Annotated in this window: 371 protein-coding genes, 1 rRNA gene, 4 pseudogenes and 2 riboswitches (1 of these 378 cut by a window edge); of the genes and pseudogenes, 95 read left to right on the top strand and 281 right to left on the bottom strand. The window is 51.6% G+C overall.

Features of this window, described 5'->3' with window-relative positions; genetic code table 11:
* Nucleotides 1-8 precede the first annotated feature (8 nt).
* Nucleotides 9-1,561, bottom strand: a 16S ribosomal RNA gene (locus V4U84_RS11895).
* 514 nt (nt 1,562-2,075) lie between these two features.
* Here V4U84_RS11895 and V4U84_RS11890 point away from each other — a divergent pair.
* Nucleotides 2,076-2,594 (top strand): DUF3231 family protein, encoded by a 519-nt coding sequence (locus V4U84_RS11890; protein ID WP_334071163.1) that lies wholly within the window; start codon nt 2,076-2,078, stop codon nt 2,592-2,594.
* A gap of 44 nt (nt 2,595-2,638) precedes the next feature.
* Here V4U84_RS11890 and V4U84_RS11885 read toward each other — a convergent pair whose 3' ends face one another.
* The 8 genes from V4U84_RS11885 to V4U84_RS11850 all read right to left on the bottom strand — a co-directional run bounded on the left by V4U84_RS11885 (nt 2,639) and on the right by V4U84_RS11850 (nt 8,001).
* Nucleotides 2,639-2,785, bottom strand: coding sequence for a hypothetical protein (locus V4U84_RS11885; protein ID WP_334071164.1), 147 nt, complete (start codon nt 2,783-2,785; stop codon nt 2,639-2,641).
* Nucleotides 2,786-2,959: 174 nt separating this feature from the next.
* Nucleotides 2,960-3,514, bottom strand: coding sequence for a hypothetical protein (locus V4U84_RS11880; RefSeq protein WP_334077252.1), 555 nt, complete (start codon nt 3,512-3,514; stop codon nt 2,960-2,962).
* Between the two features lie 165 nt (nt 3,515-3,679).
* Nucleotides 3,680-4,318, bottom strand: a complete 639-nt coding sequence (locus tag V4U84_RS11875; protein ID WP_334077251.1) for a hypothetical protein — start codon at nt 4,316-4,318, stop codon at nt 3,680-3,682.
* 136 nt (nt 4,319-4,454) lie between these two features.
* Complete coding sequence (locus V4U84_RS11870; RefSeq protein ID WP_334071167.1) at nt 4,455-5,009, bottom strand: GNAT family N-acetyltransferase; 555 nt, start codon at nt 5,007-5,009, stop codon at nt 4,455-4,457.
* 89 nt (nt 5,010-5,098) lie between these two features.
* Complete coding sequence (locus V4U84_RS11865; RefSeq protein ID WP_334071168.1) at nt 5,099-5,971, bottom strand: VOC family protein; 873 nt, start codon at nt 5,969-5,971, stop codon at nt 5,099-5,101.
* Between the two features lie 170 nt (nt 5,972-6,141).
* Nucleotides 6,142-6,921 carry a TIGR00266 family protein gene (locus V4U84_RS11860; protein WP_334071169.1) on the bottom strand — a complete coding sequence of 260 codons (780 nt, stop codon included), beginning with the start codon at nt 6,919-6,921 and terminating at the stop codon, nt 6,142-6,144.
* A 56-nt stretch (nt 6,922-6,977) separates the two neighbouring features.
* Nucleotides 6,978-7,481 (bottom strand): hypothetical protein, encoded by a 504-nt coding sequence (locus V4U84_RS11855; protein ID WP_334077250.1) that lies wholly within the window; start codon nt 7,479-7,481, stop codon nt 6,978-6,980.
* On the bottom strand, nt 7,474-8,001 hold the full coding sequence (locus tag V4U84_RS11850) for a GNAT family N-acetyltransferase (RefSeq protein WP_334077249.1): 528 nt from the start codon (nt 7,999-8,001) through the stop codon (nt 7,474-7,476). The genes V4U84_RS11855 and V4U84_RS11850 overlap by 8 nt, the downstream gene beginning before the upstream one ends.
* Before the next feature lie 179 nt (nt 8,002-8,180).
* On the opposite strand from V4U84_RS11850, the gene V4U84_RS11845 reads away from it, so the two are divergent.
* Together V4U84_RS11845 and trxA are read left to right on the top strand one after the other, a co-directional pair.
* Nucleotides 8,181-8,558 (top strand): MerR family transcriptional regulator, encoded by a 378-nt coding sequence (locus tag V4U84_RS11845; RefSeq protein WP_334071172.1) that lies wholly within the window; start codon nt 8,181-8,183, stop codon nt 8,556-8,558.
* Entirely contained in the window at nt 8,555-8,875 is a 321-nt protein-coding gene (trxA, locus tag V4U84_RS11840; RefSeq protein WP_334071173.1) for a thioredoxin, read from the top strand. Before V4U84_RS11845 ends, trxA begins: the two co-directional genes overlap by 4 nt.
* 176 nt (nt 8,876-9,051) lie before the next feature.
* Here the strand turns inward: trxA and V4U84_RS11835 are convergent, their stop codons facing one another.
* The 3 genes from V4U84_RS11835 to V4U84_RS11825 all read right to left on the bottom strand — a co-directional run bounded on the left by V4U84_RS11835 (nt 9,052) and on the right by V4U84_RS11825 (nt 11,041).
* Entirely contained in the window at nt 9,052-9,519 is a 468-nt protein-coding gene (locus V4U84_RS11835) for a hypothetical protein (RefSeq protein ID WP_334071174.1), read from the bottom strand.
* A gap of 118 nt (nt 9,520-9,637) precedes the next feature.
* The gene (locus tag V4U84_RS11830) at nt 9,638-10,717 is read right to left on the bottom strand and encodes an AI-2E family transporter (RefSeq protein WP_334071175.1); all 1,080 of its coding nucleotides are present in this window, start codon (nt 10,715-10,717) and stop codon (nt 9,638-9,640) included.
* 57 nt (nt 10,718-10,774) lie between these two features.
* Nucleotides 10,775-11,041: a hypothetical protein gene (locus tag V4U84_RS11825; RefSeq protein WP_334071176.1), complete on the bottom strand. Its 267-nt coding sequence runs from the start codon at nt 11,039-11,041 to the stop codon at nt 10,775-10,777.
* 159 nt (nt 11,042-11,200) lie between these two features.
* Here V4U84_RS11825 and V4U84_RS11820 point away from each other — a divergent pair, with 159 nt between their 5' ends.
* Both V4U84_RS11820 and V4U84_RS11815 read left to right on the top strand, forming a co-directional pair.
* Entirely contained in the window at nt 11,201-12,556 is a 1,356-nt protein-coding gene (locus V4U84_RS11820) for a TrkH family potassium uptake protein (protein ID WP_334077248.1), read from the top strand.
* A 68-nt stretch (nt 12,557-12,624) separates the two neighbouring features.
* Entirely contained in the window at nt 12,625-13,857 is a 1,233-nt protein-coding gene (locus V4U84_RS11815; RefSeq protein ID WP_334077247.1) for an aminopeptidase, read from the top strand.
* Nucleotides 13,858-13,919: 62 nt separating this feature from the next.
* On the opposite strand, the gene V4U84_RS11810 is transcribed toward V4U84_RS11815, so the two are convergent.
* Entirely contained in the window at nt 13,920-14,120 is a 201-nt protein-coding gene (locus V4U84_RS11810; RefSeq protein WP_334071179.1) for a hypothetical protein, read from the bottom strand.
* Nucleotides 14,121-14,163: 43 nt separating this feature from the next.
* Nucleotides 14,164-14,964, bottom strand: a complete 801-nt coding sequence (locus tag V4U84_RS11805) for an MFS transporter (protein WP_334077246.1) — start codon at nt 14,962-14,964, stop codon at nt 14,164-14,166.
* Between the two features lie 122 nt (nt 14,965-15,086).
* On the opposite strand from V4U84_RS11805, the gene V4U84_RS11800 reads away from it, so the two are divergent.
* The 3 genes from V4U84_RS11800 to V4U84_RS11790 all read left to right on the top strand — a co-directional run bounded on the left by V4U84_RS11800 (nt 15,087) and on the right by V4U84_RS11790 (nt 17,270).
* Complete coding sequence (locus tag V4U84_RS11800) at nt 15,087-15,665, top strand: TraR/DksA C4-type zinc finger protein (RefSeq protein ID WP_334077245.1); 579 nt, start codon at nt 15,087-15,089, stop codon at nt 15,663-15,665.
* Between the two features lie 182 nt (nt 15,666-15,847).
* Complete coding sequence (locus tag V4U84_RS11795) at nt 15,848-16,456, top strand: RNA polymerase sigma factor (RefSeq protein WP_334071182.1); 609 nt, start codon at nt 15,848-15,850, stop codon at nt 16,454-16,456.
* Nucleotides 16,425-17,270 carry a hypothetical protein gene (locus V4U84_RS11790; RefSeq protein ID WP_334077244.1) on the top strand — a complete coding sequence of 282 codons (846 nt, stop codon included), beginning with the start codon at nt 16,425-16,427 and terminating at the stop codon, nt 17,268-17,270. The genes V4U84_RS11795 and V4U84_RS11790 overlap by 32 nt, the downstream gene beginning before the upstream one ends.
* A gap of 74 nt (nt 17,271-17,344) precedes the next feature.
* On the opposite strand, the gene V4U84_RS11785 is transcribed toward V4U84_RS11790, so the two are convergent.
* From V4U84_RS11785 to V4U84_RS11775, 3 genes are all read right to left on the bottom strand, one after another.
* Nucleotides 17,345-18,664: a hemolysin family protein gene (locus V4U84_RS11785; protein WP_334077243.1), complete on the bottom strand. Its 1,320-nt coding sequence runs from the start codon at nt 18,662-18,664 to the stop codon at nt 17,345-17,347.
* Between the two features lie 296 nt (nt 18,665-18,960).
* A complete protein-coding gene (gene gerQ / locus V4U84_RS11780) occupies nt 18,961-19,365 on the bottom strand; it encodes a spore coat protein GerQ (protein WP_416367238.1) in 405 nt (134 codons plus the stop codon).
* Between the two features lie 197 nt (nt 19,366-19,562).
* A complete protein-coding gene (locus tag V4U84_RS11775) occupies nt 19,563-19,985 on the bottom strand; it encodes a cell wall hydrolase (RefSeq protein ID WP_334071186.1) in 423 nt (140 codons plus the stop codon).
* A gap of 238 nt (nt 19,986-20,223) precedes the next feature.
* Between V4U84_RS11775 and V4U84_RS11770 the strand changes: the two genes are divergently transcribed.
* On the top strand, nt 20,224-21,549 hold the full coding sequence (locus V4U84_RS11770; RefSeq protein ID WP_334071187.1) for an FAD-dependent oxidoreductase: 1,326 nt from the start codon (nt 20,224-20,226) through the stop codon (nt 21,547-21,549).
* A gap of 50 nt (nt 21,550-21,599) precedes the next feature.
* Here V4U84_RS11770 and V4U84_RS11765 read toward each other — a convergent pair whose 3' ends face one another.
* The 3 genes from V4U84_RS11765 to ilvB all read right to left on the bottom strand — a co-directional run bounded on the left by V4U84_RS11765 (nt 21,600) and on the right by ilvB (nt 24,312).
* The gene (locus tag V4U84_RS11765) at nt 21,600-22,004 is read right to left on the bottom strand and encodes a DUF2500 domain-containing protein (protein WP_334071188.1); all 405 of its coding nucleotides are present in this window, start codon (nt 22,002-22,004) and stop codon (nt 21,600-21,602) included.
* Nucleotides 22,005-22,222: 218 nt separating this feature from the next.
* Nucleotides 22,223-22,408: a hypothetical protein gene (locus V4U84_RS11760; protein WP_334071189.1), complete on the bottom strand. Its 186-nt coding sequence runs from the start codon at nt 22,406-22,408 to the stop codon at nt 22,223-22,225.
* 206 nt (nt 22,409-22,614) lie between these two features.
* A complete protein-coding gene (ilvB, locus tag V4U84_RS11755) occupies nt 22,615-24,312 on the bottom strand; it encodes a biosynthetic-type acetolactate synthase large subunit (RefSeq protein WP_334077242.1) in 1,698 nt (565 codons plus the stop codon).
* A 129-nt stretch (nt 24,313-24,441) separates the two neighbouring features.
* On the opposite strand from ilvB, the gene V4U84_RS11750 reads away from it, so the two are divergent.
* Complete coding sequence (locus V4U84_RS11750) at nt 24,442-26,439, top strand: LuxR C-terminal-related transcriptional regulator (RefSeq protein WP_334077241.1); 1,998 nt, start codon at nt 24,442-24,444, stop codon at nt 26,437-26,439.
* Nucleotides 26,440-26,459: 20 nt separating this feature from the next.
* Here the strand turns inward: V4U84_RS11750 and V4U84_RS11745 are convergent, their stop codons facing one another.
* Together V4U84_RS11745 and V4U84_RS11740 are read right to left on the bottom strand one after the other, a co-directional pair.
* Complete coding sequence (locus V4U84_RS11745) at nt 26,460-27,764, bottom strand: WD40/YVTN/BNR-like repeat-containing protein (RefSeq protein WP_334077240.1); 1,305 nt, start codon at nt 27,762-27,764, stop codon at nt 26,460-26,462.
* A gap of 53 nt (nt 27,765-27,817) precedes the next feature.
* Nucleotides 27,818-28,834, bottom strand: a complete 1,017-nt coding sequence (locus tag V4U84_RS11740) for a polysaccharide deacetylase family protein (RefSeq protein WP_334077239.1) — start codon at nt 28,832-28,834, stop codon at nt 27,818-27,820.
* Between the two features lie 312 nt (nt 28,835-29,146).
* Between V4U84_RS11740 and V4U84_RS11735 the strand changes: the two genes are divergently transcribed.
* The gene (locus V4U84_RS11735; protein ID WP_334071195.1) at nt 29,147-30,073 is read left to right on the top strand and encodes an L-lactate dehydrogenase; all 927 of its coding nucleotides are present in this window, start codon (nt 29,147-29,149) and stop codon (nt 30,071-30,073) included.
* A 94-nt stretch (nt 30,074-30,167) separates the two neighbouring features.
* On the opposite strand, the gene V4U84_RS11730 is transcribed toward V4U84_RS11735, so the two are convergent.
* Together V4U84_RS11730 and V4U84_RS11725 are read right to left on the bottom strand one after the other, a co-directional pair.
* Nucleotides 30,168-31,727 carry a 2-isopropylmalate synthase gene (locus V4U84_RS11730; RefSeq protein ID WP_334077238.1) on the bottom strand — a complete coding sequence of 520 codons (1,560 nt, stop codon included), beginning with the start codon at nt 31,725-31,727 and terminating at the stop codon, nt 30,168-30,170.
* 781 nt (nt 31,728-32,508) lie between these two features.
* A complete protein-coding gene (locus V4U84_RS11725) occupies nt 32,509-33,744 on the bottom strand; it encodes an MFS transporter (protein WP_334077237.1) in 1,236 nt (411 codons plus the stop codon).
* 150 nt (nt 33,745-33,894) lie between these two features.
* Between V4U84_RS11725 and V4U84_RS11720 the strand changes: the two genes are divergently transcribed.
* From V4U84_RS11720 to xerS, 3 genes are all read left to right on the top strand, one after another.
* On the top strand, nt 33,895-34,305 hold the full coding sequence (locus V4U84_RS11720; protein ID WP_334077236.1) for a MarR family winged helix-turn-helix transcriptional regulator: 411 nt from the start codon (nt 33,895-33,897) through the stop codon (nt 34,303-34,305).
* Between the two features lie 211 nt (nt 34,306-34,516).
* Nucleotides 34,517-35,176, top strand: coding sequence for a spermine/spermidine synthase domain-containing protein (locus V4U84_RS11715; RefSeq protein WP_334077235.1), 660 nt, complete (start codon nt 34,517-34,519; stop codon nt 35,174-35,176).
* A gap of 42 nt (nt 35,177-35,218) precedes the next feature.
* A complete protein-coding gene (gene xerS / locus V4U84_RS11710; RefSeq protein ID WP_334077234.1) occupies nt 35,219-36,319 on the top strand; it encodes a tyrosine recombinase XerS in 1,101 nt (366 codons plus the stop codon).
* 60 nt (nt 36,320-36,379) lie between these two features.
* Here the strand turns inward: xerS and mobB are convergent, their stop codons facing one another.
* Genes mobB through V4U84_RS11685 form a run of 5 tightly spaced genes read right to left on the bottom strand, consistent with a single transcriptional unit; the run spans nt 36,380 to nt 40,213 of the window.
* Nucleotides 36,380-36,931, bottom strand: coding sequence for a molybdopterin-guanine dinucleotide biosynthesis protein B (gene mobB, locus V4U84_RS11705; RefSeq protein WP_334077233.1), 552 nt, complete (start codon nt 36,929-36,931; stop codon nt 36,380-36,382).
* A complete protein-coding gene (locus V4U84_RS11700; protein WP_334077261.1) occupies nt 36,928-38,199 on the bottom strand; it encodes a molybdopterin molybdotransferase MoeA in 1,272 nt (423 codons plus the stop codon). The genes mobB and V4U84_RS11700 overlap by 4 nt, the downstream gene beginning before the upstream one ends.
* Nucleotides 38,199-38,549, bottom strand: a complete 351-nt coding sequence (gene lpdD / locus V4U84_RS11695) for a prenylated flavin chaperone LpdD (RefSeq protein WP_334077232.1) — start codon at nt 38,547-38,549, stop codon at nt 38,199-38,201. The genes V4U84_RS11700 and lpdD overlap by 1 nt, the downstream gene beginning before the upstream one ends.
* A 39-nt stretch (nt 38,550-38,588) precedes the next feature.
* Entirely contained in the window at nt 38,589-39,521 is a 933-nt protein-coding gene (locus V4U84_RS11690) for a dihydroorotate dehydrogenase (RefSeq protein WP_334077231.1), read from the bottom strand.
* A complete protein-coding gene (locus V4U84_RS11685; protein ID WP_334077230.1) occupies nt 39,518-40,213 on the bottom strand; it encodes a dihydroorotate dehydrogenase electron transfer subunit in 696 nt (231 codons plus the stop codon). The genes V4U84_RS11690 and V4U84_RS11685 overlap by 4 nt, the downstream gene beginning before the upstream one ends.
* 163 nt (nt 40,214-40,376) lie before the next feature.
* Here V4U84_RS11685 and V4U84_RS11680 point away from each other — a divergent pair, with 163 nt between their 5' ends.
* Nucleotides 40,377-41,231 carry a polysaccharide deacetylase family protein gene (locus tag V4U84_RS11680; protein ID WP_334071205.1) on the top strand — a complete coding sequence of 285 codons (855 nt, stop codon included), beginning with the start codon at nt 40,377-40,379 and terminating at the stop codon, nt 41,229-41,231.
* Nucleotides 41,232-41,284: 53 nt separating this feature from the next.
* Here the strand turns inward: V4U84_RS11680 and V4U84_RS11675 are convergent, their stop codons facing one another.
* From V4U84_RS11675 to V4U84_RS11660, 4 genes are all read right to left on the bottom strand, one after another.
* A complete protein-coding gene (locus V4U84_RS11675; protein WP_334071206.1) occupies nt 41,285-41,986 on the bottom strand; it encodes a 3D domain-containing protein in 702 nt (233 codons plus the stop codon).
* Nucleotides 41,987-42,226: 240 nt separating this feature from the next.
* On the bottom strand, nt 42,227-42,949 hold the full coding sequence (locus V4U84_RS11670; RefSeq protein ID WP_334071207.1) for an amino acid ABC transporter ATP-binding protein: 723 nt from the start codon (nt 42,947-42,949) through the stop codon (nt 42,227-42,229).
* The gene (locus V4U84_RS11665; RefSeq protein WP_334071208.1) at nt 42,936-43,598 is read right to left on the bottom strand and encodes an amino acid ABC transporter permease; all 663 of its coding nucleotides are present in this window, start codon (nt 43,596-43,598) and stop codon (nt 42,936-42,938) included. The genes V4U84_RS11670 and V4U84_RS11665 overlap by 14 nt, the downstream gene beginning before the upstream one ends.
* 94 nt (nt 43,599-43,692) lie before the next feature.
* Nucleotides 43,693-44,538: a transporter substrate-binding domain-containing protein gene (locus V4U84_RS11660; protein ID WP_334071209.1), complete on the bottom strand. Its 846-nt coding sequence runs from the start codon at nt 44,536-44,538 to the stop codon at nt 43,693-43,695.
* 345 nt (nt 44,539-44,883) lie between these two features.
* On the opposite strand from V4U84_RS11660, the gene V4U84_RS11655 reads away from it, so the two are divergent.
* Complete coding sequence (locus tag V4U84_RS11655) at nt 44,884-46,629, top strand: alpha-glycosidase (RefSeq protein ID WP_334071210.1); 1,746 nt, start codon at nt 44,884-44,886, stop codon at nt 46,627-46,629.
* Between the two features lie 99 nt (nt 46,630-46,728).
* Here the strand turns inward: V4U84_RS11655 and glgA are convergent, their stop codons facing one another.
* Both glgA and glgB read right to left on the bottom strand, forming a co-directional pair.
* On the bottom strand, nt 46,729-48,168 hold the full coding sequence (gene glgA, locus V4U84_RS11650) for a glycogen synthase GlgA (protein WP_334071211.1): 1,440 nt from the start codon (nt 48,166-48,168) through the stop codon (nt 46,729-46,731).
* Nucleotides 48,165-50,102 carry a 1,4-alpha-glucan branching protein GlgB gene (gene glgB / locus V4U84_RS11645; protein WP_334077229.1) on the bottom strand — a complete coding sequence of 646 codons (1,938 nt, stop codon included), beginning with the start codon at nt 50,100-50,102 and terminating at the stop codon, nt 48,165-48,167. Before glgB ends, glgA begins: the two co-directional genes overlap by 4 nt.
* Before the next feature lie 189 nt (nt 50,103-50,291).
* Between glgB and V4U84_RS11640 the strand changes: the two genes are divergently transcribed.
* Nucleotides 50,292-51,515 (top strand): glucose-1-phosphate adenylyltransferase, encoded by a 1,224-nt coding sequence (locus tag V4U84_RS11640; protein WP_334071213.1) that lies wholly within the window; start codon nt 50,292-50,294, stop codon nt 51,513-51,515.
* A gap of 64 nt (nt 51,516-51,579) precedes the next feature.
* Here the strand turns inward: V4U84_RS11640 and V4U84_RS11635 are convergent, their stop codons facing one another.
* The 5 genes from V4U84_RS11635 to V4U84_RS11615 are packed head-to-tail and all read right to left on the bottom strand — an operon-like array spanning nt 51,580 to nt 56,339.
* Nucleotides 51,580-52,122 (bottom strand): GNAT family N-acetyltransferase, encoded by a 543-nt coding sequence (locus tag V4U84_RS11635; RefSeq protein ID WP_334071214.1) that lies wholly within the window; start codon nt 52,120-52,122, stop codon nt 51,580-51,582.
* Nucleotides 52,103-53,611: a sensor histidine kinase gene (locus tag V4U84_RS11630; RefSeq protein WP_334071215.1), complete on the bottom strand. Its 1,509-nt coding sequence runs from the start codon at nt 53,609-53,611 to the stop codon at nt 52,103-52,105. The genes V4U84_RS11635 and V4U84_RS11630 overlap by 20 nt, the downstream gene beginning before the upstream one ends.
* Nucleotides 53,608-54,306, bottom strand: a complete 699-nt coding sequence (locus V4U84_RS11625) for a response regulator transcription factor (RefSeq protein ID WP_334071216.1) — start codon at nt 54,304-54,306, stop codon at nt 53,608-53,610. Before V4U84_RS11625 ends, V4U84_RS11630 begins: the two co-directional genes overlap by 4 nt.
* A 30-nt stretch (nt 54,307-54,336) precedes the next feature.
* Nucleotides 54,337-55,596, bottom strand: a complete 1,260-nt coding sequence (locus V4U84_RS11620; RefSeq protein WP_334077228.1) for a hypothetical protein — start codon at nt 55,594-55,596, stop codon at nt 54,337-54,339.
* A gap of 8 nt (nt 55,597-55,604) precedes the next feature.
* Nucleotides 55,605-56,339 (bottom strand): phosphonate ABC transporter ATP-binding protein, encoded by a 735-nt coding sequence (locus tag V4U84_RS11615; protein ID WP_334077227.1) that lies wholly within the window; start codon nt 56,337-56,339, stop codon nt 55,605-55,607.
* Nucleotides 56,340-56,608: 269 nt separating this feature from the next.
* On the opposite strand from V4U84_RS11615, the gene V4U84_RS11610 reads away from it, so the two are divergent.
* Entirely contained in the window at nt 56,609-57,523 is a 915-nt protein-coding gene (locus V4U84_RS11610) for a helix-turn-helix domain-containing protein (RefSeq protein WP_334077226.1), read from the top strand.
* A 40-nt stretch (nt 57,524-57,563) separates the two neighbouring features.
* On the top strand, nt 57,564-58,343 hold the full coding sequence (locus tag V4U84_RS11605) for an HAD family hydrolase (protein ID WP_334077225.1): 780 nt from the start codon (nt 57,564-57,566) through the stop codon (nt 58,341-58,343).
* A gap of 51 nt (nt 58,344-58,394) precedes the next feature.
* On the opposite strand, the gene V4U84_RS11600 is transcribed toward V4U84_RS11605, so the two are convergent.
* The 8 genes from V4U84_RS11600 to V4U84_RS11565 form a co-directional block, all read right to left on the bottom strand.
* Nucleotides 58,395-60,656 (bottom strand): type IA DNA topoisomerase, encoded by a 2,262-nt coding sequence (locus V4U84_RS11600; RefSeq protein ID WP_334077224.1) that lies wholly within the window; start codon nt 60,654-60,656, stop codon nt 58,395-58,397.
* A 163-nt stretch (nt 60,657-60,819) separates the two neighbouring features.
* Nucleotides 60,820-62,307: a glutamate synthase subunit beta gene (locus tag V4U84_RS11595; RefSeq protein WP_334071223.1), complete on the bottom strand. Its 1,488-nt coding sequence runs from the start codon at nt 62,305-62,307 to the stop codon at nt 60,820-60,822.
* A gap of 126 nt (nt 62,308-62,433) precedes the next feature.
* Complete coding sequence (locus V4U84_RS11590) at nt 62,434-62,934, bottom strand: dihydrofolate reductase (protein ID WP_334077223.1); 501 nt, start codon at nt 62,932-62,934, stop codon at nt 62,434-62,436.
* Nucleotides 62,935-62,964: 30 nt separating this feature from the next.
* Nucleotides 62,965-63,759: a thymidylate synthase gene (gene thyA, locus V4U84_RS11585; protein WP_334071225.1), complete on the bottom strand. Its 795-nt coding sequence runs from the start codon at nt 63,757-63,759 to the stop codon at nt 62,965-62,967.
* Nucleotides 63,760-63,813: 54 nt separating this feature from the next.
* Nucleotides 63,814-64,410 carry a P-loop nucleotide/nucleoside kinase family protein gene (locus V4U84_RS11580; protein WP_334077222.1) on the bottom strand — a complete coding sequence of 199 codons (597 nt, stop codon included), beginning with the start codon at nt 64,408-64,410 and terminating at the stop codon, nt 63,814-63,816.
* Between the two features lie 15 nt (nt 64,411-64,425).
* Nucleotides 64,426-64,863, bottom strand: a complete 438-nt coding sequence (locus tag V4U84_RS11575; RefSeq protein ID WP_334077221.1) for an NUDIX hydrolase — start codon at nt 64,861-64,863, stop codon at nt 64,426-64,428.
* Between the two features lie 53 nt (nt 64,864-64,916).
* Nucleotides 64,917-65,375 carry a GNAT family N-acetyltransferase gene (locus V4U84_RS11570; RefSeq protein WP_334071227.1) on the bottom strand — a complete coding sequence of 153 codons (459 nt, stop codon included), beginning with the start codon at nt 65,373-65,375 and terminating at the stop codon, nt 64,917-64,919.
* A gap of 516 nt (nt 65,376-65,891) precedes the next feature.
* The gene (locus V4U84_RS11565) at nt 65,892-66,746 is read right to left on the bottom strand and encodes an undecaprenyl-diphosphate phosphatase (RefSeq protein ID WP_334071228.1); all 855 of its coding nucleotides are present in this window, start codon (nt 66,744-66,746) and stop codon (nt 65,892-65,894) included.
* 362 nt (nt 66,747-67,108) lie between these two features.
* On the opposite strand from V4U84_RS11565, the gene V4U84_RS11560 reads away from it, so the two are divergent.
* Both V4U84_RS11560 and V4U84_RS11555 read left to right on the top strand, forming a co-directional pair.
* On the top strand, nt 67,109-67,399 hold the full coding sequence (locus V4U84_RS11560; protein WP_334071229.1) for an ArsR/SmtB family transcription factor: 291 nt from the start codon (nt 67,109-67,111) through the stop codon (nt 67,397-67,399).
* The gene (locus tag V4U84_RS11555; protein WP_334077220.1) at nt 67,396-69,915 is read left to right on the top strand and encodes a DsrE/DsrF/DrsH-like family protein; all 2,520 of its coding nucleotides are present in this window, start codon (nt 67,396-67,398) and stop codon (nt 69,913-69,915) included. Before V4U84_RS11560 ends, V4U84_RS11555 begins: the two co-directional genes overlap by 4 nt.
* 78 nt (nt 69,916-69,993) lie before the next feature.
* Here the strand turns inward: V4U84_RS11555 and V4U84_RS11550 are convergent, their stop codons facing one another.
* The 8 genes and pseudogenes from V4U84_RS11550 to pdhA all read right to left on the bottom strand — a co-directional run bounded on the left by V4U84_RS11550 (nt 69,994) and on the right by pdhA (nt 77,933).
* Nucleotides 69,994-70,365, bottom strand: coding sequence for a cupin domain-containing protein (locus V4U84_RS11550; RefSeq protein ID WP_334071231.1), 372 nt, complete (start codon nt 70,363-70,365; stop codon nt 69,994-69,996).
* Nucleotides 70,366-70,379: 14 nt separating this feature from the next.
* Nucleotides 70,380-71,087: a hypothetical protein gene (locus V4U84_RS11545; RefSeq protein WP_334071232.1), complete on the bottom strand. Its 708-nt coding sequence runs from the start codon at nt 71,085-71,087 to the stop codon at nt 70,380-70,382.
* A gap of 153 nt (nt 71,088-71,240) precedes the next feature.
* The gene (tnpB, locus tag V4U84_RS11540) at nt 71,241-72,344 is read right to left on the bottom strand and encodes an IS200/IS605 family element RNA-guided endonuclease TnpB (RefSeq protein WP_334077219.1); all 1,104 of its coding nucleotides are present in this window, start codon (nt 72,342-72,344) and stop codon (nt 71,241-71,243) included.
* A 4-nt stretch (nt 72,345-72,348) separates the two neighbouring features.
* Nucleotides 72,349-72,749: pseudogene (gene tnpA, locus V4U84_RS11535) on the bottom strand (IS200/IS605 family transposase).
* A 318-nt stretch (nt 72,750-73,067) separates the two neighbouring features.
* Nucleotides 73,068-74,483 carry a dihydrolipoyl dehydrogenase gene (gene lpdA / locus V4U84_RS11530; protein ID WP_334071233.1) on the bottom strand — a complete coding sequence of 472 codons (1,416 nt, stop codon included), beginning with the start codon at nt 74,481-74,483 and terminating at the stop codon, nt 73,068-73,070.
* A gap of 6 nt (nt 74,484-74,489) precedes the next feature.
* Complete coding sequence (locus V4U84_RS11525; RefSeq protein ID WP_334071234.1) at nt 74,490-75,806, bottom strand: dihydrolipoamide acetyltransferase family protein; 1,317 nt, start codon at nt 75,804-75,806, stop codon at nt 74,490-74,492.
* A 42-nt stretch (nt 75,807-75,848) separates the two neighbouring features.
* Nucleotides 75,849-76,829: an alpha-ketoacid dehydrogenase subunit beta gene (locus tag V4U84_RS11520; RefSeq protein ID WP_334071235.1), complete on the bottom strand. Its 981-nt coding sequence runs from the start codon at nt 76,827-76,829 to the stop codon at nt 75,849-75,851.
* 36 nt (nt 76,830-76,865) lie between these two features.
* A complete protein-coding gene (gene pdhA, locus V4U84_RS11515) occupies nt 76,866-77,933 on the bottom strand; it encodes a pyruvate dehydrogenase (acetyl-transferring) E1 component subunit alpha (protein ID WP_334072032.1) in 1,068 nt (355 codons plus the stop codon).
* A gap of 255 nt (nt 77,934-78,188) precedes the next feature.
* Between pdhA and V4U84_RS11510 the strand changes: the two genes are divergently transcribed.
* Complete coding sequence (locus V4U84_RS11510; protein ID WP_334077218.1) at nt 78,189-78,917, top strand: alpha/beta hydrolase; 729 nt, start codon at nt 78,189-78,191, stop codon at nt 78,915-78,917.
* Nucleotides 78,918-79,007: 90 nt separating this feature from the next.
* Here V4U84_RS11510 and V4U84_RS11505 read toward each other — a convergent pair whose 3' ends face one another.
* A complete protein-coding gene (locus V4U84_RS11505; RefSeq protein ID WP_334071237.1) occupies nt 79,008-79,643 on the bottom strand; it encodes a trimeric intracellular cation channel family protein in 636 nt (211 codons plus the stop codon).
* 140 nt (nt 79,644-79,783) lie between these two features.
* Here V4U84_RS11505 and V4U84_RS11500 point away from each other — a divergent pair, with 140 nt between their 5' ends.
* Both V4U84_RS11500 and V4U84_RS11495 read left to right on the top strand, forming a co-directional pair.
* The gene (locus tag V4U84_RS11500) at nt 79,784-80,425 is read left to right on the top strand and encodes a thiamine diphosphokinase (RefSeq protein WP_334071238.1); all 642 of its coding nucleotides are present in this window, start codon (nt 79,784-79,786) and stop codon (nt 80,423-80,425) included.
* 287 nt (nt 80,426-80,712) lie between these two features.
* Nucleotides 80,713-81,222 (top strand): C40 family peptidase, encoded by a 510-nt coding sequence (locus V4U84_RS11495; protein ID WP_334071239.1) that lies wholly within the window; start codon nt 80,713-80,715, stop codon nt 81,220-81,222.
* Between the two features lie 112 nt (nt 81,223-81,334).
* Here V4U84_RS11495 and V4U84_RS11490 read toward each other — a convergent pair whose 3' ends face one another.
* The 20 genes from V4U84_RS11490 to metH form a co-directional block, all read right to left on the bottom strand.
* Nucleotides 81,335-82,012: a response regulator transcription factor gene (locus V4U84_RS11490; protein ID WP_334077217.1), complete on the bottom strand. Its 678-nt coding sequence runs from the start codon at nt 82,010-82,012 to the stop codon at nt 81,335-81,337.
* Between the two features lie 125 nt (nt 82,013-82,137).
* Nucleotides 82,138-83,172: a MoeB/ThiF family adenylyltransferase gene (locus V4U84_RS11485; protein ID WP_334077216.1), complete on the bottom strand. Its 1,035-nt coding sequence runs from the start codon at nt 83,170-83,172 to the stop codon at nt 82,138-82,140.
* A gap of 72 nt (nt 83,173-83,244) precedes the next feature.
* On the bottom strand, nt 83,245-84,795 hold the full coding sequence (locus tag V4U84_RS11480; RefSeq protein ID WP_334071242.1) for an ABC-F family ATP-binding cassette domain-containing protein: 1,551 nt from the start codon (nt 84,793-84,795) through the stop codon (nt 83,245-83,247).
* A 141-nt stretch (nt 84,796-84,936) separates the two neighbouring features.
* Nucleotides 84,937-85,932, bottom strand: coding sequence for a hypothetical protein (locus V4U84_RS11475; RefSeq protein WP_334077215.1), 996 nt, complete (start codon nt 85,930-85,932; stop codon nt 84,937-84,939).
* Entirely contained in the window at nt 85,919-86,473 is a 555-nt protein-coding gene (locus V4U84_RS11470; RefSeq protein WP_334077214.1) for a hypothetical protein, read from the bottom strand. The genes V4U84_RS11475 and V4U84_RS11470 overlap by 14 nt, the downstream gene beginning before the upstream one ends.
* 12 nt (nt 86,474-86,485) lie before the next feature.
* Nucleotides 86,486-86,920, bottom strand: a complete 435-nt coding sequence (locus V4U84_RS11465; RefSeq protein WP_334071246.1) for a hypothetical protein — start codon at nt 86,918-86,920, stop codon at nt 86,486-86,488.
* Nucleotides 86,921-86,924: 4 nt separating this feature from the next.
* Nucleotides 86,925-87,416: an ABC transporter permease gene (locus V4U84_RS11460; RefSeq protein ID WP_334071247.1), complete on the bottom strand. Its 492-nt coding sequence runs from the start codon at nt 87,414-87,416 to the stop codon at nt 86,925-86,927.
* 20 nt (nt 87,417-87,436) lie between these two features.
* Nucleotides 87,437-89,230, bottom strand: a complete 1,794-nt coding sequence (locus tag V4U84_RS11455; RefSeq protein ID WP_334077213.1) for a hypothetical protein — start codon at nt 89,228-89,230, stop codon at nt 87,437-87,439.
* Nucleotides 89,231-89,507: 277 nt separating this feature from the next.
* The gene (locus tag V4U84_RS11450; RefSeq protein WP_334077212.1) at nt 89,508-91,379 is read right to left on the bottom strand and encodes an ATPase, T2SS/T4P/T4SS family; all 1,872 of its coding nucleotides are present in this window, start codon (nt 91,377-91,379) and stop codon (nt 89,508-89,510) included.
* 2 nt (nt 91,380-91,381) lie between these two features.
* The gene (locus tag V4U84_RS11445; protein WP_334071250.1) at nt 91,382-92,218 is read right to left on the bottom strand and encodes a hypothetical protein; all 837 of its coding nucleotides are present in this window, start codon (nt 92,216-92,218) and stop codon (nt 91,382-91,384) included.
* Complete coding sequence (locus tag V4U84_RS11440; RefSeq protein WP_334071251.1) at nt 92,215-92,892, bottom strand: hypothetical protein; 678 nt, start codon at nt 92,890-92,892, stop codon at nt 92,215-92,217. The genes V4U84_RS11445 and V4U84_RS11440 overlap by 4 nt, the downstream gene beginning before the upstream one ends.
* Nucleotides 92,893-92,908: 16 nt before the next feature.
* On the bottom strand, nt 92,909-93,817 hold the full coding sequence (locus tag V4U84_RS11435) for an SAF domain-containing protein (protein WP_334071253.1): 909 nt from the start codon (nt 93,815-93,817) through the stop codon (nt 92,909-92,911).
* Nucleotides 93,818-95,320, bottom strand: coding sequence for a serine/threonine protein kinase (locus tag V4U84_RS11430; RefSeq protein ID WP_334077211.1), 1,503 nt, complete (start codon nt 95,318-95,320; stop codon nt 93,818-93,820). It abuts the gene before it with no gap.
* Between the two features lie 173 nt (nt 95,321-95,493).
* Complete coding sequence (locus V4U84_RS11425; protein WP_334077210.1) at nt 95,494-96,579, bottom strand: SAM-dependent methyltransferase; 1,086 nt, start codon at nt 96,577-96,579, stop codon at nt 95,494-95,496.
* Entirely contained in the window at nt 96,576-96,923 is a 348-nt protein-coding gene (locus V4U84_RS11420; RefSeq protein WP_334077260.1) for a cyclic-phosphate processing receiver domain-containing protein, read from the bottom strand. Before V4U84_RS11420 ends, V4U84_RS11425 begins: the two co-directional genes overlap by 4 nt.
* 34 nt (nt 96,924-96,957) lie before the next feature.
* Nucleotides 96,958-97,812 (bottom strand): deoxyribonuclease IV, encoded by an 855-nt coding sequence (locus tag V4U84_RS11415; protein WP_334071256.1) that lies wholly within the window; start codon nt 97,810-97,812, stop codon nt 96,958-96,960.
* Nucleotides 97,802-98,620, bottom strand: coding sequence for an Fpg/Nei family DNA glycosylase (locus tag V4U84_RS11410; RefSeq protein ID WP_334071257.1), 819 nt, complete (start codon nt 98,618-98,620; stop codon nt 97,802-97,804). Before V4U84_RS11410 ends, V4U84_RS11415 begins: the two co-directional genes overlap by 11 nt.
* 35 nt (nt 98,621-98,655) lie before the next feature.
* Entirely contained in the window at nt 98,656-99,462 is an 807-nt protein-coding gene (locus tag V4U84_RS11405; protein ID WP_334071258.1) for a TIGR01457 family HAD-type hydrolase, read from the bottom strand.
* A 218-nt stretch (nt 99,463-99,680) separates the two neighbouring features.
* Nucleotides 99,681-100,613: a ribonuclease Z gene (gene rnz / locus V4U84_RS11400; protein ID WP_334071260.1), complete on the bottom strand. Its 933-nt coding sequence runs from the start codon at nt 100,611-100,613 to the stop codon at nt 99,681-99,683.
* Nucleotides 100,614-100,734: 121 nt separating this feature from the next.
* Nucleotides 100,735-104,172, bottom strand: coding sequence for a methionine synthase (gene metH / locus V4U84_RS11395; RefSeq protein WP_334077209.1), 3,438 nt, complete (start codon nt 104,170-104,172; stop codon nt 100,735-100,737).
* Between the two features lie 191 nt (nt 104,173-104,363).
* Between metH and V4U84_RS11390 the strand changes: the two genes are divergently transcribed.
* Nucleotides 104,364-104,903 (top strand): 1,2-dihydroxy-3-keto-5-methylthiopentene dioxygenase, encoded by a 540-nt coding sequence (locus V4U84_RS11390; protein ID WP_334071262.1) that lies wholly within the window; start codon nt 104,364-104,366, stop codon nt 104,901-104,903.
* Nucleotides 104,904-104,966: 63 nt separating this feature from the next.
* On the opposite strand, the gene V4U84_RS11385 is transcribed toward V4U84_RS11390, so the two are convergent.
* The 5 genes from V4U84_RS11385 to V4U84_RS11365 form a co-directional block, all read right to left on the bottom strand.
* Nucleotides 104,967-105,389 (bottom strand): FixH family protein, encoded by a 423-nt coding sequence (locus tag V4U84_RS11385; RefSeq protein WP_334077208.1) that lies wholly within the window; start codon nt 105,387-105,389, stop codon nt 104,967-104,969.
* Between the two features lie 38 nt (nt 105,390-105,427).
* The gene (locus V4U84_RS11380; RefSeq protein WP_334077207.1) at nt 105,428-106,222 is read right to left on the bottom strand and encodes an HAD family hydrolase; all 795 of its coding nucleotides are present in this window, start codon (nt 106,220-106,222) and stop codon (nt 105,428-105,430) included.
* Nucleotides 106,223-106,277: 55 nt separating this feature from the next.
* A complete protein-coding gene (locus tag V4U84_RS11375; protein WP_334071265.1) occupies nt 106,278-106,811 on the bottom strand; it encodes a hypothetical protein in 534 nt (177 codons plus the stop codon).
* 51 nt (nt 106,812-106,862) lie between these two features.
* Entirely contained in the window at nt 106,863-107,036 is a 174-nt protein-coding gene (locus tag V4U84_RS11370) for a DUF896 domain-containing protein (protein WP_334071266.1), read from the bottom strand.
* A 131-nt stretch (nt 107,037-107,167) separates the two neighbouring features.
* A complete protein-coding gene (locus V4U84_RS11365; protein WP_334077206.1) occupies nt 107,168-107,524 on the bottom strand; it encodes a LysM peptidoglycan-binding domain-containing protein in 357 nt (118 codons plus the stop codon).
* A 187-nt stretch (nt 107,525-107,711) separates the two neighbouring features.
* Here V4U84_RS11365 and lexA point away from each other — a divergent pair, with 187 nt between their 5' ends.
* A complete protein-coding gene (gene lexA, locus V4U84_RS11360) occupies nt 107,712-108,338 on the top strand; it encodes a transcriptional repressor LexA (RefSeq protein ID WP_334072034.1) in 627 nt (208 codons plus the stop codon).
* 334 nt (nt 108,339-108,672) lie between these two features.
* Here the strand turns inward: lexA and glnA are convergent, their stop codons facing one another.
* The 20 genes from glnA to V4U84_RS11260 all read right to left on the bottom strand — a co-directional run bounded on the left by glnA (nt 108,673) and on the right by V4U84_RS11260 (nt 134,948).
* Complete coding sequence (glnA, locus tag V4U84_RS11355) at nt 108,673-110,001, bottom strand: type I glutamate--ammonia ligase (protein ID WP_334077205.1); 1,329 nt, start codon at nt 109,999-110,001, stop codon at nt 108,673-108,675.
* 18 nt (nt 110,002-110,019) lie between these two features.
* Nucleotides 110,020-110,430: a MerR family transcriptional regulator gene (locus tag V4U84_RS11350; RefSeq protein ID WP_148452392.1), complete on the bottom strand. Its 411-nt coding sequence runs from the start codon at nt 110,428-110,430 to the stop codon at nt 110,020-110,022.
* A gap of 110 nt (nt 110,431-110,540) precedes the next feature.
* Nucleotides 110,541-111,794 carry a methionine gamma-lyase family protein gene (locus tag V4U84_RS11345; protein WP_334077204.1) on the bottom strand — a complete coding sequence of 418 codons (1,254 nt, stop codon included), beginning with the start codon at nt 111,792-111,794 and terminating at the stop codon, nt 110,541-110,543.
* A gap of 29 nt (nt 111,795-111,823) precedes the next feature.
* Complete coding sequence (hflX, locus tag V4U84_RS11340) at nt 111,824-113,137, bottom strand: GTPase HflX (protein WP_334077203.1); 1,314 nt, start codon at nt 113,135-113,137, stop codon at nt 111,824-111,826.
* Nucleotides 113,138-113,150: 13 nt separating this feature from the next.
* Nucleotides 113,151-114,128, bottom strand: a complete 978-nt coding sequence (locus V4U84_RS11335) for an AAA family ATPase (protein ID WP_334077202.1) — start codon at nt 114,126-114,128, stop codon at nt 113,151-113,153.
* Between the two features lie 146 nt (nt 114,129-114,274).
* Nucleotides 114,275-114,949: a YdcF family protein gene (locus V4U84_RS11330; RefSeq protein ID WP_334077201.1), complete on the bottom strand. Its 675-nt coding sequence runs from the start codon at nt 114,947-114,949 to the stop codon at nt 114,275-114,277.
* Nucleotides 114,936-115,511, bottom strand: a complete 576-nt coding sequence (locus tag V4U84_RS11325) for a ribonuclease FAU-1 family protein (protein ID WP_334071273.1) — start codon at nt 115,509-115,511, stop codon at nt 114,936-114,938. The genes V4U84_RS11330 and V4U84_RS11325 overlap by 14 nt, the downstream gene beginning before the upstream one ends.
* Nucleotides 115,512-115,649: 138 nt before the next feature.
* Entirely contained in the window at nt 115,650-118,334 is a 2,685-nt protein-coding gene (locus tag V4U84_RS11320) for a transglycosylase domain-containing protein (RefSeq protein WP_334077200.1), read from the bottom strand.
* Nucleotides 118,335-118,491: 157 nt separating this feature from the next.
* Nucleotides 118,492-118,731 (bottom strand): RNA chaperone Hfq, encoded by a 240-nt coding sequence (gene hfq, locus V4U84_RS11315; protein ID WP_334071275.1) that lies wholly within the window; start codon nt 118,729-118,731, stop codon nt 118,492-118,494.
* Between the two features lie 25 nt (nt 118,732-118,756).
* Entirely contained in the window at nt 118,757-119,731 is a 975-nt protein-coding gene (gene miaA, locus V4U84_RS11310; protein WP_334071276.1) for a tRNA (adenosine(37)-N6)-dimethylallyltransferase MiaA, read from the bottom strand.
* Entirely contained in the window at nt 119,724-120,500 is a 777-nt protein-coding gene (locus V4U84_RS11305) for a class I SAM-dependent methyltransferase (protein WP_334071277.1), read from the bottom strand. Before V4U84_RS11305 ends, miaA begins: the two co-directional genes overlap by 8 nt.
* Before the next feature lie 17 nt (nt 120,501-120,517).
* Entirely contained in the window at nt 120,518-122,569 is a 2,052-nt protein-coding gene (gene mutL / locus V4U84_RS11300) for a DNA mismatch repair endonuclease MutL (protein WP_334071278.1), read from the bottom strand.
* A gap of 540 nt (nt 122,570-123,109) precedes the next feature.
* Complete coding sequence (gene mutS, locus V4U84_RS11295; protein ID WP_334077199.1) at nt 123,110-125,911, bottom strand: DNA mismatch repair protein MutS; 2,802 nt, start codon at nt 125,909-125,911, stop codon at nt 123,110-123,112.
* A 57-nt stretch (nt 125,912-125,968) separates the two neighbouring features.
* Nucleotides 125,969-127,471, bottom strand: a complete 1,503-nt coding sequence (locus V4U84_RS11290) for a putative amidoligase domain-containing protein (protein ID WP_334077198.1) — start codon at nt 127,469-127,471, stop codon at nt 125,969-125,971.
* A 241-nt stretch (nt 127,472-127,712) separates the two neighbouring features.
* Nucleotides 127,713-128,258 carry an outer spore coat protein CotE gene (gene cotE / locus V4U84_RS11285; protein WP_334071281.1) on the bottom strand — a complete coding sequence of 182 codons (546 nt, stop codon included), beginning with the start codon at nt 128,256-128,258 and terminating at the stop codon, nt 127,713-127,715.
* 184 nt (nt 128,259-128,442) lie between these two features.
* The gene (locus V4U84_RS11280) at nt 128,443-129,435 is read right to left on the bottom strand and encodes an aromatic acid exporter family protein (protein WP_334077197.1); all 993 of its coding nucleotides are present in this window, start codon (nt 129,433-129,435) and stop codon (nt 128,443-128,445) included.
* Between the two features lie 1,053 nt (nt 129,436-130,488).
* The gene (locus V4U84_RS11275) at nt 130,489-131,328 is read right to left on the bottom strand and encodes an ABC transporter permease (RefSeq protein WP_416367235.1); all 840 of its coding nucleotides are present in this window, start codon (nt 131,326-131,328) and stop codon (nt 130,489-130,491) included.
* Nucleotides 131,329-131,331: 3 nt separating this feature from the next.
* On the bottom strand, nt 131,332-132,117 hold the full coding sequence (locus V4U84_RS11270) for an ABC transporter ATP-binding protein (RefSeq protein ID WP_334071284.1): 786 nt from the start codon (nt 132,115-132,117) through the stop codon (nt 131,332-131,334).
* Nucleotides 132,118-132,156: 39 nt separating this feature from the next.
* Nucleotides 132,157-133,152 (bottom strand): ABC transporter substrate-binding protein, encoded by a 996-nt coding sequence (locus V4U84_RS11265; RefSeq protein ID WP_334071285.1) that lies wholly within the window; start codon nt 133,150-133,152, stop codon nt 132,157-132,159.
* Nucleotides 133,153-133,319: 167 nt separating this feature from the next.
* Entirely contained in the window at nt 133,320-134,948 is a 1,629-nt protein-coding gene (locus V4U84_RS11260) for a sensor domain-containing diguanylate cyclase (RefSeq protein WP_334077196.1), read from the bottom strand.
* Between the two features lie 448 nt (nt 134,949-135,396).
* On the opposite strand from V4U84_RS11260, the gene V4U84_RS11255 reads away from it, so the two are divergent.
* Nucleotides 135,397-135,864 carry a CBO0543 family protein gene (locus V4U84_RS11255; RefSeq protein ID WP_334071287.1) on the top strand — a complete coding sequence of 156 codons (468 nt, stop codon included), beginning with the start codon at nt 135,397-135,399 and terminating at the stop codon, nt 135,862-135,864.
* Nucleotides 135,865-135,882: 18 nt separating this feature from the next.
* Here V4U84_RS11255 and V4U84_RS11250 read toward each other — a convergent pair whose 3' ends face one another.
* From V4U84_RS11250 to V4U84_RS11240, 3 genes are all read right to left on the bottom strand, one after another.
* Nucleotides 135,883-137,082, bottom strand: coding sequence for an Acg family FMN-binding oxidoreductase (locus V4U84_RS11250; RefSeq protein WP_334071288.1), 1,200 nt, complete (start codon nt 137,080-137,082; stop codon nt 135,883-135,885).
* Nucleotides 137,079-137,747 (bottom strand): TetR/AcrR family transcriptional regulator, encoded by a 669-nt coding sequence (locus tag V4U84_RS11245; RefSeq protein ID WP_334071289.1) that lies wholly within the window; start codon nt 137,745-137,747, stop codon nt 137,079-137,081. The genes V4U84_RS11250 and V4U84_RS11245 overlap by 4 nt, the downstream gene beginning before the upstream one ends.
* A 221-nt stretch (nt 137,748-137,968) precedes the next feature.
* Nucleotides 137,969-139,486 carry a carboxypeptidase M32 gene (locus V4U84_RS11240; RefSeq protein WP_334071290.1) on the bottom strand — a complete coding sequence of 506 codons (1,518 nt, stop codon included), beginning with the start codon at nt 139,484-139,486 and terminating at the stop codon, nt 137,969-137,971.
* A gap of 135 nt (nt 139,487-139,621) precedes the next feature.
* Between V4U84_RS11240 and V4U84_RS11235 the strand changes: the two genes are divergently transcribed.
* The 3 genes from V4U84_RS11235 to V4U84_RS11225 are packed head-to-tail and all read left to right on the top strand — an operon-like array spanning nt 139,622 to nt 141,742.
* Nucleotides 139,622-139,951: an iron-sulfur cluster biosynthesis family protein gene (locus V4U84_RS11235; protein WP_334071291.1), complete on the top strand. Its 330-nt coding sequence runs from the start codon at nt 139,622-139,624 to the stop codon at nt 139,949-139,951.
* A gap of 30 nt (nt 139,952-139,981) precedes the next feature.
* The gene (locus V4U84_RS11230) at nt 139,982-140,557 is read left to right on the top strand and encodes a beta-class carbonic anhydrase (protein WP_334071292.1); all 576 of its coding nucleotides are present in this window, start codon (nt 139,982-139,984) and stop codon (nt 140,555-140,557) included.
* A gap of 3 nt (nt 140,558-140,560) precedes the next feature.
* Nucleotides 140,561-141,742 carry a MalY/PatB family protein gene (locus tag V4U84_RS11225; protein WP_334071293.1) on the top strand — a complete coding sequence of 394 codons (1,182 nt, stop codon included), beginning with the start codon at nt 140,561-140,563 and terminating at the stop codon, nt 141,740-141,742.
* Nucleotides 141,743-141,877: 135 nt separating this feature from the next.
* Here the strand turns inward: V4U84_RS11225 and V4U84_RS11220 are convergent, their stop codons facing one another.
* Nucleotides 141,878-142,027: an aspartyl-phosphate phosphatase Spo0E family protein gene (locus V4U84_RS11220; RefSeq protein WP_334071294.1), complete on the bottom strand. Its 150-nt coding sequence runs from the start codon at nt 142,025-142,027 to the stop codon at nt 141,878-141,880.
* A 456-nt stretch (nt 142,028-142,483) separates the two neighbouring features.
* Here V4U84_RS11220 and V4U84_RS11215 point away from each other — a divergent pair, with 456 nt between their 5' ends.
* Both V4U84_RS11215 and V4U84_RS11210 read left to right on the top strand, forming a co-directional pair.
* On the top strand, nt 142,484-142,753 hold the full coding sequence (locus V4U84_RS11215; protein ID WP_334071295.1) for a hypothetical protein: 270 nt from the start codon (nt 142,484-142,486) through the stop codon (nt 142,751-142,753).
* Between the two features lie 21 nt (nt 142,754-142,774).
* Nucleotides 142,775-142,927: pseudogene (locus tag V4U84_RS11210) on the top strand (ATP-binding cassette domain-containing protein); the annotation flags it as partial.
* A 30-nt stretch (nt 142,928-142,957) separates the two neighbouring features.
* Here V4U84_RS11210 and V4U84_RS11205 read toward each other — a convergent pair.
* The gene (locus V4U84_RS11205) at nt 142,958-144,487 is read right to left on the bottom strand and encodes an ABC-F family ATP-binding cassette domain-containing protein (protein WP_334071296.1); all 1,530 of its coding nucleotides are present in this window, start codon (nt 144,485-144,487) and stop codon (nt 142,958-142,960) included.
* A 435-nt stretch (nt 144,488-144,922) separates the two neighbouring features.
* Here V4U84_RS11205 and V4U84_RS11200 point away from each other — a divergent pair, with 435 nt between their 5' ends.
* A complete protein-coding gene (locus tag V4U84_RS11200) occupies nt 144,923-145,513 on the top strand; it encodes a TetR/AcrR family transcriptional regulator (RefSeq protein WP_334077195.1) in 591 nt (196 codons plus the stop codon).
* Between the two features lie 32 nt (nt 145,514-145,545).
* Here V4U84_RS11200 and V4U84_RS11195 read toward each other — a convergent pair whose 3' ends face one another.
* The 15 genes and pseudogenes from V4U84_RS11195 to V4U84_RS11125 form a co-directional block, all read right to left on the bottom strand.
* Complete coding sequence (locus tag V4U84_RS11195; RefSeq protein WP_334071298.1) at nt 145,546-145,926, bottom strand: VOC family protein; 381 nt, start codon at nt 145,924-145,926, stop codon at nt 145,546-145,548.
* 25 nt (nt 145,927-145,951) lie between these two features.
* Nucleotides 145,952-146,557, bottom strand: coding sequence for a TetR/AcrR family transcriptional regulator (locus tag V4U84_RS11190; RefSeq protein WP_334071299.1), 606 nt, complete (start codon nt 146,555-146,557; stop codon nt 145,952-145,954).
* 137 nt (nt 146,558-146,694) lie between these two features.
* Nucleotides 146,695-146,922, bottom strand: coding sequence for a hypothetical protein (locus V4U84_RS11185; protein WP_334071300.1), 228 nt, complete (start codon nt 146,920-146,922; stop codon nt 146,695-146,697).
* A 158-nt stretch (nt 146,923-147,080) separates the two neighbouring features.
* Complete coding sequence (locus V4U84_RS11180; RefSeq protein ID WP_334077194.1) at nt 147,081-148,898, bottom strand: ABC transporter substrate-binding protein; 1,818 nt, start codon at nt 148,896-148,898, stop codon at nt 147,081-147,083.
* Nucleotides 148,899-149,022: 124 nt separating this feature from the next.
* On the bottom strand, nt 149,023-150,444 hold the full coding sequence (locus tag V4U84_RS11175) for a glycoside hydrolase family protein (RefSeq protein WP_334077193.1): 1,422 nt from the start codon (nt 150,442-150,444) through the stop codon (nt 149,023-149,025).
* Between the two features lie 17 nt (nt 150,445-150,461).
* Complete coding sequence (locus tag V4U84_RS11170; RefSeq protein WP_334077192.1) at nt 150,462-152,183, bottom strand: extracellular solute-binding protein; 1,722 nt, start codon at nt 152,181-152,183, stop codon at nt 150,462-150,464.
* Between the two features lie 50 nt (nt 152,184-152,233).
* On the bottom strand, nt 152,234-153,121 hold the full coding sequence (locus V4U84_RS11165; RefSeq protein ID WP_334077191.1) for a carbohydrate ABC transporter permease: 888 nt from the start codon (nt 153,119-153,121) through the stop codon (nt 152,234-152,236).
* A gap of 27 nt (nt 153,122-153,148) precedes the next feature.
* On the bottom strand, nt 153,149-154,114 hold the full coding sequence (locus tag V4U84_RS11160; protein ID WP_148452324.1) for an ABC transporter permease: 966 nt from the start codon (nt 154,112-154,114) through the stop codon (nt 153,149-153,151).
* An 81-nt stretch (nt 154,115-154,195) separates the two neighbouring features.
* Nucleotides 154,196-155,836, bottom strand: a complete 1,641-nt coding sequence (locus V4U84_RS11155; RefSeq protein ID WP_334077190.1) for a response regulator transcription factor — start codon at nt 155,834-155,836, stop codon at nt 154,196-154,198.
* Nucleotides 155,833-157,572, bottom strand: a complete 1,740-nt coding sequence (locus tag V4U84_RS11150; protein WP_334077189.1) for a sensor histidine kinase — start codon at nt 157,570-157,572, stop codon at nt 155,833-155,835. Before V4U84_RS11150 ends, V4U84_RS11155 begins: the two co-directional genes overlap by 4 nt.
* 156 nt (nt 157,573-157,728) lie before the next feature.
* Nucleotides 157,729-158,169: pseudogene (locus V4U84_RS11145) on the bottom strand (LacI family DNA-binding transcriptional regulator); the annotation flags it as partial.
* Between the two features lie 155 nt (nt 158,170-158,324).
* The gene (locus tag V4U84_RS11140) at nt 158,325-158,891 is read right to left on the bottom strand and encodes a delta-aminolevulinic acid dehydratase (RefSeq protein ID WP_334077188.1); all 567 of its coding nucleotides are present in this window, start codon (nt 158,889-158,891) and stop codon (nt 158,325-158,327) included.
* 474 nt (nt 158,892-159,365) lie between these two features.
* Nucleotides 159,366-160,013 carry a FusB/FusC family EF-G-binding protein gene (locus tag V4U84_RS11135; protein ID WP_334071308.1) on the bottom strand — a complete coding sequence of 216 codons (648 nt, stop codon included), beginning with the start codon at nt 160,011-160,013 and terminating at the stop codon, nt 159,366-159,368.
* A gap of 387 nt (nt 160,014-160,400) precedes the next feature.
* Nucleotides 160,401-160,733 carry a DUF4064 domain-containing protein gene (locus V4U84_RS11130; protein WP_334071309.1) on the bottom strand — a complete coding sequence of 111 codons (333 nt, stop codon included), beginning with the start codon at nt 160,731-160,733 and terminating at the stop codon, nt 160,401-160,403.
* A gap of 178 nt (nt 160,734-160,911) precedes the next feature.
* Entirely contained in the window at nt 160,912-164,040 is a 3,129-nt protein-coding gene (locus tag V4U84_RS11125) for a hybrid sensor histidine kinase/response regulator (RefSeq protein WP_334077187.1), read from the bottom strand.
* A 251-nt stretch (nt 164,041-164,291) separates the two neighbouring features.
* Nucleotides 164,292-164,378: riboswitch (cyclic di-GMP riboswitch) on the top strand.
* Between the two features lie 90 nt (nt 164,379-164,468).
* Between V4U84_RS11125 and V4U84_RS11120 the strand changes: the two genes are divergently transcribed.
* Nucleotides 164,469-165,122, top strand: coding sequence for an anthrax toxin lethal factor-related metalloendopeptidase (locus tag V4U84_RS11120; RefSeq protein WP_334077186.1), 654 nt, complete (start codon nt 164,469-164,471; stop codon nt 165,120-165,122).
* 51 nt (nt 165,123-165,173) lie between these two features.
* Here V4U84_RS11120 and V4U84_RS11115 read toward each other — a convergent pair whose 3' ends face one another.
* From V4U84_RS11115 to V4U84_RS11105, 3 genes are all read right to left on the bottom strand, one after another.
* Nucleotides 165,174-168,962 carry an S-layer homology domain-containing protein gene (locus V4U84_RS11115; protein WP_334071312.1) on the bottom strand — a complete coding sequence of 1,263 codons (3,789 nt, stop codon included), beginning with the start codon at nt 168,960-168,962 and terminating at the stop codon, nt 165,174-165,176.
* 157 nt (nt 168,963-169,119) lie between these two features.
* A riboswitch (cyclic di-GMP riboswitch) is annotated at nt 169,120-169,211 on the bottom strand.
* A gap of 1,214 nt (nt 169,212-170,425) precedes the next feature.
* Complete coding sequence (locus V4U84_RS11110) at nt 170,426-171,931, bottom strand: hypothetical protein (RefSeq protein WP_334071314.1); 1,506 nt, start codon at nt 171,929-171,931, stop codon at nt 170,426-170,428.
* Nucleotides 171,912-172,493: an RNA polymerase sigma factor gene (locus V4U84_RS11105; RefSeq protein WP_334071315.1), complete on the bottom strand. Its 582-nt coding sequence runs from the start codon at nt 172,491-172,493 to the stop codon at nt 171,912-171,914. Before V4U84_RS11105 ends, V4U84_RS11110 begins: the two co-directional genes overlap by 20 nt.
* A 127-nt stretch (nt 172,494-172,620) precedes the next feature.
* Between V4U84_RS11105 and V4U84_RS11100 the strand changes: the two genes are divergently transcribed.
* Nucleotides 172,621-173,094, top strand: coding sequence for a MarR family winged helix-turn-helix transcriptional regulator (locus V4U84_RS11100; RefSeq protein ID WP_334071316.1), 474 nt, complete (start codon nt 172,621-172,623; stop codon nt 173,092-173,094).
* Nucleotides 173,095-173,129: 35 nt separating this feature from the next.
* On the top strand, nt 173,130-173,870 hold the full coding sequence (locus tag V4U84_RS11095; protein ID WP_334071317.1) for a bleomycin resistance protein: 741 nt from the start codon (nt 173,130-173,132) through the stop codon (nt 173,868-173,870).
* 78 nt (nt 173,871-173,948) lie between these two features.
* Here the strand turns inward: V4U84_RS11095 and V4U84_RS11090 are convergent, their stop codons facing one another.
* The 10 genes from V4U84_RS11090 to V4U84_RS11045 all read right to left on the bottom strand — a co-directional run bounded on the left by V4U84_RS11090 (nt 173,949) and on the right by V4U84_RS11045 (nt 182,662).
* On the bottom strand, nt 173,949-175,034 hold the full coding sequence (locus tag V4U84_RS11090) for a sensor histidine kinase (RefSeq protein ID WP_334071318.1): 1,086 nt from the start codon (nt 175,032-175,034) through the stop codon (nt 173,949-173,951).
* Nucleotides 175,027-175,707: a response regulator transcription factor gene (locus tag V4U84_RS11085; RefSeq protein ID WP_334071319.1), complete on the bottom strand. Its 681-nt coding sequence runs from the start codon at nt 175,705-175,707 to the stop codon at nt 175,027-175,029. Before V4U84_RS11085 ends, V4U84_RS11090 begins: the two co-directional genes overlap by 8 nt.
* Nucleotides 175,708-175,762: 55 nt before the next feature.
* Entirely contained in the window at nt 175,763-176,344 is a 582-nt protein-coding gene (locus V4U84_RS11080) for a class I SAM-dependent methyltransferase (protein ID WP_334071320.1), read from the bottom strand.
* Between the two features lie 77 nt (nt 176,345-176,421).
* On the bottom strand, nt 176,422-176,901 hold the full coding sequence (locus tag V4U84_RS11075; protein WP_334071321.1) for a DedA family protein: 480 nt from the start codon (nt 176,899-176,901) through the stop codon (nt 176,422-176,424).
* Between the two features lie 189 nt (nt 176,902-177,090).
* Nucleotides 177,091-177,993 (bottom strand): hypothetical protein, encoded by a 903-nt coding sequence (locus V4U84_RS11070; protein WP_334077185.1) that lies wholly within the window; start codon nt 177,991-177,993, stop codon nt 177,091-177,093.
* Between the two features lie 609 nt (nt 177,994-178,602).
* Nucleotides 178,603-179,082: an SRPBCC family protein gene (locus V4U84_RS11065; protein ID WP_334077184.1), complete on the bottom strand. Its 480-nt coding sequence runs from the start codon at nt 179,080-179,082 to the stop codon at nt 178,603-178,605.
* Between the two features lie 422 nt (nt 179,083-179,504).
* Nucleotides 179,505-179,963: a siroheme decarboxylase subunit beta gene (gene ahbB, locus V4U84_RS11060; RefSeq protein WP_334071324.1), complete on the bottom strand. Its 459-nt coding sequence runs from the start codon at nt 179,961-179,963 to the stop codon at nt 179,505-179,507.
* Nucleotides 179,950-180,444, bottom strand: coding sequence for a siroheme decarboxylase subunit alpha (gene ahbA / locus V4U84_RS11055; RefSeq protein ID WP_334071325.1), 495 nt, complete (start codon nt 180,442-180,444; stop codon nt 179,950-179,952). Before ahbA ends, ahbB begins: the two co-directional genes overlap by 14 nt.
* 3 nt (nt 180,445-180,447) lie before the next feature.
* Nucleotides 180,448-181,464 carry a radical SAM/SPASM domain-containing protein gene (locus V4U84_RS11050; RefSeq protein ID WP_334077183.1) on the bottom strand — a complete coding sequence of 339 codons (1,017 nt, stop codon included), beginning with the start codon at nt 181,462-181,464 and terminating at the stop codon, nt 180,448-180,450.
* Nucleotides 181,465-181,486: 22 nt separating this feature from the next.
* Entirely contained in the window at nt 181,487-182,662 is a 1,176-nt protein-coding gene (locus tag V4U84_RS11045) for a radical SAM/SPASM domain-containing protein (protein ID WP_334077182.1), read from the bottom strand.
* 146 nt (nt 182,663-182,808) lie between these two features.
* On the opposite strand from V4U84_RS11045, the gene V4U84_RS11040 reads away from it, so the two are divergent.
* The 5 genes from V4U84_RS11040 to V4U84_RS11020 all read left to right on the top strand — a co-directional run bounded on the left by V4U84_RS11040 (nt 182,809) and on the right by V4U84_RS11020 (nt 187,013).
* Nucleotides 182,809-183,789 (top strand): hypothetical protein, encoded by a 981-nt coding sequence (locus V4U84_RS11040; protein WP_334077181.1) that lies wholly within the window; start codon nt 182,809-182,811, stop codon nt 183,787-183,789.
* A gap of 33 nt (nt 183,790-183,822) precedes the next feature.
* Entirely contained in the window at nt 183,823-184,740 is a 918-nt protein-coding gene (locus tag V4U84_RS11035) for a helix-turn-helix transcriptional regulator (RefSeq protein WP_334077259.1), read from the top strand.
* An 83-nt stretch (nt 184,741-184,823) separates the two neighbouring features.
* Complete coding sequence (locus tag V4U84_RS11030) at nt 184,824-185,342, top strand: DinB family protein (RefSeq protein WP_334071330.1); 519 nt, start codon at nt 184,824-184,826, stop codon at nt 185,340-185,342.
* A gap of 4 nt (nt 185,343-185,346) precedes the next feature.
* On the top strand, nt 185,347-185,916 hold the full coding sequence (locus tag V4U84_RS11025) for a YdeI/OmpD-associated family protein (RefSeq protein WP_334077180.1): 570 nt from the start codon (nt 185,347-185,349) through the stop codon (nt 185,914-185,916).
* Between the two features lie 188 nt (nt 185,917-186,104).
* Nucleotides 186,105-187,013: an EamA family transporter gene (locus V4U84_RS11020; protein WP_334071332.1), complete on the top strand. Its 909-nt coding sequence runs from the start codon at nt 186,105-186,107 to the stop codon at nt 187,011-187,013.
* 692 nt (nt 187,014-187,705) lie between these two features.
* On the opposite strand, the gene V4U84_RS11015 is transcribed toward V4U84_RS11020, so the two are convergent.
* Nucleotides 187,706-188,560 (bottom strand): helix-turn-helix domain-containing protein, encoded by an 855-nt coding sequence (locus V4U84_RS11015; RefSeq protein ID WP_334077179.1) that lies wholly within the window; start codon nt 188,558-188,560, stop codon nt 187,706-187,708.
* A 106-nt stretch (nt 188,561-188,666) separates the two neighbouring features.
* On the opposite strand from V4U84_RS11015, the gene V4U84_RS11010 reads away from it, so the two are divergent.
* The gene (locus tag V4U84_RS11010) at nt 188,667-189,821 is read left to right on the top strand and encodes an epoxide hydrolase family protein (protein ID WP_334077178.1); all 1,155 of its coding nucleotides are present in this window, start codon (nt 188,667-188,669) and stop codon (nt 189,819-189,821) included.
* Between the two features lie 61 nt (nt 189,822-189,882).
* Here the strand turns inward: V4U84_RS11010 and V4U84_RS11005 are convergent, their stop codons facing one another.
* The 16 genes from V4U84_RS11005 to V4U84_RS10930 all read right to left on the bottom strand — a co-directional run bounded on the left by V4U84_RS11005 (nt 189,883) and on the right by V4U84_RS10930 (nt 201,482).
* Entirely contained in the window at nt 189,883-190,269 is a 387-nt protein-coding gene (locus tag V4U84_RS11005; RefSeq protein WP_334071335.1) for a retropepsin-like aspartic protease, read from the bottom strand.
* Complete coding sequence (locus V4U84_RS11000) at nt 190,259-190,516, bottom strand: hypothetical protein (RefSeq protein WP_334071336.1); 258 nt, start codon at nt 190,514-190,516, stop codon at nt 190,259-190,261. Before V4U84_RS11000 ends, V4U84_RS11005 begins: the two co-directional genes overlap by 11 nt.
* A 90-nt stretch (nt 190,517-190,606) precedes the next feature.
* A complete protein-coding gene (locus V4U84_RS10995) occupies nt 190,607-191,287 on the bottom strand; it encodes a protein kinase family protein (RefSeq protein ID WP_334071337.1) in 681 nt (226 codons plus the stop codon).
* Nucleotides 191,288-191,411: 124 nt separating this feature from the next.
* A complete protein-coding gene (locus tag V4U84_RS10990) occupies nt 191,412-191,981 on the bottom strand; it encodes a histidine phosphatase family protein (protein WP_334071338.1) in 570 nt (189 codons plus the stop codon).
* A 64-nt stretch (nt 191,982-192,045) separates the two neighbouring features.
* A complete protein-coding gene (locus V4U84_RS10985) occupies nt 192,046-192,324 on the bottom strand; it encodes a DJ-1/PfpI family protein (RefSeq protein WP_334071339.1) in 279 nt (92 codons plus the stop codon).
* Between the two features lie 653 nt (nt 192,325-192,977).
* Complete coding sequence (locus V4U84_RS10980; protein ID WP_334071340.1) at nt 192,978-193,910, bottom strand: aminoglycoside phosphotransferase family protein; 933 nt, start codon at nt 193,908-193,910, stop codon at nt 192,978-192,980.
* A 185-nt stretch (nt 193,911-194,095) separates the two neighbouring features.
* A complete protein-coding gene (locus tag V4U84_RS10975) occupies nt 194,096-194,878 on the bottom strand; it encodes an SDR family oxidoreductase (RefSeq protein WP_334077177.1) in 783 nt (260 codons plus the stop codon).
* 161 nt (nt 194,879-195,039) lie between these two features.
* Nucleotides 195,040-195,249: a hypothetical protein gene (locus V4U84_RS10970; protein ID WP_334071342.1), complete on the bottom strand. Its 210-nt coding sequence runs from the start codon at nt 195,247-195,249 to the stop codon at nt 195,040-195,042.
* A gap of 127 nt (nt 195,250-195,376) precedes the next feature.
* Complete coding sequence (locus tag V4U84_RS10965) at nt 195,377-195,853, bottom strand: hypothetical protein (RefSeq protein WP_334077176.1); 477 nt, start codon at nt 195,851-195,853, stop codon at nt 195,377-195,379.
* A gap of 26 nt (nt 195,854-195,879) precedes the next feature.
* Nucleotides 195,880-196,272 carry a hypothetical protein gene (locus tag V4U84_RS10960; protein ID WP_334077175.1) on the bottom strand — a complete coding sequence of 131 codons (393 nt, stop codon included), beginning with the start codon at nt 196,270-196,272 and terminating at the stop codon, nt 195,880-195,882.
* A gap of 63 nt (nt 196,273-196,335) precedes the next feature.
* Nucleotides 196,336-196,716, bottom strand: a complete 381-nt coding sequence (locus V4U84_RS10955; RefSeq protein WP_334071345.1) for a VOC family protein — start codon at nt 196,714-196,716, stop codon at nt 196,336-196,338.
* A gap of 126 nt (nt 196,717-196,842) precedes the next feature.
* Nucleotides 196,843-197,685 (bottom strand): nucleotidyltransferase domain-containing protein, encoded by an 843-nt coding sequence (locus V4U84_RS10950; RefSeq protein ID WP_334071346.1) that lies wholly within the window; start codon nt 197,683-197,685, stop codon nt 196,843-196,845.
* 559 nt (nt 197,686-198,244) lie between these two features.
* Nucleotides 198,245-199,036 (bottom strand): CPBP family intramembrane glutamic endopeptidase, encoded by a 792-nt coding sequence (locus V4U84_RS10945; RefSeq protein ID WP_334072039.1) that lies wholly within the window; start codon nt 199,034-199,036, stop codon nt 198,245-198,247.
* Nucleotides 199,037-199,190: 154 nt separating this feature from the next.
* A complete protein-coding gene (locus V4U84_RS10940) occupies nt 199,191-200,159 on the bottom strand; it encodes a helix-turn-helix transcriptional regulator (protein WP_148452267.1) in 969 nt (322 codons plus the stop codon).
* A gap of 195 nt (nt 200,160-200,354) precedes the next feature.
* Entirely contained in the window at nt 200,355-200,834 is a 480-nt protein-coding gene (locus V4U84_RS10935) for a hypothetical protein (RefSeq protein ID WP_334071348.1), read from the bottom strand.
* Nucleotides 200,835-201,014: 180 nt separating this feature from the next.
* A complete protein-coding gene (locus V4U84_RS10930; RefSeq protein ID WP_416367234.1) occupies nt 201,015-201,482 on the bottom strand; it encodes a DJ-1/PfpI family protein in 468 nt (155 codons plus the stop codon).
* A 156-nt stretch (nt 201,483-201,638) separates the two neighbouring features.
* On the opposite strand from V4U84_RS10930, the gene V4U84_RS10925 reads away from it, so the two are divergent.
* Nucleotides 201,639-201,968 (top strand): hypothetical protein, encoded by a 330-nt coding sequence (locus tag V4U84_RS10925; RefSeq protein ID WP_148452263.1) that lies wholly within the window; start codon nt 201,639-201,641, stop codon nt 201,966-201,968.
* 25 nt (nt 201,969-201,993) lie between these two features.
* Nucleotides 201,994-202,716: a hypothetical protein gene (locus V4U84_RS10920; protein WP_148452261.1), complete on the top strand. Its 723-nt coding sequence runs from the start codon at nt 201,994-201,996 to the stop codon at nt 202,714-202,716.
* Nucleotides 202,717-203,061: 345 nt separating this feature from the next.
* On the opposite strand, the gene V4U84_RS10915 is transcribed toward V4U84_RS10920, so the two are convergent.
* The 9 genes from V4U84_RS10915 to V4U84_RS10875 all read right to left on the bottom strand — a co-directional run bounded on the left by V4U84_RS10915 (nt 203,062) and on the right by V4U84_RS10875 (nt 209,529).
* Nucleotides 203,062-203,562, bottom strand: a complete 501-nt coding sequence (locus V4U84_RS10915) for a hypothetical protein (RefSeq protein WP_334071349.1) — start codon at nt 203,560-203,562, stop codon at nt 203,062-203,064.
* A gap of 19 nt (nt 203,563-203,581) precedes the next feature.
* Nucleotides 203,582-203,953 carry a hypothetical protein gene (locus V4U84_RS10910; protein ID WP_334071350.1) on the bottom strand — a complete coding sequence of 124 codons (372 nt, stop codon included), beginning with the start codon at nt 203,951-203,953 and terminating at the stop codon, nt 203,582-203,584.
* Between the two features lie 217 nt (nt 203,954-204,170).
* The gene (locus V4U84_RS10905; protein ID WP_334071352.1) at nt 204,171-204,590 is read right to left on the bottom strand and encodes a hypothetical protein; all 420 of its coding nucleotides are present in this window, start codon (nt 204,588-204,590) and stop codon (nt 204,171-204,173) included.
* Nucleotides 204,591-204,833: 243 nt separating this feature from the next.
* Nucleotides 204,834-205,499, bottom strand: coding sequence for a hypothetical protein (locus V4U84_RS10900; protein WP_334071353.1), 666 nt, complete (start codon nt 205,497-205,499; stop codon nt 204,834-204,836).
* A 58-nt stretch (nt 205,500-205,557) separates the two neighbouring features.
* Entirely contained in the window at nt 205,558-205,950 is a 393-nt protein-coding gene (locus V4U84_RS10895; protein WP_334071354.1) for a hypothetical protein, read from the bottom strand.
* A 52-nt stretch (nt 205,951-206,002) separates the two neighbouring features.
* Nucleotides 206,003-206,641 (bottom strand): hypothetical protein, encoded by a 639-nt coding sequence (locus V4U84_RS10890; protein ID WP_334071355.1) that lies wholly within the window; start codon nt 206,639-206,641, stop codon nt 206,003-206,005.
* Between the two features lie 106 nt (nt 206,642-206,747).
* The gene (locus V4U84_RS10885) at nt 206,748-207,206 is read right to left on the bottom strand and encodes a hypothetical protein (protein WP_334071356.1); all 459 of its coding nucleotides are present in this window, start codon (nt 207,204-207,206) and stop codon (nt 206,748-206,750) included.
* A gap of 259 nt (nt 207,207-207,465) precedes the next feature.
* Complete coding sequence (locus V4U84_RS10880) at nt 207,466-207,780, bottom strand: hypothetical protein (protein ID WP_334071357.1); 315 nt, start codon at nt 207,778-207,780, stop codon at nt 207,466-207,468.
* Nucleotides 207,781-208,080: 300 nt separating this feature from the next.
* Nucleotides 208,081-209,529 (bottom strand): SEFIR domain-containing protein, encoded by a 1,449-nt coding sequence (locus tag V4U84_RS10875; protein ID WP_334071359.1) that lies wholly within the window; start codon nt 209,527-209,529, stop codon nt 208,081-208,083.
* Nucleotides 209,530-209,859: 330 nt separating this feature from the next.
* On the opposite strand from V4U84_RS10875, the gene V4U84_RS10870 reads away from it, so the two are divergent.
* Nucleotides 209,860-211,053, top strand: a complete 1,194-nt coding sequence (locus tag V4U84_RS10870; protein WP_334071360.1) for a hypothetical protein — start codon at nt 209,860-209,862, stop codon at nt 211,051-211,053.
* A gap of 483 nt (nt 211,054-211,536) precedes the next feature.
* Here V4U84_RS10870 and V4U84_RS10865 read toward each other — a convergent pair whose 3' ends face one another.
* The 4 genes from V4U84_RS10865 to V4U84_RS10850 form a co-directional block, all read right to left on the bottom strand.
* Nucleotides 211,537-212,451 carry a hypothetical protein gene (locus tag V4U84_RS10865; RefSeq protein ID WP_334071361.1) on the bottom strand — a complete coding sequence of 305 codons (915 nt, stop codon included), beginning with the start codon at nt 212,449-212,451 and terminating at the stop codon, nt 211,537-211,539.
* Between the two features lie 601 nt (nt 212,452-213,052).
* Nucleotides 213,053-214,030, bottom strand: a complete 978-nt coding sequence (locus tag V4U84_RS10860) for a hypothetical protein (protein ID WP_334071362.1) — start codon at nt 214,028-214,030, stop codon at nt 213,053-213,055.
* A gap of 262 nt (nt 214,031-214,292) precedes the next feature.
* Nucleotides 214,293-216,104, bottom strand: coding sequence for an ATP-dependent nuclease (locus V4U84_RS10855; RefSeq protein ID WP_334071364.1), 1,812 nt, complete (start codon nt 216,102-216,104; stop codon nt 214,293-214,295).
* Nucleotides 216,105-216,529: 425 nt separating this feature from the next.
* Nucleotides 216,530-216,805, bottom strand: a complete 276-nt coding sequence (locus V4U84_RS10850; protein WP_334071366.1) for a DUF6809 family protein — start codon at nt 216,803-216,805, stop codon at nt 216,530-216,532.
* A 150-nt stretch (nt 216,806-216,955) separates the two neighbouring features.
* Here V4U84_RS10850 and V4U84_RS10845 point away from each other — a divergent pair, with 150 nt between their 5' ends.
* Nucleotides 216,956-217,174 carry a helix-turn-helix domain-containing protein gene (locus tag V4U84_RS10845; RefSeq protein WP_334071367.1) on the top strand — a complete coding sequence of 73 codons (219 nt, stop codon included), beginning with the start codon at nt 216,956-216,958 and terminating at the stop codon, nt 217,172-217,174.
* Between the two features lie 95 nt (nt 217,175-217,269).
* On the opposite strand, the gene V4U84_RS10840 is transcribed toward V4U84_RS10845, so the two are convergent.
* The 6 genes from V4U84_RS10840 to V4U84_RS10815 all read right to left on the bottom strand — a co-directional run bounded on the left by V4U84_RS10840 (nt 217,270) and on the right by V4U84_RS10815 (nt 222,407).
* The gene (locus V4U84_RS10840) at nt 217,270-217,404 is read right to left on the bottom strand and encodes a hypothetical protein (protein ID WP_334071368.1); all 135 of its coding nucleotides are present in this window, start codon (nt 217,402-217,404) and stop codon (nt 217,270-217,272) included.
* A 153-nt stretch (nt 217,405-217,557) separates the two neighbouring features.
* Nucleotides 217,558-218,958: an ABC transporter substrate-binding protein gene (locus V4U84_RS10835; protein WP_334071369.1), complete on the bottom strand. Its 1,401-nt coding sequence runs from the start codon at nt 218,956-218,958 to the stop codon at nt 217,558-217,560.
* An 81-nt stretch (nt 218,959-219,039) separates the two neighbouring features.
* Nucleotides 219,040-219,840, bottom strand: coding sequence for an endonuclease/exonuclease/phosphatase family protein (locus V4U84_RS10830; protein WP_334077174.1), 801 nt, complete (start codon nt 219,838-219,840; stop codon nt 219,040-219,042).
* Nucleotides 219,841-219,851: 11 nt separating this feature from the next.
* Nucleotides 219,852-220,574 carry a carbohydrate ABC transporter permease gene (locus tag V4U84_RS10825; RefSeq protein ID WP_334077173.1) on the bottom strand — a complete coding sequence of 241 codons (723 nt, stop codon included), beginning with the start codon at nt 220,572-220,574 and terminating at the stop codon, nt 219,852-219,854.
* Nucleotides 220,575-220,675: 101 nt separating this feature from the next.
* Nucleotides 220,676-221,539 (bottom strand): carbohydrate ABC transporter permease, encoded by an 864-nt coding sequence (locus tag V4U84_RS10820; RefSeq protein ID WP_334077172.1) that lies wholly within the window; start codon nt 221,537-221,539, stop codon nt 220,676-220,678.
* 154 nt (nt 221,540-221,693) lie between these two features.
* Entirely contained in the window at nt 221,694-222,407 is a 714-nt protein-coding gene (locus V4U84_RS10815) for a GntR family transcriptional regulator (RefSeq protein WP_334071373.1), read from the bottom strand.
* A gap of 147 nt (nt 222,408-222,554) precedes the next feature.
* Between V4U84_RS10815 and V4U84_RS10810 the strand changes: the two genes are divergently transcribed.
* The 4 genes from V4U84_RS10810 (at nt 222,555) to V4U84_RS10795 (ending at nt 228,218) form a co-directional block, all read left to right on the top strand.
* Complete coding sequence (locus V4U84_RS10810; protein ID WP_334071374.1) at nt 222,555-223,160, top strand: TetR/AcrR family transcriptional regulator; 606 nt, start codon at nt 222,555-222,557, stop codon at nt 223,158-223,160.
* Nucleotides 223,141-223,647, top strand: a complete 507-nt coding sequence (locus V4U84_RS10805; RefSeq protein WP_334071375.1) for a flavodoxin family protein — start codon at nt 223,141-223,143, stop codon at nt 223,645-223,647. The genes V4U84_RS10810 and V4U84_RS10805 overlap by 20 nt, the downstream gene beginning before the upstream one ends.
* Nucleotides 223,644-224,300 carry a flavodoxin family protein gene (locus V4U84_RS10800; protein ID WP_334071376.1) on the top strand — a complete coding sequence of 219 codons (657 nt, stop codon included), beginning with the start codon at nt 223,644-223,646 and terminating at the stop codon, nt 224,298-224,300. The genes V4U84_RS10805 and V4U84_RS10800 overlap by 4 nt, the downstream gene beginning before the upstream one ends.
* Before the next feature lie 786 nt (nt 224,301-225,086).
* Complete coding sequence (locus V4U84_RS10795) at nt 225,087-228,218, top strand: CBM35 domain-containing protein (RefSeq protein WP_334071377.1); 3,132 nt, start codon at nt 225,087-225,089, stop codon at nt 228,216-228,218.
* Between the two features lie 208 nt (nt 228,219-228,426).
* Here the strand turns inward: V4U84_RS10795 and V4U84_RS10790 are convergent, their stop codons facing one another.
* The 7 genes from V4U84_RS10790 to V4U84_RS10760 all read right to left on the bottom strand — a co-directional run bounded on the left by V4U84_RS10790 (nt 228,427) and on the right by V4U84_RS10760 (nt 235,709).
* Nucleotides 228,427-229,551: a DUF4432 family protein gene (locus V4U84_RS10790; protein ID WP_334071378.1), complete on the bottom strand. Its 1,125-nt coding sequence runs from the start codon at nt 229,549-229,551 to the stop codon at nt 228,427-228,429.
* On the bottom strand, nt 229,541-230,023 hold the full coding sequence (locus V4U84_RS10785) for an HAD-IA family hydrolase (RefSeq protein WP_334071379.1): 483 nt from the start codon (nt 230,021-230,023) through the stop codon (nt 229,541-229,543). The genes V4U84_RS10790 and V4U84_RS10785 overlap by 11 nt, the downstream gene beginning before the upstream one ends.
* Nucleotides 230,004-230,249, bottom strand: a complete 246-nt coding sequence (locus V4U84_RS10780) for an HAD hydrolase-like protein (RefSeq protein WP_334071380.1) — start codon at nt 230,247-230,249, stop codon at nt 230,004-230,006. The genes V4U84_RS10785 and V4U84_RS10780 overlap by 20 nt, the downstream gene beginning before the upstream one ends.
* The gene (locus V4U84_RS10775) at nt 230,230-232,488 is read right to left on the bottom strand and encodes a glycoside hydrolase family 65 protein (RefSeq protein ID WP_334071381.1); all 2,259 of its coding nucleotides are present in this window, start codon (nt 232,486-232,488) and stop codon (nt 230,230-230,232) included. Before V4U84_RS10775 ends, V4U84_RS10780 begins: the two co-directional genes overlap by 20 nt.
* Before the next feature lie 51 nt (nt 232,489-232,539).
* On the bottom strand, nt 232,540-233,364 hold the full coding sequence (locus tag V4U84_RS10770; protein ID WP_334072040.1) for a carbohydrate ABC transporter permease: 825 nt from the start codon (nt 233,362-233,364) through the stop codon (nt 232,540-232,542).
* 20 nt (nt 233,365-233,384) lie between these two features.
* A complete protein-coding gene (locus tag V4U84_RS10765; RefSeq protein WP_334071382.1) occupies nt 233,385-234,260 on the bottom strand; it encodes a carbohydrate ABC transporter permease in 876 nt (291 codons plus the stop codon).
* A gap of 87 nt (nt 234,261-234,347) precedes the next feature.
* Nucleotides 234,348-235,709, bottom strand: coding sequence for an ABC transporter substrate-binding protein (locus V4U84_RS10760; protein ID WP_334071383.1), 1,362 nt, complete (start codon nt 235,707-235,709; stop codon nt 234,348-234,350).
* Nucleotides 235,710-235,996: 287 nt separating this feature from the next.
* Between V4U84_RS10760 and V4U84_RS10755 the strand changes: the two genes are divergently transcribed.
* Both V4U84_RS10755 and V4U84_RS10750 read left to right on the top strand, forming a co-directional pair.
* A complete protein-coding gene (locus V4U84_RS10755; RefSeq protein ID WP_334071384.1) occupies nt 235,997-237,796 on the top strand; it encodes a sensor histidine kinase in 1,800 nt (599 codons plus the stop codon).
* Entirely contained in the window at nt 237,789-239,396 is a 1,608-nt protein-coding gene (locus V4U84_RS10750) for a response regulator (protein ID WP_334071385.1), read from the top strand. Before V4U84_RS10755 ends, V4U84_RS10750 begins: the two co-directional genes overlap by 8 nt.
* Nucleotides 239,397-239,437: 41 nt before the next feature.
* On the opposite strand, the gene V4U84_RS10745 is transcribed toward V4U84_RS10750, so the two are convergent.
* From V4U84_RS10745 to V4U84_RS10720, 6 genes are all read right to left on the bottom strand, one after another.
* Nucleotides 239,438-241,009: a response regulator transcription factor gene (locus V4U84_RS10745; protein ID WP_334071387.1), complete on the bottom strand. Its 1,572-nt coding sequence runs from the start codon at nt 241,007-241,009 to the stop codon at nt 239,438-239,440.
* A gap of 77 nt (nt 241,010-241,086) precedes the next feature.
* On the bottom strand, nt 241,087-242,844 hold the full coding sequence (locus V4U84_RS10740; RefSeq protein WP_334077171.1) for a cache domain-containing sensor histidine kinase: 1,758 nt from the start codon (nt 242,842-242,844) through the stop codon (nt 241,087-241,089).
* 191 nt (nt 242,845-243,035) lie between these two features.
* Nucleotides 243,036-244,673: an extracellular solute-binding protein gene (locus V4U84_RS10735; RefSeq protein WP_334071389.1), complete on the bottom strand. Its 1,638-nt coding sequence runs from the start codon at nt 244,671-244,673 to the stop codon at nt 243,036-243,038.
* A 48-nt stretch (nt 244,674-244,721) separates the two neighbouring features.
* Complete coding sequence (locus V4U84_RS10730; protein ID WP_334077170.1) at nt 244,722-245,594, bottom strand: carbohydrate ABC transporter permease; 873 nt, start codon at nt 245,592-245,594, stop codon at nt 244,722-244,724.
* A gap of 78 nt (nt 245,595-245,672) precedes the next feature.
* A complete protein-coding gene (locus V4U84_RS10725) occupies nt 245,673-246,629 on the bottom strand; it encodes an ABC transporter permease (RefSeq protein ID WP_334077169.1) in 957 nt (318 codons plus the stop codon).
* Nucleotides 246,630-246,853: 224 nt separating this feature from the next.
* Nucleotides 246,854-247,975, bottom strand: a complete 1,122-nt coding sequence (locus tag V4U84_RS10720) for a glycoside hydrolase family 88/105 protein (protein ID WP_416367233.1) — start codon at nt 247,973-247,975, stop codon at nt 246,854-246,856.
* Between the two features lie 112 nt (nt 247,976-248,087).
* Between V4U84_RS10720 and V4U84_RS10715 the strand changes: the two genes are divergently transcribed.
* Complete coding sequence (locus V4U84_RS10715; protein ID WP_334077167.1) at nt 248,088-248,960, top strand: AraC family transcriptional regulator; 873 nt, start codon at nt 248,088-248,090, stop codon at nt 248,958-248,960.
* Here the strand turns inward: V4U84_RS10715 and V4U84_RS10710 are convergent.
* A pseudogene (locus V4U84_RS10710) lies at nt 248,950-249,303 on the bottom strand (glycosyl hydrolase); the annotation flags it as partial. The gene V4U84_RS10715 and the pseudogene V4U84_RS10710 overlap by 11 nt on opposite strands.
* 486 nt (nt 249,304-249,789) lie before the next feature.
* On the opposite strand from V4U84_RS10710, the gene V4U84_RS10705 reads away from it, so the two are divergent.
* Both V4U84_RS10705 and V4U84_RS10700 read left to right on the top strand, forming a co-directional pair.
* On the top strand, nt 249,790-250,683 hold the full coding sequence (locus V4U84_RS10705) for a S8 family serine peptidase (RefSeq protein WP_334071395.1): 894 nt from the start codon (nt 249,790-249,792) through the stop codon (nt 250,681-250,683).
* Nucleotides 250,584-251,675, top strand: a complete 1,092-nt coding sequence (locus V4U84_RS10700; protein WP_334077166.1) for a S8 family serine peptidase — start codon at nt 250,584-250,586, stop codon at nt 251,673-251,675. Before V4U84_RS10705 ends, V4U84_RS10700 begins: the two co-directional genes overlap by 100 nt.
* A gap of 331 nt (nt 251,676-252,006) precedes the next feature.
* Here the strand turns inward: V4U84_RS10700 and V4U84_RS10695 are convergent, their stop codons facing one another.
* The gene (locus V4U84_RS10695) at nt 252,007-253,401 is read right to left on the bottom strand and encodes an ABC transporter substrate-binding protein (protein ID WP_334071397.1); all 1,395 of its coding nucleotides are present in this window, start codon (nt 253,399-253,401) and stop codon (nt 252,007-252,009) included.
* A gap of 391 nt (nt 253,402-253,792) precedes the next feature.
* Here V4U84_RS10695 and V4U84_RS10690 point away from each other — a divergent pair, with 391 nt between their 5' ends.
* The gene (locus V4U84_RS10690; RefSeq protein WP_334071398.1) at nt 253,793-254,221 is read left to right on the top strand and encodes a hypothetical protein; all 429 of its coding nucleotides are present in this window, start codon (nt 253,793-253,795) and stop codon (nt 254,219-254,221) included.
* A 589-nt stretch (nt 254,222-254,810) separates the two neighbouring features.
* Here the strand turns inward: V4U84_RS10690 and V4U84_RS10685 are convergent.
* From V4U84_RS10685 to V4U84_RS10670, 4 genes are read right to left on the bottom strand one after another with little or no spacing between them, the layout of a single operon-like run.
* Complete coding sequence (locus V4U84_RS10685) at nt 254,811-256,436, bottom strand: response regulator transcription factor (RefSeq protein ID WP_334077165.1); 1,626 nt, start codon at nt 256,434-256,436, stop codon at nt 254,811-254,813.
* Entirely contained in the window at nt 256,415-258,184 is a 1,770-nt protein-coding gene (locus V4U84_RS10680; protein ID WP_334077164.1) for a cache domain-containing sensor histidine kinase, read from the bottom strand. The genes V4U84_RS10685 and V4U84_RS10680 overlap by 22 nt, the downstream gene beginning before the upstream one ends.
* A 59-nt stretch (nt 258,185-258,243) precedes the next feature.
* Nucleotides 258,244-259,125 (bottom strand): carbohydrate ABC transporter permease, encoded by an 882-nt coding sequence (locus tag V4U84_RS10675; RefSeq protein WP_334077163.1) that lies wholly within the window; start codon nt 259,123-259,125, stop codon nt 258,244-258,246.
* A gap of 18 nt (nt 259,126-259,143) precedes the next feature.
* A complete protein-coding gene (locus tag V4U84_RS10670; protein WP_334077162.1) occupies nt 259,144-260,040 on the bottom strand; it encodes a carbohydrate ABC transporter permease in 897 nt (298 codons plus the stop codon).
* A 222-nt stretch (nt 260,041-260,262) separates the two neighbouring features.
* On the opposite strand from V4U84_RS10670, the gene V4U84_RS10665 reads away from it, so the two are divergent.
* Both V4U84_RS10665 and V4U84_RS10660 read left to right on the top strand, forming a co-directional pair.
* Complete coding sequence (locus V4U84_RS10665) at nt 260,263-262,836, top strand: heparinase II/III domain-containing protein (protein ID WP_334077161.1); 2,574 nt, start codon at nt 260,263-260,265, stop codon at nt 262,834-262,836.
* A gap of 42 nt (nt 262,837-262,878) precedes the next feature.
* Nucleotides 262,879-263,199: a cupin domain-containing protein gene (locus V4U84_RS10660; RefSeq protein WP_334077160.1), complete on the top strand. Its 321-nt coding sequence runs from the start codon at nt 262,879-262,881 to the stop codon at nt 263,197-263,199.
* Between the two features lie 65 nt (nt 263,200-263,264).
* On the opposite strand, the gene V4U84_RS10655 is transcribed toward V4U84_RS10660, so the two are convergent.
* A complete protein-coding gene (locus tag V4U84_RS10655) occupies nt 263,265-264,353 on the bottom strand; it encodes a right-handed parallel beta-helix repeat-containing protein (protein WP_334077159.1) in 1,089 nt (362 codons plus the stop codon).
* 329 nt (nt 264,354-264,682) lie between these two features.
* Between V4U84_RS10655 and V4U84_RS10650 the strand changes: the two genes are divergently transcribed.
* Nucleotides 264,683-265,762 carry an ankyrin repeat domain-containing protein gene (locus V4U84_RS10650; protein ID WP_334077158.1) on the top strand — a complete coding sequence of 360 codons (1,080 nt, stop codon included), beginning with the start codon at nt 264,683-264,685 and terminating at the stop codon, nt 265,760-265,762.
* Nucleotides 265,763-266,333: 571 nt separating this feature from the next.
* Here V4U84_RS10650 and V4U84_RS10645 read toward each other — a convergent pair.
* The 3 genes from V4U84_RS10645 to V4U84_RS10635 all read right to left on the bottom strand — a co-directional run bounded on the left by V4U84_RS10645 (nt 266,334) and on the right by V4U84_RS10635 (nt 268,610).
* Complete coding sequence (locus tag V4U84_RS10645) at nt 266,334-267,371, bottom strand: FecCD family ABC transporter permease (RefSeq protein ID WP_334077157.1); 1,038 nt, start codon at nt 267,369-267,371, stop codon at nt 266,334-266,336.
* Between the two features lie 220 nt (nt 267,372-267,591).
* Complete coding sequence (locus tag V4U84_RS26920) at nt 267,592-267,813, bottom strand: hypothetical protein (RefSeq protein ID WP_416367239.1); 222 nt, start codon at nt 267,811-267,813, stop codon at nt 267,592-267,594.
* Nucleotides 267,814-268,040: 227 nt separating this feature from the next.
* Nucleotides 268,041-268,610, bottom strand: coding sequence for a TetR/AcrR family transcriptional regulator (locus V4U84_RS10635; RefSeq protein ID WP_334077156.1), 570 nt, complete (start codon nt 268,608-268,610; stop codon nt 268,041-268,043).
* Between the two features lie 170 nt (nt 268,611-268,780).
* On the opposite strand from V4U84_RS10635, the gene V4U84_RS10630 reads away from it, so the two are divergent.
* Entirely contained in the window at nt 268,781-269,710 is a 930-nt protein-coding gene (locus tag V4U84_RS10630; protein ID WP_334077155.1) for a ketopantoate reductase family protein, read from the top strand.
* Nucleotides 269,711-269,803: 93 nt separating this feature from the next.
* Nucleotides 269,804-270,535 carry a type II toxin-antitoxin system prevent-host-death family antitoxin gene (locus tag V4U84_RS10625; protein WP_334077154.1) on the top strand — a complete coding sequence of 244 codons (732 nt, stop codon included), beginning with the start codon at nt 269,804-269,806 and terminating at the stop codon, nt 270,533-270,535.
* A 149-nt stretch (nt 270,536-270,684) separates the two neighbouring features.
* On the opposite strand, the gene V4U84_RS10620 is transcribed toward V4U84_RS10625, so the two are convergent.
* From V4U84_RS10620 to V4U84_RS10595, 6 genes are all read right to left on the bottom strand, one after another.
* A complete protein-coding gene (locus V4U84_RS10620; protein WP_334071414.1) occupies nt 270,685-270,996 on the bottom strand; it encodes a YbjQ family protein in 312 nt (103 codons plus the stop codon).
* A 166-nt stretch (nt 270,997-271,162) separates the two neighbouring features.
* Nucleotides 271,163-271,792, bottom strand: a complete 630-nt coding sequence (locus V4U84_RS10615; RefSeq protein ID WP_334077153.1) for a YfbR-like 5'-deoxynucleotidase — start codon at nt 271,790-271,792, stop codon at nt 271,163-271,165.
* A 149-nt stretch (nt 271,793-271,941) separates the two neighbouring features.
* Nucleotides 271,942-275,466 carry an S-layer homology domain-containing protein gene (locus V4U84_RS10610; protein WP_334077152.1) on the bottom strand — a complete coding sequence of 1,175 codons (3,525 nt, stop codon included), beginning with the start codon at nt 275,464-275,466 and terminating at the stop codon, nt 271,942-271,944.
* Between the two features lie 125 nt (nt 275,467-275,591).
* Nucleotides 275,592-276,083, bottom strand: a complete 492-nt coding sequence (gene ybaK / locus V4U84_RS10605; RefSeq protein ID WP_334077151.1) for a Cys-tRNA(Pro) deacylase — start codon at nt 276,081-276,083, stop codon at nt 275,592-275,594.
* Nucleotides 276,084-276,475: 392 nt separating this feature from the next.
* On the bottom strand, nt 276,476-277,492 hold the full coding sequence (locus V4U84_RS10600) for a serine hydrolase domain-containing protein (RefSeq protein ID WP_334077150.1): 1,017 nt from the start codon (nt 277,490-277,492) through the stop codon (nt 276,476-276,478).
* 25 nt (nt 277,493-277,517) lie between these two features.
* The gene (locus tag V4U84_RS10595) at nt 277,518-278,342 is read right to left on the bottom strand and encodes a MerR family transcriptional regulator (protein ID WP_334077149.1); all 825 of its coding nucleotides are present in this window, start codon (nt 278,340-278,342) and stop codon (nt 277,518-277,520) included.
* A 164-nt stretch (nt 278,343-278,506) separates the two neighbouring features.
* On the opposite strand from V4U84_RS10595, the gene V4U84_RS10590 reads away from it, so the two are divergent.
* The 4 genes from V4U84_RS10590 to V4U84_RS10575 all read left to right on the top strand — a co-directional run bounded on the left by V4U84_RS10590 (nt 278,507) and on the right by V4U84_RS10575 (nt 284,062).
* Nucleotides 278,507-279,490, top strand: coding sequence for a LacI family DNA-binding transcriptional regulator (locus tag V4U84_RS10590; RefSeq protein ID WP_334077148.1), 984 nt, complete (start codon nt 278,507-278,509; stop codon nt 279,488-279,490).
* Nucleotides 279,491-279,645: 155 nt separating this feature from the next.
* Entirely contained in the window at nt 279,646-281,121 is a 1,476-nt protein-coding gene (locus V4U84_RS10585; RefSeq protein ID WP_416367232.1) for a glycoside hydrolase family 32 protein, read from the top strand.
* Nucleotides 281,122-281,148: 27 nt separating this feature from the next.
* On the top strand, nt 281,149-282,135 hold the full coding sequence (locus V4U84_RS10580; protein WP_334077147.1) for a carbohydrate kinase family protein: 987 nt from the start codon (nt 281,149-281,151) through the stop codon (nt 282,133-282,135).
* The gene (locus V4U84_RS10575) at nt 282,128-284,062 is read left to right on the top strand and encodes a sucrose-specific PTS transporter subunit IIBC (protein WP_334077146.1); all 1,935 of its coding nucleotides are present in this window, start codon (nt 282,128-282,130) and stop codon (nt 284,060-284,062) included. Before V4U84_RS10580 ends, V4U84_RS10575 begins: the two co-directional genes overlap by 8 nt.
* Before the next feature lie 441 nt (nt 284,063-284,503).
* Here the strand turns inward: V4U84_RS10575 and V4U84_RS10570 are convergent, their stop codons facing one another.
* Complete coding sequence (locus V4U84_RS10570) at nt 284,504-284,953, bottom strand: DMP19 family protein (protein WP_334077145.1); 450 nt, start codon at nt 284,951-284,953, stop codon at nt 284,504-284,506.
* Nucleotides 284,954-285,063: 110 nt separating this feature from the next.
* On the opposite strand from V4U84_RS10570, the gene V4U84_RS10565 reads away from it, so the two are divergent.
* Nucleotides 285,064-285,564 carry an SMI1/KNR4 family protein gene (locus V4U84_RS10565; RefSeq protein ID WP_334077144.1) on the top strand — a complete coding sequence of 167 codons (501 nt, stop codon included), beginning with the start codon at nt 285,064-285,066 and terminating at the stop codon, nt 285,562-285,564.
* Between the two features lie 109 nt (nt 285,565-285,673).
* On the opposite strand, the gene V4U84_RS10560 is transcribed toward V4U84_RS10565, so the two are convergent.
* Nucleotides 285,674-285,988 carry a thioredoxin family protein gene (locus tag V4U84_RS10560; RefSeq protein ID WP_334077143.1) on the bottom strand — a complete coding sequence of 105 codons (315 nt, stop codon included), beginning with the start codon at nt 285,986-285,988 and terminating at the stop codon, nt 285,674-285,676.
* 109 nt (nt 285,989-286,097) lie between these two features.
* Between V4U84_RS10560 and V4U84_RS10555 the strand changes: the two genes are divergently transcribed.
* Entirely contained in the window at nt 286,098-286,400 is a 303-nt protein-coding gene (locus tag V4U84_RS10555) for a putative quinol monooxygenase (RefSeq protein ID WP_334077142.1), read from the top strand.
* Between the two features lie 86 nt (nt 286,401-286,486).
* Here V4U84_RS10555 and V4U84_RS10550 read toward each other — a convergent pair whose 3' ends face one another.
* The 9 genes from V4U84_RS10550 to V4U84_RS10510 form a co-directional block, all read right to left on the bottom strand.
* Nucleotides 286,487-286,699, bottom strand: a complete 213-nt coding sequence (locus V4U84_RS10550) for a hypothetical protein (protein ID WP_334077141.1) — start codon at nt 286,697-286,699, stop codon at nt 286,487-286,489.
* Complete coding sequence (locus V4U84_RS10545) at nt 286,696-287,928, bottom strand: MFS transporter (protein WP_334077140.1); 1,233 nt, start codon at nt 287,926-287,928, stop codon at nt 286,696-286,698. Before V4U84_RS10545 ends, V4U84_RS10550 begins: the two co-directional genes overlap by 4 nt.
* Nucleotides 287,929-288,045: 117 nt before the next feature.
* On the bottom strand, nt 288,046-288,222 hold the full coding sequence (locus V4U84_RS10540) for a hypothetical protein (RefSeq protein WP_334077139.1): 177 nt from the start codon (nt 288,220-288,222) through the stop codon (nt 288,046-288,048).
* Nucleotides 288,223-288,305: 83 nt separating this feature from the next.
* Nucleotides 288,306-289,334 (bottom strand): spore photoproduct lyase, encoded by a 1,029-nt coding sequence (gene splB / locus V4U84_RS10535; protein WP_334077138.1) that lies wholly within the window; start codon nt 289,332-289,334, stop codon nt 288,306-288,308.
* Nucleotides 289,331-289,600, bottom strand: a complete 270-nt coding sequence (locus V4U84_RS10530; protein ID WP_416367231.1) for a transcriptional regulator SplA domain-containing protein — start codon at nt 289,598-289,600, stop codon at nt 289,331-289,333. The genes splB and V4U84_RS10530 overlap by 4 nt, the downstream gene beginning before the upstream one ends.
* A gap of 159 nt (nt 289,601-289,759) precedes the next feature.
* Nucleotides 289,760-290,317, bottom strand: a complete 558-nt coding sequence (locus V4U84_RS10525; protein ID WP_334071431.1) for a polymer-forming cytoskeletal protein — start codon at nt 290,315-290,317, stop codon at nt 289,760-289,762.
* Nucleotides 290,318-290,448: 131 nt separating this feature from the next.
* Complete coding sequence (locus V4U84_RS10520) at nt 290,449-291,072, bottom strand: response regulator transcription factor (protein ID WP_334077136.1); 624 nt, start codon at nt 291,070-291,072, stop codon at nt 290,449-290,451.
* Nucleotides 291,056-293,374, bottom strand: coding sequence for a sensor histidine kinase (locus tag V4U84_RS10515; RefSeq protein ID WP_334077135.1), 2,319 nt, complete (start codon nt 293,372-293,374; stop codon nt 291,056-291,058). Before V4U84_RS10515 ends, V4U84_RS10520 begins: the two co-directional genes overlap by 17 nt.
* Before the next feature lie 44 nt (nt 293,375-293,418).
* Complete coding sequence (locus V4U84_RS10510; RefSeq protein ID WP_334077134.1) at nt 293,419-294,222, bottom strand: CPBP family intramembrane glutamic endopeptidase; 804 nt, start codon at nt 294,220-294,222, stop codon at nt 293,419-293,421.
* 179 nt (nt 294,223-294,401) lie between these two features.
* On the opposite strand from V4U84_RS10510, the gene V4U84_RS10505 reads away from it, so the two are divergent.
* Nucleotides 294,402-295,331: a serine hydrolase domain-containing protein gene (locus tag V4U84_RS10505; protein WP_334071435.1), complete on the top strand. Its 930-nt coding sequence runs from the start codon at nt 294,402-294,404 to the stop codon at nt 295,329-295,331.
* Nucleotides 295,332-295,398: 67 nt separating this feature from the next.
* Here the strand turns inward: V4U84_RS10505 and V4U84_RS10500 are convergent, their stop codons facing one another.
* The 7 genes from V4U84_RS10500 to V4U84_RS10470 all read right to left on the bottom strand — a co-directional run bounded on the left by V4U84_RS10500 (nt 295,399) and on the right by V4U84_RS10470 (nt 301,405).
* The gene (locus V4U84_RS10500) at nt 295,399-296,079 is read right to left on the bottom strand and encodes an MOSC domain-containing protein (RefSeq protein WP_334071436.1); all 681 of its coding nucleotides are present in this window, start codon (nt 296,077-296,079) and stop codon (nt 295,399-295,401) included.
* 19 nt (nt 296,080-296,098) lie between these two features.
* Entirely contained in the window at nt 296,099-296,593 is a 495-nt protein-coding gene (locus V4U84_RS10495; RefSeq protein WP_334071437.1) for a hypothetical protein, read from the bottom strand.
* On the bottom strand, nt 296,590-297,690 hold the full coding sequence (locus tag V4U84_RS10490) for a GIY-YIG nuclease family protein (RefSeq protein ID WP_334071438.1): 1,101 nt from the start codon (nt 297,688-297,690) through the stop codon (nt 296,590-296,592). Before V4U84_RS10490 ends, V4U84_RS10495 begins: the two co-directional genes overlap by 4 nt.
* A gap of 208 nt (nt 297,691-297,898) precedes the next feature.
* Nucleotides 297,899-298,453, bottom strand: coding sequence for a hypothetical protein (locus V4U84_RS10485; RefSeq protein WP_334071439.1), 555 nt, complete (start codon nt 298,451-298,453; stop codon nt 297,899-297,901).
* Between the two features lie 179 nt (nt 298,454-298,632).
* Nucleotides 298,633-299,655 (bottom strand): DUF5643 domain-containing protein, encoded by a 1,023-nt coding sequence (locus tag V4U84_RS10480; protein WP_334071440.1) that lies wholly within the window; start codon nt 299,653-299,655, stop codon nt 298,633-298,635.
* Nucleotides 299,656-299,676: 21 nt separating this feature from the next.
* Nucleotides 299,677-300,849: a DUF4179 domain-containing protein gene (locus tag V4U84_RS10475; RefSeq protein ID WP_334071442.1), complete on the bottom strand. Its 1,173-nt coding sequence runs from the start codon at nt 300,847-300,849 to the stop codon at nt 299,677-299,679.
* Nucleotides 300,815-301,405: an RNA polymerase sigma factor gene (locus V4U84_RS10470; protein ID WP_334071443.1), complete on the bottom strand. Its 591-nt coding sequence runs from the start codon at nt 301,403-301,405 to the stop codon at nt 300,815-300,817. The genes V4U84_RS10475 and V4U84_RS10470 overlap by 35 nt, the downstream gene beginning before the upstream one ends.
* Nucleotides 301,406-301,547: 142 nt before the next feature.
* Here V4U84_RS10470 and V4U84_RS10465 point away from each other — a divergent pair, with 142 nt between their 5' ends.
* The gene (locus tag V4U84_RS10465) at nt 301,548-302,444 is read left to right on the top strand and encodes a M23 family metallopeptidase (RefSeq protein WP_334077133.1); all 897 of its coding nucleotides are present in this window, start codon (nt 301,548-301,550) and stop codon (nt 302,442-302,444) included.
* 10 nt (nt 302,445-302,454) lie between these two features.
* Here the strand turns inward: V4U84_RS10465 and V4U84_RS10460 are convergent, their stop codons facing one another.
* The 3 genes from V4U84_RS10460 to V4U84_RS10450 all read right to left on the bottom strand — a co-directional run bounded on the left by V4U84_RS10460 (nt 302,455) and on the right by V4U84_RS10450 (nt 305,192).
* Nucleotides 302,455-303,468, bottom strand: coding sequence for a phosphotransferase (locus tag V4U84_RS10460; protein WP_334071445.1), 1,014 nt, complete (start codon nt 303,466-303,468; stop codon nt 302,455-302,457).
* A gap of 161 nt (nt 303,469-303,629) precedes the next feature.
* Nucleotides 303,630-304,487 carry an alpha/beta fold hydrolase gene (locus V4U84_RS10455; RefSeq protein WP_334071446.1) on the bottom strand — a complete coding sequence of 286 codons (858 nt, stop codon included), beginning with the start codon at nt 304,485-304,487 and terminating at the stop codon, nt 303,630-303,632.
* A 15-nt stretch (nt 304,488-304,502) separates the two neighbouring features.
* Nucleotides 304,503-305,192 (bottom strand): FadR/GntR family transcriptional regulator, encoded by a 690-nt coding sequence (locus V4U84_RS10450; RefSeq protein ID WP_334071447.1) that lies wholly within the window; start codon nt 305,190-305,192, stop codon nt 304,503-304,505.
* 150 nt (nt 305,193-305,342) lie between these two features.
* On the opposite strand from V4U84_RS10450, the gene V4U84_RS10445 reads away from it, so the two are divergent.
* The 3 genes from V4U84_RS10445 to V4U84_RS10435 all read left to right on the top strand — a co-directional run bounded on the left by V4U84_RS10445 (nt 305,343) and on the right by V4U84_RS10435 (nt 309,170).
* Nucleotides 305,343-306,755: an FAD-binding oxidoreductase gene (locus V4U84_RS10445; protein WP_334071448.1), complete on the top strand. Its 1,413-nt coding sequence runs from the start codon at nt 305,343-305,345 to the stop codon at nt 306,753-306,755.
* Between the two features lie 89 nt (nt 306,756-306,844).
* On the top strand, nt 306,845-308,098 hold the full coding sequence (locus tag V4U84_RS10440) for a (Fe-S)-binding protein (protein ID WP_334072043.1): 1,254 nt from the start codon (nt 306,845-306,847) through the stop codon (nt 308,096-308,098).
* 346 nt (nt 308,099-308,444) lie between these two features.
* Nucleotides 308,445-309,170 (top strand): DUF6273 domain-containing protein, encoded by a 726-nt coding sequence (locus tag V4U84_RS10435; protein ID WP_334071449.1) that lies wholly within the window; start codon nt 308,445-308,447, stop codon nt 309,168-309,170.
* A 197-nt stretch (nt 309,171-309,367) separates the two neighbouring features.
* Here the strand turns inward: V4U84_RS10435 and V4U84_RS10430 are convergent, their stop codons facing one another.
* The 11 genes from V4U84_RS10430 to V4U84_RS10380 all read right to left on the bottom strand — a co-directional run bounded on the left by V4U84_RS10430 (nt 309,368) and on the right by V4U84_RS10380 (nt 321,687).
* Nucleotides 309,368-310,297: an N-acetylglucosamine kinase gene (locus tag V4U84_RS10430; protein ID WP_334071451.1), complete on the bottom strand. Its 930-nt coding sequence runs from the start codon at nt 310,295-310,297 to the stop codon at nt 309,368-309,370.
* Nucleotides 310,298-310,312: 15 nt separating this feature from the next.
* Nucleotides 310,313-311,881, bottom strand: a complete 1,569-nt coding sequence (locus V4U84_RS10425) for a glycoside hydrolase family 3 protein (RefSeq protein WP_334071452.1) — start codon at nt 311,879-311,881, stop codon at nt 310,313-310,315.
* Nucleotides 311,878-313,035, bottom strand: coding sequence for an exo-beta-N-acetylmuramidase NamZ family protein (locus V4U84_RS10420; protein ID WP_334071453.1), 1,158 nt, complete (start codon nt 313,033-313,035; stop codon nt 311,878-311,880). The genes V4U84_RS10425 and V4U84_RS10420 overlap by 4 nt, the downstream gene beginning before the upstream one ends.
* A gap of 45 nt (nt 313,036-313,080) precedes the next feature.
* Entirely contained in the window at nt 313,081-313,791 is a 711-nt protein-coding gene (locus tag V4U84_RS10415) for a PIG-L deacetylase family protein (RefSeq protein WP_334071454.1), read from the bottom strand.
* Nucleotides 313,792-313,793: 2 nt separating this feature from the next.
* Nucleotides 313,794-314,762 carry a GNAT family N-acetyltransferase gene (locus V4U84_RS10410; protein WP_334071455.1) on the bottom strand — a complete coding sequence of 323 codons (969 nt, stop codon included), beginning with the start codon at nt 314,760-314,762 and terminating at the stop codon, nt 313,794-313,796.
* Nucleotides 314,763-315,149: 387 nt separating this feature from the next.
* Entirely contained in the window at nt 315,150-316,349 is a 1,200-nt protein-coding gene (locus V4U84_RS10405) for an anhydro-N-acetylmuramic acid kinase (protein WP_334071456.1), read from the bottom strand.
* Nucleotides 316,346-317,206, bottom strand: coding sequence for a carbohydrate ABC transporter permease (locus V4U84_RS10400; RefSeq protein ID WP_334071457.1), 861 nt, complete (start codon nt 317,204-317,206; stop codon nt 316,346-316,348). The genes V4U84_RS10405 and V4U84_RS10400 overlap by 4 nt, the downstream gene beginning before the upstream one ends.
* Before the next feature lie 14 nt (nt 317,207-317,220).
* Complete coding sequence (locus tag V4U84_RS10395) at nt 317,221-318,141, bottom strand: carbohydrate ABC transporter permease (RefSeq protein WP_334071458.1); 921 nt, start codon at nt 318,139-318,141, stop codon at nt 317,221-317,223.
* An 85-nt stretch (nt 318,142-318,226) separates the two neighbouring features.
* Nucleotides 318,227-319,660 (bottom strand): ABC transporter substrate-binding protein, encoded by a 1,434-nt coding sequence (locus V4U84_RS10390; protein WP_334071459.1) that lies wholly within the window; start codon nt 319,658-319,660, stop codon nt 318,227-318,229.
* A 30-nt stretch (nt 319,661-319,690) separates the two neighbouring features.
* Complete coding sequence (murQ, locus tag V4U84_RS10385) at nt 319,691-320,605, bottom strand: N-acetylmuramic acid 6-phosphate etherase (protein WP_334071460.1); 915 nt, start codon at nt 320,603-320,605, stop codon at nt 319,691-319,693.
* Between the two features lie 212 nt (nt 320,606-320,817).
* Entirely contained in the window at nt 320,818-321,687 is an 870-nt protein-coding gene (locus V4U84_RS10380; RefSeq protein WP_334072044.1) for a MurR/RpiR family transcriptional regulator, read from the bottom strand.
* 286 nt (nt 321,688-321,973) lie between these two features.
* Between V4U84_RS10380 and V4U84_RS10375 the strand changes: the two genes are divergently transcribed.
* Both V4U84_RS10375 and V4U84_RS10370 read left to right on the top strand, forming a co-directional pair.
* Entirely contained in the window at nt 321,974-323,266 is a 1,293-nt protein-coding gene (locus V4U84_RS10375; RefSeq protein ID WP_334071461.1) for a 6-phospho-beta-glucosidase, read from the top strand.
* A gap of 9 nt (nt 323,267-323,275) precedes the next feature.
* The gene (locus tag V4U84_RS10370) at nt 323,276-324,289 is read left to right on the top strand and encodes an N-acetylglucosamine kinase (RefSeq protein WP_334071462.1); all 1,014 of its coding nucleotides are present in this window, start codon (nt 323,276-323,278) and stop codon (nt 324,287-324,289) included.
* A 90-nt stretch (nt 324,290-324,379) separates the two neighbouring features.
* Here the strand turns inward: V4U84_RS10370 and V4U84_RS10365 are convergent, their stop codons facing one another.
* Nucleotides 324,380-325,423, bottom strand: a complete 1,044-nt coding sequence (locus tag V4U84_RS10365) for an HD-GYP domain-containing protein (protein WP_334071463.1) — start codon at nt 325,421-325,423, stop codon at nt 324,380-324,382.
* A 230-nt stretch (nt 325,424-325,653) separates the two neighbouring features.
* Between V4U84_RS10365 and V4U84_RS10360 the strand changes: the two genes are divergently transcribed.
* The 4 genes from V4U84_RS10360 to V4U84_RS10345 are packed head-to-tail and all read left to right on the top strand — an operon-like array spanning nt 325,654 to nt 329,835.
* A complete protein-coding gene (locus V4U84_RS10360; RefSeq protein WP_334071464.1) occupies nt 325,654-327,270 on the top strand; it encodes a spore germination protein in 1,617 nt (538 codons plus the stop codon).
* Nucleotides 327,267-328,460: a Ger(x)C family spore germination protein gene (locus V4U84_RS10355; protein WP_334071465.1), complete on the top strand. Its 1,194-nt coding sequence runs from the start codon at nt 327,267-327,269 to the stop codon at nt 328,458-328,460. The genes V4U84_RS10360 and V4U84_RS10355 overlap by 4 nt, the downstream gene beginning before the upstream one ends.
* Before the next feature lie 15 nt (nt 328,461-328,475).
* A complete protein-coding gene (locus tag V4U84_RS10350) occupies nt 328,476-328,691 on the top strand; it encodes a hypothetical protein (protein WP_334071466.1) in 216 nt (71 codons plus the stop codon).
* Nucleotides 328,692-328,716: 25 nt separating this feature from the next.
* Complete coding sequence (locus tag V4U84_RS10345; protein WP_334071467.1) at nt 328,717-329,835, top strand: GerAB/ArcD/ProY family transporter; 1,119 nt, start codon at nt 328,717-328,719, stop codon at nt 329,833-329,835.
* A gap of 15 nt (nt 329,836-329,850) precedes the next feature.
* Here V4U84_RS10345 and V4U84_RS10340 read toward each other — a convergent pair whose 3' ends face one another.
* On the bottom strand, nt 329,851-330,699 hold the full coding sequence (locus V4U84_RS10340) for a prohibitin family protein (RefSeq protein ID WP_334071468.1): 849 nt from the start codon (nt 330,697-330,699) through the stop codon (nt 329,851-329,853).
* 131 nt (nt 330,700-330,830) lie between these two features.
* Between V4U84_RS10340 and V4U84_RS10335 the strand changes: the two genes are divergently transcribed.
* From V4U84_RS10335 to V4U84_RS10325, 3 genes are all read left to right on the top strand, one after another.
* Nucleotides 330,831-331,676: a GNAT family N-acetyltransferase gene (locus V4U84_RS10335; RefSeq protein WP_334071469.1), complete on the top strand. Its 846-nt coding sequence runs from the start codon at nt 330,831-330,833 to the stop codon at nt 331,674-331,676.
* A 154-nt stretch (nt 331,677-331,830) separates the two neighbouring features.
* Nucleotides 331,831-332,694, top strand: coding sequence for a class I SAM-dependent methyltransferase (locus tag V4U84_RS10330; protein WP_334071470.1), 864 nt, complete (start codon nt 331,831-331,833; stop codon nt 332,692-332,694).
* Nucleotides 332,695-332,707: 13 nt separating this feature from the next.
* Nucleotides 332,708-333,466: an RluA family pseudouridine synthase gene (locus V4U84_RS10325; protein WP_334071471.1), complete on the top strand. Its 759-nt coding sequence runs from the start codon at nt 332,708-332,710 to the stop codon at nt 333,464-333,466.
* Nucleotides 333,467-333,519: 53 nt separating this feature from the next.
* On the opposite strand, the gene V4U84_RS10320 is transcribed toward V4U84_RS10325, so the two are convergent.
* Both V4U84_RS10320 and V4U84_RS10315 read right to left on the bottom strand, forming a co-directional pair.
* Nucleotides 333,520-333,948, bottom strand: coding sequence for a MarR family winged helix-turn-helix transcriptional regulator (locus tag V4U84_RS10320; protein ID WP_334071472.1), 429 nt, complete (start codon nt 333,946-333,948; stop codon nt 333,520-333,522).
* A 177-nt stretch (nt 333,949-334,125) separates the two neighbouring features.
* On the bottom strand, nt 334,126-335,193 hold the full coding sequence (locus V4U84_RS10315; protein WP_334071473.1) for a branched-chain amino acid aminotransferase: 1,068 nt from the start codon (nt 335,191-335,193) through the stop codon (nt 334,126-334,128).
* A 215-nt stretch (nt 335,194-335,408) separates the two neighbouring features.
* Between V4U84_RS10315 and V4U84_RS10310 the strand changes: the two genes are divergently transcribed.
* Nucleotides 335,409-336,290, top strand: coding sequence for a LysR family transcriptional regulator (locus V4U84_RS10310; RefSeq protein WP_334071474.1), 882 nt, complete (start codon nt 335,409-335,411; stop codon nt 336,288-336,290).
* Between the two features lie 534 nt (nt 336,291-336,824).
* On the opposite strand, the gene gyrA is transcribed toward V4U84_RS10310, so the two are convergent.
* From gyrA to V4U84_RS10265, 9 genes are all read right to left on the bottom strand, one after another.
* Nucleotides 336,825-339,257: a DNA gyrase subunit A gene (gyrA, locus tag V4U84_RS10305; RefSeq protein ID WP_334071475.1), complete on the bottom strand. Its 2,433-nt coding sequence runs from the start codon at nt 339,255-339,257 to the stop codon at nt 336,825-336,827.
* 13 nt (nt 339,258-339,270) lie between these two features.
* Nucleotides 339,271-341,256, bottom strand: coding sequence for a DNA topoisomerase IV subunit B (parE, locus tag V4U84_RS10300; protein ID WP_334071476.1), 1,986 nt, complete (start codon nt 341,254-341,256; stop codon nt 339,271-339,273).
* A gap of 140 nt (nt 341,257-341,396) precedes the next feature.
* Nucleotides 341,397-342,377 (bottom strand): ABC transporter permease, encoded by a 981-nt coding sequence (locus tag V4U84_RS10295; RefSeq protein WP_334071477.1) that lies wholly within the window; start codon nt 342,375-342,377, stop codon nt 341,397-341,399.
* 7 nt (nt 342,378-342,384) lie between these two features.
* Entirely contained in the window at nt 342,385-343,341 is a 957-nt protein-coding gene (locus V4U84_RS10290; protein ID WP_334071478.1) for an ABC transporter ATP-binding protein, read from the bottom strand.
* A gap of 22 nt (nt 343,342-343,363) precedes the next feature.
* Nucleotides 343,364-344,179: a GDSL-type esterase/lipase family protein gene (locus V4U84_RS10285; RefSeq protein WP_334071479.1), complete on the bottom strand. Its 816-nt coding sequence runs from the start codon at nt 344,177-344,179 to the stop codon at nt 343,364-343,366.
* Between the two features lie 162 nt (nt 344,180-344,341).
* Entirely contained in the window at nt 344,342-344,848 is a 507-nt protein-coding gene (locus V4U84_RS10280; RefSeq protein WP_334071480.1) for a DUF4178 domain-containing protein, read from the bottom strand.
* A 38-nt stretch (nt 344,849-344,886) separates the two neighbouring features.
* Nucleotides 344,887-345,558, bottom strand: coding sequence for a PspA/IM30 family protein (locus V4U84_RS10275; protein WP_334071481.1), 672 nt, complete (start codon nt 345,556-345,558; stop codon nt 344,887-344,889).
* Nucleotides 345,559-345,734: 176 nt separating this feature from the next.
* Nucleotides 345,735-347,501: a dihydroxyacetone kinase subunit DhaK gene (gene dhaK, locus V4U84_RS10270; protein WP_334071482.1), complete on the bottom strand. Its 1,767-nt coding sequence runs from the start codon at nt 347,499-347,501 to the stop codon at nt 345,735-345,737.
* Nucleotides 347,498-348,640: a glycerol dehydrogenase gene (locus tag V4U84_RS10265; RefSeq protein ID WP_334071483.1), complete on the bottom strand. Its 1,143-nt coding sequence runs from the start codon at nt 348,638-348,640 to the stop codon at nt 347,498-347,500. The genes dhaK and V4U84_RS10265 overlap by 4 nt, the downstream gene beginning before the upstream one ends.
* Before the next feature lie 176 nt (nt 348,641-348,816).
* Between V4U84_RS10265 and V4U84_RS10260 the strand changes: the two genes are divergently transcribed.
* Nucleotides 348,817-349,854 carry a PocR ligand-binding domain-containing protein gene (locus tag V4U84_RS10260; protein ID WP_334071484.1) on the top strand — a complete coding sequence of 346 codons (1,038 nt, stop codon included), beginning with the start codon at nt 348,817-348,819 and terminating at the stop codon, nt 349,852-349,854.
* Between the two features lies 1 nt (nt 349,855).
* Here V4U84_RS10260 and V4U84_RS10255 read toward each other — a convergent pair whose 3' ends face one another.
* The 8 genes from V4U84_RS10255 to V4U84_RS10220 form a co-directional block, all read right to left on the bottom strand.
* A complete protein-coding gene (locus V4U84_RS10255; RefSeq protein WP_334071485.1) occupies nt 349,856-350,365 on the bottom strand; it encodes a CAP domain-containing protein in 510 nt (169 codons plus the stop codon).
* Nucleotides 350,366-350,554: 189 nt separating this feature from the next.
* Entirely contained in the window at nt 350,555-351,562 is a 1,008-nt protein-coding gene (gene mglC / locus V4U84_RS10250) for a galactose/methyl galactoside ABC transporter permease MglC (protein WP_334071486.1), read from the bottom strand.
* Between the two features lie 24 nt (nt 351,563-351,586).
* A complete protein-coding gene (locus V4U84_RS10245) occupies nt 351,587-353,098 on the bottom strand; it encodes a sugar ABC transporter ATP-binding protein (protein WP_334071487.1) in 1,512 nt (503 codons plus the stop codon).
* Nucleotides 353,099-353,265: 167 nt separating this feature from the next.
* Nucleotides 353,266-354,303, bottom strand: coding sequence for a galactose ABC transporter substrate-binding protein (locus tag V4U84_RS10240; protein WP_334071488.1), 1,038 nt, complete (start codon nt 354,301-354,303; stop codon nt 353,266-353,268).
* Nucleotides 354,304-354,462: 159 nt separating this feature from the next.
* Nucleotides 354,463-355,287, bottom strand: coding sequence for an MBL fold metallo-hydrolase (locus V4U84_RS10235; RefSeq protein WP_334071489.1), 825 nt, complete (start codon nt 355,285-355,287; stop codon nt 354,463-354,465).
* An 81-nt stretch (nt 355,288-355,368) separates the two neighbouring features.
* The gene (locus V4U84_RS10230; RefSeq protein WP_334071490.1) at nt 355,369-356,349 is read right to left on the bottom strand and encodes a substrate-binding domain-containing protein; all 981 of its coding nucleotides are present in this window, start codon (nt 356,347-356,349) and stop codon (nt 355,369-355,371) included.
* Nucleotides 356,346-358,190 carry a sensor histidine kinase gene (locus V4U84_RS10225; protein WP_334071491.1) on the bottom strand — a complete coding sequence of 615 codons (1,845 nt, stop codon included), beginning with the start codon at nt 358,188-358,190 and terminating at the stop codon, nt 356,346-356,348. The genes V4U84_RS10230 and V4U84_RS10225 overlap by 4 nt, the downstream gene beginning before the upstream one ends.
* On the bottom strand, nt 358,187-359,848 hold the full coding sequence (locus V4U84_RS10220; RefSeq protein WP_334071492.1) for a response regulator: 1,662 nt from the start codon (nt 359,846-359,848) through the stop codon (nt 358,187-358,189). Before V4U84_RS10220 ends, V4U84_RS10225 begins: the two co-directional genes overlap by 4 nt.
* Before the next feature lie 257 nt (nt 359,849-360,105).
* On the opposite strand from V4U84_RS10220, the gene V4U84_RS10215 reads away from it, so the two are divergent.
* Nucleotides 360,106-360,696: a hypothetical protein gene (locus V4U84_RS10215; protein WP_334071495.1), complete on the top strand. Its 591-nt coding sequence runs from the start codon at nt 360,106-360,108 to the stop codon at nt 360,694-360,696.
* Between the two features lie 178 nt (nt 360,697-360,874).
* The gene (locus V4U84_RS10210; protein ID WP_334071496.1) at nt 360,875-361,756 is read left to right on the top strand and encodes an AraC family transcriptional regulator; all 882 of its coding nucleotides are present in this window, start codon (nt 360,875-360,877) and stop codon (nt 361,754-361,756) included.
* A gap of 92 nt (nt 361,757-361,848) precedes the next feature.
* Here V4U84_RS10210 and V4U84_RS10205 read toward each other — a convergent pair whose 3' ends face one another.
* The 12 genes from V4U84_RS10205 to leuC form a co-directional block, all read right to left on the bottom strand.
* Complete coding sequence (locus V4U84_RS10205; RefSeq protein ID WP_334071498.1) at nt 361,849-362,238, bottom strand: GNAT family N-acetyltransferase; 390 nt, start codon at nt 362,236-362,238, stop codon at nt 361,849-361,851.
* A 62-nt stretch (nt 362,239-362,300) separates the two neighbouring features.
* Nucleotides 362,301-363,482, bottom strand: a complete 1,182-nt coding sequence (gene purT, locus V4U84_RS10200) for a formate-dependent phosphoribosylglycinamide formyltransferase (protein ID WP_334071499.1) — start codon at nt 363,480-363,482, stop codon at nt 362,301-362,303.
* A 343-nt stretch (nt 363,483-363,825) separates the two neighbouring features.
* On the bottom strand, nt 363,826-367,485 hold the full coding sequence (locus V4U84_RS10195; protein ID WP_334071500.1) for a dynamin family protein: 3,660 nt from the start codon (nt 367,483-367,485) through the stop codon (nt 363,826-363,828).
* A 229-nt stretch (nt 367,486-367,714) separates the two neighbouring features.
* The gene (locus tag V4U84_RS10190) at nt 367,715-368,002 is read right to left on the bottom strand and encodes an NAD/NADP transhydrogenase alpha subunit (RefSeq protein ID WP_334071501.1); all 288 of its coding nucleotides are present in this window, start codon (nt 368,000-368,002) and stop codon (nt 367,715-367,717) included.
* A 35-nt stretch (nt 368,003-368,037) separates the two neighbouring features.
* Entirely contained in the window at nt 368,038-368,706 is a 669-nt protein-coding gene (gene nth / locus V4U84_RS10185; RefSeq protein ID WP_334071502.1) for an endonuclease III, read from the bottom strand.
* 159 nt (nt 368,707-368,865) lie between these two features.
* Nucleotides 368,866-371,595 (bottom strand): S-layer homology domain-containing protein, encoded by a 2,730-nt coding sequence (locus V4U84_RS10180; protein WP_334071503.1) that lies wholly within the window; start codon nt 371,593-371,595, stop codon nt 368,866-368,868.
* Between the two features lie 73 nt (nt 371,596-371,668).
* Nucleotides 371,669-372,280: a GerMN domain-containing protein gene (locus V4U84_RS10175; protein ID WP_334071504.1), complete on the bottom strand. Its 612-nt coding sequence runs from the start codon at nt 372,278-372,280 to the stop codon at nt 371,669-371,671.
* A gap of 30 nt (nt 372,281-372,310) precedes the next feature.
* Nucleotides 372,311-373,747, bottom strand: coding sequence for an N-acetylmuramoyl-L-alanine amidase family protein (locus V4U84_RS10170; RefSeq protein WP_334071505.1), 1,437 nt, complete (start codon nt 373,745-373,747; stop codon nt 372,311-372,313).
* A 184-nt stretch (nt 373,748-373,931) separates the two neighbouring features.
* Entirely contained in the window at nt 373,932-374,528 is a 597-nt protein-coding gene (locus V4U84_RS10165) for a GerMN domain-containing protein (RefSeq protein ID WP_334071506.1), read from the bottom strand.
* 45 nt (nt 374,529-374,573) lie between these two features.
* Nucleotides 374,574-376,076 carry an N-acetylmuramoyl-L-alanine amidase family protein gene (locus tag V4U84_RS10160; protein WP_334071507.1) on the bottom strand — a complete coding sequence of 501 codons (1,503 nt, stop codon included), beginning with the start codon at nt 376,074-376,076 and terminating at the stop codon, nt 374,574-374,576.
* Nucleotides 376,077-376,310: 234 nt separating this feature from the next.
* Nucleotides 376,311-376,901: a 3-isopropylmalate dehydratase small subunit gene (gene leuD, locus V4U84_RS10155; RefSeq protein ID WP_334071508.1), complete on the bottom strand. Its 591-nt coding sequence runs from the start codon at nt 376,899-376,901 to the stop codon at nt 376,311-376,313.
* A gap of 26 nt (nt 376,902-376,927) precedes the next feature.
* The gene (gene leuC / locus V4U84_RS10150; protein WP_334071509.1) at nt 376,928-378,355 is read right to left on the bottom strand and encodes a 3-isopropylmalate dehydratase large subunit; all 1,428 of its coding nucleotides are present in this window, start codon (nt 378,353-378,355) and stop codon (nt 376,928-376,930) included.
* 263 nt (nt 378,356-378,618) lie between these two features.
* Between leuC and V4U84_RS10145 the strand changes: the two genes are divergently transcribed.
* Complete coding sequence (locus V4U84_RS10145) at nt 378,619-378,939, top strand: hypothetical protein (protein ID WP_334071510.1); 321 nt, start codon at nt 378,619-378,621, stop codon at nt 378,937-378,939.
* 33 nt (nt 378,940-378,972) lie between these two features.
* Here the strand turns inward: V4U84_RS10145 and V4U84_RS10140 are convergent, their stop codons facing one another.
* From V4U84_RS10140 to lepB, 3 genes are all read right to left on the bottom strand, one after another.
* Nucleotides 378,973-379,068, bottom strand: a complete 96-nt coding sequence (locus V4U84_RS10140; RefSeq protein ID WP_334071511.1) for a YjcZ family sporulation protein — start codon at nt 379,066-379,068, stop codon at nt 378,973-378,975.
* A gap of 233 nt (nt 379,069-379,301) precedes the next feature.
* Nucleotides 379,302-379,538 carry a hypothetical protein gene (locus tag V4U84_RS10135; RefSeq protein ID WP_334071512.1) on the bottom strand — a complete coding sequence of 79 codons (237 nt, stop codon included), beginning with the start codon at nt 379,536-379,538 and terminating at the stop codon, nt 379,302-379,304.
* Between the two features lie 34 nt (nt 379,539-379,572).
* A complete protein-coding gene (gene lepB, locus V4U84_RS10130; protein ID WP_334071513.1) occupies nt 379,573-380,127 on the bottom strand; it encodes a signal peptidase I in 555 nt (184 codons plus the stop codon).
* Between the two features lie 124 nt (nt 380,128-380,251).
* On the opposite strand from lepB, the gene V4U84_RS10125 reads away from it, so the two are divergent.
* Entirely contained in the window at nt 380,252-381,160 is a 909-nt protein-coding gene (locus tag V4U84_RS10125; protein WP_334071514.1) for a LysR family transcriptional regulator, read from the top strand.
* Here the strand turns inward: V4U84_RS10125 and V4U84_RS10120 are convergent.
* Nucleotides 381,148-381,957, bottom strand: coding sequence for a carbon-nitrogen family hydrolase (locus tag V4U84_RS10120; RefSeq protein ID WP_334071515.1), 810 nt, complete (start codon nt 381,955-381,957; stop codon nt 381,148-381,150). The two genes, V4U84_RS10125 and V4U84_RS10120, sit on opposite strands and share 13 nt — an antisense overlap.
* A 216-nt stretch (nt 381,958-382,173) precedes the next feature.
* Between V4U84_RS10120 and V4U84_RS10115 the strand changes: the two genes are divergently transcribed.
* The 7 genes from V4U84_RS10115 to mtnB all read left to right on the top strand — a co-directional run bounded on the left by V4U84_RS10115 (nt 382,174) and on the right by mtnB (nt 389,550).
* Nucleotides 382,174-383,379, top strand: coding sequence for a pyridoxal phosphate-dependent aminotransferase (locus tag V4U84_RS10115; RefSeq protein WP_334071516.1), 1,206 nt, complete (start codon nt 382,174-382,176; stop codon nt 383,377-383,379).
* A gap of 368 nt (nt 383,380-383,747) precedes the next feature.
* Nucleotides 383,748-384,854: a glutamate 5-kinase gene (gene proB, locus V4U84_RS10110; RefSeq protein WP_334071517.1), complete on the top strand. Its 1,107-nt coding sequence runs from the start codon at nt 383,748-383,750 to the stop codon at nt 384,852-384,854.
* Nucleotides 384,855-384,884: 30 nt separating this feature from the next.
* Nucleotides 384,885-386,132, top strand: a complete 1,248-nt coding sequence (locus V4U84_RS10105; protein ID WP_334071518.1) for a glutamate-5-semialdehyde dehydrogenase — start codon at nt 384,885-384,887, stop codon at nt 386,130-386,132.
* A gap of 20 nt (nt 386,133-386,152) precedes the next feature.
* Nucleotides 386,153-387,013 (top strand): pyrroline-5-carboxylate reductase, encoded by an 861-nt coding sequence (proC, locus tag V4U84_RS10100; protein WP_334071520.1) that lies wholly within the window; start codon nt 386,153-386,155, stop codon nt 387,011-387,013.
* A complete protein-coding gene (locus V4U84_RS10095) occupies nt 387,010-388,230 on the top strand; it encodes a 2,3-diketo-5-methylthiopentyl-1-phosphate enolase (protein WP_334071521.1) in 1,221 nt (406 codons plus the stop codon). The genes proC and V4U84_RS10095 overlap by 4 nt, the downstream gene beginning before the upstream one ends.
* Nucleotides 388,227-388,898: a 2-hydroxy-3-keto-5-methylthiopentenyl-1-phosphate phosphatase gene (locus V4U84_RS10090; protein WP_334071522.1), complete on the top strand. Its 672-nt coding sequence runs from the start codon at nt 388,227-388,229 to the stop codon at nt 388,896-388,898. Before V4U84_RS10095 ends, V4U84_RS10090 begins: the two co-directional genes overlap by 4 nt.
* Nucleotide 388,899: 1 nt before the next feature.
* Complete coding sequence (gene mtnB / locus V4U84_RS10085; RefSeq protein WP_334071523.1) at nt 388,900-389,550, top strand: methylthioribulose 1-phosphate dehydratase; 651 nt, start codon at nt 388,900-388,902, stop codon at nt 389,548-389,550.
* Between the two features lie 85 nt (nt 389,551-389,635).
* Here the strand turns inward: mtnB and V4U84_RS10080 are convergent, their stop codons facing one another.
* The 10 genes from V4U84_RS10080 to V4U84_RS10035 form a co-directional block, all read right to left on the bottom strand.
* On the bottom strand, nt 389,636-390,835 hold the full coding sequence (locus tag V4U84_RS10080) for an MFS transporter (protein ID WP_334072045.1): 1,200 nt from the start codon (nt 390,833-390,835) through the stop codon (nt 389,636-389,638).
* 227 nt (nt 390,836-391,062) lie between these two features.
* Nucleotides 391,063-391,935 (bottom strand): undecaprenyl-diphosphate phosphatase, encoded by an 873-nt coding sequence (locus V4U84_RS10075; RefSeq protein ID WP_334071524.1) that lies wholly within the window; start codon nt 391,933-391,935, stop codon nt 391,063-391,065.
* A gap of 18 nt (nt 391,936-391,953) precedes the next feature.
* Nucleotides 391,954-392,562, bottom strand: coding sequence for a DedA family protein (locus V4U84_RS10070; protein ID WP_334071525.1), 609 nt, complete (start codon nt 392,560-392,562; stop codon nt 391,954-391,956).
* A 27-nt stretch (nt 392,563-392,589) separates the two neighbouring features.
* Nucleotides 392,590-394,467 carry an ABC transporter permease gene (locus V4U84_RS10065; protein WP_334071526.1) on the bottom strand — a complete coding sequence of 626 codons (1,878 nt, stop codon included), beginning with the start codon at nt 394,465-394,467 and terminating at the stop codon, nt 392,590-392,592.
* Between the two features lie 40 nt (nt 394,468-394,507).
* On the bottom strand, nt 394,508-395,278 hold the full coding sequence (locus V4U84_RS10060) for an ABC transporter ATP-binding protein (protein ID WP_334071527.1): 771 nt from the start codon (nt 395,276-395,278) through the stop codon (nt 394,508-394,510).
* A 68-nt stretch (nt 395,279-395,346) separates the two neighbouring features.
* Nucleotides 395,347-396,363 carry a sensor histidine kinase gene (locus V4U84_RS10055; RefSeq protein WP_334071528.1) on the bottom strand — a complete coding sequence of 339 codons (1,017 nt, stop codon included), beginning with the start codon at nt 396,361-396,363 and terminating at the stop codon, nt 395,347-395,349.
* Nucleotides 396,360-397,061, bottom strand: coding sequence for a response regulator transcription factor (locus tag V4U84_RS10050; RefSeq protein WP_334071529.1), 702 nt, complete (start codon nt 397,059-397,061; stop codon nt 396,360-396,362). Before V4U84_RS10050 ends, V4U84_RS10055 begins: the two co-directional genes overlap by 4 nt.
* Nucleotides 397,062-397,177: 116 nt before the next feature.
* Complete coding sequence (locus tag V4U84_RS10045; RefSeq protein ID WP_416367230.1) at nt 397,178-398,281, bottom strand: hypothetical protein; 1,104 nt, start codon at nt 398,279-398,281, stop codon at nt 397,178-397,180.
* A gap of 27 nt (nt 398,282-398,308) precedes the next feature.
* A complete protein-coding gene (locus tag V4U84_RS10040; protein ID WP_334071531.1) occupies nt 398,309-398,773 on the bottom strand; it encodes a hypothetical protein in 465 nt (154 codons plus the stop codon).
* A complete protein-coding gene (locus V4U84_RS10035) occupies nt 398,770-399,291 on the bottom strand; it encodes an RNA polymerase sigma factor (protein ID WP_334071532.1) in 522 nt (173 codons plus the stop codon). The genes V4U84_RS10040 and V4U84_RS10035 overlap by 4 nt, the downstream gene beginning before the upstream one ends.
* Before the next feature lie 351 nt (nt 399,292-399,642).
* Between V4U84_RS10035 and V4U84_RS10030 the strand changes: the two genes are divergently transcribed.
* Entirely contained in the window at nt 399,643-400,803 is a 1,161-nt protein-coding gene (locus V4U84_RS10030; protein WP_334071533.1) for an asparaginase, read from the top strand.
* Between the two features lie 185 nt (nt 400,804-400,988).
* Here V4U84_RS10030 and V4U84_RS10025 read toward each other — a convergent pair whose 3' ends face one another.
* Both V4U84_RS10025 and V4U84_RS10020 read right to left on the bottom strand, forming a co-directional pair.
* Complete coding sequence (locus tag V4U84_RS10025; protein ID WP_334071534.1) at nt 400,989-401,900, bottom strand: ATP-grasp domain-containing protein; 912 nt, start codon at nt 401,898-401,900, stop codon at nt 400,989-400,991.
* 131 nt (nt 401,901-402,031) lie between these two features.
* A protein-coding gene (locus V4U84_RS10020; RefSeq protein WP_334071535.1) for a TolC family protein crosses the window boundary here: on the bottom strand, nt 402,032-402,208 show its 3' end. 1,095 nt of this gene lie beyond the right edge of the window; only the last 177 of its 1,272 coding nucleotides appear in the window; its start codon lies beyond the right edge, outside the window; its stop codon occupies nt 402,032-402,034.

Below are 402,208 nucleotides of genomic sequence, written 5' to 3'. Positions count from 1 at the left end.
CTCCATAGAAAGGAGGTGATCCAGCCGCACCTTCCGATACGGCTACCTTGTTACGACTTCACCCCAATCATCTACCCCACCTTCGGCGGCTGGCTCCTTGCGGTTACCTCACCGACTTCGGGTGTTGTAAACTCTCGTGGTGTGACGGGCGGTGTGTACAAGACCCGGGAACGTATTCACCGCGGCATGCTGATCCGCGATTACTAGCAATTCCGACTTCATGCAGGCGAGTTGCAGCCTGCAATCCGAACTGAGACTGGCTTTTTAGGATTCGCTCCGGATCGCTCCTTCGCTTCCCGTTGTACCAGCCATTGTAGTACGTGTGTAGCCCAGGTCATAAGGGGCATGATGATTTGACGTCATCCCCACCTTCCTCCGGTTTGTCACCGGCAGTCACTCTAGAGTGCCCAGCTTTACCTGCTGGCAACTAAAGTCAAGGGTTGCGCTCGTTGCGGGACTTAACCCAACATCTCACGACACGAGCTGACGACAACCATGCACCACCTGTCTCCCCTGTCCCGAAGGAAAGGTACATCTCTGTACCGGTCAGGGGGATGTCAAGACCTGGTAAGGTTCTTCGCGTTGCTTCGAATTAAACCACATACTCCACTGCTTGTGCGGGTCCCCGTCAATTCCTTTGAGTTTCAGTCTTGCGACCGTACTCCCCAGGCGGAATGCTTAATGTGTTAACTTCGGCACCAAGGGTATCGAAACCCCTAACACCTAGCATTCATCGTTTACGGCGTGGACTACCAGGGTATCTAATCCTGTTTGCTCCCCACGCTTTCGCGCCTCAGCGTCAGTTACAGCCCAGAGAGTCGCCTTCGCCACTGGTGTTCCTCCACATCTCTACGCATTTCACCGCTACACGTGGAATTCCACTCTCCTCTTCTGCACTCAAGCCACCCAGTTTCCAGTGCGACCCGGAGTTGAGCCCCAGGATTATACACCAGACTTAAATAGCCGCCTGCGCGCGCTTTACGCCCAATAATTCCGGACAACGCTTGCCCCCTACGTATTACCGCGGCTGCTGGCACGTAGTTAGCCGGGGCTTTCTTCTCAGGTACCGTCACTCTCCTAGCAGTTACTCTAGAAGACGTTCTTCCCTGGCAACAGAGCTTTACGATCCGAAAACCTTCATCACTCACGCGGCGTTGCTCCGTCAGACTTTCGTCCATTGCGGAAGATTCCCTACTGCTGCCTCCCGTAGGAGTCTGGGCCGTGTCTCAGTCCCAGTGTGGCCGTTCACCCTCTCAGGTCGGCTACGCATCGTCGCCTTGGTGAGCCGTTACCCCACCAACTAGCTAATGCGCCGCAGGCCCATCCGTAAGTGACAGATTGCTCCGCCTTTCATTATCCCACCATGCGGCAAGATAAATTATCCGGTATTAGCTACCGTTTCCGGTAGTTATCCCAGTCTTACGGGCAGGTTGCCTACGTGTTACTCACCCGTCCGCCGCTAACCAATGGACTCCCGAAGGAATCCATTAGTCCGCTCGACTTGCATGTATTAGGCACGCCGCCAGCGTTCGTCCTGAGCCAGGATCAAACTCTCCAATAAAGTTGAAACTTATTGAATAAGCTGATAGCTCATTTTGAATCTGACGAGAAAACTAATTCTCATTTTAATACTCACTCGTTGTTCAGTTTTCAAAGATCAACTTCGTTTCTTTCGTCATCGCCTCATCAGCGGCAACTTTTATATCTTATCATATCAGCAAGCTAGATTGCAAGAACTAATTCTTACCATTTCGCTTGCCACCATGCCGTCGAAGCGGCAGGAATAATAATATAACACGCTCAGGATCAAATAACAAGGTGTAATTTCTTCCATCGCCTTATTCCCCGGTCAATTCCTGACTGGATTTATAATATAACACGTAGGTTGGAGGAAAGCCAAATGTAAATTAATCCACAAGTTTGTTAAATGTATGCTCGATACGGCTGAGCTCTCACTTTACGACATCCGCCCTTACCCGATCCATGGCACGATAAATACTTAAGCATCAAATATGTCCCCTCGGTAAATAATAAACTCGTATGGTAATCCAACAAGAATAAAGGAGACACTTAATATGGGTATTTTGAGCGGGAATCCCAAAGATCAACCGATGCACTACGGCGAGGTTATCGGTATTTGGGAAACCTCTATGATGGCTAAAGGTACGATTTCATGCTACCAGGCGTACTTAAATCATGCCGGAGATAAAGATCTGAAAGAAGTGCTGAAAGATTTGCTGGATCAAGCCAAGCTTGAATCCAAAGAGTGCGACGCTCTGCTGACGGAGCATGGGATTTTACCGGCCCCCGGATTTCCGGAAAGACCGGCGGTCTCCTGGGAAGACATTCCTCCAGGAGCTCGATTCTCCGATCCGGAGATCGGTGCCAAAATCGCGGCCGATTCCGTTCTAGGCCTTGCCGCCTGCAGCAAAATGATGGGGATGTCCTTTCGCGAAGACATCGGCGCATTGTTTGCGAAGTATCACACGACAAAAACGGCGTTCAGCCTTCGCATACTCCGGTTGAACAAAGACAAAGGTTGGCTCGTCCTTCCTCCGCTGCACTTCAAAAGATCCGATGAGGATGTGGAGTAACAAAAAAGATCCCGCCACAGGCGGGATTCTCTCGTTTATTCACTCTAATTTTCATAATCCAGGTTCTCTTTAATTTGGTCGATAAGCGCGGCGGCGTTCGGATCCTTGGAAGCCAGCTTTATAAATTGCTCCATGTTCTTTGGCAGCGTCTTCTCGATCTTCTTCAGTTCCTTCATATCTTCGGTTGACAATTCAAGGGCGTCTGTGCTGCCATCCTCCATCTTCCCATTTTTGCCAGTTCCGTACCGGCATTAATGATTTTCCGAATCATGCCGCCGCCCGTCCCGATATAATAATAGGTGGCAAGATCATTCGTGATCGCTCTGACAAGCTGTTCATACTGCTTCACTTGACTTGCCAACTCTCTACTTGGATGCCAACCCCTGGATGCCAACCCCGAACTTCTCGCCTCTCCCAAACGTTCGGCAATAGCATGAAGCAATGTAACTTTCCGAAAAAGTGTTGCCTTCATTCAGAAAAAGGATCACCGAGTCCGAAGGAGACGCGTAATCCCAGCCCCCGGATTGCTGAAGCTGAGGTGTACATATAATAAGTGGATAATTTGAGGACTGAATCCGTTTGAGAATCTCCGTTCCTTTTTTCTCCAAATTGGCAATCGTCAGGTTCTTGACCGAGTCGCTCAGCACGTCATTATACCAGGGCAGCACAGTGTAGGATTTTTCTTGGGAAAAATAAACGGCCGCTCGAGCCGTAGACTTTGGTCCGCTATTTTTGTTCAATTCTGTGTACTCGTTAATAATCAGAATATCCTTCATGTCATCCCCATTCATGTCTTTGAAGCCGATCGCAAGAATGCCTTGGAACCGCAAATCTTCCGGTGTGGAGTCAGACAGAGTATAAACGATCCGGTCCTGGTCATCGGTAAACAGAAAGACCGGTTTCTTTTCGTCCCCCTTCATATAATAACCGGATGTAAAGTGAACCTTTCCCCAGAAAGCCGTTTCCAGATCGAAGGACTGCTTCGCATCCCGCTGGAACCCGCGCTCCTTTCAGTCACTTGAGCTTGCCAAAATGGGGCGGCTCTTCCGCGCCGGAAGAATCATCCCCGCCCTCATCCTCGGCGGTCATGCTTCATCCGCTGTCACCGCCTCGGAGGCGGCCTTGAGTTCTTTCGTATAAGGCTCCACCTGCACCTTAAAAGTAGTTCCCGTATCTTCGGCAGCACCGGGGATTTCCAATTCTATAAAGCCATCCCCTATAAAGCCTGAGAACACCTCAGCCATTTTCCCTTTATATTCATACCCTTTTTCCTTCAATATGGGAAGGATCATGTTCTCCAAGGTCCGGTTAGCTTCTTCGCCGCTCATGTCCTTCAAATTAGGAATGGAATCCGCATCAAGAAGCAGATTATAAAGCGGCATCCCGCTAACCCCGTCCACTACTGTGCCGGTTTTAACATTGACCTTATAAATGGCCGCTTCCATCCCTTCCGGAGCATCGGCGTAATAGGTCAGCATCTCGGCGGAAAGATATTCGGCCGTATCTTTCCCCCGATATTTCAGCCCCTTGTCAAAATGGCGCTGCATAAGTTCGGTGAACTTCTCTATATCCGCGGTAACCGGTTTTTCTTGAGTCACCGCTTTGGTTTCCGGTGCTCTTTCGCCTTTCGCTCCTTCGGAATTGCCGGAACAGCCTGAAAGCACCAGACCTCCGGCCAGGAGCAAAATCAGGCTCCAACTCCCAATTTTTCGCGATTTCTTCATCCTTTTTCTCCTCTCTGAATCCAACATTCCATATTTAACCACCCCCTGATAAAACGTGTCAATAAGGAAAAAAGTATACAGGCTGCCGACAAATTAAAACGCCCGGTTTCCCGGGCGCATTATCGCTGGACAGACCTCAAGCCCTATTTGCTTCGTATTGCTGCTTAAGAAGTGCAAATATGACAGCGTCGGCGAACTGATTTTTCTCATAAAAGCATTGTTTCAAGTAGCCTTCTTCATGAAAACCCGTCTTTTCCAACAGGTATCTGGAACGGATGTTATCCGGGTCGATAAAGGCCTCGATCCGATTCAGCCAGAGATCCTCGAAGCCGAAACGCAGGGTCTCCTGCAGCACCTCGGTCATCACGCCCTTACCCCAATAGGTGGGGTTCAGCTCATAGCCGATCTCGGCTTTGAAATGCTCTTTGGACCAATTATGAAAGCCGATCGTACCGATGACCTTGTTGTTCGGTTTCTCGGTAATGGCCCAGCGGAATCCTCTCTTCTCAGTGAAACGGCGGTTCCAGGATTGAATCAAATCCTCGGCCTGCCGAAGCTCTACAAAGCTGTCCAAGTCGTAATATTTAGTGACTTCATCATTGGAAAAATAATGGAACAAATCGCGGGCATCCTCGGAAGTCAGCTTGCGCAACACAAACCTTTCCGTCTCCAATTGCGGGAACAGCTGCATGGCATTCGGTCCTTTCCTACGGAATTCGTATTCCTTATTATAGGCGAAAGGACGCGGCGGAGAAAGTGGAAAGCGCATTTTTTTTCGATTTATTCGTGATCGGAAACCTTCAAGCGGATGCCGATCCCGAACGGGTCCTTCATAACCATTTCTCCGGATAGGCGTTCAAGAGAAATCCCCCCGGCGGCCAGACGCCGCTCCACCGCGTCGAGCTCCTGGGTGCTAGGGACCATGATGGTAAAATAACGGATGCCTACGGCGTCTTCCGGCGCGGCAGGAGCCCCCGCCCCGGCCCAAAGGTTCAAGCCGATATGGTGATGATAGCCGCCGGCGGAAACAAACAATGCGGAGCTGCCATAATGCGCCGTAATCTCAAAGCCGAGAATATCGCAGTAAAAATGCTTGGCGGTTGGCAAGTTGCCTACATGAAAATGAACGTGCCCGATTTTTGTTTTGTCCGGCAACCCCTCCCAAATTGCCCCTTCGGAGGCGGATAACAGCCCGTCGACATCCACCGGGTCCGTAGTCATGACATACTCGCCCCGTTCATTTCTTTGCCAGGTCTCGCGCGGGCGATCGGAATAAATTTCAATGCCGTTCCCGTCCGGATCGTTCAAATACAGCGCCTCGCTGACCAGGTGATCGCCTTGGCCGACCGGAACCTGATGGCGCGCCAAGTTTCGCAGAACCGATCCCAGAGATCGGCGATCCGGGACAAGCACCGCAAAATGATACAACCCGGATACCGATCGCTCCGGCAGCCTGCGGAAATTTGGATCGGCCTCCAGAATCAGCAGTGGATTTTTTCCATCCGCCGTCAGGACGGCTGTGGCTGAGGCTTCATCCCGGCTCAAAAGGTGAAAACCTACCGCCTCCCGATAAAATTGCAGCGATTGCTCCAAATTCGTGATTTTGAGGGAAACCGGTCCGAGTCCCGTATCCGGGTGAAGTTGCGCTTCCATAAACATGACCAACCTTTCTTAAAATAAGTTATTGAAATAAAGTAAGTTGCAGTAGATGTAACAATTATAGTTACAATAAGCGTTCCCGTCAACGCTTCTCTTTAAAGCTTTCCGATTATCGATATAAAAAAAATGCCCATTACAGGGCATTTTAATCAGAGTTTTAGATTTTAACGCTCGAACAGGTTACCGAGTCCGCCCAGCAGACCGCCTTCATCCTTGCCGCCGAATCGGGCTGCCGAAAGAACGCGGTCCGCCATCCGGCTGAACGGCAGGGATTGTACCCAGACTCTGCCCGGACCGCGCAGCGTAGCAAAGAACAGGCCTTCGCCTCCGAAAACGGCGGTTTTAACGCCTTTGACGAATTCGATGTCGTATTCCACCGAAGCGGTCATTGCCACCAGGCAGCCGGTATCCAGCCGGAGAATCTCGCCGGGGGCCAGATCGCGCTCAATCACAAGCCCGCCCGAATGCACAAAGGCCAGACCGTCCCCTTCGATCTTCTGCATGATAAACCCTTCTCCGCCAAAAAAGCCCGCACCCAGACGGCGCTGAAACTCGATGCCCACGGAAACCCCTTTTGCCGCACAGAGAAAGGAATCCTTTTGGCAGATAATTTTTCCGCCGAGCACCTGCAAATCCATCGGGATGATCTTGCCGGGATAAGGTGAGGCGAAAGTTACACTTTGTCGATGATGGCCCGCGTTCGAGAAGACGGTCATAAACAGGCCTTCGCCCGTAATCAACCGTTTGCCGGCTCCCATTAACTTGCCCATCAGACCGCCGCCCTGATTGCTCCCGTCCCCGAAAATCGTCTCCATCCGGATATCCTGGTCCATCATCATGAAGCTGCCCGCTTCAGCGACTACACTCTCGCCTTGATCAAGCTGAATCTCCACGCACTGCATTTCCTCGCCCATAATCCGGTAATCGATTTCATGTGCATTCAATTTGAACGCCTCCCCCTAAGAATGAGTAAACCGTATTCATTATGTAAAAAAGCCGCTTACAGCTTCTCCAACATCAATAGCATATGCTCCAGCATTTGCGGCAAGTCCGCCAGGACCTCTTCACCGAACCTGCGGTTGAAATAAATCATAATCTCGTCCAGCGGCATTTTCTCCGCTTCGCCGTAAACCGTAATAATCCGCTGCATTTGATGGATATGAGTTCCCCAGATTTCCGTCGTCAGCGCTTCAATTTGGGGGCATTCCACCTCCGGTTTCTTGAGGCGTTTATAAAAAACGGGCTGCATTTGGCAACCGAGGGTTACGGTGTCAAGCTCCAGGATCTCCCCCGCCAAGTCCTCCGTATCCGCCCATAGCCTTAACTCCGCCCAAACTTCGGGCTTGTCCGGCAGCGAGAACTGAATGGCATAGTAACGGGACATCGCCGTCAACTCAATCCGGTCGTTGCGGCCGATCACTTTCAATTCACCGCGCATATCCAAATCGTAGACCGAACCTTCCAGAACGACCTTTAAATTATCAAAGACGGTTGGATCAAACATCCCTGTACTCCTTTTCCAAGATGGACATCAGATAGAGAGATTCATACCCGCTTTCGCTTTCGTCCCGGAGACATTCGCGAAGCACTCCTTCCTGCACGAAGCCTTCCGACTCGTACAGGGCCTGCGCCCTCAAATTTTTACTCTTCACGTCCAGTTGAAGCCGGTGAGCGCCAGCTTCGTCAAAAGCCCATCTTTTTACCAGCCGAAGCGCTTCCCGTCCATACCCGTTGCCCTTGCTGGCGATCACCAGCCGGGTGATATCCACGCAGCCTTCCGCTAGAATAACGCCCTTTAATAGTAAATAGCCGACGAGTTCGTTCGTCTCCCGCGTCTCAATCACCATATGCAGATGATCCGGATCGCTTCGGAACGTCTCATGCTGCTGTCGTTCCCAGAGACTTATAAAACTGCGGTTCTCCTCGGCATGCTCCAGCGTCATGACAAAATCCAGTTCCGCTTCCGCACGGGTCGGTCTGATCCGTAAACGGGAACCTTCCAGAACCAAAGCCATCGAATCCATTCTGTTCCTCCTCCAAATCGCCGGCAAGTCGCACAACTATAACTACATGTCAGTACTCGCTCATTACATTATACACGGAACCTAAGCCGCTGAAAAATAGATTGACCCTGACACTAATGTCAGGGTTTATAATGTCCTTACGGGCCACTCCGAAACAAAAAGGCAGGTGAGCATACAACGTGAAGATTGGCGAACTATCCAAACTAACCGGAGCTAGCATCCGCTCTCTCCGTTACTACGAACAACAAGGGTTAATCGCCTCCAAACGGCTGGATAACGGATACCGCGATTACTCCGCCATGACTGTGGAGCAGGTCCGGACGATTCAGTTTTATTTACAACTGGGCCTTTCAACGGAACAGATCTCCGGTTTTCTCAATTGCGTTATGACTAGCAAGGAGGCTTTTTGCGAGCAGATCCTGCCGATTTATCGCAGCAAATTGGAGGAGATTGACTCCCAAATCACCTTGCTCCAGTCCATCAAATCCAACCTGCAGGAGCGCATCGCCTTTTTGCTGGAGGAAAACCCGAAACTAAAAGGAGGAATGAATTTATGAGTATACAAAGAGTTGTTACCCCGTCCGAGTTTGAGGAGCAAGTCCGTCCGGAAGGAATTACGCTGGTCGACTTCGATGCCCCTTGGTGCCCGCCCTGCAAAGTATTGGGGCCGATCCTGGAACAGCTCCACGCAGACTATAATGGCAGTCTCAACCTGGTCAAAGTCAACTGCGACGAAGCTATTGAACTTGCCTCCCGGTATGGGATTATGTCGATGCCGACCGTAATCCTGTTCCATAACGGCGAGCCGGTGGAGAAGCTGGTGGGGCTCCGGCCGCGGGAAGCTTATGATCGTCTAATCGAAAAATACAACTAAAGCTAGGGTCAGCTCCGGTATCAAATGAATAACCGGAGCTTTTCTGTTTTGACCGTAAGGTTAACCAGATGACCGATGGCGATAACCCTGCTGATTTCCATTGAACAGTATATAAAAAGGCACCTTCGCAAAATGCGAAAGCGCCAGGTCTTTCTTCAGGCATGTCATTTCCCTGTTCATTCGTAAACGGGCATACCCCGAACCTGCTTGGCCAGTTCGATGTAAGGTCCGTCCGCCAGATTGTTGAACGCCAAGTGCGTAGCTCTTAAACTGAGCAGCTTCTCCCCGGGCGTTACGCCGAATTGGTCCCAGGTTTCAAGCGGCAGCCGGATATATTGATCACGACCCAGATAAGTCCAGCAGAATAACCGTTCTTTGAAGCATATCGTCCGCCCTTCAGGAATGGAAAAATTCCGCAGTTGCGGCAAGCTCGCAAAGATTTTCGCCAGGGGTGAATTGTCGATCAGTTCCTTGCAAACCACGCTGAAACCTTTGGCGGTATTTCGACCCGACATGAGAATGACGTTTGAATCCATGCGAATGTGATATTCCTGCAGGGCTTGATCCGGCAGGTAAAAGGATCCATCCGGGAGTATCTTGCTCCAAGCATAAAAATACTTCCCGTTTTTGGCGGTTACTGCCATGTGTTATCATCCCCCGAGAGTTTATGATCACCCTTTCATTAGGTTAATCATCTCGCATGGGACTGGGCCGTCGATATGATTTTCATCACCATTTATAGGTCTATGGAAAACATTTGAATCAGGTATTCAACTCTTCGACTTTGTCCGACAAAAAGATCTGATATACGCGCACAACGATGATCTTAACCATCATGTAAACCGGTATGGCCAAAATCATCCCCAGGATTCCCCCGAAGTCTCCGGCAATCAAAAGCAGGACAATCGTCGTTAGCGGATGAATATTTATGGTCTTTCCGTAGATGTAAGGCGAGATCAAATTCCCTTCCACTTGCTGGGCAATCACCACGATAACGATCGTCCACAGCACCATGGAGGGCGAAATCGTGAAGGCGACGATTACGCATGGAATGGCTCCCAGAAGCGATCCGAAGTAGGGAATGAAGTTGAACAACGCGCCGACAATGGCCAAGAGCAGCGGATACGGCAGTCCAATCAGCCAGAAGCCGATGAAGCACATAATGGCCAACACGACCGCACTGATCATACGTCCGGCAATAAATCCTTTCAGCATCGTGTCGATATCATGGATGACGGTTTCCCCGTCGTGGCGATAGCGTTTAGGCACCATCCGTACCAGAGAAGGGGTGACCCGGTCATCTTCCTTCAGCATGTAGTACAGCATAATCGGCACCGTGCCGACCACAATAAAGAAGTCGTTAAGGAACGTAAACACATGCGATATGTATCCGGTGGCCTGTTGGATTCCCTTGTTGACATACTCGGTGATTTTGTCCATCAGTTGGGTATCCTGGTTATCGAACATGGAGAAATATCGATTCTTGCGAATTTCGTTCATCTGGCTTTGCAAACCGTCGATGAGTTTCGGCACATTGTTGATAAACTCGGTGATCTGCTTCTCCAATGGCGGCCAGACTACCATAAGAAATATCGTCACAACACCGGCAAATAGCAGATAAATGAACAGAATCGACAGCATCCGGTTCATTTTCCGCGATTCCAGATATTGTACGATCGGTCGAAGCAAATAGTACAGAAATCCGGAGATCGTTAAAGGCACGATCAGAATCTGGACTAAAGTAACCAACGGATTAAATATAAAATGAACCTTGTGAATCAAATAGATGATGGTTAAGAGCATGATCGCTCCCAGGCACCTTCTGTAAAAAGGTTTTTCCATCAAGGGCATTCCCTCCTTGTTAGGGCGAGCGTTAGAGTATCCGGTGCGCTTGAAGGCCTACTCGGCCAGCTTGGATTCGGCGGCCTCCAGAAGCTCGTCAAACCAGTCGTCATCCTCCTCAAGCTTCGCATCGACGCTTAATAGCTGGGCTTCGATCCCCGATTCCTTGGCGTAGTTCAGACTGTAATCCCATTCCTTTCCCTTCTTGCTGTAAAAAGTGATCTCGTAAGCGGCTTTATGCCCTTCGACTTCAAAAACAGTGCTGCCTACAAATGCTCCCTCTTCGTCTTTGTGCATGCCGGCATCCATAATCGTAAACTTCATTGGGAAGTACTCTCCTTTAGTCCGTCATTTCTTTTGTGCTTCCTTCTCATTTGCGTTTTCCCTATAATGGGGATATTGCCCCTGTAATCAAGCTATCCTATTGCAATATCGTATCATTTTTTTGGTCAATAGCAAGAACCAGTCTGAGGTGAACAAGTGTTGTCCAACAAGAAAAACTCGATTCAAGCGCTGACGCCGGCAAAATTCCTCGCATTTGGATTCGGCATCATCATTATTTTGGGAACCTTCCTTTTGTCGCTTGCTCCCGCTTCCGCCGACGGAACGCCTATGCGGGTGATCGACGCGCTGTTTACGGCGACATCGGCCACCTGCGTGACCGGGCTGGCCGTAGTGGATACGGGAACGCATTTCTCCCTGTTCGGAGAAATTGTTATTCTATCCCTTACCCAAATCGGCGGGTTGGGATTCATGGCGATCGGTACCTTGATCGCTCTGGCCTTTAACCGGCGCATCTCTCTGCGGGACCGGCTGGTCCTTCAGGAAGCTATGAATCATAATTCCATGGAGGGACTGCTTACCTTGATCCGCCGGGTCATCGTCTACGCCGCGGTCATCGAGGGGGCGGGCGCCCTGTTGCTCGCTGGGCGCTGGGCGCAGGACATGCCTTGGCATCAGGCGGTTTATTTCGGCATTTTCCATAGTATTTCCATCTTTAACAATGGCGGATTCGACCTGTTCGGATCGATTCACGGCAAATTCAGCGGATTGGCCGAGTATGCCGGCGATCCGTTCGTCAATGTGGTGGTGATGATCCTGATCATTCTGGGCGGGATCGGGTTTATTGTGATTTCAGATCTGCTGCATTATCCCAAAACAAGAAAGTTGTCCCTACATACCAAAGTGGTGCTGACAATGTCGGGAATTCTCATTGTTGTCGGAGCCGTGCTCATACTCGCACTGGAAGCAAGCAACCCGGCAACACTGAAACCGCTGAGCTGGGGGGACAAAATCATAAGTTCCTTCTTCCATTCCATCAGTTCCAGATCGGGGGGCGTCAGCACCTTAAGTATGGCGGATATGCAGAACTCCACGCAGTTCCTGTTCATTCTGCTCATGTTTATCGGCGCCGCCCCGGGCTCCACCGGCGGCGGAATAAAAGTAACGGTGTTCGCCATTCTACTGGGAGCTTTGTATTCCATGATCCGTGGACGGGAGGACATCGTCTTTTTCCGCCGCCGTTTGTCCAAAGTGTCCATTATGCGTGCGATCACGCAGACCTGGCTGGCCTTGTTTCTCGTCATCTTCGTGGCGATGGTGCTGTCGACTCTTGAGGACCGGGAGTTCCTTCCACTACTGTTCGAAACGACCTCGGCGTTCGCTACGGCAGGCCTGAGCCTCGATTTGACGCCACGGCTAACGGACTTAAGCAAAGCCATCCTGTGCGCTGTCATGTTTCTCGGCCGGGTTGGCCCGGTTACACTGGCCTACGCTTTGGCCCCCAATAAAGAGAAAGAGCTGTACAAGCACCCCGAGGGAAAAATAACCATTGGTTAATTGGAACGTCAGCCGTAATCGTAGTATGATGTAGGAACAACCATTTTTTAGAATATGGAGGAGCGAACATGTCTGATTTTCATAATAAGCTGCAAAAATACGCCGAACTCGCCGTTAACATCGGGGCGAACGTTCAGCCGGGCCAAAATTTGATCGTTAACGCCACGGTGGATTCGGCGGAACTGGTCCGCCTCATCGTGAAGCAAGCCTATGAAGCCGGAGCCCGGTTTGTCAAAGTGAACTGGAGCGACGATACCGTCACCCGCTTGCGTTATGAGATGGCCGCGAATGAGTCTTTCCTGGATGAACCGAAGTGGTATGCCGGAGAGATGCTGGAATATGTGGAAAACGGAGCAGCTGTCCTACACGTCATCTCCTCCGATCCCGATTTGCTGAACGGCGTGGATCCGCAGCGGATCACCAACCATCATAAAACCTACGGTAAGGCGATGAGCAAGTATCGCGAATTGCAAATGTCCGACAAATTCAGCTGGTCGATCGTCGCCGTTCCTTCCCAAGCCTGGGCGGCCAAGGTGTTCCCCGAATTGCCGGCGAACGAGCAAATTCCCGCGCTTTGGGAAGCGATCTTCAAGACCGTTCGGTTGGATCAGCCGGACCCGATTGCCGCTTGGCGGGAGCATATCGATGGCCTTACCCAAAAGTCCGATTACCTCAACGCCAAGAGATACAAGAAGCTTCATTATATAGCTCCCGGCACCGATTTGACGATCGAGCTGCCGAAAGGCCATCTCTGGGTCGCCGCAGAAAGCATCAATGCGCAGGGGAATACGTTCCTGGCCAATCTGCCTACTGAAGAAGTATTTACCGCACCGCTCAAAACCGGCGTCAACGGTACCGTCTCAAGCACGAAGCCGCTCAGTTACAACGGAAACATTATCGACCGTTTCAAACTGACGTTCGAGAACGGAAGAATTGTCGACTTCTCGGCGGAAGTCGGCGAAGCAAACCTGAAGCAGTTGATTGAATTGGATGAAGGTTCCCATTATTTAGGGGAAGTGGCGCTCGTGCCCCACGGTTCGCCGATTTCCCAATCCGGCATCCTTTTCTACAATACACTGTTTGACGAGAATGCATCGAATCATTTGGCAATCGGCAACGCTTATGCCTTCAACCTCGATGGCGGAAAATCGATGACGCGCGAAGAACTTGCGCAAAGCGGCCTGAACGCCAGCTTCGCCCATGAGGATTTCATGGTTGGCTCCGCCGAAATGGATATTTACGGCGTTACGGAAGACGGCAAGGAAGAACCGATCTTTGCTAAAGGAAATTGGGCATTTTAATGTCAAGAACCCACCGGAAGGATTCCGGCGGGTTCTTCTTTTTTTCATGTTCTCCTTCAAGACTAGAAGTCCAGTATAACAGCCAGCAGCAACGCAATTACCAAGATGGAGCCGCCATAAATCAAGGTGAGCTTCGCGAGATTCTTCTTGGTCCGTTGATCGTAGTCGGGATTGCCGGTTCGATTTTCTTTGGAATTCCCAATCATTAACGTCCCTGCCGCCGCGGCGGCAACCAGCACAATAATCAACACGTACAGCCACATGGTTGCGTCCTCCCTTTCGCGGGCATAGCCCTTATCCTATCCTTCAATAATGATTCCAAATATGTTTAGCCTTCGCTTCCCGTAACGGCCTCATCCTTTTGACCACCACCGCCGCGATACTGAACAGAACCAGCGCAGCCACAAAAGCGGAAAGCAACCAGGAAGACGCCCCCGCTCCGCCCCAGTCCATGCTTTTCCCCATCCAGAGCGGCAGGAAGGCTCCTCCTACCCCGCCGGAAGCGATCAACAGACTTGGGGTCATTTCTTCCGCACCGGGCAGCAGCTTATTGGCAAACACCAGAGCGATGGAAAAGAGTCCCGACATAAACAGTCCCAAGAGCACAATGAACACCATTAAGACCGTGAGGCCATGAACGAGAGCAAACACGGAGATCATCAGGAAACTGCCGAGGCAGCACATGATGACATATCGGCTATACGATATTTTCTCCGCAATCACCCCGGCGAACAACCGCCCCGCTGTCATCGCGATCCAGAATACCGTGACGCTTAAAGCCGCTGTGGCCTTGTCCGTTCCCGCTTTCTCGATCATCAGGGACGGCAGGAAATTGACAAAACTCATTTCCGTTCCTACATACAAAAAGAAAAACGCAATGAAGATCACCAGGAGCCATCCCCGTTGTTCCGGATACGTGCGAAGCAACGAACCTTTTGGTCTGGTCCCTTCCTCCCTCGCGTCCAGCACCGCATTGAGCTCCTTAAAGTTTCCTTTTCCGCAAACCAGCAGGAGAACCAAAGCCAGAAAGCTGACCAGCAAAAAAGAAAACCTCCAGACCTCCTCATGAATCAACCATCCGGCGATCAACGGCATCAGTAACGCCATGTAATAGCCGAACCTAACCTCTATTGTAAGGTATTGCCGGTCTTGCGTCACCCTCCAATCTAAAAGGGTAAAGCAAGGATAGACGGAAAATCCAGGCGATACTTTAGAAGGAGGGAAACATCATGAACCATCTCACGAAAGAACAACTGCAGACGTTGAAAGATATTCTGGTCCGGGAAAACCGGGACTTGGAGCATCATTTCGATAAAGGAAATGAGGAGTCCGTCTCGGATGAATCGTTGCGCGTTTCGACCGGTGAGCTGTCCTCTTACGATAACCACCCTGCCGATGTAGGGACGGAAACCTTCGAAAGAAGCCGCGACTTGGCGGTCGACGGGAATTTAAGAAACCGCTTGGACGAGATCGACCGCGCTCTGGATAAAATCGAGGATCACACCTACGGATCCTGCGAGGTCTGCCATCGGGAAATTCCGTATGAGCGGCTGGAAATTCTCCCGTACACTTCCTTTTGTGTTGAGCATACGCCGGAGCGGAACATTTCCAATCACAGGCCGGTTGAAGAAGACGTGATGACCACGCCACCGAAAGGCGCGGGCGAACACCGTCAGCGCGATGCCGGGACGTTCGATGACGCAGGCGCGTGGCGCTCCCTTGAAGAATACGGGAATTCCGATTCACCGGCTATGGCGGCCAAGCGGAACGCCACCGACTACAACTCTCTGTCAACGGATGGGGATTGAGTCCAAAGACCTGATAACCATCGGTGAAAATACCTAATAGAAAGGCATTTTTCCTATCCGGAAAGATGCCTTTCGTTGTATTTGCCATGGTAAAACATTCCTTTTCCCTGTGGGTTATAGTAAAATCGAGGTATTGGTTTTTTTTAGATTCAAAGTGCCTAGCGGCTAGAGAGGGGAGTACCATGCCGGATCGGTTGGAATGGCTGCTCGGAGCCGAATTTCAGAATCTGTCGGATACGATTCAAGAAGATGTCTACTACGCTTTTTATGATCTTGTCTATGGAACCATCTACTATCTTGTTAAAGACCACCAGGCTGCCGAGGATATTATTCAGGAAGCTTTTATAAAAGTGGTCACCAAAAAACCGGAGTTCGAAAGTGTCAGCGGCATGAAGGCTTGGCTGAAAACCGTGGCGCGAAACACGACCATTAATTATTTTCGAAAAAACAAAAAATTTCGTAACCATCTGGATGTTGAGAGTGTTTATATGGATATAGAGCCGATTAACCTGCAAGTTCCCTCGGTAGAACAAACCGTGGAGACCAAAATGATGGAAGAAGCGATCCACGCTTATTTAAAGGGGCTTAAACCGGAATACCGTCTGTTGATTGAACTTCGCTGGAAGCAGGGATTGAGTTACCGGGAAATCGGAGAACGCATGAAGCTCTGTGAGAATATTGTCAGGCAAAGGTTGTTTCGAACGCGGGAAGGGATCAAGAAGATGCTTTATAGAGAGTGGGGTGGCGATTATCAAGAAGGTGAGCACCAAAAGTCGGGTATATCCCGCTGATTTTGAAACCCAATTTGATCAAGCCTTCCAACAAGCCGTCGACGCCCTCCCCTCTTATACGGATGCCGACCGCCGCAAGTCTTGGGAAAGAATACACCAAAAGCTCTTGAGGGACAAAATCCGGCGCAAGCAGCTTAAGCAAATGCGGCTCGTCGGCATCGTAGCTGCTTCGATGCTGATCGGCGCTGTATTATTCAGTCCTCCCCTGGCTACCCAAGCGATCTCCCCCATTTATCAGGAGTTAAAAAACTGGGGTAACGGCGTCACGCAACTCGTTTTTGGAAACGGAAGGCAGACCGATGCGACCGGGGTAAAGTCGTCGCTTCCCCCGATGGAACCTAATGCGGAGGGAATTCAGAATGTAGGCAAGTCCGTCCATCTCGCTGCTTCGGATGTAAGCGAAGTCGTTGAAGTAAGCGAGGAACAAGCAAGGAAATCCCTAGGCTTTCCCCTTCCGAATCTGACCTACGTTCCGGAGCGCTTTACGCTTCAAAGTATTGAGATCGTTATTCCGGCCGATATCCGGGAAAATCCTCACCCGTTCGGAACAAGCGCCCACCTCCGTTATAATTCGGCCCAAGGCCACTATTTAAGGATCTCTTTCGATTTGTTGCTGCAAAATGAAATCATGACGATGACAAGTTTCTATACCGAAAAGACGGAAGAGGTTGAGTTGGATGACGGGACTCTTGCTTATTTGGGAACAGGGAACAACAAATCCGAAATTAACCTGATGTTGGGGAATGTTCATTTTATGGCTTATGGCGATGTGAGCCGAGAAGAAATTTTGCGGATTGCAAACGGCATAGAATAAGCTGTTTCAAGCCAAATGGAGATGGAAGAAGGGCAGCTCCGACGGGGAGCTGCCCTTCTTTACTAGTTTATTAGTTAAGCGCCCGCCTCCTCGATCGGAAGAAGCTGTTCTTTGAGCAGCTTGACGCGCGAAATTCTCTTGTTGTCGGTTTCTTCAACCACGAAAGTGTAACCTTCGTGCTCCACGGTCTGTCCCGTCTGTGGAGGAAGAATGTCAATGCGCGAATACAACCAGCCGCCGATCGTATCGTAATCATCGGAATCCAGTTCGAAGCCGAATCGGTCGTTGATCGATTCGATCAGCATCAGCCCGTCGATGGAATACGTCATTTCATCCAACTGTTCAATACCGGGCCGCTCTTCATCGAATTCGTCCTGAATTTCCCCCACGATTTCTTCGACGATGTCTTCCAGCGTCACCATACCGGAGGTTCCCCCGTATTCATCAATCAGGATCGCGATCTGCGTCTTCCCGCGCTGCATCCGCTTCATTAAGTCACTGATCGGTAGAGATTCGGGGACCGCCATGATCGGCCGCAGCAGATCCCGGTAATCCTGCGTATTCGAACGAATCAAATCTTTAATATGAATAAATCCGATAATATGGTCTTTATCGATATTGCATACGGGATAACGGGTTCGAGTGCCCTCGAGGGCGATAGTCAGGTTCTCATCCAATGTGTTCTGCGTATATAAGCAGATCATTTCCGTCCGGGGAATCATGATTTCCCGGGCCGTGGTATCCGCAAATTCAAAAATGTTGTCGACGAGCGACATTTCTGTACTGTCGATCAGCCCGCTTTCCGAACTTTCCTTCATCATCACGCGGATCTCTTCCTCGGTATGCAGAGAATCCTGCTCCGTGACGGGGGCCATCCCAAGCAATCTCAGCAGACCGCTCGAAAGGCGGTTAAGCAGCCAGACGAATGGGAACATCAGCTTGTAAAATACCCGCATCGGCCGTGCCGATAGTAAGGTCACCTGCTCAGCTTTGCGTACGGCGATCGTTTTGGGAGCGAGCTCCCCAAGAACGATATGAAGCACGGCGATCAGCAAAAAGGAAACAAACAGAGAAACGATATGCACCAAACTTTCGCCGAATCCCGCAATCTCAAACAGCGGGCTCATCATACGCGCAACTACCGGTTCTCCCAGCCAACCCAGCCCCAAAGAGCATAAAGTGATTCCGAGCTGACAGGCGGATAAATACCCATCCAGATGATTCAGCAAACCTTTGGCAATTACGGCGCTTTTCCGGCCCTCTTCGACCAGCGCGTCGATCCGTCCGCTTCGGATTTTAACGATGGCAAATTCGGCGGATACGAAAAAGCCGTTCAGCAGGACCAGCAACAGCATGAGTCCCAAAGATAATAGACTCGGTAAAGGGTCTGTCAATACGATTCCTATTCCCGCGCGATCTGCGGTGAATAGGTGCACCTCCTTCGCGGTTTAAAATGATAGTGATGTTGGATACTCGCATATATCGTCAATTTCCCAATGGATTCATCTCCTCTGCTAAGAGCATTTGCATCATGAAACAAAAAGTACATGCTTAATTACTTTTAATTATATAATTATAAACTACACAGTCAAACCCGTGTGTATGACTGTTATACGGGCCGTAAGAATCAGCTTTTTTCGAAACAAAAAACAGAACCTTTTTTTTGAAAGGCCCTGTTTTTGAGGTTCTTTTACACTCTGCGCATTGCCGGCAGCGTGCCGGGTGTTCCCGGATATTGATAGTTAAGCGGTTGGTCGAAGGTTGCGTAATCCAGATTCACCATCAGCAGCAGGGTTCTTTGCCCTGTGCTGGGATTACTGATAATAATGTGGTCCCGGCCCGCGGCTTCCAGAACGCCTTTAAAGATCTTCGCGTTCCATTCGGAGTTGTTCTCATAGGTCATATAGAACGTGCCGATTTTCCCGAGGTTCAGACGTAAAATGTTCTCGATGTAAGATTGCTCGTAAGTAGGGATTTGCACGGGCATCACGGTGCCCGAAGGGGTCATCGGACTGCCGCTGGGAACCTGCGGAGGTTGTTGATAGGTTCCGGTTCCCATTCCCGCTCCGGTTCCTGCCCCGCCTCCCATGCCCATTCCTGTTCCGTTTCCCGTTCCCGTCCCGGTTCCCGCGGGATATTGTCCGGAGCCTCCGACTCCAATCGTGTAAGTAACCGGCCGATATGATGGATTAAACATGCCGTATATTCCTCCTTAATTATGTTCTTGAATCCTTCGTTTATGAAAAGCCCAGTGGGTGGATTCCCTTGCTTGAGTACGCCTTAGCATTAACCTTAATACACGTCAGGACAATCTTCCGCGGATGGAGCAAAGAAGCAGTGCGCTTTAAATCTGCCCGTATTTTGCTGGTTATACCATGTAGCGGGGCAGTCGCCCGCAGGCCGGAAGAACCACAGCGCATTGGTAGCGGGCCTAACCCGCTCGCCATTGATGACCCGCCGGGCCAGACGAATTTCCCGTTCACGGGCACCTTGATAAAAATATCCTTTTTGCGTCGCCTCATACCCGCCAGGTGATTGAAAAACCATATCCCTCATGTTCCGGATATTGCGAAAGTCCAGACATCCCCCCAAAATCCGGTTTACACCGACGTTACCGACCATCATCATCCCTTGCTCGCCTTCTCCCTCGGCTTCTGCCCGCATTAACCTGGCGAGAAGCTTCACATCTTCGGAATTAGCTTTAATGACTGCCAAATACCGTTCCCCCTTTCCTCTCGACTGAACGATACATCATATGTGCGAATGCCCATCCAGGTGCAAACGCCCAGATAAAAAAGTCTGTCAAGCGAATCTTGTCGAAATGGAAGTGTATGCGATTGCAAAATTGAATATTTCGTGTCCATTTCTATGGACGCGCTTACATGAATAGCATATACTGATAAAAGAACAAGAATTTCTTCCTTAACTTAAAACCTTTTAGGAGGTTCTTCTCATGAAAATCGCAATCATCGGCGGCGGCTTGGCCGGTTTGACAGCTGCCGCGTACTTATCTGCTCAACCGGACACGGAAGGTATCGTCTTTGAACGCAGTCCCCAGCTTGGAGGCCGTGCTTTTACTTACGAGAAGTCGGGTTTTACCCTGAACTATGGAGCGCATGCCGTCTATGGAATCGACCGCCATACCCTGCAGCATATGGAGGAAGAGCTGAACCTGAAGTTTCAAAGCAAGCAAGTGGATAAGCGTAAGGTCGTTTATGCCAAACACGGCCGTCTGACCCCCGCTCCGCTGGATTTCGTCAATATTATGAAGACCGGAGTCCTTACCGCAATGGAGAAAGTACGATTCGTTGCCGAAGTCGCCGCCGTGATTAGCCATATTCATCAGTTGAAACATTACGGTACGCTTGGAGAATATCTCGACAAATCCAATTCCGCCCCGGATGTGAAAGAACTTTGGGAGCATCTGGTCAGCTCCAACTTTTTTATTACGCCCGAAGACGCGCGTAAAGTATCGGGCGAGGTCATTGCCGAGTACTACCATAACCTGTTTCTTTCCGGCAAACCGGTTAACTATATCCTCGGCAGCTGGGCGACGATCACGGATCAGCTTGTAAGCAAAATTCGGGAGAACGAGAAGTGGGACATTGCCGTCAAAGAACCGGTAGAAACGATTGTGATGGAGAAGGGGAAATACCTCTTGAATACGAAGAGTCGCGAAGCTCTCGAATTCGATCAGGTCATTTTCGCGATGCCGGTACAGCAAGTATGTAAAATGCTCGAGACCACACCGTGGAAAACTCAGCTCGATCCTTACAAAGACAACACCTGCACCGAAGTCCTGGTCTACGATGTCGGGTTCTCCAAAGTGGTCGCACGTCCATTCCACTATATCAGCGATATGGATAACAAGGTGTTCATCAGCGATGTTTCAGCTACCGATTACACCGTAGTACCTGTGGGCGGCCAACTGCTGCAGGGAATCGCCTACTTGAACGACGATTTTACCGATGAAGAAGAGAAAAAGCAATATCTGGATAATAAAACCCGGCAGATGGAAGCCCTCTTCGATACGTATTATCCGGACTGGCGGGAACACACGGCGGTGAAGCGAGTGTCGAAAAAGGCGATGGTGGCAAGCGTCAAAAATATTTACAGCAACAAGCTTCTGCCCAACAAGCTTCCGGGCGTCCCCTTCCTGTTTTGCGGCGACGGATGCGAGGGCAAAGGCGAGCTGGCGGAACGCGCCTTTTCCAGCGGACGCGCCGCGGCTCAGATGCTGCTTAACCAGAGGCTGGAAACCAAAGCACTCGCGCTGTAGGACTAAAATTGAAAGGAGCCGCCCGCTGGCAGCTCCTTTCAATTTCCGGATTAGTAATGTCTGTACTCCTGCAGCCCCGCCCGGTAGGTTGTTAAGCGTTCGAAGCCAAAGTACCTGCTCCCCTGAAAGGTCAGCTTTCCCTCATCCCCTTCCGAGCATTGACCGTACTCTTTTCCGCTAACGACGAATTCCAGGCGATCTCCGCTTTCCACCTCAAACGTCAAATAGTATGTGCTGTCCGAGCGGTTTACCGAGAGGTCCGTATCATGTCTGTGGGAGACTTCGGTCCGTTTTCCCACGATGACGGAGCGTACGGTAAGCACTGGCTGCCGGTTGTCGGACAGATAACGCGTGAAGCCCCTTGCCCCTGTTAGAATCAGCATTCCGACGGCGATGACCAGAAAGACCGGAATCGCCTGATTCATCACCCCGAACAATTCTACCCCAGACTGCATCCTTCTCCCTCCTTGTCACAAACTACCTGACGGTGGCGAAAGCCTGTATCGTTTCTTACTACCCTATGTATATGCCGCCCGGAGCAAAACTTGTTATTCAGGTGGTGGAGAAAATATGCCTCCTTGTCCTACTTTTTTTGGACAAAATAAAATAACCTCCGATCCCTGGGCCAAGAATCGAAGGTTATTGGAAAGTGGTTATAAATGAAGAGCTGGAATCATGCATAGTAGAGTTGAAGCAATTCTTGAGTTTCATCGGCCGCTTGCGTATCCCGTTCGCACAGTCCTTGCTCCGCCCAGCATGCTTGGCAAGCTTCCTCTGTCGTGCACAGATGAGCGTCTTCGCAGGTGTAGCAGAATTGGAGGAAGTTGCGGGTTACGGTTTCTTGATTTGCTGTTTTCATGAGGATCCACTCCTAATGTTTTATTAAGAACTTGCGTTCCTTTGTGGTGTTTCCTTCTTACAAGTTAAATATATCACAAAGTCGAAATAGTGCACGTGATAATTTTCACAAATTAATGAACATCGTTTTTTTTCTGCTTTTTCTTACAAAACCGGTATTCGCGGTGTTTAATAAAGCGCATACCGGTTTATTTCGGACCACAATCGCTATTCACATAAAATCATATCTCGCAAGGTATCCCCTTGTCGGATCATCGGCAGCACCAATTCGTCTTTATCCACCACGAACTCCAAAAGTACCGGGCCCGGATGCTCCATGGCCGTCGCCCAAATCCTTTCGGCGTCCTTGGGATTGTCCGCCCGTAAACCTTTTACCCCGTACGCCTGCGCCAGGAGCACGAAGTCCGGACTCCCCGACAGGTCGATATGGCTGTAGCGTTTATCGTATATAACCTCCTGCCACTGGCGGATCATCCCCAACGTCCGATTGTTAATGACGACGACCTTGACCGGGATTTGGTGAATCGAGCAGATGGCAAGTTCCTGAGAGCACATCTGAATGCCCCCGTCTCCATTGATCGAAATGACGAGCCGGTCCGGGTTGCCGATTTGAGCGCCGATCGCGGAGGGAAACCCGAAGCCCATCGTTCCCAAACCGCCGGAGCTTAAGAAGCTGCGCGGGTGCTTATAGGTGAAAAACTGAGCAGCCCACATCTGATGCTGTCCGACGTCGGTGGTCACAATGGCCTCGCCCGAAGTTGTTCTGGACAGCATCTCAATTACGAATTGTGGTTTAAGCACTCCCTCCTCTTCCCGATACCGCAGCGGGTACCGCTCTTTCAGGCCAAGGAGATAATCTACCCATTCATCGGTTCGCGGCGCTTCGGAATACCGTTCATTCAGCATCGCCAGGACCTCCCTGGCATCGCCCACCACGGAAATGAACGTTTCCACCAGCTTATCGATCTCGGCGGCATCGATATCGATATGCGCAATCTTCGCTTCCGGTGCGAACGCATCGAGCCGCATCGTTACCCGATCGTCGAACCGTGCTCCGACCGCGAGCAGAAAATCGCACTCCGTCAAGGCTCGATTCGCGCTGACCGTTCCATGCATGCCCGGCATGCCGATCCACAAGGGATGACCGCCTGGAAAACCGCCCAGGCCGAGCATAGTGGTTGTCACCGGGATACGGGCGCGCTCGGCGAAAGTGAGCAGCTCCGCAGAGGCCTCGGCATGGATAACGCCAGCACCGGCGACAATGACCGGCTTGCGGGCAGCGCGGACCGCTTCAAGCAGCCTGCCGATGACAGCGGCTTCCGGCCGGTCAACAAGCCGATAACCCGGCAGTGACACCGTTTCGGGGTACTCAAACGGAGCCAAAGCCGCCGAAACGTCTTTCGGGATATCGATCAGCACCGGTCCTTTTCGCCCGGTGCCTGCGATATAGAACGCCTCCTTGACGGTTTTGGCCAGGTCCTCCACCCTGCGTACAAAGAAACTATGTTTGGTGATCGGCTGGGTAATTCCAACAATATCGGCCTCCTGAAACGCATCCGTGCCGATCAAGTGGCTGGCGACGTTGCCGGTAATCACCACAAGCGGAACGGAGTCCATATACGCTGTCGCGATGCCGGTCACCAAATTGGTCGCCCCCGGGCCGGAAGTCGCCAGGCATACCCCCGTTTTGCCGGTTGCTCTCGCGTAACCGTCAGCCGCATGAATCGCCCCTTGTTCATGGCGCGTCAGCAAATGCCGGAACTCCTCATTTCCGTGCATGGCATCATAGATATATAGCACCGCGCCGCCCGGGTAACCGAATACGCATTCGACCCCTTCCTTCAATAAAGACTTTAGCAGGATCTCCGATCCCGTCACAAGTTCCACTTCTTCGTTTAGATTCATCCGTTCTCGTCCTTTCGCTGACTAATGCACAAAAAATATCACATCACCATCCCCTCCCGTAACTATCCATTCGTGGATTTTGATAGTATACTTCTAGATAAATTATGGAAGGAACCGGAGGTTTGAAGCGTGATAGAGCGAAAAGACGTCAAATCGATCGGCGATATTCTGCATCGGGTTCAGGAACATGGATTCGTTGGAAGAGCCCGCGAGCAGGAGACTTTTCAGCGATATTTAATAAATATGGGGCAACGTAACGAACGGATTCTGAATGTATACGGTCCCCCCGGCATAGGCAAAACCGAGCTGCTGGGCCAATTCAAAAGACAGGCCGAAAGTATGGGATTCCGCCAGGTTCTGCTAGACTTCCGTGAGATCGGTCCAGGTGACGGGGAAACCGGTTTATGGGGTCTGCATGAATCCGCTGCAAGCGGCCCGCTCCTTGTTGTCTTGGACCATTACGAGGAAGCCGGTCCGCTGGACAAATGGGTACGTACGTCACTGATACCCAGGCTCCCTGTCGATACCTTCATTCTCATCGGGAGCCGTTACCCTTTGCTCAGGTCCTGGATTTCGTCACCGGCCTGGATTTCTATGATTGTGTCCATGACGTTAAGCGAGTTAAGCCGCGACGAAGCGGAGGAATATATGAAGCGAAGCGGGATCACCCGTATGACGGATCTGGATCAAGCCTGGTTGCACACCAAAGGCCATCCGCTGATGTTGTCCCTGTGGTCCGGAAAGATGAGCCGAATTCTGGATTCCGCGGAAGAAGCGGGAACCCCCCGGCTGGCCCCCCTGCTTGACTGTTTGCTGGATTACGGCCTGGAGGAAAGCCTTCGCCAGGAGCTAACGGACGTTCTGGAAGTTGCCGCCTTTCTGCGGCATTTTGACCGGGAGCGGTTGGAGGCCTTATTGCGAAGGAGCCTTCCCTCCACCGCCTTCGATCGTTTGATTCAGCTCTCCTTCGTGCGGAAGTATAGCCGTGGCTGGCAGATTAACCGGCTGATTCGGGAGGCGCTGCGAAATCGGATTAAAGCGAGAACCCCTGAACGGTATGAACAGCTCCGAAATGCGACGGTGAATTATTATACCAGCCGCCTGCAGCATAAGCTCGTACAGGCTCACGACGTTACGGAAGAAGTCGAGGAACTGATGCAGTACCTCGGCAATCCCGTCTTGAGAGCCCATTACAGGCATGTCGAGGGAATTCACTATGTTCTGGAACAGGCGGATCCCGGCAACCTGGAGGAAGCCAAAGCCTACATCCGGCAGCGTCAAATAAACGCCCGGCCCTGCCGCATTATCTGTGCGGACCCGGAGACGGGGGAAGAATATCGCTACCGGCTCACCCGGGAGGAGAGCCTGCTCCGATTCAATCCGGCTCAACCGATCTTGCTGGTTGAGAGTTACCCGGACACCGTGAAGCTGTTTAGAAACCACGATGGAGAACTGTTCGGGCTGGCGGCCGTCGTGCCGGTGAACCGGGAGCATATCTCCCTCCTGGCCTCCTCGCCGGTTTCGCGTGCCTATATCGAAAGCTTGGCGCCCGAGGAACTTGCGGAGATCCAGCAATTATCCGGGCCGGGCCGCCATAAGGGCTATTTTCTGCTCGCCATGGATATGGAGAACCTGGAAGACGATCATCAGCGCTCCATCCTGGTGCACTTTACGTTAAAATACTTGTTGTCGGGGGAGCGGCTCTTTGTTTCTCCACCTCCGCATCCTTATTTTCAGGACGCTTACCGAAACCTGGGCTTCGAAGTTATTCCGGGTACCGATCATACCTACTATGACAGCGAAACTAAGGCGTTTACGTTCGTAGCGGACAGTCGAGGTTCGGGCTTGTTTCAACTGTTTGAAAAATGGATGACCTGGCCTCTACCCCGTCCTGACAATTCGGTCCCATCCTCGGACGCGGGCGAGCTCACTCTTTTTACCGCCAGGGAACGGGAGGTAGCCGACAAACTGCTGAGGGGTATGACCAACCAGCAAATTTCCCAAGCTCTTTACATCAGCGAAGCGGCAGTTAAAAAACATCTCACTGCCATGATGCGCAAAGCATGTGTCCAAAATCGAACACAGCTCGTTTCCGCCATGTTGAGGGATCTGCCGGACTCCAAATAAAAAGTCAGTTGGCCATGCTCCTAGAGCACGTGCCAACTGACTCCTCCATCCTGCGTTTGCATAAGCAATGATCTTTTTTTATCATGATTGGCCACCAACAGCCATCCGGTTTTTTGGGAGTGGAATTGCAATTTCACGACCTCCGGATAGTCCGCAAGAACCTCACGCAACTTCCTGCTCTCCGGCAAAGGTGACCATGTTTTCCCTTGATCCACGGTATGCATTATAACCGATTTCTGCAGGGTCCACCCCTCCTGGGAATTTAAAAACGTGGTGGACAACCCCCCGTCCTCTTCTCTCTGCCATGGCAAACCCAGCAGAGCCAGACTCCAGTGCTTTCCGGCATCCTGCGTAAAATATCCGTTAAATTTCAAAGCACCCTCTCCTCCGCAGCCTACGGCTACCCATGCCGCCGTCCCGGACGCGTTCAGTCCTTGGGGCGCGGTTGTCGTAAAGCGGGTACATCCCGTAATTTTACTTTCGTCAAAGAATGAGGCGCTCTTGGTCCAGCGTTGTCCCCCGTCCACAGTGACATAAAGGGTGGGAGTTCCATCTTCGATCAGAGTGGCATACCCGTTTTTCTGATCGGTAAACATCATTCCATCCGGTTTTCCCAGCTTGGGCAGCGTGTGATTCGCCGCGGATGTATCGGTCGGAAGCAACGGAGTGCTCATTATCTTCTCCCATGTCGCCCCGCCGTTCGCTGTGGTATATACCGCCTTGGCTTCGATGCTGTCCGCACCGTCACCGACGGTCAAGATCCAGCCCCGCTGCTCGTTGACGAAATAGATCGAAGAGACGTCATCGGCTTTCGGTAGCGAGGTCATCTTCCAGGTTCCTCCACCGTTTGTCGTCCGAAGCACGATGGCCTCCCCGGAGCCGAGCGAATCTCTTACAACCCAGCCATGGTCCAGGTCCTTGAAAAACAAGTCCTTGCCATACTGCGGGTTGTTCGGGAATTGAATCGAAGAAGAAGGGGAAATATTAGTCCAGGTTTTCCCGTTATCCCGGGTCGTATATAAGCGCAGCTCGCTGCGCGTTGACCCCCAAGCCAATCCGGCCGTGTCACTCATTAATTTAAAATCGGTCAGGCGCGTCTGTATTTGATATTCTCCCGTCTCGGCCTCCGCCGGAGATGTAGTATTGGGGCTTGGCGAAGGTTCAGGGTTGACGATAGTTAGGGTCTGCCCCTCTTCTGCCATTCCCTCATCATGCTGCGTTTGGAGAGAGGAGACCGGATCCGCAGGTTGTTCCGAAGCGCAGGCGGTAAGCAGCAAACCCGCCGTCAAAAGACATCCCGCCAAGTTGCACCACCACTTGAACAAACAATCACCTCACTGTCCTAATTCTAGATGGTGAGACAAGTATAACATATCTTTTATAACCGCTGGTCCTTCGAGAAGTTGACGACGACATGCTGGTCCGGTTTGTAGACCGCAAAAGAATAGCCCTTCTTTTCCAAAACGGAAATAATCTCCGGCAGCGCCTGTACGGTCTGCGCTTTCTCGTGCATCAAAATGACTTCGGTGTCCCGATGAGCCTGCCGTTTGACTTCCTGGATAATTCGATCGGGTTTGCCCGGGTAACTCCAGTCTTTGGAATCCACCGTCCAATCCCACATTTTAAAGCGTTCGGCTGCGATGTCATCGCGGAAGGTCTTCCCTATAAAAGGATGGCTTCCGTATGGAGCGCGAATCAACCAAGGGGTAGCGCCTACGATTTTCTTGATCATAGCTTGCTCCTGCTTATATTCCTTAAGAAATTTAGCGGAGCTTCCGCTCTTGTACAAAGTTTTCTTGTTGTGGGTCATGCTGTGCATGCCGATGTAATTTCCGGCCTGCGCCGCAGTTTTGACGGCCTTTTCGTTCCCCTGCAGTTGATTCCCGATCATAAAAAAAGTGGCATGGATGCCTTTTTGATTTAAAATATTTACAATTTGGTTGGTGTATTTGCTGGGGCCGTCATCAAACGTTAAATAAACTACTTTTTGGGCCGCAGTCTCCTTGGTCTGGACGGCTTGCTTCTGCTGGTTGGGGGCCGGATTGCTGTTTTGGGACGGCGTTCCCGGCTCTGTCGTATTCGCGTCGTCCGCCTTGTCAACTTCCGTTGCGGGAGGCTCAGCGGCCTTCTCCGGAGAATCCATTTCCGTTTGCGTCTTCGCCGCATCCGTTTCATTGGCCTCCAAATACTTGGGAGCCGTCACTGTTACCGATCCGGACGTCTTGGATTTCTGAATGACGGAGCCGGCGGCATAGACGCAGAATGCGAGCGACGTGGACGACAGAATCAACGCTGCTATGATCAATGTTTTCATTTTGCTCTTCGAAGCCTTCCCGTGTTTGGACGATCTGGATTGTCTCGCCGCTTGTTCTTCCATTCTCTCTATGTAGGACATTCTCTCTCACCAAAACCTCTCTTCCGTTGTTATTAATAGAATAATATAAAAAGAGAGGTAGTGTCCTTACAATATGGTTACATCCTGGTTAATCCGTCGTTACAAAGCCACGAAAAAACTTAAATATTTTTAATTCCATGTTTTACTTTAAATTTTCATTGTTTCATGTAAAATGTAGGGAGTAATAAATACATATCCGTATGTTTTGTTACGGATTTCTCAAGTTCCGGCCATCCGGGCGTGCTGATTAAGGTCGTCCTGTTCTGCACAACCTAAGGTATGGAAAATATCACTTATTAGGGAGATGAATCAATGAAAACTCAACTTCGTTCCAGTAGAGTCGTGATTATTGGGACAGGCGCAGTTGGCGCAACTACCGCTTACACCCTTTTGCTTCGCGAAAGAGTTTCGGAACTCGTACTTATTGATGCGAATAAGGATAAGGCGCTTGGTGAAGCCTTGGATATGAATCACGGGCTTCCGTTTACCGGAGGGGTTAAGCTCTGGGCCGGCGATTATAGCGATTGCGCGAATGCCGATGTCATTGTAATTGCCGCGGGCGCTTCCCAGCGTCCGGGGGAAACGCGAATCGATCTCCTGAAAAGGAATGCGGACATTTTTGACACGATCATTCAGAACATCGTCAAATACAACGATCATGGGATCATTTTGGTCGCTACGAACCCGGTCGATATTTTGTCCTATGTGTCCTTAAAAAAGAGCGGATTCCCTTCCAATCGCGTTATCGGCTCCGGCACCCTGCTGGACAGCGCCCGTTTTCGTTACTTGATCGGACAGAATAAAGGAATCAACCCGCGCAGTATTCACGCGCATATCGTAGGCGAGCACGGCGATTCCGAGGTTCCGCTGTGGAGTCTGGCCAATGTGGCCGGCATCGGTCTGGAATTCTCCGAAGAAGATCGGGAAGAGATTTTCAACAGCACCAAAAATGCGGCTTATGAGATCATCAACGCCAAAGGCGCGACTTCTTACGCCATTGCTCTGGCCCTGGATCGGATTATCGTCTCCATTCTGCAAAACGAGGGCTCCGTTCTCAACGTATCTACGCTGCTTAACGATTACAACGGCGTATCCGACGTTTATATCGGTGTACCGAGCATCGTAGATCGCACCGGCGTTCGCCAGGTTCTGGATCTCACGCTGAGCGGCCAAGAGCTCGAAAAATTCCAGGCATCCGCGAACAAATTGAAATCGGAAATCGCCAAGCTGGAACTGTAATACACAAGGCTTGAAAGCAAAATCCCCTGCAAGCAGGAATCAACTGCCCAGGGGATTTTGCTTTACCTCTTCCTGCCAATCCTTATGAAGCCGGTCAATAGATCACGATATTGCCGTCCCGTTCCTGATCCGGCTTCCGCTCCGGATGCTTCCGGCCAGCCACACGATTGATCGCCTCAAGGAAGGCTTTGGCGCTGGCTTCGACGATGTCGGTACTGGTTCCCCGGCCGGAGAAAGTTTCACCTGCCGTCTTGATGACAACATGCACCTCGGCTTGCGCATCCGTCCCCGGCGTCACGGAATGGATACTGTAATCTTCCAGTTCCACCCGCCACCCCGTAGCTTTGGACAGTGCGCGATACACCGCGTCCACCGAACCGTTGCCTACGGCGGCTTCATCGACGATGGTGCCGTCCTGCTTCAAGATACGGACCGACGCGGTAGGCAAAGACCGGTTTCCGTAAATTACCTGGAGGTTATCCAGGGCAAACAGCTTCGTCTCATTCGAAATGTTCTCATCCAGGAGAGCCCGGATATCCTCGGACAGGATATTCTTTTTCCGGTCGGCCAACGCCTTAAACTTGGCAAAAGCGATATTCAGCTGCTCCTCGTTCAGGGAATAGCCGAGATCGACCAATTTTTCCTTAAACGCGTGCCGTCCCGAATGCTTGCCGAGCACCAGCTTGCTGGAACTGGCACCGATGGTTTCGGGAGAGATAATTTCATAAGTGCCGCGGTGTTTGAGCATCCCGTCCTGATGGATCCCCGATTCATGGGCAAAGGCGTTAGCCCCGACGATCGCTTTATTCCCAGGGACGCTCATCCCCGTATATTTGCTGACCAGCCGGCTGGTTTTATAAATCTCGCTCAACACGAGCCCGGTCTTGGCACCGTAGAAATCGCTGCGCGTTTCGAGCGCCAAGGCCACCTCCTCCAGGCAGGTATTTCCGGCCCGTTCCCCGATGCCGTTTATGGTTCCCTCGAATTGATCGACCCCATTGGCTATCGCCGCCAGCGTATTTGCGGTCGCCATTCCCAAATCGTCATGGCAGTGCGTGCTGAGCTGAATTTTCTCGATCCCCGGAACGGAAGATATGATGGTCCGGAACATAGCCCCGAATTGCTCGGGCGTGGCAAATCCGACCGTGTCCGGCAGATTGACCACCGTCGCCCCGGCGGAAATCGCCATCGCCGTCACTTTACACAGAAAGTCGATCTCGGTTCGGCTGGCATCCTCGGCGGAGAATTCAACTTTGCTGAAAAATTTCCGGCCATACCGGATCGCCGCCTCCGCCGTCTCCAATATTTTGTCCTGACTCATCCGGAGTTTGTGCTCACGGTGAATCGGCGAGGTGGCCAAAACAAGATGCAAACAAGGGTCCTCCGCTTCCTTCAGCGCTTCCACGGCCGCATCGATATCCTTCGTGTGGCAGCGGGCGAGACTCAACAGCGTTGCGTGCCTAACCCTTTTCGCGATCTCCCGGATGCTCTGCAGATCGCCGGGAGATGTGGCGGCAAAGCCGGCCTCGATCCGGTCGATGCCGAGCCGTTCCAATTGAAGGGCAATCTCCACCTTCTCTTCCGTCGTCAAGCTGACTCCCGGAGACTGCTCCCCATCCCGCAGGGTTGTGTCGAATACATAAATTTTGCGCATGTTCATTCCCACCTTTTCTAAAGTTATTAAAAAAACCTCTTTCGCTCCCGCCAAGCCAAACAATGGCTTTGGCAGGGGCGAAAGAGGTTGCTTTCACGGTACCACCCTGATTTACCTCCGATGCTCCCATCGTAGGTCTCAACGGAAACCGCGGGAGCCCGGAACTCCGGCGGTTTCCTGTACGATAACGGGTACAATCCGGCGCTTCTTAAACAGCCGGCGGATCCGGACGATATCATCCGATCCCCGGTCTGATTCGGGAACGCGGCTCCAAGGCGAGTCGGTCACGGGATTAAGACGGCGATTTCAGCCTGCTCGCCGCTCTCTGGACATAAGAGCCCGTAGGACCTGCTCCTTTTCATAGCCGATCATTCATTATTTGCAACTAAAACTAAAAAACCCCTCTCATCCCGTACGCATCAAACGTACAATGGGACGAAAGGGGTTGCTCTTCCGTGGTACCACCCAAATTCACTGTGCTTCCGGAATAAACGAAAACACAGCCTCGGCGCCAAGCAATACAAAAATCGCTTAAGCGAGCATGTTAACGGGTGCTTTAAACCCGGTTGTCCTTACAAGATCAAGTTCGGGACAACGGCTCCAAGGCGAGTCGGCACTCGGGATTAAGACGGCGATTTCAGCTGGTTCGCCGCTCTCTGGACATAAGAGCCCGTATGGCCTGCTCCTTTTCTTTGCCTTTCAATTTGAAACTTGGTGCTATTATATGCCATTATCAAAAATTAAGTCAACCTTGATTTTTTGTTGCGTTGGCTGCACTCGTTTAGTGTCCCGCTCCCATCTCATCCACATGGCTTACATGTCGGCGATTGGAAAGAATTATCAGGACGGAGAGCAGTACGAATCCGGCACCGACCACAAAAGGAATGTGCGGGTTATACCATTCCGCCAACTTTCCCGCCAAGAACGGGGCAATCGCGCCGCCAAGAAAGCGCAGGAAGCTGTATGCGGCGGAGGCCGTTGATCTCTCCACCGGCGAAGCATTCATCACCCCCGCGGTGATTAAGGTATTATTGTTCCCCAGCAGTGCACCGGCAAAGATTACACAGGCGATAACGACCCACTGGATCTCGGTCCAAATCCCCATGGCCAGCAGGGTTAGCGCAAACAGAAACAGCATGAATCCCATCGAGCGGACGGTCCCGAACCTGCGCTGCAGGCGTGGGGCCGTAAATACGGAGGTGAAGGCCAGCAGAACGCCCCAGCCGAGAAATACGTAGCCTAACCCGTGTTCGTCCAGGCCCATTACAAAGGGAGCGTACGCCATCAGCGTAAAGAAACCGAAATTATACAGGCAAGCGGTGAGGCCGAATACGACCAGAGGGCGATGCTTTAAGGCCCGAAACGGCTCCAACGGCGAAGTGCTGCTTTGTCCTTGGGAAGCACCCTCGGATTTGGGCATCAGGGTGATGAGACCGATAAACGCAACGACCATCAAAGAAGCTACGCCCAGAAACGGGCCTCTCCAGGTGATGGCCCCCAGCCACCCGCCGAGCAGCGGGCCGACAGAAATGCCCAGACCCACGGCGGCTTCGTATAAAATAACAGCCTGCGTTGTTCCGCTTTGGGATAAGGATACGATCGCCGAAAGCGCCGTAGCTACGAACAAGGCGTTTCCGAGTCCCCATCCCCCCCGCAAACCGATAATGGTCCAAATATTGTCGGACAATCCGCCGAGTGCGGCGAATATAGCGATCACAATAATACCGGCGAGCAGCGTCCGCTTCATACCGAGCCTTGAGGAGAGCGTCCCCGTAATCAGCATGGCAACCGCCATGACAGCGTTATAGCTCGTAAACAACAGCGTGACTTGGCTCTGGGAAGCATGTAGATTCTCCGCAATCGCAGGCAAAATCGGATCCACGAGACCGATTCCCATGAAGGCGATGATTCCCGCAAAAAACACGGCCCAGACGGCACGCGACTGATTCAGAATTCCATGCTTCTCCCCGATCGTAGTCGATCCCGGCTTCGGATCGGAGTATACTTGATTTGACATGCTTTTCTCTCCTTGCCTTACGGAACATAGATGTTTATGAATTTTGTTCCGGATTAATTAGTTGTATTATGAAAGTACATTATTGTATTATACAACTATGTCCAACGGTGTCAACTTATTTTAAATTTAATGTGAATTGAGGTTTTAGTCATGGACGAACAAGCTTTGGAAACGATTGAGGTGGAGCTTGCCATCTTGTATCGGCGAATAACGAACCGGAAACACGGGAATCTGGACAGATCGGCCTATTTGCTTCTGCATCAAATTCACGCTAACGGCGCTGCCGGCGTTAAGGCGCTCGCCGATGAGTTCCGGCTGGACATCTCTACCGTAAGCAGACAAACGGCGGCTTTGGAGAAAAAAGGCTATGTCGTACGGATTCCCGATCCGGCGGACGGACGGGCCTATTCCCTGCAAATCACCGAACTCGGCAAACAGGAGCTCGCGGTCTCCAAAAAATCGCGAACCGACCGCATCGCCCGTTTGATCCGGGATTGGTCCGACGAAGAGAAGGTGATATTCGGCCGGCTTCTGACCAAGCTGAACCGGACTTTTGACTAACCCGCTATTTTTCTTCCGGTTTGCGGATAAGGAGAGAAAAATGGTGAACTTGGGGAACTGTGATAGGGACGAAGAATATAGGGTTTACTATTATGAATTTTTCATATAATGAAATTTTGAAACAAAAGGCACTATTTGACAACCTCGTCGTTGTCCTCTATATTCGAGTTGAATTAGGAACGCGGAAAATAGGTTGACGGAGGTGCTTGAATTGAACGATTATGATAGCCCTGTCGAGATCATTGAGCGAGCCCAGACGCTGCGGGGGGAAATACAGCTTCAGCGCAGGGGCGAGTATTTCGAGGTAATCAGCAATGGAACCTTTCTGATGGCGACGTACAATGGAGAATCGGAACAGCTGCTTGTCCGAAGCGCCCTGAACTCTGCCAAATGCTGCGAGTCGGTATTGATCGGCGGCTTGGGCGTAGGGTTTTCGTTGCAGGAGGCCTTGAAGGATGATCGTGTTCGTACGGTTACCGTTGTGGAAATTGAACAAAAAGTGATCGAATGGAACCGTTCGGTACTGGCCCCGGTGTCCGGCAATGCCCTATCCCACCCGAAAACGAGGCTGATTCATGACGATTTGCTCAAGTGGCTTTTCCAAACGGATGAAATTTTTGACCTGATATGCCTGGATATCGATAACGGACCGGATTGGAAAGTATTTGACGCCAACGGCTCCCTTTATGATGAATCCGGGCTGGCCCGGCTTCGGAGCCGGCTCAAACCCGGGGGATGTGTGACGTTTTGGAGCGCGACGCCCTCTCTGGAGTTTGTTTCCCGGCTGGAGCGCTTTTACGGAAATGTTCAATCTCTTGAGGTCCCCCAGCAAAACGGAGTACCGGACTACATCTTTCTGATTCAAAAATGATTCGTCCGCCCAAGCGGCTTATCGGTTCAAGGAGGTGTAACCATGACGATTCAAAAAGCGATCGACCGCAAAAAACTCGATGAACGGGTCGTGGATATGCCCTGGTTCGTCCAGCAATTTATCGACTATAAGCTGCCGGACCTTTCTCCCTCCACCCTTCTGGAATATGTTCGCGATTATGAGCAGTTCTTCAACTGGCTGCGCGCCGAGGGTCTTTCGGAGGCGGCCGGCAACGCGCAAGTTACGCTGTTGGAATTGGAGCGCCTGCGGATGGAGAGCATTGTAGGCTACCGGATTCATCTGACGACCCGGACCGAGGGTACCAATGCAAGAATCACGGTCTCCCGGAAGATGTCCTCCCTGCGTTCGCTGTTCCATTACCTGAGCCAAATTGCCGAGGATGAGAACTTTTATCCATTGCTGAAACGGAACATCATGGCGAAGGTGGAAATCAAACGGATCCACAAGCCCAAGGATACCGCCGCCAAATTAAAAGGGAAAATTTTGGAGGAAGACGAGCTTCTGGAATTCATCGACTACATCGCGGAGGGGTACGGCGCGGATATTCAAAACAACAAGCAGGCGCTCCATAGCTACGAGCAGAATAAGGAACGCGACGCCTGCATCGCCAGCCTGATCCTGAATTCGGGACTGCGCGTTTCGGAGCTGGTCAACCTGAATGTCGACGATCTCGATCTTGCGAACAAATTGCTGTATGTGTACCGAAAAGGGAACAATGATGAGACTTTCAAAACTCCCGTCTATTTTCGCGAGCAATCCAAGGACGATCTGACCCATTATTTGATGCTTCGGCAGACCCGGTACAAGACGCCAAAACGGGAAAAGGCCCTTTTCGTCACGATTCCGAACGGCCAGAAGGAAGGCAAACGGATGACCAAGCGGGCGATACAGGCGATGATTATCAAGTATGCCAAGCGGTTCGGCAAGCCTTATTTGACGGTGCATAAGCTGCGCCATTCTTTTGCCACGGACTATTATTTGCAAAACGATATTTACAAAACGAAAGAACAGCTCGGTCACGCTTCCACGGAAACGACCGAGGTCTATGCGCATCTGACCGATAAAACGATGTCCGAAGCGATCGAGCGGCGTAACGAGGTCAGGGCGGATACCGGCTCCTGAAAATACGGAACCTTGTCAAAAAAGGTGGCCAAGAGCATCTTCTCTTGGCCACCTTTTCGTTTATTTACCAGGATTAACGAACATTTGCCCGATCCATCGGGCTATCTCTTCCACATTCTCCGCATGGAACACGGGAACACCGTAATCCCGATGAATGTCCTTCATAGCGGAGTCAACCGCTTCCCCAGGATTGCCGCCAGAGCAACTGTGACCCGGACGGTAAATAACCCCGACCACATCACTAAGCGAATCCAGCAGACCAAGGTCCTCCCCTTCATCGCGAGCCAGTACCAGCTTGAGATAAGGCTCGCGCTTAAAGCCTTCGATTATGATCAAATCATACGTCTGAAACCGTTCGATCAAATCGGCCAGCGGGGACTCCCGCTCCTCGACCACGGCGGTCCGCCATGGGGACGTAATCGCGGTTGCCGCGGCACCGGACATACGAAATTTATGGGTGTCGGTCCCCGGCACATCGCCTTCGAATCCGTGCACATCATGTTTGATCACGGCCGCGCGTACGCCCTTCTCCCGCAGCAGCGGCAGCAGACGGCCGATCAACGTGGTCTTCCCGCTATTTTTGTAACCGACGACCTGGATGACGGGGATCATCGGGCCCCCGCCAGGCGCAGCACAGTAACCGTTTCACCGGCCTTAACACCTCTGCTGGACGGCTGAATGACAATCAGACAATCGCTGTCCTTGATCGTAATCATTACGCTGGACTCATCCAGCGAAGCCGGATAAGCGTACAAGCGCCCTTCCCGAACCTCAAGCCGTCCGCGCACAAAACGGGTGAAGTTGTTGACCTTCGTATAATCCCGGCCCAATTCCGCCTCCCATTCAGGGAGAAACGGCTCGTTTATGCCGAGCATCCGGCCGATGACGGGCCTTACGAACAGTTCGAAGCCGACGAAGCAGGCCCCGGGATTCCCCGATAAGGCGAACAAATGCTTGCCGTCCTTGACCGCGGCGGTCGTCACGCTTCCGGGACGCATCATCACTTTGTTGAACAGCATCTCCACGTCACCGCTTTGGACCAAATCCGCCATGATGTCAAAATCGCCGACCGAGACCCCGCCGGTCGTGATCACGAAATCGTACAACGCGAAAGCATCCTGTACTTTCTGCCGGGCCGTGGCCAAATCATCGGCGATCGCTTCAAGGATGACCGGCTCTCCGCCCGCCTCCCGGACCTGGGTCGCCAGCATATACGTATTGCTGTTGCGGATTCGCCCGTCCTGCAGCGGTTCTTCGATACCGAGCAATTCCGAGCCCGTGGAGAAAATCGCGACACTCGGACGCTTTGTCACCGGGACGCGGTGCACCCCGAATGTGGCCAGCACCGAAATCTCCCCGGCCGAGATTCGCCGCCCCCGCTCCAAAACCAGCTCCCCGGCGGCCAGTTCCAGACCCACCGGCGTTACATTGCTGCCCGGCGCGATTTCGCGTTTCAGCATAATCATGTCTTTCCCATGGGATACCCCGGCCTCCGTCATTTCAAACATGACGACGGCATCGGCCTCGTCCGGCACTTTGGCTCCGGTCATAATCCGGGCGGCCGTACCCGGCACGAGCGCGACGGAGGGAAGACTTCCGCAAGGGATCTCATCGATCACTTCCAAGTATACGGGCTTCTCGGTGGTGCAGCCGGCCGTATCCGCACTCCGAACCGCAAAGCCGTCCATCCCCGACCGGCGGAAATGCGGATAGGGATGCGGAGCCAGAATATCTTCGGCGAGAATCCGGTCCTGCGCTTCGTGAAGGGGAATCCATTCCGTTCCCGCGATCCGGGTGTGGGCCAGAACCTTCTCCTGTCCCTCTTGAACCGAAATTGCCCGACGCCGGAACTTATCCTCTTTTTGGCTCTGATCTGTCATCATTCGTCGGCCCCTTCCTGTGTTTGCCCGCTTCTTAAAAACTCATTCATCCGTTCATCCGTTATGCTTGAAATCCGTTGGATTTCTTCCCGGGACAGCCCGTCATAATGAATTCCCATCACGACAGTTACCGTACACGACAACGCCGCCGCCGCCCGTTTGGCCAAGCTTTCCGTCAGGACATGCTCCTTGTGGCCCGGGACGGCCGAGGTCTGAACCTCGGCCCCTCCGGCGACCGGATAAGCGGTGGATGCCGCACCGATATGGGCTTCCCCACCGGTGATCATAATCAGGAGGTCCCGTCCCATCGGCACGCTCTCCAGCCGAATATCCTCAAAACCGTGGTTCATGTGCGAAGCCTCCTTCAATAAACATGCTTGGCTTCTATTTTAAAGGATTCCGCGGATTTCGTCCAAAGAGGAGATCCCTTCCTCGCCCATTAACAACTCCAAATCCTCGATCAGTTGGATACCGGCTCGCGGGTTCACGAAATTGAAGGTCCCCACCTGAACCACCTCCGCCCCGGCCATGATAAACTCCAGAATGTCTTCGGCGCTGCTGATGCCGCCCATCCCCATTACCGGAATACTCACGGCCCGGCTAACCTGATGGACCATGCGGAGTGCGATCGGCTTGATCGCCGGGCCGGACAGTCCGGCATACAAATTGTCAAAGACACTTCGGCGCTTGCGGATATCGATTTTCATCGCCGAGAACGTATTGACGAGGGAAACGCCGTCCGCCCCTTCCTTCTCGCACATTTCCGCCATCTCCACGATATTCTCGGCGTTTGGCGACAGCTTCACCACCAGCGGCAGCGAAGTGGCGGCCCTGATTTCCCTCACCACTGCTCTTGCCGTTTCCGTTTGAATTCCATAGGCCATCCCCCCGGCCTTCACATTCGGACAGGAGATGTTGAGTTCGATCATATCAAATGCCGTACGTTGCTCCTGCGCCCGCTCCCAGGCCGCTTCCTGAAGCAGTCTGGCGCCTTCCACGTAGTCCTGGATCGTGTTTCCGCCCAAATTGACGATGCGCACGAGGTCCAGCGCTTCCCAACGCGGACACTCATCCCTTAAAAAGGCGGGAATGCCCGGGTTTTCCAACCCTACGCTATTCAGCATGCCGGACGGCGTCTCATAGACCCGCAGTCCGTTGTTCCCCTGTTTGGGATGTAGTGTTAACCCTTTCCCCGAAATGCCGCCTAAACGGCTCAAATGATAGAAGGCACCGTATTCGTTGCCGAACCCGAACGTTCCCGAAGCCATGACGATCGGGTTCTTGAACGGGATGCCGGCGATTTGGCAAGTGGTATCCCTCATCCGAAGACCACCTCCTCCGCGCGAAATACAGGACCGTCCGTACACGCCTTCTTGCGTTTGTCCCGGCACTGCACACTGCAGACCAGACATGCGCCGATTCCGCAGGCCATCCGGTTCTCCAGGGAAACGTACACATCGGCTTTGGTTCCCGAAGCCAGCTGCCGCTGTTGAGCGGCTTCCAGCATTTTGTGGGGACCGCAGACGTAAATCGTGTCATAGCTGTTAAAATCAACTTGATCCAATATCAGCCCCCCGACATCCACGACCACATTTCCCGTCGTTCTCGGGCGAAACTCGTCCACAAGATACGCCTCTCTGCTAAAACCCAAATACAAATCCGCATCCGTGATCCGCTCGAGAGCGTAATAAAACGGAGCCGTGCCGATCCCTCCGCCGACCATGGCCGTCTTTCCTGCAGGGGCGGGAAACCCGTTGCCGAGCGGACCTTCGAGTTGCACCGAATCCCCTCTGCGAAGCGAGGAGAGAATCCGCGTTCCTTCTCCAACAACCAGGTATAGAAACTCTATACTGTGCTCCGTAATGTTAAAGATACTAAGTGGCCGGGGAAGCAATGGATATTGCTCCCATGCACGCAGCATGTAAAATTGCCCCATGTTTCCTTCAAACCGGCCCCCTACGGTCAATCGGTATACGCCTGCGGCAACCTGTTCGTTCGCTAAAATTTCCGGCAAGGCCCTCTCCCCTTCCGTTGCATTTATTCCATAAGCGGTATGCTTCATTTAAGATGCATTTTTTGGGGCCTCACAGTCTGTGACATTTGTCACTTTGAATAGGGGTGGGAAATTTAGGGCATACCATTACCTGACCGATGTCCTGATGAAGGAGGGCTTTTTTATGTCCAGAATAATCACACTTTCGCGGATCGCCTGTGGAATTTCGGGCCTGCTCGCCGTTTTGCTGCTGGGGTCACCTGCCGGTGCTGTCGCAGCCATGGAACCCGCCGCATGGAAAGAGACCTCCCAAACAGCAACCGGGGCCGGGGTTTTTAGGTGTGTTCCGGCGGCTCCCGAATCGATAGAAACCACCGCCAAACCGAAAAATCTGAGAGAATTGCGCCGTCAATATTCGGAGACCTTTAAATTTCGCGGGCCTGACGTCAAGAAGATAGCTTTAACTTTTGATGATGTTCCAGATCCCCGCTTTACTCCCCGGATTCTGGATATATTAAGCCAGTACCATGTGAAGTCGACCTTCTTCGCCGTAGGCCACCGGGTCAAGAAAAACCCTGATCTCGTTCGCCGAATCCACCGGGAAGGCCATATCCTCGGCAATCATTCCTTTAGTCACCCGCAGTTTAGGAACCGGTCAGTAAAACAATTCCAGCAAGAAATATTGCGTACCGAAAACATACTGAGCGGAATCATCGGCTACCGCCCCAAGTTTCTTCGTCCGCCATACGGGGAAATCAATGAAGAACAGGTGAAATGGGCCAAGAAAAACGGGTACACGATCGTAAACTGGAACGTCGATTCCTTGGATTGGAAAGGAATTGACAGTTCCAAGGTCAAATCCAATGTGTTAAACGCCGCGGGGCCCGGCTCCATCGTGCTGTTTCACGCCGGCGGGGGGAACGGCTCCGATTTGACCGGTACGATCGAAGCCCTGCCGGAAATCATTAAAACGCTAAGAGCCCGGGGGTATCAATTCGTCACCTTGCCGGAGCTGCTCAACCTGCCAAAATTTAAATGAACCTAAAAAAACAGCAGAACCATACCAGTTCTGCTGCTTCCGTGCAATTAGGCTTATTTTAAAATGTATAAAGTGACATCCTGAAATCCGAAAGTTTTGACATCATTCTGTTTACCCGGAATAAAAATATCGATTCGGCGGCCCTTGATGGCGCCGCCTTGATCCGTGGCGGTCGCGACGAAGGCTTTTTTCGGCAGATTCGCATGGCTATGGCCTGTAACCAGCACTTTGGTTCCCATCGGAATCACCTTCGGATCGACCGCAATCGTCCCGAGCTGCAGCGGGTTGCCGAAATAGTCCACGGCCCCCCATCCCCCGTTCTCCGCGGCCGAGGCGGAGTAGGCGCTCGCCTTCACGTCCACGGTCTTGGAATAATTGAAAGATTTCCCCCATGCCTCCACGACCTTGTCGTTTTCAGCGACCTTGAGCGTGGGAAGCGCTTCCTCCAAATTGCCTTTCACCGTCATGGAACCTGCGGCTTGCGGGGGATCCGTTTCCCGTCCGGGAATGACGATATCCAAACCGTCATAGATGTTCGTGGCCGAGATCGACGGATTCGCAAGCTTCAGTTGGTTCACCTCTACCCCATATTGCTCGGCAAGCAGGTAAAAGGTGTCCCCCTCCTTTGCCTTATGTATAGCGTTCGCTTCCGCAAATACCGGAGCGGCTTGCAGCGTCCCCGCGAGTCCGATCGCGATGGCGGCGGCTCCTATCATTCGCTTCCAATGTATCTTATGTCTATGATGTTGTTTCATGCTGACGTCCTCCTTGAAAATGCCTGCGGCGATAGTCTCCTGTCATACCAGGTTCTGGCCTACTCAATATATCACAATTTTGTAACCATATGACCAAGCAATTGTTTCCAAGGAGCTGAAAACCGCGCTTTAAAGCCATTTTTTTATCTTATGCCAATGACAAAAATGACAAAAAAGCAAGAAAAAGAGGCGGCCTCCCGCTTCTGCGAAAGCCCCGCCTCTTTTTAGGCTGTATAAGATTTACAACACCTTGCTTAGAAAATCCTGAGTACGCTGATGTTTCGGTGCGCCAAACACTTCCTGAGGGCTCCCCTGCTCCACGATCTGCCCCTGATCCATGAATATGATCCGGTCGCCTACCTCGCGGGCGAAGCCCATTTCGTGCGTGACTATAACCATGGTCATGCCCTTATCGGCGAGCTTCTTCATAACGTCAAGCACTTCGCCGACCATCTCCGGATCGAGCGCGGAGGTAGGCTCGTCGAACAGCATGACGTGCGGTTCCATGGCCAAGGCCCGCGCAATGGCAATGCGCTGCTTCTGTCCACCGGACAGTTGGGTAGGGTACGCATTGAGTTTGTCCTCCAGTCCGACCGTTCGCAGCAGCTCCACCGCCAGCGATACCGCGCGCGCTTTGTCCATCTTCTTCACCCGGATGGGAGCCAACGTAATATTGTCGATAACCGATTTGTGCGGGAACAAATTGAATTGTTGAAACACCATGCCCATCTTTTCCCGGGTTTGATTAATGTTATGCCCCCTGGCGGTAATGGATTTGCCTTCGAACGTAATTTCGCCTTCGGTCGGCTCTTCCAGCCGGTTCAGACAGCGAAGAAACGTACTTTTGCCCGAGCCGCTCGGTCCGATGACGACAACAACCTCACCCTTGGAAATTTCAAGATCAATGCCCTTCAAAATATGAAGCTGGCCGAACTTCTTATGCAAATTTTTAACGGTGATCACTGGCTTTCAACTTCCTTTCGAACAACCCCAGAATGCGGGAAAGTGTAAATGTCAAAATAAAGTACATCACCGCAACGATCAGATACGGCGTCATTCCGTCATAGGTAATCCCAACGACAGCTCCGGATTGGAACATAAGCTCCGTGATGCCGATAAACGAAACGATCGAAGACTCTTTGATAATGGTGACGAACTCGTTCCCGATCGCGGGAAGCACCGATTTGATTGCCTGCGGAATGATGATGAAGCGCAGCGACATCCCCCGCGTCATCCCCAAAGAACGCGCCGCTTCGCCCTGCCCCCGGTCCACTCCCTGGATCCCGGCCCGAAAAATTTCGGCCAGATAAGCGGAACTGTTGATGGAGAGCGTAATGGCTCCCGACTGGATCGGAGTGAAATTAAGATCGAACGCGTTGGCAAAACCGTAATGAATAATGAAAAGCTGGACAAGCATCGGTGTGCCCCGCAAAAATTCAACCCAGGCATGCCCGATGAACCGGAGAATCCCCCAAGGGGCCATCCGCAAGAGCGTGATAATAAGACCCAGTACAAATCCGAACAGAACGCCGAGAGCCGCCAGTTGCAAGGTATAAAGCAACCCGATTAAGAAAAAGCTGCGATACTCCCAAAACATTGTAAAAAAATCCATGTTCCCATCATTCCTCCTAGTTTACCTCAGTCCTTCACAAAAAAACAGAAAATAGCGAAAGAGATCCGCTATTTTCTGCAAACTCGATCCGCGCTTATTTCTTCTCGGCAAGCGCGCTTGCTTCCGTTACGAACTTGTCGATCGAACCGTCTTTGAGCAGTCGGTCCAGCGTCGTGTTCACCTGGTCGAGCATTTCCTTGTTGCCTTTTTTGACACCGACTACATACCCTTCATCTTCCGTTACCGGTTTGGCATCCGTAATGCTAAGGCCGTCGACGTTCTTGACAAACGATTCGGCAACCGGGCCTTCCAAAATCGCTATATCCACTCGTCCGGATTTCAACTGCATAATAATATCGGAAATTTTGGCCAGAGAAGTCAGCTTGGCGCCTTTTACCGTCTTGGCCATATCTTCCTGGATCGAACTGGTTTGCACGCCGATTTTCAAGCCTTCCAGTGATTCCATAGTAGCGTATTTATCTTTGTTTTCCGTAAGCGATACAATCGCTTGCTCCGCCTTGTAATAAATCTGGGACATATCGATCTGCTTCGCTCGTTCCGGCTTCGGGCTGAGTCCCGAAATAACGAGATCCACACGTCCGCTTTCCAGTTCGTTCAACAGCGAGTCGAATCTCATATCCTTGATTTCCAGCTCGGCCCCAACGTCCTTGGCGATCTCTTTGGCGATTTCCACGTCGAAACCGACGATTTCGTCCTCACCCTTCTCGTTCTTAAGATGGAATTCGTAAGGAGGGAAATCCGCGCTCATCCCAACGATCAGCTTTTTGGCGTTTCCGCCGCCAGCAGTTCCCTGATTGGCTTCAGCCGCGCTGCCTTGTTTCGCGGGCGCATTTCCCGCGCCGCTGTTCTTATTTTGTCCGCAAGCGGCAAGTACGCTCACCATCATAAGTGCTACAATTAAAATACCCCATTTTCTCATCTGTCTCTCTCCCGTCGGTAAAATAAATGTTTAGCGAATCGTTTTAATGGGCTAATTATAAATCAATATGCATATATATGCAAAGCTAATTTTGTCCTTTTCATGAAGGTTTCAAGAAAACCCGCATGAAATAGGTATTTTTGCTTTCAAAAATATAACGTCGGTCAATTCGACAAGCCGTCCTATAGTATCATGTCTCGCGTTCCGAAATATTATGACCGATGGCCGCTCTCATTCATACAAGGGTAAAGGTTGGGAATAATGGTTCATGTCAGGCCTCATTTGGTTATTAATTAGCGGAAAACCCGATTTGAAAATCCAAGCAATTATTAGGAGGTGGCCCTAATGCTGTTGGAGGCATTATACCATGTGCCGCGTGATAAATGGGCCTATGCCTATGATTCCGCTACGATCCATTTGCGGGTAAGAACCAAGCGCGATGATGTAGAAAATGTATATGCGATGACGGGTGACAAATATGATTGGGACGGAACCTACCTTGAAATCCCTATGGAAAAAGCCGCACACGATCATATGTTCGACTATTGGGAGGTTGCGGTCAAACCGAAATTCAAACGCTTATCCTATGCTTTCAAATTGACGGCCGGAACCGAAACGGTCTACATGATGGACACGGGGATTTCCCATGACGGACCTACCCCGCCGGGCGAATTGTATGAATTCCCGTATATTCATGACATCGATGTGTTCAAGGTTCCCGAATGGGCCAAGAAGGCCGTCTTCTATCAAATCATGCCCGAGCGGTTCGCCAACGGGGATCCGGCCAATGATCCGGAACATACGTTACCGTGGGGCGGACAGCCGACAGGGGAGAGTTTTTTTGGCGGCGATCTGAAGGGCGTTCTCGATCATCTTGACGATTTGACCGATTTGGGCATCAACGCGATTTACTTCACTCCGCTCTTCGTCTCTCCTTCCAACCACAAGTACGATACGGTGGATTACAAGCAAGTGGATCCGCATTTTGGCGATAACGAGTTATTGAAGCAAGTCGTGGAGGCCTGCCACAGCCGCGGTATCCGGGTAGTGCTTGACGCCGTGTTCAATCATTGCGGGGAACAGTTCCCGCCCTTCCAGGACGTACTGAAAAACGGCGCGAACTCCAGATATGCGGACTGGTTTCATATCAACGAGTTTCCCGTCCGGATCAAAAACGGCATCCCAACCTACGATACGTTCGGCTTCTTCGGTAACATGCCCAAATTCAATACCGCGAACCCGGAGGTCAAGGAATACTTGCTTGGCGTGGCGGAGTACTGGATCCGCGAAATCAAGCTGGACGGCTGGCGGCTCGATGTGGCCAACGAAGTCGACCATCACTTTTGGCGCGATTTCCGGCAGGTTGTGAAGAGCGCCAACCCCGAAGCCTATATCATCGGAGAGGTTTGGAGCGACTCCCTGACCTGGCTGTTAGGCGACCAATTCGATTCCGTGATGAACTATCCGTTTGCGGATAAGGTACTGGAGTTTTTTAACGGGGGGATGGACGGCTACAACTTTTCCAATGAGATGGGCGCGCTGATTATGCGCTACCCGCAGCAAACCAACGAAGTCGTGTTCAACATGTTATGCAGCCATGACACGCCGAGACTGCTGACCCGTGTCGGAGGCGATAAGCGCAAGCTGAAGCTTTGCGTCGTATTCCTGTTTACGTATATCGGGACACCTTGCATTTTTTACGGCGATGAGGTCGGAATTACGGGGGGCGGCGACCCCGATTGCCGAAAATGCATGGAGTGGGACCCCGCCAAACAGGATCGGGAGCTGTACGATTTTTATAAGATGATGATCGAGCTTCGCCGTCAGCATGACGCGCTCCGCCAGGGCCGCTTCCGCTTCCTGCAGGCGAACGTCAACGATCCGTGCATCGTTTACGAACGGATGGACGAGCATATGCATTTTACCGTCTGGATGAACAATACCGGGAAGTACCGTACGCTGTCCCACCCGATGGAGACCGACGACTGGCGCGACGCTCTGTCCCAGGAAAGAGTCAAACCGAAGGACGGCGTCATGCACATCGGCCTTGATCCTTACGGGTTTCGCATCTTGTACCGGCAGTTGAAGTAATTGCGGCGAAGCTGATCCTCTTCACTTCCGAATGAGAAAAAAGCGGTAATCAGGGAGGGCCCCCTCCCTTGACTCCCGCTTTTTTTGCATTCGGTCATATCAGCGTTCTGTCCCCGTAATCCGCCGATAGATCTCTTCATACTGGCCTGCGGACCGGCTCCAGCTGTAATCTCCGGCAAACGCGTTCGCGGCTATTTTTTTCCACTCGTCAGGCTGGTGATAAAACGACACTGCTCTGCGAATCGTATAAAGCAGATCATGCGCGTTGAAGTTCGCAAAACTGAACCCGTTCCCTTCGCCCGTAAACTCATTGTATGCCTGAACCGTGTCGTTTAGACCGCCCGTTTCCCGGACCACCGGGATACTGCCGTACCGCAGCGCCAGAAGCTGGCTGATTCCGCACGGCTCGAATCTCGAGGGCATCAGAAACAGATCGCTGCCCGCGTAAATCCGCCGGGACAATCCGTCATTGAACCGGATATTCACGGACAATTTATCCGGATGACGGTAAGCCGCTTCCTTGAACCAGTCTTCATAGGCGCGATCCCCCGTGCCGAGTACCACAAATTGCACCTCGTCAAAATGCAGCCATTCGTCCATGATCCGGGCAATTAGATCCAGACCTTTCGGCTCCACCAAACGCGTGATCATTCCGACCAGCGGTACGCCGGAAGCCACGGGAAGACCCAGCTCCTTTTGCAATGCGACTTTGTTCTCGCGTTTTTTGCTTAGACTCTTGCGGTAACGCACGGCGATTTCCGGGTCGGTCGACGGATTGTACAGCTTGACGTCAATCCCGTTGACGATCCCCGACAGGCGGTTGCCCAAGGAGCGAAGCAGGCCGTCGAGCCCATAACCGTAATGCTCGGTCCGGATTTCCGAGGCATAGGTTGGACTGACGGTTGTGACATGATCGGCAAACACCAGACCGGCTTTCATAAAACTCACATTGCCGTAGTATTCCACCCCGTCCGCCGTAAAATACGAAGAGGGCAAACCCAATAAATCACCAAGCACCTCATACGGAAATATGCCCTGGTACAACAGATTGTGAATCGTGAACACCGTCCGGATGCCTGCATAAATCGAGTTATGTCCAAAGTGTTCCTTCAGCAGCAGCGGGATCATCGCCGTGTGCCAATCATGGCAGTGCAGCACATCGGGGATGAAATCGATAACCGGCAGAATCTCGAGAACGGCCCGGTTCAAAAAGGCGAACCGTTCGCCGTCGTCCCCATACCCGTATACGCCGTCCCGCCGGAAATAGTATTCGTTGTCGATCAAATAAACCGGAATTCCATCCCAGACGAGATATTCGATCCCGCCATATTGCCGGCGCCATCCGACCGGCACCTCGGTCTCTCCCAAATGCTGCAGGGCGTCCGTATAAGCGGCGGGAATATCTTTGTACTTGGGCAGCACAATCCGCACGTCATGACCTGCCAGCTTTAGGGCTTTCGGAAGCGCGCCGATGACGTCGGCCAGGCCGCCCGTTTTGATGAAAGGCGCCGCTTCTGCGGCCGCGAACAAGATCTTCATTTTTTCTTCCTCCTTTGCGGGGCCGCTTGGATAGCGGACTTTTTCCAAATCGATAGGCTTAGCCCAGGCAGCGGTATTTCAATGCTGTCGTTCTGCTGATGCCAGGGGATTTTTTCACTTGGCACCCGTTTGGCTTTGCCGCCCGTACTGTCGATTCCGCGGTAAGCCGGATGCTCCGAGTTGAAGATTTCTTCGTAAACCCCCGCACGCGGTACACCGATGCGGTAATTCTCGCGCGCCACCGGCTGAAAATTGACGATAACCAGCAGCGTATCCTTCATTTTTTTTCCTTTGCGCAGGTAACAGATCACGCTCTGGTTGGCATCATCCGCATTGATCCACCGGTATCCGTCGTAGGTGTGGTCCAGCTCCCATAACGCCGGTTCCTCGAGGTACAGCCGGTTAAGCGCCGCCGTGTAAGCCTGGATGCCGCGATGCGAGTCATAATCCAGAAGGAACCAGTCCAGCTCCCCTTGGTCGCGCCATTCGATAAACTGCCCGAACTCGCCGCCCATGAACAGCAGCTTTTTGCCCGGCGAGGTCATCTGGTAACCCAGCAGCAGCCTTAGTCCGGCAAACTTCTCCTCATAGGTCCCCGGCATTTTATCCAGCAGCGATTTTTTGCCGTGGACCACTTCGTCATGCGACAGAGGAAGAGCAAAATTCTCCGAATAGGCATAACATATGGGGAATGTCAGGAGATGATGCCGGTTGGGCCGTTCGGCGAACGGGGTTTCCATATATTTCAGCGTATCGTTCATCCAGCCCATATTCCATTTGTAATTGAACCCCAGTCCGCCTTCATGAATCGGCGCGGTCACGAGCGGCCAGGCACTGGACTCCTCCGCCATCATCAAAGCATGCGGATAATAGTGGAATACCGTCTCATTCAACTGTCGCAGAAAAGCCACCGCTTCCAGATTCTCAATACCCCCGTGCTCATTTTGTACATATTGTCCCGAAGGCTTCTCAAAATCGAGCCGCAGCATACTCGTCACGGCATCGACCCGCAGACCGTCAAAATGATACACGTCCATCCAGTACAGGGCATTGGAGATCAAGAACGACCGGACTTCGGGCTTTCCGAAATCAAAGCTGAGCGTCCCCCATCCCGGTTTTTCCGCCTTTAACGGATCGGCATATTCAAACAAGGGCGTACCATCAAACCGGCGCAGGCCGTGGGCATCCTTTGTAAAGTGACCCGGAACCCAATCCAGAAGCACGCCGAGATCCGCCTCATGGCACCGGTCGACGAATTCCATTAAATCCTTCGGCTCCCCATAGCGACTGGTCGGAGCGTAGTATCCGGTCGCTTGATATCCCCAGGATAAATCATAAGGATGCTCGGTGAGAGGCATGATCTCAATATGGGTATATCCCATTGTTTTGACGTAAGGAATGAGCAGGTCGGCCATTTCCCGGTAAGTATAGAAGCTGCCGTCCGCCTTTTGCCTCCATGTGCCGAAATGCAGCTCATAAATGTTCAGCGCCTTGTGATACAAGGCCCGTTTCTTTCGGCGCCAAGCCCCGTCTCTCCAAGGGTAGCCGTCCAGCGATTTCACCACCGAGGCGGTCGCCGGCCGGACCTCCGCGCAGAAAGCGTAAGGATCGGCTTTCAGGAATCGGCCCCCGTCCGGTCCCGTAATGTCATATTTGTAAAAAGTTCCTTCCGCAACACCCGGGAAAAAGCGAGTCCAAATTCCTGAATCGGGTATCCTATATAACACATCATTGTCCCCGTTCCAGCCGTTCCAATCGGTGGCGAGGGAAACCCGGCGCGCGCCCGGTGCCCAAACGGTAAAACGGACTCCCCGGCGGCCGTCCTCTTCCGTGACGTGCGCGCCAAACGTACGGTAACTGCGATACAGCGTTCCTTCATGAAACAAGTAAATGTCCGTCTCGGAAATGTCCTGTGTTTTCACGGGTTCCGTCAATTGATCACCTGCTTTATGTAGAATTCCAATTAACTATTTACCCAATTCTCCTTCGAATGGAACAGAAAAAACATGCCTGAAAAAATATATGTAATATTTTCTGTTGTTTTCCATAATTCTAGTTTCAACTACATTATATCTCGTTTATGTATGTACTACACAGACGAAACCTTACGGGAGGGAAACGAAATGAAAAAGAAAGACTGTATTGCAATGCTGTTGGCCGGAGGGGAAGGCAGACGTTTGTCGCCACTTACGTCCAGGCTTGCGAAACCCGCAGTACCCTTTGGCGGACATTATCGGATCATCGATTTTCCTCTCAGCAATTGCGTAAATTCGGGAATCGACACAATCGGTGTACTTACTCAATATGAAGCAGAGTCCCTTCATGAACATATTGGAGAAGGAGAAGCCTGGAAACTGCCGCGATCGGAAAACAACGGAATTTCTTTGCTCCCCTCCTACAGTGCTGGTGTTGAGGAATACGCCGGAACTGCGGATGCCATCTTTAAAAATATCGCCTACGTGGACAGCCACGCGCCGGAAAATGTGCTGATCCTGTCCGGTGACCACATTTATCACATGGATTATCGCGAAATGCTGGAGTTTCATGCGTCATCGGACGCATGCGCCACCATTTCCGTGATGCCGGTGCCATGGGAAGAAGCCCACCGTTTTGGCGTCATGTCCACGGATGAGCAATTCCGGATTACCGAGTTTGCCGAAAAACCGCAAAATCCGCCCAGCAATTTGGCATCCATGGGGATCTACCTCTTCAAATGGGATTATCTGAAGCAACATCTTATTGAGGACGCCATAGACGAGAATTCGAGCCATGACTTCGGTAAAGATGTTATTCCGAAAATGCTGGCCGGAGATCGTCCGCTTCACGCCTACGAGTTTAAAGGCTACTGGCGGGATGTGGGGACCGTGCAAAGCTTGTGGGAAGCGCACATGGATCTGCTGGCCAAGGATTCAGACTGGCAGTTGATCAATGAAGCTTGGCCGATGTACACGCGGGAACAATGGAGATCGAAGCCCCGACCGTTTAAAAACCGCAGCATCCAGGCGAAAAGTTCACTGATCCATGATTGCTGCAGCCTGGATGGCGCATCAGAGCGTTCCGTCATTTTTGGCGGCGTGGAGATTGGCCGTTTTACAAAGATCAAGGACAGCGTCGTCATGCCGAACGCCCAAATCGGACGCAACGCGCATATCGAGCGGGCCATTATCGGTGAAGGCGCGGTGATCCACGATGGTGCCGTCATTAAAGGGACGGCCGAGGAGATTATGGTTGTGGGGCCTTATGAGACGGTGGTGGCGAAACCTGCGCTCCGTCCTCAACCTGCCCGTCTGCTCAAGGAAGTTTACGACAAAACCGCCCGGCTTCGCGCGGAAGGTTTGTCCTCTTAATCGGTTTTGCAGCGAAAAAGGCGTCCGTCAATTTTGATTGACGGGCGCCTTTTTTTGGGGTAAGTCACAAGGTTTGAAACAGTTCCCCGTTCATTTCATACAAAATATACTGTCTTCCGTTGAGGCGGCCGATCCCCTTCTCCTCCATCCCGAGCTCGCGGTAGTAAGGATTCAGTTTGCGGTTTTGGTCCCAGCAATCAAACCTTAAGCCTTTTCGCCCCGTTTCCCGGCTGTGCTTGGCCGCCCAGTAGATCATTTCCTTTCCCAAGGCCCGCCCCCGGAAATACGGACGTACCGTTAAGCGGTGAAGGTAATTGTATGCCTCGTCATTCAGCGCGCCCCAATAATCCGGGTCGCCAGCCTGCAGGGTAAACATGCCGGCCGGTCCGGTCTCGGTAAGTATCATATAAATTTCCCGACCGGCAAAATAAGAGGCGATCACTTCCTCGGTAAATTGTTCGGGCGACCATTGCCCAATCCCGTTGGCCCGCATCCACTCGGCCGCTTCCGTCAGCAGAATCCGAACCGTTTCGGCATCTGCGGGTTCGGCCAGCGCGACTTCAAAAGTGCCCGCGGACGAAGCAAGCTCACCCCGTCGTTTCGCCATTCTTCTCTCCCCCCGTTTCATCCAAGCCCGGCTCTGATGGTTCTTCATCAGCTTCCGAGGCGCCTGGCTCGGTTCCGTTCCCGTTCTCTTCCTCCGAGAGCGGCAATTTCACCGATACCGTCGTACCTACGCCCAGCTCACTATGCAGATCCATCGTTCCGTGATGCAAGTCGACCAGTTGCTGGGTAATCGCCAGGCCAAGCCCGGTCCCGCCCCCTTGATGGTTGACCTGAAAAAACCGGTCCTTTACTCTGTTCAAATGCTCTTCGCTGATGCCGATCCCGGTATCGACAACCTCCACGAGGACATACCCCGGCTCGGTCCGGCTGATGACAAGGTGAATCCAGCTGTTCTCGTCCGAGAACTTAATCGCGTTATCGACCAGATTGAGAAAAACCTGTTTCAGCCGGTTCCCGTCGCCGATGACGGTGACAGGCTGGGTCGTGCGATCCTCCAGTTTGATTTTAATTCCCTTCTGCTCGGCTTTCGCCCAAACGTTCAACATCGTCTCCTGCAGCAGTTCCTTCAAATTAACCTGTCCAACCACCAGCTTCATCTCGTTCCGCTGCAGCTTGGAAAAGTCAAGCATTTCCTCCACCAGGCCGATCAGCCGATCCGTCTCTTTGGCGATGATGCCCATACCGATCTTCGTTTCCTCAGGATCGAAACCGCCGAGCGTCAAGGTCTCACTCCAGCCCTTGATCCCCGTCAGCGGCGTGCGGAGCTCATGGGAGATCGAAGAAATGAAATCGTCCTTGACCTCGTTGCTGCGGACGATTTCCTGCGCCATGTAGTTTAGCGTCGCCGCCAGTTCCCCCAGCTCGTACCTGTAATCCCCTTTGATCCGCGCATCGAATTTGCCCTTGGCCATCTGCGCCGAAACGGCGCGAATGTTGTTAATCGGCCTCACGATCGAGTTGGCCAGACCGATGCTGAACAGGGTGACGAGAGCCAGGACGGCCAGACATACGGCGGCGGAAAACAACGTCAGCTTCATCAGGTTGGCGTTCACGGCTTCCAGGGAGGTAACGAAACGGACGATGTACCGATTCTCGCCCCGCTCCAGCAGCGGGGTCGAGACGGCCATGACCATCTCGCCGGTCGACGTTTGCCGCCCCACCCATTTGCCTACGTTTCCGGCCGCCGCCTGCATCACATCACTCGTCTGGATCGCCTTGTCCGCCTGAAACATATTGCTGCTGGCCTGGACCTCGCCTTTGCGGTTCAGGATCATCAATTCCGTGTTGTCCAGTTCAAACGTGCGCAGCATTTCGGTGAAATAAGCGGGATCCCGTTCCGAGCTGAGCCGGACGAACTTTTGAAAAAAGTCGGAAGCCCACGTGGAATGCGTGGACATATGGTTATAAATCGTGTCGTAATAATAAACCCGAATGGCCAGGGAAAAAATAACCTCCACCATAAACAGGGTCACGAATACGACGATAAAATACTGCATTACAATTTGCCGGCCGATGCCTTTCTTGATCATTGTCCCTCGCCTTTCCACTTATAGCCGTGTCCCCACACGGTCTGCAGGAACGCCGGCTCGGAAGGATTGCTCTCAATTTTTTGCCGGAGTCTGCGGATATTCACGTCCACAATCTTCGGGTCTCCCATATATTCCTTGCCCCAAACATGGTCAAGCAGCAAGTCGCGGCTAAGCGGCGTATTCTCCTGCTCCAGGAAATACTGGATCAGCGAGAATTCCGTAGGCGTAAGCTCGATCAACTGGCCGTTCTTTTTGAACTGCTTGGAGATGAGGTCCAGGGTGAATGGACCCGAGGTGAAAGAAACTTTGGCGCTGCTTTCCCGGTATACGTTGACTCTTCGCAGCAGCGATTGAATCCGGGCGATCAACTCGGTGGGACTAAAAGGCTTGCTCACATGATCGTCCGCTCCGACCGACAGGGCGTATACCTTATCCTGTTCCTGCACCTTGGCAGTTAAAAAGATAATGCCGATCCGCTCGTTCGTTTCACGGACTCTCCGACATACCTCGAACCCGTCGATTCCCGGAACCATGACATCGAGCAGGGCGATGTCGATATCCGGCACGCTTTGCAGTTTGCCCAGCGCCTCGTTGCCGTCGGCCGCCTCCAATACCTCGAAGCCGTTGCGCTTCAAATTAATGACGATAAAACTGCGGATTGACTCCTCATCTTCCAATATCAAAACTTTGCTCAACTTGGTCTCCTCCCTCAACTTCGCAAAACATTAGCGCTTGATTTCTTTCTCGCCTTTATTGAGTTTCACATCGGTGTGGCTCAAAAAGCCGATCACCTTATCATTATCCCTGGCCAGCAGCTCCCAGTCCTCTTTGTGGTTCTCCCATTCGGACAGCGTGAAGAAGGAAATTTCCGCGACGACTTCGCCGGTATCGATCCGGGTGAACCACAGGTGCTCATTCTGGTTCGATTTCGGATCGATCGTCACATTCCCCCACCAGTCCTTCGGAAAATTAAAGTAGAAGCGGCCCGCTAAATCCATATATTGCTGGAGCACAAATTTCAGACCCTTCTCTTCCTCCCATTGATAAAAAGAAAACAAGGGGATATCGTCATAAGGGCGATTCTCCCAGCCCTTCGGCTTTTCGGAGCGGCCGACCTCCAGAATTCCATCCCCGTCCACGTCCCCGCTGAGGACGGGATAATTCTTAAAGGTGGCGTCCTGGGACGGCAGCAAATCGACCAAATTTCCGTCCTTCATGGCGATCATGTGGGAATACGCATAGTGCGTGCCGAAGGCGGCGTCCAGCACGATCCCCTTCAGCTTGGGCGTGATGTTGCCGCTGACCGTGTTGTAATACTCCCGGATCGGATCGTCCAACTGGATATGGCTAAGCTCATTGAAAGAACCGTCGTATTGGTACACGGTGACCATGGCGTTCTGGTCCCGCTTCAAGGTAACGACCGTCAAATCCAGTTGACCGTCCTGATTCAAATCGTCGATGAGAAAATCATTGTAGGGCAGCGTAAGGATGTTCTCCACATCGCTCCCGTTATACGTATATACCGTCAATCCCCGCTGCGGATCCTCTTCCCCGCTGGAAAATCCGGCGATAATCTCCAAATGGCCGTCGCCGGTAATATCCCGCAGTTGAAACGTTTCCAGCACCTGGCCCTCGCCGTCAAATTTGACTCTCGGCTCCCACGTGTCCCCTTGCTGCTCCAGGATCAACCCGTGAATCCGCACCGCTTCGTCCGGCGTTTCATAGAAGACGATCGCTTCCTTCACCCCGTCGTTATCCAAATCGGGCGTACGGACCGAGCTGATGTCGCTGACATCGCGGGGGCGGATTGGCTGGGCGCCTTTGATTTCCTTGTTGATCACGCTCATCAGCGATTCCCGGTCCGAGGTCAACTGCGGCGTCTCCATCAGCGACTTCGGATCTTTAATTATGGTGCAGCCGCTAAGGGCCATCATGATCATACCCCCGGCCAACATCGCAAGCCACCGATTCAAAAGCAAAATCATCACTCTCTTCATACTAGGTCGATGGACCGTTTCTCTTCTCCGGTCAGTCGTCTACCCGAGATATCGAGCTTAAGCTCTCCTTCATAGAGTCCCCAAATTCTCGAACAATAACGTTCCGCGAGCTCCATCGGCAGAGCGGCGACGACGATTTTCCCTTGTTCGGCGCAAAGCGTGCGCAGCGTCGTCAGGACGCGCTCCGCCGATTGCGGGTCCAGGCCGACGACCGGCTCGTCCGCCGCGATAAATCCGGCCCCATGCACCAGCGCGCGGCAGATGGCGACCCGCTGGCGTTCGCCGCCGCTCAATTTGCCGGCCTTCACATGGGCCTTATCCAGCAGGCCGAACTTCTCCAGTTCGTCCATAGCGCCCATGTAATCGTCCGAGCGGACCATGCCCGTAAGCCGTCTGACCAGCGGAGTCTGTCCGGCTTGTCCGATCAGCACGTTTTTGAGCGCCGTCTTCTCGGGGTAGAGCGACGGATTTTGTTCCAGATACGCGCAGCGTGAGCGGTATTTCTGCGAGCCGCTTCCGCCTCCGCGGATCACGGTTTCTCCATCCCAGGTGTATTCGCCGCCGTCCCATTTCTCGCGCAGGGCAAGGCAGCGCAGCAAAGTGCTCTTCCCGCTTCCGCTCGGTCCCACCACGCCGATCATCTCCCCTTGCTCAAACCGGGCGTTTACCTCGCGAAGTACTTGCTTCTTACGGCCATCCACCGATTTATTCAAACGGTTTACATTGATCATAAGTCCGATTCTCCTTTGGATATTCCTGCTTCTATTCTTTAGTGTATTGGAATTGTTCATGAAAATCCATTACAGCCTGTTCATATTTGCCGACAAAAAAGAAGAAAATCGCTGGTATCCCGGCGACCTTCCGCATAATGGCAAGTTTGCTAGTTAATTGAAAGCGATGGACCGCTTTCAATAAATCGTCCATAAACATTATAGTAGACAAGCCCTGCTACAACAAGCCATAATGAAATTGTGTGCATTGATATAGAGGAGGGCTTGTCATGTTTTATGACGTGAAAATCGACGTATCTCCCGTGTACGAGCTTCTGAGCGGCTTTATGATATATACGACGCAAAAATGGGTAAACAATCTCGATATCGGGCCCGAGTGGATTGCCGACATCGAATCCCGGTTGGACGAGACGCAGCGTTCAGCGTTTGAGGCGGCGGCCCGGCGGCCGTTTTCCGATTATGATCTGCTGTATGCCCTGGCTATCGAACATCATCCCGATCAAGGGATCGAGCGTTATCTCGAAACGCTTGCCTCCGCCGATGAAGAGCTTCTGCTGCACAAGCTCAGCGTCTATGTCCCCGCCGTAACCGGCCGGGATATTGCGCGGCTGCGCCAATATGCCGCTCCGATACGGATTTGGCACGAGGTGTATTTTCAGCCGATCGAAGCGCAGTATGTAGACTTGCTGGAGGAAGACGCCGCCGAGAAGCGCGCCCTGGTCCGAAAAATGGATCCCGACGCCTTGGTGGAATACGCTTCCGGCGGTTTGGTTCTCGAACCGGAGCTGCCGATCGACCATGTCGTTTTAATTCCCTCGATTCATTTTCGGCCGATTAATACATACTGTTTCTATGAACGCAGGCTGCTGATTCAATATCCGCTCGATTTGCCCGAGCTTGACGAGGACGAGCCGCCGATCAGCTTACTGCGCTTTACCCGAGCCCTGGCCAAACCGGAGCGCCTCCGTCTTCTTCGATACGTGGCGAACCGGCCGAAATCGCTGCCCGAGATGATGGAGGAATTGCAGGAAACCGAAGAGCACTTGATGCATCATTTGATGAAGCTCCGCGTTGCCGGATTGCTACGGGTGCATCTCGTTGACCGGGACACCGAGAAATTCAGCATTCGCCCGGACGGAACCTCCGAACTCAATATGTTTCTTGAATCTTATATCCGGCTTTAATTGTTTAACTCTTGCCGTTTAGCAAAAGGAGTGACCCGTGATGAAATTGCCGCTGCGGCAGCAACTTATTTTTGACCTGGATGATACACTGGTGCATTGCAACATTTACTTTGAACGCATTCTCGATGAATTTGCCGGGCTGATCGTCTCTTGGTTAAGCGATTCGCGGATTTCGGCCGACGAAGTCCGCGGCAAGCAAATCGAAATCGACGTCGCCGGCGTCCAGAAAATCGGATTCGTCAGCACCCATTTCCCGCAATCCTTGATTGATACGTACCGGTATTTCTGCCGGCTGCTTGGCCGGGAGATTCGGCTGGCCGAAGAAGACAAGCTTCTCAAGCTCGGGATGAGCGTCTATGACCAGGAGGTCGAACCTTATCCCGGGATGGAGCTGACGCTGGAATTACTTGAGCGCCAAGGGCATGAACTTTATCTTTATACGGGCGGCGAAACGGTCATCCAACAACGCAAGATCGAACAGATGAAGCTGGCCAATTACTTTCAGGACCGGATTTACATCCGTCGGCATAAAAATATCGATGCCCTGGAAGAGATTTTGTCGTCCCGGACTTTTGACCGTAAAAACACCTGGATGATCGGCAACAGTTTACGTACTGATATCGCTCCGGCCCTCTCCGCGGGAATTAATTCGATATACATTAAACACCCCACCGAGTGGTCCTACAATTTGATCGATTTGAAAAAGACGACGGACACGCAGATGTACACCATCTCCTCCCTGACGGAAGTGCCGTCGATTATCGCCGAAAGCGTCGCGGTTCGCCAGCGGAAAGTTAACATCGCCTCTTCGAAGAAATAGAAAAGCAGCAACCCGGAATCGTTAAACAATAGTCCCGGGTTGCTGCTTTTGTTATGCGGTTGGCGATGCGGCGCGCTCCACTTCCAGCTTCCCGGTCGAACGATCCGCAAGCCGGATCCGCGCCTTAACCTCCCCGTCCGGTTGCTTGAAGGTCAGCAGTTGGGTCTGGCCCTTTTCCAGCAGAGCGTTTAGCATCGGGAGGGAAATTTGCTTGCCGGCGAATTCCTTCCAGATGACGAAGCCGCAGCCCTGCTTGAAATGCGTACAGCCGTATCCTTTGCGGCCTTCGATCAACTGGCCGTCGCAGCCTTCGCGCGGACAAGGCGCCAGCGGCTGCAGCGCGCCGGAACCCGAAGGCGCCGAACGGCGGGCTGCAGCCGCCGGCTTATCGCCGGTGTCTTTCGCGGCGGTCTTCCTCCCGCCGGCAGCGCGCCCGCGCTTGCCCTTCTCCGCTTCGCCCGGCTCGAACAACGAGGCGTCCGCCTTCGGCTGGGTGCGGACCTTCTCGATGATCGAACTGGTGAATCGCTTCACGTTCTCCATAAAAGCCTCCCGGGCGGCCTCCCCCTTCGAGATCTGATGCAGACGGCGCTCCCAATGCCCGGTCATCTCCGGTGAGGTCAGCAGCTCGACGCCGGCATGGCGGATCAGTTCGATCGCCGTCCGGCCCTTTTGTGTGACCGTGATCCGTTTGCCCTGCATTGTAATGTAGCCGACCTTCTTCAGCCGCTCGATTGTAGCTGCCCGCGTCGCGGGCGTTCCAAGCCCCGCTTCCTTCATCGCTTCGCGAAGCTCCTCATTTTCGAGCTGCTTCCCCGCGCTCTCCATCGCTTTCAGCAGCGTCCCTTCGGTGTAAGCCTTCGGCGGCTGGGTCGCTTTCTCCTTGGCTTCGGCCTCGGCGCACCGGACCGGCGCGTTCCGATCGATCGCAAACGGTTCGCTGACCAGCTCTTCCGCCTCTTCGTCCTCTTCCTGCTTCTTGCCGCGTCCGGTGGATTTCCCGGCATTGTCCTCCCCCGGGAGACAGACTTTCCATCCCAGCGAGCGGAGTTCCTTGACATTCGTTTTGAACGTTTCTCCTTCAACTTCCGTCAAGACCGTATGCTGTTTGTATTCCGCCGGGGGATAGAAATGGGACAGAAAGCGGCGGACTACGAGATCGTAAATGTTCTGCTCCTCTTTCCCCAGCGCCCCCGGACGGCGCAGCGTAGGCAGGATGGCATGGTGATCCTCAACCCGGGACGGATTGCAAACCGCCTTGTTGTTGACGTTCACGATCCCCGGGTTGCCGCCCTCCGCCAGCTCTTTGTAAGGCGTTGATTTCAGCATGTGCAGCGCTTTGTGCATGCCGTCGATATTTTGCTCCGTGACATAGTTGGAGCTCGTCCGGGGATAAGTGATCACCTTATGTTTCTCATAAAGCGCCTGCGCCAAATCGAGCGTTTTTTTGGCCGAATAGCCGTATTTGGCGTTGGCCTCCCGCTGCAGCAGCGTCAAATCGTAAAGCCTGTAAGGATATTCCCGCGTATCCTTCACTTCGTATTCCGCGATCCTGCCTTGCTTTCCGCGAACCTTATCGGCGATGGAGGCGGCGCGATCCTTATCTGTCAGCCGGTCCCCCTGCCAAGTCCCGGTGTACCTGCGATCGCCCTGCTCGAATTTGGCTTTGATTTCGTAGTAAGTCAGCGAATCAAAGTTTTCGATTTCCCTCTGGCGGTCGTAAATCAGCGCCAATACAGGCGTTTGTACGCGTCCGACCGACAGCAGGGTCCGGTGCTTCGTCGTAAACGCCCGCGAGGCGTTCATGCCGACGAGCCAGTCCGCTTCGCTGCGGGCCCGGGCCGCCAGCGTCAGATTCTCGAACTCGGCGCCGTCGCGGAGCTTCTCAAACCCTTGGGCGATGCTCTCCGCCGTCAAATCGGAGATCCAAAGCCGTTGAACCGGCTGCGTCAGCTTCAACTGTTGCTGGATCAAGGCGAAGATATACTGCCCCTCCCGCCCCGCATCGCACGCGTTGACGATTTTGTCGCAGCGTTTGGCCAGCTCGCCGATCGTTTTAAGCTGGTCCTTGGTCCGCGGGTTGGGGACGATCTTAAATTGTTCCGGCAGGATCGGCAAATCGCCGAAATTCCACCGCTTATATTTGTCGTCGTAGGCGTCAGGCTCGGCCAGACCAAGCAAATGACCGATCGCCCAGGTAATGATGCAGCGTTCCCCCTCCAAATAAGTCCGGTTGTTCTTCGCCCGCGGCTCGATGACCGCGGCGATCGTCCGCCCCATGTCCGGTTTTTCGGCGATAACGAGCGTTTTCATTGGTACGGGCCCCACTTTCCTAGCTTCCAAAGCGTTAATGCTTCCAGAATATAATAGAATTCATAAGTCTGCTCAAGAAAAAGGGCCGCGCGCCGCGCAGCCCTGTAGCTGAATCTATTATATCATATTTTTGGAGTCCGCTGAATACCGGAAGCTCGAAAAACTAGGCGAGAACGGTGGCGCCCATCAGGAATTTATCCACTTCGCGCGCCGCTTCGCGGCCTTCATGAATAGCCCATACAACAAGGCTTTGCCCGCGGCGCATATCGCCGGCCGCAAACACCTTATCGACATTGGTGTTGTACTTGCCGTAGCGGGCTTTGACATTGGACCGCCGATCCGTTTCCAACCCCAGTTCGCCAACGATCCCCTGCTCCGGACCGTCAAAACCGATCGCGATCAGCGCGAGCTGAGCCGGAAACACTCGTTCCGTGCCGGGAATCGGCTGGTAAATCTTGCGTCCCGTCTCGTCCACAATACGCTGGATCTGCACCGTGTGCAGCTCCTTCAAATTCCCCTGCTCGTCCCCGACAAACTTCGTCGTCATGATGGAGAACTCGCGCGGGTCGGAACCGAACAGCGCCTTGGCTTCCTCCTGGGCATAGTCCAAGGAATAGACGTTCGGGAACTGCGGCCACGGATTGTTGACAACGTCCCGCTCCAGCGGCGCTTTGGCATGCGTGCCGAATTGAGTGACACTGCGGCAGCCGTGACGCAGCGATGTCGCCACGCAGTCGGAACCGGTGTCCCCGCCGCCGATGACGATGACGTCCTTGCCTGCCGCCGACAAAAACTGGCCGTCCTGAAGCCCGGAGTCGAGATAGCTCTTGATCGATCCGTTCAAGAACGGCATCGCATAGTTCACACCGTTCAGGTTGCTGCCTTCGATATTGAACTCACGCGGTTTGGTCGCTCCTCCGCAGAGCACCACCGCATCGAATTCGTCCACGAGCTGCTTGGCCGGAATATCTTTGCCGATTTCCGTATTCGTGACGAACTTTACGCCTTCCGCCGCAAGCAGGTCCACCCGGCGCTGCACGACGGCCTTGTCGAGCTTCATCGTAGGAATCCCGTACATCAAGAGTCCGCCGATACGGTCGGAGCGTTCAAACACGGTGACTTCATGTCCCGCCTTGTTGAGTTGAGCGGCGCAGGCCAGTCCGGCCGGGCCGGAGCCGACGACGGCGACCCGGCGGCCGGTACGCTGCTTCGGAGGCTCGGGCACGACCCAGCCTTCCTCGAAGCCTTTATCGATGATCGCTTGCTCGATCGTCTTGATCGTCACAGGCTGTCCGATTAAACCTACCGTGCAGGAGCCCTCGCAAGGAGCGGGGCAAATTCTTCCCGTAAATTCGGGGAAATTATTCGTTTTATGCAGCCGGTCCAGCGCTTCCTTCCAAAGGCCGCGATACACCAGATTGTTCCACTCCGGAATCAGGTTGTGCACCGGACAGCCGGAAGTGCCACCCGTCATATCCATTCCCGTGTGGCAATAGGGCGTGCCGCAATCCATGCAGCGGGCGCCTTGCGTCCGGAGTTCCTCTTCCGACATATGCTTATGGAACTCCTGCCAGTCCTGAACCCGTTCGGACGGGCTCCGGTCCGCCGGAAGCTGTCTTTTATATTCCATAAACCCTGTTGGTGTTGACATCTCAAACTTCCCCCATCCGTTTCTGTGAGAGTCCCCAAAAGCGGGGAAACTCTCACATTTCAGTGTATCTTGATGTTAGCATCCGGGGGAAACGTTATTAATGGATTATTGATATGATAATTTGCACTATTGCGCAGCAGGCTTTTGTCGTTCATAAGTCAAAAAGCGGTAATGGTAAGGATTCTTCTCATCACGAATTCCCTCTTTTTCCTGAACTAGCCTAAACTCCGACCCATCGAAATGCGGAAAAAAAACATCCCCTTCCACCTCTTCGTCGATCCGGGTCACAAGCAGCTTGTCGGCATACGGAAGAAAATGCGAGAAGACGCCCGCACCGCCGATCACCATCAACTCTTCCCCTTTGGCGAATTCCAACGCTTCCTCCACGGAATGGACGATTTCCGCCCCTTCCGCCCGGTAAGTATGGTCCGCGGTCAAGACGACGCTGCGCCGGTTCGGCAGCGGCTTGCTCCCCATCGACTCCCAGGTTTTACGGCCCATGACCATCGTCTTCCCGGTGGTCTGCTCTTTAAAAAACTTCAGGTCGGCCGGCAGCCGCCACGGCAGCTGATTATCGCGGCCGATGGCTCCGTTCTTTGACATCGCCCATATCAGTGTAATTCCCATCGGTCTTGGCCCCTTTCTCTCGGATTTCGGCTATACGGCAACGGTTGCCTTAATCGTTGGGTGATGCTGATAGCCTTCAAACTCAAAGTCTTCGTACACATAATCAAAGATCGACTCCGGCTTCCTTTTGATAATGAGGCGCGGCAGCGGATAAGGCTCGCGTGTCAACTGCGTCTTCACCTGCTCCAGATGATTGCTGTAAATATGGACGTCCCCGCCGGACCAGATGAATTCTCCCGGCTCCAGTCCGCACTGCTGGGCCACCATGTGCGTAAGCAGCGAGTAACTGGCGATGTTGAACGGCAGCCCCAGGAACGTATCGACGGAGCGCATCGTCAGCATGCAAGAGAGCTTCCCTCCGGCCACGTAAAACTGAAATACGAAGTGGCAGGGCGGCAGCTTCATGTTGTCGATCTCGGCCACGTTCCAGGCGCTGACCAGGTGACGCCGGGAATCGGGGTTCTTCTTGATCGCTTCGATCACATTGGCAATCTGGTCGATCCGGCGGCCGTCCGGCGCCTCCCAGGCCCGCCATTGCGAGCCGTAAACCGGTCCCAAATCCCCGTTCTCGTCGGCCCATTCATCCCAGATCCGCACGCCGTGCTCCTTAAGGTAGGCAATGTTCGTTTCCCCTTTCAAAAACCATAGGAGCTCATGAACCACCGATTTCAAATGGATCCGCTTGGTCGTCACCAGGGGAAAACCTTGACTGAGATCAAAACGCAGCTGTCTGCCAAAAACAGAAATCGTCCCCGTCCCCGTGCGGTCCTCTTTCGGCGTTCCGTTATCTAAAACGTCCTGCAATAAATCCAAGTAATTTCTCATTTCGACACCCTCTATCGATCAAATGACATCTTGTTTATTATAGCAAAGGCTTTTCTATTTCCCAATCCGGATATGTTTTAAAGTAAGGATGGCCCGGTCCCAAGCCTTCTTGAGTCGGGTTCGCTCGTCGGGCTGGAGCCGGATGCCGCAGTCGGCGGCAATCCGGACGACCACCTCTTCCCGGCTCAGACGATCGGTGTCCAGATGCTGCTCGAACAACGGATTCGCAAGCTCCTCCAGACAGCGTTCCACCTGCCGGGCCGGCCAGGAGTGTTCGCCATCGCCCCGCCTCTTCAACCGGGTCAGCAGCACTTCCCGTGAGGCCCATAATGTAAAATGCCGAACGGGTACGCCCTCGGTCCTTAATCTGCCCACAATTTCGCTAAAGTACGTCGCATTCGTTACGGTCATCGGAACAATCAGAATGCCGTTATATTCGGCGGCGATATTTTTCAGCATCGCATAGTTCATCTCACGCCACATCGGATAATCTTGAAAGTCATCCCTGCTCATCCCGCCCGGAAGGCGCTTCCGGATAAAAAAACCGACCTCCTCGGGATCATAAACAAAAGATCCGGGAATTCTCCGGTGCAGCGCATAAGCGGCCGTAGTTTTGCCGGAGCCGAAAGCCCCGTTAATCCACACGATCATTCGGATCTCCTCCGTCTAGGTCCCCTTTTCTTTGCCTTCATCGCAGTAAGGGACCTCGTCCCCGTTCCGTACCAGCCCGCTGATCCCCGCCTCGTAATACGGCATCAGAGCATCCGCCCGGTCGATATCGATCCACGAGACCGCGGATATTTCCGAAGGGACGTTCGTTTCTTCTTTCCCGCCGAGGTGGTCGGCATGGAAGGTAAGCAGCAGGTAATGTTCCTGTTTCTCCGGAAAAATCACTTCATTCACCGCGGCCACCCCGCGAACGGCAATGTCGACGCCGGCCTCTTCTCTCACTTCGCGGATAAGTGCCGTTTCCAGCGTTTCGCCGGGCTCCACCGTACCTCCGGGCAACGTCCACGTATCGCGATTGTCCAGGTTTTGAACCATTAACACTTTTTGGTTGTCGGGACTTAAGATCAAGGCATACACTATATCGATTCTTTTCATCCTATGCCATCCTTTTTCGGGGGATTCATCAAGCAGCCCTTCCCGGCTACCTCTTACAACGTCAAATAATAATGATAGAACCTCGTATCCCGGACATACCCCATGCTTTCATAGAGTTTCTGCGCAGACAGATTGTCCAAGGCGGTTTCCAGGGCAATGCCTTTCGCTTCGGTTAGCCGCGCCATTTCGGCCGCCGCCTTCAGGAGCTGCCGGGCGACACCTTGATTGCGCCAGTCCTCAAGTACGAACAGATCGTTCAGAATCCACGAGCGCTGCATGGAAATCGACGAGTATGCCGGGTACAGCTGGGCAAAACCGATAGCTTGTCTGTCGGCTTCGGCTCGGGCCAGCAAAATCACGGACTCGCGATGCTCCATCAATGTAAACAGAAACGCCTCGGCCCCCGCCTCATCGGAATCTTTTCCATAGAAAACCCGGTAATGATCAAACAGCCGTGCCACATCGGGCAAGTCACCGAGAGCGGCTTGGCTAATTCCAAATTTTGCGCTCATCAAAGCACCCTTTCTCTCTTCCCGTATTCTTGAATTAACCTCTACTATACCATCAATGTTCACTTCGTATAAACTATATAGGTTGAACTAAAGAATTGGCGTTGGTAAGGATGTGAAATGGTTTCGGAGATAGGTTGCCAACATCCACAATTGTAGATTTAAAGCGCCCCCGTCCGAGTCTACACATTAACGGGAAAAGCTCCCGTTAATGTACCGCTCTTGGTTCCTTAATAGGATTTAGCTGGAAAAGCTCCAGCTATTTCGCAGCCATTTTGCCGATATACACCATTTCAGACGGATTAGCGGGAGGTTTTCCAGCTAATTCGCCTCTGCAGCCGTTACACACCAAATTAACGGGTAGAATTCCCGTTAATTTGAACCAAACCATGAGTTGTAGGCCAAACTTGTGAAAAGAAACCTTTACACCGCTGTCTAATATGCAATTCAATAGTTCAACCTATAAACGAAAAAACCCAGGCCGAATACAATCTTCGGTCTGGGCCCGATCGGATCCTGCTAGTGGAACAAGCCGGCAATCCCGGCGATCAGGACGATAATCGCAAAAATCATCCGATAATAAACAAACACTTTCATCGGTTTCTTTTGCAGGTATGAAATAAACTTGCTGATGACGGCCAGCGCGACGAGAAACGAAACGACAAAGCCGACGCCGAGGGATATCAGTTCGGTCGAGGTCATCGACGAAAACCCGCCGATCTTCATGATTTTCAGGAAGCTCATGCCGACCATGACCGGAATCGCCAGGAAGAAGGAGAACTCCGCGGCAGCCACCGTAGTCAAGCCGGCCACCCAGCCGCCGATGATGGTCGAAGCGGAACGCGACATCCCCGGAATAATCGCGAGACACTGGAAGGCGCCGATGATCAACGCCTGCTTGATCGTGACGTTCAACTCGTCGCCGCCGCCGTTCAATCCGTTGTTGCGGAATTTTTTCTCCGCGTAAAGCATCCACAGCCCGCCAAAAAACAGCGTGAACGCCACGACGACCGGCGTAAACAGATGCTCATCGGACCAATCGTTCAGCAGAACGCCGAACACGCCGCCGGGGATACAGGCGATCGCCAGCATCAGCCAAAAGCGGAACCCCGATCTTTCAAAGCCGACCTTTTGCGGGAAGAAGTTGACCAGCGTATCCTTAATTTTGCCCCAATACAGGACGATGACCGCCAATATAGCCCCCAGTTGGATCACGTACGTATACATCTCCACATAAGACGGGGTCGTCCCTTTAAAGCCCAGCAGGTTTTCAAAGATGACCAGATGGCCTGTGGAAGAGACCGGCAAAAATTCGGTAACCCCCTCCACAATCCCCAAAATAATCGATTTCAGGATTGAAAAAATAGTTTCCATGCTTTAGAACTCTCCTTTTCCAGAACACATTCCGTTATTAAACAGTCTTGCGGTTAAAATAGACTGGCGTTGCCGCCAAGCCGCACATCGAGGCAGTAAAGATGACGACGAAAGACCGGACAGGTCGTACGGGTTGAATCCCACGGTTTTCATGCATCTTTTCAGCAGCCTGCACAGCTCCGCTTCGTCATCGACGATCAAAACAATCCGTCAAAGGTTCCCCCCAATCATGCAAGCTGTCCTCTATTATATACCTATCCAATACCAAGGTTCAAAAAAGAGTTTTTCCCTGGCCGATTGACATCAAAATCAATATATCGTAATATTCGAATATAACGATTTAAATTTTGGAGGTGTCCGGTTTGGACAACAACATAAAAGCTTATCATGACGCGGCCGAGATGCTGAAGGCCTTGGCGCATCCCGTACGACTCTGTATCGTGAAAGGACTGCTGGAAAAAAAGGAATGCAATGTCACATACATGCAGGAATGTTTGGATCTCCCTCAGTCCACGATCTCGCAGCACCTGCAAAAGCTTCGCACTCTCGGCATAGTAGTGGCCGAAAGGCAAGGTTTGGAGGTTAATTATCGGATTAAAAATCCCAAAATTGAGCAATTGATTACTATTTTACTTGAGGAGGAACTCTCTTGAACAACAACAAAGTGATCATCGTCGGAGGGGTCGCCGGCGGCGCCACCGCCGCCGCAAGATTACGGCGTCTGGATGAAGATACGCATATTATCATGTTTGAACGCGATGCCTATATATCCTTCGCCAACTGCGGTCTGCCTTATTACATTGGGGAGGCGATTAAGGACCGCTCCAAATTGCTGGTCCAGACCCCTGAGGCCATGTACAAACGGTTCAACATCGACATTCGAACCGAAAGCGAAGTCATTGGCCTGAACCCTCGCGAAAAAACGGTAACCGTACGCAGCAAATCGCGTGGGGTATACGAGGAATCTTACGACTCGGTTATTTTGTCGCCCGGCGCCAAACCGATCGTGCCTTCCCTGCCCGGGATCGACAGCGAGAAAATTCACACGCTGCGCAATATTCCCGATACGGACCGGATCAAGCGGAAAGTGACGGAGGAAGGCATTTCATCGGCCATCGTGATCGGCGGCGGATTTATCGGCGTGGAAATGGCCGAAAACCTGATAGAGGCCGGGCTGGAGGTGACTTTGATCGAAGGGGGACCGCAAATTCTCGCCCCATTTGATGCGGAAATGGCCTCCTTGTTGGCCAAAGAGCTGGAAGAGAAAGGCATCGGCCTGCTGTTCTCCGAGAAAGTTACGGCTTTTGAGGAACAAGGCTCAAGGATTGTCGTGAAAACTGCCAGCGGACTCGCGCTTTCGGCCAATATGGTCATTCTGGCCATCGGTGTCTCCCCGGACACGGAATTTCTCCGGGAAAGCGGGATTGAATTGGGGCCGAAAGGTCATATTCTCGTGAATCCTTACTTGGAAACGAGCGAGAAGCATATTTTCGCCGCCGGAGATGCCGTTGAAATCGTGGACTATGTCAACGGGACGAAAACGGCTATCCCCTTGGCCGGACCGGCCAATAAGCAAGGACGGATCGCCGCGGACAATGTATGCGGTTTGGGAACCCTCTACAATGGGACCCAGGGGACATCGATTATCAAAGTATTCGGTCTGACCGGGGCCGCGACGGGCAACAATGAGAAAACCCTGCTGCGCCTCGGGATTCCGTACCACGTTACTTATGTACATCCGAATTCCCATGCCGGATATTATCCGGGGGCCAAGCCGCTAACGATCAAACTGCTCTTTAACGGCGAAGGCAAAGTACTCGGCGCCCAAGCGATCGGAGCTGACGGCGTCGACAAGCGAATCGATGCGATCGCCACGGCCATCCGGCTGCGCGGCACGGTTCAGGACCTTACCGAGCTCGAACTCGCTTATGCTCCTCCGTATTCCTCCGCGAAGGACCCGGTGAACATGGCGGGATATACGGCAGAGAATATCCTCTCCGGCCAAACCTCCGTTTTTGTTCCGAAGGATTTGGACTTGCGCGATCCCGAACGGACGCTGCTGCTTGATGTTCGTACGGAAATTGAGCACGGAAACGGGCATATTCCCGGCTCGCTCAACATTCCTGTTGACGATTTAAGGCTCCGTCTTTCCGAACTGGATCCTGACAAGGAGATCTGGGTTTACTGCCAGGTCGGACTACGCGGTTATACGGCTTCCCGGATTTTGCGGCAAAAAGGTTTCCAGGTCCGCAATCTGACCGGCGGATACAAGACCTATCTGATGGCGACCTACCGGCCCAAGCCAGCCGGTGGAGCTGACAATGCCGGAACAGGGAGCGAAAGCTTACGCAGCTTCTCACCGGTCGTGGCTGCCGCCGAAACCGCAGCTACCGCTCAGGAACCGGTCGGCAACGAACCGAAGGCGGACGCCGAGCTGGATGCCTGCGGCCTTTGCTGCCCCGGCCCGCTCATCCGGGTGAAGCAAACTATCGATCAGCTTCAGAGCGGTCAAGTGCTGCAAGTCACCGCCTCGGATCCCGGATTTTACGAAGATATCCGGGCGTGGGCCGGTATGTCCGGCAACCGGATGTTAAACCTCCGCAAGAAGCCGGACGGTATGATCGAGGCGTCTATTCAGAAAGGGATGTCAACAACCTCCAATCTTCGTTCCGATGGTGACACAGTTGTAACTCCGACGCCGGAAGGAACCTCGATGATCGTGTTCAGCGGGGATCTCGACAAAGCGATAGCCTCTTTTATCATTGCGAACGGAGCGGCGGCCAGCGGCAAAAAGGTAACGATGTTCTTTACATTCTGGGGTCTGAATATCATACGCCGGCCGGAAAAGGTTCGCGTTTCGAAATCTCTCATCGGCAAAATGTTCGGTCGAATGATGCCGCGCGGCAGCCGGAAGCTGTCGCTTTCCAGACTGAATATGCTGGGACTTGGATCAAAAATGATTCGCGGTGTGATGAAAAACGGCAATATTTCCTCACTGGAAGAACTCATGGAGACCGCCCTGGCGCAAGGCGTCGAACTCGTGGCCTGTCAAATGTCCATGGACCTCATGGGCATCGACCGGACTGAACTGATCGATGGTGTTAAACTGGGAGGTGTCGGGTATTATTTAGGCAAAGCCGATCAGTCGGGCATTAATCTCTTTATTTAATTTAAGAATTGCGGAGAGGCCGACCCTTAAGCCGTCAAAACGACGCTGGGTCGGCCTCTTTACGTGCAACTATTCTACTTATTGGGCTCCACTTTCAGCTTCATCTGTCCCGCCGGGCGCCGGATACCGGTCATTTGTAGTGGGGGGCTGTGATATCACCAGAAACTCCAGATCTTCGCCGGATTTATTGAACACTTGGTGCGGCAGGTTTGGCGGGACGTTCAATCCCTCATGGGCCTGCAGTACCGTTTCGACTCCCCCGGCCTCGAGGGTCATTGTACCGGACAGCACAAAGAAAAATTGTTTCGCCTGTTTATGAAAATGCCGGGTTTCACACGTTCCCGGGGGCATTTTTTCATGGATGATGCTTCGGTCCTGTTCATGTACCAGCCGCCACCCATCGCAGCGGTCTCCCCAAATATAATGCTCCGCGTTCTTTTTACTAATCAATCACGATAGCTCCTTTATTTCTGCTCTACAAAGCGGGTTCCGTCAAAACGAAAGATCTGGAGTGTCGTTTCGCGCTGGCCCTTCATCGTCTCGTCATCATCTTCAAGCAGGGTCAAGGTATTCCAGCTGTACAGCGTATCGTCAATCACCTGATAACCTCCCGCGACAAGCGAATGTAACCCGGTTATCATCGCATTCCGCTCCTTGAGAACTCCTTTCCACGCTTCAACCCATTTTCCGTTTTCCACATGCCACAGGTGGACGTACTTTATGTCTAATCCCGTTCCGCCCGTACGTTCCACCGTTTCAAACAATTTCTTGGAATTCATTTCGATTGCCGGCCCCGGATGCAGCCGTTCCACTTTCCAATCCTTTTCTGCAATGAGCTTGTAAGTACCTGCTTTACTCCGATCGAAAACGAAAAATTGGCCCAAATGCGAGGCCCCGTCAATCCCCGCGATCACCTCAAGCTCCTCGTCATTATCCAGTTGCATTTCGACAAAAGACAAACCTTCAAAATAATAGTTTACCTTTCTTGCCCCTTGCTTTTTAATCCATTGCGTCACTTGTTTCTTGGACAGTGTCGTTTGCGTCTGCGGCTTACCGCCAGATTTGGCCTTGCTTGTAATTTCAGCCTTCGCCGGTCCCGATAGCGTCGTACCCGCGGCGAACATCATAACACAGAGTGCCAGTTTCCAACCTAACGATTTCCAATTCTTCATCTCTTCCTCCCACAGTACAATTCTATTAATAACTAAACGTTTGAACCTCTCATGGCTAAAGCCACGAGATTCTTGGGTAGTCCGTTCTACTGAACAGAAATTAGCACGTGATATGCAACCAAGCTATCCCCGCAGTTCCTGCGGTTACTGCAATTATGCAGATAGGAGCCTCTTGCCTTCGGCAAGGATGTTTTTACTGGCATTGATATCCCGATCATGGCGGGTTTGGCAGGCCGGACATATCCACTCCCGAATATGAAGGTCTTTAACTTCTTTATTTTGGTAACCACAGCACGAACAAAGTTGAGAAGAAGCAAAGGTTCGGCCTACAGCAACAACGATACGCCCGTACCACTTTGCCTTATACTCAAGCATCGTTCGAAATTGATACCAGGACACTTCACCAATCGCTTTGGCCAGATTATAGTTTTTCATCAGGTTAGACACCTGCAAATCTTCAATCGCAATCATGTCGTGGTTTTTGACAATATGCGTGGATAGCTTTTGCAGGTAGTCTGTTCGGCAGTTGGCAATGCATTCATGGATTTGGGCGACCTTCACTCGTTGCTTATTCCAGTTGGAGGAACCTTTCACACGTCTGGAAAGAATCTGCTGTTCCCGAATGAGCTTTTGTTCCATCTTCCGCAGGAATTTCGGATTCTCAAACACTTCGCCACTGGATAATACCGCGAAATCTTTTAGCCCCATGTCTATACCGACTTCTTGGTTTGTTTTTGGCAGGGGGTGTACATCGGTTTCTACTAACAAGGAAACAAAGTATTTTCCAGAGGAGTTCCTTCTAATCGTTGCATGCAATATACGACCTTCTACTTCTTTTGACTTGGCAAACCTTATTAACCCTAATTTAGGGAGTTTCATCTTGTTGCCTATGATCGAAATATTTCCATTGGTATAGTTGGTTTGATACGACTGTACAGGATTCTTTTTACTTTTAAACCTTGGTGCGTCAGTTTGTTTCTTAAAAAAACGGTTAAACGAATCCGCCAGATTTTTCAGGGCATTTTGCAAAGAAAATTTGTCTGGTTCTTTTAACCATTCGAGTTCTTGCTTCAATTTCGTGAGTTCGGCAGAACATGCAGCATACGCCAATCCTTTTCCTGTGCTGCGATAAGCTTCATTCCATAACCCCAAAAAGTGGTTAAATACAAAACGGGAACAGCCGATCGTCTTGTTGATGAGAACAGCCTGATCTTTGCTCGGATAAATGCGAAATTTATAGGCTTTATGTACAAGCATGCTCTCACTTCACTTTCTGATCTTGAATATACTTTTGGATTTGTTCCTCGGTATGTTCACTTACCGTAGCTACAAAGTAAGATGGATTCCACAAATGGCCTCCCCATAACTTTTTTTGAGCAGCGGAAATTGCTTAAACAGAAGCCTTGCTGAAATCCCTTTTAGCACTTTTACCATATCGGTATGGAATGTTGCGGGGTGCATTCGACAAGTACATGCATATGATCTTGATCGGCTTCCATTTCAGAGATCGTAAAGTTGTAGTCGGACGCGACTTGCAAGAGAATTTCTTTTAGTCTGGACTCCACTTCATCCGAAAGGACTTTGTGTCGATATTTCACGCACCATACGATATGGTACTCGGGGAGCGTAAACATATCCTCGGCCACGTCTTGTTTCTACCATGATTCATCACCAAAACAATCTTAACATATGTAGAAAGAAACACTGTGATATTGTTGATAATACATATGTTTTATTTTATATTGGTCGATACCATGCGTCGGTTCATTGACATGTCCAATGACATGCCTGAACCAAAGTTTTCTTACTCATGACTAAAGTCGCGAGTTTTGCAAAAACTCGTTATCAAATAAAGGAAAAGTTCGACCAGACATAAAAAAGAGGGCAAGACCCAACATGCCGGTCCTGCCCTATCCATATGCTTAGGAGAAATCCGCGTCCGCCGGAGATCAGGAGGACGCAAAAATGAGAGTTCAAAAATTAACGGGAGATTACGTGGATCGGATGACCTTCAACGAGTTCAGCCGTTTCCATGACGATTTCACCCAAGGTCGGGTGAGCGTGAATCGTCAGCGAAATGTCTTCCAGCGTAGCGCCCATTTCGATGGCGAGACCAAGCTCGGCAATCAGGTTGGAGGCTTCGATACCGACGATTTGCGCGCCGAGAACCACGTTGTTCTCCTCGTTAGCCACGATCTTGATGAAGCCGTCGGGCTGGTTCAGCGAAGTCGCACGGCCGTTACCCGCGAACGGGAATTTGCCGGCTTTGACTTTGAAGCCTTTTTCCTTCGCTTCTTTTTCCGTATAGCCTACGCTCGAGCATTCCGGATCCGTGAACACAACCGCAGGGATCGCTTTGTAATCCACAACGGACGGAAGACCGGAAATTACTTCGGCCGCCACTTTACCTTCATAAGAAGCTTTGTGGGCCAGCGCAGGTCCGGCAACGATGTCGCCGATCGCAAAGATGTTCGGGTTGCTAGTACGTCCTTGATGGTCAACTTCCACCAGACCGCGGTCGGTCAGCTTAACGCCGGCCAGTTCCAGACCGAGATCCCCGTCCGTATTTGGGCGACGTCCAACCGTAACAAGCAGGTAATCGGCGGTCACTTCTTTGGTTTCGCCGTTTACGGAGTACTTCACGGTCACGTTCTTGTCCGTTTGCTCGGAACTTTCGGCTTTGGCGTTGGTGATGATTTCGATGCCCGTTTTCTCCATGCTCTTCGTCACGAGACGGGTCATATCCTTGTCAAACCCTGCAAGCACGGAATCCATGCCCTCGATGATCGTTACTTTCGTGCCGAATTTCGAGAACATTTGACCGAGTTCGGCGCCGATATAGCCGCCGCCGATAACAATCAGGCTGCCGGGGATTTCTTGCAGATCCAGAGCTTCCGTGGAGGACAGGATGCGTCCGCCGAACGGGAATGCTTTCAGCTCGATCGGACGGGAGCCGGTAGCCAAGATGCAATGTTTGAAACGGTAGCGCGGCGATTCGTGTTCGTTGAACGCACGGGCTTCGTTTTCATTGATGAACATCACTTCACCGCTGAAAACCTCGATTTTGTTGCCTTTCAGCAAACCGGTAACGCCTTGGGTCATTTTCTTAACGACGCCGTTTTTGAATTCTTGCGTTTTCTTGAAATCAACCTTCACGTTTTCGGCAGTTACGCCGAAAGCGTCGGCATGCTGTGCGTTTTCGTAAGCATGCGCAGCGGAGATCAGAGCCTTTGAAGGAATACAGCCGCGGTTCAAGCACACGCCGCCGAGCTCCGATTTGTCCACGATAACAACTTTTTGACCCAGTTGGGCGGCACGAATGGCCGCCACATATCCGCCGGGACCTGCACCTACAACCAGTGTATCAATATCCAGAGAAGCGTCTCCTACTACCATGTTGTATTACACCTCCATAACAAGCAGCTCAGGGTTCGCGAGCAGTTGTTTAATATAATTCATGAAGTTTTGAGCCGTTGCGCCGTCGATCAGACGGTGGTCGAAGCTGAGCGACAGAGCCATCACCGGAGCGACGACGATTTCACCGTTCTTCACGACCGGTTTCTCGCTGATGCGGCCCGTACCGAGGATCGCCACTTCAGGATAGTTAATGATCGGCGTAAAGAACATACCGCCGGCGGAACCGATATTCGTGATGGAAATCGTGCTGCCCTTCATTTCGTTCGCGGACAGCTTGCCTTCACGGCCGCGGGCCGCCAAATCGCGGATTGCATCGGCGATCATCCAGATGCTCTTACGGTCGGCATCCTTGATCACAGGAACGATCAAGCCGTTATCCGTATCGGTAGCAATCCCGATATCGTAATGTTTCTTGTAGACGATCTCGTTGTTCTCTTCGTCGATCGATGCGTTGAGCGCAGGGAATTGACGGGAAGCGGCCACGAGCGCTTTTACGATAAACGGCAGGTAAGTGACCTTGATGCCTTTCTTCTCGGCCATCGGTTTCATGCGGGTACGGAACGCTACCAGCTCGGTTACGTCCACTTCGTCCATAATCGTAACGTGCGGAGCGGTGTAAGCCGATTTAACCATGGCGTTGGAGATCGCTTTACGGATTCCCTTGAACGGAACGCGTTCTTCTTCCGCGCTCACGCTAACCGGAGCCGCCGCTTGCGCTGCAGGAGCGTCCGCAGTTTTCGCCGCGCCGCTTGCCGCAGGTGCCGCCGCGCCGCCGCCGTTTTTGAACGCGTCGACGTCTTCACGGGAGATTTTACCGGCTTTTCCGGTGCCGCTCACTTGTGTGATGTCGATGCCTTGCTCGCGAGCATATTTGCGCACGCTAGGCGTAGCCAGCACTTCACGGTTAGGAGCAGCCGGTGCTGCTGCGCCAGCGCCGCCTTCTTTGGCGTCAGCCGGGCTTGTTGCAGCCGGGGAATCCTTCGTTTCGGCTCCGCCTTGCGCCGCGTCGGCTTCTTGCGAGCCTGCTTGTTCCGGAGCGGGTTCCTGCTCAGGAATATCGCCTTCCGCGTCGATCACAGCCACAACTTGGCCCACGCGGAAGATCGCGCCGTCCGAACCGAACACTTCAAGTACTGTACCGTTTACCGGGCATGGAACTTCAACGACCGCCTTGTCGTTTTGTACCTCCATGACGATATCTTCATCTGTTACTTTGTCGCCGGCTTTGATGTGCATTTTAATAATTTCGCCTTCATGCAATCCTTCGCCGAGCTCTGGGAAGCGATATTCAAATTTTGCCACCTGGAAGACCTCCTGTTTTTCAATTTTTCGTATGCCGTTTCATTAAAATTCAAGTACTTTGTTGACGCCCTCGATGATCCGGGCCGGAGTCGGAAGCCATTGGTCTTCGATTTGCGCGAACGGATAAACGGTATCCGGAGGCGTAATGCGAAGCACTGGAGCTTCCAAGTGCAGGATCGCTTTTTCATTGATTTGAGCGATAATTTCAGCGGCCATACCGGCGGATTTTTGCGCTTCCTGTACGACGATAGCGCGGTTCGTTTTCTTAATGGACGCAAGAATCGTATCGATGTCCAGCGGCACGAGCGTGCGCAAATCGATCACTTCGGCTTTGATGCCTTTGCTTTTCTCCAGTTCTTCCGCCGCTTTTACCGCGGTATGAACCATCATGCCGTAGGCGATAATCGTTACGTCGGACCCTTCGCGGACCACGTTCGCTTTGCCAAGCTCTACTGTATACTCGCCTTCAGGAACTTCCGCGCGGAAAGCATGGTACAAGTTCAAATGCTCCATGAAGAATACCGGGTCATTGTCGCGGATCGCGGAAATCATCAGACCCTTTGCATCATACGGATTCGAAGGAATTACCAGTTTAATACCCGGAGTTTGCGCAATCAAACCTTCCAGGGCATCGGTATGCAATTCCGCCGCTTTAACCCCCCCGCCGTAAGGCGTACGGAATACAACCGGTGCATGATAGCGTCCGCCGGAACGGTAACGCATGCGGGCAGCCTGAACGAGAATTTGGTCCAACGCTTCAAAAATAAAGCCGACAAACTGGATTTCCGCAACAGGACGGAACCCTTGAATCCCCAAACCGACGGCCAGACCGCCGATGGCGGATTCGGCCAGCGGCGTGTCGAAGACGCGCTCTTCGCCAAATTCCTTTTGCAGTCCTTCCGTTACGCGGAACACCCCGCCGACATTACCAACGTCTTCCCCGAAAAGCACGACGTTCGGATCCCGATTCAACTCCACGCGCATCGCGTCGCGAATAGCTTCTTTCATATTCATTTGTGCCATTGCTTCATATCCTCCTCATTAGAACTTCTTCAAGGCTTATTTAAAATCGGCTTTTTGCTCTTCCAGATGCTTAGGCGTTTGTTCGAACATGCTGTCGATCAAACCAGGAACCGTCATCTTCTCGGTTTGTTCCGCCTTCTTGATTTGCTCGTTCACTTTCGCTTTCGCTTCCTCTTTCACGCGAGCCGTATCTTCTTCGGTCCAGAGGCCTTTCTTCTCCAGATACTTGGCAAGACGGGCGATCGGGTCCTTCTCGCTCCATTGTCCTTCTTCTTCTTTCGTACGATACTTACTCGTATCGTCGGACAAGGAATGCGGACGGAAACGATAAGTGACCGCCTCGATCAAAGTAGCACCTTCGCCGTTACGGGCACGCTCAGCGGCTTCTTGAACCGCGCTGATGACCGCGAACACGTCCATACCGTCGATCTTCACGCCGCGGATACCGGCGGCAACCGCCTTATGAGCAATGGATAATGCGGCGGTTTGTTTCGAGAATGGGGTCGTAATGGCATAGCCGTTATTTTGCACAAAGAAAATAACCGGCAGTTTGTAAACTCCAGCGTAGTTAAGCGCTTCGTAGAAATCGCCTTCGGACGAACCGCCGTCTCCCGTGTAAGTAATGGCAACTTGTTTTTGCTTCTTCAATTTATAGCCCATGGCGATCCCCATGGCATGAAGCACTTGAGCGCCGATAATGATTTGAGGCATAAGTACGTTGACGCCTTCCGGAATTTGTCCGCCATGCTGATGGCCGCGAGAGTACAGGAAAGCTTGATAAAGTGGAAGACCATGCCACACCAGCTGCGGCATATCGCGGTAGCCCGGGCAAACGAAGTCGTTCTTGTCCAAAGCGAACTCACTGCCGACCATCGTGGCTTCTTGACCGGATACCGGCGCATAAAAGCCGAGGCGGCCTTGGCGGCCCAGGTTGATGGCGCGCTCATCCCATGTGCGGGTGAAAACCATACGGTACATTAATTCTTTCAATTGATCATCTGTCAAGTTCGGGGCTTTATCTTTGTTGACAATCTCACCATCCAGTGAGAGGACGGTTAAAGCCTCGACTTCCTCGGTATATACTTCATAAGGAATCTTGCTCATTTTCTTCACCTCGACAAAATATTTGATTATCATGTTCCGCTGTTATAGAATTATTATACAACTGTTTCAGTCGTTAAGTCAAAGGAATTGCGCGTAAATGACTTAATTTTTTATCTTTGTTTATATAACAGCAGTAACACAATTATGTAACACAATCGGGTTCTGGTAGTGAATGCGTTTACCTCTCCCAGGGCTATCTTAACGTAATGAGGGGTCAAAAGCAAAATATCAAGACGATAAGGAGCGAGCCGAATTATGACGGATTCACGCTATTTAAAGCGGACTATTGTCAGAGAGGAAATCGACTGCAACAACTTGGGGGAAAAGCGAAAACTGCGCATTTACCTCCCTCCGGGCTACAATGAAATACTTAGTTACCCTGTCGTCTACTGTCAGGACGGCGAAGAGTTTTTCAACTTCGGGCGGATTGCCACCCATGCGAACAAACTGATTCTGGATGACGGTCTCGAGCCTTTTATTATTGTAGGCATTGAAGTCGACACTGCTGTCCGAACGGAAGAATACGCCCCTTTCGGCCATCGGTTCGAAGCCTATTGCCGCTGTATTACAGAAGAGATTATACCCTTTGTCGAACGCAATTATCCGGTACGGAAAGAGCCGGAGGAACGCGTGCTTGCCGGAGATTCTTTGGGCGGGTCCTTCTCTCTTCATCTGGCTATGAAAAATCCCGAACTGTTTTCCAAAATTATCAGCCTGTCCGGAGCCTACTATGACCGAACGCTCGCCATGATCGAAGCTGAACCGGATTTGTCCCATCTTTCCTTATATATGGTCGTCGGCCTTCAAGAACAGCAATATACCACCGACACGGGGACCTATAATTTTGTAGAGTTGAATCGCCGGGCCAAACAATTACTGGAGGAACGGGGCGCAAAGATAGTTTATTACGAGAGAGACGGCAAGCACCTTTGGGGCTTTTGGCAGCAGGAGTTACCGGGTGCGTTGACGCATTTTTTACTATAAGGTTTCATAGTCTTCTGACGAAAAAAAGGATACCGCCTTATCCGGGCGATATCCTTTTTCTATTAATATGAAGTAACCATAATTTCGGGCTTACCCCTGTTCCGATTTGGTCCCGATGCTTCCCGTGCGAAGAGACCGGCTAGGCAGCTTCCATTTATAATGAACGGAAAGCATCCGGAAGAAGACAACCAAGCCGAACAGCAGCAGCAAACCGACGGTAGACGTAAAAAACTTCAACCCTACGGCGAGCCCGGCCAACATCGCCCACACGGCGTAAATCTCATCCCTCAGTACGAGCGGCTTGCGTCCGGCCAGCAAATCCCGGATAATCCCGCCGCCGATTCCCGTTAGTACCGCAGCCACCAAAATGGCGCTGACCGGATGATTCATGCCGTTGGCATACAGCGCTCCCTGAATGGCAAAAGCGGACAAACCGATAGCATCAAACAGCGCTTCTGTCTTCTTCCAATGATGAATCCATTTCAGAGGCAGAACGAAAGCGACAAGGACCGATAAAACCGCAAGCATGATTAAATCCCCTTGAGCCCATAACGTCGTGACGGGAACTCCGATCAATACATTGCGGACAATTCCTCCGCCAAAGGCCGTTACGAGCCCGAGTACAAGCACGCCCAGAATGTCATACTCCTCTTCCATTGCCACAAACGCACCCGACATCGCAAACGCGATAGTTCCGATAATACTAAAAATGTCAAATAAGTGCATTTCTTACGCTCCGGCTCCTCTCTTCGGCGTTCAGTAACATTTGACCAGTCCATTGTATGCTTGACCCGTTCAATTGTGCAAGAGAAAAAACTGAACTATACTGGTAATAAGCGGGCCTACAACAGAAAGGGAGTTTTCTTATGGTAGCGAAACGAGTGGTTATTTTTGCCGGCGGAACCATCGACCCTGATTTCATTAAGGAAATTCGCAAGGAGGACCTGATTATCGGAGCTGACCGGGGAGCTTTATTCCTCGTCCAACACGGAATCCGCCCCGATATTTCGGTCGGAGACTTCGACTCCGTCATCCCGGAAGAATTGGAGCTAATCAAAGCGAATAGTCGGGAAATGATCGCTTGCGATGCGGTTAACAAAGATCTGACCGATACGGAGCTGGCTTTCGACCTTGCTATTGAAAGGCACGCTTCCGAGATCGTGATGACCGGCGTGATCGGCACGCGAATGGACCATACGTTATCCAACATACAGATGATGCTGCGAGGCATGCAGCACCAGATTACCAGCGTAATTTGGGACGCCAACAATTATATTACCCTCACCGGAACGAGCTGCGTCGTCGAGAATCGCGGTTATAAATATGTTTCCCTGCTTCCTCTGACCACGGAGGTAACAGGAATTCATTTGGAGGGATTTATGTACCCCTTGGACAACGCGACGCTTAAAATGGGGCAGTCGCTGGGAGTCAGCAATCGTTTGAAGGGCGACAAGGGAACGGTCCGAATTGAAAGCGGACTTCTCCTCGTGATTCAAAGCAAGGATTAAGGAACTTCACACGTTTAAATTAATACAAAGTTGTAACCTTTGTGCCGCCTTATTTTTACTAGTCAAGCACAAAAAAAGCCTTGATATATCAAGGCTTTTTTTGTGCTTCTTTACATTTACCCATCATTATTTCTTACTTTTTTGTAAACTTTAATTGTATTTTAATAATCGCCCTGAAACTCGCGCGGGCCCTGCATTTATAGGCGGCTTGCCAAAATTTAGGCAGTTAAAAACCTGTTATACTTCAATTCGAACCGGTCGACAAAAAAATTTGGAGGTACTACAACATGAAATTGCACAAACTATTCCAAAAAGTATTGACGGTAGGGATTGTCTCAACTATCGGATTCAGCACTCTGCTTGCAAGTGGAGCTGGAGCCGCACCGGCCCAAGCTGCGGAAAGCGTAGCGGTATCCAAGGGAACTCAAGTTGTTAACTACGGAAAAACGTTTATGGGCACTCCTTATAAATTTGGCGCATCAACATCGACAACCCGGGTTTTTGATTGCTCTTCCTTTATGAAACGGATTTTCGCCAAATACGGCGTAAATCTGCCCCGGACTTCCGTGGCTCAATCGAAAGTGGGACGTGCCGTCTCCAAATCGAATTTGAAAGCCGGCGATCTGGTCTTCTTCTCCAGCGGCAGCCGCGCTAACGGAAGAAACGTGACCCATGTCGCGGTTTATATGGGGAACGGCAAGATCCTGCACACTTACGGCAAACCGGGTGTTACGATTTCCAATCTGAATTCCGGAACCTGGAAAAGAACTTACTTAAAAGCTCGCCGCGTCCTCTAGTTTAAACAAACTTACCGAATTACGTCCAGAAACATCTTCAACCAAATCAGTAAGTTAACCGATGCCCGATAGCCTCTCTATCGGGTTGTTTGGTTTCTTGGGAGAATTCGTTTTATTGAATCACGTAGCCCGTTCCCCGGACCGTGTGAATCAGTTTACGGGGCCTCCCCTTATCGATTTTTTTGCGAAGGTGACGGATGTACACATCGACTACATTGGTCCCCGTTGCAAAATCGTAGCCCCAAACCTCTTGTAATATCTGATCCCGCTGACAGACATGCTCCGCCCGTTTGACCAAATATTTGAGCAAGTCGAATTCCTTCGGAGTCAGCTTAAGGAGCTCGTCGCCCCGGTAAGTCTTTCTCCCCTTTAGCTCGATCTTAAGGTCCTCGTAGTTCAGTTCCGAGACGTAGTCTTCGGTAAACCGGCCATAAAGCCGAATCAGGCTGCGGATCCGCGCCTTAAGTTCAACAAAGGGAATCGTTGCTTCAACAACTTCGATCATCCCGGCTTCCAAGGCGGTTACCAGTTCTTCGGAGTTCCATTCCTCCAGCATTACCAGGACGGGAAAACTGGAATATCCCCCCAACCGCTCCATCTCCCCATATAATTCACCGCCCTCTTTTTCAACCTGAAGCAGCAAAATACCGGGCATGTCGTTGATCAACTCGGCGGCGGTGTCCTCAAAATTAAAACACAAGCGAACCTTATACCCCGCTTCTTCCAATTTATTTTGTAACTGTATGCCGGCGGCATCGTTTTTGTGCATCAAAAGCACGCTATCCTTCATATCCTCCCGCCTCGCCCTAAACTTGTACAATCTTCGTAGTACTAACATGGTCAAAAAAAAAACAAACCATTCCGTCTGAACCGCGAAATGATTCGTTTTCGATAGAAAGTCAATCAACAGCTTACCTAACCCAAATACCGGTCATAGAGGGCTTTAGCCTCGGAAATATCCTTTGTCCCGTGAACGAGCGCTCTTCCGTCCTCGAACAAGACCATACGGATGTTATCCAGCGAGAAGGAAAGCAGAAAGGGATTGACCTCCACCTTTCCGTCCGACAGCTTCCCAAGCTTACCGGCCATGTCCGGAAGCGAAAGCGTGCGTTTGGAAGCGGGCCGGATTTGTACCGTATCCCTGCCGCACAGAACCTCGGTTTTGCGGGAATGGGCTGCGGATAAATAAGGGAAAGTTTTGTGCTCGCCGCAGGATAAACAATCCGGTCTTCTGGCTGCTCCCACCTTCATTTCCGTCTGCTCATTGCGCCACAGATCGAAGGTAAGCAGCGTCCCGCGCAGAGCTTCCTTATGACCTGTGAGCAATTTCAGCGCTTCCGTTGTCTGATGGGCCACGACCAGTTGAACCGCCGGTGGAATGACTCCAGCCGTATCGCAAGTGTCGCCCCCCAGAGGGACGACGCCAAGCAGACAATTTAAACAAGGGGTTTCCCCCGGCAAAATGGTCAATGTCATGCCATAGCTGCCGACGCATCCGCCATAGATCCAGGGAATTCCCTGTTTCTGCGAAATGTCGTTAATCACCAGACGGGTGTCAAAATTATCCGTAGCGTCCATGATCAGATCTACACCGCGGGAAAGTTCGTCCATGTCCTCATGCGTCACGTCCATGACATGACTTTCTACAATAATCTCGCTGTTAAGCGCCCGCAAGTGTCGCTCGGCTGCGACCGCCTTGGGAAGCCTCTGGGCGGCATCCGCCTCATTATAAAGTTGCTGACGCTGCAGATTGCTCCATTCCACATAATCCCGGTCTGCCACAATCAGGCGTCCGACGCCAGCGCGAGCCAGCGTTTCGGCGATCCCGGTTCCCAGCGCTCCCGCCCCGATAATCAGAACCGAGGATTCCGATAATCGCTGCTGACCCGCAGGGCCAATCGGCGGGAACAGCTTTTGGCGGGAATAGCGATCATGCCGTGTTCCATTCATCTTTACCTCACTATCCTTCCGCTCAGATATCCGGCATTATACACTTGACGTACGGACTACACTTTGTCCAGGTTATGCCCGGGTGGACCAGGCCTCAACGTCCCAAATCTTAGTGACCCAATCCTCATAGAAGTCAGGTTCGTGGGATACGAGCAGAACCGTGCCCTTGAAATCCTTTAAAGCCCGTTTCAATTCCTCTTTAGCGACCACATCCAGGTGGTTGGTCGGTTCGTCGAACAATATCCAGTTCGTCTCCCGCATCATCAGCTTGCATAGACGGACTTTGGCCTGCTCTCCACCGCTCAATGCCCTGAGTTGACGGGTAATGTGCTCGTTCTTTAGTCCGCATCGCGCCAGATGCGCACGGACCTCATGCTGGTTCAGATGAGGGAATTCGTTCCACACATCGTCGATCGGCGTCCCGTTTCCGGGACGGACCTCCTGCTCAAAATAAGACGGAAAAAGGAAATCGCCTTGATAGGTTTTCCCGCTTACCGGCGGGATTTTGCCCAGAATCGTTTTCAGCAGGGTCGATTTGCCCACCCCGTTGCAGCCGACGATAGCGATTTTTTCGCCCCGCTCGATAGTCATGGACATTTTGGGCAGCAAAGCATGCGTATAGCCGATCTCGAAATCGATGCCTTCAAATACGGTTTTGCCGCTGGCTCTCGCTTCCTTAAAACCGAAAATCGGCTTGGCCGCTTCCTCCGGCTTATCGATCCGCTCCAAGCGGTCCAATTGTTTCTCCCGGCTCTTGGCGCGTCCGGACGTCGAATACCGCGCCTTGTTGCGCTGGATGAAGTCCTCCTGCTTTTTGATGTATTCCTGCTGCTTCTCATAAGCATCGATATGCTGGCTTTTATTGATGTCGGCCATTTCCAGAAACTTATCATAGTTCGCAGTATAACGGGTCAACTTGGCGAATTCGAGATGGTAAACGACATTGACGACTTGATTCATAAACTCCGTGTCGTGGGAAATCAAAATAAACGCGTAAGGGTAATTTTGCAAATAATTCGTCAACCATTGGATATGTTCCACGTCCAGATAGTTGGTCGGCTCGTCCAGCAGAAGTACGTTCGGTTTCTCCAGCAAAAGTTTCGCGAGCAGCACCTTGGTCCGCTGTCCCCCGCTTAAAGCGGCAACATCGCGGTCGAGACCAATCGCGGAAAGCCCGAGGCCGTTGGCCATTTCCTCAACCTTGACATCGATGAGATAGAAATCGCCGATCTCCAGCTGCTCCTGGATTTCCCCCATCTGATTCAGAAGTTCCTCCAGCTCTTCCGGCGTAGCGTCCGCCATTTTATCCGTAATTTCCATCATTTCCTTCTCAAGCTCAAGCAGCGGAAGAAACGCGTCCTTCAATACATCCCGAACCGTTTTCCCGGGGGTCAGCTTGGAGTGCTGATCCAGGTATCCGTAACGCACCTTCGGGGTCCATTCCACCTTACCCTCGTCCTTCAGAAGTTGTCCGGTCAAAATATTCATCAGTGTGGATTTGCCCACACCGTTTGCTCCCACTAGTCCAACATGTTCCCCGGCAAGCAGCCGGAAGGACACATTTTTAAACAGCGTTCTTTCACCAAAGTTGTGGGAAAGGTTCTCTACGGTCAATAAACTCATAATTAACGCACAAGCTCCTTCTATATGAAAAATAGGTTTGTTTCTTTCAAAAAGAGACATTCAAGAACCTATTTTAACATACGGAGAAGACGTCCGTAACCTCTCCGGATTAAATGATTGTAAAAGTTCGCACGCCTGGGGTCAAGGTGCCCGCAAAGGACAATGGGCTTCAAAATAACCTTTCCCCGCCGCATCCCTTTGGCTGGCGAATATTTCTAACGGCACAGTTCCGGATCCGTAATAACATGGGCTACCGCCGGCGAACCGGATTCCGGTCTCAGGGTCGCTCCACCCGTAAACCGGCCTTTGTTTTACAACCCTCCCGCCACCTAGCGCGTAATTGTTATAATGCTTGCTTCCGACCGGAATGCCCTGCAGAAAAACAAGGATTCCCACATCATCGATCGTATTGTTCCACGCCTCCCGCGGAATCGTCGGGAGCGTAAATATATAGTTGAAGCCAAGACTCCTCGCAAACACATTGTGATTGTCGATGACGCTGGACAAATCTGCTTCGATGGCGGAAACGATGACCGATCTGCGGACATTCTCAAAGGTTTCCTTTTGCTTAAGAAGCTCTATGGACAAAGCACCCCCGAGTTCTTCCCTTAAACCACGGTGCACTTCCCCCGAAGCTGTGTCGATTACCGTAATCTGCTCATCCAGGGTAAAATATATCGTGTTCCCTTCCGCATCGTGATGGACGTAGGCTTTCTTGGGCCACCAACGATGCCGAGCCAAAAGACTTCCGTCCTCTCCCGCTATCTCTTGTACTGCGTAAACATAGTATCCGTCATAATCGATCACTATGACCGCCGGGATGTAAGTCATCAATTGATCGCGGGATATCGCATCCTCATGCTCGCCCAAATTCAACATCAACGTTTCCAGCAGAGCGGATAGAGCCGCTTCCTTATCAGCCCGCATAAATTTGGAAGAACCGTAGCCCGATTCATAGCGCTGAAGCTCGTTTAGGCTTAGCATGCTTCCCGCGTCTTGAACCGCCGTCCTAAGCGCTGCCGTGTACTTGATCTGCAGCCGATTCGCCTCCCTGAGTTGCTCCGAATCCCAATGCAGCATAAACAGGGCCGGAAAGGCGAGAAGGACAAAAACGACGGCCCAATCAGTAATCTTCATTCAGCACCATCCCCCCGTAGGTGATCCGCTTGCCCGCCTCACTCCAGTTCCCCGGGCCGTAGACGAGATCCGCCAATGCATGAGAAGTGGGCCGGGTTTTGGGCTTCAAGGTGACTTGAACGAAGTCCCCCGCTGCCAGCTTGTATAATCTCTCTTCCGCTTCGGTTCCGCTCGCGTTCGCCGGAAAAAGAACCTCGAAGATCCGGTCAGTATAATAAGAGTCGTAAACCACGGAATACCGCCCTTGAAAGGTTGCAGGATCGGCCGGATCGACGTATTCCGGATGGTATTTTTTTCTCCGGTGCTCGATTTCGATGTCGTACACGTTCCCGCCCATCTCCAGGTCCCGGGAAAAACCACGGTACATCTCCGGTGAAAAATATCCCTTATTCCTTACCGCGTCCGTAAATTGAACCAGCGAGTTGTACGCCGACAACATCTCGAAATCCGCCTCCCGCTGGGCAAATTCCACAGCAGGATATAAAAACAGGAGGATCAGGGCCAGCAGGGCAGCCGCGATTTTGGACAGCGGGTTACTCAATCCGCAGACCCCCTAAATTTTAATAAACGCAAGCTTATATAGTCGCTCCTGATGATCGTAATAACAGCGCGCTCTGTAATCGCCCTGCAGGTCGAGCACGGATAAAGCCAAACGTAAATCCCGATCCCCGTTCCCGCCCGGCTCATACACCGGTTCTCCATAATAAGGGATCTGTTTGGAATCCACGGTGACCTCCACTCCTTCGCCCGCCCACTCTCTTAAACCATACAATATATGCATCCCCTTATACCTCACCGCCTTATGCAGCCCCTCGGCTACCCTGCCGAACGTTGAAACGACGCTCACTCTCTGACCTTGAACAAAAGGGACTAACTTTTGCTGGGCCATGTCGAAATGCCGGCATTGTTCCAGCGTAAGGATGAGCGCGGTAAAACAAACGGATACGGCCGCTCCCAGCCATAGCATTTTTTTCAGGGAATCCAGCATAGGTTTACGACGCTACCGTCGTCTGCGTGAAAATGATCCCTCGCACTACGTTGGAATTGTCCTTAATGACCTTCGCTTTAAATTTCCCGCTGGGATTGACGTATTCGTTGAGTTTTTCATTCCATGTATTTCCGATATCGGCCGGGCTCCGGCCGCTCACCGAACCATACTCTTCGTTGGTAAGGGGTCCGCTGATGCGGAGGATGTCCCCGTACCATTGCCCTCCCGAGTTTTTCCCTGTTTTGATTTGAATTCCGAACTCTCCCCGGTCCTTGAATTTCCGCAATGCGTTGGTCACCTGTGATCCGCTCACCGTCGTGTCGTCATATACCGTAAAGGAAGCTTGCGACAGCTCGGTCTGGATATCCGAAAAATTGTTTTGGGCCGTTTTGGTTGCCTCCTGGGCGGATACGAACAAAATCACCACAATCGTGATGAGTGCGATAGTCAAAAAGATCCCTGCCGCCACCTTCAAGGCGGACGATGCGTTATTCATAAATTACAGCCTCCCGATTTTTAAATGTGCTGAATCTGCTTGAAATAAATGTCCATCTGTTGAAAACTCATCCATATTAGCGGGATAACAAGATAAGCAAAAATCAGGCAGTACATCGGGCAAAAACCGAGCATTCTTCCCCATCCCGCTTTAACATCCAGCGATTTCTCATAATCGAGCCGCCTCCGCTCGAATTGGTAGGACATATCACTTTCCAATTCGTCGAATGCGTCGCGGATCGTGATCTTCTCCGCGGCCAAAAGCAGCTTATCGCAAAGCTGCCTAAATTCGTCCAGCACTGCTTCTTCTTTCATTTCCCGCAACGCGTCTTCTCCTCCGTGGCCGTAATGGAGCAAGCATTTCTGCAGCGGTGCTTTAAAGATAACGGCATAGTTATGCAGCCAATCGAGAATCTCTTCCACCGAGATGCGCTCAAGCTCCCGTAAAATCGAAATCATCGTTTGAAACTGGTATACTTCATGCCGCATATCCATAAGCCTCATCCTGCGCTGAAATTTCAAAACCCAAAGCGGCGTAAAATAACCGGCGCAGCCCGCAAGAACGGATAAAAGCAGCTCCCACCATTTCATATACTCCTGATTCCAGCGATCCATTTTATCTAGAATTCGCTGCGTGATCGCGGCAAGCTGCTTCTCGTCCGGCTTCCCGCCGACAGCGGACCATCCCGTCGCCACGGCCTCCGCGATTTCCTCAGATTCAAGCTCCGCCTTCATGCCAAGCTTCAGCATGATCTGCCTATCCTGTTTGGCCTCCTTTGCGGCCGTTCGGCTGTCCTCTTCGGACATTGTTCCGAAGAAGACAGTATTGGCTGGCGGTTCACGCATAATCCACCCCCGGCTTTGCCCGTGCATATAGAAAAGGGAGCCGGTCGCCAAAAGCGTGCATATTCCGAAAACGGCTATCCTTCTGATTTGAAACTGCCCAACGTTGAGGTGATGATTGTTATCTTTCAATAATTGCTCAAGCCGGGAATAGGCTGCCGTAGACGAGCTTGGCGTGAATATTCCCCCCAGCTTGCGAACAAAGCTCAAACGCTGCAACTGAACTTCCCAAGGCAACCGCCGGCTTTGTCCTGCCCGGTAAGGCGGCATCACCCGGTCGCCCTTCAGCTTTTGCAGCAGAACATAACAAAGCAATATAACCACAAAAATGCCGATCTTGACGACCAATCCCAACTTGCTCAAATAAAACTGGTTCATCAGGGGAAAATTCATTCTCGCCCACCATTCAATCGGCTTGGTGAAGAAAAAAGGCACAAGTGCGATGATATTTAGCCCTTGCAATAAATAGTCCAATTTCTTGCGGCGAATCAGCTCCAGTTGAATTTCCTCGGCGAGTCCGGAAATTCCCCGCAAATATAGCGATCTGCGCTCTGTTTTTCGGTCCCCGAATTCCATGACAAGCCGGGATATTCCGGCAAACACTTTAAGGAAACGATTTGGCGCCGTTTCATAGTACTTATCCAACGCCTCATCCGGCTTGCTGTCGGTCAGAGCCGCATAAAGCATTTCCGCGTGGATGCCGATCTCCGCCGGAACCTGGTCAATCGATTCCTGAATGGAATCTTCCACCATGCCATGCCGATGAAAAGCATGCCTAACCGCCGTAAACCAGTCCAGCATTTGTTCCAGCAATTTTTGCTCCAGCCGATTCACGTATCCGTCGAGGAGATTCCCCTGAATCACGGCGATGGCGAGCAAAAGCGACACCGCAAAGACCAAGCCCGGATTCCAGGCGGTCAGCAACCCGAAGGCAGAGCCAAACAGCAAGGCAAGCAGAATCACGAACTTCATGGTGGCTCTTCTTAAGCTGAACTCATCATATCGATGAAGTAATGAAAGGCGCTGGCGAACTTTCATTACTTCATGGCGAAGGAGCGGGATTTTTACCGCTAACGCATAGGATCTCAGCAATATCGCGGAAAGTGTATTCCGCAGCCTTGACGGTATATTTTGCTCCGGCGTCCATGCAAGTCCCCGTTTTCGCTCCCTAATGCTTAACAGCCGGCCTAATCCATAAAGCAATGCGAACAGACAGAGAGACAGCCCAAAGATGACAACAAGAAAAGATTTAAGCTCCAAGCCGCTCCCCCCAATGCTTGTCCAAAAACTCCCCGAAACGAGCCGCTTCCCTTGGGGGCATCTCCCGAAGCATTTCTTCCTGGCACCTCATGGAAAGAGGTTCGGCCGGGAAATAACCGCCGTTGCGGTATTCCACAATCACTCTTTCCCTATACCCTTTGGAGCCCCCCGAAAGTCCGCCCAGGTTGTGCCGGCCTGCACCTTGTTTACTGCTCCCTCCAAGCTCATCATGCTTGCAGCATTCCGAAATCCGTTCGATATACCTGTTTCCTTGACGATCCTTGCAAAGATGAATATCGAAATCGAGCACCTTGGCCACCTGTGCCTCCGCGATCCGCTCATCCCGGAAAACACCCGTTTTAAGGAGTGAATTCCGTAGCGAATCCACCAGATCACGAAACGTTTTGGCATGGTGAGTAAAAATAGTAAACAGGCTGGCTACCTGTCCCATCTGTATCATCCAGGCCGCAACCTCATCTGTCGCAACTTCTCCCAGAATATTGACGGTCCCATCGGTTTTTTTCTGTACATCGAGCCCTTCCTGACCGGAGACGTACTCCGTTTCTCTAAAGCTCAAAATATTCCTTGCGGTATACATATGGCGGAGATGAAGCTCGAACGACATCTCTTGAACCCGCAGCGTGTAGGAGGGATCGATATGTTTTACAAGCGCCATGAGCAGCGTCGTTTTGCCGGAACCCTGGGAACCGGTAATAGCGGTAATCCGGTTGCCCTTCATCAAGAATTTCAATAGCTCGACGGGCAACTCCGCGTTTTTCCCTTCTACCAGACTTTCCACCGAGGCGCTCTTGACATCGAATTTGCGGACAAAAAACGCCCACGTCTCGGCAAAGGGAGGACGTACGACGACGACTCTCGAACCGTCCTTCATTTCGTTGACTTTAAAGCAGTTCGCCTCGGACAATTGGCCCGGCAAATTGAACTTGTAAATGTTTTGACATACCCGCTTTAGTTCGGCTTCATTTCCGAAGGAAAGGAAGGATAAACGCAGGCTCTTTCCTTTGTAAAAAATCCATACGCTATCCCAGGCGCGCGTCACCTTTCTCCCGTCCTCATCCAGCGGAATTTCCGGCCACTCTCCCGCAAACTCGGATACCGAGTCCCCCCACGCGGCGCTGTTTCCCGGCATCCCGCTGACTCCTCCACTGACCCCGTCGATATGCTGCTCCCGTATGGTATCGATTACGGAAAAGCCTTTATACATTTGATAGATCCGCTGCACGACCAGGTCAAGCTTTTCGGGGAATGAAAGCAGCCGGAACTCCCGGTAAAAAATCCGGTCCACATCGTCGGCCGTAATTTCAAAAACCTCCCCGCCCCCTTCCTGTGGGACCGGTTTCGGCCGATCGAGCCCATACTCTTCGATCATGGTCGATAGCCCGTCCGGACCATGTCTCTTCTCGTATAAGTAAAGTAAGATATCAAATCGGTCCTGAGCAGTCAGTTTTTCGCGCTCATCGAAAGGAATAATCCGTCCGATATTGCTTTCGTTGATACCGTAGCTTCCTTGCAGCAGATCGCGTATAAACATTTTCACATAACGTTTATCCTGCATATCGCCATGCACACATCCCTTAAGCGCCTGACGCAATTCGGCACGGGATTTCACTTTTCGCTTCCATGCCTCTTCGTTCATCCCCCAATCGTTGGCAGGGTTGCGGCTCAGCTCATGAATCTGATGTTTGATACAAGCAATCAGTTCGTCCATTGAATAGCGGTTTCGCGCATTCGTTTCATTCCCGGGCTCATCTTGGGCAATTCTGGCTCTAAACCACACAGCCAACAAGCAAGAAAGGATCAGCGCTAAGCATCCTAAGACGTTCACGGCTGCTCTGTCCACAGTTATGCCCCCTTTTCGCCGGACAATGGAGTTCCGCGTCCAGCCAACGTATATATCGCTTGGCAAAAGGGCATCAGCCCCCGCAGCATTTCATCCCTCACCTTTTTATACTGAGGCGCCGGGCAGTGGAGCCTGAAAAACTTCAGCAATTCCCGGTTATTCCACGCATCCGCGAATTTGGTGCTGTAGGAAATGCCATACACGGGAAGCGTGCATGCAAACCTCCGGCAAATATTGCGCACCGTCCACTGTGACCCGGGATCATAAGGATAAACGACGAGAATTTCCGCGACAGAAGAGCAGCCGGCTTCGCACTCCATTCCCAGAAAAAAAGCCTCGAGCTCCGACCGATCCTGGCGTAAAACCGCTACCCTCAAAGGGGCTGGCCCCCTTCTATACAGTTCCTTGGATTCGGTGCCGAACTTACCGGAGAAGGGGGTACGGGACAAACAAATATCGTAGACTTGTTCCGCGACCGAGTAGATGTTTTCCTTTTCCTCCATGCCTATATACGGATCAGGTCCACCCCGAGAACATCCGGTCAAAAGATCCAGTCTTCCCGTAACGACGGGCAGCGTATAATCCGGGAAGTTGTGCTTTGTCAGCTTTTGATTCGCGGCAAGTCTTCGTATCGCATCCATCCCGTTTTCCGCAAGAGGCGAAAGCGGAGCATAATAGTTTGCTTGAACGGAGAATCCTGCCTCCACCCCTGTCCCGCCGGGCTCTCCATTTAAAAGCAACAAACGCCCCGGATAAGTCAACGCCATGCCTATTGCGCTTGCCGCCGCCAATTGCGATGAACCTCCCCAGCCGGTATCCCCAAACACAATCCGGCTCATGCCCTTCTCCTTTCCGCTTGCCGGAGCGTCTTTCTAGTATCCCTGCCGGTCCATCCGGCCAATTCCTCGAGCATGATTCGCAGCGCCTTTTTATAGGACCTCGATAACCTGCCCATCCGCAAAATGTGGCGATGCTCATTCTCCAGCTGAACCGCCAGATTGCCCTCACACCACGGGATATCAAGCCCCTCCCTGGACCATTGAACCGGCAAACTCTCCATGCAGCTCAAAATATATTCCGGCTTCAAAAAACTGTCGACAGTCCGGATAAAAACCGGCCAAAGTTCGAGCCTCGACAACTCGGGCCAGCGTAAAAACAACTGCTTAAACCACTCCACCGTACGTTCCACTTCAAATCTGTCGAAAGAAGTGACCCATATCGCCTCATCTGCCTTGCTCCAGAGCTCCCTAGTCCCATAATGCATCGTTTCCATATCGTACAAACAGAAGTCGTACTCACCGGCAGGTTCAGCCAAAATCCCGTCACAAATGTCAAAGCCGCAAAACTCGGTGATCGGCATTCCCGTAGCGCCGCCACCCAGGATGTAGCGGTATTTCCCGCCATCGGTCAAATCCACCAGCAAAGCCCGCTTCCCCGCCTCGCTCAACGCTTTGCAAATATAAAGCAATAAATCCCTCTTATCGCTCTTTCCGGTAAAAACTATGCGTTTCAAAGCTACTTTCCCCCCTTTAATCGGATGGCCGCATAACAAACTGCTCTTCCTTCCCGACGGCCGTCGCCCCCGGGGCATTGCCGGACGCCTGGAGACCGGCAAATTCCGCTGCCGTCTGTGCCGACATTCCGGCCAAATCGGCCTCCAGTCCCGCGCGCGCGGATCGATTTAATGCTTGTTCCGCTTGACGTACGATGTTGGGGTCCTTCCGGATTAACCCAAGCACCGCATCGTTTGCCGGATATGTCGGTACCGCTTTGGCCTGCAGTCCCGGTTCCACATACAGTAAGGCGTAGATCGATGCTTTGTGCAGATAGGCATCGACGATGGCGCTCGATAGCGACAAAATCTCGGCTTCATTTAGCGTCATCGTGACCACGCCATTCGAGAGGGAACTCACCCGCTTCTTGGACAATAAAATGTAATCCTGACCCGTTGGAAATTGGATCCTTACATCCACGGTATCCTGTTTGGACAAAGTTCCGGGAAGTTGAATAAACCCCATCTCCCGATAGCGCAAATCGGCGGATGTCGGCTCTTCCTCATATATCAGCGATTCCGTCAGCAACGTATTGGCCTGAAGCGGGAGCTTGACAGCTTTGCCGACAACCATGTCCCTGGAATTTAACAAGTCTGCGGGGACGGCTTGAGCCGGTAGCTCGATCGGGACCACATCCTCGGCCCGGATCATATACCCGGCAGGGAGGGGCCGGGAAGGGGCCCACCCGCGAATCTGCCGTTTCTCCGAAGCAGCTTCCTTCAACCGATTGATTTCGGCTTCCATAGCCTGTCGTATGGCGGCCGTCTGTTTTGCATGCTGATTGGTTTGAATAATCATCCAAGCTGTAAAAATAGCGCCGGTCACCCCCGCACCTATAGCGGCGGCCAGCATCAGTTGCTTCGTCTTTCTTCTCCATGGAAGCAATCAATCACGTCCCTTCCGTAGTTTTCGATTCCAGCGGATTCCATTGATCCTCCCTTTCTTTCCCGGAGGTGGAAACATCCCTTCGCACACCTCCATGAGGGCTTGTTCCATTAATTGACCTGGAGAAAACGGGCAGTTGTCGGCCGGAAGCCCGTACACCCTGACATCCCCCAATTGTTTGCGGAGAAATCGAATGACGTCCGGAGAGGCCATAGGGAGACAGCACGTCCAATTTCCTTTGCCAGCCAAGGGATACTCCATAAAAGCGAGTAAATCATCTTGCCTCCACCCCGCCCCCGGTGTAACCAATATCGACAGATCCGCCCGGGAAAACTCCTCCATCATTTCCTGGCGTCTGCTGGATCCCAGATCGCAAACGACGAACTCGTAGTGATTCGAAAAAATTTCCAGCAGTTCCATTTTGCTAGAAATATGAATGTATTCCACGCCGTGAAGCCTGAAGCCCCGAAAGTTCCCAGGGTGCTTTTGGCTTTCCTCTTCCCCGGCCCATCGGGCAATAGCCCGGAATGCCGTGGATCTCTCATCCGCCTCCACGACCGCTACGCTTCGTACGCTGCGGGATAACACGTGGGCCAGACTGATGGAGAGATGCGTGCCTCCGGAACCCGGAACGGTGCCCATCACGGCGATGATATGCGGGCGGCGGCCCCGCGACAAAGCTCCCGCCACCTCCTGAGGTCCGGGATGGCAAAGCCTCTTTAAAGCTCTCCCGGCTTCCTCGGCAGAAGCGAACCGTTCCTCCGGATTTTGTTGGAGCAGCTTAAAGACCGCCTCTTTCAGCGCCCCATATCCCCTGCCCCGAAACTCCCGGTCCGCGGCTTCCGACCAGGAACTGAAGCGGCAACCTGTCCCCAAATAAAGAAGTACAGCGCCAAGCGAGTACAAATCCGCCCTCCCGTCGCTTTGCCTCCCCCCATACTGTTCGGGAGCCGCAAACCCCGCCGTCCCGAGTTGAATCGTATCCTCAGACCGCTCCGGCTTATACTTGCGAGCGATTCCAAAATCGACGAATCGAATTTGTCCTTTGCCGTCGACCAGCAGATTGGATGGTTTTAAATCCCGGTGCACGATCGGCGGCCGACGGCTATGAAGGTACTGCAATCCTTCGCAAATTTGCGACCCGAACCCGGCCAATTGCTCCACACTAAGCGCTTTTCTCTGATCCAGCACAAACCGGTCCAGATGAACCCCTTCCACTACATCCATGACCAAATACGAATGACCGGATTCTCGGAGTTGAATAAAATCCACAATTTGCGGCAGCCGCGGATGACTCAATCCGATCAAAAGCTTGGCTTCTTCTTCCGGACGGACCCCAATTCCCTCCATGCCGAAGCTTTCCTTCACGGCCCACTGCTTTCCCGGCAGCTTTAAATCGGAGGCAAGATACACCCGGCTCATCCCGCCTTCACCGATCACCCTCTCCAATCGATATCTGCCCGCCAGAACATCGCCAACACCAAAACCCGGAACGGACGGCACTTGTCCCCTCCTTTCCCGACGAAAAAAAAAGCATCCCCTGTCCCGATCCGGTCAAAGACCGGACGGACAAGGGATGCTTTCCCATACGTCAAATTTGTATAATTTTGGAACTATTATAAACCAAAATATCCCAACCTGTAAAGAGGTTTTTTGTCTACTATTAATTTATGACATTAATATTTTATCATATACAATGTAATTTCATCACGGTTGTGAAACAGCTGCTTGGCCCGCTGGATCTGAAGCCGGGAAGCTTCAAAGGTTGCGGTAATCTCTTGGATGAGCGCCATAGGTTTCTTGCTTAGCAGCTTTACCGTCACAATGGCCGTTCCTCCGGGAACAAGAGCATAGAGCAGCTCCGTCACAAGTTTGGCGGTCAGCTTTGGATTCCAGCTCATGTCACAAACGAGGAGATCAAACTGGTGTTCGCGAAACTTAACGCTGTTCGCATTCTTTCGCAGATGGGTGAGCCGCGGATTTCGCAGCACATCTGGATGCAGTTTGGCCGGATCGACGGCAGTCACCTTCATCCCCCGCTCAAGCAGAAAAGAAGTCCAACCTCCCGGCGCCGCTCCGATATCCACAGCTTCCTGAAAAGAACTAAAGTCAATGCCGAAAATCGCCTCGGCCTCAAGCAACTTGAATTGGGCCCGGGAGATTTGCCCTTCCTCCCGCTGAAACCGGATCGCTCCGCCATTCCAATCGGATAAATTGTCCGCGGGTGCGGTTATGCCGGCCAGTATCCGTTCCTTGGCGGCAAACACGGAAACAATCCAATCCGCCTCTCTGACGACGATTTCCGCATCAATACCGTCCAGGCGCGCCTGGAGTGCCTCCTTCAGTTCGGCGGCGCTGCCTTCCCAGACCGCTTGCTCTGATTTACGCGTTTGGATCGCAATCTTGGCTCCATGTAGCCTAGCATCCGCCCGCAAAAAACGGGCAAGTTCCTCTAGCCCGCACTCGCTGTTACCGGATGGCTCTTCCTCCCCGCTAACCCACTCCCATTGCACGGCGAACAGATGGCGCAAAAATATCGGTTCTTTCTGGCGCAATGACGCTGCCACCTGCTGTGGTCCAGCCTTCAGCGACACGAGGAAAACCTCCCCGGGCACCAGCATCGTGCTTTTGACAGCCCCGAATTGTCTGCGAAGCTCTTCCTGCGCGTATGGAGCAAAGCCATGGTTGGCCGAGCATACCCATCTTGTTATAAATTCCGCTCCCGAATCCGTCCCGGTTTCCCGCTCTATCTCGTTGTTCAAAGCTTGCGCCCTCCCGCTTTACGTTCAATTTCCTCCAGCAATTCGAACGGAATAGGCCCGTTATGCAAAATGACATGCTCAGGCTTGTTTTGGTACAAAATTTCGTACATACTCTTCTTTCCGTACATGCTCGAGGTATGGAGGTAAATTTTGCGGGCGTACAGCCCTTCCCGCGCAATGGCGGCAGCCGCATCGGAACCGGTCTTTTCCCCCGGTCCCATATCGTAGTCCAGCGACAAGATGTCCACCTCCGCCACCCTAAGCAGCTCCAGACATTCATCTACGGACCTGACTAAAGTAAAACCTTCGGGACAACGTCGAAAGTCGTCCATATACACATGAATCACAGTCGTTCTTCCTTTCCGCGGTATTTCAGCCCTAGCCTTCCACCCATTGCCTGATCCGGTCCATATCTTCTCTGTAAGTGCCGTCGCTTCCGGCTTCACTCTCCAGAATTAACGGCTTCTCCTTCACCGGGCTGTTTTTTAGCAGTCTGCGAAAGCCGTTTTCTCCGATGTATCCCTGCCCTACTCTTGCATGGCGATCCTTCCGGGACAATGCAGGGTACTTGGAGTCATTTAAATGAACCGCGGCCAACGCGTCCCAAAAACCCAGTTCATTCGCTTTAGCCGCAAACGTGCCGTCCCGTTCTCCGGTCCACATGCCTGCGGCGAACGCATGACAAGTATCGAGGCAAAAGCCGACGAGCCCGGGGAAGTCGCACAACTTACGAATCTGCACAAGTTCCTCCACCGTCATCCCCATGTCTCCATGATCGCCGGCCTGGTTTTCGATCAGCAGTTTGGACTGTCCCTGCCAATCCCGAAGCACCTCATTAATACATTGTATAATATTTTGGTATCCTTGTAAGGGGTTTCTTTCCTTATATATTCCAAAATGTACAACAATTCCCACAGACCCGCAAGCCTCGGCAATTTCCAGATCATTCCTTAACGAATTCACCGTTCTTTCGAACTGTTCCTTCTGGGTCACGGAACTCACGGCCAGATTGCTCGGATAAGGCGTATGCGCAACGGATAAAATGTCATGATCCTGACAAAATTTTCGGCAGCGTGCCGCATCCTTCTCATCAAACCTTTTCACGGTCAAACTTCGCGGATTTTTGGGGAAATACTGAAAAGCTCCCGCTCCCATGCGGTATGCGGCCTCGGCGGCGCCGTAGTAGCCGCCACGGATACTCATATGCCCCCCGATTTTAAGCTTAGCGGTCATACTGACAGCCCGGACTATAGAACACCTTGCGTCCGTTCAACTCGGTTTTTACGATGGCATCGCCGCAGCGAGGGCAGTTTTCCCCTTCCCGATCATAAACCCGGCACAATTCGTTTGCTCCTCCAGTCAGTGTATCGTTCTTCGTCAGAGGAAGCTCCATATATCCTCCGGCTTGCGTCATTTCCGTCAGAACTTCCTGCATGGCTTTGTAAACTGAAGCCACTTCGGCATCGGTCAAATTCTGCACTTTGGCCGAAGGTCTGATCCCCGCGGCAAAAGCGATCTCATCCGCATAACAATTGCCGATGCCCGCAATCACTTCCTGATTGACAAGCACGGTTTTCAGGCTGCCCCGGCGTTTCCGCAAAAGTTCGGCAAATAGCGCTTCATTCATTTTACGGCCAAACGGTTCGGGCCCCAGATGAGACAACGCTTCCTCCGCTTCTTTCGCGCTGAGCAAATGCAAATAGCCGAGCCTTAACCCTATAAAATAGAGGATCAAATCCTCGCCAAACGTGATTTCGATCTGCGTGTTCCGATCCGGGCGATCCGTCCCGGACCCCAGGTAAAGCAGCCCGCCCAACATCAGATGCAGCAGCAAACGGCGTCCGTTGTCCAGGTGAAACAATAAATGTTTGGCTCTCCGCTCGATAAAAATGACCTGTCTGCCTTGGAGTTCTTGAATGAAGTTCTCTTGAGGCAAATTGAGCGATTTCTCCCGGTTCACAACCACTTGAGAAATTTTAAGGTCCAAAATATGCTTGGAAAGCTGAATTCGGTAATTTTCCATTTCCGGCAATTCCGGCACGATACATCTTCCCTTTCATTCACGATGTAAAATATCTATGAAGAGCTGCCGATAAGCTTGCGCACTTCATTCAAATCCCGGCAGATTATATCCGGGCGGACCCCCGAGGCCTCAACATAGCCATCGAGGTTCTCCATGTTCGTTACGCCCGTCAATGTTAATATCGTCCCGCAACCTGCGCGAGCGCCCGCCGAAATATCCGTCAGCATATTGTCTCCGATCACCGCCACCTCTTCATGGCGGAGACCAAGTCTATCGATCGCATGCTTCATCAAGATGCCCGAAGGCTTACCGATCACAACCGGCTCCACACCCGATGCGGCCTGAATTGCTGCGGCTATTGTGCCCGCACCCGGCATAAGACCATCCTGGGAGGGAAGGAGCAGGTCCGGATTCGTCAGGACATATCCGGCTCCCCCCCGAATCCAGCGAGCGGCTTGTGTCAATGTTTCGTATGTAAAGTTCCGGGCGATTCCTTGCACAACATAATCCGGACGCTCCTCCACCAGCTCAAGACCCGCGTCCCGCAATGCCGTCAGCAGGCCGGTCTCCCCGATGGGAGCCACTCTGCAGCCCGGGTGACGATCCGCAATATACTCCGCCGCGGCGACCGCCGAGGTGCAAACTTCCTCACTCCGAGCCGGAATCCCCATGACCTGAAGATGCTCGGCCACCTCGGCGGGGGTTCGGGAGGAATTGTTGGTGACAAATAAATAGGGGATCCCTTGATCCCTTAATTCAGAGATAAGCTGGTCCGCCTGAGGTATCATACGGCTGCCATGATATAAAGTTCCATCCAAGTCAATCAAATAGGCCTTCCAGGCCGGCTTGGTTGTATTCATTTTCTTCACCTACTTGTATCCATTGTACAAATAAACCCGAGCCCCAAGCAAATTTCCCGGGCGCTTCCGCAGGTTTTCCGTCAAATGCCCAGTCACCCTTGCCAACTCCCGTCGAACGGGATCGAAGATGCCCAAATAACAAGGCTTTCACGCTATCAAAGTTTGCAACCGCCTGTCATTTCCTGCGCTTTCCCGGAAAATAAAACAGGCGCAGCTCCTTATTCCCCGCCTCTTTTGACCGGGTACAATTCGTGTTCCCTGGCGAGATGCGCATTCGGAAACACCGCCTGTGCCTCCTGCTGCAGCTCCTGAAGCTGGTTCTCATACTTATAGCGCGAACTGAAATGAGTCAGGTACAGATTTTTCGCCCCGGCTTGTTTGGCGGCCTCCGCGGCTTGTCTGGCCGTACTGTGATGATAGGTGAATGCCGTTTCAGCCAGATCATGCATAAACGTGGCCTCATGCACGAGCGCATCCGCTCCTTCCGCCAGAGGAACTACAGCCGGACAGGGCCGGGTATCGCCCAGAATGGTGACGACTCTCCCCGATTTGGGACGGCCGAGTACCTCCGCAGGTTCTATAATCCTGCCTTCGGGCGTCGTTACGCTCTCGCCCTTTTTCAGCTTGCCGAATAAGGGACCGGGTTGAATGCCGTATTGTCGGAGCAAATCGATATCCAGCTTGCCGGGAAGGTCCTTCTCGATCACCCGGTACCCGTAACTCGGAATCCGGTGATCCAGCTTGGCGGCTTCCACCCGGAACGTTTCGTCCTCAAACAGTCGCCCGCCTTCATGCTCCACAATCTCCAGCTTGTAGTTGATTCGCGATTCGCTAAGGCCGAGCGCCATTTGAACGAATTGCTTCAACCCCGGCGGGCCATACAATATTAAAGGAGTATCGCCGCCCTGATAAGCTCTGCTGGACAGCAATCCCGGCAGGCCAAAGAGATGATCCCCGTGTAAATGAGTGATAAAAATACATTCCAGCTTGCTTAGCTTCAAAGGTGAACGGAGAATTTGATGCTGGGTCCCCTCCCCGCAGTCAAACAGCCAAAAGGAACGCCGTTCATCCAGCAGCCGCAGCGCAAGCGAAGAGACGTTTCTTTCCAGCGAAGGTACTCCGGCATTGGTTCCCATAAAATATAACTCCATCGCATTACCTCCTAACCGGACGCTAATCCGTTGGTCTGCCCCAGCCCTCCATCTATAGGTCTATTCCATCGTCAATCGCCAAAACCCTCCGAAAACTCGGAGGGTTTGCAGACTGGGGTGTTTAAGCTTTATCCACGTTAAAATACTGCGCTTGCGGATGGGCGAATACCATCGCCGACACCGAGGCTTCCGGCTCCATCATAAAGCCTTCCGTCAGCTGAATCCCGATATCTTCAGGCTTCATCAATTCAAACAGCGGCTGCTGGTATTCGAGATCCGGGCAAGCCGGGTATCCATAAGATACACGAATCCCTTGGTATCTGGCGCCATGGCGCTGCTTCATCGTCATTTCCGGCGGATCCGGGAATCCCCATATATCGCGCATAATATGATGAACGCGTTCCGCCAAGGCCTCGGCCGTTTCCAGCGCCACCGACTGAAGGGCATGCGACCGCAGGTAATCCCCCTTGGCTTTCCACTCTTCCGACAGTTCCCGCACTCCCTGGCCTGCGGTGACCACAAGGAACCCGACATAGTCCATCATACCGCTCTCTACGGATTTTAGGAAGTCCGAAAGACAGAGAAACGGTTCTACACGCTGTCTTGGGAATGTGAACGTTTTGAGTACCCGGGTAGAGTCTGCCGGATCGTAAATGATAATATCGTTCCCCGACGATTGGGCCGGGAAGAAACGATACATCGCCTGGGCCCGGATGATCCCTTTCCCGGCGGCATCCCGAAGAATTTCGTCCACCGTCTCCTTAAGCTGGACGGCCTTCTCGTCCCCTTGAGCGAGCAGTTGGTCCACCGAACCGCGCAGGCCCAGATGATGGCCGAGCAGCATCTGCATATTAATATACGGAATAATATGATTGATCGGGTAATCCCGCAACACATGCCTGTCCAGGTCCGGCGGAATAAACACAGGAGCATCGGTCGAGATATTCGAGCGGACCGCCCGGCTTAATTCCGGCATCGGTGCCGCAGGAGCGGCTTGTGCATCGGCTTCCTTTTCCGCCTCGATGTCTTTCCGGATTACTTCACGGTGCGACGGATCCATCAGCTTATTGGCCAGATCCAGCCCGTCCATCGCGTCCTTGGCGTAAACAACCAGACCGTTATACTCCGGGCGTATCCGGGTTCTGGTAAATTTGCGGGTTAAAGCGGCGCCGCCGACGAGGATCGGCACGTCAATTCCCGCATTGCGCAAATCCTGAGCCGTGGTGACCATCTGCTGCGCCGACTTGACCAGCAGCCCCGACAAACCTACCGCGTCCGGAAGCTCTTCCCGACACGCTTCGATAATGCGCTCCGGTGGTACTTTTATACCCAAATTCACAATTTTGTAACCGTTATTGGCCAAGATGATCTCCACCAGATTTTTTCCGATGTCGTGAACATCGCCCTTAACGGTCGCCAGCAATATTTTCCCTTTAACGGAGGATTCGTTCTTTTCCATGAACGGCTCCAGGAAGGCCACCGAAGCTTTCATGACTTCCGCGCTTTGCAGCACCTCGGCCACGATCAGCTCGTTATTGTTGAACAGGCGGCCGACCTCTTCCATCCCCGCCATCAACGGCCCGTTAATAATTTCCAGAGCACTGTATTTTTTTAGGGCTTCTTCCAAGTCCGGGATCAGCCCGTCTTTCGTTCCTTCCACGACGTAGGAAGCGAGCCGTTCTTCCAGGGAGAGATGCACCACTTTTTCCTGCTTCTCCACCTTTTTGTTTCGGAACGCCGCAACGAATGCGGCCAATGTCTCATCATTGGTGTTGTAAATCAGCTCTTCGGCCAGCCGCCGTTCCTCTTCCGGAATGGAGGCATAGCGCTCCACCTTCTCGGTGTTCACGATCGCATAGTCGAGCCCCGCTTTGGTGCACTCATATAGGAAGACGGAGTTAAGGACCTCACGCCCGGCTTCCGGCAGACCGAAGGACACGTTGCTGACGCCGAGCACCGTATGGCAGGAAGGCAGTGCCTCTTTAATCAGGCGAATCCCTTCGATCGTTTCCTTGGCCGAACCGATGTACTGCTCATCGCCGGTGCCGACCGGGAAAACAAGCGGATCGAAGATCAAATCCTCGGAATTCAGCCCGTAATTGTTCACCAGCAGATCATGCGAGCGTTTCGCCACTTCCAGTTTGTCTTCGCGCGTGATCGCCTGCCCCCGCTCATCGATGGTCCCTACGACGACCGCGGCCCCGTATTTGTGAATCAGCGGTGTTACTTTTTCAAACTTCTCTTCACCGTCTTCAAGGTTAATGGAGTTAATAATCGATTTGCCTTGGCAATAGCTGAGCGCCAAATCGAGTACTTGCGGGTCTGTCGTATCGATCATCAGCGGAACCTTGACCTTTTTGACGACCAGCTCCAGGAACAACTTGATATCCTCCGCTTCGTCACGGTCCGGATCCTGCACGCATACGTCGATCACCTGCGCTCCGTTTTTGACTTGGGCACGCGCGATTTCCGATGCTTCCTCGTATTTCCCTTCCACGATTAGCCGCTTAAATTTTCTCGATCCGAGAACATTCGTTCTCTCCCCGACCATATACGGCCGGTTGGCCGACTCGATATAGACCGGCTCAATCCCGGAAATCGCCGGCGGATGGATCCCTTCGATTTCACGGGGACGATATTGCCTCATTTTTTCCGCTAGCGCCGCTATGTGGGCCGGTGTAGTCCCGCAGCAGCCGCCGGCGATATTGAGCCAGCCCTGCTCCGCGAAAGCGGCCATCTTCTGGGCAAGCGAATCGGGCGACTCATGGTAATTCCCGTTTTCGTCCGGGAGACCGGCATTCGGGTGGCAGCTGACGCCCGCCTTCGCCATCTCCGAAAGCGTCCGGATATGGTCCCGCATAAATTCCGGGCCCGTAGCGCAGTTAAGTCCGACGGATATCGGGTTAAGATGCTCCAGAGAAATATAGAAGGATTCGATGTTCTGACCCGCAAGCGTCGTTCCCATCGGCTCGATCGTCCCCGAAATCATCAGCGGGAGTTTTTTGCCGGTGGTCTCGTAGGCCCGGTTGATCCCGATGCTTCCCGCTTTGACGTTCAGCGTGTCCTGCGAGGTTTCCAGCATCAGCGCATCGACTCCCGCATCGATCAAAGCCACGGCTTGTTCCTCATAGCTGGCCGTTAATTCATCAAATGTAACGCCACCGGTCACCGACAGCGTCTTCGTCGTCGGGCCGATAGCGCCTACGACATATCGCGGCTTGTCCGGCGTGCTGTATTTCTCCGCTGCGGAAACTGCCAAGCGCGCGGCCGCCAGGTTGATCTCCCGCGCCCGGTCCTGTAAATCATATTCAGCCAGTACCACGGAAGTCGCGCCGAACGTATTGGTCTCAATCAGATCGGCCCCCGCTTCCAGATACTGCTCATGAATCGTTTGTATAACATCCGGACGGGTAAGCACCAAAATTTCATTACAGCCGTCCAGTTCCTCTCCTCCAAAATCATCAGCCTTGAGGTCCACTTGCTGGATCATGGTTCCCATCGCTCCATCAAGGATCAATATTCGTTCTTTTATTAAAGATTCCAAGCTTGGTTTACTCATGATCTGTTCCCTCCCGTAAAACGTTAAGAATTAGTTTAACAGATTAAAGCGTCCAAGGAAAGGGAGATTACAAAATTGCTAACCCGCGTTCTCCCTGGATCAATCCCTTTTTATAATGAAAAGAAAGGGTCGACAACAGCGCCTCTTTCAGCTATAATTCAATCAAACTATTTAGAAAGCGGGGTAATCCTATGGCCGAAATAAGAATAAGAAAGACGAACGAAATTATTTCAGGAGAAGAAAAAGTTCGTGATTTTCTGGATAAATATGAAGTAATTTATGAGCATTGGGATACGAAAAAACTCCCGCAAGAACTGCGCGAGAACTTTTCGCTGAGCGACGAGCAAAAAGCAGCCGTCCTGGAAGCCTATCAGTCCGAAATTCAGGAACTCGCCGCCCGCCGCGGCTACCGGACCTGGGACGTCATCACCCTGTCGGAAGCTACGCCAAACATCGAAGAATTGTTGGCCAAATTCGAGCAAATCCATACCCATTCGGAAGATGAGATCCGGGCGATCATATCCGGAGCCGGCACTTTCATCATCAAAGGCGACGAACAAACCGGTTACTTTGACGTTAATCTCGTACCGGGCGATTTGATTTCCGTACCGGAAAACACACCGCATTTCTTTACCCTAACCGATGAACGCAAAGTTGTGGCCGTCCGCCTCTTTGTGGAGGAAGACGGTTGGATCGCCCACCCTTATGAGGATCCTTCCTTTCAAAAGTAAATCCATCTGAAAATGCAAACAAGGCTGCTTCCATAACGGGAGCAGCCTTGTTTTTGAGTATCGTTATTTAATCGTAAATTCCTCGGAAGGCATGGAATGCTGATCACGAGCGGTCACATGGGAAATGACATGGTACGTTCCCGGTTCTTCGAACGTCTTCTCCAATACGTAAAGCCCGTCGCCCGAGCCAGCAACTACTTCCTTACTGTGCTCATCTTCCGGTGAACCGTCCTTCCAGTACTCAAACATAACTTCTTTCGCATCATCGACATTCTGACCCTGGTGGGTAACCTTGGCTTCGAACCTTACAGGCTTTCCTGCGGTAACTTCCGCGGGATTCACCCGAAGCTCCACATTTATCGGCTCAAGCATATTGGCATCGGCCGCAATGTGGTGGTCCGTCCCCTTAGGATTGCCGCATCCGCTTAAAAGCACCGCAAACAGCAGGGTCAAACCGATGATCCACAAACCGTTCTTTTTGTTCATGGCGTTTACCTCCCTACTACTTGTTCCGTCTCCAACGCTCAAGCATATTTCGCGATAATGTCATGCAGCTCCGCAAGATGTTTGATTTCAAAATCCGGTACAATTTCATCGGTCCGGCTGCGTCCGTGCCGGTTAACCCATACCGTGATCATTCCCACGCTAAGCCCGCCGCAGATGTCGGTCGTCAACTTGTCGCCGACCATCAAGCTTTCCTCCGGTTCCACCCCCAACCGTTCCAGCGCATGGTGGAAAATGGCCGAATCGGGCTTTCCTTTTCCAAACGATCCGGAAATGATAATTTCATTGAAATAAGGCGACAGTTCCGGAACACCGTCAAGCTTCTCTTGTTGCAGGGCGGGACATCCGTTGGTCAATAAGAGCAGCTTGACCTTGCCCTTCAATTCGCCGAGAATGCGAAAAGTCTCTTCGTAAACATGGGGCCGGGAACGGCGTTCCCGGCCGAACTGCGCTGCCAGCTCCCCGGCGAGCGCCTCGTCCTCCACACCGAGCGACTTTAAACCGCGGAGCCAGGATTCCTTCTGGTAAACGGGGGCTAGTTGTTCCAGTTGGCGGAATTCCGGCTGTTCCCCTGCCGAGAAGGTCGCCCACAATCCCTCAAACGGATTGATCCCGATCATTTTGGTAAACGGATAGGTTTCATAAGACGCGTACAACTCTCTGGCTTCCTTGCGCACCGATTCCTCGAGCTTCTCAGGATCGATCCCCACCGCTTCTCCCGCTTTCAGGCAAGTCGCTTCAAAAGATTCTTTAATACTGCGCTCATCCCACAACAAAGTGTCATCCAGATCAAAACATACGGCCTTGATAGTCATAGTTCACACACTCCCCCAAAATATTGACAACCTCAATTTCAATCTATACTAACCCTTATTCCTTCTCAAAGGAAACATGGTGTACTTTCGCATATTGCTCCAGATGTTCTCCCATCGCCTCCGTGTCAAAACGGTTGCGGACGCGGTGGAACACCCAATTGACGTCTTTACTCTTCGGAGTAATCGTGATTTTGCCGCGGCCTACCTTTATTTTGCTGATGTTGTTTGCTTCCAGAGTGCGGTCGCGGTTAAATTTGGACGTATACAGCCAGCCTTTATGAATTCGCAAATACGGCTTCCTGAGAAAAATCGTCAACGCCAGGATCAGATAAAGTACGATCGTGAGCCAAAACAAAACCGAGTTGACTTCCGAGGCATTACCGATCAACCCGACCACGGCATACAGAAGGGCCAGCAAGACCAGAGCTGCCGGAAGAAGAATGTTTCTTCCTCTAAAAACCTCTCCTTCCCCCTTGGCGCCTAACGAATACCGGGGATCCTGCCCCCCGCCGCCGATCCGGCTCGGCCCCTTTCCTTTCTTGTTCATGCGAACCCGATTGCGTTCCACTTTCCTGTCAAACGAAGCCATGAAATTTCCTCCTACACCTAATGTTATGTAAGCCGAACCTTGCGGCCGGCGTTATTTATCCACGATTTCGATGGATTCAAGCTGTTGACGGAAGTTGTTCCGGATGTTCTGCAAATAAGTTTCCCGGAGCTGTGCCCGTTCCAGCTTCTCATCCTCCGTTAAGCCCACCGTTTTGTTTTTGCGGGCCAATTCATTGATCCGTTTCACCAGTGTATCTATATCCACTACATTTCCTCCTGTCTGATCATCCATATTCTATAAGCAACAATTCTTACTTTGACATGAGAAAAAGAGCTTGTCAAGGCAGCGGCCCCCGAATCCAAGCTCTTTCAGTTTCTTCATATATATAGGCGTGTTCAATCCGGCAAAACCAGTGTGTCCCCAGGATGAATATCGCTTACGGATAAACCGTTCACCCGTTTAATAGCCTCCACATACACACGGGTATCCTTTCCGCGGGGCTTATGATCAACCGCGATTTCCCATAGCGTGTCTCCAGGGGTAACAATGACGGTTTCCTTGACATGGGACCCTCCATCATTTGCTGCGGCAAAAGCGGTAACCACTCCGGTGCCGGTCATCGTCAAAAGAATCAACAGAAACGCAATCTTCATTACGCTTTTGGTCCATTCCGGAGAAAAACCGGGAACATGCCTCCACGAACGGGCAACCGGCTTATTATAAATACTTTGGTATGTAGTGTATCTTGGCATATCGAATCACTCCCCAAACAAATGTTCTTATCTCTTGATCTCAATATAACACGAACACTTGTTTGTTTCAATAGTTTTTCAGAACAATTGTTCGCATATATTAGAAAGCTTTAGAACTTATGTTTGTACGAACGACAGTTCTATGTTATAATTTTTCCAAACGTTACTAATGGGGTTGATGATCGTTATGTCCAAGGTTTCCAGCCGACAACAGGCTATTTTGGAATTTATACGCAATGAAGTTCGGATGAAGGGTTACCCTCCTTCAGTACGTGAGATCGGAGAAGCCGTCGGACTAGCCTCCAGCTCGACCGTGCACGGCCACCTCGACCGTTTGGAGAAGAAGGGCTTTATCCGCCGGGATCCCACCAAGCCTCGGGCCATCGAATTGCTGGGGCAGGAAGAATCGGAATCGCTCGGCATGTTCGCGCACAGCGTGACCCGGGTTCCGGTCGTCGGCAAGGTTACCGCCGGCATGCCGATTACGGCAACGGAGAACATCGAGGACTACTTCCCTCTCCCGCAGCATTATTCTTCAGACGGTGAGATCTTTATGCTTTCCGTTGTCGGGGAAAGTATGATTGAAGCAGGTATTCATAACGGGGATTATGTGATCGTTCGCCAACAGCAGACGGCCAACAACGGCGATATCGTCGTGGCTATGACGGAAGATGATGAGGCTACGGTGAAGACTTTTTACAAAGAAAAGGATCACATCCGCCTTCAACCTGAGAACTCGACAATGGAGCCGATTCGGCTCAAGAATGTCGTTATTCTCGGCAAAGTCGTCGGTTTATTCCGCGACCTGCACTAATCTATTCCCTAATTCGCATGATGAAGAGGCTCCCTTTCCCTGGGCAGCCTCTTTTCATTTTGCAATAAGTTGCCTATACGTTCGTTAGATCGTCCTGCGGTAAATAACGTTTCATTCCGGACCGCTCTTCCCGCCAAATTCGCTTCAACCACAGTCTGCGCCGATGGTATTTTTTCAATGCGAACACCATGTCGTATCAGCTCCTTGGCGTTAGCATGCCCAAAAGCCTGATTTTCATCAGTCGTCCCGTCATGGAATGCACATATTGGCGGAAAACCACAATCCAGTCTCATAAAAAAAGCCCCTGATGCCTAAGCACCAAGGGCTCTTCCTATTAATACAATGTCATGTACTGATCGCGTTCCCATTGATGGACTTGCGTGCGGAACATGTCCCACTCGATTTCTTTCAGTTCATAGAAATGAGTCAACGCATGGTCGCCGAGGGCTTCGGTGATGATCTCGCTGCGGATCAACTCGCCGAGCGCTTCCTTCAAGTCGGATGGCAAGCTTGGAATGCCTTCTTCCACACGCTCTTCTTCGGACATCACATAGATGTTCCGGTCTACCGGATCCACGAGCGGCAGTTCGTTCTTGATGCCGTCCAGGCCGGCTTTGAGCATAACCGCCAGTGCCAGATAAGGGTTAGCGGCCGGGTCCGGGTTGCGCACTTCGACGCGCGTACTGAGGCCGCGGGAGGCAGGAATCCGGATCATTGGGCTGCGGTTGCTGGAAGACCATGCCACATAGCAAGGTGCTTCGTAACCTGGAACCAGACGTTTATACGAGTTCACGGTCGGGTTCGTGACGGCGGCAAAAGCGCGGGCGTGCTTCAAGATCCCGGCCATGTAATGACGGGCTTCCTTGCTCAGGCCGAGCGTGTCGCTCTCGTCATAGAAAGCGTTGACGTCATCCCGGAACAACGACTGGTGACAATGCATCCCGGAACCGTTCACGCCGAACAACGGCTTCGGCATAAATGTCGCATGCAGGCCATGCTGACGCGCAATCGTCTTTACCACGAGCTTAAAGGTTTGAATTTGGTCCGCCGCCTTGATGGCGTCGGCATATTTAAAGTCGATTTCGTGCTGACCCGGCGCCACTTCATGGTGGGAAGCTTCGATTTCAAAGCCCATTTCCTCCAAAGTCAAAACGATTTCGCGGCGGCAGTTCTCCCCGAGATCCGTAGGGGCCAAATCGAAATAACCGCCTTGGTCGTTCAATTCCATCGTCGGGTTGCCCTTTTCGTCGGTTTTGAACAGGAAGAACTCCGGTTCCGGACCGACGTTCATCGATGTATAACCCAACTCTTCGGCTTCCTTCAGCACACGCTTAAGAATGCCGCGAGGATCCCCGGCGAACGGCGTGCCGTCAGGCATATATACGTCACAAATTAAACGGGCTACGCGATCTTCGGCAACCCATGGGAAGATAACCCAAGTATCCAGGTCAGGAAAGAGATACATGTCGGATTCTTCAATCCGCACATAGCCTTCGATGGACGAACCGTCGAACATCATCTTGTTATCAAGCGCCTTCTCCAATTGGCTGACGGGAATTTCCACGTTCTTGATCGTTCCCAGCAGGTCGGTAAATTGCAATCGGATAAAACGAACATTTTCTTCTTTGGCGATACGTAAAATGTCTTCTTTTGAGTAACTCAAGATAACCTCTCCCTACGTTTATATTTTGAAAAAGCGGGACAGCTCGCCTTGGATCAAAGAAACCTGACCCGGTCTTTTCCCCGTGATGAGCTGCTGTTTCAGCATACGATAAAGCTGTGAATCTGTCATTTCTTTTCGTTTCTCTTCCGTATCTTTCGTGATGATCGTAGCTTCTCCGGAATCCTTATTCATCGGATTCATGACCTGCTTGATCCCGGCAATGTTTACGCCTTTGTCGATCAAGCCCTTGATCTCAAGCAACCGCTCGACGTCATTGAAGGAGAATAACCGTTGATTCCCCGAAGTCCGGGCGGGTACGATCAGCTGATGCTGTTCGTAATAACGAATTTGTCTAGCCGTCAAATCCGTTAACTTCATAACGATACCGATCGGAAACAAGGCCATGTTTCTGCGAATTTCGTCACTCATCGCTCTCAACCTTCCAGTAAATTAATCATGGCTCTATTCTATGTCAACTATCCTAACATGTCAATAGATATGTTAGAAATACTTACAGAGATGTTTGGGCTGCATGTCAACTATATGAGATCCCGCTCCAGCATCGTCTGCAGTGCCGTTAGTAGACCGAATTTCACATGAGAGTAGGTTAAGCCGCCCTGCATATACGCTATATAGGGCTCGCGAATCGGAGCATCCGCCGAAAGTTCCAGACTTCCGCCCTGGATGAAGGTCCCAGCCGCCATAATAACGGGGTGTTCATACCCCGGCATGTCCCACGCTTCGGGAACGACGTGTCCGTCCACGGCGGCGGCGCGCTGAATCCCCTGTACAAAGGCGATCAGCTGTTCCGGACCGCTGAAGGCGATAGCCTGAATCAGATCACTCCTTTTGGCGTTCCATCCGGGCCGGCTTTCAAAGCCGGCCTGTTCGAACACGGCCGCCGCAAGGACGCTGCCTTTCAAGGCCTGTCCCACCGTGGTAGGAGCCAGAAACAACCCCTGATAGATTGCCCGGGTCGTCCCCAGCATCGCGCCCACCTCGGCACCGATTCCCGGCGCCGTCAGCCGGTAAGCCGCCCGCTGTACCAACTCGGCTCGTCCGCAAATGTATCCGCCGGTTTCGGCCAGTCCACCCCCCGGATTTTTGATCAATGAGCCCGCGATGAGATCCGCCCCAACCTGGGTCGGTTCCAATTCTTCGGTAAACTCGCCGTAGCAGTTGTCCACAAACACGAGACAATCCGGCTTCAGCGCCTTTACCTTGCTGACCATTTCGCCGATCTGTTCCACCGTAAAAGAATCTCTCCAATCGTAACCCCGGGAACGCTGGATACCGATGACCCGGGTCCTTTCGTTCACCTTGGCGGCGACGGCTTCCCAATCGACCGATCCATCGGGCAAAAGGGCCGCTTCATCGTAATGAATACCAAAATCCCGCAATGAGCCCGTCCCATCCCCCGGTTTCCCGATGACCTTGTGCAGCGTGTCGTACGGGCGACCGGTAATGTACAGCAGTTCGTCGCCAGGCCTTAGCACCCCGAAGAGCGCGGTCGAGATCGTATGGGTCCCCGACGCGAAATGCGGACGCACCAGCGCGGCCTCGGCGCCAAACACTTCCGCGTAGACAAGGTCCAGCACCTCGCGCCCCCGATCATTATAGGCATATCCGGTCGATCCGGCAAAATGAAAATCGCTCACTTGGTACTTTTGGAACGCTTCGATGACCTTCCACTGGTTGCGATCGACGATCCGGTCAATCTCCCGGTATTTTAACTCAACCCGCTGCTCTGCCGCTTCAATCCATTGAACTATTTTTTTCGCAAAAACCGCCATGATGACTCTACCTCTCCCCTTAAGTAACTTTATCTCTCATTTATCGGACATTCATGTGTCGGGATGGTGTAAGGAGCGAGGAGGTACCCGTATTTTTGAAAATCCTCCAAATTCACATTCACCGAATAAATCATGTCCTCTTCCTCGCATCGCTGCGAAACCACATCCCCGATTTTGTATACAATGGGGGTCAAATCTCCGCGCCGAGCGGGAATGCGGAAAGAACGCATCCCGCCGGATAAAAATTGCTGGACCGCTTCACCGATCCGTTCCATGTCATTCTCATTCAAGGCGCTGATTTTCAGCGCATCCTTGACGGCCGGCAGCATCTCCAATTGCTCCGGCTCGCACAGGTCAATTTTGTTATACAATACGAGTCTAGGTTTGTTCCCGGCCCCCAACTCCTCCAAAATCCGGTCCACCACCGCCATTTGCTCCAATCGTGCTTCGGACGAGGCGTCCACGACATGCACAATTAGATCGGCTTCATTCGCCTCTTCCAACGTCGCCCGGAAAGCGGCAACCAGATCATGCGGAAGCTGCTGAATAAAGCCGACCGTATCCGTTAATACCACCTCTTTGCCGCCCGGCAGCCTCATGATCCGCGAGGTAGGGTCCAGCGTGGCGAACAGCCGGTTCTCTACCAGCACGTCGGCGGCGGTCAAAGCGCGAAGCAGCGTTGATTTCCCCGCATTAGTATAACCAACGAGCGCCAGTTGGACGACGCCGTTCTCCTGCCTCCGCGTCCGATGCAATTTGCGGTGCCGCGTCACTTCCGCCAGCTGTCGCTTCAGCTCGCCAATCCGCCGGCGGATATGGCGCCGGTCGGTCTCGAGCTTGCTCTCGCCGGGACCGCGCGTGCCGATGCCGCCGCCCAGCCGCGACAAATTTTTGCCCTGCCCGGATAAACGCGGCAGCAAATACGTCAACTGGGCGAGTTCCACCTGAATGATTCCTTCCCGCGTTTTGGCGCGTTGGGCAAAAATATCGAGGATCAGCTGGGTCCGGTCAATAATTTTGACATCCAGCATCTCCTCGAGATTGCGCACCTGCGCACCGGAAAGCTCTTGGTCGAAAATCGCCGTATTGGCTTGATGTTCCTGCAGAAGCCAGCGCAGCTCCAGTACTTTTCCCTTGCCGAGACAAAAACGCGGGTCCGGCTTCTCACGATGCTGCACCACCCGATCCGTGACTTCCACCCCTGCGGTATCGGCAAGCTGAACAAGTTCCTCCAGCGAATAGTCCGGATTGACCCCTTCCTCTCTGGTCCGTTGTGTAATCAGGCTGACCACAACGGCCCGGTCAGGCACCAGGGTCTGTGTCTCGTAGGGTGTTTTTGTCATCGTTCACGGCTCCTTACTTCTTATCCAGCCTCAAATCCTCCGTGCGAATGGTCATCAGTTCCAATTTGCCCGGCGAACCGCTGGTATATTGATTTAGCAAACGCACGGCTTGCTGGCGAATCGAACGTTCGATAATGTTGCGCACATGCCTGGCGTTGCTGAACAGGTGCTCGCTCTCACATTTTTCGCGCAACAAATGCTGCTGTAATTTGAGTATCGCCTGCGGCATCAAAATATAATCACGCTCTTTGACCATCCCCTCGGCGATCTGAATCAATTGATCGATCGTATAGTCCGGGAAATCGAGCTGAATCGGAAAGCGTGAAGGCAGTCCCGGATTCGTCGCCAGGAAGAAATCCATTTCTTCCGAGTATCCAGCGAGGATCAAGATAAATTGATTCTTCTGATCCTCCATCGCTTTGACCAGCGTGTCGATCGCTTCCTTGCCGAAGTCCTTCTCCCCGCCGCGCGCCAGGCTGTACGCTTCATCGATGAACAGTATCCCGCCGAGCGCTTTCTTGACCAAATCGCGAGTTTTTTGCGCCGTATGGCCGATGTATTCGCCAACCAGGTCGGCGCGTTCGACCTCGATCAAATGCCCTTTGTTCAAAACGCCCATTTTCTGAAACATCTTGGCCACAATCCGGGCCACCGTCGTCTTTCCCGTTCCCGGATTGCCTTTAAACACCATATGATAGACCTGGGCTCCGGATAATAACCCCGCTTCGGAACGCATGGCCGCTACTTGAAGCAAGGCAAAAATTTCGTACATCAGCTCTTTGACATGTTCGAGCCCGACCAATCCGTTCATTTCCTTTTGCATGTCGGCAAAAAGCCCTTGATGGGGTAAACTTTTAGCCCCGGCCGCAGCTTCGCTCTCCGCGGAGCTTTGGGAGACCACGGGAGGCTCGGAGCTGCGCAGAATGACATTGATTTGTCGGGAAGGTCTGTCCTCGGAAGAACCGCTTCTCGCCATTACACGCCCTGACATGTATGGATCACCTCTTATCGGAGTTGTTCAAGTCCGTACAAACGCGATACTTGTGACGATTGAACAAGCGTTATCGCCGGGAGACGGCAAACTCTTCTTAAATGTATTCTCTCTCCCGCTCCGTTATTAGAAGTTTTCCCTTTTTTCTATAACCACCCCAGGTAAAGAAGCAGCTGATCCAGTTTCCATTTGCTATACGCCAATACCTCACGCAACGTCGTTTGCGTTGGTTTCAGCACACTCGTTTCGGTCAGCGACAGCCCGGGATTGCGATAATCCAGCATTTCGGCGACTTCAAGCGCCCGGTTGCCGTGATACGTATGCGTGACAATGACCGCGGAATCATCCCCCTTCTCTTGCATCAGATCCTGGCTGTACCTCAAATTCTCATATGTGCTCGTCGCCTGATTTTCCAAGAGCATATCCGAACGCGGGACCCCTTTGGCTTCCAAATAATTGGCCATTCCCTCCGCCTCGGTGTAATGATAATCCGGACGATCCAGGCCTCCCGTCAAAATAAACACGCGAAACTTGCCGGCCTTATAGTCGCTCAAGGCACGTTCCAGCCGTTCTTTTAATCCGGGGCTGGGAGTATCGCCCCACATCGACGCACCGAGCACGATGCCGACATCCGCCGGCTCGTCATACGTTCGATATGCGGCCGGATTCCGCTCCACACTGCCGATCTGGGCCAAACAAAAGAGAATCCAGCCGATTACGGCCGCTGCACAAAAAGCAAGCAGCCAAAACCAAATCCTGCGGCCCCTCTTCTTCTTCGTACCCAGGTTAAGCCCCGTCATATGCCCGTTATATCGTGTCATGCTTACCTCCCGGCCGCATGGAGTCGTTCAGGACGAAACCGGTGCGATAGTGCTCAAGCGACATTGAAAAATAAGGAAAGCGATGTTCCCGAATTGAATGCAACACCTCGCGGGCCGTCTCCATCGCCATATCGTAATCACGCACCGTGATGTACCCCCGGGTGAGCGCATCGTCCAGCTCATCCTCATCCAAAAGAAATACCTCTCCGTTCTTTAAGACGACGATATCCAAATACAAATCATCAAACCAAGGTACGCCCTGATCCGTCACCCCCTGGATTTTGCAGACATCGATATACCATTCCACGATTTCGCCCTGGTCGTCAAACATGGCGGTCACTACGTAATGCGCGCCCTTCGGGTAATACTGCAGCCAAGTGTACCCTTTATCGGCGATCCGGAACGTATGCCCTCCGTACGTCTTCCAAAGCGGGTCCTTTAATTCGTGAATACTGTACATCGTGACATAACCGGTAAACATGTCGCTGTTCACATACCTGGATTTGAACTGCCGCTGCGTCACACGGCGCCAATTCGCGCGGTCTCCGAATTTTCGCTTCATAAGTAAGTTCCCTTTCAACACAATGTACATTCAGCTTATCACATTTAAAAGGGAGTCTCAAAAATGAAATTTTAAAATAATTCATAAAAAAAGCCGGTCTTTCAACCAAAGTGTTGAAAGACCGGCCTAAATCTGATCTTAAAAACCGCTGTTCGTGCCGTTGTTGCCGACCGGATCGGAGATGTCCCCCCCGGTGATGCTGTCTCCGTTCTCATCCGGCGGAAGACCGGACCCGGAAGATCCGGCGTTGCCGTTCCCCGCCCCGTCAGGGGTCACTCCATCTTGGCCGTTTCCGGAGCCGTTGCTGCCGCCGTTTCCGCTGCCGTTTCCGCCGCCGTTTCCGCCACCGTTCCCGGCCTGCCCCCCGTTGCCTTGACCATTTCCGCTGTTTCCTCCGCCGTTGTTTCCTGAGCCTGGGCCTCCATCGCCGCCATTCCCCGGAGGCAGAGTTCCTTGATCGCCATCCTGGCCGCCATTTCCTCCTTGGCCGGGAACTGCGCCCCCGTTGCCGGACCCATCGGTTCCGCCAACGTCACCCTGACCGGGATCGATGTCATCCATCGGCGGCTCCTCGGCTTCAATCATGATCTGAGTAATATTGGAAGGATCGCTTTCAACATTGTTGACCGCATCATAGGCTTTTACGTAGTATTCGTAACTGCCGCCTGCCGTTACCCCGATATCCTCCGCACCGGGAGCCGCCGCTTCCATATAAAGAGAAAAGTCGGCTTCCGAGGCCTCGCGGCGGTAAATCCGGTACACTGCGCCCTCGGTGCTGACACCCGTCCAGTTCAGCGTGACTACCCCGGTCTCCGGACTGTACGTCGCCGAGAGATTCGCGGGCTTCGTAACCGCTGCTTCTTCCTGTTTAGGCGGTTCTTCCTTCTTCAAATTTTTCGGAACCGGGAAGTCCTTCACCGGTACGCCTTCGAGCGCCTCGGTCATCACCGCCGAGAACAACGCGGCCGCCTGACCGCTGCTGCCGTTCAGCAGGTGGTTTTTGTCCGGTTTATCGTACCCCATCCAGATCGCCGCCGTCCATTCCGGCGTGTAACCCACAAACCAGACGTCCCGGTTTTTGCTGCTTCGGAGGCCCTTGATCCCGTGCTGGGTCGTCCCCGTCTTACCCGCTACAGGCCGGTTCAGTCTGGCGCGTTTCCCCGTTCCGTCGTTAACGACATTTTGCAGCATTTGTGTCATTTGGTAAGCCGTTTGCTCACTGAGCACCCTTTTGGCCTTCGAATCATGTCTGTATCTTTCCTTACCGTCATGATCCACGATAGATTTGATCGAGTAAGGCTCGTTGTATTGCCCGCCGTTGCCGAACACACTAAAAGCCCCCGCCATCTCCAGCGTATTTGTCCCATGGGTCAGACCACCCAAAGCAATAGCCAGGTTGCGGTCGTTCTCGTCCATTTTAATGCCCATTTCCTGGGCATACTTGACGCCCGTTCCCACACCGACCTCGTTTAGGAGCCAAACGGCCGGAATATTCTCCGATTTCGTCAGCGCGGTCGTCATGTCGATCGTTTTGGAGTAACCATGCAAGTTCTTCGGACAATAGTCTCCAAAGCACTGTTTCTCATTGCTCAGCAGCGAAGTCGGAGTAAACTTGCCGCTTTCCAGAGCCGGCGCGTAGGAAACGATCGGTTTAAACGAGGATCCCGGCTGACGCCGGCTGTCCAGACGGCTGAACCCTTTCCGTTCATAATCGCGTCCGCCAAGCAGCGCAACCAGACTGCCGTTCTCATGGTTCATAATGACGATTGAACCCTGAACCTGCTGCTCATCCTTGCTCTTTTCAAAAAAGTCGTTGTTGGCAAACGCCTTCTCAACCGCTTTTTGCGCCTGGGCGTCCATCGTTGTGTAAATTTTGTAACCGCCGCGGTTCAACTGGTCCTCGGTAAGACCGAATTTCTCCTCGGCTTCGTTAATTACGTAATCTTTAAAGGCCTGATAACTGTCATTTTTAGCCGGTGGCTCATAAGTGTAATCCACTGCCTTCGCCTCGTCCCGCTCTGCGGCGGTGATATAGCCTTCCTCGTACATTAAGTCAAGCACCACGGAGCGCCGTTGCTTCGACAATTCCGGGTTACTGACCGGATTGTACTTGGACGGTCCCTTCGGGATGGCCGCAAGGGTGGCTATTTCCCATAACTTCAGATCTTCCAGGTTACCTTTGCCGAAATAACGCTGGGAAGCCGCTTTAATGCCGTAGGCTCTTTGACCGAAAAAGATCCGGTTGAGATAGAGCGTAATGATTTCATCTTTTGTATTATGGCGTTCCAGGGCCATAGCGATAGACATTTCGGTTGCTTTACGGAAAAACGTCTTATCGAAGTCAAGGAACATGTTTTTTGCGAGCTGCTGAGTAATCGTACTGCCGCCTTCTACCAGGGATCTGGCCATAATATCCTTGACCGCCGCACGGCTGATGGACCACAGATCTACCCCGTTATGCTCATAAAACCGTCTATCCTCGGTAGCGACAAATGCTTTTTTGACCAAATCAGGAATTTTATCAACCGGTTCGCTTTTTTCGATGGACAACTCCCCCATCAGCTTGCCGGTACGATCATATACTTTCGACGTTTCATAAATAACCAGTTTGTCTCTGTTTTCGTTGAGAATTTTCTCACCGCTAACCGTGATGTACATAAAGCCCGCAGTCCCGCAAAATATGGCAAAAGCAATCGTGAAAAACGCGGTCCACAGCAAGCGCTTGGGCGTAATCTTTTTTTTCTTCTTCCCAGGTTTCTTCGCTCCCGGTTTCGCAGAAGGTTTGCTGCTCCGCTCCAATCTGGAGGGTCTATTGGTAGACATGGTTTTGACTCCCTTCTTCCCGTCTCTATCTCTATCTGTATAATAGGGCCGCTGCCGGTTTGGGCCCGGAAAGAAAAGAACAACCTATCTTCAGGTTGCTCCGCTTCATTTCCTATACCATTAAACGTGCTGCAATCAAAAAAGTTTCAACTCGGACTTACCCCTCATTCTGGGAATCCTGCATAAGCGAAACATTGCGCTGAGGCTGGAACGTGGAGATCGCATGCTTGTACACCATTTGCTGGCGGCCGTCACTGTCGATCACGATAATATAGTTATCAAACGCTTTAATCGTCCCTCTGATCTGGAACCCGTTGATCAAGAAGACCGTGACCGGGATGCTCTCTTTACGCATTTGATTCAGACATGTATCCTGGATATTAATGGACTTGTTCATTCGCCGTACCCCCAATAGGAATCAATTAGTGTTTAGAATTATATTCAAGATCAGTTGAAAACTTTCCTGCTATTATAGCACGTACGGCCTCAAAATTCGCGGAAAAATTTGTGCCGTCGCCCACATCCACCCAGGAAATATCCTTCATATGGCGGAACCAGGAAAGCTGCCTTTTCGCGAAACGACGGGTATCCCGCTTCAAGTTGTCCACCGCGACGCCCAGCGGAACACCGTCCACGAGGTGCTCGGCGATCTCCTTGTATCCAAGCCCCTGCATCGATACCAACTCTGTGGTGTATCCCCGGTCCAGAAGTTCTCGTACTTCTTCGACCAACCCCGAAGCCATCATTTCGTCGATACGCTGTTCAATACGGTTATAAAGCATTTGGCGGTCCATTGTCAAACCGACCAGACAAAGGTCATAGGGAGATTGCCTGCTCTGCCGCGCCAGACTGGCGGACAGCGGTTCTCCGGTCATATGGTAGACCTCTAGGGCGCGAATCACCCGGCGCACATCGTTCGGATGCAGCCTTCCCGCCGTTTCGGGGTCGATGGCCGCAAGTTTGGCATGAAGCGCCTCGGGCCCCTGTTCATCGGCCAGCCGCTGCTGCTCCGCACGAAACGCCTCATCGGCCCCCGCTTCCGTAAATTGGAATTCGTAGCAGACGGATTCGACATAGAGCCCCGTTCCCCCGACGATGAACGGCAGATGTCCTCGGCCATGAATCTGCGGGATGAGCGACCGGCATTCCTCCTGAAAGCGCGCCACGGAAAAAGCCTCGTCCGGTTCCAACACATCGATCAAGTGGTGAGGAACGCCGTCCATTTCCTCGGGGCGGATTTTGGCCGTTCCGATATCCATTCCCCGGTACACCTGCATGGAGTCGCCGGAGATAATTTCGCAGGAGAACGCCTTGGCGATCTCGATGCTCAGCTTCGTTTTGCCGACGGCGGTCGGGCCGACCAATACCAGCAGCTTCGGTTTTTCATGATTAGTCAAGCGAAATCACTCCGTAGGCAATTTTGGTATGGGAGCGGGACTGCGTTTCGAAACCGAGACGCTCAAATTCGCCGCTTCCTTTCTTCTCCTTGAGGACCACCGTTCTGCGAGCAACCCGGCAGGCCTGCCGGATCGCCTCGGCATCCAGGCTGTTATTGTTCGCATAAGCGCGAAGCGGCGAGATGGCTGACGATTCTTGCACCGGGTCGCGGAACATCGGGTCGAAGTAAACAACGTCAGCGCTTTTGTCGGGCAGCCCCCTCAGCACCTCAAGATGCTCGGCCCGCTTGATAGTGACGCGCCGCAAGGCCTCGTCAAATTCTTTTACCCCGGATATGTAGTAAGCAAAACCTTCGTGCAGCAAACTCCACAACGGAAGCGAATCCTCCAGCCCCAGGACGCTTCCCTCGGTTCCGGCGCCGAGGGCGAACACGGCCGCATCGGCGCCGAGACCGGCGGTACAGTCGATGATCGTATCGCCCGGACGAACCCGGGCCGCTTCCAGCATCGGATCACTCTCGCCCCTCAGCAATCGCTTGGCCCTGACGAAAGCCATACTGGGATGAAACTTCATTTCTTCCTGTTCCGGCCGATAAAGCCGCGCCCCGCCTTCCAGAATGACCAGAATGTCCTGGTCCCCGTGGCGGGCGGACAGCCTGGATAGCGATGTCCGGTTCCGCGGAATGTAGGGCACACCCGCCAGAGCCGCGAGAGCGGCAGCCCTGGAAACCGCCTCGCGCGCGGGATGATCTCCTGTCGTTATGATCACAATTCTCTTTCCTCCGTTCACATCACCCGTTTAAACAGCTTTTCCAGATCGTAATTGGAAAAGGATACAATAATCGGCCGGCCGTGCGGACAAGTGTACGGCTGCTTGCAGGCCGACAGCCGCTGCAAGAGCGTATCCGCCTCTTCGGTCGTCAGTTTCTGGTTCGCCTTGATGGAAGCCTTGCAGGAGACGAGGATAGAGGATTTTTCGCGCAGCTTGGCCAAATCGATGGCCCGCTCGCTGAGCACCCATTCCGCCATTTCCCGGATGATTTCGGCTTCCTCCCCTTGCGGGAACCAGTACGGGCAGGAGACGACCCGGAACGTCCCGCCGCCGAAATGCTCCAGGATAACGCCGGCCCGCTCAAACCACGACAGCCGTTCTTTCAGCTTCTCGCTTTCGGCAGGCGTGAATTCCAGCGTGATCGGAAGCAGCAGCTCTTGCGAGGCATCCGCCGGGTTGCCGAATTTTTCATAGTAATATTCGTAATTCACCCGCTCATGGGCGGCGTGCTGGTCAACGAGATAGAGCCCTTGTTCATTCTGGGCGATCAAATACGTGCCATGATGCTGTCCGATCAGCGACAGCTCGGGAAATGCCGGCAGCTCGGGCGCCTGGTCCGGAGCGCCGTACAGCGCCTCCGGCACCGCCCCGGCCGCAGGCCTGCCGGCAGCGGCGTAGCCGCTCTGCGGCGCACGGACGCCGGGCTGGCCCGCGGCCGGGGCCTGGCGCGGCGGCTCTGGCGGCGCATAGGCGCCGGTGCGCGGCGGAGCGGCGGCCGCTCCGCCGTAGGCCGCGGCCTGCTCGCGCAGCGCGGAGCCGCCGGCCGCGCCCGCAACCGGCCGCGCCGGCGCGGCGTAGGCGTCGCCCGGCGGCGGCGCGCCAGGCCCCTGGGCCGCTCCGGCGGGCGTGCCCGCCTCGGCCGCGGCTGACATGGCCCCGCCGGGCTGGCCAACGCCGGGTTCCGCGGGCCACGTCGCGGCGGCGTCCCGCCGGGCCGCCGGGAAGTGAAATTGCTCCTGAATCACGGAACCGGAGCCAGACTTCCCGAGCTGCTGCTTGACCACCTGCGGAATAAGCACCTGCTCCGACAGCACGGCGCGGATGCTCTCTTCGAGGAACGCGTTAAGCTCCGCTTCCTTGCTGAACCGCACCTCAAGCTTCGCGGGATGCACGTTCACGTCAACCAGCGAAGGATGCATATCCAGCGAAATAACGACCAACGGATAACGATTGATCGGCAACAGCGTATGATATGCCCGAAGAATCGCCTGGTGCAAACCCTGGTTGCGGATATAGCGCCCGTTGACGATCGTGGACATGGCGCTCCGGTTGGAACGGGTCAGCTCCGGCAACCCGATGAACCCGGAAATTCGGTAATCCGGATTTTCGGCCGCGAGCGGAATCATCGATTTCGACGTATTGATGCCGTAGATGGAGGCGATGACCTGCAAAAGATCCCCGCCCCCCTGGCTTTGCAACAGCACGTTCCCGTTGTGTTTGAGCGAAAAGGCGATCTCCGGGTGGGCCAGCGCTTGACGGTACATCACGTCAGAGACGTGGCCGAGCTCCGTCTGGATCGTCTTCATATATTTCAGCCTTGCCGGGGTATTGTAAAATAATTCCCTAACCGTAATTTCCGTCCCTTGGGGAGCCGCCGTATCTTCATTTTCTTTAAGCGTTCCGCCCTCGATCGCGATCACCCGGCCCAAACCGCTGTCATCGCTGGAGGAGACCAGCCGGACCTTGGCCACCGCGGCGATACTCGGTAAAGCCTCCCCCCGGAAGCCCAGGCTGCGAATTTGGAATAGATCCCGCCCGGCCGTAATCTTGCTGGTGGCATGCCGGTAAAAAGCGGTCTCGCAATCCTCGGGCTCGATCCCCGAACCGTTATCCGTCACCCGGATCAGTTCAAGCCCCCCTTCTTCAACCTGGACTTCGATTTTGGTCGCACCGGCGTCCACCGCATTTTCCACCAGCTCCTTGACGACCGAAGACGGACGTTCGACCACTTCCCCCGCGGCGATCTGGTTGGCGATATGCTCGTCCAGTATAGTGATTTTTGCCACAGCTCGTCCCCCCCTACTGCTGCTCAATATAACCGATATTTATTGCCCCGATTAACGGGATGCGCTTCTAGTGCCGATCAGACATCCTTGATAACATAAAATTCCTGCATATGTGCATGTTTTTTTCTGTATGGAACAATAACTTCAAAATTCCTGCAGATCTGCAGGAATTTTCGACGAAATCGGCTCGGTTCTCTAAAATCGCCAGAATTGCCTGCAAATTTGCATCTTTTTTTCGAATCCCCCCGGTGATCGGCCTAAAATACCTGCAGATTTGCATCTTTTGGGAGCTGGAAGGGTCGGAAAATGCGCCAGGCCCCTTGATCTCCGTGGGTTAAATACGATTTTTCTCCTACTGCGATGTCTGAAGGGGCACTAGACTTTGTAACGGACGCAGCAGCCGCTATTTCATGAAAAAAAGTCCTCATCCGTTTTCTAGCGGAAGCCATAGCGCCTATTTTGATTTTCAAACATCAAAGCCGGCGATTTTCACGAAATAGACGGCTATTATTTCCTTTAGAATTGACAGGCCCGCCCTCGTTACAAATGCTTGGCCTTTTGCTTGAGCTCATTCACCAGCTGCATCGCTTCGAGCGGCGTCATGTTCATCAGGTCGGCGTTCTTCACCATGTTCACAATTTGACGCATTCCGGCATCTTCCGGAGCCGTTTTCGGCTTCTTCGCCGGGATCTCGTCGTCAAAAATAGACAACTGCACGACGCCTGTCTCGGCCTCCTGCGAATGACCGCCGGCTTGCGCCGCAGCGATCTGCGTTTCCATCGTCATCCCTTGGGTTTGCACCACTTGAGCCTGGACCTGGGCCTGCGCCTGCTCTGTCGCACTTCGAACCGCCTCACTTTGCATCGCCACGACTTGGGCCGCCGCCCCGGTCTCTCCCGTACCGGCTGCCGTTGCTCCCACCTCGTCCAGGCTCCCCGCGGTCACGGCGGCGGCGGCTTGCTCAAAGCCTTGCAGCAAGCCGTAAGCCCGCTCGATTATGCCGCCCGGCAGGCCCGCAAGCCGGGCGCAGTAGATGCCGTAGCTCGTATCGGCCGCGCCGGGGACGAGCTTGCGGAGAAAATGCACCTTGTCCCCGCTTTCCTGGACGGCCATCCGGTAATTGCGCAGGCCGGACAAGCTGTTCTCCAGGTGCGCAAGTTCGTGAAAATGCGTCGATACAAGCGCCTTGCAGCCGATATAATCGTGCACGTACTCGATCACGGCCTGCGCGATCGCCATGCCCTCGCTCGTCGAAGTCCCGCGGCCCAACTCGTCGATGATGATCAGACTGCGGGAAGTCGCTTTTTCGGTCATAACTTGAATGTCCGCCATCTCCACCATAAAGGTGCTCTGCCCGCCGATCAGATCATCCGCCGCTCCGATTCGCGTGAAAATCCGGTCCACCAGCGGTATTTCCGCCCTCGCGGCCGGAACGAAGCTGCCGATCTGCGCCAGAATGGATATCAGCGCAACCTGTCTCATGTAGGTGCTCTTGCCAGCCATATTGGGACCGGTGATGAGCAGGATACTCGCTTCTTCTTTTTTCAGTTCCGTGCCGTTCGAAATGAATGCCGTATCCTTCATCACGGATTCGACCACCGGGTGGCGTCCCTGCTCCACAACGAGATTGTAGCCGTCGGTCAGTACCGGCTTGACAAACCCGCCATCGGAGGCGACCACCGCCAAGGAACGGAGGACATCGATCTCGGCGATCTTTTCGGCGAGCCGCTGCAGCCGTTCGATCTCCGCGGCGATCTTTTCGCGGATCTCGTTAAACAGCCGGTACTCCAGATCGGCCATCTGTTCTTCGGCCTCCAGGATCAGCGTCTCCTTCTCCTTCAGTTCCGGCGTTACGAATCGCTCGGCGTTGGCCAGCGTCTGTTTCCGTTCATAACGTCCTTCCGGCAGGGCCGACAGATTGGATTTCGTCACTTCGATGTAGTAGCCGAACACCTTGTTGTAGCCGATCTTCAGCGATTTTATGCCGGTGGCCCGGCGCTCCGCCGCCTCCAGCTCCGCGATCCAGCGCTTGCCGTTCGTGCCCGCTTCGCGCAGCTCGTCCAATCGGGGATGATAACCGCCCTTAATGACGCCGCCATCCCGGACCGAGACCGGCGGCTCGTCCGCAATCGCCGTTTCGATGAGATCAGCCAGGTCGTTGCAATCGTCCATATCCGCCGCGATTTTCCGCAACGTGGAAGAAGTGGATGCCGCACAGAGCTCCTTGATCGCCGGAACCTTCCGCAGCGATCCCTTCAAAGCGATCATATCGCGCCCGTTGGCGCTGCCGAAGGCAATCCGCCCGGTGAGCCGCTCCAGATCGTAGATTTCCGCCAGCGACTGGCGCAGGTCTTCCCGCAGGATAAACCCGCTATACAGGGTGTCCACCGCTTCCAGCCGCTCTTCAATCCGGCTGCGCTGCAAGAGCGGCTTGTCGATCCAGCGCCGCAGGAGCCGCGCTCCCATCGACGTTTCCGTCTTGTCGAGCAGCCAGAGCAACGAACCTTTCTTCGACCGTTCCCTCACGGTTTCCACCAATTCCAGGTTACGGCGGGTAAACGGGTCCAGAATCATATACTGCTCCGGCTCGTAGGCGGAAATTTTCGTCAACTGGCCGAGCGAACGCTTCTGCGTTTCGGCCAGATAGCCGACGAGCAGGGCGATGCACTCCCGGCGCTCGGTTTCCAGCCGGATCCAGGCGGCTTCGCCAAACTGCTGGCGCCCGGCTTCGTCTTTACCTTTATCCCAAGGGGTGAAGACGATCGCTTTGCCCAGCGGAGAAGCCTGCTCGCGGATCCAGTCCAGCAGCGCCCCATCCCCGATCACTTCGGACGGATCGTAGATCCCCACTTCATCGCGCAGCCATTCCTTGCTCGCCGGAGCCGACGTAACGTAAAGTTCGCCGGTCGAAAGATCGCAGGACGCCACCGCCATCAGGCCGTTCCGCTCCGTGACGCACATCAGATAGTTGTTGGCGCGTTCGCCGACGGTTTTCCCTTCCATCACTGTCCCCGGCGTGATCACCCGAACGATTTCCCGCCGGACGACGCCTTTGGCGGCGGCGGGGTCCTCCACCTGCTCGCAGATGGCGACCTTGTAGCCTTTTTCGATCAGCCGGTGTATGTAGTTCTCCGCCGAATGGTACGGCACCCCGCACATTGGGATTTTTTCCTCCATGCCGCCTTCGCGACCGGTTAGCGTTATCTCCAGTTCTTTCGAAGCGAGCAACGCGTCGTCAAAGAACATCTCATAAAAATCCCCCAGCCGAAAGAAGAGAAACGCATCCTGCGCCTGGGCTTTGACACTTAAATATTGCTGAATCATCGGCGTATAAGTAGCCATGTGCACCCTCCAAATTCCCTTTCATAGATTTCTATTATACCAGAAAGGAGGGAAAGCTTACGAGTCGGTTTGCAGTTTCCACGGGCCGCGGATGTCCGCGGATTCGTCCCAAACCTTGCCGGACTGGACGGCGTCCAAAAAGGGGGCGATATATTCCGCATAGTCCGGATACCCGGGGGAAGCGGCGATATCCCTCGCCAGCGGAGGCCACGTCTTGCGCAGCACCTGCTTGCGCGCCTCGTAGAACGCCTTTTGAACCGTCTGATCCTGCAGCGGGCGCCGCTGCAAGGAGCGATAATCTCTAAGGATAAGCGCCGCCAGCCCCAGAACGCCTTTCGCCACCAGCGGCGAAATCAAAAAACTGGGCAGAGTACGGTATTCGAAGCCGCCGTAGTCCTTGCGCCGGAAATCGCCCAAAAAGCCGTACAGCGGCCGCCTCCTCGCACTGCGGCTGTCCTCGAGCAGAGCCATCGGGAGAGCGAGGTAATTGTCGAGCGTGCGAAGCAGTTCCCCGGTCAGCGGGACTCCGCTGAAGTGCAGATGCCCGCCCAGGGGGAAGCCTCGCTGCGGCATGCCCCCGGCCTGCCAAAGCAGTTCGCCGTCGGTGATCGCCGACTTCGCCGCGCGGAATGCGCAGAGCAATTGGCGCACGGAATCCCGCGGCTCCCTACCCGGCTCGGGCCGCAGTTCGGCAACCGGGAAGAGGCGCCGGCCCCGGTAGCGCAGGACATCGCAGCCCGCGATACCTTGCCGTCCCAAATAGCGGGAAGCTTGCACCACTTTTTTCGTTTTGCCGTTGTAGAGCAAAAATTCCGGGTCCATCCCGATCAGCCGCTCGGAAAACCGGGCTTCCGCCTCCTCCAGCTCCCGAAGCAGCCCGGCCATCGCTTCGGCGGTAAGGGCCGCGGCTCTCATGCCCCCATAGGACGGAGAGGTACCCATCTTCTCCACCGTGAAGCAGCCCTCCGCGCCTGCCCGGATCACTACTTCCCCGAAATCGAGTCCAAAGGTATAAAGAGCCCGGACGGCGGTCTTCTCCAGGCGTCGCCAAAGCGGAGAAGCCGGTTCCGGTTCTCCCCCGGCCCCGGAAAACGGCAGGGTAACGGTCGAGGCCTGGACCGGAACCACGGTCAGAGCCCGCAGGTTGAACACGCTGACGGCGTATCGGCGTACATAGCCGCCATTCCGTCCGGTGGCTGCCCGGCCATCGCCGAGTTCCGCCAAAAGCCCGGCGGCCCGCAAACCGGCCTCGACCTTTTCCCGAGGGATTGCGGCAAATCGGGCCGCTTCGTTATTCAGCCTCCATTCCGTCACCGTCACCGCCATCGCCGGTTCAGCGATATAACTACCAGGCAACCCGTAAACGAATCCCCCCTCTTCCCGAGAAGCCCTTTCATTACCCTTCAAGGGTCCTCTCAGCAATTCATAAGGTCCTCCCTGATTTATGAACGCCCGCATTAACCTGCTGCTGAAAACCCCGCCTTCCAGCTTGATTTTCAGCACATGCTTCATTTCCATGCTCCGGCCCCTCTTTTCTCCGCAGATCACTACTTTATTCACAGGGAAATCTCCTGGTCATATACAACTGCTCTTGGCTCGCGGCTCGCGGATCCGGTTTATCCGGAAAAGTTCCCTCGATTTCGCGGCCCAATCCCGAACCGTTTCAAGGCTTTTGATAAAAAAAATTTGAAAAATAAAACAAAAAGAGGGCAGCCGCCCTCGACGACGACGCCCCTGCCGCATATAGTAGACCATACCTGCAAATTCAAATTGCCGGGAAGATTAATACAGCTACAGCCGCTTACAGTTCGTCGTCGAGGAGGTCCGGATCCAGATCCTCGTAATCCCCGAGCTCGGATCCAAAATCATAATCTTTGTCCCCGTCCTCACCGCCAGGCACGACAAGAACATTCAGCTTCGTTTCGGCCACAAGCTCAACGGCGAATTCCCGCTCCACGCGAATCGCCACCCGGCCGTCTCCCGATACGCTGGCTTCAACGGTGCTCGGTTCCTGCGTCGCCTCCGCAAAAACCTCCACTGTCGAAGCGCGGTGTCTGGAATCCAAGTAACTGAGCGGCACATTTTCCACATACGACACGGTCTCCTTGGCAACCTCGGTCTGCGAATTTCTGTCATAGGAGTACCAGATGTTGATATCGTAAGTACCAATAACTTCAATTCCGTCTCCCGCCGCTACCGCCTCGTACTGGTGGTTGATGATCCACGCCCCCAGTATGCTCGTCGGTTTGTGTGGCGGAGTCACGGTATGTGTTACGGTAGAGAACTTACGACCTTTTCCGCAGATCGCTTTCGTGATAATCTCTCTACTTTGATATTTCAATGACATGATCGAAACCTCCTCCATACATCATTCATTACATATGTATGCAGGAACTGGGCGAATGTTGATTAGCCCAAGAGAAATAAATATGTGAAAGAAGCCCGGCTCTTTCGCCAGGCTTCTTTTTTTACTGTTTATTCGCGCACCCGGCAGGATTTTCGCCGTGAATCCCCCCTAATCCGAAACTTCCTCAGCGTCCTCCGGCCACTTGACCCTTCTCTTTCCCCGTCGATTTGAGCGATGCGGGCGCCTTATCTTTTTTGGCGATATTCAGGTAATACGCCAGTTCCCGGCAAAGCTGCAATATCGCGGAACGGATTTCGAATTCTTCCCGGGTCGCCGGCAGTTCCATCCGCCTGAACTCCTTCTCCAACTCCGCAAGCATCAGTTCCGTTTGCCCCGTATATTCCTCGGTCAACACGTCCTGGCTCAGCCGATCGAACAATAAAGCCGTAATTTGTCCCTGCGGCATCCGCTGGTAAACAAAAGAGACCAACTCCAGCATGCTTTCGATCCGGCCAAGCTGCTCCTTCCGCATATAAAAATAAACGGACCAGGCATCGCTCGCCGAGATTAACTGATTCTCCAGAGCGCGCTTGGCCGAAGCCAGACCTTCGTCGACCCGCTGGCCCGCTTCAATGATTTCCTTCCCGTCCCAAAGGTGGTAAGGGTCGCGAAGAGACTGGGCGAGATGACTGAAAATCACCGAAAACAACCCGTCGACTTGCCGCCGGATCTCGATCAGCTTCTCCTCCGCTTTGGGCATATAAGCCAGGTTGACCACCATGGCCGCCCCCAGCCCGATCACAAGCAGTTCGATCTGCGTAAGCATGACATGAGCGCTCAGCTCCTCTCCCCCGAAGACGCGAAACACGACAACAGAGCTGGTGACGATACCTTCTTTGAAATGAGCCCTGGTTATGAGCGGAAACGCGATAAGGATATACACAACCAGCACCCAGATATGAAATCCGAATATGTAAAAAAGGCCGAAGGCCAGCAGCAGTCCGAGCACCGACGCAAAAAAACGGGAGGTAACGGTGGCGATGCTCCGCTTCCGGGTGACATCCACCCCGAGGATGGCCAATAGACCGGCGGATAACGCCCCTTCCACACCGGCCAAATCCGCGACAATGATTGCGATTAATGTGGCGATTGCTGTTTTAATGACGCGAAATCCCATGAAACCACCCTATCATTCTCATAAAATATAGAAAAAAACGGCCTATTTCTTCATCCTATCGTACTTGATTTCCTCCCTTCAAACAATGGGGGGCCAAGAAAGTCAAATCCACCGACCAAGGCGGCGGCTCCCGTCAGCCATGGCGCTGTCCAATTTCAGACTTATTCGCCGCCTTAGCGAACTGGAGCCGGCCCCCCCGCAAAATCCTCCTGGACAGCGCTCGCCTTAGCGGCCTTTTGGGCCGCTATTTCGGCCCAGCGGGAATAATAGCGGTCAGGAAGGGCCTTAATTCACGGGAGCGGGCTCCGAAATTAGGGTTTGGTCCGCTTTTTCCAAAAATAAGGCCCTAAACGGCACTAGCGATGCACTAACCTTAACATGAAAGAAGAGTGTGGTTAAAAATGGGGTCCTATCTTACGCATGGCGTAGTCTTCCTTTTTTTCGGGAAAATTTCCATTGCCCTCCAAGACTTACCTGCATTGATCGAGTATGAATTCCTGCAAAAGGTCAGGCTTTCCGGCTGGTACTAACGTCTGAGAGGACTCTAACGGCTGTAGCAGCCGCTATTTAACGAAAAGTAGCCCTTTCGAAATTCTAACGGTAGTGAGCGCCGTTATTCCCCTGGATTCTCGCCTTAAAAGCCTGTTTATGCGAAAACAAGCGCCGTGGCGGCCGTTAGAATGGGAAATCGGCGTTTTCAGGACAAATAACGGCTGTGGCAACCGTTAGTGTTAATTTTCGTCTTTCTTGCAAGGCTGCTCATGCGACGGCGGTTAGGGAAATGGGACACGCCGGATCCAACTCGCCACACCGAGGCGACAAGTTTCAAAATAAGAAGTACCCTGTCAGGTTTGATGCAACTTCAGTGCCTAAACGGCCTCTATTTCACACCAATGAGCCGAATTCGACAAAATAGCTGCGCATAAAGCCCCTATTCATCTGTCCGGCTTCAAAGGGAAGCTGGCCGCCAGCCACTCATCCCTTGAACTCAATGAGAGGGGTCAGTGCAAAAAAGCCGCAGCTCATCGCTTCGGCTCATGCTGAATAGGGAGATCAACGACGTTCCTTGAGCAATATCCGCTCCACATACACGACAAGCTGATACATTCCCGTGGCGACAACCGCGATTATGACGAGGCTCGCCAGCACCAAAGTGAAGTTGAACACTTGAAACCCGTAGACGATTAAATAGCCCAGCCCGATTTTGGCGACGAGGAACTCCCCGACGATAACGCCTACCCACGCCATCCCCACATTGACCTTTAATGTGGACACGATCGCGGGAAAAGAGGCCGGCAAGATCGCCTTCATGAATACATCCCGCCGGTCCCCGCCAAAGGTCCGAATCACTTTAACGAGATTGTCGTCCACTTCGTTAAAGCTGTTATAAACCACAAGCGTGGTGACGATCACGGTGATGGAAAGCGTCGTAATCACGATCGCCGTGAATCCCGCGCCGAACAAAACGATAAAAATCGGACCGAGGGCGACTTTGGGCATACTGTTGAACACGACCATATAAGGTTCAAGCACCCGCGACAGAAAAGGAGACCACCAGATCAAAACCGCCAGCAGCGTACCGATTAGTGTACCGAGAAGAAAGCCGACCGCGGTTTCCCCCACCGTTACGGCCAAATGCGGCCACAATTCCCCGTTAAGGACATCCTTGACGATCTGCCCGCCCACTTTGGAAGGATAACTGAAAATCAGAACATCGACCCACCCCAGCCGGCCGGCCAGCTCCCACAATCCGATCAGGACGGCCAGCAACAGAAGCTGGGTCGCCAACACCAGCCGGCTCCCCCGCCGTTTGTGCCTCAGATGGTCGCGCCATTTGTCCTCGATCCAGGCGGACTTAGGCCCGCCCTTCTTGTTCGACATAGCCTCAGCCAATCGCTATTCCCCCTTTCCTTCAAGCGATTCGAGGTCCCGCCAGATTTCGTGAAACAGCTCATTGAACCCGGCCTCCTCGCGCGCATAGAACGGTTGGGCCTGGCGGATATTCTCCGGGATCACATAGGTGCTGCGGATTCTTCCCGGCCGCGCCGCAAGCACGATGACCCTGTCGCTGACCGCGATGGCTTCGGACAAATCATGGGTGACCAGTACACCGGTTTTCCCTCGCTGCCTTAAAGTATCCACCACCAGGTCTTCCAGTTGCAGCTTCGTCAGATAATCCAGTGCGGAGAACGGCTCATCCAGCAGCAGCAGATCGGGATTCGTCGCCAACGTCCTTACCAGGGCCACACGCTGCCGCATTCCGCCGGAGAGCTGGTGGGGATACCGATCCGCCGTGCCCCCGAGGCCCATGCCTTCGAGCAGCTCAAGCACGAAAGCTTGGCTGTCCTCCGACAGCCGCTCCGTTAGTTCCAGCCCCAACAAGGCATTGCTCAAAATGGTGCGCCAAGGGAACAAATAGTCCTGCTGAAGCATATATCCGACTTCCGGGGACGCCCCGGTCACCGGCTTGCCGTGCAGCAGGACCTCCCCTCTCGACGGAGGTAACAGGCCGGCGATCACGGACAGAAGCGTGGTTTTGCCGCATCCGCTGGGACCAACCAGGCTGATAAACTCGCCGGGCATGACCGACAGGTTCATCCCTTCCAGAGCAAGCACGGCCTCGCGGTCCGTCACATACACCAGATCCAGGTCTTTCAATTCAACGACAGGGACTTGACTCACTAAAGTCTCACGCTCCTTTCCCGCCCTTGTTATCCGACATTACTTGTTTGTGGACTCCGCAAAAGAGTTATCGGCCAGTTCTCTGAGTTCCACCCGCGCTTTCAACTCGCCCGCGTTTTCCATAACATTCAGCAGATTGTTCCAGCCCGCTTCCTCCAGCAGGGGAGATTCGGCGTACGACCCCTGCTCCAGATAACGTTTCACGGAGCTCGCCAGTATTTCTTGATCCGTGTCTTTGAAATAAGGAGCTATCGTTTTTGCCGTCTCCTCCGGCGAGTGCTCCTGTACCCAGATCTGCGCCTTATGAATCGCGTTCGTAAATTTTTGAACAAGCTCTTTATTCCGGGCGATATAGCTTTGTTTCGTCATATAGACGGTATAGGGAAGCCGGCCGCTCTCCGTGCCGAAGGAGGCGACGACATGCCCTTTTCCCTCCCGCTCGAAGATGGAGGCCTGCGGCTCGAACAACTGGACGTATTGTCCCGTGCCTGAGGCAAAAGCCGCGGCGATATTGGCAAATTCGATATTTTGAATCAGTTCCAGATCCGAGCGGGGATCGATGCCGTGTTTTTTCAAGGTGAATTCTCCCGCCATTTGCGGCATTCCGCCCTTTCTTTGGCCTAGAAAAACGCTCCCTTTCAGGTCGTCCCAGGCAAAATCCAGCGCCTCCTCCCGGGAGACGAGGAAGGTACCGTCCGTTTGGGTGAGCTGAGCAAAATTGATCACCGGATCCTCAGCCCCCTGCTGATACACGTATATCGAGGTTTCCGCGCCGACCAGGGCTACATCGATCGCACCCGACAGCAGCGCGGTCATCGTTTTGTCACCCCCCGCCGTCGTCTGCAGCTCCACCTTAAGCCCTTCCTCCTTGAAAAAACCTTTTTCCAGCGCGACATACTGTGGAGCATAAAAGACGGAACGGGTCACTTCGCCGATCTTCACCGTCGTATTCCCCTTGCCCCCGCAGCCGGCCAAAGCCCCCGCAAAGAAAATAACGAGCGTCATGGCCAACATGGCATAGCGCTTCCCCTTCATCTCTATCACCTCTTTTCTTGAAACTAGGATGATATCTATAGTGTAGTGTATGCGGAGGTCAAACAAATGGTTATGGACCTATCTCGATCCCCGCTCCCGCCCTGATGATTGGCCCATGGCAAAAAACCGCACCCTCGCAGGATGCGGCTAGTTCCTATGTCGCCCGGTTAGGCCTTGTCCTGTTCCTGAATCATCACCGTACGGTTGCGCCCGCTTTCCTTGGCTAGGTACAAGGCGTTATCCGCAAGATGAAACAGCTCCGTGGCCGTTGAGGAATGCTGGGGGTAGAGAGCAACCCCGATAGAAATGGTTACGGGGTGATCGGCCACAAGAACCGCCTGTTCCACCGATTTGCGAATCTGCTCCGCTCTCAGAAAGGCTTCGGAACGATCATGATTGCGCAAAAGGACCACAAACTCCTCACCGCCGAAACGGGAGCTGACATCCTGCGGGGTTACCCCCGCCCGAATTATGCCGGCCACCTGCTTCAACACGGCGTCCCCCGTCTGGTGTCCGAAGGTATCGTTGATGGTCTTAAATTTGTCGATATCCAGAACCAGAATGGCAAAAGGCATCCTTTGATCGATCCAGCTCCGGATCGTGTCCTCGAACGTTCTGCGGTTCATCAATCCGGTTAGGGCATCCGTCATTGCCTCCTGGGTTAACTGTTCGTTCTGCCGCCGGAAATTGTGGAGCGCCCTCACAACCGTTCGTGTCAGCAAATCCGCTTCCCGATTCCAATGGACCCGCGGCTTGGGCAGTTCCACGCCATCTTGTTCAAACTTCTGGACCAGATTGGTCAGAAAAACGAATGGATTGGCGATTTGGCGGGCCGTCCACACAACAATAAAGATCAAAACGGTAAGCGGGAGCAGCATCTGTAAAAGAAGCAGAACGACATGGATATACAGCTGATCATAGATCATCTTTGTAGGCGACACTACGACGATGCCCCAGCCGGTAGACGGAATCCGGGTATATCCCGCCAACGAATCCACTCCGTCTAAATTGATATACTGCTGCTTTCCGCTTTTCCCTTTCTCGAGTTGCTGGACAATCAGATTGGCGCTGATATCCTTACCGATCCGGTTATTGTCGGGATGATACAACACCTGCCCTTTGGAATCCACAATATAAAAGTAAGAAGTTTCGTTCTTTTCAAACTGACCGCCAAAGATTTGATTGAGGATGTTTTTGTCCTGCAGATAGATGGTGCCGCTGATAAATCCTTTGTAATTCCCGTTTCGATCAAAGATGGGCTCGCTGATAAATACAATGATTCGTTTGGTTACGGAAGTCATATACACTTCGGATATAAAAGCTTTCCGCGACCGCAAGGCGGTTAGAGCAGCCTGTGAAGTAATATGTGAACCGGCGGTCCCGATGGATTTCGGGGAGATGGCTCGAACCAATCCGGTTTCATCCACCAGCACAATGGAGTTAAAATAACCGCTGCTGTTTCGGATAAGATCAAGCCTGGATTCAAGCTCTTTTTTTTGCAGGGATACTCCCGACTCGCCAAAGGTAACGGCCGCATTGGTTAAACCTGACTGCATGAACTGAAAAAGCGAATCCATGGTTTTACTCATTTGAACCGCGGTGGACAAATTCAGGGTTAATGTATTATGGACTAGGGACCTTTTCTGCGTCTGTGTGGATGAAAGGATGGAAACGGTTAGGGTCAGCAAAACCGAGAGACTTACAAAGCCGGTAAAAACGGCTGTCAAACTAATCTTTCTTCTCTTCTGTTGCGGTTTGTAATGTGGCTTATGGTGCGGCTTGAAAAGCGAAATCATCTTTTGCGTCTCCCCCGAAGCTGATGCAAGCATTTACGATGATATAACATTAATGAAAAAGAACCGACAAGGCCGGTTCTCTGAAATTACGAAATAATATAACAGGAGGTTTCATGTCCTCCCCAAATGGGAGCCACAAAAAAAGCGGCGGACTCATCCACCACTATATCGAAAATTGGACTTAAAATCAACGAAATCTACAGGATTTGAAATACGGGCCGCTCCTTGACGAAATGTACGGGAACTCCCGGGAAATGCACCGATTGCTTTTCCGCCAGCAACCTCATCACGGGATTGATTCAGCAGCGAACCCCATCACGCTCATCCTAGCATGTTCGGCGAGAAGGGGCCATTGTATTTCAAGCAAAAATTTACTCAAATCTGCCTGGAGCCATGAAAAGGATTTAGGCCTGCCTGAAAGGGATATACTTCTTACGAGGTGGTTAAATTGCTGTTAAATTGGATTGTCGGTTTTTTGATTCCGTGGATCCCCGGAATTTTCTTGGTCAAACGGGACAAGAACGCGATGCTTATTGCCTTTCCTTCGGCCGGACTTATCTCGCTTCTGTTTAACGATTACGGGGTCTATAGAGAGTGGTGGATATTGACTCCGAAAGACATGGAATCCGTCCTTACTATTCCTTTTAACTTGGGCATATATCCCGTGGTCGCGTGCCTGATGCTCTACTGTATCAGACATACGAGTATTCACCCTGTGGTGATCGTCGCCTTGTCTTCCGCCTTGCTGACCGGTATGGAGCTTATCTTAGTCTGCCTGGACAGACTTCATTATGGAAAAGGTTGGAACGTAGGCTTGACGTATATTTCCTACATTGTGGCCCTAGCGTTGGTTTACGGATATTACCGGTTACATGGGTATTTTTTTACATCGCGGTCCCGGAGCGACAATCATTGATCCAAAAGCCGCCTGATTTTATTGGCTGGCGAGCAGTTCCCTGACGTCACGACGCATCGTTTGCGGAACTTCCCGTGTGGGACGGCCTATGCGAACGAGCATCTGGATGACTTCTCCGTCAGGGGCATACTCGCGGTGAATGCCATCGTACAGCTCCTTCATCTCCGGGTACTCCTCAAGCGCCTGGCTCAGCGGTTGCATCACCAGGCCCCTGCGGTGCGCTTCCAAGATTAAATTACCGTAAGCCATGCCGCTTTCAATCTGGCTTTTGCGGCTATTATCTTTCGAAAGAATCATAACATAGGCCGGCGTGCTGCCGACTGACTTCTCGGCCGATTGCACAAACCTTTCGCTCGCGGCTTGGCCGGTGTTCATCGAGGGAAATAACGTAACCAGCCCCTGCACCAAATACCGCATGAGCCCGCCGGTGCCCTGACCCTCGACGGAAAAACCGGACCGGTATGCATTTTTTTCACGTTCATTAGCGCGGAAAATATCGTCTGATTCCTCCATGACGCGGCTTACGCCCGCCTCGACAATGGCGGCCCTGAGCGCGTAACTTCCCAGCTTGCTTACGTTTGGCTCGCCCTGAAACACCTTTACGGTTACGCCGTTGTCCCCGCTTATGTCTTCGAGTGCTTTGATTTCGTCCACCGTAAGCCTGTCCGACCGATAGGCCGCTCTGTTCGTATCCGGCAGAAATAGGAAGTCATACAAGGACTCGCCTTGCCGATCGCTTTGTTCCAGCGTGACTCGGGCCACCGGTTTGGCGTCCATGCTGGCCCGCAAGTTCCGTTCATCGAATGCCCCGCCCGGAAATAAAGCGATGTCCGTAAGGTAGCCCAGTTGCGATCCGGCAATCCGAACGTTCTCCAGAAACGTTCCCTGACTCACCATCGTCTGCCGGGAGAGCGGATCCACCATATCGGCCAAGCGTTCACTATCGGCGTACAGATAGAACACGTTCGGATTACTGCCGTCAAGCTTGATCTTCCACGGCTGCATGTTATGTCCGCTGGCGGCGAGCAGACCGTGAGCGGACAGACGAACGCGCGGGTCGCCAGATTGCTGGGCAACGTTTTTTTGCCAAGGCTCCAAATACTTGGGCGCCACGAACGCCCCGCCGATCAGCAGCAATGCCGCAACAGCGATCAGCGCCAATATCCCGATACCGCCTATCGCCATCATCACGATTTTCTTCCCCCTTCTTCGGTTCATTGGAAGTTTCCTCCATGCCCGGCCCGAATGGACGAAATCATCAACGCGAACGATTCCGAAATCAATCCCTCGGCCGTTAGCCCGTAATAGTTGTTAATATACTTTTCTTTCTTGCCCGCCGTATTAAAAACGCCGATGATACAGGCCCATAATACCAGCGCTGTATTCGCGGGATCCAGATCCGCGCGAACGGAACCCTCCGCAATTCCTTTTTTCAGCAAGCCGATTAAAACACCCATGACTTTTTCGCCAAGCGCATAGCATTCTTCCCTGGATTCGTCAGGAACCCCTTTTTGGAAATCGCGTTCTCCGGTCTCGTATTCCATGATGGCTTTGAAATAATCCGGAAACGTGCGGCTGAACCGGTATAGCGTCAAGGACATCCGCTTGATTTCCTCAATCGCGTCCGTAAAATCCCCGCTCTCCATATCTTCCTGCAGCATGGCGATAAGCCGCTTGTAACCCCGAATCATGATTTCGAAATAAATCTGCTCTTTGCTGTTAAAGTAGATGTATACCGTTCTTTTGCTAAATTCCGCTTCTTTGGCTACGTCGTCCATGGTGGCATATGGATACCCTTTGGCGAAAAATACCCGCTCCGCCGCTTCGATGATATCATTCCTGCGGATTTCCTGTTCCTTCTGTCTGCGTTCCCGGCTTCCCAATAGACTCCCTCCCTCGTTTTTTGCATTATCATGCAGTAAAGTAAACTGTGAGTTTACTTTATTATATCCTCTTGACTGCGCTTGTCAATGAACCTATTTAGGATGTTCATGCAAGCATATTCCCGCGTAAGCTGCTGCCCCCACTTTCAAACGCAAAAAAGCCGCCGTTGCATCACAATGGATGCCCCCGCGGCTTTTTTTCGCAGACCATTCGTCCGTGCTTACAGACCGTAGATAGCCTTGTACTTCCCTTCCAGATAGTCGGCCAAATATTCGGGATTCAATTCCTCTCCGGTCACGCTCAAAATAATTTCGGCCGGCTTCAACGCTTTGCCGTGCTTGTAGATTTTGTCGGTCAGCCATTCCTTGATCGGTTTGAAGTTGCCTTCCTTCACAAACCCCTCAAATTGCGGCAGCTCTTTCTGGAGCGTGCGGGCAATTTGCGCCGCGTACATATTGCCGAGCGCATAGGACGGGAAATAGCCGAAGCTGCCGCCGGACCAATGCACGTCCTGCAGGACGCCAAGACCGTCGTTCGGCGGCGTGAGTCCGAGATAGGTTTTATATTTCTCATTCCATACTTTAGGCAGCTCGCTGATCGGGAGATTTTCGTTAAAGATCATCTTCTCGATTTCATAACGAATGATGATATGGAGATTGTAAGTGAGCTCATCGGCCTCGATGCGAATCAACGAGTTCTCCACCCGGTTCACGGCGCGATAGAAGTCGTCGACCGTTACGTCCTTCAACTGATCGGGGAAATGTTGCTGCAGGTCGGCGTAGTAGCGTTCCCAAAAGGCGCGGCTGCGTCCGACGAAATTTTCCCAGAACCGCGACTGGGACTCATGAATCCCCATGGATGTCCCCTCGCTAAGCGGGGTTCCGTTCAGTTCCTTGGCGACATTTTGCTCATACAGCGCATGGCCGCCTTCATGGAGCACGCTGAAGATCGAGCTCGTTACATCATCCTGCAAGTAGTTTGTGGTAATCCGGACATCGCCCTGATTCAGCGTAATTTCAAAAGGGTGCACCGACTCGTCCAACCGTCCGGCCTCGAAATCGTATCCGATCTGTTCGAGCAAATACCGCCCGTATTTTTCCTGCTGTGCTTTATCATACAGCTGATTCAGAAACGGAGCCTGCGGTTTATGCGGCGCAGACGTGATCTTGTCCACCAGTGGAACCAACCGGTCGCGCAGCTCGCCGAACACCTGATCCAGCTTTTTCACGGTCAATTCAGGCTCGTACATATCCAGCAAGGTATCGTAACGCGTTTCCTTCGGACCCCAATAATCAATGAATTCCTGGGTGAGTGCGACAATCCGGGTTAAATAGGGTTCGAAGCCGGCAAAATCCCCGTTCTCCTTGAAATCTTCCCAGAGCGTCTCGGCATGCGCCGTTAGCTCCGCGTATTCTTTGAATTTGTCCGGGGGAATTTTCACATTGCGGTCATACTCCTCTTTCACCAGCTTCACCAGGCGGCGGCCGGTTTCATCCAGTTCACCGAGGACGGTTTCGTGATGCAGGTAGCTCAAATACTCTCCCATTTCCTGAGAGGTTTGCAGCTTGAAAGCTTCCGTTGAAAGCACGCCGATCGTTTCCGAACGGGCTTCCGCTCCCTTCCGCGGCGCTCCGGTCCGCAGATCCCAATGCATCATCGCCACCGCTTCATGATAGCTTTTAATTTTCCGCAGTAGCTCTAGAAAGGATTTCCATGTATTTGCCGTTTGCTGCTTCATAATGGATCCCACCTCTATCCTCTAATTTTTCCATTCCTCTTGATGATACTTTTTACAAAACGTATAATCAAATTTTAAGACGGCCTTTTTGGTTTTTTCAAATGTTTTTCAGCAAAAATAAAGGAGATGTCGCCGATGAGAATTGAATTGGACTCGCGTGCGGAACATATGATCCGGGAAGCGATCGGGGATCAACCCGGTTTGATGCGGCTGGTCTATGATACGGAAAATTGCGGCTGCGGAATGAGCGGCGTTCCCAGTCTGCAGATTGCCCAAGAGCCCGGGCCCTATGATATCCCCATGGAAAATGACACCTTTCCCTTTTCCATCGACCGGATGCAGGCTGTCTTTTTTGAAGAACAGTTGATGCTTACCGCCGAGGAAAGCGGAGGAACATTCCGTCTGGACGGTGTCTCGCAGTTTTATAAGTCAAATATCCGGCTCACAGATCGCCGGCAACTGTAAAGTCCAAAATCGCGAAGGAGGAAGATCGTTATGAGTCAGCTACAATCCATTCTGGAGTACAATCGCACATTTGTTGCTAACAAAGAATATGAGGCCTATATCACGGACAAGTTTCCGGAGAAAAAAATGGTCATTGTCACCTGCATGGACACCCGGCTGGTCGAGCTCCTTCCCAAAGCCATGAACCTGCGCAACGGCGACGCCAAGATCATTAAAAACGCGGGCGCCGTCATTTCCCAGCCGTTCGGGAGCGTTATGCGGAGTCTGCTCGTGGCCATTTACGAGCTGAAAGCCCAGGAGGTTTACATTATAGGCCACACGGGCTGCGGGATGGCCTCGCTGAATTCCGAGCGTATGATCGATTCCATAAAGGAACGCGGCATTTCCCAGGACGTGCTGAGCACGCTGGAAAACTCGGGGATCAAACTAAAGAAATGGCTGCGCGGGTTTAACAACGAAAAAGAGGGGGTAATTCATACTGTGGAGATTGTGAAAAATCATCCACTGCTTCCCCCCCAAGTACCTGTTCACGGCATGCTCATCGACTCCACTACGGGAGAGCTTGAGCTTGTCGTGGACGGTTACGCCTCTCGAGGGGATGAATAGCCGATGAGTCATGATTTTAACGAGCGCACCCAGCGCCGGGGAACACGGTCCTATAAATGGGACCAGGGCGAGAAACTGTTCGGGGACCCCGATGTCCTGCCGTTGTGGGTAGCCGACATGGATTTCAAATGCGCCCCGGCGATCGTTCAAGCGGTAAACGAACGGGCGGCTCAAGGGATCTACGGATATACGATCCGCACCGAAGATTATGTAAAGGCGATTACGGACTGGTTTCAGCGCCGGCATCATTGGACCATCGATGCCAATTGGCTGACCGATTCTCCGGGCGTTGTACCGTCGCTCAGCATCGCCGTTCAAACATTGACCGACCCGGGAGATGCCGTTATCCTGCAGTCTCCCGTGTACAACCCGTTTTATGACGTGATCCTGAAAAACGGGCGCAGACTGGCGGAGAGTCCGCTTCTCCTGAAGGAAGGCCGGTATGAAATGGATTACGGCCGGCTTGAAGGCCTGATGAAAGAAGGCGCCAAGCTGCTGCTGCTGTGCAGTCCGCAAAATCCGGGCGGCCGGGTCTGGACCAAGGAAGAGCTTGTACGTCTCGGTGACCTTTGCGTCAAATATGATGTCAAAGTAGTGGCCGACGAGATCCATTGCGATTTGGTATTTCCGGAGCACCGTCACTTTCCTTTCGCTTCCCTATCGGAAGCTTATGCCGAAAGAACGGTCACCTGTCTGGCCCCTTCGAAAACCTTCAACATTCCGGGGCTGCAAACGTCGTTTACCGTCATTTCCAACCGGGAGCTTAAGCGGAAGTTCGATCAAACGATCGAGGCTCTGGGGATCGGATCCGTCAACTTTTTCGGTCCGTCCGCCACGATTGCGGCGTACGATAAAAGCGAAGACTGGCTGGACGCGCTGCTCGGTTATGTAAAAGCAAATCAGGAATTTGCGGTTCGGTATTTGGCCGAGCATCTTCCCGACCTGATCCCCTTTCCGTCCGAAGGTACCTATCTGCTCTGGGTAGATTGCCGGAAGCTGCAGCTCTCGTCTACGGAACTCAAGCGGCTCATGTACAAGGAAGCCAAAATCGCCTTTACCGAGGGCTCGCTGTACGGCAAGAACGGCGAGGGCTTCCTGCGAATCAATCTGGCTTGTCCGCAGGATTTCCTGAAGGAAGCGCTCGACCGCTTTACTTCGGCAGTAACTGCCCACAAAGGTGTATAAAGTATAAATAAGCGGAATGCAGATCAATGCATTCCGCTTTTTTTTGCCAGTATCCCATTTTCGTTCCATCAACCCTATAATGTTCCGTATCCCTACGGATAAGCAGGGAGCCGCAGAACGCGGACTCCCTTTGCATTACTTCGCTTGCTGGTCCTTTTGAAACTCATTCAGCAACCGATCAAGCTTCTGACTCAAATTGACCAATTCCCGGTCGGCCAGGCGTTTGTACACAGCGAGTTTATTCAGTTCAGACCGGAGTTCCTCGATTTTGCGGATCAACTCCAAAGCGAACACTCCTGTAAATTCAAATATCTATGCGATACGTCCGCTGTGCACTGGCGACCGTTATGCGGATCCCACTCCGGCATTGTCCGCACCAACCCAAAAGTGGTATTACATTCTTTCGACAGTTTCACCTAAATAACCTCCTAAAAAGAGATTTTATGTAAAATTTAAAAGACACCCTCGACGTTCATTCTCGTCTATTCCTTGTTGTCCGAGCCGGGCGCTTGATCCCTGAGTTATACATCCATATAATAGATTAGACCTACACCAAATAATCCGGGAGGAATTGCCCATGGATGTCGATATTCGCGAAGAGCTCGATCCCATTTTCGAAACGATGGGTCTAATCTATGTAAGCTGCCACGCCGAAAAACAAAAAACGGAAACCATGCTTGAATTGCCCTTATCCGCAACAAGCCGATCCTCGTACTGGATGAGGGAACGTCCGCCATTGACATGCAGACCGCTTATGAAATTGAAAGCCGGCTGCTCACGTTGAAGGATCTGACGCTGATTACGATCACCCATAATATGAGCGAAGACCTCCTCAAACAATATGATGAAATTTTTTATATGGAAAACGGCCAAGTGGCCGAAAGAGGGACCTTGCAGGAATTGCTTCGCTTCGATGGCGGTTTCAAACGCTTTTACACGTTGGAACGAGAGCAAACGCCACCCTCAACCCGGGAGGAACAGTTGCCTTTACCAGTGGCTTCCCCTTCATAACGCACCTTGCTCTCCAACGACGAAACGTTGTCGGGCGGCATACAGCGTCGGCTGAGCATGGCGATGGCGTTGATTACGAACCCCCGCATCCTTTTCCTGGGCGAACCGACGCTCGGACTCGATGTGCTTGCCCGGCGTGAGCTGTGGAACGCGATTCTATGCAAAAAGCCAAAAAAGGCTGCCGATTGAGGCAGCCTTACTCTATCATCCTTCGATCTTCATCACCCGGTCCACCCATCCCCGATAAAAGGAATGCTCGTGCGATACGACCAGCACGCTGCCTTTAAACCGGACAAGGGCCGCCTGCAATGCCTCTTTGGTTTCCGCATCCAAATGGTTGGTCGGCTCATCCAGAATCAAGAAATTACATGGCGAAAGCATCAGCCGGCACAATTTCACCTTGGACTGCTCACCGCCGCTGAGCGTTCCGATCGCCTGGGCGGCGAGCGTGGCATTTAAGCCGCACTGCGCCAGACTGCGCCGGATTTCCTTCTCCTGCATCCGCGGATATTGCTCGGCCATGTAGCGAATTGGGGTAAGCTTAAGGTCTTCCCAAACGAGTTCCTGCTCAAAATAACCGACCCGGACGCTCTCCGCGAATTGAAAGCGTCCGCCAATCGCGGGGATGCGCCGAACCAGCGTATTCAGCAGCGTCGATTTCCCGATACCGTTAAAGCCGGTAATCCCCACCTTTTCTCCGCCTCCGACCGAAAAACTCAGCCCCGGCAGCAGCGGCCGGTCATAGCCGATCCGAAGCCCCTTGACTAAGAGCGACAGCTCCCCCGCAAGCGGGAGCTCCTTAAAGAAGAAAGAGGGCTTATGGACAAAAGCCGGCGGGGCCAGCCGCTCCATTCGCTCCAACTGCTTGCGGCGCCCTTGGGCGATACGGCTGTTGACCCCGGCGATATTTTTGCGGATGTACGCCTCGGTCTTTTCGATCTTCTTCTGCTGTGTGTGATATTGCCGCAGGTAATCCTTGCGCAGATGCTCCTTCTGACGAACAAAGTCGCTGTATTTGCCCGTATATTTCCGGATCGTTTCAAACTCGATGTCACAGATACAAGTCGTGACTTTGTCCAGGAAGTTGAAATCGTGGGAGACCAGGATAAACGCGCCGCCAAAACCGGACAAGAAGCCGGACAGCCAGTCCACATGCTCCTGATCCAGGAAATTGGTCGGTTCATCCAGCAGCAGTACATCCGGCTGCTCCAGCAGCAGCTTGGCGAGAATGACCCTCGCCCTTTGCCCTCCGCTCAGCTCCCGGATCGGCCGGTCAAGGCCCATAGCCTGAATGCCGAGCCCTTGGGCCACCTTATCAATCCGGCTGTCAATGGTGTAAAAGTCTCCTCCCTCCAGCTTCTCCTGAATCTTGGCCGCCTGCTCCAGCTTGTTATATTCGCCGGAAGCGGCCATCTCCGCATAGAGCTCGTTCATTTTATTCTCCAAGGCATACAGCTCGGCGAAAGCCGTTTTCAAATACGCCCGGATCGTATCCGTTCCCCGAATTTCGGCGTGCTGATCCAGATGACCTACCTTGAGGCCAGGCTGCCATTTCACCGTTCCGGAATCCGGAATCAGCGCCCCGGTCAAAATTTGAATCAGCGTGCTTTTTCCCGCTCCATTCTGGCCGACGATGCCCATATGCTCACCCTTGAACAACTGCAACCCGGCATTCCGGTACAGGGTTTTGTCCGCAAACCGGTGCGTCAAATCGTAAACTCCCAATAAGCTCATTCTTTATTCCTCTTTTCCATACATAATAAAAAAAGAGCAGAAAACCGCGCGTCATCAAGACGCCGGCCCTCTGCTCTTTCGGTTGGCTGCCACGGGAAAGATAGGCAAAGCCCCGAACCAAACACAAAGGGCCACGGACAAAGCATTGTCCATGGCCCTTTAATCAAGATAAGCACCGGGTTATAGCCGCACTGAAATAAGCGTAACGATTTCTACGCTTTTCGCGCTAAGCCATAACCCGATGAATACGGGAATCTAGGCGATTCCCCGATTAAGCTCCGCACAATGCTTCATCGTGAACAGTTGTACGGAGCGGAGTTTTCTAACCAGTTTGACAAGACGAATATACATCGCTTAAACACCTGCTTTTTCCAAAAATACGCCTTTATCATACCACAGAAGTTCCGATTTGGAAAAGAGAGCCCGAAAGGAACCTTGGGCCGGCCGCGGAGCGAGGCGGCGAAAAACGCCGTTTTTCAGGCGACGCTTGAGTTGATCGAACAGGCCGGTTCCCCCGGTTTGACGATCGATGCGGTTGCCGCCCACGCCGGGGTAAGCAAAGCAACCATTTACCGGTGGTGGCGGGACAAGACCATGCTGGTGCTAGAAGTGTTTCTGTCGCTGCTATCGCCTTGGGTGGATTTTGACGAAACCTTGCCGGTCCGGGACAACTTTATCCGCCAGTTAAAAGGGATGGCCGCTTTGTTCGATCAGCCGCTGGGCCGTTCCGTACTGTTCATGATCGCGGGCAGCGAAGCGGATTCGCAGGTGGTGGAGGGCTTTCATTCCTCCTATCTCAAGCCGAAGCGAAATGAAGCCAAGACATTCCTTGAAGCCGGAATCCGCAGCGGCGAGCTCCTCCCCGACATTGATTTGGACATTACGCTCGACCTGATCTATGCGCCTGTATATCATCGTTTCCTGGTGCACAAAAACACGCCGGACAGCACCTATATTGAGAAGCTGGTCGATTGCGTATTGAACCCTTTTACCTGCGATAGCAAAAAGCGGCAGCAGGGCTTATAACCCGGCCTCCGCTTTTATTTTCTTCAAGCCTATTAATTCAGTCTGTGCACCATCTCGTATTTGTTTCCGCAAGGATCTTCGAAATAGAAGGCATAATAGGTTGGACTGATGGGAAAAAGCTGCGGACCGGCATTAATCGTTCCCCCGCTCTGTTTGACCCGTTCGGCGATGCGATCCACTTCCTCCCGGTCGCTTGCCCAAAAGCCGATCAGGTTCCCGTTCGGCCGGTGTTCCGGGTCCTCGGTAATGGCAAAGTAGGGTACATCCGGTAGATTGCCCTCCCCGGCAAACACCTTCCAATCGGCACTATGATAAGTTTGCGTAAATCCCAACTCGGGCAGCAGACTTTCGTAAAAATGCGCAACCGCCTCCCAACGCTTAACCCTTAGATCGATATGACTGTATTTGTTCATCTCGTAACCCTCTCCTTTTTCGCTTTTATAACATATCGCGCTCCGGCTTCAATCCCCTGACAAACAAATCGGTGCTGGATTCAATAAACTCCGGAATGGAAAACCGGGACATCGCCGCTCCCCCTAGCAGCCGGGACATAAACGCCCCATAGTTCACCCACATGAAGTGAATAGCCTGGTCCTCCGCATCCGTTTGCATGATTTCTCCTTTATTCTGCATGTCCTGAAAATAATTCTTCAACAGCTCAAACAGTGCCAAAGGATGCTTCTGTGCGTTTTCGCGTATGTCCCTCAATTCTTCGTCCCTCAAAACAATCAGGAACAACTTGCGGTTTCGATCCATCATTTCATGATACACTCGACCGATCATCATCAGATCCGCTTTCAGATCCCAAAGGATGTTCTCTTCAAAAATTTTCGTCATCTCGACGGAATAATGGTAACGGTCAATTGCGCTTTCCAGCAGCTTCATCTTGCTGCCGAAATTCCGGAACAGGGTCATCTCGCTAAGCCCGGCGGCTGCGGCGATTTCCTTCGTCGACACGCCCTTGTACCCTTTTTCGGCCATCAGCTCAATGGCCTGGTTCATTAATTTGTCTTTCGTTTCGTTAACAGATGATTTGGTTGGCAAAGAGGATCCTTCCTTTAGTTTGGTTTGTTTTATTTGTCTGTTATCAATGTTTGTTAGTGCTCACTATCATAAAATATATGATCTGCATCCAAATGTCAATATATTCTTCCACGATGTCCCGCCGCATTTGGCTCGCTTTAAAATTCCTGCAAATCCGCAGGCTTTTTCCCGCGTTTCGGGCGAAAATTAAAAAAACCTGCAAATCTGCAGGTTTTTCCGGCATGACAAGCTAAATCGGCGAATTGTCCCGAAAATTGTTGCAGATTTGCAGGAATTTCCTGTCCCCAATCGTTCGGATTAAAAAATTCCTGCAGATCTGCATCTTTTACGTTCAGGCCACGCTTTTTTGTCAGCTCTCGGTTCAAGTCGTCACCCTTTTCGCCCCTCTACCTTTACACCTGTTCGCGCTTTACTCCTGATCATCTGCAACCTTTTCACGCATTACAAACCTATCCGTACTTTACTCCTGTTCACACCGGACTCCTGTCCGTCTTTCCTCCTGTTCGTACTACCCATGCCCGCTTTACGCCTGTCCGTTCTGCACCTGTTCGTACCTATACCAAAGCTCCCGGAAGTCCGCCCAGCCCCGCGAAGTGAACGCTACGCCTTCCAGCGACGAATCGTACGTAATATCGATGATTTTATGAACGAGGAACAGCATGGCTCCCTCATCGGCAAAGTACTGTTCCATCTCCTTGTACTCACGGAAACGCGCCGCCGGGTCTTCTTCGTTTTTGAGCCGGTTGACGTAGGCCTCCAGCCTGTGCCTGTGCTCGGGATCGAGGAACGGATAGATGAACCCCCATTCGAACAAAAACAAGTCAAACATCGAAATCACGCCTTCATGCGGTGTCGCCTCAAAGAGGAGCATATCGGTTTGCCGGAGGATTTCCGGATTCGGGACGTCGGCCCAATCCAGAATTTGCAGCTGAATCCGCACCCCATAGCGGAGCAAGGTCTCGCGAATGCATGCGGCATCCGGCTCATGCCGGTGATACGTCGTAAGCACCAGCGTTTCTCCCAGGTATCCCGCGTCCCGCAGCTCTTGTCCCCAATCTACCGCGGATGGCAAGGTACTCGCGTTCTCATGCCGCGCCCTGCCCGCCGTCTCGCTAAAAGGAAAGCCGCTGGCGATCCCATGCCGGATCCCGCCCAACGCCAGCAAGGCCTCGCGGTCGATCATCCGGTCGAGGATCCGGCGAAACGACTTGTTCTGAAGCGGGCCTTTCTTGCGCATGTTCAGCGTCAGCACATTCGTTCCGGAATACCGGGCTTCCGACTGGCCCAACCGGGTGGGAAACGGCGGAAGCTGCCCTTCCCCCAAATTCATAAACAACTGCCCCGATCCGTCCAAGCTCTCCTTGAAATATTCCGAGACCCGGACTACCTCGATCCGGTCCAAATGAGGCCGGTAACCGAAGTAGGCATCGAAGGCGGACAGAATACAGTGGTCCGGTGTTATTTTTTCGAGGACAAAGGGTCCCGTCCCCACCGAAAATCTCACGAAACCGTCGGAAATCCCGGATGTATCCACCACTGAAGCGGGAGTGAAGGCGACAAAATGCAAAAACAAGGCATTAGGACGTTTCAGCCGAAACAGCAGAGCATGCCTCGATTTCACTTCCATCACGTCAATATCGTCCACCACCCAGCGGTGCGGAGAGTCGAACAGCCTGGAGAAGGATTGCTTCACCGCTTCTGCCGTTAGAGGCCGGCCATTGTGGAAAACGACGCCTTTCCGCAAATGAAAAAGCCATTCGGTATACGATCCATTGGTTTCCCAGGCGTGGGCCAAAGCGCCCGAGAAGGCTTCGCGGTCCGCGTCGTATTTCACCAAAGTATCGAACGCTTGCATAATCAAATGCGCATCCGAATCAAAGATCACCCGGGTGGGATCCAGCGTCGTGATCGTCCGGTAAATCGGAATGACGAGCGCATCCTTGACTTCCTGATGGGGGGCTTGAAGTTTTTTGTAGCCGAAAAAAGAGTTCACCCAACCCACCAGGAAACGATCGGCTTCCGTCCCTTCACCAAACTCCTTCACCAGCTCAAGAGCTTCGCTAATCGCCTGCTCCTTCAGAAGCGCCTCGGTTTTCTGCAGCAAAAACGAATCGAATTCCCGGTAAAAAATCAGCTTCGACGTATTCCCGCGCCCCCTCCCCGGTCTGAAATCCAGCAATCCGTCTTCGACCAGCTTGTTCACAATAAGCTTGACGTTGCGGAGCGTACAAACAAAAATTCCGGCCAGTTCCTGGGAGGACACCGGGATCTCTTGATGATTGGGGCAGTGTCGATAGACCTGTCTTAATTTGAGAAAATAATAGTCGTTGGTTGAGAGCATCGAAAAAACCACCTCTACCCGATATTGTACCGGAAAGGGTAGAAAAAGTCGCCAAGACAGCCTTCAGAGAAACGCAGAAAACCGGACGTAAATACCTACGCCCGGTTTCTCCCCTCAGTCTGCGTTATTCCATGATGTCCAGCTCCGTGAATATGGCTTCCCCGTGCTCGACAAAGAGTCCCAAGCCACCGGGTTCGTAATCGTAAGCTCTCGCGGCCAACGCCGTATCGTTAATATAGATAATTACAATATTTCCGCTTGTGATTACCTTAATTTCCGCCTCATGCTCACCTGCTAGCGGAACATACCTTTCTTCGACAAACAGCTGATCCCCGTCAAACTTGTTGGAGCGGTCAAAAATCACTCTGTTCCTTGAAGGCTCCAGCCGAACCTGGCACCATTTCTCCAGCCGCTGCCCGTCGATATGCAACATGAGCCCGCAAGCAAGGGTCTCCGGCGTCCAACTTAACTTCGCTCTAACCAGACAATCTTCGGTCATTCTTGCGACTTCTGTCCAGCCGAAACCGAAAGGTTCATGGCCGCGTATCCCGTTTTCAACCGTCCAAGTCCCGCGGCGAGCCACGGTTGCTTGAGGCAGCGCTTTACGGTACGAATCCTCCAAAGCTTGTACCGGCTTTACGCCGAGTGTGCCGTCCGGACGCTGTACCAATTCGTGGACCAAGGTGCTTCCCCCCCACTGGTACGGCTTCCGATCGTCCATACCGGCGCGGAAGGCCTGCCAGCCGACCAGATAGCGGTTTTTGCCGTCAGAGACCGTTTTCGCGGCATAAAAGCCCCGGCCGTCAAACATATCGTCGACCGCCGGCGTGATCCACGGCCCCTTCGGGCTTTGAGCCATCCGATAACGCGTCTCCCACCAGCGCGAATAATTGGAGAAGACCATGTACCACCAATCGCCCATCCGGAATATATCGTGGCATTCATGTGTGGCAAAGGTTCCCGGGGCGTAGATCGCCGTTCCCGCACGCCAGCTCGCCAAATCGGATGATTTCATTATATGGGTGCATCCGCCGCGGTTGTGATCCGCGTCCTTCTCGGTCGCGGTCACGGCCATCCAATATTCCTGCTCCTGATCGTTCCAGAACACCTGGGGATCTCTCCAATGCAACCCGCCGTAATGCTCCGTATCCGGCATCACATGAAACGAGGCATCCTTCTCCCAATGGATGAGATCGGTGCTTATGGCCCGCATCAGCACCTGTTCATGCTTGCCCGGCGTGTCCCGGTAGCTCTCGTTGAATCCGGTATAGTAGAAGTGAAACACTCCTTGGCGCTCCACGACGCTCCCCGTGCCGATATGCCAGTCCTGATCCTCCGGACTTCCGCAGGGGATCGCCATCCGCGGCTCTCCGTAATGAACGAAATCCTGTGTGAGGACTTCATAAACGCAGTACTTGTGCAAATAAAACAAATGAAAGATTCCCTGATGATAGAACGGCATAAAATCACCGCAAGTATCCGGTCCCGGCATATTCTCGCGCTCGGCCTCGTGCAAATAAAATCGGTGTCTACTTCCCTGTTTCATCTATAGTCGGCCTCCTTCTATTTGGCTTCAAAAGTGGCGTTGTACCATTCATTCACTTCTTTGGTGATCTGATCTCCGCCAAGCTTCTTCCAATTCTCTACGAACGTATCGAAGTCGGAGACCGGAGCGCTGCCGGTGATGATCTTGATGAACGTCTCCTCCTGCAACTTGTCCAGCGTGGCGCCCTTCTGGCTCATCGTCGCCGTCGGCAAGCCGAACCAGGCCGACCGTTCGAGCAATTGGTTGTCGCGGTAATAGCCGATCACCTTCCAGGAGCTATCGGGACCGAGGAATTTATAGTAGTTCCAGCCCAGCGGATCGGCTCCCTTATCCATCCCGTTGTCCATATAATTTTTGATCGTGTTGTAGTAACGGATCGCTTCCGGATGGATGTTTTCCACCTTCTCCTTGCCCTGCAGCACGTCGTTGATCTGCTTGAAGTACTTATTCGGTTTGTCCTCGGACGGATCGAGTCCGCCAAAGGCGTAAGCGGCGAAATTAATCCCGCTTTTCGGATCCACGCCAAACGTATTCAGCGTTTCCATGGTCGTTTTCGGATTGTTGATTTTGTCCTGGAACAGGTTGATGATTTTCAAGAGCGCTTCCGGATGCTTGACATCGGCACGTACGGCAAAATAACGCTCCATCGTCACGGTCGTAACGGGCTTGGCCGGCTGGCCGTCGGCCGAGACGATCGGCACGCAAATCCAATCGGCCCGCGGATTGTTCACGATGGCGTCCTTGGCGCTCATCCACGGCAATCCTTCTCGTCCATAGAACAGGCCGATCTTCCCCGCCGCGATATCTTCGCCGACCTTCTTCCAATCCTTGACGCCGAACTCCACGTCAATCAAATCCTCCGCAAACAGCTCTCTCAACTTCGCCAAAGCCTCTTTCATCCCCGGCTTGATGGCCCCGTACGAAATCACCCCGTCTTCGCCGCGAATCCAAGCCTTGCCGTAAGCATGATAGGCGGCAAAGAAGCCTTCAAAGCTGGCGGTCGAACTGACCAGGTCCTTCTGAAAACCGATGCCGAACGTGTCCTTGATCCCGTTGCCGTCAGGGTCTTCATTACGGAACGCTTTGGCGATCTTTACGACATCATCCAACGTTTTGGGGACCGGGAGCTTCAGCTTTTCGAGCCAGTCCTGGCGAATCCAGATCATATCCGCCGTCGCGTCGAAGCCGCCCGTCTGCGGAATCCCGTAAAGCTTGCCGTCCACGTAGGCGGTCTTCATTTGATTTCCGCCGTCCGCGTTTAAGGTGGCCTTCAACGTGTCCGAAGCGTATTTGTCAAAATACGGCGTTAAGTCGGCCAGCTTTCCCGCCTTGGCAAGCGTAAAGTAATCCTTTGCCGGAAGCGTCATAAGCTCGGGCAAATCATCGGAGGCTACCGCCATCGTCACCTTTTGCTGAAAGCCTTCCCCGGCTACCGCCCATTGATAATTGATTTTGATGCCTAGTTCGTTCTCGTAGGCCCGGGTCCAAACATTGTTATTCAGATCGTCGCCGGGAAGGTACCTCTCATCCCCGTACAGGTTCTTCATCGCGGACAGCTCGATGACCGGCTCGTACTTTACCAGCGGACCGTCGTTTGCCGGCGTCGAAACGGCCCCGGTATCAGGCTGCTCCGGCTGGCTCGATTTTGTCGCGCCTCCGCATGCCGTCATGGCAGCCATCGTCAGCACAAGCAGTATAATCAATGATCCTCTCAGCGCCATCGTTTTCCGTTTTTTCAAATTTCTCTCCCCCTTGATTAAACGTTGTTGTGACACGAATACCGACTTTTCTATCCTTTGACGCTCCCCAAGAGCATCCCCTTGACGAAAAATCTCTGCAAGAACGGGTAGACCAGCAAAATCGGCAGCGTGCATGCCAGAATCATCGCCGATCGCAGCGACCTGCCGGTGATTTCCAAAAGCTGCGGATTGTTCGCGAGCGCCGTCGACGAAAGCTGCGACAGATCCAGGTTCAGGACCATCGTTTGCAGAAAGGTCATCAGCGGATAACGGTCCGGCATGTTCATGAAAATCAGCCCGTCGAACCAGCTGTTCCAATGGCGAACGAGAATGAACAGTGTGATCGTTGCCAGTGAAGGCAGACTGAGCGGCAAATAGACCCTTACCATCGTAACCAGCCACCCGGCTCCGTCGATCAGAGCCGCCTCCTCCAACTCGCCGGGAATCGTCCGGAAGAAATTCAACATCAGCAGCACATTGAACATCACCACCGCTTCCGGCAAAATCAGCGCCCAAACGGAATTGACCAGATGAAGCTCGTTGACCACGAGGTACGTGGGAATCAGGCCTCCGTTGAACACCATGGTCACCATGAAAAACCAAACGTAGAACCCTCTCAGGCGAAACACCTTTTTGGACTTGGACAGAGGATAGGCGACCAGAATGGTCAGCACGAGTTCCATGCCCCAGCCCAGGAAGGTCCGTTCCACCGTGATCCACAGCGATTTGAAAAATTGCGGATTTGCAAAAATGTATTGAAACGAGCTGGTATTAAAGCCTTTTGGCCAAAGTCCGACCTGATTCGCCTCGACCACCGAGCGAGAGCTGAACGAGACCGCGATCAAATTCAGGATCGGCAGCAGGCAGATAAAGGCCATAAACGACAAGAGCAGAGCGTTAAAAACCACAAATACTTTTCTGGATGCGGAATTTTCCATAGCCGTAGCCCCCTTTCGTATAAGCGGCTAGAAAACCTTATATCCTGCCCATTTGTTGGCCAGCTTATAGCCGATCACGATCAACACGAAGGACACGACCGATTTGAAAAAGCCGACGGCGGTGGCAGGGCCGAACTGCACATCCACGATCCCGATGCGGTACACAAGGGTGTCGATAATATCTCCTGTGCTGTAGACCTGCGGACTGTACAAGTTGTAGACCTGGTCAAAGCCGGCCTGCAGCACATTACCGATACCGAGCACCATCAGCAGCAGCATGACCGGCGCCAGGGCAGGCAGTGTGACGTGAAGGGTCTGTTTCCATCTGCCCGCCCCGTCGATAATAGCGGCCTCGTATTGCGTCGGGTCGATCGTGGTGATCGATGCCAGGTAAATGATCGTCCCCCAACCGAATTCTTTCCAGACATCGGTGAAGACGAGCGTGTACGGAAAGGTTGCCGGGTCCCCGAGAAAAAAGATCGGCTTCATCCCCAGCCCGGTCAGCAGATTGTTGATGATGCCCGACGACGGAGACAAAATATCGATGAGCACGCCGGCCAGCGCCACCCACGACAGAAAATGCGGCAAATACAGCATCGTCTGTACCGACTGCTTGAACCACCGGTTACGGACTTCATTAAGCAGCAGGGCGAACACGACCGGCACGATCAGATTGCCGACGATTTTCATCACGGCGATAAACAAGGTGTTCCACAGCACGTTGAAAAATCCGGGCAAATTGAAAACGTATTCAAAATTATCCCAGCCTACCCACCTCTGGTCGGAAAGACCGAAAACCGGTTGGTAATCCATAAAGGCGATGGATAAACCCGCGATGGGAACATAACGGAAAATGAGGGTCAGGATGACCGCCGGCAAAAGCATGACATGGAACGGAAGCTCTGCCAGAAACCATTTTCTCTTCGGTTTGCCGGATACTGCGATTCTAATCTCCCCCTTTTTAAAGCGCTTACTTTGCGATCGCAATTTCATTATCCGGCTTTTCGCGTTCCATTCCCATGCTAATCTTTGGACTTTTATCTCCATCCCTTTACTTGTTTTGGCGCTCCCCCTTTAAGCGTGGCGATTCCTGTATTCCTGCGGCGTAACGCCTTCTAGTATTTTGAAGTTCCGGATAAAATAGTTGGTATTGTCATATCCGCATTTTTGGGAAATCTCGTAAATTTTCATTTTCGTGTGGGTCAGCAGCGACCGGGCCAGATCGATCCTGCAGCGGGTGATATAATCGTGAACCCCAATTCCCACCTCTCGCTTGAACATCCGCGAAAGATAACTGGGGTTGAAGCCTGTCGCCCGCCCGAGCGCGTTCAAGGAGAGATCCGCCGCCAAATGCTGGTTGATATATTCTTTGATCCGGCTTATGGTCGTCTCCGCATTGGCCCGCCGCTCCGTGTCCGCCGCTTCGCACAGCGCGCGGCCCAGCTTGTTCAGATACGAGGCCCGCTCCACCCAGCTCGGCATTTGCGTGGGCGTGTACAGCAGCGTCAAATCGATGTCCTCCGGCAACGCCGAGTACAGCCGGGTTTCGTTCAAATGGCCGAGCAGCGTTTTGCCGGCCGCAAGATAAAGCTCCATCGTGTGCAGCGGGTAGGCGTTGCGAAGCCGGGACAACACCCGGCACACCTCGTCCAGAAGACTCCGGAACGAATCCAGATTGCCGCTTTGCAGATGAGTCCTGAGCATTTCCACACGCGGCAGCAAACGTAAGACAACGGCGCACTCTTCGTCCTCCGAAGTGAACGACTCTCCGGGATATCTGTCTCCTTCCGTGGCGATTCCTTCCTGGCTGCACAGATCAAAGAGCGCCAGCGTTCTTTGAAGCGACCGGTAAACGCGGCCGATTTCCATCCAGCTTCCTGGTTGTTTCGCTAGCACAAAAGAAAGCTTGCATCCCGTGCGTTCCGCCAGAATCGCCTGAATATCCTCCAGGAGCGGCATCGGCACGGTAGGCGGGCCAAGTTCACTGTCCCGGCCGACCAAAAACCAGAGAATATCTTCCCGATGGCTTGTGCTGAGAATTTGCAGGGGTGAAGGTTGCAACTGGGCCTTGAGGATTTCCTCCACGGTCAATTGAACGAGCCCTTTCCTCGTGAAGGACAACTGCTCGGAGCAGTTTCGCCCGAGGAGAACCAACACGGGGTGGCCCGGCATAAATGAATCCCCCAACTCATTCATCGCCCGGAACATCGCGTCCGTGTCGGGCGAAGATTCGGCAAGCAGCGCCGACAGCATATGCTCCCTGAACACCGGAAGCATGGTGGCAAGGCGAGCTTGGGCCTCAACATACTGGCCCTCCAGTCCTTGCTCATAGGCGATCCGGTCCAGGGCCGCCATGACCGCCGCGATCACTTTGTCGTCTCCCTCGGTTTTCAGAATATAGTCGTAAGCGTCTTGCTTGATCGCCTTGTAGGCGTACTCGAAATAATCGTAACCGGTCAGAAAAATAATTTTGACGGCGGGGAGAATTTCGCGCATCCGTCCCGCCAATTCGAGCCCGGATATACCCGGGATGTGAATGTCAAGCAGAACCACATCCGGGCGAAAAGCCGTAAATAGAAAAAGTGCATCTTTCGAAGAATAAGCGGCCTCCACTGTCAGCCCGAGGTCCTCCCGCTCCCGAAACATCATCCGTAATCCGTCGGCAATGGTGGGCTCATCGTCCACGATCAGCAGTTTTTGACCCGAATTGTTCATGATTTCCCCTCGCTTTCTCCGTTCGGTATAACAATCTCGACACAAAGTCCGCCAAGCCGTGATTGCGATATGCTCAGTCCGGCACGTTCATCGAAATAAATTTGCATTCGTTTATGAATATTCCTTAATGCCGTGGTCTGTCCGGCCTTACTCCCCGGCTCGATCAAGGTTCGGATATGCTCTAACGCGCTCCTGTCGAGGTCTCCGCTGTTTTCGACTCGGATGACCAGTTCCTCGCCATGTTCCCGGAAGGAGACGCTTAAGATGCCGGCCGTGTCCGAAGACACTTTTTCAAACACGTACTGAAAGGCGTTTTCCAACAAGGGCTGGAGAATCAGACGGGGAACCGGTTTGTGGGTCCACCGGGCAGGCAGCTCGGAAAATTCGATGTTCACGCGATTTTTGAAGCGAAAACTTTGAATGGACGCGTAGTTCCGCGCGTGCGCCACCTCTTCCGCAAGCGTTTTTTCATCCTCGCCGTCGCGGGTAATGTACTCATAAAATTTACCGAGATGCTCGCAGAATACGACGCTGTTATCGTAATCTCTCATTTTGATCATGCGATAAAGAAGATAATAGCTGTTATACATGAAATGAGGATTGATCTGCGCCTGCAGGTGCTTCAACTGAGCATGGCTGATCAGAAGCTGCTGCTTTAAATCTTTTTCAATCAAGAAATCGATCTGGCCGACCATTTCATTAAAGCTGTCGTACAGCTTGGCAAAATACGTCTGTTCGTAGTGGAGTATCCTGTACTTGAAATTACCGGATCGCACTTGCTCGAAGGCATCCTCCAGCAGAAGCTTCAGCGGGTGGTAGACGCGGCGGTAGGAGTCGAGAAAGCCGGACAGTACGATGATCGCGATGATTGCGATAAATAACAGCAAAAGCGTAAGTCCGATTCCGATCAGAACCTGATTCGAGTTATCGACATACAGCCATAGAAGCCGGGTCCCGAGAACTTCGGACTCGCTTCGGATCACGTCGAATTTCTTGTCGGCGAGTTTCACGCGCTGCCCGGAAATCACCTCATCCATAGGCAAGGTGTAGCCCTCGTGCCCGCTGGCAACGATAAACGGCCGCTTGCCTCCGGTGAGCACGATCATATCCTCGTCGGTCAGCAGAGCGTTCTTTAACTGTTCTTCGATCGCCCGCTTGTCCAGTTCCACGATCAGGACGCAATCCAGAGACGGGTTGTCCTGCGCATTAGTAACCCCTTCTATAATGATTAAGCGATTATGGTAGGTCATCAGCGTGGAAGAGTTTGGAAATAAAACCTGCTCCATCTCCATCCAGGTGTTGGGTTCCATATCGTTAATTTCCTCGCCGCCGATCACTTTGCCGATAGATTTAAAGTAAATGGCCGCGTCCGATACCAAGCGGCTGCTGTTTTTCAACGATTTCATTTGATCCATCATCGAATGGATCATTTGATAGCGCAGGAAGTAAGGGCTGGATGAATAGAGATAGCGCAAATTATCCACACTTTCGTCCATCAAGACTCCGTACTGAATGCGTTTGATCGTTTCGATTTCGCTTTCGATATCGCGATGAACGAATTTTAGCCGTTCGACCTGTTTGTTATAAATGATCTCCGAATAATACCGCTGACTGCGCAAAAACAAGGCGACGCCGAAAATAATGGCGATGATCAGGATGGAAGCGATCACCAGAAGAAAACGTTTATAAAGCATGTTGAAAACGAGATTGTTTTTTTTGTGCGGTTTGCTTTTCATAGAAGACAATCCCTCCCTTGATGTCGCTTGGTTTACCGTGTCTGTCGTCGCCGAGAGCCGATGCTATTTGGGACTTTTGGAGTGAGAAATGGCGCTTGAACGCCAATTAGGAAGCGCTATCATAAATAAGTGAAACGTTTCTACTTTTGAGTAAAACTTCCGGTCGAAACGCCGGTCGATGCTGACCATCGGAATTTCCGGGCCGACGCTATTCTCAATATCGTTATAAGTAATTCCCACAATCCCCGCCACCTTGTTCTGCCGGAGCATATCCAGGTAGTACAGCTCCTTCTCCGGTTTGCCCCCGCTGTTGCAGAGCATCAGCTTGAATCCGCTTTGATCGAGCTCATCCTCGATATAGTAAGCTAATTCGGAAAAAAACGGATGCCAAATACTGGGCAGCAGCAGCGCAACCATCTTGGACTTCTGCATTTTAAAATTCCGGGCTACTTCATTAGGCACATAGTTCATCTGCCGGATGACCTCTTCCACCTTCCGGCGCGTTTCCAATTTGACCGGTCCCGAGTTGTTGATCACCCGGGAGACCGTTCCTACAGCCACACCGGCTATTTGCGCGATATCCTTGATACTCGTCATAAAACTCCCCCGTTATTACCTTCTCTGAACATCAGCATAACATTGGAATGGAAACGTTTCAATATATAGGATAGCCGGATTAAAGTCTGTCTATAAAACGAAGAGCAGGAGATCTCCATGATCTCCTGCTCTCAGGTTTAAGTTTAAATTTTCTTTTAAGCCAACGCCTCGTTTTCATAGATCCGATACATCGTCATGTTTTCTTCATCCATGGACCTGGCAAGTCGGTAAGCCTCTTTCAATGGTTTCAGGTTTTGGCACATCTCGTAAAAAAGACGCAGCATAAACATCAGAGCCGCATTGCCCTCCGGGTAATCGTCCGGTCCGATGTAAATCCGGCAGCCGCCGTCCAGAAAAGCCCGGGCCAAAGCCGGGTCCCCCAGCGTGCATCCGTTGCCGAACACGGTTTTCCCTTCAAGCTTCGCATACCGCCGAATCTCGTCCGGGCCAAAATCGCCCCTGGGCTCCCCGTCTTCGTAAACGTCCTCGCCCAGTTCGGGCATGATCATTTTGCCTTCGTCCCCGTGGAAATGAAGCACGATCAGATCGGTACCCGGATAAAGGTCCTCCCCGTTCAAGACGGAAATCAAGTCATCAGGCCGGCCGATCCAATACGTAAATACTCTTACGCCGAATAACTCCAAGGCAGCACGCATGGCCTGCATCTCCATATCATTATCGGGGCCGCATACCAAAGCCACATTCATTAAGGGTTTGCTCATTTCCCATTCCTCCACATTTTGGATTTGTTGCGTCGAGTCCTCATACAACCAATCGAATCATGGAGGCGCCCGGGCCCTAGATCCAACCGCAACCGCTAGGCGTTAATGTTTGAACTTCATGGGTAAATCCTCCCTGTATCGTCGTCCTTCTTTTAAAACCAACACCTCAATCCCTTCTAGAAAAGTCTATGATAATTAACGGGAATAGAGATTGCCACCACCATTTTACCCAATTATTCCCTGGGGGACAAGCTGCCTGCCCTTTTGTTTTGACCGTTTAATCTAATCAAATAATATGAAGGGAAGAACAACGATGAGGGGTCGACCGTAAGAAAATTTCTTTGGAAAACGGATGACCATTGCCGGCTGTACTCATGCCTTGGGCCTCAAGAGCCCACTCAATCCGTCGAGCCTTTTTCCATAAAATCCTCCATCCATATAACCAAAAAGGCTGCCCGGAAGGCAGCCTAGGTTTTATTTACTCACCGAGAGAATAAACTTCTCCAGGGATCCGGTATCGGTAATACTCTGGTTACACCCTTGGTTGTCCATACATACGTAGTGACCAACGGCGGAGATATTATCCGGTGAAGCATGGGGGGACTTGGTTCGGACCGAGAAGAAGGCAAGCTCATGCTGTCGGTTGCAGAACAGGCAATACCCCTTCTTGTTGATCGGTGTAATTCTCCCCTCCACGCCGATGAACCGGTCTTCAAACGGATAAACGATAAATAACCGGCTCGTGGCGATATCCACCCAACTCAGATAGGTCACATACCGGAAGTCGACGGAGTTTAAATCCGGTACTTTCAGCTTTTTATTTTTAGGGAATAGCTTCTGAATCTGTTTCAGCGTAATGGGCGGATACGGTTCCAGATAAGGTTCCAACTCGTTAAGATATCGCTGGAATTCGAAGGCCGTCTCGAAGGTCGATATCTGTTCAAGCCTCTTCTTCTGTTCCTCGGACAAATAGGGAAATGCTTCAACAATATTCGCCGCGGCCCGATATCTTACCGTTTCCAGAACACGCCGATCCGCAACCGTCCGCAACGTATTCTGAAGAAATTCCGCTTGTTTCTTAATGATGTTAAATTGGTGGTTTCTAATAAATGGTGTACTCATAGCTTTCAGCCCCTTATTTGATATGAACGTAATTCTCAATAAGGTGCAAAGCCTGTTATTAGAAACGATAAAATGAAGAGTTTGGGCGATCGAATTCATCCTATCGCACCTCACGCAAAGTATCGCCCCAGATCAGGCTTTGCATGAGGACTTCCTAGCAAATGAGCAATCCAGCATTGCCATCTCCACAACCCCCTATCACAGATCATGCGCAAAAGTATAGCACCAATCTCCAGTTAGCGCAATTCATAGCGTTCTCCCTGCCCCCATACTGCACGGTGGACCGGTTGGAGCACGAATCGGCAAACACGCTACCCTGCCGGAGCGTCTTGGGGAACCCGAGCATCACGGCGAATAAAAAAGCCCCCTTACAAAAGGGGGGCCGGATTATGCCGCTACGTCTGGAGATTTCTTTTTACTAAGAACACCCATGAATCCTGCAACTACGAACAGAACCCCGGATAGTATGTAGAACATCGAAATGCTTATAAAACCGCCAACACCACTTACCAACATAAACCAACCGGCCAGTTTAGGTTTGGACTTCGAGAGAGACGCCCCCACAATACCCAAGATGCTTAATAAGAGTGCAGCGATACCCAATCCTGTAACACTGGACGATCCACTGACCGATAAAGCCGACCCGAGGCCTCCGACAAACATTGCGATAAGGGACGCAATAATACCGAAAATTCCCGCAATTAATCCCATTGCAAACATACTTGTTTTCCCTCCTACATTTTATAGTTCAAATATACCAGATGTCATTCCGCACGACTACCTATTTTCCTATTTTTTCGAAAATAACCGGTTCGTAGCGATATCCACCCCAATTTTTCCCGATATCACGCCAGATTGGTGCCCATCGGATGCCCGGGAGATTCACAGCCCACTCCGCTCAGCCTCTAAACTTCTCGGGGAGGAACGAATCGTTGGCCGCTTGCTTCGGGACGACAAAAGAGACGATCGTGCCCTGTCCGGGCGCCCCCTGCACTTGCAAGCCTTTCCCGAACAGCTGCTTTAAACGCCGGTCGGTATTGGCCAGGCCGACCCCCGTTTTTTTGCCGAAGTCATCCACCGGGGACAGAACCCGCCGCAGCGTGTCGGGGTCGATCCCGACTCCGTCGTCTTCAACAGAAATTTCCGTGCAATCCTCCCTGTCGATAACCCGAATCCGGACGGTGCCTCCCCGGCTGCGACGAAGCAGGCCATGACGGACCGCATTCTCCGCTAAAGGCTGGATGGACAACGGCGGAACCAGCAACTCGAGACGGTCGTCCACCTCCCACTCCACCTGAAGGCGGTCTCCGAAGCGCTCTTTCTCAATGTACAAATAAGCTCGTACCAAATCCAGCTCCTTCCGCAGGGGCACCAACCGTTCCAGGTTCGCGAAGTCAAAGCTGGCCCGCAGGTAATCTCCGAACGCCAGCAGTAAGCGCTGCATGCGGTCGGGATCAATTTCGACGAGCGCGGCAACGGAATTCAGCGTATTAAACAGAAAATGCGGCTGAATTTGAGCCTGCAGCCACGCCGCTTCCAAACGCGATTGTTCGCGCGCGGCTCTGGCGACGTCCGTGAGCGCCTTCACCCGAGCTTTCAACTCATGGACGTCGACGGGTTTGACCAGGTAATCGTTGGCCCCTGCTCGAAAACCCGCCTCTATATCTTCTGTCCGGTGCCGGGCCGTGAGCAGCAGGATCGGCAATTCGGAGTGCGAGAAAAGAGTCCGGACGTTCCGGGCTACTTCATAGCCGGACATGCCCGGCATCATGACGTCCACGACAAGCAAATCCCAGGCACTCGAATTCATAATCGACAGGGCCTCGGAACCTCTGGTGGCCGTCCTGAGCTCATATTGATCCGGGGCGAGCGCGTTGGTCAGGACGCGCAGGTTCACCGCGTCATCGTCGACGGCGAGAATGCGGGGCCGGTCTCCGCGTACCGGGTTTTCCGAAGCGGCAGCGATATCCGCCTCGACGCGGGAAATCCCTGCCTGCGCTTCTAACGGGGGTTGTGCGATGGCCTCATTTTCCGCCGTTTCGGCTTCGTCTGGCTTAGCTATGGGCAACGTAAACCGAAAGACCGAGCCTGCGTTCGGCGTCGAACTGACCGTCAGCTCGCCCCCATGAAGCCCCACCAGTTGCTTGGTGATCGCAAGGCCCAGACCAAACCCCGACGCGTTCGTTGCCGTCCGCTCCCCGCCTTGTTCGTAAGGCTGGAATATCCGGCTCAAGGAGGCTTCGTCCATCCCGATCCCGGTATCCGTAATGCGGACAACGACCGTATCCCCAACGGTTTCCGCTTCGATCGCGACTCGCCCTTCATTCGTAAACTTGACCGCGTTATGCAGAAGGTTGAAGAGAATTTGCAGCAGCCGGTTCTCATCCGCAAGCACTGGCGGCAACGAAATCGGAATATGGTTCTCAAGGCGGATCGCCTTCCCTTCCGTCATAAACCGGACCATATCGAGCGCCCCCGTCACCTGCGCTTGAAGGCGCAGCGGCTCCGGATTCAGCCGAATGCGGTTCTCCCGCAGCCGGGTCAAGTCGATCAGGTCGTTGAGCAGAAAAGACATCCGTTTGCCCACCGAAACCAGCAGTTTCAGACGATCGCGATTGACTTCCACATCCGATCCGCCGCCGCTGTCGAGCACGGTCTGGGCCATGTTCAACATGCCGTGCAGCGGATTTCTCAGCTCGTGCGAGGTTTGGACCAGGAACTCGTCCTTGCGTTTGTCGGCTTCCTGCAACTGCTCCGCCAGTCTCGCGCTCTCCTCGGCATTGCGGAAATACTGCTTAAACCAGTACGACGCAAAGGCGATAAACAAAGCCAGAAAATCAAGTGGGTAAAAGCCCATATCGAGAAAGAACGAATAACTTAGGAGGCCCCAGATCAGATTCGAGGCGACGGCTACCATGCCGAGCAACAAATAAATCGCATCCGGGACACCTCTCCGTACCGCCAGATAAAGGAAAACCGGAGCTGCTCCGAAAGGAATCAGCATCAGCACCGTATGCAATCCGTCCGCATAGGTAATCAACCTGACCGGCAGCGCCAAAATAAACAACCCGAAAACGCCGCAGGCGATCAAGTGCCACCGGGAGAAACGGAGGATCCGGAACTCCGGGAGCAGCCCTTTTATAAATTGCAGCAGCAGCGCGGCCGCCCCCAGGTACGAAAGGTAGTAAACTTTATGGGCCGATTCATAATCAACCGCGAACCAGGCAGACAAAATTTGGTCCTGGTCGACGGAGAGAGCGGCCGCCCCGCATAGCGCCAGCAGGGAGAAAATCAGGAGCGTCTTTTGTCGGGCGCCGATGAAATAAAGAATGAGGGCGTACAGGGCATGCATGAGCATCAGCAAAAACATCGCCGCCTGCGACCCTGCGGAGAGCCAATAGACCCGTTCCATCACTTTCTCCGTCCCGAACATGACGGGCTCCGTCAGACCGCCCATGACGCGGTTGTCATAATTGGCGACGTGCAGCGCGATATCCAGCACATCGCGGTCGGCCGCGAACGTGACGGAATAGGGCACAATGCCGGCTTTATAGGACGAAGGAAGATCCGCCGGATGGCCGGAGCTTCCCAGCAACCGTCCGTTCACGTACAAAGCCGAAGAGGCCGAAAGCCTCGGCACGCGAACCGTTAAACTCGGCAAGCCTTCGCCTTCGGTCGGCAGTAAAATACGCAGACGGTATGTTCCGTATCCGAAGGTGGAACGGCGCGGCGGCGAAAAATCCCGCTGCCAGCTCCCGGGAATCGCCACCGTTTTGACGGCGCCGCCTTTGGGCTCAATAGAACCTCCCGAATCGGGCCCGAGCCACTGCGAAGGATAGAATTGCCATTGTCCCTCCAGCGAAAGAACCGGCTTGGAAGAGAAGGTCCATTGGCGCAAGTCCAACAGCCCCTCTTCGGCTTCAACCCGTGTCGTAGTCGTTTGTACATTCATCCATACGAGACGAACCACCGTCAGCACAAGCAGGAACAAGCCGACGATAGCCGCAATTTTTCTTTTTCTCATCATAGATAGGCAGATTCGACAGTTACCCTCGAAACTCCTTCATTTTTTGGTTATGGTGCAATCGTCGTATCATCCGTTAAGAATCGTTTGAAACAGCTATCCGCAAGTCTTAGGCAACAAGGCCCGAAACAGTCGGCGGATCGACAAAATTTTGCATAGACCTCTTGACGGCATAGTCTTTCGGACTTATTCTAAAGCTAGATTTATAGATTCAGATGTTTCGGCCATTCGACTCATTTAGTTCTCTATCTTCATATTGATAAAGGCAAATCCATCGAAAGATGGGGACGCAAAGCTATAGGGGCTACCACGGGGAACCGTTATGCCAGCCAGTTGCCGATATGGAAGCCAAACGCAATTTCGCGGAATTTCGTTACTTCCTGATTCGGTCAGAACGCATTGCTTGCGATGCTGTTTAGGGAGGAACCGGGATGAAGCGTATTTTGTATTTGGCGATTGCCCTCATTTTTTCTATGAATCTAGCGGCTATTCCCGCGTATGCGGAAGACAGCAGCAGAAGTCTGGTTAGCGACATTGTCGTGCTGCCTCAAGGTGACTACAGCAAGAACGAAGCCGACATAATGATGAGCCGTCTATCCGCGATTCCCGCTTCCCTGCTAATAGGCCTGCAAGACAACGGCGTCAAAATCAAACTGGTGAACGGCAAAATTACGGATGAGCCGGAGTTTGCGGAGTACAAAGGCGTTACTCCCAGAGGATGGGAGAACACCGGGTTAACCTGGGACGATGTGCCTGGAGTAAGTTCCAATGTGGTCATCGTTAGAATCGGTTACAGCAACAAAGGCAACGGCCATAATGGACAAAATCTGGAGCTGCACGAAACCTTCCATGCGATTGACAGAATCGTTTTGAACAACGTCAGTTCGTCGCCCGAATTTGTCGAGATTTGGAAGAAAGAAGCAGGCAACGATTACGGCGGCGATGGCTACGTTTCGGTTTACTCGACTGAATATTTCGCGGAAACCGCAACCTTGTACTTTTACAGCGACAAAACCCGGCAACAGTTGAAAGAAGACATGCCTTTGACTTACGCATTTTTGGACAAGCTGTTCGCCAATAAATAGATTAATAACAGAAGGCACCCTTTCGGTCATGAAAGGGTGCCTGTTCGCTCATTAAGGATAAATCCGGTTAGGTTTTATTTCTTTCCAAACCTCGGCAGCGGATTGTTCCCTGGTGTATTCATGATGGTTCGTCGCTTCCATAATTTCGTAGTAATACCAGGTTCCGTAAATATTGTCCGGCCATTTTTTGGCATCCTTATGAATGCCGTTGTTTTCAACTTTTCTGTTCAGTACACTGTTGATGAACTTGGCGGCTTCAGCCCGGGTAATGAATTGATCCGGTTTGAACGTTCCGTCCGCATAGCCTTTAATCCAGCCTTTGTTGGCTGCGGAAACGATATATTTCTCCGCCCAGTGCCCCGTGATGTCCGTGAACTTATCGTTTCGCCGCTCGTCCAGTTTGTCAAAACGGGAAGCGATCGCCGCAAACTCGGCTCGGGTAATATGTTGCTCCGGCTTAAAGGTTCCGTCCGGATATCCCGTAATGACGCCGGCATTCTCCATGGTGGAAATATGCTTATTGGACCAACGTCCGGCTTCCACGTCGGATAGTACAGTGCCGGTTTTCAAGAAGGCGGAACGGCTCTCATCATTCAGCAACCGATAGAAAATCGCCGCGACTTCTTCCCGGGTAATGTTGTTCAGCGGCTTAACCGTGCCGTCCGGGTATCCGTTAATGTAGTCGTAGTGGTTTTCCGTTTCAAGCTTCGGCGGAACGGCTGGCAGCGGCGGCAATGCCGGCAGCGGAGTTATGCCCGAAGAGCTTGAGGAACGTGAAGAGCCCGATGAACTTGAGCCACCCGAGTTGGACTTATTTCTAGTGTAGTAGAAAATGTACTCTTGGCCTTCTTGATCCTTAAAAGTGTAGGTACCGGTTGATTTCACCGGAGTGTAGCCGGATACCGATAGGGCCGTCAGCGTCTTCGTCTCCCCCGGTTTCCCCGTAATAACGGTCGGGCTTGCCACCTGCTCCGTCGTGCCGTTCAGCAAATACTTGACGGTGAGCTGCCGGTCGGCCGGAGCCTTTTTCGTGTAATAAAACACATAGCTTTGATTCGGATCACTGCCTAAAATGTAAACGCTGCTCGCAACTTCCGGTGTATACCCCTCTATTTGCTTGGCGGTGAGCTTGATCTCGGATGCAATCCTGCCTTTGATGATGTCTTGCCCGGCAAGCTCGGCGCCCGTTTCTTTATCGCGATAGGAAACGGTGAGCTGTACTAGATCGACCGGTTCGCCTTTCAAATAGTAGATGGTAAATTCCTGTTCCGGATCCGGCGTAATTTCGAAGGCGTACTCGGGTTGTTCCGGGTAATAAACGGCATCGGTCACCGTTATCGGCTCGGGATACAGCACCAGAGTTTTCCCGGCAATGCCTGTCGTGGCCGTTGGGGCCTTAATTTCCTCATTTGTCTCCCTGTCGACATGATGAATCAGAACGAAACGTTCCGGGCCGGATTCGTCCAGGGTATACCGGAACTCAAATTGCTGCACCTGTTCTTCGGTAAAAGTGTACGAAGTTTCATAGGTATGCGGCTTGTACACCGCCCCCGTAACGGTATCCGTATAATCGGCGGCGGCAAGCGTGATAGCTTCACCGACTTTACCCGTGCGTTCGGTCGGAGCCAGCAGATCTTTGCCCGTAAGCTGATCCACATATCTGACGGTCAAAATTCTGTTGTCATCCGGTTTGTTTGCTGTATAGTAGAAGATGTACTCGTTACCTTCGGGCAGAATCGTATACTCATAAGACTCGTGTTCCGGGGTGTAGCCCGGAATCTCCACGGCCTTCAGGGTAACGGTTTTGCCCGTAAGTCCCATTATCGTTTGCGCTTCGCTCAGTTCTTTCCCCGATTCCTTATCAACGAACTTCACGATGACGCTTTGATCGTTCGCCGTATAGTAAAACACATGTGCCGGATTTTCCACGTCGAACGTGTAGCTGCGGCTTGCTTCGACCGGGGTGTAGCCCGGAATGCTCAAAGCCTTCAACTCGACTGTTTCCCCGGTCACACCGGATACTGTGGTCGATTTGGCAAGTTCTTTTTCCGTGTCCAGCTCGAGGTACCGCACCTCCACATTTTGCTCCCCGGCAGTGTAATAGAAGGTGTACTCGTTGGCTTCGGCTTTCACCGTATATTCGACCGTATCGTTTTCCGGGGTGTAGCCCGGAACGTCAGCGGCCTCAAGGGTTATCTTTTGCCCGATAACGCCCTTTACGGTTTGCGCCGGAGCAATTTCCTTTTGCGAAACTTTGTCCATAAACTTGACATTGACGGTTTGTTCCGCCACTTCCGCATAACCAAACCAGATCGTTGGCGTCGGATGGATTGCGGAAAGTTTAACGCTTACAGGGCTGTCGCCCGCTTTAAGCTGGTAACCCGCAATCTCTTTGGCCGTTACGGAGTACTCCGCTCCGCCAACAGGCAAAGCCTCATTCCCGTTTTGATCTTTGTAATACTCGCTGTAAAGGGCTTCCGCGAATTCCGGCCCCGTCACTTGAACGCCTTCGGCATTGACGGGTTTGCCGTCCGCATTGACTTTGTAGCCCTTGATGAGAATGGAACCGTTGCCGATGCTTACCTTCGGCACCTCAAAATCCTTCGAAGTTTTCCGGTGGTTTACGTCCTTATATTCCAAGGTCGTCTTCCCGTTCGTCGGATAGAGGACATCAGAAACCGGGTTTTTGGATGGGTCCATGACCACTTTGTAAATAAATGTGGCGGGCTCGCCCTCGGCGATATTGCCGACGTCCCAAGTAAAGGTCTCGGACGCGGCGTTCCAGGTGACCGTCCCCTGCGATACGGAATAATCTTGCGGGCCGACTTGCGCGCCCTGCTGCTTGAGATTGAACATCTCTCCCATAGGGTCGACCACCTTGGCTTCTTGAGCCGCGTAAGCGATTTTTCCGGCCAATTCGCCGAAAATTTTGCTCAAATCCTCATTGCTGGCGGAATAGTAGCCTTCGCTCTTCACATTCTTCAGTACTTTTTCCGCTGTGCTGTTGTTGGAGACGTCCAGCCCGACCGAGAAAATTTTGAACCCCGCTTCTTTGGCGAATTTCGCCTCGGAGAAAGTGCCGATGCCGTTGTCTTCAACTTCGTATTTGTATTCGCCGAAAAGTCCGCCGACCCAATTCATTCCGTAGGAATCGAATTTGAGATTATAGCTGTTGCCAGTGCCGACAACACTGCCATAATCGAACGAGGCGATCGCGAACTTATGATGGCTGTCCGGCCAGTTGTAATCGATACCATGAGTTCCTTTGTAACTGAAGGTTGGCTCCCCGTCGCTCAGCAGGACAATAAATTTTTGATCGGCATGAGATGAATTGCCGGCCAATAGATCCCGGGCCCGTTTCAGTCCGGCCTGGATGTTCGTCCCCCCGTTGGTACTGATTTTTTTGATGGCATTCTTCAAGGTGTCTTTTTGGCCGGGACTTTTAAAGTCGGACACAAGCTCGGGGGTTTGGCTAAAAGCAACAACGGCAATTCGCGTGTCCGCTCCCTCCAGCAGCAAATGGTCCACGAACTGGCTTGCCGCTTCTTTGGCTTTATCCATCTTCTTATGCTTGTTGATGGTATCGTCCATACTGTCGGACTTGTCAATCACCAGCACCACGTCGGAGCTTGTTCTGACGTTTTTCCCCTCAGCCTTGAGCGTAATTTCCCACTCCCCCGGCTTCCCCGTTGGTGTGGCGGTTTTGCTGAGCTGAATCGCTCCGGGGCTTGGCCAGACGGGATCGCCTGAGCTCGAACTCTCGCCGAATACGGACATCGGACTAACGAAAAGAGAAAATAGGCATAGCCAGGATACTGCAATTTTTAACCCGCGTTTCATAGGTTCCTCCTCATTTTTTCATGGAATTCCTCCCTTTCAAGCACTATTCTTCTACCCTCCTTACTGCTTGGGTATGTTTATATCTCACGGAAAAAATCCGCTGAGAACACAGGTAAAAACAAAAAACCGGCTGCATCAAACAACGAAAAATCCATTGCTGTGCAGCCGGACGATCATTAATCCGCTTACGGATTGGCAGACTCCAAGGCTTTGCGACCTAATCTTTCGATTAGTGTGCCGAATATGTAGTTTTCGATCAGTAAATTAATACCAATTCGCTAATGACAAATTCAATATATTTCAAAAAAATTCCCCTGTCAACTTGTAAAAATGAGAAAAATCTCATAGTTGATAAAAATACCTATAAAGTGGTAGACCACAAAACAAAGTTCAACAAAAGGCGGCAAATAGCGTCAGGATTAGAAAAAGTCCCCTGTGGCTATGGCGGACTGTGCCCCTCCCCGTACCCCGGAAGAGGTATTCATGATTTTGAAGAAAAAAAAGAGCCCGCCACGCACGCGGACCCTTTGATCAAGCTAAATAGTGTTCTCTTGTCACTCTCGCATAATGCTTTCCGCAATCGCGACGAGTTCTTCTTTCGTCAGAGGGCTATTTTTATAGACGGAAATCCGGTACTCCAGCTGGGTTGCGTTATCCTCCCCTGCATTTATTGGGAGCTGATCCGGATCACGGAAATACGTTGCCGACATCCACAATTGTAGATATAAAGCTCCAGCGTCGGAATTTACAAGTAACGGGAAAACCTCCCGTTAATGTACCACTCCTGGCTCTTCGTTCGGATTTAGCTGGAAAAGCTCCATCTATTTCGCGGCCCTATTGCCGATACACACCATTTCAGGCGAAATAACGGGAGGTTTTCCAGTTAATTCGCCTCTGCAGCCGCATACGCACCAAATTAACGGGAAGAATTCCCTTTAATTCGAAACAAAGAACCCTTTACCCCGCTGTATTGTGCCCCATCAGACAGCGTAGTAGGAGAAAATAAGACTCCGCTGCTTCAACTATGATTTGGAGTGAGGTGCTCGATAATTAAGTAGTCTCACGCCCACAGACATCCAAATCCGTATTAAGCCCACGGCTAGGTTATCAAGGTGCCTAGCGCACTTCCAGCTCCAACTCCAAAAGATGCAAATCTGCAGGTATTACTAGCGATTTTAGAGGAACGGGCCTATTTCGTCGGAAATTCCTGCAGAATTGCAGGAATTCTATGTTAATCAAGGTTGTCTAACGGGTTACTGGTATGCAAATCAATAGTTCAAACTATATAGCGTAATAGGTTTTACCTTTTGCCTCTGCTTTGAGTTCTTTTAGCATAGTTTGATATGTTTGGCTAAGAAAATGAGGGTATGGCGGCATGATTTCGCTAGACTGAAAAGCATATCCTTCCGGTATCCTATCAGGCTGTTTTAACGCCGGGGCTTGTTATTTCTCTTATCCGGAGTTCAGCGAAGATCGAAATCTTCCGTTTTATCAATCAGAACGGGATCCGTCTCCCGTTTCATGCGAATTTCATAGGTATCCTGTTTGGGAACCAGGAAGGCCAATTCGTATTCCTCTTTCCCTTCGGACGGAATAATCAGTTCCTTTCTCAAGTCCGCTTTTTCCCCATAATACTCCTCCCAAAGCTCCGGGGATTTCTCCTTGTCGGGACGCAAGGATGGAATATCAAAACGGACGCTCATGCGGTCTTTCGCCCGCTGTAACACCTTCAGCTTTAAAAACCCATCCTCATACCGCGCTTCCGTAATCGTCATTTCCTTGGTTTTAAAAGTGATCGGTTTCGGCAGTTCTCCGTTGAGGTCGAGCGTAAAGTAAGCGCTCTTTGCCCAGTCCGTCACTTCCACGGCGCCGACGTGAAGCGTGAGACGGTTCACCGTTTCGTCAAAAAACGGAGAGGAATTGAACGTCAATTTGATCACGCCCGGCTGAAACCGGTCATTCACCGGCTGATACTTCGTCCCGTAGGAATCCAGCGGATACACCTTGCCGTTGTTGTCGGTTAGTGTAATCGCATCCCGCATCCCGTCCTCGCTCAACCCAAGATCCAGCATATAATCGGCGCTGTTGTCCAACCGAAGCTCGGCGTAGGTATTCAGCGGAGTAATCTGGATGTTATCCAGCACCACGGCCCCGATATCCGGGTCGCCCGCAACCTCGATCCGGCGGTTGGCCTGAATGATCCGGTCTTCCACCCGCTGAGCGGGCGAAAACGGTACATTCATGGCATACTTCCGGTCCGCCTGGCCGGATGCATGATTACCCACAAAAATTTCAAAACGCAAGGTATCGGGGTTTCCCTTCAGAAACGCTTGAACTGCCTCCGAATCCAAGTCAATAATGTCGGAAATCACGAAAATCGGCTTTCCCGTCTCCTGGTCGGTAATCACCTCCTCGCTACCGTCCCCTTTAACCATGTCAAAATCCAGGCTCTCCACGGCGTAAAAGTTGGCTGTTCGGTCGAGGCTCAGGCTTCCGTCGGGATCTTTAGCAATATGGCCCTGAAGTTCATCCGTCTGAATGAAGGCTTTGTACATCAATTTGTCGCCGGTCAGGTAAACATCCGCCAAGCTCACCTTCATCTCGCCAAACTGCTGCACCACCGGTTCAAAAGGCATGTACTTATGGGCGGCGGCGTTCTCGACCCCGTCCCGGCTGCGGATGGAATCCAGCCATTCGGCGGCGACCGAAACGCCGGGAATTTGCTTGAGCATGCTGGCAAACGCCGGGGACAGCTCGGCCGTAACGAACAGGAGCGAAACGGCGGCGACCCCCGCGGCTACCCCGGTGATCCAGGGCCTTCTCACCGTCCTACGGCTGTCTACCTTTTTGTTTTCACTGTACAGCGCGATATTCCGGGCGAAATCCCGCAGCGACTCGGGAGCGGCCAACTGGTCCAGCGACTGTCCGATCTCTTTTTTTATATCCGCTTCATTCCTTACATCCAACACGTTTCATCCCCCTCTTATTCTCATCTGATTGATAAAGCTTCAGCAGCTTATGCCGCGCGCGGTGCAACCGCGATTTTACCGTTCCCTCCTTCACGCCCAGCACGGTCGAGATCTCCTCCACGGACATCTCTTGATAGTAAAAAAGCAGCACCACAGAACGATGTTGGAAGTCCAGCGACATGACTTGGGAAAGCAGGCTGTCCTGCTCTTCTTTTTGCAAAAGTGCCTCCATCGGCTGCGCCTGCTGGTCCACCGGTTCCGATTGTTCCAGATCCCCCGCCGTCATCCGGTGAATCTTCGACCGCTTTCTAGCCAAATCGATCGCCCTCATTGCGGCCATTTGTTTAAACCAGGGAGCAAAATGGCGGATTTCCTTTCCGTTCATAATTGCCTGATAGGCTTCAATCAGCGCGTTCTGTACGGCGTCCTCCGCCAAATGCGTCGAGCGTAAAATCACTGCCGCCGTGCTGTAAACCCGATCCAGCAGCGGTTCCACCAGAACGTAAAAGGCCTCGCGGTCGCCCTCCCTGCAGCGCTGAATCCACGCTTGTTTCTCTTGCATTATCATCACTTCCTAAGTTGATCTTCAATATATAGGCGAAGCATATCGTTGAAAGGTTCCCTTTCGGTGGTTTTTTATTTAAAAACACTTTGACAACACCTTGTCATTTTGTTAATATGTTGTCATTATGAGCCATAACCTAACCCCTGAAAGCAGCGCTTTTTCCGACCTGATCATCGAAATATTCCGCCTCAACCGCCAATTGCTGGATGCCGGGGATCAACTGACTCAACCCGTTGGACTCAGCAGTGCCCGCTGGCAAGTGCTTGGTGTTGTTGAGCACGGACCTGTTACCGTACCGAATGTGGCCCGTGAAATGGGGCTGACGCGGCAAGCGATACAACAGGTAGCCGATTCCTTGGTGGCTGAAGGGTATATGCGGTATGAGGACAATCCCCATCACCGCCGGGCCAAGCTTATGGTGATCACGCCAAAAGGTCGAACTGCGCTGGATGAAATTCAACGTCGTCATGCCGTCTGGACCAACCACATCACCGAGCAGCTCTCCAGCGAAAGATTAACTCACCTGCTGGATGAAATTCGCTGCATTCGAGAACTCCTTGATCAAAGCAACTCCCTTTTTGAGTCACCGGATATGTAACGGTCATATTCAATTTCACTGTGGAGGTGTTCTATTTGTCGATGGAACGGAGTCAAAATGTCATCCCCCTGCTTCCTTGCAAGTCTATTGACGAGCAGCTGGATTTCTATGAAACGTTGGGTTTCGAAATCACCTATCGTCAAGCCAAACCGAATATATATGCCTGTGTCCGGCATTCCATCGCGGAACTTCATTTTTTCGGCCTAAAGCAGCTTGTCCCCGCAGAATCCTACGCCATGTGCTATATTCATGTTCCTAACGTGGATGAAGTCTATGAGGATTTTTGTGCCCGCTTTAAACGGACGTACAATAAAATCCCGCGGTCCGGAATCCCGAGAATCACCCGCCTATCCGATTTATCGGAAGACCGCCGATTTAATCTGATTGATCCTGCCGGAAACCATCTGTTAATCGGACAAAGACACGACAGTTCCAAATTGAAACAGCACGACGAATCCATCTGGGATACTCCAAACCAACCGCTGAATACCTATGAAATTGCGTACCGGTTGGCCTATTCGAAAGACGATCACGCGGCGGCCAGCAAAGTGCTCGATAAAATGTTGGCGAGCGATAAGGAAGTTTCGAACGAACTCCGCTATAAAGCCCTGATCCTGCGGGCGGACTTGGCTTTTTCCAACGACGATCCAGATCTTGCAGAACAATTACTTACCCAAGCAAAACAGCTGACCCTCACGGATCAAGAGTTTGATCGGGTTAGCGAGGATACGGATAAAATGAATGAGTTGCTGGAGTCTTTAGGGAGCAGCATGTGAAGGGTTCGTTAAATTTCAAAAAGGTGAATAAAAGCCTCACTCTATGAGTGGAGGTTTTTATTCACCTTTTTGCTTTCTTTATCGAGGCAAAATAATAGTAAATTTAAAGATGTTATTTATATGATTGAGGGTTAAGGTTCCCCCATGCATCTCAATAATGTTTCTGGCAATAGATAGGCCTAATCCGGACCCCGTTTGAATGCCTTCGCTGCTTCGTGAATGGTCGACTTTATAAAAACGATCAAAGAGTTTATTTTCTTGTTCAAGCGTTAGTGGATACCCTTTATTTTCGACCTCAATATGAATTTGCTTAGGATTCGATTTCATGAAAATACGAACGGCTCCCGGTTTTACAGAGTACTTAAGGGCGTTCATAAGCAGGTTATCGATGGCCCTGGCAATTTTTTCACTGTCGATAAGGGTTATAATAGGTGAGTCCCCTATTTCTTTTACAATATGGATCCCGTTCTCTTGGGCGATCGGTTCAAATTCAAACAGCAACTGATCGAGAAGTTGGAATACATCGATCTTCTTTAGGTCCAGTCGGGTTTCGATCGAAGTAAGTCGAGTATATTCAAATAAATCATCGAGCAATTTTTTCAAATGAAGGGCTTTGTTATAGGTGTTTTGAACAAATCGCGTATATTCTTCCTTATCTTGAAATGAGTCTGTTCTTAAAAGCTCAATGTAGCCGATAATACTTGTTAGAGGCGTACGCAAGTCATGTGAAATGCCTGTGATCATCTCCATCTTGGATTTTTCTGCTTCACGCTCCTTTACAATCTGCTGTTGCAAACGCTCTGTCATTCGATTAATGTTAAACGCGACCCGCCCGAGTTCATCTTGCCGATGAACTGATACCCGATAATTCAAATCCCCCTCCGAAATAATTTGAAGCCCATATTCCAAATTGATTAAGTCTTTCACAATTCGTCGTGTTAAAACTAAAAAAGTAAGAATAAAGCTAACAATAAACAAGGGCGTAAGAAGATAGGGAAAGAAATGGAGAAACCCATCCCACCCCATTTCATTACCAACCTTTGAGAATAGTAAAATGAGCAAATCATTACTAGCGATTGCAATAATTAAACTTAGAACTGTTCTGATTAATATGTTGACCTGGATCTTTTTTTTCCTTATCGGCTTTTGTACATGTTCAGTCAATTTTATAGCCAACTCCCCAAACCGTTTTGATATAGCGGGGCTCTCTTGGAGATTCCTCTATTTTTTCCCGCAAATTTCGAATGTGCACCATTACTGTATTATCTGAATATCCATACGGTTCTTTCCAAACGCTTTCGTAAATCTTCTCAGAGCTAAATACTTGTCCAGGGTGGCTTGCAAGCAGCTCTAGAATTGAGAACTCAAGCGGGGTCAGCGGGATCTGGTTTCCTTTCAACAAAACGGAATGTTTAGTCTTATCAATAACAAGGTCTTTGATGAGGATCAGAGAGTTAAATTCTTCTTTTCCTATTAATGCTTGTCGTCGCAGTTGAGCTTTTACCCGAGCGAGCAATTCTAACGGATTAAAGGGTTTTATCATGTAATCGTCCGCTCCGGTAGTAAGACCTGTGATTTTGTCGATATCTTCTTCCTTGGCCGATAACATGATAATGGGAGTGTTCGAAATTTCCCTTATTTTAATGCAAGCTTTAATTCCATCCATTCGCGGCATCATGACATCCAGGATAACGAGTTGGATCGAGGTCGTTTTTATGATATCCAGCGCTTCCAGACCGTCTACAGCTTCTATGATATGGTATCCTTCATTACGCAAATATACATGAATGACATCTCTAATTTCCGAGTCGTCATCTACGATAAGCACGGTATTCATTTCATGCTGCTCCTGTTCTGTTTTATAGTATGGCTACTAAAATCGCTCCAAGCTATTACTCTATTTCATTTTGAATTATTCCCCTCTTGCGACAAGTATAAACAAAAGCCGGGGGGAAATTGAAGGGCACGAACTCGATTTTTTCAATAATTAGTTCTTCGGCAAATTTTTTTTTCATTTGAAGAGAGTACTGATAAGCGACAAAAATCCCTCCTGGTTTTAGTGCCTCTATAATCTGGCGAAGTAAAGTTTCTCGCATTTCACTCGTAAAATTAAAGAATGGCAATCCACTAATAATACAATCAAGGTGACTGATGTCCTCTTGATTCATTTTTTTAACTAGTTGGCATGCATTCGAATAACATACGAAATCGGGATATTCTGTCTTCAGATTATTTCTCATCTTCTTATCTCTTTCAAACAATATCACTTTAGTTGCTCCGGTTAGCTGTGTTTTCATGAAACGTGTGATAGCACCTGTACCTGACCCGAGCTCCGCTACCGACTTTACCTCATTCCATGGTACAGACTGAAGCATTTTAGCGGCTAAAAATCGAGAACTCGGTATAACACTTCCCACTCGCTGTGGATTTTTGAGAAAACCTTGCAAAAAAAGCAGACATTCACGGATATTCAACAGTTACTCCCCCAATATGATAATTTTTTTCTCGTTGTTGATGGGCTAGAATTGGCGATAGAATCAATTATGTGAATTTAAAATAGGATTCCCCCCAAGCACCTGCCAGCCGTAAAAAATGTGACCGTCCATAATAAAGCGCTTAATGATGATACCAGGGCAAATTTTCTGAATCTAACCCCGCTTAATCCAACAAATAAAGGGATGATATACCGAATAACTGGAATAAAAAATCCAATACATATGGCCCTATCTCCTTGTTGTTTTAAAATCTTTTCAGCTTTCTGGAAGTGGCGATGATGTTGAAATCTTATTTTTAATTTTTTCCCAAAAATTCTGCCTGCAAAATAAGAACTCGTAATGGATGTCAACAGGCCAACTAAGATGAAAACATATGTTTTCCACGGGTCTAAAACACCGGCGTTACTCAGAATACCGCCAGTTAGTATTGTTATTTCATTGGGGACCGGGACTCCGAATGGACCTAGCGAGAAGGCTAAGAAAAAAGCAAGATAGCCATAGTGCTCAACGAACTGTATGATGGTATTACTGATCATGTTTCTGCTCCTCGTTGTGTTTTAGACAGAAACATAATACCGAAAAATTCTAAGGAATTTGCGAGGATAAATCTAAAGAAAAGCTGAAGGAGTCTTTAAAGAGCAACTTGTATTGGTATAGTTTAAAAAAGAAAAAGCCTTCACTCATATGGAGTGAGGCTTTCTTGTCTATGTTGCAAATCGCTTACGTTAAACCTTTCGAAAGATCTCACGTTCCAACTCCCGGAATATTCCCTCTTCCATCCTCTTACTCAGTTGCAGATACTTATCCGCTAGCGGATGATCATGTCCAAAATAATAGCCGATTCGCCCGGTTAGCGAGTCATCCTGATGCTCGGTGCTCCATTCGAACAATTGCGTGTACAATTCCATTAAGTCCTCTTGGACTTCCTGGACAAACCGAAGCGAACTCAACGGGTGACTCAGCTTAAGGTCAAGCAAATCGTGAAGTACGTCCAGCTTATGTTCTATGAGCTGCTTATCCACTTCTCCCGAATCGCGGTTCTCCTGTTCCAATGGGGTATCATTCTTAATATCCGAAATAAGTTCGCGGAAAGATAACTTTACCATCTGCATGCCAAAGTAAGCCCACCAGTGACTTCCGGTTCCTATGCTGTACAACTCCCACCCCGGATTCCAGAGGAGCTGCTTCATCCTCTCCCGCTGACTTTCCCCATAAGCGGCGATACCCAAAAGAATCCCGGCGTTGCAATCCGTGGAAGCCTGATCCCCCCAAGCCTGAAGCCGCGGAACGATCTCAGGACCGCTGAATTTAAAAGAAAGCGCCGGCAAAAACTCGGAAAAAAGCGGCTGCCCGTACACCTTTTCCATTTCCGCCCTCAACCGGTCCTCATGATGCGGTCCGATCGGAAGGTGCATAAGCCCGAGACACGCATCCTTGGATAGATACCAGTCATCCATTCCGATGCAATCTACCATATAGTCCGTGTATTTTTCATAGCCCATATAGCCCAATACATGTAAAATATCGCTCGGCATATCGTCCTTTAGTCTACTTTGCTCAAAGCAATCACGATCGATCTCTTCCGCAAGCGCCGGATCCCCGCATCGCATTACAGGGTTAAGCACCATAACATGTCTATAATCCCCAGGCTGCTCCAGAAAAAGCCTAAAAAGTGCCGCAGCGTCTTCACGTTCTCCATATAACGCAATAACTTGACAATAGGATGACAGGATAGCTGCGGGAAGCCTCGGCTGACTCCTGAGAAGACGAATTAGTCGTTCCGTGTGTTGAAGCATTGTGTTCTCCTTTTTTCCCTATATAGGTTGAACTAAAGATGCTCCGTCAACATCCACCATTGTAGATATAAAGCGCCACCGTTGGAGCTTACACACTTAACCGCGATATATTAACGGGAAAACCTCCCGTTAATATATTGCTCTAGGCCCTTGGATCCAATTTAGCTGGAAAAGCTCCATCTATTTCGCGATTAAATTGCCGGTACACGCAATTTCAAGCGAATTAGCGGGAGGTTTTCCAGCTAATGTGCCCTGCAGCCGCATAGGCACCCTATTAACGTGAGGAATTCCCGTTAATTTGATTTAAATCATTGGCGTCGAGCAAGATTGTGATAAGAACAGAGCTCACACTGCTGTCTTTTATGCAAAATCAATAGTTCAGCCTATATAGTACGAAATAATTTCATATATGTTAATTAATAGTACCGGCGCTGAGAGCTGTCAGCCATTAACGTGCGCGTCCGGAAACGCATCACTCACAAGATTCAGCATAATCCCATGTTCAAGCAGAGCTTTCAGACCGCAAACCACAATCGTGTATCCTCCTTTTGCGTCGATGGCTTGCTTTACAATTTCTTCCTGACCCCCCGTGTACCCCGCGTTTTTAATCGTGACCAGGGTTTCATGGTCCGCTCGCGGCGTAAAAGTCCATTCGACTGTAGTGCGATCGTCGAATTCAATGAAGATTCGTTTATTCTCTTCGATTTCTTTGACCTCAAGGTCGGCTCCAACCCCGTACATCTCCCAATCCCAACGGACACGCTTTCCCTGTTCCAATCTTCCGCTGCTTTGGGTGAACCAGAATTTGGTGGTGATCGCAGGATCGGCAAAGGCCTCAAATACTACATGAATCGGCCTTTTGATTAGCATTTCTACCTGAACTGTCGATAAATCATCGATGGATTGAAGCTTCTCTTGCATGATTCCCGCATCCCCTTCCGCACTTGTTGGATTGCCTGCAACGGCATTCTTCCGGTCCGTTTCATCTCCTGTAGTATTCCCCGTTAAGAGTAAAACTTGTCCTGCTCAAACGCTCCCCTTCTCGCCAGTCTTGGCAGCTAACGTATCCCATACGCTAATCAGTAGAGAGATGGCCGCGTCAATAACCTCGTAGGGAACCCCGTCCCGGGCTTGCATTGAAATTCCCCCACCGCCCCGTCACGGTTAAATGCGCGAGGGCGTCCCGTTCGTGGCATAAGAAGACCTCCATTATTAATTCTATACTAATCGTTCCAGAAGTCCTTGACAAGGCAGGAGCATTCCAATCAATATATAGAACGATCAATCCATAAGCGTCGTATTCGGATGTGGAAAGTGCCGGATTACCTCGGGCAGCCTGCAAATCAAAGCGAAAAACTGCTCTTCTTCAACTCCTCGGTACTGAACAAGGTATCGTAAAGGACAACGGCTTCGTTCCGGACAAAATCGTCAACGATCCGGAGTACATGTTCCTCCGACGTACCGTGTATCATCGCGTACAGGTTGTATGGCCACTCCGGGTATGGCGTCCGCCGGTAACAGTGGCTGACTTCACGAACTGCGGCGAGCCTTTGGCCGGCTTCATCAACATGCTCCACCGGAAGGAGGCCGACGAACATACCGTTCGCGATAAACCCGGTGTTCCGGTGCTTCAGGACGGCCCCGACCCGTTTGAGCGCACCGGATTCCCGCATTCTTTGCAGCCGCAGCAGAACCTCTTCGACCGCGCATCCCGTTCTGCGGGCGATATCGCCATAGGGGTCAGGCGAAACTCGAAGCTCCCCTTGCAGCTCGCGGACAAGCCTCAGATCAATATCGTCCAAAGTCTCCCTCGCCTCCCCTTTCCTGTTCCTCCATATTAAAAAATACCTTCAGCTTATACATCCGCTCCGCCGGAAATTCAAATATTTTAGCCTGACCCGCAGCCTCCCGGATCTCCCCCAGGATGCCCGCCCGTTCCTCTTCCGTCCGCGCCGATAACGTAAACCACATATTTAACCGGCTGCGGCGGCGGTAATTATGCGTCACGCCCTTGAAACTGTTCACTACCGCGGCTACATCATAGAAAAGCTCTTCCTTGACTTCCATCGCGTATAATCTTCCCGAAAATCCAAGCTTTGTCGGATTAAAAATCCCCCCGACCCGGCGGATCATCCCCTCCTCCGTTAGCCTCCCCATCCTTTGCAGCACCTCCTGCACCGGCATGTTCAGCTCTTCGGCGATATTCTCCCAGGGCAGCTTTACGAGCGGAAGCCCCTCCTGCACCCGGTTTAGCAAGACCCTGTCTTTCGCATCCAGTTCCACCTCTCATCCCTCCATAACTTTCCGCGCTGGCGGTCTTTTGTGACACCACGGTTCCTCGGCCAGAAAATTGCCGCCGCTATAGTAAAATGACCGGGCCCGGCACCCTCCGCAAGTCCCGACATCGGGGCAGGAGCCGCAGGACCCTTCATATTTTTGGAAGTTCCGCAAATCCTGAAAGACGGGATGGTTGCGCCAAATGTCCGCAAACGAGGTTTCACGGACATTCCCCACTTTCACGGGCAGATACGGGCAAATGTGCACATCCCCGTCCGGCAGCACCGAGCAGTAAGCCACGCCGGCGAGGCAGCCCCTGGTATAGCGCATTTCCATATTCATGGTTTTGGCAAGCGGCATGAATTGCGGCGCGCAGGTCGGCTTGATCTCGATCCGGGTTCCCTGCTGTTTCTGCAGCACCTTGCGGAGCACCATATAATAACGTTCATGTTTGAGCGCTTCTTCTTCCATGTGCACGGCACGTCCCGTCGGAACGAGAAAAAAGGGGTGCAGCGACGCCACGTTCAACTCCTCCGCGAGCTGCGCCACCTGTTCAAAGTCGTCCACATTGTCTTCTTTCAACGTCATGTTGATCTGAACCTTTAATCCGGCGGCCTGGGCATGCCGGATTCCTTCCACCGCCTTTTCCCAACCCTCCGCCGCATGTCTGAACCGGTTATGGGCCGCGGGATCAGCGCTGTCGATGCTGATGGCGATGCCGCCGAGTCCGGCATCCCTTAGCTCCCGGGCTTTCGCGGCGGTCAGCAGCGTGCCGTTGCTGCCGATCGCCGGCTTCAGCCCGATCGAGGCCGCATAGGCGACCAGCTCCGTCAGGTCGCCCCGGATCAGCGGTTCGCCGCCGCTGAAGATCAGGAGCCGGAATCCGGCCTCCTTGATCTGGTCCATGAGACGGCGTCCTTCCTCGGTCGTGAGCTGACCTTCGAGGGATGCCTCCGGACCCGAATCACGGTAACAGTGCTCACAGTACAGATTGCATCGTTTGGTCACATTCCAGGATACAAGCATCTTCGGCCTCCTTTTTGACTTTCTACACCAACTTGATTTCCCGGTCGCTTAAATAGCAGGCCGGATCGGCATCCCAGTAATCGCCTCTGACCGATGCGGCACGGGCGCGGAAATTTCCGTTGCAGATATCGAGCCAGCCGCAATTTTTGCAGCGCCCCTTCAGCAGCAGCTGCCTGTCCCTCAGGCCGGCAAGGACGGGATGAGACGCTTCGCTCCAGAGGTCGCTGAATTTCCGCTCCCGGATATTGCCGATTTCCACGTCCCGCATGAATTGATCGGGGTACACGCGCCCTTGCCAGTCGACGCAGCCGATCGCCAGACCGGAGCGGTTGCCGCCGTTGCGCCGCAGCAGCTCAAGCAGCGCGGCGGCCCGTTCGGGATCGCGCTCCTTCATCCACCGGTACAAATATACGCCGTCCGCATGGTTGTCTACCGTAAGCAGCTCGACGGCCTTGCCTTTTTGGTGGAGTTCCAGCGTCTTGGCAATGATCTTCTCCATCGCCAGCCGGGACTGCTCGCGGGAAACGTCCTCTTTCCTGAGAGCGCTGCCGCGTCCGGAATAGACCAGATGATAAAAACAGGCGCGCGTTATATTTTCTTCCTCGATCAATTCAAGAATTCCGTCCAGATCGTCATAGGTATTGCTGCTGATCGTAAACCGCAGGCCGACCTTCAAGCCGGTGGTCTGGCAGTTGCGTATGCCGCTAAGCGCCCGCCCGAACGAACCTTCGCGCCCCCGAAACCGGTCGTGCTTGCCTTTCAGCCCGTCGAGGCTGATGCCCGCATATTTGACTCCCGCCTCTTTGAGCAGCCTGGCTTTGCCGCTGGTAATCAGCGTGCCATTGGTTGACAAGACCGGGCGCAGCCCTTTGCTTGAGGCATAGGCGATCAGTTCAGGCAGATCTTTGCGCATCAGCGGTTCCCCGCCGGATAACAGCAGCACCGGCACGCGGAAAGCGGCCAGATCATCGATAAAGTCCAGCGCTTCCGCCGTGGTCAGTTCTCCCTCATCTTTGGAGGGGCAAGCATCGGCATAGCAATGGCGGCAGCTCAGATTGCAGGCGCGCGTGGCATTCCAAACGACGACCGGACCTTTCTCGGCCGTTGTCCCTAGCGGTCTTGACCCGGCCGGAAGCGAATACCGCAGATGATCTCCTTCTCCGTCCACACCGGTCAGCAGTTTCGTTACATTAATCATGCCTGTCCCTCTTTTCGCGATTGATAGTATCTATTCTTTTCACTATTTGTGAAAAAATACACATTACAGAGTTTCAAAACATTCGGTGATAAATACCTTTCTCGCAGCGTCTATTCTATATAGGTCAGAGAGGAGATAACCCGTATATGAAAAAATGGATCATTGCGACGATGCTGACATCCCTGTTGACGTCGCTGACCCTAGGCTGTTCCAATCAGGGCGGTGACTCGGGGACCGGGAAGGAAGAAGAAGCAAAGCCTCCGGCGGAATCCCAGTTAACAAGTAATTCGAAAAAAGATGCAAGTACAAACGCTCCGACGAATGCACCTGATGATCACCTCGATGAGAAAAAACATTTCGCGGACATCAAAAACCTAAGTCCCTTATTCGGGTTCGCGAATGCGGACGGCAGCCAAATCATCGTCACCGGGCAGAAAGCCGGGTTGGAAGCGTCCCTCTCGAAATACGGCAACATGATCGGAGAAGGCGGAAAAACGTACGGCGTCCGATTTGCGAAACGGCAAAAAGGCTCCGAGCAAAGCAACGGCCGGGACACCGCCAACAATTTCGCTAACCTGGAAGGTTATATTTTCGATGTGATTGACGGGAAGACCGCTCCCAACGAGACCTATTATGTGGTGAATCAACAGGACTTTGACCTCCAATCCTTGCTTGAGATCACTTCCCCGGTGCAGACGGGAGCGGATGCGGAACATGAGGCGGAGGAAGAAACACTCATGGAAAACATCTCCCTCATGAGAGACCGCGATGTGGCTCAAATGTGGACGCTTGCCGGCATCGGCTCGGGACGTAAGCTTTATCTTGTCAGATTTGAGGACAAGGGGAAGGACCGGCTTTTCAGCATCGCCTTGTTTAATGGGGAGAATTTCTTATTTCGGGATTATCCTGCGGTAGCTGAGGACGATACATCCGTCTGGCGCGTGGATGACGGCGGTGAGGTGTCGCCGGACATGTTCCCGCTGCTGCTGGCCGCCGAAACGAAGCAAGGTCTCCTGCTGGGGATGTCGTGGTGGGGAGCGGAAGGCGTTGATTCCTTTTTCCTGCTGGAAGACGGGGAGAACCTCGGAGAGTTGGACATAAAGTATGGGCGGTATACATCGCCTTGACCATTACAATAGAGCAAACGGACGGTGATACCTATCAAATTGGAGCGATTGATCTCCATCATCTTCAAGCTGCTGAATCACGAAGTTTTGTCCGCCTCCAAGCTGGCTGAAGAGTTTCAAGTTTCGCAAAGAACCATCTATCGGGATATCGACGCGATTTGTGCGGCGGGGTTTCCGGTGGTATCGCATCAGGGAATGAACGGCGGATATGGCATTATGGACGGATACAAAATGGATAAGAGCCTGCTCGGTTCATACGATGTCAATTCCTTGATTACCATACTCCAAAGTCTCTCCACCGTGTTTGAAGACGAGCGTGCGCAGGGCACCATCGAGCGGCTGCAGACGATCGGACCGGAGCATCGGACTACGAATTTGTCCGTCGATTTGGAAACCCGCCGCACGGATCTGGGCGCGCTTCCTCTTTTACGCATGGCCATCATGCAGCGAAATATCATCCGTTTTGATTACGTCAGTGCGCAGAATGAACGGACAACCCGCGTGATGGAACCGGTGCGGCTTCATTTTAAATTCGGCAACTGGTACATCTATGGGTATTGCCGAACACGACGGGATTATCGGGAGTTCCGGCTATCCCGGATGCTGCATCTGACGCTGACGCAGGATACCTTTAATCCGCATCACGAGGTACCGGAGGACGCGGGGGCTGCAAAAAAGGCCTGGGATGGCCAGGTTGAAGAAGTCGTAATCCGGGTAAAGCCTGAGGCTTTGGCCGAAGTGATGGATCAGTTCCACCAGGCGGAGAAGCAATTTCACGCCGATGGGAGCATGACCGTGCGGATTCCCGTTTATCGGCCGCTCGAGGCACGTTGGCTTTGGTCCATTCTGCTCAGTTTCGGCAGCGGGGCCGAAGTCCTCGAGCCTCCCCCGCTTCGGGACATTCTCAAAGAACAGCTTCAGCATGCGCTCAAGCTTTATGAAGAAGTATGACAGACTGTTGTCATACTTCTTTTTTTATAATCCGGACAGAAGCAAAAAAACAAATCCATGACAAGTTGAAGGAGACGATACGAATGACGAATCATCCCGTAGAAATGTACCAATACCACACCTGGGCCAACCAAACGATCCTGGGGAGAATCAAGGAACTCCCGCCCTCCGTGCTGAGCCAGGAAGTGAACAGCTCATTTCCCACCATCGCCCACGCCCTGAGTCATATCTACTCTGTAGATACGATGTGGTATCTGGTTTTAACGGGCATGGAGATGCCTGAGGCTTTTCAATCAGCGAAACCGCTAAATGAGAATGTCCTGGGTTCCGTGGATGAGTACGCCAACGCCTTTGAGCAGTTAGCCGAACAATACGGACAATGGTTCCGAAGCCAAGCCGATCTGGAGCAAACCATTCTGCTTGACAATCCGTTCGCCGGAATCCGCCAAACCCGCTTATCGGAAATGGTGCTGCATGTGGTTAATCACGGGACCTACCACCGGGGCAATATTTCTACGATGCTCCGGCAATTGGGCCACGCATCCACTATGAACGACTACGCGCTTTTTTGGTATATGAAACCGGCTGCAACCATGAACTAAATCTATGGAAATTGAAAATCTCCTTCCCGTCAAATCGAGAGAAGAATTAAGGATTTGGCTTTACGAGCACAGCAAGACCGAAAAAGCTTGTTGGGTGGTAGTCGGCATGAAGCCGACTCCGGGTACGCTCTTATATTTGGACGCGGTCGAAGAAGCTTTGTGTTTTGGCTGGATCGACAGCATCAAAAAGAGAATATCCGAAACGGAGACGGCGCAAAGACTGTCACCCAGAAGCAAAAAAAGTTCATGGACCGAACTCAACAAAGAACGTGTCCGCCGCCTCGAAAAGCTGGGGTTCATGACAGACGAAGGAAGAAAGGTACTTCCCGACATGGACCCCGATTCTTTTGAAATGGATAGGGTGATAGAGCAAAGACTGCGAGAGGAACCGCAAGTTTATGAGAATTTCTTGGCTTTTCCGGCGCTGTATCAAAGAGTTCGGATCGACACCATCCAAAGCGTCATAAACCAACCCGGATTGTTTAAAAGCAGATTAGACAAATTTATAACAAACACGAGAGAAAATAAAATGTACGGGCAATGGCATGATGATGGTCGCCTGCTGGATGATTAAGTTGTTAAGTGGATTAAGGATTGACAACGCGCCAAGAATGCTTTTATACTGTTTACCGGAACGGAATACGATCTAAAACCTAATCAGGATGATGTGGACTTTTCTGGAGACTATCTCTATTTTCGCCACACGGAAGGCCTTACCGGTCTTTTGTGTGGCTTTTTTGCGTCCACCGAAGGAGGAGAATCATGAAATTTTGGCACTATGCACTGATTGTGTTTTTGGGAGGCTGCTGTTACGGGATTTTATCCACTTTCGTTAAATTGGCCTATGCCGCAGGTTTCACCGTGTCGGCCGTGACCGGAGCGCAGTATTTCTTCGGGGTTGTGTTGGCCTGGATTGCCGTCCTATTGACCAAAAAGAAAAAACTGACTCGCAGGCAAATTACCAAGCTGATCTTATCGGGGATTCCGTTCGGGTTAACCGGTATCTTTTATTATCAAGCCTTACAAACCCTAAACGCTTCCCTCGCTATTGTATTTTTGTTCCAGTTTGTTTGGATCGGGGCCCTGCTGGAGTGGGTGTTCCATAAGAGAAAGCCTACAAAGCGTAAGCTTGTTTCGATTGGGTTGCTTCTGGTCGGTTCCATTCTGGCAGCCAATATCCTCTTTCAGGAAAGCCTCACGTTGTCATGGCAGGGAACCATATGGGGAATGCTTGCGGCATGCAGCTTTTCCACCTTTGTTTTTTTGAGCAGTTCTGTCGAAAAAGCGGCACCGCCCATTTTAAAAAGCGCTCTGCTGTCCACGGGAGGCGTAATCACTGTCTTTCTCGTATTTCCGCCAACGTTTTTATTCGACATGGATGGTTTAGCGGGGGTGCTTCCTTATGGATTAGCGCTGGGTGTGTTCGGGGTCGTCCTTCCTCCCCTCTTGTTTTCCATTGGAATGCCGCATGTCGGCTCAGGATTGGGGACCATTCTTACCTCCTCCGAATTGCCAGTGGTTCTGATCATGTCCTCTTTGGTACTGGCGGAACCGATCAGCTTGCCGCAGTGGATTGGGGTAATCATTATTCTGCTAGGGATTGTTAGCAGCAATCTCCGGGCGGGAAGCTCGAATCCTAACTCTTTAAACGTTCAGAAGTCTGCCGGTTAGAGTAACAAATCATAACCACCCGTCAAACGGGTAGTTTGCTCTTAGGTTATAAGCCTTTATTACCAGCTCGCGTCTAAAGGCGCTAGCTTTCACTTCGTTCAAGCTACTATACCGCTGCCGCTTTTGACTACCCCATGAAGGGGTGCGATTATTACTAGCACCCCGTCAAACAACCTCGATAACATAAAATTCCTGCATATCTGCATGCTTTTTTCCTGTTTGGACTCAAAATTTCTAATTACCTGCAAATCTGCAGGAATTTTCGACGAAACCGGCTCGTTTCTCTAAAAACGCTGGAAATTCTTGCAGATTTGCATCTTTTTTCGCATCCCCTCGGAAATCGGCTTAAATACCTGCAGATTTGCATCTTTTTGAAGTTGGAAGTTTGGAAGCACTCTAGGCGCCAACTTTTTTGGTTTATTCATCAGGGGTAACTTCAATTCGGTCTACAATAAACTCATTTAGGGTTTGATTATACTTATAGGTTACTTGAACAGTGCATACGTGATCTGGAAGCACCCCATTCACGGGGCTCCGTTTAATACATGAGCTTCATTCGTATCTAAATTAGTACCCGTCCGGTAACAAGAATAACGACCACTTCTTCTCTACCATCCCTTGTAAGATCAACATAGGACATCCATGGATTAGACACTCCGCCAAGTATTTTCCAATGGATGATAGTAAGCCTCCTACAGAAATGCCGCTAACTTCCGAGAGGTCACCCGATATGTGGTCGGCGATAGTCCTCTCTTGGACGTGAATTGTTTGATGAAGTAGGTGTCGTATTCAAATCCGGTGGCACGTGCGATATCGTTCAGGTTCATATCCGTATGCGTTAAAAGATCGCCCGCTACCTTCAAGCGATGCGAAAGCAAGTAACCCATGGCGGTAGTTCCGCACCTTTCCTGAAACATCTTATTCAGACTCACCCGGTTCAAATGGGCACATTTCGTCAGATCTTCCAAAGCAATTTTTCTGAAATAATTCGTATGGATATATTCCAGAACCAAATCCACCGGCGATTGTTCGCTGCTCCGATTTAAATCCTCCAGCATCCCCAAAATCTGAATCAGGTATTTCTTGATTCGGCACCTCCACCGTTCATCGCTTTGCGCCCGCACTTCCGTACCGAGCACAAAGAACCATTCAAACAATAGCGGATAGGCTTTTTCGGTTATACGGGGCACACCTGTATGGGCTCCATCTCTTTGAAAAAGGGAAAGGCCCGTGCGAATTCTCGGAGCCATCCGAAGGTCGCGCTGCGTTTCGGAATCCGTTACGGAGTTCAGAAATTCGCGTTGAAAATGAAAGGATTGGGCGGCCACGTTCTGCTTCTCCGTGATTTCCAGCTCATCCTCTTCCGCCAGGCACAGGATACAGGGAGCGGCAATCGATAGGGGACGTTCGTTCAACATCCCCCTCATACTCCCGGACGTAACGAAAACGAGAGAGAGCCGATCGGGGTAAGGAAGATGACTCAGATCCTCCACGGCGGCAAATTCAATGTTCACCAGGCGGTTTTTGTAACGGTCGAATTGCGGCATAGCGTTCACCTATCAAATAGTATAGTCAGATCCTTCATTTATGCCAGTGTACCACACCAGGGGGAGGGATATAATGACGTTGTAGCAACAAAAGGAGGAGTCAAACATGGCTGTTGAACGTTTTCATATTCACGTTTCCGATGAGATCCTGGACGATCTGCAATACAGACTGCGGCACATCCGTTGGCCGGATCAAGTCGAAAACACGGGTTGGGAACGCGGCACGGAATTAAACACATTAAAATCGCTGGTTTCGTATTGGAGAGACCAATATGATTGGCGCGTACAAGAATCCGCCTTGAACCGCTTTTCCCAGTTCCGCTGTCATATCGACGGCTTCGACGTACATTTTGTACATGAGCGCGGGAAGGGATCTAACCCGTTGCCCCTGATTCTTACCCACGGGTGGCCAGACAGTTACCTTCGGTACCAAAAAATCATTCCGCTTCTGACGGATCCGGCCAGCTATGGCGGTAACCCCGAGGATTCTTTTGACGTGATCATCCCTTCCGTACCCGGATTCGGGTTCTCCAGCCGCCCTAAGCAGCCCGGCGTTAACAATTTGCGTGTCGCCGACATGTGGGCCAAGCTTATGACCGAAGAATTAGGCTACCCCAAATTTGGCGCCGCTGGCGGGGATATCGGCTCCGGCGTGACCAGATACCTGGCGGCAAATCATCCCGAACTGTTATACGGAATTCATCTTACCGATATCGGAATTATAAGGGATCTGATGTCCGCTGCCGATGAGGCCAAGCTTTCAGAGGAAGAACGGCGTTACAAGCAAGCGGCTTCGGCATGGGTGGCTCAAGAGGGAGGCTACATGTCCATTCAATCGACACGCCCCCAAACGCTGGCTTATGGACTTTCCGACTCCCCGTCAGGATTGGCGGGTTGGCTAATGGAGAAATTCCGGGCTTGGAGTGATTGCCAAGGTGACCTCAAGCAAAGATTCAGTGAAGACGAACTCATCACGCATATCATGGTCTATTGGGTGACCAACACCATCGGATCGACAGCGCATCTATACTATGAAAACGCGCATTCTTTGCCGCCGCTCGGCTACATCGAGGTTCCAACAGCCCTTGCCTTATTCCCGGCGGATGTCTTGCTGCCGCCTAAAGCGTGGGCTGCGCGCCACCTGAATGTAACCCGTATGGCTTCGATGCCCCGCGGCGGGCATTTTACCGCATGGGAAGAACCGGAGGCTTTGGCCGTTGATATTCGGGAGTTCTATAGGCCTTTTAGGGTGAAGAATTGAGAAAGAATTTAAAGAGGCTAACCGCTCGGGTTAGCCTCTTTAAATTGGATGAGGGCAAAATTTATTTGGGATTCGAATAAATCTCAAGGCGATATAAATCGACAATAAACCCGCCAGGAATTAATATATCCAGCCCTATCAAGCCATCTATTTTGTTATCTGTATCGATGCGGCCAAAATCAATAGAAAAATTAACCACACGGAATGAATGAAACCCAACTTCATGTATCTTCCTGCGCACGGCAGCCTCTCTGCCGCCGATACCATTCATGAATCGAATCTGATCCCCTGGCTCATAGGCATCGAACAGTTCTTGTGCTACATCAATGGAGAGAATGGATTCTGCCGCTCCAGTATCAATAACGACATTTGGGAATTGAAGTGTCTTCCCGTTATGGGTAATTTCTATATTCGAGAACAACAAACCGTCTTTATATTCAAGATTCATTTTTAGTCCTTCTTCTGATCATCGGCTTGTCCCGTACTTCTATAACAATAGCTTCGTTGGAAGTATGGTAAACAAAACGCTCATTCTTGGCGGCAAACAATTCCTTCATCGCTTCCTCCGAATCAGAAATAGGCTTGATGATAGCTACTTCTTCTACATGAAGCTTATTTTCTTCATAATGAGACTTCAGTTCTTCAACCAGTACAAATTGATCTGGAAAAAGTTCCCTAACTTCCGCCCATAACAACAGGATCGCCTCCTCTTTAATCATATTTTACCATGTTGAATGATCGAGAAAAACAAATTTGAGGCTAAAGCACAACTTCCGGCCCTCCACTTATTTACGCTTACCGAAGAATAACCCGCTCACTCGCTTAGCGAAGTCTTCGATCCCAAAGCTTGCCGTATCGATCCGGTTGTACCAGTTGGTCACGGTTTCCAGCATCCATAACGGAACCTTTGTCCCTTTGACCAGCGGATAAACGTGCTGATATGCCCAGACCAAATGCTCCCAACGATTGTCGTTCCCCTCTTGGATGTATTCCGAAACATCGAGGACTTTTCCTCTCCCCTCCTGCAGGAGAACGTTCTTAAGATGAATGTCCCTGGGATTCAACCCTCGACTTCGGACGAACTGACGCGCTTCCTCCACGTCCAGGATGGCTTGCTCGGGAACCGGCACACCCTGCAGAAGACAATCGTAAAACGTCATTCCCTGTTCCAAACTTAAAACCAAATAGTTAGGACCCACACCATAGCACCTGGCAAAATAACGCGATCCTTCTAACCGATCATAAATCCCTGCCTCAACATCCTTCTTTTCTAATGCCTGCGCGGTATACACTTTATACGCGTATTCAGGAGTGGCCGGATCATAAAAAACAGCAGCATCCGTACCGATCCCGATACAGCGTAAATTTTCCGGGACATGAATGACCGAAACCGGCTTATTGTTTTCATGACCTGTCACCTCAACAAGCTTTAAGGCTTCCTCCGCCCGCATCCATTCCGATTCCATGGTCACCTGCTCCTTTTGTTTCGCCAACGGTCCATTGTTTATTTTCGAGTAATTGTGTATAACGTTACCCTATTTACGACGTTCCATCGACTTAAGTTTCGTCAGGAGGCCAGCTGTGATGCGTCTAATGGAGCTTTTTTTCCCAGAGTCTTGTTGTACTTACTAATTTCTGTCCTTGAAAAACTACTTTATATATGTCCGGCATCGTTGTAGTGCGCCAGAAGGAATAATCATATTGGGGGTCAAAATGATTCATCATTAACGTCATGATATCTCCGTGAGTCCCGATTACAATATTCTTGCCTTCGTATTTATTGAAAATCTCCAGTATAACCTTTACAGCTCTTTTCTGAGCTTCTTCACTCGATTCGCCTTCCGGGAATGCAAATGAAAGGTTCTCAAATAACATCTGCTTTGCTTCTATAAATGAGTGGGGCGAAAAATCGCCAACCCTCCTTTCTTTTAAATTTTCCTCTAGCTTGATTTCTTCTTCGTAACTCTGTGCTGTCGGCGCTATTGTTTCGATGGCTCTTGCACACGGACTGGAAATGAAATGATCTATGTTTTCCGCTTTTAATATTTCTTTGACAGTGAGTGCATCAAGCTTCCCCTTATCGGATAATCCTCTGTTTCTTTCCTGTCCTTCAACAAAGATGGACTCACCATGTCTCACAAAATAAAGGGTAGTCTCCATTTGTCGGATCCCGCCTTTCTCGCAAACCAGGGTGTGGATATACAGCGTAACTGGCTTCTCTTATTTACCTTATAAAATGTGCCCTTTCCTCTTGTTTTGAACTGAATAAATCTCCCCCGCCCATACAACCAGGTATCAAAATACTGTCCAGACTCTCAATATCGGCATCATATATTGTACAATCGGCAACACACTTTAAATCTGACTCCCCTCTAATCATATCTGAGGTGATTCCAATGGTTGCTATTGGATGGTTTCCTTGTTTCAAAATAGATAAGGCAACAGTTAATTCATACTCGCTAAAAAGAGGAAATAGGATTACCCCTGTTTTTTTCATACTCATCTTTGTATTTTCATCCTTTTTAATATGACTTACTCCCATGTTGTATTACCTTGTGACTTCGGGTACAGAACAATCTTCATGCATGTCTTCAATATCTAAGTAAGTGATGGGCCTCAACAAGATCCGCTTCGTTTCAAGAATCGGGAAGTTTTCTAAATGTCTAAGTTACTTCATCCCTCGTCTATAGTTAAAGTAGAATCGTTTTAATGATAACCCAAGCCAAAATATAAAACTGGGTACGAGATTCAAAAGCAACATGATTACATAATAATATTCAAATTCGGATTGTCTTATCATAACAATCATACTGAGGTTATTAAAGTACGCATATAAAACCCAAATCAAATCAGGCATAAATCCGCTAGAATCCGATATATAGGAAAAAAAGAACAGCAACCATATTGAGATTCCTACAATAGCTATTGTTGAGACGGAAAAGTAATCAGAAAGATAGGTTTTGTTATTTTTTAACACTGTGAAACCTATAATAAGATAAATGATTAACGACACACCAGTGACCAAATAAAACACTACTGATTGGTTATTATAATAGAATAAGATGACGTCTCCAGCGACTTGTATAATTATGTATGCGAGAACGGACAGTGCATTATTCGTTACTATGTCTTCAGAACGTTCCATATGAATTCCTTTCATATTAACTGGTTATTATATATTCGTTTCAAAAGACTTCTTCCATACTCTCTAACTGTCGGTGAGTTATTTCGAGTTCCCCAATAAATATCGCCGATGGCCATCTTAATGCAGCATATTTTGATTTGCCTACTTTTCTCCTTAAGCACTTCAGGCCCATAGCCTTTAAAAAAAGCCCTCTTCGCGATTTCATCGCCTGCAAAATACCTCTCAAATAAAATTGAGAAATTATCGACATCTAAGCCCCATAACATATTTTCAAAATCAATCATTCCGGTAAAAACACCATTTCCATCCACTAGCCAATTCCCGGGAGTTGAATCCCAACTAATCGGTACCGGTTTTGTGTGTTCAAAAACCTCCACATTCCGAAATGCCCATTCCAGCAATTCAATTTCCGAAGAGTCCAATAATTGTTCCTGTACGGCTCGATCTGCTAAATCCCTAATTGAGCGGTGAACGTAGTTAACGGGATCACGATCATGGTACAACTCAATCGGTGTTCCATTTTGATCGGGACGTCCAAACCATTCCCCAACCTGCGAATCATGCAATAATTTTGTAAGTTCACCAGCTTTACAGTAAGCACCTTCAATAGCATCGGGATCCAATCTCGTATCTCTCATGATCGTACCCTCAACAGAAGTAATTAGGATGCCTTGCCAACCATCCCCCTCAAAAGCCCTGATCATTTCAGGGACATAGGGCTTCAGGTGGCCGACCCAATTTTGATAAGCATAGACCTCAGGGTGCCATCTCTGCTTTCTGCTAAAAGTCTTCAAGTAGTAATATTTATGATCAACATTCGAGCTTAGCTTCCAAACCCCGGTTCTCGAGCTCTTTGGCCTACAATTGGTTATGATTTGGAAAGGGCCGATAAGGGATTGCACGAATCCATACAATTCACTCGGATAGATATCAAATTGTTCCATGGGATCCCCCTATGTACTTGTATATACGAAACGCCCCAACCTTAGATAGCTCTTATCTAGGTTGGGGCGTTTGTTGTCTGTACTGGATGTAACTGCCCACATGAATTGCCTGCACTTCCACTATTCCAACTGCCTTAAATGGATAATCAAGCTGCTTGAACCCCGCGGCCTTAGGTTAATACAAACTAACCCCTTTGAAATCCGCCCTCCGAGTGAATAATTTGTCCTGTTACCCATTCAGCTTCTTCACTTGCAAGGAAGGAAACTAAACGTGCTGCATCTTGAGGTAATCCAACTCTTCCCGTCGGAGATTTAGTCAAAATATACGCTTTGACCTCATCATTCATCCACCCCGTATCAGTGGGACCAGGATTCACCGCGTTTACAGTAATACCTTTAGATGCAACTTCAGCAGATAGGGTTAAAGTAAACGCATCTATTGCACCTTTTGTGGAGGCATACGCTATGTTTCCTGCCATCGGCCCAAGCGATTGTCCCGACGTTAGATTTATGATTCTACCTCCTCTGGAGCGGTCGAAACGACGGGCAAATTCTGCACTTAATAACATCGTTCCCTGGATATTAACCTGATAATGTTTAGCAAGTATCTCAACGGATAAATCTTCATAACTGACATCAACGGAATAGGTCGCATTATTGATTAAAATAGAAGGCTTCCCAAGCCTTTCTTCAACGGAATTCATCAAATTCACAGGTGTATTTGAGTCGGAAAGGTCCATTTCAAGTTTCTCGCAACGTACTCCGTATTTTTGTATCACTTCTTGTAAAATGCCCGGTTCATGCGAGTTCATCCCCCATGGCATTTCCAAATCGTAGGCACTCCAATATGTAAAGAATACATCAACACCTTTGCTCGCGAGTTCTTTACATATCGCTGCTCCAATCCCATTCAACCTTGAAGCTCCAGTGACTACAGCTATTTTATGGTTACTAGACAATTCTGACATCGATGTAGACACTCCTTTTTAATGTTACGAGTAATTGCGTATAACGATTATGTGTTCACGAAACTGAAAACAACTTCCCCGAAATGCCTCTTGCGGAAAGGACGGCAGCAGCCGGTCAATGCATGAATGCGTTGTTATACAATGTGCTTGGCATCTTCAAATTAAGTTTCAAACAACTCGCTTCTATGCCCATAAAACTTTTTCACCAACGGATGTTCACGCTCTTCTAATTGCATTTTATAAAATCTTCTTCTTCGCAATCTCCTATCTACTATACCAAATGCCTTATATATTGGGTTATTAGATTCTATTATTTCTTGAAAAAATAACTTCATCTTGTCCCATGGATATCTATTCGTTTTCCCTTTCATGTTTTCCCTGCGTTTCGTATAACGTTCTTGTATCCACGAAATGACCCAGCCTTAGATAGCTCTTATCCTTGGCTGGGCTGTTTATTGCCTTCGCTTCTTCCATGATTACACATCCGAGAACGCTTGATTATTTGCTCACAAGTTTAACAGGGATACAGCTCTCCATCAGAGCATATCCGGTTGCCTTAATCACTTCCGGCGGCGTGATGATATGCCCCATCGCATAATGATTCGCTCTTTGGTCCAGCTCAAAAACATCCGAATTCTCAATCCATGACAGAGCTTCATGATACAACCGTTCATTCTCCTCATGATCTCCGTCTTTGTAATGATAAGTCACATAATACCCGCCATCAAAATCTATAATCTCGTACCCTTCAGAATCCATATAGTCAGTCAAGGCATAGATCCATACCAATCCCTCTTGCTCCGCATCATAATACAAGAAATCTCTTGGTACAAAACTGTCTTGCGGCCCTGGTTTCAGCTTTGAAAAATAAGCGTCAAACTTGCCAAGCACACCATTTTCCGAAAAATCAAAGTGCTTATCAACACCAGAGGATACCGCCTTAAACGGTGGGATCGAGATGACTCTAAATTTCATAGTCTTCACGCTCCTTCTTCAAATCTTTATAGTTCTTGCACAGGCATCCAAAAATCAAAGTATGGAGGATTTTGGGTGCAGGAAATGGGTTGAAATTCCATGATCGGCTTGTTACTTTCAAAATCCAGTCTATATCCAACGTCCTCTATGCAAAGATCTACTAATGTACGTTCATGTACATTCTCAAACTCCTCGTGAGACGAAACCCGAACGGGACTTGAAGTATAGATATTCCACTCTCCGACATTTTCTTTTTGGGAAGAAAACAGTTTATGGTACCTTCCGTCCTGAACAATACCATCAAAAAATTTGTAAAGCTCTGCCTTATTCCCCTCAGGCATAACTTGTTTAATACCCAATAAAATCATTTCATCTCTTTCAACAATGGAATAATTGAACTCCTTTTTCCTCCGCTCCACGTAAACTCCTTCTCTGTTACAATGGAAAAATCTTGTTCCACTACATACGCGAGCCTTGTTTTGTCATATAGCGATCCACCAAAAAACGCCGAAGCGGTCGATCAAGTTTGAACAATACGGATTCCAGTCACACGGACCGAGCGGGTCGATGACGGTACCGCCGTCTTTCAGGATATCGTAGGCCTGCCGGACAGCTTCCTCACTCCCCATGTCGTATACATTAAAGGCCATGGTCTGCCATGCCGTTTTTGGACGGGTATCGCATTCCTTAGGCGCTTCACTGACGGCCATGAACAGCTTGCCGTTTAGCGTCAACTCGCAGTGCGCATATTCATTTTTTGCCTCGTCCTTGATTTCAAGGCCTTTCTCCAAACCGAATGCCCGGCAATATAGACCGGCAGCTTCCATACTGCCTTTAACATAAACCTGTGAGCTGATGTTCATAAGGAGCCCTCCTTTGCACTTGAAAGCCCTTTCGTTTTTTTCTATACCATGCGTACTTATTCGGACCGTCATCATTGTAAAAATGAACCAACGCGCCGAAACTTTTGATCATTACAATCTCCTCCATTACAAATTAATAATAGATCCGGTTTTTATAATCCAGTCCTGCTTGATAAGATCGATGGCTCTTGGGCTGAGTATGCTTTCATCCGGCACTGCGATTTCTCTGACATCGTCCTCAAACCATTCCATGGCTTGCAGGAGGTTCTTTCTGACCATCACCAATTCTTCTGTACAGCCATATTTCATCAAATGCTTTTGTTTTGTTTCATCTATATAATGTAGCTTGCTGGCAGCGCCGCCCCAGGTGATTTGATCATATGACGTCAACAGCAAAGAGCTATGCGTATCCATCAATATGCGCAGGACCCCGTTTAACTTAAAAAAGTCTTTGCGTGCAAAATATTTGGCTGACATCTGCACATGAAACCAGTAAGTCGTGATGAGCTTATGCAGGTCATCCTGCCATAGCCCCCCTTTAATACCTTCGTTTATCAACGCTTGCACACTACCATCCCGATCAAAGACGATATCCTTTGCTTGCAACTCGGTGTAATGAATCCGGCACATATCGTCGTCTATTTTCCCTTTGTTTAATAGGAACACATCATACTGAAACAGATGCTCCTTCTGCCGTAAAATATAGCCATAGTTTTTGATGGCCTGGCTGTTAAAATCCTCCGGCCAACAAAGGATAACTTCATCACATACGTCTTCAAGCATAACTGTGAGTTTTTCATCCACCAACGAATAAGCGCCTTCTTCCACGAGAAAAACAATGTCGATATCGGAATGAACGTCCATTGTCCCATGAGCGGTAGAGCCAAAATACCATGCCCCCAGCACACCTTGTTCTACTTTCATGACTGTTATAAAGTCGTTATGTACGGATTGAAGTTCGTTTAACATCGTATATCCTCCTTGTATAGTTGAATTGCCTGTTTACATCGAACCTTAAAATGAAGATTAGGTGTAATCTGCATCAAACCCGCCTCCTCCTCAGCCAAGGGATGCCTTTTTCAACTCTGTATATTTCTCGCGTAGCAAGGCTGTCGCCTAGTCATATGAGTCCGCCGGACTCCAAGCGAATTTCGAAAGAATCGATGATATTGGTTACCTAGTTTTGTATCTGCAAGTTCTAAATTTGCTTTATTAGAGTCTTTAAAGTAACACACCGAAGCTTTGGAATTGTTTTCAAAATGTGTTGCCTTGTGATTGAAGTAAGTGTAGCGACCTTAATCTCTTTAATCATCAAATCCGCCTGATTTTCAATCTCAGCTATTCTTGCCTTCTGAATCTCTGATGCTTTCATGGATCGCACCCTTCTTTTCTTTGACTGGAATTAATAGATCTTCAAGCTAGCCGAACATATTTCCGGCATCCCAGTTGCCAGCATTTAAATTGCTCATGCCTGATCTCCTTTCTCATACAGATCATAAAGTGCAACACGACGTCAATGTCAAGGGATTCAAATATGCCTCTTGTCGTACAATACAACGGTTACAATTGAAACAAGAACAATCAGAGCATTTGCGGCAATGGTCCCCGCCCAAGTCATAGTCGTCGTGCCGAAGATGGGAGATGCGGCATTGAACATGGTGTGGAATAATACGCACATAAACACACGGCCTTTTCCTGATATTGTGTAGATTGCTCCGTAAAAAAAACGAAACGCCATAACTTGAACGGCAAACATCCAAAAGTTAATGAGTCCCTCTCCGTGATTCGTCCCCGGAATGAAGAAAAGAGGGATGTGCCATGCAGTCCAAATAATTCCGGTAAAAATACAAGATAAAACAAAGCCGTATTTTTTGCTGAGTTTAGGCTGCAATATGTACATCCAGCCAGCTTCCTCCAAGCCGCCGATTATAAGATTACCTGGCAGTGAAAGAAAAAGCGTATAGAATGGAAGCGCCATTTCCGTGCGGCCTGAAACCGCGATATGTATTACGAAGTATAAAACAAGCCCTGCAACAACGAACAAATAGGGAAATAGGTTGTTTTTGACATAGAAAACCGTTTTCAACCATTCCATAAAATCCACTACTTTTTTGTTTTTCTTCAGAACGATATACGAAGCAATAGCGGGCGACAAAATATAGATTGCAAAAGGAATATTCATCATGAATTGCTGGAATGTGTGAACCCAATTGTGAACCGAATATCCGAATGGCCCAAGAGCAATCAAAGCACCGGATACAAGAAATGCTATGAAAAATGTCAGCATAGTAAATTGTACTATGATCTTTTTGTCCGTCATGGTTTCTTCACCCTCACGTTTTATTGAACTATATATTAATTTTAGCTTATGGGCGCTTTGACTTTTATCACTTGGTTGAGGAGCGGTGTCATCAGGACTTAATCGTATGTAGTAAAGCACCTGCCGCATTGGGCAGGTGCTTTACTACATACGATTATGACTTCCGCACCGGTCTGATATACTTAAAAAACCGCTCCGGATCATGATACATGTAAATGATTCTGCCGGGGGAAGCATCCAGACAGTAACCGGTGCCTGCAAAATCAAAAGTTGCCATTGCTTGTTCCAGCTTTTCCTCCACACTGCGATTTTCCTGTTCATAATCGAACGGCCCATGTTCAAAGACAAGATAATCGGCTTCGGGAACATCAATCAATAGCATTTGTGGGGGGACTTCGCCTTGATAATCCAAAGGAAGTCGCACACCATAACACTCTGTACGTGGAATCCCCCAACCGCAGAGTCTGCCGCCCGGGTCAATGATGTACGCCATAATCTGACCGCTGCCGCTGTTCGTTACGCTCCCGCCATCGTCATCCAATTTACCCTTGATGCTATCGAGCAAGCCGCATATGGTTTCGCAGTCCTGGCCGGGAATAAGACTTTGCTTTTGCCAAAAATCCCAATACCCATTACTCTCATCGTTTTTGATATGCAAAAATTTGTGCGCGGGAATGGTTACAAAATAAACGTTAACCCCATCTGCCGATTTGATCATACCGATCTCTCCCAATCCGAAAAAGTAGCGGTCGAAAGGGGTGATTTTTGTACGAAGGGCAACAGGCATAGGCTGTTTTCGGTATTCACTTGGAGTTACACCATAGGTTCCCTTAAAGGCTCGGGTAAAAGCTTCATGTGATGAAAAACCATATTCAAACGCAATATCCAACAGGCTTTTGTCACTATCCCGTACCTCTTTTAGGGCAAAGGCCAATTTTCTATGCCGCAGATAATCCCTAAATTGCATACCTGATATTTCCTTAAATTTTCTCGTCGTATGAAATTCGGAATAACCTAACTTGCGGGAAAGAAATCCAAGAGATATCGCTTCACCGTTACGATGTTGAATACACTCGTCAATTTCGTCAACGATGATTTGGATTTGCTTGTGCCACTCGTACATTCGTCTGTTCACCTCGTTTCAACGACTCTATACCCATTATAGAGTGATGGAATTTTCATTGTTTGATTTTACTTGCTGAAAGCGAGGATATAGCTTCTTCCCTAACTCGCCCAATATAAATTTCAGTTGACATATTTTCTTTCACTTTTAAAATACAGAGCTAACGCCCGCCCATATTGCAGAAGCCGGTTTCCATTATAGGGAGCCGGCTTTTGCCTTCAGTATGTTATTTATCAATATATTCTTCAAGCTTTCATCTGAGAAAATAAAGAGTGTGGACTCACCATTTTTTATTGATTTAATCTTTACAAATTTTTCGTTGGAGGGGTCGTTGTTTACTCCGGTTACATGAATTTTCTCTGTGCTGCTTTGATCGCTTGGGTCGTAAATCAATGAAACCTCATAATCGGAAGAACCTTTTCGGTACACATACGAATACATGTAGCCTTCCTCTTCATCGGGATCTTGAAGAATAAAATATCGGTCTTCATCCCCGGTAGAACGGACCTGGTCTAACCATTGCTTTATTTCATCGGGGTGTTCTGCCTCTACTTCATATTGCTTGTATTCAAGAACAGCTTTCATACGGTCTTCAAAATTTACTTTTTCTTGTGTTGAGCATCCGCAAATCACAATAAGAAAAGAAACCATAAAAATCCGAAAGAAAATTCGCATCCCCTACTCCCTCCACTTATTTATTATATACACGAACGCCCCAACCTTAGATAGCTTTTATCTAGGTTGGGGCGTTTGTTGTCCGGGCCCTCTTCCATGATTATACATTTTACGAGCAAGGGGCGAAAGACCCAATATACAAACACGGTTTTGCAGGATTCAACGGTCCACATAAATTGCCTACACTTCCACAATTCCAACTGCCGTATATGGATAATCCAACTGCTTCTTCACCACATGGGCCGCTTCCGCTCCAGCAAACAATCGAATTATTAAAAGGCCTAAATCAATGGATGTCGCTACTCCTCCTGCGGTGATTACGTTCCCATCCTTCACAATCCGGGATGGAATAACCTCTGAACAATAAGGCTCCAACAATTCATAGACATTGGGGTGAGTTGTTGCTTTTTTATCTTTCAAAAACCCCGCCACTCCCCACAACAATGAACCCGTACATACCGATACCTTAAACTTAACCGGCCCCGCCGTCTTGATCCAATCGATGAAGTCCGCATCATCTTTGAGCTTCCTCGTCCCCAAATCAATGCGATCCTTATGAAAACAATCCTTTTTCTGTATCAGTTGTATTTTCATATAGGAGATATCTATTATTACAAATAAATAGAAAAATAGATATAAATGGTTCACAAAACCGCCCTTTTGATCTATTATTAGGGAAGGGATATTTTGGTATATAAAGTAAAATACCCCTTTAAAATTCGAAAGGGAGGGATGACTATAAGTTCATTTTTTTCTGTTAACATTACCATGAAACAGCCAGAGGTATAAGTATGGAGGAAGTCAATGGGTATTCTTAAAAAGAAGGATCTGACAAGTCATGATGTATTTGAGTTTATGCAAGGGCGCTTGAGTGGCACTCATTGGCTGGAAGATTCAATTTATTTAACTGAAGAAACTATAGCTGAAACACAATTAGTAGATTATTTGACCCTTACTCTTAGGGATTTCAATTACTATGGTCCTACTGAGGTTACTCAAGAAGAGTGGAACCAGATTATGCAGAACGTAAACGCATCTAATTCTGAGATTGCTAAACAGTTAGTTAATGAGATTGATGAATGGGCTAAAAATTGTTTTAAGTCTCATTCCTGCTTCACTATCTGCGGCATATAATCTAAGAAATAGGAGTGTGTTTTCGATGAAGAAAAAAATCCTTAGCTCGTTATTAACTTTTCTATTGTTGTTTTCTTTGAGCTCAACTGTATTTGCAGAAAAAAGCCCTGCTGTATCTGATAAGTATGCTCCTACAGCTACCTTCCAGGTAGGTGATGGTAGAGTACATCCTATGGTACCAAATGGGATTCCTATAACTGTTACTCCTAGCTATAATGTACTTTCTGTGTGGGTAGGTAATATTGGAGTTGACGCCTTAGATAATGTAACAGTAACTGGTTCTGCAACTGATTATGGTAGGTTACCTGCAAAATCGGGCAAGGTACCGGCTGTTGTTGGAAAAACATTCACATGGAATATTCCAATGACAAAGACTACCATGAATTATTACGTCACAATTACAGTTGTTGACGGGAGTGGGACACGGGTATTAAATGGCGATGCTAAATTAGAATATGATGACACAAAACTTGCTTCCATAGGTTGGCATAAAGGGACATTTTCTACTCGGGCAGCATCGTTACAATATCACTTTGACAAACATAAATCTGAAGTCAGCGTAAACAATATTTACGACTACTTGGTAAAAGCAGGTGAATGCAGGGATGATGTCGCAAATAATCCGTCGAACTATACAAAAACAGTGAACTCTGGTGCAACACCAGCCCATAAGTACAAGAACAAGTACGATGGCAGATTTATCATCTTATCTGATGCTGGCAATGAGATCCTTAGTTTTGGAAGATAGATGCACACGGGAAGCAGCCAAAATAGCTGCTTCCCATTTTGTTATGAGACTCATTATCCGACAAAACAAAAAAAGTTTCTAATAATAATCAGCGGAGTGATACCATAGAATCACCTTGAATAGATAACGGATATTCAAATTTTATTAGAGGCAATATCATTATATTTTAAGTTCCGCAGTTAATAAGGGGAGTTTAGTGTCAATCAAAATCTTTCTATTTATTGGTGGATAAGAACATAGTCCCACCAGAGCCCGTATCCAGCGGGGGGTTCTAAGCCAATTTCTTGTCATATTCTTGAAACTAAAACTTGGTCCCTTTGCGCAATATGGTGAAAAACCAGGCATCTAGGTCTTAATGATCTTTGAATAATATCTTTTGAACATATTTCCGCTACTTTCATCGGTAACTTCTTCTGCTGCCCCCTCTTCGATATGTAATCCATTATATAATGCGTTCTCAGCAAACCATTTCACCAGATCGTTCAACTCATAACGCCCTTCATCATCTTGATTCTCATAAAAAGACGTCACCGTTAATGTAAATCCAGGGATTCCAACGTCCCCGTAAATGATGAATTTGAAGTCTTTATTCTTATATATATTCTTTAAATATTCCTCTATCTTGCCTTCTAAAAAAATGAATGATTGCGTGACATCATCTAAACTTATAGTTCCTTTTCTTAATAAACGAGTAAAACCATGAATATATCTATAATTAGTTAGCGCTTCTAAAGGTGTTAGAGTTCTGTCATTTGAAAAGAGAAAGTTCGGTTCCTCTATAATTCGCAGAATTTCTTTATAGGCTTTTTGCGCATGTTTGCTTAAATAAGTAAGCGTGTCGATCACATCCTTTGCTGCTAGACAATTAATACTTCCTTATTATTTCTGAACGGGGAACTCCCGTTATTTCTTCTATTTGCTTTGGATCTATTTTAAGTTGTCTCATTTTTCTTATCAGGTTATCTCTTTCAGTCCAACTTCCAAATAACTTTCCATTAATAAATCCATCTGCTCGAGCTTCCTCAATTTCTTTTGGAATCGTTATTACTTCAGAAATGATTTCCCCGCACCAAGAATCCTGCTCTTCATCAAACATGATTCTTGCATTTACTTGAATATCTTCTGTGTATATGATTACTTCTTCTCCCTCAGAGAGTTTAAAATAATCCATTTCCTCTTTTGATATTCTCAGTCTATTGGGATTAGGGCCATTAAAATCAGTCCAGATTTTTTTCATCTTCATTTTTTTCTCCTTGGTTTTTCAACAATTACACAACGTTCTAGGGATTAAACGAAACGACCCAGCGTTAGATAACTCTATCTTCGGCCGGGTCGTTTGTTGTCTGAGCAGCTTATTTCCATGATTATACATCCACAGTCAAAGCTCGCAAAATCGATATTTTGCTTACATAGACAGATTTAAAGCTGCGCCAAAGGCCGACCACAGCTAAGCTTTAACCATTTCTCTTCTTCCAACTTTCAATTTGCTTAATAAATTCCTTTGAACTAAATGTGCTTTCCAATTTATTTATCTGACTAAGGTCAATTTCATCTGATTTTATTGCACTTATTACTCTGCTTTCTAGTGCAAGATAACGTTCCTCTTTATATATGTTGATCAGTTTATCAAGCATCTCATCCGACCAAGATAATTTATAAAAATGCAACCAAATGATGTGCTCTTTTACACTTGAAGCAATATCGATATTGTCCTTATTTTCAGTAATTACTTCAATTGTGGATTCATTTAATAAGCTATGTATTTCATGTTGAACACGGATGTCCATTACATTTATTAGCTTTTCTATTTCTTTATAATTCTTTTGGTTTGCTGCTATATCAATCAGTTTAATGATAGAACTGATGTCAGACATTCAGATTCACCTTCAATAATTAATCATACGCTGAGATTACTTATAAAGTTTGAAAAAATCCCGGCTAACCAAGGGGGGGATGGCCTGCCTCCTTCGAGAAAAACTTTTAGAACGTTATTGGATCCCTGCAGTTCCAAATGTCTTATTATCGCACTTTCATAGTCTCGCCACCTAAAATAAAATGGCCCTAATGAATAGGTTTATTATCTTATCAGGAGGTGAAGTTGGAGCCTTTCTAGAGTACTAATAGGTCTTTAATCCCCAACAATCTGCAAAAATATAAAGCGAATCGGATGATTCACGTTGCGTTCCGAAGATACAGAACAATCTTTTTTCTTGATGATTTTTACTTAATGCAGTATCGGGTATCTTTAAATGCCTAATACAATACTCTATATTTGGCGCTTCACAATCGGACAAAATAGTAAAATTAGAAATGCCTTTCAGATGATCCACTACTATTTCGTCATTAACTAGATGATAGGAAGATATAACATTGTAAAACGTAAGTTCTGCTCTTTCATATTCCCACGAATCAAGCTCTATGAACATTCTAATATCTTCATTTTCTCTTGAAACTGAAACTAACTTTGAATCATGAAATCCTAATAATCTATTGAAATCAGAAGGCAGAGCTCCGTAATTTAAACCAAGCGGCATTCCATCATGCCCAAATAAAATAGGTGTTTTTCTTGGATAACCCAAACATTCAAGCCAAAATAATTGATAGTTTGCTTCTGGATTATCTAACTTTTCCAGCTCATTTAATAGTTCTCTGTAATGACTATTCCAAACTTCCTCTGTAAGTTTTCTTATAGTATTAAATGTCCTATTATACTGGTTATCAGCGATATCATAACAGGAGACTTTATACACAAGCTCAACAATTTTCTCGATCTTTTTCTTCATAAAAATACCCCTTGTATAATTTAATTCGCCCAATTGCATCCACGTCGTCTTAGAGATCTCAAAACATAAAATCGGTTATCTGTAGTTCATTAGTTTGAATCTTAATCCACTTCCCTGCCTCATACTTTGAGGAGTCATCTACTTCAATCAACAAAATACTGTGACCTAGACGAACAGCTATAATATTATCGTATTCAATTTGTTCCACTCGACCAATGAGATTTACTTTATCCATACTTATAAAAAGCTTCGGTTCTTCATCCATAGATTCGACGATATCTTTACCAAAGCACAGTGTTCCCGGAATATCTAACTCAACTACTACCTCCATGCCCTCTTTAACATGATTACTTGAATTCCAATAACCAAAACCTATACCTAAATCAGAAGAAAAAGTAACATTTATCTTATTTTCCTTCAGAAAACGCAATTCTAGAAGCTTTATCTTCATAGTGATCACCACCAAAGTGCTGATTTTCTTATATTCGCCTTTTCAGAGAAATTCAATTAGTCCATTCAAATCCGTTATGTATTTTATTTAAACTTATATTTTTCGAACCCCACTCCAACTTGTTATAGAGGATGTCATTTATAATGATCTGTTTAAAAGCATTCATTCTACGGGTTATTCGACTCGAAGTGATATTCTCCACTGAATAACTAGAATCAGGCCAGCATACATCCGTATCAAAGAAAGCTTTTACATCTTCTTCAAAAGCACACCCACCCACAATAAAATGGATCTCATTAAAAATATCTCGCAGCAAATTATAAAATTCTTGCATCTCGTCTTCTCGGATTCCAGGTTGTCCCCATTCGTGCGCATCAACCTCTGAACCATAGAAGCAAATCGAGAAGCAGAGAAGATCGGTGTTTATTCTCTCAACAAAGAGTAGGGATTGGCGAACTCTATGGGTACAAACCGTTAAGTTCAGACAAACTTGATGAACAGTTTTCCCTTCCGGATCGTCTTCATCAAACGGATACCCTTCGTAAAACCCATCAATCTTTTCAGGCGGATGATGCAGCACTATTTTTACTGCTAAAGAATTTGTTATTTTGTTTATCGTTTGCAGTAGTGTTTCAGATTCTTCAATTAAAAAACTGAGTTCTAAGAATGGGCCACCCTGTAACCAACTCATTAAGATTCTCCTTCCTCAGTAACGGTAGATAAAAAGCTGCGGATGGGTTTCAGCCGCAGCTCTTTTGTAAAAGGTTGATGATGAGACTGTTGTCCTTTACCGTCCATTAAGGAAGTGTTACTTTCTCCGCCTTATTTTGGTAATCACTGTATGACCACGTCCACTCACCGTCCTTCTGAAACGGAGCCAAGTACTCAAAATTCGCTTCGCCGTTCTCATCCGTATCCATCGCGACGACGATATCGGGTGGAAGGCGATCTTCCTTGCTGAACGCTTCGTAATAAGACGCCAACACTTCAGTCTCGAAGTTTTCCGTACGCAAATAGCTATCCGTCCGCTTGACGATGTCTTGTTGAACCGAGAGATCCGGCTTCGTCTCAAATGTATACCGGAATGTGACCCGTGTCGGTAAGGCTACCGTCTTCAAGGACTTGATCTCCGGGAACGCCTGGCTAACTTGTTCCTGGAATGCCTTCAATGAAGGACTGTTCAGCTCCTTGTGGGAAGTACAGCCGCCTAGGAGAACGATCCAGACAAGCAACATCATGATTCCGATTTTCTTCATGGAAATTACGCTCCGCTCGTTATTTGAAATACCTGAACCCTCCCCCTAGGCTCAAGAATGAGGTGATGGCGTCGAAATGGGTCCGATAGTTGATGCTGCGCCGGTCACCCATGTCGAAACAGCGATCCAACGGTTATCGTTCGTGTCGCGGTAATATTTCGTAATTGTCATCCAGTGCCATTCATACTCATAGCTTGAAAACTTGGACAGATTGATTGAGTGTGGCGACCGGGGAGTCAATCATAAGGCCTGCTTTCACTTATTCGGCCGTATTGTCCAGCGTGAACGAGGCATTACTGATACCGGCGCTCACCGTTACCTTCTTGTCTGATGCGTATTTCTCAATAGCGGAGGAGAATGACGATGTCGAGGTTTCCCCGAACGGCCTCGGGCTGATATAGCTGTACTTGGTATCCATGTGTCCGAGGAAATCATTGTAGTTATTAATTGATTTCGTGAACAGATTACCGTATTTGCTCGGATTTGTAATTTTGGCTAAGTAGGCCGTGATATTGGCGGCAGCCACAGGACCGCATCCTCTGTTTTCTTTCTGTCCGCCGTCCGACCACCACATTTGTTGCCTCCGTAACTATATTTGCCTGTGCTGTATTCAACCGGTACAAATAAATTATAGTTTCGTTCGGTGGAAAGGGCGACATCTTCCTTCGTGACGGCCATAGCAGATACCCCTGAGGTATTCAGTTGGATACGCGCACGATTCTCGTCGCTGCGGATATGTGTATAGACGCGTTCAATTTCTGCATAGTTGCGCTGAAATCTGGTCGGTGACATCAACCGGCGGCCGGTTATCATCGAATGTAATTTCTGCAAAAGATTTCAGACCAGCATTGTTCGATTTGATCAAGTAGAGCACTCATGGATTAATACCTATCTCCTGAGGTTTTATATGTGCTTGCAGTTTTTGGATTCCATAATGTGACCCATGGAATCTATAGTGGTCATCATGATTATAATTCTGGACTAAGTCTCTTAATTGCATAATATCAGTAACATTAAACAAAGAAAATGCTTGTTCAGCCCTTCTTTTAGATCTTAACTTTGCTAAAAATCTTATTGGAGATTGTTTGTATTCTCTGTAAATGTAAGTAATCGGAAACCATCTATAGCCACTCTTAATTAGAATTCCAGACAAATAAAATAAAAGAATGTCGCAGTCAATCAACTCTTGTTTACTAATAATTTTTTCATTTACTCTTTCGACTAAAATTTGTGCATGTAAACTAATTTTTCTTAAGCCAAGACGGTTATTTCTACTTTCCAATGAGGCAAGATGAAATCTAAAAGCCTCAAAACTCATTTCACTTTCTCTATACTTACTAATTGGTAAATAGTCTGTTAAAAGCAATACTGATAACGATTGGTATTGCTCATACTTGATCAAGATGGCACAGGTATATAGAAATAATTCGTGTAATATAAATTTATATTGATCGAATTGAACTTCATAATATGAACCACTACTACTTAATTCTGTAAATGAATACAACCGCTCAAACAACTCTACAATCCATTCGGTGTTAATCAAATCGCTTTCAGCTAGTTGTTTTATTGCATCTAAGTAGTTGTCTCTCAAAGGAGTGGAAGCATTAATTTTTTCTACTATTGTTTCATCGATCTCGGTTCCCTTGAGATCTTCATACATTAACTCTAATTCCTTCATATCTTCAATAAAAATGTCAGCAAAACTTCTCATTAAACCTTTAACTCTAGTAGGATTTGATTCAAGTGTTCTGCTTATTTGCCTGACAGTATTGGTTGATTTAAAATAGTTTAAACTTTCTTCATCTAAAAAAACTGGTCTTTTACCTAAAGACGGTTTTCTATACAAAGGGGCATTATATATATTCCTCACCAATTTCTCATAATTGTTCTCGAACGAATTGGCATCTGATAAGTCTATATAAATCCTCGATTTTATAAAATTTGGCATATACTCTTTACCGTTCTCATCTCGTTCAGCAATTATTGGTATGATTTTGGTTTGTTCTACATTTTCCAAAATCTCAGGAGTTATTAATAATTTTTCCGTGCCTACCCCACCTGTATTTGCATTAGCTTTTTCCTTGTAGCCTTCATCACATATTATTAATACTTTATCAATTTCGGGAGAAGTAACCATGCTTTCCATAAAGGCATATTTATCGTAACCCTCTTTTAGGTCCCATTTGTCTAGCTTAATATCTACTCCATCGCTTGACCGTAATCTTTCAGCTAAATTATACACCCATTGTTCGTGTTCAGGGGTAGTCCAACTATAAGACACGAAGACTTTAGGTGGTGCATTATTAGGATTTGGCTTCATAAATCGTTCCTCCAAGATTTTGAATATTTTTCCTGTATTTCATTTTAACATTTACATATTAGAAGCAACTATTCAAATGATCATTCTCAGAAAAGGGTATGGATTACTTCATACTATATCCATACTAAGTAGTTTTTAAAAGCGATCGATAATGAAGTTAATCTTTCATCATTCAATTTTTAATCAATCCCAACGCCTATCTATTTCTTTCCCCAAAAAAAGTTTCTGCAAAAAATCTACTACTTTAATCCCGTTTTTATAGGTCTTATGTACTTTTAATAACCCACATGTTAATATTATCCTGTTTACAAAAAACTAGGAGGCAATTTCATGAACAAGAAAATTAAAGTACTACTATCATTAGTTCTTGTTTTATCTTTTGTTTTACCCTTATTAATTATCGTTCCAAACCCAGTTCAAGCTAAGTATGTAAACGGATATTACCGTAAAGACGGTACTTATGTACGAGGGTATTATCGAAGCGATCACAATAGTAACTACACTTATACACCTTCTTATGATACATCTTCCCGAAGATCCAATACAGATTATACGATTTATCTCTATAAGGGAAACTCCTATTATAAAACAGTTCCGAAAAGCAATTTAATCTTTGTACAAGGGTATTATCGAGCAGATGGTACTTATGTAAGACCACATTTTAGAACTCATCCGAACGATTTTTTAACGGATAACTTTAGTTATCTAGGAATCTCATCATTAAAACCACTTCAGAGGTACACAAATTTCAAGTACAGTGACAATTTAAGTATTGCAGAAATTGAAAATTACTTGGCTTATGAAGTCAGTGATATTAGTTTAAATGTTGACCAGTTAAACAGTCTGAAGAATTATGCAAGTTTTATTCATGCTTCTACATCTGACAGTAGCAAGACCCTTAGCGCCGTAACTACCGGTATTGAGTTCTACACAAAACTAGGAGTATCAAAGGAACTCGCATTAGAACTGGTTGCATTTGATATTAGTGGTAAGTTGACCCCATCATCTTATTTAAGTCAGATTTTATATCAAAACAATATATATTCCTTATCAGAAGAAAATTATTATCTTTTTAAAGCTTACGCATTTGCGTTAGCAGGCAGTAAAGATTCTCAATATGGAGAATTCTACGCCAAGCAAACTAAAAAAATCGGAGAATTTTTATATACTAAAATCGGATTAAGTAATCCAACAATACAAGTTGAGATGGATATTATGCAAAATTTCTTATATAGCGACGAGCATCTTCAAAATTTTTCCATGGATGTAGATGATATGTTTCTAATCAACAAATCAGGCTATTCTACAGATGAAGTGAACTACTATTTAAACACGATTATTAAGAGTTATTCGGGGACTGGAGTAGATTATTCGCGATATGAAGCTTCGCTATGGATACTATCAAATGATAAGTCTATGCCTAGATATTTAGTTAAAAATGGTTTTGATCTGTATAGTAAAGTTGGTTTAAGTACCGAACAAACAATATGTCAAATTTCAAAAGATATTGTGATGTTCTTTTAATTTTTGAATAGGCTATCAAAAAAATGATAGCCTATTTTTTCGTTCAAATTTTAACTTCACGTAATACAACATTTTTAATTACGTTTTTGTTTGCAAGAATAAACCCAACCTTAAATAGCACTTAGGCTGGAACTATTGTTGTCTGAGCTTCTTTCATAATAATATATCTGTAAATAGACCAAGGGGAATCCTTGTATATTGTTGATTACTGTATTGTCTCTTTGTTGTCTATACTTCAACTATTTCTTCGTCATTGTATCTAAAATCGACTTCATTATTCTCTAATCGAAAAACGAGTTTTCGGTTATATTAAACAACACGTCCTTCTAACCATCGAATTTCAATAGCCCCTTGTACATAATGTATTTATGGTTTGGAAGTTGTTTTGAATATTATAATGTTCTACTACTCACTCAATTATCCTCTCTAATACTCATCTTATTGCATACCATAACACAGCTATACCATATTTTTATTCTCCATTTATATCATATAATCTGACTGTAATTCTTTTTCACTACTCTTAATATTCTCATCACTAAATTTCCATAAATTCACCAACAATATAGACTTAATAATCTCCCATTTGCTGTGTTCTTCACAGTAACCAAACCTCAGATATTTTGTTTTCCTTCTAGTTTTATTACATGCTCTACAGATATATAGCCCAGACTGCGGTACCTTATCTTCGATTGTAAAATAGCCCTTTGATTTACCTATCTTTTTGAGTATTGGTTCTAAATACTTGGCAGGAATCATTCCTATTCCAATAAATGTTGTCGGTAAAGAAATAAATACTGTAAAGAGAAATAATACATTCAAAATGGGATTTTTTATGATTGCAGAATCCTTGTTGAAATAATAGTATAAACAACTCATTATTATGCACATATAAAAAAATATGGTTATTATAATAAAAGACTTCCCTATTACTTTTAGAATTTTTTCATAGATCTTCTCAGTATACTTCTTTTTATAGCTTTCGAAATGATTATTATATAGTTCTTGAAGCTCTGTAAATTCTTTATTAAAACGATTTTTAACACTTTCTCTCAACGCTTGATACTCTTCACTCTCAAAAAAAATATTGCTTCTTTGTTCGAAAAGAATTAAATCTGTAATTTCATTTAATGTATCCGGATTTAAAAGATAACCATACTTATTAACTATATCTGCTACTTCTCCGTTAGTTAACGTACTATTATTGCTTTTTGAATAGAAGGTTACTTTTAATGGAAGATAGATATTTTCAAGCTTTTCCCTAAGATTTCTTTCAAAATAAATTCTCTCCTCATTTTTATTTTTGTTCGTTGTAACCATAGTAGTGACTATCAATGCAGCTATTGCTATAGCCCCAGATATTATTGAAGAAATAATTGTGGGTGAAAGATTAATCATAAAGCTAGTTTCCCCTTCGGAACCTTTAAATATATTGAATTCTTTACATTTAATTGCCTTAATTCAAAACTTAATCTTGTAGGATAGCTTGTCTGGTTTTACTTTTTTACCTAACACGGGCAAAGAACTATAACGCCCTCCATAACGCTAACGTCTCTCTATAACTCAAAGGGCTGTCTGAAGATACCGCGCCACCACAAACGTATTTTTGCATAACCAAAGGCCAGCCCGCTGGGACTCTATCATAAATAACGGAAGTTGTCATCAATCATCTATCTCCAGCTATTATTGTTCCGTAATATGTTTAATTGGACTCCGATGATAATAAGAATTAGAAAGGAAGTAATAGAGATTGATCATCATAATACATCAATAATAGATTTGAAATGAGTTATTACAAAATATACATTAGTGCCTTAGTTAATTTTGTTAACATTCCTGTGTCACGACGTCACACCGGCTCCGTCAGGAACCGCCCGCGATACGTTAGTCGGTGCAGCACATATCCGGTGATTCACTTCTATACCAATCGCTCCTTGCTGACGAGAAGCCGTTTAGAATCAAGGCGTGAATATGGATAGGCAAATTTGTGCTGACTTCGTTAAATTACCTTCCAAAATAAGTTAAAGTCGGAATAATAGGCTAGCCTTGGAGGTTTTCTATTGCCTAAGCTACTATTAAATATTTCATAATATTTTGATTTTATTGAATCAGGAAGACTATCCCAATAATCAGGTGATATATGAATATTCTCAATATAAGTTGCAATTAAATTTGATACGATAATCTTTTGTTGTTCTATCGGAACATTGACTATTTGCGAATTAATAAATGTATATCTATTCTTATCTTTAGTTAAGTAACTTAGTAAAACAAATGTAAATCCCTGTTGTGGAAATATAGTGAAAAAAATTGGGGTCATATATGAGTCTGGAGAATTAATAATGTTTCCAATATTATCTCTTCCTAAGAAAAACATTGATGTTGAAGCAATTCCATATTCACTTGGCCAAATTAATAAATCTGTAGTAATTCTATCAAACCTTCCATTCCGCAGGTTCGAGTTCAGTGTGTTCTTTAAACGCTCTATTAATTTGAGGTGCTCTTCATAATCTTTAACTCGACTTTCCAATTTATTAATTGAATTCAACTTTTGTTCTATTGCTTCTTGCAACCGAAACCTATACATTTGATACGAACTATAACGTTCATAATATCCTAACGCAAATGCTCGATAGGCAAATAAATAGTTTTGATGTAAATTTCCTCTAGTGTATTCATTGGCTTCAATTGGTTTAAAGACTTTGCTATCATGATTATTACAAAACCCTGTGAAAGTGGATGCCTTTGATATAGCTACTTCATGTAACCTTACCTTTCCCTTATCCGCTATAGACTTACTAAAATCTATTGTAAGTACCATACTATTTCTTGCTAATCTGTTTAGTATACCATTCTCTTGAAGGGAGTGAGCATGGCTAACTCCGTTGCAAGTATCATCTTGCAGGATACAACCCGAAAAAATCGACTGATTTCTTATTTTTCTATACTTTCTGATTTTTTCTAAGTTATTGTTCAAAATAGTCACACTCCTTAAGAATGAAATTCAAAACTATTCTCGCCAGCACTTTTTACACGACTGTTCCCACGATCGTAACCTCACCGACATGAAACCCGAAGGATTGACCGCGCTGCGGCTAGCGGTGCAAATGTGTCATCTACTATCTTAGGTTGGACGTTTGTTGTGGGGACTTTCTTCGAGAAAATTATAATCTTACAACAAATAGCGATACCTTTGGAGCATGAATACAGTATAAGGTAAAATAATTGTTATCTTAGAGCTATCCAATCTTTCTAAACAAGTCAAGTTTAAGTAATAAATTCTTAAGGTCCTCTGGTATTTCGCTCACTGAAAATTCATCGATGATTTTAAAATCAGTCAAACTAATATTATAAATTTTTTGAAGCTCTGCTCTTAATTGTTTTAAAACTTCCTTGCCGGGAACTATCTCCATTCTAGTTTTAAGATCCCTCCACTTATCTTCAAATATCCCCATAGAATCTCTATTTATTGTTGCTTGATCAAGCCCTGAACTCCTTAAGTATTCTGCTCTTCTAGCTAAGTATTGTGATTGAATGTCTATCTTCATTGAGGTTGTAATGTTATCGAGAATCCGAAAAACAGATTCAGATTCAGCTATTTCATTTCCGGTTCTTTTCTCTCTATCACGTATAGCCTTTTTTATTGCTTTATCAAGAACATCCGGTTCTAATAGATAATTTTCAATTTCCTTTCTTTCATGTATATGAGAAAATTCAAGATGTTTATTTAGTTCAACTAGTATACTATTTATCTCTTCACTACACCTGTAATCTTTATCAAAGACTGCCCCGATATGCAGTGAAGAATTCAATGTTTCTTTAAAGCCCCAAGCAAATGAACGAATAGTATCCCAATATGAAAATCCACCGCATTCAAATGCAGTTATATCATTTCCTGTTGCTAATTCAACTAATCCTAAGTTCTTAGCAAACCTCCTTAATATCTTATAATCATCCAACCCCTCTACGAATAATAATCTTCCTGTCCTTGCTAAATGTGTTAGGGTAATATTTTGAATTGATCCAACAGCATCCATTGCTTTCTGAATATCTTCAATATCTTTTAGTCTTTCTGCCGATCGCAACGATTTATTTATCAAAAGAATTTCGGATGCGTCTGCTTCACCCATAATTTCAGTAGAATGTGATGCTATTATTATATCTGGACCACAGTCTCTAAGTATTCCCAATAGTTGTCTCTGAACATCTGGATGTAAATACACTTCTGGCTCATCTACAATCAAAATTGAAGACTCTCTACAACGTGAAATATGTGTTAAAAGCTGGCACCAAATTTGAAATCCAAAACCCGACCAATAAAGTTCACGTGCTATACGATTTTCATTACAAAACATTATAAGTTCAGAGGACATAACGTTTGTTTGTTTTGGAGGCTCTATGGTCATTCCCGGCCAAGTTTTACTAACTAGTTCAGAAAATTCTTCAAAGCCTTGTGGATAATACCTCCAATAATTCCGGAAATGTCTAGAGGCTCTGTGGGTAGTTAGTCCTTTCCTCACAGTTTCTTCTGAAATTATTTGTTCATTTTGCTCGATTGGGCCTAACACTGGAACTATTTCTAACGAAATAGGGAATTGTTCCTTAAACTGCTTTGGGCCGGTGACAATTTTACCTTTAGTTTCCGTTAACAAGTAACACCCACCTGAAAAGGGGAAAAATAAAATTAGACGATTTCCATTTGATAAACGGAAATTTACTATAGAATCAATTTCAGCATAGTCGGTATGAACATTTTCTAGAGACATTGGCAATGCTTCTTCAGAGATTGGATAGCCGAACTTATCACCTTCGGGAGTGTTAACAATTGATGCTTTTTTTGAAAGAGCTTGTCTAATACCTACTCCTAATGCCCGAAACGCACTTATTATTGTAGATTTCCCACTATTATTTGGTCCCACCAAAATATTCATTCGTTGTAGCTTGACAGAAAAATTTTTAAGAGCTTTAAAATTTTTAAATTCTACAGAGGTTATACTTGCTTTGCTAGTCATATATATTTGTTCCTCCTTAATTTGGTTATTTAAATCCACCTAACGTTTCTCCCATTTACGTAACTCCTCAGGAATAGCAATAATTCCACTTTATGACTGAGGTCCCTGTTTGATATTCAAAATATACCTATCGACTTTTATTATTTTTACTCTTTTAGCTAAACTGCCCAAGTTTCAATTTTTTCCTCTTAGCACCAATTTCAAATAACGCTCTGTCTACGAATTCAGAAATTACAAGAATACGAATAAAATAAAATGCCTATTAGAAATAGTATTTATGGCCTATAGTCCTATTCTACAATATAATTGGAATAATATGCCGAACAAATAACTATTTTCTCGAAAATAAAAAACTTCCGCTAAAATTAGCGAAAGCATTGAATCTATATTTTATTTATACGCCAAAAAGTACTTACAGCTTCCCAATTTTATTTATCAAGCCCCAGCTCCGCCTTCCATCAATCTCACTTCCCCTCCCCACAAAACACCTCGACCATCACCAAAGCCCCCATCCTAAACCCCTGAACAAAAGCCTCACTTACTACCATAGAACTAGATTCCCCGTTCAAATCCAAGATCTCCTCAAGGGTTTTGAAATCGCCCTCCGAAAATCTTTGCTTGGCTTCCACCATCAAATCAGATAGTTTTCTATTGAGCTGGCGATATTCGGGATCGGTAGGGATCATTCGCTCTTCTGGGTTTAGATTGCCTCTGTAAAGCTCCTCCAAAATACTCTTCATTCGACTCACCCTTTAGGAATTATGTAAACGGTATAGTTTAGAATCTTTAAAACGGCCAACAATTCAAGTATAAATAGATTTTATGCGAAAAATGCATAAAACTCAATATGCAGTTTTCGCATAAATTAAACTTAGCTTGGGTGATGAACGATGTACAAGAGAATACGCGATTTGCGTGAGGACAGGGATATGACGCAACAACAATTGGCAGAGTATCTAAACATCTCTCAAGCAACCTATTCCCGATACGAAAACGGGAATTTGGACGTACCGAGTTCTGTGTTGATTAAGTTATCCGGATTTTACAACGTAAGTATCGACTACATTCTGGGTCAGACAAATATCTCTAAGCGACCTACGGAAAAATAGTTTGGTTAAATAAAAAATAAACAAGCCCAAGTTAATATACAACTGAGCTTGTCTTTTTTCCTCCCCCTACTTCTCCACCAACGCCCCCTGCAAATTCACCGTGTTAAACTCGGATCCGCTCCAATCGTGGTGTCTCCCGCCGCTTTGGCCTTCTCCAGCGCGGCATTATATCGCGCGTTCAAATCGCTCAATACCTTGTCCAAATTCTGGCCGTCGAAGATGATAGCCAAGCGATCCGGCGATACCCTCCACCTGCATTCCCCTCCAAGCACACTCCTTGATCGAGCCATTTACAACAAAAGAACGTGCATGGGCCGATCAAGGCTTCCCATGCACGTCTCATATTTGTCATTACAACACGATTATCAAGGACTACTTTTTATTTACTCTATTGTAGTCTTCTTATTTACTCTATTGTAGTCCTCCAAAGCTTTGTTGGAGGCGGCGGCCATATCTTTAATGGCTTGGTCGATATCTTTTTTGCCTGTAACATAGGCCAGGGTTTCATCCTTTATCGCGCGGTTGAATTCACCGGAGACCGGGTTCATGGGTTCCTGAGTTTCCGGAGACGACGCGTGCAGTTGCTCGATTGCGGTTTTAAATAAAGGATTGTCCTCCAAATGCTGCTTCATTTCAGGCAAATCATAGGTTTTTTTGTTGACCGGGAAATAACCGGTGCCTGTATGCCATGTAAATTGGGTTTTTGGAGAAGTGCTGTATTTCATATATTCCCATGCGGCATCGATGTTCGATGGTTCGCCTCTGTCCACCAGGTACAGCGCCGAACCGCCGACAGCTACTCCGCCTTTGTCACTTTCATGGACCTTAGGCAAGAACGCGGTGCCTACTTCAAATTTATCGCCCACCGCGGTTAACGTTCCTTTTACTCCTGCTGTAGAATTAAGGAACATACCCAGCTTTCCTGCAGCAAAAACCTCGTTCGTTTTTACTTCGGGGCCCGTTTGGATGCCGCCGTATTCCACAGCCTTTTTCCAAGTGGTTAGGAATTCTTTCATCGTACCTGTCGAATCAAATTCTACTTGGGTCATGGTGTCTTCACGACCGTTTTTGTTATTGCCGATATAGCCTCCCTGCATCCCGATCCAGCTCGACAAGTGGTATTGGTCCGGCGTTACGGAAAGACCCCATTGCGTCACTTGATCTCCGTTTCTCTTCGTCATCTTGGCGGCGTATTGGCCCATTTCATCAATGGTTTGAGGAGGTTTATTCGGGTCCAACCCCGCTTCTTTAAACATGTTTTTATTGTAGTACAACAAAACTGTAGAGTTGGCAAACGGAACTCCCGCCAATTTGCCTTTGAAGCTGAAGGAAGAAACGGTATTTGGCTCTAAATCCGCTATATTGAAAGACGGGTCTTTATCGATCATCGATTGCGCCCAGATAATACTAGGCACATCCTTGATATATGCCGTGTCCGATGCGGGAACTTGTACGATATCCGGCAAGTTTTTGGTATCCTTCGCCTGGACGGCCGCTTTTACTTTTTTCAGCAAGTCCTGGTAACTGCCTTGAAATACCGGCGTAACTACGATCCCCTTTTCCTTACCTATCGTATCGTTGAAATTTTGGACGACTTCTTTAACCACACCTTCATTCGTGCCCCCCATGGCATGCCAAAATGTTAAATTAACCGTTCCGGATTGGCTGGCTTTAGCCATCGCGCTGCTGCTGGCGTCCATGTGAGATGCGGTTGTGTCGGTTTTCGTCCCGCACCCGGTAAGTAGTATGATCGATGCGGCTAGTACTGCAATGGTTTTCCTCATTCCCAAATCCTCCTAATGGTTATGTGTGTTTTTTATATTAACTACCTATCAGTGCGCTGGGTCTGCGTCTGAATGGGCAGATTAATCTGCTTGCATTTCCATATGGGCCACGATCGGATAATGATCCGACGGGTACCCCTCTTCAACCTTGTCTCTCACAATCGCACTGGATTTAAAGTCAATCCCTTGACTGCTCATAATGTAATCGATAGGGCTGCCTTCTGTGCCCCCCTGATAGCCGTGAAACGTTCTGCTATGTTTCTTCTCTTCCTCGGACATGAGGTCGAAGCAGCTTGTCATAGGCTCGAATTCATGGATCACATCGAGCAATCCGCTCTCCGGAGTATCGTTGAAATCGCCGGTTAGTATGACCGGTAAGGGGATGCCCAGATTCTGTTCCCGCATGTTTTTCAAAATCAGTCTCAACCCATCTGTTCTAGCCACCTTGCCTATATGATCCAAATGAGTATTAAAAAACCTTATCGCGGGCTTTGTCTCGCCATGAAAAGCAAGCTCTACCCATGAACAAATTCTTTCGCATTGGGCATCCCAGCCAAAACTGCCGATCACATCCGGAGTTTCCGACAACATAAACGAACCGCTTCCCAAGATGGAAAAGCTGTCCCTTTTAACAAAAATAGCGCTGAATTCCCCCGCCTCTTCCGCACGGGTTCGGTTAACCCCATATACATCATAGGTTCCGTGGAACCGGTCTTTTAGCCAATCCAGCATAGGAACCGTCGCTTCCTGCGTACCGATCAAATCCGGCTTGCGGTCCTCGATGATTTTGGCTACCCAATGCTTTCTTTTTCCCCATACATAAGGGTCTGTAGCTACTGCCGTACGCAAATTGAATGTCATCACGGTAAATGCTCTGCTCACTTCAACGCCTCCTATCCTTTAATTGCGGAAAATGTAATCCCTTGTACCAACTGCCTCTGGAATACGAGGAAAATAAATACCGATGGAATCAGAATGACCGTAACCCCCGCCATTACCGGACCATACACCATGCTTTCTTCGAATTGGAGCATAGTAATTCCAACCTGCACGGTTCTCATATGCTCGGTGTTGGTAACCAATAAAGGCCACAGGTAAGCATTCCACAGCCCGATAAAAGAAGCGATAAATATGGACGACAATACGGATCTGGACATCGGCAACAGGATATTCAGAAAAAAACGCAGATCCCCGCAGCCATCGACAAACGCGGCATCCCTGAAATCCCTCGGCATCGTTTTGAAATGCTGCCGCAGCATAAACATAAATGTAGCCGAGGCGACCATGACAATCATAATGCCTGCGTAGGTGTTGATTAATTTCATATTCGCTACGGTGATGTAATTGGTAATAATGAGCATATCGCCCGGAATCATCATCGTTCCAAGAATAATCAGAAACCAAAAATGTTTGCCCTTAAAATCGAAGAAAGCAAAGGAGTACGCCGCTAAGCTGCTTGTAATCAATCTTCCGATCGTTCCGATCGACGCGATCAAAAAGGAGTTCCACATAAATAGGAGAATAGGCGTGGACGTAAACACCGTCTTGTAATTCTCCCAATATAAGGTGCTTGGAAATAATTTGGGAGGATAGGAGCTTAGGTCAGACGCGCTCATAAAGCTTACTCCCACGCAATAAATAACCGGAAAGGAGACAATCAGTCCTACAAGAAGACCAAGAATGCTCATGAACAGCTTGTGTACATACCTGGATCTCATCATGTGTAATGAACCCCTTTTTTCTCATATACAAAGCTCAGCAAAGTAACCAGCATAACAATGACGAAGATTAAGACGGCTACGGCGGATCCGTATCCGTATTTCGCATTCTCAAACGCCTCGATATACATCCAGTACATCATCGTTTCCGTAGATCCCATAGGACCCCCTTTCGTAATAATCCATACGGGACCGAAAACCATCAATGAACCGATCAAATCCGTACAAATCAAGAAAAAAATCGTGGGAGAGATTAAGGGCATTTTTATGCTTACCAGCTTCTGAAAATAGTTGCAGCCTTCCATATCCGCCGCTTCCAACAACTCTGACGGCACATTTCGGAGCGCCGCAAGCAAAAACAAAAAGCTGAATCCGAGTCCCATCCACACGCTAAGGATCGAAATGCCTACCATCGCATATTTTTCATCGCCAAACCAGTCGATGCCTAAGCCCGTCAAATAGTTAAACATACCGATTGTCGGATTCATAAGCAGTTGGAATATCATGACTGCCGAAGACATGGATACCGCCATGGGCAGTGCGAACATAATTTGATAGATGTGATTTCCTTTTCTCTTCTTTTCCGCCAAAAGCGCCAAAGCCAAACTGATCAAAAATGTAGCGGGAATCGTTATCGCCGTATATTCCAACGTATTTAACAAGGTATTGACCAACATCTTATCTTTGAAAAGATTAATAAAGTTTTCGAACCCAACAAACTCAACCGGGTTTCCATTCAGATCAACCAAAGTAAATCCCAAGTAGACCGTCTTGGCGAACGGATAATAGGTGAACAAAATAACAAACAGCAAACATGGCAACATAAACAAATAAGGTTTGATTATTTTTTTTATCCAGCCCATACAGGACTCCCTTCCCATTTTTCAAGAGGTATAGACATCTTTGCCAATATCGTAACGTAAAAGTATTCGCCGACTGTCAAATCGATTTATATGTTTTGTAAAGCAAAAGAACCCGCTCTGTAGAAACAGAACGGGCTCCTCGCGGTCAAATCGGCTAGATCGTGCGTCTTATACGGAACGTGAAGACATCGTTGCGCAAATAATCCAGCGAGTACAGGACTGGCTGATTGACTTCGTCATAATGAGTCTGCTTCAGCAGCAGCACGGTCGTTTGCGGGTGCAGCAGAAGCCGCTGGCAATTGCGGTCGATATGCAGCGGTACGCTGATTTCCGAATCGGCCGTCACGATCTTGCGGCCAAGCTGCTTCTCGAAAAATTCCAGCAGCGAGCCTTCGAACTGATCGTTATCGAAGCGATCCCCCGCGATCTGCCGGGGGATGACGTTGATCGAATAGGAAACCGGCTCTCCGTTGGCCGAACGAAACCGCTCCAGCATAATGACCGGATCATCCGGCTGAATGCCCAGCGCTTGGGCAGCTTCCGGCGCGCATCGCTCCGTCTTGAGCCGAACGCGTTCCTCGCCCTCATCCAACCGGGCGGCCTGAATCATCGAGCCGATGCTCGACAGCTTCTCAAGCGAACTTGAGATGAGCGGCAGCGGCTGGATCACGAACGTTCCCACTCCGTGCTTGATGAGAAGCCTTCCTTCCTGCTCCAGCGCACGAACAGCCGAACGAAAGGTTTCGCGGCTGACGCCGAACTCCTTGGCCATCACCAGCTCCGAAGGCATCCGTTCGCCGATTCGCAGTTCCCCGTTGTCAATCATTTCCGTTAACCGCTGCTTGACTTGATAGTGTTTGGCCTGCATAACTACGTCTACTCCTCTAGACAACTTTATTCAATTCTGCTGGATATCCGTATCCGTTGTCAAGTAGGACATGACAGCCTTCAATCTTGACAGCGTCAAGATTTAAAGTTATCTTTACATTGTAAAGTTAAAGAAGGAGCGATATTTTTGAAACCTAAACCCTATCATCATGGAGATTTACGTAACACCTTAATCGAAACCGGCATTGAGCTGATTAGCGAGGAAGGGTTGGGAGGTTTCTCCTTGCGTAAGGTTGCAGCCAAATGCGGTGTCAGTCACGCTGCTCCTTACAGTCATTTCAAGGATATGCAGGAGCTGTTGGCGGCCATGGCAGATCATGTCACCGAGCAGTTTACGGCTTCCCTACAAGCCTCCATTGAAGGGCAAAACGACCCCATGTCGGCCATGGAAAAGCTTGGAACGGCCTATATTACTTTTTTCGAGCAGCATCCCACTTACCTGCCGTTCTTATTTTTTCAGTCGGGCATCATCATTCAGGTAGACGAAGGAGCGGAAGATGTTCCCCCTTATCCACCGTTTGCGGTATTCCGGGAAACCGGCTACCGGCTGTTCCGCAGTTTGGGTCTTCCACCTGAGCTGGACGGCACAATGCTGATGGCTTACTGGTCGCTTGTACACGGCGTGGCATCACTACTATCCAGCAGCGGCATTCGATATTCAGGCAATTGGCAAAAGGTATGGCAAATCATTCTTCAATCGGGAGGAACAGCAAATGAGACTGATTGTCCATGATCTAGCGAACCATGATTATGATGCTTGGCTAAGCGGCTTCAGCAGGGATACGGATGAAGTCATTGGAGAGTCCGGTACCATTCGTCATTGTGTAGGCTGCTTTGGTTGTTGGGTTCGCACTCCGGGAACCTGCGTGCTTAAAGACTCCTATAAGCACATGGGCGAACGGTTCGCCGCCTGCGATGAATTGGTGCTGATCAGCCGCAACGTGTATGGAGGATACAGCCCGTTCGTCAGCAATGTGTTGAACAGGTCATTACCCTATGTCCTACCCTATTTTGTAATCCAAGACGGTGAGACACATCACCAGCAGCGCTACAAGCAGCGATTCAAGTTCTCGGTCCATTTCTATGGAGAAGGAATAACGGAGGCGGAACGCCACACGGCACAAGCATTGACCCGGGCCAATGCAATAAATCTGGATGCGTCCCATTATAGTGTTTCTTTTCACAACACACTTCACGAGTTGGCGGAGGTACAACCATGAAAATTGCATTGATTAATGGCAGCCCAAAGGGTGGACCAAGCAACTCCGGATTTCTGCTGGAAAAGCTCAAGCCACTCATCACCGAAGGCAACGAGCTCCACTCGTACCGAGTTAATGCAAAGCAGTTGAAACCTGAGCAATATCGGGAGCTTAACGAAGCCGATGTCATCGTGCTGGCATTTCCGCTTTATTTTGATGCCATCCCTTCGCATCTGCTGCGGATGATGGTCGAATTGGAGAATTACCGGCAGAGTGAGCCAGGGAACCCGAACCTCATCGTTTATGCGCTAATTAATAATGGATTTTTCGAAGGGCGTCAGTGCACCCTTGCAGCAGATATGGTGAGTAACTGGTGCATACGCTGCGGCTTCCGTTTTGGAATGGCCGTTGGCCACGGAGCAGGAGAGATGTTCCACAACTTAAAACAGGTGCCGCTGGGTAAAGGCCCACTGAAGAATCTCGGCAAGGCGATGACCCGGCTCTCCACGGCCATCCTCACCCGCAGCAGTGCAGAATCGCTGTTTATTCAGCCAAACTTCCCGCGTATTCTATGGCGTTTGTCCGCTACCCATTTCTTCTGGCACCGCAAAGCAAAGCAGAATGGACTCCGGCCGAAGGATCTGAGGAAGCAGCCGTTTCAGGAAAACCGGTAACGAGGATAGATCATGCGTTTCAATGATATGGAGATGCTACTTGTCCCAGATCCACCCCATGCCCCTCGCTGACGGACAAAGCAATCAAATGCAGGAAAGGCGGAGCTGGGCAAGGATGTGATAGGGTTTCGAATGTACGTTGCCAACAGTAGATATAAAGTCCCGCCGTCGGAGTCTGCATCATTAACGGGAAAATTTCCCGTTAATGTACCTCTCTTGGCTCTTCGATCAGATTTAGCTGGAAAAGCTCCATCTATTTCGCGGCCCGATTGCCGATATACACAATTTCAGGCGAATTAACGGGAGGTTTTCCAGCTAATTCGCCTCTGCAGCCGCATACGCACCAAATTAACGGGAAGAATTCCCTTTAATTCGAACCAAACCCTTAGTTGCGGGTCAAGCGTGTGAAGAGAACTCTTTGCACTGCTGTCTAATATCAAATCAATGTACAGAAAATATCAAACCCCGCGGGGATTTCCGCGGGGTTTGTCTTCGTCATTCAAAACTGTTTATTATTGTCACAGAAAGAGCGGCAGCTTGTCCTTTAGCTTCAACGCCCCGCCGCCCGCAAGCAACGGTTCCGGTTAAAGTAAAAAAATCATAAGAAAGCTAAAGAAAAATTAAGAAAATCGAGTTTTCATTTAAAACCTTCCTTCTGCAAATATAATCCCTCAAAATATTGTATAACATGATGCTGAAAAACAGTTCCGTTCTTAATTTATAATGAATCTGTAGCGCTACAAAAAAAATGAAAGCGTATTCAAATAACTGAAGGAGGAGATTACAATGAGACAAAAAAGTCTAATTATACTTCCCTTTGTGATGATCGTTTCATTATGGCTATCAAGTTTGACAAATGCAGAGGTAACATCTAGTTATACGAACCCACTGATGGGCGGCGCCGACCCTACCATTGCCAGGGCTGCCGATGGTTACTACTATTCTGCTTCTTCCGGTGACAACAATATCACTTTAAAAAGACATGAAACCATTCTTGGAGTGGCCACTGCCAAGAGCAAAGTAGTCTGGAAAAAGCCGGATAACTTCGGATATGTATGGGGGCCATACATTTATAGACTGGAAGGCAAATGGTATCTTTATTTCTCTTCCGGTCCAGAGAACAGCTTCGGTTACGGACATCCCAGCTCTTACGTCCTGGAGAACGCTTCTCCCGATCCTTTTGAAGGAACTTGGGAACTCAAGGGGGAATCGGCGAATGCCGACAGCGACGGACAGATTACCACCAAGAAGGGGCTGCTAAATACGGAAAGCTACGGCCTGGCTTGTGGCATTGTAACGATCAAGGGGGAAAGCTATTTCACCTATACCAAATACTACTATTACCCTGACCCTAATGATCCTGCCAAGACGAAATTCGACGAAAGTCCAACTATCGTTAAGATGGAGAACCCATGGACATTGGAAGGCTCAGAAGTTACCATCGCCATGCCGCAATATGACTGGGAGAAGCACGGTGACAACATCAATGAGGGGGCTGCTGTAGTTGAGCGAAACGGCAAAACCTATTTTGCCTACTCGGTGAGCAGCTTTATGAATGATAATTATGCCGTTGGCGTCTCCGTAGCTGACGCAACAGCGGACGTGATGAATGCCTACTCTTGGCTGAAGCATCCCGAGCCTATCATGAAGCGCTCCGATGAGAATAGCTCTTACGGGCCAGGATCGCCTCTGTTCCTGAAGTCTGAAGACGGTACAGAGGACTGGATCATGTACCACGGAATTCCGACTCATGGCCAAGGTGGAGGGAACCGGGGCATCCGGGCCCAAAGAATCCATTGGGACGATCAGGACTTCATCAATCTCGGGATTCCTTCCAATCCGGGTACGGTGCTGAACAGACCTTCGGGTGAGGAAAACAGCGAAACCTATGAAGCTGAAGACGCCTTGCTGTCGGGAGTTTCCAAGGTTATTGGCAAAAGCGCGTACGCTTCGGACGGTGTCTATGTCAAATACAATAAAGGCAGCAACAATGACTATGTGGAGTTTACGGTTAATACAAAAGCTCCAGGAAAGTACTCTCTGGATTTCAGATACAACAATAATACGCCAGATTTAATTAATATGAGGCTGGGAGTGAATCAAGAGCAACCGCGAGTTGTTAGCTTTGCGTCCAATGCAGGTTTTAATGCCAACTTCGATATTCAATCCGTTCATCAAATCCAGCTTCATGCCGGAAGCAACAAGATTCGTCTGGCTGGCAAGAGCGCTCTGGCTCTGGACGCCTTAATTATTAAAAGAAGCAACTTATATGAGGCAGAACAGGCCGAACTATCCGGCAACGCCAAGGTAGACACGGACCATGCAGGCTATAGCGGCACTGGATTTGTAGGCGGATTATGGGTGCCGAATTCAGCCGTTACCTTCAAGGTCAATGCCCCTTATGCAGGCAATTACTCTGTTAACCTGGGCTACAGTTTAGGGTTTAGTGGGGATAGGAATCTAAGCATGTATGTGAATGGTCAGAAAATCAAACAGGTTGATTTCTTTAGCTTAGGAAGCTGGGATAAGTGGGCCGACCGTTATGACAATGTGTTCCTTAACGCAGGGGAAAATACGATAATGTACAAATATGATGACGGCGACACCGGCAATGTCAATCTGGACTATATCACCGTTACCGAGGCAGCGACCTGGCATTACGGAGCAGAATATGCTCAAACCACCGGTGCGCCAGATACCCATGTCGTTTACGAGCAAGTTGGAAATCAGGGAATCGGTTATGTAACGGGGTTGTCCCAAGCCAATTCATCCGTTGAATTCTCCGTGCATATAGAGAATGCGGCGTCCTATGATGTTAAACTGAGATACGCCCATGAAGCAGCCGGCAAAACCCTAGCACTGTATTTGAATGGCACCTTTGTTAAACATGTAACTCTCCCTGCTACCGGAGGGCTCACTGTCTGGAAGGAACAGCTTGATTCCCTAAACCTGCAAGAGGGAAATAACACGATTACCTATAAGAATGAAAACAATCATTCTGGCATCATTAACCTGGACAGCATTCATCTGAACAAACGGACGCCTTGGAGGTATCAGGCAGAAGAAGCTGGTCGGAAAGGCAGCTTAAAAGTTGCCCAGGATCATCTAAGATATGAAAATAACGGATTTGTCGCAGGGTTTGAGCAAAAAGGGGATGCCATTACCTTTGAAGTCAACGTGCCCAATACAGCTTCCTATACTTCTACATTGAGGTATTCCGGTGCACAATCATCCCATGTAACCATGACCCTGTATGTGAATGAAGAGCGCATCAAACAAGTCTCCTTGCCACCAACGGCGAATTGGGATACCTGGGCGGATGCTACCGAATCCATTCATCTAAGAGCAGGGAAAAATACGATTCGACTCGCCCGTGAAGCAGGAGATACCGGGAGATTCAATATTGATAGCCTCACCATTGATAAATTCAGTGGCGGAAGCATAAGCTCCAATGCCAAGAAGATTATTCCGGAAAAGATGGTAAAGATCCAGCCCAAGCATAGCGGGAAAGCCCTGGATGTGGACCGGGTATCAAGCGAACCTCAAGCGGTCATTAACCAGTGGGCCAATGGCGACGGAAATAATCAATTATGGCGCTTCCTGGACCTTGGCACAGGGTACTATCAGATTCAATCGGTTCAAAGCGGTCATGTCATGGATATCCTTCCTGGTTCAGCCATTCAGCAAATCTGCCAAAACACCAGAGCCACCGGGGCCAACATCCCCGATACGCAACAATGGAAGTTAGAACAAGACGGGGACTACTATAAAATCATCAACAAAAGTAATGGAAAAGTCATTACTGTAGAAAGGGCCTCCTATACCAACGGTGCCACGGTAAGGTTGGCTGTTGACCAGGGCAACGACAATCAACGCATGAAGGTTGAAATTCGCAATCTAAGCGACAGTGAATTTTAATTGAGGAAGTCCGTGAGATAGATTTAAGAGAATAGCTGCAAGGTGAAGCCGCCAGTCGCCCGGAAATCTCCCGGTGACTGGCTATTTTTAAGGCAAAAAAACACCCCCAAGGCTCTCTCGTCTATCCTGCAACAAGACAGAATTTCAGCCTTTTGAAGGTGTCTTTGCTTGGTTCACGTTAGGAGATAATAAACTTCTCTATGACTACTTACTTCGCAGCTTGTTCAATCAAGCTCGCAAGGGTGGCAATCTCTCCGGGATTACGTGTCGCCCCCAAGATGATCCAACCCGTGCACTGGTCCCGGGCGCCAACATAGACAGTCTCACCGTCTATCGTCTTTTGCTTCAAGGAATTGGGTCTTGTCTTGCAAGGCTCCAGGGCATACATTGGGTCCGTCATCGCCCGCTTGGCGATTAAGGAACGAGGATAACACGCCAGTGAACGGATGACATAGGCTGCTGCGTCTTTGTCTGCATTCACCAGCATCTCGGCCGTCAGTTCTTCATCAGTGCTGGCGGCCGTGTGGTAGTCTCGAACCTGCGGCAGTGCCGACAGTCCCTCTACTGGCCCTGGGATATATTGATAGCAACGAATTGGGTCCAGCTTAGTCCGCGAATCGTAAATCATAAGCGGATCTTCCTCCGGAGGGGCAGCATCGCGTAACAGCAGGTGTTTGCTCAATACTGGCAGAACATACCTGCCACCGCCGCTCATATACTGCCCCGCCAGTTGAATGTGATAACCATCGTCTACGGGTTGCGCACTATCCGTTAGATTACGTACGGTATCCTCACGATACAGCACTTCTGCTCCATAATTCGTTACCATCCGAATTGATTTCTCATAAATAGGCAGTGCCCCATACCCTCTTACCGGTACTGTTCCCTCTAGACAAATCCCCCGATCATCCCAAATCAATCGAATCGATTCCAGGCGTGCCGGGGAGTAAGAACCTGTCCCGTGGACGGTTCTCACTTCATCCGGAGTGCCAAAGACTTCAGGGCCAATAGCCGCCACCGCCGCATAGAAGCCTGCATCCCAACCTGAATGCTCATTGTCGGAGAGGTCTACATGATCAGGGTGCAGTAAATACCTTATGTCCCGCTCCCAACTGATCTTTTCCGACTCAAGCCTGAGTTCCCCTATATCCATTCCCCGTTCAAGAATTACGGTAAAAACAAGCCTGCCATTGGATACGGTAAGCAAATGCAGGCGCGAGTCAAAACGGTCTGTAAACAGCTTCAAGGTAACGAACCCGCCGTCAGGCAGCATATAAGGAACATCCGGTTGAAATTGCGACAACATCAACTCACCTGTGGGTTTACTGTTCATACGGACGATCTCCCATTACGCCAAGATCGGATACGCCAATTCGGCTTAGCAAAAAAACAGGCTCTAGCTGCTCAAAACTCGTGACAGTCACATGGGCGCGGGCAAGCAATGACTCTGTTCCAACCCCAACCACTCGCATGCCTGCCCGGATTGCTCCCTCAACACCAGCGGCCGCATCTTCAAACACATAACATGCGGACGGAGCCACGTTTAGAAGTAAGGCTGCCTGCAAGAACACCTCCGGGTCCGGCTTGGCTTTGACAATACTATTCCCGTCAACCACGGCATCGAACAACGGCCCAATGTTCACTTTGTCCAAAATCAGCGGTGCATTTTTGCTAGCCGATGCGATGGCTGTCTTGATGCCATTTACGCGCAAGTGCTGAAGAAAGCGGGCTACGCCCGGCAATACATCTGCGGGCGTAAGCGTAGCGAGATACTCCTTGTACCACTCATTTTTCCGGGATGCCAACCTCTCCTTCTGCTCCCTTGTCAGATTCGTTATTCCTCCCGCCCCGAAGCAGGAGCTCAAGCGAATCCATACGGCTGACACCCTTCAATTGCTCATTCTCTTTCTCACTGAAAGCAAACCCCAATTCCTCAGCAAGGCGCTTCCAGGCTTGATAGTGAAATTTAGCGGTATCGACAATAACGCCGTCCAAATCAAAGATGGCTGCTTCAAATGGTTTGACTGGCAACAGATTTCCCCCCGTCCAGTTTGTTTATCTCATAAGCATCCGGACGAACTGTTATTCGATAGCGTTCCCCTCGCCAAGCGATCCGAAAGCTCAGTTCCTTCCAGTCCGCAGGCAGTCGGGGCTCAAGATGAAGCTCCTCACTCCACATCGCGGTGCCTATACCGGCAAAGCCGTAAACAATAAGCTGCCACAGTCCGCCACAATTGGCAATGTGAATCCCCTCGGCAGCCCCTTTCTTCTCCACAGAGAGATCGATCGCCATCACTCGCTGCAGAAATTTGGCCGCTTCCTCCTTCTGGCCCAGCCAAGAAGCCACAATGCCATGAACCGCTGCGGATAAGGAAGAATCATGAGTCGTGATCGGCTCATAATACGCATAAGCCGCCTTCATCTGCTCCCGGGTGAACTCCTGTGGAAAGAGCAACATTAATTCAAGCACATCAGCTTGCTTGAGCGCCTTGGAGCGATAATTTCGTTCCTGGGAAATGAAATGACCAAACGGTCTGGAGCGGTCCGTCCAGAGCTTATCAAATTCGACGTCAGCATACTGGGCGAAATCGTCGGATTGTGGGACAATTTCCGTCTGGCTGTCGTACGGCAATCTCAGCTTCTCCGCTGTGTGCCGGAAGCGCTCCTGTTCATCCTGACAGATGTTCAGCCGCTTTACCGCAGCCGCATAACCATCCGGCTTACTATGTTGCAGGTTGTCGAGGCATAGAACGGTCTGCTCCAGACTGAATTTGACCATTCGATTGGTGAAGGCATTGTTGCGGGTGAACGGCAGATACTCATCCGGCCCCATCACGCCAAGCAGCTCCCCGTACCCCTCCGGGTTCCAATCCACTCGATCACACCAATAACGAGCCGTTTCTACTAAAATGTCAATGCCGTAACGCTCCAGAAATTCATCGTCTCCGGTCGCGTTCACATAATGGTACAAGGCATACACTACATCCGCTGTAATGTGAATTTCGTGATCCGCATACTGCCAGTTTGCACATTGCTCCTCGCCGCTTAACGAGGACTCCCAGGCATATCGGGCTCCCCGGTAGCCGTACTTCCGGGCATTGCGCCGCGCCCCCTCCAAGGTATGGTAGCGGAACAGCAGCAGATTGCGGGCAGCCTGGGGGTTCGTGTGCAGGAAGAAGGGTAGCAGGTTGACCTCCGTATCCCAGAAGTATCTGCCAAAATAAGCCTCACCTGCATAACCCTTCGCACAGATCGCCACCCGGTCATCCTGCTCCACATTGGAGCGAATCAGGTGATAGAGAGAAGCCCGGACGTTGACTTGTGCCGTGTCATCTCCCTTGATTCGAATATCCGCATTCTGCCACTTGCTTTTCCATTTAGCCGCATGGCGATGATATAGCTCTTCCCAGCCCAACTCGCGAGCATGACCCAAATACATCAGCGCCCGGTCACGGACTGTCCCCTCCTCCAAATCCCGATCTGTCGTTACCGCAGTCAGCTTGGAGATCGTCAATCGGTCACCAGCCTTCAACGGGCACTCAACTTGGAGCGATGCTATCATCTCGGTATGTTCAGCTTGCCAGGTTACCGCTTCCGACACTTCCAGCACAGACTGCATGAAGATTTGATTGCCTTCCTCCGTCAGGATGTCGAGGGACAAGCTGCCCCCGGACTCCGCCCCAGGAACAACGCGGGCAAAATGATTCATTCCATTGGTGCGCACATTAGCCCGGAGCGTTGGCTTCACCTCCAGGCTCCCTTCACCTGACAAGACTTCCATTTGCACACGCTGGACACAGAGATGGGAGTCTGCCATGCTGATGTACCGGTGATAGGTACAGTACAGACGTATGCCCTTTACCGTTTCCCATATAAATGAGCGATGCAGGCTTCCATCACGCAAATCCAGCCAGCGTTGGTAGCTGCCAATATGGCACCGGTCCATGTCCAGACTTTCCCCATCGGACTTGAATTCAAGCCCCAGATAATAAGGGAGATTGACGATTTCCTCCTTCAGCAGCGGATGGTGGCCGACAATCCCCGGAATGAAGGTGCCCTGCTTCGATTTGGGATGCCTTGGCTTCTCCAGTGTGACATTATCGGGAAAACGCAGATACTCCTCATTCTGGGGTGCATCACTACACCCTTCCTCAAAGCTGCCACGCACATGCATATACCCATTCCCTTGGGTAAAGAGCCCCTCATAATATTTGTGCAGTTCGGCGTGATACCCTTCTTCCTTCAGACGCCACAGCTTTTCCTCATTCATCTGCCATCCCTCAATTCTTCGGTCTTTTCCCTTCGTTTCTCTTCCAGCAGGTCAACCTTTAACCGCACCTGCAGCAAGTCCGGACACCACTTGCTTCTGTAGCAGGATATATACCAGAATACTTGGGATGATCACGACCATCGTAGCCGCAAACATCACACCGTAATCACTGGCGAATTGGCTCTTGAAATAGTAAAGTGCCAGCGGCAGCGTTCGGCTCTGATTGCCCGTTGTCAGAATAATAGCGAACTGGAATTCGTTCCAGCAGAGCAAAAATTGCATGACACCAGCCGTACCGAAGCCCGGCTTCGAGATCGGCAAGATGATTTTGAAGAATGTCTTGATGAAGCCGGCACCATCCAGATAAGCCGATTCCTCCATCTCCTTAGGAATCGTCAAGAAATAGCTTGTTAGAATATAGAGCGAAACTGGCAAACCGAAGCCAGCATATACAATAATGAGTCCAATCAGCTTGTCATAAAGGCCCAATGTATTGACGGTCAGATAGAGCGGTTGTAGCATGGCAGCACCCGGAATTAAGAGAGATAAGGAGAACGCTGCCATCAGCAGCTTCTTCCCCCGGAACTGAAAACGTGCCAGAGCATAGGCCGCCATTCCAAGCAGAAGCAAATTCAATACGGTTCCAAAAATCCCTACGATTACGCTGTTAATATAGAACCTGGAAATCGGCGCAATTTTGAAGGCCATTAAATAATTGGAGAAGCTGAAGCTGCTTGGCCAGCCCAGCGAATTGGTCAAAATCTCGGCATTCGTCTTGAAGGAGGCCAGGAATACCCATAGGAACGGACCGAGCGACAGCAATATAATCAGAAGTACAAATCCATACTTAAGCACATTCAAACCTATTTTCATCATTCTCACCCCAGTCGCTCCATTCAGTTATGGGAGCTGCCTATTCTGAACAGATTTCGGCACAGCAGAACAAAAATCAAGCCAAAGCCGATGAGGAAAACACCCACCGAATTGGAATAGCCAAAGTTGTTATCCATCAGTGCGGTCTTGTATATATAAATGGGTAAATTCATCGTTTCATTGCCAGGTCCCCCACCAGTAGTCATCATAATGATATCCATTTTCTGCAGCATGCTGGTTCCCGCCAAAATCACGCAGGTGCCGATAATATTGCGGAGCATAGGAAGGAGGATATACAGATTGATCTTCATCTCGCTAGCCCCGTCGATACGCGCTGATTCGAACAAGCTTTCCGGAATGGCGGCAATTTCAGCCAGAATCAGAATCGTAACCACAGCCGCATAAGGCAGCCAGGTCATCGTAACCGAGAGAAAGGCCGTTGCGTAATCCATGAACCAGTTCTGAGCGTAATCCGCATTGCCAAACAAGCGGACTATGCTGTTCACCGCCCCAAAGTCAGGGTTGAGCAAGCACAGGAACAGCATACCTACGGCTGCGCCTGAGATGATGTTAGGTAACATGTAGACAGTTCGCGCAAACTTCCAATAGAATTCCTTCAAATTGAGAATGATGGCGAATAGCGTACCAATGGCGACGTGAATCGTGGACTGAAGGAATACCCAGATCACGGTATTCAGAAAGCTCTTGCCGAAATTGGAATCATTGGTGAATAGTTCAATGTAGTTGGCCAGACCAATAAAAATCGGCTTGCGTCCGGCCGACCACTCGGTAAACGATGTGCCGAACAAAATAATCAGCGAAACGGCATAAACGACAATAAACAATGCAACGGTCGGCAACAAGAACAGCGTAATATACCTTCTATTTTTTCTTACCATACATATGGTCCTCCCCAATCGAATCTCCAGCAGGCAGGCCCGCCGGAGATCCAATTACATTTCGTACACTCAATCATCAGCTAGTGTTTATTTACTCTTAGCGGCAATATCGGTCAGTTCTTGTGTAATATCCTCTGCTGCCGAGCGGCCGAAGACCAGCTTCGGATAAAGTGTCTTCCAAGCGTCGGTAACGTTGGGATAGACGATAGCATCGAAGTTCCGGTAATGAACCTCGGTCTGTTGGGCCACCGCTATGGATTCAACAAACAACGGATACTTCTGTCTAAGCGCCTCGGAAGGCTGTACTTCATCGGATACGGGCATAACATTGCCATATTCCAGCGCGATGGTCTGTCCCTCAATGCCCGTCTTGAAACGGATAAATTTTTCGGCCGCATCCCGGGTCTCTTGCGTTTTGGCCCCAATCATATACCCCACTTCATAGGTCGAGACCATGCTGTTGTTCGGGAACGCCGCGACTCCTACCTTTTGATCAAAGCCTTCACTGCATTTGGTTGGGTCGCTAAAATCTCCGATCATCCACGGCCCATTAGCAATGATTGCCGCTTTGTTCTGACAGAAGTTATTCGCCGCATTCGCGTATCCGGCACCAAGCGCATCCTTGGTCGCATACTTCTCGAGCATCGTCTTCATGAGGTTGAGAGCTTCAATCATTTCAGGCGTATTGAAGTCGGTGGGATGCAGCGTATTCATAAATGAATTGCCTGCCTCGCCGCTGGTACCAACAATCGCCGCAAGAATCAGGTTGGTCGTCCAGGCGTTCTCCCCGGTCATTAACGAGAGGGGGATGAAGCCTGCTGCCTTGAGCTTCTCATTGTTGCTCATAAATTCATCCCAGGTCTGCGCCGGCTTGATCCCTGCCTGCTCAAACATTTCCTTGTTGTAGAAATAGCCGATATTTTGCTTCTGATCACTGATAGACCAGACCTTCCCATCCCGGGTATTGGCCGTGATGGCGGCCTCACCAATGGCTGCTTTCCACTCCGGGTCCTTGTCCAGATACTCATTGAAAGGGGTTGCAAGATTACTTTTGATTAATAGGTCATTAATCCCGTTCTTACCCATGACCACATCCGGAACATCCCCGGAGGCAGCCAGAATTTTCAGTTTATCCTCGTAGGCGGAATCACTTGGAATCTCTTCAACCACAACCTCCACTTCCTCGCCATACTTGGCATTGAACTGTTTGATCTGTTCTTCCTCCATTTTGGCTGATGCATGGGTCCCTACCCGGAAGGTCAAGTAAGAGATTTTCACCGGTGCCTTGGTGGTTGGAGCGGCATCGGCCTGATTCGATTCGGAAGGTGTAGAGTTAGCAGGTGCCCCCTTGTGCTCTGATGCATTTGGTGATCCACATGCCGAGATAGACATGGCTAACATGAGTGTGCTTGCTAGAATAAAACTCGATTTGTAGAATGACTTTCTCAAATCAAATCCCCCTTTAGGATATTGCGATTCGTTACAGCCCTCATTGTAGAACAAAGGATAGGGCAAATGAATTGGTTTTTCGGCAGGATCTTTTATAATATTTTGAGCAAATAGAGAAAAGAGGTCCGTCTTTTGAAAGGGCTTTCAGTTTTCTTTAACTCTTTGTTGATTTCTTTACCAAATGGCTAGGGAAGGCCCTGTTCGGCTATTCGACATAAAGAAAAGATTATATAATAAAGGTTGTCCGAACCTTCTACTATAGCGTCATTAGCCAAGGAGCAGATAGCATGTCCAATGAACATCTCAGTTTTATCTCCCGCATTCCGGTAAGGAATAAGATTGTCATTATCATTTTTTTGCTTATTCTTCTGCCTATGACCTTCGCCGGCTACTATTTCTATTGGAGCCTCTCCGGAGTTCTAACAAGGAATGCCAATGACAATCTGTCGCTTCTGATCGGCCAGACCAACGACAATATCGAGAAATCCTTCCAGGTGATTGATAATACCTCACTGCATTTCCTTGCCAACAAAACGGTAAGAGCGTGGTCCATTGAAGACGTGTCGATGGGAGATGACTATTACAAACTATTTATCAATAAGCTCGAAATGGAAGAGGACCTGAAGTATAGCCTGATGTTCAATAACGCTTGGAATATCAGCCTATTATCAACCGCTTATGTTTTCTTTGATGCCGACAATTATGTATCTGTTATAAAGTCTCAGCCTAACATCGAACAAATTAACAAGAACAACCTCGCCATCTACCATTCGTTGCATGATATAGAGCGCGGCAAGGAGATTGTCCCGCCAAGCGATGAGGATCGTACGATCTACTTCACCCGAATTGTGTCCAATGTTAACCTTCCCCAGCACCGCCTTGTGCTGATCTTCGGGACGAAGGAGTCCGATTTAGCGGATAAGTATGCCGAACTACTCGCCTTCCCGGGCGCTATCGCCTACATTATCGATAATCAGGGAACCGTCTATTCCACGGCAGATAAGCAGGCGCTGGGTTCTATCGTTTCACCCGCCGTCTATGCATTGAAGGATCATGATGAAGTAGGTGAAGTAAAGATTAACCAGGAGAGCTATCTGGCGGTCTCCCGCAGCATCGGTACAACCGGTTTGACCTTCGTCGCAGGTATTCCCAAGAAGCAAATTCTATCTACCTTGTCCGAGAGTATGCGAAGATATATCTGGATTATCGCTCTAATCGCTTTCGTGTCCCTCGCCGCAGGCGTCCTGTTATCCCTTCGCTTTACGCGAGTTGTGCGTGATTTGCTACGGAGCTTCCGCAAGGTCAAGAAGGGCGATTATAATGTCAGAATGCCGGCCTACAAGGATGTAGAGCTCAACCAGGTAAGCAGCACCTTCAATAATATGACGGAAGAGATCAATTATCTGATCAAGGAAGTTTACGAGAAGCACCTGTTAGTCAAAGAATCTGAAATCAAATTTTTGCAAGCTCAAATGAACCCTCACTTTTTATTTAATACGTTGATAACCATCGGTTACAAAGCCAAGTTATCCAAAGATGAGACCGTTTACAAGATGGTTACGTCTCTGACGGAGCTGCTACAGGCAAGCATCTATTCCAACAGTATGGCCAAGGTTCCGATTCGTCAGGAACTGGACTTCATTCAATTTTACCTTTATCTGCAGAAGGAAAGATTTGAGGATAAAATCGAGTATACAATTGAGATTGAAGACGAGGCTATACTCGATCTGCTGCTTCCCAAGCTGAGCCTTGAGCCCTTGGTAGAGAATGCTGTAGTGCATGGTGTGGAGAAGAAGCTGGGCAAGGGGCTCATTCATATTCACATCTATCGCCGCAACGACTCCATCTATTTTGAGATTACGGACAACGGGAGCGGGTTCGAATATGTTCCGCGAGATTGGAATGAATTTGAAAGCAAAGCTAGGCGCAAACAAGGGCACAACAACATTGGCTTGATCAACACACAAAAACGGGTCAAGCTAATCTATGGCGAGCCTTATGGAATTCATGTCGAGAGCGAATTTGGAGCGGGGGCCAAAGTTACTTTACATATCCCCGCTGATCAGGGGGAACTAGCGCATGTATAACGTCATGATTGTGGATAATGAGCCTGTTATCAAAAAAGGGCTGCAATGCTTTATCGATTGGGAAGCTTTGCAATGTGAGGTGGTGTGCGAAGCCTCTAATGGTATGGAGGCCGTTGAATTGCTGAGCCAATACAATATCCATATTATCGTCACCGATATCCGTATGCCAGGGATGGACGGTCTGGCGTTGTCAGATTATGTACACCGGACTTTCCCGCAAATTAAAGTCATCATCCTTACCGCCTTCGCCGACTTCTCTTATGCCCAATCGGCCATACAGTATGAGGTAGTCGATTTTGTGGTCAAGATCAACCCTACAGAGAACCTTCCTGTGGCCATTGAGAAGGCCACGCGATTGTTGGAGAAGGAGAAAGAGCAAAAGGAGAAATTAAGACAGCTAGAGAACAAAATCAATGATCATCTCTCAGAAATCAGTGAAAAATTTCTGAAAGAAGCCGTTGAGGGCTTAATTAGTGAGGAAGCAAGCTTGTTCAGCCGCTCCACTGAACTTGGGTTACAGCTAGAGGACTATTTCGCCGTCTATTTGGAGTTTGAGGATACGCATAGCTCTCCCTCAACCCATGAATATCAACGGTTCCTCGTTTCCATTCGCCAATTCCTTGCACTAGCCTTTGAGGAACGTCCCTCATATATGATGGCCATGGAGCAGAACACCTTGCTCGCCATCGTCTCTATGGACAGCGATCATGCTGCGATCCCAACACAGGCCTTGCTTACGATTTGTAACGAGCTTCTCTCCATGGCCAAGAAATTTAGAAGGTACCACTTGAATATCGGGATCAGTTCGATGCACCGGGATGTGCTGACATTGTCAACAGCTTACCGTGAAGCGAAGGAAGCACTGCAAGGCAATTTCTATAGCGATAATCATGTTGCTATTTATAGGCCATATACCCACCAAACGCTCACTCCCGGAGCGCCTCCTCATCATGACGCAGAGCAAATTGCCGAATATCTGCAACATGGGCAAAGCGAGCTGGCCATTCAGCAACTGGATCAATTACTCGAAAGCTACAGAAGCACGCAGGAGCCCATCGAAAATGTGAAAGTCGCTTGTCTGCTGATTGGTTCGTATTGCTTTCGCTTGTTGAGCGCCAGCCAGCCCTTTGCCCCCGAGCCCACCGAAAGCCAAACTACGATATATAAGCAAATTCAGGAGAGCAAGGGCATTCAGCAGTTAACAGACATTCTCAAGCGTTTGATTGAGAGCTGTTTAAGGGCCTTGACGTTTAATGACAAGCAACCTAATTACATTGTGATTGAATGTCAGAAATATATCCGGGAGCATTACAACCAGAACCTGAATTTGCAAATTATTGCCGACCATATCCATATCAACAGCAGCTATTTAAGCCGCCTTTACAAAAAGGTAACCGGTGAATCCATTATCGACGCTATTAACAAGTACCGGATTGAAAAGGCTAAGAAATTGCTCAGGAACCCGGCAAGCAAAGTATTTGAAGTCGCGGAAGCGGTCGGGATCGAGACACCTGCTTATTTCACCCATGTGTTCTCTAAATATACCGGAATGAGTCCCAAGGAATACAAGCTGAATTATTCCCAGACTGAATTGAGATAAAAGCCTTCGCGGCACCCAGGCAGGGACGGACTCCCTCCGCATCAAAATCTATCTGCAACTCCCTCCGGCGCCCTCGCCGCCCGCTTGCGGTATTCCTTCGGCGAGAGCCCTTCTATTTTGTTGAATGTATTCGTGAAGTAATTGGAATCGTTGAAGCCGATGGCCTGGGCGATTTCGAAAATTTTCATGTCAGTGCTTTTGAGCAGGATCTTCGCTTTCTGCACGCGCAGGTTTTGGATATAGCCGGTGACGCTTTCGCCGGTTGCTTTCTTGAACAGGTTGCTGAAGTAGCTGGGGTTGAGATGAACATGGGCCGCCACCTCGGCCAATCCGCATTCGTCCATATATTTCTCTTCAATAAACCGGATGGCTTGCTTGACCGGATTGTCTTTCTTGCCGGCAAGCCAGTGGTTATGGGAACGCAGGAATTCATGGATATACACCTGCAGCCAAGCCGCAATCTCTTCGGGCGTCTCGCATTTGTAGACGGAACCCCACTCGATGGAACGTGCGGCCATCCGCCATTCGGGAAACTGTACTTGCACCAGCCGGAGCAGGGCCGCGGCCAGGAGCAGGGCTTCGATTTTGGCGGTTTGCGGGGGCATACTGCCGATCCGCACCACTTGATCCAGAAGCTCCTTGTTCAACCGGCCGTTGTCTTCCGACATCAGCCAGGATACGATTTCCTTCTCCTTTTCGAAAAGCGCCGTCTGGTTAAGTAAAGATTCATAGGCTGTGCTGCGCTCACCGGCCGCCTCCCGGCCCGGTCCGCTGCAATATCTCTCGTAAGCCTGGCGCAAGTCCTCCGCCGTGCGGCATCGTCCTTGTCCGCAGCAGGCAAGCGCCAGTTTCAAATAATGCTGAATCGAATCGGTGAGGGTCTCCAGCCAGGAAGAATGCATTTCCGGCCGGGAAGCCGTCCGGTCCACCAATAAAGCCCATTCCGATGAACTCAAGGAGAAAAGCCGGAAGCCGCCGCCATACCATTTATGCAAATGCTCCCTGACAATGTTGCCGAGAGCAAATTGCAATAGCGGCATATCCTGGGTGGAATAGTGTTTTTCCGCGGAAATATAGGTAGGGATGCTCAGAAAGTAAAGCTCGAATTCCTTCATCTGCCCAAGCAAGGCCTTCACCTCCCCTTTGTTGCAGGACATGCCCATAATCGCCGAGCGAAGCTGGCTGTCCTCATGCTGGCGCTTCCAATCCTCCACCAGCCGCCCGGATTGATTCTCTTCGATCAGCCGTACATAGGTCCGGTCGAGCATGCTTAATATATCCGCTTCTACGCAAGGTTTCGTGATAAAGTCCAGCACTCCGAACTTGAGGGCGGACTGGGCGTAAGCAAAATCCTTAAAGCCCGTGATGATCACAATCTTGGTCCCCCAGCCGCGGGCCTTGATTTCCTCGGCCAGCTCCAGCCCATCCATATGGGGCATGCGGATATCGGTTAATAGCAAATCAGGGACGTTTTGCTCCATCGAAGACAGGGCCGCCCGGCCATTTGCCGCTTCTCCCGCCACCACCCACTCGGCGGACCGTTTCCCGGCCAGCTTGAGCAGTCCTTTGCGAAAATTCGGCTGATCCTCGGCAATAAACAGCTTGCCTTTCATCTGTTTCCCTCCTCAAAGTTTTGTTAGCGTTACCTCCTGAATCGACCTCGAGCAAAACTCGCTTCGGAAGCATGGGCTTAGTACTCTTGCGGCATCGTCTGAATGGGAAGCCTGATGTGAACGGTCGTTCCTTTTCCCTTGACGCTGGAAATCTCTACTCCGTAAGGAGCCCCGTACACCAGTTCAATGCGCCGCAGCACGCTTTTAAAGCCGATTCCCGTTTTGTTGTTCTCCGGCAGCGCATCCTTAACTTCCTTCAAAGCATATAAAGTGCTGTCATCCATGCCGCAGCCGTTGTCAGCCACCTCGATATACAGCGCTCCATCCCGTAAAGCAGCCTTCACCCTGAGCACCCGGTCTTCGTCCATATTGCGGAAGGCATGCACAAAAACATTCTCCACCACCGGCAACAGCAGACATCTCATCATCCGCAGACCCAGCAACGATTCTTCGGCCTGAATGATCGTTTCCATCTCGCCGGTAAACAATTCGGTCTGAATCTTAATGTAATTCCGTACCTGCTGCAGCTCTTCTCCCAGCGTCGTATCGGTCTTTACGGATTGAAGCGAATACTTCAGCATCTCCGAGATGGCGTTGATCAGAAGAGCCGCCTCCGCCTGGTCGTCGTTGTACAGCTTCCAATACAGTTCATTGAACAGGTTATGCAGATAATGAGGGTTCAACTGCGCCTGAATGGCTTTTAATTCCGATTCCCGCTGGCTGATCTGGGCCAGGTACACTTTGCTGATCAGGGTGCTTACTTGCTCCGCCATGCTGTTGAAGCTCTCGCTGATAAACCCGAGCTCATCGCCGGAACGGACGCTGATCCGGGCCGAGAAATCCCCCGAACGCAATTTGCGCAGCCCCCGCATCAGATCGGCCAGAGGCTTCAGCAGGGTTCTGGTAGAAATCGTAATCAGCAGCGCGCTGAGAAGCACAACGCCAATTCCGGCAACAACAAAGATATGGATGATGTCTTTGTTTTTGCGCTGAATCTCCTCCAGAGAAACCCCTCCGTATAGGGTAAAGCCTGCCGGTTCCAGACGATGGCGGACAAATAAATAGGTGACCCCATTCATCTTGGCATATTGGGGATCGCCGGCATCGATCAAGCGCATGAGTTGCTCCGTCTCCTCCTGATTCGTATTGGAGTAGAGCAGTCCCCCCATAGGCTCCAGCAGCAGCACCTTGCCGTTGCCGTTCGCCGTAAGATCCCGCAGCACTTTGGATACCAGGCTTTCCTCCATCACCACCACCATGGTTCCGTACGGGATCAGCTTGTCATTGAGCATCCGTCTGGCGGCGATCAGCACCGTCCGGCGTCCGCCGGGATCGACGGCACTGGGCAGACTGGCCCGACCCCAGACCAAGTTCCCCCGATGCGACTCCAGCTTTCCCATCAACATGGCCATTTCTTCAGGTCCGGGTTCGCCTGACGCCCCATTTTGGGAGAGAATAGCCAAATCTCCGTTTTCATTGAACAGAAAGATGGAACGGATCGACGGCGCATCCACTTGCAGCGTGATCAGTTGCTCCTCCACGTACTTACGGTTCTTGAATTGAGTATAGAGATCCCCTCCGGGATCCAGGCTCTCTGTGACGAACAATTCTATAGAAGGATTCAGGATAATGGATTGGGATACCCGGCTTACCTCCTGGAAGGTGAGTTCCAATCTGGCTAAAGCCTGTTCATTGGCGATGGAGAACTGCTTGCTGATCTCGTCCTCCATCAATTGGACATTTAAGCGGTAGACCAGCCACCCCGCTAAGGTGAAGGCTAGTGTGACCATACACGAGAGCAGTACAATCAGCTTCAACTTGAAGCTGCCCTTCATTTTTCCGGCAATCCTCCCCGGCCAGCTCATCGGATTCAGTCTGGCTCCCTCCCCGAAACGATGATGTAATCCGTTTGTAAACCCTTTCATCGTATTTTAAAACAAACTTGGCCCGGCTGCTACCGGACCAAGTCCTTATTTGCTTTATCCTCTTCATGAACGGCTTCGTCATGGAAAGATGACTTTTTGAACTACCTCTCTAATTGAGACCGGACCATTTCCAGTACATCATCGCCCAGGAAGGCCGTGTCTTTGTTTTCTTGATACCATGTATTCATGTATTCCTCGATCTGCTTGCCGCCGCCTTTCTCCCAGGCCGCTTTGGCATCCGCAATCGCTTGCTCGGACGTATATTTGGATCCGCCGATGATTCCTTTGACAATGATGTCTTTCACTTCTTTGTCCACGTTGGTATTGATAACGACCAGGTCGCTTGGCAGAACCGGCATATGCTCGTAGTGACTCAGAGCGGGATATTTGGCGTCCGGATTGAGCAAGAACTGGTCGGCTTGCTTCATCATCTCCAGCCCCGCCTTCTGATCCGGATCCTCCACATTAAATGCCGATACGGAGGTCAAAAATTCGTTCTGCGGGAGGGAATAGAACATGGTGTAGTCCGCAGCCCAATCCACTTCCTTCATGTTCTTTTCGAGATCATTCACGACGGGCGCGCCGTCCGCCCCCTTATTCCAATGCTCTCCCTCCAGTCCCTTTCTCAGCGTCAACGCCGTATCCGGTTGGAGCATAAAGTTGATATATTCCATCACAGCCTTGGGATCTTTGGCCGCGGCGTTAACCACGGTCGTCATCTGAATCGGGTTGGTCACGTGATGGGTGAACTGTCCCATTGGCGACTTGGGCTGCATCATCGGGGCAATTTCCGCTTCCGGGACCACTCTTCTGATCGTCTTGAGATCGGTGACCGTACTCTCAAACCAGTTATTGATTTGCGGAGGCAGAAAAACGCCCACCTTGCCGTTCAAATAATCCTGCTTTGCTTTGGAGCCGTTCGTGTCGGCCAGGTAGTCCGGGTCGATCAGCCCTTCCTCGAACAGTCTCTTCTTGAATTTCGTCGCCTCCAGTGTATTATCCCAGCTGCGGATGATTTTGTCGTCAGCCGAGATGGCCCAGCCGCCTGCGCCGAACATGGAATCTATCATACCGCCGGAGGTATAGCTGATATTCGTTCCGTACGTATCCTTCTTGCCGTTGCCGTCCGGATCTTGCTCTACAAAAGCCTTCAGGACGGTAATCAGCTCATCGGTCGTCTTCGGCACTTCCAGGTTCAGCTTTTTCAACCAATCCACCCGGATGAGCGCCACGCTTTGCAGATGGGGCTCGTTAATTTTGCCGATTTCATATAACTTGCCGTCCGGCTTGGTGCCCACCTCACGCAGCCCAGGATACTTCTCCAGCAATTTTTCGTATTCAGGGGCATACTGCAAGTAATCGTCCAGAGGCAGCAGCTGCTTCTGCTGGTACAGGGAATCCCGGAAGCCCGTATCATAATCATTGACCATATCCGGCGCACTGCCGGATGCGAACATCACATTCAACTTCTGGACCGCCTCCGACCGAAGCACAGGCACAAACTTGGCCTCAACCGGAGAATGTTCGTTGATCCATTTGGTCCAGCGGTTCTCCTCCACGGTTCCCTCCGCGGCCGGGATATTGCCTCTGTCATAGTTGGACACAGTAATGACGGGTTTATCTCCGCTTCCCCCCCCTTCTTTTGGCTGGCTGCAGCCGGCAACCCCCGCCGTCAACACGATAGCCAGTAATGCGGATGACCAGACCCTTTTATTCCACTTGGATGTTTGCTCAATCATTTGCAAGCTCCTCTCGATCTATGATCTAAAATGAATGGATGTGTGCCGCTAACCTTTAATGGAACCGAGCATGATTCCTTGAACGAAATACTTTTGCAGAAACGGATAGACCACCAGCATCGGCACCACCATCACCATAACACCTACCGCCTTCAGCTTCTCGGAGATCAGTTCCTGCTGCTGCATGATATCCATTGCCATCATGTTGTCCATGCTCTGAATCTGCAGCATGCTCTGGACGACTACCGTGAGATTCTGCAGTTCCGTCCGATTAATGTAAAGAATGACGTTCATGAACATGTTCCAGTAACCAACTCCGTAGAATAACGTCAATGTGGCCAGCATGGGCAGGGATAAAGGCAAAATAATACGCAAAAGCAGTTGCATCTCTCCGCAGCCGTCAATCTGAGCCGATTCCGTCACTTCACCCGGAATGTTTTCAAAGAAGCTTTTCATGATTAACATGTTATAGGTACTGATCAGCCCAACGAACCATAAGGACCAATACGTGTTCGTCAAGTTCAGATTGTTCATCACCAGATAAGTGGGAATCATGCCGCCGCTGAATAACATCGTAAACAGCGCGGCTGTTGTAAGCGGCTTGCGGGCATACAGATAGCGGCGGGACAAGGGGTACGCCGTCAGCACCGTCGTCAGCATGCTAAGCGCCGTTCCGCCCAGGGTGATGAGGACGCTGTTGTTAAATGCCCGCAAGGCCGGGGTGTTCTGAAAAAAATACTCATAGGCTGTAAAATCAAGGCCCACCGGCCAGAACCAGACTTGTCCCAGATCCACCGCATGCCCTTCGCTTAAGGACAAAGCGATCAAATGCAGGAAAGGCAGAATGCAGGTGAGTGCGATGATAATCAATACCGTGTGAACGAAGACCGAAAAAACCTTTCCGCTAGCCGACTCTCTCAATGCAGTTCCCCTCCTAAAAGTTTTGTGAGCTTTACTTCCTGAATAAGCTTCGAACAAAACACGCTTCGAAAGCATAGGCTAGAATAATCCCTGGTCGAATTTCCTGGCCAGCGCGTTAGCCGACAACAGCAGCACCAGGCCGACAAAGGACTCGAATAGACCCATGGCCGTGGTCAGACTGAATTGGGCCTTCTGCAGCCCCACTTTGTACACATAGGTGCTGATGACCTCGGCTTTTTCCAGGACGGTGGGATTCTGCAAGTTGTAAACCTGGTCGAACCCTACCTCCATCAGGCGGCCCATGCCCAGGATCAACAGAAGGATAATCGTAGGACGGAGGCCCGGCAGCGTAATATGCCAGATCTGTCTTAGCTTGCCCGCGCCGTCCAGGGCGGCGGATTCGTACAAGCTGGGATCAATGGACGAAAGAGCGGCGAGATAGATAATGGCGCCGAACCCCATCTCTTTCCACATCCCGGAGCCGATAAAGATCGTGACCCAGGATTCGATGCGGTACAGAAACGGCACCGGCTCCATTCCCCATTGCTCCAGCAGCTTGTTGACGGTGCCGCCGTCGATCGAAAACAAGGTGAGAACCAGCCCCGCTATGATGACCCAGGACAGAAAATGGGGCAGATAAATAATCGTTTGAATCCAGCGCTTCAGCCATCTTTTTCGAACCTCATTCAGCGCGATGGCGATAATGATCGGCGCGGGAAAACCGAAGATCAGATTCAGAATACTTAAGGAGAGGGTATTCCAGATGATCTGCAGCGTAGCGTCGGACTGAAATAAAATCTTGAAATACTTGAGTCCCACCCAAGGGCTGGACAAAATGCCATCGTGGAAGTTGTAATCCTTGAAAGCGATCACAAGCCCTCCCATAGGAAAATACCGGAATATCACGTAATACAGGATCCCCGGTACGAGCATGAGGAACAGCGGAATATTCTGCCGAAACCTCTTGGTCTCGTGAAAGGCTTGTTTGGCCTTCGGCACGCTGTCCGTTCCGGCGGTCGCAGGTGTTGTTGGCATGTTCTAACCTTCTTTCTTGGTTGATTGCTTTTCGGGTGATGTTTATACTGTACCGCAGTCCCTCCAGTGCATTCCTTAAGAATCTCTAGGTTTTTCTATAGATTTTTTGTTTTTCGCGTACAGAAAAAGGACGCGAATTCGCTCGCATCCTTTTTTGCGTTTCACTTTCCCGTTTGCGTTAGCTTTTCATTTAGCCGCCATGGCTTGATTGAACCGATGCAGGCCTACAACGAGGCCCGGCCCATTTCCATACACATAAGAATAAAGGCCCCAGCGCCATGCAAATCGTTCTCGCTGGTAGGGCGGGCAATATAGTGGGCGTAATCGCCGATGTTCGTCCCGACGCAAATACGGCCGATGATCACGTTGCCGTTCTCGTCGAATTTTAAAGTATCAATCACGCCTTGATAGCCCTTTCGAGCAACATTCAAGTACTTGGCGTCAAGATAACCAAGGCGCACGGCTTTGGCAATAGACAGGACGTACATAGCAGAGCAGGAGACTTCCAGCCAATTATCCGCCCGGTCGCCTTTGTCGACAACCTGGTACCATAAGCCGGTGGTTGCATCCTGGTATTTGGACAGAGAGACGAGCAAATCCCGAAGGATGTCGATCAGCTTGGCCTTGTCCTTGTGACCTTCAGGAAGGAATTCGAACATTTCGAGTAGAGCCACAGGGTACCACCCCATCGCGCGGCCCCAGAACTCGGGAGCAAAGCCGGTAACCGGATCCGCCCATTCAGCCGCTCTGGTCTCGTCCCATCCATGGTACAGCAAGCCGGTCTCGGGATCCCTAGTACGCTCAGCCATCAAAATGGCCTGATAAGTCATCATCCCGAAATATTCGCTTGCACCGAAAGTCTTGCCGTACTGGGTGGCAATCGGCCCGGCCATATACAATCCGTCCAGCCACATTTGATTCGGAAAATGATTCTTATGCCAGAACCCTCCCGAGGGGTTGGTCGGCCAGGATTTCAGCAAGGGGACCAGCTGATCCAAGGCCTTTTTATAACGTTCGTCTCCCGTTTGCTCATACAAGTTAAACAGCAGCACGCCCGGCTGAATATCGTCCAATTCACCGGTGTGGTACTTCTTGATGCTGCCGTCTTCGAGAACCTGGCTATCCACCCAACGCTTGATATAATCGAAGTATTTTTGCTTCCCAGTCTCCCGCCAGCATTTCTCCATGCCGGACAGAAAAACCCCCTGATGATAATGGAACCAGTCCGGCGGAAGCTGTTCCGGCTCGTATTTGGCCATCAACGCTTCGCAGGCTTTCTCCGCCCATTGAAGGGGAGTCGGCGCTTCTTGCAGCCTTTTCTCGAAATCGGTTTGTGCTGAATTCAATCCTCTCATTCCTCCTTGTTATGTTCTCAAGCCACATACTAGCACAGGAATATGTACATTATTTGCTGCAAAGCATAGATTCTTCTTATATCTTGCGTTAATTAAAGGTATAATGAATAAGACAATCGGATTTAAGGCGGTGCGCAGCTTGGGAGATATCCTGTACGATAACGATAAAAGAACCTTCTCGGTATCCCACCGGAAGGCATTGAGTATTCATATGCCGAGCAGCCATTTTCATAGTACGTACGAAATCTATTATTTGCTGGCCGGCAAACGGGATATTTTTATTAAGGACCGGACAATCGTGATTGAGGCGGGGGATATCGTCATCATCCCTCCGAATATTCTGCATCGGACCACCAATGCGAAAATACCCGAACACGAACGGCTTATCGTAAATATTCATGAAAAGGAAATGATTCCGGCGAAAAACTCTTCTCCGGACATCCTGCAGCCGTTGTTTGAGAAGGAATATATCCTTATAAGAAGCTCACAGCTTGACCAAGTATCCATCCAGACGCTGGCGCAGCAAATCATACTGGAAATGCGCGAGGCGAAACCCGGCTTCGAGATGTATGCGCTAACTTTAACGCTGCAGTTCCTCATCATTTGCTGCCGGCATGTGAAACAAAACAGTCCGGAGCCGCCGGTATTTCCTAGCCCTATGCATGAACGGATTTCGGAGATTGTTCGTTACATTAACGACCATTATTCAGAGAAGTTGTCGCTTCACTTGCTAGCGGAGAAGTTTTACGTTAGTCCCTATTATTTAAGCCGCTGTTTTAAAGAAGCGACGGGTTTTACCTTTGTGGAATATTTGAACAGCATTAGGGTCAAGGAAGCCAAGAAACTTTTGGTACACTCCTCCCTGAAGGTCAACCTGATTGCTAAAAAGGTAGGTTTCGGTAGCGTCACGCATTTTGGCCGAGTATTCAAGCAAGTCACCGGGCACGCTCCGTTATTTTATAAAATGGACAAATAACTGTTTCTATATATAAATTGGTTTCCGTCGGCTTGTAGGTGGCGTCCTTCCAATCCACAAACTCCCCAAGCTGATAGGCGGCGAAATCACGGGGCACATTGATATGCCAGGCAGCGGTCGCGATCCCGGCCCGGTTATTCACCCAATCGATCATCCGATCGGTGGTGCCGTCCTCCCAACCGTAGAGCGGATTATAGTTCATAAAATCGAAGCCGCGGATGGCCGGAACTTTTCCGGTTAAATTGTAGATCCAGTCAAATTCCAACTCATAATTGCCGTTATTTCCGCCTCCGTAAATCTCCTGCTGGCCTGAGATAATATGGTTGCCGTAAACCTCCGTTAAAAGCTCCTTGTTCAACCGGCCGGAGTCTTCCGACATCAGCCAGGATACGATTTCCTTCTCCTTTTCGGGAGGAATAGTGTTTTCAGGACATGCCCATAATCGCCGAGCGAAGCTGGGTGTCCTCATGCTGGCGCTTCCAATCCTCCACCAGCCGCCCGGATTGATTCTCTTCGATCAGCCGTACATAGGTCCGGTCGAGCATGCTTAATATATCCGCTTCTACGCAAGGTTTCGTGATAAAGTCCAGCACTCCGAACTTAAGGGCGGACTGGGCGTAGGCAAAATCTTTTAAATCCCGTGATGATCACATACCGTTTCCCTATGAAACCTAACATCTGTATCTGGTTTCATCAAAATAATGTTCGAATCATATCGAAAGTCAACACATCGATTTAGGCCGTGAATCCGCCCTCCCGGAGGTATAACTGTTTACAAAAGAGATATCCTAACGCCGTCGAGACATTTAAGTAAAGGAGAAGGAATTAAATGAAAATTAAGGAAACGACGGAGCGAATATCCCCAAACATCGATCCAAGAATCCAAAGGGTACTTTCTTGGAATCAAAATAACGAGGAACGGGCCCACCCTGCCGAATCATTTACTGAGGAGGCGATCCGTGAAAGTATTGAAATTGCTGTAATCGCCAAAGTAAACGATATTGAAAAGTGGAAGCAACTGGCCGGAGTACGCCAGATTGCCGACCTGGGCAATGTCCCCGACGAAAATGAAAATGTAAGATTGGTTACGGCCCGGGTTGCTTCCAATCGGATCGAGGAAGTACGCAAATCTCCCATTGTCCTTAGTCTTAAGGCCTCGCAAATACTGAATCCGCAGCTTAAACGAACCGTCGAAGAAATCAAGGCCCTGCCGGATCTGCTGCCGCCGGATTCCCAAAGTGACGGCGGAAAAGGCGTTGTCGTTGGTATTGTTGACTATGGCTGTGATTTTGCGCATCAAAATTTTATAAATCCGGACGGGACAACCCGGCTATTATGTTATTGGGATCAGAGTGCTATTGGCTACACGGACACCGATTTCGGATATGGGAGATTAATTAGCCGCCAAGAAATCAATGCTGCTCTGAAAACTCCAGATCCCTATGCCGCATTGAATATCCCTGACCCGCGTAAGGATACGGATCCGCAAACAGGGGAAATCGATCATTGGCATGGAACGCATGTAATGGATATTGCTTGTGGTAATGGCAGAGCAGGAGCATCGGGTGTAGCCCTAAAGCGGATATCATCTTTGTACAAATTAATGCTGATGACGTTCCATGGATGGGAGCAAAAGTTGTCGAAGGTAACTTCGCGGGCTCTGCCCATATGCTCGAGGCCTTGCAATTTATCAGTCAAACGGCAGGCGATTCACCTTGCGTGATGAATGTCAGCTTGGGGACAAACGGTGGCGCTCACGACGGCAAATCGCTTGTGGAAACAGGGATCGACACGATTGTGCATGCGAAATCCAACCGGGCCATTGTATTGGCAGCCAGCAATTCTTATGCCGACGGTATTCATGCCAGCGGTACCGTCAAGCAAGGCGAAACTTTTGATCTGAATTGGATTGTGGAAAGCCATGATTTCACCTTTAATGAGCTTGAGCTTTGGTATGACAAAAAGGATGAATTTTCATGCGAAATCATTACGCCTCAAGGAAAAAGTTTAGGGGAGCTCAAGCTTGGAACCAATCATCAAATACTTGGTCCGCACAATGAAATTCTCGCGTTTATGGCCCATAGAAAAAATGATCCCAATAATGGCGATCATGTTATCAACATTTTTATGGAACGCTCCCAAATGAACAGCTTAGACCCGGAACACAACTGGGTAACTGTAGGGAAGTGGATGATCAGGTTGAAAGGCCTAAGAATCGAATCCGGAAAATTCCATGCCTGGATTGAAAGAGACGATGCGGCGCAGTCCCATTTTGATGCTCCTTTGGACAATTCGCATACCATCGGGTCGATAAGTTGCGGGATGAAAAGCGTAGTGGTGGGTTCTTATGACGCTAAAGCTCCGGACACTCCCCTTTCGTTCTTCAGCAGTTCAGGACCGACGCGCGACGGCAGACAAAAACCGGAGATCAGCGCTCCCGGGCATCGGGTGAGCGCAGCCGCATCCGGTACGGAAACTGGACATATTCAGATGTCAGGGACCAGTATGGCCGCCCCTGCGGTAACAGGAGTGATTGCATTAATGCTTGCTGAGGCTCATGCCCACGGACTGAAATTGTCCAGCGATGAAATTCATGAAATATTGAGAGCATCCGCAAGACCCATGGCCAACGGTTGGCACGACAGATACGGTTACGGCCGCATTGATGCCAGCGAAGCGATCAAAAAGGTGGAGGCTTTATTGCCCGTACGTTAATCAAATTGAAAACTAAGGGTTGGCTCGGCCATACAAACAGCCCGTAAGCAGGAGACAAGCTGCCTTACGGGCATTCTTTAAACATAGCCATTCTCAGGGGTAAAGTCCATTCCAATAAACCGCGTAAAAAGTAACTGTAAGAGTTTCTATTAGTACTCTCAATTATGGTATTCCATTTATCGTTATACCACATCCGCCCCTGTTTTATAACAAATTAGGCGATTTATCCCCAGTCGAATACCGGGAACAAATCGCCGCTTTAAACTTTTTTTACTGTCTACTTGACCAGCCCAAGCTGATGCAATGGGCTTGTCTTTTGTATTGTCTCCCCCTACTTCTCCACCAACGACCCCTGCAAATTCGCCGCGTTAAATCCCGAATCCGCTCCAATCGTGGTTTCCCCCGCCGCTTTGGCTTTCTCCAACGCGGCATTGTATCGCGTGTTCAGATCGCTCAATACCTTGTCCAAGTCCTGGCCGTCGAAGATGAATTTGTTGAAAACGTCGACTTTCTTCGTGCCTTCGACGCGGCCTTCGGTGGCGACCAGCGGGGTGGCGGGGTAGATGCCGTCCATCGCGGTCGGCAGGAAGTTCTCGATGCCGGCGATGTCCGGGGCTTTGGCTTTGGCCGCCACGGACGGGATGACGGAGACGCCGTAGCCGCCTTCCTGGTATGCGACCTGTACGTCGTCGCTGTACATCCACTCGATGAACTTCCAGGCTTCTTGTTTGTGCTCGGAATTTTTGCTCATAGCCAGATAGCTGCCTGCGATAACCTGGTCGGCCCCGTTTTGCTTGCCGTCAATCGTCGGCGGCATGGCCACGGCCCAGTTGATGTCCGTCGGGAACTGCGTCTTATACACGCTCGGCTCTACCGAGTGGTTGAAGTACATGCCGATCTTCCCTTGTGCGAACTGGGCGCGGAGCGGGTCGATGTCGAGCGATTCCGAGCCGGGCAGCATGCTGCCGTCCGCACGGATTTGATGCAACGCCTGCAGCACTTCTTTATACACGGTAAAATCGAACTGCCCGGTTTGGAAGTTAAAGCCTTCGTTCCCCGTGTTCTTGCTCAGCGAGACAATCGGGTAGGCGATCCGCTCAAAGCCGCTGGCGCTCTTGAAGTTGCCGGCAAAGCCGTAGGCCCCGCTGTCCTTGCCCGCTGCCGTGATCTTCTTGGCGTCCTCGACCATTTCGGCAATCGTCGTCGGCGGCCCGTCGATCCCCGCTTTTTCAAACAGATCGACGTTGTAGATCAATCTCCAGAACTGGCCGATATTCGGCAGCGTGTAGATTTTTCCGCCGACCATGTTCTTCTCTTCGATCAGCACGTTTTTGAAGTTCTCTTTCATTTCGGGCGTTATGTAGTCATCGAACGGCTCCATGTAACCGCGCTTCACCCAGGTCGGCACATTCCCCGTATCCACCCGGAATATATCCGGTCCCTGGTTGCTGGCAAAAGCGATTTCCACGGACTGCGCATAGTTATCCGCCATGACCTTCATCTCGATGTCGATGTTGGGGTTCTTTTCCTCGTACTCCTTCACTTTTTGCTCGATAAAATCAGTATCGTGCCGGTCGATCGTCCAGTAGGTCAGTTTCGTCTTGCTGGCTTCGGCATCGGCTGCTGCCGTGTCGGTTTCCGCCTTGTCGCCGCCCGATGAACAGGCCGCCAAAGAGCATGCCATCAGCAGCGCCAGTCCAGCCAAGCCCCACTTGTTAAACTTCATTGAACCTTGCCCCCTTAGGATGATGTAATCGCATTCATTTTTCACTAAAAATATAAATCATCCGCCCTTCCGCGCGTGAAGGAAAAAACAACTATTCAGGGGAGAGGAAACCACTCTTTAATTAAGATCTCTTCTAATTAACTGCAAATAGTTGATGAATAAGATTTTACGAAGAAGATCAACAAAATTCAACAATTTTATCCTTCTCTACACTTGCGTAAAAACTTCATCATCTCAATCAATATTCAAGAGGTGTTCTTTTCCTTATCTAGAGGGAAAAAGTTGACTATGTCGAAAATCATAAAAGAAGGGGGAATTATGATGAATGATAAAGTAAAAGGTTTAGCACTTGGGATTTGTATCGGGGTTCTTTTGACGGGAGGAACAGCGTATGCAGCGAGTAATACAAACCATAAAGGTAGCATTTCAAAAACTAGGAATTTATGTGGATGGGACAAAGAAAGCATCAACAGAAGCATTAATCTATAAGGGTACAACATATGTACCGATAAGATCCGTTGGGAACTCAATAGGTAAGCAGGTAGGTCTAATCCATGGCGGACTTTACATAGGAAAGCAGCCAAAATTAAAATACACCGAAGATCAGGCCATAGATCTGCTTTATAAGAAAATCAAAAACGATGCGAATAAATATAAGCTGCATTACACGATGGATGGTACTGACGGTTCTCGATACATTATTCGTGCATATGAAGACTTTCCTGATCATATAGCCACCTATGGATTCTTCTATGTCGATATGTATACTGGTAAAGTGACTATGCTGGACACGGTAACTGCCGAAGAAAAGAGTTTGTAAATCTAAGTAAGGAGGGGACAAACCAATGTCTCCTCCTTTAGATATTGATCTGTAGCTGCCATTAAACTATATACTAAATCCAACCAAGAACGCTCAGTTACTCGAACTGTCGGGGGTTGTCCTTGATATCTATAATCTATACTTCCTTCATCATCAAAAGTAAATAAAGGACAACGTGAATTATCTGTAGACAACAAAATGTACCAAGTTGTTATATAAAGTCCCACCGTCGGAGTCATTAACGGGAAAATATCCTGTTAATTTACCGCTCTTGGCTTTTCGATCAGATTTAGCTGGAAAAGTTCCATCTATTTCGCGGCCCTATTGCCGAAATACACAATTTCAGGCGAATTAACGGGAGGTTTTCCAGCTAATTCGCCTCTGCAGCCGCATACGTACCAAATTAACGGGAAGAATTCCCTTTAATTCGAACCAAACCCTTAGTTGCAGGTCGAGAGTGTGAAAAGAACCCTTTGCATCGCTGTCTAATATGATGACCTTTTCGCTTTTGCCACTACTCACCTCACACCCATACAGCTTGGAAAATGTCTTACGACAAGTTGCATAAATTTTTGAATTTCAGTTATTCTCATATCTTTTCCATTTTCGCCGCATACTGCGTCCTGAACTCCGTCGGCGTCATCCCCGTATGCTTCTTGAACAATTCGGTGAAATACGGGCGATCCTCATAGCCGAGCGATCCGGCGATATCCTGCACCTGCATCCCTTCGAGCACGAGTTCCTTCGCCTTCTCCATCCGGCAGTGGGTGATGTATTGGGCCAAGGTCACTCCCATTTCTTTTTTGAACAAGTTGGAAAAATAACTCGGACTTAAATGCACCGCTTTGGCGCAGTCCGCCACGGACAAGTTCTCGTGCAGATGCCGCTGGATATGCGCAACCCCCCGCTCGACCAGCACCCTGGACTCGCTAACCTGGCGCTTCCGCAAATAGCCGCAGCCCTGCCGGCAAAATTCCCGGATCAAGCCGCACAGTTCCTCAAACGTGGCCGCTTTGTTCATATCCGCCAGCTTGCCCTCCAGCTCCTGGATCTCCTCGACCGTGCCTTTTTCCGCAAACGTCCGGTGGATCGCATGGGCCAGCTCCAGGCATAGCGTCTTCAGAACCGAAGGATTAGGATTCTTCCCGGCGGAAATCCACCCGTCCCAGATTCCTTGCAGCTGCTCCTCCGCCTTGTCGAGGTTCGCGGAACGCAGGCAGAACAACAGCTCTTTCTCCTGCTCGTAAGAGTATTGCGGCTCGTCCGCCCCCCGGAATTCCCCCTCTTTGTACAGATAAACGCTGTTTCCCCCCGACAAAAACGTGTTGGCCAACGCGGCCAACGCCTGCGCGTACGAAGCGGCCAATTGCGACGTATCCTTCACCTCCTGGCCCACGCCGAGCGATACGGTTTGGTACGTGTGCTTGCAAACGTGTTCGCGGCATTTCTCCGCAAGCTGCCCCGCGTCCATCGCGGCGGCCGGATTGGCGACGATCACGAACTGGTTGATATGTTCGCGAAACACGATGCCGCTGGTATAGGACGACAAGGTCTCCTCCAATATGTTCTGCACGGCAAAGCGGATCAGCTCCACCTCGCCGACCGGCAAATCCGCCGTCCGTTCCGGGAAATGATCCATCTCCGCGACCATGACCCAAAAGTCGTTCTTCTCCATCGCGATCCCGTAGAAATCCCACTGCCGGCTCTGGCTCTGCTGCCGGGTGCCGTACCGGATAAGCAGGCGCATAAATTCCTGCCGCAGATAGGGCAGGCTTTCCCGCAGCTTCCGCTCCATCCCCTGCATATACGCGGCCTTGCTGCGCTCCCGCTCGATCGACGCCTTCGCTTTCAGCGCCACATCCAGCACGTTGCCGGGAGTGAAGGGCTTGACGATAAAATCGAACGCGCCCAATTTGACCGCTTCCTGGGCATACGAGAAATCGGTATACGCCGTAAAAAAGATCACCTTCATCTCCGGCTGCTCCGGCAAAATCGTCCGCATCATCTCCAGCCCGTCCATCAGCGGCATGCGGATATCCGTCAGCACGATGTCGGGGCGGACGCGGCGCAGGCATTCAAGCCCCTCTTGCCCGTTGGAAGCCGTGGCCGCGACGGTCATCCCGTGCTCCTCCCAGGCAATCCGTTGGGACAGTCCGCGCACCACCGCCGGAATATCGTCGATAATACAAATTTTTATCGGTTCATGACGTTCCATGGTTCATCCATCTCGCTTTCCATTGGAATGGTAAGGACGGCAACCGTTTCACCGGGGCGGCTGAAAAAGCGCAGTCCCGCCCCCTTGCCGTAGTACAAAGCCAGGCGGTTGCAAATGTTGGACAAGGCGTACCCTTTGCCGTCGGCGGACTGCCGCAGTTTTTCGTTCATCATTTCCGCATCCAGCCCGACCCCGTTGTCCGTCACCGAAAGGACCAGGTTGCCGCCCGCGAACTCCGCCGCGACCCGGATCAATCCGGCCTCCCGTTTGTCCTTCAAGCCGTGAAGGATGGAGTTCTCCACCAAAGGCTGAATAATGATTTTCAGGACGGGCAGCTCCATCAGTTCGGACGGCGCATGGATCGAAAATTCGAACAACCCCTCATAACATTGCTGCTGCAGGTTTAAATACTGGCGGGCATGCTCCAGTTCTTTACCTAGTGTCGTGATCTCTTTGCCCTGATTCAGTCCCAGGCGGAATAACGCCGATAAGGACAGGACCATCTCTTTGACATCCTCATACTCGTCCATCTCGCATTTCCAGTAAATCGTATTTAACGTGTTGTACAAAAAATGCGGATCGATCTGCGCCTGCAGCGCCTTGATTTCCGCTTTGCGTTTCTCGTTCTCCGACGCCTTCACCTCGACGATAAGCTGCCCGATGCGGTCCAGCATCTGATTGAATTTCCGTCCCGCTTCCCCGATCTCATCCTGGAAGGGACTTGCGAAGCGCGCCTGCAAATCCTCATGTTCGACGCGTTTCATCGTTTGTTGCAGCCGGAGTAGCGGGGAGAGCAGCAGGTCCGACAAGAACCGGGCCAGCAGCAGCGCCATCAGGATACAGAACGCCATGATCGCCAGCACCAGCCATTGAATCTGATGAACGGGAGCCAGCAGATCCGCTTTCGACAGATAGCTGACCAAGATCCAATCGGAGGCAAACGCGGAGGAGGCATAACTGACCAACATCGTGCCGTCCGAGCTTTTATACTCGAAATTCCCGCTTCGGTTCGCCGTCAGCTTTTGCATAAATTCCGGGGACTTCGTCCATTCGGGCCGTCCTTGATCCCCGAGTACGCTCGCTCCGGAGGTATTGATGAGCAAAAAGTGGGCCGAGCCCGGGTTAAGCCCTTCACTGACCGCCTCACCCAGCATCTTCGCATCGATATTGACGATGAGGAACACGTCGGGAACATATGTATCTGTAAGCGATTGCAAAACTAGTGTAACAACCTGTTCTTTTCCGGTAAACAGCTCATCCTCATGACCTTCGATCCAACGCGTTTCGGGCTCTTCCTTAATCCGCTGATAAATGGCCGTGGAGTTAAAAGGAACATCGAATTTTCGCGTCTTGCCGCTGGAATAGAAATCGCCGCACGGCGTGCTGATCAAGATCGAGTCAATGGCATTCTCCGTCAACTCGGCCTGCGTAAACAACCCTTGAAGCAGCGAAAAATTCGCGAAATACCGGCCCCGATTGTCGGCCTGAATATCGCGAATCGTTTGTTTGTAAGTTTCGCTTAGGGTCATCGTGGACGAAGCCACGACAATCTGCTTCAGCTTCTGGTCCAGCACGTTGACGGACTGGTTGAGCACGCTGTGGTTCAATTGGGTGGAATTGCGCTCCATGGCGCGGGCGGCGATTACGTAGGAACATAAGCCGGTGACCGCGATACATAGTACCGTGAGGCCGGCAAAGGAGACCCACATTCTTTTTTTCAAGGAAGTCCGGTAAATCCATGTCTTCAAACGCTCTCACGCTCCTCGTCATCCCTGCCCGCGACCCCTTCTCCATAGAACGCCGTCGTCTACCCTTTGACCGAACCCGCCGTCATCTGCATAAACGATTTATTGGCGAACACATACACCAACAGCATCGGCAAAATGGACAGGCACGCCCCGGCCAGCATCAGTTGCGGCTGCGCGGCATCGCCCACGCCGTATTTGAGGCTGGCCAGTCCGACGGTCAGCGTCTGCAGATCGGGCTGGGTCATCGTAAAGACCAGGGGCAGGATATATTCGTTCCACGCGCCGCGGAAGGACCAGAGTCCGGCCACGCCCAGGGCCGGGGCCAGCAAAGGCAGGATAATTCTGGAATAGGTACTGTAAAAATTGCAGCCGTCAATATACGCGGCCTCGTCCAGCTCCTTCGGGATGGCGCGGACAAACCCGATCAGCATGAAGAAGACCGTGGCATGGGCGCTGATCAACAGCAGAATCACGCCCCAGAGGGATTTTTGCAGATTCAAGGCCACCATCAAATCGAACTGGGGTCTTAAGACGACGGCGCCGATCGAGATAAACAAGGTGCTCGATTGCAGAAACACATAGAACTTTTTGCCGATAAAATCAATCCGCGCCACGGCGTAGGCGGCCATCGTTCCGATCAGCAGCGTGCCCACGGTTGTAAAGAAACTGATAAACAAGCTGTTCCAGGTAAAGCGGGCGAAATTGGCCACTTCCCAAGCCTGCGCGTAATTGCTGAATTTCCACTCTTTCGGTAACAAGCCGGAACCAGTCGTGATCTCCAGATTGGACTTCAGCGAGCCGAAAAATGCCAGCAGAATCGGAAATAACGTAAACACGGCGACGATCAGCAGAAACAACCACAACAAGGTGCTCGATGCCAATTTGCGCCAGGGGAGCGCTTTTTTTTCGGAAGCGGTGATGGACGGATATAGAGTATTCATCGGTTGATCTCCTTTCGTTCAATAGAGTTCGTTCAGTTTTTTGGACATCCGGAAATAGATCAGCGTGATCACCCCGACGATGACCGCCGTCGCAAAACCGACCGCGCTGCCGTAGCCGAACTGCTGGGCGCTCATTCCCCCGCTCGATACCGGGAAGAACAGCTTGTACAAATAGAGATACATCACATTCGTTTTGCCGTAAGGCCCGCCTTCCGTCAGCACCATAATGCTCTCGTACCCTTTGAGCGAAACGGTGATCGCCAGCATGATGATCATCTGCAGGACCGGCCCCAGCATCGGCACCGTAATGCTCCACATTTTGCGGACAGGTCCGGCCCCGTCCAGGGAAGCCGCTTCGTACAGATCTTCGGGAATATTTTGCAGCCCGGCGATAAACAGCAGCATGTAGTTGCCCACCGCCCCCCAAATCGCGATGATGATCGAAGTAAGCAGGGCGTATTTCGGTCCCAGCCAATCGATCGGAGCCGACACGATGCCGGATTTCATCAGCAGTTGATTGATCATCCCGTTGTAGGAGTTGAACACGACATAGAACACGATCGCCATCACGGAGGCGCTGACGATGGTCGGTAAGAAATACACCGCCCGCAGCAAATGCCGCCCCTTGAAAGCCCGGTTCAGGATGACCGCCAGCACGAACGACAAAGGAATCGTCACCAGCAATTTCCCGCCCGCATACACCAGCGTGTTCAGGACCGACTGCCAGAACTCCGTATCCCGGAACAGCCTCGAAAAGTTATCCAATCCGATAAATAAAGGTTCTCCATATCCCTGGTAATCGTAAAACATGTACTTGAGCGCCCAAACAATCGGGTACACCCCAAACACCAGCGTTAAAAAGAAACTCGGCGCGACGAACGTCCAGGCATGGATTTGGCGTTTTGTACGATTCACAAGTTTTTTCCTCCCGTCATGAAGCGTTGCCTTTCTTAATCCTAAGATAAAAGTTCGCGGGCCGAAGCGGTTATGGAAAAACCCACTGTGTGCAGGGGGGAAAATCACTTTTCGGCCGATTCAGTCGATTTGTCCCCTCTCCATCGCTCGATTCTCCATCCCGAAAAGCACTTCGTGCTTGTTAAAATAAGGAAAGAAATCGTTAGGAGGTGCACGAGATCGATGAAGCTACGGAGCGGCGAGGATCCGGGATTTTATGGCGGATTGATTTCAGCGGAGGAATTGGAGGCGATGCGAGAACGTGTCGGTCGTCATCCGGCGCTGCGGCAAGAGTATGCGCGGCAAAAGGAGCTTTCGGAGCAATTTGCCGTGGAGGCCATGAAGGCCCCGCTGGCGGAACAAGCGAATGAGCGGACGCAGCCGTTTGTGTTTCGGGTACCGGAGGGGGCAGGGTACCTTAAGATCTCGATACATATCGCGGGACAGGGGTCCGCCCGAATCCGGGAAATGCGGATGACGCATTCCCAGCGGGGGCTGCCCGTTCAGCTCAGCAACGCGAACTTCGCGCAGGATCTGGCCCATTGGCGGGTGGAGGTCAAAGAAGGCAGCCGGCTCGAGCTTCAGCCCGTTCCCACGAACGCAGCGGCCATGCAGCCATCCGGCGTCACACCGGCAAACGGAACGGATCCTGTTCATTTGGGCAACGCTCAAATGGTTCGTATCGTCAATACGCTCGAAGAAGCCGACACGGTACTACATTACGAGACGCCGATTCCCGTCCGGGAGGAGGACCATTACAGCGTCCAGGTCACGCTGGGTCTGGAGGCCCCTTTAACTGTAGGGGTCTATACGAAGGTTGGTTTTTGTGATGTTGAAGGCAACCCGCTACGCGCTGCTTCCCTCTGTTCGCCTCCCTTCAACCGGGCGACGCCGACGCCCTGGGCCTATTTTCTCGAAGCGGCCGGCGCGGAGGCCAATCGCTTTATGCTGGAAGGCGATGCCGCGAGCGCGGAACGCTGCAAGCAAAAATTGCTGTACATGCTCTACGATATCATCCCGGGGATGGGGATTTTTAAAGAAACGGGCTGGCATGCTGACGATATTTACGGGGCGGTCCATATCGGCCGGGGGCTGGCCGTCCTCTCGGTCATTTACCGTCAGATCGCTCCTTCCGGCGTTATTGACGAGGAGGAGACCGCGATGCTGCTCGCGTACTTCCGCTATATCGCCAAGCTGATGATGGATACGGGGTATTACCGCTTCGACCTTGAGGAGTTCCCCGATGAAAAAGGCGGCAAGCGCAGCAACTGGAACGCGGACCGGGCCACGGGTCTGGGAGTCTACGCCCTCCTGTTCCCGGAGGAAAGGAATGCGGAGGCCTACCTGAAGCATGCCTTGTCGGTCGTGGACTGGCAGCTTGAGCAAGTCGTGGACGACACGGGGGCCTGGCCGGAAAATATCAGGTACCATGGCGCGGTGCTCCACCGTTATTTTCTTTTCTTTGCCCTGCTTAAACGGTTTAAGGGGTTGGATTATTTCCGGCATGGGAAGGTCGAAGCCATGTACCGCTTCCTGATCGGCACCGCGGTGTCCCCGGATCGGATTCAGGCCGGACCGGACGGTGGCCCCGTCATGCTGACGCCCGCCGTGGGAGACGCCAATGTGCAGGAACACTGGTTCCGGCTGCTGGTGTATGCGGCTCCCTTCTACCGGGAAACCGATCCGAAACTGGCCGGGGAAATGATGTGGATTTGGCGGCGCGGCGGATCGCCAGTCCGGGACAGCGGCGCTTTCCCCTATCCTTTGGCGCCTTTGTGGTTTGCCGAGCCAGATTTGCCGGAAGAAGCGCCTGAGTTGCATTCGATTCACTATCCCGGGATGGGCTATGTGATCTTCCGCAATCCTCAGAGCCCGAATCGCTTTGAGCATTACGCCATCTACGAGGCCTCGCCGCTCACCTACCATGCCCATTATGACGAGGGCCATTTCTCGATCTGGTGCGATCAAGTGCCGCTGGCGCTCGATTCGGGAACGGGCGGTTACTACAATGGCGACCGGCATTGGTATGTATCCAGCGCGGCCCATAATGTCATGCAATTTGCCGAGTCTTCCGGAGCATGGAGGGAAGTCCCGCTTCGCAGTCAATGGGAGAAAGTCCATTTCTCCGCCGAGCTGGATGTGGTCGTGAGCCGCATTCCCGATCCGACCGTGAAGGCGTATCGTCGGCACTTTGCCTTCATCAAAGCCGGATTGGAGGTTTATCTGATCTGGGATCACATTCAAGGGGATGCCGAGCGGGTGTGGAACCTGCATACGCTGAGCACGGATGCGGAGATCGGGGAGCAGCACATTGAGGCGCGTTGTCTGGGTGAGATGCGCTTAAGCACCCTGATCGCCGAGCCCCGGCAGCCTTTGATCGAGGCGGATCTAGGCGCCTTGGCCGGCAACTATCCGTTGTCGGTGCAGCAACATTTCAGGGTGCAAGGTCATGCCACCGAAGACTTTCTGATTCTGCTGCATCCCCATCGGGACGGGGAGCCGCCGGTGCACCTCGAAAACGTCCCATTGGAGCATTCATCGCCGGAAGTACGCTGCTATAAAATCGTTCATGCTGCCGGTGCGTGGTGTGCTGTTGTCGTGAACGGTTCCCCCGGTGTTATAACCATAAATACAGGAGACGCTTTGGGTCCGATGAGAATGCCCGGCGGACGGGATCGGACGATCGGCGGCAAGCTGGACGGAACTTTTTTGGAGATGGAAGCCGGAAGTTTTTGCATCCTGCTGCCTCAAGATTAAGTAGGAAGATTCAATTTACGGAAAACAGAAGGAGGTTCATTTATGAGCAATATCGGAGTATGGGAAAATGCCGAACCGGGCGTAAAACGCTGTATCTTAAACGCCGACGACAGCCTGATGATGATGGAAGTCCGTTTTGCCAAAGGCGCGGAAGGCTACGAGCACAGCCACCCCCATCAACAAATGAGCTACTGCCTGCGCGGAAGCTTCACTTTTCGCATCGATGGCCGGGAATACCCGCTTAAAGCCGGGGAAACGATTCATATTCCCCGAAATGCGGTCCACGGGGTGACCGCGCTGGAGGAAGATTCGGCCTTGCTGGATGTGTTTACGCCGATTCGTGAGGACTTGGTGAAGCGTTAGAATTTATTAAACCAAAAACGCCCGGGACCGATGAGATTTGGCCCGGGTTTTTGCTCGATATAACTTCATCGTTCCACTACCGACAAATCCGCTCTGCCGGTGCCGTTGTTATCTGCATATGTGCCGTCTTCAAAAGCAAAGCCCAGATGAGACTGCAAGGTAACTTGCTGTATTGGAGAGTCGCCCGAAAAGGCGACCAGCTTCTTCAGATTCTGGGGATATCCGCCCAATTCATCAATCAGAACCTTCTTCCCGCTCACAACCTCCACAAAATAATTACAGACCGGCTGCCCCCCAGTTTGCTTGGAAGGAATAGCAAGGATGCTGTCCCGAAACCAAATACTCCTGCATTCTGTCGTTGCCCCCAGCTTTACATAGCTTGGTACCGTAATTCCCAGAGCTCCCATCCCTTCAAACCAACACCCCGCAAACCTGATGGAATTGCATCCGTCTAACTGAATAGGGCTCACCGTTGCGCCGCCTTCTTTTACAAATTGGCAATCATTCAATCGCGCTCCTGAGATCCCGCTAAAGTTCAAAGTAATGTCATTTCCAAAAGAGTATAGACCATCCACTTTCAATTGATCAGAGCCTGCTTCTAAATGAATAGCTTCCTTATTGTAGTGAAAATTACAGTTTACAAAACGGTTTATATCACTCTGTGTTCCCCATATTCCCCATTGAAAATGCTCAATCTGCACGTTCTCAAAAACCATACCGCCGCCTCTCCATTCCCTTACAGCACAAGAATTCTTGCCGTAATGGCGCTTTACATCCCCTGACATGGGGTTCGAAAGAGGCGCCTGATCCGGTGACTTATTCACCAGCGAAATGTTCTTCAGCTTGAAGCCTTGGTAGCCGCCGTAATAGCCTATACTGCTATCCCCTATCTCAAATAAATCTCCCAAACCGTGATATTCTATAATCGTCGCATGATCTTCTTCCCGTCCATAATTATAGCCTATAAAACAGACTCCCCTCTTTCTTACCCTCAGTGTTCTTGAAATCTTGAATCTGCCGCTGGGTAAAATAAACACTGTACTCGGATCCGAGTCCAACATCGCTTGAAATAGATCCGTGTTATCGGTTATCCCATCACCTATTGCACCAACTGAAGATAAAAATAATCCGCTATCCCTGCTCGTGTCTACCATTTCAAATCCTCCTCTAATGTGGTTTGATTACAGCGAAGCAACACAACCTGCCTTACATCGTATATCTAATTATAGAACATACGTTCGTATATTACTATGACAAATTGCGTTGCTTTTGACCAAATTCCTTGATATTAGCATTCGTTCTTTTTTGTTGCAGTCTACTTGATATCAACTCGTCGGTTTTGACCGTTTTGCCAGACTTTTTTCATCATTTTCTATAAAATAAAGCCCAAAATGCCGACATGATAGAGGGAGTGGATGGCGGAGCCGCCAAACTCAACGGAATAGATTTGTCTATATAAAAGGGATACTGGAGTGAAACTACCATGAAAAGATTGTTGGGAATAGGCGGCGCATTACTTTTAATCGGCATGCTGCTTGGCGCGTGCGGCGGCGGGACAGAATTGAGTAAGGACAAAACCCGGGCGGACGTAGATGTTGCGCAGGAGGCAGCGATTGAAGATACGAAAGAGAAATGCGAGTCTTTTTATCCGCATGGCGGTGGGGCATTGGATGCCGATATCGTTGTGGATGACGAGGGGCCTACGGTTGTATTGAAGGCCGGGGACGGCACCCGTACGGAATACGGGATATCCGGCGCGGCGATGAACGCAAAGGCGGAAGCGTTAAAGAAGCTTAAGGCCTGCGGAGTAGACCTGAATAAACCGGATGATCGAGGTGAGACGGCCTTGCTGCTGGTTGTCGAAAGCAAAGCGTCCGCATCGAATACTGAGGAAGCGGCCAAGTACGACGAGGTTGTCGATTATTTGCTGGAGCAGAAGGTTAACGTAAATGCAAAATCGCAAGCCGGCAAAACCGCCTATACGGTCGCTTATGTAAATCAGGATCACCGAAACGCCGAGAGATTGGAACCCTTTGCAACGAGTGAAGAACGCGCCACGGCAAAATTGTATACGGAACTCGATAAGCTTACCCTGAAAGAAGTGAAGCGGTTGGTGGAGCAGGATCGCGCCGATGTGAATGCGGGTTTCGGCCAGCAGGAATATCCGGCCTTCTTCGTTGCCGTGGAACTTGGAAGGACGGATATTGCCGCCTATCTGATCCGGCATGGAGCCGATTTGTCTCTGCGGCCGGGGGAAGAGGGCGGAATATCGCTGCTGCAATATGCGGTGTCGTCTGGAAACCTGCCGATAACCGAGCTGCTGCTGGAAGGGAATTACGGCTTTGATGTCAATGATGCGGATGATGAGGGATCTACCTTGTTATCCAGGGCTGTAAGTCAATCGGATTATGAGATGGCCAATTACCTGATAGAGCAAGGGGCCGAGGTTAACGTGACGTATTGGGATTCTGGTGAAGAGCTTACGATTCTTCAAAGTGTCGACGAAGAAAATCCGAACGGTCGCAAAATCAAGCAGTTGTTGCTTGCCCATGGCGCCAAATAAATGGACGCCGCCAGCAAACAAACTCCCGCTCCATCATTTCATGACGGAAGCGGGAGTTTGTTTTATTTCTTTACCGGTAAAGATTCAGCTCGACGCTGGCCGTGCGACCTTTTCAGTCCCGTCTGTTCCGGCTGCGGCCGGGCCAGGCGCGATTTCAACAAGTCGCCCAGCGTTTTGGCGCGAGTGCTGTTCGTGCCGGGGCTTTCGTTTTTACCGTTACCATTGGAAATCACCTCCTTTGGCCGGTTTTTATAACGAAACCCGCCAGAGGATATCCTGGCTAATTCTTTGGTTCAAATTTACGGGAATTCTTCCCGTTAAATTGGTGCCTATACGGCTACAGAGGCGATTAGCTGGAAAACCTCCCGTTAATTCGCCTGAAATTGCATAGATCGGCGGTTGGACCGCGAAATAGATGGAGTTTTTCCAGCTAAATCGGATTCAAGGGCCAAGGGCGGTATATTAACGGGAGGTTTTCCCGTTAAATATATGGTTAAGCGTGTAGACTCCGACGGAAGGCGCCTTTCTTTTCATCCACTCTCCTTTTTATTTCACAATTTCTTCGACTCATCTATTGTTGAGTTTGCCTTTGCCGTTTCCTAACAAGCGCTTCCTTCACGGTATATGTGCATAATAAATAAATCATGATCGGAGCGCCGACAATAGAAGGGATAAAATTCCATGGAAGCTCCATAGGCGCTATTAATGTACGGTCGACTACACCGATCACTACCATTAGAATAGCTCCGAGAATAACTGAAACAGGCAGTACCCAACGATCCTCCCCGCCTACCCAGCGTCGTACCAACAGCGGCACCACTGTCCCTACAAAAGCAATTGCGCCAAAAGCCAGAGCCACACCTACAGATAATTCCATTGCCACGATTAACGATAGAATCATCAGCCGTTTTCTCCCAGGCTCGGTAGCGGGCCGCGCGAAAATAATCCAGAAAGCGCCGATTAAACCTACTGCGAACCAAGGAATTAGCCATTCCAACATGTACAACCCTAAACCAGAGGCTGAAAAATTCCATCCAATCCTAAATTGATCGGTATTTTTTGCAATTACCCTCACACAAACAGTCATAATCAATAGGATTAGCACGCCCGTAAACATACTTCGAATCGCCATACTGCCCCTTTTCACTCTTGAAGCAAGAAGCCATACCATTCCGCTTGTCGCAATGGACCCTACCGTTGAAACCGCAAAGAGCTGAAATATAGTTAGATCGGTTAAATAGAGGGCCGCCAGTTTTACAGCAAAAGCCCCGCCTCCCGTCATTCCCATTGTTCCCGGATCCGGCAGCGGATGTCGCATTATGCGTTGGAGAATGACGCCTGCCGCGGCTAACCCCATCCCCCCAAAAATGGCAATAAGGACGTTAGGTAATCTCATTTCATAAAGAAATTTACGCATATTGCTTTCTTCAAGGCCTTGAAGGCTATTCCATACTTCCTTTAGCGATACCGTAATAGCCCCGCGGGTCAAGGACCATACCGATATTAACAACAATAGTATAATTAAAACCATTAGTAAGAGCATTCGATTAAGATGTTTATGATCGGTGTGCGGGTCACCTTCATAAGTAAGTTGAGCGTCCTTTTTCAATATACTTCCCTCTCTCCATTTATTTTCAAGGATTTTATACAAAGTTCTCTGCCATGAGTGATTTATCCTCTATGCCGTGAACTTCATGCTAAGTTGTCCGCTCCTATAGAGAACCCCACAGAGCAGTTAGCGAAACTCTGAACCTGCCTGCACAAAAAGCCGCTACGCAAGTCTGCTTTCGGCTTGCGTAGCGGCTTTCCTAATAAAACTGTTCCGTTGATCATCCTTCAATCCGACTGGCATCAAACCTGCAAACAAAGCCGATGCCGCCGAGCTCGCGTAGTACGGGCAGCACCTCGTCCTCCACTTCGCGGCTCCAGAGAGAGTATTCCGTTTCCACCGCCGCCAGAGGATAGCGCCGCCCCGTCCGAAAGGTCTCATCATCCCGGTCGGACGTTTTCGCGGAAAAAAAATGCCGAGTCGATGCCTTGAACTGCCTCAATCCATTTGCCCGCCCACTTATTAACGGGAAAATCTCCCGTTAATTTTCCGATCTTGGCCCTTCGATCCGATATAGCTGGAAAAACTCCATCTATTTCGCGGCCCTACCCGCCGATATGCATAATATCAGGTGAATTAGTGGGAGGTTTTCCAGCTAATTCACTTCCGCAGCCGCATAGGCACCGAATTAACGGGAGGAATTCCCGTTAATTCGGCGTTTCCCCTTTATCATCCACCAAGCTCCTGCTCAGGCGGCAGTAAATTTCGCTCCAACAGCACTAGCAATTGCTCCACCATTTCCTCCGGAGCATAAGGCATCGATTGGACGATCCACCATTCCACTAAACCGGCCATAGCGCTGGACAAAAACTTGACGAGAACTTCGGGCCTCACTCCCGCATGGATGTTGCAGCTTAGTATATGTTCCCCGATTCCCTGCTCCACCATCGCCATCATCCGGTTTCGGAAAGCAGGCACGCCTTTACTCGTCAGCAGAATGAAATAGACGGCGGCGTGCCGCTCCATAAATTCGAAGGTGCGGAGCAGCAGCGCTTTCGTCGGCACCCTGCTTGCCTCCCCATCCGGCATACAACTCTCGTGCAGGAGCTGCAAATAAGTTTCGACGCACTGCTCCAGCAAGTCGAACTTGTCCGAGAAATGCAAATAGACGGTCCCCCGGTTCACGTTCGCCCGATCCGCGATTTCGTGAATCGTCACTTTTTCAAACCCTTTTTCCCCCAGCAAGCCGACAAAAGCTTCCATAATCGCCTGCCGCGTTTTAATAATTCTTCTGTCCATAATCTCTCCTTCGCGCTTTCCTCAACATTTCGGGCCCATCCGTTGAATATTCAACGAAAGCGGCCGTTTTACCGATTGCTCCGGCTTTCCACAAGATGCTAAGATCATTGTAATCAACAATCGTCATTTATACAACAAATGTTCATTATACAAAAAAGCGAGGGATTCTCATGAAAGTTTTGATTTACGGTGCAGGGGTGTTGGGCAGTTATCTGGCCCATGCTTTGATCCGCGGAGGCAACGACGTATCCGTGTTGGCGCGCGGCCGACGTGCGGACGAATTGGAGAAAGACGGCCTCGTCATCCGCCACTACTTCCAGCTTAAAACATCGGTCGATTCCGTGCGGGTAGTCCGGACGCTGGAGCCGGACGATATCTACGACCTCATCTTTGTGGTGATGAAATTTAACGATTTCCCGAGCGTCCTGCCGGTACTGGCCAGGAGCCGGAGCGGCAACATTGTGATAGTAGGCAATAATCCCGGCGCACGGGATATGCAGATCTACCTTGCGGAGCACAGCTCTACCCGCAAAAATGTCGCCTTCGGATTCCAACTTAGCGCCGGCCGCAGGGAACCCGGCGGCCTCGTCGTCAGCGTTCGCGGCGGCGTTCAGCTGGTGATTGGCGGATTGGACGGCCCCATTCCCTTTCGTGCGATGTTGGATCAAGCTTTTGCCAAAACCAATTATAAACCGGTATACCATGACGATATCGACGCTTGGCTGAAAAATCATATCATTCCGATTTTGGCCATCAACTACGGTACCCTCATTCATGACGGCAAAATGAAAAAAATCGCCGGGGACAACAAGCTGCTGCGCCAAATGGTCGCGGCCATGGATGAAGGCTTTAGCGTGCTGGAAGCGCTCGGTTACCCCCTGGTGCCGGCCGGACAAGCGAAATGGATCCGGAACCATCCTGCGCTGCTTCGTTTACTCCTTAAAATTTTTCATCTTCTCCCGGTCAGCCGAATGATCGACGGTTCTCCCCATGAAATCGTCGCATTAAGCCGCGTATTTGGCGAATGGAAAAATCGGGCCGGCATTCCTACTCCTAACTGGGATATGCTGGAGGAGCGAATAAGCGCAGCCAAGCAGTAGCCCTGCTTAGTGTTCGGAATTAGCTAATTTTAATTGAAATTCACTAATATATTAGCTAAAATATAATAAAATAGCTAATCCGAGGTGAATCCTATGCGAGTTTCTTCCACCGATATGCAGAACAATTTCGGGAAGTACTTAAAGTTTGCGGAGGCAAGCGAAGAGATTATCGTAACGAGGAACGGCAAGGATGTGGCCAAATTGACCGCTCTTTCCGGGGAGGATGAAACCTTCTTTAGGGAGGCTGCGGCGAACTATGAATTAAGCCGTGGCTCTGTGACCTATGAAGAATTCCTTGAGCTGACGAAAACGTCGGAACAACGTTTTGAGCTGATTGACGGTATCGTGTATAACCTTTCCTCACCTTCGTACAAACACCAACATGCCGTGCAGGAACTGCTTGGTACTTTTTACAATTGGTTCAAAGGAAAACCCTGTAAACCGCTGACCTCCCCATTCGACATTACGCTGGAGAAGGAAGCAAATAATATTTGCGTCGTTCAGCCTGATGTGGTGGTCATTTGTGACAAGGATCGAATCGATGCAAACGGCAAATACAAGGGCACGCCGACAATGGTCGTTGAGGTGCTGTCCCCATCCACGCGAAGCAAGGATTTGATCCGAAAACTCGAACTGTACCGAGCATGCGGTGTCATGGAATACTGGATCGTCGATCCGATGAAGGAGCAAGCGGCGGTTCACGTTTTGACCGATGGCGAGATTGCGGATGTCACTTATTATTCCAATGGCAAAGACCTTTACGTGGAATCGGTGTGGTTTAAGGGCTTGTGCGTTTCGACCCGCGATCTGTTCGCCGATTTTTAAGTGACACCGAACAAACGGAAACAACAAGAAGATCGCCGTTATCCTGGCCGAAATGGCTGCAGAACAGGCGATCTTTTGCTTTCATTTTTAGGCGTTTGCCGTCGTTAGGGGAAACAAAAAACTGCCATAGCCCGCAATTGTGGGTTATGTTACACGATTACAGCCGTTCCGCTTACGGAAACCATCAGCATGCCTTCGCGGACGACTTCATAATCGATATCGACTCCAATAATGGCCGTTGCTCCCAGGCGGGAAGCCTGCTGCCTCATTTCTCCGAACGCGGTATCCCTCGCTTCATGAAGCTTGCCCTCGTATGCGCCGGAACGCCCCCCTACAACGTCTGTAATCGAGGCCAGAAAATCCCTGAATACATTGGCGCCCATAATCACCTCGCCGGTTACAATACCCAGATACTGCCTTACGGGATATCCTTCAATCGTTGATGTGGTGGTCATAATCATACCTTTCATCCTCCTTGTGCCTATCTATCAGTATGTTACGCAGAACGGTCAAGTCGGTTTCATTATAAACCGGACTCTGGTTGTGCTAGTCGATGATCATGGAGAAATTAGCCTTTATCGCTTGTCCACCCCACACTTGCCGCGATTTAAGTCCGGTCCGGATGGATTAGCTCGCCAACGCTTCCTGCGTGATCCGTTTGATATCGATCGGCGACAGCGTCTCCTCATTGACCATGTCGGTTAAAATTTCGGCCAGAAAATAATCGACGCATTTTAAGGGAATGTTTTTGATTTTCACCAGCGCGTCGCGATACATTTTGACGAACTCTTTCTCCGTATTCCCTCTTTGCATCTCGGCGAACGCCTCGTAGACTTGATCCAGCTTGTCGGCCACCTCAAGAATCAGTCCCTCGATGGAATCGTCCTTGCCTTCGCGCAATTGGTTGCGAAAAATGCTCTTAAACTCTTCGGGAATATGTTCTTCAATGAAGTGATGAACCATGCCCTCTTCAACTTGCAAAATCAAATTTCGCAGCTCCACTGAAGAATGTTTAACCGGTGTTTTGATATCGCCGATAAAAATCTCTCCATAATCATGGCTGCTCGTGATCTCATAGAGTTTCTTCCAATCGATTTGCGCGCCATGGCGTTCTTCGATATCGGCCAGCGTTTTGGCGTACTGCACGACTTTCCAGGAGTGTGCGGCGACGCTATGTTCCTCGAATTTGAATTTTCCCGGACAGCGATAAATTCGCTCCAATTCGTTCAGCGATCTAAAATAAGTATGAATGCCCATCAGTATCAGCCATCCTTCTTAGAGATATACTCCGAGTATAGACGGCGAATGTTAACGAAGGATCAAGTCCGACAAACAACCATAAAAAGGAGCCATGCCCGGGGAGAGCACTCCCCGAAACACAGCTCCGTTTTTTAAGGACGGATCGATTATGGCCGCTGCCACCGCAAATAAGGATAGCCGTCCGTTTGGATTGCCCAAATGGATGTGAAATCCCAACCCGCGAAGGTGGACTGCTGCCGCATTTCCGCTGCCGTTTTCGGCGTGCCTTTGCCTGTGTCGGTTTGCCCGGTGGCGTCCGAGTCATAATACGAGCCGGTTACCGTACCGCCGTCGTCCAACCCGATAAGTCCCCCAAGCTCTAATCCACGGCTGTTGATGTTTCCGGCGGCAAAAGAATGGATCACCGCGCCTCTGTTAATGCCAAGTAGACCGCCGGCCGCGGTACTCGCTCCCGTAATGTTGGCTAGCGTATAAGAGTCGGTGATCCTACCGTAATGAGTGCCAACCAGCCCGCCTAAATTGGCGCCGTTTACGAACACTTCCCCGCTGGAATACGATTCCGTTATGGAGGAAGCGGCGCCGGTCGCACCAACAAGTCCACCCAAATAGTAAGTGGCACTGAGGTTCACATCGGTGGCCGAGGACCCGTTGAGCGTCCCCGCTTCCATTGTTCCAAGGAGGCCGCCGGCATACAGGAGATTATTGGCGGCTCCGGCAATGGATACATTATCCGCATGAACTCCGCTTACAGACCCGGATTTCATAAAACCGGCCAAACCTCCAACGTACATAGAACCTGAAATGGTTACGTCGCTGAGGTGCAGATTCTTGATATTAGCCCCGTCGATGTAACCGAACAACCCGATCAACCCGCCGCCGGGACGAAGAGAGGTCAAGTGGCGGATCGTATATCCTTGACCGTCTATGGTCCCCGTGAACCCGGCCTTATCCGTGCCGATCGGCACCCATCCCTGACCGCTGCCGTAGCCGCTCAGATCGATATCGCCACCCAGGACGAAATGGCCGTTCAGATGGTTCCTTACGTTATTCAGTTGGGCAGCCGAGTTTATGACATACGGTGCAGCGGCTGATCCATCCCCCGACGAAAACGGAAGGACGCGGATCGGAGATACGGGCACAGGGGGGAGCGAACCCGCGCTAAATTTCAGCTCCACGTCATCGGCTTCGCCGATCAATCCAAGGCCGGCAAATGCCGCGACTCCGTTTACCGTATGGACGGACGACGTCCCTTTAAGCGCCGCCGCGCCTTTGCCTACGCTGGCCGTGACGGTCAGGGACTCGTTCGCCAAATTACGGTAAGCATCCAGCACATGGATGACAGGCTGAATCGCGAAGGTCTCCCCGCTAACGACAGAATTGCTTGGCTCAGTCGCGATTTGAAGCTTGGCCGGAGCGGCGGGGACAAGCGCGATCGCGAGGTCCGCCGTCGGATGTGCCACACCGTCCACCGCAAGCGTCAACGATTGCGCCTCCGCTTTATTCAGGGTGAAGGCGACCACGGCTTGGCCGGCCACAAACGGCACTTCCGCTTCACCCGAGGCGGTTAGCAGCGGTATGCCGGCCAGGCTGCCGTAACTGCTGTCCGGCGCTTGCCGGGCGCCCGTGAGCGTCATCCTTTTCGTCCCGGTGAAGCTCGTATCCAGGTTGCCATCGGAATTCTCCACGCGAACGGTCACGTTGATATCGGACCCGGCAACCGCGCCGGAGGGCACGCCGCTCAGCGTCACCCGATAAGCCGGAATGGCTGCCGGTACGACCGTGACCCGGACCGGTATCCGCATCGTTAACCCGCCGTACTCGGCGCCGATCCAAGTTTCCCCTTCGCCTTGCGAAGTGACGGTCCCGCTAACCGCGGTCGCCACCGCTTCATCCTCGGTGAACCACACGGCCGCTTCGGTTACATCGATTTCCCTGCCGTCGCTCAGCAGCGCCTTCAGTATGACGCCGGCTTTTTTGCCGACCCCATCAAAGCCGAGCTCGCCGGGACTGTACACCAGCTCCGTCACCGTCGGCGTTAACGCTGCCTCGACCTTGACTGGTATCCGTATCGTTCGCCCGCCATATACGGCACCGATCCGGGTTTCCCCCTCGCCTTGCGAGGTGACGATCCCGTTCGTTACGGTCGCCACCGTTTCATCCTCGGTGAACCAATCAGCCGCTTTGGTCGCGTCGATCTCCGTGCCATCGCTCAGCAGCGCCTTCAAAGTAACGTGGGCATCGACCCGGACGTCATTAAATTTCAACGCTTCAGGGCTGTACACCAGCTCCGTCACCGATGGCTCCGGATGAGACGGATTCGTCGGAGTCGTCGGCGCGGCAGAACCACCGCCGCTACGCGACCGGACGCCGCTCCCTTGCGTTTCGTTATTCCATTGTTTTTGCAGAACCTGGCCCGGACCTTCGAAAGTGACCGCGCTGCCTAGCGCGGCAACGATCACCTTCGTACCTTGCTCCAAATAAACCACGTTGCCAATGGCTCCGCGTTCCACTTCAAGCCTTTCGATTTGCCCGGACAACAGTTCGAAACGCATCCCGGACGCCGCGATCCGAACGGTTTCGGCTTCGCCGCGGAGCCGCGCCACAGAAAGCTTCGGCACTTGTTTAGCGACATCGATGAGCACGAACCCTTGCCCTTCCCCGGTCAGCCCGTTCTCTTCAAGAAGAGCTCCCGAAGACAGCACCACTGTTTCCAAGGTCGTACGGCCGGAAGCAACGATCCGGACTTGATCGTCTTGCCTGTCCACGGTCAGCCGTTTGGCGACGGTATCCCGCAAATCAACGCCGTTCGGTCCACCGCCGTTTACGCGAAGTTCCCCCTCGACGGTGACTCCGGCCAAATGGATTTCCCCGGAGCCTATCGCTTCCGTTAAGGTCAAATTGCCTTTTATAACGGTATTTTGCAGCGTAATCCCGCCCGCTTTAATAAACGCATCGCCGGCGATTTCCGCGGTTTCTTTCGCGGGACCGTAAACGCCGGGGCGGTCAAATTCGCCAGAGCCCGATAAACTTTCGCTTCCTCCGGCGTTAATCGCCTCGAATGCCCGATCCAGCGTAACCACGGCCTCCGCCCGAGTGAGCTTCCCTACACCATGGAATGTACCGTCGGGATAGCCGGTCATCCAACCGGCATCGACTACGGAGCCGACCGCTTCCTTGCTCCAGGCGGGGAGCGCATCCTTAAAAGAAGCCGTCCCGGCAGCCGGTCCAAGCTTGCCCAACCGGCCGAGCATCGCAGCCGCTTCCGCTCTCGTTACCGGCGCGTTAGGCCGGAGGGTTCCGTCGGCATAGCCGGTGATATATCCTTGCCGGACCGCGGTGGCGGTGTGGGCGGAATACCACGCCGCCGGCTGCACATCGGAGAAGGACGCCGACCGCTCTTTGACGGAGAAGCCGAACCGCGCGTTCACCATGGCCATCCACTCCGCCCGCGTGACCGGCTGATCGGGTCTAATCTTCCCGTCCGCATACCCGGAGATCATCCCCTGTTCAACCCAGCGGGACAGGGCCTCTCCGGCCCAATGGCCCTTAAGATCCTCCGGGAATTCCGATGCCGCAAACGCTCGCCCGGGAATGGACAGCGGACTCGCCGGGATCGCCAGCAGCACGATAAGCAGAATCAATGCCGCTTTTTGCTTTATACCAATACTCATCACTTCTCTCCTTCTAGACAACTAGTATCTATTAATAATGACTATCAAATAAGAGTATAAAAAAGGAGGCTGGAAAAGTAAACCAGCCCCTATTTCGGTTGGAACAGGTTGGGCGGAAAAAACCGTTAGGAAGTCTCTTCCTCTTCCCGGATCAACGGAACAAAGCTTCCCTTCACTTGCCCGGCCAAATCTTGCGGCGAGAGTTCCATCTGCAGCCCGACTTTTCCGGCACTGACCGCAATCGTGTCCAGGTCCTCCGCACTGCTGTCTATAAACGTCGGATACAGCTTTTTCATCCCGACCGGAGAACATCCGCCGCGTATATAGCCCGTCCGGTTCAGCAAATCCTTCAGCGGCAGCATCTCCACCTTCTTGGCCCCAGCGGCTTTGGCCGCCTTTTTCAAGTCCAGTTCCGCGGCAACGGGAATGACGAACACGAAGATGGCCGCCCCCTGATGAGCGACCAGTGTTTTATATACTTTCTCCGGCGGTTTGCCGATCTTCTCCGCGACCGCGGTGCCGTGAATCTGACCGTCCTCCGGATCGTAGCTGTGAATTTCGTACGGCGTTTTCGTTTTGTCGAGCATTCGCATGGCATTCGTTTTGACTTCGGCCATTTCTTTGTCCTCTCTTTCTCTATCACCGGCCCATTCCTTGGGGAATCACCGGGAATAACGGGACAAGTTCCCGTTAATTTACCCTCCCTGGCGCTTTGATCCGAATTAGCCGGAAAAGCTCCATCTATTTCGCGGCCCAACACTCGAAATCGGCGAATTGAGGCGAATTAGCGGGAGGTTTTCCAGGTAATTCGCCTTCCCATCCGCAAAGGCGCCAAATTAACGGGAACAATACCCGTTAATTTGAACTCAGGAGCGGCTTTACTGTTATATCTATAGTAGCACCACCGCCGGCAATGCAACAGCCCTGGCCCACCTCTCCCCTTGCTGCGCTTCGTATTCCAGAGTTCCACCATCCGCGTCTTTTCCCGGGATCTTACCGGGCTGCCGTTCTACATCGCCGGCAGTATCTTCTCTTTAATCAATGTCCAGCGATCCCGGGGGTTCATCATGAACCCGGAAGCGATGGCGACTACCATGTCTTGTCCGGGGATACAGCAGATGATATTTCCTCCGTCGCCCATGGCCATGTACGCAAACACGCCGTCCTCTTCCCGCAGCCACCAACAGTATCCGTAGTGGTGGGGGTTCATCGCCGTGGACTCCCGCATCCAGGCCTCGGAAACCAGCGTATGCCCGTCCCACCTGCCGCGGTTCAAGCACAGCAATCCAAACCGCGCCATATCGCGCGGCGTCAGCGTCAACCCCCAGCCCCCCGTGGAGTTTCCGTTCGGATCATGGACCCATCCTTTCACTTTTGCGCCAAACAGCTCCTCAAACCCGAAGTCTTCCATCGCATGATCCGGAATCACCTTCATGCCGAGAGGCCCGAACAAGCGTTCATTGGCAAATTCACGGGCGCTTTGGCCCGTAGCGCGGGAGAGGATAGCCGACAGCAGGTGCGCCCCCGCCGTCGAATATTTGAATGCTCCCAGCTCCCCCTTTTGTCCCAGGATATTCAGCGTATATTCAACCCAGTCGGGCTGCATACACAGCTTGTCGAGCGGTTCCTGCCAGTCCTCGAAAGGATAGGGAGCCGTCATCGTAAGCAGGTGGCGCAGCGTGATTTCTTTTTTCACCGGGTGATCCCGTTCCAGTTTATATTCCGGGAAAAAATCCAGCACTTTCCGCTCCAGACTCGGAATTAATCCGGCATCGACGGCCATCCCGACAAGGACGGAAATGATCGTTTTGGTCACCGACGCCACATGATGCGCATCGTCCGGTCCATAGCCGTTGAAGTATTTTTCATAAGTCAAAAATCCGTTCTTCACGATCAAGATGCCGTTGATATTGCCGTAATTCGCCGCAATCTCGGGTTCCAGCCCCGAAAGCCTTTCCGTATCTATCCCCAGGCTTGCGGGATCGGCAGTCTGCCATGTTTCAGTCGGCCACACATTTCTTGTCACCTTGCATTCCTCCTCATTAAACTTGCTATTTTTTCGCGACGGGAAAATACACTTCGGTCACCAGGTCACCGTCATCCTTGGTTTGTACGGGATCGGTCAGGTAGAGTTCAAAAGGCGCTTCCGTTAATGCGTAACCCTCCCGCTCCACCCATTCCCTTAACCTGGCATAAACCGAGGTCAGCTCGTGGTACGCGCCTTTTAATACCGACTTAGCGCAGAGTCCACCGGGAAAATCTCTCGTCCCCTTCACCGCCTCCTTAACGGGAATGGCAAATTCCGTATCATTGCCGGCCGGATTATACTCGGGACTGTGGTAGATCGTCATCGGCGTCCCTTGCAGGGTGAGTTGTCCGGTGGCGATCCTTTCGTAGAGTTCGGCAAAATAAATCCCATAGCCTGCGGCATAATCCTCGCCGCTCAGACTGCGGCGGATGGACAGGATATTCCGCGGGCGCGTTTCCACCAGCTCCACTTCGATCCGGTCAAGAAAGGACATCAAGGGCCGCCCTAGCTCCAGGCTGGCGATATCCCGTTTCATTTGTTCCAGGATCGATGCGTAAGCCTGGATTTGCTCTTCGATGTGCTTTTTTTTGCGCTGCAGACGGAAGCACAGCTTTTCTTCGGACAGATCCTTCTCCCACGCCAACACCTCTCTGATTTCATCCAGGGAAAAATGATACGATTTTAGCCGTTGGATCAGGAGCATCTTTTCCAGTTGGGTCATTGAATAATATCTGTACCCGTTCTCGGGATGGATCTGGTCCGGGTGAATCAGTCCGATCTCGTCATAATAGCGCAGCGTTTTCGTCGAAACTCGGCATATTTTCGAGAATTCTCCAATCGATAACATGAGTCGCCTCCTCTGTGTTTTCCAGTGTGCACCTTCCCCTAAGGGCAAGGTCAACCCCAATTTATAAAGGTCATATGCCCCGCGGTGCAGAAACGAGTATAATTAGGAAGGTAGCGGTATGAAACATTCTAACTTAATATAAAGACTTTTACCGAGGAGTACTTATGACGAAAACTATAGCGGATATCGCCAAGCTGGCGGGTGTGGCCAAAAGCACGGTTTCCCGTTACTTGAACGGCGGCCCGGTCAGCGACCGGACCCGGGAAAAGATCGAGCTGATTATAAAAGAGCAGAATTACGTCCCCAACACCTTTGCCCAAAGCTTAAAAGCAAAGCGGACCAACTTTATCGGCACGGTGGTTCCCCGCCTCGATTCCTATGCGACTTCGCAAACCTTGATCGGCATCGACGAAGAACTGCGGAAGAACCACTACCAAATGCTGATTTCCAATACAAGCCAGGATTTGGGTCGGGAAATCGAAGCGATCTATGATTTTGCCAGACAGAAAATTTCCGGCATTATTTTGCTGGCCGCCCAGGTGACGGAAGCCCATTTAGCGGCCATACACAAGATCAATATCCCCGTCATTCTGGTGGGGCAGCAACATGATCAAGTTCACAGTCTGGTACATGACGACAAGCGGGCCGGATGGCTGATAGGACGCCATGTTCTGGACAAAGGCCATCGTGACATCGTTTATTTGGGAGTCACGGAAAAAGACAAGGCCGTCGGCATACACCGGAAAGAAGGTGTCAAGCAGGCCTTGGAGGCTTATCCCGATTGTACCGTACGTTATTTCGAGACAAGCTTTAAAATGACCGACGCCATGGAGGCGGCATCGCGGATTCTGGAAGAAGGCAAGCCTTCCATCATCGTATGCGCCACCGACAATATCGCTCTTGGCGTGATTAAAGCGGCCCATTTGAAAGGCATCCGCGTCCCGGAGGATTTATCGGTGACCGGGTTCGGAGGTTACGATATCACGGAGATGATTCACCCCGCCCTGACGACGGTAAAATATCATTATTTTCAGGCGGGCGAGCATGCGGCCCACAACATTATCAAGCTCGTGCTTGAACAACCCGTAGACCGACTCTCCGTCATGGATGTGGAGCTTGTCCAGCGAGAAAGCGTTGACAATTTATAAGCGGATCGATTATGATGTTTTATACAGGAACCGGTTCCACCCTAATAAAGGCGGAACCGGATATATTTCTTTTCTACTGGAACCGGTTCCGGTTTATTTTTTTCTCTTGATTGGAACCGGTTCCCGACATAAATCGTTTCGAGATGGAGAACAACATGCATATGATGACGCGAGAAGAAAAATACAGGCTAATCGAACAAGCCCGGCCCGGCGAGCTGGCGCAACTCCGGGAACAAGTCGAGCGTTCCCCCTGGAGACAAAGCTACCACATCCAGGCGCTGACCGGACTGCTCAATGATCCGAACGGCTTTTCTTACTATCAGGGCGAGTACCATTTGTTCTACCAATGGTTCCCCTTGGGGACCGAGCATGGGATGAAATATTGGTATCACACGAAATCATCCGATTTGGCGGTTTGGGAAGGCTTGGGCATCGGAATTGCCCCGGGCGGTCCTTATGATTCTCACGGCGCTTATTCCGGCAGTGCCATCGAGAAAGACGGTCAGTTGTACATGATTTATACCGGCAATACGCGGGATGAGGCGTGGACAAGACATCCGTATCAATGTCTGGCCTCCATGGATGCAGACGGCCGAATCGCCAAACTCAACCGGCCGGTAATCTCCTCCGTGCCCCCGGGATACACCGATCATTTCAGGGATCCGAAGGTTTGGAAATCCGGGAAGGAATATTACTGCGTGATCGGCGCTCAAAGAACCGACTTAACAGGCTGCGCTGTGCTGTACCGGTCTGAAGATCTGCTGAACTGGACGTTTATGGGCGAAATGAAATCCGGCCTCTCCCCGTTCGGCTACATGTGGGAATGTCCGGATTATTTCGAGCTGGATGAATCGGGAGTGCTGATCTTCTCTCCGCAAGGTCTCCAGGCGGATGGCGATCTATACAACAACATTTATCAAACCGGTTATGTGATCGGCCAACCGCTGGATCTGTCCACGGGGGAATTTCGGCACGGCGCTTTTCGGGAGCTGGATCGGGGCTTTGATTTCTATGCGGCCCAGACCACGCAAGGACCGGATGGACGGCGTATTTTGGTCGCCTGGATGGGGCTGCCGGATGTAGCATACCCGACGGACACCCATGGCTGGTCCGGCTGCTTGACGATCCCCCGCCAACTTACGATCCAGGGCGGCAATAAGCTGATTCAGCAACCGGTCCCCGAGCTGGCCAAGCTCCGTAAAACCCAAAGCGGCGCCACGCTTACCCTGAAAGACGAAGTGAAACATCTAAACGGGTTTGACGGAACTTCCTATGAGCTGATATGCGAAATTTCAATGTTCGACGCGGAAGAATTGGGGCTCGAATTCCGGGCTTCCGACCATGAGAAAACGGTGCTCAAATACGACACCGGCCAGAAAAAAATCATCCTCGACCGCACGTTCTCGGGTCAGGCTATGGATGAAATCAATGGAAACATCCGCCGCTGCGGCTTCAACGCGGACAGGCTCAAATTTCATCTGTTCGTGGACACATCCTCCGTGGAGATCTTTATCAACGATGGAGAAGAAGTGTTTACAAGCCGCATTTTCCCGGATCCTGCGAGCAAGGAGATTCGATTGTTTTGTTCCGGCGGAACGGCGGAATTCCGTGTCAGCAAATGGGATATCTAAACCAATTTTATGTTTGAAGGTGAGTACGTGGGAACATTATATGCAATTGGAGAAGTGTTGATTGACTTTATCCCCCGGCAGGCGGGTCAAGCGCTTAAAGATGTCGTTTCATTCGAACGCGCCGCGGGGGGCGCTCCGGCCAATGTAGCCGCGACGGCGGCCAAGTTGGGCGGCACCGCCTCGATCATTACCAAACTGGGCAATGATGCCTTTGGCGACTTTCTGCTGGAACAGTTGACGGAGGCCGGAGTAAGGATCGATTTGGTCAAAAGAACCGGCGAGGCCAACACCGGTCTGGCCTTCGTATCTTTGCGCGCCGACGGGGAACGGGACTTTTCGTTTTACCGTAACCCGTCCGCCGACCTGCTCTTGGCCGGGGAGGAGATCGACCCGGACGTCTTTCAAGCGGGCGACCTTTTACACTTCGGTTCGGTGGATTTAGTGGAAAGTCCGATGAAGCAGGCTCATGTCAAAGCGATTGACGCGATCAAAAGCCGAGGCGGAATAGTAAGCTTCGACCCCAATGTGCGCTTGCCCTTGTGGAACGATCATGAAGCCTATCGCCAAACCATACAGACGTTTCTCCCCAAAGCCCATCTTTTAAAAATATCGGAGGATGAATTGGGCTTCATTACAGGGATTCCGGACGAGGAACAAGCGCTGGCTTCCTTATTTACCGGCGACGTTCAGGCTGTAATCTATACAAAAGGCTCGCAAGGTGCGGATCTAATCCTGTCGCAGCAAAGATTTAAATCGGATGGCTTTAAAGTGAAGGCGCAGGATACGACCGGTGCCGGGGACGCTTTTATCGGCGGGTTCCTGCATCAACTGCTGGAGCGTAAAGCCACGCCGCAAAATTTAAGCTCCATTTTATCGGAGGAGCATGCAGCTTTGCTACGTTTTGCCAATGCCTGCGGAGCCATCACCACAACCGGAAAGGGAGCTATCCCCTCCCTGCCGACCGTTGAGCAAGTCGAAGAAATCATAGCGAAGGAGAACGAAAGCCATGTCTGAAAATCAACAAATCGCTAAAGCGGTAATCGAAGCAGTCGGAGGAAAGGAAAATATCGCTTCCTTCGCCCATTGTGCGACCCGCCTTCGCATCATGGTGCTGGATAAAGATAAAATCAACCAGAAGCAAGTCGAAAATATCGATAAAGTCAAGGGTGCGTTCTTCAACTCCGGCCAGTATCAAATTATTTTCGGCACGGGTACGGTGAACCGTATCTTTGAGGAAGTCGAGAAGCTTGGTATTGAAAGCACGTCGACCGATGAGTTGAAGAAGCAGGGAAAGAAACAGGGCAATGCCTTTCAACGGGCGATCCGTACGTTCGGTGATGTGTTCGTTCCGATTATTCCCGTGCTGGTGGCGACCGGTCTTTTTATGGGCCTGCGGGGCTTGTTGACCCAGGAACTGGTTCTTTCCTGGTTTGGAGCTACTCCTGGAGATATCTCGCCTAATTTCCTGTTGTTTACTCAGGTATTGACGGACACCGCGTTTGCGTTCCTCCCTGCCTTGGTGGCCTGGTCCGCTTTCAGAGTATTCGGAGGAAGTCCGGTGCTGGGGATTGTGCTCGGCCTTATGCTGGTCAACCCCGCCCTTCCCAACGCTTACAGCGTTGCCGACGGTTCCGCGGAGGCGCTGACCATGTTTGGCTTCATTCCGGTTGTAGGATATCAAGGGTCCGTATTGCCCGCGTTCTTTGTGGGCCTGATCGGCGCGAAGCTGGAGAAGTTTTTGCGCAAACGCATCCCTGAAGCCCTTGATCTGATTCTGACTCCTTTTATTACTTTGTTGATCATGATTACCCTTGGGTTGTTTGCGATCGGCCCGGTTTTCCACTCTTTGGAAGAGTGGGTGCTTCACGGAACGGTCGCTGTATTGGAGCTGCCCTTCGGCATCGCCGGTCTGGTTATCGGCTTTTTCCATCAAATTATTGTGGTTTCAGGCGTTCATCATATCTTTAACTTCCTGGAAATTCAGCTGCTTGAACAAAAGGGCAACAATCCGTTTAACGCGATTATCACCACCGCCATGGCGGCACAAGCCGCAGCGTGTCTCGCGGTAGGAATGAAGACGAAGAATATGAAGTTGAGAGCGCTGGCTCTCCCTTCCTCCCTGTCGGCATTTCTTGGGATCACGGAGCCGGCCATTTTCGGGGTCAACTTAAGATACGTGAAACCCTTTGTTATGGGATTGATCGGCGGAGCGGTCGGCGGTTTCCTCGCTTCCCTTTTCCAAATGGCCGGTACGGGCATGTCGATTACGGTCATCCCGGGCACTCTGCTGTATCTGAACAGTCAACTGCCTTTGTACATTTTGACGAATGTGGTTGCTATGGTCATCGCTTTCACGTTGACCTGGTTCTTCGGTTACAAGAACGAAGCGGTTTCCGCGGAAGCCGAAGGATCAGTCAAGACCGATGCGCCAGCGCAAGCAGTCCAAACGGTGAGCCCACCGGCTCAAGGTAAAGTTGAGAAGCTGGAGATCCCTTCCCCGATTACCGGAGAAGCGGTGCCTCTCTCCGAGGTGCCGGACCCCGCTTTTGCGGAAAAGCACATGGGTGAAGGTATAGCGATCCAACCGGCGGAAGGTAAAGCGTTCGCCCCGTTCGACGGAACTGTGGCCCATGTCATGGACAAGAGCAAACACGCTGTCATCCTCGAGCATGAGAGCGGAGTGCAGCTGTTGATTCATATCGGCATCAATACGGTCGGACTCAAAGGGAACGGATTTACCACCCATGTCAACACCGGAGACAAAGTTGCAAAAGGTCAACTCCTTATTGAGTTTGACATGGATCTGATCCGGCAGGCGGGACTTCCCCTGGTTACTCCCGTGCTGATTCCTTCCGGCCTGGATGCCGTTAAGCAGGTCGTTCCTTCTTTTGAAGGTGAGGTTAAGGCTAACGATGAAACGGTAATTTCCGTCCAATTGTAAAAAAAGCAAACAGGCAACCTGAAGAGCGGTCGTTCTTCAAGGTTGCCTGTTTTTTTCGCTTCACCTGCTTGGCTGCATACGGCACATAACGCGGCCGCCCATACTCTCCGTCTCTCACTTCTCTGCCGATAAGAATGTGCCCATCGGATGTTTCGATAACTTCGAAGGCTCCGTTCGGCATGTAGCCGTAATTGTCGGCATAGGCAACCTACCACTCATTAACGGGAAAACTTCCCGGTAATTTTTCGGCGCTTACCCGTTACATCCGATTTAGCTGGAAAAGCTCCATGTAATTCGCGGCTCTAACCGCTGAATGACGCAATTCCGGACGAATTAATGTGAAGTTCTCCAGCTATTTTGCCTCTGCGGCTGTACATGAGCCAATTACCGGGAACAATTCCCGTTAATTGCTTATTAACCGGCCGGCCTGTCACAGCGGAGTTACGGGGCGGGAATCCCCAATTTCACCGCATAATACCGATAAGCGGTTTCCGCAATCCCGTCCGGATCCTCCCAAAATCGCTGGTCCAGTTCATCGAGCCGCGCCTCCTCCTCCGTGGTCAAAAACTTCGGAATGTCCCATAACTGCGTAAGACGGTCGTCTTGTTCCAATCGCTCGATGCAGGCGTAGCCCGAAACGACAAGCTCCAGCGCCCGCTCCGCTCCAATCGCTTGAAGGGCCCGGACCGCATAGAGATACGCCTCTTCGCCCCAGTTGCAAAAAAACTGGATAAATCCGCCGTTATACATATCGGCTTCAAGAAGCCACAACGCGGCGATTTCTTGTTCGTCCGAAGTCAAAGCCTGCCACCGCAAGGTTGACTCGTTCTTTTTATGCACAAATGCCCCGGCAAAATCGTACCAAGCGTCATTTAAATTCGTCTCGCTCATTTCTGCTTGCCTTCTCTCTTCATTTGGATGAGTTGCACCTATATCCGTTGATAGATTAATCTTAAACTATCCCTTGTTAACCCGGTAGACGACTTTAGGAGGAATAGCGAATGGATTGGAAGTCGATCTTTGAGGTGTGTTATACGAAACGGCCCGGTCTGCGGGAGGATCAACTGGAGGAATTCCTGTCCCGCTGGCATGCGCCGCTGACGGAATTGGAAATTTCGGAGTATGGACCTGCGGACTCCAAATTATGGCGGATCCCCGCCAAGCCATTGCCTGCTAGTTATACGAGTTTCCTTCGGTTTTCCGATGGGGGCGAGTTTGCGAACGGGGAACGTTATTTTCAGTTTTTCGGCTCGGCGGAAATCCGTTCCATGTTGCTGGCTTATGAATTTCCGCAGTATATGCCCGGTGCGGTTCCTTTTGCTATGGATGGTAACGGGAATCATTACGTCTGGGATATGCGCGCGGACCCTCATGATCAGGAGTACCCCATCCTGATAGCCAGTTCGGGCAATCTCGGCTTTGCGGATACCGTAACGATAGCGCAAACCTTTGCGGAGCTGTGCCGGGGAACGACCGCGGCGGAAGATCTCTTATTCGGATAACGAGATGTCCCAAGGATTTAACATTGTCCTCATTCTGAAAAAAACCGCAGACCCCTTCCATTTGAAAGGCCTGCGGTTCTGTTGTTTAACAAGAAAATGCCTATTTCTCTTACAAACCCGCCAAATACTCTCTGACCTGGCCGGGCGTCTTGGCAAATTTACTGTGCAGATGAGCGACTTTCTCCCCGTTTTTGAATACGAGCAAGCTCGGGATGCCGCGTACCTCATTGGCCTCCGCGATCGGCTGAAATTGTTCCGCATCCATCGCATAAAAATCTTTGTCCGCATGCTCGGCGACGATATCACCGATAAAACGGTCCAGGTTTTTGCAGTCCGGGCACCAGTTCGTCTCGAATTTGATCACGGTATATTTGTCGCTCTGAATCGCCTGTTGATATTGTTCTTTCGATTGAATTTTTTCCAAGTTAGCTCTCTCCCTTATTTTAAATCTATATATTTATATATTAAATATTCAAACCGTTGAAATGCAAGCGTCTTTTAAGATATGATACCTGAAAAGAGGAGGAGTTAACATGAGCAAATTCGGAATGACCGCCAAACTTGTCGCTCATCCGGGTCAGCGGGACACACTGCTGGATATTATGCTGGAAGCGGCTCAAGCGATGGAAGCGGTGGATGGGTGCGAACTGTACGCGATCAATGTGGACGAGGCGGATCCCGACTCGATCTGGATTATGGAAATTTGGCGGGATGCGGATGCCCACGCGGCTTCGCTTAAACTGGAGTCCACGATGGCCGTAATTTCCAAAGGGAGGCCCTTCATTGCAAATATGGTAGGTACCAAATTAAAGGTCGTAGGCGGGTTTGGTGTCTAAGGCCCGTAAATCAGCTCGCGAACTCCCATGCCCCCACCCGTTGGCAACCGAAAGGATGCAAAAATGCAGGAATTTGGGGCCGTCCCTTAAGGACAGAAGCAAAAAGATGCGAGGATGCAGGAATTTTTGGAAATTTCGGAGTTTGAAGCATCTTTCGGCTTACATAAATGCAGATTTGCATCAATTTTATTAAATAGAGCGCCTATGCAAAAAAAGCCTGCAGATTTGCAGGTTTTTTCGCATCCGCCTTTGGGCTGCCGTTGTCGACCAGGTTCTCCCAACGTCAACGCCTTGGTCACTCGACAGCCTCCCGCTCCTCCGGCTTGCCCGCCTCAAGCAGCACCCGATTCCGCCCCAGAAGCACGGCGAGAAGCATAAGCATGACGCCAGTGCCAGCAAGGAGCCATTCGATTCGGACGACATCCGCCAGCGGACCGAAAATCAGCATGCCGATCGGCATCATCGACGTGGAAATCATGCCGAGGACCCCGAATACCCTTCCCATGAAGTTTTCGTCGACTTTTTCTTGAAGCAGCACCGTTGAAGGCGTATTGAACATCGGCATAGCGATGCCGAAGACAGCCATGAACAGCAGGTATGTCCAGAATACCGGAACAACTCCGAGCGCCAACGTACAGCCCCCCATCACCACGCCGGCGAGCATGACCGTCCGGATTTTATTTTTGAAGCCGCCCCAGGCCGCGATCAGCCCCCCGCCCGCCATCATCCCGATGGAGAAGGCAATTTCGATGGCGGTTAACCGCCAGACATCGTCGCCGAAGCTGCGCGTAACTTGCAGCGGCGTCAAAAATGCGGCCGGCGCCATCAGCACGAACAGGACCGCGAAAAACAGAAAGAAGATTTTTAGGAAGCGATGGTTTTTTATGTAGAGCAGCCCCTCTTTCAAGTCGCTGAAATAACCTGTCGTTTGCTTTTCGGTGGCCTTCTTGTGAGCAGGGATATTAAAGAACAAAAGCAGCGTGAGAATGGCGATGGCCGCGGTGATGACATCGATAAAGAAAATGCTTACGATCGACGCTTTCGTCAGCAAGGCCGCGCTGACCATCGGGGAGACAAACATGATCACCGCTTGCAGCGTGCCGTTCGTTCCGTTAACCTTCGTCAGCTTGTCTTGCGGCACGATTTGCGGCAGAATGGCACCGACTGCCGGTGTCTGGATTCCTGTCCCTAAAGCGCGGATCGCCGATATCACGAACAGAAGCCAGGTCGCCTCGTAACCGAGCAAAAAGACAGCGGCAAGAATCAGCGTCGCGGTGGCGATCATGCCGTCCGACAAAATAATCAGCCATTTTCGGTTAAAACGGTCCGCCCACACCCCCGCAAAAGGAGACAGGATAAAGGTCGGAATAAAGCCGCACAAAATGAACAGCGTCATCATAACCCCGGATTGGGTAGTCAGCGTAATGTGCCACATGATGGCATATTGGACCAAGGACGAGCCAAACAGCGAAATGGTCTGGCTGCTCAAAAACAGCACAATATTTCGTTTCCAGTTGTTCACGGTCATCTCCTTTTTTCATCGGAAGAATGGTTTAATATCGCCAATATTGTATCATGACTGGGGGCGGATTCAAACGCCGAGCCAATGAATGAAAGAAAAAAGCCGGGGAATCCTCCCCGACTTTTACCGGACAAAACCTTTTTCCTTTAACGCCTCGTACGCGGCACTTTCCTGCTCATCTTTGATCTGATATTCCAGCGTTCCGTCGACTACCTTCGCGCAGCGCCCTCCGAACGGTTTAAGGGCCTCCTTGATCGCGCTAAGCTCAGGGCTGGCTTGTAAAGGGTATTGAACTTTCATGGGCTTACCCACCTCCTAAGGTAGGATTACAATAAAAGCTCAGCCTGTACAGTGAGAAAAATCACACCAACGCCCTTTCCGCCTTAAGTAAAATACTCCAGCTTCGCCTGCGGGAAAAACGTCTCCATATATGAAAAAAGGCGGGATTTGATATCCTCCTCTTCTTCCTTTTGATAGATGTATTTGCCGATCCCGTATTTGCCCCATTTGTACCTCCGCTTCTCTTCGTCCAGCTCGAGCTTGGTCATGGGGTAATTTTTCTCGATGATCCGCTTGGCCGGCTTGGTGAACCGGTGCTGAATAAATTCAAAGGTGATATCGTCTCTCGCATCGGCGGGCAATTCGGCGTCAAGTCGTTCGAACATGTGGCGATACCCATCCTCCCATCCCTCATGAAGATAGATCGGAGCGACGATAAAACCGAGCGGATAGCCGGCCCGCGCCACCTTTCCGGCGGCCTCGATTCTCTTGTCCAAAGGCGATGTCCCCGGTTCAAAGTTTTTGATCACATAGTCCGCGTTTATGCTAAAGCGAAAACGGGTTTTGCCGTTATGCCGGGCATCCAGCAGATGATCGACATGATGGAATTTCGTTACAAACCGAAGTTTCCCGTACTCCGACAATGCGAAATGTTCAATCGCCCGTTTTAACGTGTGCGTCAGATGATCGATGCCCACGATATCCGAAGTACAAGAGGCTTCGAACCGGGTTATCTCCGGCGCTCTCTCGGCCATATATCGGTCCGCCGCTTCCAAAATTTCCTCCACATTGACATAAGTCCGGATATAGGGCTTGGTCCCCATCGTCGTCTGCAGGTAGCAGTAATGGCAATGGCCCATACATCCCGTCGCAAACGGAATCGCATATTCGGCGGAAGGCTTGGACGTGTCGAATTTCAGCGTTTTGCGGATGCCTACGACAAGAGTCGACTTGGCTACACGGTATTTTTGCAGATCGCTGTCGCCCGGCAAATTCCGGATTTGGTTGTGCGAGGTCGTATAGCGAATATCCAGCTTCATCTTTTCAAACTTTTGCATAAGCTCTCTGCCCAGCGGATAATCCAGGGCATCCGGCTCGAAATAAACAAGCCGCGGGGTAAACGGAGGATTCATTCCCAAATCCCCTCGGAGGCCGGCCCGTAAACGTCGTTGTAGACTTGTTCGGCCTCGTGTGCCGTGGAATAGACGGCCATCTCATCCGTCAGCGGATAGTAGGTCTCATATAGGAAAACCGCCAATTCCCCCGGCTTCTCCGGATGATTCACAACCGCAGCTTCCTGAATGTTGGCTACATCCTGGGTATGCGGGTTCCGGTAAAACACATAGACGATATCTCCCGCTCTATAAGTTTGAGCCCCATTTTCTTGTTCATCGTACATTTCCATTCTCCTCCCTTCCTTTCCTCAAAAAATCACTTCAAGTAACTTATGTATTTCCCTTCGGGCAAAAAAATATTTATGTCGTCCCAGCCGTAAGACTAAATTTCAAACACAAAAAAGGGAGCCGACTTGGCTCCCCCTTGTTACGCAGATAACGGATTATTTCACTTCAGCCGTGCCCGTTACTTTACCATCGATTTTGGCGGACGCTTTGACATCCTCGTTGGCATAATAAATATTTCCGTCTACCGTTGCCGACTCATGCAGATTAAATCCGTTCGCTTCGACGTAGACGTCACCCTTAACCGTGCCGCCTTGAATTCTCAAGTTTTCGCTTTGCACCGTAAGCTTAGGCACCGTCAGGGTGAAAGAAGCGGTAATCTTATGGTTCTCGTCTTGCGTGTAAAGGGCGATTTTACGGTAAATATCGCCGTCCGGTTTGTTCTTGTCGTGGAATTCCCCAGCCACCACAACGTCCTTGTCAACCGTTAAATCACCCAAAGTGGCGATGATCCAGGTTCCTTTCTCACTAACCGCATTGATGAACGCATCCGCATCATTTACGATGGAAGCGGTCGTTACCGCATCCGGTTGTTCGGCGGTAGCGGTTTGCCCGGCAGCCTTATCCGGTTCAGCCGCTTTCTCCTCCTTGGCGCCGCATCCGGACAACAATGCGATGGCGACACCCGCAACCAACAAGCCTTTAAAGATTTTCACAGTGGTTTCCCCCTACTCTTTTTGATTACAAGTTGATTATAATTAAAAGCAGCAGTAAGTAATGTGACAATTTTCACAAGCATGTGATATTATTCACTTTTGCACTCCATTTTAGGTTTCGCCCGTCTCGTCTATAGCTGCACCGGCCCGAGAATTCCCAGTTCATATCCCTTGGCCACAGCGCCGATTCGCGTCTTGACCTCCAGCTTTTGGATAATCGAACTGATATGGTATTCCACCGTCCGCTGGCTGACGGCCAGTTCCCGGGCGATATCCTTGTTGGTGAGCTCTCTGGCCACGAGGGCCAGAACCCGTTGTTCCATAGGAGTCAACGGGTCTACCGGTAGTTTGGCGAACAGCTTCTCGGGCATCAGCACATGGCCTGTCATGCTCTGCCGAATTGCATTGATAATTTGCGGATACGTCGCCTGTTTGGATAAATAGGCGTTGACGCCAAGCTCGTAGGCCTTCCTGTAAAACTCGTCATACACATATCCGGACAGCATAATCAGCTTCAATGAAGCTCCGTACTTCCCCTTCAAGATGGACGCAAGCTCAAAACCGTCCAGTTTCGGCATGGAAACATCCATAACCAACACATCCGGTTCATACCGGTCGATCTGATCCAATAACACCAGGGGATCCGAAAACGCCGCCTGAACCGAGAAAGTCGGCTCTTCTTCAAGCCGGTTCTTTAACCCCTCCATTACGAGCGGATGATCATCCAGCAGAATAATGTTAACCAAGTTTTCCATAATCGCCCTCCTTTCGTTCGTACGCCGCAAGCTTCAGCGTTACTCTCGTCCCTTTTCCGGGGGACGCCTGAAGCTCTATTTCCCCACCCAGATATTCAACCTGGGCGCTGACGGAAATAAGCCCGATATGCTTCCCCTCCAGAAAGCGGCTGTCGCGGTACAGCGAGACCGGATCGAATCCTCTCCCGTTATCGCTGACCACACAAGTGATTCCTTCCTCCGGATGACTCCGCACCCGTAACTCAAGATGCGTGGCTTCCGCATGTTTTAATGCGTTATTGGTCAGCTCGCGGATCATGCGGAATAAATTACTTCGAAGCAGCCGATCCGGCGGCTCAGCCAGCCCCCAATCGTAGCTCAGCACCGCGTCTATTCCCCTCTCTTCGGCAGACCTTACCAGCCACTTCAACGCCTCCTCCAAACCGGCCTTCTCCGCAATAGCCGGATGCAGATCATCGCAGATCAGCCGGATGTCCCGCTGCGAATCATAAACGCACTTCAGCCAGGTCTCCACCCGCCGGCGGTCCACCTTCCCCCGATCGGCGAGCTCCTCCAAATCCCGGGACAGGAAAATCAGGTTTTGCAGCAAATGGTCATGAAGAAAATACGTGGTCCGAATCCGTTCCGCGTGTTGGGCCTCCATCAGCATACGCTGCTCCAAACGCATATCGCTGACCCGTCTTTCAAACATCGCGTTCTGCTCCTTCGTCCGTTGATACTCCTGCTGCAATCCCGCCAGGCGGCGGGCGTTGATCAGGAGACGGATGGCCTCGTTTCGCATGCTGATGATCAGCTCCTTCTCATCCGCCGCCATAAGCGAAGAATTTCGCTTGGGACCGACGCAAAGGAAACCCTCGAACTCGCTCTCCCCCTCCATAAACAAAGGTTCAATATGGATAAAGTCAAACCTGGTCTGCAAGTATCCGGGATTCAACCACTCCCCCTCCTCCGGGGTTAAAGAGGCGTAAGCCCCGGTACCGTGCACGATCAGCCGGCTTCCGTCCCGCCAAACCAGGCAAATCCCCGTTACGTCCATCACACGTTCCATGACTTCCCCAATCATATTGAGAATATCCCGGATATTTCGGGCTTCCGCCGTTTGAATCGACAGCTTCAGCGTTTGCCTGTCCAGCCACTCCTTGCGTTTTCCGGCGCTTCTCTCCGACCAGCGGAGGCTTTTCCGGTAAGCGAGGGTCACGCCCAGAAACGCCAGAAACAGCAGCGCCGGCCAAAACGGCTGCGGCAATCGCGGTCCCAGCAAGAATAAAATAAACACCGCGCCGAAATACAGGCTGTGAATCATGACGCGCGGGAGATATAACTTCATATCAACCAGGCTGCGCTTATTGAGGACATACAACATCGTCGCCGATAGCGGCACGAGTCCAGTCAGCGCATATTCCGGCGGCACCATCGCGTCGCCCCGGATCAAATCCGGCAGAATATAAAGAAACACGTACGGTAGCAGGCTGAAATACATGCCGGTCACAAGCACCAGCGCCTGATTTTTTTCAATCCGGTCGATTTGTTTCCAATACAGGCCCACCGCCAAGACAACCAGCAGCAGTGCGACCATAAAAACCACATGCGCCGCTTCGCGGATCCAGCCCGGGATCTGCTCTCCGGCAACCGCATAAACAACATACCCGGAGAACAGGACGCAGAAAAGGCAAAAAGCGCGCAGCAGGTTGCGAAGCCGGCCCGATACCGACCGGATCACGAAGGAAACGCAAAAAGAAAGCAGCATATAAGGCAGCCAAATCGCGCTTAAAGACAAAATAAAATCCGACAGCCGCATCTCCGTGGAGTACAACGTCAGGATGGCCAGCGCCATTACGAAATTGATCGCCGCAAATTGCCTGACCAGCCGGGAATTGGGGTTTTTCCGGTAAGCCGACAGGCCGATGGCCAGAAGGACGAGTTCCGCCAGCACGGAAAACAGATTTTTTAGAGCATCGCGAATATCGGTCGAAACCTTCTTGTCGGAGACGGTTCCGTCCATACCCGCAAAGCTTATTCCGGATACCTTGACCAGAGATACGGGGCTTACGCTCGCTCTTAACCGTTCATCCGCCGCTTCCCCGTCTATGGTCAGCACACGGACCCCCGGTTCCAGCCCCCAGGCGGCCGCTTTTCCGTAGGGATTCACCTCCGCCACGATCCATTGTGAGCCGCTCCGCTCCAACAATGCCCCGATGTATGGGTAGCGGATGGATTCCGCATGAATGTACACGGCCAGACACAGAAAAGCCAAAACGGCCAACGCCATTCGAATATGATATTTGGAACCGAACAACGGCATAAATTCCCGTCTCCTTCAAACTAGCGAATCGAATCGTCAGAGGGTCACACACCTACCAGGTACAACGTAACGAACCCCCACAGCGTATTGATATAAACGTGAAACAGAATGGCGCCATATATATTTTTGCGCAAACGAACCAGTATTTCGCAAGGAATGATTACGGCAAGAGGAATAAACGCCCAGTTTACGGGGGCTTGCCACATGTGGTAGAACTGGAACAGCACGCTGACGATGAGCCAATTCCATTTGAGGGCTCCGACTTTGCGCAGGAGATACCCGCGAAAGTAAATTTCTTCCCCGATAAAATTGCCGATCAGGCCGATGACGAGAAGCGGCCAGGGGAAATCGTAATAGCCCTGATTGTAGATATGCCATTCTCCCATATGCAGCGCGGGAAGACGATCCAGTAGCCCCGACAAGGGAGGATAAATATACTTCATATAGGGAAGGGACAACACGGTGAACACGACTGTGATGATGGGCAGAACGAGAAGCAGCCCTTTAAGATCAAGCTTGGTAAATCCCAGGTATTTCAACGATTGCTTAAAGGTAAGCTTATCCACAAATCTTAGCATGAAAAAAGGAAAAAGAATATGCCAGCCGCTGGCCATCAAAGCCAGAATCAAAAACTGGTAATTATGGCTGGACAACCCCGTCCATGCCATTAGCGGTTCGCGAAACGGGAAAATCAGCAGATAGGTGAAGATGCCCGGGAGGATCCCGAGCGAAAGGTACAACGCGATCCGTTTGGGGGTTTTGGCTTGATGCTGTTCCAGGAGACGGTCAATCTCCGGATCTTTGCGGACAAAAAAGTCGGTAAGACGGGTTTTCCAGGCGGTACTCATCCAATATTTCCACTCCTCATTCTCTATTCGGTACATTCCCAGAATAGTAGAAAAATCGCTTCGGCGAATCCGTAGTGAACGGTGGTTTTCGGGGGGAGCCCGCCGATTTTTTTGCGTGATCACGCAACCGCTGATATAGTAATGGAAATGATGGTAACGAACCAAAGGATGATTATCGTATGAACCTGACCTCATTGCAGCAGACCTTAAATCCGTTTGACCTTCGAAGCTGTTTGATCAGCCACCGTGGAGAGCCCGTGTTCCGGCATTACCGGGATATCCGCTGCGGCACGGAGCCAGCAAAGACCAACTCCTGCACGAAAAGCATACTTTCCGCCCTGATCTGCATCGCGATGGATCAGGGGAAGCTGCCGGAAGCGGGAGCGGCCATCGCCGATTTTTTCCCGCAGCTGGCCGACGATCCAGACCCTCGAAAACGGGACATCACCCTGGAGCATCTCCTGACCATGTCGGCCGGATGGGAATGGACGGAATTCGGCGGGCGCAACTCCTTCCCGCGGATGACCCGGACCTCCAACTGGGTGGACTTTGTGCTTGCGCAGCCTTTGGCCCATCCGCCAGGCGGCCGGATGGAGTACAATTCCGGGGCGTCGCAGCTGCTTTCCTCCATCCTGTTCCAAGCCACCGGCATGGATGCGGCCGCCTTTGCCGAACAATTCTTGTTCGGACCGCTCGGCATCGGAGAATACAAGTGGGAGCAAGATCCCCAGGGGCATCGCACCGGAGGCTTTGGGTTATGGCTGCGCCCGGCCGACCTGCTCAAATTCGGCCAGCTTTATTTGCAGGAAGGCCGCTGGGATGAACAGCACCTGATATCCCGCAGGCTGGCCAAGCTCTCCGTACAGCCCGCCCTTCCTGCAGCTCCGCCGAACCGCGGCAGGTACGCCTGGCACTGGTGGACCGACACTTACGGCGAAACGGCGGAGACGGCTTTTGATTATTTTTATGCGCGCGGCTTTGGCGGCCAGTTTGTTTATGTCGTTCCGAGCCTGGATATCGTGGTCGTCTTGACCGATGATAAACGCAAAAAAGACCGGAGCCCGGTCGATCTTTTCCGCCGGCATATCGCGCCTCTATTGGTTCGGTAAATCCGCAATCCCCGCCTGATCACGAAAAAGGAGGCGATTTCCGCCTCCTTGCATCCCCGCTCTTGGTTTAGTTACCTTGCAGCCGTTCCCGCGTATTTACATCTTGCCCTTCCAACCGCTTCGTCAAGGTAGCCCGCCAGCTCTCCGACAGTTCTTTGACCTCGAGAAGCCGCTTGATGCCATCGACGTTCTTCTTGTCATGGTGCATTATCCGGTTGGCGAAATCCACGGTTACGCCCAGAGGGTGTCGGGTCAGCAGTGTTAACTCCGAGGTTGGGAATACCGTCCCCTCTTCAAGCACCCGGAAATAATAGCCGGTAAAGCCGGTGTCCTGAACTTTTATCGGCATGTCGGGAACCTGGTAACGGGCGGCTAATTTGTAGCAGGGCTGGCGCGGCTGTGTGATTTGCACCACCGCTTCGCCCAATTGAAAAGTATCCCCGATGCACACATCGGTTTCCAGCAGCCCACGTGTGGTCAAGTTCTCGCCGAACGCGCCGAAATCCAGCGTCGTCCCCAGTTCCTGCTCCCAGTAAGGATAATGCTCGTAAGGATACACGCAAACCGCCTTATCCTTGCCGCCATGGTGGACCAGGTCGGCCTGACCGTCCCCATCCAGGTTGATCCGGGACAGAAGCAACGGCCGCCCGGCCGGCTGCTTGCGAATCCCGCTTTCTACCTCTTTATTATTGTACATTAAAGGCTGTGGCTTGCCGATGTTCAATGAAACGATTTCCGCACGTGTCATGGTTTCCCCCTCCGTTAAATTAGATGCAGGTCGGCTTGACCGGAATGTCGTACAGCCCGATCGCCGTCTCCAGCGTTTGATTCAATCGTTGGATCACCTTATACGCCGGCTCCAACGTATCCTCGATCCCGTCGACAAAGAGCTCGATATGGAATTTCAAGCTCGTCCCCAACTGCCGGCCAAGCGGAGAATCCGGCGGCAAAGCAAACGGCCTCATTTGGATCTTCGTCCCTCCCCTGGCAGCATCCCGCACAAACCAGGCCAAAAACTCGATCGCTTCAAGCCCCTCCACCGAGTACTCGATCCCGATTTCAAACTGGATCAGCACTTCATTTTCCATTCCGCCCCCGGTGCGCAATAGAGCGGCATGCGGCAGGTGGGCAAATGGGGGGAAACGCAGCACCTCGGCATCCACCGCAGCCAAATTGTCGACTCCGCTCTCGATTTCCGTAATCCCCTTGAGCTTCATGATGGTTTGATGAAAATCTTGAATTTCGTTCGGATAATGGCTCATCCCGTTCCTCCTGTCATTAGCCTTTCCCCGCCTAAAAAAGACACTACCGCCCGCCTTAGATCATCCTCTCCGTCCGGTTCAAGCCAGGCTTCCGACAGGATCAAATGCCGGCAGGTGCTGTTCCGCAGGTAGCTGTAAATAATTTGCGCTTCATCAATTTCCTCGCGCGTAAGCTCATGAGTGGCGGCCGTCTCCTCCACACAACGGCTGTGAAGCCAGTTCATCAAGGATGAAACCGGCTTGATTCGATCCGCTTCCAGCGGGTTGTATTTGATACTATAAAGAATTTGATGGCGCCGGACAAGAAACAGCTTGCTCTCGCGTTCATTCAGCGGCTCCGACAACAGAATCATCCGGTTTTGCTCGGCGAAAGAGATGACCTTCTCCTGCCGCAGCAGAAGCTTCAAAGCATCGATCCCGTCCCGGTATCTGGCCGCCCGCTCGAAATCAAACTCACCCGCCGCCTCATCCATTTCCCGCTGCATTTCCTCCAAGAGGCCGAAATCCCGGGCTTCCAGAAGCGCTATCAGCCGTTCCATGACGCGATCCGACTCCCTGGCGGCCACTCCCCCAAGACATCCTCCGAGACAAAGGCCGAGGGACACATTCAGGCAAGGACCGCGCGCCCCGGCGGACTGGACGCAGGCAATGCGCAAGCTTTCTTTGATTTTGGTTAGCGCCTTCCCGACCGTATGCCTGCTCGCAGTGTACGGCCCGAAACTTGGCAAATCACTTTCCGGCTCGCCCCGTCGGCCCAGTTCCAGGCTGCGCCTGCCATCCTTGCCCGTCCTTACTTTCACATAGACGTAGGCCTGCGGACTTTTCATCTTCTTGTTATACATCGGCCGCAGCTCATGAATGAGACGGCATTCCAGCATAAAAGCCTCGAATTCGGTATCCGTAATCCTGATCTCAAGGTCCTTCACATTGTTGACCAGCCTCTGCGTTTTTCTCGAATGCTTTTCGGAGGAGGTAAAGTACGATTTGACCCGCTGCTTCAAATTTTTGGATTTACCGACGTACAGAATATCCCCATGACCATCCTTCATCATATAAACGCCCGGTAAGGCGGGAAGGTTCTGCAATTGGTCTATCAAAATGTCCGCCTCCTCTTCCTGCGCTCTTCCACCCTTCCAACTCCAAATAGATGCAAATCTGCAGGCATTTCTGGCTATTTTAGAGAAACGGGTCGGTTTCGCTGAAAATTCCTGCAGATTTGCAGGCATTTTGAAATTCTTGTTCCGTACAAGAAAAAACATGCATATTTGCAGGAATTCTATGTGATCAAGGTTGTGTGACGGAGTGCTAGTTTTTATAGGTTATGGCTGTTCCGCAAAACTCGCACTTCACCGCTTTTTCGGGGTAAACCACCGTCTTAGCGCCGCAGCCGGGACAATCCACGGATATCGGCCCTTTCGGGGGCTCGCTCTTCTGGGGAGCTTGGCCGAACAATACGTTGAAGGCTTCGCCCAAATCACCCAATTCGCCCGGATCGAGGGAGAACGTAACTTGAGACGCCTTCGCGGCGGTTCTCTCTTGGATTAACGAGCGGACAAAGTCGTTAACGAACCTCGCGTCCATTCGCAAATAACCCATGGGGTTATAGACGAAGGCTTGCGGCGGCTCTCCGGAAAGATCCGGGATCTGAGCGCCGGGAGCCAGTTGCTCTTGGGGCTGCGAAGGTGTCGTCGATCCTTTAAATAAGACAATCGAGAGCCAGAGCAGCAGTCCGCCGGGGATTAGAAAAAATAGGGCGGTGGGCAAATCTCTTTGAGCTAGAATAACTATCAAAAAAAACAGCAGAAACAAAAAAGAGACAATGGATGAAATGACGCCCATGGAAAATCTAAAAACCTTCATAACCTCAAATTAATCCTCCTATTATTTACAGAGCACAGAACTCCGGTTTAACCTAGTTTCTATTTCGATATCGGCGTGGCAGTATCCTGCTGACAAACGAAGATTAAGGTCGAAATTTGTCCGTGACAAACGAGAAAAAGGCTGCCCAGGACCCCGAGGTCCATGGACAGCCTGTCAACTTACTTCTTGATTTTGTCCAAAGGAATTTTCATTTCTAATTCCTTCCAGTATGTTTTGGTTCCGACACTTTTCTCCGTGTCACCGACGACGCTCCAGTCTTTTTTATTGACCGTCAGCGTAAACGGTTTGATTGTAACGTACTTCGGTGTTCCTTTCACCGGGCTGTACAACTCGTCGATGTGGTATTTGGTTTTCGGCAGGCTGTTATAGTAAGGGAATTTCTGCTGCTGCAGCAGGTTCCCTTGATCGTCCACGATATCGTAATACATCATGCTGGCGATATATTTGCCGGTCTGCTTGGACGTCGCCGGCACTTTGCCGGTGCTGTCGATGACCAACTGGGTTGTGGACGACGAGATGTACAGTTCCTTGACGGTGTAGCTGAACCCTTTGTGCTTCTTCGTGGCGTTGGGCTTGACAAGAATCGATTTCTTATCGATTTCTACCGGAATCTTGAATTCGAAGGCCTCATCGACCCCGGTCACCTGGGCCTGGATCGTCAGCTCAAACTGATCGGGCCAATCGGCTTTTTTTCCGATTTGATACATACATGCGTTTTTTATTCTCCCAGAGTCGCCGAAGCTGCCCCAATCGTTCATCTCCTGACCGTCGATCAAAAGAGTGGGTCTTTTAATATACCCTTTTCCCTTTTTGTTTTTTTCTCTTTCTTCGTTAAGGATGACAACCGATTCATCGTCCGGAAAATTTGCACCCTGGCGCTCTATGACGAAGGATAACCGGGTTTTGTCGTAAATCAGATGGGATAGCCGGAGCGTCACGCCGTCGTGCGTTACGCTGAGATTGGCCGCGGCGGCGTTCCCGGCCGCGCCGCTGGCCGCCGCCAGCAAAGAGCTATACGACAAAGTTGGCTTAAAGGCCTCATCCAAGGCCGCGGCCTTGGCCGCGGGCAGCGTGCCGGCGACGGGGATCACAGCCCCCAGCACCGCCGCCGCGGTTAAGGTCAGTGCGGATTTCTTCAACAGTTCGGCTATAGAGGATACATCTTTTTTTGTTCTGTTCATCGTTTTCTCCATTCTGGTTGATTATTTTTCCACGGGAATCGTCATTTCCAGATCCTTGATGTAGTTTTTGGTTCCAAGGCTGCCTTGGGTCTCGCCGATAGCCTTCCAAGTCTTCTTGTTGACCGTCAGGGTGTACGGCTTGATCGTGATCGATTTCGGCGTTCCCTTGAACGGCGAGTATAGTTCGTCCACATGATATTCGGTTTTGGGCTCGCTATAAAATAACCCGACCTTGCGTTGATCCAGCATATTCCCTTGGTCATCGACGATATCGTAATACATCATGCTTGCGATATAATCGCCGGACAGTTCCGGGGAACTCGGCACCTTCCCTTTGCTGTCGATAACCAAACGGGTGGTAACCGGTGTGATGACCATCTCTTTTACGTTATAGCTGAAATCCTCATAAGTTTTGGTAGCGTTAGGCTTGAGCAGGAGGGTATTGTCCTGGATTTTCACCGGAACCTTGAATTCAAAGACTTCATCAACCCCCGTCACTTCGGTGCGGATTGTTAATTCAAATTCATTGCCCCAAACCGGTTTTTTAAACTGCACCTCCGCCATGTATGCATTTTCCCGCTTGGCAAAATCTCCATATCCGGCCGTTTGAACGTTCTCTAAACCCTTCAAAATGTCTTTGCCATCAATAAGTAAAGTCGGTTGCCCCCCTTTTATATAACCTTTTGGAATTTGGTCCTCGGGCTTTTCTCTTTCGCTAAGAGGAGCAACCGTACCCGGAAGATCCACGCCTTCCCGGTCCAGGATAAAGGACAATCTCGTTCCGTCATACAACAGGTCGCTGAGTTTCAAAGTGATGCCGTCATGCGTTACGCTCAGGTTGGGATCTATGACCAATCCTTGATCCATAGCGGCCTTGACCGCCTCTTCGCTGGTCCCCTCAAAAAGCGTGCTGAACATCGGAATCTGTTTCAAAGCATCCGCCATCACCGGGGATACAAAGCCCGATCCGACGATGCCTCCTCCGAGAATCGCGGTGGCTGCGGCGGTCAATGCGGCCCGTTTCATGATATTCGGCTTGTTTTTGGCGTACTTTTCCGTTCTGGACATCTCCATCTCCCCAATTCGATTCATAATTTTATCGTTCAAACTTGTCTTAGGTATCGAGGACTGACGAATCATTCGCTCGATCGCTTCCATTTCAGCGGACTCCACTGGATCCGGCCATTTTCCCATGAGCTAACTCTCCTTTTTCAAGAACTCGGTCCATCAGTTTCCGGCGCAACCGTTCATATTTCTTGCGCAGGGTGGCCGGCTTCACGCTCATAACCTCGCCAATTTCATCAAAGCTGTACTGTTCCACGGATTTTAACAACAGGATGTGGCGTTCTTCGGCCGTCAAATACGTCAACAACTCTTCAATCATCGTTTCATGCGGCGAGATCTGTTGAACCGGTTGCTCCTCCATGCACTTTTCGACCAGTTGCATCCATCGGCCCTGCTTCTTCTTCATATTGATCAAATGATGATAAGCGACCTTGTAGAGCCATGCCGAAAATGAGACCTGCCTGCTGTATTTGTGAAGGTTCAGGTAGGCGCGAATAAATATCTCCTGAACCGCGTCTTCCGTTTCCGCATGATTTTTCAAAATATAGTAGCAGTAGGTGTACAGTTGCCGTTCAAACTGCCGGATGATGAGACCGTAGGCGTCCTTGTCTCCCGACTGGATCCTCTCGATCATCGCTTCGATCCGCGCTTTTTTCTCTTCCGCTTCCCCGGGGATTGGCTGCAAAAGATCACCTCCTTGTCTGTTTGCCTATATAACAATTCAGAACGTGCATTTTGTGACATGAATTTTGCAGGGGTGGATATAGTCTATTACGTCTTAATAGGAGGAATAGAAAATCTAACTCGAATCAAGGGGATGTTTGGTTGTGAAAAGACTGCTAAAAACAGCGGGGATGACAAATTTAGTCCTACTCCTGCTCGTCATTGTACTGTGGGGAACCGTGTATGCCGTAAATGGCCTGCCCGGGGCTTATGCCTGGTTTGTCCTGAAATTCGCCGTCCCGCTCTTGGGACTGGCTTATATTCTCATATGTACCGTCCTGCTCCTTATCCGATTTCGCAAAAAAAAGAGCCGCAACCGCGGTTGGACCGGGCTGGGCGTAGGTACCGTTCTGTGTCTGCACCTGCTGCTCATGATGAATGTCATCCCGCTCGCCTATCCCGCACGGATTCAAAGCACCTCTCCCGCTATCACCGTATCCTGGCCGTTTGCCGGGAAAGCGACCGTCGGCTGGGGCGGTGACGCGGTGAACGACAATTCGCCGCATGCGGTTTGGCCTTCCGAACGCTGGGCTTATGATTTGCTCATGGAGCCTTACGGCACGGGAAGTACGAATCCGGAGGATTACGGGATTTGGAACCAGGAAGTGCTTTCTCCGGTCGCCGGAACGGTAATCGCCGCTTATGACGCCGAGCCCGATATCCAACCGGGAAGCGAGGAGATTCTCTCCATGGAAGGGAATCATGTCTACATTCAAATCGAAGAGACCAGAACTTATTTGCTGTTGAATCATTTAAAACAAGGCAGCGTACAAGTAAAAACCGGAGACACCGTGAAGCCGGGAGATGTTCTCGGGCGGGTCGGCAACAGCGGATCGACCTCGGAGCCCCATCTGCACATTCATCATCAGCGGCAAAACCCGTTGACCGTCCTTCATCCCGTCCTGGCGGAAGGGCTGCCGCTGTATTTTGAGGGGACGGATGCCGATCCCATGCCGATAAAAGGGACGGTAGTGGCACCCGTGTTAAACAATAAAGACTGAGCTTGAGTGGCTAAGCCAGATGGTCCAGCAGATGCTCTCGCAAAATTTCGCGAATCCAAATTTCGTCCTGCTTGAGGGCTTCCAGCCCGGCGGACAAAGTCTGCACTTGCGACCGAAGCACCTGCGGGCCATCCGTTCCCTTAAGGAACCTGCTCATAAAATGTAAAAAGACATCGACCTTGCGCAATCTCAGGAGCAGCGGAATCGCCGAGATTTCCTCGGGGATCAGCCTTAAGCGGGCTCCATAGCCGTCGCAAAAGCGGAGGATATTCATCCGCTTTGCGTCATAACCGAGCAAATCCGAAATGGCGACCGCGGCCTCCATCGCACGGACATCCCGTGTGCAAAACTCAAAATCAAGCAAAGCCGTCACAGTCTCTGGACGCTCCGCATCGACCAGCAAATTTGACGGGTTCAAATCGCCGTGCACCAGCTGATGAGGCAATCTGCGAAGCTCCGGGAGCCGGTCGCAAAGCTCCTCGTACGCTTCGCCAAGCAGGAGTAGCGATGGCTTCAGCTCGCGGAACGGCTTCGGAGGACTTCCGCAAAAATCCCGGACAGCCTCATAGCCGCAATCGGGGTAAGCTTGTTGGAGCTCGTAGTAAGCGCGGTATGCCGGAACCTTCTCCATTTGGACCGCCGCCAGCGCCAGCGTCAATTCGGCGGCAGCTTGTCCAAAGGAGTAAGCCGCATGAAACCCGTCTTCTTTGGGCCGGACGCCTTCGATATACTCGAACAGACAAGCATAGCGCTCCGTCCCGTCTTCCAACGCAATAATGGTTTCCCCCTCCGGTGTCCGCACCGGAACGGGGACCTTGAAATTTAGCGGAAACTTTTGCAAATGCATCAGCACATCATGCTCAAATTCGATTTTATCCCGGTCGCGATGAGTTTCATAAATGCGCAGCACGCAGCTGAGTCCTTTGTTTTCCACGTACCGGGTCGTGTTGTTCCAGCCGCTGTCGCCCTCTTTTACCGCCCCGTTCCAATCGGGCCAATACTGTTTCACCATCTCATCTGACATTCTAATCCTCTCCTGGCATTTCAACTTACATAGAACAAACATTCCTAGATTACCAGTATATCATTCCGCCGGACAAAACAAAAAGGAGCCGCACATTGTCAATGAAGCTCCATTCTCTGCGCGGTCCTATTCGTAAGAACAAGGAATTTATTCAAGTATTATTACGAGTAAAGCCATTCTGTAAATACGGCGTCGAAGCGCTCCGCTTCCTCCAGCATTGGACTATGACCGCTGCGGTCAAAGACGGCCTTCCGGAGCTTGGGATATTCGTTCTCGATGCCTTCCCAAAGGGTGTGGGGGCCAACCAAGTAATCGTAGCGCCCTAGGGCCAAAAAGACCGGCTTTTCCGTCAACGTCAGACGATCCGGGATATGGAGCTTCGCGAAGGCCTCCCCCCACAGATAGTCGATCCAGGGCATATTCGTATACACTCCATCCCACGTCGGAGCCGCATCAAACTGGTAATCGAAAAAACTGTGCGCCCCCATCCGAATGCACATATGTGCGAACCGGCGCTCCGGATCGCGTTCAATGTCGGCAGGCAGCCGGGCGAAGTCGGCGTGAAATTTAACTTTTCGCGCTTCGTCCGCGGTTTCTTCGAAAAAGGCAATGCTCCCTTGCTGTCGTTCGGGACTGTTCGACGTAGCCGTGTTCAGTAGGGCTATTTTCCTGACATATTCGGGGTATTTAATCGCATATTCCAAAGCGAGGAAGGCGTTGCCGGAGTGCCCTGCCACTACGAAATCCTTAATCTCAAGCTGCCTGCGGATCGCCTCAATATCATCCAGCACCCGGTTCAGCGGGTCCCGTTCCTGCAGCGCTTCTTGCCCTTCCGGCGAGGGAGCATGTCCCCTGTGATCGATAAAGATCAGCTTGGCTTGCTTGCGGAGCTCCTCCGAAAACAACCTGGGATAGTAAACCGAGCTTCCTACAACAAGCACCGGAACACCTTCCCCCTCCACGCGGTAACGCAACGGGTAACCGTCTATCCAAACCGTTCCCTTTCTCTCAAGATCCATTCCCGTTAATCTCCTCTAAATATCCATACTCGCCGCAATTTCCTTTCCCGCCTTGGTCAAATGAAGGTCCATCAGGCGGCTGGCCTCGCGGCTGTCTTGTTGTTCAATAGCATGAAGCATTTTCTTGTGTTCCTGAAACAGACGCTGTGCCGATTCCTGTTCGCTGAACAGCCAGAGGCTCCGGGTATCGCGCATCGTGCGGAACATCATTTCGGAAATGCTCTCCATCATACCTTGAAGCATTTGGTTTTGCGTCGCTTTGGCCACCGCGAGATGGAAGTTGACGTCATATACCTGGCTGATCGCCTCGTTCCCGATGGCTTCCTCCATCAGACCGACAATCTTGCGCAATTCCTCCAGGTCCATGGCCGTGCGAAAATCCGCCGCCAAACCGATGCTCCCCACTTCCAACATTTTACGGACCTGCAGCAGGTGGATCAATTCCTTTTTGCGGGCGATTTTGTGAACTCCAATAAGGTCAGGCGCCTGCGCCCGGACATAGGTTCCCCCTCCCTGTCTGGTTTCGATCAACCCCTGAGCCTTTAAATGGCTGATCGCCTCGCGCACGGTTGAACGCCCTACGCGAAACCGGGCCGCCAGCGCTTCCATGGTGTCCAGCTTTTGGCCCGGCTTGACATGGCCCGATTCAATAATTCGTCGTATTTCCTCTGTGACGATATCCACATTCTTTTTGCTTAAATCCATCCGGCTTGTTCCTTCCGCTTCAAAATTTAATTGTCATAAATTCTTAATAATAGTCTATACAATTTAAATAAAATATGGTAGATTGATTTCAAATTCGTCAGATGACCTGATTAATTATTCATATTACAGGATCCGGGAGGAGTTGCACAAATGATAACCCCCGAAATCAAGCGGCAATTGATATCTATTGTGGGAAGTTCTTGGGTCAAGGACAGCCCTCACGAGCTCTACTCCTATTCTTACGATGCGACCCCGATGTATCAGTCTCTCCCCGAAGCCGTGGTCATGCCGGCAACTACCGACGAGGTTTCCGCCCTACTTCGGTTGGCCAACGAGCATATGGTTCCGGTCGTTCCCCGGGGATCGGGGACGAATCTGGCGGCCAGCGCCATCCCGGTCCAGGGCGGCATCGTCCTCAATATGAATCGGATGAACCGGATTTTTGAAATCGATACCAAAAACCTGACCGCTACCGTCGGGCCCGGCGTGATTACCGCAGATCTGCACCAGGCCGTCGAGGCATCGGGTCTGTTTTATCCCCCGGACCCCGGTAGTATGCGGATCTCCACGCTAGGCGGGAATTTGTCTCAATGTGCCGGAGGGATGAGGGGGCTAAAATACGGGGTGACCAAGGATTATGTGATGGGTCTGGAATACGTGCTCCCTTCGGGCGAAATTTTGCGCTGCGGCGGAAAAAACGTCAAGGACGTGGCCGGTTACGACATGACCCGCCTCCTCGTCGGATCGGAAGGAACCCTGGCGGTCATTACGGAAATTACGTTGAAACTGCTGCCGCTGCCCGAGACGAAACGAACGCTGCTCGCCTTCTTTACAAGCCTGGTGGATGCCGCCAAAACCGTGGAACAAGTGATTGCCGCCAAAATTATTCCCGCCACGGTGGAATTTATGGACCAGGGAACGATGCGGGTCGTCGATGAATATGCCAAACTGGGCTTGCCTTTGGAGATGAAATCCATGCTGCTGATCGAACAGGACGGCCCGGAGGAGCTGGTCAAGAGAGATATTGCAAGTATTGCGGAGATTGCCAAGGCCAATGGCGCCGCCAACGTCGAAGTGGCCGCAACTTTGGAGGAAGGCGCCAGACTCCTGACCGCCAGACGTTCGGCGCTGTCCGCCCTGTCCCGAATCAAACCGACAACCATCATGGAGGATGCCACCGTCCCGCGCTCCCGCTTGGCTGACATGGTAACGGAAGTGGAGAGAATTGCGGACAAATACGGCCTGCAAATTTGTACGTTCGGCCATGCCGGTGACGGCAACCTGCATCCCACCTGCATGACGGATGAAAGAAATAAAGAAGAGATTGAACGCGTAGAGCAGGCGTTTACGGAAATTTTCGCCGCAGCGCTCGCTTTGGGCGGAACGATTACCGGAGAACACGGCGTCGGACTCGCCAAGAAGAACTACTTGCCTCTAAAAATCGGGGAAGGCGGAATCGATTTAATGAAGCGGATCAAAGAGGCGTTCGATCCCAACCACATTATGAATCCCGGCAAAATTTTCGCCGGCCCCGCGCGCCGTAGAAGGGTGGTGAGACGATGAGCGAAATTGCTCAAAAAAACCAGGCTCTCCCTGCCTGCTCTTCCTTAAGCGAACCGAAGTCAACCGATGGGCTGCCGGAGCGTTTTGATATGGATGAGATCATGAACTGCATGCATTGCGGCTTCTGCCTGCCGACCTGTCCGACCTACGTCCAGACGGGTTTGGAAACCTACAGCCCGCGGGGCCGGATCGCCCTGATGAAAGGCGTGGCCACGGGCCAGCTGGCGGCGGATGCCGAGTTCGAGCACCATATGAACGCCTGCCTCGGCTGCCGTGCCTGCGAAACGGCCTGTCCGGCAGGGGTTCCTTACGGCGAATTGCTGGAAACGGCGCGCGAGGTCGTGCAAGAAACGAAAAAAGCCGGGCAAAAGCCTTCCGCCCTGCGGAACCTGATCTTCAACCGGATCTTTCCGTACCCGAATCGGGTGAAACGGCTGGGGAGCGTGCTGTGGGGCGCACAGACGCTCGGCCTGCAATCCTTCGCCGACCGGACCGGATTGATCCGCATCCTGCCGCGTGAACTGGCCGAAATGCAAAAATCGGTCGGTACCGTCGCTTCCCCCCGGGAACGTCGGACGCGCCAGCCCCGGATGAAAGCAGAGGGCGAAACGCGTTTGACGGTCGGCCTGTTCACCGGCTGTATTATGGATGTGATGTTTTTCGAAACGAACCAGGCGACAGCGCGGCTGTTAACGAAGGCCGGCTGCGATGTGGTATTCTTCGAGGGGCAGGGCTGCTGCGGGGCGATGCACGCCCACTCCGGGGAGATGAGCGGCGCGAAGGAGCTGGCCAAGCGGAACATCGAAGCGTTCGAACGGTCCGGGGTCGACTTCGTCGTCAATAACGCCGGCGGCTGCGGGGCGGCGCTGAAAGAGTACGGGCATTGGTTCAAGGGCGATTCCGCCTGGGAAGAACGGGCCAGACGGTTTGCCGCCCGTAATCGCGACGCGAACGAAATGCTCGCGGAGCTCCCTCCCCTGTCGTTCAGCAAATCGCTGCCGGCGAAGGCTACCTATCAGGATTCCTGCCATCTCGCGCACGGGCAAGGGGTCCGGAATCAGCCCCGCGAGCTGCTGCGCCGCATCCCCGGGCTGGAGCTGGTGGAGATGCGGCAGCCGGACAGCTGCTGCGGTTCCGCCGGTACGTACAATCTCACCCAGTTCGACATGTCGATGCGGATCCTGGACGGCAAAATGGAACAAGTGCGGGAAACCCAGGCCCATCTGATCGTGACCTCGAACCCCGGCTGCCTGCTGCAAATGAAACAGGGTATCTTGCGCGCCGGCCTGGCCGGTCAAATGGAAGCCGTGCATATTATGGATTTACTGGACCGGGCCCTATAGGAGGCAAATTAAAGGGAATTCTTCCCGTTAATTTGGTGCGTATGCGGCTGCAGAGGCGAATTAGCTGGAAAACCTCCGGCTAATTCGCCTCAAATTCTGTATATCGGCCATTGGGCCGCGAAATAGATGGAGCTTTTCCAGCTAAATCCGATCCAAGACCCAAGAGAGCTACATTAACGGGAGGTTTTCCCGTTAGGTGTGCAGGCTCCGACGGTGCGATGGCGCTTTATATCTGCGATTGTGGATGTTGGCAACGTTTCTCCGAAACCATTTCTTCACGTCCTTGCCCAACATCAATTCTTTAGTTCATCCTATATAATAAGAAAAGAACAAGGAGGAGAACGAATTGGAACATGGTAATATTACTATCACGCCGAACCTGGACATCAAGCCCGGCGAAATCATGACTTTCGGCTCGTATCCGCAGTCAGCGGACGGTGAAGAACTGCCGATTGAATGGCGTGTGCTGCAAAATTCGGGCGGCGAATTGTTTATGATTAGCGAGTATATACTGGACTGCAAGCGGTACCATGGCAGCAGCAAGGACATAACGTGGCGTGATTGCGTGGATATTACGTGGCGTGACTGTGATTTGCGCAAGTGGCTGAACGATGAATTCTATAACATCGCATTCAGTGCCGCCGAAAAGGAATATATAAAGACGGCGCATTGCGCGGACAACGGAGAAGGCAGCCCGGAGACGGAGGACAAAGTTTTTTTGCTTAGCGTCGACGAGATAAAGCAGTTTTCCGAAATTCACGGCAAGGATTTGCGGCGCGCGGCTGGAACGGATTTTGCCAAACAGAAAAAAAACGATGGGTGCAGCTTATATGTATATGATAAAACAAATAAAGATAACTTTATCATCAAAAACGGCGAAGAAGTCGGCTGTTCCTGGTGGTGGCTGCGAACTCAGGGAAACAAGCCTTCACGTGCGTTTTTTATCGGTCCGAGTTTCAGTATTCGCAGCTATGCGAATGTCAGTCTGGCCCGTGACGGCGTGCGCCCCGCTTTAATCATTCAAGTGGGATCTCCAGGCCCGTGTGTGATTAACGGGAAAAACTCCCATTAATTTACCGCCATTGGCCCCAGGATCGGATTTAGCCGGAAAAACGCCAGCTATTATCCGACCCTGACCGCCGATCTAACCCATTGCAGATGAATTAGCTGGAGGTTTTCCAGCTAATCATCTCTACGGTATGGTAGACACTCTATTAACGGGAGAAATTCCCGCTAATAGGTCTTCGTCCCGCTTCGATGTACAAGCTCTTATGGCGTTTCTCCGGTAAGTTCCCGGAACGCGATCATCGCCGCCCCGCGGGCGGCATCCTGTTTCGGCAGCGTGCAGACAAGCTCGGGATAGCGCTGCCGCAGCATCCCGCCGAACGCTTCCCGCACCTCTTTATTGCACCGGAGGACGCTTCCCGCCAAAGCGAGTTCACCCGTCTGCAAGCCCAACCGTTCGGCCACAGGAGCAACAAGCTCAACCAAGGCGCCCGCGCTTTGCCTTACAATCGCCAAAGCCTGCTCGTCCCCCATCGCACAAGCCCGAGACAGAATTGGAGCCAGCGCGGCGATATCTTTTTTGTTCGTGTTCTTGTCGTACACGAACCCGATGATTTGCCGCACGCTGCTCATCTGCAGCTGCTCGTATACCATGGCCGTGATGGCGGTCAGCGCGATCCGCCCGTCCTCCGCCCGCACTACCGCGCGCAGCAGGTCCCGTCCGATGCTGTAACCGCTGCCTTCATCATCGATGAGGTACCCGAACCCGCCGGTCCGATGCGTTTGCCCGTTTGCGTTTTGCCCATAACAGATGGAGCCTGTTCCGGCAATGACAATCATCCCGACGGGACTTTCCAATGCTCCGCACAGGGCGGTCACATGATCTCCGGTCAACGTCAAGCCACCGGTATAACCGGCTTCCCGGACGATCGACTCGAGCCGCCTCGCAGTCTCGGGATGGCTAATCCCCGCCGCGCCGATGCAAAGATGCTTGCAAAATGCCAACCCTCGGCAAACGTCGGAGATCCCCCTCATGATTTCATGCAGGCTGTTTCGGACCGTGCTCTCCTGCTGTCCGTTAAAATTGATAGCCCCCGAAACAAAGGAGTGCACCGCCGCTCCCCTCTCATCCATGATGACGACAGCGGTTTTGGTGCCCCCTCCGTCCAGTCCCGCCACATATTGTCTACTCATGCTTGTGTCACTTCCTTATCTCAGAGCGATGCTCATCCGTCCGGTGGCTGTGACAGAGCCGTCCAGAACGCGCGCGACCGACATCACGGCCAGCGGCGTGTACTCGAAAGCGGCCAGCCCGCACACATCACCGTCCAGCATCTCCAAATCGTAGGGACGCCCCAAGGCAACCGCCGTAACTTGGTGCCCCTGCTCCCGTAAACGGCGGACCAGCTTCAACTGGCCCTCATGTTCACGAGCGTTGAATAATCCGATGACGATATGCGGGTACGGTCGTACATCGGCGGCAATCCTTTCGATTTCCTCGTCCTCCGGATCGATGCCGATCACCTGATGCGCCGCAGAGAATATTCGTCCCAACGTCTCCGGAAACGAAAACGCGGCATCGACGCTGCTGGAGGCAAGGTCGGAACGGTATGGCCGGCTTCCGATAAATATTGTCCGCGGATCTCCCGGTTCCACACGTCTTAGTTCACCGCGAACGCGGCAAATGCTCTCCAGGCTCATTTGCTCGGCCGCGCGGCGGTGAGCCGTACAGCCGACGATGGACAAGTCCTGCCCGGCCCGCTCAACCGCGGCATACTTACGTTTATAATACAGCACCTTGGCCACCGCTTCATCCAAAACCTCCATCGGGAGTTCGCCCGATTGAACCGCCTGCTCCAACAGTTCCACCGTTTCGATCACAAGCTCCGGTGTATGGCTGACGAATACCATGTGCACCCCGGCCTGCAAAGCGCCTAACGCCCCTCGGGCCGTACCGTAAAACTCTTTGATCGCATCCATCTCCAGGCAATCGGAAACGATCAGACCATCAAACTGAAGCTCGTTTTTGAGCAGATCGGTCACGATCTTCCGGGACATCGTCGCCGGCACCCGCTCGGCCTCCAGCGCCGGAAACAGGATATGCGCGGTCATGAGACTTTCGGCACCGGCTTCGATGGCCCGGCGGAATGGCACAAGCTCCAGCGCCTCCAGCTCTTCCAGCGTTTTGCCGATGACCGGCAGGCCGAGATGCGAATCGACCGCCGTATCGCCATGCCCGGGAAAATGCTTGACCGCCGCGAGCACGCCGCCGTCCCGCAAACCGCGCAGCATCTGCAGGCCGTACTCGGTAACCGTCTCCGCCGTGTCCCCGTAAGAACGGACATTGATTACCGGGTTGTGCGGATTGTTGTTGATGTCCAGCACCGGCGCCAAATTGAAGTTTATCCCCAGCGCCCGCAGCTCGCGGGCCGTGATGCGCCCGGCGGCATACGCCTGCTCCGGCCGTTCGCCGGAGGCGATCGCCATCGCCCCCGGTACGTTCGTCGCCTCATCCGGCAACCGCGTGACCCGGCCGCCCTCCTGATCGATCGAGATCAGCGCCGACTGCCCCGTCTCCTTCATGATCAACGCTTGCAATTCGCCGCATAACCGGCTTAACTGTTCCACGCCGCCTACATTATGCGAAAATAGAATGATGTTGCCGATTTTATACTCCGTAACCAAGCGGCGCAAATCGCCCGTCATTTCCGGCGCGGAGAAGCCCGTCAGAATCAGTTGGCCGATTTTTTCCCTTACCGTCATCGCCGGAGATGTCATACGTGGTCACCCCTTGAATAGAGATGATACTTCTCTTTCATCTTCGCAAACACCCGGCTCTCCTCCCGGAACTGCTCCAGCATTTCCGATAGCGGCACCGTTCCTTCGCGGTACAGTTTATCGCCGCACAGCAGATCGATAAACGGCCGGGCGTTTTCCTTGACCGGCGACAGGTATGCGAAATCTTCGTAATTTCGCTTGATCGTATAAAGCAGCGTCACCCCGGCCTCCACAGCGTTGAGCGCCCGCGCATCCGTCACGTAAAGTTGCACGCCCCCGCACAATTCCCCGGCAAATTTGGATGTCGTCGGCTTAAAATACACCGGCAGGAACATCACCCCCGGCAGCCGCAGCGCATTCATTTCCGCGGCCAGCGCCTCCGGCTCGATGAATGGCGCGCCGATCATTTCGAACGGAAACGTCGTGCCGCGCCCCTCCGACAGGTTCGTGCCTTCAAACAGGCAGGTGCCGCCGTACAGCAGAGCGGTTTCAAAGCGCGGGATATTCAGCGAAGGATGCACCCAGATCCGCCCCGTTTCCGGAAACAGCATGCGCCGGTCCCAGCCTTCGCAAGGGATGACATGAAGTTCGGCGTTCCAGCCCACCATCTCGTTCGCCATCGCCGCCACCTCTCCCGCGGTCAAGCCGTACCGTACGCAAAGCGGATAATTGCCGACAAACGACTCGAACCCCGGCTTAAGGACATTGCCCTCCACCGTAACGCCGTCCAGCGGGTTAATCCGGTCCAGCACAATAAACGGCTTGCCCGCCTTGGCGCAATCTTCCAAGGCATACAGCATCGTATAAATAAACGTGTAGTAGCGAATCCCCACATCCTGAATATCGTAGACGACCGCATCGACTTCCTCCAGCATCTCCGGCGTCATCCGCTTGGAATCCTTCCGGTACAGACTGTACACCGGAACGCCCGTCAGCGGATCCGTATAGGTTTCGACCATGGCGCCCGCCGCCTGGTCGCCGCGCACGCCGTGTTCCGGCGAAAACAGGGCGGCCAAATGAAAATGCTCCTTCAGTACCTGAATGGTGGACACAAAGCCGGAAGCGAGTCCCGTCGGCGACGTGATCAGTCCCAGGCGTTTCCCTTTGAGCAGCCGGGCGTACGACATGATATTATCGATCCCGCTCTTGACCATAACCACAAACCTCCCCTTAACGGCCTGCTGAAACACGCCGTTTCATTACATCAAATCCGATTTCAGCACGCGCATCGTCTCCGCCGGCACCATAAAAGTCTCCGCATACTGCTTCCGGGCTTCGATGCCGCGCACGCGGGCCAGATGCTTGTAATATTCCAGATAAGGAAAGGAAGCGCTTCCCGTGACGAACCAATGCTGGGACACGGCCTTCACCCACAGGTCGTAGGCCTCCTGGTCGAAATCGATGTACACGTAAGGCTTGTAGTCGACCGCGTCCTCCCAGTTTTCCGCATAGTACAGCCTGGAAGCAAAATGCGCCGGCCGTTCCCGCTTCAGCGAACCCAGCCCGGCGAAAAAGCGCGCGTCGTTCACGATCAAATGCGTAGTCATATGATCTTTGTGCATGCTGTTCTTGAAATGGGTGATCAAGATGTTCGGCCTCACCTCGCGGATCACGTCACACACCCGGTAGCGCATCTCTTCACTGTTCGTCAGCTCGCCGTCGGGAATTTCGAATACGATGGACTCGCCTCCGAGCATCTCGGCAAAAACGGCCGCCTCCCGCACTTTCTGCTCCCGGTACTCGGCCATATCCCTTCCGGCCGGAACGCCGCGTTCCCCGGCGGTCAGCGCCAGCGTGACGACGCGGTCTCCCTTCAGCGCGTGGCTGGCAAGCACGCCTCCCGCGGTTAATTCCATATCCCCCACATGGCCTCCGATAGCCAGAATCGTTAACCGTTCCTGTTCGCTCATCGCTAGAACTCCCTTCTCATGACCGCAAATGTTTTGACCTTCCGAAATCCCGCCTGCTCGTAAATCCGCATCGCCGGATTCGTCATACCGGTAAACAACGACATGTAATCCGTCCCGATCTGTTGAAATGCCTCGCACAGTTTGAAAAATAAAACGCTGCCCAGCCCATGTCCCTCGTGCGCGGGGTGCACTCCGATGCCGGCGAAAAAGCCGCGGCCTTTCTCCTCCCGGATGACCGGCCCGGCAAAGCCAGCGGCCTTTCCGTTCAAGGCTGCGATCACCAGCGGTTCGCCGGCTTCGGCGTACTCGGGAATCTGCCGCCTCCACAGCGGATTGTCGAAGCCGTCCAGCATCTCCACAAGACCGTCGTGCCGGGCGGGATCGTAGAGCTCGACCCGGTATCCGGCTTCGGCCGCCTTTTGCTCCTTGGCCCGGATCTCCTCCGGGATCGTAAATTGTTCGAGCGGCAAATACATGCCGCACTCCCGCGCCCGTTCCGCGTAGCCACTGCGGAGCAAAAAGCCGTGCAGCCCGCTCCCTACCGGGACGCCGGGCGCATTGTTGTGCTCATGCCGCGGCGTGTCGGGGATGTACCACGGCAGCTGCATCGGATTAAAAAACAGCACATCGGCCTGCTTTTTGCCTAAGCTTCGAAAACGCCGCTCCAGGGCTTCCAGCAGTCTTCCGTAACTCTCATCGGTTTGCAGCTCCTCGTCCAGCACGATGCAGGTAATGTAACCCGCGATGTCCCCGAGCGGCAAATCATCACCCGTGCACCCGCAGGCGAAGCCCCGCACCGTCCCGTCTTCGTCCCGCATCACCCATGCCGCTTCGCGGTCAAAATACGGGCTGGCCGTAAAAATGCCTCCAAAACTTTGTTCGGTCAGCGCTTTGTACCCGTCCCGCACCGCTTCCCGGTTCCATAGCTCGATGACCCCGGGGGTGAAACGATCTTCCCATGTCATCAACATGCGCGCGATCCTCCCTGCCTGGTTCCGGCTTGACAACCTCTAGTGCCCCATCAGACAACCTTGATAACATTGAATTCCTGCATATCTGCATGTTTTTTTCTAGTACGGAACAAGAATTTCAAAATTTCTGCAAATCTGCAGGAATTTTTGACGAAACCGGCTCGTTGCTCTAAAATCGCCAGAAATGCCTGCAGATTTGCATCTTTTTTCGCACCCCCTCGTGAATCAGCCTAAATACCTGCAGATTTGCATCTTTTGGAGCTGGAAGGGTTGGAAGGTGCACTCGGCACCTTGATCGCCGTGGGCCTCAAACGATTTGGATGTCTGTGGGCGTGCGAATGTATTCTCAATTTCTCAATATCCCCTACTACTATGTCTGATGGAGCATTAGTAACTGATCTTGCCCATCACCACGGGGCGCTCCGCCCCGGTCACGCCGGGCAGATTGTTGGCCCGCCCGGCCAGCGTATAGCCGGCGAGCAGCGCGAAGGCCACCGCCTCTTTGGCGTCGCTGCTCAGCCCTACTTCTTCCTGGGTCCGTACGGCGACGTTCATCGGTGCCATCTCGGCGTTCAAGAAATCCATCAGCACGGGATTGTAGCTCCCGCCGCCTCCGACGATCAGCGCGTCCGCCGGATCCCGGTCGCGGACGAAGCGGCGGTAAGCTTCGCCGACCGTCCATGCTGTCAACCGCGTCACCGTCGCCACGAGATCGCACGCCGAAAGGCCATGCCGTTCCCGATAGTCCAGCAATCGATCGATATAGGACGCTCCGAACAGCTCCCTTCCGGTCGATTTAGGGATCGGCCGGGAATAATAAGGCTCCCGCTGCAACTCCCGAAGCAGCCCATCATGGATACGCCCGCGTTTGGCCATATCTCCTCCGGCATCCATCGTCTGCCTGCCCAGAGTCAGCCCGGACACCACCCCGTCGATCAGCATGTTGCCGGGGCCCGTGTCGAAGGCGTAAACCTGCTCCGCCCGGCAGCCCGCCGGAAGGACGGTCATGTTGCCGATGCCGCCGATATTTTGCAGCAGCAAAGTCCGGTGCTCTTCCCGGTACAGCAAGTACTCCGTAAAAGGGACAAGCGGCGCCCCTTGCCCGCCCGCGGCCATGTCGGCGACGCGGAAATCGGAGACGCAGGGAATGCCCGTCCGGGCCGCGATCACGGCCCCTTCCCCGATTTGCACCGTATACCGCAAATCGAAGCCGTCCCGTTCATGCGCTTCCGGCGCATGATAGATCGTCTGCCCGTGCGAACCGATCCAGGCGATCTCCCGGGGCGTCAGTCCCGCCTTGCGGATCACCTCCAAAGCCGCCTCCGCGAACAGTTCGCCCAGCCAAACATTCAACCGGCCGACGCGGTCGATCGTCGCTTTCCGCGGATCAAACAGTGCAAAAATTTCTTCCCTGGCTGAAGCCGGATACGGAAAGTTCTCGAACGCCACCAGGCGGACTTGCGGTTTCAGGTCCAGCTCCCCGCGGATTTCCACCACCGCCGCGTCGATCCCGTCGACGGAGGTGCCGGACATGAGTCCCACCGCGTAGCGGGTGCCGCCGCCCCCCTTGCTCCGCCCGTCGTTCATCCTTTCACCGCCCCTACGGTAACGCCTTCCAGGAAGTATTTTTGCAGGCTGAAGAACAGGATAAACATCGGGATCGCCGAAATGGCGGCCCCCGCCATCATCGGGGCAAAATACGTTGTATTGGCAAAACGGAAGTTTTTCAATCCGACTTGAATGGTCTGCATATCCATCGTGTTAGTCACCAGGAACGGCCAGAAGAAGGTATTCCAGCTATCCATAAATGTAAGAATCGCCATGACCGCCATGACCGTTTTGGACAGCGGCACGATCACGCGGATAAAAATTTGGAACTGGTTGCAGCCTTCCACCTTGGCGCATTCCAGGATTTCGTTCGGAATCGACGACATGAACTGTTTGGCCAGAAAAATATTGTAGACCGTGACGATCCCCGGCAGGATGAGCGCGCCGTACGTATTCTGGATTTGGAATACGTTCACGATCAGAATGTAAAGCGGTACCTGGGTAACTTGATAAGGAATCATCATCGCGCAGAGTAAAATAAAGAACAGCACGTTTCTTCCTTTAAACCGGATTTTGGAGAACGCGTATCCGGCCAAGGTAGCAAACACTACATTGAATACCGTGACACTGCCCGCGACGATCAGCGAGTTCAGCAGCCAGCGGTAGGAATATTCGCTGTAATCAAAGAAGAACTTGTAGGAATCCAGTGAGATCTTGGTGGGCCAAAGCGTGTAGCTTAGAGCGCCGGCTTCCACCGGGTCGCCGAAGGAGGAAATAATCATGAAATAGATCGGAAACAGGGTGGCGAGCGCGAAGAGCACAAGCACGATGATCATGAAGGTATTGCGGGCAAGCTTTACGCTTTTGCGTCCGGTATGATTGCTGTATAGCGCCATCGTTCTCTCCTCCCCTAGTACTCAACATCGTTGCCGAGAAATTTGAATTGGATCAGGGAAATACCGGCGATAATCACCGTCAAAATCAGGGATTGCGCGGCGGCTTCGCCAAACTCGAAGTATTTGAACGCGTTGTCGAAGATCAGCAGTCCGACCATCGTCGTCGCGTTGTCCGGGCCACCGCCCGTCATCAGATAAGCGTTCTGGAAAACCTGGAACGAACCGATGACGCCGGTCACGAGCAGGAACAAGGTGGTCGGCTTAAGGCACGGGATCACGATGTACCACAGCTTCTGAAAAAAAGAAGCCCCATCCAGATCCGCCGCTTCGTAATAGCTTGAATCGATGCCGAGCAGCGCGGCGAGATAAATAATGATGCTGGTGCCGTGGCTCGACAGCCAGGCCATCAGCACGAGGGAGAACATGGCCGTCGCGCTCGATCCCAACCAGTTCTGGTTGGCGATGCCGAACACGCCCAGCAGTTGGTTCAATATCCCCGAGGTCATCGGATCAAAAATCCACAGCCATACAACCGATAAAGCGACCCCCGATGCGACGGCGGGGAGGTAGTAAACCGCTTTAAACGTCGTTTGCAGCCCCTTCTTAAAGGGAAGAATCATGATCGCGACGGCAAAGGACAGAAACAGCGATACCGGAACGGTCAGGGCCGTATACACCACAGTATTCGTGATCGATTTCCAAAAGAGCGAATCTTTAAATGTGCTTACGTAATTATCAAAGCCGATGAACACCGAGCCGAGCGGCCGGTACTCCTGAAAGCTGATGATAAAGGCGCTGACCACGGGGTAGGCGGTAAACATGGCGTAGACGACCAGCGCCACGGCGATAAACGCGTAAGCCCAAGCGCCGTCTCCTTTCCATTTGCGCTTCTTGCCGATCTTGGGTGGATTCTGTGCTTTTGCCAAGTGAGCCATAATGTCCAAACTCCTTCTCCAACCGTTTTGCGAAAAAAGGATCGGGCAGCCGAATCGGTTTTACGCGACTGCCCGATGGGTAGGACTAATCGTTTACAATTCCGTCTTGACCGAAGGTGCCGATCGCCTCGGCCTTGACCGCTTCGTACATTTCCTCCGGCGTGATTTCGTTTGCCAGAAGCGCCTGCAGCTTCGGAATGATAACGGCATCCTCGATCTTGATCGCTTTGGCGCCAAGGTCGACCGGGATGTCCGGCCGGGCCGGGTTCGCATGCGAGAGCATCGTTTCCACGGCGGCCACATTGTCCGGATTCCGGTCAACCGTCATGCTCTTGGCCGCTTCTCTCCCGCTCTTCGTGATATGGGCAGCAAATAGATCGTTGTTTGTCGTGGCCGCTACCTTACCGCTTGCCAGGAAGTAGGCGGCTTTTACCACATTTGCCTTATGCTCGGCGGTCGGCTCTTTTTTGCCGCGGAAGGTAACATAACCGTCGACCACAGTGCTGGAAATCGGCTCCTCGCCCACGAAGGTCGGTACCGGCAGGACGATATAATCCACAGGGATGCTGCCTTGTACGGCGCTGCCATCGTTGGCCTTGAGCTTTTCATTATTCTTCTTGGCGGAATTCTCAAACGTCGCGAGCCCTTTGCCGGTGATCATGGTCTGTCCCGTAAGGAACATATTCCAACGTTTGCCGGCATCGACGGAGCTAAGCTCCTTAGGCATCGAGCCGTCGTCGATCAACTGCCGGATCGCCTTCAACACTTCCAGGAAGTTTTTGCTGGTATACGCATATTTCAAATCTTTGTTGAAAGGGGCCGGCATCCCGGCATTTTTAATCAGAATGTTCAAGTAGTCCTTCGCGGTGACGCCGGCGGTAGCGAAAACGAATCCGTATCGTTTCGTGGTGTCGCCTTCCCTGACGACTCCCTTTTTGATCGCTTCGCGGAATTCTTCGTAAGTCCAGCCGTTTTTCTGCACGTTTTTCCAGTCGATCCCCGCGGCCTCAAGATATTCTTTGTTCCCGCCCAGTGCGTGTACTTCCATATAAGCGGGGAACCCGTAGAGTCCTTCGCCTTTCTTCATATATTCCAGCGGCGCGGGATCATAGTCGGCGATCATTTCCGGGGTCGCGGTGTCGGTAATATCCATCAGCATCCCCTGTTGAACGTACTTGGAAATCCCATCCGAGCCAATGAAAGCGATATCAGGAGGACTTCCCGCATTGACCTGCGTATCGAGCTTCTGGGTCATATCCTCCCAGCTCGCAGGTTCGATTTTCAAAGTAAGATTCGGGTAGAGCGCATTAAAGTCTTTCTCCATTTGGGCAAAATTGTTCTGAAATTCCCCCGAAACCGGCGGAAGCAGCGCGGTAATGGTATCTTTCGCTTCCCCGTTCCCGGCTTTTGCAGCGTTTGCGCCGCCGCCTTCGTTACCTTTGGTTCCGCAAGCCGTCAACGTGGCAAGCAGCATAGAGAAAGCCAGCAGTGAAGTCAGTACATGCGTTTTTCTTTTCATTTGAAAATCCTCCCCCCGGGTTATCGAACGTTATCTTACTTGATTGGTTGTGCGAATGGCGGATTTCAGGTTCCCTTCGCATTCCGCAAGAACCCGCTCCGCCTGGACCGCGTCCAGTCCGGTTTTGATCATCAGGATCGCCAGCTTGCAGTTCATGGACGCCTTCGCCAAAAAATCGGCCGCCGTATCCGGATCGACTCCGGTAGCGATCCGGATGATCCGGACCGAACGGTCATAGAGCTTCTTGTTGCTTGCCTTCAGATCCACCATCAAGTTGTTGTAAGTCTTCCCCAGCTTGACCATCGTGCAAGTGGTCAGCATGTTCAGCACCAGCTTCTGGGCCGTGCCCGCTTTCAGCCGGGTCGAGCCCATAATAACCTCGGGGCCGACCACCGGAACGATGCAAATATCGCAGACTTCCTCCAACCGGGACCCCTTGTTATTGACGATGCCGATCGTTACCGCCCCCAATTCGGCGGCTTTCTTCAAACCGGCGATGACGAAGCTGGCCGAGCCGCTGGCCGAAATGCCGATGACGGCGTCCCGCGCTGTCACGCCAACGCGCTCAATTAAAGCGATCCCCTCCTCCGCACTGTCTTCAAAACCTTCAACGGCTACTCTTAATGCCATGTCTCCCCCGGCAATATGTCCCTGCACCAGGGCGGGATCGACACCGAAAGTAGGCGGACATTCGGAGGCGTCCAGCACCCCCAATCTTCCCGAGGTGCCCGCTCCTATATAAAACATTCTGCCACCCTGTTTGAGCAGTTGATGGAGAATATCCACCGCCCTGACGATTTGCGGGATTTCCGCAGCCACAGCAGCAGGAACCTTGGCATCCTCCTGATTGAGCAGCCGCAGCATTTGCTCGGTCGTGCACTCGTCAATCATTTGCGTGTCGGGGTTGATTCCTTCTGTGGTCAGTCCTGCAAAGTATTGTTCCATGGCCGATTCATTCTCCTCACTGGTGAATTGGGACCTCAATTCTTGGTTTTATATTAATTGGGCAAACCTTACACCGTCAATAGTTTTTGAAATAAAATTTTATGATGTAATATTTTTTTGTTTTTTTAATTCGTCCACGAGATAAAAAAAGCCGCCCCTCCATCATCAAAGATGACCTTGGGACAGCCCATTATGTAGCCCAAAATGCCGGGTTATTTCCGGTTTCTATGTTTGAAGGCGAGAATATTGTGCGTTTTTGTAAGAAACTTCTTCACGTTCTGGTAATCCGCGCTCGCCACGCCGGCAAATAAAATGTCGATGACGGTAAGCATGGCGATTCTTGAGCCCATGGCCCCGCTGCGCATCGTCACTTCGGGCGTCGAAATCCCCAGGAGAATGTCGGCCTTATCCGCCAGCTCGCTCTTATTGTACCGGGTGATCGCGATCGTGCTGACTTTGTTCTTCTTGGCCACTTCCAGCGTGTCCAGGATTTCGGCCGTATCTCCCGAATTGGAAACAAAGATGGCCACGTCGCCCTTGCCCAGCAAGGTCGCCGCCGTAAGCTGGCTGTGCGCATCGATATAAGCGTGACACATTTTGTTGATCCGCGAAAATTTTTGCTCACCGTCCTGGCAGATCAGCCCCGAAGCGCCCATGCCGAAAAAAACGATACGGTTGCTCGCCCGGAGTGCTTTAACGGCCCGGTCCACCTCATTCCTGTCCAAAACGCTGAGGGTATCTTCTATGGATTTCATATTGTTACGCGAAATATTCGAAATAATGGTGTTAAGATCGTCCCCCGGCTGAATGTCGGTGTATCCGTCGTTCCGCTCCTCGTCCATGGAGCCGACGGCGGCGGAAATACTCACGATGAAATTTCGGTACCCGCTGTAGCCCATCGTTTTGCAGAAACGCAGCACGGAGGCGTCGCTGGTCTTGCTTAAACGGGCCAGACTCTTGATCGACAAATGCGGAATTTCTTCCGTATTGGCCAAAATATACTCGGCCACCAGCCGCTCTACCGGTGTCAAATTCTCTTTCATTTCCCGGATTTTGATCAGGATATTATCATTAATCGCCATCGCAGCTTCCCTACTCACTTAATGAATTTCTCTTACTCTACTTTTCTCTCAAAAAGCTGACTTCCCATGATATGCATTCATATCTTAAGCGCTTTTTGCGTAAAAAACAAGCGATCTCTTTCAAAAAACCTGGAAATCGATCCCTCCCACTTAAAATTTTATTTCAAAAATATTAATTCAACATAAAATTTATTTACGTTTTTTATTGTCGCATCGATGAACACCATGCTATAATAACCGCGAAAAAGTCTGGATGTTCACGTCATAACAACAAAGGATGGTTTCCATGCATAACAAGTTAAAAATCTCCATTATTGGAGCGGGAAGCACCTATACGCCCGAACTGATCGAGGGTATCCTCAAGCGCAAGCATGCTCTACCGGTCACGGAGCTCGTTCTTATGGACATCGATGCCCGCAAGCTTGATATCGTGGGCCGGCTCTGCGAACGGATGATCCGGGCCGAGCAGCTCACCTGCCGCGTCGTCAGGACGGCGGATCTGGATGAAACGCTGCGGGATGCCGACTTTGTGCTGGGGCAAATTCGCGTCGGCAAACTGGCTGCCCGGATCCTGGACGAGAAGATTCCGCTCAAATACGACCTGATCGGCCAGGAAACCTGCGGCATCGGCGGTTTTTTTAAAGCAATGCGAACCATCCCCGTCATGTTGGGAATCGCGCAGCGGATGAAGGAGCTTTGCCCGGACGCCTGGCTGATCAACTTCTCCAATCCCGCCGGCATTCTTACGGAAGCCCTGCTGAATTATAGCGACGTTAAAATGCTGGGGCTTTGCAACGTTCCCTTCAATATGTTCAAGAGCATCCGTGAAACGCTGCAGTTGGACCACCCGGAGATCACCTATTTGGGACTTAACCACCTCAGCTGGATCACCGCGATCGAACAAGATGGCCAGGACTATCTCAAACGGGCGCTCGATATGGGCCTGAACAGCGAAGCCATGAAGAACATTCCTTCCAGTGGTTTCAGCAAGGAATTGATCCAAATGGTCGGTGCCATCCCTTCCTCCTATCTCGAATACTACTACTTCAAAAACAAGAAGCTGGACCTTCTCCGGTCGAGCGAATTGAGCCGCGGGGAAAAATGCGTGCAAATCGAAGAGGATCTCCTGCAAATCTACTCCGATGCGAATTTGCATACCAAACCCGAGCTGCTGTCCTCCCGGGGTGGGGCCAATTATTCCGAAGTTGCGATCAGTCTGGTGGACGCCATTTACAACGACAAGCAGGAAGTTCATGTGGTAAATTTGTTGAATCGCGGAGCGCTTGAGTTCATGGATGATACGGATGCGGTGGAAGTCCGGGCGGTCATTGGACGCGACGGGGCCAAACCAATCAAAGTTGAAGGTTTCGCGAACCGGCACATCATCGACTACATGCGTATGGTCAAAGCTTACGAGCGCGAGACCGTGACCGCCGCCGTGACCGGAAGCGAAGACGCCGCCATGCGCGCGCTGCTCATGAACCCGCTGGTCGGTGATTATGACGCGGCTTACGCCTGCTTCCAGGAATTGAAGGAAGCGCACAAAGTCTATTTGCCGCAATTTTTTCCCGTAAGTTAGGTTCTGGCCATGGATAAAAAATATGTGATCGGCGTTGATGGCGGAAACAGCAAGACGGATTATTTCCTGTTCGACCTGGACGGCAATTATATCGATCATCTTCATACCGGCACCTGTAGCCATGAACGGTTTCCCGACGGGTATGCCGGCGCGGAACGGGCCATGAGGGAGCATTTAAGCAGGTTGTTGGCGCCCCACCGGCTTGTTCCGGAGCTGCTTGCCGCCGGTGCCTTTGGCTTGGCTGGAGCGGATATCCCTCCGCAAAAAGCCAAACTGTGCGAGGTGGTCGAGCGGCTTGGTTTGGCCCATTTTGCGCTGGATAACGATGCGTTTCTCGGCATCAAGGCGGGGAGCGAAAAAGGGTACGGCGTCTGCTCCATTAACGGGTCGGGGATGTCCACCGCCGGCATATCCGAAACCGGGGAGCGCCTGCAGATCGGCGGAGTCGGCAGCGAACTGTCCGGTGACGAAGCAGGCGGGTTTTATCTGGCCAGACGCGTATTGCGGACGGTTTACGACACCTTTTACCGGCTTGGCCCCAAGACGGCCATGACCGGGCCGGTAATGGAACTGCTGCGTATTCCATCCAAAGCCGATTATATCGAAACCGTGCTGGAGGGCTCGGTAAGGCGAAGCTTACCCACGACAGAACTGGTTCGCATTTTGTTCCGCGCCGCGGACCAAGGAGATTCTGCCGCACTTCAAATCATTCGTCACTCGGGGGAGCAGCTTGCCCGCTCTGTCGCAGGCTGCCTGGAGCACTTGAATTTCGCCGGCGATCGGGAAGCTGACATTATTTTGGCCGGGTCCGTATGGGTCAAGGCCGAGACGCCTCTGCTGTTTGATGGCTTCAGACAGCAGATGGCCGCTCTGACCCAAGTCCCCTGCAATTATATTTTCCTGCAGGTTCCTCCCGCCGCGGGAGCCGTCCTCTGGGCCTTGGAGCTGGCGGGGGAATCCCCCGTGAAGCCGGAACTGCGCGGCAAAGTCATCGGACATATCCAAGAGACGCGACTATCCTGAGAGAAGCCTGGAATTCTATATACAGAATAAAACAGCCGGTTATCGCTTGTATTAGCGGTAACCGGCTGTTTGCCGTTTCTCTGTACATTCTTACATAAAAATTTCTTCCAAGGTCAGTTGGCGTTCCACGGATAGATCGAGGAACTGTTCGTTCACCTTCACCAAAGGGCGGAAATAATCGCTCGGATTGTTCCAGACGATCATCGCGGTCTCCCCGTTGCTCAAACGGGCGTGCTTCCCCACAAAGTGCGGAAGCAAATGGCGGACCAGCGCCTGCACGACCTTCTCGTTCAGTTCCCCGAAGCCGAGCTCGTACACCTCGCGCAGAACAGCCAGCAGCCCCGGTCTGCCCTTAAGCCGGTCTGGAGCCGTCATTTCGACGTACATGTTGGCGACCGCCACGATTTTGGCATACGGATGAATCTCTTCAGCCTGGAGCCCTTGCGGGAATCCGGTACCGTCCTCGCGTTCGTGGTGCTGTAGCGCGACAAGCGCGGGTACCATATCCGGCATGGAATCGCGAATAATTTCAAAGCCGTAACGCGTGTGGCGCCGCATTTCGTCCAACTGCGCCTCATTCAACGAGCCGGAATGATTGCGCAGCTCCTGACGGACCTTGCTTTTTCCGATATCGTGGAGGCAGCCCGCCTTGCTGATCTCATAGCACTCGTCCCGGCTGTAGCCGAGCCAGGAAGCGATGTAATACGACAACAGCCCAACCTGCAGGGAATGGTTGTAAAGATTGACGTCCTCTTCCCCAAACGTGATCAGCAGGGAGACGACATCTTTCTTCTGGTCAATGATTTCAAGCATCGGCTTCAGCTTGTCGTCCACCATCGTTTGATTAAACTTCCCGGTTGTCAGCGCCTCAAGAAATATGGACTGATAGCCTTTCACCGTGGATTCGAAATTATCCTTCAGCAGCTTCTGAAAATCGGACCGGTTCAGCTGGGAAAGCGCCGCCCCGTCCTCCCTTGGTTCGATATCGACATAATCGATACTTTGCCGAATCAGAAGTGCGATTTCTTCCTTATGTATACTTGTTCCCTTTGGCAGAACGTGTAGCCCGGCCTTGTTAAAGATATCCGTCTTTAGCCGGTCCCCATCCTGCAGCTCCATAACGTGGGTTCTCACGAAAGGCCCCCTTCCTTCTCTTCTCTACTTCGGTTCTCTCCGTTTGCAATTTCTAAGATGACACGCCCAACAGGCCGATATATTCAGGCTATATCATAAATATCGATCAAATGACCCCATAATTAAATAGTTCCAAAGTCTGTATTTAAATCGGGCCGAAAGAATAATTTTCCTGTCTCCCGCAAATCTTTATAGTGTCAGAACCTCGTAAAGAAAGGAGGCACACCGCTTTGCCATTTTGGAGAAGACACCGGCTCACTCTGCGGCCCGATAACAAACCGGACCAGGAATCGGGAAATCGATCGGACGTAAACACGAAAAAACCGGAGTCAGGTGGGGAGACGGTTGAGGGACCGGATGCCCGCGATCTTCAAGAACGCCTCGCCTGGTATCAGCGGGAGCTCGATTTATGTTCGGATGTCATCTACAGGCAGTTTGTGCTCAGCACCGGCCAGGAATGCGCGCTCATTTACCTGCGGGGGATGATCAGCCAGCCGACTGTACAGAACTTTATCCTCAGAAGTCTGCAGAAACGGGCCGAGGAGCTTAAAGAAGGCGATATTTTTAAATTTTTGTTCGATGACAAGGGGCTGGACGTTTCTCAAAACAAGTTGGTTACGGATATGAACGAAGGCTTAAACGCGGTTCTTGACGCGGGCGCCTTGCTCCTCATCGATGGGGACCACCGTATGATGACCTTCTCCATTTCGGATTACCCGACGCGCTCCGTCAGCGAAGCGCCCAATGAATCCGTGATCCGCGGGCCGCGGGAAGCCTTTATCGAGGATCTTGAAATCAATCTGACTTTACTGCGCAGGCGATTAAAAAATAAAGATTTTAAGTGTGAGGAGCTTAAATTCGGAACTAAAACCAAGTCGAGCGTCGTCGTTGCCTTTGTACAAGGCGTCGCCAAGCCGGAGATGATTGCCGAAGTCAAACGGAGACTGTCCTACATCGATATTGACGGAATTATGGGAGCCTCTTATCTGGAAGAGTCGATTGAGGATAATCCCTACTCGCCTTTTCCCCAGATGCAATACTCCGAAAGACCGGATGTCATTGCCGCCTCCCTGCTTGAGGGACGAATCGCTTTAATGGTGGACGGAACGCCGTTGGTGCTGCTCGTTCCGGTTACGATGACCATGCTGCTCCAGTCGGCGGAGGACTATTACCAAAGGTTCGTGGCGGCGACATGGATTCGTTGGATACGTTATTTTTTTCTGTTCGCATCCCTGCTGCTGCCCTCCCTTTATATCGCGACGACAACCTTTCACCCTGAAATGATACCGTCACAGCTTCTATATACGCTTGCCGCTTCCCGGGAAATCGTGCCCTTCCCCGCGCTGCTTGAGGCCTTCATTATGGAAATAGCTTTTGAGGCGCTTCGCGAGGCCTCCATACGAATTCCCAAGGCGATCGGCCAAGCCGTTTCCATTATCGGTGCGCTGATCATCGGGACAGCCGCCGTGGAGGCAGGCATCGTATCCGCGGCCATGGTCATCATTGTGTCACTGACGGGGATCGCCTCATTTATCATCCCGCATTTCGATCTGGGCCTGTCTTTTCGGCTGCTACGGTTTCCAATCATGTTTTTGGCCGCGATGTTCGGGCTATACGGGATCGCCTGCGGACTGATCTTGATCTACACTCACCTGACCAACCTGAAATCATTCGGGGTTCCTTATTTGGCACCGATCGCCCCCTTGGTCAAGGATGACTTGAAAGACACTTTGGTAAGGGCACCCTGGTGGCATATGAGAACACGGCCCCCGTTTATGGCGGGGAACAAGATCCGGCAACAAAACAAATCCAGAGACTGGGCGAAGAAGAAAGGTGAAGGCAATTGATCAACAAATACCTGAGGCTGGCGCTCACCACCGGACTAGCCATCGCCGTTCTGGCGATTACCGGAGGCTGCTGGTCATCCAAAGAAATTAACAACCGCGCTTTCGCCCTTTCCATGCTGGTGGACCGGACCGACAACGGCGAAATCGAGCTCACCATCAGTTTCCCCTTGCCGAACCGGATGATTCCCGGCCAAGCCGGCGGCTCCGGACAAGCCAAGGGGGAGCCGTATTCCTTTGTGACCAAGAAAGCCCCCAACATCAGCGAAGCGCTGAGAGAAATCCAAGTGGATATGTCCCGGACCATCTCGTTCGGACAAACCCGAATTATTGTCATCGGCCGAAAGCTGGCGGAGCACGGAATTGAATCGATCATTGAATTCGTCCATCGGCAACCCGCCTTCCATTTAAGCGCCAATATGTTCGTGACGCCCGACAGCTTGAAGGATATAAGCAACACTCCATTAATCTTTGAGCGATTCGTCTCGGATATTTTGCGAAAGTATATCAATCAGCATGTCACTCTCGATACCACGGTCAAAGACTATATTTTGGCTTATTACCAAGGCGGAGACATTCTGCTGCCCCTGCTGAGTTTCGGCCGTCAGCCCGATATCGAAACCTCGGATCAGGCCAAAGACACATGGATGGGAACCGGGGGGGCCGCCATTTTCAAGGGGGGAAAAATGTCCAAGATCGAGCTCTCCACGCAGGAATTAAGGGGGGCTCTATGGATCAGCTCCCAGCTCACATCGTCGATCGTTACAGTTAACGCCCCTTCCGACGGAAAAGAAATCAGTTGTGTCGCCGAAAATATAGGCACTAAAATCAAACCCGAAATTAAAGAAGGGAAAGTCGCTTTTCAGGTCCGGAGCCATGCCGATGCCTATGTTCTTTCCTCGAGTTCCTCGATAGATTTAAAAAATCCGGATAATTTGGAGCAAATCGGTGATTTATTGGAGAAGGATATCGAACGCCGATTTAGCAGCGTTTTGTCCAAAACCAGGAAAGCGCGCTCCGACGCCTTTTTAATGAGCCAATATCTCGACTGGAGATACCCGGAAGAATGGAGGAAGATTAAGCCGAAGTGGCGGGAATACTATGCGACCGAGCTGCCGATTGAGGTCAAAGTCGGAATCAAGCTGGATCGGACCGGCTCAATTACCCGGTCGGTCATGCAAAGAAAACAATAGATAGGGGGGAAGATTATGTTTTGGATTGGAGCCATTTTCTTTGCGGATATGGGATACAAATGGATAAAGCGGCGCAGAGAGGGTGTAGCATGGAAGCACCATTGGTCCGTTCTGGCGGTTTCCTTCCTCTTGTTCCTGCTGGCCGAGGTTCAATTTCTGTTGAAGGACCGGTGGAATTTGCCGATTTTCTTTCATACGATAAGCACATCGATCCAAGCCTGGCTTTTTTGAGATTCTGAATCCGGAGGCAGCCCGTATGCAAAAAAACGTTACTTCAAGCCAAATTTTTTCTCTCTACAACTTATATATTTTTACGACCGTCATAGCTTTTTTGCTGGGTATTTTGCTTGAAGCAGCCGGTTATTCCACTCCTGTCGGGATGATTGTCGGCTCGTTTGCGGGACTGCTATTGGTTTATCCCGCTTATAAAACGGCTTCCTTAAGGCCAAACGAGTTCATCGTCCAATACGGAAGCGAGCTGGTGGGACGGTTGCCGCACCTCTTGTTTATTTTGATGATCATCGGTGCGCAGCTCCTGCTGGCCGCCGTAAATCTGCGGCAGTTATCCGACTTTCTGCAGTCCGTATATTTGATCGGAACTCCGCAGTGGGCTTTGGTCGCGATCTTTGGCATCTGTGTCGCCTATGCGGTTCACTGCGGCCTGGAGACGATTTTCCGGATCGCCCAAGGCATCTTTCTCATCAGTGCGATCGCCTTCTTCATCATCCCTTTTCTTGCGACCCAGGAAGCCAAAAGCGATATGCTAATCGCCTTGATCACCCATTTGAGTCTCGAAGACGTCGGTTCGGGAAGCTATTTGATGGCAATCATGGTTGGCGAGCTCTCTTTTTTGTTTCTTGTATTTCCGTATCTGAAATCTCCCAAAAAGGTATATCGGACTTTCCTGGCCACCATTTTGTCTTCCTTGGTCATCATCTTCTCCCATGCCATCCCGGTCCTGCTTGCCTTCGGGCCTGAGCTTGGGGGCAATCTGACTTATCCCGACATGGAATTGATCCGTTTTATCCGGGTTGGGTCTTTTATCGAAACACTGGACCCCATTTTGATTATCCTGTGGCTGACCAGCATCTTCGTAAAAATCTCTTTTATCATTTATACATCGGTGCATGGCATCTCCCAATTAACCGGGGTCAAAGATCATAGGCCGTTCTCTATCCCGGCTACCGCGTATGCCGCGGTCTTCTCCATTACCCTGGCCAGATCGCATATTGAATTGCTTCGGTTTCTGCTTGAGGGATTGGCCCCCGTTCTGATCCTCACTGAATTTTTCATCCCGTGGATTTACTGGATTGCCGGTACGATTAGGGGTTCGAAACGAAACGAAGAATCCGCCGACAGCGAGTCGGCGGATTGATAATGAGGGAATTGTTCAGGGTTGATTCGTAAACGACTGGATATCAATGAACGGTGTGGCACCGCCTGTCACGGACGGCAGACGCCCATCCCATTTTTCCAGCGCCTTCTCCTGAACTTCGATCTGCTTCAGTTGCACCAGTTCCGGCGTAACCTCCTGCTTTTTCAGCTTGAGCGCCTCCGCTTCGGCCTGCGCCTGGGCGACCTTCTGCTTCGCTTCGATCTCGATCCGTTTCAGATCGTTGCTGGCTTTCAGCGCCTGCTGCTGGGCGACCTGCTTCGCTTCGATCGACTGGTTGAAAGCGTCGGAGAACTTGAAATTGACGATGTTGATTTCATTGACGATCAAGTCATATTTGGCCAGCCGGCTTGTCAAGTGTTCGCTGATTTCGCCAGCGACCATATCGCGCTTGGCGATCAGATCCTCGGCTTGGTATCTTGCGGTGACCTCCTTGACAATTTCCTGAACGGCCGGGTTGATGATCACGGAATCGACATTTCTCCCAACATTGTTCATAAGGTTGTACGCGGATTCCTTGTTCACCGAGTAGTTTACCGCCACATGCGTGGATACCGGCTGCAAATCCTTGGAAGATGCGCTTGTATCCGTTTCCGCTTTGGTCACCTGCGTATTGACCTGAATAACCGTTTGAACAAACGGGATCTTCAAATGAATCCCCGGGGACAATATATTGCTGTCGAGTTTGCCGAACGTTTTATAAAGCCCCACATGCCCGTATTCGATTTGCGCAAAGCTGTTGGCTCCTAAGACCAGGACGACCAGGCCGGCAACCGCCGTTGTCGTTATTCCCTTCACATTAAACTTCCTCTTGGCTCCCGGATTCTTCACAGTCTCCATGTCCATCCCCTCCGTCTCCTGATATCTCCCCGTTTAACGGTTATAGTAAGTAGTACGGAAATATGGCGAAATGGTGTCATGCAGATGCTTTTTTCCCCTGAATCGGCTAGAATACATGCGAAAGGACGTGGTCGAGCGTGATCATTACTAACCCGATAACCTGGGAAGATGTAAAAGAACTGCAGCACATATGCGAGGCTCATGATTCGATCGTGCTGAAGCTGAACTGGGACACGCTGCTGTCCCGCAAACCCGCAGAAAAAGCCGATTTGGCCGAGTATCGGGACGGCCGGCTCATCGGTTTTCTCGGTTTTTACGATTTCGGCAGTTCGGTGGAGCTTTGCGGCATGGTCCATCCCGACTACCGGTGCCAGGGGATTTTTACCCGGCTGCTGCAAAAAGCCCTGAATCCGGAAAGCTTGTCCGCCTACAAGCGGATTTTATTAAATGCGCCCGAAAACAGCGAATCCGCCAAGGCCTTTATGAGCACCGTGCCGTTTACCTACGACTTTTCGGAGTATCAGATGAAGCACGAGCCGAGCGGCGATCTCTCGCTTCCGGTCCGGGACGATGTGATGCTCCGCAGTGCTGAAGCGAAGGATGTGCCTGTGCTCGCCAGGCTGGATAGCGAAGGCTTCGATTTGCCGCTGGAAGAGTCCGTTTCCTTCTATGAAAATTACGAAACGATCGCGGAAAACGAGGTCCTGATGCTGGACGAAAATCCGGTGGGCAAGCTCCGGGTCTCCCGGTCCAACCGGGAAGCCTGGATTTACGGTTTTGCCGTCTCCCCAACCTACCGTGGACACGGTATCGGATCCGCCGCCCTGCGGCAGATCGTCCGCCGCGAGACGGCCGCCGGCTACGAGGTGTGGCTGGAGGTGGCGCTGGACAACCCGAACGCCATGCGGCTTTATGAATCCACCGGCTTCCGGACCGTCCGGGCGCAGGATTATTACCGCTATAATTTTTCCGAATCAAGCTAAACGTTAACTAGCAAACAAGTTTTTCGGGGATGCTGGCATGCCGATAGAAAAATAAGGTACAATAACTAGCGAACTCCACAACTTGGCAGCGATTCTTGATTCGGGCGGTCCGCGAAGGACCGTTCTTTTGAAACGGAAGGAAGGGTTTAAACACATGTACGTAGCAAACGACTGGAAAGATTATGAGGTTATCGATACCGGGAACGGAGAGAAGCTGGAGCGTTGGGGCGATGTCGTGCTCCGGCGTCCGGATCCGCAGATCATTTGGCCGATCCGGGACGAGAACAAGGAGTGGCGCGATGTCCACGGCCATTATCACCGCAGCTCATCCGGAGGCGGCCAATGGGAGATGAAGAAGCAGATTCCCGACCGCTGGACCATCTCTTATGACCGGCTTAAATTTTATATCCGCCCGACCAATTTCAAGCATACGGGCCTGTTTCCCGAACAGGCGGCGAACTGGCGCTGGATGATGGACAAGATTTCGGGGGCGGGACGTCCGGTCCAGGTGCTCAACTTGTTCGCCTACACCGGCGGAGCTACCGTGGCGGCCGCTTCGGCGGGCGCTTCGGTCGTGCATGTGGACGCCGCGAAAGGGATGGTGCAATGGGCCAAGGAGAACCTGAACCTGTCGGGCCTCGGCGACCGCCCCGTCCGCTTTATTACGGACGATGTGTTTAAATTCGTGCAGCGCGAGCAGCGGCGCGGCAACAAATACGATGCGATCATTATGGACCCGCCGTCATACGGCCGGGGACCCGGCGGCGAAATGTGGAAGCTGGAAACGAGCCTCTATCCGTTCGTGGAGTCCTGTCTCTCCATTTTATCGGATACCCCGTTGTTCTTTTTGGTCAACTCCTATACGACCGGGATTTCACCCACCGTGCTGCATAACATCTTGTCGATGACCGTCAAGAAGCGTTACGGCGGAGTCATTACGGCCGGGGAGTTGGGGCTTCCGATCACCCGCTCCGGTCTGAATCTTCCTTGCGGCATCTTGGGCCGCTGGGAGGACTAAGGAGGGCTGCTCCATGCGAATTCCAGGCGAGCCCGGCGTGGTGATTCTTTATGAGGACAACCATATACTCGGCATTGTAAAGCCAATCAATGTTCCCACCCAGGAAGATGCAAGCGGAGATCCCGACTTGCTGAACCTGCTCAAAGCGGATATTAAAGAAAGGTACAGTAAGCCCGGCAATGTGTATCTGGGGCTGGTTCACCGGCTCGACCGGCCCGTCGGCGGCGCCATGGTGTTCGCCAAAACGTCGAAAGCCGCGTCACGGTTGTCCGATGCGGTGCGGACCCGCAGCTTTGAGAAAGGCTACGTGGCCGTCATCCGGGGGATTCCCGCGCGGGCCAGCGGCACGTTGACCGATACGCTGCTGAAGGACGAGAAGACCAACACGGTGCGCGTAGTTAAGAAAGGCACGCCAGGGGGCAAAGACGCCAGACTCGATTACCGGGTGTTGGGCAGCTCCCCCAAGGACAATCTATCCCTGGTGCAGATCCGGCTCCATACCGGGAGATCCCATCAGATTCGCGTGCAATTCAGCCATTTGGGCTGCCCGCTTTACGGTGACCAAAAATACGGCGCCGCCTTAAACAAACCCGGTGAACAAATCGCCCTGTGGTCGGTTTATGTCGGTTTTCCCCATCCGGTCAGCAAAGAAATGATCGACCTGATCTCGCTTCCGCCCCGCTGCTATCCCTGGGATTTGTGGGAAGAGCGGATTTATCGCGGGGTCGGTGAAGCCTGCAAATCGGGCGGTGCCGCCGGAGAACTGTGGTAATCAAAAATGCGAGTTGCCGGAGTTCATCCTCCCCGGCAACTCGCATTTTCGTTTCAGTCTCCCGTTACGGACTGAGATTTTCCGGATATTTTCCCCATTAAATAGACGAGCAGCTGCTGGTTATGCGTTGAAATTCGATCCAGCATTCCGCCCAGATAAGCCTCTCTTACCTGAACGCCCCGTTCCGCCTCACGCTTCCCTTTCTCCGTAATCGACACCCACACAATTCTACGGTCGCCCTCATCCCGTTCCCGCCGAATCAATTCCCCCCGCTCCATCCGGTCAAGCAGCATGGTTACCGCCGCCGGCGTGGTGGACAGAAAGGGGAGCAATTCGGACGGCTTCAGCTTGCCCTCGCGTTCCAGCACCTCCAGCACAGTCAATTGGGACGTCGTCAGCGCGGGAGCCAATTCTTCCTCCATATGCGTCTGGTAGTCCTTTATGATGATGCCCAGCAATTTAGTAAATTCCGCAGTATGCATGACTTCCCCCCTTAAATAACTTCCAGCCGAGTCCGCTCTTATATACGTCATGAATATTTCGACAACCATTTGAAAATTCCTTCCTGAGTCCATGTTGAAACTTCATCAGACGGCAAAAAGCCCGCCCGGCTGGGAAGCCGAGCGGGCTGGCATGTGGTCGCGTTACGCATGATGATATTAATGAATTTCCTTCATCCAGTCAAAACGGTCCTCAAGGAGTCCCTTCTGGATGCCTGTAATGGTATCATACAGCTTCTTGGCGTACTCTCCGGTGTTACCGCCGGCGATGGTGATCTGCTCCCGATCCCATTTCATCGTCCCGATCGGCGAGATAACCGCTGCTGTCCCGGTACCGAACGCCTCTTCCAGCAGGCCCTTTCGGGCCGCTTCAAACAGCTCCTCGACGGTGATTCTGCGTTCGGTCACCGTCAGCCCCCACGAGCGCAGCATCGTAATCACCGAATCGCGCGTGATGCCGGCCAAAATGCTGCCCGACAAAGCGGGCGTAATGACTTCGCCTCCGAGTTTAAAGAAGACGTTCATACTGCCGACTTCTTCGATGTATTTTTTCTCAACGCCGTCCAGCCACAGCACTTGGGAGAAACCTTGGTCCTTGGCAACTTCCTGGGCCTTGATCCCCGCGGCGTAATTGCCCGACGTCTTGGCGGCCCCTGTTCCTCCGCGAACCGCCCGGACGAATTGATCCTCCACGTAGATCGATACGGGATGAATCCCTTCCGGGTAGTAGGAGCCCACCGGCGACAAAATAACGAGCAGCTTGTACTCCTTGGCGGCCCGAACGCCGAGGCACGGCTCCGTCGCAATGATAAACGGGCGGATATACAAGGAAGTATCATCGCCTTCCGGAATCCAGTCCCGATCCAGGCTGACCAGTTCCGTAATCCCTTCCAGCACCGCCTCCGGGTCGACCTGAGGAATGCTGAGCCGTTCGCAGGACTGGTTCATCCGTTTCATATTCATGTCGGGACGAAACAGGGCGATCCGCCCGTCTCCCAAGGCGTAGGCTTTCATGCCTTCAAATACTTCCTGGCCGTAATGAAATACCATGGCGGACGGGTCCAAGGAAATCGGTCCGTAAGGAACGATTTGCGGCGGCTGCCAACCTTTCTCCGCCGTATAATCCATCACCAGCATATGATCGGTGAAATATTGTCCGAAACCCAGTTTCTTCGGGTCCGGTTTGTCTTTCGGCTGCTCGCGCCGTACGATTTGTATTTTGCCCACTGCGAACGCTCCCTCTCTTTTCCGTAACTTCTGACACTAACTATACCCCTTGTTTAAGCATTGATCAATATTATGATATCAATAATTATCATAGATTGTTTCTATGCTTCCTATCCCGTTTCATTTTCCGATTCTTCTAGCCAATCCAGAATTTTTTCCATATCATAGATGTAATCTATTAAATAGATGATCAACCGGGATTGGAGAAACTGTACATGGAGCATCGACTATTGGATTATTTTTTGGCGGTGGCCGAGGAGCTTCATTTCACGAAGGCCGCGGACCGGCTCGGCATTACCCAACCGACATTAAGCCACCAAATCCGCCTGCTGGAGCAAGAGGTGGGCACTCCCTTATTCCACCGTTCAGGGAAAAAAATCCATCTGACGCAGCCCGGCACGATTTTGCTGGAGCATGCCAGGCGGATTCTGCATGAGCTGGAGCAGGCCAAACTGGAGATCGGCCAGCTTGCCGGTCTTCAGCGGGGAAGACTCCGCATCGGCTGCTCCGGCAACCATCTCCTGTCCGATGCGCTTGTCTCGTTTCACCGCCAGTATCCGGGAATCGAGCTGAACGTCATCGAACTGGCGACTGAAGAAACCCGTGACGGCCTGCTGGGCAACCGGCTTGACCTGGGGGTTGTCTTTTTGCCGCTGGAGGATGAGCAGTTGATCAATCTGCCCCTGTATGACGAAGAGCTCGTTCTCGTCGTTTACCACAGTCATCCTTTCGGGGCCTTCACTGCGGTGAAGCTGGAGCAGCTTGCCGAAATACCGCTGGTGCTGTTCCAACCGAAGTTTTTTGTGCGGCAAATGATCGATTCCGCCTGCCATATGGCCGGGCTAACGCTAAAGCCGGTCATGGAGCTGTCCACTATGGAATCTCAGATACGGATGGTCAGGCAGCATGTCGGCGGAACGATCCTTCCCGCCTCTTACGCCGGAACGCTGGATTCCTCCGGGATCTCCGTCATTCCGCTGGCCGAGCCGGCCCCCCGAAAAAAGGTGGGGCTCGTTTACCGGAAACATACGTTTATGGATCCCAGTCTTCAGGCCTTTATCGAGCATTTGGCGACCAGCCGGATTCCGGGCGATTAACAAAAGCGTCTGTAGCGTATATATCCGCCATCGCCGTTAAATTAACGGGAGTTCCTACCTTTATTTTGATGTTACTCAAGCCGCTTTTCACACTATATAGGTTGAACTAAAAAATTGGCGCCGGGCAAGGACGTGATTTGGTTACGGAGATACGTTTGCCAACATCCACAAATGTAATTTTAATACCCCACCGTCGGAGTCTACATCATTAACGGGAAAACCTACCGTTAATGTACCGCTCTTGGCTCCTCGATCAGATTTAGCTGGAAAAGCTCCAGCTATTTCGCGGCCCAAGGGCCGATGTACAGAATTTCAGGCGAATATGCACCAAATTAACGGGAGAAATTCCCTTTAATACAATGAGCTGCAGGCTATGAATGTGAAAAGAACCTTCTTTACACCACTTGTCGCGCTTTAACGGTTTCTCATCCATCGATGCACTCCCAACATAGACAGACCGAGATCGCGGTCTGTTTACCCGCAAAAAAAGCTTCGCCCGGCGATTTCTACCGCCGCCAGGCGAAGCTTCCGGTGCTATTTCTCGAGCAGATCGACCAGCTCGTCCTTCTTGTCCACGGGTACCAGCTGCTTTCCGGTGGATTTCCGGTCCGCCAGCGGCGCATCCTCGGAGCTGAACGAATGCATCGCCCCCTCCTTCGTCACCGCGAGCAGCGCCAGCGGAGCCTTGCTGTGGAATCCGCCCGCCAGTCGGGTGCCGTTCGGCTTGACCCGCTTGCCTTCCTTGAATTCGAACGTCTGCACGCCCTTGCCTCCCCGGCTCTGCACCGGGTAATCGAGCAGCAGCGTCCGTTTGCCGTAGCCCAGGTCCGAGACGACCAGGATTTCCCCTTCTTCGCCTTCCACCCACAGAGCGGATACGACTTCGTCTTCGTCCTTGAGCTGGATGCCCTTGACCCCTGCCGAGACGCGGCCCATCGCGTTCACTTCATTCTCGGCAAACCGGATCGCCATCCCCTGTCTCGTCACGAGCAGAATATCCTGCCGGTTATGACTCAGCTTGACGCCGATGATTTCATCGCCGTCCGCCACTTTACAGGCCGCCACCGCACCGGAGCGTTTCGTTTCGTAATCCTTCAGGTCCGTCCGTTTGACCTGGCCCCGCTTCGTCACGAACACCAGGCTTTCGCCCGGTGCGTCAAAGCTCTTGACCGGGATGACGCTGACGATCCTGTCCTCTTTGGCCATCGGAATGACATTGACGATCGCCGTTCCGTTATCCTTCCACTTGAACTCCGGAATTTGATGCACCGGCAAGAGGAAGTATTGACCCCGCTGCGTAAAGATCAGCAGGTTCTGCAGCGTATCCACGTCAAACACTTGGCGGATATAGTCGCCTTCCTTGACTCCCGAGCTGTCCCTTTCCCCGCCGGAACGGGTAAAAGACAGCATGCTTGTCCGCTTGATATATCCTTCATGGGAGAGGGTAACAAGCACCTCTTCCTGGGCTACGAGCACCTCCAGGTTGACCTTGAGCTCCTCCACCTCGCCCTGAATCTCCGAACGTCGGTCAACCCCGTACTTGTCGCGGATTTCGGTCAGCTCTTTGCGGATGACAGCGATCAGTTTTTTGTCGCTCTCCAAAATTCCGCGCAGGGTAGCGATTTTCTTCCGGATATCCTCCAGCTCTTTTTGCAGGGAAGTAATCTCCAGATTCGTCAAGCGATAAAGCTGCAGCGTCAGAATCGAGTCGGCCTGGCGTTCGGTGAATCCGAACATCCACTGCAGGTTGTTCTGGGCGTCCTGGCGATTCTTCGACGCTTTGATAGCGGCGATGACCTCGTCCAGAATATTGAGCGCCTTCACCAGACCTTCCAGCACGTGAGCCCGGTCCTCCAGCTTTTCCAGTTCAAACTGGGTCCGGAAGGTCACGACCTCCCGCTGGTGGGCGATGTAGGCTTCGATCATCTGCTTCAATCCCAGCTGGCGGGGGGCCTTGTTAACGATCGCGACCATATTGAAGTTGTAATTGACCTGCAGGTCGGTTTTCTTCAGCAAATAAGCGAGGATGCCCTGCGCGTCGGCGTCTTTCTTCAGTTCGACGACGATGCGGAGCCCGTTGCGGCCGCTTTCGTCGCGGACCTCGGCAATGCCGTCCACTTTCTTCTCAAGCCGGATATTCTCCATCGCCGTGACCAGTCGCGATTTCACGACCTGATAAGGAATCTCCGTGATCACGATCTGCTGTTTGCCGCCGCGGAGGGTTTCGATCTCGGTCTTGGAGCGGATATAGATCCTGCCTCTTCCGGTATCGTAAGCTTCGCGGATCCCCTCTTCGCCCATAATGATCCCGCCGGTCGGAAAATCCGGCCCCTTCACATAGGTCCGGATTTGCTCCATCGGCAGATCGGGCTTCTCCATTACGGCGATGCAGGCGTCGATGACTTCCCGCAAGTTGTGCGGCGGAATCTCCGTGGCAAAACCCGCGGAAATCCCGCTGACCCCGTTGACCAACAGGTTGGGAAAACGCGAGGGCAGAACGATCGGCTCCATCGCCGTATTGTCAAAGTTATCTTTGAACGGGACGGTACGCTTCTCGATATCGCGCAGCAGTTCCATGGCGATCGGCGACAAGCGGGCCTCCGTGTACCGCATAGCGGCGGCCGGATCGTCGTCCTGCGAACCCCAGTTGCCATGGCCGTCCACCAGGACATGTCCCATTTTCCACGGCTGGGCCATCCGCACCATGCCTTCATAAATGGAGGAGTCCCCGTGCGGATGATAGTTCCCCATGACGTCCCCAACCGTTTTGGCGGATTTGCGGTAGGGTTTATCCGGCGTATTGCCCGAATCGTACATCGCGTACAGAATCCGGCGCTGAACCGGCTTCAAGCCGTCGCGTACGTCGGGAATCGCCCGGTCTTGAATAATATATTTGGAATACCGCCCGAAGCGGTCACCGACGACTTCCTCGAGGAAGGCCGGCAGAAAATTCTCCAATGAACTCAACTCATGTCACCTTCTATTCCTCATAATCCGTGAAATCCACATTCTCCACAATCCAGCGCTTCCGCGGATCGACCTTGTCTCCCATCAGGGTGGAAACGCGCCGTTCCGCCTTCGCGGCGTCTTCGATCTGAACCTGGAGCATCGTGCGGGTTTCGGGATTCATCGTCGTTTCCCAGAGCTGCTCAGGGTTCATTTCCCCGAGTCCCTTGTACCGCTGGAGTTCAAAGTTCTTACCGAACTCCTTCAGATAATTCTGCAGCTGTTCTTCGTTCCACGCATACCGGACGGTCTCCAGCTTGCCGGAACGACGGGTGATCTTGTAAAGCGGAGGCTGGGCGATATAAACCCGGCCCGCGTCGATCAACGGCTTCATGTAACGGTAAAAGAAGGTCAGCAGCAGCACCTGGATGTGTGCTCCATCCGTATCGGCATCGGTCATGATTATGATTTTGGAGTAATTGCTGTCTTCCACCGCAAATTCCGGCCCGATCCCCGCGCCGATCGCGGAGATGATCGCCCGGTACTCGTCGTTCTTCAAAATATCGGCCAACCGGGCTTTCTCCGGATTCATCGGCTTACCTTTCAGCGGAAGAATCGCCTGAATTTTGGAGTCCCGGCCCTGCTTAGCGGAACCGCCGGCGGAATCGCCTTCCACAATAAACAGTTCGTTGCGCGTAAAATCCTTCGATTGCGCCGGCGTCAGCTTCCCGCCCAGATTGGAGCTTTCGCTCCGCTTCTTGCCCGAACGCATCTCATCCCGGGCCTTGCGCGCCGCTTCTCTCGCTTTGGAGGCCTGAACCGCCTTCTTGATCAGCGTTTGCGCCACCTGCGGATTCTCTTCCAGGAACAGCGCCATCTTCTCGGACACGACCGCGTCGACCGTGCTGCGCGCGGAAGCGCTGCCGAGCTGGTCCTTCGTTTGGCCCACGAACTCGACCTCCGACATCTTGACGCTGATAACGGCCATCATGCCTTCGCGCAAATCGTTGCCTTCGAGGTTTTTGTCCTTTTCCTTCAGCATGCCGTTCTTGCGGGCATAATCGTTCATGACGCGCGTGTAAGCCGTCTTGAAGCCCGTTTCATGCGTCCCGCCGCCCCGGGTCGGGATCGAGTTCACGAAGGAAGCGAGCGTTTCCGTATACCCCGCGTTATACTGCAGGGCCACCTCCACCTCGATATCGTCCCGCTCGGCGTAGAAATGAACCACGTCATGCAGCACATCTTTGCCTTCGTTCAGAAACTGCACGAACTGGCTGGCGCCGCCCTCGTAAAAAAACTCGTCGGAACGATCCGACCGCTCATCCTTCAAGGTCACTTTGAGGCCCGAATTCAGAAAAGCGATCTCCTGCAAACGTTCCGCGAGCGTATCATAATTGAGTCCGATTCCATTGACAAAGACGCGAATGTCCGGCTTGAACGTCACCTTTGTCCCGGTCCGGTTCGTATTTCCAAGCACCTCCAGGCCTGTGACCGGTTCGCCGACATGCTCGACTCCCTGATCGTCCACCCAGTACTCGAACCGCATCCGGTGGATTTTGCCCTCCCGGTAAATCTCGACCTCGAGCCATTCGGACAAGGCGTTGGTCACCGAAGCGCCGACCCCGTGCAGACCGCCCGATTTCTTGTAACCGGAGCCGCCGAACTTCCCGCCGGCGTGCAGAATCGTATAGACGACCTGCGGCGTGGGAATGCCCGTCTTGTGCATCCCGGTCGGAATGCCGCGACCGTTATCGAATACGGTAACAGATCCGTCTTTATTTAATGTAATCTCGATTTTGGTGCAAAATTTGGCCAAATGCTCGTCGACCGCATTATCCACGATCTCCCATACCAGATGATGAAGTCCCGACGAACTCGTACTGCCGATATACATACCTGGTCGTTTACGTACCGCGACAAGCCCTTCGAGCACCTGAATGTCGTCCGCTTCGTATCCCGAAGCCGCCTGGCCCGGCTTGACCCCGGAGGCGTCTTCGAACAAATCGATTTGTTCGGCCATTCATGCTCCCCCTTTTATCTTCTTTATGTAGTCCATGGAAGAGGTTGTTCCAAAAAGGTTCTCTCTTTAGAAAGTTTCTCTCCGAGAACAAGCACTTTACGTCTACAATGCAAACAGATGTTTTGTTATCCTTGTCCATTTTAATGCAATATATCCTGTTTCGTAAAGACAAGGAATGAAACGACCAATGAGGCGGCGGCCCAGATCCCCAGCACGGCCAGGGAAAAACCCAGCGTCATTCCCTCGATGGGAGCCGGCGTTCCCGCCAGATAATTGGTTAATCCCAGGTTGACCATGAACAAATACTTGGCGCTCGCCCACGATGAAGCCATATTGCTCAAAATGCTGCCGGCGATCAGCGACGCCATCATAATCACGATGCTGGCCGCCGTACTGCGGACCAATACCGAGACCATGAAGGCCAGAACAGCTACGGTCACGCCGACAAACCAGACCAATCCGGCTTGCATAAACAAATATTTCCACTGCGGGACCGCATGCACCGCCGAAATGTCCACATCGGAGCCGGAAAGTTGAAATCCCGTAAAGACCGGGGCGTCAAATCCCTGGTATCCGAAAAAGAGCCCCGATATCAAATAGCATATGACAAAAGTGGACAGAACGATCAGCGACACGAACATCAGCAGCGTGATCAGCTTGCTCAGCAGGATTTTCCAACGGCGGACCGGACGGGTCAGCAGCACCTTGATCGTGCCGGACGTCCGTTCCGAGGATACGATGTCCGAACCGATACCCATAATCAGCAGCGGGATGAACAAAGATGAAGCGTTGTCGAGAAATTCGCGGGTAAACGATACCCCGCCGGGCTGCGCCGGATTCACGTCATGCTCCAGATAGTACTTCAGTTGCTGGATATAAATTTGCCGGTACTTTTTCCATTCCTCCGGCACCCGATCGCTTCCTAGCGAGTTCTGATTGTCGGTGATCGCCTGCTGCACTTCGCGGCGCCAGTCACTTCCGTATTTTTCGATTTTGTCCTCCGCCTGCTTCAATTGGGCGTACGCAAAGATCGGCACGAGAACGAGCAGAACCAACAGAACGACATAGAAACGTTTTTTCTGGACCATTTTGATCATTTCGTTCTGAATTAAAGAAAGCATGAGGGATTTATTCAATCGTTTCACCGCCTGTCATTTCCAGAAACAGTTGTTCCAGCGTCGGATTGATTTTGTGCACCGAGCTTACCTTCACGCCGGCCGCAACCAGGTCGGCGAGCAGTTGCGGAACTTCCTCGCTCTGCATTTGTGCCACCACCGAGTTCGCGGACATCCCCGCCAGGACGGCGTCGTCAAGCACCTCTTCCGCCCGTTCAATCACCTTGACGCCGGCGGATTCAAGCAGCGCCCGGCCTTCCGCTTTCGGCGCCAGCTCCCAAATGACATAGCCGGCGCTTTCGCGGATCAAGTCGCTTACCGTGCCGACCGCCAGTACGCTTCCCCGGCTGATAATCGCCACCCGGTCACAGAGCAGCTGAATCTCGCTCAGTAAGTGGCTTGAGACGAGCACCGCCAGCCCCTCTTCCGCCAGGCTGCGAATAAATTGCCGCAGCTCCTTGATCCCCTTCGGGTCGAGCCCGTTTGTCGGCTCGTCCAGAATCAGCAGCTTCGGCCGCCCGAGCAAGGCTTGAGCGATGCCCAGCCGCTGGCGCATGCCAAGAGAGTAGGTTTTGACCTTGTCATGAATCCGTTCCCGCAGGCCGACTAATTCGCTGACTTCCACGATCCGGTCCCGGTCCACCCCTTTCACCATGCGGGCAAACTGTTCTAAATTTTCCCACCCAGTGAGGTAGGCATACACTTCGGGATTCTCTACGATGGAACCGACAAAGGCGAGCGCCCGTTCGGGGTCCCGGTTTACGTCAAAGCCGCAAACCCGCACGCTGCCCTCCGTCGGGCGGATCAGATCGACCAGCATGCGGATGGTGGTTGTCTTTCCCGCTCCGTTCGGCCCCAGGAAGCCGAAAATTTCCCCTGCCCGCACCTCGAAGCTCACGTCCTTGACGATCCATTTGGCGCCGATCTTTTTCTTCAAACGTTCTACCTTTAAAACTGTTTCTACAGCCATGCTGCCCACACTCCCGTAATTCCTAAGGTATGGCGATGCCCTGGGCGATCCTTTCGGCAATCGCCTGGTATCCCGTTCCGTTCGGATGAAAATGATCGCCGGATAGATAGCTCGAAGCACGCAGCGTAAACAGGTCGGCCGTTGGCGTGACCCGGCTCCCCTCCAGGGAAGAGATCTCCTCCGCCGCTATGGCGTTCCAGCGGGCCACCGCTTCGTCTCCCGCCTCCTTCAACTGTTTCATATCGGAAAACGGGTTGTACAATCCGATATACACTAGTTGTGCCTGCGGATTGATCTCATGGATTCTCTTCACAATTTCGACCAAGTTCGTTGAAGCGCCTTTGATGGCTTGTTCCAATTCGTTCTCCGTCGGAATCTCCGTTCGTGTCTCCAGCCGCTGCTCCCCGTCAAATAAATCATTGGCTCCAATGGACAGCAAAATAACCCCCGCCTGCTTCAGCGAGTATTGTACGCCGGGCTCCTCCAGCATGGGGAGAAGCTCTTTCGTCGTCAGCCCGTTAATGCCCAGATTGTTAATCAGCTTGGACTTCGCACCCTGCCGGTTCAGCAAATCCACGACCCTGCGCGAAAAACCGCTGCCCGTATCGTCCCCCGTCCCCTTGGCCAGGGAATCGCCAAGCGCGGTGACATCCAGCGAAGCGACTCCATTTCCTCCCCGCTCCACAGCGTCCGATGGTGCCGGCCGGTCCGCAAGGGATGCGACGGGATTCAGGATATCCTTGACCGCATATACGAACCCGGACAACAGCAATAACGTCCCCAGTACCGAGACCGAAACCAGGACGGCCGTACGCCGGATGCCGGATGTTGTCTTCATCAGCTCGCCTCCCGTAAGATGTTGTCCTTCTTATTCTCTCCAGTTTATGTAATAACCATAAAGCTTTACTGCCCTGAGAAGCAAATTTCTCTCGGACATTTCGACAAAGAAAGGCTGTCCTTCAGCCTTTTCGCCGCGGACAGCCCTTCAATTTATTAGCAACTAACTAGCCCGGATTACTTTCACGTCCGCCGCAATCACTTTCTCGCCTTCATAGAGCATGAAGCGGCCGTTTTGCCACTCAATCCGCAATAATGCAAAATCATCCGACTGAAACTGCCAAACATACTGCTCACCACCCTGCATGAAAGGGGTCCGTCCGGAGACCGTCACCGTCCCGATGTATTGCTCGTCGAGGTAGTAAGTTCTTCCGTCCAGCTCCATCTCGGCCGGAACCTCATCCGGCGTATCCAACCGCCCGTCAATCGGCCGGTAGAGCTGGTACCGCAGCGTTTCCCGCTCTTCGATAAGCAGGTAGCTGATCTGGGCCCCGTCCTGCAGGGTCAGTACCACGGCATTACGGCCGCGGTTATGAACCCGCCCCGTCACCTCATAAGTCACCAGCGACACTTCGCACATGTCGCCGGGCGCCAGAGTGAGCATGCTCTTCTCCGCCTGGGGCGGCTGTGGCTTCGCGAACAGGTTTCCGATTCTTTTCCAAACACTCATGAGCTTCGCTGCCTCGCTTTACCGTCGTTTCGAAAATCCTATTGTTTATTCTCGTACTGCTTCATCAGTGCAGCCAATTCGTCTTCCACTTCTTTGTCTTTGCCGAGCTTCTCGAACTCCTCGTCCAGATCGGCGCCTTTGGCGGCCATTTCATTGCTGGCTTCGGCGCGGGCTTCCATCTGCATCATTTTCTCTTCCATGCGTTTCAGGCCTTGGGCAGCCGTGTCCGAACCGAATCCGGTCATCGCCTTGTTAATCTCCGTTTGCGCCTTAGCCGCATTATATCGTGCAACCAGCGTTTCGCGCTTGTTTTTCATCTCGGTCAACTGCTTGCGCATCTCTTCCAGTTTCTTGCGGAGATTGTCGGCCGCCGTTTTGTTCTGTTCATAGTTGGCTTTATATTCGGCCATTTTCTCTTCCGCGGACTTCTTCTCCTCCAGCGCGCGGCGGGCCAAATCCACATTTTGCGCCTGCGCGGCCGTGTGAGCCTGCTGCGTCCGTTTGGCCACCAGCGCTTCCTGTTCCTCATACAGCGCCTTGAATTTCTTCTCGATCGCGATTTGCGCGGCTACCGCCTTTTCGGCATCCTCCAAATCTTCCTGCATGTCCCGGATATATTGATCGGTCATTTTGATCGGATCTTCCGCTTTATCAATCATTGCGTTAATGTTGGACATCGTTAAATCGCGTAATCTTTTAAAAATCGACATGGTTTAGTTTCCTCCCCAAATGTTTTGCCTTCTTGAATAATGTTTACGTGGTGCGAAGGAAGAGGTTTCACCGTTTATTAAAAATAATTAAAAAAAAAGACCCGCTTGCATCCGCAAGCAAGGTCCGGGTAGCCGGACGGGATTGATCCCGTCCGTTTTCTAAGCCTGATTCGCCCCTATTTCAAACTCTCCGAGAGCGCTTTGAAAATAACCCCCAATGCGTAAGCGCCCGCATCGGGATAACCAAGGCTGCGCTCACCGACATTTCCGGCACGTCCCATCCGGGCGACGAAATCCGCAGTTCTTCTCGCGCCATCCTCGGCCGCTTCCGCCGCCTTCCGGAAGGCGGTCAGCATGTCGTCTCCCGCCTTAGCGCTGGCCGTCCAGGAGTCCGCGCACGGGGCGAGCGCATCGATCAGCGTTTTGTCCCCGACGACGGCTCCGCGTCCGAAGGAACGTTCCCCCGTAGCCTGAATTCCGCGCACGGCCGCCTGCAGCAGGTCACCCATGTCGGCCACATTAAGCCGGGCCTTCGTGCCCGCCGCTTTCCCGGCCGCCCGAAAAGCCGAGCCCCAAATCGGGCCGGAGGCTCCTCCGCAGTGTTCCATAATGACCAAGGAGCACGCTTCAAGAAAATCGCCGATATGTTCCCCCTGACCGGAGATAATCTCTTTCCACTCACGCTTCAACTGCTTGAAGCCCTTGGCCACGCTCATGCCGAAATCCCCGTCTCCGGCATGGGCATCGAGCTCACAGAAAGGCACCTCATTTTTAATGATGATTTCACTCATTTTGTCGACAAGATAGATCATATTACGCAGTTGGATCTCGTTGTCACGGATCAGCCCATATTCCTCCGGGGTTTCCGCTGTGAAGAATACTTCTTGCCCCTCGACATCCTGCTCCTCGAGGATTTCCCGATAATCGGCGGCCGCTTCGGTGCCGGTCATTTTAAATGCCGGTGTATCGCTCTCCGCAAACAACAGTTGCTTTAATTCGTCGTCCAGTTTCATGATCGAGACGGATGCCCCCGCCATATCGATGCTGGTCATGTAGTTGCCGACGAATGTCTTGCAAATTTGCAGACCGGATCTCTTGACCAGTTCCTTGGTTACTGCATGATTCAGAACATACAGCTCCTGCAAAGGGGTAGCCCCAAATCCGTTGATCAGCAAAGCGATTTCCCGGCCTTCCCCCCCGCCGATACTCAAATCCTCCAAAAGCGCATGTACCATCCGTCCGGCAAGCTCGTCGGCCGATGCGGCTTTTTCGCGCCGGATGCCCGGCTCTCCATGGATGCCAACGCCATATTCCATCTCATCCGCGGCGATTTCAAACGTCGGCGTCCCTTTGGCCGGAACGGTACAGGAAGTCAGGGCGAAACCGATGGTGCGAACCCGTGAGGCCGCTTTCTCGGCAACCTCCTTGACTTCCCGCAAGCTCCGCCCTTCTTCAGCCGCGGCCCCGGCGATTTTGTGAACAAGTACCGTCCCCGCAACACCCCGTCTTCCAACGGTGTAAAGGCTGTCTTGGACGGCAATATCATCCTCAACCCGAACGTACTCCACCTCAATTCCGTCTTCCCCGGCCAAAAAAGCCGCATTCTTGAAATTCATCATATCCCCGCTGTAATTTTTGATGATCAGCAGGGCTCCTTTTTTGCCGGCAGTCGCCTTAATGGCTTGATAGACCTGAATTTGGGAAGGCGAAGCGAAGACATCGCCGCACACGGCCGCATCCAGCATCCCTTTTCCCACGAACCCCGCATGGGCGGGCTCGTGGCCGCTCCCGCCGCCGCTGATCAAACTCACTTTGTTCTCATCGATGCGCTTCCTCTTGATGATCTTATGTTTCTTTACGAATTCAAGCTCAGGATGCGCCAAGGCAATACCTCTGCACATTTCCGCGACAACATCCTCGGGTCGATTGATGATTTTCTTCACCGGTTTGCCTCCCTTGACGTTTTATACTTTTTGCCGATTCTGTCCGCTGTGGCAATTGCCGCAGCCACCTCTTCCGCCTTGACCGGGAACGGCATCGAATGGATTGATTCTTCGGGAATACAGGCCTTTTCCGCCACTTTCTGAAGTTCGTCCTCCCCGATCGAGTCGACCCCGATATCCTCCAGACAAACCGGCAAACCTACATCCAGGCAAAAGTCGAGTACCTGATGCAGCTCTTCGTTAGGCGCATTTTCAAGGACCAATTGGGCCAAAGTTCCGAAGGCGACTTTTTCCCCATGGTAATAGTGATGGGTTCCTTCCAAAATCGTAAGTCCGTCATGGATCGCATGGGCTCCGGCCAAGCCCGCGCTTTCGAAACCGAGGCCGGACAGCAAAATATTGGTCTCCACAATATTCTCCAATGCCTGTGTGACCTTGTTCGCGTCGCAGGCGACCTTGGCTTTAGCGCCATCCTTCAGCAGTATTTCATAGCATAGGGTTGCCAAGGCCAGTGCCGCATGTGTCCCGACGGCAGGCGGACAAACGCCTTCCCGGGTTCCCGTCGGCAGGCTGGCATTGACTCGCGAGTATGACTTGGCCGTTGCCCGGGCTTCAAAATAGGTCGACAAAGCGTCGCCCATCCCGGCAACGAGGAAGCGCGTCGGCGCATTGGCGATCACCGTCGTATCGACCAGAACAACGTTTGGACTTTGTTTGAAATAAGCGTAATCGTCAAAAGCCCCCTCCGGTGTATAGAGGACGGCGGAATGACTGGTGGGCGCGTCCGTCGCGGCGATCGTCGGGCAGATGATCAGCGCTTCGCCTTGGGCTACGCATTTCGCCGCGTCAATGGCCTTCCCGCCGCCGAGGCCCACGGTGCATGTGCAGCCTTTTTCCTTGGCGATCTGTTGCAAGCGGGCTACCTCCTGCCGGGAACACTCTCCCATAAAACCGCTTTCAACAAAGGTAATCCCGAATTTCTCCGCCGTAGCTTCCAGCTTATCCTTTACACGGGCCACATCGTCACGGTGGGCAATCAACAATGCGGATGTTCCGAAAGAGCGGACAAAATAGCCCAGATTCAGCAGTTCGTCCTCTCCCTGTACATATTTTGCGGGGCTTATAAACGCTTTTCTCATCGTTCTTCCTCCTTGGTTATATCAATTTTATTTTTTAATACCTTAAATTATAGCCGAGATAAACGGTCTTGAAAGGGAACAAAGATTACGGATAATTGCAATTCCAAATCGTAAAATTTTGCACTTTTCCGGATAAATGGTATCCTTATGACATAAACAACGAGAGGGTGCGAACGATGATCCAGGAGCATCTGCGTATTCACAAAATTCTAGATTTAAATAAATGGAAGCGTCTTCAAGATTCACTGGCGACCGTGACCAACCTCGCGATCCTTACGGTGGATTATAAAGGAAATCCCGTCACGAGCCATAGCAGCTGTCAGGCCTTCTGCCGACATGTGCGGAAAGACCCCGAGCTCCTTCCGTACTGCCTGAAATGCGATTCCCGCGGCGGCCTTGAATCCGTCCGTTCCAATGCTCCGTATGTCTACCTTTGTCATTTTAACATTATCGATATCGCTATCCCGATCTCCGTGGATGACAAGTACATCGGAGCGGTGATGGCCGGCCAGGTCAGGTTGTCCGATCCGGAAAATGCCCGGGACCTCGAACAGATTCTGAGTTTGAAAGATACCCGGCTGCACCGGACCAAACGTGCCGAACTCCAACACTTCTACGACGAACTCCCCGTCATGACTTATGAGGAAGTGGTCAAAATCTCCAACATGCTGTTTCTGTTATGCAACTACATCGTTGAGGAAGCGCTAAATAAAAATCTGCTGATCGAGATGTTTGAAAAAACAGCCGGAAATGGCGAGACCGTTAATGTCTCCACCATTCTACCGGGCTATTCGCTCAAAAATATCGAATCCATCAAAAAAGAGATGACAAACGTCATTGCCGACGCCTACCTGAATAAGACGGATTCCGAATCCTACGCATGTACGAACAGCGTTCTAAAGCCCGCTTTCGAGTATATTCACCGCCACAAAAGCGAGCAGGCCTCCCTTAAGCAAATGGCGGATTTGTGCCACATCAGTCCAAGCTATTTCAGCAGGCTCTTCACCAAGGAAACAGGGGAAAATTTTACGGCTTATTTGGCCAAACTTAAAATCAGCTGGGCCAAGCAGCTTCTGGAGGTCACCGATATGCCCGTAGCGCAAATCAGCGATGAACTTGGCTTTAATGAGCCGGGGTATTTTATCAAAACGTTTAAAAAATTCGAGGACATTACGCCCTACCTGTACCGGAAATATTATAAAACCTCGGTGTAAACTACTTTCCGATAAACTCCTGCACCCAGTACCCGTTATAATAACCGACCCCGATCAGCGTGTAATGGGCATTCAGAATATTCGCCTTATGGCCGGGGCTGTTCATCCAGTCCCTTACGGCTTCCTTGGCGGTCGTCTGACCCATGGCGATATTCTCACCCGCATAGCGATAAGTAATATTAAACGTATCCATCATGTCGAACGGTGACCCGTACTCGGGGGAAGTGTGGTCAAAATAATTGTTCTTAAACATATCCATGGCCTTGAGCTTGGCCATTTTCGAAAGATTGGTATGTATGGTCAGCGGTTTCAACCCGGCGGCTGCCCGTTCTTTGTTCACCAGTTTCACGACCTCCGAAGCGCGTTCGGTTTGGATTTTGGCATATGCGGCCGCAACGGCCTTCTTCGATGGAACCTCGGCTCTCACAGGATGGTCCAAAACGGGAGAGAACAGCAGCGCACCTGCCAAGACAGCGAATAATAAGCCTTTTCCGACCTTTTTTATGCTCATCTCTTCAACTTGTCTCCCCTCATTTTTATTTTTTTCTACACGAATTGGTTTCCTTAACACATTTTAGCACGGGAAATTGCCGGATGCATACGAAATTTATGGAAAAATGAAAGTTCCTGCCGCAGGACCACAACAAAACGCCCCGAAGCGGGACATCCGCTCTGAGGCGTCTTTTCTAGGTCTATCGGACTATTTCTTGGATGCGTATTTTCTCATATCAAACGCGACGGCGGCCACAATGATCGCCCCTTTGATAATTTGCTGCCAGTATGGGCCGACCCCGACGAAAGTCAAACCGTAGTTAATGACGGTGAAGATGAGTACTCCGGCCATAACGCCCGGCACGGTGCCGATTCCGCCTGTGGTGGACACGCCGCCAACCACGCAAGCCGCAATCGCGTCAAGCTCGTACATGTTCCCATAGTTGTTCGTGGCGCCGCCGGTTCTGGCCGCTTCCAGCACCCCGGCCAACCCGTACAGGGCGCCTGCGATGGAATAAATATAAATCAAATACTTGGTGACATTAATACCGGATACCTTTGCGGCCTGTTCGTTGCCGCCGATCGCGTACATATTTTTGCCGAGGCGGGTTTTATTGAACATCACCCAGACGATAAAGCAGACGGCGATCGCGATGAGTACGATATAAGGAAGCGAGAATTCGCCGCTGCCGATGCTGCCGGAGCCCAGCGTCGTGAAGTCGTCGCGCAAACCGCCGATCGGCTGCGATTGGTTCGGTTCCGTATCGAAGTACAGCGAGTTAATGCCGTAAATGGCAACCATGGTACCCAAAGTGGCGATAAATGGTGGTACTTTAAATTTTGCGACGATCAATCCGTTGATCAGACCGAAGATCAGACCGACGACAATAGCGATCAGAATCGGTACGAGCAGCGGCAGATGCGGCAGGTCCGGAAAAAACCGGCGCGGATAGTTCTCCACCTGCAGCAGGGATGCGGAGATGACCGCGGTCAAACCGACCATCCGGCCGGCCGACAAGTCCGTGCCGCCGGTGATCAGAATGAAGGCCACACCAAGGGCGATAATGACCCGGGTGGACGACTGAATCAAAATATCGCGCAAAGTATTGACTCCGATAAAGCTGGGATCGTAGACGGCGATGCCAATCACCAGCACGGCTAGAACAATATAGATGGCGTTTTGGGTTACAAAATTCTGTATCTTTTTCGTTTGCATGATTTTTCTCCTCCTTGAATGGCCTTAGTGCTGGGCCGCCAAACGCATGATTTCTTCTTCCGAAGCCTTGCTGCCTTCCAATATTCCCGTCAAGCGGCCTTCGGACATGACCATCACCCGGTCCGACATGCCTAACAGCTCCGGCATTTCGGAGGAAATCATGATGATGCTTTTGCCCTGCAGCGCCAAATCCGCAATGATGGAATAAATCTCGTATTTGGCGCCCACGTCGATCCCCCGCGTCGGCTCATCGAGCAGGAGGATGTCTGGTTCGGTCAACAGCCAGCGTGCGAGCAGTACCTTTTGCTGATTCCCCCCCGACAAATTCATAATCAACGTTTTCGTGGTGGGCGTTTTGGTCCGCAGCTTCGCGACCATCTTGTCGACCTCTTCTTTTTTGCGCCGGTCATCCAGCAAGCCGTACGGCTTGACGTAGCGCTCCATATTGGCGATCGCCGCATTTTCGTGCACGGACAATACCGGGAAAATCCCCGTCGTTCGCCGTTCCTCCGTCAGCAGGGCAAGCCCGTGGCGTTTGGCGTCCCCGGCGCTGCGGATCTTCACTTCTTTGCCGTTGATCGAAATCGTCCCGCTTTTGATCTCGCGGAGCCCGAACAACGCCTCGATCAGCTCGGTCCGCTGCGCGCCAACCAGCCCGCCCACTCCCAGAATCTCGCCTTTGCGGAGCTCGAAAGACACGTTATTAAACGACTTCGGATCCGGGGAGGTCAAACCGTCTACCTTCAAGATGACGCCGTTCGGCGTATTGTACCGATCCGGAAACCGCTGCGTCAGGTCGCGTCCCACCATTTTCGAGATAATCAGATCGGTGGTCATTTCAATCGCCGGCCAGGTCCCGATCTTTTTACCATCACGCATGATGGTGACATCGTCGGAAATCCGCAATATTTCCTCCATTTTGTGGGAGATGTAAATGATAGCGACTCCGCGTCTTTTCAGATCGTTAATAATCCGGAAAAGATGCTCCACTTCCACACTCGTCAAGGAGGATGTCGGTTCGTCCATCACGATGATCCGCGAATGGAAAGAAACCGCTTTCGCAATTTCGATGGATTGGATTTTGGATACCGACAATTTCCCGACGAGCGTATCCGGACTTAAATCTATATCTAATTGTTTAAACAGCTCTTCCGTGTCCCGGTGCATTTTCTTGTGGTCCACAAATTTGAAGGGACCCGCGCCTTTCAGCGGGAATCGGCCAAGCCATATATTTTCCATCACATTGCGGAACGGCACCGGGTGCAATTCCTGGTGAATCATGGAGACTCCAAGGCGAAGCGCATCGCTGGAGTTGTTGATGTCGGCTTTTTGCCCGTCCAAATAAATTTCGCCTCCGTCGGGTTTATAAATCCCGAACAGGCATTTCATCAATGTCGATTTCCCCGCCCCGTTCTCGCCCATCAGGGCATGCACCGTTCCGGGCCGCACTTGCAGCGTTACGCCATCCAGCGCCTTAACGCCGGGAAACTCCTTGGAGATGTCCTTCAGCTCCAATGCATACTTCGAATCTGTCATACTCAACGCCCCCTATTTTTTTCTATTCCTGCAGAGGCACAGCAAGCGTTTCCTCCTAAGTCGCCATCCTTACATTCGCTTGATCTAAAAAACAGGAGGCTCGCACCGTCAGGCCCGAACCTCCCATATATGATGATGATGAGAAGTCCTGCTGCAGTCGCAGCGGTTTACTTGAATTGCGCTGCGTTTTCTTTCGTTACTTTTTGGTAAGGAATCCACACGTATTGATTGTCGGTAATCTCGAAACCTACGCTGTCCTTGTTCACTTCGCCGCCTTTAGCCAGCAGGGAAGCCAGGGTGACCGCCGCTTTGCCTTGGTTTTCGGCGTCGTTGAGTACGGTGCCGAGCATCGTGCCTTGCTCAAGGGCTTGAAGTGCCGGGGCGGTGGCGTCTACGCCCACAACCGGCATATATTTGTCGCCTGTAAAGTAGCCTGCGGCTTTCAAAGCTTCAATCGCACCGAGGGCCATGTCGTCGTTGTTCGCAAAGACGGCTTCGATTTTGTCGCCGTTCGCGGCCAGGAACGCGGCCATTTTCTCTTGGCCTTTAACGCGGTCCCACATGGCGGTATCCTCGGCTACTTTCTCTACCTTGATCCCGGCGTCTTCCACCGCCTGAATCGAATACTGAGTCCGCAGCTCGGCGTCTTGGTGCCCAGGCTCGCCCTTCAACATGACGTATTGGAGCACACCGTCGCCGTTCTTATCCGCCTTCGGATTGGCCTTCCAGTAATCGACGACGATTTGACCGGAAAGCGTACCGGATTCTTCCGCTTTCGCACCGACGTAGTAGACTTTGTCCCATTTCTTCATATCTTCCGGCAGCGGTTCACGGTTCAGGAAGACCACCGGCGTTTCCTTGGCTTTCGCTTTATCGATAATGACGCCTGCGGCCGTCCGGTCCACCGGGTTGACGATCAGGGCATTCGTCTTCTTCGTCAGAAACAAGTCGATTTTATCGTTCTGGGTAGGCTGCGAGTTTTGGCTGTCGACGATATCCACCTTGGCGATGCCGCCCGCATTCTTCTCGATCGAATTGCGTACGCCGGTCATGAAGGTGTCGTCAAATTTATAGATCGCTACGCCGACTTTCGGTTCCGCGGCCCCGTTACCGCCGCTTTCTTTGCTTCCGCCGCCGCTGGAGCAACCGGCAAGCGCTCCTCCGAGAAGTACCGCAGCCAATAGTGCCGATCCGATTTTTTTCATATAAATGACCTCCTGAACTGATTTGAGTTATCTTTATTTATCCTCTTGGATACGTTTTCATTATGCCTTGTTTCCTCGCGATTGCGAATCAAAAATCCTCAGATGTTCTATTAAAATTCTCATGAGGTTAAAATACAAAAAAGAAGGCCCGGGTTTGCCCTAGACCTTCTCCTCATCATTCACATATTTGCCCTGCTTCGGAACCGCAAGCTCGTCGAAATGCTCGGCGAGCCGATTTAACCCGAACTGCAGGTCCCGTCCGCTCATCGGCTGGCCGTGTCCCGTTAAGGCCACCTCCGGCGTCAAGGCCGCTAGCCTTCGCACCGACTCCTTCGCCGCCTCCCAGTCCGGCGTAAAGTACATCGGCGGCCCGTGCAGCTCGAGCTCCTGCTTCATGACGGCCAAAGCCGACTCCTGCTTGACGGTGATGAACGCATCGCCGGCAATTAACGCCTTATCCCGCTCACGGAACAAGGACACATGGCCGGGGCTGTGTCCCGGCGTCGGGATCCACCGCCACTCGGGAGCGCCCGGGACCCGGCCGTCATCCGGCAGCGGGAGGAGCCGGTCCTTAAGATCGATCGCCCGGTTGGGATATAACGGTGCCACGCCCGCCATCAGACCGCCTCCGACGGTGGGATCGCCTTCCGGATAGTCTTCCAGGCCGGTGAGATAGGGGAACTCAAGGACGTGAGCATAGACCGGAATCCCCCACAAATCGGCCAGCTCAATCACATTGCCGACATGATCGAAGTGCCCGTGCGTCAGCACGATCGCTTGCGGCGGCCGGCCGAACAACCGGTCCGCCTCCTCGACCAGGGCATTCCGGAAAGGCCCCACCCCCGTGTCTACCAAAATCCAGTCCCCCCGATCCGGATGGCCTGCGAAGCCGACATTGACCATCAGCGTCCGGACGCACCACAAATCCTCCAACACCCGGGTCGTATCCACCGCGCCGGTGTGCAGTATATCTTTTTCACTCACCTGTCTCCCTCCCTTTCTATGGATAAATAAATGGGTTCTCCTGTAATTTACCCGGGCGCCATAAAAATACTCCCGGTACGCTTATTTCACAAAAGGGAACAGCAGCTTTTGATTTTCCGGCCACAGCATATTATCGAGGTCGATCAGCTTGGTGTCGGTCGGAATGCGGTCTTCCAGCCGTTCGCCCCGGGCCGCCATTACCGCGGCGTTGACCGCCATATAACCGTTGTTGAACGGATTTTGCACCACCATCGCGTGGACGGTCTCCTCCTGGAGCAATTCCAGCATCTCCGGCGGATTATCAAACGCAATTAGCTTCACTTTGCCGCCGTAGCCGAGCTCTACCACCGCGCGTCCCGCACCGATGGAAGACTCGGCGCTCAAGGATACCAGCCCGTCCAGCCCCGGATGCCGCTCCAGAATCCGCCGGGTCAGCCGATAGGCAAGCTCCTCGTCCGAACCGCAATACTGGATGTCCACAACGGCAATCCCCGGAAACCGGGCCACATAATCCAAAAAGCCTTCCTCCCGCTGATCGGCATTTCGCGCGCCCTTCACAAAGTTGACGATGGCGATTTCGCTCTCTTTCCCGGTCAGTTCGACCAAACGCTGCGCAGCCTTCTGCCCGGCTTCGTAATTATTGGTGCCGACATAGGTTTTCACCTTGGTTGAAGCCACCTCCGAATCCATCGAGATGACCGGAATGTTAAAATAAGAGGTCCTGTCGGTAACCTGACCCAATGCCTCATAATCGCTGGCGGCCAGCACGATCGCATCCGGCTTTCGCGCAATGGATTCCTCCATAAGCCGGATTTGGTCTTTATAGTCGTTCTCGTTATCCGGGGCGATAAAGTTCAGCTTCACGTTAAATTCCTTGGCCGCCACCTCCGCCCCCATTTTGACCGTGCTCCAGTAGTCCCCCCGATCCATCTTCACGATCATGTCGACCATAAGCGGCCGCTCGTCCATCGGGCCATTTCCGGCGGGGGCGCAGGAAGCCGACAAAGGAAGCAGCAGCAAGCCGAGCAATACGCCCTTTGCCGCATTCAAGCCAAACTTCATTCGTTCTCCCCTCCATTTCCCGACTTTTCCGGCTTCTCAGGCTTCTCAGGCTTCTCAGGCTTCTCAGGCTTCTCAGGCTTCTCAGGCTTCACGATCGGCAGCTTGATCGTTACGGTCGTTCCCTCTTCCGGCTCGCTGTCGAAGTACAATCCGTACGGCTCCCCATAATAGAGGCTGACGCGCTCCTGAACATTGGTCACGCCGACGCCGGAGCCTTTCTCGCTTCGCAGGTTGCCGGACCGGAGTTTGCTCAGCGTTTCCTCTGTCATCCCGATCCCGTTGTCCTTGACGATCAGTTCCAGATGATCCCCGGCGAACCGGGCGTACACCCCGATAAATCCGGCTTCAGCCGATTTTTCGATGCCGTGGTGGATCGCGTTCTCAACCAGCGGCTGTAATATCAGCTTCAGGGTAAGGCAATCCAGTGCTCCTTCATCGGCTTGGATTTCGTAGGTGAATTTGTTTTTGAACCGGATCGTCTGGATAATTAGGTAATGCCGGACATGTTCCAGCTCATCCTGAACCGTGATAATATGATCGCCCTTGCTCAGACTGATGCGGAAAAACCGGGACAGCGACGTGATCGTCGTCACCACTTCCTCCGTCCGCCCAAGCTCCGCCATTCTGGTCACGGAATTTAGTGTGTTGTATAAGAAGTGGGGATTGATCTGGGACTGGAGCACATCCAGTTCGCTTTTCCGTTTCGCTTCCTGTTCGCGTATAATCTGGTCCATCAGCTCCCGGATCCGCCGCAGCATGAGGTTGAACCGTTTGGAAAGCTGCTCCACCTCATACGCCCCGCCGACATGCACACTCGTGCCGAAGTCTCCCTTTTCCACCATTTTGACGGAGCGTTCCAGCCGCCGAATCGGCTGCGAAATCCGCGCGGATACGTACAGATTGATTACCAAAATCACCGCGATGGCAGCCAACAGAAAGCCGTATAAAAAGCCGCCAAGCTCCTTTCGCGTCGTCAGAAACTCCTCCGCATAGGCGACCCCGACGATTTTCCAACCGGCCGGTTTCACGGTTTGAATCGTAATCAACCGCTGTTCGCCCTCCGTTTCATCCAAATAACTTCCAAAGGCGTAGTTGAGTACCGGCTCGATATTTTCATATTTCAACCCGGCATAAATGAGCTGCTGCTGCGGGTGATAGACGATATTTCCAACGCTGTCGATGATATAAACATATCCTTTTTTGCCAAGGCTGACCCGCTGGCTCAATTCATCGATCGTTCGAAAATTGATGTCCATCACGAGCACGCCTTCCTGGTCCCGGGAGTCATCCCGGTACTTGATAAGCCTGCTCATGGACACTACCCAACGGTATTCGGACTTAAACAAATTCTGAATATGCGGCGGCGAAAACTGCAGTTCTTTCGGATGGCGGAGCGCGGATTCGAACCATAACTGTTCGGTCAGCCGGGTATTTCGCCGCATCGGATAAGCCGGAACGCCCCGCACGAGCTCGCCCTCTTTCGTGAAGAGCGCGATGGACACGAGGTCCTGCCTCGTTCCCATTAGCGTTTCTAGCTGCTCCTCCAGCTTCGGTTCATCCGTGATGTCGGAAGCTTTGCTCATTTTGTCCTGCGCGACTTGAAAGATGTCCTGCATCCCGCTCACGTACATTTCCAGGTTCGAGTTGACCTGTTCGATGATTTGGCCGAGATTAAGATAGGCATTCTCTTCCGCCGCTTTGGAAAAACGGTCGAACAGCAGAAAGCTGACCAGGACGACGGCCAGAATCGTAATCGTAATCGACGAGAACGAGATTAACACCTGGATCTTTTTGAAATGGAAGCCCTTGAGCAATCGGGCGACCGCCCGCGTCCACTTCATAGCCCGCCGACTCCGTTCCGGTATTCCTTCGGCGAAATGCCGAATTTCTTCCGGAAGCAAAAGCTGAAATAGTTCGGATCGGCGAATCCGACCTTTTCCGCGATCTCAAACGATTTAAGATCGGTCGTTCGCAGCAGATGTTGCGCGGCCTCCATTCGGACTCCCATCAAGTAATTGACGAAAGTCGTCTTTGTCTCTTTTTTGAAAATGCCGCTGAAGTAGCCCGTACTAATATGAAGCTGCTTGCATACTTTGGCGATGGAAAGGTCGCTTTCTCCGTAATGGGCCTGAATGTAGGCTTTGGCTTCCTCGACCAGCCGGTTGTAGCTGGTTTGCCGCTCGCTGGCTATCGAGTGCTTTAGGGTTAGGCATACTTTCGTGAACCAATCCTTCGCCTCGGCTGCATGTTTGAGCTTGGAGATCTGCCCCAGAAACAGCGAGCTTTCCCCGAACAGACTGTCCATATCCGCATGAACCTCTTGGGACGCCTTTATGATCGCCGTCAACATCATCAGGAGATATACCTGATAATCCTGGTATGAGATACGGCTGTCCAGCAGGCCGCTAAACAGTTTCTCCAGCATCTCCTTCAATTCTTCGTCGCTGCCGACTTTAAGAACGCGGATCAGTTCCTTTTCCTTCACCTCATCGAACGTAAACGGAACGACCTGCCTCGCTTCCACATCCTGAATCCAGATCACCTTGCCGCTCCCCAAAATCAGCCGGTAATCCAGCGCCCGCTGCGCTTCCTGGTAGGACGCAAACACCTCGCCGACATCGGTTCTTATCGAACCGACACCTATAGTAACCGTCAACTTCAAAAAACGTTCCACACTAAAGCGGATTTCTTCCAACAGCTGCAACATTCGCGCCGTGATTCCCTCGTCGTCCGCACTGACAGCGCTGTCAAATACGCGAAGCATGACGATTTCGTCGTGGTGAATAAACACTTTATCACCCGGTTGATCCCTGCCGACGAGCTCCGAGGCGATATTCAGCACGGCGAACAACTGCAACTGCGTATCCTGGGTTTCGCGGAGCGACAGCGAGCCCCCCGGCTTGCGTACCGCCGCTTCCTGCAGTTGGACCGGATCGATTCGGAGTGTGGCAATCATGTAGCCTTCCCCGTCCAGGTTCAGATCGTAATGCCTGCCTTTTTCATGAATTTCCGCCTTAGGCAGACGCCGGGAGACCAGGCTGGACAGAAACAGGCTTTGCAGAATCGGCAAATTTTTGCGGTAATGCTCGGTCAGCAGTTGAACGTTTTCTTTTTCCGCTCGCTCCTCATCGATCTGCGTCTTGACCTTTCCGAGCACCGCGGCGAGTTCCGCCGAAGAAAACGGCTTGAGCACATACTCGTCGATGCCGAGACGAATGGCCTTTTGAGCATACTCGAACTCCTCAAAACCGGTAAGAATAATAATCTTCATGGCCGGGTACGTTTCCCTGATCCATTCGGAAAGCTCAAGGCCGTTCATAAACGGCATCTGGATATCCGTTACCACGATGTCGGGCAAATGCTTGTCCACCAGTTCTACAGCTTCCTTGCCGTTCTCCGCGGTATCCATGACCTGAAATCCAAGACTTTCCCAATCAATCAATTGCAGCAGACCTTCCCTAACGTCTTCCTCGTCATCCGCCAAAATCAATTTGTACATCGAAGACCATCCTCTTCATTATTCTTCATTTCAGGCGTGCCTCCCAATTTCCCCCCGATTTTATCGCATCGCCCGATATTTGTAAATCCAGCCCCCGCAAGGGATGGCGGAAGAGTCCACGACCTTGGTCCAGTATAATTTCCGCCTCCGGTCCGTTTCACTATTCCCCCAAAGCCCGTACCATGTTAATATCAAATGGAAAACGCGTTGCTTTTTCTTCTACATACCCAATAATTAAATGGCGGTTGAAACCTAATATGAAAAATGAGAAACAAATCTATATCCTGCTAAGCAATCCTAATACAGTTGTTGCGAAAATGATCGGCTTTTATACAAAAGCTCCCTATAACCATGCCTCCATCGCTTTTGACCCAGGGCTCCGGGAAATGTACAGCTTCGGACGAAAACACCCTCTGCTCCCCATGTTCGGCGGCTTCGTGAAGGAGAACGCCCGTTCCCGGGTATTCGAGCGGGCGACCTGCGCGGTGTACAGCTATACCGTCGACCTGGAAGCTTACAATAAAATGAGAGCTTATGTCCGGCAGTTCGAAGAAAACGGCGATCTGTATAAATACAATTTTCTCGGCATCCTGGGCATTGTGTTGAATATGGAACTGGGCGGAGAGAATGCCTACTTCTGCTCCCAATTCGTATGCAGCGTATTCCAGAAGGCCGGGGTAAAACTGCTCAATAAGTCGGCTGGACTGACGACTCCCGACGATCTGACCACCTGTCCTTCCTTGAAGCTCGTGTTCCGCGGTGAAATGGAAACTTACCGGCGCAACTACTGCGTGCGCCAGGGAGCCTCGACCGCGCTGGAGCAGCATCCTTACTACGTCGCCAACTGAATGTCCTGACTAACAATCGAGAAAAAAACCGTTAACCGTCTCAATGGAGGGCTTAACGGTTTTTTTATGACGTATGCGGTTTGCAGACCGTTTCCCGTCATCCCACAAAACCGTGCACCGATTGTCGGGCGGAGCAACATCTTTTCCATTAATCTTAAAGACAAGGGAGGTCAACGTGATGGATGCACTTCAATCTATGAACGAAGCGATGCGGTATATCGAGGGTCGGCTCACCGGGGAGATCGATTACCAGGAGGCGGCCCGGCTGGCCCAATGCTCGGAGTATCATTTCAAGCGAATGTTTTCCTTTTTGGCGGGGATCCCGCTTTCGGAGTACATCCGCAGAAGGAGATTGACGCTCGCCGGACTGGAGCTTGGCAGTTCCAACGCCAAAATTATCGATGTGGCCATGAAGTACGGCTACGCTTCCCCGGATTCGTTCGCAAGAGCGTTTCACGCGATGCACGGCATTCTTCCTTCGGAAGCCAAAGCCCGGGGATCTTTGTTGAAGGCTTATCCGCGGATGACCTTCCAACTAACGGTTCAAGGAGGAGATGAAATGAAGTACAGGTTGGTAGAGAAAGAGGCTTTTCGAATCGTCGGCTTAAAAAAGAGGGTGAACCTCATTTTTCATGGCGTGAATCCGGAAATTGCCGAAATGGCGGCAAGTCTGGATGAGGAAACGATCAAGCTTCTCAAGCGGCTGTCCAATACGAACCCCCAGGGGATCATAAGCGCTTCCGCTCATTTTTCGGACGGCCGGATGGAGGAGCAGGGCGAGCTGGACCACTACATCGGCGCCGCCACAACACTGGAGGGACCGGAGCACCTGGCTTCCTTGGAGGTGCCGGCTTCCACTTGGGCCGTCTTCGAGGCGGTCGGGACTTTTCCGGATGTGCTGCAAAGTGTCTGGGGCCGCATCTATTCCGAATGGTTCCCGTCCACAGATTACGAAGCCGTTGAGGGGCCTGAAATCCTTTGGAACGAACACCCGGACACCACGGACCCCGACTATCGGAGCGAGATCTGGATCCCGGTTCGGAGAAAGCCGGAGCACTGAGCCGCCCGAGTCTTGGTTATGGATTAAGCTTCACTAAAAACTACGGAAGCGGCGAGGGAATTCCCCTCGCCGCTTCCGATTTAGTTCCTAGACTATTTCAGTTCCTTGCTCAGGCGGTAGCCCATGCAGGAAAATCCCGTACATTCGTAAAACGATTTCGAAGACAAATTGTTCTCCCCGGCCACGGAGACGAACAATTGCGAGCTTCCCCGCTCTTTCCCCCAATTTTCGGCTTCCCGCAGAAGACGTTTGCCGATCCCGGTTCCCCGGTGCTTCTCGTCAACCACCAGGGCGGTAATACGGGTGACGGGTCTTGGCATATCGTGTGTCTGGTGCTGTCTCAGAAAAACGGTCCCCACCACGGCACCGTCCAGCTCGGCGACAAGACTTGTGAGCTGCTCATGTCCCTCCAGCATAGAAAGGCGCTCCTTAAGCACGCTCGGCGTGGTCGGATAGCGCAGTTGCCGCATCAAAGGAAGCATATGATGGGCATCTTCACTGCAACATCTACGGATTACCAAAGTCGGAGCACAAACCTCAATACTCAATTGGACCAAACCACCTTTAATAAACTTGCCGCTTGCTTCGCGCGGCTGCGGGCTGTTTCAACATCTTCGGCCGCGCTAAGCGCGACGGCCATCCGTCTGCCGGGCTTGGAATCCGGCTTGCCAAATATACGAACTTGCGTACGCGGCAGGCTTAAAGCCTCCTCGATACCACCGATCCGGAAGTCTTCCCCTTCCCGGTCGGATTTCAAGGTAGCCGATGCTCCAGGGGTTAAAAGCTCCACCGAAGGAATCGGCAATCCGAGAATCGCGCGGACATGCAGCGCAAATTCCGACAAATCCTGCGTCACCATGGTGACCATCCCTGTGTCATGCGGCCTTGGCGATACCTCGCTGAAAACGATACGATCCGGCGTAATGAACAGTTCCACTCCGAACAGACCAAATCCCCCGAGCGCACCGGTGATCTTCGCAGCGATGGACTGAGCCTCATTCAGCTGCGCTTCGCTCATAAAATGCGGCTGCCAAGACTCCACGTAATCTCCATCCCGCTGGATATGGCCGATCGGCGGGCAGAACAGCGTCCCGGACGATGACCGTACCGTCAGCAGGGTGATTTCGCTTGTAAACGGGACGAAAGCTTCAACGATGACGCGCATCTGCTTGGCTCTTGCCCCTTCCAGCGCCGCATTCCAACAGCCGGCCACCTCGCCCGGCTTCCGGCAAACGCTCTGACCTTTGCCGGAGGAGCTCATCAACGGTTTGATGACGCACGGCAGGCCGATTTCCGCCACCGCGGACTCCAGCTCCTCCAGGCTGTTCGCAAACCGGTAGGCCGCGGTCGGCAGTCCCAGCTCTTCGGCAGCAAGCCGCCGGATGCCTTCCCGGTCCATCGTCAACAGAGCCGCCTGCGCCGTCGGGATAACTCGAAATCCTTCCTGCTCCAGCTCGACGAGCGCACGGGTCGCAATCGCTTCAATTTCGGGAACGATCAAATCCGGAGCGATGCGGACAATCAGCGATTTCAAGGCTTGCTCGTCCAGCATGTCGATACAGTAAGCTTCATGGGCTACCCCCATCGCCGGCGCATGCTCATACCGGTCAACCACGATTGTCTTCAGGCCAAGACGCTGTGCCTCAATGACAACCTCCTTGCCTAATTCCCCGCCGCCAAGCAGCATGATACTTTTGGCGCGTTCTGAAAGAGGAGCCCCCCACATGCGTTCCTATATCCCCCTTGCTTAGACTTGAATCTATCTCTATTTTGATATTTTACGACCAATATTGCAATAGGGCGATGAAAACTGATAGTGGAAATTCGACAAGAAGTTACAAAAATCGAAACTGTGCTTGGCTCCTTATCCATAATCTCAAAGATACGCTCCGAGAAGGCCATGGCGACCGGCAATGAATTGTACGTTTGGCCCGGGCGGTTAATGGGGTTCCCAAAGTTACCGATATAGTTGCTGAAAGCGGCCAAGAGACAGATCGTTAGTTCGCCGGATCGGAGCAAATAACCCCCGAGCATAAGCCCAATCAGGCCCACAGACGTGTCCAAACCGCTTACTTAAATGAATCCAGCAGTTGATCGAGCCGAGTCATAACGGCATGCCAATCCTGCTCCCGGTTTTCCCCCTCCGCCATATCGGCCAAACCTGATTCCCAGGCTTTCCATTCGGTTTTGTAGCGCTCCGCAAGCCGGACAAAGCGTCGGGCCGTTTCCGTGGCGTAAAAATTCCCCAGCTCGCTACCCGCGGATTCCACGGCTTCCTTAAGCACGGCCGCCAGCGGCTGCTCCAAAGCCTCGCGCAGCTTCTGCTTCCCTCCGCCCTCAAAAAAGGACTTCGGATTCTTAAAGTACGAGGCGTAAGTATCGGCCTTCAATCGATGCTCCAAAACTCCTTCCGCGATTTCCGGAGTTTCCCACGGTCCCGACTCGGGATCGGACAGTGCCGGAACATGCCTTAATGCGCTTTCCGTCTTGTCCCGCCACTCCGCGGCGTCCGTCGCCAGCAAGCCTTCACATATACGCTCGAGTCTTAACGAGGTGGCTTGAAGCTCGCGTTCCAGTTCCATGGACAATTGAGCCAACCACCCCCGGAAGGAGGCGGCGAATTTACGCCGGAAATCCCCACCGTCCTCCTGGAGGAGCGAAGGGTGAAAAAACTCCTGGAACAGATCCCCCGCCAGCAGCCGCAGCCGCTGCCGGACATGGAACAGCAGTTCTCCGGCTTCTTGCAGGATCAGCGGGCTTCTGTTGAGCGCAGCCAACTGCCGAAGTCCCTCCTCGAAGGAGCTGCAGTCTTCGCGGATTTCATCAAGCCGCTTCCTCCGCTCTTCCCGGCTCTGCAGCAAAGACCGGCTCCATTCCCGGGCAAGCTGTCCCAAGGCCTCGAACTCCCGCTTGGCGGAAAGGACGGCCAGGCCCGCCAGCTCGTTGCCCAGAAAATCGAAAAACCTGGATTCAAACCGGGAAAATCCGCTGGTATGCAGCAGCCCGGCATCCCCGGTCTCCTTGGCGGCCTGGGCCGATAAACTGGAGACCGCGAAAATCTGCGGCTGATCGATGCCGGCAGTCCTTAGACCGTCCGAGACATGGCCGACAACCGCGTCCAGCTCTTCCGGAGAAGCGGCCAAATCGGCGGCATTGACGACAAAAAACATCTTATCGAGCGCAAAGTTCCCCTTCACTCTGCCCAGGTGGGCCAGAAACTGGCGGTCGGCCCGCGAAAACGCATGGTTATAGTAGGTCACATAAATCAAGGCATCGCAGTTTTTCATGTATTGAAAGGTGACACCCGTGTGGCGGGCATGAATCGAGTCCGCCCCCGGCGTATCCACAATGACAATCCCTTGTTCCGTCAACGGGCAGGAATAATAAAGATCCATTCCGTCCACAAAGCAGGCCTTGCTCTCTTCCGCCACGAACGAAGCAAAATCCGCCATCCCCGCGATCTCTTGCTTCCCCAGACGTTCAGCGTGATCGTTCCACCCTTCGTCGGCCGCCTTTAAAAAACTGTAGTGCGCCCGTCCGGAAGGCGGAACGTCCACCGCGCGGAGCTTCTTAACTTCGCTTCTCCACGTCCGCTCCTTCCAGGGACCGAGCTGCAGCGCCTCAAAAGAGTACGCCAAATCGGACTGCATGGCGTCCCTGCTTTTGAATGTAATTACGGCTTGGCCGTGCTCGATGCCGTCCGTCGGAGCCAGAATCCTGTTGATCGCCGCCGTCGTCGGATGCGGCGAGACCGGCAGCACCTTCGCCCCCAGCAGCGCGTTGGCGAAGGACGATTTACCGGCGCTGAACGCCCCGAACAGCGCCACGGTAAAGCGACCGCCGCGCAAGTGGGCCGCACGCGCGCGCAGCTCCGAGGCCCCGGGCCCGAAGGCCGGGTACGGGGCCAGCGCCTCCGCCGCGGCTTCCAGAGCAGCGGCGGCTGCCGTGAGCCGCCGCCGGCCTGCGGCCGCGGCCGGCGGCACCGCTGCCGCGCCGGGCGCGGCGGCGGGCTCCGGCGCAGGGCCCCGCGCATGCGCCGGGGCCTCCGGCTGCCGCGGCTCCGCCGGCGGCAGCGCCTGGGCCCGCACGTCCCTCACCTCCGGCAGCAGGCCGGGAGGGAGGGACGGCGGGGCGCCCAGCAGCGCGCGCAGCTCGGCCGCGCGCTCGCGGGCGGCGGCGCGCAGCGCGGTGACGCGCGCCGCGGCGGCCGACCGCGCCAGCAGCGCCTCGCGCTGCGCGGCCAACTCCGCCCGCGCCGCCTCAAGCCGCGGCGCGTTGGCTTCGAGCAGCCCTTCCGCCACGGAAAGGGCTGCCCTGCGGTACCGGCCGGTAATGCCGGCCGCGACATCGGCGGTATAGCGGAGCGTATACTCGCCGGACAGCATTGCGCCCTCCCTGGCCGGCCCGCTGATCCACGCTTCCTCCGCCTTCGGAAGCGCCTCTTCCATCCGGCTCTCCCACGCCGGATTCCATAGCTCCAAACTCCGGCCCCATTTCCGCAGCAGGTCGCGGACATGCCAGTCAACCTGGGCGTCGGTTTGTTCCTTCAGCTTCGCAAGGAAATCGCCGCTCCTCCGTTGCTGCTCCCGCTTCGTTTTATCGCGATGGAACATTAACCCGGTCTTGAACCCCGGCTGTAAGCTTTCCAGGTAAAGCCCGGCCGCCTCCCGGAGAGCGGGGGTCATCAGATAAGCGCTGTCCAGCAAGCCCTCCAATTCTTTCGTCCACTCGCTTCGCAGCGAGTCCGTACGGTTTTCCAGAGTTTCCTGCTCCTGCTGCAGCAAGGCCAACTGCCCTTGAATCGTTTCCACAGCCTCTGGGCCTCCGGCTTCACGAATCCAGCGATCCAGTTCCTCTTCCTCCGCTGTCTCTCGACGCTCTAAATATTGCTCGGCACTATGGTGCAGCGAGCTCGAGACGCTGTACTCCAGCAGCGGCTCAGGTTTCTCCAGAAGCCGCCGAATCGTCAGCTTCAATCCCGGCAGCCTATTTTCCGGGTGTTCCGCATCTTTAAGCGAAATATAAAAGACCCCGGCCGGGGCAATTCCCCACAGCTCAAACGCCTGTTCCACCGACCTTCGGTAAGTTTCAAAGCTCAGTTCCTGCTCGCGGTGCTTGTCGATCTGGTTTACGACCAGATAAAGCGGTTTTCCCCAGTCGACCAAACGCCGGGCAAACCCCAAATTGCTTTCCGACAGCACATGATTGTAATCCATCACATAGAATACGACATCCGCCAAATGAAGCGCCGAGTTCGTCGCGGCCGCATGCGATTCTTCGCCGGAATCAACGCCGGGGGTATCCAGCAGCACGCCGTGCTCACCGAGCAGCGGGATATCGTCCCATAAGGCTACCCGTTCATAAGCGGTGCCGTCCCGGCAATAGGGAGCCAGTTGATTTAGCGGAATCTCGACCGGATGACCGCCGCTGTTCGCGGACGGAATCAGCAGCGCCTTGGGTGCCCCGTTTTGTAACGAAGCCACATTGGCTGTCGTCGGGAGAGGTCCGGCCGGAAGCACGGTTTTCCCGCATAACGTGTTGATCAGACTGGATTTCCCCGCGGAAAAATGGCCGCAGAAGGCGATCGTCAATCGGCCGGAGGCGAATTTTTCCTTCAGGTCGAAAAGTTCATTTCTGGCGATTCGGTCTCCCTGGGCCGTGAACCAGGTCTCCAATCCGGCTATACGGTTCATCAGGGAGCCCTTATGCCTGTCTGTAATCGTTTCCACTATTCTTCACTCCTTCTTCCCTGTCCCTCTAGGGACGAGCCGGGAAGTCCTTCCCTTCTGTCGGGATCTGGATCTGCTTTTGAAATACATTCATTTTACCCTACCTGAAAAAGACATGGAAGCCTCTTAGGCCATTTCTTTAAATTTGATCTATTTGATTGGGAGGACGGGAAAAAACAAAAAACGATGGCGGGGAAAAAGTCCCCATCCATCGTTTTTCTATTTTAACTTATACGGAAGCTTCGCTTTCCATTTTATCCGCTTCCGAAGGAATCAGGATTTCGAACACTTTGCCATGCTGCAAAATCGTAATGCCCTTATCGCGGTCACGCATAACCACCACTTCAGGTTTAACGGACATGCGCTCCAGGTAATGCTTCGGAACTTCCCCCGAATCGCTGACGGTGACGCCTTCAAGCTCACGCTCATCGTTTTCCTGTAAATCGATCGCGATCACTTTTTCAAAAACATCGGAAAATAATTCAAAATTGTCGGTATAAACGGAAATACACTTCATGGAATCTCATCCTCTACTATCGTAATCTTGTTTTGTCACTCTTCTCTATTATTTCTGGATTGTGACTTTTTCATACGTTTTTTGCCCTCCCGGCAAACATCCAACAGCGGGCAAACCGGACAGTTGGGGTTCTGGGCTTTGCAATGATATCTCCCGAAAAATATCAGCCGATGGTGCGTAATCGTCCACTCCTCGCGGGGGACCTTCTTCATCAGCTTCTTTTCGACCTCCAGTACGGAGTCGTTCCAGTTGGCCAAACCCAGCCTTTTGCTTACCCGCTCCACATGGGTATCCACCGCGATGGCAGGCACCCCGAAGGCATTGGAAACGACCACATTCGCCGTCTTTCTGCCGACGCCCGGCAGGGTCACGAGCTTGTCATGCTCGCCGGGAACCTCACCGTTATATTGTTCAACCAAAATACGGCACAGATTCTGAATATGCTTGGCCTTGCTGCGGAACAGCCCGATGCGGCGAATATCCTGCTCCAATTCTTCCAACGGGACGGCAAGGTAATCTTCGGGCGTCTTGTATTTTTGGAACAAGTCGACCGTCACTTTGTTGACCGTAGCATCCGTGCACTGCGCCGACAACAGCACGGCGATGGTCAGTTCAAAAGCGTTGCTGTGGTTAAGCTCGCAATGCGCATCCGGGAACATTGCGGCGATGGTGTCCAGGATATGGCGCACCCCAGCAGCATTCATTTCCCCACCCCCTTTAAGGTAACTAAAAATCTGAATTTTGATCACGAACCGCCGGTGATTCCAACCTCTGGGTCAATGAATTAAATCGTCCAAGGACGTTTAAAAACCGCCTTGACCGGGAAATATCCCGTATCAAGACGGTTATTCTCACGAAAACGATTATTGTTTTTCCACTTCAATCAGCTTGTCGCCATTGAAATACAGAACAATTTTATCATTTTCCTTGAGGGATTGCACGGATATTGTCGTGTCACCTTGATGAATATATGTCTCCGATGTCACGAAGAAGCGGTAGTTGCTGTCGGCAAGCCCTTCTCTGAACACGATAAGTTCCTTGCTGTTCGCATCGTAGCGCGACATTTTCCGCTCCATCGACTTCAGAACCTTGACCATCAGCGAACCGTCGGTGCCTTTGCTGACTTCGACATGATCGGAGGTCGTCAAGCCTGTAGCGCCCGTGCTTACCGAAGTTCCCCGCATGACCTTCACTCCGTTGGCCAACGGGTACGATTCCTGAGTCCCGGTGAACGACTTGATCGTCAATGTCGAGCCGTCAATGCTGGCAATCTTTCCGAGCGTCAGCTTAATCACTTGCAGGGTGGTGACGGTACGGCCCGTAAATTCCACGTTGACGGTTTGTCCCGGCTGAAGATCCGCCACGCGAATCGCTGATCCGTTTTCCCCCAGAAGCTTGGCTTGATCGACATATAAATCGTCGGAGATGCCATCGGCCACCACCCGGATTCGGCTGTTGGACGTATTGACCGACTGAACTTCGAATTGAACTGATTTTTTGACCGCCAGCGTTTGCAGCGCATCCTGGTTTCCGGAAAGAACGGCAGCCACCGGATCCCCGGATTTGATATCCCCTAGCGTCGGTTTTGTTTTTCCGTACAGTTCGATCGTTGGCTCCACTCCTTGATAAGGAATTTCGATTGACTTGCCGTCCGCTTTCAGGATCGTGACTTTCTTGGTGTTCGTATTGATGGACACAAAAGTCCCCTCGTACTTATACATAACCTGAACGGAAATCGCTCTGGAGCCGATATGGTGGATATTTATCTTCCGCCCTTTTTCCAGCAAGGACTCCAATCCCGCCAGGGACGGCTCCTTGGAGTTGTAATCGTATTTGGTTTTCGCATCGATTACGAACACGTAAGGCTTCTCGGCCGAATCCATTACGGTTAACGTTTTGAGCTTCGAATCGTAATTGATAATGGTAACGCCCGTAAGCTGATCCGATTCGCGTCCGGTTACCGCGATCTTTGTGATTCGATCGTCGGCATTGATGGTAAGTTCGACCTTGTCCCCACCGTCCACATCGGCAATGAGATCATTTAGCGTCGGCTCGGCAATACCGCTGATAATGATCGTCGGCTTGTCCGCAAGCGACTTGATTTCCGCGACGCCGGAGGAATTTGTGTAGCTGAGCAGTTTATTGCCTTCCACGCTTAACAGCGTTCCTTTGACCGTCCGCTCTATTCCTTGCGTAATTTCGAGCCGGGTCAGCACACTGTTTTCGACCGTGTATTTGACCGAAGCGCCGGTTTGAATCTCGTCGGCATCCTTCAACAGCTGATTTTGATAGACCATCACGGAGTCAGCGTCATATTTAAAGGTTTCCACGTTCCCGGAACTGTCCTTAATTTTGATCGTCTTCTCCTTCAAGCTGACCGAATCGATCGTACCGTTGCCGGATTTGCTGAGGATCGCCGACTTCACCTGGACGATGACCGGCTTTTTCTCGGACGTAAATGTCTCGCGCTGCACCACGACCGTACTGTCATTCGTCAGGTTCTCCGGATTGATTTTATTGCCGTTTTGATCCAAAAAGGTCGTTGTATTGTCATAAGTAATGTCCATGGAATCGTTGTTAACCAGCATCAAAAGCTTTTTTCTGTCCGTCAAAGCACGCAGCAAGGTTCCTTCGGTTTGCTCCAACTGTTGCTTCGGATCGCGCACCTCTATGTATGCCGCGGCCCCCGCCTTATCCACTGCCAGCACCTTTGTGTACGGCTTAATCTCACTCTTGGTGACTTTGGTTTCGGAATCCTTGGTAAAATAGATGGAACGGTTATCCAGCTTAAAGCTCTTCAATTTCCCGTCCGCATACAAGGTCAGCTTATTGTCCGTCAGTTCGGTCACGATACCTTCGTATACATTCTCATAACCCGGCGTGACATATTCGCCGCCCCGGCTGAAAAACGTCGCCAATTGCGCCCGCGTCACTTTGCCTTGCGGGTCGAACTTGTTGCCCGCGATCCCTTTGGTCAGATCGAGCTGAACGGCGACATTCACATACCCGCGGGCCTCGGCGGAAATGCTGGATTGATCCGTAAAGCCCGTGGAGGCTCCTGCCGCTGCCTTCGCCTCGGCGTCACGTCCCAGAGCGCGAACGATCAACTTGGCAATCCACTCGCGCGAAGCTTTCTTCTCGCCCCAGGATTCCTTAGCGCCGGTCGCTTTCACTTCTTCCGCTTTATCAATCAGCTTCTTCTCAACGGCCAATTCCAGATAAGGCTTGAAATAGCCGCTAACCTTAAGCTCGGCCGGCGCCCCGCTGCCCGCGCCCAGTTTGGACTCCAGGTTCATAAAGCGGATGGCCATCGTGATCGCTTCCTGCTGCGTTACGCTGTCGCTTGGCCGGAATTTCCCTGCATCCCCGAGGATGATCCCTTGCGCGGCCAGCTTATTTATATGCTTCTCAGCCCAGAATCCATTGGTCACATCACTGAAAATCAAAGAGGCGGCTGTCGACTGCGAAGTTTTGGTCGCCGGTGTTTCCTCCGCAAATACGGCGCCCGCACCGCCAAGGCACATCGCCGTTACAAGCATGGCGGATACTGCCTTCTTCGTGCTGCGTCTAAAAGTACGTTTATAAGATGACATTGCATTCTCCCCTTTAAAATAGTTCTGCATATCCAAGTTCGACAATCTACCCTCCGGTTCCTTTAAAAAGCGACTAATTTCTTGGAATCGGATGTTCGAGTTCCTCGTGCCCCATTAAAGTTTCAACCGGATCGCCATCCACCAGCAGGTCGACAGCCTCAATCTCCTTAAACTGGAAAACCGTGCGTTTCAACGCCTCCAATGCAAGCGCTTCTCCGCCAGCCCCCAACCGGGCTTCATCGGGTAAATGGATATCGACGGTCAGAACGCCATCTTTTAAATTCGCCGAACGGAATTCCGCCTTCTCCCACAACGCAAACATATCGGATTGGCCGCTGGACTTCAAAGTTTGAAGAGCGGCCAAGTATTTATCCTGTTCCTTTTTATAAGTGATTTCGGCGGTTACCGTTTTCAATTCGAGCATTTGATCATCCGTATAGTAGGCCTCGATTCGCTGTTTTTCTGCAGAATCGGCCTGCGCTTGTCCGGAGGAATTCACCTTTGGAGGTTCCACCGGCTGCTCCGGGCTTTCGGAAGCATCCTGCGGAGCTTCGTTCAAAGCCGCTTGCCGGGTCTCCGTCCCAGGTTTTTCGTCGGGTGCCGCTTGCGGCTTTTGCCCGCACCCGGTGCTCCATGCAAGCAGGAGAACGATCATTCCTAGTTGTGTCCATCGTTTTGTGTTCATCGCCGTTGCCTCCTTCATTACCGGGTAGTATTAGTGTAAGCCGACGTATTCCTTGATTCCGTCCACGATACCGGCAGCGACCCTATCCTGGAATTCTTCCGTAAACAGAACGGCATTGTCATTATTATTGCTGAGATATCCGCATTCCAGCAGAACAGCCGGCATTTTCGTTTCGCGCGTGACGTGCAGACTCTTGGCGCGCACACCGCGGTCGCTAAGTCCGGATGACTCGACGAGATACTTATGCATCACATTGGCCAAAGCCAGGCTTTCGGAGCGGGTATAATAGGTCTCCACCCCGCTGGCCTTAGCGCTGCCCGAATTGGCATGGATGGATATAAACAGATCGGCGTTAAGGTCATTCGCGATTTTGACGCGATCTTGGAGTGTCGGATAGGTGTCGCTGCTGCGGGTCAAAACAAAGTCAATCTCGGTTTCCTGCTTCAGCAGCTCTTCTACCTTCAAAGCAACGGCGAGGTTGAAATCCTTCTCCTTCTTCTTGGTCACGCCGATCGCCCCCGGGTCCTTGCCCCCATGCCCCGCATCGATAACGACCAGCTTCTTCCCGTCATCGCCGGGCAGATTCCCCGTTGAATCATCCACATTCAAATCCACAATGATCAATCCGTCATTGTTGTTAATCAATTCATAGTTCTTGTCCTGGTTCATATCCAAAACAATGCGGATGGTCGATGGATCGTCGTTGAACAACGCATACCTGACCTTGGAAACGTCCGGATACTCCGTAACGTCAATATAGCCGTTCTGGGTGGCATCCAGCATTTGCCCGGTCGAAAATGTATCCGCAAACCGGGTATTCGGCAAATCGATGACGATGCGATCCGGATCACTCATTTTAAAAATCGTCGGCTGGACATTTTTGTCCACGGCAACCATCAGTCTGTTTTCGCTGAAGCTGATCCCGCCGACATTCGCCAACTCGGTATTCGGAACGGGGACTTCCCCCGTCTGCCCGCCTTCGTTACCGCTCGTATTTTCACCGGAACCGGCTCCATTTCCACTTCCGGAATTCGGAGTAATGAGATAGGCCGCCTTTTTAGCGTTGTCCCAACTGACCTTGAGTCCCATTTGTTCCCCGACGAAACGCAATGGGACCAGGGTAGTATCGCTTACTAATTTAGGGGCCGCGGACAATTTGACCTTCGAACCGTTCACTGTGGCCGTGCTCTGATCCACGACCAATTTCAATTCTGTACCGGACTGCTGTATGGTTACCGTGCGCGTCTTTTTATCCCAGTTGACGTCAAAACCCAGCTCCTCCACGACGACACGAATGGGTATCATCACATTTCCATTCACATTTTGGACTTGCCCGTTCTTGGTCAGCTCCAGCTCTTTACCGTCCAGATAAATGCCGGTGCTTCCTCCGGCGGCTTGTCCCGCTTGCGGAAATACAAATAAGATCATTGCCAAAAACATAAACACCGAAAAACCAATTTTTTTCATCCGTCACCCCTACCATCCTAAAATTTTGCCTTCTGACCGCCAGGTTTAAAGCGAAAATCCCGGCTACCACCAGACGACATATTAGACGCCCATAATCCTCAAAAGTTGCGTAATTATGCTATTTTTCTTACCAAAAAAAGAGAGCCCCGGAGCTCTCTCCAGGGCACGACTGTCTATAGTCCGATTACTTCTTGAACGGGTGCTCCAGCTCAACATGTCCCATCATGGATTCCTGCTGTTCCCCGTCGATGGTCAACTCCAGTTCCTTCACCTCGTCAAATTGGAAGAAGGTTTGCTTTAGCGCGTCGATCGCCAACGATTCGCCGCCGGCTCCGAGGCGTGCTTCGTCCGGAATGGTAACATCCAGCGTAATCTTGCCTTTCGAAAACCGGACCGAGTTTAAAGTGATTTTATCCCATAGCGAAATCATCCCGTCATCCGGGGTCTGCAGCGCTTTGAACGCCTCGTTGTACTTTTGGGACTCCTCCGTATACCCGATTTCTTTCTCGACCGTTTTTAGTTCCATCAACTCATCGTCGGTATAATAAACCTTGATCTTCTGAGTCAGCGCTTTAGGCGTTTCCTCTAGCTGCTTGCCTGTTCCCTGGTCGCCCGGTTCCTCCTGGGCACCGCCGCTTCCCGTTACCGGACTCACCGTCCCCGGGGCGGTGACGCCCGTTTGCGGCGATTCCGCCGCATTCGGCTCGGTCTCGGGCTTTTGCCCGCAGGCCGACACAACCAGCACCAGCAGCAGCATGGCTGACAATCCTATTTTTTTCATGGTACGACCCCCTATTCAATAACTGAAACCAATATCATTTTACCATTACTGTCCCAGATACTCCTTGATTCCGGCCACGATGCTCTCGGCCACACGTTGCTGGAAATCCTCCGAATACATCAGAGCCTCGTCGGTTGTATGCCTCAGATAACCCACTTCCAGCAGAACCGCGGGCATTTTCGTCTCCCGGGTCACATGCAGACTCTTCTTGCGGACTTTACGGTCCGGCAGCCCCGTTCCTTCAACCAGATGTTTATGCATCACGTTGGCAAGCGGAAGGCTCTCATCCCGGGAATAATAGGTTTCGCTTCCCGTTGGGCTCGACTTCCCGTCGAAGCTGTTGCCATGGATGGATACAAATACCGCAGCCTGGTTGTCGTTCGCCAATTTCGCCCGGTCTTCCAGGGACAGGGTGACGTCGGTGGTCCGCGTCATTAAGACATCCAGTCCGGATTCCTGCTGCAGCAGAGCCTCCACTTTTAAAGCCAAAGCAAGCGTGAAGTCCTTCTCGTTCTTATTCGTAATACTGGTTGCTCCAGGCTGCTTGCCTCCATGCCCCGGATCAATAACCACGAGCGGTTTGCCGCTGTACACCGGCGGAACGACGGGAACGGTGGACGAGGCGGCCAGATCCACAACGAGCAATCCGTCTCCCTCATTATTAACCTGATATTGCACCTCTTTATTCAGGTCGACGACGATCCGTATGGTTGAGGTGCTGTTGTCGAACATGGAGTAACGGATCTTGGACACATCCGGGTAGTCCGTTACGGGCAGTTCACCCTGCAGCGAATCGCTCAGCGGGTGCTGTTGTTTGAAGCCTTCGGAGAAAACAACGTTCGGAATGTCCACAACCAGCCTGTCGGGTCCGCTCATGGTGAACACCTTCGGCTGCACCGCGTCGGAGACCGCGATCATCAGCCGATTCTCGCCGAAGCCGATACCGTTAAGATCAACCGTCGCTCCTTCTTTTGCGGGAGGGGATTCCGGTATGTATGTCGATTTATCGGTTTGTTCGCCGCCTCCGGTTACAGGGGTCAACGTTCCGTCTCCGGCCGCTTCTTCTTCGGGAGAGGAACTGGTGCGTCCGGGAACAATCCCCACGGATTCTCCCCCGTCCGGACTATAGAGATAGGCGGACTTGCTATCGTTGTTCCAACTGACCTTCAGCCCGGTCTGCTCTCCCACAAAGCGAAGAGGGACCATGGTCGAACCGCCTTGAACCACCGGAGCGGCGGATAATTCGATCGCCTTCCCGTCCACGACGGCTTTGGTGCTTCCGACCGTTAACTGCAAGCTTCGCTTCCCCTGCCGGATGGCCACAAGGCCGGTTTTTTTGTCCCAATCCACCTCATATCCGAGGTTTTCAATAATGACGCGAAGCGGAACCATGACGCTGCCTTTCACGCTCCCGGCCTGGGCATCGGCAGGCTGCTCAAGTTCGGCCCCGTCCAGGTAGATATGCGTCCCCCCCTGGGCGGCCATGCTCACTGAGGGGAGCATCAGCAGGAAAAACGCAAAGACCAAGAGAAACCCGATTTTTTTCATTGTAAAATCCCTTTCATTCTCCTTATTTGCCGGATGCACGCATATCGTCCGAAGATCGGAACCCTCTCTCTACCTTCGCCGCATACGTTTCAGGCATCCCGTTGTCTTCCCTGGATTTCTAATTGCTTCCATAATACCAGAAAATCAGCTCCGCTAATAGACTTATATTTTCATGGAAAGACAAAAACCGCCGGGGATTCTATCGAATCCTGCGGCGGCCTTGTAGCGGTGCGATTAAGCGAATCTCTTTTTCTCGTAAGCGGCGATCAGATCCTCATGCTGCAGCGTAAGTCCGATATCGTCCAAACCTTGGAGCAGGAATTGCCGGCGATGCTCGTCAAGATCAAAATCGATGTTCAGGCCATAGTTGTCGGTAACCTTCTTTTCTTCCAGATCCACCGTCAATTGATAACCCTCATACGTGGCCGTCCGCTGGAACAATTCCTCAACCTGCTCCTCGGACAGCTTGATCGGCAGTATGCCGTTCTTAAAGCAGTTATTATAGAAAATATCGGCAAATGACGGCGCGATCACGCAGCGAAAGCCGTAATCCAGAATCGCCCAAGGCGCATGCTCCCGCGAGGAGCCGCAGCCGAAGTTGACGCGGGAAATCAGGACCGAAGCCCCTTGATAGCGCGGCTTGTTGAGTTCGAATTCCGGGTTTACGTTGCCTTCCGTATCGAAGCGCCACTCATAGAATAGAAACTGGCCAAACCCGGTACGTTCGATCCGTTTAAGAAATTGTTTCGGTATAATTGCATCGGTATCGACGTTAACCCGGTCGACCGGGCCGACGATACCCGTGATTTTTTTGAAAGCTTCCATGGTTGTTTCCCCTCTCTTCCGCTTGATTAGCCCACAGCTTCTTCGCTCTTTACGTTCCACTCGCGCACGTCGACGAAACGGCCTTTAATCGCTGCCGCTGCCGCCATGGCCGGCGATACGAGATGGGTTCTGCCGCCACGGCCTTGACGGCCTTCGAAGTTGCGGTTCGACGTCGATGCGCAGCGCTGTCCCGGCTGGAGCACGTCCGGGTTCATCGCCAGGCACATACTGCATCCGGCATCCCGCCATTCAAAACCGGCTTCGATAAACACTTTGTCAAGCCCTTCCTTCTCGGCCTGAATCTTGACGCGGCCCGATCCGGGGACGACGATGGCCGTCACTTTCTCGGAGACTTTGTAGCCTTTGGCGATTTGGGCCGCCGCACGCAGGTCCTCGATCCGTCCGTTCGTGCAGGAACCGATAAACACATAGTCGATTGCGATATCGGTCATTGGAGTTCCCGGTGTGAGACCCATATATTCCAAAGCTTTTTCCGCCGCCTTGCGCTCGTTGTCACTGGCGAAATCCACAGGATTCGGCACGCGGTCCGTAATGCTGGTGCCCATCCCCGGACTCGTTCCCCAAGTCACCTGAGGAATAAGGGAATCGACATCGAACTCGACGACGCGGTCGAACGTCGCGCCTTCATCGGTCGTCAGTTGCTTCCACTCTTGTACGGCACGGTCGTAGTCGGCGCCTTGAGGCACATGCTCCCGTCCGCGCAGGTAGTTGAACGTCGTCTCGTCCGGCGCGATCAGCCCGGCTCTGGCCCCGGCTTCAATCGACATGTTGCAGACGGTCATGCGCTCTTCCATGGACAGCTCGCGGATCGCTTCGCCCGTATATTCGATGACGTAGCCTGTGGCAAAGTCCGTCCCGTACTTGGCGATAACGCCGAGGATCATATCCTTCGCGGTGACGCCCTGTTTTCTTTTGCCGACAAAACGAACTTCCAGCGTCTTCGCTTTCGCTTGCTGCAAACATTGCGTGGCCAGCACATGCTCCACTTCGCTCGTTCCGATCCCGAAGGCGAGCGCGCCAAACGCGCCGTGAGTGGAGGTATGGCTGTCGCCGCACACAATCGTCTTGCCCGGATGCGTCAGGCCGAGCTCCGGCCCCATGACGTGAACGACACCTTGATCGATCGTATCCAAGTCGTACAGTGTCACGCCGAAATCGCGGCAGTTTTTGGACAGTGTGTCGATTTGCTGTTTGGAAATCGGATCCGAAATGTTATAACGGTCCTTCGTCGGCACGTTATGATCCATCGTCGCGAAAGTCAGATCCGGACGGCGAACTTTGCGCCCGCTGAGACGCAGGCCTTCAAAGGCCTGCGGGGAGGTTACCTCGTGCACGAGATGCAGGTCAATGTACAGAATGCTAGGTTTGCCCTCTTCCTGGTAGATTACGTGATTGTCCCAAATCTTCTCATACATTGTCTTTTTGCTGGTCATTGAAATTCACCCCATAGCGTAAATTCGAACATGCGACTTAAAAAGCAGCTCAGCGCGAGCCGCCTCTCTCGTCTGTTGAATACAATATAGCATCTCGCAACTGATTGTTCCAAGATATAATATCTATAATGTCCATAGGAATTACCTATAGACAAAGCAAAAAAGACAGTGAGAGGCCTCACTGTCCAGGTCACTTGAATATGAACCAGGAGTTCCTAATTCGCATAGTATAACAACATCTCAATTAAGGAGGAATCCGTTCCATGAGTCTTCAGCTTGGAGGTCAACAGCAGATCGTCCTGTATCAGGCGGACCAGGATCTTGCGCAGAATTTGACAGCGATCAGAAACAAAATGCATCACATTTGCAGCCACTACGCCAATCGTACCGTACGTATTGTAACCTTGGACGGTCAAACGTTTGTCGGTCGAATCGTAAACTGCAACAAAGGCTTGCTACATTTGGCCGTACCTAACTACGGCGGGCAACGGGCGTTCTTTGGGGGCCCTTTCTACAACTCGGATGAACTCATCCTGACGCTTGTTCTTTACGAGTTGCTCGTAATTACTCTGTTGTATACTTAGGACGCACCCAATATTTTTCTGATTTTCTTCGCTTTAGAATGTTCTCAGTACAATAACAAGCAAAATGTAGAGAACCAAGATTGTAGCCGTAGATGTAAAAATGAAGTTTTTCCCATCGTAACCGCTCATTATTTTCCCTCCCAGGACTTAATTTTTATTACACCACATCTTATGAGGCAAATAACGGGTTGGTATAGACGATAACCTATAGCGGCTAATCCATTATCATTTTTTTCGAAGACGCAGTTAAAATATACTTTCGCATCCGCCAAGCGGGTGCTTTTTTTTGAAGCACGAACTTAAACCGAAGCAATAAAAAAACAGATCAATCGCTTGATCTGTCGGATAAGGCGAGGGCAGCTCTAAGGCTTCCATTTATGACCGCAGGCCGTGCATCGGTTAACTTTCCCCTTCATAAAGCTGAACAAGGAAATCACAATCGGAACAAAGCCCGCAACCACCAGAGGCCAGTAAAACAGTAGTCCAAGCCACATCAGGCAGCCGCCGGCCGCAAACCAGAGGTAAAAATAAAAAAGCTTGCCCCGCGTAACAACCTGGTCAGATTTGCATTGGGGACAGGTTTCCCAGACATCCGTCATTCTCTTCTCTCCTTTAGCCAGATGCGAAAATTAATCAGAAAGAGTCAATCCCCATCACGTGGTCCTGAGGTACGGGGCCGATACTTCTGCTGTCATTGCTGTTGTTGCGATTATCGCCCATCACAAACACATGGCCCTCCGGAATTTCCCAGGACTGGTTCGTTCCGCCGTTCATCGCTTCCTTGATGTAAGGTTCATGAAGACCCTCCCCGTTACGGTACACTTGTCCATCCTTGATTTCAATCGTATCGCCCGGCAGACCGATCACCCGTTTCACATAAAAAATCTCCTGTTCTTCGGCGCCCGAAAGCAAACGGATCAACGGATGTTCCTTTACGTCATCCAGGAACGACCTCTCACGGTCTACCCGGCTGTCGATAATGACGATATCGCCGTACTTCGGCAGCTTGTCGAAAGAATGTACGAACTTCCATGCGTAAATCCGCTGGTTATCATTCAGTGTCGGTTCCATTGAATGGCCGTCCACTCTGTAGGGTTGAATCACGAATATGCCGATAATCATACTAAGTACAAATCCGATGATGATGGAAATTCCCCATCCCTGAATTTCTTTCCAAACTTTTTTCAAAAGCCAAACCTCCACTACAACTTTTTCTATTATTATACATTGAAAACTGCAACATTCCAAACCTATAATAGCATATAATATTAATAGGTTTGGCTTATAAGAAAACATGCACAGAGGTGATACGATGGAGCTTCGACAACTACAATATACGCTGCAAATTGCCGAGGAACGTAACTTCTCCAGAGCGGCGGACAAACTGCATATTGCCCAGCCTTCCTTAAGCCAGCAGCTGTCCAAGCTGGAACAAGAGCTGGGCGTCAAGCTGTTTCAACGGAACACAAGCACCGTTGAGCTTACGCACGCGGGAGCGAGTTTTATTGAGCACGCCCGCAAAATCATGGACGCCGTGGAGCAGCTTCGCCAGGAGATGGACGACATCTCCCAACTGCGGGCGGGGCGCGTCGTCATCGGAAGCATGCCTATTACCGGCTCGCATTTGCTCCCATATGTGCTCCCGGCCTTTAAGGCGGCCTACCCGGATATCCAGGTAAACCTTCTGGAGGACACGTCGCTGAATCTGGAAAAACTGACCGCCGGCGGCGGAACCGACCTTAGCCTGCTTTCGCTTCCGCTGCAGGAGCCGACGCTGACGTATGAGGCGATCGGCGAAGAGATGATCGATCTGGCCGTCCCGCCCGATCACCGGCTGGCCGCACTCGAACACCAAGCGGGCGGCATTTCGCTCGCGGAGCTTAAGGAAGAGCCGTTTATCGTCCTCAAAAAAGGCCAGGGTTTCCGCAAGATCACCATTGACTTGTGCAAGAGCGCCGGCTTTGAACCGAACGTCGTATTTGAGAGCAACAATATCGAGACCGTACAGTCTTTAGTCGCGGCCGGAATGGGAATCACCCTGGTGCCCAGATTTATCGCCCGGGCCAAACGGAGCGAACTGATTCCGGTCTACGTTCCGCTAGCCTCCTCGCCGAGCCGCACGCTGGTTATCGCCTACCGCAAAGGAAGGTACCTGTCCAAGGCCGCCGAAGCCTTCATAGATACCTTCAAAACCACGCTGGCGGAACGCTATAGCTCGTAAAGCTTTGGGCGGCGGTCGCTGAAGACCGGAATCCGCCCGCGAACCTCGGCGGGGAGACCCAGGTCAACCCGTCCGGTAACGATCTCTTCCTCTTCCCCGCCCTCGGCCACGATTTCTCCCCAAGGGTCGATGATCAGGGAGTGCCCGAAGAATACGTCGCGGCCGCCGCTTCCCGTCCGGTTGCAAGCGATGACGTACATCTGGTTTTCGATCGCCCTGGCCATGAGCAGCGTACGCCAATGATGGAGACGGGGATGCGGCCACTCCGCCGGGACGAACAGCACTTCGGTTCCGTTTAAGGACAACGTGCGCGCAAGCTCCGGAAACCGGATATCGTAACAAATCGAAGCTCCGGAGCGGATGCCGTCCAGCGTAAACGTGACGGCGCGATCGCCCGGAGTGAGATGCTTCTCCTCCTCCATCAACCGAAACAGATGGATTTTGGAATACGCGGCGACCTCGTTTCCGTCCCGATCGAAAACAACCATGGTGTTATACACCCGGTCTCCTCTTTTTTCCGCGATCGAACCTGCGACAACGTGAACGCCATACCTGCGGGCAAAGGAAGAAAGCCAGTCTCTGGACTCTTTCCCTTCGCAGTCGGCGAGACTCCCGATACGGTTCAGGTCGTAGCCGGTGTTCCACATTTCCGGCAGGACGATCACATCCGGCTTATCCGGAGCGGTTGCCGCCTGTTTCATCCTCGCTTCCATTCTTTCACGGTTTAGCGCGGGCTGTCCAAGGACGATATCACATTGAATCAATGCCACGTTCCATGCCTTTGTATTGTTGCTCATGGTTATCTAACCTTCCTTTCTTATCGGGCGGCAACCTGCGGGCGGCCGACTATACTTGACTCCCATCATAATCTGGCGGAAAGAGACGCGCAAGGCTTTCACACCTGAAATTCCATCTATGCAGCTAGGTTAAATCGTGTTAAATTAAAACATATTATTTTTGAAGTGACGCTGAGTCAAAAAATCGCGTTTCTCATAGACCGGAGAGTGTGAGCCATGAAATCAAATCAACCTAACCCGGGGGCCGCTTCTTTTTCGATCCGGCCGGCCGACATCATGAATAAACTGCCCAAGCAGTTCTTCGCCTCGCTGGTCACCAGCGTAAACCGGGAGATCGCCGCGGGACATGACGTCATTAATCTCGGACAGGGCAACCCGGATCGCCCTACCCCGGAGCATATCGTCCGCGCCGCGCAGGCCGCCGTCGCCAACCCCCAGTATCACAAATACTCCCCCTTTCGAGGCTTTCATTTTCTGAAAGAAGCCGCGGCCCAGCGATACCGCGAAGATTACGGCGTTAACCTGGACCCGGAAACCGAGGTCGCCATCCTGTTCGGCGGCAAAACCGGGCTCGTTCAGATCAGCCAAATTTTACTGAATCCGGGCGACCTGTGCCTGGTGCCCGATCCGGGCTATCCGGACTATTGGTCGGGCACCGCGCTGGCCGGCGCGGAAATGTCGTTCATGCCCCTCAGAGAGGAGAACGCTTTTCTTCCCGACTACAACGCCATCCCGGCGCGGGATAAAGAGCGGGCCAAGCTGATGTTCCTGAATTATCCGAACAATCCGACGGCCGCCACGGCTCCGCTGTCCTTTTATGAGGACACCGTGAAATTCGCCGCCGCCCACGGCATCGTTGTCGCCAGCGACTTCGCTTACGGCGCCATCGGTTTTGACGGGCAGCGTCCCGTAAGCTTCCTGCAAGCGGAAGGCGCCAAAGAAGTCGGCGTTGAGTACTACACCTTGTCCAAAACCTATAATATGGCCGGCTGGCGCGTCGGATTCGCCCTTGGCAATAAGGAGATCGTCTCCTTAATCAACCTGCTCCAAGATCACATTTATGTCAGCCTGTTCGGCGCTATCCAGGAAGCGGCCAAAGTCGCCTTGACCGACTCGCAGCAATGTGTGGCCGATTTGGTGTCCGTCTACGAGTCCAGAAGAAACGCCTTGTTTACAGCTCTGGCCGAGATCGGCTGGGAAGCCCGCAAACCGTCCGGCTCCTTCTTCACCTGGCTTCCGGTGCCGAAGGGCCTGGATTCGGCCGATTTCGCCAAGCTGCTGTTGGAGCGGGCCAAAGTCGCGGTGGCGCCCGGCATTGGTTTTGGCAAGTATGGCGAAGGATATGTACGGCTCGGATTGCTCACCGAAGAAGCGCGGCTTTCGGAAGCCGTCCATCGGATCGGCAAGCTCGGCCTCTTTTGAGCCGGTGCGGTCATTTTCTTTTGCAAAGGCCGGATTCGCGTGGTATCCTATCAGTAATTCAAACAAATAAGCACCATATTTTGATATTAAACGTAATGACGGGACCAGTAAGAGACCGGTGCGGCCCCCAGAGAGCAGATTCCTTCGGCTGTGAGAATTTGCGGCCCGCCCGCTTTGAACCCTATCCCCGAACGGCCGGCCACAAACCGGACAGCGCCCCTGTTACCGGGCAACCCAAGTCGGATGATGAATCATCAATAAAGGTGGTACCGCGGAAGTGAAACTTTCGTCCTTTGCAAGCAAAGGCGGGAGTTTTTTTGTTTTACCTGTAGTCTAAGCTATGATTTATTTCATAAGGAGTGGTCTCCATGCAACGCCGCATTGTCGTAAAAATCGGAAGCAGCTCGCTAACCTCCCCGGAGGGCGGGTTAAACCGGGAAGCGATCCGCTATTTCGCCTTCGAGCTCGCCGCTTTGCGGTCGGCGGATACCCGGGTTCTGCTCGTATCCTCCGGCGCCGTAGCCGCTGGCTTCCGGGAAATCGGGTATCCGGAGCGGCCCAAACTGCTTCATGAAAAACAAGCCGCCGCCGCCGTCGGGCAGGCGCTGCTTATGCAAACCTACCGCGAGGAACTGGCCGAGCACGGAATTTCCGCGGCGCAAATCCTCCTCACCCGCTCCGATTTCCAAAACCGGAGCCGGATGGGCAACGCCAGCATGGCGTTGGAAGAGCTGCTGAGCCGGGGTATCCTCCCGATTATCAATGAAAATGACACCGTCTCGGTCGATGAATTGAAATTCGGGGATAACGATACATTGTCCGCGCTGGTCGCCAATCTGATCAAAGCCGATCAGCTCATTATCCTGACCGATACCGACGGATTATACACCGCCGACCCGCGCATCGACCCCGCGGCCGTCCGGATCGACCGGGTCGCGGAAATCAACAAGGAGCTGTACGCCATCGCCGGCGGGGCGGGCTCCAGCGTAGGGACGGGCGGCATGCGCTCCAAGATCGACGCGGCCAAAATCGCCTCGCGCGGCGGCATCCCCGTCTTCGTCGGCAAAGCCGGCCGCCCCGGGGATCTTCGGCAAACGCTGGAAGGCCGCGGCCGGGGAACTTATTTTGAGACGCACAGCTCCGCCCTGCCGCGAAAAAAACAATGGCTTGGCTTTATATCCACCCCGATCGGCGCTTTGACCGTCGACGCGGGGGCCGAGGAGGCGCTCATCCATGGCGGGCGCAGCTTGCTTCCCGTCGGCGTGCGCGGGGCTGAGGGCCATTTTCAAGCCGGCGACGTGGTGGAAGTGCTGAACGATCAGGGGGAAGTGCTGGGGAGGGGCATCGTCAACTACGACGCCGGCCAGCTCCGGGACGTTCTTGGCTTGCCCAGCACGGAAGTGATGAAACGTTTAAACGAAGTCCACCGTCTGGAGGTCATTCATCGGGACGAATGGATTTCCTTAAAATCTTAAATACTCGATATCCATGAAGGAGGTTAAACCATGAGTGAAGTAAGAGAAAAAGCGGCGTTAGCCGGCAAAACGACCGCCATCCTGGGCGGTCTGAGCACGGAAGCCAAAAATGAGGCCTTGCTCGCCGCGGCCAAGGCGCTGGAGGAGCGGGCCGCCGAAATTATCGCCGCGAATGGCGAAGACCTGGAACGCGGCCGGAAAAACGGCACATCCGAATCGCTGCTGGACCGCCTTGCCCTGAACGAAAGCCGGATTGCCGGCATCGCCGAAGGGCTGCGGCAAATCGCGGAGCTTCCCGATCCCGTGGGCGATGTGCTCGCGACGATCGACCGCCCGAACGGCCTGCACATCGTCCAGCAGCGCGTGCCGCTCGGCGTTATCGGCATCATTTACGAAGCCCGTCCCAACGTCACGGTGGACGCGGTCGGCCTTTGCCTGAAAACCGGCAATGCCGTCGTGCTGCGCGGAGGCTCCTCCGCCCTCTCCTCCAACCGGAAAATCGTCGAAATCATCCACCGGACGCTCGAGGAAACCTCCGTCCCGAAGGACGCCGTCCAGCTGATCGAGGATCCGAACCGCTCCTCCGTCGATGAGATGCTGAAGTTAAACGGGCTGCTGGATGTCGTTATCCCGCGGGGCGGCAGTTCCCTGATTCAGACCGTCGTGCAGAACGCCACCGTTCCGGTCATTGAGACCGGGGCCGGAATCTGCCACACGTTCCTGGATGAGTCGGCCGATCCGGCCATGGCCGAAGCCATCACTTTGAACGCCAAGGTACAGCGTCCCTCCGTTTGCAACTCGATGGAAACGCTGCTGGCACACCGCTCCTATGCCAATCGCCACTTGGCGGATCTGGCGGATAAATTCCGGGAAGCGGGCGTGGAACTGCGGGGCTGCGAATCGGCCCGCAAACTCGTCGCCTGGGCCAAACCGGCAACCGAAGAAGACTATGCGACCGAGTACAACGATTATATTTTGAACGTGAAGATCGTGGACGATCTGGATGAAGCATTAGCCCATATATCCCGTTTCGGCACGAAGCACTCCGAATGCATCGTGACGGAAAACGGCGCGAGCGCCGCCCGCTTCCAGCGGGAAGTTGACGCGGCCGCCGTATACCATAACGCTTCCACCCGCTTTACGGACGGCTTTGAGTTCGGCTTCGGCGCTGAGATCGGAATCAGCACGCAAAAGCTGCACGCCCGAGGGCCGATGGGATTACCCGCGCTCACTTCAAGCAAATATATCATTCACGGGAACGGTCAAATCCGGAAGTAAAGATTTAGGAGGTTGAAACCATGCTGAACGAATCCACCGCAAAGGCGCCGGAGATCTGTTTTTACGGCGCCGGTTCCATGGCCGAAGCGATCGTGCGCGGCTTAATCCACAAGCAGGTAGCGGCCCCGGGACAGATCGTCATGCTGAACCGCAGCAGCGCAGAACGGCTGGCTTACCTGGAAGAACAATACGGCGTAGTTACCGGAAACGGCGCAGACAAAACCGCGAAACATCTGGGCCAAGCGTCCGTAATCGTTCTGGCGATGAAGCCGAAGGATGCGGGCGAAGCTTTAAAAGCGCTGGGGCCCATGCTTCGCGAAGGGCAGCTCGTCATCTCCGTCATCGCCGGCCTGTCGATCGGCACCATCCAGGCGCTGCTCGGCGTGAAAGCGCCGGTGGCTAGAACGATGCCGAATACGTCCAGCTCGATCGGATTCGGCGCCACCGGCATCTCCTTCTCCGCCGAGACCTCCGAGGAGCAGCGCCGGCGGGTGCTCTCGATGTTTGAAGCGGTCGGCACCATCCAGGTGATCCCCGAGGACCGGATGGACATATTGACCGGGATTTCCGGCAGCGGGCCCGCTTACTATTATTACATGATGGAAGCGATGATCGCCGCCGGCATCGAAGGCGGACTCACCGCCGAGCAGGCGCGCGAGCTGACCGTGCAAACCGTGCTCGGCGCGGCGGTCATGATGAAGGAAACCGGCGAAGCGCCGGAAAAACTGCGCAAAGACATTACTTCGCCGAACGGGTCGACCCAGGCCGCGCTCGAAGTGCTGGCCGACCGCGGGTTCGAAACGGCCGTCAAAGCGGCGGTTCACCGCTGCGCGGAACGCTCCCGCGAAATGGGCGAAGCGGTAAAGGAGGCTTTGTTATGAGCTATTGTACAGCGACGTACCGGATTTACGATGCCAAGGCCGATTTTGAACGCAAGGCCCAAGCCATCGCCATCGGCATGACCGTCGGCACCTGGACCGAGCTGCCCCAGATCAAGCAGGAGGAGATGAGGCCTCACCTAGGCCGGGTGGAACGGATCGAGGTACATGAGCCGGATAACGGCGATGATACCGAGCGTTACGCGGACGTGTTGATTTCCTATCCCGACATCAATTTCAGCCGCGACCTCCCCGCCCTGCTGATCACGGTGTTCGGCAAAATCTCGATGGACGGCAAAATCAAGCTGCTGGACCTCGATTTTTCGGACTCGTTCCTCAGCGCCTTCCCCGGCCCGAAATTCGGCCTGAACGGCGTAAGGGACCTGCTGGGTGCCCAGGAACGCCCGCTCCTGATGAGCATCTTCAAATCCGTCATCGGCTACGATCTGAACGGGCTTAAAGAGCAATTTCTCGCCCAGGCGCTTGGAGGCGTCGACCTGATCAAGGATGACGAGATCTTGTTTGAAAATCCGCTGACTCCGATCGACCAGCGCGTGCGCGTCTGCCGGGAAGCCGCGGAGGAGGCCGAGCGCGTCACCGGCAAAAAGCTGCTGTACGCCACAAATCTCACCGGTCCGACTTCGAAGCTGAAAGAGCAAGCGCTGCGCGCCATCGATGCCGGGGCCTCCGCCCTGTTGTTCAGCGTGCTGCCTTACGGCTTCGATGTCCTGCACGAACTGAGCTCCGATCCCGACATCACCGTGCCGATTGCAGCGCATCCGTCGCTGGCCGGCGCGTTGTACCCGTCGCCGCACTACGGCATCTCCGCCTCCCTGCTGCTCGGGAAGCTGATGCGGATCGCCGGGGCCGACCTCGTGCTGTTCCCCTCGCCTTACGGCTCGGTCGTGATGCCGAGGGAGGAGAACCTGGCGATCCGCCGCGAGCTCACCGCCGAGGCGCTGCCGCAGCGCGCGAGCTTCCCGGTGCCGTCGGCCGGCATCCATCCGGGGCTTGTTCCCCGGATTCTGGACGACTTCGGCACCGATGTGGTCGTGAATGCCGGCGGCGGCATTCACGGTCACCCGGGCGGCGCGAGCGCCGGCGGCCGCGCCTTCCTGCAGGCGATCGACGCCGCGATGAACGGCGTCTCCCTCGAGCAGGCGGCGGCGAGCCTGCCCGAATTGAAAGCGGCCCTCAACCTGTGGGGAGGGCAGCGATGAACAGCGGCAAGCAGCCCGTCGTCTTCTGCGATTTCGACGGGACGATCACCAAGAGCGATAATATTGTGGCGATCATGCAGCATTTCAAACCGCAAGGATACGAGCCGATTATGGAGCGGATCCTTTCCCGCGAATTATCGATCCGGGAAGGCGTCGGGGCGATGTTCGCCCTCTTCCCGGCTTCGATGCGCGAGGAAATTACCGCGTTCGTCTTAGGACAAGCCGGGATCCGCGCAGGCTTCCGGGAATTTCTCGCTTACGTGAAGCGGCGGTCGATCCCTTTTTTCGTCACGAGCGGGGGCATCGATTTCTTTCTGGAGCCGCTGCTGGCTCCGTTTGATATTCCGCAGGACCATATTTTCTGTAATACCGCCGATTTCAGCGGGGAGCGCATCGCTATTTTATGGCCCCATCCCTGTGACGAACATTGCAGTAACGATTGCGGCATGTGCAAAGCCGCGGTGATGCGGCGGTATCCTCCGGATCAATACGAACGGATTCTGATCGGGGACAGCCTGACCGATTTTGAGGGGGCCAAGCTGGCGGACCGGGTTTATTCGCGCGCCAAACTCACCGAAAAATGCCGGGAACTGGGCATATCCCATATTCCATTCGAGACGTTTTTCGAAATTACAACCGACATGATCAGGCGGGAAGGAGTGAACTAAGTTGACATTTTCAGAAATCTCTCTGGAGGAAAAACAGAAGGCCCTCGGCGAACTCCGAAATATCAAGGAACAATTTGCCGCCCGGGGCTGGTTCCCCGGAACGAGCGGTAATTTGTCCGTACGGGTCGGGGGCTTCTCCCCGGACCGGTTTCATTTTGCGGTCACTTCGAGCGGAAAAGACAAATCGGTTCACAGCCCGGAGGATTTCCTCTTCGTGGACGCCGCCGGCGAAGCCTGCGAAACGACGTCGCTCAAGCCGAGCGCCGAAACGCTGATTCACGCCAAAATTTACCGAATGACGGGGTGCGGGGCTATTTTTCATGTGCATACCGTTTACAACAATCTGATCAGCGAATACTACGGGGACGAGGGGGCCGTACCGGCCCAAGGCATCGAGCTGATTAAGGGGCTCGGTATTTGGGAGGAAAATGCCGCCATCCAAATTCCGATTCTCCCCAATTACGCGGATATCCCTTCGATCGCCAAGCTGATCCCCGGAGCGCTCAAGCCGGAAATCCCCGGCATCCTGCTGCGCAATCACGGCATCTATGCCTGGGGAGCCAACGCATTTGAGGCGAAGCGGCATTTGGAGGCTTTCGAGTTTATTTTTGAAGTGCTCTACCGTTCGCTGCTGCTCCGCGCCCATAAGTAAGCGTACTTCTACGCGCCCCCGCCCGCCTGGTTTATCGCAACCACGGCGGGCGGGGTTTTTTTCTAAGTTTAAAGCACGCCTCGCTTTATATTATTTCTTTCCGTTTAGAGAGATAGATGTACAAGACTATACCGGTTATCGAGCAGATTGCCGCGCATAGACCGATGAACCCGTAACCGGCTTGAAGCCCGCGCAATAAAGCTGTCTCAGGATCGGACGTGTACAACCCCTTAACAAGCTCTATCACGCCGCCAATGATATAGTTCCCGATGACACTTCCCAGCCCCATCAGGGTTACTGTAAAAGTAATGGCGGTATCGCTCCCGTGAGGATATCTTTTGGCGATAAAGGCCATCACCGTGGGATAGATCATGGCGATCCCCAAGCCGGCAAGGGAAAACAAAAAGGCGAAACGCTCGCCGGTAAGAATCGCGGCAAACGTACAGACCGCCGAAAATCCCGAAAACAGGATCAGCGACAAGGTGAAGCCGATTTTATCGGTGATCGGCCCAAGCAGCAGCCGCGCCAGCGTAAAGCAGAGGAAGAACGCCGACAGCATGCCGGAAGATTTCACCGTGTCCCAACCGTAGGCTTTTTCCAGAAAATTGACCAGCCATCCCCCTACCGCAAGTTCGGAAACAACGCCAAACGATAAGATGAGAACCATGAGCCACAGCACGGGGTCTCGCATCAATGTCTTCAGGGAAATCCGATCCTCCTGCTTGATATCATCCCCCGGAAACTTGCTGCCGAGAGCGAAAAAGATGGGGAGTACCGACAAAGAAAGCATAACCAGATACATCCCCCTCCAATCCAGCGTAAAACCGTAAATCGTGATTTTCATTAAGCCCGTGGCGACGAGCGGTGCCACCATAGAGCTCAGACCGTAGAAACCATGGGTCAAATTCATCATCGTTCCTGCATTTTTTACGAAAATTCGGGCACCGAGAATGGCCAGAGCAATCTCCAGCATCCCGTTGCCTATGTACATGAGGAAATAAGACGCTGAAAACACCGGGTAATTTTGCGAGAAAAAAATCAGAATTCCCGAGACGATCATGGCCAAAAAGGAGAGTATGGTTACTTTTTTAATTCCCCAGATCCGGGTCAGATAAGCGGTAAAGGAACAGGCCAACAAATAGCCTAATGCATTGAGCGACAACAATGTGCCCAACTGGGATTCGCTCAGCATAAAATCAAACTGAATTCGCGGGATTGCCGGCCCCTTTATATTCTCCGAAAACCCGAATATAACAAATCCTATAAATATCGTAGCCAGTTGCATGATGTAAATCTTATTGAGTTTGCCAGAATTCTTCCCCAAATTTTTACGCTCCTTACTTTCCGTTTTTTTGCAATAACCTGCCGGCCGTAAGTTAAACTCTCCAGCGTTGCCGCCACCAGGCCTTGCCTGAAATCCTCTCGTGTATGATGATACTCGAACACAAAAAGAACCGCCCGCACAACTGAACACCACCGGACGGTCCTTTAACATTTTACCAGAAATACAGCTTACCAGAAATACAGCGCTCCGATCACGACGGCCAGCAGCAGCCGGTAGACGGCGAACGGGACAAGCCGGATCCGGTTGATCAGCTTGAGGAAAAAGCGGATCGAGAGCAAAGCGAAGATAAACGCGCTTATAAAGCCGGCAATAAAGAAGGGCAGCGCATCCACCGTGAAATACTCCCAGTTTTTCAGCAGGGAGAGCCCGCTGGCCCCGGCCATGATCGGCACGGCCATAATAAACGTGAAATCGGCTGCCGCCCGGTGGCTGAGCCCGAGCAGGACTCCGCCGGATATCGTCGAGCCCGACCGGGAGAATCCGGGCCAGATTGAAAGGCACTGGAACAAGCCGATCGCAAACGCCTGCTTGTAGGTGATCTGGTCGACGGATTCCACGGTCGGCCGCTTCGGCCCCAAACGGTCCGCCGCGATCATCAGCAGCGCGCCCACGACCAGGCCGACCAGCACCGTGGCGGTGGAGAACAGGTATTCATCGATATAGTCCTCCAACAGAACGCCGAGAATGCCCGCCGGCACCAGCCCGACCAACACCTGAGCCAGCTTCAGCCTCGATCCTTCGCCGACCTTGCCATAACGGGATGCCGCGGCGGCACCATGTTCCCCGCGCCGCTTCATCCGGGAAATGCCGAGCAGATCCATAAACCGTTCCCGAAATACGACAAGCACCGCCAGAATGGAGCCTAACTGGACGACGACTTTAAATGTATTCGCCACATACTTGGATTGCAGCAACTGCTCCGTCTTCAACCACATATCGTCCACGATGATCATATGGCCGGTCGAGGAAACGGGGGCAAATTCCGTCAATCCCTCGACCAATCCGAGAATGACCGCTTTGATCAAATCGATAAAATCCATGCGAAACCTCTCTCCCCGTCAACCCTTTTTTCTCGTCCGCCAAAACCAAAACACGCCGCCGATCACAACCACCGCGATCAAAGCGTAGGCAATATTGGAGTAAACGTCCATAAACTCGACGATCTTCTCCCAGGAACCGCCCACCGCGGCGCCTACGGAAACGAGGATAATGTTCCAGATCAAAGTACCGATCGTCGTAAACAACAGGAACAGACCGAACTTCATCTTGGACATCCCCGCGGGAATCGAGATCAGACTGCGGATCAACGGAATCATCCGGCAAAACAGCACCGTCCAATAGCCGTATTTATCAAACCAGGCATCCGCCCGCCGGATATCCTCTTTTTTCAGGCGCAAAAATTTACCGTACCGGTCCACCCAACCTTCCAGCTTATCGACATTGATCAGGTAACCGATCCCGTACAGGATGACCGCACCGAGCACCGAACCGACCGTCGCCGCGGCAATGACCCCGACGACCGTCAAGCTTGTATACGTCGTCATAAAGCCCCCGAAGGTGAGAATCACCTCCGACGGAATCGGCGGAAACACATTTTCCAGCGCGATCAACAGCAAGATCCCGGCATAGCCAAATTGCTCCATAATATTCGTAATCCAGTTTTCCACGAAGTACCTCCAAAACGGTTATAGATGTCATTTTTGCAAATTCCGTAAATACCGCGCACGAATGAAGTAGAAATACATCCCCTGCACGAAACAAAAGCTGAACAAGATCAGGCAAGCCTCCCAGGCAATCGGGATAAAAAGATAGCTCTGCAGCGCGATGAACGCAAAAATACTGTGAACGAGCGCTACCCCTACCGGCAAAAAGAACATAAGACCCAGTTGAGCGGTCACAACCCGCTCCATTTCCTTGCGGGTGAGCCCAAGCTTGGTAAGCGCGGCATACTGCCGCCGGTCATAGTCCAGGTCGCTGTAAAGCCGGAAGTAAAGAAAGCTCCCCGCCGACATAAAAAACACGGTTCCGACCAACATCGCAAAGAACAGCAGAGCTCCGTAGGTGGTCCGTTGAACCTCGAACAAGGTCCCGCTCACCGACATGGCGTAATCCAGAGTGGTTTCATACTTCATCTTTCCGTTATCCGTCAAATTTTTCGCCATCCCGACGGTCTCTTTCAGCTCGGAATCCGTATAAAACGCTGTGTAAACCGCCCGATTTGAGCTCGGAGCCAGCCGTTCCCACATCGCGTCGCTGACGACGAGCCCCGAAAAATTGCCGCCCCGGAAATCACCGAGCTCCGGCGTTAAATATTCGGGAACGGACACGTGTTGCGTAATGCCGGCTTCGTGCAGCCGCACTCCATCCGCTTCAAGCACATAACTTGCCGGCTTCCGTCCCCGCAGGAGCAGCTTTTCCCGCTGTGAGCTCATGAGCACAAGCCCCCCGTTGTCGTCCGGGGGTTCCTCCCCAATCTCAATCCCCGCGGCGGCCACCAGTTTTTTATAATCGGAAAAAGAGAGCAGCGCCAGCTGATCGGGAACATTCGCAAGTGTCGCCGACGCAACGTCAGCTAGCAGTAAATCCGCCTTTTCCTCGTGAAAGGCGAGACCCCGCCCCGCAAGCTCCTCCCGGATCTGCGTTAGATGCTCCTTGCTCCCGGCATTTCCCGGCTTGGCCATATAGCCGATTTGAGCGGGGTGATCCTGCGCGAACTCGCCGGACAGCCGGTTGACGGAGGCGAATACGCCGACCGCACAAAACGTGACCGTCGAAATCATGGAGACGAGAAAAAACATCCAGGCGTTCTCTTTCAGCCGGTACGATAAATTGGAAATCAGGATCAGATTCGTCCTGCGCCAGTACCTGGCCAAATTTCTCTTCAACAGGTGAATCAAAGTGAGGCTGGCTTGCGAGAAAAATAAATAGGTGCCGAGCATCGTCATCAAGGCCACGGGGACCATGCGAAGCTTCACAACCGGTGCCGATGCCGTCACGGCCAGTACATAGCTGGCCATGAGCAGGGTTGCCGCCAGCAGGGACAGCCCTTTGGAGAACCGGGGCTGGCCTTTCCTTTTCACGCCGGATTGAAACAAGTCGATAAGCCGGGTGGAGCCGAGCAGCATCGTCGTGCAGGACGAAATCGACAGAAACAGCAGCAGGAATGCCGCCAATGTCAACAGAACGCTCCAGGGTGAAATATGGAACGACAGCCCTTCGATCCCCAGCAGATTCGAACCAGCCATAAGAAACAGCTTGGCCGTCAACAGGCCGGCCAGTATCCCCGTGCCCAGCGCTCCGAGGCCCACCAGCATATTTTCCGTGAACACCAGCTTGCGCAGCTGTTTTACGGTCAACCCGTGCAAGAGAAGCAGCCCGAATTCCCGTTTCCGGGAACGAAGGAATGAACCGACGGAGTAAAGAACAAACAAAAAGCAGAATACGAACATGATTCCTTCCGCTTGCCCCAGCACAAGCAGTGCCGACTTCCAGGCCACCCTGGCGCGCAGCTCCGGATGAAACAGAAACACGGCGCATACGAAAAAGATCATGACCGAAAACGTGCTGCTCAAAAAATAAGCCGCATAAGTGCGTTTTTTCCTTAACACATGACTAAAGGCGAGCTGACGAAAGGTGATCCGTATCCCCTCCCAGCAGCGACATCATGTCGATGATTTTTTGAAAAAAAGCCTGGCGGTTGTCCCCCCGGTAAACTTCGTTATACATGCTTCCATCCTTGATGAAGATCACCCGGTGACAAAAACTCGCGGCAAAGGCGTCGTGCGTCACCATCAGAATCGCGGCCCGCTCCGCTTTGTTCATCATCGCGAACGCTTCCATGACATCCCGGGAAGACTTGGAATCCAGGTTTCCGGTCGGTTCGTCGGCCAGGAGCAGCGAGGGATGATGGATCATCGCCCGGGCGATCGCGGTCCGCTGCGTCTGTCCGCCGGAGATCTCATGCGGAAATTTGTCCAGCACGCGGACGATTCCCAGCCTTTCCGCCAAATTCGCCGCATTTCGCTTCATTTCCTGTACCGGCGAACCTTCCAGCGTAAGCGGAAGCACGATATTTTCCTCGACGGTCATCGTATCGAGCAGGTTAAAGTGCTGAAAAATAAAGCCGAGCTGCCTTCTCCGGAAGAGGGCCATCCGCTCCCGATCCAATTCGTGCGGGTTTTGTCCTGCGATCTTTACGGTCCCTGAGGTAGGTTCGTCGATCGTAGCGATGACGTTGAGCAGCGAGGTTTTCCCGCTGCCGGAGGGACCCATAATCCCGACGAATTCCCCCTCCTCCACCGTAAAGCTGACATGGTCAAGGGCCTTGGTGGAAATTTTGCCTTCATAAATTTTTGACACTTCCCGGACTTCCAGAATCGGCATCCTTCCACCTCCTCACTCCGATAGCTTCATTATACCCGGGACCTCTAGCGGGTTCCCATGGATTAACCTTACACTTCCTTACTTCCTTGTAAGGTTCCCGCTCGATTTCCTCCAAAGAAAATCCGGACCGTAGTCCCCTCCATGACGGCAGACTCCAGCTCAACCCGATGACCCAGTTGATGACAAATCTGCTTGACAAGATACAGCCCCATCCCCGTGGACTCCCTGAAATTCCTGCCGTTTTCCCCGGTAAAATATGCATCAAAAACACGCGGGAGATCGCTGGCCGGGATGCCGACGCCTTCATCGGAAATCTCCAGCACGGTTTCATCGTCCCGCAGGTAACCTCTTAACGACAAATTCGCATCTTCCTTGGTCGTGTATCGGACCGCATTGGTCAAAATTTGGGTCAACGCAAATGCCAGCCACTTCTCGTCGGTGGCAATGACCAGGCGTACTCCAGGCGGGAACTGCAAGTGGGGAAATACTTTGCTGCGGATAAAAAGCCGTTTCTGCTCCGAAACGACGGAGCGGACAAGAGACTCCAAGTCCAGCTTCTCCACCATGAAATCCTGCGAGAAAGCGTCCAGCCTCGTGGCGTACAGTACCAGGTCCAGCCCTTTGCGAAGCCGGTCCACCTCATCTCCCACCGCGACGAAGCGCGCATCATCGCTATCCTGCACCAGAAGATGAATGACCGAAACCGGGGTTTTCATCTGATGCACCCACTGGCTTATAAACTGAAGGTGGCGGGTGATTTTGTATTGTTGGGCATCCAACTCGGTGATGTACGAGCGGTATTGTTTTTTCAAGAACCTATACAGCGATTCGGAAAGCGGCGTTTTCGGCTCCACTTCCTTGAAGCCGTCCATCGCCCCGTCCTGTTCCAGGCAAGTGTAGAACGAACGGTGGGTCAAATACCGGACGAGCAAATAGGCGGCCAGCAGGCATCCGCTAAGCAGTGCGGCGTACAGCACGACAAAGATATTGCGGTACCCGTCCAGCCAGTACACGCCGGAAACCACCAGCAATTGCAGACCGTATACGGCGACGAGAGCCCGGTGATCTTTCAAAAAAAGCTTCATCGCGCCTCCTCCCAATGGGGCATCAGCCGGTAACCTTGGCCGCGCACGGTTTGCAGGGCTTCCTCAATCCCCAGGGCGGCGAGTTTTTTGCGAACCCGCGTTACATATACGTTCAAGGTATTATCGTCGACAAAAACCTGGTCGTCCCAAATCTTCTCCAGCAGACGATCCCGGCTGACCACCGCTTCCCCTCTGCGCATCAATTCTTCGAGGATTTTGACTTCGGTCAGACTGAGCTCGATCTTCTTGTCCCGCAGACTCAAATACAGACGGTCCTTGTCCAGCCTAAGACCTTCCAGATGAATTGATCTTTCACCGCCGGCCGCGGCGTAGTCTCCATAAGTTCTGCGCAGCTGGCTGCGGATTTTGGCCAAAACGATGTCATAGTCGAAAGGCTTCGTTATGTAATCGTCCGCCCCGTTCTCCAACGCCATGACCTGGTCCATTTTCCCTTCCCTGGCGGAAATAAAAATAATCGGGCAGGTGGACAAATTGCGGATCTGTCTGCACCAGTAATAGCCGTCAAACTTGGGCAGATTGATGTCGAGCAGAACAAGATGCGGCGCTTCCCGTTCAAACTCTTCTTTGATCCGCTCAAAATCCGCTGCCTTGCACGTATCGTAACCGAACCTCTGCAAATAGTTTTCCAGCAAGCCGGCAAGCTGTCGATCATCTTCCACAATATATATTTTGAACATCCGGTCTTCTCCTTCTATACCAACGTTTCATCTGTCTGCATTGTAACAAAAATAGACTCCGAAATAAAAAAAGAGGGCCGCAGACTCCCTGCAACCCTCGATTGGCTTGATGCCGTTTATAGCCGTTCCTCGCCGCCCCACTCCGCTTCCTTCCGGCGGCCGGACAACAGCTTGAGGCCCCCTCCGATCAGAATCGCCGCAACCAGAACCGGCCGTAGATATTCATCAATCAAATAGCGTATCTGCAGGTACGGGAACCACCGGTCGAGCGCAGGAATTATAAATTCCACTCCCACATAATAGACGCCCATCAATACAAGAGCGATTCCCAGCCAATGCTGGCTGCCCCCCCTGCTTCGGATCAACGGAATGTCCTCCATCGGCAGAATGCCGTACCGGCTCGTCTGCTGCAGTCCGTCAAAAAAGCAGTAAAACCAGATCACGGGGACCACAAACAGAAAAACGGACAGACGCAGTACGTCGATAATGTAGAAGCTGCCGAGAAACAGCACCATCATCTGGAGACCACGCTTTTGCAAGCCGAGGTACATTTGGCCCGCTCCGGGAAACGCGGACAGGAGTGTAGCCAGGACCTTGCTGCGGCGCCCCTCGATCCGGCCCGCTTCCCATTCATCCAAGAGCGACCGGTCCTGCAGAGGTTCCCCGGCCTGCTTGCGGTGAATGAGCTGGACGGCGTCGAACATGCAGTAGAGCCAAATAATCGGTAATAAGCCCAGAAACAGCAGGAATACCGTTACATGCGTGACGCCGGTCAAGAAGAACATCATCGTGATCAGTCCGAAGAAGAGGATCAGAAAGGACAGCCCCCGCTGCATCAGCCCCATTTGGAAATGACCGAGTCCCGGAACAAAAGAGAGCAGAATCGTAAAGAATCGCTCGGTTTCGGCTTCGCCGCGGCGCGATGCTGCCATCGGGTCGTACGCCGAACTTTCCTGGGCCGCCGGCTCTCTCAACACTACGATAAGCAGATCCAGCATGGAAATGGTCCAAAGGATCAACTCCATTATCAAGCCGGCCAGGAAGAATTCTCCGTGATCACTGATCAACGCCACCAGAAAGCCGCAAAAAATCCCTCCGAAGAAGAAGAGCGGATAGAAAATCCCTCTTCCCTTCTTCCCCCAGTAAAAGTGGCCCAGCCCGGGGATCACATTCAATATAAACGCCAGCATTCTGCTGCGATAGTAAGTCAATGTTATCATCCTTTCCCCGTGAATTTAGCTACCATCTTAGTTATCAGCCGCAGCTGCCGCGGGCTTGATCCGATCCATCCACAACGAGGCCCGCTCCAGGAGCTGCTCACTCAGCGGAGCCCCGCTGCCCTGGTGTTCCACCGCTGCGCTCGTCCCCGCCGCCAGCAGATCAAACACTCCGCCTCCGAGCAGCAGGAAGGTGATGGAAGCGGCGATCACATAATGCAGCACCGGGCGGTCCCAACGCCACTGCTTCCTTTTTCCTTCGGCCGCCCCGTTCAACCGCCGACCCGGAAGCCGGGCCATGACATCACTTGCGAAGCGCTCTTCATCCGGCAGCGTCGGCAGTTCGGACTCGACCGACTGAAACTCCTCCATATAGAGTTCAAACTGCCTATCATCCGCCCGCATCAGCGCCTCCATTCTGTCGGCTTCCGCCTTCGGCAGTTCGCCGAGGATATACTTCCGCCAGAGGATCCGCTGCATTTCCGGTTCGTTCATTTCCATTCCTCCTCCTTCCAATGCTCACGAATCCAGGCCCTGGCCCGGTACAGCTTTGACTCAATCGTCTTGACGCTTAACGCAAGCTCCGAGGCGATTTGCTCATGGCTTTTTTCTTCAAAATAAAAAGCGGTCACCACCTGCCGGTGGTTCGCAGGGAGCTCCGACAGTTTGGATCGCAGCTCGTTTCTGCGCTCCTGGCTCAGCATCTTCTGCAATAATTCATCTTCTTGCGCGGGAATTCGGTCCGCCACATCGGCAGGATCCCAATGTTCCTCACGACGTCGATCCCGCCGCCGCTTCAAATCGATCGCTTTGTTGACGGTGATGCGGGATAACCAAGACTTGATTCCTTGCGAACGGTAAGCGGAGAGAGACTTATAGACTTGAAGAAAAGTTTCCTGTGCGGCATCTTCCGCCTCTTTCTCGTCATGGAGGACCGAGTAAGCAATACGGTATACCATCTGGCCGTAAAGCTTGACAAACTCGTGAAATGCCGCGCGGTCGCCCTCCTTCATCTTTTCGATTAACTCCTCGTCAATAGCTCTCCCCTCCCCTCCAAAAACAATAGACGCCCAAGGAAGACCTTCCCCCTGCATTAAGATCAATTTTTTTTAAAAAGAATCCGATTTATCATGAATGTCAACTAACATTACATGAATCAATGAATCTTATATGAGTTTGAAACTCTGCAGATATTGAATGAATAGAAACGATATCCGTAGGAAAACTAGCATTGTAACGCTTACTTTGCATATAAACTAACTTGTTAATAAACCTTACATCATTTTATAATCCACTCAGTTAACCAATTATGCGTAAGATTATATTACATATGGTTAACAAATTACATCATGGAGGTCGATCCTATGAACACTTGGAAATCCCACACCTTGAAATGGGTGCTCGCCGCCGGTCTCGCCGTTACGACAGCCGCGCTTCCGGCCATGCCGCTCCCCCGCGCGTTCGCTGCCGAATCCGGGGCAGCCGCCGTGGACGCACAAGCCGCCAAAACGCTGCCCAAGGTTCAAGTCATCGCCACCGGCGGTACGCTGGCTGGCAAATCGGTGGACGAAACGAGCTTTACGAACTACCGGGCGGGAACCCTTCCGATTGAAGACATGGTCAAAGCGCTGCCGAACAAGGATAAAATCGCCGAAGTCAGCACCCGGCAATTCGGAAATTCGGGATCCAGCGCCTATTCCATACAGCAATTATACGATTTGTCCCTCAAGGTTGATGAAGCGTTGAAAACCCAGGACGGCGTCGTCGTAACCAGCGGAACGGATACGATGGAGGAGATCGCCTATTTCCTCGATCTCACGGTCCGGAGTCCGAGGCCGGTCGTGGTTACCGGCTCCATGCGTCCGTGGACGGTGATCGGATCCGACGCCCAGGCCAACCTGTACAATGCCATCAAATTGGCCGCCAGCGGAAAAACCAAATATTTCGGCACCGTAGTGATGCTGAATGATGAGTTTCATGCCGCTCGCGAAGTGACCAAGACGAATTCCTACCGGACCGATACTTTCGCCACTCCCCAAATCGGCTCTCTAGGTTATATCGACGAAAACAATATTCGCGTTTACCGCGCCCCATTTCGAGCCCTGAAAACCGCAAAGGAATGGGCAACTCCATTCGACCTTACCAAAATTACCAAAAATGATTTGGCCAAGGTCGAAATCGCCTACTCCTACCAGGATGCGGGTCCCGGCGCTATCAGCGCTTTTGTGGCTAACGGGGCCAAAGGAATCGTCACGGCCGGTACAGGCGCCGGAGGCATCTCCCAAGCGATGAGCGAAGAACGCGCCAAAGCCATTGAACAAGGCGTCCTATTCGTGACGACGACACGCACAGGCTCCGGCAGCAACTATTCCAGCGGCAAAGGCATCATCGCCGGGGATAACCTGAATGCACAGCATGCCAGAATCATGCTCTTGCTCAGCCTTTCTTTCTCCAAGGAGTTCGCGACCATCCAGGACTGGTTTACCACTTACGGCTACGGACAGATCGAGCTCCCGGCCAAATAACTCCAGTCCCCGCTTATATATCAAACTCCGGGAGGAAGTCTGCAAGAATAGAACGTTACAGAGGCGAAAAAAGATACTGATTACGGCAAATCTCATACTCTAACAGCAAAAAAGCGAGCTGCCGGGATACTCTCCCGGGCAGCTCGCTTTTTTTCATCGCTAGAATAGAGGACTATTCATGCTCTTTATTCGCCAAAACGGTTCAATCGAACGCGAAGAAAATTATATATTTCCTCCGCGATGTTGACATTGCAACAGGATTCAATGCCCTCAAACCCCGGGGATGAATTCGCTTCGCATATTTTATAATGATCCCCGTCAAACAGCAGATCGATCCCCGCAATATCCAGGTTCAGCAGCCGAGCCGTTTCCAGTGCCAGCCACTCCATTTCGGGGGTAATTTCGTAAGGTTCCACGATCCCGCCCCGCGAATAATTCGCCTTGAAGCTGTCGTTTCCGGAGCTGCGCTTCATGGCAGCCACCGCCCGTCCCCCGATCGTCAGAACCCGCAAATCCATCCCGCGGCTGGATTCGACAAATTCCTGCAAAATCATCGTCGCATTTTCTTTGTAGGCATTGATCATTTCCAGCAGATCGATAAATTTGGATTTCGTCTCGGCCAAAAATACGCCGCTTCCCTGGGACCCGGAAATCGTCTTGACCACGACCGGAAACCCCAGGTGCTTTTCCACCAAATTAACATCCACTTTGGACCGGATCAGCATCGTCTTTGGCACCGGCAAGTTATGCTCCGCCAAAATTTGCTGGGTGAATAATTTGTCCTTAACCGTGTCGATGCTTTGCGAGGAATTGAACGTCCGCACGCCAAGCCTTTCCAGATGCCGGATCAAGGCCAGTCCAAAATAGTTCGTTCCCGCCCCCATCCGCGGCAAGACGAAATCAGGCAACTGCAGTACCTCTCCGTCCACCATCACGCTCTTGCGGTCATCCCTTGTCACGATCAGCTCAAACTGCTCCGGAGCGAGCACGCGGATTTCGATCCCCTGCTGCTCCGCCTCCTCGACAAGGCGCCGGATTTCGTACATTTCAGGCTTTACATCCTGGGGTAAATGCTTGTAAATAATCCACCCTATCAACGGAGAATCCCCCTTCGGCACATGCTAGGTTTACATAAATTTAAACTACCATACCAATTCATGATTTATATGATGAGAATGTTTGCTTCATGTAAAAATAGCAATTCCGGAAAGCCCGCCTCGATAACACTCTAGATGATCAGACCATTTTCCATGGATGTTACCTTTTGAGTCAGGGCAAAGTACTTCAGCTTAGCCAACTTCTCTTTTGCCTGAGACTGCGTAAGAGTAAACTTCAGTTTGTTCATATCGAAAGCGGAGATAAATCCTTTTTCAAACCGGATATAATTGTTGTTGTAATCCTCCAG

The organism is Paenibacillus sanfengchensis, assembly GCF_036864765.1.
In the GTDB taxonomy this organism is placed as follows: domain Bacteria; phylum Bacillota; class Bacilli; order Paenibacillales; family Paenibacillaceae; genus Fontibacillus; species Fontibacillus sanfengchensis.
This window is presented reverse-complemented; position numbering and strand designations above follow the sequence as displayed.

What these genes read in the sequence shown, in the direction of transcription:
- V4U84_RS11890 (WP_334071163.1), top strand. Translation starts at nt 2,076, where the DNA reads ATGGGTATTTTGAGCGGGAATCCCAAAGATCAACCGATGCACTACGGC.
- V4U84_RS11880 (WP_334077252.1), bottom strand. Translation starts at nt 3,514, where the DNA reads ATGAAGGGGGACGAAAAGAAACCGGTCTTTCTGTTTACCGATGACCAG.
- V4U84_RS11875 (WP_334077251.1), bottom strand. Translation starts at nt 4,318, where the DNA reads ATGAAGAAATCGCGAAAAATTGGGAGTTGGAGCCTGATTTTGCTCCTG.
- V4U84_RS11870 (WP_334071167.1), bottom strand. Translation starts at nt 5,009, where the DNA reads ATGCAGCTGTTCCCGCAATTGGAGACGGAAAGGTTTGTGTTGCGCAAG.
- V4U84_RS11865 (WP_334071168.1), bottom strand. Translation starts at nt 5,971, where the DNA reads ATGGAAGCGCAACTTCACCCGGATACGGGACTCGGACCGGTTTCCCTC.
- V4U84_RS11855 (WP_334077250.1), bottom strand. Translation starts at nt 7,481, where the DNA reads ATGTTTGATCCAACCGTCTTTGATAATTTAAAGGTCGTTCTGGAAGGT.
- V4U84_RS11850 (WP_334077249.1), bottom strand. Translation starts at nt 8,001, where the DNA reads ATGGATTCGATGGCTTTGGTTCTGGAAGGTTCCCGTTTACGGATCAGA.
- trxA (WP_334071173.1), top strand. Translation starts at nt 8,555, where the DNA reads ATGAGTATACAAAGAGTTGTTACCCCGTCCGAGTTTGAGGAGCAAGTC.
- V4U84_RS11835 (WP_334071174.1), bottom strand. Translation starts at nt 9,519, where the DNA reads ATGGCAGTAACCGCCAAAAACGGGAAGTATTTTTATGCTTGGAGCAAG.
- V4U84_RS11830 (WP_334071175.1), bottom strand. Translation starts at nt 10,717, where the DNA reads ATGGAAAAACCTTTTTACAGAAGGTGCCTGGGAGCGATCATGCTCTTA.
- V4U84_RS11825 (WP_334071176.1), bottom strand. Translation starts at nt 11,041, where the DNA reads ATGAAGTTTACGATTATGGATGCCGGCATGCACAAAGACGAAGAGGGA.
- V4U84_RS11815 (WP_334077247.1), top strand. Translation starts at nt 12,625, where the DNA reads ATGTCTGATTTTCATAATAAGCTGCAAAAATACGCCGAACTCGCCGTT.
- V4U84_RS11810 (WP_334071179.1), bottom strand. Translation starts at nt 14,120, where the DNA reads ATGTGGCTGTACGTGTTGATTATTGTGCTGGTTGCCGCCGCGGCGGCA.
- V4U84_RS11805 (WP_334077246.1), bottom strand. Translation starts at nt 14,964, where the DNA reads ATGGCGTTACTGATGCCGTTGATCGCCGGATGGTTGATTCATGAGGAG.
- V4U84_RS11800 (WP_334077245.1), top strand. Translation starts at nt 15,087, where the DNA reads ATGAACCATCTCACGAAAGAACAACTGCAGACGTTGAAAGATATTCTG.
- V4U84_RS11795 (WP_334071182.1), top strand. Translation starts at nt 15,848, where the DNA reads ATGCCGGATCGGTTGGAATGGCTGCTCGGAGCCGAATTTCAGAATCTG.
- gerQ (WP_416367238.1), bottom strand. Translation starts at nt 19,365, where the DNA reads ATGGGCATGGGAGGCGGGGCAGGAACCGGAGCGGGAATGGGAACCGGA.
- V4U84_RS11770 (WP_334071187.1), top strand. Translation starts at nt 20,224, where the DNA reads ATGAAAATCGCAATCATCGGCGGCGGCTTGGCCGGTTTGACAGCTGCC.
- V4U84_RS11765 (WP_334071188.1), bottom strand. Translation starts at nt 22,004, where the DNA reads ATGCAGTCTGGGGTAGAATTGTTCGGGGTGATGAATCAGGCGATTCCG.
- V4U84_RS11760 (WP_334071189.1), bottom strand. Translation starts at nt 22,408, where the DNA reads ATGAAAACAGCAAATCAAGAAACCGTAACCCGCAACTTCCTCCAATTC.
- ilvB (WP_334077242.1), bottom strand. Translation starts at nt 24,312, where the DNA reads ATGAATCTAAACGAAGAAGTGGAACTTGTGACGGGATCGGAGATCCTG.
- V4U84_RS11740 (WP_334077239.1), bottom strand. Translation starts at nt 28,834, where the DNA reads ATGTCCTACATAGAGAGAATGGAAGAACAAGCGGCGAGACAATCCAGA.
- V4U84_RS11735 (WP_334071195.1), top strand. Translation starts at nt 29,147, where the DNA reads ATGAAAACTCAACTTCGTTCCAGTAGAGTCGTGATTATTGGGACAGGC.
- V4U84_RS11730 (WP_334077238.1), bottom strand. Translation starts at nt 31,727, where the DNA reads ATGCGCAAAATTTATGTATTCGACACAACCCTGCGGGATGGGGAGCAG.
- V4U84_RS11725 (WP_334077237.1), bottom strand. Translation starts at nt 33,744, where the DNA reads ATGTCAAATCAAGTATACTCCGATCCGAAGCCGGGATCGACTACGATC.
- V4U84_RS11720 (WP_334077236.1), top strand. Translation starts at nt 33,895, where the DNA reads ATGGACGAACAAGCTTTGGAAACGATTGAGGTGGAGCTTGCCATCTTG.
- xerS (WP_334077234.1), top strand. Translation starts at nt 35,219, where the DNA reads ATGACGATTCAAAAAGCGATCGACCGCAAAAAACTCGATGAACGGGTC.
- mobB (WP_334077233.1), bottom strand. Translation starts at nt 36,931, where the DNA reads ATGATCCCCGTCATCCAGGTCGTCGGTTACAAAAATAGCGGGAAGACC.
- V4U84_RS11700 (WP_334077261.1), bottom strand. Translation starts at nt 38,199, where the DNA reads ATGACAGATCAGAGCCAAAAAGAGGATAAGTTCCGGCGTCGGGCAATT.
- lpdD (WP_334077232.1), bottom strand. Translation starts at nt 38,549, where the DNA reads ATGAACCACGGTTTTGAGGATATTCGGCTGGAGAGCGTGCCGATGGGA.
- V4U84_RS11690 (WP_334077231.1), bottom strand. Translation starts at nt 39,521, where the DNA reads ATGAGGGATACCACTTGCCAAATCGCCGGCATCCCGTTCAAGAACCCG.
- V4U84_RS11680 (WP_334071205.1), top strand. Translation starts at nt 40,377, where the DNA reads ATGTCCAGAATAATCACACTTTCGCGGATCGCCTGTGGAATTTCGGGC.
- V4U84_RS11675 (WP_334071206.1), bottom strand. Translation starts at nt 41,986, where the DNA reads ATGAAACAACATCATAGACATAAGATACATTGGAAGCGAATGATAGGA.
- V4U84_RS11665 (WP_334071208.1), bottom strand. Translation starts at nt 43,598, where the DNA reads ATGGATTTTTTTACAATGTTTTGGGAGTATCGCAGCTTTTTCTTAATC.
- V4U84_RS11660 (WP_334071209.1), bottom strand. Translation starts at nt 44,538, where the DNA reads ATGAGAAAATGGGGTATTTTAATTGTAGCACTTATGATGGTGAGCGTA.
- V4U84_RS11655 (WP_334071210.1), top strand. Translation starts at nt 44,884, where the DNA reads ATGCTGTTGGAGGCATTATACCATGTGCCGCGTGATAAATGGGCCTAT.
- glgA (WP_334071211.1), bottom strand. Translation starts at nt 48,168, where the DNA reads ATGAAGATCTTGTTCGCGGCCGCAGAAGCGGCGCCTTTCATCAAAACG.
- V4U84_RS11640 (WP_334071213.1), top strand. Translation starts at nt 50,292, where the DNA reads ATGAAAAAGAAAGACTGTATTGCAATGCTGTTGGCCGGAGGGGAAGGC.
- V4U84_RS11635 (WP_334071214.1), bottom strand. Translation starts at nt 52,122, where the DNA reads ATGGCGAAACGACGGGGTGAGCTTGCTTCGTCCGCGGGCACTTTTGAA.
- V4U84_RS11630 (WP_334071215.1), bottom strand. Translation starts at nt 53,611, where the DNA reads ATGATCAAGAAAGGCATCGGCCGGCAAATTGTAATGCAGTATTTTATC.
- V4U84_RS11620 (WP_334077228.1), bottom strand. Translation starts at nt 55,596, where the DNA reads ATGATTTTGCTTTTGAATCGGTGGCTTGCGATGTTGGCCGGGGGTATG.
- V4U84_RS11615 (WP_334077227.1), bottom strand. Translation starts at nt 56,339, where the DNA reads ATGATCAATGTAAACCGTTTGAATAAATCGGTGGATGGCCGTAAGAAG.
- V4U84_RS11610 (WP_334077226.1), top strand. Translation starts at nt 56,609, where the DNA reads ATGTTTTATGACGTGAAAATCGACGTATCTCCCGTGTACGAGCTTCTG.
- V4U84_RS11605 (WP_334077225.1), top strand. Translation starts at nt 57,564, where the DNA reads ATGAAATTGCCGCTGCGGCAGCAACTTATTTTTGACCTGGATGATACA.
- V4U84_RS11600 (WP_334077224.1), bottom strand. Translation starts at nt 60,656, where the DNA reads ATGAAAACGCTCGTTATCGCCGAAAAACCGGACATGGGGCGGACGATC.
- V4U84_RS11595 (WP_334071223.1), bottom strand. Translation starts at nt 62,307, where the DNA reads ATGTCAACACCAACAGGGTTTATGGAATATAAAAGACAGCTTCCGGCG.
- V4U84_RS11590 (WP_334077223.1), bottom strand. Translation starts at nt 62,934, where the DNA reads ATGGGAATTACACTGATATGGGCGATGTCAAAGAACGGAGCCATCGGC.
- thyA (WP_334071225.1), bottom strand. Translation starts at nt 63,759, where the DNA reads ATGAGAAATTACTTGGATTTATTGCAGGACGTTTTAGATAACGGAACG.
- V4U84_RS11580 (WP_334077222.1), bottom strand. Translation starts at nt 64,410, where the DNA reads ATGATCGTGTGGATTAACGGGGCTTTCGGCTCCGGCAAAACTACGGCC.
- V4U84_RS11575 (WP_334077221.1), bottom strand. Translation starts at nt 64,863, where the DNA reads ATGAAAAGAATCGATATAGTGTATGCCTTGATCTTAAGTCCCGACAAC.
- V4U84_RS11570 (WP_334071227.1), bottom strand. Translation starts at nt 65,375, where the DNA reads ATGAGCGCAAAATTTGGAATTAGCCAAGCCGCTCTCGGTGACTTGCCC.
- V4U84_RS11565 (WP_334071228.1), bottom strand. Translation starts at nt 66,746, where the DNA reads ATGGAAACTATTTTTTCAATCCTGAAATCGATTATTTTGGGGATTGTG.
- V4U84_RS11545 (WP_334071232.1), bottom strand. Translation starts at nt 71,087, where the DNA reads ATGAAGAATTGGAAATCGTTAGGTTGGAAACTGGCACTCTGTGTTATG.
- tnpB (WP_334077219.1), bottom strand. Translation starts at nt 72,344, where the DNA reads ATGCTTGTACATAAAGCCTATAAATTTCGCATTTATCCGAGCAAAGAT.
- lpdA (WP_334071233.1), bottom strand. Translation starts at nt 74,483, where the DNA reads ATGGTAGTAGGAGACGCTTCTCTGGATATTGATACACTGGTTGTAGGT.
- V4U84_RS11520 (WP_334071235.1), bottom strand. Translation starts at nt 76,829, where the DNA reads ATGGCACAAATGAATATGAAAGAAGCTATTCGCGACGCGATGCGCGTG.
- pdhA (WP_334072032.1), bottom strand. Translation starts at nt 77,933, where the DNA reads ATGAGCAAGATTCCTTATGAAGTATATACCGAGGAAGTCGAGGCTTTA.
- V4U84_RS11510 (WP_334077218.1), top strand. Translation starts at nt 78,189, where the DNA reads ATGACGGATTCACGCTATTTAAAGCGGACTATTGTCAGAGAGGAAATC.
- V4U84_RS11505 (WP_334071237.1), bottom strand. Translation starts at nt 79,643, where the DNA reads ATGCACTTATTTGACATTTTTAGTATTATCGGAACTATCGCGTTTGCG.
- V4U84_RS11500 (WP_334071238.1), top strand. Translation starts at nt 79,784, where the DNA reads ATGGTAGCGAAACGAGTGGTTATTTTTGCCGGCGGAACCATCGACCCT.
- V4U84_RS11495 (WP_334071239.1), top strand. Translation starts at nt 80,713, where the DNA reads ATGAAATTGCACAAACTATTCCAAAAAGTATTGACGGTAGGGATTGTC.
- V4U84_RS11490 (WP_334077217.1), bottom strand. Translation starts at nt 82,012, where the DNA reads ATGAAGGATAGCGTGCTTTTGATGCACAAAAACGATGCCGCCGGCATA.
- V4U84_RS11485 (WP_334077216.1), bottom strand. Translation starts at nt 83,172, where the DNA reads ATGAATGGAACACGGCATGATCGCTATTCCCGCCAAAAGCTGTTCCCG.
- V4U84_RS11480 (WP_334071242.1), bottom strand. Translation starts at nt 84,795, where the DNA reads ATGAGTTTATTGACCGTAGAGAACCTTTCCCACAACTTTGGTGAAAGA.
- V4U84_RS11475 (WP_334077215.1), bottom strand. Translation starts at nt 85,932, where the DNA reads ATGAAGATTACTGATTGGGCCGTCGTTTTTGTCCTTCTCGCCTTTCCG.
- V4U84_RS11465 (WP_334071246.1), bottom strand. Translation starts at nt 86,920, where the DNA reads ATGCTGGATTCCCTGAAAAAAATGCTATGGCTGGGAGCGGCCGTATCC.
- V4U84_RS11460 (WP_334071247.1), bottom strand. Translation starts at nt 87,416, where the DNA reads ATGAATAACGCATCGTCCGCCTTGAAGGTGGCGGCAGGGATCTTTTTG.
- V4U84_RS11455 (WP_334077213.1), bottom strand. Translation starts at nt 89,230, where the DNA reads ATGAAGTTCGTGATTCTGCTTGCCTTGCTGTTTGGCTCTGCCTTCGGG.
- V4U84_RS11445 (WP_334071250.1), bottom strand. Translation starts at nt 92,218, where the DNA reads ATGAGCCGGATTGTGTTTGGGGATACCGGCTGGGGAGGTTCATCGCAA.
- V4U84_RS11415 (WP_334071256.1), bottom strand. Translation starts at nt 97,812, where the DNA reads ATGACCGCTAAGCTTAAAATCGGGGGGCATATGAGTATCCGTGGCGGC.
- V4U84_RS11405 (WP_334071258.1), bottom strand. Translation starts at nt 99,462, where the DNA reads ATGAATACAACCAAGCCGGCCTGGAAGGCCTATTTGATTGACTTGGAT.
- rnz (WP_334071260.1), bottom strand. Translation starts at nt 100,613, where the DNA reads ATGGAGTTATATTTTATGGGAACCAATGCCGGAGTACCTTCGCTGGAA.
- metH (WP_334077209.1), bottom strand. Translation starts at nt 104,172, where the DNA reads ATGAGTAAACCAAGCTTGGAATCTTTAATAAAAGAACGAATATTGATC.
- V4U84_RS11390 (WP_334071262.1), top strand. Translation starts at nt 104,364, where the DNA reads ATGGCCGAAATAAGAATAAGAAAGACGAACGAAATTATTTCAGGAGAA.
- V4U84_RS11385 (WP_334077208.1), bottom strand. Translation starts at nt 105,389, where the DNA reads ATGAACAAAAAGAACGGTTTGTGGATCATCGGTTTGACCCTGCTGTTT.
- V4U84_RS11380 (WP_334077207.1), bottom strand. Translation starts at nt 106,222, where the DNA reads ATGACTATCAAGGCCGTATGTTTTGATCTGGATGACACTTTGTTGTGG.
- V4U84_RS11375 (WP_334071265.1), bottom strand. Translation starts at nt 106,811, where the DNA reads ATGGCTTCGTTTGACAGGAAAGTGGAACGCAATCGGGTTCGCATGAAC.
- V4U84_RS11365 (WP_334077206.1), bottom strand. Translation starts at nt 107,524, where the DNA reads ATGCCAAGATACACTACATACCAAAGTATTTATAATAAGCCGGTTGCC.
- lexA (WP_334072034.1), top strand. Translation starts at nt 107,712, where the DNA reads ATGTCCAAGGTTTCCAGCCGACAACAGGCTATTTTGGAATTTATACGC.
- V4U84_RS11350 (WP_148452392.1), bottom strand. Translation starts at nt 110,430, where the DNA reads ATGAGTGACGAAATTCGCAGAAACATGGCCTTGTTTCCGATCGGTATC.
- V4U84_RS11345 (WP_334077204.1), bottom strand. Translation starts at nt 111,794, where the DNA reads ATGGCGGTTTTTGCGAAAAAAATAGTTCAATGGATTGAAGCGGCAGAG.
- hflX (WP_334077203.1), bottom strand. Translation starts at nt 113,137, where the DNA reads ATGACAAAAACACCCTACGAGACACAGACCCTGGTGCCTGACCGGGCC.
- V4U84_RS11335 (WP_334077202.1), bottom strand. Translation starts at nt 114,128, where the DNA reads ATGTCAGGGCGTGTAATGGCGAGAAGCGGTTCTTCCGAGGACAGACCT.
- V4U84_RS11330 (WP_334077201.1), bottom strand. Translation starts at nt 114,949, where the DNA reads ATGACACGATATAACGGGCATATGACGGGGCTTAACCTGGGTACGAAG.
- V4U84_RS11325 (WP_334071273.1), bottom strand. Translation starts at nt 115,511, where the DNA reads ATGAAGCGAAAATTCGGAGACCGCGCGAATTGGCGCCGTGTGACGCAG.
- V4U84_RS11320 (WP_334077200.1), bottom strand. Translation starts at nt 118,334, where the DNA reads ATGTCTACCAATAGACCCTCCAGATTGGAGCGGAGCAGCAAACCTTCT.
- hfq (WP_334071275.1), bottom strand. Translation starts at nt 118,731, where the DNA reads ATGAACAAGTCCATTAATATCCAGGATACATGTCTGAATCAAATGCGT.
- mutS (WP_334077199.1), bottom strand. Translation starts at nt 125,911, where the DNA reads ATGGCTACTTATACGCCGATGATTCAGCAATATTTAAGTGTCAAAGCC.
- cotE (WP_334071281.1), bottom strand. Translation starts at nt 128,258, where the DNA reads ATGTCATTGAAATATCAAAGTAGAGAGATTATCACGAAAGCGATCTGC.
- V4U84_RS11280 (WP_334077197.1), bottom strand. Translation starts at nt 129,435, where the DNA reads ATGGGATTTCGCGTCATTAAAACAGCAATCGCCACATTAATCGCAATC.
- V4U84_RS11265 (WP_334071285.1), bottom strand. Translation starts at nt 133,152, where the DNA reads ATGAAGGGGAAGCGCTATGCCATGTTGGCCATGACGCTCGTTATTTTC.
- V4U84_RS11260 (WP_334077196.1), bottom strand. Translation starts at nt 134,948, where the DNA reads ATGATTTCGCTTTTCAAGCCGCACCATAAGCCACATTACAAACCGCAA.
- V4U84_RS11250 (WP_334071288.1), bottom strand. Translation starts at nt 137,082, where the DNA reads ATGAACCGAAGAAGGGGGAAGAAAATCGTGATGATGGCGATAGGCGGT.
- V4U84_RS11240 (WP_334071290.1), bottom strand. Translation starts at nt 139,486, where the DNA reads ATGAAGCAGCAAACGGCAAATACATGGAAATCCTTTCTAGAGCTACTG.
- V4U84_RS11235 (WP_334071291.1), top strand. Translation starts at nt 139,622, where the DNA reads ATGAGAATTGAATTGGACTCGCGTGCGGAACATATGATCCGGGAAGCG.
- V4U84_RS11230 (WP_334071292.1), top strand. Translation starts at nt 139,982, where the DNA reads ATGAGTCAGCTACAATCCATTCTGGAGTACAATCGCACATTTGTTGCT.
- V4U84_RS11225 (WP_334071293.1), top strand. Translation starts at nt 140,561, where the DNA reads ATGAGTCATGATTTTAACGAGCGCACCCAGCGCCGGGGAACACGGTCC.
- V4U84_RS11215 (WP_334071295.1), top strand. Translation starts at nt 142,484, where the DNA reads ATGCAGACCGCTTATGAAATTGAAAGCCGGCTGCTCACGTTGAAGGAT.
- V4U84_RS11205 (WP_334071296.1), bottom strand. Translation starts at nt 144,487, where the DNA reads ATGAGCTTATTGGGAGTTTACGATTTGACGCACCGGTTTGCGGACAAA.
- V4U84_RS11195 (WP_334071298.1), bottom strand. Translation starts at nt 145,926, where the DNA reads ATGAACAAATACAGTCATATCGATCTAAGGGTTAAGCGTTGGGAGGCG.
- V4U84_RS11180 (WP_334077194.1), bottom strand. Translation starts at nt 148,898, where the DNA reads ATGCTCTCAACCAACGACTATTATTTTCTCAAATTAAGACAGGTCTAT.
- V4U84_RS11175 (WP_334077193.1), bottom strand. Translation starts at nt 150,444, where the DNA reads ATGAAACAGGGAAGTAGACACCGATTTTATTTGCACGAGGCCGAGCGC.
- V4U84_RS11165 (WP_334077191.1), bottom strand. Translation starts at nt 153,121, where the DNA reads ATGGAAAATTCCGCATCCAGAAAAGTATTTGTGGTTTTTAACGCTCTG.
- V4U84_RS11160 (WP_148452324.1), bottom strand. Translation starts at nt 154,114, where the DNA reads ATGAAATTGCGATCGCAAAGTAAGCGCTTTAAAAAGGGGGAGATTAGA.
- V4U84_RS11155 (WP_334077190.1), bottom strand. Translation starts at nt 155,836, where the DNA reads ATGAACAATTCGGGTCAAAAACTGCTGATCGTGGACGATGAGCCCACC.
- V4U84_RS11150 (WP_334077189.1), bottom strand. Translation starts at nt 157,572, where the DNA reads ATGAAAAGCAAACCGCACAAAAAAAACAATCTCGTTTTCAACATGCTT.
- V4U84_RS11140 (WP_334077188.1), bottom strand. Translation starts at nt 158,891, where the DNA reads ATGAGCAAACCCTTAATGAATGTGGCTTTGGTATGCGGCCCCGATAAT.
- V4U84_RS11135 (WP_334071308.1), bottom strand. Translation starts at nt 160,013, where the DNA reads ATGAGTACACCATTTATTAGAAACCACCAATTTAACATCATTAAGAAA.
- V4U84_RS11130 (WP_334071309.1), bottom strand. Translation starts at nt 160,733, where the DNA reads ATGTTTGCAATGGGATTAATTGCGGGAATTTTCGGTATTATTGCGTCC.
- V4U84_RS11125 (WP_334077187.1), bottom strand. Translation starts at nt 164,040, where the DNA reads ATGATGAGAAAAAGAAAAATTGCGGCTATCGTCGGCTTGTTCCTGCTT.
- V4U84_RS11120 (WP_334077186.1), top strand. Translation starts at nt 164,469, where the DNA reads ATGAAGCGTATTTTGTATTTGGCGATTGCCCTCATTTTTTCTATGAAT.
- V4U84_RS11115 (WP_334071312.1), bottom strand. Translation starts at nt 168,962, where the DNA reads ATGAAACGCGGGTTAAAAATTGCAGTATCCTGGCTATGCCTATTTTCT.
- V4U84_RS11105 (WP_334071315.1), bottom strand. Translation starts at nt 172,493, where the DNA reads ATGCAAGAGAAACAAGCGTGGATTCAGCGCTGCAGGGAGGGCGACCGC.
- V4U84_RS11100 (WP_334071316.1), top strand. Translation starts at nt 172,621, where the DNA reads ATGAGCCATAACCTAACCCCTGAAAGCAGCGCTTTTTCCGACCTGATC.
- V4U84_RS11085 (WP_334071319.1), bottom strand. Translation starts at nt 175,707, where the DNA reads ATGAATACCGTGCTTATCGTAGATGACGACTCGGAAATTAGAGATGTC.
- V4U84_RS11075 (WP_334071321.1), bottom strand. Translation starts at nt 176,901, where the DNA reads ATGATCAGTAATACCATCATACAGTTCGTTGAGCACTATGGCTATCTT.
- V4U84_RS11070 (WP_334077185.1), bottom strand. Translation starts at nt 177,993, where the DNA reads ATGGTGCTTAACCCTGTAATGCGATGCGGGGATCCGGCGCTTGCGGAA.
- V4U84_RS11065 (WP_334077184.1), bottom strand. Translation starts at nt 179,082, where the DNA reads ATGCAAGAGAAGCTTCAATCCATCGATGATTTATCGACAGTTCAGGTA.
- V4U84_RS11050 (WP_334077183.1), bottom strand. Translation starts at nt 181,464, where the DNA reads ATGCTTGTATCCTGGAATGTGACCAAACGATGCAATCTGTACTGTGAG.
- V4U84_RS11045 (WP_334077182.1), bottom strand. Translation starts at nt 182,662, where the DNA reads ATGATTAATGTAACGAAACTGCTGACCGGTGTGGACGGAGAAGGAGAT.
- V4U84_RS11040 (WP_334077181.1), top strand. Translation starts at nt 182,809, where the DNA reads ATGAAAAAATGGATCATTGCGACGATGCTGACATCCCTGTTGACGTCG.
- V4U84_RS11030 (WP_334071330.1), top strand. Translation starts at nt 184,824, where the DNA reads ATGACGAATCATCCCGTAGAAATGTACCAATACCACACCTGGGCCAAC.
- V4U84_RS11025 (WP_334077180.1), top strand. Translation starts at nt 185,347, where the DNA reads ATGGAAATTGAAAATCTCCTTCCCGTCAAATCGAGAGAAGAATTAAGG.
- V4U84_RS11020 (WP_334071332.1), top strand. Translation starts at nt 186,105, where the DNA reads ATGAAATTTTGGCACTATGCACTGATTGTGTTTTTGGGAGGCTGCTGT.
- V4U84_RS11015 (WP_334077179.1), bottom strand. Translation starts at nt 188,560, where the DNA reads ATGCCGCAATTCGACCGTTACAAAAACCGCCTGGTGAACATTGAATTT.
- V4U84_RS11010 (WP_334077178.1), top strand. Translation starts at nt 188,667, where the DNA reads ATGGCTGTTGAACGTTTTCATATTCACGTTTCCGATGAGATCCTGGAC.
- V4U84_RS11005 (WP_334071335.1), bottom strand. Translation starts at nt 190,269, where the DNA reads ATGAATCTTGAATATAAAGACGGTTTGTTGTTCTCGAATATAGAAATT.
- V4U84_RS10995 (WP_334071337.1), bottom strand. Translation starts at nt 191,287, where the DNA reads ATGGAATCGGAATGGATGCGGGCGGAGGAAGCCTTAAAGCTTGTTGAG.
- V4U84_RS10990 (WP_334071338.1), bottom strand. Translation starts at nt 191,981, where the DNA reads ATGGAGACTACCCTTTATTTTGTGAGACATGGTGAGTCCATCTTTGTT.
- V4U84_RS10985 (WP_334071339.1), bottom strand. Translation starts at nt 192,324, where the DNA reads ATGAGTATGAAAAAAACAGGGGTAATCCTATTTCCTCTTTTTAGCGAG.
- V4U84_RS10980 (WP_334071340.1), bottom strand. Translation starts at nt 193,910, where the DNA reads ATGGAACAATTTGATATCTATCCGAGTGAATTGTATGGATTCGTGCAA.
- V4U84_RS10975 (WP_334077177.1), bottom strand. Translation starts at nt 194,878, where the DNA reads ATGTCAGAATTGTCTAGTAACCATAAAATAGCTGTAGTCACTGGAGCT.
- V4U84_RS10970 (WP_334071342.1), bottom strand. Translation starts at nt 195,249, where the DNA reads ATGAAAGGGAAAACGAATAGATATCCATGGGACAAGATGAAGTTATTT.
- V4U84_RS10965 (WP_334077176.1), bottom strand. Translation starts at nt 195,853, where the DNA reads ATGAAATTTAGAGTCATCTCGATCCCACCGTTTAAGGCGGTATCCTCT.
- V4U84_RS10955 (WP_334071345.1), bottom strand. Translation starts at nt 196,716, where the DNA reads ATGAACATCAGCTCACAGGTTTATGTTAAAGGCAGTATGGAAGCTGCC.
- V4U84_RS10950 (WP_334071346.1), bottom strand. Translation starts at nt 197,685, where the DNA reads ATGTTAAACGAACTTCAATCCGTACATAACGACTTTATAACAGTCATG.
- V4U84_RS10945 (WP_334072039.1), bottom strand. Translation starts at nt 199,036, where the DNA reads ATGACGGACAAAAAGATCATAGTACAATTTACTATGCTGACATTTTTC.
- V4U84_RS10940 (WP_148452267.1), bottom strand. Translation starts at nt 200,159, where the DNA reads ATGTACGAGTGGCACAAGCAAATCCAAATCATCGTTGACGAAATTGAC.
- V4U84_RS10935 (WP_334071348.1), bottom strand. Translation starts at nt 200,834, where the DNA reads ATGCGAATTTTCTTTCGGATTTTTATGGTTTCTTTTCTTATTGTGATT.
- V4U84_RS10925 (WP_148452263.1), top strand. Translation starts at nt 201,639, where the DNA reads ATGGGTATTCTTAAAAAGAAGGATCTGACAAGTCATGATGTATTTGAG.
- V4U84_RS10920 (WP_148452261.1), top strand. Translation starts at nt 201,994, where the DNA reads ATGAAGAAAAAAATCCTTAGCTCGTTATTAACTTTTCTATTGTTGTTT.
- V4U84_RS10910 (WP_334071350.1), bottom strand. Translation starts at nt 203,953, where the DNA reads ATGAAAAAAATCTGGACTGATTTTAATGGCCCTAATCCCAATAGACTG.
- V4U84_RS10905 (WP_334071352.1), bottom strand. Translation starts at nt 204,590, where the DNA reads ATGTCTGACATCAGTTCTATCATTAAACTGATTGATATAGCAGCAAAC.
- V4U84_RS10900 (WP_334071353.1), bottom strand. Translation starts at nt 205,499, where the DNA reads ATGAAGAAAAAGATCGAGAAAATTGTTGAGCTTGTGTATAAAGTCTCC.
- V4U84_RS10895 (WP_334071354.1), bottom strand. Translation starts at nt 205,950, where the DNA reads ATGAAGATAAAGCTTCTAGAATTGCGTTTTCTGAAGGAAAATAAGATA.
- V4U84_RS10890 (WP_334071355.1), bottom strand. Translation starts at nt 206,641, where the DNA reads ATGAGTTGGTTACAGGGTGGCCCATTCTTAGAACTCAGTTTTTTAATT.
- V4U84_RS10885 (WP_334071356.1), bottom strand. Translation starts at nt 207,206, where the DNA reads ATGAAGAAAATCGGAATCATGATGTTGCTTGTCTGGATCGTTCTCCTA.
- V4U84_RS10880 (WP_334071357.1), bottom strand. Translation starts at nt 207,780, where the DNA reads ATGTGGTGGTCGGACGGCGGACAGAAAGAAAACAGAGGATGCGGTCCT.
- V4U84_RS10875 (WP_334071359.1), bottom strand. Translation starts at nt 209,529, where the DNA reads ATGAAGCCAAATCCTAATAATGCACCACCTAAAGTCTTCGTGTCTTAT.
- V4U84_RS10870 (WP_334071360.1), top strand. Translation starts at nt 209,860, where the DNA reads ATGAACAAGAAAATTAAAGTACTACTATCATTAGTTCTTGTTTTATCT.
- V4U84_RS10865 (WP_334071361.1), bottom strand. Translation starts at nt 212,451, where the DNA reads ATGATTAATCTTTCACCCACAATTATTTCTTCAATAATATCTGGGGCT.
- V4U84_RS10850 (WP_334071366.1), bottom strand. Translation starts at nt 216,805, where the DNA reads ATGAAGAGTATTTTGGAGGAGCTTTACAGAGGCAATCTAAACCCAGAA.
- V4U84_RS10845 (WP_334071367.1), top strand. Translation starts at nt 216,956, where the DNA reads ATGTACAAGAGAATACGCGATTTGCGTGAGGACAGGGATATGACGCAA.
- V4U84_RS10835 (WP_334071369.1), bottom strand. Translation starts at nt 218,958, where the DNA reads ATGAGGAAAACCATTGCAGTACTAGCCGCATCGATCATACTACTTACC.
- V4U84_RS10825 (WP_334077173.1), bottom strand. Translation starts at nt 220,574, where the DNA reads ATGAGCGCGTCTGACCTAAGCTCCTATCCTCCCAAATTATTTCCAAGC.
- V4U84_RS10820 (WP_334077172.1), bottom strand. Translation starts at nt 221,539, where the DNA reads ATGGGCTGGATAAAAAAAATAATCAAACCTTATTTGTTTATGTTGCCA.
- V4U84_RS10815 (WP_334071373.1), bottom strand. Translation starts at nt 222,407, where the DNA reads ATGCAGGCCAAACACTATCAAGTCAAGCAGCGGTTAACGGAAATGATT.
- V4U84_RS10805 (WP_334071375.1), top strand. Translation starts at nt 223,141, where the DNA reads ATGAGACTGATTGTCCATGATCTAGCGAACCATGATTATGATGCTTGG.
- V4U84_RS10800 (WP_334071376.1), top strand. Translation starts at nt 223,644, where the DNA reads ATGAAAATTGCATTGATTAATGGCAGCCCAAAGGGTGGACCAAGCAAC.
- V4U84_RS10795 (WP_334071377.1), top strand. Translation starts at nt 225,087, where the DNA reads ATGAGACAAAAAAGTCTAATTATACTTCCCTTTGTGATGATCGTTTCA.
- V4U84_RS10790 (WP_334071378.1), bottom strand. Translation starts at nt 229,551, where the DNA reads ATGAACAGTAAACCCACAGGTGAGTTGATGTTGTCGCAATTTCAACCG.
- V4U84_RS10775 (WP_334071381.1), bottom strand. Translation starts at nt 232,488, where the DNA reads ATGAATGAGGAAAAGCTGTGGCGTCTGAAGGAAGAAGGGTATCACGCC.
- V4U84_RS10770 (WP_334072040.1), bottom strand. Translation starts at nt 233,364, where the DNA reads ATGATGAAAATAGGTTTGAATGTGCTTAAGTATGGATTTGTACTTCTG.
- V4U84_RS10765 (WP_334071382.1), bottom strand. Translation starts at nt 234,260, where the DNA reads ATGGTAAGAAAAAATAGAAGGTATATTACGCTGTTCTTGTTGCCGACC.
- V4U84_RS10755 (WP_334071384.1), top strand. Translation starts at nt 235,997, where the DNA reads ATGTCCAATGAACATCTCAGTTTTATCTCCCGCATTCCGGTAAGGAAT.
- V4U84_RS10750 (WP_334071385.1), top strand. Translation starts at nt 237,789, where the DNA reads ATGTATAACGTCATGATTGTGGATAATGAGCCTGTTATCAAAAAAGGG.
- V4U84_RS10745 (WP_334071387.1), bottom strand. Translation starts at nt 241,009, where the DNA reads ATGAAAGGCAAGCTGTTTATTGCCGAGGATCAGCCGAATTTTCGCAAA.
- V4U84_RS10740 (WP_334077171.1), bottom strand. Translation starts at nt 242,844, where the DNA reads ATGAAGGGCAGCTTCAAGTTGAAGCTGATTGTACTGCTCTCGTGTATG.
- V4U84_RS10735 (WP_334071389.1), bottom strand. Translation starts at nt 244,673, where the DNA reads ATGATTGAGCAAACATCCAAGTGGAATAAAAGGGTCTGGTCATCCGCA.
- V4U84_RS10725 (WP_334077169.1), bottom strand. Translation starts at nt 246,629, where the DNA reads ATGCCAACAACACCTGCGACCGCCGGAACGGACAGCGTGCCGAAGGCC.
- V4U84_RS10715 (WP_334077167.1), top strand. Translation starts at nt 248,088, where the DNA reads ATGAATAAGACAATCGGATTTAAGGCGGTGCGCAGCTTGGGAGATATC.
- V4U84_RS10705 (WP_334071395.1), top strand. Translation starts at nt 249,790, where the DNA reads ATGAAAATTAAGGAAACGACGGAGCGAATATCCCCAAACATCGATCCA.
- V4U84_RS10700 (WP_334077166.1), top strand. Translation starts at nt 250,584, where the DNA reads ATGGGAGCAAAAGTTGTCGAAGGTAACTTCGCGGGCTCTGCCCATATG.
- V4U84_RS10695 (WP_334071397.1), bottom strand. Translation starts at nt 253,401, where the DNA reads ATGAAGTTTAACAAGTGGGGCTTGGCTGGACTGGCGCTGCTGATGGCA.
- V4U84_RS10690 (WP_334071398.1), top strand. Translation starts at nt 253,793, where the DNA reads ATGCAGCGAGTAATACAAACCATAAAGGTAGCATTTCAAAAACTAGGA.
- V4U84_RS10685 (WP_334077165.1), bottom strand. Translation starts at nt 256,436, where the DNA reads ATGGAACGTCATGAACCGATAAAAATTTGTATTATCGACGATATTCCG.
- V4U84_RS10675 (WP_334077163.1), bottom strand. Translation starts at nt 259,125, where the DNA reads ATGAATACTCTATATCCGTCCATCACCGCTTCCGAAAAAAAAGCGCTC.
- V4U84_RS10665 (WP_334077161.1), top strand. Translation starts at nt 260,263, where the DNA reads ATGAAGCTACGGAGCGGCGAGGATCCGGGATTTTATGGCGGATTGATT.
- V4U84_RS10660 (WP_334077160.1), top strand. Translation starts at nt 262,879, where the DNA reads ATGAGCAATATCGGAGTATGGGAAAATGCCGAACCGGGCGTAAAACGC.
- V4U84_RS10655 (WP_334077159.1), bottom strand. Translation starts at nt 264,353, where the DNA reads ATGGTAGACACGAGCAGGGATAGCGGATTATTTTTATCTTCAGTTGGT.
- V4U84_RS10650 (WP_334077158.1), top strand. Translation starts at nt 264,683, where the DNA reads ATGAAAAGATTGTTGGGAATAGGCGGCGCATTACTTTTAATCGGCATG.
- V4U84_RS10635 (WP_334077156.1), bottom strand. Translation starts at nt 268,610, where the DNA reads ATGGACAGAAGAATTATTAAAACGCGGCAGGCGATTATGGAAGCTTTT.
- V4U84_RS10630 (WP_334077155.1), top strand. Translation starts at nt 268,781, where the DNA reads ATGAAAGTTTTGATTTACGGTGCAGGGGTGTTGGGCAGTTATCTGGCC.
- V4U84_RS10625 (WP_334077154.1), top strand. Translation starts at nt 269,804, where the DNA reads ATGCGAGTTTCTTCCACCGATATGCAGAACAATTTCGGGAAGTACTTA.
- V4U84_RS10620 (WP_334071414.1), bottom strand. Translation starts at nt 270,996, where the DNA reads ATGATTATGACCACCACATCAACGATTGAAGGATATCCCGTAAGGCAG.
- V4U84_RS10615 (WP_334077153.1), bottom strand. Translation starts at nt 271,792, where the DNA reads ATGGGCATTCATACTTATTTTAGATCGCTGAACGAATTGGAGCGAATT.
- V4U84_RS10610 (WP_334077152.1), bottom strand. Translation starts at nt 275,466, where the DNA reads ATGAGTATTGGTATAAAGCAAAAAGCGGCATTGATTCTGCTTATCGTG.
- ybaK (WP_334077151.1), bottom strand. Translation starts at nt 276,083, where the DNA reads ATGGCCGAAGTCAAAACGAATGCCATGCGAATGCTCGACAAAACGAAA.
- V4U84_RS10595 (WP_334077149.1), bottom strand. Translation starts at nt 278,342, where the DNA reads ATGTTATCGATTGGAGAATTCTCGAAAATATGCCGAGTTTCGACGAAA.
- V4U84_RS10590 (WP_334077148.1), top strand. Translation starts at nt 278,507, where the DNA reads ATGACGAAAACTATAGCGGATATCGCCAAGCTGGCGGGTGTGGCCAAA.
- V4U84_RS10585 (WP_416367232.1), top strand. Translation starts at nt 279,646, where the DNA reads ATGCATATGATGACGCGAGAAGAAAAATACAGGCTAATCGAACAAGCC.
- V4U84_RS10575 (WP_334077146.1), top strand. Translation starts at nt 282,128, where the DNA reads ATGTCTGAAAATCAACAAATCGCTAAAGCGGTAATCGAAGCAGTCGGA.
- V4U84_RS10570 (WP_334077145.1), bottom strand. Translation starts at nt 284,953, where the DNA reads ATGAGCGAGACGAATTTAAATGACGCTTGGTACGATTTTGCCGGGGCA.
- V4U84_RS10565 (WP_334077144.1), top strand. Translation starts at nt 285,064, where the DNA reads ATGGATTGGAAGTCGATCTTTGAGGTGTGTTATACGAAACGGCCCGGT.
- V4U84_RS10555 (WP_334077142.1), top strand. Translation starts at nt 286,098, where the DNA reads ATGAGCAAATTCGGAATGACCGCCAAACTTGTCGCTCATCCGGGTCAG.
- V4U84_RS10545 (WP_334077140.1), bottom strand. Translation starts at nt 287,928, where the DNA reads ATGACCGTGAACAACTGGAAACGAAATATTGTGCTGTTTTTGAGCAGC.
- V4U84_RS10540 (WP_334077139.1), bottom strand. Translation starts at nt 288,222, where the DNA reads ATGAAAGTTCAATACCCTTTACAAGCCAGCCCTGAGCTTAGCGCGATC.
- splB (WP_334077138.1), bottom strand. Translation starts at nt 289,334, where the DNA reads ATGAATCCTCCGTTTACCCCGCGGCTTGTTTATTTCGAGCCGGATGCC.
- V4U84_RS10530 (WP_416367231.1), bottom strand. Translation starts at nt 289,600, where the DNA reads ATGTACGATGAACAAGAAAATGGGGCTCAAACTTATAGAGCGGGAGAT.
- V4U84_RS10520 (WP_334077136.1), bottom strand. Translation starts at nt 291,072, where the DNA reads ATGGAAAACTTGGTTAACATTATTCTGCTGGATGATCATCCGCTCGTA.
- V4U84_RS10515 (WP_334077135.1), bottom strand. Translation starts at nt 293,374, where the DNA reads ATGCCGTTGTTCGGTTCCAAATATCATATTCGAATGGCGTTGGCCGTT.
- V4U84_RS10510 (WP_334077134.1), bottom strand. Translation starts at nt 294,222, where the DNA reads ATGAGTACCGCCTGGAAAACCCGTCTTACCGACTTTTTTGTCCGCAAA.
- V4U84_RS10505 (WP_334071435.1), top strand. Translation starts at nt 294,402, where the DNA reads ATGAACCTGACCTCATTGCAGCAGACCTTAAATCCGTTTGACCTTCGA.
- V4U84_RS10500 (WP_334071436.1), bottom strand. Translation starts at nt 296,079, where the DNA reads ATGACACGTGCGGAAATCGTTTCATTGAACATCGGCAAGCCACAGCCT.
- V4U84_RS10495 (WP_334071437.1), bottom strand. Translation starts at nt 296,593, where the DNA reads ATGAGCCATTATCCGAACGAAATTCAAGATTTTCATCAAACCATCATG.
- V4U84_RS10485 (WP_334071439.1), bottom strand. Translation starts at nt 298,453, where the DNA reads ATGAAGGTTTTTAGATTTTCCATGGGCGTCATTTCATCCATTGTCTCT.
- V4U84_RS10480 (WP_334071440.1), bottom strand. Translation starts at nt 299,655, where the DNA reads ATGAACAGAACAAAAAAAGATGTATCCTCTATAGCCGAACTGTTGAAG.
- V4U84_RS10475 (WP_334071442.1), bottom strand. Translation starts at nt 300,849, where the DNA reads ATGGGAAAATGGCCGGATCCAGTGGAGTCCGCTGAAATGGAAGCGATC.
- V4U84_RS10460 (WP_334071445.1), bottom strand. Translation starts at nt 303,468, where the DNA reads ATGTCAGATGAGATGGTGAAACAGTATTGGCCCGATTGGAACGGGGCG.
- V4U84_RS10455 (WP_334071446.1), bottom strand. Translation starts at nt 304,487, where the DNA reads ATGGATCTTGAGAGAAAGGGAACGGTTTGGATAGACGGTTACCCGTTG.
- V4U84_RS10450 (WP_334071447.1), bottom strand. Translation starts at nt 305,192, where the DNA reads ATGGATTTAAGCAAAAAGAATGTGGATATCGTCACAGAGGAAATACGA.
- V4U84_RS10445 (WP_334071448.1), top strand. Translation starts at nt 305,343, where the DNA reads ATGATAACCCCCGAAATCAAGCGGCAATTGATATCTATTGTGGGAAGT.
- V4U84_RS10440 (WP_334072043.1), top strand. Translation starts at nt 306,845, where the DNA reads ATGGATGAGATCATGAACTGCATGCATTGCGGCTTCTGCCTGCCGACC.
- V4U84_RS10430 (WP_334071451.1), bottom strand. Translation starts at nt 310,297, where the DNA reads ATGAGTAGACAATATGTGGCGGGACTGGACGGAGGGGGCACCAAAACC.
- V4U84_RS10425 (WP_334071452.1), bottom strand. Translation starts at nt 311,881, where the DNA reads ATGACATCTCCGGCGATGACGGTAAGGGAAAAAATCGGCCAACTGATT.
- V4U84_RS10420 (WP_334071453.1), bottom strand. Translation starts at nt 313,035, where the DNA reads ATGGTCAAGAGCGGGATCGATAATATCATGTCGTACGCCCGGCTGCTC.
- V4U84_RS10415 (WP_334071454.1), bottom strand. Translation starts at nt 313,791, where the DNA reads ATGAGCGAACAGGAACGGTTAACGATTCTGGCTATCGGAGGCCATGTG.
- V4U84_RS10410 (WP_334071455.1), bottom strand. Translation starts at nt 314,762, where the DNA reads ATGTTGATGACATGGGAAGATCGTTTCACCCCCGGGGTCATCGAGCTA.
- V4U84_RS10405 (WP_334071456.1), bottom strand. Translation starts at nt 316,349, where the DNA reads ATGAACGACGGGCGGAGCAAGGGGGGCGGCGGCACCCGCTACGCGGTG.
- V4U84_RS10400 (WP_334071457.1), bottom strand. Translation starts at nt 317,206, where the DNA reads ATGGCGCTATACAGCAATCATACCGGACGCAAAAGCGTAAAGCTTGCC.
- V4U84_RS10395 (WP_334071458.1), bottom strand. Translation starts at nt 318,141, where the DNA reads ATGGCTCACTTGGCAAAAGCACAGAATCCACCCAAGATCGGCAAGAAG.
- V4U84_RS10390 (WP_334071459.1), bottom strand. Translation starts at nt 319,660, where the DNA reads ATGAAAAGAAAAACGCATGTACTGACTTCACTGCTGGCTTTCTCTATG.
- murQ (WP_334071460.1), bottom strand. Translation starts at nt 320,605, where the DNA reads ATGGAACAATACTTTGCAGGACTGACCACAGAAGGAATCAACCCCGAC.
- V4U84_RS10380 (WP_334072044.1), bottom strand. Translation starts at nt 321,687, where the DNA reads ATGGCGATTAATGATAATATCCTGATCAAAATCCGGGAAATGAAAGAG.
- V4U84_RS10375 (WP_334071461.1), top strand. Translation starts at nt 321,974, where the DNA reads ATGCATAACAAGTTAAAAATCTCCATTATTGGAGCGGGAAGCACCTAT.
- V4U84_RS10370 (WP_334071462.1), top strand. Translation starts at nt 323,276, where the DNA reads ATGGATAAAAAATATGTGATCGGCGTTGATGGCGGAAACAGCAAGACG.
- V4U84_RS10350 (WP_334071466.1), top strand. Translation starts at nt 328,476, where the DNA reads ATGTTTTGGATTGGAGCCATTTTCTTTGCGGATATGGGATACAAATGG.
- V4U84_RS10345 (WP_334071467.1), top strand. Translation starts at nt 328,717, where the DNA reads ATGCAAAAAAACGTTACTTCAAGCCAAATTTTTTCTCTCTACAACTTA.
- V4U84_RS10340 (WP_334071468.1), bottom strand. Translation starts at nt 330,699, where the DNA reads ATGGACATGGAGACTGTGAAGAATCCGGGAGCCAAGAGGAAGTTTAAT.
- V4U84_RS10330 (WP_334071470.1), top strand. Translation starts at nt 331,831, where the DNA reads ATGTACGTAGCAAACGACTGGAAAGATTATGAGGTTATCGATACCGGG.
- V4U84_RS10325 (WP_334071471.1), top strand. Translation starts at nt 332,708, where the DNA reads ATGCGAATTCCAGGCGAGCCCGGCGTGGTGATTCTTTATGAGGACAAC.
- V4U84_RS10320 (WP_334071472.1), bottom strand. Translation starts at nt 333,948, where the DNA reads ATGCATACTGCGGAATTTACTAAATTGCTGGGCATCATCATAAAGGAC.
- V4U84_RS10310 (WP_334071474.1), top strand. Translation starts at nt 335,409, where the DNA reads ATGGAGCATCGACTATTGGATTATTTTTTGGCGGTGGCCGAGGAGCTT.
- parE (WP_334071476.1), bottom strand. Translation starts at nt 341,256, where the DNA reads ATGGCCGAACAAATCGATTTGTTCGAAGACGCCTCCGGGGTCAAGCCG.
- V4U84_RS10295 (WP_334071477.1), bottom strand. Translation starts at nt 342,377, where the DNA reads ATGCTTTCTTTAATTCAGAACGAAATGATCAAAATGGTCCAGAAAAAA.
- V4U84_RS10290 (WP_334071478.1), bottom strand. Translation starts at nt 343,341, where the DNA reads ATGGCTGTAGAAACAGTTTTAAAGGTAGAACGTTTGAAGAAAAAGATC.
- V4U84_RS10285 (WP_334071479.1), bottom strand. Translation starts at nt 344,179, where the DNA reads ATGAAGACAACATCCGGCATCCGGCGTACGGCCGTCCTGGTTTCGGTC.
- V4U84_RS10280 (WP_334071480.1), bottom strand. Translation starts at nt 344,848, where the DNA reads ATGAGTGTTTGGAAAAGAATCGGAAACCTGTTCGCGAAGCCACAGCCG.
- V4U84_RS10275 (WP_334071481.1), bottom strand. Translation starts at nt 345,558, where the DNA reads ATGTCGATTTTTAAAAGATTACGCGATTTAACGATGTCCAACATTAAC.
- V4U84_RS10265 (WP_334071483.1), bottom strand. Translation starts at nt 348,640, where the DNA reads ATGAGAAAAGCGTTTATAAGCCCCGCAAAATATGTACAGGGAGAGGAC.
- V4U84_RS10260 (WP_334071484.1), top strand. Translation starts at nt 348,817, where the DNA reads ATGATCCAGGAGCATCTGCGTATTCACAAAATTCTAGATTTAAATAAA.
- V4U84_RS10255 (WP_334071485.1), bottom strand. Translation starts at nt 350,365, where the DNA reads ATGAGCATAAAAAAGGTCGGAAAAGGCTTATTATTCGCTGTCTTGGCA.
- mglC (WP_334071486.1), bottom strand. Translation starts at nt 351,562, where the DNA reads ATGCAAACGAAAAAGATACAGAATTTTGTAACCCAAAACGCCATCTAT.
- V4U84_RS10245 (WP_334071487.1), bottom strand. Translation starts at nt 353,098, where the DNA reads ATGACAGATTCGAAGTATGCATTGGAGCTGAAGGACATCTCCAAGGAG.
- V4U84_RS10240 (WP_334071488.1), bottom strand. Translation starts at nt 354,303, where the DNA reads ATGAAAAAAATCGGATCGGCACTATTGGCTGCGGTACTTCTCGGAGGA.
- V4U84_RS10230 (WP_334071490.1), bottom strand. Translation starts at nt 356,349, where the DNA reads ATGAAGTTTGGCTTGAATGCGGCAAAGGGCGTATTGCTCGGCTTGCTG.
- V4U84_RS10225 (WP_334071491.1), bottom strand. Translation starts at nt 358,190, where the DNA reads ATGAAGTGGACGCGGGCGGTCGCCCGATTGCTCAAGGGCTTCCATTTC.
- V4U84_RS10220 (WP_334071492.1), bottom strand. Translation starts at nt 359,848, where the DNA reads ATGTACAAATTGATTTTGGCGGATGACGAGGAAGACGTTAGGGAAGGT.
- V4U84_RS10215 (WP_334071495.1), top strand. Translation starts at nt 360,106, where the DNA reads ATGAAAAATGAGAAACAAATCTATATCCTGCTAAGCAATCCTAATACA.
- V4U84_RS10210 (WP_334071496.1), top strand. Translation starts at nt 360,875, where the DNA reads ATGGATGCACTTCAATCTATGAACGAAGCGATGCGGTATATCGAGGGT.
- V4U84_RS10205 (WP_334071498.1), bottom strand. Translation starts at nt 362,238, where the DNA reads ATGCTTCCTTTGATGCGGCAACTGCGCTATCCGACCACGCCGAGCGTG.
- purT (WP_334071499.1), bottom strand. Translation starts at nt 363,482, where the DNA reads ATGTGGGGGGCTCCTCTTTCAGAACGCGCCAAAAGTATCATGCTGCTT.
- V4U84_RS10190 (WP_334071501.1), bottom strand. Translation starts at nt 368,002, where the DNA reads ATGAAGTGTATTTCCGTTTATACCGACAATTTTGAATTATTTTCCGAT.
- nth (WP_334071502.1), bottom strand. Translation starts at nt 368,706, where the DNA reads ATGAATGCTGCTGGGGTGCGCCATATCCTGGACACCATCGCCGCAATG.
- V4U84_RS10180 (WP_334071503.1), bottom strand. Translation starts at nt 371,595, where the DNA reads ATGTCATCTTATAAACGTACTTTTAGACGCAGCACGAAGAAGGCAGTA.
- V4U84_RS10175 (WP_334071504.1), bottom strand. Translation starts at nt 372,280, where the DNA reads ATGAACACAAAACGATGGACACAACTAGGAATGATCGTTCTCCTGCTT.
- V4U84_RS10170 (WP_334071505.1), bottom strand. Translation starts at nt 373,747, where the DNA reads ATGAAAAAAATTGGTTTTTCGGTGTTTATGTTTTTGGCAATGATCTTA.
- V4U84_RS10165 (WP_334071506.1), bottom strand. Translation starts at nt 374,528, where the DNA reads ATGAAAAAAATAGGATTGTCAGCCATGCTGCTGCTGGTGCTGGTTGTG.
- V4U84_RS10160 (WP_334071507.1), bottom strand. Translation starts at nt 376,076, where the DNA reads ATGAAAAAAATCGGGTTTCTCTTGGTCTTTGCGTTTTTCCTGCTGATG.
- leuD (WP_334071508.1), bottom strand. Translation starts at nt 376,901, where the DNA reads ATGGAAGCTTTCAAAAAAATCACGGGTATCGTCGGCCCGGTCGACCGG.
- leuC (WP_334071509.1), bottom strand. Translation starts at nt 378,355, where the DNA reads ATGACCAGCAAAAAGACAATGTATGAGAAGATTTGGGACAATCACGTA.
- V4U84_RS10145 (WP_334071510.1), top strand. Translation starts at nt 378,619, where the DNA reads ATGAGTCTTCAGCTTGGAGGTCAACAGCAGATCGTCCTGTATCAGGCG.
- V4U84_RS10140 (WP_334071511.1), bottom strand. Translation starts at nt 379,068, where the DNA reads ATGAGCGGTTACGATGGGAAAAACTTCATTTTTACATCTACGGCTACA.
- V4U84_RS10135 (WP_334071512.1), bottom strand. Translation starts at nt 379,538, where the DNA reads ATGACGGATGTCTGGGAAACCTGTCCCCAATGCAAATCTGACCAGGTT.
- V4U84_RS10125 (WP_334071514.1), top strand. Translation starts at nt 380,252, where the DNA reads ATGGAGCTTCGACAACTACAATATACGCTGCAAATTGCCGAGGAACGT.
- V4U84_RS10120 (WP_334071515.1), bottom strand. Translation starts at nt 381,957, where the DNA reads ATGAGCAACAATACAAAGGCATGGAACGTGGCATTGATTCAATGTGAT.
- V4U84_RS10115 (WP_334071516.1), top strand. Translation starts at nt 382,174, where the DNA reads ATGAAATCAAATCAACCTAACCCGGGGGCCGCTTCTTTTTCGATCCGG.
- proB (WP_334071517.1), top strand. Translation starts at nt 383,748, where the DNA reads ATGCAACGCCGCATTGTCGTAAAAATCGGAAGCAGCTCGCTAACCTCC.
- V4U84_RS10105 (WP_334071518.1), top strand. Translation starts at nt 384,885, where the DNA reads ATGAGTGAAGTAAGAGAAAAAGCGGCGTTAGCCGGCAAAACGACCGCC.
- proC (WP_334071520.1), top strand. Translation starts at nt 386,153, where the DNA reads ATGCTGAACGAATCCACCGCAAAGGCGCCGGAGATCTGTTTTTACGGC.
- V4U84_RS10095 (WP_334071521.1), top strand. Translation starts at nt 387,010, where the DNA reads ATGAGCTATTGTACAGCGACGTACCGGATTTACGATGCCAAGGCCGAT.
- V4U84_RS10090 (WP_334071522.1), top strand. Translation starts at nt 388,227, where the DNA reads ATGAACAGCGGCAAGCAGCCCGTCGTCTTCTGCGATTTCGACGGGACG.
- V4U84_RS10080 (WP_334072045.1), bottom strand. Translation starts at nt 390,835, where the DNA reads ATGCAACTGGCTACGATATTTATAGGATTTGTTATATTCGGGTTTTCG.
- V4U84_RS10075 (WP_334071524.1), bottom strand. Translation starts at nt 391,935, where the DNA reads ATGGATTTTATCGATTTGATCAAAGCGGTCATTCTCGGATTGGTCGAG.
- V4U84_RS10060 (WP_334071527.1), bottom strand. Translation starts at nt 395,278, where the DNA reads ATGCCGATTCTGGAAGTCCGGGAAGTGTCAAAAATTTATGAAGGCAAA.
- V4U84_RS10055 (WP_334071528.1), bottom strand. Translation starts at nt 396,363, where the DNA reads ATGAAGCTTTTTTTGAAAGATCACCGGGCTCTCGTCGCCGTATACGGT.
- V4U84_RS10050 (WP_334071529.1), bottom strand. Translation starts at nt 397,061, where the DNA reads ATGTTCAAAATATATATTGTGGAAGATGATCGACAGCTTGCCGGCTTG.
- V4U84_RS10045 (WP_416367230.1), bottom strand. Translation starts at nt 398,281, where the DNA reads ATGATAACATTGACTTACTATCGCAGCAGAATGCTGGCGTTTATATTG.
- V4U84_RS10040 (WP_334071531.1), bottom strand. Translation starts at nt 398,773, where the DNA reads ATGAACGAACCGGAAATGCAGCGGATCCTCTGGCGGAAGTATATCCTC.
- V4U84_RS10035 (WP_334071532.1), bottom strand. Translation starts at nt 399,291, where the DNA reads ATGAAGGAGGGCGACCGCGCGGCATTTCACGAGTTTGTCAAGCTTTAC.
- V4U84_RS10030 (WP_334071533.1), top strand. Translation starts at nt 399,643, where the DNA reads ATGAACACTTGGAAATCCCACACCTTGAAATGGGTGCTCGCCGCCGGT.